The sequence below is a fragment of the Burkholderia sp. THE68 genome (assembly GCF_009938265.1).
Taxonomy (GTDB): domain Bacteria; phylum Pseudomonadota; class Gammaproteobacteria; order Burkholderiales; family Burkholderiaceae; genus Caballeronia.
In genome coordinates this window covers 739,168-1,188,419 of sequence record NZ_AP022316.1, presented here as the reverse complement: position 1 = coordinate 1,188,419, position 449,252 = coordinate 739,168, and the positions used below count along the sequence as shown (strand labels likewise).

Genomic DNA, 449,252 nt, shown 5'->3' with positions numbered 1-449,252 from the left:
GCCTCGTCAGTCAGGCGCAGAAATCGGCCGTGCAGGTGACGACATCGGTGTCGGAAATCGCCGCGACCGCGCGCGAGCAGCAGGCCACCGCGAGCGAAACGGCCGCGACGACGACGGAAATCGGCGCGACGTCGCGCGAAATCTTCGCGACCGCACGCGATCTCGTGCGCACCATGAACGAAGTGTCCGGCGTGGCGGAGCAATCGGCGACGCTCGCGGGCACCGGTCAGGTAGGACTCACGCGCATGGAGGAAACCATGCGCCTCGTGATGGAAGCGGCGGGCTCGGTGAACGGCAAGCTCGCGATCCTCAACGAGAAGGCGGGCAACATCAATCAGGTGGTCGCGACCATCACGAAGGTTGCGGATCAGACCAATCTGCTTTCCCTGAACGCGGCGATCGAAGCGGAGAAGGCGGGCGAGTACGGGCGCGGCTTCGCGGTCGTCGCCACGGAAATCCGCCGTCTCGCGGATCAGACCGCGGTCGCCACCTTCGATATCGAGCAGATGGTGAAGGAGATCCAGTCCGCTGTCGCCGCTGGCGTGATGGGCATGGACAAGTTCTCCGAGGAAGTGCGCCGCGGCATGCTCGACGTGCAGCAAGTGGGCGGTCAGCTTTCGCAGATCATCCACCAGGTGCAGACGCTCGCGCCGCGCGTCTCCATGATCAACGAGGGCATGCAGACGCAGGCGACCGGCGCGGACCAGATTTCGCAGGCGCTGTCGCAACTGTCGGAGGCCGCGCAGCAGACTGCCGAATCGCTGCGCCAGTCGACGCAGGCGATCGACGATCTCACGCACGTCGCAAACGGGCTGCGTACCGGCGTGTCGCGCTTCAAAGTGGCCGCGTGACACTGACCACTTAAAGACGCCGCGATGCTCTTCATCCAGTTCACGCTCGGCTCCGACCGCTATCTGCTCGACAGCGCGCAGATCGAGCGCATGCTGCCGCTCGCGCCGCTGAAGGCGCTGCCGGGCGCGCCCGCATGGGTCGCGGGCGTGCTCGACTACGAAGGCGCGAGCGTGCCCGTCATCGACATCGCCGCGCTCGCGCTCGCGCGCGCGTCGCGGGAAAGGCTTTCGACGCGGCTCGCGCTCGTCACCTATCCGCGGCGCGGCGACGATGGCGCGACGACGCATCATCGGCTCGGCCTTCTGCTCGAACAGGCGACGCGCACTGTCGCGTTCGATACCGCTTCGTTCAGCGACGCGGGCATCGACACGCCGCACGCGCGCTACCTCGGCCCGCTCACGCGCGACGAAGCGGGGCTGCTGCAATGGGTGCGAATCGAGCATCTGTTGCCCGACGATGTTCAGGCGCTGCTCTTCGCCGGAAGCGACGCATGAGCGCGATTCCAAATCTTTTCGCCGATGCCACCGCTCACGGCGAGCCCTGCGGCGTCGGCCGCTTCATCGACCTGCTGCATGGCGCGATCGGTCTCGATGCAGAGTCGATCGGCGCGAACTCGGTGTCGCGCGCGGTGCGCGAGCGCTACAACCTGTGGCGCGATCAGCATGGCGGCACGCTCGACGACTACTATTGCGCGATCACGCATGATGCCGCACGCATGCAGGAACTCATCGAAGCGGTCGTCGTGCCGGAGACCTGGTTCTTCCGCGATCCGGAAGCCTTCGCCGCGCTCGCGCGGCTTGCGCGCGTGCGTCTGCACGAACGGCCCGCGAAGCCGCTGCGCGTGCTGAGCGCGCCGTGCTCGACGGGCGAGGAAGCCTATACGATCGCGATGGCGCTGCTCGAGGCGGGCATTCCCGCCGAGCGATTCACGATCGATGCGATCGATGTGAGCGAACGCGCGCTGGGCATCGCCCGCCGCGCGCACTACGGACGCAACGCGTTTCGTGGCCGCGCGCTCGATTTTCGCGACCGGCATTTCCGCGCAATCGAAGGCGGCTGGCAACTCGATCCCGCCGTCGCGCAAAGCGTGCGCTTCGCGCAGGCGAATCTTTTGCATCTCGGCTCGCATGCGTTCGAGCGCTTCGATTTCATTCTGTGCCGCAACGTGCTGATCTATTTCGATCGCGACACACAATGCGCCGTCCTGCGCGTGCTCGATGGCCTGCTCGCCGAAGGCGGCACGTTGTTCGTCGGCCCGGCGGAGACGGGGCTTCTGATGCGCGAGGGCATGAGCTCCGCGAACATTCCGCTCGCGTTCGCGTTCAATCGGGCCGAGCGCGAGCGTGTCAGCGTCTTCGATGCCGCGTGGCCGAGTCTGCCGGCCGCAAAGACGCCGCCGCCGATGAAGACCGCGTTCGTGCTGCCCGCATGGGCCAGCGCGCCGCTTGCCGTGCGCCCGCCGCCGGTTGCGAAGCTGCGTGAAGAAACGCGCGTCCAGCCCGAGCCGCCGCACGACCTCGCGCATGCACGCGAACTCGCCGATGCAGGACAACTCGACGCCGCGGCGCGCGCGGCGCATGCGTATCTGAACGCGCATCCGTCGAACGCGGATGCGTACTATCTGCTCGGCGTGATCGCCGATGCGCGTGGCGAGCATCATGCGTCGCGCGGTCATTACCGTCGCGCGCTGTATCTCGATCCCGCGCATCGCGAAGCGCTCACGCATCTCGCCGCGTGCCTCTCGCTCGACGGCGATGAAAGCGGTGCGCGTCTCCTGCTGGCGCGCGCCGGCCGCGTCACCGGGAGCACGCGATGAACGCACGCGATATCAACATCACGATCGACATCGACGATTGCTGGAACCGCATCGGCGTGCGCGGGGATATGTCGTGCCCGAAGCTCGAACGCCATGTCCATTGCCGCAATTGCCCGGTGCACGACGAAGCGGCCGCGCGCGTGCTCGATCGCGTGGAAGCGCGCACGTCGATCGAACAGACGAGCGCGGCATCGCCGGACATCACGCGCGACGGCGATGAAACCGGCACGCTCTCGTGCCTCGTGTTTCGCATCGGCGGCGAATGGCTCGGCCTGCCGACGACCTGCTGCGCGCAAGTCGCGCAACTGCGTCCGGTGCATTCGCTGCCGCATCGGCGGAACCGCGCCGTGTCGGGCGTCGTGAACGTGCGCGGACGTCTGCTCGTATGCGTATCGCTGGCGCGGCTTTTCGGCATCGAAGAGACCGCGGTCAAAACCGTGTCGGGCCATCAGGCCGTCGATGCGCGCGAACTCGGGCGGCTGCTCGTCATCGAGCGCGCGCGAAGCCCCGATCATCACGGCAACGGCGAGCACGAAGGCCCGATCGCCTTTCCCGTCGATGCCGTCGACGGCGTGCATCGCTTCACGCGCGCGCAGCTTCAACCCGTGCCCGCGACGCTCGCGCAGCGCCTGTCGTCGCACGCGCATGCGGTGGCCGCATTCAAGGACGCGACCGTCGGCCTGCTCGACGCCGACCGGCTGATCGACAGCCTGAACCGGAGCCTGACATGACGAGCATCGATCCGGGCCGCTCGTCGCTGCTCGAACTCTTTCAGGAAGAAGCGCGCGGCCAGGCGCAGATTCTTTCCGATGGCCTCATCGCGCTCGAACGCGCACCGCGCGATCCCGTCACGCTCGAAGCGAGCATGCGCGCCGCGCATTCGCTGAAGGGCGCGGCGCGCGTGGTCGGCGTGCCGGTCGGCGTGACGCTCGCGCATGTGATGGAAGACTGCTTCGTCGCGGCGCAGGACGGGCGCGTCGTGCTCGATGCGGGTTATATCGACATGTTGCTGCGTGGCGTCGATCTGATCGTGCAGATCGGCGAGGCGCAGGACATCGACGCACAAGCGGCGCTCGAACGCGAAGTGGATGCGTTCGTCGAAGCGCTCAACGCGCGTATCGAAGGCAACGAAGCGCCGCAGCAAACAAGCGATCTTTCGCTCGAACTCACGCTCGCAAAGCCCGTCGACGAGACGCCCGAGCCGGTTGCGGCGCCGGCGCGCACGAACGACGCCCGCATGTTGCGCATGCGCGCCGACACGCTCGACCGCCTGTTGAGCCACTCGGGCGAATCGCTGGTCGAATCGCGCTGGCTGAAGCCGTTCTCGCAATCGATGCTGCGCGTGAAGCGCATTCAGCACGATGCAAACCGCGCGCTCGAACGTCTGCACGAAACGCTGAATGAAACGAACGCCGCGCAACTCGACGCGCGCGCACACGCCGCGCTCGACGAAGTGCGGCGTCTCACGGCCGAAGCGCACCGGCAACTGAGCGAGCGTCTTGCCGAACTGGAGAACTTCGACCGCCGCTCGACGCATCTCGCGCAGCAGATCTACGACGAAGCGCTCGCCTGCCGCATGCGTCCCTTCGTCGATGCGACCGGCGGCTTCGCGCGCATGGTGCGCGATGTCGCGCGCGGGCTCGGCCGCGACGTGCGCCTCGTCATTGCGGGCGAGACGACGCAGGTTGATCGCGACATTCTCGATCTGCTCGACGCGCCGCTCGGCCATCTGTTGCGCAACGCGGTCGATCACGGCATCGAGGAGCCGTCGCTCAGACGCGCGCTCGGCAAGCCGGAGACCGGCACGATCACGCTCGAAGCGCGCCATAGCGCGGGCTCGCTTTTCATCAGCGTGTCCGACGACGGCGCGGGCGTCGATCTCGATGCGCTGCGCCGCTCGGTCGTGCGCAAGAATCTTGCAAGCGAAGATACGGCCGCGCGTCTCACGGAAGCCGAGCTGCTTGAATTCCTGTTCCTGCCGGGCTTCTCGATGCGCGACGCCGTCACCGACGTTTCCGGCCGCGGCGTCGGGCTCGATGCCGTGCAGGACGTCGTGCGGCAAGTGCGCGGCAGCGTGCGCGTGACGCAGGAGGCGCACGCGGGCACGCGTTTCACATTGCAGTTGCCGCTCACGCTGTCGGTGATCCGCAGCCTGATCGTCGAAGTGGCGGGCGAGCCTTATGGCCTGCCGCTCGCGCATGTCGTGCGTACGCTGGTGCTGCCGGCGAGCGCCATCGACATGCTCGAAGGCCAGCAGCATTTTTCCTTCGACGGCAAGCGGGTCGGCCTCGTCACCGCGCATCAGATCCTGCAGACGGCTGCGTTCGAAGCCGCCAGCGACGCGCTCAACGTCGTCGTGATCGGGCAGGGCGCGGCGAGCTACGGCATCGTCGTCGACCGCTTTCTCGGTGAGCGCATGCTCGTCGTGCAGCCGCTCGACAAGCGGCTCGGCAAGGTGCGCAACATCGCGGCGGGCGCGCTGATGGAAAACGGCGATCCGCTGCTCATCGCGGACCTCGACGACTGGCTGCGTTCGGTAGAGAAACTCGTCGGCAGCGGCGAGCTCGGACGCGTGGGCGCGGGGACATCGCGTGCGAGCGTCGCGGCAGCCAAGCGCGTGCTCGTCGTCGACGATTCGCTCACCGTGCGCGAGCTCGAACGCAAGCTGCTCGCGTCGCGCGGCTACGACGTAGCGGTGGCGGTCGACGGCATGGACGGCTGGAACGCGGTGCGCGGCGAGCGCTTCGATCTGGTCATCACGGATATCGACATGCCGCGTCTGGACGGCATCGAACTCGTCACGCTCATCAAGCGCGATGCGCAACTCTCCGGCCTGCCGGTGATGATCGTGTCGTACAAGGATCGCGCGGAGGACCGTCAGCGCGGCCTCGATGCGGGCGCGGACTATTACCTCGCGAAGGGCAGCTTTCACGACCAGGCGCTCATCGACGCGGTGCGCGATCTCATAGGCGAGGCGAAATCATGAAGATCGGCATTGTGAACGACGTTTCGCTGGCCGTGGGAGCGCTGCGGCGCGCGCTCGTGGCACGGCCCGACTTCGAGATCGCGTGGGTCGCGCACGATGGTCAGCAGGCCATCGACTATTGCGCGACGCATACGCCCGATGTCGTGCTGATGGATCTCGTGATGCCGAACGTCGATGGCGTGCAGGCGTCGCGCACGATCATGGCGCGCTCGCCGTGCGCGATTCTCGTCGTGACCGTCGATGTGGGCGCGAACGCATGGCGCGTCTATGAAGCGATGGGCGCGGGCGCGCTCGATGCCGTCGATACGCCCGCGCTCGCCGGCGCCGATGCGCGTCGCGGCGCGGCGGCGCTGATCGCGAAGATCGATCAGATCGGCGCGCGGCTCGCGTCTTCCGGCGCATCGTCCGTCATCGCGACGAGCGTGCCGAAAAGCGCTGCGCGGCTCGTCGCGATCGGCGCATCGGCGGGCGGGCCGGCCGCGCTCGCGACGCTGCTGGGCGCGCTGCCGAAGCACTTCGCGGCGGCAATCGTCATCGTGCAGCACGTCGATCGCGCGTTCGCCGAAGGCATGGCGCAGTGGCTCGACGCGCAATCGGCGCTGCCCGTGCGCGTCGCGCGCGAGGGCGACAAACCCGTGCCGGGCGAAGTGCTGCTCGCCGCGACCAACGATCATCTGCATTTCGCCGACGCCACGCGCCTCGGCTACACCGCGCATCCCGAGCAACTGCCTTACCGGCCTTCCGTCGACGTGTTCTTTCAGAGCGTGACCGAGCGCTGGACCGGCCGCGCGATCGGCGTGCTGCTGACGGGCATGGGCCGCGACGGCGCGATCGGCCTGAAGGCGATGCGCGCGAAGGGCTATCACACGATCGCGCAGGACGAGGCGACGAGCGCGGTGTACGGCATGCCGAAGGCGGCAGCCGCGCTGAATGCGGCGGTGTCGATCCTGCCGCTGCCGCGCATCGCCGACGCCATCGCCACGGCATTCGACTGACATCGCAACGCACTTAACGATAAGCACCCGACAAAAGGACACGTTCATGAAACTTCCTCATCCCGATCCGCTGGCCGAGCGCGCGCAACGGGCCGCCGCAGCGGCGGCGGCGAGCATCGAACGCGCGGGTTCGCGCGCGATGGTGGACGAGCGCGCCGTGTCCGATCTGCTCGCCGCCGCGCTGAACGCGCCGTCTGCCGCCGAGCTGCCGGTGATGGTGCTGCTCGTGGACGATCAGGCGATCATCGCGGAGGCGCTGCGTCGCGCGCTCGCGGACGAGGCGAACGTCGATCTGCATTACTGCGCAAATCCCGAAGAGGCGTTGCGCACCGCGCAGGAAACCCGGCCGACGGTGATCCTGCAAGACCTCGTGATGCCCGGCGTCGATGGGCTCACGCTCGTGCGCCAGTATCGCGAGCATCCGGCGACGCGCGATATTCCGATCATCGTGCTGTCGACGAAGGAAGAGCCGCGCATCAAGAGCGCGGCCTTCGCGGCGGGCGCGAACGACTATCTCGTGAAGCTGCCGGACACGATCGAACTCGTCGCGCGCGTGCGTTATCACTCGCGTTCGTATCAGAACCTGTTGCAGCGCGACGAGGCGTATCGCGCGTTGCGTCAATCGCAGCAGAAGCTGCTCGAAACGAATCTGGAATTGCAGCGGCTGACGCATTCGGATGGTCTGACGGGCCTGTCGAACCGGCGTCGTCTCGATGATTATCTGAGCGCCGAATGGCGTCGTGCGTCGCGCGAGCGTGCGGCTATCGGCTTCCTGATGATCGATGTCGACAACTTCAAGTCGTACAACGATACCTACGGACACGTCGCCGGCGACGACGTGCTCAAGCTCGTCGCGCATACGATCGAATCGAGCCTCAACAGCCCGGCCGATCTCGCCGCGCGTTTCGGCGGCGAAGAATTCGCGGTGGTGCTGCTGTCGTCGTCGGCGCCCGGCTTGCGTCTGCTCGGGGAAAAGATTCGCATTGCGGTGGAGTCGCTCAATGTGCCGCACACGGGTTCGGCGAGCGGGCGCGTGACGATCAGCATCGGCGGCGCCACGCAAATGGCCTTGCACGACGATGCATCGAAACAGCTCGTGGAGGCGGCCGATCTCGCGCTGTATCGTGCGAAGCGGGACGGGAAGAATCGGGTGATCATCACGTAATGTGATGTGCTTCGAACTTCGAAGCATGAAAAAACGCGCGGCCTTCGATGAAGCCCGCGCGTTTTTTTCAAGGCGCTTGTCAAACGATGACCGTCATCGCCTGAACACGCCGAGCAGCAACGTCGCGAGAAAGATCACGATGAAGATGAAGAACAGGATCTTGGCGATTTCCGCCGCGCCCGTCGCGATGCCGCCGAAGCCGAAGACGGCCGCGATGATCGCGATGATGAAGAAGATGACAGCGTAACGAAGCATGAAGCCCTCCGGTGGGATCGGTGGATCGGTTGATTCGCATGCGGGTCGATGCCGCCGCTCGCTCATCAGGTTCTTGCTGCGCATCGTTCAAAGCAACGGTCGTGCCCAGCGGATCGGGTCCACGATGCAAAAACGCCGCAACGATAGACGTTGCGGCGTTGCGGATCACGCCTGCATCAGCGCGATGGGCCCGGCTGTCGAGGCTAACGGCCTAGTGTGCGATCGGAGTCGGAATCATCGTCGATGTCGTCTTCGTCATCGACGCCATTGAGCGCATCCGGCAGGTTGTTCTCCAGTTCATCGCGCTCGATCTGATCGGCTAGGTCGAGGGATTTGCGCGTGGCGGGACCGGATGGGCGATTGGCTCCAGACATGGCGTACTCCTTGAACAGATTTCAAAGCCGCGCCGACGATTCGGCGCGAACCAACGGACTAGCAAGGCTTGTACGCGCCGGACTGAAACGCCGCCTTAAAGGATCGCTTAAGGATCACGCGATGACCATTCGGGCGGCAAGGTGGACAGACAGTGCCGATGAGAAGAAACGCAGTCCCAATCTTGCAAGCGGGACGGCAGATTTTGCGTGCCGGCGCGTCAGGTCAGTATGCACCGGACCGGCGGCGAAACAAAGGGGCTGCGCGCTTTTTGCTCGCGCAGCACTTCGTTTCCCTTCGCGCTTCAATCGAAGAAATGGGCAACGATCGGATACAGCGACAGCACCAGCAGCACGGCCATCGTGATGTTGAAGATGCGCAGCCAGCGCGGGTTGGCGAGAAACCGCCGCAACGACATGCCGAACGCGGCCCACATCGTGATGCACGGCAAGCCGATCACGACGAGCACCAGCGCCATCAGCGCGGCATTCAGCGAGAGGCTCGCGTGCAAATGGATGGTAGTCGCCGCGGTGAGCACCATCATCCACGCCTTGGGATTGATCCACTGGAACGCGATCGCTTCGTGAAAGCGCATCGGGCGGGCCTGGCCATCGCGCATCTGCACCGATGACGACGTGCCGATCTTCCACGCCAGATACAGCAGATACGCGACGCTCGCCGCTTCGAGCACGGTGTAGAGCAATGGCACGCGCTCGAACGCCTGCGCGAGCCCGAGACCGACCGCGATCATCAGAATCGCCATGCCCGCGCTGATGCCGAGCACATGCGGCACCGTGCGCTTCAGGCCGAAGTTGACGCCCGAGGCCAGCAGCATCGTGTTGTTGGGGCCGGGCGTAATGGTCGTCACCAGCGCGAACAGCGCGGCGGCAGGCAGGGCGTTGAGAAGTTCGGTAGGCATTGGCGCGCTCCGGGCAATGAAAGACTCGATGAGCGCCAAGTGTACGGGAGCTGTCCGGTACAGTACCGGTACAGATCGGCAGCGGACTTCCGGTACGGATCCCGAGCGTGGCGGGCATCCCCCGCCACGCTTGCCCGAGACTCACACCGGGAACGGATTGCGTTCCGCGAAGCCTTGCTGATGCCAGTACGGATACGCCGGCCGCACCGTGCTCGCCTCGTCGAGCTTCTTCACCTGCTCGGGCGTGAGATTCCAGCCGGCCGCGCCGAGGTTCTGCCGCAGTTGCTCCTCGTTGCGCGCGCCGATGAGTACCGTCGCCACCGTCGGGCGCTGCAGGAGCCAGTTGAGGGCGATCTGCGGCACCGTCTTGCCGGTCTCCTCGGCGATGGCGTCGAGCGCATCGATCACGCGGTAGAGATACTCGTCCGGCACCGGCGGCCCCATGTCCGCGGTCTTGTGCAGGCGGCTCGTCGCGGGCAGCGGCTGGCCGCGGCGAATCTTGCCGGTCAGACGCCCCCAGCCCAGCGGACTCCACACGATCGCGCCGACGCCCTGATCGATGCCGAGCGGCATCAGCTCCCATTCGTAATCGCGGCCGATGAGCGAGTAGTACGTCTGGTTCGCGACGTAACGCGCATAACCGTAACGTTGCGCCACGTCGAGCGATTTCTGCAGATGCCAGCCGGAGAAATTCGACACGCCCGTATAGCGGATCTTGCCGGCGCGCACGAGATCGTCGAGGGTGGAAAGCGTTTCCTCTACGGGCGTTTTCGCATCGAAGCCGTGCAGCTGGAACACGTCGATGTAGTCCGTCTGCAAGCGCTCGAGCGCCGCGTTCACCGCGCGGATGAGATGAAAGCGCGACGAACCGACGGAATTCGGGTCGTTCTCGTCGAAGCGGAAAGTGGCCTTGGTCGAGATGATGGCCTTGTCGCGCCGGCCCTTGAGCGCTTCGCCGAGAATCGATTCCGATGCGCCGCGCGAGTAGAGGTCGGCGGTGTCGAACATCGTGACGCCCGCATCGAGACAGATGTCTATGAGCTTGCGCGCTTCGCTCACGTCGGTCTCGCCCCACGCCTGAAAGAATTCGCCCTGGCCGCCGAACGTGCCGGTGCCGAAGCTCAGAACGGGAACCTTGAAGCCCGAAGCGCCGAGATGTCGATATTCCATTGCCTGTCCTCGTGGATGAAGTCGAATGACGAGACTACCGCAACGGTTCGTCGGATGCAGAACGCGGGCCGCGCGCCGCGCGCTCGCCGAGGGAATCGTAGATCGGCGGCACGCGCAGCAGCATCGGCACGATCATCGCGGTGAAGCAGGCGATGAGCATCGGCAGCAGCAGCGAAAAGCTCGCCGTCATCTCCGTGACGAGCACGATGCCCGTGACCGGCGCGCGCACCACCGCGACGAAGAACGCCGCCATGCCGACCACCGCGAACGTGCTGGTATCGCCGGCGGCGGGCGCCATGCCCGGGAACCAGTCGAAACATACGCGGCCGAATACGAGACCCGTTTGCGCACCGAGCACGAGCATCGGCGCGAAGATGCCGCCGGGCGCGCCCGCCGCGTACGAAACCGGACCCATGACGAAGCGCAGCGCGAACATCGCGATCACGCCGGCCACGGTGCCCGCGCCGAGCAGTGCGCGTTCGGTCAGCGCGTCGCCGCCGCCCGCGAGATCCGGCGCGAACCACGCGATCAGACCGACCGCCGCGCCGACTGCCGCCGCGCGCACGGTCGCATGCTTCACCGATTCGGGACGCGCGAGCGAATCGGCGATATCGAGCGTCCATAGAATGAGGCGGCAATAGGCCGCGCCGAGCAGACCGAGCAACGCGCCGAGCACGAGATGCGCGCCGGCCATTTCGAAGCCGGGAAACGGCTGGGCCGGCACATGAAAGTCGGGCAGATCGCCGTGCAGCAGCCGCGCCATCGCGATCGCGCTCGCCGATGCGCCGAGCGCCGCGACCGCCGTGCGCGTATCGAAGCGCCGCATCAGCTCTTCGAGCACGAACACGGCGCCCGCTATAGGCGCATTGAACGCCGTCGCCAGCCCCGCGCCCGCGCCCGCCGCGAGCAGCACGCGGCAATCGAAGGCGTTGCGCCTGAATATCCTGCCGATGGCATGCGCGATCGATGCGCCCATCTGCACCGTCGGACCTTCGCGGCCGAGCGCGAGCCCCGCACCGATGGCCAGCACGCCGCCGACGAACTTGATCGGAATGAGCACGAGCGGCGCGGGCGGCAGGCGGCCGTGCAGTACCGCTTCGACATGCGGAATGCCGCTGCCGCTCGCCATCGGCGCGAAGCGCGCGACGAGCCAGCCAGCAAGCCCTGCGGCGGCCGCTGCCGCCAGCACGACGAGTATGACCGCGATATCGTGTCCCGCGTGCGCCCACGCGACGAACGCGTTGCGCCATGCGTCGGCGCGTTCGAGGGCGAAGCGGAACAGCACGCCGATCGTGCCCGTCGCCGCGCCCACGACCACCGACGCCGCCGCGAGCGCGCCGAGTCCCGCGCGTTCGTCGTCCTGATGGGTGACTTCTTTGTTATTCATCGCGCATGTCGCTCCGGATCGGCATGTGCATCGAAGCGTAGCATCATGGCGGGCATGGCGTTTGCAAAACGAAAGTCATTTGGCCGCGAAGTGCCGTCGAGAGGCCCATGAGCCACGCAAAAGCCGATGAACCGTTTTTCCAGCCGGGACGCAATTGCGCGAGCGTGCGTCACGCGCAACGCTTCAGCCTGCTCATCGATGGCGCGGATTATTTCCGTGTGCTGCGCGAGGCGATCACGCGTGCCGAACGCACCGTATTCATCCTCGGATGGGATATCGACAGCCGCATGAAGCTCACGCCCGAAGGCGCGAACGACGGCTATCCCGAAGCGCTCGGCGATTTCCTGCACGCGATCACTGCCGACAGGCGACGCCTGCGCATCTACATTCTCGCGTGGGATTTCGCGATGCTCTATGCATTCGAGCGCGAATGGCTGCCCGTGTACAAGATGGGCTGGCGCACCAACCGGCGCATCGCGTTCCAGATGGACGGCAAGCATCCGCTCGGCGGCTCGCAGCATCAGAAGCTCGTCGTGATCGATGATCGCCTTGCATTCGCGGGCGGTCTCGATCTCACGCGCTCGCGCTGGGACACGACCGCGCACGCGCCCGACGAGCCGCTGCGCCGCGATGCCAACGGCACGCCGTATCAGCCTTTCCACGATGTCCATACCATGTTCGACGGCGACGCCGCGCGCGAGATCGGCATGCTCGCGCGCGAACGATGGGCGCGCGCATGCGGCAAGCGTCTCGCGATCCGCGCACATCGCGCGGCGCTCGTACAGGACCCGTGGCCGCCTTCACGGCGCGTCGATCTCGACGATGTCGATATCGCGATCTCGCTCACCGAGCCCGCCTATCTCGGCCGCGAACCGGTGCGGCAGATTCGCACGCAGTACCTCGACGCCATCGCGCGGGCGCGGCGCAGCATCTATATCGAGAACCAGTACTTCACATCGGGCACGGTCGGCGCCGCGCTCGCCGATTCGCTCGCGCGCGAGGACGGCCCTGATCTCGCCATCGTCGTGCCGCGCAACCAGAGCGGCTGGCTGCAGGAAGTGACGATGGGCGTGTTGCGCGCGCGCCTGCACACGCTATTGAAAGACGCCGACACGCACGGCCGTTACAGCCTGCTGTCTCCGAGCGTGCCGAAGCTCGGCGAGCAGATCGTCAACGTGCACAGCAAGCTGATGATCGTCGATGACGAATTGCTGATCGTCGGCTCGTCCAACCTGAACAATCGTTCGATGGTGCTCGACAGCGAGTGCAACATCTCGATCGACGCGGGCGCCGACGCACGCATCCGCCGCGCGATCGCGGCGATGCGCGACACATTGCTCGCTGAGCATCTCGGCTGCGAGCGCGCGGACATCGTGCGCGAACGCGATGCGCGCGGCAGCATGAACGCCGCGATCCAGGCGCTGTTGCGCGACCGCGACGCGCATCGCACACTGGTGCCGCTCGATCCGCAAGTGTCGACCGAGCTCGACCAGCTTATTCCGCCCGAAGCGCTGATCGATCCCGAAACGCCGATCGCCGCCGACGAACTCGTCGATCAGTTCGTGCCCGCGGAAAAGACGCGCCCGCTCATCGGACGCTTTGCGCTGCTCGGCGTGCTCGCGCTGATGGTCGTGGTGGTCGCGGGCCTGTGGCACTGGACGCCGCTCGGCGACTACGTGAACCTCAGATCGCTCACGCACGCGACACGCCGCGTCGACGCGCTGCCGTTCGCGCCCGTGTGGATCGTCGTCGGCTATGTGGTGGCGGCGGTCGTCTCGGTGCCGATCACGCTGCTCATCGCGACGACGGGCCTCGTGTTCGGCGCTTCGTGGGGCGGCCTCTATGCGTTTGTCGGCACGATGATCGCGGCCGCGGTGTCGTATTCGCTCGGTAGCTGGCTCGGCCGCGATGCGGTGCGCAAGCTCGCGGGCGCGCGCGTCAACCGGCTATCGGAGCGCGTGGCGCGGCGCGGCATTGTCGCGGTCGTGGTGTTGCGGCTCTTGCCGGTCGCACCGTTTTCGATCGTCAATCTCGTCGCGGGTGCATCGCATATCCGCATGCGCGACTTCATGATCGGCACGATGCTCGGCATGGGGCCGGGCATCTTCCTGACGGTCGCATTCGCGCATCAGCTCGTCGCTTCGCTGCACCATCCGACGGTCGGCTCGTTCGCGGTGCTGATCGGCATCGGCGCGGCGTTGATCGGCGTGTCGTTGCTGCTGCAGCGCTTTCTCGGCCACACGGATCCTCACGACGTGCACGAAGGCGCGCCGAGCGATGCCGACAAGCCGCGCGCCAGCGACGAAGCGAAGCGCGCGAATGCGTTGCGCGAGAAAGGGACCATGAACGGGACCATGCCGCGCGATGCGGCATCGAAGAACGAGCGTCCCGACGAGGTCAACTCATGACGCTGATGCACGAAGCGGTCATCGAACCGGAAGGCATGAGCGAAGCACGCGCGCGCGAGCTGCGCATCGCCACCTACAACTTGCATGGCGCGATAGGTATCGACGGCAAGTTCGCACCGGAGCGCATCGGCGCAGTGCTCGCAGAGATCGACGCGGATATCTTCGCGCTGCAGGAGGTGCCGCTCGGCGGCAGCGGCTCGCCCGATGTGCTCGACGTGCTGCAACGCATGACCGGCTTGCACGCCGTCGCGGGCCCGACGCTCGATACGCCCGAGCGCCGCTACGGCAACGCGGTGCTCACGCGCTATCCGGTGCGCGCGGTGCGTACGCTCGACCTGTCGTTCAGAAGCCGCGAGCCGCGCGGCGCGCTCGACGCCGACATCGATTGCGGCGGCGAAGTGTGGCGCGTGGTCGCGACGCATCTTGGCCTCGCATCGAGCGAAAGGCGCGCGCAAGTGCAGCAGGTGCTGCAAAGCTTCGATACGCCCGCGCTGCCCGTGATCCTGCTCGGCGACCTCAACGAGTGGTTCGTTTATGGCCGCACGCTGCGACGCCTCGTCACGCACTTTCATCGCGCGAGCGCGTTGCGTACCTTTCCGACGCGCTATCCGCTCTTCGCGCTCGACCGCATCTGGGTGCATCCGGGCGAGCGTCTCATGCGTGTCGATGTGCATCGCACACGGCTTTCGCGCATCGCTTCCGATCACTATCCGCTCATCGCTCACATCACGCATCGGCGTTGACGCAACGCTTCGAAATACATCGAATAACATCGCTCATGATGCGTCGATGGCTTGCGTGTTTCAGCGACGCCACGAAAAACCCCTATAAAAACGATATAAAAGCGCAAAAGACTCGCACGAACTCGCTTGGCCTATGTAGAATCCGGCGTGATACGAACGCATCGGTGCGAACGTATTCGAACATCACTGACCAAAAAACAGGTAGGAGAAACATGCCGACTTCCGCTAAAACCGCTGCCAAGAAAGCCCCGGCCAAGAAGGCCACGGCGAAGACCGCCGCCGCACCGGCGAAGAAAGCAGCAGCGCCGAAGGTTGCCGCGAAGAAAGTAGCCGCGAAGAAGACCACGGGCGCTCCCTCGCCGATCAAGGACACGTTCACGAAGGCATCGCTCGCGACGCACCTCGCCGAGCGAGCCGCTGTCGACGTGAAGGCAGTGAAGGCCGTTCTGGTCGCGCTGGAAGACACCATCCTCGGCTCGATCCACAAGAAGGGCGCTGGCGAATTCACGCTGTCGGGTCTGCTGAAGATCTCCGCGCAAGCCGTGCCGGCGAAGAAGAAGCGCTTCGGCAAGGACCCGTTCTCGGGTGAAGAGCGCTGGTTCCCGGCCAAGCCGGCAAGCGTTCGCATCAAGGCGCGCGCGCTGAAGAAGCTGAAGGACGCAGCGGCTTAAGTTACTTTCGCCAGCGTTGCGGCTTCGGTTTCGTTAGCGAAATCGAAGCTCGATGAAAAAGAGGCCAGCTTCCCTTCACTGGGATGCTGGCCTCTTTTGCTTTTGATTTTTTCAAGCGCGCACGTTGTATCGAGCGAAGATCTCGCTCAACCAGTCCGCAAAAACCCGTACCCGCGCGGATAGCTGACGGTTATGCGGATAGAGCACGGAGACCGGCATCGGCGGCGGCGGCAGGTTCGGCAGCACGACATGCAGTCGGCCATCGGCGAGCGCATCGTCGACGTGATAGCGCGGCACCTGAACGATGCCGAGTCCCGCGAGCGCGGCCTGCGTGTACATCTCGACGCCCGTCACCGATATCGTCGCCTGCAGCTCGATCGCTTCGATGCGGTCATCGATGGCGAATTCGAGCGGCAGCACGCGCCCCGTCGCGCTCGATACGAAGTTCACCGCGCGATGCGACGCGAGCGCTTCGAGATCATCCGGAACGCCTTCGCGCGCGAGATACGCGGCGCTCGCCACCGTCACCTGTTCGAGCAGCGCGACGCGCCGGCCGATCATCGACGAATCCTGCAACGTGCCCGCGCGCAACACGCAATCGACGCCTTCGCGCACGAGATCGACGAGCCGGTCGTCCTCGCCGATATGCAGTTCGATGCGCCCGTAGCGTTCGAGAAACGCGGGCAGTCCCGGCATGATGAAGTGCCGCGCGAGCGTGCCCTGCAGGTTCACGCGCAACAGACCCTTCGGCTCGACATGTCTGAACGAGTCTTCCGCTTCCTCCAGATCCGCGATCAGGCGCACGCAGCGCCGGTAGTGCGCCTCGCCGTCGTGCGTGAGGCGCACGGTGCGCGTCGTGCGTTCGAGCAGGCGCGTGCCGAGCCGCTCTTCCATGCGCTTCATCAGATTGGTGACGGTGGCGCGCGGTATCTGCAGATCGTCGGCGGCCTGCGTGAAGCTGTGCCGCTCCGCGATACGCACGAACACCTGCATCTCCTGGAATCGATCCATAGGCTTGAGCGTCGAATTGTTGAAGCAACTGGAACGATGATACTAAGCCACGCACGATGATCGCGGAAACGGAATGATCCATCATGCTGCTCATCGAACAGCCAACTTTGAGGAGCACATCATGAGTCAGATCACAACGAAACGCGTGGCCATCGTCACGGGCGCATCGCGCGGCATCGGCGCCGAGATCGCGCGGCGGCTCGCGTGCGACGGCTTCGCGGTCGCGGTGAACTACGCGGCGAGCGCGAAGGAAGCGGAGGCGCTCGTCGCCGAATTGCGTGAAGCGGGCGGCGCGGCGATCGCCGTGAAAGCGGATGTCGCCAACGCGGACGACGTGCGCCGCATGTTCGGCACGGTCGAAGCGGAACTCGGCAAGGTCGATGCGCTCGTCAACAACGCGGGCGTATTGAAGACCGTGCCGCTCGCCGACACGAGCGACGCGCTCTACGATCAGACCTTCGATATCAACGTGCGCGGCACCTTCAATACGCTGCGCGAAGCGGCGGCGCGCATGAACGGCGGCGGGCGCATCGTCAATTTTTCGAGCACGACGCTCGCGCTGAACATGCCCGGCTACGCGATCTACAACGCAACCAAGGCGGCGGTCGAATCGTTTACGCATGTGTTCGCGAAGGAGTTGCGCGGGCGCGGCATCACGGTGAATGCAGTGGCGCCGGGACCGGTGGCGACGTCGCTGTTCCTCGACGGCAAGACCGACGAGCAGATCGCGGCGTTCTCGAAGATGCCGCCGCTCGAACGGCTCGGTCAGCCGGACGATATCGCGGCGGTCGTCGCGTTTCTCGTCGGCCCGGATGCGGGCTGGGTCAACGGGCAGGTGTTGCGCGCGAACGGCGGCATCGCCTGAGGCGCGTTCAGAACATCAGTGCGAACTGATCGGCGACGATCGCGCGGCGCTTCGCGGCGCGTTTCGTCTGCGGCGTGATGGCGGCTGCGCGCGCGGGCGCCTCTTGTACGACGAGATGGAACGCGGGCCGCGCATCGCAGGCGATCCACGCGAGTTGTCCCGACGCGATGCGCTTCGCAAGCAGGCCGTACACGTCGGTATCGAAAGGGCGCAGATCGGGGGCATCGGCGAGCAGCGGCGCGATCTCGTCGCGCGTCGCGCAGGTGCCGACATAGCACCATCGATCGATCACGTGCCACGCTTCGCGCCCCGTGTGTTCGTCGCGCTCGGGGATGGCGATCGGTCCTTCGTGCGGCCAGCGCACGAGGCGCGCGTGTTCCAGCGCAGCGAGCGCGCGCGCCGCGTGATCCGCGACTGTTTCAACGTCCGCACACGATCCGAGGCAGCGTTTCACCTGATAGCCGAAGCAGCCGCGACTGCGCGACAGCGGCGCTTTTTCCAGCCCGAGCGTCGCGTGACAGAGCGTGTGCTCATCGGCGATATGGCGCATGAACGCATGCGCCTTGGCGCGCGACGCGAACACGCCGAAGAGATGCGCCTCGCGCGACAGATCGCGCGCGCTCGCCTTCACGAGCGTCGGCGCGCTCGCGCCGGGCAGCCACTGCCACGCGCAGGCTCCCGACGCGCCTTTCAGCAGGCGGTTGTGCGTCGGCTTCAGCTCTTTCACGAGCCTGGCTTCGAGCAGCAGCGCGCCAAGCTCTCCGACCGTCTCGCGGCATTCGATGCGGCGGATGGCCTGCGAGATCGACAAGTCCTTCTGAAGCCTGTGATCGCCCGAAAAATGCGCCGCGACGCGTTGTTTCAGATTGATGCTCTTGCCGACATAGAGCGGCACGTCGTCGTCGCCGTGAAAGAGATAGACGCCGGGCGTCGACGGCAGCGCATCGAGCGCACCTTCGGGCAACGCCGCGGGCAGACTCGCGCGCCTGACGAGCGTCTTGATCGCTGCATCGACGAGATCCTGCCGGTACAGCGCGTGAATCTTCTGCCAGAACTGCCAGAGCAGATCGGCGTCGGCGAGCGCGCGATGGCGTCCTTCAGGCGCGAGATTCAGCCGCGCGATGAGCGCATCGAGCCCATGCCGTTCGACCGACGGAAAGAGCGCACGCGACAGCCGCACCGTGCACAGCGTATCGGCGCGAAACGCGATGCCCGCGCGGCGGAAGGCGTTCTTGAGAAAGCCGTAATCGAAACGCGCGTTGTGCGCGACGAAGAGCTTGCCGTGCAGCCGCTCGGCGAGCGCGGGCGCGAGCGATTCGAAGCTCGGCTGGCCGCGCAGCATCGCGTCGTCGATGCCGGTCAGGCGCGAGATGAACGGCGGCACCGGCACGCCCGGATCGACGAGCACACTCCAGCGCTCGATGCCCGCCGTGCTCGCTTCCACGACGCCGATCTCGGTGATGCGGTCTTCGGTGGCGTTCGAACCCGTGGTTTCCAGATCGACGAACACGATCGGGCGCGCGAGTCCTGCGAGGAGGGCGTCGGCGAGCGAATCGGCTTCGTCTTCGAAGGCGTCGGACATGTTCAAACGTAGGACGATGAAGGGAAAGTCTAGCGCGAAACAGCCGTGCACCATGAACGCGCGTTAAAAAAGGGGCACACGTCACGCGTTTTTCGTCCGATACTGCAACGAAACGCGCCGAAAAACGAAGGACGCAATGATGCAGATCTACGATGAAATGCGTCAGGACGACACCGTGCGCAGCCACTACGCGCGGTTCTCCCGCTGGCTCTCGATGCAGAGCCCCGAGACGATCGCGCGCAAGCGGGCCGAGGCGGACGTGCTGTTCCGGCGCGTGGGCATCACCTTCGCGGTGAATGGCGACCTGTCCGGCACCGAGCGGCTCATTCCATTCGACATGATTCCGCGCATCATTCCCGGCGACGAATGGCGCGTGCTCGAAGCTGGCTTGCGGCAGCGCGTGCAGGCGCTCAATCTGTTTCTTCACGACATCTATCACGACGGCGATATCGTGCTCGCCGGACGCCTTCCCGCCGAGCAGGTCTATACGAACGCGCAGTATCGGCCGGAGATGCAGGGCGTGGACGTGCCGCTCGACGTGTACGCGCACATCGCCGGCGTCGACGTGGTGCGCGCGGGCGAAGCGGGCGAGTTCTACGTGCTCGAAGACAATCTGCGCGTGCCCTCGGGCGTGTCGTACATGCTGGAAAACCGCAAGATGATGATGCGGCTCTTTCCCGAACTCTTCGTGCAGAACCGCGTCGCTCCGGTCGCGCATTATCCCGACCTGCTGCTGGAGACCTTGCGCTCGATCGCGCCCGAGGGCGTCGACGATCCTGCCGTCGTCGTGCTGACACCGGGCATGTACAACTCCGCCTATTTCGAGCACACCTTTCTCGCGCAGCAGATGGGCGTGGAACTCGTCGAGGGCAAGGATCTCTTCGTCGACGACAATTACGTCTTCATGCGTACGACGCACGGGCCGCGCCGCGTCGACGTGATCTATCGCCGCGTCGACGATGATTTTCTCGATCCGCTCGCGTTTCGCGCGGATTCGGCGCTCGGCATTCCGGGTCTGCTGACCTCGTATCGCACGGGGCGCGTGACGCTCGCGAACGCGATGGGCACCGGCATCGCCGACGACAAATCCATCTATCCGTTCGTGCCCGACATGATCGAGTTCTACCTGGGCGAGAAGCCGATCCTCAACAACGTGCCGACGTACCAATGCCGCAAGGCCGACGATCTCGCGTACACGCTCGCGCATCTGGCGGAACTCGTCGTGAAGGAAGTGCATGGCGCGGGCGGTTACGGCATGCTCGTCGGGCCGGCGTCGACCCGCGACGAGATCGAAGTGTTTCGCGCCCGGCTCATCGCGCGGCCCGAAGGCTATATCGCGCAGCCGACGCTCGCGCTGTCCGCCTGCCCGACTTTCGTCGAGGCGGGCATCGCGCCGCGTCATATCGACTTGCGGCCGTTCGTGCTTTCGGGCCGCGAAGTGTCGATGTGCGCGGGCGGCCTCACGCGCGTAGCGTTGCGTGAAGGCTCGCTCGTCGTCAACTCGTCGCAGGGCGGCGGGACCAAAGATACGTGGATGGTCGAATGACATGCTGAGCCGCACCGCCGATCACCTGTTCTGGATGGCGCGCTACATGGAGCGCGCGGAGAACACCGCGCGCATGCTCGACATCAACCTGGAAGGCGCGCTGCTGCCGCAGACGCCCGAACAGGCGGCGCGCGCGCAGCGCTCGGTGCTGAAGATCTCCGAACTGGAGGACATGTTCGACGAGCGCTATCCCGGATCGTACGAGCGCGAGGACATGCTGCATTTCATGGCGGCCGACGCGCGCAATCCGTCGAGCATTCTCTCGTGCCTGCAGGCGACCCGCGAGAACGCGCGCGCGGTGCGCGGCACGCTCACGACCGAAGGCTGGGAAACCATCAACTTCACGTGGCTCGAATTCAATCAGCGGCTCGCGAAGCTCGAGCTCGTCATGAGTCCGGACGCGCTCTTCGAATGGGTCAAGTACCGCTCGAACCTGTGCCGCGGCGTGATGCAGGGCACCGCGCTGCGCGACGATGCGTTCTTCTTCATGCAGCTCGGCGCTTATCTCGAACGCGCGGACAACACCGCGCGCATTCTCGATGTGCGATTCGCCGACGCCACGCCGAACTCGCGCGAGGCGGCGCGCCAGCTCGAAGATTTCTACTACTGGACGTCGATTCTCAGTTCCGTATCGGCGCTGGAGATCTATCGCAAGGTGTATCGCGATGTCGTGACGCCCGCGCGTGTCGTCGAACTGCTGATCCTCAACGAGCAGATGCCGCGCTCGCTGCTGGCGTCGCTCGATGGCGTCTGCGAGACGCTCGCGAAGCTGCGCACGGATGCGTCGAAGGACTGCGAGCGCTTCGCGGGCAAGCTGCGCGCGGACGTGCTCTACGCCGACATCCGCCAGATTCTGGAGACGGGCGTGCACGCGTGGCTCACGCAGTTTCTGAAGCGGGTCGATGAACTCGGCCTGCGCGTGATGCACACTTTCCTCATGCTGCCGATTGCGTGAATCATGCTGCTGACCATTCGCCACGACATCCGTTACCGCTACGCCGCGCCGGTCACGTATTCGATCCAGCAGTTTCGCGTGACGCCTGCGAGCGGCGCCGCGCAGCTCGTGCGGCACTGGCACGTCGAAGCGCCGGGCAAGCTCGACACCGCGCGCGATGCCTACGGCAACGTGCTGCACACGCTGGTGCTGATGAAGCCGCACAGCGAAATGCACCTGAGCATGGCGGGCGAAGTCGAAACCGAAGCGCTTGCCGATGGCCGCCTCTTCGATGAAGCCGGTCCGATCCCGCTCGAACATTTCACCTGCGCGACGCCGCTGACTTCGCCGGATGCGGCGGTGCGCGAGCTTGCGCATCGCGTGCCGTCGCTCGATACGTCGGCGTCGCTCGTGGCGCTGGCCGAGCGTATCGCGGCTGGCGTGCAGTATCGCCATGAACCGGCGTATGCCGCGGGCACGGCCGCGCAGGCGCTTGCGAGCGGCTCCGGCGACGCGCGCGATTTCGCCCATCTGATGCTCGCGTGCTGCCGTGTGCGCGGCGTGCCGGCGCGCTGCGTGAGCGGTTATGTCGATGCAGGCCCGAGCGCCGCCCCGACGACGCACGCATGGGTCGATGTCTGGGTCGAGCACGGCTGGGTATCGGTGGATGCGACGCAGGCCGCGTTCGCGGGCGAGCGCCATTGCCGGCTCGCGGTCGCGCGGGATCACGAAGCCGCTGCGCCGGTGCGCGGCGCGCGCGTGGGCGGCAAGGAGGAGACGCTCGCGGTGCACATCGATATCGAAGCACGAGCGGACCAATGAGCGAATCAATGAGCGGGTGGATGCGACCCGCAGTCGCGCTCAGTACAATAGCGGTTTGCTTGTTTCAGGACGGATTGACATGACTTATTGCGTGGGCATGTGCGTGGACGAGGGGCTGGTATTCCTGTCCGACACGCGCACCAACGCCGGCGTGGACCACGTGAGCGCCGCGCGCAAGATGGTTGTTTTCGAACAGCCGGGAGAGCGCGTGATCGTTCTGCTCGCGGCGGGCAACCTCGCCCTGACGCAGGCGGTGACCCATCTGCTCGGGGAGCCGTCCGACCCCGGCGCGCCCACGCTCTACAGCGTGCCGACCATGGCGGAAGCCGCGCGCATCGTCGGCGACGCGGTGCGCGAGGTGCATCGGCGCGACGCGCTGTCGCTCGCGGAATTCAGCGTCGACTTCAATTGCAGCTTCATTCTCGGCGGACAGATCTGCGGCCAGCCGCCGCGCCTGTTCATGATCTACGCGGCGGGCAATTTCATCGAATCGACGCGCGTGTCGCCGTATTTTCAGATCGGCGAATCGAAGTACGGCAAGCCGATCATCGACCGCGTGATCACGCCCGCATCGCCGCTCGACGAAGCCGCCAAATGCGCGCTCATTTCGATGGATTCGACGCTGCGCTCGAATCTCTCGGTCGGTTTGCCGCTCGACCTGCTGGTCTACGAAAAGGACTCGCTGCGCGTGACGCGCTTCGCCACGCTCGACAACAACAGCGCCTACTACCAGATGATCAACAAGACCTGGGGCGAGCGTCTGCGGCAGCTTTTCGGCGAGATTCCGAATCCGTCGTGGACCGAACTCGACAACGTTCCGCTGCGCCCGCGCGAGACGCGCAGCACGGTGCCGCGGCTCGTCATCGGAGATTTGCCATGCGGCTCGGATGCGCCCGCGCAGACGCTCGCGGAGGACACCAGCCCCACGGGCAACGCGCCGCAGCGGTGAGCCGTCAGCGCGTGTCGGACGGGCATTGCAGAGGCAGCGCCATGTTCGCCCTGACCGCGCGCATGTTTCGCGGCGAATCGGCAAGCACGGCGGTCACGCCCAGGCAGGCGGCGGCGCGGTAATCGTCGGCGTTCTCGACGCCGATCGCAACGATCGGCGTGTTCCCGCTGGTGCGGAAGCACTTGATCGCTTCGGGCGTCCACAGTTTCGCCGTGACCGCCGAGCGCGCTTCGCCGAGCGTGAACGTTTCGACCAGCTCCATCTTTCTCGCATATTCGAACGCGGTCCATGTTCCGGACGGCGGCGGCGCCTCGCACGTCCTCGCGAGCGCGACGGCGGCGAGCCTTGCGCGCGTGGCATCGCGAGATTCGAAGAGGCGCGCCTGCGGATACGCTGCGAAGGCGTTCTGATACGCGGCATCGGTCGAATAGATCAGCACGCGCGGCCACGCGTTTTCCTCGTTCAGCACGCGCGCGACGGCTGCCGCCTGCGGCGCGGCGGGTAGCGCTTTCATGTCGAGCATCACGGGCACGGCGGGCGGAATCGCGCGCAACGCCGCGGCGAGCGTCGGAATCCGCACCGGATGGTCGCGATACGGCTGACGCGCCGCGCCGCTCGCGTCGTGTGGCGCGAAGTTCCATCCCGCATTCAGCCGCTGGAGTGCGGTCAGGTCGAAGTCCGCGACCGCGCCGCGGCCGTCGGTGTTCACCGAAAGATCGGCCGGACGATACAGCACCGGCACGCCATCGCGCGTGAGTTGCACGGTGAGCCAGATCGCATCGGCGCGATTGTGCAGCGCGCCCTCGATGGCGATCAGCGTGTTCTCGGGATAGTCGGCCGCGCCGCCGCGATGCGCGACGATCATCGGCAGGGCGGGTGAATCGACCGTTGCGCACGCGGCGCTCACGATGCACACGGCGACGACGATGAAGCGATGAAGGATCGGGCGTAGCGGCATCGTGCGAATCTCCTGGATTTCGATATCCGGGCCATTCTGCTGCCGTCGTCCGGACGCGTTGCACGCGCGCGGTTGATTTTGACGCTTTGTTGCGCTTTGCCACTCGACGCGCGCGCATAAAAAAACAGCCACCGGCAAAACCGATGGCTGTTCGAGGGTACTTCGGTCCTCCCGACGCGGCACTCGCGTGCCACGCCAGTCGGTTGTTCTTAGAACTTGTGACGCACGCCCACGATGACCAGTTCCTGGTGGCTGCGGCCGCTTTCGTAGCCATACGAGCCGATCGACGCTTGCGCCGAACTGGTCGTGCCGTCGCCGTTACGCTGGTCGCCGCTTGCGTGCTGGTAAGCCGCAACAGCGTAGAAGTCCGTGCGCTTCGACAGCGAGTAGTCCGCGCCCAGGCTGACCTGATGGTACGTCGCCGAGGTGTCGCCACCCGCCTTCGTGTACGTGTAGCCCAGACCCGTCAACAGAGCCGGCGTGATCTGGAAGTTCACGAAGCCGTTGCCGATGTTGAAGTGCTGCGAGCCGAAGCGCGATGCGCCGTCAGCCTTGTACTGCGCGTTGCTGTACGAACCGCCGACCGTGAATGCGCCGATCGAGTACTGAACCGCGCCGCGAGCGATACCGATAGCCTGAGCCGTCGAATATGCGCCGTTAACCGGGCTGTTGAACAGCGAGTCCGACGACGGGCTGCCCCAGCCGCTGGCGGTCGTTGCCGGCACGCGGCCTGCACTCGGGTTGTTCGCGTAGAAGTAGCCGCCTGCAACAGCCAGCGGGCCGTTGTTGTACGTCGCAGCTGCCGACCACGTCTGGCCTTGGCCCGTCGTGCCCGCCAGGTTGCTGAAGCCGTACAGGCCTTCGACCTGGAAGCCGGCGTAGTTCGGCGACACGTACTTGACGGCGTTGCTCACGCGCAGCGAGTTGTCGTAGTTGTCGACGTCGCCCGGCGTTGCGAAGGCTGCGCCCCAGTAGTTGTCACCCGTGATGCCTTGAACCATGTCGACCAGCGGATCGTACTGGCGACCCAGCGTGACCGTGCCCCACTGGTTGCCGGACAGGCCGACGAACGCCTGACGGCCGAATTCGCGGCCGCCCTGGCCGAGACGACCCGTGCCGACGTCAAAGCCGTTTTCCAACTGGAAGATCGCCTTCAGACCGCCGCCCAGGTCTTCCTGACCCTTCAAGCCCCAGCGGTCGCCGGACAGGTTACCGTTGATCATGCCGACCAGCTTGTCGCCGTTCGCGTTGGCATGGCTCACATAGCCGATACCAGCGTCGATCACGCCATACAGGGTCACGCTGTTTTGAGCCTGTGCCGCGCCTGCTGCGCCGAGCAGCGCCAGCGAGAGGGACGTCAGTGCGAATTTCTTCATCGAATTCTCCACGCGAATGATTAAAATCGTTGTTGCCGGCGCAGAGAATAACGCAACGTTTCGAAACTTAAGAAATGAAAAATATAGACTGTCTCGAAAAACACACACTCGGGTCATCTGCCCGTCCGTAAAGGTTTTCGGGCAGTTTCGAAACGAATTTTGGGAGACTGGGGCAGTTCGGAAAAGTTCCGTGCGCAATCGACTATTTGAATCGGCGGATTTTGGGCTGGTGCGCGATTACCGTCGATTCAAATAACAAAGCGCATTTTCAATGCGGGATTTTTCGGGATTGGCGGACAGCGCGCGGGGGACGCGGATTCAGCGCCGGACGGTCGGGTCCTGTTGCCGCGTCATGTCGCGCCGGGTCAGCAGCGCGATCGCCATGCCCGCGCCCGCCGCGACCAGCACCGCGCGCCACGGATGCCGCCGCACCGCCGCATTCGCGTGCGACGCCTTGCGGCCCGCGCCGACCATCGCGAGCGCGGTGACGCGCGTGGCGGTCGATTCGGCCCGCGCCAGCTTGCGAGATAACTCCAGCGCCCGCGCCACGGCGGATACTTTCTTGCGCGCCTCCCCGGTCAGATGCTGGGCATGCTGCGCGCGCGCGCCGATTGCGCGTTTCGTCGTCTCGTCGACGGGAGCGGTCGTCGATGCCGCGCCGGTCATCGGCGTGGCGGTGCGCGTCGATGCGGCGAGCAGCGAGCCGATCTTCGCGCGGCTGCCCGGCGGCACGTTGCCGCTGTTCTGCTGGCCCCACGCGCCGCGCGGATCGTGCAGCCGCGCGCGCGCCGCCGAAAACTCCGCGCCGAGCAGCAGCACGGCGGCGGAGAAATAGAGCCACATCAACAGCACCGCGAGCGAGCCCGCCGCGCCGAACGCGCTCGCGGTTCCCGCGTGCGTCAGATAGAGCGCGAACAGCTTCTTGCCCGCCGAGAAAAGCAGCGCGGCGACCAGTCCGCCGACCAGCGCATCGCGCCATTGCACGGGCGCGTCGGGCAGGAACTTCATCAGCGCGCCGAACGCGACGGTGAGAATCGCGAGTCCGGCCGCGAGCTGCACGACGTCGCCGACGATCACGAACGGCGAATCCGCCCACAGCCACATGCCGACCGCCTGAATCGCCGTGTCGAGCACGAGCGAGACGATCAGCAGAAAAGCGACGCCCAGCACCAGCCCGAACGAGACCAGCCGCACGCGCACCATCGCCATGACGCTGGAGCGCTGCTCGGCGGTCATCGGCCAGACGATGTTGAGCGCCGTATTGAGCGATGAGAATGTCGCCGACGCGCCCGCCGCCAGCAGCGCGAACGAAATGATCGCGGCGAGGCCCGTGCCGCCGCTGCGGTGCGCATTCTCGACGATGCTCTGCACGCCCGCCGCGGCCTGATCGCCGATGAGTCCGTTCACCTGATGAAAGAGTTGCCCGCGCGCGGCTTCCGGCCCGAAGACCCAGCCCGCGACGGCGATCACCATGACGAGCGTAGGTGCGAGCGAGAACGCCGAATAGAACGCGATGCTCGCGGCCATCGCTGCGCAGCGATTTTCCGAGAACTGCTTGAGCGCGCCGAGCGCCCACGAAGCATCCTTTTTCACGACCGCTTCGATCTTCTGCGTTGAGACGGAACTCATGACGACCTCTTGGATCCTTGAATGAATCGCGAATGTGTGCGGCGATGCTCATCCGTCGAGCACGTTCCATTCCACGACACCCATGTCCTGGCGCGCGACTTGCTGCGACGGCGATGCTTGTGGCGACAAACGGGCGCATCGGTGCAAATACCGGTTCAATCCGTCTGGCAGATGTAATCGATCACCATATACTGTAGACACCCACCTTACGACGTGCCGAGGGCAATCATGCTCCAAATGTCACGGCGACAGTTCCTCAAGGTCTCCGCGAGCACGCTCGCCGGATCGAGCCTGGCGGCATTGGGCTTCTCCCCGGCTCCCGCGCTCGCCGAAGTCCGGCAGTACAAACTGTCGCGCACCACGGAAACGCGTAACACCTGCCCGTACTGCTCGGTCGGGTGCGGCATCCTGATGTACGGCCTCGGCGACAACGCCAAGAACGCCAAGGCAAGCATCATTCATATCGAAGGCGATCCGGATCATCCGGTCAATCGCGGCACGCTCTGCCCGAAAGGCGCCTCGCTCATCGACTTCATTCATAGCCCGAGCCGTCTGACGGTTCCCGAATATCGCGCGCCCGGGTCGAGCGAGTGGAAGCCGATATCGTGGCAAGACGCGCTCGACCGCATCGCCGTGCTGATGAAGGAAGACCGCGACGCGAATTTCGTCGAGGCGACGCCGGACGGCAAGAAGGTCAACCGATGGCTGACCACGGGCTTTCTCGCGGCGTCGGCGGGCAGCAACGAAGTCGGCTATCTGACGCACAAGACGGTCCGCAGTCTCGGGATGCTCGCATTCGATAATCAGGCGCGTGTCTGACATGGCCCGACGGTGGCAGGTCTTGCCCCGACGTTTGGCCGTGGAGCGATGACGAACCATTGGGTCGACATCAAGAACACGGATCTGATTCTGGTGATGGGCGGCAACGCGGCCGAGGCGCACCCGTGCGGCTTCAAGTGGGTGACGGAGGCGAAGGCGCATCGCCGTGCGCGGCTCATGGTCGTCGATCCGCGCTTCACGCGCACCGCATCGGTTGCGGATTTCTACGCGCCGATACGCACCGGCACGGACATCGCGTTCCTCGGCGGCGTGATCAATTATCTGCTCACGAACGACAAGATCCAGCATGAGTACGTGAAGAACTACACGGACATGTCGTTCATCGTGCGCGAGGACTACGCGTTCAAGGACGGCGTGTTCTCGGGCTACGACGCGGAGAAACGCAAGTACGACAAATCGAGCTGGGACTACGAGCGCGGCGAGGACGGTTACGTGAAAACCGACCTCACGCTGAGTCATCCGCGCTGCGTCTACAACCTGCTCAAGCAGCACTACGCCGCCTACACGCCTGAAATGGTGACGAAGGTCTGCGGCACGCCGACCGACAAGTTCCTGAAAGTCTGCGAGATGCTCGCGTCGACCGCCGTGCCGAATCGCGCGGCGACGATTCTCTACGCGCTCGGCTGGACGCATCACTCGGTCGGCGCGCAGATGATCCGCACGGGCGCGATGGTGCAGCTGCTGCTCGGCAATATCGGCATCGCAGGCGGCGGCATGAATGCGCTGCGCGGGCATTCGAACATTCAAGGGCTGACCGACCTCGGCCTGATGTCGAACCTGCTGCCCGGCTACATGACTTTGCCGATGGAAGGCGAGCAGGACTACGAGGAGTACATCAAGAAGCGCGCGGCGCAACCGCTGCGGCCGAATCAACTGAGCTACTGGAAGAACTATCGCGCGTTCTACGTGAGCTTCATGAAGTCGTGGTGGGGCGACAACGCGACGGCCGACAACAATTTCGGCTACGACATGTTGCCCAAGCTCGACAAGTCTTACGACATGCTGCAGGTCTTCGAGCTGATGGCCGCGGGCAAGATGAACGGCTACATCTGCCAGGGCTTCAATCCGCTGGCGGCGGCGCCCAACAAGGCGAAGATCGGGCTCGGGCTGTCGAAGCTGAAGTGGCTCGTCATCATGGACCCGCTCGCGACCGAGACATCGGAGTTCTGGAAGAACCACGGCGAATTCAACGACGTCGATGCATCGAAGATCCAGACCGAAGTCTTCCGTCTGCCGACCACCTGTTTCGCCGAAGAACGCGGCTCGCTCGTGAGTTCGTCGCGCGTGCTGCAATGGCACTGGCAGGGCGCGGCCGCGCCGGGCGAGGCGAAGAGCGATCTCGAGATCATGTCGGGTTTGTGGCTGCGCATGCGAAAGGCGTATCAGGAAAAGGGCGGCAAGTATCCCGATCCGATCCTGAAGATGACGTGGCCCTACGCGGACCCGGAAAGCCCGACGCCCGAAGAGATCGCGATGGAGTTCAACGGCCGCGCGCTCGCCGATGTCACCGATCCCGCCGATCAGACCAAAGTACTCGCGAAGCGCGGCGAGCAACTGGCGAGCTTCGCGCAGTTGCGCGACGACGGCTCGACCGCGAGCGGCTGCTGGATCTTCTGCGGCTCGTGGACGCAGGCGGGCAACCAGATGGGCCGGCGCGACAACTCGGACCCGACCGGCATCGGCCAGACGCTCGGCTGGGCGTGGGCGTGGCCGGCGAACCGGCGCGTGCTGTACAACCGCGCATCGTGCGATGTAAACGGCAAGCCGTTCGATCCGTCGAGAAAGCTCGTCGCGTGGAACGGGCGCGCCTGGACGGGTCCGGACGTCCCCGACTTCAAGGCCGACGAGCCGCCGGAAAAAGGCATGAGCCCGTTCATCATGAACCCGGAGGGCGTCGCGCGTTTCTTCGCGCGCGACGGCATGAACGAAGGGCCGTTCCCCACGCACTATGAACCGTTCGAAACACCGCTCGGCTACAACCCGTTCTTCCGGGACAACAAGGCCGCGACGAGCAATCCCGCCGCGCGCGTGTTCCCGGACGATCGCGCCGCGTTCGGCGCCGCCGACAAGTTCCCCGACACGGCGACCACCTACCGCCTCACCGAGCACTTCCACTACTGGACCAAGCACGCGCGCCTGAACGCGATCATCCAGCCGCAGCAGTTCGTGGAAATCAGCGAGGAGCATGCGAAGGAAGTGGGCGTCGTCGCGGGCGATCGCGTGAAGGTGTCGAGCAATCGCGGGCATATCGTCGCGGTGGCGCTCGTCACCAAGCGCATCAAGCCGCTGACCATCGAGGGCAAGAAGGTGCACACCGTCGGCCTGCCGCTGCACTGGGGCTTCAAGGGCCTCGCGCAGCCGGGCTATCTCGTCAACACACTCACGCCTTCCGTGGGCGACGGCAACTCGCAGACACCCGAGTTCAAGTCGTTCCTCGTGAAGGTCGAGAAGGCCTAAGGGGGACGAGATGGCTCTGCAATCGCTCGATATCAAGCGTGTCTCGGCGACGACCACGCCGCCGACGCAGGTGCGCGAGCCGGCCACGGGCGCGGTGGCGAAGCTCATCGACGTGTCGAAGTGCATCGGCTGCAAGGCGTGTCAGACGGCCTGCATGGAATGGAACGACTTGCGCGACGAGGTCGGTCACACGACCGGCGTCTACGACAATCCGCGCGACCTGACGGAGCATTCGTGGACGGTGATGCGCTTCACCGAATACGAGAATCCGAAGGGCGACCTCGAATGGCTGATCCGCAAGGACGGCTGCATGCATTGCGAGGATCCGGGCTGTCTGAAGGCGTGTCCGTCGCCGGGTGCGATCGTGCAGTACACGAACGGCATCGTGGATTTTCACGAGGAGAACTGCATCGGCTGCGGCTATTGCATCACCGGTTGTCCGTTCAACATTCCGCGGATTTCGAAGGAAGATCATCGCGCCTATAAATGCACGCTGTGCTCCGACCGCGTCGCGGTCGGGCAGGAGCCGGCGTGCGTGAAGACCTGCCCGACCGGCGCGATTATGTTCGGCACCAAAGTGGACATGCAGGCGCAGGCCGCCGAGCGCGTCGAGGACCTTAAGGAGCGCGGCTTCGCGAACGCGGGTCTGTACGATCCGGCGGGCGTGGGCGGCACGCACGTCATGTACGTGTTGCATCATGCGGATCAGCCCGAGCTGTATCACGGACTCGCGAAGGACCCGCACATCAGCCCGCTCGTGTCGATCTGGAAGGGCGTGACCAAGCCGCTCGCGATGGCGGGCATCGCAATAGCGGCGCTTGCGGGCTTTTTCCATTACACGCGCATCGGCCCGAACGAAGTCAGCGACGAAGACGAACTGGAGGCGCATCGCGAAGCGGAAGAGGTGCGCCGTCGCCGGGAAGGCGGACAGGAGCGTGAAGATGAAACACGATAGCGAACTGCGTGACGTGAAGGGCCACCGTCTGATCGTGCGCTACACGCCGAACGAACGGACCAATCACTGGATCACGGCGATTACCTTCGTGCTGCTCGCGTTGTCCGGGCTCGCGATGTTCCATCCGTCGATGTCATGGCTCTACGCGATCTTCGGCGGCGGGCAGTGGACGCGCATTCTTCATCCGTTCGTCGGCTGCGTGATGTTCCTTTCGTTTTTGATCCTCGCGCTGCGTTTCTGGCATCACAACTATCTGGACCGCAACGATGTCCAGTGGATGAAGCAGATGAACGACGTGCTCGCCAATCGCGAAGACCGCCTGCCGGAAATCGGCAAGTACAACGCGGGGCAGAAGCTGCTGTTCTTCGTGATGGTGGCGAGTCTCGTCTTGCTGCTCATCAGCGGGATCGTGATCTGGCGTGCCTATTTCGCGTTCTATTTCCCGGTCACGGTGATTCGCATCGCGTCGGTCGTGCATGCGGCGACGGCGTTCGTGCTGATCGTGTCGATCATCGTGCATATCTACGCCGCGCTCTGGGTCAAGGGTTCGATCGGCGCGATGACGCGCGGCACGGTCACATATGGATGGGCGAGGAAGCATCATCCAAGGTGGTTCAGGGAAACGATCGGGAAGTAGGCGGACTCAGTCGAGGATGGCCTGCAGCCGCGCGAGGGCGTCGTCGGTGGTCGCGACCGACGCACGCTCGACCTTGCGCGCGCCCCGCGCTTCGAGATCGAGCGTGCGGATCATGTTCACCAGCGCGACGCCTTGTGTTTCGATGCCGTCGCCGGCAAGCGGGACCGCGAAACCGGCGAAGCGCGCGAAGTTCCCGCCTTGGGTGATCGGCGCGACGAGCGCGACGCCCATGGCGTTGAACACGCCCGACGAGAGCACGAGAGCGGGCCGGAACTCGCCTTGCTGTTCATGGCCGACGGTCGGGTTCAGGTTCACGCGCACGATGTCGCCGCGTTCGAATTTGGCTCGCCTTACCATGCTTCACCTCCCACCGGCTTGAGGTTGTTCCAGGCGACCAGGTCTTCGGGCATAGGCGCTGCAAAATCGCATTGAGCGACCAGATCGGCGAGGGCATAGCTGGGTCGCGCCGGGGTGAGCATGATGCCGTCCGGACGAACCTCGACGCTCAACTGGTCGCCGAGTTCCAGTTTCGCCTGATCCAGCAATGCGGCGGGCAAGCGCACGGCGGCACTGTTGCCCCACTTTTGTATCGAGAGTTTCATAAGCGAGAAGATGTCCCAGAAATGTAGATCCATTGTAGATACCATTTTATCTTCCAGTCAAGTCGATGTGTACACGTTGTAGATACGCAGGTGCAAGCGCCATGCGACTTGACTTTATGCTGATATGCTAGGCAGGCGCAGTCGGCCAGATGGCATAGGAACGGTGCATGCCCGTTCCGCAACGCTTCCCGAGGAAACCTTCCGTGGTCCAACGCATCGTCGAAGCCGCGAGAATCCAGTCGCTCGATCCATCGGCCATTCCGCGCTTGCGCATGCCCGAACGCGCGACGCTGTTCGCAGCGCGCGCCGCGCGTCTCTTGGAACTCGCGGACGCGAGCAATCCCATTGCCGGTTATCTGCGCCTGATGGCCACGCTGGCCGATGCCCAGCAGCGCGTCCTGGCGAACATCGGCTCTCCGATGCCCCCGCGCGCATCGATCGAACTGAACCAGCGCCATTCGATGCCGATCGTGCCCGCGCTCACGGATGAGCGCGATCCCGCGTGGCGCGACGTGCTCTTCATGTTGCTCGACGGCATCGAAGCCGCGGGCGCGCTGACGCCGCCGCTCGCGCAACTCGTATCCCGCCTGCGCGCGCTCGATGCCGCCGCGCTCGACAGCCAGGCCGATGCGATCCTCGCGCTGCGCTTCGCCGAGATCGACCCGGCTGCCGCGCCGTTCATCGCGGCCGCGCTGCAGGTCGTGTGGACCGATCTGGCGAGCCGCATCGACATGAACGACGTGCCGTGGCTCGATGCGCCCGGCGTGTGCCCGGTATGCGGCTGGGTGCCGGTGGCGAGCGTCGTGCGCGTCGGCGGGGCGTATGACGGCTATCGTTACGTGCAATGCGGACTGTGCGCGACCGAATGGCATGTCGTGCGCGCGAAATGCTCGAACTGCGATTCGACCAAGGGCATCGCCTATCACGCGATGGGTACCGGCGACGAACCCGAAGAAGCGAGAGCCGCGAAGGCGAAAGGCGCGCCGCTCAAGGCCGAGTCGTGTGACGAATGCGGCACGTATCGCAAGATCGGCTATCAGGACAAGGCGTACGACTTCGAGCCCTACGCCGACGATCTCGCGAGCCTCACGCTCGATCTGCTGATGGGCGAAGCGGGCTACCGCCGCGCGGCGCCTCATCCGTGGCTGTGGCCCGAGCAGTCGCAAGACGACCAATGAGCGATTCATGAGCGACGTGACAGGAAGCGACGGCGGCGAACTGCGTGCATTGATGGCCCGGGTGCCGTCGGTCGAACGCGTGCTGGCATCGGCGGAGTTCGAGCCGGTCATCGGCGGATACGGGCGCACGCAGACGCTGGCCGTGTTGCGGCAGACGCTCGATACCTGGCGCGGCGACGCGCAGGCGGGCCGCGCATCCGTCGATGCCCTGAGCGATGCGCAACTCGCGCGCGCGGTCGGCGCGCGGCTCGCGAAGCGCGCGCAAAGCAACATACGCAGCGTCTTCAATCTCACGGGCACCGTGCTGCACACGAATCTCGGCCGCGCGCTCTTGCCCGACGAAGCCGTGCGGGCCGTGGCCGACATTCTGACGCGCCCCGCGAATCTCGAATTCGATCTCGATACCGGCGCGCGCGGCGATCGCGACGACCTCATCAATGGCCTGATCTGCGAGCTGACGGGTGCGGAAGCCGCCACCGTCGTGAACAACAACGCGGCGGCCGTGCTGCTCACGCTGTCCGCGCTCGCGGCGCGCCGCGAAGTGATCGTGTCGCGCGGCGAGCTGGTCGAAATCGGCGGCGCGTTTCGCATTCCCGACATCATGAGCCGCGCGGGCGCGAAGCTGCGCGAAGTCGGCACGACGAATCGCACGCACCTGAAAGACTACGACGAAGCGATCAACGCGAAGACCGCGCTGCTGATGAAAGTTCATTGCAGCAATTACGCGGTGAGCGGCTTCACGAAGGAAGTGACGCTCGCGGAACTCGCGCCGCTCGCAAAAGCGCGCGGCCTTGCGCTGGCGATGGACCTCGGCAGCGGCACGCTCGTCGATCTCGCGCAATGGGGTTTGCCGCGCGAGGCGACGGTGCGCGAGACCATCGCGGCGGGCGCCGATCTCGTCACCTTCAGCGGCGACAAGCTGCTGGGCGGACCGCAGGCCGGGCTGATCGTCGGGCGCCGCGAACTCATCGCGAAGATCAAGAAGCATCCGCTCAAGCGCGCGCTGCGCGTCGGCAAGCTGACGCTCGCGGCGCTCGAAGCGGTGCTGCGTCTCTATCGCGCGCCCGAGACGCTGGCCGAACGCCTCACGACTTTGCGGCTGCTGACGCGTCCCGCCGATGCGATGCGCCTCGCCGCCGAGCGCGTCGAGCCTGCGTTGCAACGCATGGTCGGCGCTGCGTTCCTCGTCAGCGCCGAGCCGATGTTCAGTCAGATCGGCAGCGGCGCGTTGCCCGTCGACGTGCTGCCGAGCTACGGTCTCGCGGTGCGCCTCGCGAGCGGCAAGCGCCCGGGCGGCCAGCTGAACCGCATCGAGAAGCGCTTGCGCGAGTTGCCGCGTCCGGTGCTCGGGCGCATCGCGGACGGCGCATTGCGGCTCGATCTGCGCTGCCTCGAAGAAGCCGACGAAGCCACGTTCGTCGCGCAACTGGAAGCACGCGAATGATCGTCGGCACGGCGGGGCACATCGATCACGGCAAGACCACGCTCGTGCGCGCGCTGTCGGGCGTGGACACCGATCGCCTGAAGGAAGAAAAGGCGCGCGGCATATCGATCGAACTCGGTTACGCGTATGTGCCGTTGAACGACGGCGGCGTGCTCGGTTTCATCGACGTGCCCGGTCACGAGAAGCTCGTGCACACGATGGCGGCGGGCGCGTGCGGCATCGATTTCGCCTTGCTCGTGATCGCCGCCGACGATGGCGTGATGCCGCAGACGCGCGAACATCTCGCGATACTCGAACTGCTCGGCGTGACGCATGGCGCGGTCGCGGTGACGAAGTGCGATCGCGTGGATGCCGCGCGCGTGCGGGACGTGCACGCGCAAATCGAAACGCTGCTCGCGGACGGCCCATTGCGCGACGCGCCCCTGTTCGACACCGACGCCACGAAGGAGGGCGACGCGGGCGTTGTCGCGTTGAACGCGCATCTCCACGCCGCCGCCGCGCACTGGCGCACGCGCCGCGACGACGGCTTCTTCCGGCTCGCGGTCGACCGTGTGTTCACGCTGGCGGGACAAGGCACGATCGCGACGGGCACGGTGTTCGCGGGCCGCGTGAACATCGGCGACATGCTTGCGCTCGCGCCGCGCGAAACGGGCGGCGAGCCCGTGCGCGTGCGCAGCATCCACGCGCAAAATCGCGCGACGCAGACGGGCCGCGCGGGCGAGCGCTGCGCGCTCAATCTCGCGGGCATCGACAAACATGCGCTTGCGCGCGGCGACTGGATCGTCGATGCGCGGCTCGCGCACGCGTCCCCGCGACTGGATGTCGAACTGACGCTGCTCGACGACGCGCAGCTCACGCTCGCGCACTGGGCGCCGCTGCATGTGCATCTCGGCACGACGCATCGCGTGGCGCATGTCGCGCTGCTCGAAGCGGATACGCTTGCCGCCGGTCACACGGCGCGCGTGCAACTCGTCTTCGACGACCCCGTGTGCGCGCTGCCCGGCGATCGCTTCATCGTGCGCAATGCGCAGGCGAGCCGGACCGTCGGCGGCGGGCGCGTGCTCGATCCGTTCGCGCCCGCGCGCAAGCGCCGCACGCCGCAGCGCCGCGCGTGGCTCGATGCGCTCGTCGAGATGCTGGACACGGGCCGCGTCGATGCGCTCTCCGCGCAGGCGCCTTACGGCCTGCAACGCTCGCTGATCGAACATCTGTGCGGACGATCGATGTCGCCGGAAGGCCTGCGCGCGATATCCGCGCACGACGACGCGCTTTACATTGCATCGCGTCATTGGGACGCCATGAGAGCGCGCCTCGTCGATGCGCTCGAAGCCTTCCACGCCCGCTATCCCGATGAACCGGGCGCCGACGCCGCGCGCCTGCGCCGCATGGCCGCGCCGCTCGCGCCGGATGCGCTGTGGCGCGCGCTCGTCGATGACGCGACGGCGGGCGGATCGATCGCGAGGAGCGGGGCGTGGCTGCATCTGCCGTCGCATACGGTTGCGCTCGACGAGAAGGAAGAAGCGCTCGCTCGCGCGGTGCTCGCCTCGCTCGAACAGGGCCGCTTCGATCCGCCGTGGGTGCGCGATCTCGCGAACGCGCGCGGCGTTGGCGAGGACGAGATGCGCAGGCTCCTGAAAAAGCTTTCGCGGCGCGGCGATGTGTATCAGGTCGTGCGCGATCTGTTCTACTGCCGCGCGTCGATCGGCGCGCTCGCGCAACTGGTGGCGCAGGCGGCAGAAGCGCAGGGCGGCGCGCTCGGTGCGGCCGCCTTCCGCGATGCCAGCGCACTCGGCCGCAAGCGCGCGATACAGATTTTGGAGTTCTTCGACCGCGTTGGGTACACTCGATTCCACCGCGACCTGCACTTGTTGCGCGCCGATAGCCGCTGGCACGAGTCGGTCTGACGGTCGCGCGCCCTGTCGATCACGATGGAGCATGCCTACTTCAAGCTGCTGCACCTCTTGTCGGGCCACCCCGAGTGGGCGCTCGCCGTCGTGCTGCTCGCGTCGTTTCTCGAATCGGTTGCGTTCATCGGCACCTTCGTGCCGGGCAGCACCGCGATGTTCATCGCGGGCGCGCTGGTCGGCGCGGGCGCGCTGAATCTCGGCTGGGTATTCGTCTGCGCTATCGCGGGCGCCATCGCGGGCGACGCCGCGAGCTTCTGGTTCGGCCAGCGCTATGCGGACAGGATCGCGCAGATGTGGCCGTTTCGCGCGCATCCCGGCGCGCTCGTCGCCGGCAAGAAATATTTCGACGCGCACGGCGCGAAAAGCGTCGTGCTCGCGCGCTTCGTCGCGCCGATGCGCGCGGTCGTGCCGGTCGTCGCGGGCGTGGCCGGCATGACGCCCGCGCGCTTTCTCGTCGTGAACATCCTGAGCGCGCTCATCTGGGCGCCGACGCATATCCTGCCGGGCGTCGTGTTCGGCGCGTCGATCGAACTGGCGGGCGCGGTGTCGATCCGGCTCGTCGTGATTCTGATCATCGTCGCCGCCCTCGGCTGGATCGTGTTCAATCTCGCGCGGGTGCTCATCTCGCACGCGATGCGCTGGACCAACGCATCGCGCGAAATCATGCTCGCCTGGGGGCAACGGGGGCGCGGTCTGCCGGCGAGGCTCGTGGCGCGCGCGCTCGATCCCGGCAATCCGGCCACCGGTCTCATCGTTATCATCTCGGCGCTGCTGCTCGCCTCGGCGATCCTGTTTTTCTCGGTGCTCGCGAATGTCGCGCGCGGTGCGTCGATCGTGCAGGTGGATGTGTCGATCTATCGGCTGCTGCAATCGTTTCGCTCGACCTGGACCGATTCGATCCTCGATGCCGCCGCGACGCTCGGCAGCACCCAGACGCTGCTCGCGCTCGGCGCGATGGTCATCGTGTGGATGAGTCTCGAGCGGCGCTGGCGCACGGTCGCGTACTGGATCGTGGCGATCGTGTTCTCGCAGTTGCTGGTCGTGGCGATCCGCTTCACGGCGCACGAGCCGGTCCTCGTTTCCTTCGCGCCGACGGAACACCTCTTTCCGAGCAGTCATGTGGCGGCCACCGTCGTGATCTACGGATTCCTTGCGTTTCTGCTGCTGCGGCGCGTGGGAATGCTGACGGGCGTGTTCATCGCGACGGCGACCTCGGCGATCGTGACGGCGGTCGGGCTCGCGGGCCTCTATTTCGGCCGCTTCACGATCTCCGATGCGCTCGGCAGCGCCGCGCTCGCGGCCGCATGGGTCTTCCTGATCGCGCTCACGGCCGTATGGCGCAACCCGGCCAAGCCGAAACCGCGCCCCTTGATGCCGGTTGCGGTGCTGGCCGTGATCTGCGCGAGCGTCGCGCTGCAACTGAGCGACGAAACGGAGGCGCACAGCGCGGCGCCTTCGACCGTCGTCATCTCGCCGATTCAATGGACCGATACCGTGTGGCGCACGTTTTCATGCTACCGGTCGAGCATGGATGGCGACCGCCGCGAGCCGATCACCGTGCAATGGGCCGCGACGCCCGCGCAGATTCGCGCGCAACTGATGTCGCGCGGCTGGACCGAGGTGTCGCACGTGAGCCTGCAAAGCGTGATGTCGGTGGTGTCGCCGAATGCGCCCGCGATCGCGCTGCCCGCGCTGCCGCGCCTGAACAACGGCGAACCGTCGCAGCTCGTGTTCACGCGTTCATTGCATGGCAGCGACGAGCGCGACGTGCTGCGCTTCTGGCCGACGCATTACGCCGTGAGCGAGCACGCGGACACGCCTCCCGCGCCGATCTGGCTCGGCTCGGTCGTGCACGAACGCCTGCGGCGCCCGTCGTGGCCGTTCAACACGCTGCGGCCGGACCGGCGCATCGATCCGATGGCTTTCGACCCGGCGCCGTGGCGCGGCATCCAAATTGCGAGGAGCACGGGATGTGGGAGCGTGCCGGTGATGCTGGTCGAGTCGAGGTCCGAATGACGTGTCGAGGTGCAGCTTGATCCAGATTCCGCCGTCGGCGATCGTGCAGTGGGGCGGCGCGGCCGTGTTCGTGAATGTCCTGCTCACGCGCCTGGGCGTGCCGCTGCCGTCCGCGCCGCTGCTCGTGTTCGCGGGCTCGGCCGTGGCGAGCGGGCGGCTGTCGTTTGCGCACGTCCTGTTCGCCGCGCTGTGTGGCGCGCTGCTCGGCGACAGTGTGTGGTTTTCGGCGGGACGCATCTATGGGCGCAGGCTCGTCGCGGCGCTGTCACGCCGGTCGTATGCGGTCGATAGCGGCATGCGTACGACGGGCGAACTGTTCGAGCGGCACGGCGCGCCGATCGTCGCGGTATCGAAGTTCGTGCCCGGGCTCGGGCTCGTCACGCCGCCGCTGATGGGCACGACGCAGATCGCGGCGCTCGCGTTCTTCTGCTGGGATACGGCGGGCATCGTCGCGTGGGCGTCGTTCTGGCTGCTCGGCGGCGCGCTTTTCGAGCGGCAGTTGCAGCTTGCCGTGCAGGCGCTGGAATCGCATGGAGCGACGGTAGTCGACGTGCTTGCGGCGGCGGCGTTGCTGTACTGCATCTATCGGCTGATGCGGCGACGGCAGCCGCGCTCGCATCAGCGAGATGGCGGCGGTTGATACGCCGCTATAATCGGACGGCCGAGGAAGGCATCCGTATCCGGTGGTGCGGCCGGGCTTCAAACCCGGTAGGGGGTGTCAGACACTCTCTGGTCGGTTCGACTCCGGCTGCCTTCCGCCATGAGGCTTCGTTCGTTATTCCGTCTTGTGGAATTCATCAGTAGCGGGGCAAACTATGCCTCACCGTATCTCCCGCGCTACGGTTTGAGGTCGGGCCACGCCTTCGTTTGGGCGAGCCGAGCTTCCTCCGAGCCCTCTGGCGCCAGGTAATCGTCGCAAACAGCGACAGCTCGCGTCACTTCTGTCGTTTCGGCGTCACTCCGGGCCAATAATTCTTTGCGCCACGTCAGGACGTCCTCACGCCCTCGGTGGTTCATCTCCCAGACCATCCAGTCAAGTAGATAGACCAGTTCCTGGCTCGGAATTTCGGTCAGTTCTGCGCTGGTCATGACTTGTTCCTTGTTTGGCATTTGCATTACAGCCTGGCTTGGCTGCCCCCCGCGTGCTCGCTATTATCGAGTGCTGCTACATCTGCATGAAGGGAGAATCTCATGAAAGCCCTGATTACGGCTGCCTTTCTTTGTCTCTTGAGTTCGACCTGCCATAGCGCCGGCATCAGGCTCTTCACCATCCCGGCAGACCCCAGCGGGCCCGCTCTCCAGGCAGCCGTGTGGACGCCGTGTTCGGACGTTCCCGAACAAATCGAGGTGGGAAGTACTCTTTTGCGCGGAACAAAGAACTGCTCCGTCGCTGGCGAGAATCTTCCTCTGGTAGTCGTGTCGCACGGACACGGTGGTTCGCGCCTCGGTCACCATGACCTAGCGGAAAAACTCGCCGATGCGGGTTTCATCGTTGCGGCGATAAATCACCCCGGTGACACGTCTTCGGACATGTCGAGGGCGTCGGAGCCGTCTGAGTTTGTCGAACGCCCAATGGATATCAAGCGGCTCATCGACTACATGTTGAATTCATCGCCCGAAGCGTCAAGAATCAACGGACAAAACATCGGCTTTTACGGCTTTTCCCGAGGCGGCTATACCGGTCTTGTTTTGGCCGGTGGTGTTCCGGATTTTCAACATGCCGATATACCGTGTCCTGATGAGCTTCCCATTTGCAAAACCATCCGAGAGGGAAAACTGCCACCGCAACACTGGACTCGTGACCCGCGAATCAAAGTGTTCGTACTCGCGGACCCTCTCGACGCATTTCCGACGGCCGCGACGGTACAGGACATCAGCGCTCCAATCCAGCTATGGGCCTCGGAGTATGGTGGCGATGGTGTGTTGCCCGAGACGACGCCTGCGCTTTCGAAGCTGCTGCCAAAGAAGCCTGAGTACCACTTGGTCTCAGGCGCCGCTCATTTCGTATTCCTCGCACCCTGCGCACCAAAGCAGGCTGTCAGTGTTCCTCGCATATGCGTCGACGCGGGTGGATTCGACCGTGTCGAATTTCACGCAAGATTTAACGAGGATGTGTTGAGATTTCTCGAAACGCAGCTTCGATAGAGCAGGGCGGTTCGATAGCGCCTCGCTGACTATCGAAGTAGAGTGCCGGATGTTGTTTAATGAGAGTCGAATCCAGCATTAAGGAACGTAAAATGGTCGACCTGGATGACCTCCGACTGATTCGTGCCATAGGCACGTCTACTTCGTTGGCGTCGGCAGCACAGTTACTCAATCTGACTCCTCCAGCAGTCACCATCCGCCTGCAAAGGATGGAGGAGCGTATTGACGTCCGACTGGTTGTACGAAAGTCGAGAGGCGTTTCTCTGACTGAGGAAGGACAGAGGCTTTACCAAGCGTCGATCGAAATTCTTGAGCGTATGGAGTCGTTGCCGGCCCAGATTGCTGGCGACCGTGGTGAGGTTCAAGGAACGCTTCGTGTGATTGCTTCATTCGGCTTTGGTAGGAAGTACGTCACTCAGATAGTGCGAGACCTACAGAGAGCGCATCCGACATTGAACGTCGTTTTGCACCTTTCGGATAGCCCGCTAGCGAGCGCCTCTGCGGCGGACGTCGTCGTGCACGTCGGTACGCTCAAGCCGTCATCCTGGATTGCCAGCCCGCTTGCGCCCAATGAGCGGATTCTGTGCGCGAGCCCAGCATTCGCGCGCCGTATCAAGGATTTGAACCATCCTTCCGACTTGACTCGCTTCAATTGCATTTGCCTTCACGAGAACGACGAAGACGTGACTCGTTGGCGGTTCTCCCATGCGAGCGGAATCACGGGCGACTCTCAGAAATCGACGGTCATTCGGGTTGCCGGTAGGCTTTCGAGCAACGACGGCACCGTGATAACAGAATGGGCCCTCGCCGGACTCGGCATCGTCGAGCGCTCCGAATGGGACGTCGCTGATTTGTTGGCAGCCGGGAAGCTGGTTCGGCTGTTGCCAGAGTGGAGCTTGCCTTCCGCACCGGTTACCGCGCTGCTGCCGTCTCGCACCGGTCGGTCGCTTCGGCAAAGGGTATTTCTGGAGGCCGCAAAAGCGTTCCTAAGCCCCCCGCCCTGGCGCAAGAACTCCCGCGCCCGCGTGCGCGCGCATTAAATTTAGTTTAATTGTGAATTTGATATTCGTTAAACACGAAGAAACGCGTCGCAGCTATAGTGACCTCAGTAAAATATCACGGAGGAACGATGCCATGGGTATGGAGACACTTAACACCCCCGCCGCGTTGATTGATGTGGGGCGCCTGCGCAAGAACATCGAGCGCATGCAGTCGCAACTAGACCGGCTGGGGGTGAAGTTCCGCCCACACGTGAAGACGACAAAATGCAAGAAGGTCGTCGAGGAGCAGATTGCCGCTGGAGCACAAGGCATCACCGTCTCTACGCTCAAGGAAGCGGAGCAGTTCTTTGACGCGGGTATCCGAGACATCGTCTACGCGGTCGGCATGGTTGCCACTAAACTCCCGCAAGCACTCGCCCTGCGTCGGCAGGGCTGCGACCTGAAGATTGTCGCAGACAGTTTGGAAGCGGCGAAGGCAATCGTCGATTTTGGGCAAAAGCAAGGCGAACGCTTCGAAGTCTGGATTGAGGTCGACGTAGACGGTCATCGCTCTGGCGTGCAAGTCGAGGGTGAATTGCTCATCGACATTGGACGCACGCTCGTGAATGGAGGCGTGACACTCGGCGGTGTCCTTGCTCACGCTGGCTCCAGCTACGAGTACGACACCAAAGAAGCCTTGGTCAAAATCGCAGAGCAAGAGCGGAGCCTGACCGTTCGCGCAGCCGAGCGGCTTCGAGCAGCGGACCTTCCATGCCCCGTCGTAAGTATTGGGTCAACGCCGACTGCGCTGTCCGCGGAGCATCTCGACGGCGTGACCGAGGTAAGAGCGGGTGTGTATGTGCTATTCGACCTCGTCATGCACAACGTGGGAGTTTGCGAAATATCGGACATTGCGCTGTCTGTTTTGACGACGGTGATTGGCCACCAAGAGGATAAGGGGTGGGCAATTATCGACGCAGGATGGATGGCGATGAGTCGTGACCGAGGTACTCAGCGTCAGGCACGTGACTTCGGTTATGGACTGGTCAGCAGCGAGGACGGCGAGGCGCTGGCGGATTATGTCGTAAGCGGTGCGAATCAGGAGCACGGCATCGTGTCGCGCGTCGGCTCAGTGGACACGAACATCGCGAAGAAATTTCCCATCGGGACTCGGCTTCGCATCGTACCGAACCATGCCTGCGCAACGGGCGCTCAACACCCCGCATACCATGCTGTGTCCGAGGATGGTTCCGCCGAAACATGGCCGCGCTTTTACGGCTGGTGAACGAAAGACAGAACCAATGCCGCGCTTCGCGGCATTTGTCTTATTTGGCGTCGTTATAGACGGTGGCGCGCGAAACGCCCAGATGCTGTGCAACGGTCTCCATCGACCGTCGCAATTCTAAATATCCCTCTTCCTTCAGCGTTTGCATCAGCGTTCGGCGCTGGTCAGTGCGCAGCGCCTGCGGTGTTGTTGCCAGATTCACAGCAAATCTGTCAATCCGCTCGCGCAGTGACTCGGCATTGGACGGATCAAGCGACTCTTTCACCGCGTCCGTATTCAATGCGGAGAACTGCTCAAGCATCGTGGTGATGCCGCGAAACATGGTCACATCGACATTCAGACATAGCGCGGCAATGTAATGCCCGCCTGAATCCTTGATGCCAATCGACGTGCTCTTCGCCTGTCGGCCGTCCGCAAAACGGTTCGGATAGTTCGCGAGCACCTGCGGATAATCGTCGTCCGCAATTCGAGCAAGGCCAAGTTCGGTCGCGGGGTCGCCAACCTGCCGGCCCGACAAGTTGTTGTGGATGGCCAGGATGGCGTTCTTCGGAGAGCGCAGGTCGTGCACAACGACCTCGGTAAACGGCGCCAACGTTTCGCCTAGGGCCGCCGCGATTTGCTTGACCTGTTCAAGAATTGTCTGCTGTTCGGTTGTGAGCTTTGCTTTGGGCATTCTGGACTATTCATCTACATTTTTCCACATTGTATAGCTTTTCGGCGGTTCTCGGAAAATCCTCGCATTCCCTTATTTTGCTAAGTGTCCAGAAATAGATAATACGTCCAGTCGCTGGCCTGTGCGCTGCCACGTATGGCGCGGACGGAGACACGACATCCACTGACAGGAGCAGAGACATGAACGGGAACGACGTGCGATTGATCGGATTGAGGCAAGGCCTGGTTGCGGCGCTTCTGTCGCTGACCGTGGGTATGCATGCGACTGGTGCCGTTGCGCAGCAGCCGGTTGCGAGTCAATCGCAGAACCTGCCCAGAATCCTGGTGCTGGCGACAGGGGGCACGATTGCGAGTACGTCAGACGCACGTTCGGCTATCGGTTACAACGCGGGAGGCATCACAGGCGAGCAGTTGATTGCCGGCGTGCCAGGCATCGAGAAACTCGCATCCGTCAAGGCCGAGCAGATTTCAAACGTCGGCTCGCAGGATATGAGCAACAAGATTTGGTATCGACTCGCGGAGCGAATCAAAGAAGCGTTTGACAAGAACGAGGCCGACGGCGTCGTGATTACGCACGGAACGGACACGATGGAAGAAACAGGTTTCTTCCTCGATAGCATTCTTGCGACCAAGAAGCCGGTCGTGCTGGTCGGTTCCATGCGTCCTGGAGGCACAAATAGCGCAGATGGTCCATTGAATCTCTATGAAGCGGTGGAAGTTGCCACCAGCCCGCAGTCCGCGAATCGGGGCGTGCTCATCGTGATGAATGACACGATTCACAGCCCTCGCTGGGTCACGAAGACCCACTCCACCGCGGTGCAGACTTTCCAGAGTCCGAACTCGGGGCCGCTTGGCTACGTCGACCCCGCTTCAATCCGCTATCTCTCGCCGGCTCCGACGAGCCTCAAGAAACCGCTGGACCTTCCGAAGAGCGGCCTACCTCGCGTGGAAATCGTCTATGCCCACGCAGACATGGATGCAAACCAAATCGAAGACGCGGTCCAACACGACGCAAAGGGCATTGTCCTGGCCGGTGATGGCGACGGCAATGCGTCGAAAGCCGCACTTGACGCAATGGAAGCGGCGGCTCGGAAAGGTGTGGTCGTCGTCCGTTCGACTCGGGTGAGCAGCGGATTCGTCAACCGCAACGTCGAGGTGCCGGACGATAAGAACGGGTTCGTTGTGTCCTACGACCTCAATGCACAAAAGGCTCGTGTCCTCACGCAGCTTCTCATTGGAAACGGGGTCACCGCACCTGAGCAGGTGCAGAAGGCCTTTCAAGCGACCTATTGAAGTCTAAGTGCAGGTCGCTTGTCGAGCGACTCACACACCTACACCAACTTAGACGTCTGCCTCGACATAACGAGCTTGTCGAAGCGCGCGCGTCGCTCAAAGGGAACCCATCCATGCCGTCTCAAGTTCAGGCTGCTATCACCTGTGCGAACGCCCAGGACATTAACCCTCCAGCCGGGCACTACTCGCATATATGTGTGGCAAATGGCCTCGTGTTTGTATCCGGTCAGTTGCCCATCACGCCCGAAGGCAAAGCCCTCGGCGACGCGTCCTTCGAAGTTCAGACAAAACAGGTCCTCCACAACATCGACGCGGCGTTGAACGCTGCTGGCGTAACGCGTGAGCACCTCGTGCAAGTTCGTATCTTCGTTTCGAACATGGAGCATTGGCCGACCTTCAACACACTCTACGCAGACTGGATTGGCTCGCACAAACCGGCGCGAGCAGTCGCCGAGTCGACCTCTCTGCACTATGGCTCTGCTGTCGAGGTCGAAGCCATCGCCTTAGCATCCGCCACCTGACACTCTCATCGAGGCCCATCATGAAAAAGGGGAAGCTTTCTCATTGGATTTTGCTCAGCATGGTGCTGGGCATCGCAGTTGGTTACGGCTGTCATCAATACGCGGCGGATGAGGCGGCAGCGAAGAGCATTGCCGCAGACTTCGGCGTTGTGACGACGATTTTCTTGCATATGGTCAAGATGATTATCGCGCCACTTGTTTTCGCGACGCTCGTGTCGGGAATCGCGAGCATGGATAGCGGCAAGTCCATCGGTCGCATCGGTGCCAAGGCGCTGGGGTGGTTTATCGCAGCATCGCTGCTGTCGCTGACGATCGGTCTGCTGTTCGTGAATATCGCTCAGCCCGGCGCAAGCCTCAATATGCCGCTGCCTGCAGCGGATGCCGCGACTAACCTGAAAACGAGTGCACTGAACGTCAAGGACTTCCTGACGCATATTGTTCCGACCAGCATCGCCGAGGCGATGGTCGGGAATCAAATCATGCAGATTCTGGTGTTCTCGCTGTTTTTCGGGATTGCTCTGGGCAAAGTGCCTGGCGAACCCGGAATCTTCCTCAAGCGCGCCATCGACGGTCTGATGGAAACCATGCTGCGCGCGACGAATGCTGTGATGATGTTCGCGCCGGTTGGCATCTTCGCCGCCATCGCGGCCGTCGTGGCGGTGCAAGGACTGGGCGTCGTTGTCACCTATGGGAAGTTGATTGGCTGGTTCTACGTCGCGCTGTTCGCTTTGTGGACCGTACTCTACTTCGCCGGCCGCGCAGTCTTAGGCCGACGCATGCCTGAACTGCTCAAGTCGATTCGCGAGCCGATGATGATTGCATTCTCGACCGCTAGCAGCGAAGCGGCGTATCCGGTGCTGACCGAGTCACTGACAGGATTCGGCATTCGCAAACGGCTTGTGGGCTTCGTCTTGCCGCTGGGTTACTCGTTCAACTTGGACGGTTCGATGGTCTACCAAGCCTTCGCGGCAATCTTCATTGCGCAGGCGTTCGGCGTCCATATGCCAATAGGCACGCAAATCACGATGTTGCTCATCCTCATGATTAGCAGCAAGGGCATGGCCGCCGTGCCGCGAGGCTCATTGGTGGTGGTCGCAGCTATCCTGCCGATGTTCAAACTCCCTGAGGCCGGTTTGCTTTTAGTGATGGGAATCGACCAGATTCTCGACATGGGTCGTACGGCGACCAACGTGTTCGGGAACAGCATTGCCAGTGCCGTGGTAGCGAAATGGGAAGGGGAACTGGCACCTGCTGGGACGAACGAAGAGGTCGTGGCATCGCGCGCCCCAAGTGAGAATCCGTCGTCGGACTACGCGAACGCCCAATCGTCCTGAATCAGCCCGAGCGTGGTGGAAGCACACCAAATTGACATTAAGTCCAAATATGGACATAAATTCTGAGAATCAGCCATATGAGCCACACCATGCCGACAGACGCAAGACTTCTTCTCCTCGACCGGGACGTCGTTGAGCGTGCACTACAAGCTGAACAGGTCATATCAGCGGTATGTGAAGCGTTCGTTTTACACAGTCGGCGCGCGGGGCGCGTTTTCCCTGTCGTGCGGGAAAAGCTGCACACCGGAGGTGTGTTCGGCATCAAGTCGGGCGACGTCGCAGAGCAGAACCTGCTTGGATTCAAGGCTGCTGGATTTTGGCCAGGCAACCGGTCGGTCGGAGGAGAGCCGCATCAGGCTACGGTCGCACTGTTTGACCCGCAAACCGGTCGACCGCTTTGCATCATGGACGGCAACGCGATCACGACCGCTCGGACGGGTGCCGCGGGAGGCTTGGGTCTTCAGCAGCTAGCTCGGCCGGAAAGCACCCGAATCTGCATTTTTGGTACGGGAGTTCAGGCTCGAGTTCAGCTTCAGTACGCGCTGAAATTGCTCAACCAGCGTTGCATGGTCGAGTACGTGACCCTCAACGGCGACGTCGAACCGGCCTTCGAGGCCGCATTCAGCGATCAGTGCGATATTCGCGTGGCGAAAGACCGCAACGATTCTGTAGCCAACAGCGATGTCGTTATCACGGCGACACCCGGTGGCGGAGCTCTGTTTGCAGCTGATGCAGTACGACCCGGCACTCACCTTACGTGTGTCGGCGCCGACACGGTTGGCAAGCGAGAGCTTCCGGACGGCGTGCTGCAACGGGCGCGAGTATTCGTGGATGACCAGGTTCAAGCGCGAAGCATCGGTGAATGCCAATGGGCGCCGACCGTACCTGCCACCGAAATCGGTGACCTCCTATCCGGTGCGACGTCGTTCGACCGCTCACCCAGTGATATCACTGTCTTCGATATGACTGGCCTTGCCCTGAAGGACCTCACGGTTGCGCGCTTCCTGTATGAGCATGCAAAAGCGAAGCAACTCGGCACCGCCGTTGAGTGGCCTTGGTAAAACATATCTACTTGAGAATCTGACACGAGTACTTTTGAGCTTCCTACCTACGTGGATGTGGAGGCTGCGGCCTTGCGCATCGCGGGCGTCGCACATCGTAGGCAAGTGTAAATCTCGCGCACCTTTAACGAAATCACAGGGGCTGAGTTTTTCTTCGAGTGCGAAGACTTTCAACGCATGGGTGCGTTCAAGTTTCGGGGCGCATTTAGTGCCTTGTCAAAGTTCTCGCCTGAGCAGCGTAGGGCGGGAGTGGTGGCGTTTTCATCCGGGAATCACGCTCAGGGAATTGCGCTGTCAGCAAAGATTCTCGGTATTCCGCCCGTAGAGCTTCCGCCTGCGCCGCCATGCCTCGCCGATTTGTCGATGCTGCAGGATTCTCTTACCGCTTCGTCGTCCGCTCTAAATCTGAGGACGGAGCCGACTTCGTGACCAAATGCAGGAATACTTGCTTCGTGGCTTTCTTGATGTCCTCTGTTTGGCGGGTTTGATGGTGTAACGGTTTTCCCGAATTTTGCGGCCAGCGCCCACGTAGCGCCCGAATTCCAAGAAGTACTCGGCATGGAAGCGGCCGCATCCGTTGAACGGCAGTCTGGGGAATTCTGAAGGGGCGGTTCGGGTCGGATCTGCGACACACTTATGGCGGAATTGCCGACTTGGCACGCTCCAATAGACGCCGGATCAACCGAGCGTGCTTCAGCTTTTCTTCAGGTTTCGTCGATGGTCTTCGTGTTCAGCTCGGTGCATCCTGATTCTGCCAGGCGCGAAGTCAAATGCCACCTCTGGCGTCCTCTACGCGCCGACGTCCACGGCTGGTCTCTCGACAGGCGTGCCGAATCCGGAACCGGAGTAAGTCGAAATGAAAATGATCCAAGTCGTAACGGTTGTCGCGGCGATGGTCGTCTCGTGCCACGTTTGGGCGCAAGACGGACCGCCGGCTCAGCAGCCTCAATCAACGCCGTCCGCAAAGGATATCGGCGGGGTCGCTGATACGTCGGTCACGAGCGCAGGTTCGCTTTCGTCCCTGGACCGAGGTTATTCCAGTCCTGGCGATTCGGCCCGGTCGAGTGAGATGCGCGTGCGGTCCGATACGTTTCGCCATCACTGAACGGTCGCACGGAAAAGTCAGTGGCCGATGCGCCGTTCGACGTTGCGGAAACGTCCCATCGAGCGGAAACGCCTAAACCACGCGTTCGTGCGAAGCTCGCAAAGCAGGGGCGAGCGTTCCGCGAGCGCGACTTCGAGCCAATGGAACATTTCGTCCGGCCGCTCGAGTCGCGCGTAGATTTCGGCGAGCAGGAAAGGCGAGGTGTAGCGGTTTCGTCGTCTCGCCAGCAAATCCTGTAAGTACCATTCGAGAACTTTTTTATAACCGCCGGAACACCACACTGTCCGAATCGCCTCGGCACGGGCGAATTCATTGCAGCGCGTGAGCGCGTCGATGGTTGCGTCGATCGCTTCCTCGAAATGCTCCTCGACCTCGAAAGCGGTCGCGAGCAGTTGATAAATGAGCGGCGAGCTCGGGCCGTGCCCCGCGCTGAGATACTCGCGAATCACTTCGTCATGCCGGCCTGACTGCACGAGCCCGAAAACACGCGAACCTTCAAATCCGAGGGGATCGACTCTTTCCGCGAGTTCAAACTGGGCGCGTCCTTCCGCCTCGCGGCCGAGCACGAGCAACAGTCGCGCATAGAGGCGGCTGGTTTCAGCGTGACTCGGATTCAGACGCAGCGCCGCGAGAAACTCCTCTTCCGCGCGGCGCCAGTCCCAGTCGTAGAAGTAATGGACGCCCGCGAGGGCCTGATGCGCCTCGGGAAGGCTTGGGTCCAGCTCCAGGGCGCGCAGTGCCGCTTCGCGCGCTTTCGGATAGCCCTGCGAGGGCGCGTAGAAGCCATGCGTCGCCGTCGAGCCATAGATGTTCGACATCCCCACGTAGCCCAGTGCATAGGTCGGGTCGAGATCCAGTGCGGTTTCGAAGTAGCTGTGTGCACGGATGAAGTCCTCGTCGTTCAGCGCATGATGCGCGGCGAAGCCGGCATCGAAATGCACGCGGCGCGTCCAGTAGTAGCGACCGCGCAGATACGCGTCGTGCGCGGCCGGATCGATCGGCAGCCTGCGTGACAACCTGTGTTGCTGCCGCTCGGCGAGTGCGGGCGAGACTTCCTTCGCGAGCGCCGCGCCAACCTCTTTTTGAATATCGAGCGCGCCTCTCGCCATCGGCTCGTGCGCGCAGCCCAGGAGCTGCACCTGGTCGAAGGAGCGAATCAGTTGCGCCAGAATGCGAACCCGTCCGCCCTCGCGCATCAGCGATCCTTCCAGCACATAGTCGACATCCAGCTCGTGGGCAATCTGGGCGATGCTCTTGTTGGCCCGCTGATAGCGAGCGGCCGTGGTGCGCGCGATTACCAGGATCCGCTGCGGATCGAGCATGCCGAGATTGGCGGAGGTCTCATCGGCGAGCGCGGCGCAAAAACTGTCGAGGCTGGTGTCGTCGCTGTTGTTCTCGAACGGCAAAACCAGGACGCGGATCGGAGCGGCGGACGCGGCAGCAGGCGCGGCTTCCGTGGCGGGCTCCCCGGCCACCGCTCGAATGCCTTCCAGGCGGTAGCCCTTGCCCTTGACTGTGATCAGATAGCGCGGGACGTCGGGGTCTTCGTCGAGCGCGATACGGATCTTTCGGATGGCTGTGTTGATGCTCGTGTCGGTGTCACGGTACGCATTCGCGCCCCACAGCGCCCGCACGATGTCCGCGCGCGTGACGAGCTGCCCGTTGCGCGATGCCATCAGGATCAGCAGCTCCATCGGCAGACGTTCGAGCTTGACCGGTTCGCCGCGGCGCCGCAACTCGTAGCGGCGCATGTCCAGCTCGACGTCTTCCATGTTTGCGGGGCCGGGCGTGTTCATGGGCGCTCTCTCAGGGGCGATCGTATGTTCACATTCGTTGCGTCGGCCGACCGCGCGTTGCGCGCCATCCCGAACGATGCGGCGAACGACAGCAGCGCGCACGCCACCATGACGAGCGCGGGCGAAGCGCGCAGTCGCGCATCCAGAAGATGCGCCGCGAGGGGTGTCAACCCGAGCGCCAGGGTGAGCCCGAGATTCATCGTGGTGGCGACACCGCTGAACCGGACGTCGAGCGGAAACGACTCGGCGATCGCGCAGGCGTACGTGCCGTTCGCCAGCGACGCGATGACCCCGGCCATTACATATAGCGCGGACAGGTTGCACGAACGATTCGTCACCGCGATGAAAAAGACAGGCGCGAAGAGTGCGGACAGAATCGTCCCGAGTCTGAACACTTGGCGGCGGGACACGCGGTCGCCGAGATGCGATGTAACGAGGATGCACGCCGCGACGGAGATGAGATAACTGATTTGCGCGTCGATGATCTGGGCCTGCTCATAGCGGAGTCCACGCAGATAGGTCGGCAGATAGCCGAGCAAAATGCCGCTCGACGCGCCTACCAGAAGGCACGCGCCCGTACCGGTCACCAGACGCGTGAAATGTCGACGGCAGAGCGTATTGAAGGGCTCACGATGGCGTGCGCTGACGGCGCGCGCGTACTCGTCGGTTTCGGCGAGACGCCTGCGTATCGCGAAGCTCAATAGACCGATCATGCCGCCGATGAGAAAGCCGAGCCGCCAGCCGTAATCGTCCATCTGAAGGGGAGTAAGCGACCTTTGCACGACGAGATTGACGCAGGTCGCGAGGAGCAGGGCGAGATTGACGGCGACGAACACGATGCCGCATAGAAACCCTGGCCGTGCGCGGGCGGTTTCCACCGCATAGACGACGGCACCCGGGAGTTCTCCGCCGAGACACAATCCCTGAATCAGTCGCAGCAGCACGAGAAGCACGGGCGCGGCGATGCCCCAGTCGGAATATGTAGGAAGCACTCCAATGAGGAAGGTCGCAACGGACGCGATCATCGCGGATGACAGAAAAGCAATGCGCCGGCCATACAGATCGCCCAGGCGGCCAAACACGATGCCGCCGACAGGTCTGGAGAGATAGCCGATAGCAAGCACCATGAAGGACAGCATCTCGCCGGATGTGCCCGCGTGCCGAGAAAAAAATGCGGCTCCAATGTTGCGGGCGAAGAAGCCATAGATCACGAAATCGAAGACTTCGAGTGCGCCACCTGTACTGGCCACCAGGATGGTCCAGCGCTGGCGGGCAGTCATGGCCGTCATGGCTGGTGAATGGTTATTTGGTTTTCTCGACACGAGGCGCCTCCATTGATGCCGGCGATCGGTTTCGATTAAGAGTAGGGCAGTTTTCTTCTCTCCGACGCCTGAAAAGCGTCCGTCATTCACGATTTCTTCATCGCGTCTCGATTGTTGGTCGCCCGTCGCCGCCGCAGTATGGATCAGTGTCGATGACAAAAGGGGACTGAAATGAAACACCGATTCTGGAGTGCTTACGCGGCCTTGGCCGGCGCATTGCTGCTCTCTGGCGGCGTCGCGCGCGCCGATGATCACCAGTGCTCAAACGCTACCCTGAGAGGGACATACGCCTTCTCCGCGCACGGTTCGCTGGTAGGCATCATTGTCGGCGGAACGATCTATCCGTACGCGAGTCCTCAGTTGATCGACGGCGTAGCCGTACAGACGTTCGATGGCAGAGGTTCGTTCACGCGCAAGGACTTCCTGATGAACACCGGCATGGCGCGACCGGGCGCGGTTAATTCCGCCGGTTTCGCGCAAGGACAGACCGGCACGTATCAGGTGAATAGTGACTGCACGGGCTCGATGCACATCGAGTTTCCGGGAGCGCCGCAGGCGGGCGCGATACTCGATGTCCAGATCGTCGTCGAGCGCGACGGTCGCGTCATCAGAGGGGTGCTGAGCCGTGAGCAGGTTCCGGGCTCGATGCCGTCTGGAAACGGCACACCATGCGGCTCTCCATGCCTGCTGGCGCCGCAGATCAGTCTGGAAGGAACCCGGGGGGACTTCGAATCATGGAGGTAAGGTTCGATCGATCAGCCGGAAACGCCGCGGGCACTGACCTGCCGGCAGGGACCGGACGAAGTGAAGGGCTTCTAGAAGCGGTCGACCGGCATGTGGCGAAGGTGATGCCGGATCGGTTCTCGGCCATGGCAGGCAAGGCATCGCAGCCGCGATGCGGCGCGGCTCCGCATCAACTGATCGGTTGTTCGGATCGGTGGCCCTATTTACTTCATGATGGGGCAAGGTGCTAACATATGATCCGGGAAAATCATGTTCGAGGTCACGTTTTTCATGCAACGAGTGATTGCGTACCGGGGTTTCGAGATTCATGTCGAATTGATTTGGGTTGCTGACGATCTATTCGACGTGACTTTTCAGATCAAAGGTGGAACCAACTTGGAAGTCCTCGGCGCACGTGGAAGCCGCATAGCGGTGCGAAACGGCCCTTTCACTGAACGATGGGCCTATCTGGTTGCGGAGATCGCCGGACAAGCCGCGATCGACGTGTTGCTCGGCCCAACTGACTGATCCCGCGCGTCGGGATTCGTGAATGTTGACGTCTGGCTCTGTTCGGTCATAAGGCGCTAAAGACGTTCAGTCTGTGATGTCCGACGGCACATTGGCTATTTCTTCATCAACGTGTTTCTGCGTTGCCTGGCGACAAAACCACCGCCACGATCCCTCACATCAATAAGAGTTACGGGCGTCTCCGATTGACGCTCAATGAGCTTCTCCAGGCCCGTCAGGCTCCGTTCCAACACCGCGCCCAGGTAGCGCCAAACAAGGGTAAATTCCAGCTTTTTGCAGCGGCAAACGCGAGGTTTGCCGCTGCAGGAAGCTGCGAAGCTCATGCGCGAAAGACCTCTTCCTCAAGCCCAGCTGTCTTGAAATCGCTCTGATAATGAAAATCGGTGACAGCATCGGCGATCGCGTTGTCCAGGCAGCGTTCAGCGTGCGGAACTCGTCGATCGAAAACGGGGCGTCGCGTTCCGCCGACATGTGCACGCCCGACGCCCTGCGCGCCTGAAGAGACGGGGCGGGAAATTAAGTCGCATTAGGTACGCGTCATAGGCTGAAAGCGCGACGCATCATGTTACCGTGCCAGTGTGGATTTAATTGCCAACTCCGAGCCTGATATGAGCCGTCTGGTGGTCGTGTCAAACCGCACTTCCGATCCTCGCAAATCCGCGGCAGGAGGCCTCGCCGTTGCCCTGCGGGAAAGCCTTGAACAAACCGGCGGAGTATGGTTCGGCTGGAGCGGAAAGCTAAGCGACGACACGGAGGGGAGGGCTGCCGATCAGCATGGACTTGACGTTCATACAAGCGGGAATGTGACGCTGGCGACGCTCGATCTGACCCGCGACGAGCACGACACCTATTACGCGGGATACTCCAACGGCGTGCTGTGGCCGGTGTGCCACTATCGCCTGGATCTCGCGAAATTCGACACACGCTTCGCTGAGGGTTACCGACGCGTAAACCGGTTGTTCGCGCGCAAGTTGCTCACGATGTTGAAGCCAGATGACATCCTGTGGGTGCATGACTATCATCTGATTCCGCTGGCCGCGGAATTGCGTGCGGCCGGCTGCAGCAACCGCATCGGCTTTTTCCTGCACATTCCGATGCCGCCCCCGCTGATCATGGCGGCTATTCCCGAGCACGAGTGGCTCATGCGGTCGCTCTTCGCATACGATCTCGTCGGCTTCCAGGCGCATTCCGATGTCACGCACTTTTCGCACTATGTCGAATCGGAGGCTCGGGCGGTCCGCGTGGGTCCGAATCACCTCCGTGCGTTCGATCGCACGCTACAAGTAGGTGCCTTTCCGATCGGCATCGACGTCGAGGAATTTGCACGCCTTGCCAGGGCCAAGGAAGGGCGCGAGATGTTTGCGCGCATGCGTGACGAATACTCACGGCGGCGCTTGCTTCTCGGCGTCGACCGACTCGATTATTCGAAAGGATTACCGCAAAGGATTCACGCTTTCCGGCAATTGCTGGAGCGCTACCCGGAAAATCGTGACAGCGCTACGCTGATTCAGATCGCGTCGCCGAGCCGCGAGGATGTCGGGGCGTACGATGATCTTCGCCGTGAAATGGACAGCCTGTGCGGCGCAATCAACGGTGACTTTGGAGAATTGGACTGGATGCCGGTCAGGTACATTCATCGCAATGTAGCCCGCAAACGACTGCCGGGACTCTATCGCGCGAGTCGTGTGGCGCTGGTGACGCCGTTGCGCGACGGCATGAACCTGGTGGCGAAGGAGTTTATCGCTGCTCAGGATCCGGCTGACCCGGGCATGCTGGTGCTTTCGCGTTTCGCCGGCGCGGCCGAGCAACTGACGGAAGCGCTGCTCGTCAACCCCTATGACACACAAGGCACAGCAGACGCCATCCAGCGTGCATTGGTCATGCCGCTCGATGAGCGCATCAATCGACATGCCGCACTCGCCGACCGGGTCCGCAAAGAGGATGTTCGCTGGTGGTCCGAGTCGTTCTTGAAGGCGCTCGCCGAGACAGAGATGGCTTCGGGGAAGAATTGAACGAATCTATCCGCGGGGCGCCGGGTCTTTTCGAGTATCAATAAAATCGCGCTGAGTCTTGTGCCGGAAAAGCGCATCATCAGGACTCGACCGTTGAATATTCGAAGCGTGTAACGGCATCATGACGGGCGCGTGCGCGGGTCGGTTCAACATCAGCGAGGCAAGAGATGGCGTCGAGGATTCGGATGAATTCGCTGCCGCGCCGGCAGCGCGTCGTCACCCTGAATTGCCGCGGACGCTCACTGGAGGGAGGGCTAATGACAGTTCAGAACTCGACCTACAAGGATTGCAACATCAGCGTCGACGTGATCGGTCCTGACGCTCGCGGCGCTTACTCGGGAACGTTTGTTATTACGCATGAGGTGGGTGACGCTGACGACGACAGACAGTTCACGCCTGCCTGGCGGACCGCCGTATTCTCGGAAGCGGAAGCTCTCGCCCGGCTCACGCGGCTGGCCGAGGACGTCATCGATGGGAAGAGGGATGGTTCGGAAATTGGCACCTGAATCAAGGTCGATGACGAAGCCGAAGCACGCCACTACTCGTTGCTCGTTCGTCTTTCATTGGCACCAGCGGACCGCCGCAAGCGTAGAGCGAACGGTTGCGGATCCGTCGGACGTGCATGTTGGCGGCGAGGGGTGCTGATGTTCGAGGTGGGCGAGGTAATGCGGGAAAGCATCTTTGGGATGCGCTCGCGCCGAGCAGTGATATCTCATTTTGAACTGCGGCATGACTCGTGGCAAAAAGGCTCTGAGCGTCCTGTGTCATCGCCATCCGATCGCCACTAGGTAGTCGTCGGACGGTTCGGCGAGGATGGAATGCAGCGTGTGTATGACGGCCAACCCGACGCGGCCCTTGCAGGCCGCTTTTCCAGATTTTTATGCGCAACGCCACGAGTCAGGCAGCTTGACCCGCCCCGAGTTCAGCACCCGTGACCGGGTCGCTGCCAGCGTCGGAAGCCGTGCGTGCCGCCATCGCTTGCAGTGTCTCCACGTCCGCCGGAGTAATCGTTACGGTCGCCAATCCATCGCCGCCATCGACAGCCGGTCGGGGATCGTCGACGAACGTCCACTCCGGTCCCTCATTCCACGGGCCACGTGTTGCGGAAGCTTCGCCTTGCGACATCTTGTAGTAGACGCCGGTGAATTCCGGGAAGCCGGGAAGTTTGCCTTGCGGAAAGTTCGGCTGTATCGAATGAAGGGCTTTTTCGAACGACTTTTGATGCGCGATCTCTCGCGTCATTAGAAAGCCCAGCGTTTCGCGAATGCCCGGATCGTCGGTTACGTTGATGAGCCGCTCATAAACAATCTTGGCGCGTGCTTCGGCCGCTATGTTGGAACGCAGGTCGGCGGTCGGTTCGCCGATCGTATCGACGTACGCAGCCGTCCACGGCGTGCCGGCCGAGTTGATCAGCGCGGGTCCTCCACCATAAAGCAGGGACGTGGTGTGCGAATCGTTGCCGCCGCCTGTCATCGAGCGATAAAGTTCGGCCTCGCTCTCGACCGCTTCGGCCAACTGGCCTTTTGCACCCTTGTTCAGCATCGCGATAATCGAACCGATGATTTCCAGGTGGCTCAATTCCTCGGTTGCAATGTCGAACAGGAGATCCTTACGGCCGGGATCGTCCTCACCCACTGCCTGCGTAAAGTAGCGGCACGCAGCGCCGAGTTCGCCTTGCGGTCCTCCGAACTGTTCCAGCAGCAGGTTTGCAAGACCGGGATTGGGCGCCGCGACACGCACCGTATATTGAAGGCGCTTGTTATGCATGAACATGACTTTTTCCTTTGGAGAAGAGCTTTCGCCATACGCGCGACGTTGCGCATTTGGTGCACGTTTCTCGCGAGTGACGATCTTTCGCCGAGCGGTCCCGCGCCAGAATTGACGCGGAACGCCTTCTCATGAAGGCGCTCAGTTCTCAAAGCTGACATCGCCTTGGCGTGGTTACTTCAGGTTGCTGACAGGGTCGTGCGGAAGAGGTGACTTCATCTCGCGATGAGATGTGAGCACCGGAGGTCAGTTATCGATTTACCTTGCGATTTCTGGGTTTGGCGGGCGTAAGCGCTGCGGTCCAGAAATAAACCACACCGCGCTTTGCTGCGGCGTTCGCGCGACCAGTTAGGAAACCGCAAAGTGTGATTTCGGAAATTGGGGTTGTGGTGTATAGCGCAAGGGCTATTCCCAGGCGGGTCAGACGACGGCGCGAACCTTTATTTGCAAGTTACGTCACTTGTACGAATGCAAATAGGGGGTATCCGCTCCAGGCGTGAGAATCGAAAGAATTCATTGCCCACGACGCATGGCCAGCGTTGCACTGGAACAAGCTGGAGTTGATGGATGATTCAAGAACCTGGAACGGCGGACAGCCAGGCGAGGTCGCGACGGGGCGAGCTGGTGTTGCTGTCGGAGTTCAACAAGCAAAAACCCGCTCGGAAGCGGGTCTTTGCTTGTCGTTGCAGTGACTAGTCCTGAAGCAGCGGGACTGCCGATGCTTAGTGCTTTTGATTCGGCTTGTTCATCGATTGCATGGCCGTATCGGCGCCGGTCTTCATTGCATTGCTCGCGGCCGAGACGTTCGACTGGGTTTCCTTCGTCAGGGAATCAGCCGCGTTCGCTGTCGCCTCGACCGAGGCCGTGGTCGCTTGCTTCAAGTTCGTCTCCAAGGCCACAGCAGCCTTTTCCGACGCCTCGGATGCGTTATCGACCGCAGTCTTGAAAATCTCGTTCATGTGACCGCCGTATGATGCAAACTGGCTTTGCGCCTCTCGCGCCACCTGCTCGCCTGTTGCCGAAACAATTGCGAAAAAATGCCGACTATACGATGCTGCTTTTTCCGGAACTTGCGTAAGCAACTTCGATTGCCATTCGCTCACGTCGCTCGCATTTTCAGGCACTGGCCTGGTAACACCGTCGTTTTCGGAAATGAGCGTTCTAATGGTTTGCACATTCAACTGCGTCAGCTTTTGAAAACCGTCCATATACTTATCGGTCAAGCTCATCCAAGCCTGGAATTTAGCTTTTTGAAACGCTGCCATTTGCTGCGGGGGAAAAAAGAACATGGATTACTCCGTTTTAATTTTAGACGGGATTGGAATTTCGGGAAAACTGGAAAGTGTGTTGCTGCACTGCACGGTGAAATTCATCCTACAGCATTAAAATCAAGCGTCAAGGCTTATTTGATTTATTTCAAAGTGAAATTCACCGGTCGTATTTTTTACGCCGCCCCTTTTTATTCGTGGGCTGGATAACATGAAAAAAGGTATAAACGCCCCAATTAATATTTCCGCACGCCGCCTGGTTGATCGAAGCGATGCGAGGCCCATCTATCGCGCGTTAGCGACGGCCTCGAAGAATCGCATCATCTCTCGCGCAGCGTGCGGTCCTCGGGGGTCCGTGTGAGTGGCGTTGGGATCGCCACCCGACCAGGCGTGACCGAGCCCGTGGATCAGCCACTGTTCGCCGAAGACTTCCCCGCCGCTGCCACGACGATACGTATTGCGGGTATAGGGATAGCCTTGCTCCACTTGTCCGAGGTCGGTGGTAACCGACGCGCATGCTTCATCCGTGCCCAGCATCAGGCTCTGATGCATCTGCATCAGTCCCTCTGCGTTCAGCGGATGCACCGTGGTGTCCTGATCACCGTGAAAGACGATGAGGGGCACCGCGCGGCAAACGCCAATCGCATCTCGTGCGGTGCTCAGTTGAGCCGTGCCGTTTCCCATCCTCATTGCAGTCATGGCCGAAAATGCTTCGTCGGCGACACCGAAGGCCAAGCCCGAATGAATCCCGGCGGCCGAGTAAAGGTCGGGATGAGTTACCGCAAGGTTCACTGCCATCGCCGCGCCCGCCGACATTCCGGCAATAAAAACGCGGGTTGGGTCAATCTCATAGGATGCCATCACCTCGCGCGTAATTCCCGCGATGATCGAAGCTTCGCCTGAATCGCGGACCTGATCTGCCGGACGAAACCAGTTCCAGCACCGGAACATGTTGGCACTCGTTCCCTGCTCGGGATACACGACGATACAACCGCCACTTTCTGCGGCCAGATTCATTCCGGTACCGAGTGCAAAGTCGTCGGCGTCCTGCCCGGCGCCATGAAGCATGACGATCAGGGAGGTGGGTGCGCCGCGGTAATTCGCTGGAACGTAGATCTTGAAGTCGTGTACTCCCGTCGGGTGGGAAAACCGACCCGAGAGCCATTGCGGGCCGGGTTGAAGCGCGCGAGTGGCTTTGTTTTGCGCTTCCGGTGAGCACGAATCGAAATCCGCAGCTTCGACCAGGTCGTTGCCGACGCGAGAAACAAACAAGCCTATTAAGGGAGACGATGAACTGTCGAAAGAGGGGTGACCCGAATTGTGCATTACGGCTGTTGCGTTGATATTTTTCATTGGACTCTTTTATTCGAACTGATTTTGCGCGGGTGTCGAGTATCGATCGAACAATGGCCCGCCACCGGTTTGTGCCGGGAAAATTCGAATGTATATTTCCGGCGAGGACAAATGCGGTGAATCCTTGGAAAACCAGGTTAGGCGCGTGGCTGCTGCGAAGGTCGGGCTCGGAGGCAAATATTATTGGGATCGATTTGCTCTCGTAACGGAGTCGATCCGGATTTGGAACTGCGATCTCAAAGTTCATCGTACCCGCGTTTACCCTTGACGCGAAGACGAATAAAGATATTTACGACTTTAGGTACCACAAGACATCGACATTCCGATCGGAGGTCGCAACACGGTCAACGTTTCCCCTTTTGGAAAAATGCGACAGCAGCAGGGTGCAGGAAACCAAAAACGCGACATGCGTAGGTTCCGGCATGCCCTTGTTGTGCGGGGCTGTGCGCCCCGCAAGGCGAAAAGGCGACATGCGTAGGGTCTTTCTCGCGACACGAGTGGAGTCACTCGACACTCTGACCACACGTGCCGACGCGTATCGATCAATAGACCGCGGCCATACCCGCTGGACGGTGTTTGAACCGTCGATGTACCCAGTAATACTGGGCTGGGATTTTCATGATCTGGGTCTCGAGGAACGCGTTCATGCGACCCGCGTCATCGGCATCGTTCCCGGATGGGAAATCGCTGAGCGGCTCGAAGACCCTCAACCGGTATCCCTTGAAATCCGGCAGCACTTCCGTGACGAAGGGCACAACGCGTGCGTGCCCCAAACGTGCCAGTCGCGAAACAGACGTCAGCGTGCAGGCGGGAACGCCGAAGAATGGCGCAAACACCGAATTGTCGACGCCGTGATCCATGTCGGCGGCCAGCATCACGGGTGTGCCCGTCTGCAGCAGCCTGACGATTTGCCGGGCGCTGGTCGAACGCTCGATGAGTTCTGCGCCGAAGCGGCCGCGCTGCCGTCTGGCCAGCTCGCAAAGACGTGTATTGGACATACGCGTGTACAGGGAAGCAGCCGGCATCTTCATCGAATAAAACAGACAACCGGTTTCGATGGCCACGAAATGAAAGCCCAGGAAAATCGTGGGCGGCGCATTTTTGTCTTCAAGGTCAATCGCGCTTTGGACTTGAACGAGGTTTTCGACCCGTTGCGCGCTACCGAACCACTGAATGCCGCGTTCGAAATAGCTGCGCACGACCTGCCGGAAGTGTTCTTTCGCGAGCGCGTCGCGTTCGTTCGCCGGCATGTCGGGAAAACAAAGGCCAAGATTGACCTGGACAATGTGCCGGCGCCTGCCTGGAAGCGCATATAGGGCTGCGCCCAGTGCGCTGCCCAGCCTTGCGACGAACGGGTAAGGAAGTATTGCAAACAGACGCAACAGCGCGACGACCAACAGATAACCAGATCGTTTCAAAATAGCCTCCGGAGTGACAAACGGGTTTACATACAACCATCGTCGCAGGCATAAACGATCAGGAGTCGCAATAAATCGGCGATTCAATATCCCATATGGATAGCGAAAATGAAATAATGTGAACTGCTGTATAGGGCCGTACATCTTACACGCTGCGTGCGCGAAAGTACGTGATTCCGCATGTCGATTTTTGACGCGCAGGTGGCGTGCGCGGAATGCGTACCGATATTAGTGCGAGTGGGCTGCCTTCCGCCACGAGGCTGGATCGTCGCGGCTACACCACCCGCGGCGCCCCCAGTGCCTCGCCTTGCCCAATATCGCAACCTTCCCATCTGAAAAACTGCAGAACGTCGCTATCCGGCACGCCATCGGCGATGGCGCTGAGCCCGAGCGTATGCGCAAGCGCAATAATGGCGCGCGCAACCACCGCGCATTCGCTCTGATGCGTGACATCCTTCACGAACTTCGAGTGGATCCTGATCCGGTTCGGGCGCAGCGCCTGGAGATCGAAGAGCGAGATACGCTCCAGACCGAAATCCACCAGCGTGATCGACACATCCAGCGCCTGCAACGCGCGCGCAGCGAGACGGCGCGCGCCGAGCAATGCGCCGCTGAATTGCAGATCGAGCGCATCGCCGTGGAGCTTCGAATCGGCGAGCGATGTCTTCACCATCGCGATCAACTGCTCGTCGGTGAGATGCTTCGACAGCAACGGCGTCGAGACGCGCGGCGCGGGCGTGTTGCCGCTATCGCGGCAATCGCGCGCGATGGCACACGCGCGACGCAGCATCGCCTGGTCGAGCGACTGGAGCAGCGCGGCATCGTCGGTCAGCGCGGCGATCTGTTCGGGCGATAGCGTGCCGGCTTTCGTCGGCCATGCGGACTGCATCTCGATGCCCCTGAGCGCATTCGATGCAAGGTCGATCTGCGGCAGCGCCTGAACGCTCCAGGTATCGTCATGCAAGGCCGCTTCGAGATCCGCGCGAATCGCGCGCTCGTGTTCGCGATCGATCGGGCCGTCGGTGTCGTTGATTGCAGGCGCGGCGGCGAGCGTTTGCGCGCAGCGCAATGCCTTGATCGTCTCGTACGTGCGCAAGCCGGTGACCACGATGGACGTCAGCTTCTGCGCGGTCAGTTCGGTCTTCAGAAAGTAGCCGTTGATCTCGTAGCGCGTGATGACGTCGCGTTCCGGCGCCATGCCGGGTTGGCCGGTGCGCAGGATGATCTGCACGTCGCGGTCTTCGAGCGTGTCGCGGATATGGCGCACGAGTTCGAGCCCGGCATCGTCGGCTTCCATCACGACGTCGAGCAGGATCAGCGCGGTGCCCGGATGCGCTGCGAGATACGCGCGCGCCTCGGCGGCGGACAGCGCGCTCGCCAGTTCGATCGGCCTGCCCGAGAACGCGGCATCCGCGAGCACGAGGCGGGTGACTTCGTGGATCTCGGGCGCATCGTCGACGAGCAGGACATGCCACGGCGGAGCCTGCGGGCCGGCCAGCGCGCGCGATGCATCGGCGCGCGCCGGTTCGCTTCGCAACCATGAAGGCGCGGTCATGTCTGTTCTCCCTGAGCGCCCGGTATAGCATGGATCGCGCCGTCATGCGAGCGCGCGGTGCGCGGCAGCGTGACCACGAACACCGCGCCCGCGCTTGCGCCGTTGCGCACTGCGAGCGTGCCGTCGAGCGCGCGCGTGACGAGCGCGTAGGCGAGATGCAGGCCGAGACCGCTGCCGCCCGAGCCGCGCCGGGTCGTGAAGAACGGCTCGAAGATGCGCTCGTGCAGTTCGTCGGGAATGCCGCAGCCATCGTCTGCATGTTCGAGCACGACATGCGTGTCGCCCGAACGCCGCGCCGATATCACGATATGCCCGACCTCGCCCGGCGCGAACGCATGCACGAGCGAGTTGAGGATCAGGTTGGTCAGCACTTGCGCGAGCGGACCCGGAAACGAGTCCATCAGAATGCCGGGCGGGCAGTCGACGCGCAGCGCCACGCGCGTGCCGCGCAGCTTCGGCTCGACGCTCAGCACGGTTTCGCGAATGTACTCGCCGAGATCGAAATGACGCCGCGCCTCGCTGACCTGATCAACCGAAACCTGCTTGAAGCTCTGCACGAGACGCGCGGCGCGATCGGCGTTGGAGAGCATGAGGCGCGTCGATTGCCCTGCATCGCGCAGATAATTGCCGAGCGCTTCCTCGGTGAGATCCTGACGCTTCAGGCTCTCGCTGATGCTCTCGGTCCGGTCGCGCAGATACGATGCCGCGCTCACGACGATCCCGACCGGCGTATTGATCTCGTGCGCGACACCGGCGACGAGTCCGCCGAGCGAAGCCATCCGTTCCGACTCGACGAGTTCCTTGCGCGTCGCTTCGAGGTTGTGCAGCGACTGCAGCAGGTCGCCTTGCGCAAGCTCGCGGCTCTCCTGCGACAGCACGATCCACCACGCGCCGAACGCGAGCAGGGGCAGCGTGGCCGCATAGGTGTGCAGCAGGACATCGGCGATCTGGCCGCGCGCCGCAGCGTCGGCAATTTCGATCAGTCGATACGACAGCAGAAACACCGCGCCCGTCGCGGTCGATGCGATCACGAACAAGCCGAAGAAGCGCCCGATGCGCCGGCCGAAATGCGGCGCGAGCGTGCTGGGCCCGGGCGGTTGCGCAAGTTCGTCCACGGTCGATGCGGCCGGCATCTTGCAGCGGTCGCGGCAATGATTGTCGAGACCGCAGCACAGCGAGCAGATCGAGCCTTGATTGAACGGGCACCACGCCATGTCGGCGGCTTCGTAGTCGCGCTCGCAGATGCAGCAGCGCACGAGCTGCGTGCGCGGCACATCGGCGTGCCGCTCGTCGACTCGCGCGATGTAATAGCGCCCGCCCGTCGCATAGGCGATCGCGATCGCGCTGACGAACGCGAGAAACAGCGCGATGAACGCGGAGTACGCGCGCGCGTAATCGCCGAACAGGCCCGCGAACGCGCACGTCGACACGACCGATGCGATCAGCATCGCACCGCAGCCGACCGGATTCACCTGATACAGATGCGCGCGCTTGAACTCGATGCGGCGCGGACTCACGCCGAGCGGCTTGAGCACGACGAGGTCCGCGACGAGCGCGCCGAGCCACGCGATCACGAGATTCGAATACACGCTCAATACCGTTTCGAGCGTCTTGAAGATGCCGAGCAAGGTGAGCAGCAACGCGATCATCACGTTGAACACGAGCCAGACGACGCGCCCCGGATGGTAATGCGTGAGCCGCGCGAACACGTTGGACCACGCGAGCGATCCCGCATACGCGTTGGTCACGTTGATCTTCACCTGCGAGATCACGACGAACACCGTCGCGACCGCGAGCGCCAGCGCGGGACTCTCGAACACATGCCGGTACGCGGTGACATACATGTGCACGGGCACGACGGCATCGATCGCGGGCAGGCCGTCCTGCAACGCGAGCACGGCGAGCAGGCTGCCCGCGAGAAGCTTAAGGCCGCCCACCACGATCCAGCCGGGACCGGCCGTGAGCATCGCGGCCCACCATGCGAAGCGATTCTTCGCCGTGCGATCCGGCAGGAAGCGCAGATAATCGACCTGTTCGCCGATCTGCCCCATCAGCGAGAACAGCACGCCGGCGGCAGTGCCGAACAGCAGGACGTCGATGCTGCCGCCGCGCGCCTCTGCCGTCGCGCCGATGCCGGGAAATGCCGCCCATCGATGCAGCACGTCCGGGTCCTGCCAGAGGATGAAGACGAACGGCGCGACCAGCAGGATCACCCAGAGCGGCTGTGTCCACCTCTGCAGCTTGTTGATCAGCGTGACGCCGAAGAACACGAGCGGAATGATCAGCAACGAAGACAGCAGATAGCCGATCACGATGTTGATGCCCGCCGCCAGCTCCAGCGCCTGCGCGAGTATCGCGGCTTCGAGCGCGAAGAAGATGAACGTGAATGAAGCATAGATCAGCGACGTGATCGTGGATCCGACATAGCCGAAGCCCGCGCCGCGCGTGAGCAGGTCGATATCGACATTGGCTTCGCTCGAGTAATACGCGATCGGCACGCTGACGAGAAAGATCAGCGCGCACACGACGAGAATGGCGGGGAACGCGTTATGAAAGCCGAAGCTCAGCGTGATGCTCGCGCCGATGGCTTCGAGCGCAAGAAACGAAATGCCGCCGATGGCGGTATTGGCGAGCGTCGCGGGCGACCAGCGCCGATACGAACTGGCCGCGTAGCGCAGCGCATAGTCTTCCAGTGTCTCGTTGGCCACCCAGGATTGATAGTCGCGTTTGATTCGCATGTCGGTTGGCCACCGGATCTGCAAGCCTTTCGATTGGACGATCCGATTATTCGCTCAAAGCTGCATCGCCGCAATATTGAAACTTGCCGTGAGAGGGTTTGTGCCGATTGACCGTGCATGTTCATCTGCCAACACTGGCAGGCGACATCGTCATGGTGTCGTTTCGCATCTTTCCCGACGCATCCACATTCCGTTACGGAGCAGACATGACGCCGCTGTTCGCGAGCGCCGTGGCACCTGTCGCCGGCGACGACCTTGTCTATCGCGTTCACGCAGCCGGCGATTCCGACGACGCCTGGTCCGGCGTGCTCACCCAGATCCGCGAGCGCTTTCGCGTGCGCTGGGCAGCGCTCGCGCGTCATAGCTTCGCCACGCGTCAGGGCTTCGCGCTGTATTCCGCGCCGCGCGATCCGCAGTTGAGCGCGGCGCTTTCCGACTACGCATCGCGCAATCCGTGGTTCCTGTCGAGCGATGCGTATCGCGAAGGCCGCGTGATGGCCGGCGACGAACTGCTCAGCAATCGTGAACTCGTCAAGACCGATTTCTATCGCGGGCTGATGCTGCCGCACGGGCTTTATCATCGCCTGTGCGGAGTGATCGCGCGGCGCAACACGCTCGTCTATTATCTCGACCTGCATCGCGGTCCCGATGAGCCACGCTTTGGCCCGCGCGAACGCAACGCGTTCGCCGCGCTCCTGCCGCATCTCACGCTCGCGCTCGACGTGCGCTGGCGCCTGCGCGAGACCGACGACATGAATCGCGCGCTCAGGAGCATCGTGAGCACGCATGCGCGCGCTGCGATGCTCGTCGATGCGGATGCGCGCATGGTGTTCGGCGATCGAGCCGCGCATGACGTGTGCGAAGCCGTGGCGGGGCTGCGGATCGAGGACGGGCGCATCGTGGCCGCCGCCAGCGCGGATCATCGCGCATTGCAGGAAGCGATCGCCCGCGCGACGCATGCATCCGCCGACGTGGACGAGCGCGCGGCGCAAGTGCTTTCTCTTTCCGCGCCGGGCCGTTCGCAGCCGAGCGTCATATCGATTCGCGCAGCCGGCGCCGTATTCAGCGCGGAACTCGGCGAGATGCGGCGCCTCGCCATCGTCACGGCGCTCAACGTGCCTTCGGAAGACGATCACGCCGATTGCGCGTTCGTGCGGCAATTCGGCCTCAGCCCGGCGCAGGCGCGCATGAGTTCGCTGATCGTCACGGGACATTCCATCGCAAGCGCGGCGCGTGAATTGCACGTATCCGAAAACACGGCGCGCAGCCATCTCAAGCAGATCTTCCAGAAGACCGACACGCACAGCCAGATGGAACTCGTCCATCTGCACGGCCGCATCTGCATATCCCTCTGATCTGAAACCTCACCCAACTGGGTGAGGCCGCATGCCCCATCCGGGCCAAACAGATTCCTCGCGCTGGGGGATTCGCGCTGCGAAGCGCGTCCCTATCATGAGTCGTGTCCCAAGCCGCGCTGCCAAACACCTTGCGCCGCTCCCGTGCGCGATGAGGAGATCACCATGCTGGGTTTGTGTTTGCTCTATGTCGGCGCCGTACTGTTTCTCAATGGGCTCTGGTTGCTGGGAAAAATCGGCGACCGCGAGATCTGGGTCATCAATGTTTTCGCGGGCGGCATCACCTTGCTCGCGTCGCTGAAACTCGCGTTCGGCGCGGGCGCGGATGCGGCATCGATCAAGGCCGCCGCGCTCACCTTGCTCTTCACGTTCACGTACTTCTGGGTGGCGATCAATCGCTATAACGGCGCCGATGGCCGCGGGCTCGGCTGGTTCAGCCTGTTCGTCGCGATCACGATCATTCCCGTCGGCATCGATTCGATCATGCACGCGAGTTCGGCATGGTCCGTGTGGTTCGCGCTCTGCTGGTTCGGCTGGGCGTTCCTGTGGCTGCTGTTCTTCGTACTGCTCGCGCTGCAACGTCCCATCGTGAAGCTGACGGGCGCGGTCACGGTGATCGCGGGCATTCTCACCGGCTGGCTGCCCGGCTACCTCTTGCTCAACGGCACGCTGAGCTGATCACGCTGCAACCGAAGTGCTGTCCCTATGCCGGCATGCGAGCCGGCCTGATCCGACAAGGAGACATTCGTCATGGCTGAAACGCTAATCAAGGTCGACCTGAATCAGTCCGCATTCGATAACGAGCAGGTGCACAACCGCTGGCACCCCGACATTCCGATGGCCGCATGGGTCAAGCCCGGCGAAGAGTTCATCCTGGAGACCTACGACTGGACCGGCGGCTTCATCAAGAACAACGATTCTGCGGACGATGTGCGCGACATCGATCTGTCGATCGTCCACTTTCTATCCGGGCCGGTCGGCGTGCACGGCGCGGCGCCGGGCGATCTGCTCGTCGTGGATCTGCTCGATATCGGCACGAAGGCCGATAGCCAGTGGGGCTTCAACGGCTTCTTCTCGAAGAAGAACGGCGGCGGCTTCCTGACCGATCACTTCCCGCTCGCGCAGAAGTCCATCTGGGATTTCCACGGGCTCTACACGACGTCGCGCCATGTGCCGCAAGTCTCGTTCGCCGGCCTGATTCATCCGGGCCTGATCGGCTGCCTGCCTGATCCGAAGCTGCTCGCGACCTGGAATCAGCGCGAGGTCGATTTCATCAAGACGCAGCCCGACCGCGTGCCTCCGCTCGCGAATCCGCCGTTCGCCGCGACCGCGCACATGGGCAAGATGACGGGCAACGAGCGCGAAAAAGCCGCGGCCGAAGGCGCGCGCACGGTGCCGCCGCGCGAGCATGGCGGCAATTGCGACATCAAGGATCTGTCGCGCGGGTCGAAGATCTTCTTCCCGGTGTACGTGGATGGCGCGGGGCTGTCTGTCGGCGATCTGCACTTCAGCCAGGGCGATGGCGAAATCACGTTCTGCGGCGCGATCGAAATGGCGGGTTGGGTGCATATGCGCGTGAGCGTGATCAAGGACGGCATGGCGAAGTACGGCATCAAGAACCCGATCTTCAGGCCGAGCCCGATCACGCCGCGTTACGACGACTATCTGATCTTCGAAGGCATTTCCGTCGATGAAGCGGGCAAACAGCATTATCTCGACGTGCATATCGCATATCGGCAGGCGTGTCTGAACGCGATCGAATATCTGACGAAGTTCGGTTACACACGCGCACAGGCGTATTCGATTCTCGGGACCGCGCCGGTGCAAGGGCATATCAGCGGCGTGGTGGATATCCCGAACGCATGCGCGACCTTGTGGCTGCCCACGCAGATCTTCGACTTCGACATTCGCCCCAACGCCGATGGCCCGGTGAAGGCTGTGAAGGGCGGTGTGGATATTCCGCTGTCGCAGGACAAGGCCTGACGTCGAGGCGATCGAACGGCGCGATGCGAGGCACGCATCGCGCCTTCTTGCACTGAGCGGGGGACTCATGCCGATCTATCAATACGAATGTGAATTTTGCGGCAGCTTCGACGTGATGCGCAGCATCGCGGATCGGGATGCGCCGCATCTGTGTCCCGAATGCGGCGCGCAGACGACGCGCGCCATTACGGGCACGGCGATGCTTTCGTTGATGCCGCAGAGCCGGCGCGATGCCTGCGCGACGAATGAGCGCAGCGCGCATGCGCCGACGAGTTCGAAGAGTCTTGGGTATCGGCATGGGCCTTCGTGCGCGTGTTGCAAGCCGAAAGTGGGCTCAGCGGGCGATGCCGCGCGGTCTGCGATGAAGTCGCCGGCGGGGCGGCCTTGGATGATCAGTCATTAGCTTGATGCTCGGGCTTTTTTTGTTTGCCTGGGCTTCTATGGAATCCTGTTTTCGCGTCGGTTTATTAGCACTGCCCCTGTGCGGGGCGGCAGTCACTTTCTTTGCTGCTGCAAAGAAAGTAACCAAAGAAAGCAGCTCGAGCCGCCCGCGGTCACACGCAATTTGGCCACTATTCTCGTTGTTCGTGGGCTCAGTAGCGAGTGCCCTCGTAGGCCAGACCGGGCTTGGACCGCGCACGGACTGCCGAGCTAGTTCCCCAAGGACACTGGTTCAGCACGAAAGAGTTCCGGCACAGCGCTACGCGCTGCCGTGGGGTATGCAAGGGAAACCGGCGAGAAAAAGGATACGCAGAAGCACACGCATCCCGGATGTACCCATCGGCCGCGAAGCGGGCCGGAGCCTTTTCGTGCTGAACCAGCCACGCACGTGGTGCGATGTGACAGACCGTGCGCGGTTCAAGCCCGGTTAGGCCTACGAGGGCACTCGCTACAGAGGCCACGGGCGAAGAGAAGGATACCCAAATTGCGTATGACCGCGGGCGTCTCGAGCTGCTTTCTTTGGTTACTTTCTTTGCAGCAGCAAAGAAAGTGACTGCCGCCCCGCACAGGGGCAACGCCAATAGACCAACACGCCAGCGGGATCCGGCGAACACCTAGTCAGGCGAAGCAAAAGCACCCACCACGCTCAATCGCCACGCGAGCCATGCCGCTCACCGATCTGCGCAATCGCGATCCGCGCCGCCTTGCGCACTTCCGGATCTCCATCACCGAGCGCGGCCTCAAGAACGTCGAGCGCGTCGCGATTACCAAGTTCGCCAAGCGCGAGCGCGGCCTCCTTGCGGACGTTGCTGATCGGAAAGGTCAGCAACTCGGCAACCGCGTGCGTGCTCGCGACATCGCGCAGACGACCGAGCGCACGCGCCGCCTGCAACGTCACCTGCCAGTAATCGTCCGCGAGCGCGCGTTCGAGCGCATCCCGCGCGGCAACCAGGCGCAGCTTGCCGAGCGTGGCGGCCGCCTCTTCGCGCACGCGCCATTCGTCATCCGATAGCGCGTGCTTCAGCGTATCGAGCACGCTGTCGTCGGTCGCGAAGCCGAGCGCGCCGACCGCGGCATGACGCACGTCGACCGACGTATCGGCGCGTGCGAGCTGCGTCAGTTGCGGCAGCGCGCTCGCATGACGCAGCCAGCCGAGCACGCCGACCGCCTCGCGCCTCACGAGCGGCGCAGCATCCGATAAAGCCGCGAGCGCGGGCTGCGCCGCCTTCGGCAGGCGCAATTCGCGCAATGCGCGCAACAGGGCCGCGCGCGTGAACGCATTGGCACTGGCACTCGCGAGATGCGGCAGCAGACGTTCGCCCGCAACGGGGTCCTTCAACGCAGAGAGACTGTCGGCGGAGGCTTCGCGCGTGCCCGTGTCGCTATCGGCCAGCGCGGCGCACAGCGCATCGACGGCTTCATCCGTATCCCATGCGCCGAGACGTTGCGCCGCCGTCCGACGCACGGCGGCATCCGCGTCGTGACGCAACGCATCTGCGATCGCGGGCAGCCACGCTTCTTCTTCGAGGTCGGCGGCTTCGATGACGGCGAGGCGTCGCACGGCGGCGTCGGCATCGGTGAAACGCGCGGCGAGGGCGTCGTCGGTGACTGGATCGAAGAGAGGATTGGTATGCGTCATGAAAAAACCGAGTGTGAGATGTCGATGCGCGCGGGCGCGTCGCTCGACGTGACGGGTGCGCCCGCATGCGGATGGCGAAGCAGCGCGAGGCAGCGGCGTTTGAGCGCGACGAACCCCGGCTCGGTGACGAGGTCGCGCTCGCGCGGCCGCGCGAACGGCACGCGCAGTTCTTCGAGCACCGTGCCGGGGCTGTGGCTCATCACGAGAATGCGATCGGCGAGAAACAGCGCTTCGTCGATGTCATGCGTGACGAACACGACAGTCGGCCGCCGCTCGCTCCATACATCGAGCAGGAGCGACTGCATCAGTGCGCGTGTTTGCGCATCGAGCGCGCCGAAGGGCTCGTCCATCAGCAGGACGCGCGGTTCGTTGAGCATCGCGCGCGCGATCTCCGCGCGCTGCTGCATGCCGCCCGACAGTTGCGCGGGATAGCGATCCGCGAACGCGCCGAGCCCGACGCGATCGAGCAGCGCCTGCGCGCGACGATGCCGCTCGCGCTTGCCCACGCCGCGCAGCTTCAGGCCGAAGGCGACGTTGTCGAGCGTCTTGCGCCACGGCAGCAGCGTGTGCTGCTGAAATACCATGCCGCGCTCGGGATGCGGTCCGTCGATCGGCTTGCCGTCGAGCGTCGCGCGTCCCGCGTGCGCGCCGACGTGTCCCGCCAGCGCGGCCAGCAAGGTCGACTTGCCGCAGCCCGACGGCCCGAGTATGCAGACGAACTCGCCCGCTGCGATGACCGCGCTCACATCGCGCACGGCGGTGAATGCGTGCGCGCCTTCACCCAGCGTGATGGCGAGCGCTTCGAGTTCGATGCGGCCCGCGCTCATCGGCGGCTCCCGGCGGCGAGCCACGGCGTGAGCCGGTTGCCGGCGATACGCACGAGCGCGCTGCTGCCCATGCCGAGCAGGCCGATCAGCAACATGCCGACGACCACATCGGGATAACGCTGCACCGTGTACGACTGCCACGTGTAATAGCCGATGCCGAATTGACCCGAGATCATCTCGGCGGTGACGAGGCAGAACCAGGACGTGCCCATGCCGATCGCGAGCCCGGTGACGATCGCGGGCGCGGCGCCCGGCAGGATCACTTCGCGCAGAATCACGCGCTGGCTCGCGCCGAGACTGCGCGCGGACGACACGAGGCGCGGCTCGACGCCTTCGACGCCGTGGATCGTGCCGAGCAGGATCGGAAAGAACGCGCCGGTGAAGGTAATGTAGATCATCGACATTTCGGAAGATGGAAACATCAGGATGGCCAGGGGTATCCACGCGACGGCGGGAATCGGCCGCAAGACTTCGAGCGGCGTGAGCAGCGCGAGACGCGCCCATTGCGAACGGCCAATGGCGAGCCCGAGCACGACGCCGCCGACAGCCGCCGCGAAATAACCCGCCGCGATGCGTCGCACGCTGCTCGCGAGATCCGACAGCAGCTTGGGCGAATGCACGAGTTCGACGATGGCCGCGAGCGTATCGGCGGGCGTCGGCACGTTCTCGAAGGTGACGATGCCGAGATTCCAGCGCTGGGTCGTCGCGAGATGCCAGAGCACGAGGCACAGCGCGAGCGACGCCCACTGCACGCCGGCACGCGCGCCACGTGAACGCAGGAGCGATGGAGTGGAGTATGCGAGCGTCGCCATGTTCGCCTCAGCGGTTGGCGAGCGCGGTCGGCTGGCGTACGGCGGCGAAATCGAGCACCTGGCCGCCATGCGCGTTCGCCCACGCCTGCGCGCGATCCTTCAGGAGGAACGCGTTCAACTGGCCGTCGCCGGTTTTCGCGAACCATGCCTGATTGCCGAGCAGCTTGATGCCGCTCTCGCGATCCTGCGCATAGAACGCGCGCACTTGCTTGCCGTCGCGCTCCAGCGTGGCCAGTTCGCGCACAGCCTCTTCCGGCGACGCGAAACTGCGCACCTTCGGCTCGCCGCGCACCCAGATCTGCGCGACGCGATCCGTCTGCGCAATCGGCTTGCCGGTCAACGCATCGTTCGCGACGAGCGGCGTCGGCGCGTAGTTCTTCAGCGCGGCGTCGTAATCGAGATGCTCGGCCTTGAAGGCGGCGCGCAGATAACTATCGTCGATAAAGGTGTTGGCGTTCAGATCGCCGTCCGCGCGCTTGAGCAGCTTGAGCGTATCGAACGAAGTCTGCACGGCCTTGCGATACTCGGGCTTCCACGTGAGATCGCGCGTCTGCAAACCGAGCGGGCCATGAAACAGATAATCGACTTCAGGCTCGATGCCCGTGACCTTCGCGATCAGCTCGCTGTACTTCTCCGGCTCGGCCGTGAGCAGCCGGTTCGCTTCGATCGCCGCGCGCAGATACGCCACGACGACTTCCGGATACTTCTGCGCGTAGTCCTTCTCGACGAGGGTGCCGTGCAGCGTCGCCGATCCGGCCTGCGAGCCGTCGTAGATCTTGCGCGCGAAGCCGCGATATGGGAACAGTTCGGCAAAGGGCACGAAGTCCGCGTGCGCGTCGATCTTGCGCGTCTGCAAGGCGGGACCGGCCACTTCAGGCGCCTGCGTGACGATGTTCACGTCGCGCTCCGGGTCCCAGCCTTGCGCGGCAACGGCGCGCAGCAGCATGCCGTGCGCGGTCGATGCAAACGGCACCGAAATGGTCTTGCCCTTCAGATCGGCGATGGACTGCGCGGGCGAATCCGTCGGCACGACGATGCCGTTGCCGCTGCCGCGCACGCTGCCCGACAGCACGCTGATGAAGATGCTGCTCTTGCCCGCCTTCTGGTTCGCGACGCCGTTCAGCACGCCGGGGAAATCGGCCATCGAGCCGAAGTCGAGCTTGCCCGCGACCATTTCATTCGTGATCGGCGCGCCGCTCGTGAAGTTCTTCCACTGGATGTCGTACTGCGCATCCTTGTATTTGCCGTCGTGCGGCAGGTATTTGTCGAGCAGATGCAGCTCGCGGATCAATGCGCCACCCGCCGCCGTGTTGATCGTCGTGTCCTGCGTGCCGATGGCGACGCGGATCGTTTCCGCATGCGCGGCGCTTGCGAAGAGCGCGGCCGTCAGGGCCAGCAATAGCGTCTGTTTCATGATGCGTGTGTCCTCGTCATCGAAGAAGATACGGAATGTCGACATGCACGGCATTGGTCGGACAATCGCGCTCGCAGGGCATGCAGTACCAGCATTCGTCGAACTTCATGAAGGCCTTGCCGGTGTCGGGATCGATCGCGAGCAGATCCATCGGACAGACGTCGATGCAGACCGTGCAGCCCTTGTCGGCGATGCACTTGTCTTCGTCGATCATCACGGGAAGGCTCGAGCGCTGACGCGCTTCGCGGGGCACGAGGGCCATGCTTTTTTCTCCTATGCAGCGACGGGCTGCGACGTGCGAGCGAGCCGCAGACGCGAATACGCGCCGCGCTCGGACTCGTCGATGGGAACCACATACGGTTCCACGGCTTTTTTGAACGACGTCATGCGTCCCGATGCATCCTTCTTCAGATGCGCGTGGCAGAACCACTCGTCATCGTTGCGCTCGGGAAAATCGACGCGATGGTGATAGAGACCCCAACGGCTCTCCGTGCGATACAGCGACGCGCGCGCGGCCATCTCGGCGCAATCGAGAATCGCGGCGACTTCGGCGGCGCGCATCAGTTCGTGCGGATCGGCGGCGGCGAGGTTCTCGACATCCTCGCGAATCTCCGCGAAGCGTTGCAGCCCGATCTCCATGCGCCGCGTGACCTTGGGCGGCTGCAGATAGTCGTTGACGAAGCGGCGCAGCTTGTATTCGACCTGCGCGGGCGGCAAGCCGTGCTCGCGCGTGAGCGGCGCGAAGATGCGCGCACGTTCCTGCTCGACCTGCGATGCATCGAGCGCGGACAGCGCACGGCCCGCGACATGCGAGGCGGCGTCTTCACCCGCGAACCAGCCGTAGGTGAACGCGCCGAGCATGTAGTTGTGCGGCACGGCGGCCATGTCGCCCGCTGCGTAAAGCCCTTGCACGGAGGTGCGCGCGTGCTCGTCGACCCATACGCCCGACGCGCTGTGACCGCTGCACAAACCGATCTCCGAGATATGCATCTCGATCATGCGCGTGCGGTAGTCGTTGCCGCGTCGCGCGTGAAAGCGTCCGCGGCTCGGGCGCTCGTTGGTGTGCAGGATCGTCTCGATGGTCTGAATGGTTTCTTCCGCGAGATGATCGAGCTTCAGAAACACGGGACCGTTGCCGCTCTGGAGTTCCTGGTAGAACTCCCACATCATCTGCCCGCTCCAGTAATCGCATTCGATGAAGCGTTCGCCCTTGCCATTGGCCGTATAGCCGCCGAGCGGGCCGGTCACATACGCGCACGCCGGGCCGTTGTAATCCTTGATGAGCGGATTGATCTGGAAGCATTCGAGATTCGATAGCTCGGCGCCGGCGTGATACGCCATCGCGTAACCGTCGCCGGCGTTGGTCGGGTTCTCGTAGGTGCCCATCAGATAACCCGATGCCGGCAGGCCCAGGCGTCCGGCCGCGCCGCAGCAGAGAATCACGGCCTTCGCGCGGATCACGTAGAAATCGGCGCTGCGGCAATCGAAGCCCATCACGCCCGCGATCTCGCCGTTCGGGCCGTTCAGCAGGCGCGTCGCGACGACGCGATTCGTGATCTCCACGCGCGCACGTTTCAGCTGCCGGTACAGGACCTTCTTGACGTCGTGGCCTTCGGGCATCGGCAGCACATACGCGCCCATGTGATGCACCTTGCGCACCGCGTAATCGCCGGTGTGATCCTTCTCGAACTTCACGCCCCAGCGATCGAGCTCCTCGATCGTCTTGAAGCTGTGACGCGCATACGCGTAGATCGTGGCCTGATTGACGATGCCGTCGTTCGCGACGGTGATTTCCTTCGTGTACTGCTCGGGCGTCGCGTGGCCGGGGATGATGGCGTTGTTCAGCCCGTCCATGCCCATCGAGATCGCGCCGCTGCGCTTCACGTGCGCCTTGTCGATGAGCAGTACGCGGAGGCTCGGGTCGCGCTGTTTCGCCTTGATGGCCGCCATCGGGCCGGCCGTGCCGCCGCCAACGACGACGATGTCGTATTCGAGTTCGTGGGTCTGCATGATCTGGGATCGCCGCTTGTTATGACAAGTCAGGACCAGATTCTAGAAGCGCGCGAACCGCGTTGGAATCAATTGTTTGTGCTTTGCTTGTGCCTGCTTCGAATAACGCGCCGGGCGCTGGCGGCAGGCCGCTCGCGGTCGATGCGCAGACGATACTGAAACGTATCGCCACGGAAATAGAGGTATTCGAAATCGACCGGCTGGCCCTGTGCATCGTGCGTGAGGCGCTCGATGCGCAGGAGCGGCGCGCCTTTCTTCACATCGAGCGCCTCCGCGATCTCCGGCGCGGCCGCGATGGCGTCGATGGCGAGATCCGCGTGGCCGAGCGGCATGCCGCAGTCGTTCTCGAGCATCAGGAAGATATCGCGCGTCGCGAGTTCGGCGCGCTTGAGACGCTTGCCGACGGCCTCGGGCAGAAACGTCACTTCGTACGAGACGGGCGCGCGATTGAGCAGCCGCACGCGATGAATCTCGGCGACGCTCGCGCCCTCGGCAAGACCGAGTTGCGCCGCGACTTCCGCGGGCGCGCTGACGAAGCGCATCTGCACGACGCGGTTGATGATCTCGTGGCCGCTTTCCGCCATCGCTTCGGCGAAACCCTGCAGCGACGTCACGTTCTGAAACGCCTTGGGCTGCGACACGAACGAGCCCTTGCCGTGGACCTTGAAGATCAGCCCTTCCTTCTGCAGGTCGCCGAGCGCCTGGCGGATCGTGATGCGGCTCACGTCGAACATCGCCATCAGCTCGCTTTCCGAGGGCATGCGGCTCATCGGCGGATAACGGCCATCGAGAATGCCGGTGCGCAACACGTCCTTGATCTGTGCGTAGAGGGGCACGTGTGAATCGAGCGAGACGGATGGGCGGCGGATGGGCATGGGAGAGGGCGGGGCAAGGAGGCGGCGCATCGAGCAGCGATTATAGCGGCGCGTCCCGGCTTCATCCCCATAAACAAATGACGAAATATTGGTTAGCCGCGCTCGCCGGGTCATCGAGAATGCAGACTGGCTAGTTCGAGTCGCAGCGAGGATCGAAGATGAGTGAGCGCAGCGCGTGGAATGCACGGGGAACGGGGCGGTCGTCGTTGCCGGTTACGCTCGTGACCGTGCCCGGCCTGTACGGCAGCGAAGACGCGCACTGGCAGAGCTGGCTGGAGCGCGAGATGCCCGGCGCGCGGCGCGTCGAGCAGCGTGACTGGGATGCGCCGAATCTGGCCATCTGGAGCGATGCCGTGCGCGACGTGATCGCGAGCGTCGACGGCCCTGTGGTGCTTGCGGCGCATAGCTTCGGCTGTCTTGCTACGGCGCATGCGTTGTCGCACGCGGGCGCTTTTCATACGCATGGCGCGAGCGTCAAGGGCGTGCTGTTCGTCGCGCCCGCGAGTCCGGCGAAGTTCCGTTTCGCGGGTGCGTTCAGTGCGCGCCGGCTCGATACGCTGTCACTCGTGGTCGGCAGCGAGACCGACCCGTGGATGCCGCTCGATGAAGCGCGCACGCTCGCGCAACGCTGGAACAGCGCGTTCGTGAATCTCGGCAACGCGGGGCATATCAACACATCGGCGGGATTCGGGCCGTGGCCGCTCGCGAAGCATTTCGTCGAAACGCTCGCGCGCCGCGTATCCTCCGAATACGAAGAAGAGGAGCAACGCGCGTACGGCTGATCCCGCATCGGGATGACGCGCGATGCCTGCATGGCCGCCTTCGGCGGCCTTTGTCTGTTGTGCGGTATGGTTTGAACCCCTGTCTGGAGAAAAAATGGCGGTCTATAAAAAGCTGGTCATCACCGTTGCGCTCGGCCTCGCGGCGAGCATCGCGCAGGCTGAAACGACGTTGCTCAACGTGTCCTACGACGTGACGCGCGAGCTCTACAAGGATATCGACGCGGCCTTCGTCGCGGACTACCGGCAAAAGACCGGCGAGACGGTGTCGGTGCGGCAGTCGCACGGGGCGTCGAGCGCGCAGGCGCTTTCGGTGACGCAAGGCCTTCAGGCCGATGTCGTGACGATGAACCAGCCGAACGACATCGACCTGCTCGCGGAACGCGGACAGCTGGTGCCCGCGAACTGGCGCAGCCGTCTGCCGGACGCGAGCGCGCCCTATACCACGACGATGGTCTTTCTCGTCCACAAGGGCAATCCGAAGAACATCAAGGACTGGAACGACCTCGCGCGGCCCGGCGTGCAGGTGGTGATCGCCAATCCGAAGACTTCGGGCAACGGGCGCTATGCGTATCTCGCGGCGTGGGGCTACAAGAAGCAGCAGGGCGCAACCGATGCGCAGGCACAGGACTTCGAGAAGGCCATCTTCAAGAACGTGCCCGTGCTCGATACGGGCGGACGCGGAGCCACGACGACGTTCACGCAGCGCGGCATCGGCGACGTGCTCGTCACGTTCGAGAACGAAGTCGGATTGATGAGCGCCGGGCCGGGTGCGAAGGATTTCGAGGCGGTGTATCCGTCGGTGAGTCTGCTGGCGGAGCCGCCGGTCTCGATCGTCGACAAGGTGGTGGACAAGCGCGGCACGCGCAAGCAGGCGCAGGCGTATCTCGACTTTTTGTTCACGCCGGCTGCGCAGGAGATCATCGCGCAGCATCATCTGCGGCCGCGCAGCGCCGATGTGCTGGCGAAGCATGCGGGTGAATTCAAGGCGTTGAAGACGTTTACGGTGGAGCAGATGTTTGGGAGTTGGCAGAAGGCGCAGCAAGTGCACTTCGCGGATGGGGGGACGTTTGATAAGGTGGTGGCGGAGAGGAATTGACCGAGGCCGTCAGGCCAGTGTGACTCTGCGGCGCTGGACCAGCATTGCAATGGGGGCGGGCAGGCCGCGATTGGCCGGCGTGGCGGCATCGGTCTCGGTGCGGCTGCGTTGCGAAGGTGGTTCTTCGCGCGCCTGTTCTCGGACGGTTTCCGGAAATGGGTTTGCGATCTTTAGAACTTGGAGGTCGTCTCCGTTCAATTATCGCCACCGGAAACACGGCAGTTGGGGGCGTAAAACCGTATTCGGAATTCGCGACCCGTTGGGTTGGATGAGTTAGTCAATCTGCTTATAAGACAGATCCGAAAAACAGGGTTGATCTAATTCGACTAACTAACTGAATTCAATCGAATCGACCGGAAGCACGGGGAATCGCTGCTTTCGGGCAGGAATTTTGTAGGCCAAAATACCTGTATTGGCCCCGTTCCGAATATTCATCTCTGAACAGGGCCGTCTCGATTTTGCCGTCGAACACACGGCGTGAGTTCAGGGAGTTCCTTGCATGTCCATGGTGTTGCCGTCGCAAGCGTACTCGTTACAGGTTAAACCGCAACCTGCGCTTATCTCGATATTGAGGTTTAACGGCGAGGAAAAAATAACTGAGCTCTACGAATTCAACATCGAGTTCACGAGCCCGGTGGCCGACATTCCGATGGACCAGGTCGTAGGACGGCCCGCGGTCTTCACCATCGATCCCATCCACCCGCAGGAAGCCGACGAAACCCGCTATTGAGTCACGCTGGTGCCAAAAATTGCGGAGATGGGCGAGGACGCAAATGTCGGTTGTTCCAGAGGCAATCCGTCATCGAGATCGTCACCGATACGACGGGCCAGTACGGCGGGTGAGATTGAGTTGAAGGTCAATCTGACCGTCGGCGATGCTGATGGCGGAAGCTTCACTTTCCCATCCTGGTCCAACACAACAGTGCAAGACATCAAGACCCCGGTTTCCTTTGGATTTTCTGAGTAAGCATCGAAATGGCAACTTCCGCACTCCCTACACAACAGCCCGCGTCGAGGCCACAGCCTGCATCCGCTGACACGAAGGTCAAGCAACCGTCGTTCGCGTTTCCGTTTCTGAAGAAGGGGCGGAGTGACGCGGACGCTGCAGTCAAATTCACCGACGAGCACGAGATCTATCAACTGCTGGCGGACAAGGAGCCCGGTGGCAGTTTTCTGGTGAGTAAGAACGGGTTCTGGCATGGCGGTATTCACATCACCGAGAACGGCGCGGGCCGCAAGCTCGATTTGAAGCAAGTATCCGATGCATCGCGGATGGCCACGTCATCGCGTACCGCGTGAACCGGACTTATCCCATGAGTCAGCTCGGAGGTGTGCAAGCGCCCTACAGTACGGGATTCGCGCTGGTGCGCCATACGATGGAGTTTCCGAAAGGCACGAAGCTGACGTTTTACAGCTTGTACATGCATCTTCAGGCGTACGAGGAGTATGAGCGAGACGCGCCGACGACTAAGCCGACGTATTGGCCGACGCAGTATAAGGTCACGGAGCATGCGCAAGACAAGCCTGATGCGAGTCGTCTCGGCCAGTTGCCGGAGGGACAGCAAGGCCTGAGGGTGCGTAGCGGTCCGAAGGGCGGCCACCGGGGGGCACATTCACTTGGCATCCTGCCACAGGGCGCATGTGTGAGCATCGGCGAGCAACAAAAGGGCTGGGGCAAGATTACGGATGCGCATGGAGCGCAACTGTACGCGCCCAAGGTCGGCGAAGTTCCGCCTACTACCGTTGTGGGCGGCTGGATTTTCCTGGGTAACGAACATGGTGGGCCGGTAGCACAGGGATTCATGCCTGATGATGCCTTCGATCGCGTAGTCGTTACCCTCTCAACGTCCGGCGACGCAAGCGACGCGAATGCTAAAGGCATTGCCGTGAAAGCAGGCGATCTGATGGGGCATCTTGGTCGTTTCGACTCACTGAGTACGAGTCCGCCTTCCGCGACGCGTCTGGCGCACATTGAAGTGTTCTGTGACGAGAGCGTTAAGTCATTCATCGAGCAGGGCAGGTCGTGGGTTGGCTCGCACGGCGCGCATCCGGACGACTGGAAACCGTTGGGGCTTTCTTCCGAGCCGACGCTGTTGCGTATCGCGGAGGGGACGAAGCTGTTTCGCAAAGCGGAGCAGGAGGGTGCCGCGCCCCCAGTGACGGGTGTGGTGCAGCGGTGGTCGCTAGCTGAGTTGGCACGTGATTCAAACAGGAAGCATCTTGAAGCAACTGCGGATCGCAGCGGGCGTAAGCTGAACTGGTGGCGCGTTAGCAGCGCCGACCAGCGTGGACAGGCGATCAATGGTTGGGTGCGTGAAGAGAATTTCGCGGGGGGAACAGTAACGCGGGAGCTTGCGCAAAAATGGGTGGACTTCGATTGTCTCGATGGCGCACATGACGCCGCTCACACAGTATTTGCGACGACCAAGGCGTGGGTTGATTTTTCCAAACAGGCTCCGGATGCGAAGTTGCAAGCCAAGCTCAGTCCAGTCATGCAAGCGGTGTATCGGAAGCTGTTTTCGCAAGGTGACGGCAGTCTGGCTGCGGACGATTTGTGTCTGAATTAAGCAGATGAATCAGGCCACTATCCATGGCTTATGCAAGCGGCATCGCGGCTGATTGTGAAGCATGAAAGCGAGTGGGCGAATCCGCAAAAGTGGCGACGGCTTTATACGGAAATCGAACAGGGCGCGACGAATCCGCGGTATGAAGAAGAACAGAAGCGCATCGAGAAGCTGGTGTGGTGGGATGAAGTGAAGGCGGGTGTGCCGGGATTTCCTGGGCCGGATGTGTTTCATGTCCATCCGGTGGGACTGGTCGGAAATTTCAAAAGCAAAACCGGTCTGATCTCTATGGAAATGCTACTGGCCGTTGCTCCTGAAAATTCAAGAGAATATTCCCAGACTATCCTAGATCCGTTAAACAAGTACGCCGAGCTCTATTCCGTAGATACGCCGCGACGGATAGCACATTTTTTGTCGCAGATGGCCCATGAAAGTTCTCTTCGCGCTGTGGATGAGGGGCTAAGCTATAGCTCGAAACAAATGAGAAAAACCTTTGGATGCAAAGGGGGAGATAAGCGTTACGATCCACATTGTGACGATTGCACGATGGGTAGACTGAGGGAAAAGCTTTGGACTCAATCAGATTACTATCAATTCAACCCCGAACATCTTGCAAACTATGTTTATGCAGATAGGATGGGAAATGGTGACGAAGAGAGTGGCGACGGCTATAAATATCGCGGACGTGGATTTATTCAAACTACTGGCCGCGATAACTACAGGTCATTTATGGAAGAGCACAATCGCCGGTCACCCGATGACGTGAAGGATTTCGTTCAAACCCCGGATCTGTTGTCCGATTTGAACTATGCAGTTGAATCTGTCTACGTATTTTGGTCTAAAAATTCACTAAACGCTGTCGCTGATAATGGAACCGTCGTCAGTGTTACTCAGAGAGTCAATGGCGGGCAGAAAGGCATTGTCGATCGATTGTCAAGATTTAATCGTGTTGCGCACATATTAAATGTTTCCGCGGAGTGACAGTGAAAAAAAGCCTGGTGATGCTTGCAGTAATGATCCAATTTTTATGTTTTGATGTCGCCCTCGCTGAAGGATTATGTTTATATAAGGAACGGGAAATATTTAATTGTGAATTCTCCCAGTCGATGAGCTCTCTATGTGAATCGAGCGACGGTTCCATCATTTATCGGTCGGGGGAAAAAAATAAGATAAAACTGGAAATATCGAATCGAAGAAAAGAGAATTTTTTCTATCTCTCGTCCAGACCGCTGGTCGGCGGCGGTGAGACACATGTGCGCTTCAATAATGGTGAATATACCTACTATATGTTCGATAGGATGTCGGTGACGAAAGACGGAAGCGACTCCAGTGCCGGGGTGATTGCATTCAAAAATGGTCGGATAATATTTAATCGGACATGTGCTAATGACGCGTCGGTACGGCAAAGAGGCTACCAGATTTTGCCGCGAGAAGATTTCAATGATATCCGATGAGATAGTCTGCTCGACTTGAGGGCTTTTGCTGAAAAAGGGCACTGACAAAGACGAGCTTTTTGCGGAGGAGCAAGATTTGCACTCAATGATACAATCGTATTGTTTCAAAAGGTTGATCTTGTAAGGTCGGGTGGAGTGAACACAAATCGCAACCCGTGCTGGCCACAAATTCCATCCCTCACCCCAGCCCAACCCTCCGACGCTGAACCACCACTCCACCTTTGCGACCCACCACCTCGAGCCGCTCCCCCGCCCCAGGCCGCGGCACCTTCAAAACCCCGTCCCCGATCACCCGCGCCGCGTCGATCGGCCTGCCGTCGACATAAAGTTCAAGCTCGTCGAGCCCGGCCGCCGTGACTGTCAGTTCCGACTTGCCGAGCGTCACGCGCAAACTCGAATAAGGCGCGCCCGCCAGAAACCGCGCGCACCAGTCGATCAGATCGACGTTGCCATCAAGCACATCGCGACGGGTCATCGCATACGGAATGCCGGCGATGCCCAGGTCTTCGATCGGCACGCCGGCCGCGTCGCCGGCACGCACCGCGCGGCGAAACGCCATCGTGAAGCTCACGCCATCGGGCAGTCGCGGCAGCGCGAAGTCCGTGCCGTCCAGCGCATCGGCCAGGTCATGATTCGTCCACACGTTCGCGCCGCCCGCGCCGGTCGCCTGGCCCACGCACAACAGCGGTCCGATTTCGTTGTCCACGAAGCCCGCGCAGAAAAGATCGCCGGATGAGTACGTATTGGCGTCGGCGACGCACACGACCGGCCCGCCATAACGCTGACCGACGTCGTCGCACCAGGACGGATCGGTGATCGGCAACGCCTGCGAGTACGCCTCGCCGGTCGAGATCGCCGATTCGAGCGACGCGATCCACGGTTCGAGCTCCATGCGGTTGAACGCGCTCTTCGCCATCGCGCGCGTCAAAGGCGTGGCGACGAGGCTGAAGCGCGTCGGCTGCACCTTGTTCGGCGTGAAGAGTTGCAGGAGGCGCTCCGCCGCCCAGATCAGGCCGCCGGGATTGCCGCGCACATCGACGATGAGCCCGGTGTCCGGCAACTGTTCGACGAGACGCGTGACTTCATCGACGAAGGCTTCGTGATCGTTTACATCGAAGGTCCAGATGCGCACGTAGCCGACATCGCCGAGTACTTTGGTCGGAAACGTGCGCGCGGACAGCGCGTCGGGAAAGCGGGTTTTGATCCAGCCGGCGTCGCGCGCCATCTCCGCGCGCAGATGCTCGGCGTGCCATTCCTTGCCGGAGAACATCAGCTTTTTCGCGCGCCGGACCTGTTCCGCCGCCGGACTCACCGCGACGCGCAGCGCGGTGTGCGCGCCGGGCCGCACGCCGGTCGCGGGGCGGCCCGGCCAGACGATGCGCCACGGAATGCGCACTTCGCGCCGCGCGCGCGCCGGACCATCGCGAAAGCCGATGTCGACCCATAGTTCGTCGGGCGGCGGACCGTACTGCAGCGAGCGGAACGTCAGCGATTCGAGCGCGCGAGCGAGCCGCGCATCGGGGCGTCCGCCCGTTTCGCGGTCGGCATGGATCGCGACCGCGCGCTCGAACGGTATGCCGTTCCAGGTGTCCAGCAGGACGCCGGGCTTGAACGCGGGGTCCTTGATGAGCTTGCTGTGTCCGACTTTGGTGACGAGAAACTGCGGCTCGTCCGTCGAGCCGTACTGTTCGACCAGAAAGGGCAGTTGCGCGACCGCGCCGGCGAGCGACGCCGGTCCGGCATAGAGCGTGTGCGCATCGCGCAGATCGACGATGATGCCCGTCACGATCATGTGGAACTCGGCCTCGCTCATGTCGGCGGCGCGCACGCGCAGGAGTTCGAGCGCCTGCACGGGATCGTTGGCGTAGCCCGCGCGCTTCTGATGCAGATGACAGTACGCCCCGCCGATCGCGGTCAGCAGCGCATCGACGATGACTTCGCGATCGGCGGCATCGAGCTGATCGGCGGACGCGGCCGGAAGCCGCGCGTGAGTCGTCTTCATGAAGCCCGTGCGATCGGCGAGCAGCATGCCCGTCTGCGACTTCAATAACGATGGTGTTCTCGTGGCCATGATTCGCTCGCGATGTCACGCATAGAACTTTTTGAGACCGTCGAGCAGTCCGCCGTGGAACCCGCGTCCCACGAGCGAGGCGAAGAAGGCCGCATCGTGTTCGAGCGGCTGGATCGGCGGCACGACGATTTCGCCGAGATTCTTCGGCAGCCCGCCGATGGGCAACTTGCCGAGCGGCATGTCGAGCGCGAGCCGCAGACGAGGCGCTTCGCCCGCCAGCCGCGCCTGCGCCGACGCATCGCCGGCTGAGTCGATGGCCTTCTTCGGATCGGCGCGCACCTGTTCCAGCCGCGTCAGCACCTGCGCGAAACTCCACGGCTCAGAGGCGTCGTCGAGCTTCGTCATCGACAGGACGCGCTTCGTTCCGGCAATCTTCAATTCGGATGGAAACGTCGCCTTCGCGGCCTTCATGAGCGTCGCATCCCCGTAGCGCGCGCTTCCGCCGATGACCACCAGCCGCACGTCTTGCTCGGTGGCGGCGAGCACGGTCGCGAACGGATCGGCGGCGGCTTTGGCCGCGATGACGACGACATCGCCGAGCGCATCCGGCTGAAGGCGTCCGGCCTGCACGTTCCAGGGACCGGCGAGCGCGTCGCCGGGTTCGCACGTGATCATGCGCACGAGATCGAAGGGCGTGAGCTTCCATCGTTCGTGCTGGCTCACCAGCGCGGCGACCTTGATTTCTCCGAGCACGTTGCGCGTGCCCGATGGCCCCCAGTCGGACCCGACGCACACGCGGATCTTCCTCGCCAGCGCGGACGGCACGTTGGTCGTGCTGCCATAGAGCCACAGGTTCGAGAACGGCGACCAGACGACGGTGCCGGGATCGGTCCAGGCATCGTAGTCGCCCGGATTGAGCGCATTGGTGTGAATGGCGACGAAATCCTTTTGCAGGCAACCGCACTTGCGCGCGCTCTGATACTCGTTCACGGCGATGGAATTCGCTTGCCCTTCGGCGCAGTGATAGATGAAGCCCGCGCCCGCTCTCATCTGCGCCGATCGCGTCGCGAGGACTTCGGGCTTGAGCGTCAACGTGGATGCCAGCACGCGGTTCGACAAGACGTTCCCGCCGAAGCTCTCGTCCTCGACGTTGCGCACCATCCAGCCGTCGAGCGGCCGGTTCTTCGGCGGCGAACCCTGAATGCTCGTCGTCCCGCCGATGAGCGCACGCACTTCGGCGTAGGCGAGCAAGGCTTCGGGCGCGGCCTCGATGAACGCGTAGGCGGGCCAGGTGATGTCGCCGGCATAGGTGCTGGCGGACGGCCACGAGTCGTGATGCAGGAACGGTGTCGTGCGGCCGGGCTCGGTCCAGAGCGGCAGCGTCGCGTAGGCGAGATGACTGTGCAGATCGATGAAGCCGGGCAGCACGAGGTCATCTCCGACATCGACGGCGGCAGCCTTGTCGAAGCCGCTGCGCGGACCGGCCGCATTGCCGCGCGTGACGCGTTCGATGCGCCCGTCGTCGCCGATCCACACCTTGCCGGCAAACGTGCTTTTCTCGGACGTGCGCGCAAGCGCGACGATGCGGCCGGAAATCACCAGACTCACGCTGCCTCCCGGATGTTTTTCGATACCTTATTGTCCCGAGGATAGTGGGCGTTTGCGCATTTCCCAAGAAGATTTCGGGCATCGAAATAATGCCGTGCGTAACTATAATTTGCTGCATCCCGGCGAGGCGCGCGCAATTTGGCCGCGCTACGCTATGCCCTTTACCTGCGAGGTGCGCGCGATGCCGTCATCGACACCGACCGTGAAGCTCATCGTCGTCACTGTGCTCGTCGGGCTGGGCGCGGGGCTCGGCGGCATGCTGCTCGCGCTGCTGCTGCACGAGATCCAGCACGTCGCGTTCGGCTACAGCCTCGATGCGTTGACCGGCGGCGAAAGCTTTCTCATCGGCATCTCGGCCGCGTCGCCGCTGCGCCGCTTCGTCGTGCTGACGCTGTGCGGCGTGATCGCGGGCGTCGGCTGGTGGTGCGTGCATCGCTTCGGCAAACCGCTCGTGAGCATCCGCCAGGCCGTCGATTCCGAGGATCCGCGCATGCCGCCCGGCAGCACGATCGCGCATGCGCTTTTGCAGATCGTCACGGTGGCGATGGGCTCGCCGCTCGGCCGCGAAGTCGCGCCGCGCGAAATCGGCTCGCTGTGGGCGGGCTGGCTCGCGCACTACGCGAAGCTCACGCCCGCGCAATCGCGCCTCATGGTCGCGTGCGGCGCGGGCGCGGGACTCGCCGCCGTCTATAACGTGCCGCTCGGCGGCGCGGTCTTCGTGCTCGAAGTGCTGCTCTGCACGTTCGATGGCGTCATCATCGCGACGGCCTTCGCCACCTCGGCGATCGGCGCGATCGTCGCGTGGATCGGCCTCGGCGACGGGCATCAGTACCGCTTGCCCGCCTTCGCGCTCGATACGCAGATGGTCGTCTGGGCCATCGTCATGGGACCCGTGTTCGGCGCGGCCGCATGGTGCTTCATGAAGCTCGCGAGCGCCGCGCGCAAGAGCGCGCCGCGCGGCAACACATTGCCCGTGCTGTCGATCCTGAACTTCGCGCTGATCGGCGTGCTCGTCATCTGGTTCCCGCAACTCGCGGGCAACGGCCGTGGTCCCGCCGGTCTTTCGTTCGACGATTCGCTGGGCTTTGCGCTCGCCGGCGTGCTGCTGATCCTGAAGGTGACGATCGAAGTCAGCTCGCTGCGCGCGGGCGCGCAAGGCGGCCTGCTCACGCCGAGCCTGACGAACGGCGCGTTGCTCGGCGTGGTCCTCGGCAGCGTGTGGAACGCCATCTGGCCCGGCACGCCGCTCGGCGCGTTCGCGGTGATCGGCGCGGCGGCGTTCCTCGGCCCGGCGATGCAGATGCCGCTGACCGCGCTCGTGCTGATGATCGAGTTCACGCGCTTCAATCACGACTTCCTGATTCCCACGGCGCTGGCCATGGCGGGCGCGTCGCTTGCCTATCGCGCGCTTGCGCAGGCGCGCATCGAACGCCCGTCGACTGCGCCCGAGCAGACGCTGCGGCATCTCACTGACTGAGAACGTGCGCTACTTGTGCGTCTCGTGATCGGCTCGCGCGACGCTCGAACCCGACGCGACGGGCGAGCCCATCGCCTGAAACAGCGCGGCCGTGTCGCTCATGCGCGCGCTGCTCGCGCGGATCGTGGAGAGCCGCGCGTTGAGATACTGCTGTTCGCTGCCGCGCGCGGCGCGCGGCGGGATTGCGCCGAGCCGCACGCGCGCCGCCGCATCCGCCGATGCGTCGCGCGCGGCGTTGCTGGCGGTGTCGGCGAAGGCGAGCGCTTCGCTGTCGGTTTCGAGCGACGCCAGCGTGTTCGCGACATTCTGAAACGCCGCCAGCACGGTCTGCTTGTACTGTTCGACAGCGGCGTCATACGTGGCGATGGCCGCGCGCCGTTGCGCGAGCAGCGCGCCGCCATGAAAAAGCGGCTGCGACAGCGACGCGCCCACGCTCCACAGCGCGCCCGCGCCGGACAGCGCCGTCGGCCAGTCGAAGCCGCCTTTGCCCATCGACGCGGAGATCGAAAGACTCGGGAACAACTGCGCCGTCGCCACGCCGACTTGCGCGGCGGCGCCTTTCAGCGCGGAGTCGGCGGCCTGGATGTCAGGGCGCGTTTGCAGCAGTTCGGATGGCAGAACGACCGGCACATCCGGCGGCACCGTGAGAGTCGCGAGGTCGAGATCGTCCGGCGCGCGATCCGGCGTGCGTCCGAGCAGCACGGCGAGCGCATGACGCGTCGCGAGCCATTGCGCGCGCAAGCCCGGCAATTGCGATGCGAGCGATGCCGCGTTCTGTTGCGCGCTGAGCATGTCCGCGCGCGATGCCGAGCCGAGCGCATAGCGGCGCTCTGCATCATGTGCATCGTCGTTGGCGAGTGCGACGAGGCGCTCGGTCACGTCGATTTGTGCATGCAATGCCGCCGCGCCGATCGCGCCCGTCACGATGTTCGCCGCGAGCGCGCGACGCGCGGCATCGAGCTGAAAGGCCTGTTGATCGACCTGCGCGGCGAGCGCGGCATTCGCGAAACGCGCCGCGCCGAAGAGATCGAACGTGTATTGCGCCTGAATCTGGCCGACGAAAAGGTTGTAGAGCACGGTCGGCGGGCCGCCCTGGGGAATGCCGAAACCACGTTGCCGGGTCGCTTGGCCGCCCGCATCGATCTGCGGCAGCAGCGACGAACCCACTTGCGCGCGCAACTGCTCGCGCGCGGCGACGAGGCCCTTGTCGGCGGCGGCGAGATTCGGGCTCGCGCGCAGGCCTTCATCGACGAGCGCATTCAGCGCATCCGAGCGATACAGCTTCCACCATTCGGGCACGGGCGCGGCGCCCGCGACGAATCGCTGCGATGCGCCTTCGGCCGTCACGCTCGCGTCCGCCTGCGGCTTAGCGCCGTAATGCGCGGGTTGCGGCATGGCGGGCGGCTTGCCATCCGGACCGAGCGCGCACGCGCCGAGCGCGCAGCACGCCGCGATCATCAAAAGCCGGCGATTCATGACGATGCTCCTTCGCGTTCGTCGAGCTTCACGCGAAACCACGCGGCGTAGAGCGCGGGCAGATAGAAGAGGGTGAGCACGGTCGCGCTCGTGATGCCGCCCATCAGCGCGGTCGCCATCGGGCCGAAGAAGTTGCTGCGCAGAAGCGGAATCAGCGCGAGCACGGCGGCGGCGGCGGTCAGCGTGATCGGCCGGAAACGCCGCACCGTCGCGCCGATGATCGCATCGAAACGCTTGTGCCCGGAGGCGATGTCCTGCTCGATCTGATCGACGAGAATCACCGAGTTGCGCATGATGATGCCGAACATCGCGATGACGCCGAGCATCGCGACGAAGCCGAACGGCTTGCCGAACGCGAGCAGCGTCACGACCACGCCGATCAACCCGAGCGGCGCGGTGAGGATGACCATCATGACGCGCGAGAAGCTCTGCAACTGGATCATCAGAAGCGTGAGCACGACGATCACCATCACCGGAATCTGCGCGTTGATCGACGCCTGACCCTTGCCGCTTTCCTCGACCGGGCCGCCCACCTCGATGCGATAACCCACCGGCAGCGCGCGGCGAATCTCGTCGAGTTTTTTGTCGATGGCCTGCGTCACGTCGATGCCTTGCGCGTCGCCCTTGACGTCGGACTGCACGGTGATGGTCGGCTGACGGTCGCGTTCCCAGATCACGCCGTATTCGAGCGTATCGACGATGCGGCCCAGCGCGCTCAACGGCACCGGTCCGTGCGGCGTCGGCATCGCGAGCGTCGCGAGCCGCGAAGGATCGACGCGCTCGGCGCGCGGCGCGCGCAAATCGACGCTGATCAGCTTGTCGCGTTCGCGATACTGCGTGACTGTGGTGCCGGTCAGCGTCATCGCGAGAAAGCTCGCGACGTCCTGCGACGTGACGCCCGCATCGCGCGCTTTCTGCTGGTCGATCTCGAAGCGCACCGAGCGCTCCGAAGGCTCGTCCCAGTCGAACTGCACATTGGTCGTGCGCGCATCGGCGCGCATGTCGGCGGAGACCTGCTCGGCGATATGACGCACCGTGCCGATGTCGTCGCCGCTCACGCGGAACTGCACCGGATAACCCACGGGCGGACCGTTTTCCAGCCGCGACAGACGCGTGCGTACGGCGGGGAAGCGCTCGCGCAGCATCGGATCGAGCCAGCGCGCGAGCGCCTCGCGCGCTTCGACCGACTTCGCCGTGACGACGAACTGCGCGAAGTTGGGCGTCGGCAATTGCTGGTCGAGCGGCAGATAGAAACGCGGCGCGCCCGTGCCGACGAAGCTCACCACATGATCGATTTCATCGCGGCCCTTCAGCGCTTCTTCGAGCCGCTTCGCTTCGCGCAAGGTCGCGTCGAACGATGCGCCTTCCTGCAACCTCACGTCGATCAGCAGTTCGGGACGGTCCGAGCTCGGGAAGAACTGCTGCGGCACGAGCGTGAAGCCGGCCATCGCGATGACGAACAGCACGACCGTGATCGCGAGCACCACGAAACGCCGCTTCACGCACCAGCCGACCCAGCGGCGCAGGCGTCCGTAGAACTTCGTGTCGTAGATATCGTGTTCGTGATCGTCGGGCAGATGCGCTTCCTTCTTGCGCTCGGGCAGCAGCTTGTAGCCGAGCAACGGAATCAGCACGACCGCCGCGAGCCACGACGCGATCAGCGCGATCGCCGAGACTTCGAAGATCGAGCGCGTGTATTCGCCGGTGCTCGATTTCGCGAGCGCGATCGGCAAAAAGCCCGCGACGGTGACGAGCGTGCCGGTCAGCATCGGGAACGCGGTGCTCGTGTAGGCGAACGCGGCGGCGCGCGCGCGCGTCCAGCCCTGCTCCAGTTTCACGGCCATCATCTCGACGGCGATGATCGCGTCATCGACGAGCAGACCGAGCGCCAGGATCAGCGTGCCGAGCGAGACCTTGTGCAGGCCGATATCGAACAGATACATGAAGAGCGCGGTGACGGCGAGCACGATCGGAATCGAGATCACGACCACCATGCCCGTACGCACGCCGAGCGACACCAGACTCACGATCAGCACGATGACGACCGCTTCGGCCACCGCCTCCAGAAAGTCGTCGACGGAATGCGAGACCGCGTGCGGCATGCTGGACACTTCGGTCAGCTTCAGTCCCGCCGGCAGGTGCGCGCGCAACTTGACCATGGTTTCATCGAGCGACTTGCCGAGCCGCACGACGTCTTCGCCCGGCTGCATCGAGATGCCGATGCCGAGCACGGGCGTGCCCGCCGAGCGCATCTGCGTGGCGGGCGGGTCGAGGTAGCCGCGCTGGATCGTAGCGATATCGCCGAGACGGAACGAACGGCCGTTCACGTTGATGAGCGTATCGGCGAGCGCATTCACGTCCTTGAACTGACCGCTCGGACGCACGAACACGCGATCGTTGGGCGTCGTCAGCACGCCTGCGGGGGATACGGCGTTCTGTCCGTCGATGGCCTGCGCGATCTGCTGCGGCGAGATGTTCAGGCGCGTGAGCGTGGTGTTGGGAATCTCCACGTAGATGCGCTCTTCCTGATCGCCGAAGTAGTCGACCTTCGCGACGCCCGGCACGCGCAACAGAACGGTGCGCAACGCATCGGCGTAATCGTGCAGTTGCGCGGGCGAAAAGCCGTCGCCTTCGAGCGCGTAGATATTGGTGTAGACGTCGCCGAATTCGTCGTTGAAGAACGGGCCTTGCACGCCGGGCGGCAGGGTCGCGGCGATATCGCCCACTTTCTTGCGGATCTGATACCACTCCTCCGGCACGTCCTTCGCGGGCGCGGAGTCCTTCATCTGAAAGAAGATCAGCGATTCGCCGGGGCGCGAGTAGCTGCGCATGAAGTCCGTGTACGGCGTTTCCTGGAGCTTGCGCGCGATGCGGTCGGTCACTTCCTCCTGCACCTGACGCGCGGTTGCGCCCGGCCAGAACGTGCGGATCACCATCACGCGGAACGTGAAGGGCGGATCTTCGGATTGCGCGAGCCGCGTGTACGAGAGGATGCCGAAGATCGTCGCCATCGCGATGAGGAACACGACGAGCGCGCGATGCCGCAGGGCCCACGCGGAGAGATTGAAGCGGCCTTCTTCGTGGCGATGCGGGTTGTCGTCTTCGCGAGTGTCGCTCATGACGCGAAGTCCTCGGGATGCAGCGGCGCGACGACGCGCACTTTCTCGCCCGCGGACACCGTATGCACGCCTTGCCACACGATGCGCTCGCCGGCCGCGATGCCGCCCGCGAGCGTCACCGTGCGCTCGCCATAGCGCGCGACTTCGACGCGTCTCAGTTCGAGCGCGTCGCCCTGCTTCACGACCCACACGGCGGGATGGCCGTTGTCGTGGAAGAGCGCCGTCGACGGAACGGTGAACGCGCCTTGCGCGCCGTTCGACGCGGCGAACGCGATATCCGCCGTCATGCCGAGGCGCACGTCGGGCGTCGGCGCTTCGAGCGTGAGCTTGGCGCGCCAGGTGCGGCTTTGCGTATCGGCGGCGGGCGAGAGTTCGCGCACGCGCGCCTTGAAGGTCTGCTTCGGCAATGCGGCGAGTTTCACGCTCGCTTCGCGGCCCACGGCGAATGCGCCGAGCGCGGCTTCGGGCACGTCGCAGATCACGTCGATATCGCCGCTCCACGCGAGCGTGTAGACGGCCTGGCCTGACGTGACGTTCTGCCCGGTGTCGGCCTGCTCGGCGGTGATGACGCCCGCGTGATCGGCGCTGAGGGTCGCGTAGCGCAGTTGATCGGCTGACAGACCCGCCTGCTGCTGCGCCTGATTGCGCTGCGCGAGCGCGGAAGCATAGGCGTTCTGCGTCTGTTCGAGCTGCGCGGGCGCGATGAGGTTTTCCGCAGCCTGCGCGCGATCGCGGTCGAGCTGCTGCTTCGCATAGACGAGCTGATGCTCGGCGGCGTCGAGCTGTGCGCGCGCGCTCGCGTTGTTCTTCTCGGCATCGGCGGGATCGAGCCGGGCGACGATCTGTCCGGCTTTCACGGTATCGCCGAGGCGCACGCGCCGCTCGAGAATCTTGCCGTTGATGCGAAAGGACAGCGGCGTCGAATAGCGCGACTGAACCTGTCCGGGCAGGCTGGACGTGCCCGCGTGACCATCCGCCTGTGCCGCGACGGCGACGACCGGGCGGGGCGCCGGCGCCGGCGCTTCATGCCGTTTGCAGGCGACGAGCGCAACGCAGACGATGGGAACGAATGCCGCGCGCGCCACGACCGACGCGGGTGAGTGGAAGAGCTTCACAGGAACCTCGGCGCCCGCAAGGGCATGGTGCCGCGCGCCGGGCAACCGCGACGCGCCGCTCATGGGCGAAGCAAGAGAAAAGGGTGTCCGGCGAACATCGTCGAGAAGCGAACCTGAGCGGGGCGGATCTGTGTACTGACCCGAAAGCCCCGTCCGGCAAGGGTTTCGACGACCCGGACGAGAATACGAAGTGCATTCTAATACACAGTTGTATCTGAATGCAAAGACGGATTTGTAAGCCCGCCGATGCTACACTTTGGCACATGAAACCAGTACGTCTTACCCGCGAGCAGAGTCGTGACCAGACGCGTCAGCGTCTGCTCGACGCTGCGCAGGCGGTCTTCATCAAGAAGGGATTCGGCGCGTCGAGCGTGGAAGATGTGGCCGCCGACGCGGGTTATACGCGCGGCGCGTTCTATTCGAACTTTTCGAGCAAGGCCGAGTTGCTGCTCAACGTGCTCAAGCGCGATCACGACACCATCATGCAGCGCATGTCCGCCCTGTTCGAGGACGGCGAGGCCTCGCGCGCCGACATGGAAGCGCGCGTGCTGCAGTACTACAGCGAGTGTTATCAGAACAACGCGTGCTTCCTGCTGTGGGTCGAGGCGAAGCTGCACGCGAGCCGCGATCCAGGCTTTCGCGCGAGCTTCAATGCGCTGATGCGCGAACTCAGGCAGACCACGACCGATTACATCAGGGCATTCTCCGAGCGCGTGGGCACGCCGCTCACGATGCCGCCGGAACAGATGGCGCTCGGGCTCATTGCGCTGTGCGACGGCGTGCAGTTCTTTTATTCGTCGGACCCGCAATCGGTGCCGGCGCAATTCGCCGAAGACGTTCTCGCGCAATTCTTTCGTCGCGTCGTGCTGAGCGGCGCCCCCGAATGACGTCTCGCCAGCCGGGCGCGTGAAGCACGACTGTTTCGATTGCCTGCACAATCGTTCGGCGCGATTCGATTAGCAGAGCCAATGTCGCGAAAAATTCATCGTTCGGAAATGTGTCCGCAAATGAATTAAAATGCTTTAAGAACGCCGGGCTTTGCCCGACAGTAGCGTCCTCTCAGGCATTCGATGACACGCCATATCCAAAGATTTTGGGTCGCCGGCATCGTGGCTTTACTTGTCGGCAGCTTTGCATCAGCCAATGAACAAACGCGCCTGATTTCATTTCAGCGACTCGCGGCGGACTGGCTGTTCTTTCCCTCTCCGGCAGTCGTCTCGACTGCCAGCGTCCCGTCGGCGAAGCCTCGTCATCCGCGGTATCTCTTCAAGAGCACTATCGACGCGCTGGACGCGATCACGCTCTCCAGATACGAAAAGAGCATTCATCCGGACATCGGCCAGCTCGCCCGGCTCTCTCCGCAGCCGCCTTCGCCGACTTCCGTCTCCGCGCCGATGAAGCCGCGCGACGATCTCACGAGCGGAGAAGACGAATGGCATTTCTCCGCCAATCCGCAACTTGGCGCGAATCATGAGCACGAAAAGGGTGTGACTTTCTCCGTACGCCACGACTTCTGAACATTCATACTTTGCGCTTGCCGGTCGCCGATGCCGTCGCATAAAGTGGATGGAGCATCCCGCGTCTTATCCCGACATCGATGGAGCCCAGGCAAATGAACAAGTTGCTGGTAACCGGTGCGGCGGCAATGGTCACGCTCTCGGGCGCGGCGCATGCGCAGAGCAGCGTCACGCTGTACGGTTTGATCGACGCGGGCGTCACTTACACGAACAACCAGATCAACACGACGGGCGCCGGGCATAGTAACTGGGAGCTGAAAAGCGGCCCGGTCGAGTACAGCCGCTGGGGCTTGCGCGGTGCCGAGGATCTGGGCGGCGGGCTGAAAGCCATCTTCAACCTGGAGAGTGGCTTCAACCTGAACAACGGACAGTACACGTCGAGCAATCGCATTTTCAACCGGCAGGCGTATGTGGGCTTGTCGAGCCGTGAATTCGGCGTGCTGACGTTCGGCCGTCAGACCGACGACATGGTCGATTTCGTCGCGCCGCTTTCGTTGACCGGCACGCAGTATGGCGGCACGCACTTCGCGCATCCGTTCGACATCGACAATCTCAACGATTCGTTTCAGATCAATAACGCGGTGAAGTATCAAAGCCCGGATTTCGCGGGATTCAAGCTCGGCGCGCTTTATGGCTTTTCCAATCAGGCCGGTGGCTTTTCGAACAATCGTGCATATAGCCTCGGCATGTCGTATATGTGGGGACCGCTGAATTTCGGCGCTGCCTTCATGCAACTCAATAGCGACGCCGCGACGGCGGGACAGCTCAACACGAATGGCGCGGTCACCGATACGTCGGGTTCATCGCTCGCGGGCGTGCTCACGTCGAATGCCGTGCCGCTGGGCGCGCTGTCGAGCCGTCAGCAGACGTGGGGCGCGGGTGTCAACTATGCGTTCGGTCCCGCCGTGGCGGGCCTCGTCTATACGCAAACGAATCTGACGCAACTGTTCCAGAGCGGCCTCAGCACGCACTTCCAGAACTTCGAAGGCAACCTGCGTTATGCACTGACGCCCGCAGTCGAGCTTTCCGCCGCTTACACCTATACGCGCGCGGGCGGACTCACGGGCGGCGGCAATCCACACTGGAATCAGGTCAGCGCGATGGCCGGCTACAGCTTCACGCGGCGCACCGATGTCTATGTGCAGGGCGTGTGGCAGGGCGTGAGCGCGAGCAGCGGATCGCCGTTGGGCGCCGCGTGGATCAACGGCCTCACCGCGCCGTCATCGACGAGCAATCAGGTCGAGGCGACAGTCGGATTGCGGCATCGTTTCTGAACGCCCGCTTCAACGCGAGCGGGATGCATGCGCTGCGCGCGAGCGCGATGCCTTGTCCGTCGATGGCCGCTTGCAGCACCGCCGCCGAATTATTGATCTTCAATCCGCGCCTTCAACGCGTTTCATCCGCTCGGGCGCAATGGCCAGTCCGGCGACGTCGCCGAAGCGATCCTGCTTCTCGCATCGCAGGCCGCGTGGATCACGGGCGCCGTGCTTCCGGTAGATGGCGGCGTGATGGCCGGGCGTCACGCCTGACGAGTCACGCGAGACGAATTCCCGCCCCGGCTTCGTACGCACGGGAAAGCTGCCGCCGCGCGAACTCGCCACCTTGCCGATGACGATATTTGCGGCCCCATTCGGTCACGGGGCGCGCGTGTTCGTCCTCGCAGAAGTTTTCGAACTCGCGCCACGCATCTTCGTAATGGCCCTCGCGCGCGAGTTCGAACGGATTCCCGCCGGTCGCGCACGACGCCAGATTCAGTAACGCCTTCAGGATCGGCCGGCATGCATGGCTGATGAAAGGGTCCGCCTCTTCGCGCGGCCACTCGTTCGCCGCGATCAGCATCCGGCGCCACGCGAGAATGGTCTCGCGGCAGGCGTCGCATTGCGCATCGCCCTGAACGAGCGCGCTCGCCTCCAGCACGGCGGTGGCGTGCTCTTCGAGTTTCGACAGCTTGATCCATGCAGCGCGGGCGAGCGAATCCGGCGTGCCGTCGTCGCAGTCGATGAGACCGCCGACGATATCGTTCGGCGGCTCGATCTTGATGACGATGCCTTCTTCATGCAGCATCACGCGCACGCCGAAATCGGCGACGAGCATCGCAAGGCGGCAGCCCCAGCGCATGCTCATGTCGTGAAGCCATGCTTCGTCGGAGGTGCGAAGCGCCGCGGCGATTTCTTCGCGTGCGTCGGCGAGCCATCGGCTTTGCGCGATCCCATCGGTTCGACTCATGACGTAACTCGATGACAGCGGAATCGCCTAGCTTACTCGCCCCGGTTTCGCGCGTCTCCTGAGACAACTGCCTATGCGCCGCGCGCCGCCGCGTACCGGCGCGACACTTCCGGCCAGTTGATCACGTTGTAAAACGCCGCGATGTACTCCGGCCTGCGGTTCTCATACTTCAGATAATAGGCGTGCTCCCAGACGTCGAGTCCGAGAATCGGCGTGTTGCCCGACGCGATATCCGCCATCAGCGGACTGTCCTGATTGCCGGTGCTTTCGATCGAGAGCTTGCCTTCTTTGTCGACGTTGAGCCACGCCCAGCCGCTGCCGAAGCGCGTCAACGCGGCTTTGGTGAATTCGTCCTTGAAGGCGTCGAAGCCGCCGAGATCCTGATCGATCGCAGCGGCCAGATCGCCATCCGGCGCGCCGCCGCCATCGGGCGACATGATCGTCCAGAAGAGGCTGTGATTCGCGTGTCCGCCGCCGTTGTTGCGCACGGGCGCACGGAGCGCTTCGGGCAGCGCGTCGATCCGCGCGATGAGCGTTTCGACCGCCACATCCCGATGATCCGACTTCTCCAGCGCCGCATTCAGGTTGTTCACGTAGGTCTGATGATGCTTCGTGTGATGCACTTCCATCGTGCGGGCGTCGATGTGCGGTTCGAGCGCATCGAAGGCATAGGGCAGGGGAGGCAGGCTGTAGGGCATCGGAAATCTCCTTGTCGTATCGATGGAAGCGCTCAATGACGCGCGGGACTCGCGCCGTGGAGCGCGGCGTCTGCGCCGGCAATGGCGCAGGTGATGAGCGGATGCGGCCCGTGCCGCGCGATATGGCGAATCAGCGCGACATACGTTTCGCGGCTGTGATGCAGGGCGGCCTGCCGCAGCGACACGGGCCGCGCGGCGTCGAGCGACAGCGCGATCAGCGTTTCATGGACGCGGCACAGAAGCGGGGCAGCGGCGTTCGGGTCGCCCTGGGCGACCCGAAGATCGGCGAGGTTGTGATGCGAGACGACTAGCGCGGCGAGGCAATCGTTGGCGCGCCCCGCGGGCGGTGCGTCGATCAGGCGTTGCGCGATCGACAGCGCGCGCTCGTAACCGGCGAGCGCCAGCGCGGTTTGCCGGTCGCGCTCGGCTTTCACGGCCTGGCGCATCGCGGTTTCCCACAGGGGCAGGCTGGGCGTGTCGGACGTCGGCAATACAAAGTCTGCAATCTGCTGATGCATGGCGAAGGCTCCTGTTCCATCGCCCTTTGCGTCGACCGAAAGCCTGCGTACTCGGGATGCTTAATGATAACCATTATCATTTGAGCTTGCCAACCACGTTGCCGGCGTGGACATGCGGCGACGATTGGCCTTTACTTGGGCCTTCACGTGAACCTCCGGACGCGACCTTGGCCAGCCGACACCTCGATACCCCGCCCCACGCGCACGCCGTCGCGTCGCAGGCGAGCCCGTGCGACGAACTCGTCATTCGCGCGCAACCCGTCGCGGCTGGTCAGCCATGCCGGCGCAAGCGCCTCGCGTTGTCAGCGACGATTCTCGGCTCGAGCATGGCCTTCATCGACGGCTCGGTCGTCAACGTCGCATTGCCGTCGATACAGAGCGAACTCGGGGCGAGCATCGCGGCGATGCAGTGGGTCGTCAACGCGTATCTGCTGCTGCTCGGTGCGCTGGTGCTGGTCGGCGGTTCGATGGGCGACAAGCTCGGCCGGCGCAAGGTGTTCATCGCGGGCGTCGCGATCTTCACGGTGGCGTCGGCGGCGTGCGGCTTCGCGCCGGGCATGCGCTGGCTGATCGCGGCGCGCGCGCTACAGGGCGTCGGCGCGGCGCTGCTGGTGCCGGGCAGCCTTGCGATCATCGGCGCGGTGTTCGAGGGCGAGGAACGCGGACGCGCGATCGGCACGTGGGCGGGCGTCGGCGCGATCACGTCGTCGGTCGGCCCGGCGGCGGGCGGCTGGCTCGTCGATGCGTTTTCCTGGCGCGCGATCTTCTTCCTCAATCTGCCGCTCGCCGCCGCGACGATCGCGCTGGCGCTGATGTCCGTGCCCGACAGCCACGACGCCGACGCGCCGCAAACCCTCGACTGGCCCGGCGCGGCCTGCACCGCGGCGGGCCTCGCGGCGCTCACGTACGGTCTTACGGAAGCGCCGTCGCGCGGTTTTGCCGATCCGCTGGTGCTGGGCATGATCGGCGCGGGTGTGGTGCTGCTCGCCGCGTTCATCGCGATCGAAACGAAGTCCCGCGATCCGATGATCCCGCTCGACATCTTCCGTTCGCGCGATTTCAGCGGCGCGAATCTCGTCACGCTGCTGCTGTATTTCGGGCTCGGCGGCGTGCTGTTCTTCCTGCCGTTCACGCTGATACGCGCGTACGGCTACAGCGCGACCGAGGCCGGCGCGGCGGTGCTGCCGATGCCGCTCATCATCGGCGTGCTGTCGCGTTTCACGGGCGGATTGACGGGCCGTTTCGGCGCGCGGGCGTTGCTCGTCGCCGGGCCGTGCGTCGCCGGACTCGGCTTCGCGATGCTCGCGCTGCCATTCGCCGCGCGTGGCTACTGGGCGGGGTTTTTCCCCGCGCTCATCGTGCTCGGGATCGGCCTGACGATCACCGTCGCGCCGCTGACCACGACCGTGATGGCGTCGGTGCCGGGCGAGCGCGCGGGCGTCGCGTCCGGCGTCAACAACGCGGTCGCGCGCGTGGCGAGCCTGCTGGCGATCGCGGTGCTCGGCATCGTGTTCGTGTGGTCGCACGATGCGGCGTTGTCGGCTCGGCTCGATCGCCTGCATCTGCCGCACCCGGACGCGCGCTCGCTCGAAGCGCAGGCGCCGCCTTCCGCGTCATCGACGCCGCTCGCCCGCGCGCAGGCCGATGCCATCGCCGATGCGTTGCGCGCCGTCGCGTTGCTGTCCGCCGCGTGCGCGTTCGCCGCGGCGGGCGTCGCGGCGGTGACGATCAGTCGCAAGAAATAAAAAAACCCCGATGCCGGTCATCGGGGTTCGAAGGTACCGCTTCGATGCGCTTGTTAGTGGCCCACATGAGCCGGTTGTTGTTCGATCGCCTTGGCGCGCTTTTGCAATTCTTCGGTCGTCTGCCCTTCGCCGTTCGGCAGCCAGCCCGGAGGACGCAGCAGGAAGCCGACAGCATCCGACACGCTCTTCGCGTTGAACATGTCCTTCACGAGACTGACCCAGTGTTCCATTTCGACGACGATCGGGTTGTGCGAAGTCACGGGCGTCGTCAGACCGTAGCGGCAGGGCTCGTCGGCGCGTTCTTCCACGTAGGTGCCGAACAGACGGTCGAAGATGACCAGCACGCCGCCGAAGTTCGCATCGAGATAGATCTCGTTCGACGCATGGTGCACACGGTGCGCCGACGGCGTGTTGAACACATATTCGAGCCAGCCGAGCTTCGGAATCCACGTCGCATGCAGCCAGAACTGGTAGAGCAGGTTGATCGACACGACCGCGAGCACCACATCCGGTTTCACGCCGAACCACACGAGCGGGGTGAAGAAGATGGCCGAGCCGGCGATCTTGGTCAGCCAGCCGAGACGGTAGGCGGACGACAGCGTCAACTGGTTCGGCGAGTGATGGACCGCGTGGTTCGCCCAGAAGAAGCGGATCGTGTGCGACGCGCGGTGATACCAGTAGTAGCAGAACTCCTGTCCGATGAAGAGCAGGAAGATCGTGAGCGCGGTGTTCGTCGTGACCGTGTGGATGCGATGTTCCCACGCGAAGTTGAAGACCGGCGTCGCGAGCGAGATCGGCAGGAACGCGAGCAGCTTGCGGCCGACGAGATCGACGAGCGAGATCCAGGTCTCGTGCCAGTCAAAGGCCTTGTCGGTGCCTTTGTACTTGAAGTGCAAAACGACAGCTTCGATCATCGACGCGGCGAGCACGATGCCCATCACATACATCGAGATTTTTCCGAGCAGATCCAGTTCCATGACGGTTCGCCTTGGTGGGTGGTTGCGAATGAACCCATTCTGGCGATCGGCCCGGTTAAAAACCACGCACAAACTATTTCATGAAATGTCACGGCCCGCCCGCAAAGCCTTGTGGCATAAGGGGCGGGCGTCTCGCGGGAGTTATTTCAAAGTATGTCGGCGCGCGATGGCTCGACTCGGCGCCTCCTGCGTTGCGTTCAATCCGAAACGGCATTCAACAGCGTAAGCAGCTTACGAAAACCTTGTGCGTCCCGGTGAACATCGATAGAATGCGAACAATTCCTATTTACATCGCATCAGAAAGATGATCGCCGTCGCGCACGACAATCGCTCCGAGGGTTCGCGGGCATGAGACCGGTTCTGGTTCGCCTGCATCGCTGGCTCGGCGTCGCGACCGCGCTCTTTCTGTTCGTCTCGGGTCTCACCGGCGCGATCATCGCGTGGGATCACGAAATCGACGAGATCCTCAATCCGGCCTTCTTCCACGCGCGCACCGACGGCCCCGCGCTGCCGCCGCTCGAACTCGCGCGACGCGTCGAGGCGGCCGATCCGCGCGTCGAAGTGACGTATATGCCGCTCGGTTTCGAGCCGGGACATACCGCGCAGATGATGGTGATGCCGCGCACCAACCCGGCGACCAACGCGCCGTACGACGTCGCGTACAACCAGATCGCCGTCGATCCCGCGACGGGGCAGGTCCAGGCGCAGCGCATGTGGGGCGCGCTGTCGCTCGCGCGCATCGATCTGATGCCGTTTCTCTACAAGCTGCACTACACGCTGCATTTGCCGATCGTCGGCGGTTTCGATATCGGCACGTGGCTGATCGGCATCGTCGGCATGCTGTGGTTTTTCGATAGCGGCATCGCGCTGATTCTGTCGTTCCCGAGCGTGAAGGCGTGGCGCAAGTCATTCGCGTTTCGCGTGAAGCGCGGTGGCTACGCGCTCACGTTCGATTTGCATCGCTCGGGCGGCGTCTGGATCTGGGGCTTGCTGCTCGTGATGGCGCTCACGTCGATCTCGATGAATCTCGCCGAGCCCGTGATGCGCCCGGTCGTGTCGATCTTCTCGAAACTCTCGCCTTCGTTCCTCGACAACGCCGAACTCGTGCGCGCTGGGCCGCCGGGCAAGCCGCTCGCCACGCGCGAGCAGATTCTGGAGATGGCTGCGCGCGATGCGAAACGCGAAAACCTGACCGAGCCGATGGGCGCGCTCTATTTCGCGCCGATGTTCAAGGCGTACGGCGTCGGTTTCTTCGCGCCCGGCCGCGACCACGGCGACATGGGTCTCGGCAACGCCTGGCTCTACTACAACGGCCAGACCGGCGCGCTCGCGGGATCGTCGATTCCGGGCCGCGGCTCGGCCGGCGACATCTTCATGCAGGCGCAGTTTCCGCTGCATTCCGGGCGCATCGTCGGACTGGGCGGGCGCATTCTGGTGAGCGCGGTGGGCATCGCGGTTGCAATGCTGAGCGCGACCGGCCTCATCATCTGGTTCAGAAAACGCGTGGCGCGACGTCATTCCGCCGCCGCAGCGAACGCACGCACCGCGCGCGGCTCTGTAGCGCCCTGACGATACCGTCGAATCGGGTCAACTAACCTCGCACAAAGCTCGATGAGAACGCCCCGCGCGGGTGGGATGTTGCGTTCGCGCAAATTCTTCGCTTCTTGAATGATAACGACTCTTATTTAACTTATAATCCGCGCATAACTCAGTCTCACCCGTCCCGCGCCAGCCGCGACCGGTCTTGCGACTCAGAACAATGCCGCCCGGATTCCAATCACGCCCCGGGACGGAAGACCGACCACCATCGTAGTTTGCGTATTCATGTCCGCTTCCCGTTCGTCCCGCTCGCAGGCCGCGCCTGCGCAGGCGCTGTCTCATCGCGCCGTCATCGCCGTTGCCGTCGCGATGGCTTTCTCCCTGTCCGCCCACGCGCAATCGACCGATTCCGGCAACGCCAGCACCGCCGCGCCGCAGGACAGCGCGTTGCCGGCCGTCAAGGTTCAGGCGTCGAAGGAAGCCTTGCCCGGCGACCTCGCGCCGACCTTCGCGGGTGGCCAGGTCGCGCGCGGCGCCGATTTCGGCGTGCTCGGCCAGCAGAAGATGATCGACGTGCCGTTCAGCATGACGACCTATACGTCGAAGCTGATCGAAGACCAGCAGGCGCGCACCCTCGCCGATGTGCTCGCGAACGATCCGTCCGTTCGGACTGCGTACGCGTTCGGCAATTTCGCGGAAACCTACGTCATCCGCGGCTTCCAGTTGCAGGGCGACGATGTTTCGCTCAACGGCCTGTACGGCATCACGCCGCGCCAGCTCGTCGCGACCGATGCGCTCGAGCGTGTCGATCTGTTCAAGGGCGCGAATGCGTTTCTGAACGGCGCGTCGCCGAACGGCTCGGCGGTGGGCGGCGGCCTGAACCTGCAACTCAAGCGCGCCGACGACAAGCCGCTCACGCGCGTGACGCTCGAAGGCTCGGCATCGGGCGAGATCGGCGCGCATATCGATATCGGCCGGCGCTTCGGCAGCGAAGGGCAGTTCGGCATCCGCGTGAATCAGGCGAATCACGACGGCGAATCGAGCGTCGACGGCGAACATCGCCGCGACAACACCACGGCCGTCTCGCTCGACTGGCGCGGCGACAAGCTGCGTCTCTACGCCGACTTCCTGTATCAGCGCCAGCGCATCAACGGCGGCCGCCCGACCGTCAACGACTTCGCGAACTTCATTCCGGAGCCGCCTTCGGCGACGTACAACTACGGTCAGACCTGGAGCTTCAGCTCGATCGAGGATACCGTCGGCATCCTGCGCGCCGAGTACGATTTCCTGCCAGGCTGGACGGCCTACATCGCGGGCGGCGCGCGCCACACCGACGAGCACGGCGAGTATTCGTCGCCGAGCATCCAGGCCAACGGCACGACCACCGCGACGCGCCTCGGCGTGCCGCACAAGGAAGACGGCACTTCCGCCGAAGCAGGCGTGCGCGGCCACTTCAACACCGGGCCGGTGTCGCACTTCGTGACGGCGGGCGCGTCGATCGTGCGTGTCGATTCGAAGTCGGCGTTCACGTTCAGCAGCTCGTTCCCGACCAGCATCTACGACACGCCGCAAGTGCCGTATCCGGCGACTATCCTGACGGGCGGCAATCTTTCCGATCCGCAGACGGTGACGCTCAATCTGATGCGCAGCGTGTCGATCTCCGACACGCTCGGCTTCCTGAACGATCGCGTGCTGTTCACCATCGGCGCGCGCCACCAGGAACTGCTGACCAACGGTTACAGCTACGCCGGCGTCCAGACGCAGGCCTACAACGATTCGATCACGACGCCGGTTTTCGGTCTCGTCGTCAAGCCGATGCAGAACGTCGCGCTCTTCGCGAATCACAGCGAAGCGCTGACGATCGGCGATTCGGCGCCCAACACCGCGGCGAACTTCGGCGAGCAGTTGCCGCCTGCGAAGTCGAAGCAATGGGAAGTCGGCGCGAAGTATGACAACGGCCAGTACGGCGCGTCGTTCGCGGCGTTCCAGATCGAGAAGCCGCTGACTTTCGTCAATAGTTCGAACTTTTTCGTGGCTGACGGCACGCAGCGTAATCGCGGGCTGGAAGCGTCGATCTACGGCGAGCCGGTGCACGGCGTGCGCCTGATCGCGGGCGCGACGTACATCCACGCGACGCAGTACGACACGGGCACGGGCTCGACGGACGGCAACAAGCCGATCGGCGTGCCGACGATGATGTTCAACGTCAACGCGGAATACGACGTGCCGGTGCTCAACGGCCTCACGCTGACGGCGCGCTGGATCCGCACGGGCTCGCAGTATCTGAACGTGACGAACACGCTGTCGATTCCCGCATGGGATCGCTTCGATCTCGGCGCGCGTTATGCGACCGTGCTGTTCGGCAAGCCGACGACGTTCCGCGCGAGCGTGCTGAACGTGGCGAACAAGTCCTACTGGTCGTCGACGATCGGTGGCTATCTGACGCAGGGCGCGCCGCGCACGGTGCTGCTGTCGATGACGACGGATTTCTGATCGGTCTCTTCGAAGCGATGAAAAACGCCGCGCGTTCGTGAGAACGCGCGGCGTTTTCATTTCGCATCAACCCAGGTGAGTCGTGCGCGCCCTCGGCGCGACGGTCTCCATCGATGTCAGACCCTCGACGATGCCGCACTGCTCGAGCGGTGCTTCCTCGCCGCAGCGATTCCTGAGCGTCGTGAGTTGTTCGCGCAGCTGCGTCAGTTCAGCGATGCGCGCGTCCACGTGCGCGATGTGCGCGTCGACGAGCGCGTTGACGCTCTCGCATGTGCCGCCCGGCCCATCGGAGGCCGCGAGCAGCGCCCGCACTTCATCGTGCGTCATGTCCAGCGCTCGACAGTTCCGAATGAAACGCAGGCGATCGACGTGCCCGGAATTGTAGCTGCGGTAATTCGCGGCAGTTCGATCCGGTGGCGGAAGCAATGCCTCTCTCTCATAGAACCGGATTGTCTCGGTCGTGCATTTCGCAAGTTTCGCGAGTTCGCCAATTTTCATCGCGGCATCTCACTGCAAAAGTTCTTGACCTTGAAGCAGCTTCAAGGTGTGTACTGGGAGCATACAGCAGACAAAGGACAATAGCATGGCACCCGGACATGAAGAAACGGCGACGAGAACGCCGCATGCACACGATCACAAACACGCGCACGCAGCGGAAGGTTCGTGCTGCGGCGCTGCTCCGGCATCCTTACCGACGCTTGGCCGGTCCGTTGCAACCGGCGATTCGATCCGTACTCAGATGCGTATTCTGCAGATGGACTGTCCGACAGAAGAAACGCTCATCCGCAAAAAGCTCGGCGCCATGCCGCAGGTGTCGGAGCTTCAGTTCAATTTGATGCAGCGAGTCCTGACGGTCGTCCACAAGCCGGACAGCCTCGACGCGATCGTCAAGGCGCTCGGCACGCTCGGATTCACGCCCGAACTTGCCAGCAACGATCGCGCATCAGCTAACGCTCCGGTCGCGCCGGCAACACCGAAGTCGTGGTGGCCGCTCGCAGTGGCGGGCGTCGCCGCTGCCGGCTCCGAAGCCGCGAGCTGGGCCGGCGCGCCCGTCTGGGCTGTGGCGGCGCTTGCGCTCGTCGCGGTCGCCTGCTCCGGTTTGGGAACGTACAGGAAGGGCTGGATCGCGATTCGCAACCGCAATCTCAACATCAATGCGCTGATGAGCATTGCCGTGACGGGCGCACTGGTGCTCGGGCAGTGGCCAGAGGCCGCGATGGTGATGGTCCTGTTCACGATCGCCGAGCTCATCGAGGCGAAATCGCTGGATCGCGCGCGCAATGCCATTCAGGGACTCATGCGTCTCGCACCCGAGAAGGCGACGATCAGACAGCCTGACGGTTCGTGGCTCGAAGTCGAGGCCGCGACAGTCACGCCCGGCGCCGTCGTTCGAGTCAAGCCGGGCGAGCGGATCGGGCTCGATGGCGAGATCGTGAGTGGCCGTTCGACGGTGAATCAGGCACCGATCACAGGCGAGAGCTTGCCGGTCGACAAGGCGCAGGGCGATCTCGTGTTCGCCGGCACCATCAACGAGGCGGGGTCGTTCGAGTACCGCGTGACGGCTGCGGCGAGCAATACGACGCTCGCCCGGATCATTCACGCGGTCGAGGAAGCGCAAGGCGCCAAAGCACCGACGCAGCGTTTCGTCGATCAATTCGCGCGCGTCTACACGCCGATCGTGTTCCTGATCGCACTCGGGGTCGCCGTGATTCCGCCGCTGTTTTTCGCGGGCGCGTGGTTCGACTGGATCTACAAGGCGCTCGTGCTGCTGGTGATCGCCTGTCCGTGCGCGCTGGTGATTTCCACGCCGGTCACGATCGTGAGCGGGCTGGCCGCTGCGGCGCGCCGGGGGATTCTGGTCAAAGGGGGCACGTATCTCGAACAGGGTCGCAAGCTCGCGTGGCTGGCGCTCGACAAGACCGGCACCGTCACGCACGGAAAGCCGGTCCAGACGGAATTCGAACTTCGTGCGACCGAGGTCGATAGCGCCTGGGTTCGTTCCGTCGCCGCCAGCCTCGCGGGGCGATCGGATCATCCCGTATCGATGGCGATCGCGCAGAAGGGCGATGCGGATGGCATTGCGCGCGTGCCTGTCGATGCCTTCGAAGCGCTTCCGGGGCGTGGCGTCGCGGGCGTCGTTTGCGGACGGCGTTATTCGCTTGGCAATCATCGTCTCGTCGAGGAACTCGCGCGCTGCTCGACGGAACTCGAAGCCCGGCTCGATGCGCTCGAGCGCGCGGGCAGGACGGTGGTGATGTTGATCGACGACGAGCGCGTGCTTGGACTGTTCGCGGTTGCCGATACGGTGAAGGACAGCAGCAAGGACGCCATTTCCGAGCTGCATGCGCTCGGCGTGCGAACGGCGATGCTCACCGGCGACAATCCGCACACCGCCAAGGCGATCGCAGATCAGGTCGGCATCGACCGCGCCGAAGGCAATCAGTTGCCCGAGGACAAGCTGCGCATCGTGAAAGCGCTCTCGAAAGGCGGCTCGATGGTGGGCATGGTCGGCGACGGCATCAACGATGCCCCGGCGCTCGCGCAAGCCCACATCGGTTTCGCGATGGGCGCGATGGGCACGGACACGGCCATCGAGACGGCGGACGTTGCCTTGATGGACGACGACCTGCGCAAGATTCCGTCGTTCATTCGCCTTTCTCGCGCCACGCACGGGATCCTCGTGCAGAACATCTCGCTGGCGCTCGGGATCAAGGCTGTCTTCCTCGTGTTGACGCTCTCCGGACTCGGCACGATGTGGATGGCTGTCTTCGCCGATGTCGGCGCGAGCCTGCTGGTCGTGGGTAACGGATTGCGCTTGCTTCGGAAGTAAGGATAACTGGAGAAATCATGAGCTGGCTTGAACGCATGTTTGGGGGCCACCACGGTGGCCAGAACCGTGGCGGGCATGATCGCGGGCATGGCGGATCGCATGGAGGATCCCACGGCGGATACGGCGATGACCGGACTCGCCAGTCGAACGAAGGGTGGGGCAGAGTACCGAACGCGACGCCAGCGCCGCCAGGCGTCAACTGCCCGAAGTGCGGCGCAGCCAATGCCGCCGGTTCGCGCTTTTGCGACCAGTGCGCGACTTCACTTGCGCCGCAAGCCTGCTCGACATGCAAGCAGGCGCTGGCCCCGGGCGCGAAATTCTGCAGCCAGTGCGGCGCGCCAGCGAACCCGTGACGGTCAGCTAGGTGTATCGGCCGGATTCTTCACGCACCGGAATCCGGCATACACGTATTGATAATGCCCCTGAAACCAGTTTCGGAAACTCGGCCGCAACATGCAGGCCGCCGTGCGCGGCGAGCCGCCCTTGATGACGAAGTGTTTGCCGTCGAAGAAATTCGCCGAATAACCGAGATAGAACGGAAACGGCTCGAAGCCCCGCAACGGGCCGAATTCCGTCGACGTCCATTCCCAGCCATTGCCGAACTGGCCTTCGACGCCGAACTCGCTGCGATTCTCCGGATACGCCTGCACCGGCGACGGGTCCCATCGGCGGAAATCGAAGTTGCCTTCCGCGACTCCCGGCGCGCCCGACGCCGCGCGCTGCCATTGTGCTTCGGTCGGCAATGACTTGCCCGCCCAGCGCGCGTACGCCTTCGCTTCGGCGTAACTCACGTACGCGGGCCAGTCGGGCGGCAGCGCGATCTCGTCGAACATCGTGCGCAGTTTCCACGCGTCCAGCGCGTCGTCGCCGTCGCCGGGAATCCAGAAGGCGGGATGCGCGATGCGCTCGTCTTCCTTCCACGCCCAGTCGGCTTCGTCCCAATAATCGCGGTTCCAGTAGCCGCCTGCATCGATGAAGCGCAGAAACTCGCCGTTCGTGACCATATAGCGGTCGATTTCGAACGCGGGAACGTCGACGCGTTCCTCGCCGAACTCGTTGTCCCAGCCGAACCGGCCACTTTCGCGCGTCAGGCCGAGCGTCGCGCTGCCCGCCGGCACGCGCACGGTTTCATGTTTCAGTTCGCGATCGGACGTGCGCTCAGAACGCGCGTTCGCTGGTGCAATTTTTCTATCGACCGGCAGTTGATGCAGCATGTACGCGAGCGTTTCGGCGTGCATCAGCCTGTGCTCGATCGCGACTTCAAGCAATTGCGTGGGGGATTCGTCGGCGGATAGCGGATTGGCGGCGATCTCGTTCGGATTGAAGCACGCATCGATGAGCGCGCGGACCGTTTGCCGATACGCGCGCACTTCATCGAGCGATGGCCAGTCGGCCGGCTGATCGGTTGGCAGGCCGCCATCCACCGGATCGATGCCGAAGGCGAAAAGCTGGTCGTAGGCGGGATTCGGGCTCGGCAGGTCGAACAGACGCTGATCGAAGAGATTGCGATCGAAGGCTTCGAGATGCCCGATATAAAAGACGATGCGATGCCGCTCGGCGATCGGCCTGTCGTAAAGGTGCTCGGGCTTGACTACGTCGAAAATCTCGTCGGTGACGCGGCGCGCTTCGGCGAGGCGCTCGAGCAGAGGATGACGCAGGGAAGGTTCGCGGTTCATGTCGCCCAATCTCCGTGGCTGGCCAGTAGCTTTGCATCGGCCGAAGCGAACGCCGCAGCGCCCGTTTGGCCGAACAAAAGAGACTAAACCGTAGCGAACCGCGTGCCAACTGAAATATGGGTGGCGATTATTCGTGTAGGCGCAATAATCGCGAGCGACGTTCCGTCAGACGGCGCGCAGGGCGTCGAAGTCGCGAATGCGGATGAACTTGCCCTGCGTTTCGATGAAGCCCGCCTTGTCGAAACGCGACAGCGTGCGGCTCACGGTTTCGAGCGTCATGCCGAGATAGCTGCCCATGTCGTCGCGCGTCATGCGCAGCGTGAATTCCGAGGACGCGTAACCGCGCTTCGCGAGCCGCGACGAGAGATCGAGCAGCAGCCGCGCGACCCGTTCGTCCGCGCGCAGCATGCCGAGCCTGACGACGTGGCTCGCCTCGCGATTCACCGCGTGGCTCATCATGCGATGCAGACGCTTTTGCAATGCGTCGGTCTCGCGGCACATGCGCTCGAACAGCGAATACGGAACGACGCAGACCGAGCTGTCTTCCAGCGCGATGGCGTCGCACATATGCTCGCCTTCCTCGATGCCTTCGAAGCCGAGCGCATCGCCCGCCAGCAGCAGACCGGTGACCTGCTCGCGGCCGCCGTCATGCGTGATGACTGTCTTGATCGACCCGGAGCGCACCGCGAACAGCGCATCGAAGCGGTCGCCGGCGCGAAACAGCGCGTCGCCGCGCTTGACCTTGCGCGTCACGGAGATGATGTCCTCCAGTTTCGCGATGTCGTTGGCGCACAGGCCTTCGGGCATGCAGAGATGCCGCATCGCACAGGTCGAGCAGTGCGCCGAATTGCGCCGCGCGCGGGAACTATCGGACAGGGCGGTCATTTTTGGGCTCGTTTTGTTGATGAATGACAAAACGATTGTCCCATAGGCCATCGGCCCGCCCGCGTGAAAAATTGACGCGGGCGGGGCATCGATCAAACTTTTTTACCTTATGGAGTTGCCTTTTCGCGAGGCTCGCCCGCCGCCGATGGAATCAGCAATACCGGCAACGTTGCCTGACGCAGACACCGTTCGGCCACGCTGCCGAGAATCAGCCGCTGAAAGCCCTTGCGGCCGTGTGTGCCCATGATCAGCAGATCGGCGTTGAACGCGTCGGCGGCCTTGATGATGAGCGTCGCGACATCGTCGCTCGCGGTCGCTTCGATCGTCACGACTTCGCCGCTCACGCCGCGCGCCTTCATCTGATCGGCGGCCTCGCGCGCGAGCGACGCGCCCTGTTCCATTAGGCTCGCGTGCAGCGAGGAGGGATCGTAGCCGGGCACGTCGAGATACATCGGGCTGCCTTCGACGACGTAATACGGCTGCACGACCGCCTGATGCGTGACGGCGAGATCGAGCGCGGCGCTGAAGGCACGCTCGGAAGTCCGGCTGCCGTCGATGGCGACGAGAATGCGTTTGAACATGACGGTAGTTTCCCCTGAAACGGTCGATCGGCGTACGGCGCGCGCAGCGCCTCATGACTTCGCATCATAGAGCGCGCGTGTTCCACCTCGACGCCGCTTTTTTGCGATAAGTCGATCCAGCGCAAGGCAGGCCGTACAATTCGTGGTTCTTCGGCATCAGCGCCCGCTTAAAAGCGCCGGCGCGACCTCTTTTTAGCACTTCTCCAGCCAGCCTGCCCGACCGTGACTCAGACGCCGCCCGCCTTACCGTTCAGAACCGCTCTCTACGCGATGCTCGGCATCGGTCTCGTCAACATGCTCGTTGCGCTGGATCAGACCGTGGTCAGCACCGCGCTGCCGTCGATCGTCGCGGAACTGCACGGCTTCGAGTTCTACGCGTGGATCGCGAGCGCCTATCTGCTCGCATCGGTCGTCACGGTGCCGGTGTTCGGGCGGCTCGGCGATTACTTCGGGCGCAAGCGCTTCGTGATCGCGGCGGTGATCGTGTTCACGGTCGCCTCGGTGCTGTGCGGCATCGCGCCCAGCATGCTGTTTCTCGTGCTCGCGCGCGGCCTGCAGGGCGTCGGCGGCGGGATGATGGTCGGCACCGCGTTCGCATCGATTCCCGATCTGTTTCCCGATCCGCGCACCCGCGTGCGCTGGCAGGTCGTGCTGGCGGCCGCTTACGGCATCGGCACGGCGGCGGGGCCGTCGCTCGGCGGATGGATGAGCCAGCACTGGGGCTGGCGCTCGACGTTCCTCGTGAATCTGCCGGTCGGCGCGGCGGCGCTTTACTTCATCTGGTCGCATCTGCCGAATCTGCACCGGCCGCGCGAGGGCAGCGTGAAGATCGACTGGACCGGCGCCGCGCTCGTCGCGCTGGTGCTCGGCGGCTTTCAGGCGCTGATCGAGGCGTTGCCGAAAGACGGCCTCACGACCGCCAATATCGCGCTGGGCATCGGCGTGGCGGTGTGCGCGGTGGCGCTCCTGATTTGCGAACGGCGCGCGACGCATCCGATCATCCCGCTCGACATCTTCCGCGATCCGCAACTCAACACGCTCTTTACGCTGTCGTTTCTGGCTGGCTTCGTGATGTTTTCGCTGATCTTCTTCGCGCCGCTCCTGCTGCAAGGCGGCTTCGGGTTGTCGCCGCAGGCCGCGGGCCTGCTCGCGACGCCGATCGCCGCGTGCATCGCGCTCGGCAGCTTCATCAACACGCGCATCGTCATTCATATGCGCAAGCCGGTGAACATTCTCTCGATCGGCTTCACGCTGCTCCTGATCGCGTCGGTGGCGCTGGCGTTCGCGCGCGAGTCGACGCCGCATCTGTGGATCGAATTGCCGATGGCTGCGATCGGCATCGGCCTCGGCTTTGTCCTGAACAACATGAATGTCTTCGGGCAGGAGATCGCGGGGCGCGAGCGCTTCGGCATCACGACCGCGCTGCTGCAATCGACGCGCATGGTCGGCGGGATGCTGGGCACCAGCATCGTCGGGACGATCGTCGCGCATCACTATGCGAGCGTCGTGGCGCGCACGGTCAGCGTGCTCGGCCCGGCGACCTCGGCGCAATGGCTGCCGCGCCTGTCCGACCCGCGCATTCTCGTCGATGAAGCGTTGCGCGAGCACGTCCTCGCCGAACTGACCTCGGCCGGCCTGGATGCCGCCGCGCTCCTCGACGCCGCGCGCGATGCACTCGTGCAGTCGATCCACATCGGCGTGATGCTGACGGCCGTCGCGGCGCTGGTGGCGGCGCTGCTGGTGCGGCGCATCGCGCACATCACGTTCAGAAAGCACGCGACGCCGGTGCCGAAGTCCTAGAGCGCAACCTTTGATAAGTGGTTGGTCGCGCCTATAGTTCCTGCGTCGCCGGACGGACCGGATATCGACTCGGCTTCGACCGCGCACCGCGCTTGCTTCATCGTCCTCGACGGCGGCTCGCACGTCTCGCGCGGAACGCTTGCGCGCGCTGCGGGTCACTCGCTTTAGCGGGCGGCCGCGCGACAGGCCTGCCGCCCATCGCCAACAGAGATGAGGAGCTGACATGAAGATCACCGGAGACATGCTGATCGGCGCATCGGCCGTGCGGGGCACCGATGCCACGCTCCGCGCGTTCGACCCTGCCCGCAACGCCGATCTGGAGCCCGCGTTCGGCGGCGGCGGCGCGGCGGAAGTCGCGCGCGCGTGCGAACTCGCCGATGCCGCTTTCGACGACTATCGCCACGCGCCTTTCGAAACGCGCGCGCAGTTTCTCGAAGCCATCGCCGACAACATCATCGCGCTCGGCGACACGCTGATCGAACGCGCGATGGCCGAATCCGCGCTGCCCAAGGCGCGCCTCGAAGGCGAGCGCGCCCGCACGGTCGGGCAGTTGCGCCTGTTCGCGTCGCTCGTGCGCGAGGGCCGCTGGCTCGCCGCCACGCTCGATTCTGCGCAGCCGGATCGAAAGCCGCTGCCGCGCTCCGATCTGCGTCTGCAAAAGATTCCCGTCGGCCCGGTCGCGGTGTTCGGCGCGAGCAACTTTCCGCTCGCGTTTTCCGTGGCGGGCGGCGATACCGCGTCGGCGTTCGCGGCGGGCTGTCCGGTCGTCGTGAAATCGCATCCGGGGCATCTGGGCACCTCCGAACTGGTCGGGCGCGCGGTGCAGAAGGCGGTCGCGGACAGCGGCTTGCCGGAGGGCACGTTTTCGCTGGTCGTCGGCGCGGGCAATGCCATCGGCGAAGCGCTGGTCGCGCATCCGGCGATTCAGGCGGTCGGCTTCACAGGTTCGCGGCGCGGTGGGCTGGCGCTCGTCGATATCGCGTCGCAGCGGCCGGTGCCGATTCCCGTTTTTGCCGAGATGAGCAGCGTCAATCCGGTGTTCGCGCTGCCGGGCGCGCTGGCGGCACGCGGCGATACGCTCGCGGCGGGATATATCGATTCGGTCACGCTGGGCGTCGGCCAGTTCTGCACGAATCCGGGTCTCGTGATCGGTCTCGCGGATTCCGACCTCGACGATTTCATCGACAACGCCGCAGCCGCGCTCGAAAAGAAGGGCACGCAGACGATGCTCACAGCGGGCATCGCGGCGGCGTATGAAGACGGCGTCAAGCACCGCGACGGAGCCGCCAGGCGCATCGCGACCGGCACGCAGAGCGAGGTGTCGAGCGGCGCGCTGCCGGCGCTGTATCGCGTGAGCGCGGAGGAGTTTCTCGCGAAGCCGCAACTGGCGGAGGAGATTTTCGGGCCGACTTCGGTGGTGGTCGTGTGTCGCGACGAGGACGAATTGATCGCGGTCGCGCGCCGTCTCGAAGGTCAGCTTACCGCGACGCTGCTGATGGAAAAGGACGATGTCGAGCTGGCGCGGCGGCTTCTTCCGGTGCTGGAGCGCAAGGCTGGGCGGATTCTCGCGAACGGTTTCCCGACCGGCGTCGAAGTGTCCTACGCGATGGTGCACGGCGGGCCGTATCCGGCCACGTCCGACAGCCGCTCGACGTCCGTCGGCGCGATGGCGATCGAACGCTTCCTGCGACCGGTGTGCTATCAGGATTTGCCGGCGGCGCTGTTGCCCGAATCTCTCGCGGATGACAATCCGCTCTCGCTCTGGCGTTTGAGGGATGGGCAACTGGGACCTAACTGAGGGTGAGTTGATTATCTCTCTGGCGAATAAACGTCTTTTATTCGCCAGAGAGATATCTTGACGAATATCTGTTTGACAAATAAAATGCATTTATTCGCCAAACAGATACGCCCGCCATGCAGCAAGTTATCGCAACGATCGGTCAGATGGGCCACGTGCTCGCGGCTGGCCGCAAACGCGCCGGATTGACGCAAGCGCAAGCGGCGGCGCGGCTGGGCATCAGTCAGAGCCGCATATCGACGCTCGAACGCGATTCCGGCGCGCTGACGCTGGACCAGTTGCTCGCTTTGTTCGGCGCATACGGTCTTCAGTTGCTCGTGCAGGACCGGCCCGACAATTCCCTGATCGAAGCGAACGAGGCGGAGTGGTAATGCCCGGACGCCGGCCTCATTCGCGGGCATTGTCCGTCTGGGCCAACGGTCAGCGCGTGGCGACGTGGCGTCTGCCTGCGCGCGGTCAGGCCGAACTCGTCTACGACGACACCTGGGTCCGCTCGGGCGAGGTACGCCCGCTTTCACTGTCGCTGCCGATCCGGCTCGACGGCGCGCCGCTCAAAGGCGACGCGGTGCTCAATTACTTCGACAATCTGCTTCCCGACAGCGAGGCGATCCGGCGGCGCATCGCGCAGCGGTTCCAGACCGACAGCCTCGATGCCTTCGACTTGCTGCAGGCCATCGGGCGCGACTGCGTGGGCGCGGTGCAATTGCTCGCGGAAGACGAATCGCCCACGGGCGTCGAAACGATCGAAGGCACGCCGCTCACCGATCATGACATCGAAAACCTGCTGAATCAGGTGGCCGGCAGCGCGCCCTTCGGCACGGACGATGACGACGATTTCCGCATCTCGCTCGCCGGAGCGCAGGAAAAGACGGCGCTGCTGCGGCACGATGGCCGCTGGCTCAGGCCGCACGGCGCGACACCGACGACGCACATCCTCAAGCTGCCGCTCGGTCTCGTCGGCAATCGCCGCGCCGATCTCACGACGTCCGTCGAAAACGAATGGCTTTGCATGCGCATTCTGCACACGTTCGGCCTGCCGGTCGCGAACGCGGACATCGCGACGTTCGGTGAGCGGCGCGTGCTCGTCGTCGAGCGCTTCGACCGGCGTTTGCATCCCGCAGGGAAATGGATTTTGCGTTTGCCGCAGGAAGATTTCTGCCAGGTGAACGCGTTGCCGCCGCACAAGAAGTATGAACAGGACGGCGGTCCGGGCGTGCTCGATCTCGCGCGCGTGCTGCAGCAATCGAGCGATGCGCGCCGCGACATCGAAACGTTGGTGACGGCGCAGATTCTGTTCTGGCTGTTCGCCGCGCCGGACGGCCACGCGAAGAACTTCAGCATTCACCTGCTCAGAGGCGGACAATACCGCCTCACGCCGCTCTACGACGTCATGTCGATCTGGCCGGTGGAAGGCGATGGCGCGAATCAATGGTCCTGGCACAAGGCCAAGCTCGCGATGGCCATATCCGGCAAGGCAAGGCACTACGCGTTTCGTGAGATCCAACGGCGGCATTTCAACGCGATGGCGCTGAGATGCGGCTTCGGAGAAAGCGCCGAACCGATCATCGGGCGCATCATCGAGCGGACGCCCGCGGTCATCGATGAAGTCGCGGCGCAATTACCGGCCGATTTTCCACCTCGCGTGGCCGAGCGTATTTTCAGCGGCATGCGCAAGTCGCTTGCCGCCCTCGAAGCGATGCCTGCATAGTCAGGACGCCCACGCGCCCGCTCTTTCCCTTGGAGACAAAAAAGCATGACGAACACCGAGCGCCGCTATCCCGATCCCGCCGTGCGCGTGCTGGACCCGCGTTTCAACGCGTTGCGCATCGCGTCGGCATCGGTGGAATGTCTTTATCAGGGCGCGCGCTGGTCCGAAGGGCCGGTCTGGTTCGGCGACGGCCGCTATCTGCTGTGGAGCGATATTCCGAACAACCGCATCCTGCGCTGGGACGAAGAGAGCGGCCAGGTCGGCGTGTTTCGCAAGCCGTCGAACAATGCGAACGGTAACACCCGCGACCGCGAAGGGCGGCTCGTGACCTGCGAGCATCTCACGCGGCGCGTGACGCGCACCGAATACGACGGCTCCATCACTGTCATTGCCGATAGTTTCGACGGCAAGCCGTTCAATTCGCCGAACGATGTCGTCGTGAAGTCGGATGGCTCGATCTGGTTCACCGATCCGAGCTTCGGCATTGACGGCTTCTACGAAGGCGAGAAGCACGAAGCACAACTCAAGCCGTGCGTGTATCGCGTGGATGGTCAGAGCGGCGCGATCACGATGATGATCGACGCTTTCGTCGGCCCGAACGGTCTCGCGTTCTCGCCGGATGAATCAGTGCTGTACGTGGTGGAATCGCGCGCGACGCCGCGCACGATCCACGCGTTCGACGTGCTCGACGGTGGCCGCAGACTCGGCGAGCCGCGTCTTCTGATCGATGCGGGCCCCGGTACGCCCGACGGCTTTCGCGTGGATATTCACGGCAACCTCTGGTGCGGCTGGGGCATGGGCGACGCCGAACTCGACGGCGTGCGCGTGTTCACGCCGCAAGGCGAGGCGATCGGACATATCGATTTGCCGGAGCGCTGCGCGAATGTGTGCTTCGGAGGGCGGCATCGCCACCGGCTGTTCATGGCGGCGAGCCACGGGCTGTATTCGCTCTATGTCAACACGCAGGGCGCAAAAGGCGGCTAAGCCTTCGCGATCCTTTCCATGATGCGCTCGGGATGTTTGCTCGCGGCGAAGCCGTGGCGCGCATAGAGCCCGTGCGCGTCGGATGTGACGAGCATCATGCGGCGCAATCCCTGCAGATCGGGATGCGCCATCACGCATTGCATCATCCATTTGCCGAGGCCCGCGCCCTGATGCCCGGGCAGCACGAAGACATCGGCGAGATAGGCGAAGGTCGCGGTATCGGTGATCATGCGCGCATAGCCGATCTGCGCGTTGCCGCGAAAAAGCCCGAACGCGAGCGAGTGACGGGCGGCGCGCTCGACCTTTTCGCGCGCGATGCCGGGCGACCAGTACGCCACTTCGCTCAGGTAACGATGCACGACATCGAAGTCGAATTCATCGATGTCGGTGCTCAGCCGATAGTCGTCCCGGGTCCACTGCATCGCGTCGCTCCATGTGCGTCATGAAGCGACGAGAATAGGCGATCGACGCGCCGTGCTCCATGCACACTTTGCGTCTGTCAGTGTCAGTGCACGTTGTAGATGCGGCCGGTTTCCGCGCCTTCGACGCTGCGGCTGTACGCGAGCGCCACGCGCGCGCCGCTCGCGGCCTCGAAACCGCGGAAGTACGGGCCGAAGCTTTCGCGCGCTTCCTCCAGCATCGTCGGGCTGACGACGTTGATGCGCAGGCCGCGCGGCAACTCGATCGCCGCGCCGCGCACGAAACCTTCGATCGCGCCGTTGACCGCCGCCGCGCTCGCGCCGTCCCGGATCGGCGCCGCGCCGACAATGCCGCTCGTCAGCGTGAACGAGCCGCCGTCGTTCAGATGATCACGCGCGGTGAGCACGAGATTGACCTGTCCCATCAGCTTGTCGTCGAGACCGCGGCGGAATTGCTCGGGCGTCATCTTCACGAGCGGCCCGAAGTGCACATGGCCGGCTGCCGCAACGATCGCATCGACGCGGCCGATTTCTTCGAAAAGCCGCTGGATGCTGTTCGGATCGAGCAGATCGACGCGATGCGCGCCGCGCGTCGCGCCGATCTCGAAGACTTCATGACGGGATTTCAGTTCGGCGGCGACCGCCCGGCCGACCGTACCAGTGGCGCCGATGACAGCGATTTTCATGATTGGCTCGCACAGTTTGCGTTGAGGGAATGTCAGCCATTGCGCGGGCGCGCGCGTGCGCGAAAAAGACGCGCCCGCTTCAAGGATTGCAAACGGCGGGTTTCGAATGACTAGGCGGACACCGCGCGCGCGGGCATCGGCGAAAGCAGATACAGCGATGCCGCGAACTTGCAGACGAGTCCCGCGCCGCAGATGAACGCACCTGCCGGGAACGCGTGCCACTGCAGCGCGAGCGTCGGCGCGACGAGCGCGACGGACACGAACCCGAGCGCGACGGCGAGCCAGCGCGCCCATTGCAGCCGCGACGCGACGCACACGTAAAGCAGGCCGACCAGCACGCGCGAGGTGATCGACGCCGCCAGCGGATGGCTCGAGGCGTCGCCGGGAAGGCCGATCGCGAGCGTCAGCGCGAACTCGGCCCACGACAGCGCGTAGGCCGCGCCGAGGCAGGCAATCGCTGACGTGAAGCGCTGTTCGGGGGTGACTACATGGCGCGCGCCCGGTTGCAGTTGCGCGGCTTCGCCGGAATCTTGCGGGTAATTGTCGTATGCGTGGATCGTCGTCATCTGGCCTTTCCCCTTTGATCGCTTGCAGTGCGTTTTGTCGGCCGCGCTCGATTTTTGTTGCGATGCGGCGCTTCGTTGGCGGTGTCACTGCGCATACGCCGTGCCTGCTCCGAGGAACGCGCGTTGCTTCCAGTTTATGCCGATAAACCAGCGACCAAAAGGAGCCCGCGATGAACAACGTCAAAGAGCAGCATCCTCACTCGGAGCGTGATGAAGACGATCTCGACAAGGCCGTCGAAGACACGTTTCCCGCCAGCGATCCGCCCGCGACCGGCGGCGTGACGCGCATCGAAACGGACGATAAGAAAGACGAAAAGAAGTGATCTGAATGCGCGTTGAAGCAAGAGAGCCGCATATTCGATGCGGCTCTTTGCTTATGATGATTCAACCGCGTTCCAGCTCGAACAATCGCGACGGCCGCATATGATTGAGCGCGTAGTGCTTGCGCCCGCGCAAGGTATGGCCGTGTGGATCGCGTCCCTCGAAGCGCACCTTGTCTTCGATCTCGGGCACCGTCGGCGCGACCATGCCGTGATCGATCAGCCGATAACCCCGCTCGAGCGCGAGCAACACGCCGTTGCGTCCGGGACGGCTGTCGAAGCCGCCGAGGCCATCGCCCGGCTCCGCCACGTAGTTCACCCGCGTTGCGTTCGAATTGATGACGGCGTCCGGCTCGCGCGCGCGCATCTCGGCTTCGCGTCGTGCGTGGATGTTCTTCATATCGGCATCGACAGTGTCGTCGGGTCCGTCATCGTTGGCGACATCGATACCGCGCGGCGCTTTCTCATAGAGGCCCTGCGGACCGACATGCTTGTTGGCTTCAGCGTTGCTCATCGCGTGCTCCGTTGATCTGAACCGACCCACCGCTACGCAAGACTCATTCCGGATATTTGGCGACGGAACCGCGAGCCTTGCCTGAGGGCGCCTCGCCGCACAGCGAAAATTTCGGCCATTTTTTTCGACCCCAAGCCGTTTTCCTGCAAGTATTATTTGGAACCGGTCGGCGGCAAAGCGCAAGGCGGGACGCGAACAATCGGGAGGGCGCGTTTCACGTTGCCGTCGAAGAAGAGCAATGCGATTCGAACGAGCAGGGCACTTTCACACAGGTGACTCATGCAACACGATGCAGCCTTTTCACATCGAGGCTACCTTCTGAACTGCGCGCCCGCCCGGGCCGGAGATGGCAGCTACCAGCCGTATGTGGTGATCTCGCGATCGAGCGATGGCGAACTCGTCGCGAACCGCTTCTTTCCGTCGGACCTGCGATTTCGCGACGCAGAGGCCGCCATCGCGCACGCGCGCGACTGGGCCGTGCGCTGGATCGACGCCAGTAACGTAACGGCGTGAGCGATGTCCGGATGAAACATCGCGAACCCGGGCGCGCGAGGCGCCGGGCGGCAGCCTTCGCCAAAACCGGTTAATCTTGACGTTTGACCCGTTGCGCAAGGCGCGGCGGCCGCTTCTCTTGCTTCATCGCCGACATGCAGAACACGCCCACGCCTGGATCCATACCGCCGCTCGAATCCTCTCGCGAAACATCACGCGACACGCCTCAGGAATGGGGCCTTGCCCGCATCGTGGCGGACTTGCGTCAGTCGCGCGAAGAGTTGCATCGCACGCGGCATCCGCTCGGCATCCGCGAGCTGCCTTCACGCGATGCGATCGTCAGGATCGTCAACGGTCTGCGTTCCGCGCTGTTTCCCACGCATTACGGCGCGCCGGATCTGACCGACGAAAGCGTCGATTACTACGTCGGCCAGACGCTCGAAAGCAACTTGCGCCTGCTGCGCGAGCAGATTCGCCGCGCGTTGCGCTTCCTGCCCGAGCATCGCGATACGAGCGAAGCCGAACTCGCCGCGCAGGCCTTTGCGGTCGCGCGCGAATTCGGCTCGCAGTTGCCGCAGATTCGCGCGCTGCTCGTGAGCGATATTCAGGCGGCGTTCACCGGTGATCCGGCCGCGCAGCACATCACCGAGATTCTGCTGTGCTATCCCGGCATCTGGGCGATGACGCATCATCGTCTCGCGCACGCGCTGCACAAGCTCGGCGTGCCGTTGCTCGCGCGCTTCATCAACGAAATCGCGCATTCGCTGACGGGCATCGACATTCACCCGGGCGCGACGATCGGGCCGAGCTTCTTCATCGATCACGGCACGGGCGTCGTGATCGGCGAGACGGCGGTGATCGGCCAGCATGTGCGTGTCTATCAGGCCGTGACGCTCGGCGCGAAGAGCTTTCCTTCGACCAGCGATGGCGCGCTCGTGAAGGGCAACGCGCGGCATCCTGTCGTCGAGGACGATGTCGTCATTTATGCGGGCGCGACCATTCTCGGCCGCGTGACCATCGGCAAGGGTTCGGTGATCGGCGGCAATGTCTGGCTCACGCACAGCGTGCCGCCAGGCAGCAACGTGTCGCAGGGCAAGATCCGCGAGGGCAGCGGTCCGGATGTGCCAGGCAACGGATTCGGCGCATGAAATGACGAAAGGGCCGCGAGGCCCTTTCTGTCGTCGCGTTCTTTACGTATTCGATACGCTGAATGCGCTCGCGTTGCCGACGATCGATAGAAACTCGCGCCGCGTCGATGGATCGTCGCGAAACGATCCGAGCATGCGCGACGTGACCATCGCGACGCCCGCCTTGTGCACGCCGCGCGTCGACATGCATTGATGCGCGGCTTCGAGAATCACGCCGACGCCGATCGGTTGCAGCACTTCGTTCAGCGTATCGGCGATCTGCGCGGTCATCTTCTCCTGAATCTGCAGGCGCTTGGCGAATGCATCGACGAGGCGCGCGAGCTTCGAAATGCCGACCACGCGTTTGTTCGGCAGATACGCGACATGCGCGCGGCCGATGATCGGCACCATGTGATGCTCGCAATAGCTTTCGAAACGAATGTCCTTCAGGACGATCATCTCGTCATAACCCTGCACTTCGGAAAACGTGCGCGCAAGGATCTCGTGCGGATTCTGATCGTAGCCCGCGAAAAACTCCTCGTAGGCGCGCACGACGCGGCCCGGGGTGTCGAGCAGTCCCTCGCGCCTCGGGTCGTCGCCGGCCCAGCGCAAGAGAACGCGCACGGCGGCTTCGGCTTCCTCGCGGGTCGGACGATCGGCTTGTTCAGCAGGCATGTCCGAGCCTGAAAGATGGTTTTTGCGCGGGGCGCTCATCGAAAACTCCTGTCAGTCAAGATGCAATCAATGCGTTCTGCATCCCGCTATTGTTTCACGTTTCCGATGGTCGATATGAATGTCAGGTCTTTCCGCCTCCATCGATACCCGAACCCGTTCGCCAGACCCGCTTGCCTTCCTCCGACAACTGGCCGCTGCTATGGTCCTTGTCGGGCTCCGTGCCGGGCTCGGCCATCGACCCGCCCGGCTGTTCCTGCGCAGGTTGCGCCTTGCCCTTGCGCTGCGCGATGCGGTCTTCCTGAGAACGTCCGGCGTAGTTGCTCATGGTGCGTCTCCTTTCGAATTGATGCGATGAAAGGTGCGCAAGCGGCGTTCCAGCCGGACGATGCGCTCACGCGGGCTTGTGCTCGACGCCGCCCAGCACCATCCACGAGACGCCGAACTTGTCGGCGACCATGCCGAAGCGCTTGGCGAAGAAGGTTTGCGTCATCGGCATCTGCACCTGGCCGCCATTCGAAAGCGCATTGAAGTACTTTTCCGCCTGCTGTTCGTCGCTGGCCGTGAGCGAGAGCGATACGCCCTTGAACTCCGGCTTGCCGCTGCACATGCCGTCGGACGCCATCAGCATGGAATCGCCGATGGTGAAGGCCGCATGCATGATCTTGTTTTCCGATCCCGGCGGCAGGCTGCATCCGCTGGCCGTTTCGGCCTTGCCGGCTTCCGGATTTTCGCTGAAGCGCATCATCATGACGACTTGCGCGCCCAGATTCTCGCGATAAAACGTGATCGCCTCTTCGCAGCGGCCTTCGAAAAACAGATAGGGTTGCACTTGCATGTCTGCTCCTTGCGTTATGACTTTTCGTCGGGGTCCATATCCATCATGAGCGGCACCGATGCGTGTTCGTGCACGACACGCCAGTCGCCGTCGATCTTCCTGAAGCACACGGTGGCGCGCACGATGTCCTCCTGCTCGCCCACGGCGACGCGATTGACGGAGTGCGCGTAAGCCAGATCGCCGCTCGCGGCGACTTCCACTTCCCGCATCTCGAACGTGAGCGGGCCTTTCATGCTGTCGAACCAGCGCCGCCAGTTCTCGCGATAATGCTCGACGCCCTTGATCGATGCCGGCGGCACGACATCGAACACGACGACATCCGGCGCGTAATGACTGACGAGCGCGCCGACGTCTTTCGCGAGCACCGCCTGCCGCCACGCTTCGATCAGTTCACGGATGCGCGCGACATCGTCTGGTCCGGTCATGATTGCCTCCTTGCACGTATTGGAAACGATGCCGCCGCGTCGTGACAAAGCAACGACAAAAGCCGATGAACAATTATTTTTGAGTTTGTGTACACCGTCCACAAAAAGTAGCAGAGATAATGGACAGTGTCCACATATGGAAAGCCCGACGAATCAAAATGACAAATGGCAAGCCGCGCAGCACCTACCGACATGGCGACCTGCGCCGCGCGCTGATCGATGCGGGTATCGAGCTGGCGCGCGAAGGCGGACCGGATGCGATCGTGCTCCGCGAAGCGACGCGCCGCGCGGGCGTCGTGCCGAACGCAGCCTATCGTCACTTCGAAAGCCGTCTGGAATTGCTATCGGCGGTGCGTTCGGCGGCGCTGTCGCGGGTGGCGCAGGCAATGGAAGAGGAGTTGGCCGCGCGCCCGAAAAAGCGCCGCCGCGCCGATGCGGCACGCGCGGGATTGCGAGCCATCGGCGCGGGCTACCTGCGCTTTGCACAAAAGGAAACCGGGCTCTTTCGCACGGCGTTCGCCGCGCCTCAGTGCGAGTGGGGCGAACACGACGCGTCTTACGGCGCCGGACCGAGCGGACTCGATCCGTTCGAGTTGCTGAGCCGTGCGCTGGACGACATGGTAGAGGCCGGCGCACTCGATGCGAAGCGGCGGCCTGAGGCCGAGTATCTCGCGTGGAGCGCGGTGCACGGCTTCGCGTTGCTCGTGATCGAGGGGCCGTTGCAGGGTCTTGCACGCGCGCAGATCGAACCGCTTGCCGAGCGTCTGCTCGATATGGTCGACAGCGGGCTTTGAGCGGTTGAGTTTCGGCTGGTACCCGTTCGCCCGCAGCGGCGCGATTCGTCTGCTTATTTCGACCGGTCCGCTATCGGCTCGACCACGCTCAAGAGCAGCAGCAGGCACAAGGTCGCCGTTCCGACCATGTAGAGAAAGACCGCGGTCCAGCTATAGCTGTCGAGCAGGAAACCGACCGCGAGCGGGGCGCATGCGCCGCCGATCTGCCCCACCGAATTCACGATGCCGAACGCCGTCGGATACGTCGACTTGGTGGCGAGTCCCATCGGATACGCCGAGTAACCCGCGAAGCCGATACCCAGCATGAGACCCGCCATGATCAGCGCCGCGCCAAGGTAAGCGACGCTGTCGGGTGCGTCGATCAGCAGGAACGTCATGATCATCGTGCCAAGTGCGCCGAGCATCATCATCGGCTTGCGGCGGCCGCCGAGCAGGCGATCCGAGATGATGCCGCCGAGCATGTTGCCCGTCACCGCGCCGATGAAAGGCGCTGACGCGAGAAAGCCCATCTTCACCGAAGCGAAGCCCTTCACCGTGATGAGATACGTGGGAATCCACGAGATGAAGATGTTGCTGATGCCGATCATGCAGCCATAACCCAGCGCAATGCCGAAGATGTTCCACGAGCCGAACACCTGGCGAATCGTCTCCAGTTGCGGCACGCGCTTCGTGCGATTGATCGCGTCGAGCCGGGGCATCGGCGTCATGCGCGCGCGGGAGAGCGACTTGCCGCCGTTGCTGTCGACGGTCGCTTCATCGGCGATATAGCGGCGCTCGGCGGGCGAGCAGAAGCGGTTCTCGCCGGGCGAATTCGTCACGAACATCAACCAGACGAGCGCGAGGATAATGCCCGGAATCGCGAACACATAGAAGATCTCGCGCCATCCCCACAAGTGGATCACGATGAGGCACACCGAAGGCACGATCAGCGGCCCGAGCTTCGACGCGGCGATCCACAGACCCGTTGCGGTGCCTTTTTCCTTCGCGGGAAACCAGCGATTGATCACGTTCGTGCAGCCGATGCCGAGCGGTCCTTCCGACAGCCCGAGCCCCACGCGATACGTCATCAGCAGAAACACCGACGATGTCGTGCCCATCAAGCCCGTGAACACCGAAGTCAGGATCATGAAGACGGAGAACAGCAAGCCCGTCGTCTTCTCGCTGAGCCGTTTATAGAGGAGGCCGACAGGAATCTGCACGAAGCCATACGCGAAGGAAAACAGGCTCACGATGAGCCCCGCTTCGGTATTGGTGATGTGATATTCCTTCTTCAGATACGGCAGCGCAATGCCGAAATTGGCGCGATCCGCGCACGCGATGGCCCAGATGCAGAAGATCAGTCCCATCACGATCCAGCGATGTTTCGTGCGCTTCTCGGCGATGGGTTCCGCGTTCGAGGAAGCGATGATGCCGTCGGCGTTGCTGGTAGGGCGCAGGCTCACGCTGTTGTCTCCGATGTCATTTTTCAAGGCTTTATTGTTGATATGCCTTCTGATGCTTCGAATTGTGGGGATGGCCCGCAACAGCGTCCAATCTTTTATTGCTATTACCTGATTCCCGGATTGAATCGATCGCAGGCGTTATCGACGCTGGTTCGATTCGTGGATCAATTGATAGCCTTTTGGGATTGGACGCGACCGGCAGAAGCGGACATCATCCGCTCCACATCGGAAACGAACCTCATGGAGCACGCGAATTGAAGCCGAGCATTCTGCAACTGAACCCCATCCTCGTACCGGCCATCAACGAGAAACTGGATGCGCTCTACACGATGCATCGCCTGTTCGAAAAGGGCGACAAGGACGCTTATATCAGCGAGCACGGCGCGTCGATTCGCGGCGTGATCACCGGCGGGCATACGGGCATTTCGAACGATCTGATCGAGCGCTTGCCCGCGTTGCAGGTGATCGCGGTGAACGGCGTCGGCACCGATGCGGTCGATCTCGAATTCGCGCGTTCGCGCGGCATTCCGGTGACGGGCACTTTCGGCGCGTTGACCGAGGACGTGGCCGATCTCGCGATCGGTTTGATCCTGACCGTGCTGCGTGAGATCTGCCCCGGCAACGACTTCGTGAAGACCGGCAAATGGGTGAAGAACCCGAGCCCGAGCGCGATTCCGTTGGTGCGCCGTTTCAGCGGCAAGCGCGTGGGCATCGTGGGGCTCGGCAAGGTCGGTCGCGCGATCGCGCAGCGCGCCGCCGCATTCGCCTGCCCGATCGCCTATACGGACGTGCGCCCGATCGACGGCGTCGACTATCGCTTCGTGCCGGATCTGCTGTCGCTCGCGCGCGAAAGCGACATTCTGATTCTTGCAGCGGCGGCCGACAAGGCAAAGGGCATCGTGAACGCGGCCGTGCTCGATGCATTGGGCAAGGACGGCTATCTCATCAACATCGCGCGCGGCAAGCTGGTGGTGGAAAGCGATCTCGTCGAAGCGCTGTCGCGCGGTGCGATCGCGGGCGCGGGGCTCGACGTGTTCGTCGATGAACCCAATGTGCCCGTCGAACTGTTCGGCATGGATCGCGTCGTGCTGCAGGCGCATCGCGCGAGCGCGACGGTGGAATCGCGCACCGCGATGGGCGAGATGGTGCTCGCGAGTCTTGCGCAAGGTCTCGCGGGACAACGTCCCGAAGGCAGCCTGACGACATAAACGCGGCATCAACGTATCCGGGGCGAACATATAATGATCGGCTATCACTTCAACGTCGATTACGAATGCTCGATCTCGGACAAGTGCGTTGCTTCGTCGCCGCCGCGACGGAGCTGAATTTCAGGCGCGCGGCGGCGTTGCTCCACATGACGCAGCCGCCGCTTTCCAGACAGATTCATCTGCTGGAAGAGAACCTGGGCGTGCAGCTTTTCGAACGCGTCGGCCGCGCGGTCAAGCTGACGACCGAAGGGCGCGTGTTTCTCGCGGATGCAACGCGTCTGCTCAATCTCTCCGAGCAGGCGGAAAGCGCGGTCAGGCGCGCGAGCAAGGGCAAGACCGGGCGGGTGCGAATCGGCTTCACGGGCGCTGCGGGATACGAGTTGATACCCGAGTTGCTCGTCGCGGCGAAGCGTGATCTGCCGGATATCGATGTCGTGTTGCTGGAGATGATCTCGGTCGCGCAGATCGAAGGCTTCGAGGCGAACGCGATCGACCTCGGCTTCATGCGGCCGCTGCCGTCGCGTCAGAAAGTGGAGTTCCTTCTTGTCGATCGCGAGCCGATGATCGTCGCGCTGCCCGCGAAACACGAACTGTGCCGTTTCGAACAACTCGAACTCGCGCAGTTGCACGAGCAGGCGTTCATCATGCATTCGCCCACGCACGGCAAATACTTTCACGATCGCATCATGAGCATGCTCGTCGCCGATGAAGTGAAGCCGCATTTCACGCAATACATCGATCAGACGCCGACCATTCTGTCGCTCGTGCGCGCGGGCCTGGGCGTGTCGATTCTTCCGGCATCGTCGCAACGGTTTCATTACGACAACGTCGAGTTCAGGGACATCGCCGGCAATACCGTTCAGGCGGAAATGAGCATGGCGTGGCGCACGGATCAGGACAATCCCGCCGTCACGGCCTTCCGGCACATGGCGGCGGAATACTTCGTCAAGCGGCGTGCGTGATCGCGTGTGATGTCGCGTCGAGCGCGGCCTTGGCCTTCTCGACGATCTCGTCGATTTCGTCATGCGTGACAACGAGCGGCGGCGACAGCAACATGCGATCGTGACTCGCGCGCATCACGAGATTGCCCGCAAAGCAGAAATCTCGGCACAGGGTGCCGATATCGTCGCCATTGGCGAAGCGCTTTCTCGTCACACGATCAACGGCCAACTGAATGCCCGCGACGAGCCCCACGCCCGCAATCTCTCCGACAATCGGATGGTCGCCCAGCGCGTCGCGCAAGCGCTGTTGAAAGTACGGGCCTGCATCGTTCTTCACGCGCGCCACGATGCCTTCGTCTCGCAGCAGCTTAAGATTCGCCACGGCGACGGCGGCAGCGACGGGATGCCCCGAATACGTGAAGCCGTGATTGAACTCGCCGCTGTTCACGATCGCGTCCGCGATGGTGTCCGATAGCGCGACCGCGCCCATCGGCACATAGCCGCTCGTGAGACCCTTGGCCATCGTGATGACATCCGGCTCGAAGCCGAAGTGCCGATGCGCGAACCATTCGCCGGTGCGCCCGAAGCCACCGATCACTTCATCGGCGATCAGCAATACATCATGCTTGCGGCAGATACGCTCGATCTCCGGCCAATAGCTCTCTGGCGGAAAGATCACGCCGCCCGCGCCCTGAAACGGCTCGCCGATGAACGCCGCAACGTTGTCCGCGCCGAGTTCGATGATCTTTTCTTCGAGCTGGCGGGCACGCGCGAGCCCGAACGCGTCCGCGCTCATCGCGCCGCCTTCGCCGAACCAGTAGGGTTGATCGATATGCGCGACATGCTCCATCTTCGACGGCATCTGCTCGTGCATGTAGCTCATGCCGCCGAGCGTGGCGCCCGCGATGGTCGAGCCGTGATAGGCGTTCGTGCGCGCGATCACATGACGCTTCTTCGGCTTGCCCTGCACGGCCCAGTAACGATGCACCGCCCGCAGCGCCGTATCGTTCGCTTCCGAGCCGCTGTTGCAATAGAGAAAGCGATTGAATCGCGCGGGCGCGAGTTCCGCGAGCAAGGCGGAGAGTTCGATCACCGGCGGATGTGTCGTCTTGAAGAAGGTGTTGTAGTAGGGCAGCGCCTGCATCTGCCTCAGCGCGGCATCCGCGAGTTCGCGGCGTCCATAGCCCACGTTCACGCACCACAAACCAGCCATGCCGTCGATGATGCGATTGCCGTCCGAGTCCCACAGATAAACGCCCTCGGCCTTCACGATCACGCGGCTGCCCGCGCGATTGAGCGCGCCCATGTCGGAGAACGGATGCAGATGATACGCGGCATCGAGCGCGCGGTATTGAGCTGTCGAATCGATTCGATCGTTCATGTCGTCTTCTCCCGATATCAGACGTGCAATAAAAGATGCTTGCGTTCCCACGAACTGATCACGCGGAAGAACGCTTCATATTCGGTTTCCTTCAGCGCGAGAAACGCGCGCACGAACTTCTCGCCGAACATCTCGGCGAGCGGCTCGCAGGCGCCCATCAGCGTGAGGCCTTCTTCGAGATTGCGCGGCAGCTGATACGGCTGGCGATAGCCGTCGCTTGCAAGCGGCTCGGTCGGTTCGAGATGCTGCGTCATGCCGAGATAACCGGCGGCCAGCGTCGCCGCGATCGCGAGATACGGGTTGCAGTCGACGCCCGGTATGCGATTCTCGATGCGCCGCGCCTGTGGCGACGAATGCGGCACGCGAAAGCCCACGGTGCGATTGTCGTAGCCCCATTGCACGTTGATCGGCGCGGCCATGAAGCGCGATAGCCGGCGATAAGAATTGATATACGGCGCGAAGATCGGCATGAGCGCGGGCGTGTATTTCTGCAAGCCCGCGATGTAGCTATAGAAAAGCCCGGTCGCTTCACCTTCGCGATTGGTGAAGAGATTGCGCCCGGTCTCTTCATCGACGATGCTCTGATGCACGTGCATCGCCGAACCCGGCTCGGTTTCCATCGGCTTGGCCATGAAGGTCGCGTACATCTTGTGGCGCAGCGCCGCCTCGCGCACCGTGCGCTTGAAGAGAAACACGCGGTCCGCGAGATTGAGCGCATCGCCGTGCATGAAGTTGATTTCCATCTGCGCCGCGCCCACTTCGTGAATCAGCGTATCGACTTCGAGTTCCTGCACTTCGCAATACTCGTAGATGTCTTCGAAGAGCGGATCGAACTCGTTGACCGCATCGATCGAATAGGCCTGACGTCCCGTTTCCGCGCGCCCGGTTCTGCCAACGGGGGGCTGCAACGGCAGGTCCGGATCGCGGTTCATGTCGACGAGAAAGAATTCGAGTTCGGGCGCAACGACCGGCCGCCAGCCCTTCGCCGCGAATTTCTGCAGCACTTGCCGCAACACGCGGCGCGGCGAAATGGCCACGGGCGTGCCGTCGAAATGCACGCAGTCGTGGATGACCTGCGCGGTAGGATCGGCGGCCCACGGGATCAGGCGGATCGTCGCGGGATCGGGCACGCACACCATGTCGGGATCGGTGACGCCGGTGAAGCTGCCGTCGACGGGATAGTCGCCCGTGACGGTCTGGATCATCACGGCTTGCGGCAGGCGCATCGATTCGCCCGATTCGAACTTGCTGCGCGGAATGATCTTGCCGCGCGCGGTGCCGGCCATATCGGGAATGATCGCTTCGATTTCGGTGATGCGATGTTTTCGGAGGAATTCGTCGATGCGTTCCATTGTCGTTCTCGTGTATTGAGCAGGCGCATGCATCCACGGCCTTTGCGATGCATCGCGAAGGCGCAATGAAAAGGCGCGCGCATTCACGCGTGCGGACGCACGCGCGCGAACCAGTCAGCTAGCGAGGGGAAACGGGAGGAGGCGCTACGGCAGCAGTGACGCTGCGCCGACGCGTTGCACGGCGATGAACGCACGCGCAGAGACGACGTTGCGACGCCGCACGCAGCGGCGGGAAAGAACGGTCAGAACCGACAGGAAGCGGCGCCCGGAAGTCGTGCCGCAGCGATCGGCGCAGGAGCGATACACGCTCCGACGGGCCAGAGGGCTTTGGGCTTTCACGATAACACTCGTTTGGCGAGTTGATTGGCAGAGCGAGCGCCGGCGATGCAATGCCGACAATTGCCCTTCAACGAGGATATACGAGACATAAACGCCGTCAATACGTTTTTTCGAGCGGCCGCACGCGAATGATTCTCGCCGCGCGAGCGTTTCGGAGTTCGTTGCGCAATTCATCGATAATGTCGGCTCTTTCGCTTCGAACGTCCACAGAGCCCGATGCTCTCCAACCTGCTCGTCCAACTCGTCAACGGCCTGGCCGATGCCTGTGCGCTCTTTCTCGTCGCGTCGGGCCTGTCGCTCATCTTCGGCGTCACGCGCATCGTCAACTTCGCGCATGGCTCGCTGTACATGCTCGGCGTGTATATCGCGTATAGCCTGACGAGCCGTTTCGGCGCGAGCGTGGCGGGTTTCTGGGCGTCGGTGGCGGGCGCGGCGCTCCTGGTCGGCGCGATCGGCGCGGCGATTGAAGTGGGCGTGCTGAGGCGCATCTATCGCGCGCCCGAACTCTTTCATCTGCTCGCCACCTTCGCGCTCGTGCTGATCATTCGCGATGCCGCGCTCTACGTGTGGGGACCGGAAGATCTGTTCGGCCGGCGCGCGCCGCATCTCGAAGGCGCGGTGCAGTTGCTCGGCCATGCGTTGCCCACTTACGATCTCGCGTTGATCGTCATCGGTCCGCTCGTGCTGCTCGCGCTCTGGTATGCGCTCACGCGCACGCGCTGGGGCACGCTGGTGCGCGCGGCGAGCGCGGATCGCGAGATGCTCGGCGCGCTCGGCGTCAATCAGGCGTGGCTATTCACCGGCGTGTTCTTCGTCGGCGCGTTGCTCGCGGGACTCGGCGGCGCGCTGCAGGTGCCGCGCATGTCGGCGAATCTGTCGCTCGATCTCGAAACCATCGGCAATGCGTTCGTCGTGGTCGTGGTCGGCGGCATGGGTTCGATTCCGGGCGCGTTCGTCGCCGCGTTGCTGATCGCGGAGATCAAGGCGATGTGCATCGGTATCGGGCACGTGTCGATCGGGGGCATCGACTTCTCGTTGTCGAAGTTCACGCTCGTCGCGGAGTTCGTCGTGATGGCCGTCGTGCTCGTGCTGCGTCCGTGGGGATTGTTCGGGCGCGCGCAGGCCATCGCCCGTTCCGCCGCGCCCGCCGATCAGCCTTTGCGGCCCGCCACGCGCACCATGAAGATCGGCGCGGCCGTCGTGGCGGCTGCGCTTGCGCTCGCGCCGCTCGCCGCCGATGCGTTTCCGTATCTGCCCGTGCTGCTGGTCGAGATCATGATTGCGGTGCTGTTCGCCGCGAGCCTGCACTTCATCATGGGACCGGGCGGCATGCACTCGTTCGGCCACGCGGCGTACTTTGGACTGGGCGCATACGGCGCGGCCCTGTTTCTCAAGGTCTTCGCGTTGCCGATGGAAGCCGCGCTCGTGCTTGGTCCGCTTCTCGCGGGCATGGGCGCGCTCGTGTTCGGCTGGTTCTGCGTGCGTCTCTCCGGTGTGTATCTGGCGATGCTCACGCTCGCGTTCGCGCAGATCGTGTGGTCCGTCGTCTTTCAATGGGACGCGGTGACGGGCGGCAGCAACGGCATTCTGGGCATCTGGCCGTCGCCGTGGCTCGCATCGCCCGCCGCGTTCTATTACTTGACGCTCGTGTTCGCGGTGATCGGCATCTGGCTGTTGCGCCGCATGCTGTTCTCTCCGCTGGGCTTCGCGATGCGCGCGGGCCGCGATTCGCCCTTGCGCGCCGAAGTGATCGGCGTGAACGTCGCGCGCGTACAGTGGGCTGCGTTCATCGTCGCGTCGCTCGTGTGCGGGCTGGCGGGTTCGCTCTACGCGTTCTCGAAGGGCAACATCTCGCCCGAAGTCATCAGCGTGGGCCGCTCGGTCGATGGCCTCGTGATGGTCCTGCTCGGCGGCATTCAGACGCTGGCGGGACCGATCGTCGGCGCGAGCGTGTTCACCTGGTTGCAAGACACTGTCGCGCGACAGACCGACTACTGGCAGGCGCTGCTCGGCGCGGCGATTCTCGTGATGGTCATCGCGTTTCCGCAAGGCATTGCGGGCTTCGTGCGCGATCGATTCTTCAGGGAGGCGCAATGACGCTGCTGTCCATCGCGCATCTCTCGAAGTCGTTCGACGGCGTGCAGGCCGTCGACGACGTATCGTTCGATCTCGAAGCGGGGCGCCTGCTCGCGCTGATCGGCCCCAACGGCGCGGGCAAATCGACGTGCTTCAACATGATCAACGGACAGATCCGGCCGAGCGCGGGCTCGATCCGTTTCGACGGACGCGACATCGCCGGCATGCGGGCGCGCGACATCTGGCGGCTCGGCGTGGGCCGCACGTTTCAGATCGCCGCGACCTTCAATTCGATGACCGTGCTCGAAAACGTGCAGATGGCGCTGCTGTCGCGCGAGCGGCGCATCCATAGCCTGTTCGGGCGTGTCGCGTCATGGAAGGAAGATGAAGCGATGGCCTTGCTCGATCTCGTCGGCATGACGGCGCACGCGCGCCGCAGTTGCGCGGTGCTCGCATACGGCGACGTGAAGCGCGTCGAACTGGCGATCGCGCTGGCCAATCATCCGAGGCTTCTGTTGATGGACGAACCGACCGCGGGCATGGCGCCGCAGGAACGCAATGAACTGATGGCGCTGACCGCGCGTCTCGCGAAAGAGCGCAACATCGGCGTGCTGTTCACGGAGCACAGCATGGACGTGGTGTTCGCGCACGCGGACCAGCTGATCGTGCTCGCGCGTGGCCGTCTGATCGCACAAGGCGATGCCGAAGCCATCCGCAACAATGCGCGCGTACGCGAGGTCTATCTCGGCACGGGCGCGTCGTTCGCGCCGCGTGCGGCGCTGGGCGCGGGAGCATCGTCATGACGCTGCTGAAAGTCGACGCGTTGAATGCGTTCTATGGCCGCGCGCAGATCCTGTTCGATGTCGGCTTCGAGGTGCAGCGCGGCGAAGTCGTCGCGCTGATGGGCCGCAACGGCGCAGGCAAGTCGACGACGATGAAAGCCGTAATGGGCCTTCTGCCGCGCATCTCGGGCGCGGTGTCGTTCATGGGCGAGAGCATTGCGGGCATGGCGCCGTATCGCATCGCGCGCAGGGGTTTGGGCTATGTGCCTGAAGATCGCCGCGTGTTCGGCGATCTGACCGTGATGGAGAATCTCGACACGGGCCGTCAGCCGCCGCGCGATGACGCACCGTTGTGGACCCCCGAGAAGCTCTTTCGCGTGTTTCCGAATCTCGGTGAAATGCGCAACCGTCGCGCGAGCCGCATGAGCGGCGGCGAGCAGCAGATGCTGACCGTGTCGCGCACGCTGATGGGCAATCCGCGTCTCGTGCTGCTCGATGAACCATCGGAAGGCGTCGCGCCCGTGATCGTCGAGCAGATGGCCGATATGATTCTCGAACTGAAACGCGAAGGGCTCGCGATTCTGTTGTCCGAGCAGAACCTGCATTTCGCGCAACTCGTCAGCGACCGCGTTTATGTGCTGGAAAAAGGCCAGATACGCTATCGAGGCGCGATGAACGCATTCGCCAGCGACGATGCCGCGCGCCGCGAATTCCTTGGCGTATGAACGAATCACATCCAAACAGAGAGGACAGAACCCGATGACGCCACTGCGCTTAACCCTCGCCGCCATCGCAGCGAGCATCGCATTCGCCGCGCACGCCGACACCATCAAGATCGGCGAAATCAACAGCTACAAGGCGCAGCCCGCGTTTCTGCTGCCGTACAAGAACGGCTGGAATCTCGCGCTCGATGAGATCAACGCGGCGGGCGGCATCAACGGCAACAAGCTCGAAGTCGTCTCGCGCGACGACAACGGCAACCCCGGCGATACGGTTCGTGTCGCGCAGGAACTCGTCGCGCGCGAACAGGTGAAGCTGCTCTTCGGCGGCTTCCTGTCGAACACGGGACTCGCGCTCGCAGACTATGCGAAACAGCGGCACATCTTCTTCCTCGCGGCCGAGCCGCTCACCGACAAGATCGTCTGGCAGGACGGCAACAAATACACGTATCGTCTGCGTCCGTCGACTTACATGCAGGTCGCGATGCTCGTGCCCGAAGCCGCGAAGCTCAAGAAGAAGCGCTGGGCGCTCGTCTATCCGAACTACGAGTATGGCCAGTCCGCGGCGGCCACCTTCAAGCGCTTGCTGAAGGCCGCACAGCCGGATGTCGAATTCGTCATGGAACAAGCGACGCCGCTCGGCAACGTCGATGCGGGCGCCGTCACGCAGGCGCTCGCCGATGCGAAACCGGACGCCATCTTCAACGTGCTCTTCAGCGCCGATCTGGGCAAGTTCGTGCGCGAGGGCAATACACGCGGTTTGTTCAAGGATCGCGCGGTCGTATCGTTGCTGACGGGCGAGCCGGATTATCTCGATCCGTTGGGCAAGGAAGCGCCGGTCGGCTGGATCGTGACGGGCTATCCGTGGTATTCGATCGATACGCCCGAGAACAAGAAATTCGTCGCTGCGTATGAGGCGAAGTATCACGACTATCCGCGTTTGGGCTCGGTCGTGGGCTATACGGCGATGATGTCGATCGCCAACGGCCTGAAAAAAGCCGCCTCGCCTGACGCCGACAAACTCGCCGCCGCATTCAAGGGCTTGACCGTCGATACGCCTTTCGGTCCGATCACCTATCGCAGGCAGGACAATCAATCGACGATGGGCGCCTATGTCGGCGTGACGGGGCTGAAGGACGGCAAGGGCGTGATGACGTCGTACCGCTATGTCGATGGCGCGAGCGTGCAGCCGTCAGATGACGAAGTGAAGAAGCTGCGTCCGGCGGAATAACGTCGTCAGGACTTCGGAAAGGGCTTGCTGACGAACTTCGATCCGGCGAGCCCGAAGCGCCACGGCACGTCGATTGCCTTGGTGATGCCGATGCGCGGCCCATGCACGATGGAAAACTTTTCCTCGGGCGGCTCGATATGAAACGGCGACTCCAGCAGCGACATGCCGTTGTTCCGATGCGTGATGCCGAGCGCCTGCGCGACACGGCCCGGCCCCGAGCAAAGCAATTTGAGCGGCTCCAGTCCGCGCCGCTCGCGCATCGCGTCGATGCCGACGAGCGGCTCGATGGCGCGAATCAGCACCCCCGCGCCGTGGCCCGCCTCGCGGCACACGAAGTTCAGGCACCAGTGGATGCCGTAGGAGCGATACACGTAGGCGTGCGCGGGCGGCCCGAACATTGCTGCATTGCGGGGCGTCGGACCGGAGAAGCTGTGCGACGCGGGGTCTTCCCGGTCATACGCTTCCGTTTCGACGATGCGGCCGCCGACCCCGTCGACGGTCACGATCGCGCCGATCAGGCGTTGCGCGACGATCTCGGACGGCGCATGAAAATCGATGGGCTTGGGCTTGCTGTTCATCAGCGGTATTCTAGCCGCGCCATGCCGACGCACTACAGTCAGGAGACGCCGAATGAAGACCTCGTGGTTTCTCAAGTTCTCGAACGCGCTCGCGCAGGTTGCGGGTCATGCATCGACCTTCGTCATCGCGGTGCTGCTGGTGATCGTCTGGGCGGTCTCGGGGCCGCTTTTTCACTTCAGCGATACGTGGCAACTCGTCATCAATACGTCGACGACCATCGTCACGTTCTTGATGGTGTTCCTGATTCAGAACACGCAGAATCGCGACACCGCGGCAATGCAGATCAAGCTCGACGAGCTCATTCGCGCGGTTGATAAGGCGCATAACGCGCTGCTCGATCTCGAGGAACTCGACGAAAAGGAACTCGCGGTGTTTCGCAAGCGCTATGAAAAGCTTGCGCAGGATGCGCGGGATAACTTGCGCTCGCCTAGTACCGATATAGAGATGCCTTCTTTTCCTCAAGACGATAAGCGTGATCGCTAAGCTTGCGCGGAAAGGCAGATTTTTAAAGTTTGGGATATTTTCGTTGCGGGCTTTGCAAAGTGCGTGACAAAATCGCGTCAGGGAATGTAAGCTCGCATTCCACGATAGCGCGCCGGCCAGCCGTATTTTGCGAACGCCTTCCCCTAAGCATCGCAAACGTTCTCGCAAACTGCCCCGAAGAAGCGGCAACGATCCGCACGCATCCCGCCCGGTCAATAAAAAGCAAAATAGAAAAATTCCACGCCCTAAAGGTTTTCGAATTTCTGCCGATAAGGGCGCTCGCAGAGCATTTCTAAACCTTCAAAAGAGGCCATTTCTGGCCTTTGATTCGCGAAGTTATTTCTTTCCAACATGGCTAGGATGTGTCGTGCCCGGTAATCCTTTTGCCGGGTCCACACCTACCTAAACCTTGAAGGAAAGAAAAATGCGCAAATTGATGAAGGCATTCGTGCGCGACGAGCGCGGTGTCAGCGCGATGGAGTATGCAGTCCTCGCCGGCATCGTCGTGCTGGCACTGGGCGCGATGGCAAGCACGTTCAGCACCAGCATCGGCTCGATGTTCGACAGCCTGTTCAATAAGGTTTCGACGGCACAGAAAGTAAGTTGATGGCATGCGTGCTTCGCTCGGGCGTCGTCGCTCGTAGCTGAGGATCACACCGTCCACCGAAAAACGAAACCATCGTGCAGCTATTGTCTCTTGCCATTCGCCTGATCGTGCTCTGCGTGCTGCTCTGGCTCGCGGTCATCGACGTGCGCTCCCGACGCCTGCCGACCAAAATCGTGCTGGCCGTCGGTGCGCTCTTCTTTGCCGATGCGCTCGCCCGCCGCATGCCGGTCGACGATGTCATCGTTCATCTGCTGCTCGCGCTTGGCGTATTCCTGGTCTGCGCCGTGCTGTTCGCGGCGAAAATGCTGGGCGGAGGCGATGCAAAACTCGCCTCCGTAATTTTTCTCTGGGCCGGCCTCGCCTTGTCGCTGCCCGCCCTGACGCTCATTTCCGTGATCGGGACCGTCGTGTCCCTGATCAGTCTCGCGACGCGCTACATGAATCCGGATCAGCAGTTCATGCCGATGCGGGCGCTCGCGATGTTCTCTGGCGCGCGCGGCGTGCCCTATGGCGTGGCCCTCGCACTCGGCGGCGGTCTCGTGATCGTGCTGCCGGCGCTCCTGCCTTTCCTCGCGAACCGATAGGACGGCGCGCTCATGTCCAACATCATCAAGTTCGCCGTGCTTCTGGTCGGCGCTTTGCTCATCGCGCTCATCGTGCGCGTCGTCGTGGCGAGCGCTTCGCGCCCGACGGAACATGCCGTCACCACCGCGAAGGCGCAGGTGAGCGCCGCCGAGCTGCCGCAAGGTCTGCTGCTGCGCGACGAAGACCTCACCTGGAAGACGCTGCCGGTCTCGCAGTTGCCACCCAACGCGATCGTCGAAGGCGCGGAGAACGCGGTCGACATCAAGGGCGCGCTGTTGCGCCATCCGGTCGAAAGCGGTGCGGTGCTCACGTCCGCCGACGTCATCCTGCCGAACGCGCCGGGTTTTCTCGCCGCGACGCTCAAGCCCGACATGCGCGCCGTGTCGGTCGCGGTGGACGACGTGTCCGGCAACGCCGGCCTGATCCAGCCGGGCGACTATGTCGACCTGATTCTCACGCAGCAGATGGATCGCCGCACCGATTCGCCGGACCTCGCGGTATCGAGCGAGACCGTGGTCGAGCATGTGCGCGTGCTCGCGGTCGGCTCCGAGATCAAGCGGCCCAAGAATACCGGCGACGCGACCGAAGTCGTCACGCGCGCCCGCACCGTGACGCTCGAAGTGACGCCGCGCATGGGCGAAGTCGTCGCGGTCGCGGCGCGTCTCGGCTCGCTGTCGCTCGCGCTGCGCAGCTTCGCGACCGATACGCGCGATCCCGCCGCATCGGCGGCTGTCGCGGCTTCATCCACGCAACGCACGCCGATCTGGGCGGGCGATATTTCCCGCGCCGTGCGCGATCTGCCGCGCGCGCGGCCCGCGCAGGTCGCCGCGACTCACGCGCCGACGCCTCCGCGCGCCGTCACGATCTACCGCGGCTCGGACAAGGGCGATGCCGGTTCGACGGTCGCGCAGGTCGGCGCATCGTCGGAGGCGCCGCCATTGCCGACGGTGCCCGCGCGATAGACAGCGACAAGCAGCCCGACCACGACGAACACAGCATCAAGTCACGGCAGCACAGTGCCAGGATCGAATCTCATGAGAACGCAGTTGGACTTCAGCAGCATCGAAAGACGGGGCGGGCACATCGCGCTCGCGTGCGCGGGAATGCTGCTGGCATGGTCCGCTCAGGCGGCGCAGCCGGCCGCGCCCGCGAAGCAGTCGGACCATGTAACGGCGCCGGCCGTCCAGCTCGCGCAGGCGCGCACGGCACAACCCGCGCTCATCCGGACCGCGCTCGCAGCGAAGGCCGCCGCCGCGCCGGGCGTCGAGATCGGGCAGGGCGCGCTCACGCTCGACGCGGGCAAGGGCACGATGCTGCGTCTGCCGGAAGATGCCACGTCGGTGTTCGTCGCCGATCCGTCGATCGCGGATGTCCATGTGCCGTCGCCGAAGACCGTCTTCGTGCTCGGCAAGAAGACCGGCACGACCACGCTCTATGTGCTCGGCCCGAACAACAAGACGCTGCTGCAGCGCACGGTGATCGTCGCGCGCGACATGATGGCCTTGCGCAACATGATCTCGTCGCGCTTTCCGAACCTGAACGTGCAGGCGACGACGAGCCAGGGCTCGCTGCTCGTCGCGGGCCAGGTGCCGACTTCCGCCGATGCCGACGCGATCGTGCAGGCCGTCACGCCCTTTCTCACCGACAAGGAAGTGCTGATCAACCGGCTGACCGTGGATCGTCCGTTGCAGGTGCAACTGCGCGTGCGTATCACCGAAGTGGACCGCAACGTGACGCAGCAGCTCGGCATCAACTGGCAGGCGCTCGGCAGCTCGGGCAACTGGCTCGGCGGCCTCTTCAGCGGCCGCGCGATCCAGAACCTGACCCAACCGATCGTCAACGGCAACGGCGGCATCAGCTATCCGATCAACCTGCCGTCGAATAACGCGTTCTCGTTCCTCGCGGGCTTCAAGACCGGCAATACCGATATCCGCGCGCTCATCGACGCGCTGAACCAGGAAGGCCTGCTCACCGTGCTCGCGGAGCCGAACCTGGTCGCGATGTCCGGCCAGACGGCGAGCTTTCTCGCCGGCGGCGAATTCCCGATCCCGGTCTCGCAGACCAACGGCGCGATCTCGGTCGAGTTCAAGCAGTTCGGCGTCAAGCTCGACTTCACGCCGACCGTGCTGAACGAGCGCCGCATCAGCCTGAAGGTGCGTCCGGAAGTGAGCCAGATCGACCCGACCGCGAGCGTGACCACGGGCGGCGTGACCGTGCCGGGCCTCTCGGTGCGCCGCGCCGACACGACCGTCGAGCTCGCGAGCGGCCAGAGCTTCGCAATCGGCGGCCTCCTGCAGAGCAATACGACGGACATCGTTTCGCAGGTGCCCGGCATCGGCTCGATTCCGGTGCTCGGCAAGCTGTTCTCGTCGTCGAACTATCAGAACAACAAGACCGAGCTCGTCATCATGGTGACGCCGTATCTCGTCGAGCCGACCGACTCCGCGAAGCTGCGCTCGCCGCTCGATTCGCTGATCTCGCCTTCGAGCGATGTCGAATACAGCTTCCAGCGCAGGGCGGGGCAGTCGAACGCCGCGCAGCCGTCCGCTTCCGAACCGCGCCTCGTGGGCGCGGCGGGCTATGTCTATTGAGCGCCGAATCATGAAATATGCACGTCATCTCATGCTCACGGCGCTCGTCGCCTTCGCCTGCGGCGCGACCGGATGCTTCCAGCCGCCGCGCAACATGCCCAACGACACGGTGATCGGCTTCGACGGCAGAAACGCCGTGGCGCCCGATTGCGACTCGCTCACGCGCGCATCGCTCCTGACCGATGCGGGCCTGCGCCGGCCATCGATGCAATGGGGTTGCGCAACCTACACGAACCTCGCGGCGCAACTCGCGCGTCCCGCCGATATCGTCGCGCCGCAAACGCTCGGCCCGGCCAACGGCGCGACGGCGGCGAGCGCGATGCGCCGCTACGAAACCGGCCACGTGACGCCGCTCGACACGAGCTCGTCGCGCGAATCGAAGTAGCGCAAGGACGGACATCATGAGCACCACAGAGATCAGTTTCTTCAAGGGCAAGCAGGGCGTGCGAATCGCGGACTTTATCGCGTTCGTGGCGGACCGCAAGACCGAGCAGGTGTTGAAGAGTTTCGTGCTCGAACAGGCGATGCCGCACGTGCATATCGCCGTGGGCAACGTGGACGACGCCATCGCGCATCTGTCGAAGATCGAGCGCTCGCCGCTCTTTCTGCTCGTCGATCTCGAAGGCTCGGTGATGCCGCTCTCCGACCTCGGCCGCCTCGCGGAAGTGTGCGAGCCGTCGGTGCAGGTCGTCGCGATCGGCGAGCGCAACGACGTCGGTCTGTTCCGCAGCCTGCTCAAGATCGGCGTGCGCGACTATCTCGTGAAGCCGCTGACCGTCGAGCTGCTCAAGCGCACCGTCAACGTGTCCGAGGGCAAGGTGAGCCCCGTCACGCTGGCGCGCGCGGGCAAGACCATCGCCTTCGCGGGCGCGCGCGGCGGGGTCGGCGTGACCACGCTCGCACTCAATCTCGCGCGCTATCTCGCGGAAGACACGCATCGGCGCGTCGCGTATGTCGACCTGACGCTGTGCGGCGGGGCCGCCAACAGCATGCTCGGCACGCAGAGCAACAACGGTCTCGTCGACGTGCTGCAGAACGTGCACCGGCTCGATCCGCAGTATGTGGAACGCACGCTGGTCGCGAACGGCAGCCGGCTCTTCGTGCTGTCGGCGGACATCGATTACGGCGCGAGCAAACAGTTCGAGCCGGGCGCGCTGCGCCGCGTGGTCGAGTTGCTGTGCGACAGCTTCCACTACGTGATCCTCGATATCGGCGACCCGAACGACGCGCTCGCGGCCGAAGCGCTCGATCACGCATCGCGTGTGTATCTCGTCGCGGACCGCTCGGTGCATTCGACGCGCGAAACCATTCGTATGCTGCGCTATATCGAGGACCGCGACAACAATCCACCGACATCCGTTCTCCTGAACAACCCGAACGCGGCGACTTCGGGCAAGGTGCAACCGACCGACTTCATGACGGCCGTGGGCCGCACCGTGCTGCATGAGGTGCAGTTCGAAGCGAAGGCGCTCGCGACCGCCGAGAATCTGGGCGAAGCGCCCCCCGAGCGCAGCCAGAACAACTTCATGCAGGCGATCGCGCGCATCGCCAACGATCTGACCGGGCAGCATGCCAACGTCGAGCGCACGTTCCTGAGCAAGTTCAAGCTGAGGAGGGCGTGATGTTCGGGCAGAAGCAGGCGCGCGCCACGTCGCCGTCCGGGATCGAGGACGGTGCGTCGCCACCCGGCGAGGCGCCGCCGCTTGCGGTCGTCGAAAAGCCGGCGGCCCCCGCGCCCGCGCCCGCTTCCCTGCGCGCGCAGCCCGCTGAAGGCAACGAAACGCTGGTGCGTTCCGATCTCTTCAGGACGATCCGCGCGGGCGTGTTCGCGGCGATGAATCCGTCGGCTGCGGTCGGCAAGACGCGCGAGCAGATGAAGCCCGCCGTCGAGACGCTCGTGGTCGATGTCGCTGAGCGCGAGCGCCTGAACATCACCATCGCGGAGCAGGTGCAGATGGTCGGTGAGCTGCTGAACGACATGTTCGGTCTCGGCCCGATCGAACCCTTGCTCGCCGATGAAACCATCACCGACGTGCTCGTCAACGGACCCGATCAGGTGTGGGTCGAGCGGCACGGGCGGCTGGAGCTGACCAACTGCAAGTTCCGCGACAACGCGCATGTGATCAACGTCGCGCAGCGTATCGCGGCAGGCGTCGGGCGGCGCGTCGACGAAAGCAGTCCGATGGTCGATGCGCGTCTCGCCGACGGCAGCCGCGTGAACGTCGTGCTGCCGCCGCTCGCGATTCACGGCGCATCGATCTCGATCCGGAAATTCTCGAAACGCAACATCACGCTGCACCGCATGGCGCAGCAGGGCAACATGTCGCCCGCGATGGCCAACGTGCTCAAGCTCGCGAGCACGTGCCGGCTCAACGTGATCGTGTCGGGCGGCACGGGCTCGGGCAAGACGACGCTGCTCAACGCGCTGTCGCACTTCATCGGTCACGGTGAGCGCACGGTGACGATCGAGGATGCGGCCGAGCTGCAGCTCGTGCAGCCGCATGTCGTGAGTCTCGAAACGCGCCCGGAAAACGCCGAAGGGCTCGGCGCGGTGACGCAGCGCGATCTGGTGCGCAACGCGCTGCGGATGCGTCCGGACCGCATCATCCTCGGGGAGACGCGCGGCGCTGAAGCCTTCGACGTGCTGCAGGCGATGAACACGGGCCACGACGGCTCGATGACGACCATCCACGCGAACACGCCGCGCGATGGCATCACGCGTCTGGAAAGCATGGTGATGATGGCCAACGGCAATCTGCCGCTGCTGTCGATCCGCCGTCAGATTGCGAGCGCGGTGCATCTGATCGTGCAGATCGAGCGCATGCGAGACGGCATGCGGCGCGTGACGCGCGTGACCGAGCTGGTCGGCATGGAAGGCGACGTCATCATCACGCAGGATCTGTTCGCGTTCCGCTACGACGCGAGCGCCTACAGCGAGGAAGTGAAGGGCGTGTTCGAAACCGGCGCGGTGCGGCCGGCCTTCTCGCAACGCGCCGCTTACTACGGTCTGGAAGACGCCCTTCTGGATGCGATGAAGCCATGAACCTCGTCAACCTGATCACCTTCGCTGCGTTCACCTGCGTGCTGCTCTTCGGCGTGATGATCGTGATCGTGCAGGACATGCGCAACAACCAGCCGCCCTCGCGCATCCGTCAGCGCATGCAGAAGTCGTTCGTGTCGCAGGGCGCGCAGGCGGCGCAGGCGAACAAGCTCGATTTCGACATCTTCCTCGTCAACCGCCAGAACAACGCGCTCACGCGCTGGACGGGGCCGCGTCTCGCGCGCCTGCGCACCGTCGCGGGCGCGAACGGCGTGCGCGTCGTGGTCATCGCGGCGCTCGTGGGCGAGCTCGTCGCCGTGCTGATGAATCAGTTCATGCCGCTGCCCGATTTCACGCGGCCGCTCATCATCATCGGCTTGCCGGTGCTCGCGCTGGTGCAGTCGTATCGCTTTCTGGTGGAACGCTTTCGCAAGCGCTTTCTCGATGGTTTCCCCGATGTCATCGACATGATCGTGCGCGCGGTGCGCGCGGGCGTGCCGGTCACGCAGGTGATCGGTTCGGCGGCGAGCGAATGCCGCGAGCCCTTGAAAAGCGAGTTCCAGCTGATGGCCGATTCGTTGCAGGTCGGTCTCGATCTCGACGAAGTGCTCACGGTGGCGATGCGGCGCATCGAAATCGCGGACTTCTCGTTCTTCTGCGTGTGTCTGCTGCTGCAGCGCGAGACCGGCGGCCAGCTCGGCGAAACGCTGGAGAACCTGTCGGGCATCGTGCGCACGCGCCGCGAGATTCGCCAGAAGACCAAGGCATTGACCGGCGAGGCGCGCATCACGACGAAGATTCTCGCCGCCATTCCCGTGATCATCATGCTGTCGATGTACGCGCTCAACCGGGCCTATCTGATGGTGCTGTTCAACACCGAATCGGGGCATAACCTGCTCACGTTCGGCGTGATATCCATTGGCATGGGCCTGTTCGTGATCAGCAAGATGTCGAAGCTCGATACCTCGCGATGAACCCGAACAACGTCGAAACCCTCATCAATCTGCTGATGCTGCTCGGGCTGCTCGCGGCCCTCGCGGTGTGGTGGGCGCACAAGCACGGCGGCAAGCGCGGACGCATCGCGGAGCGCGCGCGCATGGCCGCGGCCACGCATCGCTTCGAGAGCGCTGCGGCGGAGAACGACGGCGAGAACACCACGTTCTCCGAGCGTCTGCTGCGGCGTCTCGCGCGCATCGGCGACAAGATTCCGCTGTTCGACGCGAAGTATCGCCTCAAGCTGCAAAAGGAAATGGTGCGCAGCGGCTATCGCAGCCACCTCGCGGTGTCGATCCTGCTCGCGGTGAAGTTCTTCTGCGGGCTCGCGTGCGCGGCCGCGACCGTGATGCTCGGTTCGCGCATTCCGATGATCGGCGCGTATCCGGCGGCGCGCGGCATCGCGATGCTGATGGTCTTCATCGTCGGGATGATCGTGCCGGAGTACATCGTCGCGTTCAAGGCGGCGCGCCGCCGCAAGGCGATGGGCGCGTGTCTGCCCGACGCGCTCGATCTGCTCGTCATCTGCACGAACGCGGGCAACAGTCTCGGCGTGTCGATCCGGCGCGTGGCCGACGAACTGACGACGATCTGCCCGCCGCTTTCCGACGAGTTCTCGCTTGCCGCCGACGAGCTGAAGCTGTCAGGCGACAGCACGCGCGCGCTCAACAATCTCGCCGACCGCATCGATCTGCCGTCGATCCGCGCGCTCATTTCGACGCTCACGCAGTCGATGCGCTACGGCACGCCGATCACGCAGGCGCTGCGCACGCTTTCGCGCACCGAGCGCGTGGCGCACATCGTGTCGCTGGAAGAGAAGGCGGCGAAGCTCGCGCCGAAGATGGTCGTGCCGATGATGCTGTTCATTCTTCCCGCGATCATCGCGATTGCCGCGGGACCTGCCGTTATTCAGTTGCTTGCGTTCATCGCGGGAAATTCGAAATGAAGTCATCCACTCAACGTATCGCGGGTCTCTCCTGCGCTGTCGCACTCCTGCTGGCCGCAACGGGCTGCACGACGAGCGTGCGCCAGGTCACCGATACGCGTCCCGTGCTGCGCAACTCCGCGCCGAGCACGATGAGCGAACTGCGCATCGCCGACACGGCGCTGGAATCGAACAACTTCGATCTGGCGACCTCGCTGTACGAAAAGGCCGTGCAGGCCGATCCGAAGTCCGTGCCGGGCCTGACGGGTCTCGGCAACACGCTGTATAGCGTGGGCGACTACACGCGCGCGGGCGTCTACTATCAGCGCGCGAGCCAGATCGATCCGAAGGCGACGCCGCCGCTCATCGGCATTGCGCGCGTGGCGATCCATCAGCGCCGGTTCGACGACGCCATCGCCACGTATCGCCGCGTGCTCACGATCACGCCGAACGACCCGCTCGCCTGCGCGGGCCTCGGCGCGGCGCTCGATATGTCCGGCGATCACGCGCATGCGCAAGCGTTGCTGCGTGAAGCGCTGATCGCCAATCCCGGCGATCCGATGCTGTCGGTGAATCTCGGTCTGTCGCTCACGCTCGCGGGCGATCCGCGTCAGGGCGCGAACGTGCTGCTCGACGTGACGCGTTTCCCCGCCGCGCCGCCGCAGGCGCGCCAGAATCTCGCGCTCGCCTACGGTCTGCTCGGCAACGACGACGCGGCCGCGGCGATTCTCTCGCGCGATCTGCCGAAGGCGTCGGTGCAGGACAACCTGCGCTATTACGAGCTGCAGCGTATGCGCGATGGTCAGACGACGCGCCCGCAGCCGGCCAAGAGCGTCGCCGTGTCGAGCGTCGCGACGCCGAAGGTTCAGACGGCGAGCGTGAAGTGACGATGCGCGCGCCAGCGCCGAAGCCAGGCCGCTTTCTGCCGCGTCTCGCGCGCGACGAGCGCGGCGTGTCGGCGATCGAGTTCGCGCTCGTCGGGCCGATTGTGTTCATCCTGATTCTGGGCACGGTGGAAGTAGCGCTCGACATGATCGTCGATGCCTCCGTGCAGTTCGCCGCGCAGCAGGCATCGCGCGCGGGTCTCACGACCACTGTCCCGTCGAGCGGCACCCGCGATGCCGAGGCGCGGCGCATCGTCAACAACGTGCTCGGCGGCTGGACCAACATCGGCGGCAGCGTGAGCATCACGACGCGCGCCTACACCACCTACAACGACATCGGCAGCAGCAACTATCAGGACTCGATGGGTGGCTTCGGCGACGTCGTGCTCTACAACATCAGCGTGACGATCCCGAGCTTCTCGGGTATCCCGAAGCTTTTCGGCATCGACTCGCTGACCTTCCAACGCAGCTATCTCGTACAGAACGAAAAATGAAGCCCGCGAACGGAACGATGCGATCGGCGTTCAAGGCGGCGCTCACGCGGCGCGCGCGCTGTGTGTCGACGCGCCTGATGCGCTCGGAGCGCGGCAGCGTGACGATCGAATTCGTGATCGTCGTGCCGCTCATGTTGCTCGTGCTGCTGGGCTTCACCGAGCTGTATCTCTACATGCGCGCGGTGAGCCTCACCGAGCACACGGCGTTCACGCTGGCGGACTCGATCGGCCAGATGAGCAACGTCATCAACGACAGCAGCGGCACCGGCAGCGCCAACAGTCTCGGTTCGATCTACGCCGCCGCGATCCAGCTATCGTCGCCGAACAAGCTCGATGCAAACGGCGGCGTGATCATCACGTCGATCTGCGACAAGACGGTGAACTGCAGCGGGCAGTCGGTGCTCAATCCCTCGCAGGACGCGGGCACGGCGGCGGTGCTCTGGACCGCGAGTCCGAAGTGGCAGCCGCAGGACATGCCGTCGACCATCACGACGACGAAAGTGGTGCCGTCGAACTGGCCGTTCCGCTACGGCGATTCGGCCATCGCGGTGGAAGTGTTCTACCGCTATACGCCGTTCTCGCTGACGGCGCCGTTCTGGCGCAACGCGCCGGTCGCCACGATCATTTACGAGCGCGTCTACGTGCGTCCGCGCAACGGGCAGGCGCTCACTCTCACGAAGGCATCATGAGCGCGAAGCGAAGCAGTGGCGGCCCGCTGGGCGCGCGCAGTGTGCGCAATCTGCTGTGCGGCGACGAGGGCGCCGTCACGATGGTATTCGCGGTGTGCGCGAGCGTCATGATCGGCTCGATGTGCACGGCCATCGACGCGATCCACTACGAGATGACGCAGGCGCGCATGCAGATGGCGCTTGACGTCGCGACGCTCTCGGCGGGCGCGGACCTCGCGCACTACGACACGACCAAGCCCGCCGATCTCGCGAAGTGGCAGACCGACGCGCGCGCCTATTACGACGTCAACATGCCCTCGGGCTACATGGCGCTGAACTTGCCCAATGCGAACTTTTCGGCGCAGGTGTCGGGCGCGCCCGCGACGGGGCAGACCATCCAGTTGTCGGCGACGGGCTCGATGCCGCTCATCGCGCCCGTCATTTTCGGCAAGAACACGGTGAACAACGGCTCGGGCAACGGCGGCACGGGCGGCAACCAGGCGACGCCCGACACGGCGAAGGTCAGCGCGAGCAATGCGGCGCTGCGTTTGCCGAAGAGCACGCTCGAACTCGTGATGGTGCTCGACAACACCGGCTCGATGAGCGACTACGCGAACAGCAAGGACCACACGCAGGGCACGAAGATATACGGTCTGCGTCTGGCGGCGCAGAACCTCGTCGACAGTCTTTTCTCCGTGACGGGCAACGATTCGTACATCGGCCTCGTGCCCTTCACGACGATGGTGAATCTGAAGAACGCGTTGCAGCCCACCGGCAAGTGGCTGACCCCGAGCTTCGACAAGTACAACAACCAGCAGGTCTACATGGCCGTCAACAAGAGCTACCAGGGGTCCGGCTGGGGCGGTTGCGCGGTCGAGCCGCGCGACGTGGGCAGCAACCTGCAGGCGCAGGCCTACGAACCGGCCAAGACGCCGGGCTTCACGCCGTTCTTCTACAACGTGCCGAAGAACGGCTTCTCGGTCTACAACTACACGACAGCGACGAAGAACGGCAAGACGACCTGCACGATTTCCAGTCCGATCGTCGTGCAGGGCGTGCCGCTCACGCTGAAGAGCGGCGGACTTTCGACGTCGTGCAATACCGTTGCAGACAGCAGCACCGTTCCGTCGATTTACGACCGCTGGTATCAGAAGTCGAGCGGCACGACCACGACTACGTACGATCAGAACGGCAACACTAATTTCAACAACAACGGGCCGTGCGCTATTGCGCCGGCGCTGTTCTTGTCGAAGGACAAGAGCGCGTTGACCACCGCGATCTCGAACATGCAGGCGGCCGGCTCGACGCTCATCCCGACCGGTCTGCTGTGGGGCTGGCGCATGCTGAAGTCGCCCTGGTCGGACAATGTGGCGGGCAAGGGCAACGGCTGGATTTCGACCGATACGAGCCTGCCGCGCCTCGAGACGACGCAGGCGCTGCAGCGCGTGGTCATCGTGCTGTCGGATGGACAGAACGATCCGGGCGGATCGACGGGCATCATGCCGCCACAGGCTTTCAATGGTCTTTCTGGCGTGGGTCGGGCCGATCTGCAGGCGTCGAGCGTGCGTCGCGCGGATGGGTCGACGCTTAATCCGGGTTCGATGGGCTCCGTCACCGATCTCAATGCGTTCCAGCTCGCGGTGTGTTCAGCCATGAAGCAGGAGGGGATCATTGTCTATTCGATCACGTTCGGCGATTACGGCACCGATCCGGGTAACGCGCAAGCGACGATGCAGAGTTGTGCGAGTCCGGGGAACTACTTTCACGCGCCGAGTAACGCGACGCTCAATCAGATCTTCCAGCAGATTGCGGGGAATCTTGGGGTGTTGCGACTTACGCAGTGAGGTTTTTTGGGGCGTCGCCGGATCCCGTGTTCGTGTCGGTTTATTGGCGTTGCCCCTGTGCGGGGCAGTGCTAATAGACCAACACCAATACGGGATCCGGCGCGAAACGAAACCCAAGGCACGTACGTTGCTAACACCGCAAGAGCAGGTCCACTTCATCAAGGAGGTCCGACATGCCCGAGAAGAAAACCCTCGAGCGCGCAGCGAAGGCAAAACGCGCAGGCAAATCCCCGAGCACGCAGGCAGGCGAGTTCGTGAAGGAGCAGATCGATCACATCCGCGAGGGCAAGCACGGTGCGAAATCGGCGAAGCAGGCCATCGCGATCGGGCTGTCCGAGGCGCGGCGCTCGGGCGTGAAGATGAAGTCGCCGAAGCAGGGCACAACCTCCGAGGCGACGCGCAAGAAGGCCGCACAGCACACCAAGGCCGCGCATCGCACGAAGAAGAGCCCGAGCACGGAGTCGAAATCGAAGCGCTCCGCCGCGTCCACGCGCGTGCTCAAGCGCGAAAGCACCAAGACGGCTTCGCACAAGTCACTGTCGCGGCAATCGCATGCGGCGGCCAGCCGGCGTTCGGCGGCGGATCGATCGGCGGCGGCGAAAAAGGGCTGGGCCACACGCCGCGCGCGTGCCGCTGCCGCATCGAAGGGATCGCGCACGCGTCACGCTTCGCGTTGAGCGGGAAGCATCCGCGCAAACGAGACGGCCATCGTCGCGAGTTCCTGTGCCGCGGGCGTGAGCGGAACGCCCGCGCGACGCAGCAGACACACCGGCGTTTTCGCGGCACGCTCCGCGATCGGCACGATCTCGACATGCCCGCGAAAGAACGGATGCTCCGCGAGACTCGTGGGTTCGAGCCCGAGATAATCGCTCGATGCGATGCAGTGCAAGGTGTCGAAGACCGCCTCGGTCGTCGCAGCGATGTGCGGCGGCGCGAGTTTCGCATTCTCGAAAAGCGCCGATAGCTTGTTGCCCGTCACGCCCCCGCCGCGCTGTCGCGTGCTGACCCATTCGACATGCCGCAAGTCCGCGAGCCTGCGCGAGCGCCCGAGCGGATGACCGCGCCGCGCGATCACCGCGACGTCGGTATCGAAGAGCGGTGTCGTGTCCATGTCGTGGATATCGGCGTCGGGCGCGATCAGCGCAAGCGCGAAATCGAGGCTGCCGTCGCGTACCCAAGACGTCAGCATGCGCGAGGTCGCGCTCGTCAGATGCACCTCGATACGCGGACACCGCTCCCGGTAACTCGCGAGCAACGCGGGAAAGAGCCGCATCGTCGCTTCCGCCGCGAGCCCGAGCGCGACGCGGCCCGTCAGTTCACCGCGCAACTGGCGCATTTCCTCTTCGGTTTTTCTGCATTCGCCGAGTATCAGTTCGGCCCGCACGCGCAAGCGTTCGCCGATCGGCGTCAGGCGCGCGCCGCGCACATCGCGTTCGAACAGCGGGCCGCCCGCCTGCGCTTCCAGCTTGTGAAGTTGCTGCGTGATGCCGCTTTGCGCGATATCGAGCCGCCGCGCGGCGGCACGCACGCTGCCCGCATCGGCGACGGCGACGAACATGCGCAACTGCGTCAAGGTCAGGTCCACGCTCGGCGCTCCCGTCGGGTGATCTCGAAAAGTGATCATGATAAGCAAAACGCCTCTTTTTGCGAGCGTTTTGCAGCCGTAGTATCGGTGCCAACCTTACGGAGACACCGCGTTCATGTTCAGACTCAGCTCTTTATTTCTGGCCGCCGCGCTCGTGGCCGCCGCGCCGGTTCACGCGAAAGACGCCGACACCTTGCGCCTCGGCATCGACCCAGGCTATCCGCCGATGGACGTGAAGACGCCCGACGGCCACGTCGCGGGCTTCGACGTCGATCTCGGCGACGAAATCTGCCGCCGCATCGCGATGCGTTGCCAATGGGTCGAACTCGAGTTCTCGGGGATGATCCCCGCGCTGCAGGCGCGCAAGATCGACGGGATCATGTCGTCGATGGCGATCACCGACAAGCGTCTCAAGCAGATCGCGTTTTCCACCAAGCTGTTCCAGTTTCGCTCGCGTCTGATCGCGCGCAGCGGCGCGCCGCTCAAGGCGAGCGCGGAAGGGCTGCGCGGCAAGCGCGTCGGCGTGCAGAGCGGCAGCCAGTTCGAAACCTACGCGATGAAGAACTGGCAGCCCGGCGGCGTAGAAGTGGTCGCGTATCAGAGTCAGGAAGGCGTCTTCAACGACCTCGCCGCCGGCCGGATCGACGCGGCGCTGCTCGGCTCCGTCGAAGCGGAACACGGCTTTCTGAAGACCTCGCGCGGCGCCGGCTTCGCGTTCGTCGGCGAGCCGCTTTCGATGGGCGATCACGGCGTCGGCATGGGCCTGCGGCAGGACGACGCCGCGCTCAAAGCGAAGGTCGACAAGGCCGTGACCGACATGCGCGCCGACGGCACGTATCAGAAGATCGCGCGCAAGTATTTCGATTTCGACGTGTACGGCGACTGAGGATCATTCGATGCAGACACGACGCACACCGCTCGTCTCGACGACGCTCGGCACCTCGCGCGAACTCGTCAGCTTTCAGTTCGGCGACGCCGGGCGCGGCGGCGAACGGGTTTATATCCAGTCCTCGCTGCATGCCGACGAAACGCCCGCGATGCTCACCGCGTGGACCTTGAAGAAGCGCCTCGCCGATCTCGAGGCCGCAGGCCGCGTGAGCGGTGAAATCGTGCTCGTGCCGGTGGCGAATCCGATCGGTTTGTCGCAGCACGTGCTCGGACAGTTTCTCGGGCGCTTCGAGGCGAACAGCGGCCACAATTTCAATCGCGGCTTTCCGTTGCCGTGCGCCGACGCGCTGATCGAACGCATGGGCGCGCGCCTGTCATCCGACGATGCAGCGTACAACGCGCGCGTTCTGCGTGACACGCTCGTCGGGATGCTCGGCGAAATGTCCGCGAAGAACGAGTTCGAGTCGCTGCGGCTCACGCTCCTCACGATGGCGTCGCAAGCCGATATCGTGCTCGATCTGCATTGCTCGCTCGAAGCGACGATGCACGTCTATACGAGCCCCGCGAGCTGGCCCGCGATCGAGCCGCTCGCGCGCTATCTCGGCGCCAACGGCGTGCTGCTCGCGACCGATTCCGGCGGACAGTCGTTCGATGAGGTTCACGCGCTGCTGTGGAACGAGGTGCGCGCGCGCCTCGGGGATCGCGCGCCGCTCGGCGCGCCGAATATCGCGGCGACGATCGAGCATCGCGGGCAACGGGACGTGGATTACGACACGGCATCGCAGGATGCGGATGCCATCGTCGATTATCTGATCGCGCGCGGGGTGATCGAAGGCGAAGCGAACGACGCGCCGCCGCTCGCGCAACCGGCGACGCCGCTCGCGGGCAGCCAGCAGTTGACTGCGCCGGTGAGCGGGATCGTGGTGTATCGCGCGAAAGTGGGCGCGCTGTTGAAAGCAGGCGATGCAGTGTTCGATATCGTCGATCCGATCACCGATGACGTCACGACCGTCACTACGAGCAATGATGGCGTGTTTTATATGCGGCGCGCGATTCGCTTCGTGTATGCGGGGGCGCCGATGGGGCGGGTGACGGGGGAGAAGGCGGTGCGCACAGGTGTGTTGATCGGGGCGTGACGGCGCCCGTCGCAGATCGATCGTCCCGACAAGCACGCCTCTTCCGTGATGGCTAGAATGACTCCTCCCTCCCGAGGAGTCTCGCCATGCTGGACTTCGCACACCACGCCCGCACGCCCACGCTCGATATCGCCTACGCCGACTCCGGTCCCGCCGACGCTCCAATCGTCGTGCTGATCCACGGCTGGCCGGATGCGGCGCGCGCGTGGCACGCGGTCGCCAAACGGCTCAACGACGCGAACTACCGCACCATCGTGCCCGAGTTGCGCGGCGCGGGCGGCACCCGCTTTCTGCGCGATGACACCGTGCGCGACGGCTCGGGCGTCGCGCTCGCAAAAGACTGCATCGATCTCGCGGACGCGCTCGGCATCGCGCAATTCGATGTCGTCGGCCACGACTGGGGCGCGCGCGCCGCATATACGATGTCCGCATTGTTTCCGCAATGCGTGCGCCGCATGGCTGCGCTGGCGCTCGCCTATCAGCCGCGCGGCGTATTCGAATTGCCGGATTTTTCGCAGGCGCGGCGCTTCTGGTACCAATGGTTCATGTCGCTCGACGGCGGCCCCGACGCCGTCGCCGCCGATCCCAAAGGCTTCGCGCGCATGCAGTGGGACACGTGGTCGCCGCCCGGCTGGTTCGACGAGGCCGAATTCGCGGCCACGGCGCGCGCCTTCGACAACCCCGACTGGGTGCCGATCACCCTCAACGCCTACCGGCGACGCTGGCGCGGCGATCAGCCGTCCGATCCGGCGCTGGCCGATCTGTACGCCCGGCTGGCGACGATCGAGCGCATCGACGTGCCCGCGCTAATGATCCAGGGCGGCGCGGACGCCTGCGACGAGCCCTCCAGTTCGGAAGACCAGGAAAAATATTTCACGGCGGGCTATCGACGCGTCGTCATCGACGGAGCGGGGCACTTTCCCCTGCGCGAAGCGCCGGACGCCGTCGCGGACGCGGTCATCGCGCATCTGAAGTGACCGACGGATCAGGCGAGTGTCTTGCGCACCGGAAGCGGACACTCCTGACACGTTTGGCGACAATTACTGTATGCGTGTACAGTACTGTTCGCTATGGCGGCTGTGCGCTTCCGAACGGTCGAGCGGACCGCCAAGCGGCTCCGAAAGCCGCCTAACTCATTGAACCGGTTGAAAAATTGGCATCGAACAACGCAATCCGCATTCGTGGCGCTCGTCAGCATAATCTGAAGAATCTCGATCTCGACCTGCACACCGGCCAGATGACCGTCGTGACCGGCCCGTCCGGCTCCGGCAAGTCGAGCCTCGTCTTTGACACGCTCTACGCGGAAGGTCAGCGGCGCTACGTCGAGACCTTCAGCGCCTACGCGCGCCAGTTTCTCGACCGGATGGACCGCCCGCAGGTCGATCGCGTGGACGGCGTGCCGCCCGCCATCGCCATCGACCAGACGAATCCGGTGCGCAGTTCGCGTTCGACCGTCGGCACGATGACCGAGCTGAACGACCACCTGAAGCTGTTCTACGCGCGCGCCGCCGAGCTGTTCGACAAGAAGACCTCGCACCGCGTGCGCCACGACACGCCCGAAACGATCTACGCCGAGCTGCTCGAACGCACGCGCGCCGACGATCCGCGCCTCGCGGTCACGTTCCCGGTCGAATTGCCCGATACCGCCAGCGACGAGGAAGTCGAGCAATGGCTGTCCGCGAGCGGCTACACGCGCGTGCAGGCGAAGCGTCACGTGCAGACGGAAACCGGCGCACGGCAGATGCTCGATGTCGTCGCGGATCGTTTCCGCTTGCAGAACACCGAGCGCTCGCGCGCGCTGGAAGCGATCGAAAGCGCGTTGCTGCGCGGCACCGGGCGCGTGAACGTCTATGTGCTGAAGGAAGAAACCGAGCCGGAAATCTGGCGCTTCTCGACCGGCCTGCACAGCCCCGAAAGCGACTTGCGCTACGCCGACCCGCAGCCCGCGCTGTTCTCCTTCAACTCCGCCTACGGCGCGTGCGAAACGTGCCGTGGCTTCGGCCGCGTGATCGGCGTCGATTACGGCCTCGTCATCCCTGACGAAAACAAGACTCTGCGCGAAGGCGCGGTCAAGACGCTGCAGACGCCCGCATGGAAAGAAAATCAGGACGATCTGGTGCGTTACGGCGCGAAGGCGGGCATTCGTCTCGGCGTGCCCTGGAAGGATCTCACGCGAGAAGAGCGCGACTGGGTCATCAAGGGCTCGCCCGACTGGACCGGCAAGTGGCAGAACCAGTGGTACGGCGTGCAGCGCTTCTTCGACTATCTGGAGTCGAAGGCGTACAAGATGCACATCCGCGTGCTGCTGTCGAAATATCGCAGCTACACGACGTGTCCGGTGTGCGCGGGCGCGCGCCTGAAAACCGAATCGCTGCTGTGGCGTCTCGGCACGAAGGAACAGGCCGACGCGGTATTGCCGCCGTCGCAACGCTTCAAGCCGGAAGGCGTCGACTGGACACGCGCGCAGCTCGAAGCCCTGCCGGGCCTCACCGTGCACGATCTGATGCTGATGCCGATCGAGCGCATCCGCCGCTTCTTCGATTCGCTGACGCTGCCATCGACCTTGCTCGATGAAGCGCTCAAGCTGCTGCACGCGGAAGTACGCACGCGTCTGAAATATCTCTGCGATGTGGGCCTCGGCTATCTGACGCTCGATCGCCAGAGCCGCACGCTGTCCGGCGGCGAAGTGCAGCGTATCAACCTGACGACCGCGCTCGGCACATCGCTCGTCAACACACTGTTCGTGCTCGATGAACCGAGCATCGGTCTGCATCCGCGGGATCTGAACCGCATCGTCGAGGCAATGCATCGGCTGCGCGATGCGGGCAATACGCTCGTCGTCGTCGAGCACGATCCTTCGGTGATGCTCGCGGCGGATCGTCTCATCGACATGGGACCGGGTCCGGGCGAGCGCGGCGGGCAGATCGTCTACGACGGCGCGCCCGGCGATATTCAGGTCACCGATACATTGACCGGCGCGTATCTCGGCGGCCGCAAGCATGTCGCGCATGCATCGAACTGGAACCGGCGCATCGTCGATGCGAACACGCCGCGTCTCACGCTCGAAGGCGCGAGCGATCACAACTTGCAAGACGTCACGGTCGAGATTCCGCTGCAACGGCTCGTCTGCGTGACGGGCGTGTCGGGTTCGGGCAAATCGACGCTGATTCAGGACGTGCTCGCGCCCGCGCTGATGCGTCACTTCGGCAGAGCGACGGAAGCGCCCGGCGCGTTTCGCGCATTGAAGGGCGCGGAGCATTTGAGCGATGTCGTGTTCGTCGATCAGTCGCCGATCGGACGCACGGCACGCTCGAATCCGGCGAGCTACGTAGGCGCATTCGATGAAATCCGCAAGCTCTATGCGAAGGCGCCGCTCGCGTTGCAGCGCGGCTACAGCGCGAGCATGTTCAGCTTCAACTCGGGCGATGGCCGTTGCCCGACGTGCGGCGGCTCGGGCTTCGAGCACGTCGAGATGCAATTCCTGAGCGATGTCTATCTGCGCTGCCCGGACTGCGACGGACGGCGCTATCGCGCGGAAATTCTCGAAGTGAAGATCGAGCGCGGCGACCGTCAGTTGAGCGTCGCGGACGTGCTCGAACTGACCGTCAGCGAAGCCGTCGCGCTCTTTGCCGAGGACAAGGAAGTGCTGCGCGTCCTGCAACCGATCGTCGATGTCGGTCTGGAATACGTGAAGCTCGGTCAGCCGGTGCCGACGCTCTCGGGCGGCGAAGCACAGCGTCTCAAGCTCGCGGGTTTTCTGGCGGAAACCTCGCAGGCCAAGAACAGCGAACGCCGCCTCTTCATGTTCGACGAGCCGACCACGGGCCTGCACTTCGACGACATCGCCAAGCTGATGCAGGCGCTGCGGCGCTTGCTGGAGCGCGGGCATTCGCTGATCGTCATCGAACACAATCTCGACGTGATTCGCGCGGCGGACTGGATCATCGATCTCGGTCCGGAAGGCGGCGATGGCGGCGGGCAAGTGGTGTGCATCGGCACGCCGGACGATGTCGCCGCGTGCGAGCAGTCGCATACGGGCCGCGCGCTCGTCGACTACGAAGAAGCGATGGCGCCGGGCGCGGCGGAAAAGCGCGCGGGCGTGCCGCTGCAACGCGCGGCGGAAGTCGCGAGCGCGCGCCGTGCCCTGCAGGGCGAGAACGTCGTGCGTATCGTGAATGCGCGCGAGCACAACCTGAAGTCGCTCGATGTCGATATCCCGCACAACAAGTTCAACGTCGTGACGGGCGTGTCGGGTTCGGGCAAGTCGACGCTTGCGTTCGACATCCTCTTTCACGAAGGCCAGCGCCGCTACCTCGAATCGCTGAACGCGTATGCGCGCTCCATCGTGCAGCCGGCGGGCCGTCCCGAAGTCGATGCGGTCTATGGCATTCCGCCGACCGTCGCGATCGAGCAGCGCCTGTCGCGCGGCGGCCGCAAGTCGACGGTGGCGACGACATCGGAAGTCTGGCACTTCCTGCGTCTGCTGTACGTGAAGCTCGGCATCCAGCACTGCATCCACGATGGCACGCCGGTGCAGTCGCAAAGCTCGGAATCGATCGCCGCGCAAATCATGCGCGACTTCAAGGGTCAGCATGTAGGCCTGCTCGCGCCGCTCGTCGTGAATCGCAAGGGCGTCTATACCGATCTCGCGAAATGGGCGAAGGCGCGCGGCAATACGCATCTGCGCGTGGATGGCGAATTTCTGCCGGTGAGTCCGTGGCCGAAGCTCGACCGCTTCCGCGAACATACGATCGAGCTGCCGGTCGCGGACCTGGTCGTATCGGCGGATAACGAAGCCGAACTGCGCCGCCTGCTCGATGAAACGCTCGAAATCGGCAAGGGCGTGATGCATCTGTGCGCGCCGCTCGACGACCTGCATGGATCGTGGCAGGACGGCGCGCGCCGGGGCAAGGAAGAAACGCGCGTGTTCTCGACCAAGCGTGCATGTCCGGTTTGCAGCACGAGTTATCCCGAACTCGATCCGCGCATGTTCTCGTACAACAGCAAGCATGGCTGGTGCAATACGTGCGTCGGCACGGGCGTGAAGCTGACGCGCGAACAGCGCGCCGCATTCGACGATACGGTGTTTGCGCAGGACGATCGCGGCCGCGAGCAGAGCATTGGTTCGGTGGATCAGGAGCCGGACGATATCGTCGATCAGCCGTGTCCGGACTGCGAAGGCACGCGTCTGAACGATGTCGCGCGCGCGGTCACGTTCGGCGACTATCCGATCACGGAAGTGGGCCGCTGGACCGTCAGCGATACGCGCGAGTGGATTTCGAAGCTGAAGCTCAAGGGCCGCGAAGCGGATATCGCGCGTGACGTGGTCAGCGAAATCGAAGGGCGTTTGCAGTTTCTCGAAGAAGTCGGGCTGGGTTATCTGAGTCTCGATCGCGCCGCGCCGACGCTCTCCGGCGGCGAAGCGCAGCGCATTCGTCTCGCCGCGCAACTCGGCAGCAATCTGCAAGGCGTGTGTTATGTGCTCGATGAGCCGACCATCGGTTTGCATCCGCGCGACAACCTCATCCTGTTGAGCGCGCTGAAGAAGCTGAACGACAAGGGCAATACGCTGGTGGTCGTCGAGCATGACGAGGATACGATTCGCCGCGCCGATCACATCATCGATATCGGGCCGGGCGCGGGCAAGCGCGGCGGCACGGTGGTCGCGCAAGGCAACGTCACCGATCTCGCGGCGCACAAGGCGTCGCTGACGGGGCAGTATCTTGCAAACCCGATCGTGCATCCGTTGCAGCCGCGCCGTGAAGTGCGTGCAGCAACGCCGAAGCGGTCGGCCGTGCCCGAGCAGTGGCTGACGGTCGAAGGCGCGACGCTGCACAACCTGCGCAACGTGACCGCCAGCATGCCGTTGAATCGCCTCGTCGCGATCACGGGCGTATCGGGCTCAGGCAAGTCGACGCTCGCGCGCGATGTGCTGATGACCAATCTGCTCGATGCCGTCGGCCGCTCGGTGCTGTCGTCGCCTGCGGTGCGGCGTGCGCGCAAGGCGGCGCAGGCGTCGGACACGAGCAAGCCCGGGACGAAATCGCGCGCCAGCGTGCTCGCGCGCGAAGCGCCGCGTCCGAAGTTCGATGTCGCGCACGCGTGGCAGGGCTGTCGCGGCGTGACCGGCTTCGAGGCGATCGATCGCGTGCTCGAAGTCGATCAGACGCCGATCGGCAAGACGCCGCGCTCGTGTCCGGCGACGTACATCGGCATGTGGGACACCATCCGCAAGCTGTTCGCCGATACGCTCGAAGCCCGCGCGCGAGGCTACACGCCGTCGCGCTTCTCGTTCAATACCGGCGACGGGCGCTGTCCGGCGTGCGAAGGCCAGGGCGTGCGCACCATCGCGATGAGCTTCCTGCCCGACGTGAAGGTGCCGTGCGACGTGTGTCATGGCCAGCGCTTCAACCCGGAGACGCTGGCGGTGACGTGGCGCGGCAAGAACATCGGCGAAGTGCTGACGATGGAGATCGACGAAGCCGTCGAGTTCTTCTCGTCGATGCAGAGCATCGCGCATCCGTTGCAGTTGCTGTGCGATGTCGGGCTCGGTTATCTGACGCTCGGCCAGCCGTCGCCTACGCTGTCGGGCGGCGAAGCGCAGCGCATCAAGCTCGTCACCGAACTGTCGAAGGTGCGCGACGACATCACGCGCCGCGGCCAGAAGCCGCCGCACACGCTCTATGTGCTGGATGAGCCGACGGTCGGCTTGCACATGGCGGACGTCGCGAAGCTGATTCGCGTGCTGCATCGGCTGGTGGATGGCGGGCATAGCGTGATCGTCATCGAACACGATCTCGATGTGATCGCCGAAGCCGACTGGGTGCTCGATCTCGGACCGGAAGGCGGCGTGAACGGCGGCACGATCGTCGCGGCGGCGGACCCGGACACGCTCGCGACGCATCCGCGCAGCCACACGGGCGCGGCGCTGCGGCCGGTGCTTGCGCGCACGCGGGAGGCCGAAAATGCTGCGTGATCTCGATACGCTGATCGCATCGATGCAGCCGGAGTTGCAGCCGGGCGTGTATGTGTTCGCGTCGCTGCCGCACGATGCGGCGATGAGCGGCGCGGGCATCGTCGCGACGTTTCGCGAGCGCGAGGGCTTGACGGTCGTGATGGAGGAAAGCGCGGCGCAGGCGGCGGGCGTCGCGCCGCTGTTTCGCGCGGCGTGGATCACGCTGACCGTTCATTCCGATCTGCACGCGGTCGGTTTGACGGCGGCGTTCGCGCGTGCGCTCGGCGACGCCAACATCAGTTGCAACGTGATTGCGGCGGCGTATCACGATCACATCTTCGTTCCTGTCGATGATGGCGAGCGCGCCGTCGACGTTCTTCAGGATTTGCAACGCGCTGCTGGTAAGCTTTCGGCCTCTCCAAAACCATGAAATCGACATAGATGGAAACGCAGGACAAAGCCGTCGCGCTCAAAAGAATGAAATGGTTCGCCGCTGCATTGCTCGTCGCGGCGGGTTGCCTGTTCGCGCTCGCGAAAAGCCAGCACGATGCGGGCGTGTGGGCGTGGGTGTCGTCGTTCGCGGAAGCCGCGATGGTCGGCGCGCTCGCGGACTGGTTTGCGGTCGTCGCGCTGTTTCGCCATCCGCTCGGCGTGCCGATTCCGCACACGGCGATCCTGCCCGCCAACAAGGCGCGCGTCGCGGACAATCTCGCCGTGTTCGTGCGCGACCGTTTTCTCGGCACCGATGCGCTGGTCGCGCGCGTGAACGCGTTCGATCCGGCGAGCCGTCTGTCGATGTGGCTCGCGGAGCCGAAGAACGCGGAACTGCTCGGCAAGAAGGCGGTGACGGCCGTGGGCCAGTTGCTGTCTTTCGTCGACGACGAGCGCGTGAAGACCATGCTCTACGACACGCTGCGTCGCCGCGCGGCGTCGTTCGATCTCGCGAGCGCGGCGGGCAGCGTGCTGTCGACGCTGACGTCGGACCGGCGTCATCAGTTGCTGCTCGACGAAGGCCTGAAGCAGATGGCCGCCTGGCTCGACAAGCCCGAGGTGCAGGAGATGCTTGCGGGGCGCATCGTCGCGGTGGCGGGCGAGGAGTATCCGAAGCTCATCGGCATGCTGGGTTTCGTCGGGCTGAACGCCGAGGATCTCGGCAACAAGTTTGCCGCCGGGCTCGTGCGCGGCGCGAATCAATGGCTGCACGACGTGAGCAGCGATCCGGAGCACGAGCGTCGGCGTGCGTTCGATGCTGCGGTGGAAAGGTTCGTCGAGCGGCTGAAGACGGATGAGACCTTCAAGGCGCGAATCGACGAGCACAAGCGCGAATGGCTCGAGCGGCCGGAGTTGCGCGACTATGTGAACGGGCTCTGGGACGAGTTCATCGCGTGGCTCGATGCGGATATCAGGCGGCCGGAGTCGGCGCTGCATACGAAGGTCGTGGGGATGGCGGCAAGCTTTGCCGCAGCGCTCGGGAATGATCCGGCGTTGCGTGATTCGATCAACGAGCATATGCGCGATGCGTTGAAGGCGCTTGCGCCGGAGTTGCGCGATGGCATCGCTAAGCATATCGCGGCTACGGTCAAGCAGTGGGATGACGCTACGCTCGTGCGGGATGTCGAGCTCAATATCGGGCGGGATTTGCAGTTTATTCGCGTGAATGGGACGCTTGTTGGGGGGGCTGTCGGGATTCTCATTCATGCCGTGACGGTTTGGGTGGGGTGAGGGTGTTGTCGCCGGATCCCGTATTCGTGTTGGTTTATTGGCGTTGCCCCTGTGCGGGGCGGCAGTCACTTTCTTTGCTGCTGCAAAGAAAGTAACCAAAGAAAGCAGCCTGATACGCCCGCGGTCACACGCAATTTGGGTATCCTTCTCCTCGCTCGTGGCGTCTGTAGCGAGTGCCCTCGTAGGCCACCTCGGGCTTGGACCGCGCACGGTCTGTCACATCGCACCACATAACACGCTGGTTCAGCACGAAATGGCTCCGGCCCGCTTCGCGGCCGATGGGTCCATCGGGTCTGCGTGGGCTTCTGCGTTTCTCTTTGCTCTTTGCTCTTTTCTCGTTGGTTTCCCTTGCATACCCTTCGGCAGCGCGTAGCGCTGTGCCGGATGTATGATTGCTGGACCTTTGTGTTCAGGGAACTAGCTCGTCAGACCGTGCGCGGTCCACGCCCGGTCAGGCCTACGAGGGCACTCGCTACTGACCCCACGAACGATGAGAATAGTGGCCAAATTGCGTGTGACCGCGGGCGTGTGGAGCTGCTTTCTTTGGTTACTTTCTTTGCAGCAGCAAAGAAAGTGACTGCCGCCCCGCACAGGGGCAGTGCTAATAGACCGACACGATCACGGGATCCAGCGACAAACCCAAGAGCAGCGTCACGACAAAGCGCAAAACAAAACCAATGCCCAACGCCAACACCGCCCTGATCGAACGCTTCTACACAGCGTTCCAGAACCGCGATGCGGAAGCGATGTCCGCCTGCTACGCCCCCGACATCCACTTCCAGGACCCCGCCTTCGGCGTACTGCGCGGCGCGGAAGCGGGCGACATGTGGCGCATGCTCCTCGGCCGCGCGACCGACTTCACGCTCACCTACGACAGCATCGACTCCATCGGTCAGACCGCGAGCGCGAAAGCCATCGCGTGCTATACCTATTCCGCCACGGGCAACACCGTCGTCAACGCAATCCAGTCGCGTTTCGCGATCCGCGACGGCCTGATTGTCGAACAAACCGATGTCTTCGATCTCTGGCGATGGAGCCGTCAGGCGCTCGGCGTGAGCGGCTGGCTGTTCGGCTGGACGCCGCAGATGCAGCGCGCGATCCAGAAAAAGGCCCGCACGGCGCTCAAGGCATATCGCCAGAAGGCGTCGACGCCATGACCCGGATCGACCGCCCCGACGAAAGCAATATCGAAGACGAATGGCTCGAAGCCGATGCCAACGGCGGTTTCGCTTCCGGCACCGTCGGAACGACGCGCACGCGGCGTTATCACGCGCTCCTGCTCGCCGCGACGCAACCGCCCGCCGGACGCGTCGTGCTCGTGAACGGCATCGAAGCGTGGCTCGACGTGAACGGCACGCGCTTTCCCCTGACGATGCAGCGCTACGCTCCCGACGTGCTCTACCCGGACGCATCCGCAAGCCTGCTTTCCTTCGACACCGAACCGTGGCCGACGTGGCGCTTTCGCATCGGCGAGGATGCGACCGTCGTCGCGGAGGTGTTCGTCGCGAAAGAGGACCGGGAGACCGTGCTGCGCTGGCACCTCGAAGGCGCACCGAAAGCGGCGAAACTCGAAGTGCGTCCGCTCCTGTCAGGACGCGACTATCACGCGCTGCATCACGAGAATCCCGCGTTTTCCTTCGATGCCACGCTCGAAGGCGAACGCGTGCAATGGCAAACCTACGGCGATCTGCCCGCCATCTGCGCGACGTCGAACGGCGCCTACGAGCACGCGCCCGACTGGTATCGCAACTTCTGCTATGCGCGCGAACGCGAGCGCGGCCTCGATTTCGTCGAAGACCTCGCGACGCCCGGCGTCTTCAGCTTCGACCTCGCGCGCGGCGACGCCGTGATGATCCTGCACGCGCACGCCGGTCACGACAAACCGTTCGAAGACAGCGCACTCGCACATGCAGCACGGCTGGCGGCGCGGGAAACGGAGCGCCGCGCGGCGCTGGGTTCGCGGCTCGCGCGCTCGGCGGACGCGTATGTCGTCAACCGCAACGTCGGGCGCACGATCATCGCGGGCTTTCCGTGGTTCACCGACTGGGGCCGCGACACCTTCATCTCGATGCGCGGTCTGCTGCTCGCATCGGGACGCCATCAGGAAGCGGAATCGATCCTGCTCGAATGGGCCGACACGATCTCCGAAGGCATGGTGCCGAACCGCTTCCCGGACGGCGGCGGGCTGCCCGAGTACAACTCGGTCGATGCCTCGCTGTGGTTCGTCGTCGCCGTGCACGAGTATCTGGCGACGGGCCACGCGCACGCCGCGACCACGAGCCGCCTGCAACGCGCCGCCGACGCCATTCTCGAAGGCTATGCGCGCGGCACGCGCTTCAACATCGCCGCCGATACCGACGGCCTGCTGCGTGCGGGCACGCCCGGCGTGCAACTGACGTGGATGGACGCGAAGGCGGGCGACTGGGTCGTGACACCGCGCATCGGCAAGCCGGTCGAGGTGCAGGCGCTGTGGATCAACGCGCTCTCCATCGCGAGCATGTGGAATCCGCACTGGCAGGCGTTGCGCGATCAGGCGCAGGGCGCGTTCGCCGCGCGCTTCGTCGATCCGGACACGCACACGCTGTTCGATGTCGTCGACGCCGATCACGAGTCCGGCAAGGTCGATCGCTCGATTCGTCCGAATCAGATCTTCGCGGTCGGCGGTTTGCCGTTTCCGCTCGTCGATGGCGATATCGCGCGCGCCGTCGTCGCGCAGGTCGAAACGCAACTGCTCACGCCGCTCGGATTGCGCACGCTCGCGCCGTCCGATCCGGCGTACAAGGCGCGCTACGCGGGCGGCGTGCTGGAACGCGACGGCGCGTATCACGAAGGCACCGTGTGGCCGTGGCTGATCGGGCCGTTCGTCGAGGCATGGGTGCGCGTGCACGGCGCGGCGGGCGCGCGCGAGCGCTTTCTCGCGCCGCTGTACGCGCATCTCGATCACTACGGCCTCGATCACGTCAGCGAAGTCGCCGATGGCGACGCGCCGCACACGCCCGGCGGCACGCCATTCCAGGCGTGGTCGCTGGCGGAGTTGCTGCGTATCGAGAAGCTGCTCGATGCCGGCTGAAACGCGCTAAATTACCAGTCTTGCCTGCTGTGTTGCCTTCGCAAACGAGGAGACGTCCATGCCGAAATCGCGCCCCGTCAATCAGCTCGACACCGTCGAGGGCTCGCGGCTCCATTCGCAGGACTGCTCGCGCTGGCAGCGCTGGGGCCCGTATCTGAGCGAGCGCCAATGGGGCACGGTCCGCGAGGACTACAGCGAATTCGGCACCGCGTGGGAATACTTCCCGCACGATCACGCGCGCAGCCGCGCGTATCGCTGGGGCGAGGACGGGCTCGCGGGCTTCGGCGACGACAAACTCAACTGGTGCATCTCGCTCGCGCTCTGGAACGGCTGTGATCCGATCCTCAAGGAGCGGCTCTTCGGTCTGACAAACGAAGAGGGCAACCACGGCGAGGACGTGAAGGAACTGTACTTCTACCTCGACGGCACGCCGACGCATTCCTACATGCGTATGCTCTACAAGTATCCGCATGCGGCGTTTCCCTACGCCGATCTCGTCGATGAAAACGCGCGGCGCGGCGCCGACATGCCCGAGTACGAAGTGCTCGACACCGGCGTGTTCGACGACGAGCGCTACTTCGACGTGCAGGTCGAATACGCGAAGCACACGGCCGACGACATCCTGATGCGCGTGACGATCGAGAATCGCGGCGACGTCTCCGCGGCGCTCGATGTGCTGCCGCAGATCTGGGCGCGCAATACGTGGTCATGGAAAGAGACGCCCGTGAAGCCGTCGCTGAAAGTGGAGACGGTGCAGGGCGAGGGAACCTATGTGCTCGCGCAACAGGGCAATCACGAACCGATGGTCGTCACCGCATGGTCGCCTGATGCTCAGGATTTCGAATGGCTTTTCTGCGAAAACGAGACCAACGTCAAACGTCTGTTTCATATGGAAGGCGAAGGGCCGTTCAAGGACGGCTTCAATGATTACATCCTGAACGGCAACACGGACGCGATCCGCCGCGATACGGGCACGCGCGCGGCGGCGCATGTGCATCTGGAACTTGCGCCGCACGGCAAGGCGGTGGTGTATCTGCGCTGGCGGCCCGAATCCGCGCCTGACGCCGTGCCGCTCGATGTCGACGGTCTCTTCGCGCGCCGTCTCGCGGAAGCGGACGAGTTCTACGGCGCGCTGCAACACGACATCGTCGATGCCGATCAGCGGCTCGTGCAGCGCCAGGCGCTCGCGGGCATGCTGTGGTCGAAGCAGTTCTATCAGTTCGACGTGACGCGCTGGCTCGACGGCGACCCGCTCCAGCCGAAGCCGCCGAAACAGCGGCGCTTCGGGCGCAACGTGGACTGGCGGCATCTGTGCAACGCGGACATCGTGTCGATGCCGGACAAGTGGGAATATCCGTGGTACGCGTCGTGGGATCTCGCGTTTCACGCGGCGGCGTTCGCGCTGATCGATCCGGAGTTCGCGAAGCGTCAGTTATTGCTGCTCGTGAAGGACCGCTATCAGCATCCGAACGGCCAGTTGCCCGCCTACGAATGGGCCTTCAGCGATGCCAACCCGCCCGTGCACGCGTGGGCGACATGGCGCGTCTACGAAATCGATCGCGCGATCACGGGCAAGGGCGATCGCGATTTTCTGGAACTGGTGTTCCACAAACTGCTTCTGAACTTCTCGTGGTGGGTCAACCGCAAGGACGCCGACGGCAAGAACATCTTTCAGGGCGGCTTTCTCGGGCTGGACAACGTGGGCATCTTCGATCGTTCGTCGCCGCTGCCCACGGGCGGCCACATCGATCAGGCCGACGGCACCGCGTGGATGGCCGCGTACGCGCTCGACCTGATGCGTATCGCGCTGGAGCTGGCGTACGCGAACAAGGTATTCGTCGATATCGCGGTGAAGTTCTTCGAGCACTTCCTGTATATCGCCGAGGCGGTGAGCTGCGAGGACAACTGCGATACCGGTCTCTGGGACAGCGAGGACGAATTCTTCTACGACAAGCTGCGTCTGCCGGACGGCTCCAACATCCCGATGCGAATTCGCTCGATCGTCGGGCTGATTCCGCTATTTGCCGTGCACGTGCTGGAGCCGAAGGTGTATCGCTCGTTGCCTGAATTGCGCGAGCGCCTGCACTGGTTCCTGGAACATCGCACCGATCTCGCGCGGCTCGTGTCGCGCTGGAATGTCGCGGGGCAAGGCAACAGCGTGCTGCTGTCGCTGTTGCGTGGACACCGGATGAAGGCGCTCCTCGCGCGCATGCTCGACGAAACCGAGTTCCTCTCCGACCACGGCGTGCGCGCGCTCTCGCGCGTGCATCTGGACAACCCGTTCGTCTTCTATCACAACAGCGAGAGCTTCAGCATCCGCTACCTTCCGGCGGAATCGGACTCGCGCGTGTTCGGCGGCAATTCGAACTGGCGCGGGCCGGTGTGGATGCCGGTGAATTATCTGCTGATCGAATCGATCCGCGAGTTTCATCGCTATTACGGCGACGATTTTCGCGTCGAATATCCGACCGGCTCGGGGCAGAAGTTCTCGCTCGCCCAGATCGCCGACGAACTCGCGCGCCGCGTCACCACGCTCTTTCTGCTCGATAAAAACGGCGAACGCCCGGTGATGGGCGCTTACCCGCTGCTTCAGGCCGATCCGCGCTCGCGCGATCTCGTGCTCTTTCACGAATACTTCCACGGCGACAACGGGCGCGGCGTGGGCGCATCGCATCAGACGGGCTGGAGCGGACTGGTCGCGCTGCTGTTGCATCCGCATGCGACGGGACCGTCCGGCGTCGTCCCGCTCGCGGGCGAAGCCGATGCCGATATTCAGGAGTTCGCCGGAGCGAAATGAGGTCTCGCGCCGCAAGCGTTTTTTGGTGCTTCGCAAAAGTCAACCGCGAAGCACCGAAACATGTTGTTCGGAATTATCTGGTATTGCTGGGCGCTCCAACTGCGTAAATTTTGTGATGGGCACAAATCGATAACAGTTTGGATAACGGAATGATTTACTCCATCGGCGCCTATTCGTTGAGCGGCTATCAACTGGGCATGGGAGCCTGCCGCACTACCCATATCGAGTACGAGGACTGTCCGCCGCTTACCCTCGTCATGCTGGTGTTCGCCGCCGCCATGCTGGGCGGCGCGTGGTTCAGCAGCCAGTTCGACAGCTTCGCCGCCGGATGGATCGCATGGGTTGCGATTCTCGCCATGCTGGGCGCATTCATCGATCGCCGGTTCAGTGGCGCGGCTGCGCTCGAACGTCGCATTCGTCAGCGCGAGAAGGCGCGCCTTTACGCGCTCTGCAACATGTCCGCGATGACTGACTTCAGGCAGCAATGGCCTGACTGGAGGACGTCAACAACACGGGAATGGACTTCGACGTCGGCGTACCGGCGCCATCCGCAACCGATGACAACGGCACGAGCGGGTTGGTTTCCGGGTAATACGCACCGAGGCAGCCTCGCGGAATGTCGTATTCGACGAGTTTGAAACCGTCCACGCGGCGCTCCACGCCGTCGTCCCACACGCTCGTGATATCCACGAGCTCACCCGGCTCGAAGCCGAGCATGTCGATATCTTCGCGGTTGGCGAACAGCACGTGCCGCTGTCCGTACACACCGCGATACCGATCGTCGAGGCCGTAGATCGTCGTGTTGTATTGATCATGCGAGCGCGTCGTCATGAGCGTCATCAGGCGCTCGCCGTGAAGCGCGCGGGCGCGGTGGATCGGCGTATCGAACGCGATCTCGTGCACGATGAATTGCGCCTTGCCGCTCGGCGTCTTCCAGACGCGATCTCGCGAAGCCACGCCGAGATGAAAGCCGCCCGGCTGCTTCAGGCGCTCGTTATACCGTTCGAAGCCCTCGATCACTTTTTCGATGCCATCGCGGATCAACGCGTAGTCGGCCGCATGCGCGAGCCAGTCGACCTTCGATGAACCGAGCGTCGCACGCGCCATGCGCGCGACGATCGCCACTTCGGAAAGCAGATTCTGCGAGGCTGGCTTGTTCATGCCGTACGAGATGTGCACCATGCTCATCGAATCCTCGACGCTCACGCCTTGCGGCACGCCGTTCTGCAAGTCGATTTCCGTGCGGCCGAGCGTCGGCAGAATGAGCGCGTCGCGGCCATGCACGAGATGGCTGCGGTTGAGCTTGGTCGTGATGTGCACGGTGAGATCGCACGAGCGCATCGCTTCCCAGGTGCGCGGCGTGTCGGGCGTCGCGATCGAAAAATTGCCGCCCAGTCCGATGAACACCTTCACCTTGCCTTCGAGCATCGCGTGAATGGTTTCGACGACGTCGTGGCCGTGCTCGCGCGGCGGCTCGAAATCGTACGCGGCGCCGAGCTTGTCGAGAAATTCCTGAGTCGGCTTTTCCTCGATGCCCACCGTGCGGTCACCCTGCACGTTCGAATGGCCGCGCACCGGGCACAGACCCGCGCCGCGCCGGCCGATATTGCCGCGCATCATCATCAGGTTCGAGAGAATCTGAATGGTCGGCACGGAGTTCTTGTGCTGCGTGAGGCCCATGCCCCATGTCGCGATGACGGCGCGGCCTTTCGCGTAGATATCGGCGAGATTGAGCAGTTCGTCCATGTCCACGCCCGATTCCGCGATGATCGCGTCCCAGCTTTCGGCGCGCAGGTCATCGGCGAAGGCGTCGAAACCGACCGTATGCTCCGCGATGAAATCGGCATCGATCACGCGTTCGGCGCCGTTCGCGCGGGCTTCGTCGTCCAGTTCGATCACGCGCTTCGCGACGCCCTTGATGAGCGCGAAGTCGCCGCCCACTTTCGGGCGGACGAACACCGAGCTGATTTTCACGCCCTTCGGCGAGAGCATGTCGAGCGTGTGTTGCGGGCTCGCGAAGCGTTCGAGGCCGCGCTCCTTTAGCGGATTGATCGACACGATGGTCGCGCCGCGCTTCGCGCAGTCACGCAGTTCGCCGAGCATGCGCGGATGGTTCGTCGCCGGGTTCTGGCCGAACAGCAGCAGCGTGTCGGCGTGCTCGAAGTCGTCGAGCGTGACCGTGCCCTTGCCGATGCCGACCGTATGCGGCAAGCCGCGGCTCGTCGCTTCGTGGCACATGTTCGAGCAGTCGGGGAAGTTGTTGGTGCCGTACATACGCACGAACAACTGATACAGAAACGCGGCTTCGTTGCTCGCGCGGCCGGAAGTGTAGAAGGCGGCGCGGTCCGGATCGTCGAGTTTCTTCAGGTGCGACGCGATCAGTTCGAACGCATCGTTCCATTCGATCGGCACGTAGCGGTCGCGCTTCGCATCGTAGACGAGCGGATCGGTGAGACGCCCGTGCTGCTCCAGTTCGTAATCCGTTTGCGCCATCAGCGACGACACCGTGTTCGCCTCGAAGAACGCGGGCGTTACGCGCTTGCTCGTCGCTTCGGCGGCGACGGCCTTCACGCCGTTCTCGCAGAACTCGAAGGTCGAGGCGTGCTCGCGGTCCGGCCACGCGCAGCCGGGGCAATCGAAGCCATTGGGCTGATTCTGCTTGAAGAGTGTCCGGTAGTTCCCGCCGGCCACTCGTTCCTTGACGAGATTGATGGCGACCTGCTTCAGCGCGCCCCAGCCAGCGGCGGGATGTGTGTACGGTTCGATGCGGGCTTCGGGCTTCGTCATGGCGTTTGGTCGAGGTAGAGCATGCGATGACTGAAGCGTACTGTGTTCCGAATTGAACGCGGCGCACAGAAAAAGCGAAATCGGAGGGATACAGTTGCGGCGTTTTGCCCTAGACTGCAACTCACGTCCGAAACCACCGGAAAGCGCCCGTTGAACCTCTACGAAAAACTCGCCGATGAAATCGCGGAAGCCGTGCGCCGCGGCGTGTTCGCGCCGGGCGAAAAGATCGCGTCCGTGCGGCAGGCGAGCCAGCAGCACGGCGTGAGCATCAAGACCGTGCTGCATGCGTACGCGATTCTGGAAAGCCGCGGCATTCTGGAAACGCGTCCGCAATCAGGTTATTTCGTGCGCGCGAAGCCGCAAATGAGCGCGGCGCGCACTCAGCCGAAGCGCGTGATCGCGACCGCCTCGGAGGTCGATGTGAGCCGGCTCGTGCTCTCGACCTTGCGCAGTATCGGCGCGCACGATGCCGTGCCGTTCGGCTCGCCGTATCCCGATCCCGGGCCGTTCCCGTGGCGGCGCATCAACCAGTACGCGAACGCGATCGCGCGGCGGCATGCGAGCTGGAACCTCATCGACGATCTGCCGCCGGGCAATCCGGAACTGATCCGCCAGATCGCGCGGCGCTACGCGGAGAACGGCGTGCCGGTCGATCCCGAGGAGATCGTGATTACCGTCGGCGCGACCGAGGCAATCAACCTGAGCCTGCAAGCGGTCGCGAAGCCGGGCGACACGGTCGCGGTCGAATCGCCGACGTACTACGCGATGCTGCATGCGATCGAGCGTCTCGGCATGCGCGCGATCGAGGTGCCGACGCATCCGGCCGAGGGCATCGACATCGAGGCGCTCGCGCAGATCATCGCGCGCAGGAAGATCGCCGCGTGCATGGTGATGCCGAACTTCCAGAATCCGCTCGGCTTCCAGATGCCGGATGAGCGCAAGCGGCAACTCGTCGAGCTGTTGTCCGCGCATGAGATACCGGTCATCGAGAACGATGTCTATCACGAGTTGTATTACGGCGATGCGCGTCCGTCGGCGCTCAAGAACTTCGACACGAAAGGGCTGGTGCTGCATTGCGCATCGTTCTCGAAGAGTCTGACGGCGTCGTACCGTATCGGCTGGGCGATGCCGGGGCGGTATCGGGCGCAGGTCGAAAAGCTCAAGTTCCTTAACACGCTGACGACGCCGTCGGTGCCGCAGGTCGCGATCGCCGATTATCTGCGGCAGGACGGCTACGACCGGCATCTGCGGCGCGTGCGGAAGCTGTATCGGCAGCAGTCGCGGATCATGAGCGCGATGGTCGAGCGGTTTTTCCCGGCGGGCACGCGTACGTCGGCGCCGCAGGGCGGTTACGTGTTGTGGGTGGAGTTGCCGGAACGCGTCGATTCGATGCGGCTGTATCGCGCGGCGCTCGAAAGCGGCATTACGGTCGGGCCGGGCCATATGTTCTCGACGCGCAATGCCTTCAGCCACTTTATCCGGCTCAATTACAGTTATCCGTGGACCGCGCAGAGCGAGACCGCGTTGCAGCGGCTCGGCGAACTCGTCGGCGAGTTTGGCCACGGCAAGGGAGATCGCGCATGAGTGATGACATCGATCCGGCACTCGTCGCCGTGCTGGCGCAGCTCTGGCGCGCGCGGACGGAAACGCCCGGGCGCGCGTGGTCGCTCGCGAAGCTGGCGAAACAGTCCGATCTGCCGATGAGCGCGTTGCGACGGCAATTGACCGGATTGGCCGATAGCGGGCTTATCGAGATGCAGATGAACGAAGAAGGGACAGGAAGCGCGTGGTTGACGGAGGAAGGGGTGAGGCTGTGTCGGGCGGTGTTCGGGGAGGGTTCGTGAACGGGTCGCAAATCGAATGGCCTCGTCATTCGACAGATCTGGGTGCATCATAGGTGGCCACTTAGCCTTACTGCTCAGCCCTTGGACATCCACATCACCCTGCTCGGCCGCCGCGACCTTACCGGCCAGATCTACGGCCAGCTTCGCGCGGGCATCATCGAAGGGCGGCTCGCCGCGAACGCGCGCCTTCCTTCCACGCGCGATCTCGCCGTGCAACTCGGCGTCTCGCGCAAGACCACGCTCGAAGTCTTCGAACGCCTCATCGCGGAAGGCTTTCTGCGCACGCGCGCGGGCGACGGCACCTTCGTCGCGGAAGGGCTCACGCGCCTGCCGTCCGCGCAACCCGAACCTGTTGCGTCGGCCCGCGCCCGCGCGACCGGCATCTGGCGCAATATGCCCGAACGCATGTCGATGCCCATGCCGCCCGCCCGCGAAACGCTCGACTGCGATTTCAAGGGCGGCGTGACCGACAAATCCCTCTTTCCCCACGACGTCTGGCGACGCTGTATGAATCACGCATTGCGCGCGCAGGCGCGCTCGAGCGGCGGCGTCGCGGGGTATCGCGATCCGGGTGGCGAGCAGGAATTGCGGCTCGGCATCGCGCGTTATCTCGCGTTCAGCCGCGCGGTCGTGTGCAACTGGCAGGACGTGCTCGTGACGCAGGGCGCGCAACAGGCGCTCGATCTGCTCGCGCGCGTCACACTCCAGCCAGGCGATGTCGTCGCGGTCGAGGAGCCGGGCTATCCGCCCGCGCGAGCGATCTTCGCGGCGCTCGGCGCGCGCATCGCACATGTGCCGGTGGACGGCGAAGGTCTCATCGTCGGGAAGCTGCCGCGCAACACGCGGCTCGTCTACGTGACGCCGTCGCATCAGTTTCCGCTCGGCATGCCCATGAGCCTCGACCGGCGCGTCGAACTGCTCGAATGGGCGGCGAAGCGCGGCGCGATGATCGTCGAGGATGACTACGACGGCGAATTCCGCTTCGAAGGCCGGCCGGTGGAATCGCTCAAGAGTCTGGATCGCGCCGGGCTGGTCGCGTATGTCGGCACGTTTTCAAAGACGCTCTTTCCCGATCTGCGGCTCGGCTACGTGGTGCCACCGGCGACGCTGTCCGGGCCGCTCTGGAACGCCAAGCAGATCGGCGACTGGCACAGTTGCATGCTGACGCAGACGGCGCTCGGCGCGTTCATGCTCGACGGCGAATACGCGAAGCATCTGCGCCGCATGCACAAGGCGTATGCGGAACGTCGCGCGATACTGATCGGGCATCTGAGAGGCGAACTCGCGCCCTGGTTCGAGCCGCTGCCCGCGACGGCGGGAATCCATCTGGTGGCGCGGCTCGCGGAACCGTTGCGGGAAGAAGCGGTGGTCGCGGCGGCGCGCGCCGTGTCGGTCGGGCTGTATGGAATCGGCGCGCTCTACGCGGGCGCGCCGGCGCAGCAGGGCGTGCTGTTCGGCTACGGCGGAACGAACGCCGCCGCGGTCGAGCGCGGCATGACGCGCCTCGCCGCGCTCATGCCGACGCTCGCCCGCTAGCCTTCGACGATCACTGATCGCACAACAGCAGCAGCTTTTCCTGCGCGCTGCAACTTGCTTTCTTCGGCTTTTGCGCGGCCGGGTCCTGGTCACGCGTGGCGACTCTGCGCGTCGGGTTCTGCGACTGCTCGGCCGCCGCCGTGCGCTGCGCGATGCACGCGCGCAAGTGCTTTTCCATCGGCGGATAGTATTTCCAGCCGCGCGTGAGCGGCGGCAGTTCCAGATGCACCTGCTTCCACTTCGGATGGCCGTTGGCCTGCAGCGTGTCGAAGTTCGTGCACAGTGAATCGGCGAACTTCGACAGCGCGCCGACCGTGCCGCGCAAGCCGTAATCGTAGGTCACGAGGAACGCCTTCACCGTGAGCGTCGGGGTGTCTTCCTGAATCCAGTTCGGATAGCTCGTCGTGCGGATCGTCGCGGGGAAATAGGTCTGCTTCGCGCGCGCGGTTTCCTGCGCGCTCGAATCGAGGCGCAGCAGCTTGATCTGCTTCAGCAACTCGGGATTCATGTCCTGGAAGAGTTTCGCCGGCTGGCCCGCGACGATCACCGCCACGTCGATCTTGCCGACGATCAGCCGCGCGAGCGAATCCTCGTTGTTGAGGTGCTGCTCGTTCGCATCGGCGATCGGCTCGCCGAACATCAGCCGATACAGCGTCTCCGCCGATTGCGCCGTGCCGCTGCCGATCGGCCCGACGCTGATGTTCTTGCCCTTGATCTCGTGGATGTATTTCATCGGCGAATCCGCGCGCGTGACGAAGTAAATTTCCTCGTCGTAGAGCGGCATGATGAGCCGCAGCGGCTTGATGATCTTGCCCGCCTCCGCGTTGCCCGAGGTCGCCATGTCCATGTACGCCTGATACACGTCCGACTGCACCAGCGCGAACTTCACGCCGGGTTCGTAGCGCATGCGCTGCACGTTCTCCGCCGACCCCTTCGACGGCAGCACTTCCAGCTCGATCCCCGCCGGCTCGGCCACGTACTTCGACAAGTCCTGGCCGATCTGGATATACGTGCCGCGCTCCTGGCCCGTCGTGATCTTGTAGGGCACGGGATCGGCGGCGAAACTCGCTCCTGCGCCGATCAGCCCGGCGATGGCAAGAAGTGCCAGCGCGCCCCGTGCGGCGTTGCGCATGCTTTTTGTGGTGAACATGATTGACCCTTTGATCGGAGTTGGACGGGTGCTTTTGAAACTCGCGCGATGCGAAGGTCGATTCGCGGCGCGCGCAATCTGCTCATGCGCTGTCACTCACATGCGGCCCGACGCGAAGATGCGTGATGGCGTGTGTGCCGTGCGTCGTGGTTGTCTCTGCGTGTTCTTGTGCTTTTTTCAGCGCGACGGCTTGGGCGTCGAGTCGCCGCTCCAGCCGTATTGCTTGATGGCGCGCTCGAGTTCCTCTGACTTGTCCGAATCCATGTGCGCGCCCGCCGGCATGGTGGCGAACTGCGGCGACGCCGTGGTGGCGGCCGCCGACTGTGTGCTGCGCTGCGCGACCGGTTGCGTGCTGGCCGCCGCGGGCGGACGCGGCACGGCGGCCTGCGTCGTCGCGGTGGATGGTGCCGTCGTCGAACTGCTCTGGCTGCCCGATTGCGGCGGCCGCGGCACGGTGGCGCGCGCGCCCGGCTGCGGCGGGTCCTCGCCGAGGTAATACGGGCCGCGCGCGTTGGCCGGGCGCGTGGTCTGCTGCTGCTGCGGCTCGTCGCCGAGATAGTAGGGCGCGCGCGGGCTCGCGGCACGCGGATTCGCGGCGGCGGCAGGCTGCTGTTCTTCGTCGCCGAGATAGTAGGGCGTGCGTGCCGCCTGCGTGACCGGAGGCGCGCTGGGCTTCGCCGCTGGCTGCTGCGCCGCTGACGACGGCGCGGCAGCGGCTTGTCGAGGCGCCTGCGCGGGCGCGGGCGTCGTCATCGTGGTGGCGACGGTAGGTGCGGCGGGCGGCGTGATGGTCGCCGCGGTGATCGCGTTGGTCGCCGCCTGGCCGCGTGCGAACTTCTCCGCGCGCGCTTCGAGGGCGGCGGCTTCATCGTCGGCCTGCCGCGCGGCGGCGCTGCGCTGCGCCGGACGCCGCTCCGTCGGCGGCTTCTGCGCGAGGACATTCGGCTTGGCGGACGCTGCAACGTTTGCCTGCGCGGGCAGCGGCGCGGGCGCGCTGGCGCTGGGTTTGGCCGCCGCGATTGCCGCCGTGTCGGCAGGCTTCGACGCGGTGGCAGCCACAGCCGCCGAAGGCGTCGTGCTGGGCACCTTTTTCGCAAGCGCCGCCGATGCCGTCGGAGCGAGCCAGCCCGCGTGCGAGATCACGCGTTCGAGCATGGCTTGCGATTCGATGTTGCTGCCGTCGAGCGCGAGCGCCTCACCCGCGTTCTGCTGCACGCAGGCCCACGCGGACGTGCGTTCGCAGGCGCGCGCGAGTTGCAGCGCCGCGTCGCGCTGGGATTCGCGCTTGACGAGTTCGTCCTTCAGCGTTTCATATTCCGCGCGGCCTTGCTGCTGCGTCGGAAAAACTCTCAGCCGCGCGCGGGCGGTGGCGAGATCGTGGTCGTCGAGCGCGGCGCGCACGCCTTGCAGCGGATCGCCGGATGCGAGCGGACGGGTATCGGCGGGCACGCGCCGCTCCGCGACGGCCGGTGCGGCGGGCGCGGCGGGCGTGTCGGTCGCGCCGCGGATCAGCGAACCGACTTTCGAATCGATGACGCCGGAGACACTGTGATCGGCGGAAGGCGTCCCGCCGCCCTCGGAATCGCCGAGCTGGTAATAGAACGCCGCGCCCAGCAGCAGCACGAGCGCACATGCGCCCGCGATGACGGTCTTCTTCTGATTCCAGCGCTCGGAGCCGGGCAGGGCGTCGGCATCGTTGCTGGATTCGGCGTAGGCGTTGCGCGCGGCTTCTTCTGCGCGCCGTGCGCGGTATTCCGCGGCTTTCTGGGCGATGCGCTCGCTCGCGCGCTCCGTCCAGCGCGAGCGCATGCCCGGCTCGACGCGCTCGGACGGCTTGCCGCGCGCGCCCATCGACCCGGAGGAAGGCGATGCAGAAGCCGAAGCCGCCGCCGATGCGAGCGGCGCGGCTTCTTCGAACACGTTCGTGCGCGGCTTGCCCGAGGCGGTTTCGCGCTGCTGGCCGAATGCTGCGTTGCGATCGGCGCCGCAATTGGGGCAACTGTCGGCGTTTTTGCGCATCGTGCTGCCGCACCGCTGGCAGACGACGGAGAACATGGATGCGGGAAACGTCAGACGCGTGGTCATGCTGGAGCCCTCGAAGGACATGTGCGTGAGGTTGCCAAATTCGCGTGGCCGCCAATGCGCGCCGAGTCGTCGCGCCTGTACGCGGAAGCTCGGTTCCGCGACAGCAATCCTTCGTCATCCTTCCCCGCGCACGCTGCGCAGTCGGGGAGCGACATTTCGACTATGGTTCAAGCGCTATCGGACGTCAATTGCCTTTCGCACCTACTTCCGGGCCACTTTCAGGCGTATTTTAAGCGGCTACACCAAAGCGTTTCGCTGTGCCGCGCATGGCCCTGATGTCGATGTGAAAGCGTCGGATCGATGCGCGTACGGTTCCGGACCGGCGCGCGCAGAGCGCCACGCTTCTCTCGCTCACGATATTTCTGACATTTTGGGATGTCGCCGGCGGTTTTGAACCGCCAATCCTTAGCCGTTAACCGACAAGGGCGCGCAATGGCCGGATAACCCACTGATGCCAAAGCGTTTACGCTCCACGCCGAAGCGTTGTTACGCGCCCACGTCGGGGGTGCGTAAACACGGATTGGCCAGTCGGCGAACACTTCGCGGCCGGATTGTTAAGGTTTCCGAATCTTTGTCCGCAAAACGAAAGGGCCGCGACGCGTGTTTCGCGTCGCGGCCGGGATCGGACTCGGAGAGACCTTAGCTGGCCAGTTGCAGCTTGCCGTCGATACGGCGGTTCAGACCGAGCGGATTGTCCGTCTTCAGCGCATCGGGCAGAAGTGCGTCAGGCAGATCCTGATAGCTGACCGGGCGCAGGAAGCGGTTGATCGCCAGGCTGCCGACCGACGTCGAGCGGCCATCCGCCGTCGACGGGAACGGGCCGCCGTGCACCATCGCGTGGCCGACTTCCACGCCCGTGCCGAAGCCGTTCACCAGCAGACGGCCGGTGCGGCGCTCGAGCGCGGGCAGGATGCGCTTCGCTTCGGCGTAATCCGCTTCGTCGATGTGCAGCGCCGAGGTCAGCTGGCCTTCCAGCGATTCGACCAGCGCGAGCAGCGTCGCGAGGTCCGGGCAACGCACGACGAGCGACGACGCGCCGAAAATCTCTTCCTGCAGCGCGTGGCTCTTGCGGAACGCGTCGGCGGTGGTGACGAACAGCGCCGACTGGCCCTGGTTTTCGCCCTTCGGCTCGACGCCGCGCGCGGCGGTCGTCACGCCGGCATGCTCGCCGGCGCGCGCCACGGCGCTCTGATACGTCTTGCAGATGCCCGGCGTGAGCATGGTCTGCGCGGCAGTTTCATTCAGCGCCGCCGACGCGGCTGCGATGAACTTGTCGAGATCCGGGCCGTCGACGGCGAGCACCAGACCCGGATTCGTGCAGAACTGGCCTGCGCCGAGCACGAGCGAGCCCACGAACGCCTTGGCGATGGCTTCGCCACGGTTCGCGAGCGCCGCCGGGAACAGCAGAACCGGGTTGATGCTGCTCATTTCCGCGTAGACGGGGATCGGCTCGGTACGCGCCGCCGCGAGCTGCATCAGCGCCGTGCCGCCGCCGCGCGAGCCGGTGAAGCCGGCCGCCTTGATGCGGTTGTCCTTGACCAGACCCTGGCCGACGTCGCGGCCGCTGTCGAACAGCAGCGAGAACGTGCCTTCGGGCATGCCGCAGTCCTTCACGGCCTTCTGCACCGCGCGGCCGACCAGTTCCGCCGTGCCCGGGTGCGCCGAGTGCGCCTTGACGATGACCGGGCAGCCGGCGGCGAGCGCCGAAGCCGTGTCGCCGCCCGCGACCGAGAACGCGAGCGGGAAGTTGCTCGCGCCGAACACGGCGACCGGACCGACGCCGATATGGCGCAGGCGCAGATCGACGCGCGGCAGCGGCTTGCGCTCGGGCTGCGCCGGATCGATACGCACGCCGAGGAAGTCGCCATTGCGGACCACGTCGGCGAACATGCGCAACTGGCCGACCGTGCGGCCGCGCTCGCCTTCGAGACGCGCGCGCGGCAGGCCGCTTTCGATCATGCAGCGCTCGATCAGGTCATCGCCGATATCGAGGATGTTCTGCGCAATCGTTTCGAGGAACTTCGCGCGCGCCTCGGGCGCGGTTTCGCGATAGACGTCGAACGCGGTCCACGCGAGCGCGCACGCGCGGTCGAGGTCGGCGAGCGTCGCGCCGCCGAAAGCCGGTTCGATGGCCGCGCCGGTCGACGCGTTGACGGCCTTGATCGAGCCGTTCGAACCGAAGACCGATTCCTGACCGATGAGCAGGTTGCCAGTGAGTTGCATGTTGTCTCGTCCTTGCTTGAATTGATTCGCGGCAGCCAGTTGTACGATGACTGCATCATGCCCGACTATACGGCTTCGCGCGGGCGGCTGTATAGTGAAACCTTTCCATCGCTTGATCGCTTTTTGGAATCACCCCGCGCTTTCCCGCAGGCTGAGGCATGAAGAACACGCTCGACGTACTGATGTCGCGGCTGCGCATGAAGCAGCTGCAATTGCTGATCTCGCTGGACGATCATAAATCGCTGCACAAGGCCTCGAGCGCGATGGCGATGACGCAATCGGCCGCCAGCAAGGCGCTCGCCGAACTCGAATCGATGCTGGAGGCGCCGCTGTTCGAGCGCGCGAAAAGCGGACTGATCCCGAATCCGTTCGGCCGCTGCGTCGTGCGCTACGCGCGCGTGCTGGCCGCCGATCTGAGCGCGCTGTGTCAGGAAGTCGCGCAGATTCGCGCGGGCACGGGCGGGCGGCTCACGGTCGGCACGATCATGGGCGCGGTGCCGGCCGTCGTCGCGCCGATCGTCAACGACATGCACGCGAAGCATCCGGATCTGGCCATCGAGATCATCGAGGATACGAGCGCGCGCATGCTGCCGATGCTCGACGACGGCCGCGTCGATCTCGTGATCGGCCGCTCGAGCGTGTCGGATCAGCCGTCGAAATATCACTATCAGCCGCTCGCGGACGAGCCGCTGTGCATCGTCGTCGGTCCGGCGCACGAGCGCACGGGCGCGCGGGAAGTGGGGTTCGCGGACCTCGCGCCGTATCGCTGGGTGACCTACCCGAGCTACATGCCGATGAGCGCGCTGCTCGAACGCGAACTCGATCTCGCCGGCCTGCCGATGCCCGCCAATCCGATCTCCACCGCTTCGCCGCTCATGACGGTGACGCTGCTGCAGGAAAGCCCGCAGCTCGTGTCGATTCTGCCGGCGAGCGTCGCGCGCGTGTTCGAGCGCTACGGCATGCTGCGGATCCTGCCGGTGCGGATGAAATCGAAATCGCAGACCTACGGCGTCGTCACGCGCAAGGGCGGGGCGCTCTCGCAGGCCGCGCGGCAGTTCGTGCAGATGCTGCGCGAACAGAGCCGGCCGCATTGACCTTCAACGACGTTCAGCGCGTCGCGACGATGAAGATGCGCGGGAAGGGCAGTAGCGCGGTGCCGTCGTCGAATACCGTGTAGGCGGCTTTCAGCCCGTCGCGATAGCGTTCGAGATACGCGGTCTTTTCATCGGCGTCGAGCGGCGCGAGGAACGGCCGCAGCCCGCTGCCCTTGAACCATTCGATGATCGCATCGACGCCGCCTTCGAGCGGATGATGGTACGTCGTGCGCCACACATCGACGCTCGCGCACAGCGGCGCAAGCAGCGCGTAATACGCCTCTGCGCGATAACGCGCCGTGCGCTCCACGCCCTTCAGCCTGTCGCGCCACGGGCCGTCGGCGGCGATTTCGCGCATCAGCCGATGCGCGGGTTCGTCGAGATTGTCCGGCATCTGCACGGCGAGCCGTCCGCCTTGCGAGAGCTTGCGAACCAGCGACGGCAACAGCGTCTCGTGATCGGGCACCCACTGCAGCGACGCGTTCGCGAGGATCAGATCGAACGGGCCTTCGTCCGCCCACGCGGAAATGTCGGCGAGTTCGAAATCGACGCCCGGCAGGCGTTTTCTTGCCGCATCGATCATGTCGGCGGAATTGTCGACCCCGATGACGCGCGCGTGCGGTGCAAAGTCGAGCAGCGTTTCGGTTGAATTGGCGGGGCCGCAGCCGAGGTCGATCGCGGTGCGCGCGGTCGCGGCCTGCGCCGCGTTCAGCAGATCGCGCACGGGCCGCGTACGCTGCGCTTCGAACAGCGTGTATTGGCGGGCTTGCCAGTCGGTCGATTGTGTCGTCATGTCGGACTCCAGTCGATGTTTCGTGTTGGGGACAGCCGCGATTCTGGACCCGCGCGTGCTCAGCGTAAAATGAATTTATGCTGCGGATTATTTGGTTTTTCTTATGAAAATCGACACGCTGGGTGTGCAGGCTTTCGTCGCCATCGCCGATCAGGGCAGCTTCCGGGGCGCGGCCGAGCGCCTCAACATCACGCAGACCGCGATCACCCAGCGCCTGCAGAAGCTCGAGGAGTTCCTCGGCGTGCCGCTGATCGAGCGCACCACGCGATCGATGAATCTGACCGAAACCGGGCGCACGTTCCTGCCGCAAGCGCGGCGTCTGCTGGCGGAACTGTCTGCCGCGCTGGTCGAGATTCGCGAGACCGGCATGGCGCAGCGCGGCGACGTCTCGATCGCGTGCGTGCCGACCGTCGGCGTGCAATATCTGCCGCGCGTTCTACAGGCGTACTCCGCGCGCTACCCGCATAACCGCATCCGGATTCTCGATCACGCGTCGTCGGCGGTCGCGCAGGCGGTGCTGCATCGGGAGGTGGAATTCGGCATCAAGATCGCCGGCGAGCATCATCCGGAACTGCACACCGAGCCGCTCGTCGACGACAGCTACGTGCTCGTCTGCCATCGCGATCATCCGCTCGCGAAACGCAGACGGATCGCGTGGCGCGCGCTGTCGGAGCATGCGCTGATTCTCGCGGGCGACGTGAGCGGCAACCGCGCCCTGATCGATGCCGCGCTGGAGGGCAGCGGCATCCGCTTGCATTCGTTCTACGAAGTCCAGCGCAGTTCGACCGCGCTCGGGCTCGTGGCGCAGCGCGTCGGCGCGGCGGTCGTGCCGGCGCTCGCGATTCAGAAGGACGCGTATCCGACCGTGCGGGCGATCGAGCTCGTCGAGCCGACGGTCACGCGCTCGCTCGTGCTCGTGACGCGCAAGACGGCGTCGCTGTCGCCGGCAGCGCAGGCGCTCTACGCCATGCTGATGAAACCGTCCGATGGCATTTGAAGGAAGTACTGAATCCAGGTCGCGGAAAGGTCCAAGGGAAAACTCGGGTATGGCACTTTGATGCGAGCATCGCGCCTATACTGGCGAAGCGATCGCGGGCGGCTCCGGCCACCGGGGCAATGCTTTCGACTGCATATCACCGTCACCACACGCGCCGCGGTCCGGCGCGTTCAGCAAATCGGGACTTCGTAGATGAGCGACACGTCAGTCGGCGGCTTGAAGGGTCTCGTGGCCGCGCTGCGCGAGCAACAACCCGCGCTCACCGAGCGATGGATGAAGCTCGTGTTCGGCGATCAGGAAGTCGAACATTCCGATCAACTCACCTATCGACAGCTCGCGGATCATCTGCCGAGCATTTTCGAAGAGATCTGCATCGTGCTGGAATCGCGCAATCTGCGCGACCAGGAAGGCGCGATCGAGCGCGACGCGCGTCAGCACGGGCAATGGCGCTGGCAGCAGGGTTATCGTGTCGACGAACTGGTGCGCGAGCTCGATCTGTTCCGTCAGGTGCTGCTGCTCGCAATCGGCGAGTACGCGAGCACGCACGAGGATTTTTCCCGCGCCGACGAGGAGCACGCCCGCCTCATGACCGACGAAGTGGTGAGCTTCGTAACCCTCGCGTCGATTCGCGAGGCGATCGGCGAGCGCGATCGCAAGATCGACGAATACACCGGCATGCTGGAGCGCGCGAACTACGAGCTGACACTGCGCCAGAAGCTCATTAGCGATCTTTACGAAACGCGCATGCAGATCACGCGGCGCGTCGCCCACGATCTGCGCAATTTCCTCAATGTATTCTCGACGGCGCTGCAACTCGCCACGCGCTCGCCCGCGAAGCGCGACACGGCGCTCGGTCTCGCGAACCGGCAAGTCGCCGATATGGCGACGCTCGTCGATGAAATGGTCGAATACTCGAAAGTGCTCGGCGACGATTCGCTGCTGGTCGTCGAGCCATTCGATCTCGTCGGACTCTTCGACGAACTGATGCAGGCGTGCCGTATCTCGACCGAAGCGAAGGGATTGAAGCTCGTCGGGCATTTCGATCCGGCGCTCGGCGCGGTGACGTCGAGCCGGCTGAAGGTGAAACAGGTGGCGCTGAATCTGCTGTCGAACGCGATCAAGTACACGACCTCGGGCGAGATCGTCCTCGCCATTACCGCCGCGCCCGACGCGTGCTGGAAATTACGCGTCGCCGATACGGGCGTGGGCATCGGCGCGGCGGATCAGGAACGCGTGTTCGAGGAGTTCGAGCGCGCCGCCGATGACGACATCCCCGGCGTGGGGCTCGGACTCGCGATCGTCAAGGAATTGTCTCGCACGCTGGAAGGGGACTTGCGGTTCCAGTCGTCGAAAGGGCACGGCAGCGTGTTCGAAGTGACGTTCCCGATGGTGCTGGAACCGAAGGCGGCGCAAGGCCAGTAAAGAAAAAAAGGCGAACGGGTCGCCCCGTCCGCCTTCCGGTCACTACGACCCCCGAGCTACGCTCAGGCCGTCGCTTCTTCTTCGACCACTGCTTCGTCTTCCACCGACGCCCGGATCAGATGATCGAACGCCGAGAGTGATGCCTTCGCGCCTTCGCCGACCGCGATCACGATCTGCTTGTAGGGCACCGTCGTCACGTCGCCCGCCGCGAACACGCCCGGCAAGGACGTCGCGCCGCGCGCATCGACCACGATTTCGCCGTGCTTCGACAATTCCACCGTGCCCTTCAGCCATTCGGTGTTCGGCACGAGGCCGATCTGCACGAACACGCCTTCCAGTTCGACATGGTGACTCGCGCCCGTCGCGCGGTCCGTGTACGTGATGCCATTGACCTTCTTGCCGTCGCCGGTGACTTCGGTCGTCTGCGCCTCTGTGACGATGGTCACGTTCACGAGGCTGCGCAGCTTCTTCTGCAGCACCGCGTCGGCGCGCAGTTCGTTGCCGAATTCGATCAGCGTCACCGCTGAGACGAGGCCCGCGAGATCGATCGCCGCTTCCACGCCCGAATTGCCGCCGCCGATCACCGCGACGCGCTTGCCCTTGAAGAGCGGCCCGTCGCAGTGCGGGCAGTACGCCACGCCGCGGCCGCGATACTCACGCTCGCCCGGCACGTTGATTTCGCGCCAGCGCGCGCCGGTCGACAGAATCACGGTCTTCGCCTTCAGCACCGCGCCGCTCGCCAGATGAATCTCGTTGATGCGGCCCGGCACGAGCTTCTCGGCGCGCTGCACGTCCATCACGTCGACTTCATAGCTTTTCACGTGCTGTTCCAGCGCCGTCGCGAACTTCGGTCCCTCGGTTTCCTGCACGGAGACGAAGTTTTCGATCGCCATCGTGTCGAGCACCTGGCCGCCGAAGCGCTCGGCGACGACGCCCGTCGCGATGCCCTTGCGAGCCGAATAGATCGCCGCAGCCGCGCCAGCCGGACCGCCGCCGACGATCAGCGTGTCGAACACCGGCTTGTTTTCAAGTTCCTTCGCGGCGCGCGCCGATGCGCCCGTGTCCAGCTTCGCCAGGATTTCCTTTACGCCAATGCGACCCGAGCCGAAGCTCTCGCCGTTGATGAACATCATCGGCACGGACATCACCTGACGGTCTTCCACTTCCTTCTGGAACAACGCGCCGTCGATCGCGACGTGTCTGATGCGCGGATTGATGATCGCCATCACGTTCAGCGCCTGCACGACTTCCGGGCAGTTCTGGCACGACAGCGAGAAATACGTCTCGAATGCGAAGTCGCCGTCGAGGTTGCGGATCTGCTCGATGGTGGCGTCGTCGAGCTTGATCGGATGGCCGCCCGTCTGCAACAGCGCAAGGACGAGCGACGTGAATTCATGGCCCATCGGGATGCCGGCGAACTGGATGCCCGCGCTCTTGCCCGCCTCGCCGATGGTGAAGGAAGGACGACGCACGCTGGCGTCCTCTTTCTCGACGACGCTGATCTGATGCGACAGCGAGGCGATCTCGTCGAGCAGGCTTTTCAGCTCGCGCGACTTGTCACCGTCGTCGAGGAAGGCGACGAGTTCGATCGGCCGGGTGACTTTTTCCAAATACGCTTTTAACTGATTCTTGAGATTGGCGTCGAGCATGGCGATGTCCGTTCCTTGACTTGGGTAGTGCAGACGCGCTTCACCGCGGCGCTGCGAAGCTCGCAGCGCCGGACGAAGGCGTCTTTTGGGGTGAACCCGCCGCTGAATCGCGGCAGGTTCGATGCAGCGCTCGTGACGAGGCTTAGATCTTGCCGATCAGGTCGAGCGACGGGGTCAGCGTTTCAGCGCCCGGCGTCCACTTGGCGGGGCACACTTGACCCGGGTGCTTGGCGATGTATTGCGCTGCCTGAACCTTGCGGAGCAGTTCGCCGGCGTCACGGCCGATGCCGTTGTCGTGGATTTCGCACAGCTTGATCTGGCCTTCCGGATTGATCACGAACGTGCCGCGCAGCGCCAGGCCTTCTTCCTCGATCAGCACGTCGAAAGCGCGCGAGATGGCGAGCGTCGGGTCGGCGATCATCGGGTACTTGATCTTCTGGATCGTGTCCGACGTGTCGTGCCAGGCCTTGTGCGTGAAGTGCGTGTCGGTCGACACCGAGTAGATTTCCACGCCGAGCTTCTTGAATTCGTCGTAACGGTCAGCCAGGTCGCCCAATTCGGTCGGGCACACGAACGTGAAGTCGGCCGGGTAGAACACGAACACCGACCACTTGCCCTTCAGGCTTTCATCGGTGACGGTCTGGAAGTCGCCATTGTGGTAGGCGGTTGCTTTGAACGGCTTGACTTGACTGTTGATGATGGGCATTACCAGATTCCTCTTTGGAGTGGTGTTGAAGAAGTACGTGAACTATACAGGAAAGCTATCACACTTGCGAAGTGGATTGATTTTATTGTCGAGATAGCGATGGCCTATCGGCCCGATATTTTCTCGTTTTCCCGCATCCACACGCTGCTCTAAAAGACATGGTGACTTACATCTTCATTTCAACGGAGATGGCATGAAATTCGGAATTTCCGGAGCCGGGCTTGACGGGTTCGATAAGCGGAACGTCCGTACGGGAAAGCGCGAGAAGCGGCGCGCGCCGTGCGACAATCTGCAAACTTTCCCGATGAGCCTTAACATGACGGACCGGGCTGGCGCGATGGGCGTGATTCATCGAGTCATCGTCCGCCGTCGTGGACTCGCAGATTGATCTATGAAAACCGCTTCTCCCCCGCAGGACGTGCAGAACCCGCAACACCGCTTCGGCGAGTGCGATGAGTGCGCGGATGTCGAACTCGTCGCGACCGCCACGATTCCGACCCGCTACGGCACCTTCGATTCCTACGTTTATCGCGTGAAGCACACGGACGTCGAGCACATCGCTTTCGTGATGGGCGACGTGAGCAACGGCGACTCGGTGCTGACGCGCCTGCATTCCGAATGCGTGACGGGCGATGTCTTCGGCTCCTACCGCTGCGATTGCGGCGAGCAGCTCGATCTGGCGCTGCGCTATATCGCCGCGGAGGATCGCGGCATTCTGCTGTATCTGCGCGGGCATGAAGGGCGCGGCATCGGCCTTGCCAACAAGATCCGGGCGTATGCGCTGCAGGAACAGGGACTCGATACCGTCGATGCGAACCTGCATCTCGGCCTGCCCGACGACGCGCGCGAATACGACTCCGCCGCCGCGATCCTGCGCTCGATGAACGTGAAGTCGGTGCGTCTGATGAGCAACAATCCGTCGAAGTTCGACACGCTGCTCAAGCACGATATTCCCGTGTGCGAACGCGTCGCGCTCGCCATTCCGATGCGCGAGGAAAACGAGCGTTACATCAAGACGAAGCAGGCGCGCTTCGGGCATTACTTCGACGAGAACGAATAAGACCCGCGCTCACCGCGCGTCGTGAAAGATCACCCCCAGCATGTGCCGCCGCCCCGAGCGCAGGCGGCTCACGCCGTGCTTCATGTTCACGCGATACGGCCCGCGCGTGCCCTGCACCGGCCGATGATGCACGGCGAAGAACACCGCATCGCCCTGTGAAAGCGGCACGACTTCCGCGCGCGACTGCATGCGCGGACGCTGCTCGGTCATCACGAATTCGCCGCCGGTGAAATCGCGGCCGGGCGCGGAAAGCAGGATCGCCATCTGAATCGGGAAAACGTGTTCGCCGTAGAGATCCTGATGCAGGCAGTTGAAATCGCCGGGCACGTAACGTAGCAACAACGGCGTCGGCCGCGTCTGCCCCGCGCGATGACAGCGCTCGATGAACGCCGCGTGCTCACCTGGATAGCGCATCTCGATACGCATGACCTCATTCCAGCGATTGGCGACCGGCGCGAGATGCGGATAGACCGCGCGCCGCACGCGCTCGAGCGTGTCGGGCAGGGGATACGCGAAGTACTTGTATTCGCCGCGCCCGAAGCCGTGGCGCTCCATCACGACGCGGCTGCGAAAAATCCCGTCGCGATCGTACTGGGCGGCAAGCGCCTCGCATTCTTCGGGCGTGAGGAGCGCGGGCGTCGTGGCGCAGCCGTAGCCATCCAGTTGGGCTTCGAGATCGGCCCAGTCGAGCGCGTCGATGCGTGCTTCCATATTCGCCGCCGTTGCGCGTTCGAGCACCTTCATGTCGTTTCTCCGGATGTGCGTGAGCGTGCCCGCAGTGTGCGCCGGGCGCCCGGTTCACGCACTCCGGGTCTTGCTGTGCAATTCGCGCCGGCGGTCAATGCGCCATCGCGGTCTCCGCGATGCGCTCCTGCAGCGCGGCCTTGCGCGCGGCCATCTTCGCGCCGAGCGCGACGAGTTCCATCTTCGCTCTGCGCACTTCCGGAAAGAGCGTGGATTCTTCTTCCTCGATGTGATGCGTCGTGTTTTCCTTGAGCACCTTGAAGGTCGCGTCGAAGCCGTCTTCGCCCGCTTTCAGGTTCGTGAGCCGTTCGATCAGCGTCTTGACGAGAAAATGCTCGACATAGGCCTCGTCCACATCGATACGTTCGTGCGCGGCGAGCGCATGCTGGGCATCGGCATACAGCAATTCTTCCTCGACGATCGTGTGAATCGTCAGCAACTCGCACGCGCGCTGCGCGAGCGCGTTCCTGCGCTCGAAATCGTTGGCGTCGGCGCGTTCGAAGGCATCGAACAATTGTTCGATCGCACGGTGATCGGCTTCGAGCATGTCGAGCGCATCAATGGGTCGCGGGGTTTGAGCGATAGACATGGGGTTCTCCAATAAAGGGCTCTGGCGGCCCGTCAAGCGACATCTGCGTGTCCTGAGATGCCGAAGTGCAGCAAGACAAATGCCCGCGATTTGACCAGTTAACGGCGTCGTCGCGCCGGTCTAAATGGTCGAATCCACCGCAATGTTCAGGTCACGTTGCCGCAGCACCTTCACCCGCCACCACGCGGGCAACAGTCGCCGCACTTCGGCGCGCGCGAAGCGGTCGTCGATCAGAAACAGCACGCCGCGATCGAGCGGCCCGCGAATCACGCGGCCGGCCGCCTGCACGACTTTCTGCAAGCCGGGAAAGAGATACGTGTACGCGTAGCCTTCGCCGAACGCTTCGTGCATGCGCGCCTTCATCTGCTGGTTGACGGGGTTCAACTGCGGCAGGCCGAGCGTCGCGACGAACGCGCCGATGAGCCGCGTGCCCGGCAAGTCGATCGCTTCGCCGAACGCGCCGCCCAGCACCGCGAAGCCGACGCCGCGTCCGTCCGGCACGAAGCGCGCGAGAAATTCGCGTTGCGCCGCCTCGCTCATCGCGCGGGACTGCTGCCAGCATGGAATCGAAGGATGCCGCGCCGCGAGCGCCGCCGCCACCTGCGCGAGATAGTCGAAGCTGCTGAAGAAGCTCAGATAGTTGCCTTCGGCGCGGAAATACTGCGCGGCGATGAGATCCGCGATGCGATCCACCGAGCGCTCGCGGTCGCGATAGCGCGTGGAGAGATCGGCGATCGCGCGCACGTCGAGTTGATCGGCGGAGAAGGGCGATTCGACATCGATACGCACGCTCGACTGCGGCAGCCCGAGCGTATCGGCGTAGAAATGCGCGGGCGTGAGCGTCGCGGAAAAGAGCGCGACGCAGTGCGCGCGCGCGAAGCGCGGCGCGAGATGCGGCGCGGGAATCACGTTGCGCAGGCACAGCACGGCGTTGGGCTTTTTCGTGGCCGAAGCCGCGAGCGTCAGCGTGATGTCGAAGATCGAATGCGTCCCGAAACGCTCCGCGATACGCGTGAAATGCAGCGCATCGAAATAGAAACGCAGGGTGTCGGGCGTGAAAACGTCGGGTTGCTCGCCGAGCGTCTCGGTCATCAGCGAGACGGCTTGCCCGAGCGCTTTCAGAAACCGCGCGGGCGATTCCGGATGCGCCGCGTATTCGACGCCGGCGGCGTGCTGGCCGCTCGCCGTCTCGTTCCAGCTTCGCGCGACACGGCCGAGCGCCTTTTTCAGCAACGGCGGCGCGCCACGGCGCATCGCGTTGAAGGCGGCCTGATCGAGCGTCGCGGAATACATGCCGCGCGCGCGTTCGACGAGATTGTGAGCTTCGTCGACGAGCACCGCCACGCGCCAGCGACTCGCCTCCGCGAGCGCGAACAGCATCGCGCTGGTATCGAAGTAGTAGTTGTAATCGCCGACGATCACATCGCCCCAGCGCGACAGTTCCTGGCTCAGATAGTACGGACAGACTTCATGCCGCCGCGCGACCTCGGCAATCGACGCGCGATCGAGCTGCGCGCAGTCGAGCGCGGCGGCGCGCGCATCGGCGAGGCGATCGTAGAAGCCGCGCGCGAGCGGACACGATTCGCCGTGACACGCGCGATCCGGATATTCACAAGCCTTGTCGCGCGCGACGAGTTCGACGACGCGCAAGGGCGTCGCGGCGAGCGTCGTCAGCGCATCGAGCGCCAACTGGCGTCCCGCGCTTTTCGCCGTGAGAAAGAAGATCTTGTCGAGTCGCTGGCCCGGCCACGCCTTGAGAAGCGGAAAGAGCGTGCCGACCGTCTTGCCGATGCCAGTCGGCGCCTGCACGGCAAGACAGCGCCCCGACACCGCCGAGCGATACACCGCTTCCGCGAGCGCGCGCTGGCCGGGCCGGAAATCCGCGTGCGGAAACGCGAGCGCGGAGAGTGCGGCGTCGCGCGCGGCGGCGTGCGCGAGTTCCTGCCGCGCCCACGCGATGAAGCGTTCGCACTGCGCCTCGAAATGCGCGGCGAGCGCGCTGGCCGTATGCGTCTCGACGAGCGCGCTCTCGCTCTGATCGACGATATCGAAATAGACGAGCGCGATCTCGATGGCGTCGAGCCCGAGCTTGCGGCACATCAGATGTCCGTAGACGCGCGCCTGCGCCCAATGCAGATGCCGATGATTCTGCGGCATCGATTCGAGCCTGCCGCGATGCGTCTTGATCTCTTCGAGCCGGTTGAGCGCGGGATCGTAGCCGTCGGCGCGGCCACGCACGCACAGCGGCCCCCAGGTTTCCGACAGCGAGATTTCCTTCTGGTAGCCGGCAGGCCGCCGGCCCGTGACGGTCACGTGGCCCGCGACGCCTTCCTGCGCGCTCGGCGTCGGCGTGAAGCGCAGATCGAGATCGCCCTGCTTCGCCGTGAACTCGCACAGCGCGCGTACGGCGACCGTGTAGGCGGGCTCGGGTACTGTATGCATGTACAGCAGTCTAGCATGCGCTTATCGACGCCAAAGCGCGTTTCAGGATGCCGCGCGCAACAGCGTGCCGAGGGTTTTCATCGCGCTTTCGATCTGCGGCGACCACGGATGGCCGAAGTTGATGCGCACGTGGTTCCCGAACGCGTGGCGCGCGGAGAAGATCGGCCCCGGCGTCACGTTGATGCCGTGCTCGAGCGCGCGCCGATGCAACTGCATTGCGTCGACGTGTCCGGCCAGTTGCAGCCACATGAAATAGCCGCCTTCGGGCCGCACGCACGCGACGTCCGGCGGCAGCCAGCGCGCGATGGCCTGCTCCATCGCGTCGCGTTGCGCGAGCAGGGCGCCGCGCAGCTTGCGCAGATGCTTGTCGAAGCCGCCGTGCTGAAGATAGTCCGCGATGCCCGCCTGAATCGGAATGCTGGTCGAGATGCTCGTCATCAGCTTGAGACGGCGGATCGCGCCGGCATGGCGGCCCGCCGCGACCCAGCCGAGCCGATAACCCGGCGCGAGCGTCTTCGACAGCGATGCGCAATGCATCACGAGCCCTTGGGTATCGAAGGCTTTCGCGGGCGGTGGGCGATCCTGCGCGAAATGCAGCTCGCCGTAGACGTCGTCCTCGATGAGCGGAACCTCGTGCTTCGCCAGCAACGCGACCAGCGCGCGCTTTTTCTCGACGGACAGCGTCACGCCGGTCGGATTCTGGAAGTTCGTCATGAACCAGCACGCGCGCACCGGATGTTTGTCGAGCGCTTCGGCGAGCACGTCGAGATCGAGACCATCACGCGGATCGACGGGAATCTCGACCGCGCGCAGTCCCAGATGCTCGACCGCCTGCAACGCCGCATAGAAGCACGGCGATTCGATCGCGACAACATCGCCGGGCTTCGTCACCGCCATCAGACAGAGCGTGAGCGCTTCCATCGCGCCGTTCGTGACGATGAGTTCGTCCACCGGCTGCGCGATGCCCATGCCGATGTAACGCAGCGCGATCTGCCGCCGCAGTTGCTCGTTGCCCGGCGGCATGTCGACGACGGTGCTCCACGGATCGAGCATGCGGGCCGCGTGCGCGAGCGATTTCGCGAGACGCGGCAACGGAAAGAGCGCCGGCGATGGAAACGCCGAACCCAGCGGCACGATGTCCGGACGCTTGACGGCATCGAGCACGGAGAAGACGAGACTGCTCACGTCGATGGGCGCGGGCTCCGTGAGCGGGGCGGGCGGCGGCGTTTGCTGCGGCAGCGTCGCGCCCGGCGCGACGTAATAGCCGGAGCGCTCGCGCGCGCGAATCAGCCCCCACTCTTCGAGCAGGTAATACGCCCGAAAGACCGTCGATTGTCCGACGCCGTATTGCGTCGTCAAATGCCGCACCGAAGGCAGGCGCGTGCCGACGGCCAGCCGGCCCGCGCGAATCTCGGCGGCCATCGTGTCGGCAAGGGCTTGATAGCGCTTCATCGCGTGACGTGAGTAAGAGTTCGCGCGCAGGCTTTGCGCGGCGCGAAATTGTCTCACACGGTTTCGCGAAGGAATATCGACGTACCGCCGCGCGTTTAATGGACAAGCGGTTTAATCGCCGCGCCTGGTTTTGAAACTTTCGGAGGTCGTTTCATGAAACTCGCCAGAATCGCAACAGTCGTGCTCGCGCTCCTCGCCGGCCTGCTCGCGGGATGTCAGACCGATGGCGGTTCGACGTCATCCGGCACGACGTCCAGCAGCGGCAGCAGCGGCGGATATTGAGCGCGTCTGCCGGTCCCGACACCGCGCCGTTGCCGCCGGGCATGTCGGCGGCGCAGTTTCGTGCGGCGCTCGCGGCTTTCGCGGCGGCGCTCGGCGGCGATGCGGTGGTGCCGAACGATGCCGCTTCGCAACTCGAGCCGTATCTCGATCCGTTCGCGCCCGGCGATGCGTCGGCGCATGCGCCGTCCGCCGTCGTGCTGCCGAACGATGTCGACGGCGTGCGCGCGGCGTTGGCGGTGGCGAACCGGTATCGCGTGCCGCTCTGGACCGTCTCGACGGGGCGCAACTTCGCATACGGCGGCGCGGCCCCGCGCATGCGCGGTTGCGTCGTGCTCGATCTGCGGCGGATGAACCGCATCATCGAGATCGACGAGACATTGGGTCATGCGCTCGTCGAGCCGGGCGTGACGTACTACGATCTGCATCGCGCGCTCGGCACGCCGCGGCGTTTCTGGCTCGATCCGCCCGCGGCCGGCTGGGGCAGCGTGATCGGCAACACGCTCGAACGCGGCTACGGCACGACGCCTTACGGCGACCACGCGGCCAATCAGTGCGGCATGGAAGTCGTGCTCGCGAACGGCGAGGTGGTACGCACCGGCATGGGCGCGATGTCGTCGAGCCGCGACTGGCAGGTGTTCAAAAGCGGCTTCGGGCCGTCATATGACGGCATGTTCATGCAGTCGAACTTCGGCGTGGTCACGAAACTGGGTCTTTGGCTCATGCCGGCGCCCGAGGGCTACATGATCTGCCGCTACGCATTCGCGCGCGAGGACGATCTGGAAGCCATCGTCGATACGCTGCGCCCGCTCAGGCGCGACGGCACGATCCAGAGCAACGCGGTCATCGAAAGCGCGGTGCGCTGGGCGGCGGGCGTGTCGACGCGCAAACAGTGGTACGACGGCGACGGCGCCATGCCCGACGACGCCATCGACGCGATGGCGCGCAGGATCGGCATCGGGCGCTGGAATCTGCGCTTCTGCCTGTACGGGCCGGAGTCGCTCGTGAAGGCGCGGCGCGATATCGTGCACGCACGCTTCAAGCCGATCGCGGGCGCGACGCTCTTCGAGATGCCGTATCGCGAGGGCGTCGTGGAACCCGAGGGCGGCGGCGATCGCGCGCAAGTGGGCATTCCCGGTCTCGAAGCATTCAGCCTGCTGAACTGGCGTGGCGGCTCGGGCGCGCATATCGATTTCTCGCCGGTCTGCCCGCCGATCGGACGCGATGCCGTCAAACAGGTGCGTATGGTCCGCGAGCGTGCCGAGCAATCCGGCTTCGACTATTACGGCGGTTTCACGGTGGGCGAACGCGCGATGCATCACATCTTCGCGGCGATTTTCGATCTCGACGATCCGAAACAGTCGCGCGCGGCGGGCGCGCTGATCGAAACGCTGATCCGCGACGCGGGCGCGGCGGGCTACGGGCAATATCGGACGCATCTCGCGTATATGGATCTCGCCGCCGCGCAATACGATTTCAACGATCACGCCTCGATGCGGCTATCGGAAACGATCAAGCGCGCGCTCGATCCGAACGGCATTCTGTCGCCGGGCAAGCAGGGCATCTGGCCGTCGAAGTTTTTTTCGCGGGACGGATGATGAGCACGACGCGGCGTGAGTTCCTCATCGCGATGGGCGCAGCGGGATGGCCGTGGAACGCGTCCGGCGTCGTCATGCGGGCTTCGACGCGCATCTGGGTCGTCGATCGGGACTTGCCGCAACGTCGCCTCGTGTTGCGTCGGGACGCCCGTTTCGCCGCGCTTTCCGGCGATGCGGGCTGGCTCTGGATCGAGCGATTGTCGAAGGAAGCGGTTGCGCGTTCCGATGGAATCGGCGGAATCACGCGCTTCGCGGATGCCTTCGTTTTCGCGCAACTGGGCGCGGAGATCGGTATGCGCGCGCAGCATCATCGCGCGTGGGACGACGGCTCGCTGCTATGGACGCTCGAACACGGCTGAAAGCGCTTCGCTAGAATGAACGCATCTCGATATTGCCGCGCACGGACGAAACGATGGAAGCCACGCACACCCGCACGATCGCCGACTGGCACGCGCACGTTTATTTCGATGCCGTGAGCCGCGACGCCGCGTGGCAATTGCGGCTCGTCATTGAAGCGCGTTTCGCGGACGAACTGCAAAGCGGCGCGTTGCGCCTCGGCCGTTTTCACGAACGCCCGGTTGGACCGCATCCGATGTGGTCGTTCCAGTTGGGATTCGGCGGCGACCTGCTCGCGCCGATGCTCGCGTGGCTCACGCTCAATCACGGCGCGCTCGACGTCTTCATGCATCCGAATACCGGCGATGCGCTCGTCGATCATCGCGATTCGGCCGTGTGGATCGGCCGTTCGCACGAACTCGTGCTGACGAGTCTGGGTGGCTGATGCAAAAAGAAAAAGGCGGACCGCGTCCGCCTTTTCTTGACTGCTCGCGAGATTACTTCTTCGCGCTGGCCGTTTTCGGCGACACGGCGCGCACGGCCGTCTGACTCGCTACGCTAGCGTCGTTCTGCGCGGCCTCGACCACTTGCTGCGCGGCTCGCTTGGCGGCTTCATAAGCCGAATTCGCCGATTCGGTCGCGGCGTCGATCGCGGTCTTCCACGCCGTCACCACGGCTTCGCTGCCGACGGGCGCGTTGCTCGCGAGGCTCTGGACGAACGCCTGAACATTGCGCTGCGACTTCTCGATCTGATCCTGCGCCGCTTCGAGATAACCGCCGCGCACGCCCGCCGCGATCTCATAGACGCCCAGCCAGTAAGCCTGCACGCGCTTCGCGCTGTCTTGCAGATGCTGGTTCTGAAACGCGAAGAATTCCTGCGGATCGCGCACGGACAGCGACCGGGCGATCAGCGCCTGATGTTCGTCGAGCGTCGTTCTGACCGTACGCACGTTCAAATCGACCAGTTTCTCGAAACCCTCGACAGCTCGGGAGGCGAGACCGAAGGTCGTGTCGACTCCGGCCTTTTGTGACGCGATTACGTTTTCCGGCGCAAGACTGCTCATGCTCGACTCCATAGGGAAGTTGCGAATAGATAGCGCAATGAGGTACCGCTGAATTGTGCAGTGCAGCGAATGCCTTATTCTAAGCCAAGTGGATGAAGTGTCAATTACGTTTTCCCCGCTTGACTTTAAACCAGGCTGCTATCTGATCAAAAATAATGGCTAATAGTCAATTAATAAGCAGGCTTTGAGGACTGTATACTCTGATCACGCATCACATAATCCGAACGATCATTTCATTTTCTGGCAATATTCCGAAATTCGAAAGAATCCCGTCCGACCGGACGGAGAAGCTGCGGTCGCATAGCTGCCTGTCCGTCAAGCGTAGCGGCATTCTGCTCGTAAACACCTAAGCCAAAAGCGTTCGAATGCGTTGTTTACCCACTTGACGCATTGATGTGCCAGTTGAAACAATCTCGCACTGCAACGCGCGGGTCGATCGGCATTTCCAGAGCAGGCGAGAGGAGTTGTTCCTGTCACTGCCTCGTCATCGTAAATGCGTACGCTTCACCTCGCGCGAATGAGCCGGCGCTGAACGGCATATAGATATAAATCGAGAGAATTAGAGAAAATGGGGCGACATTCCCAAACCCTGGGCCACCTTGAGCGTAGTCACGAAGACAACACCTTGCGGCGCGCCATGGCCGCGCGGCTCGACCGAGCCCTGCAGAAAGCCAACATCAGTTCCGCAAAAGCCGCTGGCTGGCTCGACGTAAGCGAGCACGACGTGCAATTCTGGCGGCGCGGCATCACGGTTCCGCCGTTTGCCGCATTCAGCCGCATCGCGAAAGCGCTGGATATCGATCCGCACTGGCTCTGCACGGGCCAGGCGCAGCACGCGCATCACGCCAACTGAACGCGTTCGCGGCGGCGCGCCTTGCGCGCGCCGTCTGTCGTGCTTCCCTGAACGTCAGATTTCCGTCGGTACGGACGGCGCCGGCTTGCGTCCATGCATCAGCACGGTGCCGATGCCGCTCGCGGCGATCACGCACATGCCGATTGCCATCCACATGTCGGGCACCTGGCCGAACAGCAGCCAGCTGAAGAACGCGGCGAATGCGAGCTGACCGTAGGAAAAGGGCGTCAGCAGGGACAGCGGCGCGCGGCGCAGCGCCTGCAACATCAGCAGTTGCCCGCCGGTTGCCATCGTCGCCATGAAGACGACGAGCAGCCAGCTTCCCACGCGCACTTGCGCGAGCGCCGGCAAGGTCTCGGCCTGATCCATCCAGACGAGCACGCACAGCACGACCGTCGCGACGAGCGCCGTGAGAAAGTTGGTGGTGATCGCGTCGTCGACACGCGAAAGATGGCTCGACAAGACTTGAAAGCACGCGAAGGTCGTCGCCGCGCCGATCGGAAAGATCACGGTCCAGCTGAACTGACTGCCGCCCGGCCGCACGACGAGCAACATGCCGATGAAACCGAGCACGACCATCGCCCATTTGCTGCGCGGCACTTCGTCTTTCAGCACGAGCGCGGCGAGCAGCGTGGAGATGAGCGGCGCGAGCATCGCGAGCGATGTCGTGACCGGCAGCGGCAGATGCCGCAGGCCCGCGAACGTGCAGGCGGAATTGGTGAGGAGGAGCACCGCGCGCACGACCTGGAGCTTGATCGCGCCCGTGCGAAACAGCCCGAACGCGCCGCGCCGGACTTGCCAGACGCCCAGCACGATCATCTGGAAGAGATAGCGCACCCAGAGGAGCGCAAGCAGAGGGACCGCGGTGCCGATCAGCTTGACGGTGGAATCGCTGGCAGCGAAGAGTGCCGTCGTCAGGATCATGATGGCGATACCGGTGCCGGTGTTATCGGTATCAATCCGGTATCGCGCCTTGCCCTCTAAGGTTGCCATCGAACTCTCGTTTGTGAAGGACGGCTTTTAGGCCGTTGCTTCAATTCTCCCGGCATCGCAGGCTACTGGCAAGGCGACAGTAAAGTTCTTTTCATGCGTGTTGTGTGTGGGTCACGACACGGTAAATGTACTAGACGGTTCGAACAAACGCGTGATGCGGCAGTGGGGATCATCAACCGTTCGTGCTTTTCGGTCCTAATTTTTGTCGATGCAATTTAAGACGCGGATTAGAGCTTTCCTATGCGTGGCTCTCTAATATTTCATCAACGCCGAACGACACAGCACGAACAGCAATCATGAACAAGAAGCGCATCATCCTCGCCGCCGCGGTCATGTCGATGAGCCTGATCGCGTTCATGTCGATGAATACCGGCCGCGCCGCATTCGACATGTATTCAGATAGCAGCACGATGTTTGCGGTCGATCACGAGCAGAATCGTTCGCCGACCGATGCCGTCGCGATGTTGGAGCGGTGGTAGTAAAGCAGTGGCAGTAACTAGTAGCGAAGCAGTAGCAGTAGCAATAGCGGTAACGCAGTGACTTGGAAGTGAGTAGTTGCAACAGCAGTGCAGTAGTAATAACCGCGTGAAAGTGAGTAGTTGTAGTAGAAGTGATGCAGTACAAAAGCCGGGCGTTTGCGCAAGCAGCCGCCCGGCTTTTTCACGTGGCGTCAGCCTGCGCCAACGGGAAAGTATCCAGGCTCATTATTTCGCTCAAACGCCTTGCGCCTGAGTATTTGCCGCCTACACTTAAAGTAGTTTCTCAACTGCTTCGAGGGAGGCAACGATGAGAACGAGAACCCGCGAAGTCGTGCGTATGCTCGCCACGTTTCGTCATGCCGCGCATTGCCGGCGCTTGCGCGCGGCCGCAGCGGCGCAAGAAGCGCGCGATCTCGCCAATGAGGCATCGCAGGACGACGCGGAAGAGGACGAGCGTGCCGAGTCCGAAGCGCATCTCGCTGTGCGCAAGCCGCATCCGGGCATGCATTGAGCGTCGTCCGCTCAGACGCGTGCCGGATTTCTGAACGGCGAGAAGCGCCAGTGCCCGCTCGCGTCCTTCACCGCGATCGCGCCATGCTCGTGCAGCACCTCGCCGATGGCGCCAGGCTTGATCTCGTCGGAGATACGGATGACGAGCAAGGTTCGCTGCGGCGTCGCGTCATCGGAGACGTGCGGCGTGGGCGGACGCGGCGGCAATGGCTCATGCGGCACGAACCGGTTGCGCGCGCCGATCACGCCCTGATGCTCGCCATGCGCGACGTATTCGGCATCGTCCTCGTCGTGTGCGGGCGGCAGAAGCGCATCGATGTCGACGTCTCCTCGTCCCGCGCGGTAAAGATGTGCATCGTCGCGTCGCAAGCCCGCGAGCTGCAATGCGCGAAGCGCGTCGTGTCCATCCCGATAGGAACCGAACACCCCAACTATGACCTGATTCATCGTCGCCCCCTCTGTCGGTCCGCTTCGTCGAGCGCACCAAGCAACGGATGTGTTTATGCGCGTGTCTGATCCGCGCTCCGTGTTGTTTATTTCGTCAGAAGAACATCAGCAACGGCCGTTCCCGCATGGTGGTTTTGAAAGGAAGGATGTCGATGACGAATCCGTAGCAGGTTGCGACCCCAACGGCTATCACCTAAAGTAACTGAGCTTCTTGTCCCGGAACCGCGCGTCACGCGACGCGCTCTTCGCGAGGTTCGAATGATTGCGAAAGCCTGTGCTTGGATGCTCGTGCTGATGGCAGGCTCCGCGGCGGCGGCGCCGTGCTACAGCGACGGCGATGTCGTCACACTCGAAGGCACGGCGACCCGCCAGGGCGCGCGTGAAGCGGACGCGTCCGCGAAGCCGGCGTGGGTACTCACGCTGACGAGCCCGATCTGCGTCACGAGCGCGAGCACGGGACAAGGCGGGCGGCAACAGTCGACGGTATCGGCGGTGCAGATCATCGACGCAACGCCGGCGGACAACGCGCGCATCCAGCTGACGGGCAAGCTCGTCACGGGCAACGTCAGCAGCTATTACGCGGTGCCGACCGCGATCTGGGTGCTCAAGCAGCGCGCGCTGTCGGGACAATAGCGTCCGTGCGCTCGCATCGGCGCTGCGCTGCAATCGAAAGAAGAACGAACGATCAGGCCGCTTTCGCGTGCGCGTGACAGCGCCAGTATTCGGCGACCACGATATGCAGCGGCTGATGCTCCAGCTTGCGCTCTTCGGCGAAGCGCCAAATGGCGTCGAGTTGCGCGCCGGTGCAGCGGAACCCTTCGCGGCGCGGCGCCGTCTGGTTTTTCTTGTGCGTGGTCATGGCAATCCTTTTTTAGGACCTTCCCCGACAGGGCATGATCGTTCGACGGGGCGACCCGTGCGCGCGAACGCTGCCTGCTGCTGTCACATTAAGCCGTAGCCGCGCATACGGAACCGGCTGTTAGCGCACATAGCCATGGGGATTGCTTACGCACCTGGAATAAACCTTACGTCCCGGCCGTTTAGCACTGCAGGAACCCGCGCTGGAAGCGAGACGCGGGCAAGGGAGGAGAAGCCTGTGAGCGCCGATCTACATGCGCAAGAGGAACTCGCGCACATCGGGCGAATGATCGCGGAGCTGGAGCGCGCGATGACGGGGCGCGGCGACCCGCTGCGGCTTGCCGTCATGCGGCCGGAATACTGGCAAAAGCGCATCGATGTACTGATGGCCGCATCGACGAACGAACCGCTGCGGCGCGATGCGGCGGCGCTGCGCGAGCGTCTCGCAGACGTCTTCGCCGACGCGCCCGAACGAGACACGGGGCAAGCGGGAGAGCGGCGCAGGAGACTGGCGGCAGAAAACGAAGCGAAGCGGCGTGAACGGCGGCGCATCTGAAATCCGGCATGCGCCGCCGTAACGTCAACCGGCTTGCTCGACCGGCGTCACTTCGATATCGAGCTTCTGCGAGCCGCGCAGCACCGCGACCTTCACCGGCCTGTCGATGCGCGACGCGTCCAGCGAGCGCTGCAAACCATCGACACTATCGACGCCGACGCCATCCACCGCGACGATGCGATCGCCCGTGCGCAAACCGCCGAGCGCGGCCGGGCTGCCTTTCACGATCTCCATCACATGCACGCCGCTCGCCGACGCGAGTTCGAAGAAGCGCTGCACGCGCCGCGAAATCGGCGTGGTCGTGCCCGCCACGCCGATATACGCGCGCCGCACCCGCCCGTACGCGAAGATCTGCATGATGACCCACTTGGCCGTGTCGATCGCGGTCGCGAACGAGATCGCCTGCGCGCCGGCGATGATCGCGGTGTTCACGCCGATCACCCGTCCCGCCGAATCGATGAGCGGTCCGCCGGAGTTGCCGGGATTGAGCGCGGCGTCGGTCTGGATGACGTCGTAGATCATGCGGCCCGACGTGGAACGCAACGAGCGCCCGAGCGCGGACACGACGCCCGTCGTGACGGTCTGCGCGAGCCCGAGCGGATTGCCCACCGCGATCGCGATCTGCCCGACGCGCACACCGCCGGAATGGCCCAGTTCCACATGCGGCAGCGGCTCCGGCGAACCGATGCGCAGTACCGCGAGATCGCTCGCGGGATCGTCGCCGACGAGATCGGCATCGAAGCGCGCGCCGTCGGCGAGCGTGACGACGATATGCGTCGCGCCATGCACGACATGACTATTGGTCAGCAGATAGCCGTCGGGCGTGAAGATGAATCCCGAGCCCGTGCCGCCGACCTGGCGGCGCGCGCCGCGCTGATCGGCGACTTGCCGCTCGACCGAAATGAACACGACTGCCTGCTGCACGCGCTCGAGCGCGCCGATCACCGTGCGCGAATACGCGTCGAGCAGGGCGTTATCGTCGATATGGTCGAGCGGTGCAGAGGGCGCGGCGTCCTGCGCGCCGCGCGCAAGATCGTCGATGAATTGAGGCCTGCTTCCCATGTTCCTTGACTCCCGATGTTCTGGAAGCGGACATGCGGGCTGCGGCCGCCGATTTCAAGAGATCGTTGCGTTCGCAAGCAACTGCATCGGCCCGAGCGTTTCGACGATGCCGCGTTGCGCATCGTCGCGCACGAAAAGCGAGCCCGCGAAGCCGAGCGCGTTCACCGCGACGCCTTCGACATGCGACGCGCCGCGCGGCACCGCCAGCATCCAGCGGCGCGTGACGAGCAGGTTGTATGGCGCGCTCTGATGCGCAACGCCCGCGACATCGAATGGCTGCACGCCGATCGCGTTCAACAGTTGCAGATAGATCGCGTGCGCGTTCGCTGCGCTGTCGTCGTCGAGCCATGCCGCCGCGTGCGTGAACGCGAGTTGCGGCGCACGAAAGACGCCGCTCGTGCGCGCCGCTTCGATGCTCGCTTCGACCGGCAACGCGTGACCATCGAGCGGCAGCGGCACCATCTGCAGATGCTTGTGCGGCTGGCTCGATCCGGCGACCGTGCCGCCGTTGTAGAAGCCGAGCCCGTCGAAACGATCGAGACACGCGAACAGCGCCGCGAAATCTTCCTGGCCGATGAGCGATTCCTGCGGCTCGAAATCCGTCGTCACGATGAGCAGATGATGCGCGAGCACGTTGAACTTGTTGAGCAGCAGAAAGTGCCGCTCGCCGATATCGCCGACACGCAAGGCCTCTTCGCAAGGCGAGAATGGATCGCGCCATGCGCTCGCGGCATCGGCTGTGGATTTCGCCGCGAGCTTCGACGCTTCTTCCTTTCGCGCGAGATTCGCCGCCTGCCTGACGAGAAAGCGCACGCCGCTGTCTTCGATCACGCTTTGCACCGTATCGAAGGAACGCAGCGCGCCGCATGCGAGCGCGCGCTCCGTCTGCGTGACGATTGCCTGCCAGGACGGAGCGTTCATTCGCGCCATGCTTCTCCCTTGCCGAACTCGTGACGTTCGAGCGATGCCGCATGCATCTCGATGCTGTATCCGGGCGTTTGCGGCGGCATGTATCGCCCGTTGCGGATGACGACCGGATCGAGAAAATGCTCGTGCAGATGATCAACGTATTCGAGCACGCGGTTCTCGAGCGAGCCCGACACGCAGATGTAATCGAACAGCGAAATATGCTGCACATACTCGCACAAGCCGACGCCGCCCGCATGCGGACACACCGGAACGCCGAACTTCGCGGCCATCAGAAGCACGACGAGCACTTCGTTCAGGCCGCCGAGACGGCAGCTATCGATCTGACAGAAGTCGATCGCTTCGGCTTGCAGCAGCTGCTTGAAGATCACGCGGTTCTGGCAATGCTCGCCGGTCGCGACGCCGATCATCGGGGCGAGACGCTTGCGGATCGCGGCGTGGCCGAGCACGTCGTCGGGGCTCGTCGGCTCTTCGATCCACCACGGATCGAATTCGGCGAGACGGCGCATGTTCGCGATCGCTTCATCGACTTCCCACACTTGGTTGGCGTCCATCATCAGCTTGCGGTCGGGGCCGATCTCTTCGCGCAGGATGCGCGCGCGACGCATGTCCTCTTCGAGATTGCCGCCGACTTTCTGCTTGAAGTGGGTCCAGCCCGCCGCGACGCCTTCGCGCGCGAGACGGCGAATCTTGTCGTCGTCATAACCCAGCCAGCCTGCGGAAGTGGTGTATGCGGGAAAGCCTTGCGCGAGCATTTCCTTTTCGCGTTCGCCGCGCGTGTGTTGCAGGCGCTTGAGCAACGCTAGTGCTTCGGATGGCGTGATCGCATCGGTCACGTAACGGAAGTCGAGACAACGCACGAGCTGTTCCGGCGTCATGTCGACGAGCAGTTTCCACACCGGCTTTTTCTCGCTCTTGGCCCAGAGATCCCACACGGCGTTGACCACCGCAGCGGTCGCGAGATGAATGACGCCTTTCTCCGGACCGATCCAGCGCAACTGACTGTCCGATGTGAACGCGCGCCAGAAGCCGCCCATGTCCGCGGCGATGTCCTCGACAGTCTTGCTGACGACGAGCGGCGCGAGCGCCTCGACCGCCGCGACGACCACTTCCGTGCCACGCCCGATCGTGAACGTGAGTCCATGACCCGCAAGTCCGGGCGCATCGGTTTCGAGTATCACGTAGGCGGCGGAATAATCGGGCGCGGCGTTCATCGCGTCGGAGCCGTCGAGCGAACGCGAAGTGGGGAAGCGGATATCGCGTACGGAGAGCTTCGTGATGCGGGTCATGTTCATCTCCTTGGGTTTGTTCGGAGGCCAATATCAAGGCGCAAATATGCTGCAACGCACGCGAGCAAACTGCATTGACAAGCCGTGATTCGCCTCCTAGCCTGCTAGCATGTTAGTGCGAAATCAAGGGCGGCGTGAGCTCATCGACGAATGAAAACAGCCTTGCCGCCGACCCTTACCGCGCGTTGCCTCGCTTGCACGCCGCGGGGCGCGGCAGCCTGACCGACGCGGTCGAACAGGCGCTGCGCGCGGCTATCGTCAATCTGGCGATGGAGCCCGGCATGATGATCGACAAGCTCGCAGTGTGTGAGCGCATGGGCGTATCGCGCTTTCCGGTTTCGTCTGCACTGGCGAAGCTCGCGTCGGCGGGTCTCGTCGAGGTCTTGCCGCAGCGCGGCACACGCGTCATGCCCATTGTCATGCACGACATACGCCAGCACCTGTTCATTCGCAGCGCGCTCGAAGTGGAGACCGTGCGTACGCTCGCCGCCGCATGCGACGCCTCGACACTCGATGCGCTCGCCGCCAATCTAGAACGCGAGCGCGATGCAGTGCAGCAAGGCATGCGCCGCGAGTTTCATTTGCTCGATCTCGCGTTCCACGAATTGCTACTGGACGCGATCGATCTGCCGCGTGTGAAGGAGATCGTCGCGGCCTCGCGCAATGCACTCGATCGAGCGCGCCGTCTGATGGCGAGTCCCGAGCGTCACGCGCATACGCTCGCCGAGCACACACGCATTGCCGATGCGATTCGCGCGCGCGATGGTGATGCCGCCGCGCGCGCGATGCACGATCACCTGGATGAAGTCGTCGCGGAACTGCGGCGCTTTTCTGTTGAAAGACCGGACCTGTTCAGGGAGTAGAAGACAAGGAAGACGAGCGACATGTAGTCAACCGCAATGGAGGAGACACACAATGAACCTGTTCAAACAAGCCGGCGCCGTGGCCGCGCTCGCGGCTGCCTGTCTCGCCGCATCGCAGGCGACAGCGGCCGAGGACTTCAAGGGCGTGACCGTCAACGTGATGACCTTCGTCGGTCCGCAGATCGCCGAGCCGCTGCAGCGCCGCGCGCCCGAGTTCGAGAAGCTGACCGGCGCGAAAGTGAACGTGCTGACGGTGCCGTTCTCCGATCTCTATCAAAAGCTGTTGACGGACTGGGCGTCCGGCACGAACTCCGTCGATGCAGCCGTGTTCGCACCGCAGTGGATGGTCGATTACACCAAGGGTGCGTTTCTCGAAGACCTGACGCAGCGCGTCGCGAAAGATGCGGCATTGAAGGAAGACGACGTGATGCCGTTCTTCGTCGACTTCTCGCAGAAGTTCAACGGCAAGACCTATCTCGTCGCGCTCGACGGCGACTTCCAGATGGTCTATTACCGCACCGACATCCTTCAGCAGCTCGGCAAGCAGCCGCCGAAAACCTGGGACGATTATCTCGACATCGCCAAAGCCGCCAACGGCAAGGTCTTCGGCGGCGACGGCAAGCCGGTCGCGGGCTCGTGCATTTCGAAGAAGCGCAACGCGCAGGCGTACTGGGCGATCATCTCGATCGCGGGCGGCTATCTGCAATCGAAGGGCACGGCGCAGGGCGCATTCTTCGATCCGCGCAACTTCAAGGCGCTCGTGAACAACGACGGCTTCAAGGAAGCGCTGCGCATCTATAAGGAGTCGACGTCCTACGGCCCGCCCAACGAAATCAATCTCGATGTCGGCGATACGCGCAGCGCGTTCATCTCCGGCCATTGCGCGTTGACGCTCGACTGGGGCGATGTCGGCGTGCTCGCGATCGATCCGAAGCAGTCGAAGGTCATCGACAAGGTCGGCGCGGTGATCCTGCCCGGCTCGCGCAAAGTAGTCGATCGCGACACGGGCAAGCTCGTGCCGTGCGACAAGGCCACCTGCCCGTATGCGATCGACGGCGTGAATCACGCACCGTTCGCGGCCTTCGGCGGCTGGTCGGGCGGCATCAACGCGAAGGCGAAGCCGAAGGTGAAGGACGCCGCCTATGCATTCCTTTCGTTCATGAGCCAGCCGGCGCAGTCGAACGTCGACGTGACGATCGGCGCATCGGGCTTCAATCCTTATCGGCGTTCGCAGTTCACGGATATGTCGGCGTGGAAAAAAGCGGGCATGAGCGACGCGGCGGCGAAGTCGTATCTCGGCGCGATCCAGCAGAGCTTGCAGAGCCCGAACATGATCATCGATCTGCGTATTCCGCAAAACCAGCGCTATGAGCAGGTCGTGCTCGATACCGCTGTCGCACGCTTCGTCGCGGGCGAAATCGATGCGGACGCGACGATGAAAGCCATCGACAGCGGCTGGAGCGAGATTACCGACGATCTCGGCAAGGACACGCAGTTGCGTGCCTACAAGGCGTCGATCGGCGCGAAGTAAAGGGGATGGCGAGCGCGCGCATGCGCGGCGCGCTCGCCTTGCATCGGAGAGAGGATGAACACGCCGTCGCACGCATCTTCCGTGGTCACCAACGAGCGCGGCGCGCGCGCGCGCGTCGCGAACTGGCTCGACCGGCAGGCGCCTTTCGTATTCGTGCTGCCGACCGTGCTGCTGATTCTCGCGTTCTCGATCTTTCCGCTCGTGACGTCGGCTTATCTTTCGCTCACGCGCTTCGAACTGGGCGAGGGCGGCTATCAACTGACCTTCACGGGCCTGCGCAACTACGTGCGGCTCTTTTCCGGCAGCCAGCAATATCACTTCACCGGCGTGTTTCGCGCACCGGGAATCATCAGCATTGCAACGATCGTGATAGCGTGGCTCGCCGTGCTGGTCTGGTTCTATCGTTATCTGGCGAGCGAGCGCCGTTCGGTCATGGGCACGCTCGGCCGCCTGATCGCCGCCGCCGCGTTTCTCGCGCTCGTGTGGCTCGCGGCGAACACGCTGGGCGGCGGTGGCGCGCTCGGCAGTCTGATGGTCACGATCTTCTATGTCGTGCTCGGTGTCGCGCTGCAGTTTCTCATCGGGCTCGGGCTTGCCTATCTGTGCACGCTGCCGCTCGTGGGTGGGCGCTTCTTTCGTCTGCTGTTCTTCCTGCCGTTGATGGTGACGCCCGTCGGCATCGCATATATGTTTCGCATGATGGCCGATACGTCCGTCGGCCCGCTCGCGCCAGTATGGTCGTGGCTCGGCCTCGGCCAGATCGCGTGGGCGGCGGACCCGTGGCTCGCGCGGCTCGTCGTCGTAATCGGCGATACATGGCAATGGGTGCCCTTCATGTTCCTCGTGATGCTTGCGGCGCTCGAAGGCACTTCGCGCGAACAGATCGAGGCGGCGCAGCTCGACGGCGCATCGGCGTGGCGCGTGTTTCGCGACGTCACATGGCCATCGATCGCGCCGGTCGCCGCGAGCGCCGTGCTGATCCGCCTGATCGAGGCGTTCAAGATCGTCGACCTGCCGAACGTGCTGACCAATGGCGGCCCCGGCATCGCGACCGAATCGATGACGCTGCACGCGTTCATCGAATGGCGCGCGCTGAATCTCGGCGGCGCATCGGCGGTGGCGTACATGTTGTTCTTCGTCTCGACGATCGCATGCGTTTCATTCTTCCAGTTCGTCGTGCGGCGCGCGCGGGGAGATCAGGCATGAGCGTATTGAAACGCTGGTTCGTGCCCGCGCGCGTGGATGAGTTGCCCGTCGGCGGCAAGGCGGTGGCTTATCTGTTGCTCGGGCTATGGTCGCTCGTCGTGCTGTTTCCGCTTTACTGGATGGCGATAACATCGTTCAAGCTGCCGGTGGATGTATCGACGGGTCCGTTCTATATCCCATTCGTCGACTTCCAGCCGCATCTCGACGCGTGGCATTACATCTTCGTCGACCTCGGGCCGGATACGTATCGGCCTTATATGAACTCGCTGATCGTCGCGACATGCGGCACGGCGGCTTCGGTCTTTCTCGGCTCGATGGCCGCCTACGCGCTCGCGCGCATTCAATATCGGCCACCGGTCGCGGCAGTGAGCCTCGGCGTCCTGTTGATCGCGTTGCTGATCGCGGCGGTCGCGTGGGGGCATGTCGATTTGCGCATCGCGCTGGCCGTCGCTTTCGCGCTCTTCTTCCTGCTGTTGCGCCCGATCGTGCGCCGCGCGCGCAAGCATCTGAACAACGACGACATTCTCTTCTGGGTCATATCGCAGCGCATCCTGCCGCCCGTCGTCACGGTGATCCCGATCTATCTCATGTTCAGGGACGTGGGCCTGCTCGACACGCACCTCGCGCTCATCATCACGTACGCGACCGCGAATCTGCCGATCGTCGTATGGCTGATGTTCGACTTCTTCGACGGCGTGCCGCGCGAAATAGAAGAGAGCGCACAGATCGACGGCGCGACTCGCTTCGCGATCCTGTTCGGCATCGTATTGCCGCTCGTCGCGCCCGGTCTCGTTGCAACGGCGCTGCTGGTGTTGATTCTCTCGTGGAACGAATACCTGTTCGCGCTCTTTCTGACGACCGCGAATGCGCAGACGATGCCGCTGCTGGTCGCCGCGCAGAACGCGACGCGCGGTCCGCAATGGTGGAACATGTCGGTGCTGATACTCATCATGATCCTGCCGGTGATGCTGCTGACGCTGACATTGCAGCGCTTCATCGTGCGGGGCATTCTCGTGGGAGCGGTGAAAGGATGACGGTCATGGACAGCGAGGCGATGAAGGTCGACGACGCCCGCCTGACGAAGATCGCGGCGGCGCGCCAGTCGAAGAGCGTGTCGCTGAGAAACGTCGGCAAGATGTTCGGCGATACGCGTGTTCTACGCGATCTGTCGCTCGACGTGCAGGCGGGCGAATTTCTCGTTTTGCTCGGCGAATCGGGCTGCGGCAAGACGACGGCGCTGCGCATCGTCGCGGGACTCGAATCGGCGACCGAAGGCGCGGTCTTCGTCGGCGATACCGATGTCACGCATCATTTGCCGCGCGACCGCGATGTCGCGATGGTGTTTCAGTCGTATGCGCTCTATCCGCACAAGACCGTGTTCGAGAACATCGCGTATCCGCTCATCGTGAGAAAGCGCCCGAAGGCGGAGATCGATGCCGCCGTGCGCGAAGTGGCGGCGAGCGTGCAACTGGAACCGTTGCTGTTGCGTTTGCCGCGCCAGTTGTCCGGTGGGCAGCGTCAGCGCGTGGCGCTGGCGCGCGCGATCGTGCGGCGGCCCTCCGCGTTCCTGATGGATGAGCCGCTCTCGAATCTCGATGCCAAGCTGCGCGGCCACATGCGTGCCGAACTGAAGCACATGCAGCATAAGCTCGGTATCACGACGATCTACGTGACCCACGATCAGATCGAAGCGATGACGCTTGCGCATCGCGTTGCCGTCCTCGACAAGGGCGCGTTGCAGCAGCTCGATACGCCCGCGCGTATCTATTCCGATCCGGCGAATCTGTTCGTCGCGGGCTTCATCGGCTCGCCGCCGATGAACTTTCTGCGTGGCACGCTCGCGCAAGGACGTTTCGACGCGCCCGATATCTCGCTTGCCACGCCGGTTCGTCACGAAGGCAAGGCGACGCTTGGCGTGCGGCCGGAGGAGTGCTCGCTCGTCGCGGCCGGCGAGGGCGAACTGCAGGGGCGCATCTATTCGGTCGAACTGATCGGCGATCATTCGCTCGTCACGATGAACATCGGCGAACAGCAGATCGTCGTGAAGGTGCCGAATACATTCGCGGGCGAGATCGGCGGCGCGGCGGGTGTGCGCGTGAATCGCGAGCGGATCTATTTCTTCGATGAGAGCGGCGCGCGCGTTCGTCAAACCGTCGGGATAACGTAAGCGATTCGCTTCGTGTGCATGTCGTCTATATTGGACTCATGGAGATCCGGTATGGAGGTGCGAGATGAGGCGCATCTATTTTCTGCTTCCCAGCGTGGCGAGCGCGAAGGGAATCATCGACGAACTGCTTTTGAAGCGTATCGAATGGCGGCATATTCACGTGCTCGCGCGGCCTCATGAGCCGCTGGAGGATTTGCCGCAGGCCACCCTTGCGCAACGTAGCGATCTTCTGCCCGCGCTTGCTCGCGGCACAGCGGCGGGTGGTGTGACCGGCGCGCTCGCGGGACTCGTCGCGATGGCGTTTCCGCCGGCGGGTTTGACGATCGCCGGTGGTGTCGTCGTTTGCATGACGCTCGCGAGCATGGGTTTCGGAGCGTGGGCGGCGACGATGATCGGAGTGGGCATTCCCAATACGCGCTTGCGGCGATTCGAGCACGCGATCGAGGAAGGCGAATTGTTGATGATGGTGGATGTGACGAAGGATCGGGTCGAGGAGATCGAGGCACTCGTCAAGAGTCATCATCCGGAGGCCGATGTCGAAGGGGCCGATCCTACGATTCCGGCGTTTCCTTGATATTGAAGCCAACAAAAAACACCCCTGAACCCAAACCCGTAAATTCTGATGCGCTAATATTCATCCCGCGTAAGACGAACCCAACCCAGCTAAAGAACGCCATAAAAAAACGAGCGTTCAAAACCGAGGATGAATAACCTGATGCGCCGTGTGGTCTTCAATCAAAAGGGTGGCGTAGGCAAGTCCACCATCGTCTGCAATCTGGCCGCGATCAGCGCCTCCCGCGGCCTGCGCACACTGGTCATCGACCTCGATCCGCAAGGCAACGCGAGCCAGTACCTGCTCGGCGCACAATCCCGCGACGCCCAGCCGAATCTCGCGAGTTTTTTCGAGTCGGCCTTGAGTTACAGCTTCCGCGAACCGGCGTTCGAATCGTTCATTCATTCGACCCCGTTCGAGAATCTCGACATCGTCCCGTCGCATCCGAGTCTCGAAGCGCTGCAAAGCAAGCTCGAATCGCGCTACAAGATCTACAAGCTGCGCGACGCGCTGAAGAACCTGCAACAATACGACGCCGTATATATCGACACGCCGCCCGCGCTCAATTTCTTCACGCGCTCCGCGCTGATCGCGGTCGAACGCTGCCTGATTCCCTTCGATTGCGACGACTTCTCGCGCCGCGCGCTCTATTCGGTGCTCGATAACGTGCAGGAAATCCGCCATGATCACAATCCGGATCTGAGCGTCGAGGGCATCGTCATCAATCAGTTCCAGCCGCGCGCGAGCCTGCCGCAGCAACTCGTCGATGAACTGCGCAGCGAGGATCTGCCGGTGCTCAATTCGCATCTGTCGCTCTCGGTGAAGATCCGCGAGAGCCATCAGCACGCGCGCCCGATGATCTACCTCGAACCGCGTCACAAGCTCGCGCAGGAATATCTGGCGCTGCACGAGGAACTGAACGGCTGAACCGGCTCACGCCATTCGTCTGATCAGCGCGGACTGCAAGAAATGCGGGAATAAATCGGCTTCGCGGACGTTCATGCAGGAGACAGGCGCATTCCGTCGCGCCGTACTTCTCGCTGGATCAATCCAAATGACGACCGCTCAGTTGCAGACGCCCACCGCGTCCCCTGCGCTCCCGAAGGGGACTTCCTTCGGGGCGTCCCCTTCGACAGAAAGCCTCTCCGGCATGGTCGCATTCGTGCGCGCGGCGGAGTCGGGCAGTTTCGTGGCGGCGGGGCGCGCGCTCGGGCTGTCGGCGTCGGCGGTTGGCAAGAGCGTGATGCGGCTCGAAGCGAAGCTCGGCGTGCAACTGCTCAATCGCACCACGCGCCGGATCGGCCTCACGCACGAAGGCGCGCGCTTCTTCGCGCGCTGCAAACGCATGCTCGCCGATCTCGAAGAAGCGGAAAGCGAGCTGTTCCATTCGACCTCGTCACCGCGCGGGCGCTTGCGCATCAGCGCGCCGTCGCTCGGCTGCCGGCTGTTGCTGCCGCTCGTGCCGGAATTCAGGCGGCGCTATCCGGATATCGAACTGGATATCGAGTTCAGCGATCGCGTGGTCGATGTCACACAGGAAGGCTACGACGCCGTGATTCGCAGCGGACGTCTCGCCGATTCTCAATTGCTCGCGCGGCCGCTCGCGCAATTCGGTCCGGTGGTGGTCGGCTCGCCCGCGTATCTCGCGGGCCATGGCGAACCCACGACACCCGCCGATCTCGAAGGCCACGCGTGCATCCGCTTTCGTTCTCCGGCGAACGGCCGGACCGAGCCGTGGCGTTTCGCGCGCGAAGATCACACCTTCGCCATCGAGCCGCACGCGACGCTCACGTTCAACGACATGGAAGCGGTGCTCGCCGCGTGCATCTCGGGCCTGGGGTTGGCATGCGTGCCCGATTTCGTCGCGAAGAGCGCACTCGAAGGCGGCATGCTGCGCGCGGTGCTCGGCACGCATGTGCGCGCGGAAGGCGTGTTCCAGATTCTCTGGCCGCCGAGCCGTCATGAAGCGCCGCGCCTGCGCGCATTCATCGATCACGTCGCATCACGCCTGGGCGGCCTGCCGTCCCACGAAGTCAGATTTCGCGCGGCGTGACGCACGCGTCGACGGTTCAGCTTTTCTTTGAAGTCTTCGCGACGAACGGCGCGGGCGCGTGCGCGATCTTTTCGCTGCCGCACTTGGGACATTTGAGCTGCACCGTCGCATGTTCGGCGACGTGCTCCGCGTGCTCGAAGCTTTCGCCGCATTCCTGACAACGGTACTGATAAGTCGGCATGACATCCTCCCGCGCGCGGCGGTGATCCGGCGCAATGAACGCCGGTTCCACCCATTCTAGTTCAGCAATGGCGCGTGCAAATCAGTTCAGGACGCGGCGCACGAGCGGCGTCTCCGGCGTCGGATAGCCGGCCTGCTTGAATGTTTCGATGATTGCGCGATTGGTGTCGAAATAAACCTGCCAATAGTCGTTGGTGCTGGTGTAAGGCCGCACGCACAGAAGCGGACCTTCGGGCGTGAAAGACAGCACTTCGACATCCGGCGGCGGCGTCGTGGCGACGTTCGGGATCTTCGCGACCGCTTCCTTCAGGCGCGCGATGGCATCGAGCGGATCGACGCCGTTCGCGATCTTCGCCGACAGTTCGACGCGCCGATGCGGCAGCAAACTGAAATTCCAGATCGTGTCGGAAAAGATCTTGTTGTTGCCGATGATGGCCGCGACGTTATCGGGCGTCGTGATCGTCGTGCCGAAGAGGCCGAGTTCGGTGACGGTGCCGGTCACGCCGCCCGCCGTCACGAAGTCGCCAACCTTGAAAGGCCGCAGCACCTGCATGAAGATGCCCGCCGCGAAATGCGCGAGCAGTCCGCCCCACGCGGTGCCGATGGCAAGACCGAGACCCGCGAGCAGTGCCGCAAAGGATGTGGTCTGAACCCCAAAGATCTGCAGAATCGCGAGGACGAGCAGCAGATTCAGGATGACGCCAACGATCGAGCCGAGATAATGCGCGAGCGTCGGATCGACCCGGCCATTGCGCCCGAGCAGCTTGCGCAACGCGCTGGTGACGAGACCGATGAGCCAGCGTCCGATGATCCACAGCGCAATCGCGCCAGCGACCATGATCGCGAAGTCGACGCCGCGCGTCATGATGAATACACGTACGGTGTCGAGGTTCATGTTTTTCTCGCGTGCGTGGCATTTCGTCTGGGAACGCGGCAAGCCGGGAAAACATGCCGCATGGGCCGTACGAGTTATAGGCGACGCGCCGCATCATCGCAAGACTTACGCGAGCGTTTAATGTTTGTCGGAAGGATCGACCGCTTGGTTCACGCCGTCACGTCCATTCCGCTTCGTCGGCGTTCGGGTCGGGCAGGGTCAGCCCGGAGGCGGGCAAGGGCAACGCGGTCTTGTAGCGCACCTGCTTGAGCGCGAAGCTCGAACGGATATTGGAGACGCCCGGCATCTTCGTGAGACGTTCGAGGATGAAGCGTTCGAGCGCGGCCACATCGGGCAGCACGACGCGCAAAAGGTAATCGGCATCGCCTGTCATCAGATAACACTCCATCACTTCGGGGCGCTCGCTGATCGCCTGCTCGAAACGCGCGAGCGCATCCTTGATCTGCTTTTCCAGACTGACCTGAATGAAGACATTGATGGAAAGCCCGAGCGCTTCCGGATTGAGCAAGGTGACGTGCTGCTTGAAAAGCCCCGCCTTTTCCAGCGCGCGCACGCGATTGAAGCAGGGCGTCGGCGAAAGATTCACCGCGCGCGCGAGTTCCGAATTGGTGATGCGCGCGTTTTGCTGAAGCTGATTCAGGATGCCGATGTCGGTGCGGTCGAGGCGCTGCTTCGCGTTTGCCGTCATAGTCGAAAGATTCCGGTTTTGGGCTTTTTTGAAGAATAAACACACTACCGCAAAGCGCGGCGGCAGCCAAATGAGACGCACATTCTGCGCATCAATGGATATGCTTGAACGTATTCCTTTAGCCAGAACGGAGTCGCCATGACGGACTTGTCGAGCGGAACCAACCAGCTTCTTTCCATTGCCAAGGGACGCGAAGACGTCGATCCCGGCGAAACGGCCGAATGGCTGGAGGCGCTCGATGCGGTCGTCGCGCATGTCGGCCGTGAGCGCGCGCAATATCTCTTCGACAGGCTCGCGGAACATGCATTGTCGGTAGGCGTGGAATCGGCACGGGCGCGCGCGACGCCCTACGCGAACACGATCCCCGTATCGCAGCAGCCGCCTTATCCGGGCAGTCTCGACATCGAGGAAAGGCTCGCGGCCGTGCTGCGCTGGAATGCGCTCGCGATGGTCGTGCGCGCGAATCGCGCGTATGGCGAACTCGGTGGCCATATCGCGAGTTATGCGTCGGCAGCGGATCTGTTCGAAGTCGGGTTCAATCATTTCTTCAAGGCGGCCGACGCGAACAACGGCGGCGATATCGTCTACTTCCAGCCGCATTCTTCGCCGGGCGTGTATGCGCGCGCCTATCTCGAAGGCTTTCTCGATGAAGAACATCTGAAGCACTATCGGCGCGAGATCGCGGGGCCGGGATTGTGTTCGTATCCGCATCCGTGGCTGATGCCGGATTTCTGGCAATTCCCGACCGGTTCCATGGGCATCGGTCCGATCAACTCGATCTATCAAGCGCGTTTCATGCGTTATTTGCAGAACCGCAATCTGCAGCGCACGGACGGCCGCAAGGTGTGGGGCTTCTTCGGCGACGGCGAGATGGACGAGCCCGAATCGATCGGCGCGCTGTCGCTCGCGGCGCGCGAGCAGCTCGATAACCTCGTGTTCGTCATCAACTGCAATCTGCAACGGCTCGACGGTCCGGTGCGCAGCAATGGCCGCATCGTCGACGAACTCGAAGCGCAATTCACCGGCGCCGGCTGGAACGTGATCAAGGTGCTGTGGGGCTCGGACTGGGATGCGCTGTTCGCGCGCGATCGCGGCAATGCCTTGCTGCGCGCATTCGCGCATACCGTCGACGGACAGTTTCAGACCTTCTCGGCCAACGACGGCCGCTATAACCGCGAACGTTTCTTCGGCCAGAATCCGGAACTCGCGGCGCTGGTCGCGCATATGTCGGATGAAGACATCGACCGCTTGCGTCGCGGCGGCCACGACGTGCGCAAGCTGCACGCGGCTTATGCGAAGGCGCTCGCGCACAAGGGCCAGCCGACGGTGATCCTCGCCAAGACGATGAAAGGCTTCGGCATGGGCACGGTCGGGCAGGGCCGCATGACGACGCATCAGCAGAAGAAGCTCGATCTCGACGATCTCAAGCAGTTCCGCGATCGCTTCCGCCTGCCGCTGTCGGATGAAGATGTCGAGCAGGTCAGGTTCTACAAGCCCGCCGACAACGCGCCCGAGATGCGCTATCTGCACGAGCGGCGCGCGGCATTGGGCGGCTATCTGCCGCGCCGTCGCGCGAAGGCGTCGCAAGGCATGACCCCGCCTGCGCTCGACACGTGGGGCCAGTTCGCGCTCGATGCATCGGGCAAGGAGATGTCGACGACGATGGCGTTCGTGCGCATGCTCGGCAGCCTGCTGAAGGACAAGACGCTCGGGCCGCGCGTCGTGCCCGTGGTCGCCGACGAAGCGCGCACGTTCGGCATGGCGAATCTCTTCAGGCAAGTGGGCATCTATTCGCCGCTCGGCCAGTTGTACGAGCCCGAGGACATGGGCTCGATGCTGTACTACCGCGAGGACACGCGCGGGCAGATTCTCGAAGAGGGCATCTCGGAGGCGGGCGCGGTGTCGTCGTGGATCGCGGCGGCGACTTCCTACAGCGTGCACGATCTGCCGATGCTGCCGTTCTATATCTACTACTCTATGTTCGGCTTTCAGCGCATCGGCGATCTGATTTTCGCGGCGGCGGACCAGCGCTCGCGCGGCTTTCTCATCGGCGCGACGGCGGGGCGCACGACGCTCGGCGGCGAAGGCCTGCAGCACCAGGACGGCACGAGCCATCTCGCCGCGTCGACGATCCCGAACTGCCGCGCCTACGATCCCGCGTTTGCGTACGAAGTCGCGGCCATCGTCGACGAAGGCATGCAGGAAATGATGATGCGCCAGAACGACGTGTTCTATTACGTCACCGTGACCAACGAGAATTACGCGCAGCCTTCCGTGCCTGGCGGCTCGCTGGACGCGCAAACGCGCGAGGGCATTTTGCGCGGCATCTATCGCCTCGATGGCGAGGCAGCCGATGCGCAAGTGCAACTGCTCGGCTCCGGCGCGATCCTCAACGAAGCGATCGCCGCGCGCGCGATGCTCAAGCAGGACTGGAACATCGATGCCGCCGTATGGAGCGTGACGAGCTATACGGAGCTGCATCGCGATGGCGCTTCATGCGAGCGGCTCGCGCGCCTGAGCGACGACGATGCGCCAACGCCGTTCGTCACGCGCGCGCTCGACGCATCGCGGGGCCCCGTGATCGCGGCGACCGATTATGTGCGCGCGGTGCCCGAACTGATTCGCGCCTACGTGTCGCGGCGATACGTCACGCTCGGCACCGATGGCTTCGGCCGCAGCGATACGCGGCAGGCGCTGCGCGAGTTCTTCGAAGTGGATCGTGTGTCGATCGTGATTGCGGCGTTGAAATCGCTCGTGGACGATGCGGTTATCGACAAGGCGGTGTTGAAGGCCGCGCGTGAGAAATACGGCAAGACGCAGGAGGCTCACGACGCGCCGTGGCTGCGGTAGGCATCATTGCGCGCCGCATCGAGCAACTCACGCACTTCATCATCGCTGGTCTGATCGAAGTCGATATAAAACTGCCCGACGCCGAAGTACCGATGCGGCCGCATCACACACACGAATTCATCGACGAACTCCTCCACACGCGCTTCCGAGTCGAGCGGCGCGACCGGCAGCGCCGCGACGATCTTCGCCGGATGCGCATGACGCAGCGACATCGCCGCGGCCTTCATCGTCGCGCCGGTCGCCATGCCGTCATCGACGACGATCGCAACGCGCCCGCTCACGTCGAGCGGCGGTTTATCACCGCGATAAAGCGTCTCGCGCCGCGCGAGTTCGGCGCGTTCCTTCGCGATCACGCGATCGAGTTCGTCCTTCGAAACGCCCGCATATTGCACGATGCGCTCGTCGAGAAAGAAGGCATCGCCGGATGCGATCGCGCCCATCGCGAGTTCAGGCTGAACCGGCACGCCGAGCTTGCGCACGACGAGTACGTCGAGCCGCGCCCGCAGCGCGCGCGCCACTTCATACGCGACAGGCACGCCGCCGCGCGGCAAGGCGAGCACGGTGACGTTGTCACGATTGGCGTAATGCGTGAGTTGTGTGGCGAGCGCGCGGCCCGCATCGCGTCGGTTCTCGAACACTGAATTCATGTTGCCTGTCCTTTCGGCCGCGAAACACGCGAATCACGCGAGACGAATCGCGCCGCGCCGTCGATACCTTCATCGAATACCGCGCGATATCCATTCGCGCCTTCACGCTGCAAGGCCTGGGCGATATCGGCGTCGAACGCGTTTTCATGGACCGAGCGCAGATCCGCGCGCATCGCGGCCTGCGGCAGCGCGGCCAGCTCGCACGCGAGCGCTTCCGCGATGTTGCGCGCCTCGCCGTGCGGCGCGATGCGATTGGCGAGCCCGACGGCGAGCGCTTCGTTCGCATCGACCGCGCGCCCGGTGAGAATCAGATCCAGCGCACGCGACATGCCGATGAGACGCGGCAGCCGTATCGTGCCGCCATCGATGAGCGGTACGCCGACGCGCCGGCAGAACACGCCGAGCACCGCATCTTCCTCGACGATGCGCAGATCGCACCACGCCGCGAGTTCGAGCCCGCCCGCGACCGCATGACCCGCGATCGCCGCGATCACGGGCTTGTTGAGCGCGAGACGCGTGGGACCCATCGGGCCGGGGCCGCTGCCGTCGGCGTGAATTTCGTTGCGGCGTGCGTCGTCGTTCAATGCGGAGAGATGCGCGCCCGCGCAAAACGTGCCGCCCGCGCCCCATAACACGGCGACCGACAACGCATCGTCCGCGTCGAAGCGCTCGAACGCATCACGCAACGCATCGGCGATGCCGCGATCGACCGCGTTGCGTCGCGCGGGCCGATCCAGCACGACTGTCACGACGCGAGCATCGCGCGCGAGCGTTTCCGTACGCACGTGATCGCCGATGCGTTCGATGCGAGATGACATCGATAACCTCTTGATTCGCGCGAATCCAAGGCTTCAGGATACTCGCGGCGCGCCGCGAACGTGCACCGCGAGCGCGCGCTTCGCCGCTTGCTATTGGCCTACGATCTGCCTTCATGCTGAAAATTCAGGCGCGCAAGCGGTGCATTTAATGCAACATGAACGGGCATTGCACCAATACCGAGCACGCGCCCATGAGCGATAACGACGCGCATTGCACCACGCTTTACCACGCGGAATCAGGCGCGCGCACCGTTTCGATGCCAGGTGCGCCAAGTTGGCCCGGAACTTGCAAAATCAGCGCCTTTTCCCGACCGACCGCTCGAATCATGCAGGCACTTCAATCCGGAACCGACACTCTCTTTCTGCTGCTGGGCGCTGCAATGGTGCTCGCGATGCACGCCGGTTTCGCTTTCCTCGAACTCGGCACGGTGCGCCGCGAAAACCAGGTGAACGCGCTCGTGAAGATCCTCGTGGACTTCGCGGTGTCGACGCTCGCGTACTTCTTTATCGGCTACAACATCGCGTATGGCGTGCAGTTCATGCACAGCGCCGATATCCTCGCCGAGCACAACGGCTATGCGCTCGTGCGTTTCTTCTTCCTGCTGACGTTCGCCGCAGCGATTCCGGCGATCGTGTCGGGCGGCATCGCCGAGCGCGCGAAGTTCAATCCGCAACTGTTCGCGACCTGCGTGATCGTCGGCTTCATTTATCCGCTGCTCGAAGGCGTGGCGTGGAACGAACGCTTCGGCATTCAGGGCTGGCTGACGCAGGCGTTCGGCGCGCCGTTTCATGACTTCGCCGGTTCCGTCGTCGTGCATGCGTTCGGCGGCTGGGTCGCGCTGCCGGCGGTGCTGCTGCTCGGGCCGCGTCACGGGCGCTATCACAAGGACGGGCGCATCGCGGCGCATCCGCCATCGAGCATTCCGTTTCTCGCGCTGGGCGCGTGGGTGCTCGCGGTCGGCTGGTTCGGCTTCAACGTGATGAGCGCGCAGACCGTCGACAAGATCAGCGGCCTCGTCGCGGTCAATTCGCTGATGGCGATGGTCGGCGGCACGCTCGCCGCGTGGTTCGCGGGCCGCAACGATCCGGGCTTCACGTATAACGGACCGCTCGCGGGTCTGGTCGCGGTGTGTGCCGGCTCGGACCTGATGCACCCGCTCGGCGCGCTGATCGTGGGCGCGGTCGCGGGCGTGCTGTTCGTGCAGATGTTCACGTGCGTGCAGAACCGCTGGCGCATCGACGATGTGCTCGGAGTATGGCCGTTGCACGGCATGTGCGGCGCGTGGGGCGGCATCGCGGCGGGCATCTTCGGGCAGAAGGCGCTGGGCGGCATCGGCGGCGTCGCGATCGGCTCGCAACTCATCGGCACGGTGGGCGCGATCGCGCTGGCGCTCGCGGGCGGTGCGGCCGTCTATGGGGCGATAAAGTGGACGGTCGGTCTGCGGCTCGATCGCGAAGAAGAGTTCAATGGCGCCGATCTCGCGATTCATCGCATCTCGTCGACGCCGGATCGGGAAATGGCGGGCTGATATCGACGCGTGCAGATAGAGGCGCTGCGCAACTTGCGGTAACGTAGCGACTTCAGAAGCGAAGCGAGCACACGCAATGTCGAACGGTCACGCCACCCGTCAGCCCGGCATCATCGAAGAACTGAAGGTCCCCGCCGTATTCGATATCGAAGCAGAACGCGAGCGCCGCATCGCGTTTCTCGCCGACTATCTCGAAGCGCAGAAGCTCAAGACCTATGTGCTCGGCATCAGCGGCGGCGTGGATTCGTCGACGGCGGGCCGTCTCGCGCAACTCGCGGTCGAGCGCCTGCGGGCGCGCAATGTCGATGTGCGCTTCATCGCGATGCGTCTGCCGTACGGCGAGCAGCGCGACGAAGCCGATGCGCAACGCGCGCTCGCGTTCATCCAGCCCGACGAGACACTTGTCGTCAACGTGAAGCCCGCCGCCGATGCGATGCGTGAATCGCTCGCGACCTCGGGTCTCGTGTATCGCGATCACAAGCACGAAGACTTCGTGCTCGGCAATATCAAGGCGCGTCAGCGGATGATCGCGCAATACGCGGTGGCCGCCGCGCACTCGGGCGTCGTGATCGGCACGGACCACGCCGCCGAATCGCTGATGGGGTTTTTCACCAAGTTCGGCGACGGCGGCGCGGACGTGCTGCCGCTCTACGGCCTGAACAAACGCCGCGTGCGCGCGCTCGCGGAATTGCTCGGCGCGAGCAACGACATTTCGAAAAAGGTGCCGACCGCCGACCTCGAAACGCTCACGCCGATGAAGCCCGACGAAGACAGCTACGGCATCAGCTACGAGGACATCGACGATTTTCTCGAAGGCAAGCCAGTCTCCGACGCGGTCTACACGACCATCTACCGCTTCTACGACGCGACCCATCACAAGCGCGTGCTGCCGATCACGCCCTACGACGACTGGCGCAGGCACGCGCTTCGCTGACAGTAGCAGAGCCGGGCCGATTGACGCATGCTCCGGCCCGGCTTTCCCGGAGACGCAACACTTGGACTCCACCGAAACCGCGACATTCGATCTGCCGCTGCCCGCGCGCAATTTCGCCTCGATGCGAAAGATGCTGCTGCTCGTGCTGGGCGTATCGATCGTGGTTCCGCTCGCGTGCCTCTGCATCTATGGCTATTACGATCATCAGCGCCGCTTCGCGGATGCGCGGGAACTGACCCAGCGCCTCACGCGCGTGGCGAACGAGCATGCGCTGAAGGTGATCGACCTGAATCAGCAACTGGAGACGCGCATCGTCGATCTGCTGGGCGATAGCGACGACGCGCTTATCAAAAGCCACGAAGAAGCGTTGCATCGCACGCTCGACGACATGAGCGGCACGCTCGCGCAGATTGCCGCGATCTCCGTGTTCGGCGGAAACGGCGGGCTGCTCGCGAACAGCCGCTGGTTTCCGGCGCCTGTCGTATCGATCGCGGAGCGCGACGATTTCCAGTCCGCCCGCGCGGTCGCGCCCGTCACGTACTTCTCGCTGCCATTGCGCGGCAAGGTGGCGCGCTCCGATGTCTTCACGACCACGATGGGCCGCATCGGCCGCAACGGGCAGTTTCTCGGCGTCGTGTCGATTGCGCTCAAGCGCAGCTATTTCACCGACTTCTATCGCGAACTCGCGGCCGGCGATCACGCCGTCGTGATCGGGCTGTATCGTCGCGACGGCAACATCCTCGCGCGCTTTCCGACGAACGCGGACAGCACGCAACCTGCAACGAACACGCCGTTCACCAACGCATTTCGCAACAACGAACTCTACGGCAGCATTCGCATGCGTTCGAGCGTCGATCAGGTCGAGCGGCTGCTTGCGTTCAGGCGCGTGGGGGACTATCCGCTCTATGTCGCGACGGGTTACGCGACTTCTGTCGTCGAAGCGCGCTGGCGCGACAATCTCGCGCTCGTCGCGGCGATCGCGGCGTTGCCGTGCATCGGCGTGTGGCTGCTGATCGCCTTTTCGATTCGCCGTCTCGATGCGGAGCAGGCCGCGTGGGAGCGCTGGCAGGCGGAAGTCGCGACACGTCTTTCCATCGAGGCATCGAGCCGGCAGTTGCGGCGCATGGGCGCGCTCGGCAATCTCGTCGCGAACGTCGCGCACGACTTCAACAATCTGCTGATGGTGGTCGGATCGAACATGGAACTGGCGCGGCGCAAGCATTTCAACGGCGTCGAGAACGAAGTGCTCGCGGTGGAGCGCGCGACCGCGGGCGCCGAATCGCTCGCACGACGGCTGATGAGCGTCGCGCGCAAGCAGCCTCTCAAGCAGGAGGTGATCGACCCCGCCGACTGGTTGAAGAGCGTGCTCGATCTCGTGAAGAAGTCGATTCATCCGTCCGTCACATTGACGCTGGAGTTGTCGCCGGATCTGTGGAAGGTGATGGCCGATCCGATCGAGCTGGAGCTGGCGCTCGTGAATATCGCCGTGAATGCGAACGATGCGATGCCGCACGGCGGGCGCGTCGTGATCCGCTGCCAGAATGCGCGCGTGCGCAGCGTGGACACGGATATTCCCGATGGCGAATACGTGCTCGTCTCGATCACCGACAACGGCGAGGGCATGACCGAACAAGTGCAGCGGCGCGCGTTCGAGCCGCTATTCACGACCAAGCAGCGCGGCGCGGGCACGGGCCTCGGTCTCGCGCAGGTGCTCGCCGCATGTGAGCAGGCGGGCGGTACCGCGCGCATCACGAGCGTGCCGGGCGCGGGCACGACCGTGCGGCTTTATTTGCCGCGTCATCAGGGTGCGGCGCCGGCGGCATCGAAAGCGTACCTGCCAGCCGATACCGCGACGCCGCCCCTCGTTGCGGCGAACCATGATGCGGACGTGCCGTTGCGCGGCACGTCGGTGCTTCTGGTGGAGGACAACGCGGACGTGGCGGCGGGCGTGACGGCGGTGCTCGAAGTGGTCGGCTGCGCCGTGCATCATGAAGAGAGCGCGGACGCCGCGTTCGCGCTGATGGGCGAAGGCCACAGCTTCGATCTGGTGCTCTCCGACGTGCAGATGCCCGGCCGCATGAACGGCATCGATCTGGCCGAGCAGATCATGAAGCGCCTGCCGTCGCAGAAGCTCGTACTGATGACCGGTTATGCCGATGAGCTGGAGCGCGCGAAGCAACTCGGCGTGCCGATTCTCGCGAAGCCCTTCGACATGGACGATCTGCTCGATCTGATCGCTCCAGGTGTCGCGCCCTGATCGCGCTCAGCGCTTGTTGCCCTTCACGGCGCGCGCGCCGACGAGTGGATTGAACGCAGCGCGCTTCGGCTCGGCTGCCTGCGTGCTTTTCTTTGCACGTGTCGCTTTCTTCGTGTCGCCGCCTAGCTGAGCCAGCAAGTCGTCGTCATCCTCGGCATCTTCGGTTTGTTCCTCGACGGCCTCGGGTTCGCTCACGGCAAGATGCTCGACGACCGACATAAAATCCTTCTTCGCACTCTTCAACGCACGCCCCGGCATCATGACGAGCACGACGGCTTGCTGCACCGTATGGCCATCGACGGTTTGCAGCGTGCCTTCATCGTTCCAGTCGATGCCGCTGTCGGCATACGCCGCGAGGACGTGATGCAGCACGGCGGGCGACATCACGCCCGCATCGTAGAGCGCGATGATCTGCCGCTCCGCGAGCGCGAACAGACTTGGCCTTCGCGGTGTCTTCGCGGCCATTCACTTCGCGGCGGGCGCGACCCGCCACACGGTGTTGCCGACATCGTCGGCGACGAGCAACGCGCCCCTGGCGTCGACCGCGACGCCCACGGGCCGCCCGAGCGCATGACCATCCGAGGAAAGAAAACCCGTCAGGATATCTTCGGGCGGTCCTGAAGGCTTGCCGTTCTCGAACGGCACGAAGATGACCTTGTAGCCGCTTCTCGGCTTGCGATTCCACGAACCATGCTGGCCGATGAACGCGCCATTGCGGTAGCGCTCCGGGAACGCCGTGCCTTCGTAGAACGTGAGTCCGAGCGAGGCGGTATGCGCGCCGAGCGCATAGTCGGGCGCGAGCGCCGCCTGTACGAGGTCCGCGCGCTGCGGCTTTACGCGATCATCGACATGTTGTCCGTAATAGCTGTACGGCCAGCCATAGAATGCGCCATCCTTCACCGAGGTCAGATAGTCCGGCACGAGGTCATTGCCGAGTTCATCGCGCTCGTTCACGACGGTCCACAGCGCACCGCTTTGCGGCTGCCACGACATGCCGTTCGGATTGCGCAAGCCCGTTGCGAACAGCCGCGATTGTTTCGTTTCGATATCCACTTCCATGATCGCCGCGCGCCCATTTTCCGCATCGATGCCGTTCTCGGCCGCGTTGCTGTTCGAGCCGACTGTCACATAAAGCTTCTTGCCGTCCGCGCTCGCAATGATGTTCTTGGTCCAGTGATGATTGATCTCGCCGGCGGGCAGATCGATGAATTTTTCGCCGGGCGTCGTGATCTGCGTCGCGCCGTTTTCGTACTTGAAGCGCATGATTGCATCGGTATCCGCAACGTAGAGATCGTCGCCGACGAGCGCCATGCCGAACGGCGAATGCAGTTTGTCGATGAACACGGTGCGCGTTTCGGCGACGCCATCGCCATCGGCATCGCGCAGCAGCATGATGCGATCGGGGCTCGGCACGGCGGCGCCCGCGCGCTTCTGGACCTTCTTCATCACGAAGCCCTTGATGCCGGCGTTTTCATCGTGCTTCTCGGGCGCGTTGCTTTCGGCGACGAGCACATCGCCATTGGGCAGCGTCGCGAGCCAGCGCGGATGAGTGAGCCCTGCGCCAAACGCGGTTACGTCGAAACCGGCGGGCGCCGTGGGCTTCTGTCCCTGCGGCCATGGCTTCGCCGGCGCGATGTTGACCGTCGGCATCAGCGATTTGTGCGGCGCGGGGAGGGATGGATTCGGGCCGAAGCCATCGGCGTAGTCGTCGGCGATAGCTGAGCCGCTTGCGAGCATCAGCGCGAGCGCGATGGCGCGTATGCGTTGTTTTGACTGGGTTCTCAAGCGAGGCTCCTGACGGTGTGGGATTGCATCGCATCACTGCAGAGCAAACGACGTTCCTTGAAAGCTTGCAAGGCTTGCATGGCTCTGGCAGTTTTTTCACACACGATGGCCTTTCAAGGCTTGCGTCCGAACGCCTCGCGCAGCCGCTTCTTCGCGCGTTCCAGCGTGCTCTTGCGCGATTTCGGCAGATTGCGCCCCGCGCGATTGATATAGAAATTGAGCATCGACATCGCCGATTGAAACGGCGAGCCCTTGCGGCGCGTGCTGCGTGTGGACGAGCGCTTCAGCGAGTCGGCGATTTCCTGTGCGTTGCCCGTCTTGAAGATGTCACGCTGGATATCCATTGCGTCGCTGGTTTCCATCACGTGATGAGACCAGCGGTGCGTCGATCGCGTCGGCTTCTTGCGGGCGCTCGCAAGCGAGTGTCTTTGCCGCGTGCTCGGACGCTTGCCGCTTTTCTTCGATGCGGTCTTGCGGGTCGTCGCCATGCCGGCTCGCTCAGGCGTTCACGATGCGCCGCGCTTCGTCGAGCGTGAGCGGCTCGCGCATCGCTTCGGCAAGACGGCACACGGCGGCGTCGTGCTCGCATGCGACGATCGCCCCCACGTGTCCATGCTTCATCAGATACGCGATGAAATGCTGCGCCTCCAGATCGCCATCTATTTCGATCGCGTCCGGCTCGCTGACATGCCCGAGATAATCGAACGTCTTCTCGTAGTGATAAGTCCAGAAATAAGGCACGCCGCCATACTCGCGCGCGCTGCCCGCCATGTTGCACGCGGCCACGCGCGCGTGCTGCTGCGCGACGCGCCAGTGCTCTATGCGCACGCTCTGATCCGAACGCGGCAAGGGAAAGCGCGCAATATCGCCGGCTGCATAGAGCGCGGGCGCGACGAGCATGGTGGCATCGACGTCGACACCGCCGTCGTCCGCGAGCGTGACGCCCGATAGAAACGATGTAGCGGGCACGACGCCCGTGCCCGCGATCACGACATCCGCCGCGATCTTTTCGCCCGAATCGAGGATCACTTCCGTCACCGTATCGCCACCGCCGAATGCGGCAACGCGCGCATTCATATGAAACGTCACGCCGTTCGTCTCATGCAGTTTCCTGAACATCTCGCCGATGCGCTCGCCGAACTGCTTCGCGAACGGCACCTTGCCAGGCGCAACGACGCTTACCTCGATCTTGCGTTTCCGCAGACAAGAAGCCGCTTCGAGCCCGATGAAGCTTGCGCCGACGATGACCGCGCGCCTGCATCCCTCGAGCGATTCGAGAATCGCTCGCGCATCGTCACGCGTGCGCAGCAGATGAACGTGTTTCAGCTTCGCGCCGGGAATATCGAGCGGCTTCGGAACGCCGCCCGTACAGACGAGCGCGGCTTCGTAATCGATAGCCTGACCGTCGGCGAGTTCGGCGCGCTTCGCATTCGCATCGAGCTTCACGGCCTGCGCTTCGATGCGCTCGATGCCGTGTATCGCGAAGAAATCGCCATCGAGCAGGGGCGGGACGTCGTCGGGCGGCATGTCGCCCGCGAGCGTGAACTTGCTGAGCGACGTGCGATCGTATGGCTCGCGCGCATCGTCGCCCGCGAGCACGATGCGTCCGTCGAAGCCGGCCTCGCGCAGGGCAGAGCATGCGGCCGCGCCTGCTGCGCCCGCGCCGACGATGAGCATGGTCCGATTCGCGTTGCGTGGCTCGTTACGTATCTCGCCACTGTCGACAGGCTGTGCGGACACATACACGTCGCCGTCCCTGATCGTCGCTTCATAACGCGTCAGCGCTTTCAGCGGCGGCGGTTCGACGAGGCTGCCGTCGCGGACCTCGAACGTGCCCTTGTGCCACGGACACACGATGCGTCCATTGCAGATCGCGCCTTCATCGAGCGGGCCGCCCGCGTGTGGACATTCGGCCGTGTAGGCGCGCACGGCATCGCCGTCGCGCACGAGCAGGATGGGGATTTCCTTCGCGTCTTTATCGTCGCTCTTGACGCTCACGCGTGTGCCGCGCTCGGCGGGCAAATCCGCGAAGCGCGCGACTTTATGCAGGGTGGGGGACATCGCACTCTCCTGGCTTACGCATAGGCCATACGGAGAGCGCGAAGCAATAATCGGACCGCGACACCCCGCTTGATCAAAGCGCTTCGGTCACCGCGCGCAGGAACTGGCGCGTGCGCTCATGCTGCGGCGCGGAGAAGAACTGCTGCGGCGGCGCCTGCTCGATGATCTTGCCTTGCGAGAAGAAACACACGCGATCGGCGAACTCTTTCGCGAAACCCATCTGGTGCGTGACCATCAGCATCGTCAGGTCATGCTCCTCGCCGAGACGGCGAATGACGTTGAGCACTTCGCCGCACAGTTCGGGATCGAGCGCGGAGGTCACTTCGTCGAACAGCATGATCTTCGGGCGCATCGCGAGCGCGCGTGCTATCGCGACACGCTGCTGCTGTCCGCCCGACAACTGCGACGGATAGTGATTGCACTTTTCGGCAAGGCCCACCAGCGACAACAGTTCGCGCGCGCGCTCGTTCGCTTCCTTCTTCGACAGCCCGAGCACGCTCATCGGCGCTTCGATGGTGTTCGCGAGCGCGGTCATGTGCGGAAACAGATTGAAGCTCTGAAACACCATGCCGATCTTGCTGCGCACCTGACGCACATGTCGCGGCGATGCGGGCACGAGCTTGCCGCCGCGCATCTCGTGCGTGAGCGGTTCGCCGTCCACTTCGATGACGCCATCGGTCAGTGGATCGAGCGTCATCAGCACGCGCAAAAGGGTGGATTTGCCCGAGCCGCTCGGCCCGATGATCGCCACCTTCTCGTTGCGCGCGACATCGAGATCGAGGCCGTCGAGCACGGTGAGCGGGCCATAGCGTTTGGTGACGTTGCGAAAGCGCACGATCGGCGTGTTCGCGTTCTGCTGTGCCGCCGCGCCAAGCGCCGGGTCGAGATCTCGTTTCATCTGCTGCTCCTGGAGTTGCATTACCGTGCGCCGTCCAGCGGGGTCGGAGTGGTCGATACGCGAGGGCGAGCCATCATGGCAGCCTCACGCGCCGTTCGAGATGACGCACGCCCGAGGCAAACGTCACGCTGATGATGAGAAAGAAGATGCCCGTCATCGTGATCGGTTCGAGATAGCGGAAAGTCTCGGAGCCGATGTTCTTCGCCTGCTGCATCAGTTCGACAACGGTGATCGCGGACAGCACCGGTGTGTCCTTGAACATTGCGACGAGATAGTTGCCGAGCGCGGGAATCACCGGGCGAATCGCCTGCGGCAGAACCACGCCGGTATAGGTGCGCCACGGCGAGAGCGACAGCGCGCACGACGCTTCCCATTGCCCGCGCGCGACGCCGTTCAGACCCGCGCGATACACCTCGGACACATAGCACGCATAGTGCACCGCGATGCCGAGCGTGCCCGCGGTGAGCGCGGACATCGTGAAGCCGTAGAGCGGCGCGACATAGAAGAGCACGTACACCTGAATCAGGAGCGGCGTGCTGCGGATGAACTCGATGAAGAGCGCAGTCGTCTTCGCGAGCGGGGCGAACTCGCTGCGCCGCATGATTGCGAGCACGAGGCCGAGCACGAGTGCGATCGCGAAGCCGACGAGCGTGATGCCGATCGTGTACGTCGCCGCGCGCGCGAGCTCGGGCAGGATATGCAGCGCATATTTCACATCGAAGAGTTGACCGAGCGAATTCATGATGCAGCCCTCGGAACGGCGCGGCTGTTGCGACGAATGGCGACGTGACTGCTTACGCGCCGCTCGAACACGCGCATCACGGCGACGATCACCTGCGCGAGCACGAAGTAGATGAGCAGTGTGAGACCGAATACCTCCGCCGTCTTGAAGGTCGCTTCGTCGAGCTGGCGTGCGCGGAAAGTAAGGTCCGAAAGCGTGATCAGCGAGACGAGCGAAGTGCCCTTGAGCAGTTCGATCATCAGGTTGGTCGCGGGCGGCAGCGCGTTGATCATCGCCTGCGGCAGCACCACGCGGCGCAGCCGCGCCGCCGCCGGCATGTTCAGCGCGAGCGCCGCTTCGTATTGTCCGCCCGGCACTGAGCGCAGCGCGCCGCGCAGAATCTCCGAGCCATACGCGCCATAGTGCAGCCCCAGCCCGACGATGGCGACCGTGAACGGCGTCAACTGCACGTTGAAGGGCGGCAGCGGCAATACGAAGAACAGCCAGAACAACTGCACCAGCAGCGAGGTGCCGCGAAAGACTTCGACATATACGTTGCCGGCCCAGCGCACGGCGCGATAGGGCGCGGCGCGCAACGCCGTCGCGACACTCGCCATGACGATCGCGAGCAGGATGCCGATGACGGCGATCTGGATCGTGACGAGCGCGCCCTTCATCATCAAGGGCAGAAGCTCATTGAGGTCACTCATGACGGGTCCTCGCTGATAGTTGGACGCGGTGCGTCACTGGAAAAAAGCGACGTTCAGCCGGCGCACAGTTCCGGCGCTTTCTTCGTCGTCACGTTGGACTTGTCGAAGCCGAAGGGCCCGACCGTCTTCAGGTGATCGTCGGTGCCGAGCCACTGATGCAGTTCCTTGTTCACGGCATCGCGCAGGTCGGTGTCTTCAGGACGGAACGCAAGCGCGCCGTAGCCGGTGTGCTTCGGATCGTCGTTGAACTGGCTAATCGCTTCAACCTGCGGGCCGCCCTTCGTTGCGAGACCCTTCATCGTCAGCGCGGTGCCCACGGCCGCATCGGCGCGGCGCGCGCGCACGGCCTGCAATTGCGCGGTGGTGTCCGGAACCTGCAGGATCTGGTCATCCTTAATGCCCGCCTGGCGCGCATAACCCAGCTCGGCCGTCCCTGCCATCACAGCAAGTTTCGTGTCCGGTTGCTTGGCGACATCGGCATAGCTGTGCAGATTCTTGGGATTGCCTTTCATCGTCAGCAGCGTATCGGGGATCTGGTATTGCGGATCGGCGAACGCGACCTGCTTGCAACGCTCGGGCGTGATGTACATGCCCGCCGCGATCACGTCGAAGCGGCCGGCTTTCAAGCCGGGAATCAGTGCGCCCCATTCGGTCAGCACCGCGTCGACTTTCTTCACGCCCAGCTTGGCGAACACCTTCTTCGCGATCTCGGGCGATTCGCCGGTCACGGTGCCATCGGGCGTCGTGTAGGCAAAAGGCGTTTCGTTCGCATAGCCGATACGCACCTCGCCGGTGCGCTGGATGCGCTGCAACGTGGTTTCCGCGCTTGCGCTCGTGGCATGGGCGGCGAGGGCCGCCGCCGCGACGCACGCCGCTGCCAGCATGCCAGACAGTCGCTTCGTGTTCATATCGTTCCCGTATTGATGGTTCTTCAAGCGTGGTCGAGTGAGGGCAATCCAATGGCCGGGATACGCGCGAGAGACAGAGAAAACCCTTACTCCTCAGGGGTTTGACGCATCTCGCAACACAGCCACGACCGGAGAATACAAAGCCATATATTTGTTCCGATTGCTCTAGGACAATTATTTTCGCGTGCGCTTTTGCGCCACTATTGCGCATGGAATCAGGCAAGCGAGGAGCAGGACGTGAACGAAAGATGGCGCGACGCCGTGCGAACGGTGCAGGGCGTGCAGTCCAAGTACAAGCGGCTGGTCAAGGCGATGGCCGCCGATATCGAAAGCGGCGCGCTCGCATCGGGCGAACGTCTGCCGCCGCAACGCGAAGTCGCGGCCGATCTGGCGATCAGCGTGCAGACCGTCACCAACGCGTACAAGGAACTGGAAAGGCAAGGGCTGATCCGCTGCGAAGTGGGGCGCGGCAGCTTCGTCTCCGCGCGCGTGACCGAGACGATGTCCCATTACATGCTCGACACGGCCGAGCGTTCCGTGGTCGATTTTTCGATTGCGCGCATCGTTCATACGCCCGAGCACGACGCGATGTGGCGCAAGGTCTGCGCGACACTCTCGACCATCGAGGATCAGCCGTGGATTCGCGCATTCCGGCCGATTGCGGGCTTCGACAGTCATCGTCAGGCGGGCGTCGAATGGCTCGCATCGCTCAACATGCCCGCGAAAGTGGAGACGCTGCTCGTCACCAATGGCGTCGCGCACAGCATCTTTCTTGCGTTGGCGTCGATCGTCGGTCCGGGCGATACGGTGCTGTGCGAAAGCCTCACGGATCACGGCGTGATCGGATCGGCCAACGTGCTGGGGTTTACGCTCAAAGGTCTGGAAATCGACGAGCACGGCATTCGCCCCGAGCACTTCGAGGAAGTCTGCGACAGCGAACGGGTAAGCGCGCTCGTCTGCACGCCGACGCTCAACAATCCGACCGTCGCGATGATGCCCGATTCGCGCCGCCGCGCGATTGCGCGCATTGCGGAGCGCTATGGCGTGTATGTGATCGAGGACGATGTCTACGGCGCGCTGCCCGCGAAGACGCAGACGCCTATCGCGAGCCTGATTCCCGAGCTTGCGTTCTATTGCACGAGCATGACGAAGTCGGTACTGAGCGGTTTGCGCACGGGGTTCATGACGGTGCCGCGGCGTCTCGCGCTGCGTGCGGAAAGCGTGCTGCGCGTGAGCTGCTGGATGGCGACCTCGCCGATCGCGGAAGTCACCTCGCGCTGGATCATGGACGGCACGGCGCAACGCCTCGTGCAGATTCAGCGCGAGCGGCTCGCGGCGCGCCAGGGCGTCGTGCGTGAAGTGCTCGGCGAATACGTGCTGGGCAGTCATCCGAACGCGCTGTCCGTGTGGTTGCGCGTACCCGACGAATGGGAAGCGGAACGCATCACGCGTGAATTGCGCAATCGCAATATCGCGGTGACGTCGCCCGATCCGTTTCTCGTGCGCGGCGCGGACCGGCCCAACGCGGTGCGGCTCTGCGTGGGCGCGGAAGTCGGTGAAGGCACGTTTCGCAGCGCGGTGGAAACGATGCGCGAAGTCTTCGGCCAGTACCCGCACGTGCACGACTTCAACTAAATGAACTAGGACAATCGAAAACGATTTTTTAGGACATTAGACTGAGTTGCATCGTTCACTTGAACACGCAATTCAGCCCGACATGTCCGCACTTACGCTCGCCGATGTCTACCGCGCCCGCCAGCGCATCGAAGGCCGCGCGCTCGTCACGCCGCTGGTTCAGTCGGCTGCGCTCTCGCGCATCGCGGGCGTGCCGGTTCATCTGAAGCTCGAACCGCTTCAACCCACGGGCAGCTTCAAGCTGCGCGGCGCGACCAATGCGCTCGCGCAACTTGCGGAAGAAGGCTGCAAGCGCGTGGTGACGGCATCGACGGGCAATCATGGCCGCGCGGTTGCCCACGCGGCGCGCTCGCTCGGCATCGAAGCGGCGGTGTGCATGTCTTCGCTGGTGCCGCAGAACAAGGTCGATGCCGTCGCCGAGCTCGGCGCGCGTGTCGTCATTGCGGGCAAGAGTCAGGACGATGCGCAGGTCGAAGCGCAACGTCTCGTGCGCGAGGAAGGCTACGCATTCGTGCCGCCTTTCGACGATGAACGCGTGATCGCGGGACAGGCCACCATCGGCCTCGAAATTCTCGAAGCGTTGCCCGATGCGGCGAGCATCGTCGTGCCATTGTCGGGCGGCGGCTTGTTCAGTGGCGTCGCGTTCGCGGCAAAAAACATTCGTGCCGACGTCAAGATGATCGGCGTGTCGATGGAACGTGGCGCGGCCATGCATGCGAGTCTCGCGGCGGGCAAGCCCGTGTTCGTCGATGAACTGAATACGCTGGCCGATTCGCTCGGCGGCGGCATCGGCCTCGACAACCGGCATACCTTCGCCATGACGCGCGATCTCATCGACGACATCGTGCTGCTCGATGAAGTGTCGATCGCGCGCGGCATCGTGCATGCGTACCGCGAGGAACGGCTCGTCGTCGAAGGCGCGGCTGCGGTCGGCATCGCGGCGCTGCTCGATGGCGCGATCAAGCTGCAAGACGGGCCGGTCGTCGTCGTGGTGAGCGGCAGCAACATCGATATCGAAACGCATCGCCGCCTTATCGGAGCGGCCTGAACATATGTCCAACATCGATACATCCACCGTGTTGCTCGGGCAGGCGCAATTGCGCAAGCTCGTGCCGCTCGACCTCGACGCGATCGAGCAAGTCGAAGCCGCGTTCAGATCGCTTGCGACCGAAGCCGTCGCGATGCCGCCGATCCTGCGTCTCGACATTCCCGAGCACGCGGGCGAAGTCGACGTGAAAACCGCGTATTTGCCGCGTTTTCCGAGCTTTGCGATCAAGGTGAGTCCGGGCTTCTTCAACAATCCGTCGCTCGGGCTGCCGAGTCTGAACGGGCTGATGCTGGTGCTGTCGGCGCATACCGGCCTGACCGAAGCCGTGTTGCTCGACAACGGTTATCTGACCGCGGTGCGTACTGCGGCGGCCGGCGCGGTTGCTGCGCGCTGGCTCGCTCGCAAGGATGCGAAGCGTGTCGCGATCATCGGCGCGGGCGAGCAGGCGCGCCTGCAATTGAAGGCATTGCGCCTCGTGCGCGATATCGATCACGTGACCGTATGGGCGCGCGATTCGGCCAGCGCGCATCGCTTCGCGCGTGACTGCGAAGACCTGCCGTGCGATGTCGCGGACAGCGTCAATCAGGCGCTCAGAAACGCCGACATCGCCATCACCACGACGCCGAGCCGCGAGCCTCTGATCCACGCGCGCGATCTGCATCCCGGCCTGCATATCACGGCGATGGGCTCGGATGCCGAGCACAAGAACGAAATCGCGCCAGATGTCTTCGCGAAAGCGCGCTACGTATGCGACCGCGTGCAGCAAGTGCGCGTGCTGGGCGAACTGCATCACGCGATCGAAGCCGGTGTGATCGATGCCGATGCGTCGTTCGCCGAATTGGGCGAAGTGATCGCAGGCAAGACAACGGGCCGCGTGGACGACGACGAAATAACCGTGTGCGATCTGACCGGCACGGGCGCGCAGGACACCGCGATTGCAACGCTTGCGATTCAGCGCGCGCGCGGGAGCCAGGCAGGAACCATTTTCCACAACGATGTGACCGCTTGATAGAGGGGACGATGTCCGAAATCATGCAAGAGAAGAAAGGCCGGGCGCCCGTGGTGCGCCTGCCGTTCGAGCGCAGCGAGTACGACGCGCGCATCGCGAAGACACGGCGCGCGATGGAGAAGGCGGGCATCGATCTGATGATCGTGACCGACCCGACCAACATGGCGTGGCTCACAGGTTACGACGGCTGGTCGTTCTATGTGCATCAATGCGTATTGCTCGCGATGGACGGCGAGCCGGTCTGGTACGGCCGCGGCCAGGACGCGAATGGCGCGAAGCGCACGGTGTTCATGTCACACGACAATATCATCGGCTATCCTGATCATTATGTGCAGTCGCAGGTTCGCCATCCGATGGATTACCTGTCGGCCGAGGTCATCGCCGCTCGTGGATGGGACGGCAAGCGCATCGGCGTGGAGATGGACAACTACTACTTCAGCGCGAAGGCGTATGCGTCGCTGACGCAGCATCTGCCCCACGCGAAGTTCGTCGATGCGACCGCGCTCGTCAACTGGCAGCGTGCGGTGAAGTCGCCGCGCGAGATCGAGTACATGCGCGTCGCGGCGCGCATCGTCGAGAAGATGCATGCGCGCATTCTCGACACGGTCGAGCCGGGCATGAAGAAGAGCGATCTCGTCGCGCAGATCTATGAAGCCGGCATCACGGGCGTCGAAGGTTATGGCGGCGACTATCCGGCGATCGTGCCGCTGCTGCCGACCGGCGCCGACGCCGCCGCGCCGCATCTTACGTGGGACGATTCGGCGTTCACCGCGAACGCCGGCACGTTCTTCGAGATTGCGGGCTGCTTCAGGCGCTATCACTGTCCGCTGTCGCGCACCGTGTATCTGGGCAAGCCGCCGCAGCATTTCATCGAAGGCGAGAAGGCAGTTGTCGAGGGCATCGAGGCGGGCCTCGCGGTTGCGAAGCCGGGCAACAAGACCGAGGACATCGCCAATGCGTTCTTCGCGGTGTTGCGCAAATTCGGCATCGAGAAGGACAGCCGCTGTGGTTATCCGATCGGTGCGAGCTATCCGCCGGACTGGGGCGAGCGCACGATGAGCCTGCGTCCCGGGGACAAGACCGTCCTCGAACCTGGCATGACGTTTCACTTCATGCCGGGGCTGTGGCTCGACGACTGGGGCCTCGAAATCACGGAGAGCATCCTGATTACGGAGACCGGCGTCGAGACCTTCTGCAACACGCCTCGAAAATTGTTCGTGAAGGAGTAACACGATGCGCGCGTCACCGATCAGCCCGACAGTCGACTTCGATGCCGAGGGCGTTCAGCACGGCTTCCTGAAGCTGCCGTACTCGCGCAACGATTCCGCGTGGGGCGCCGTGATGATCCCGGTCACCGTGATCAAGCGCGGCGACGGTCCGACCGCGCTGCTTACGGGCGGCAATCACGGCGACGAATACGAAGGGCCGATCGCGCTGGCGAAGCTCGCATCGACACTCGAGGCAAGCGACGTGAACGGCCGCGTGATCATCGTGCCGTACATGAACTACCCGGCGTTCCGAGCGGGCGCGCGCACGTCGCCGATCGATGCGGGCAACCTGAATCGCAGCTTTCCCGGCAAGCCGGACGGCACGGTGACGGAGAAGATCGCGGATTATTTTCAGCGTCATCTGTTGCCGCTCGCCGATTATGTGCTCGATATCCATGCGGGCGGCCGCACGCTCGACTTCCTGCCGTTTGCGGCGATTCACGTGCTGAACGACGCGACACAGCAAGCGCGTTGCGAGGCGGCGATGCGCGCGTTCGGCGCGCCGTATTCGATGCGGATGCTCGAACTCGACAGCATCGGTCTTTACGACAGCGCCGCTGAGGAAGCGGGCAAGGTATTCGTATCGACGGAACTGGGCGGCGGCGGTTCCTCGACGGCCAGGAGCGTGGCGATCGCGGAGCGCGGCGTCTATGGCTTTCTCGCGTATGCGGGCATCATCGAGAAAGAGGTCGCGCGTGAGGAAGCGCGCACGACGACCTTGCTGGATATGCCTGATGGTTCCTGTTACACGACGAGCGAGCATGGCGGGCTGCTTGAAATGTGCCGCGATCTCGGGGATAGGGTGAAAGCAGGTGATGTGCTTGCGCGCGTCTATGACATCACGCGCACGGGCGCGGCGCCGGTCGAATATCGCGCGAAGCGGGATGGGCTGCTGGCGGCGCGGCATTTTCCGGGCCTCGTGCAGACGGGCGATACCGTGGCGGTAGTCGCGGATATCGTTGAACGCAACATTGCTGTGAGCGTGTAACTTGATCAAGCTCGACCGCTACGATCTGGGCATCCTGCGCATCCTTGCGCGGGATGGCCGCATTACGAAATCGCGACTCGCGGAGGAGGTCAATCTGTCGATCTCGCCGGCCTGGGAGCGGGTGAAGAAGCTCGAGGACAGCGGGGTTATTCGCGGCTATCGCGCCGATGTGGATTGGACGGCGGCATTCAAGGGGAGCCGTATTGTCGTCGAAGTGACGCTATCGCGTCATACGGCGGCGGATATGCGGCGTTTCGAAGAGCGCGTTGCGGGGGCTTCGGAGATCGTGCAGTGTTTTGCCACCGGGGGTGGCGTGGATTATGTGCTGCATGTCGTGGCCAGGGATATCGATCACTATCAGCGGTTCATTGATTCTCTGCTCGTCGAGGAGCTTGGGATCGAGAGGTACTTTACGTATATCGTTACCAAGGTCGTCAAGGATTTGGGGGATGGGGCGCCGGAGTGGGTTGAGGTTTGATGGGGGTTTGGGGTTTGGTTTTGGGGGTTTGGGTTGTCGCCGGATCCCGTATTCGCGTCGGTCTATTAGCGTTGCCCCTGTGCGGGGCGGCAGTCACTTTCTTTGCTGCTGCAAAGAAAGTAACCAAAGAAAGCAGCTCGAGACGCCCGCGGTCATACGCAATTTGGGCATTCTTCTCGTCGTTCGTGGGCTCAGTAGCGAGTGCCCTCAAAGGTCACCTCGGGCTTGGACCGCGCACGGTCTGCCGCATCGCACCACATAACACACTGGTTCAGCACGAAATGGCTCCGGCCCGCTTCGCGGCCGATGGGTACATCCGGTTTGCGCGTGCTTCTGCGTTTCTACTTTCTCGTTGGTTTCCCTTGCATACCCCACGGCAGCGCGTAGCGCTGTGCCGGAACTCTTTCGTGCTGAACCAGCGTGATGGAAGTTATGGCTTGTCAGACCGTGCGCGGTCCAAGCCCGGTCAGGCCTACGAGGGCACTCGCTACAGAGCCCACGAGCAACGAGAATAGTGGCCAAATTGCGTATGACCGCGGGCGTCTCGAGCTGCTTTCTTTGCCTACTTTCTTTGCAGCAGCAAAGAAAGTAGGTGCCGCCCCGCACAGGGGCAACGCTAATAGACCGACGCGAAATCAGGCTTCCATAGAAGCCCAAAAAAAACACCCAAACCAACGCCCAAGAAACAGAAAAAACACCAACCCCGCAACGCGATAACGAAAACAACGAGAACGATAAGAACCGTAAAGTAGAACGCATCGGATCAAACGTTAAATCGCACGCCCGCGAGGGCAAAGTCCACATGCGAAAGGAGACTCCCATGCTGCTAGGCCATCCCGTTCTATTCAAATCGCTGTGCTATATCGACGGCCGCTGGGTCCACAGCAGCGACGCTGCATCGATCGCCGTGACGAATCCTGCGGATCAAAAGGTGATCGGTCACGTACCCATGCTCGACAAGTCGCAAATCGTCGGTTCGATCGACGCTGCCGATCGCGCATTCCAGTCCTGGCGCTGGATGCCGCAGCAAAAACGCGGCGCACTGCTGTTGCGCTGGCATGAACTGATCATGCGTCATCAATCGGACCTCGCGGGCATCCTGTCGCTGGAACAGGGAAAGCCACTCGCCGAATCCAAAGGCGAGATCGCCTATGCCGCGAGTTTCATCGAATGGTTCGCGAACGAAGCAAAGCGCCTCACGGGCCGCACGATTCCCACTCATATCGATGGCGCGCATCTCGGCACCGTGATGGAGCCGGTCGGCGTCGCTGCACTGATCACGCCGTGGAATTTCCCCGTCGCGATGATCACGCGTAAAGCCGCCGCCGCGATCGCCGCAGGCTGCACGGTCGTCGTGAAACCCGCGCATGAAACGCCTTTCTCGGCGATCGCACTCGCACAACTCGCGGAAGAAGCCGGCTTCCCGCCAGGCGTATTCAACGTCGTGATCGGCGAGCCGCAGATGGCGATGGAAACGCTCGTCAGCGATACGCGCGTGCGCGCCGTCAGCTTCACGGGATCGACGCGTGTCGGCAGTCTGGTTGCGAAAGCGGCCGCGCAATCGGGCATCAAGAAGCTTGCACTGGAATTAGGCGGCAATGCGCCGTTCATCGTGACGGAAGACGCTGACCTGGAACAAGCCGTGCGCATCGCAGTAGGTGCGAAGTTTCAGACGTCCGGACAGGATTGCTGCGCCGCGAACCGCATTCTGGTCGCGCGTCCGCTCTATGAGCAATTCGTCGAACGCTATACGGAAGCCGTGAAAGCGCTGAACGTGGGCAATGCATTCGAGTCGAATGTCGATATCGGCCCGCTCATGCATCAGGCCGCCTTCGACGCAACCGTCGTACGCATTGAGGACGCGAGAGCGCAGGGTGCGCGCATCACCGTCGGCGGCAACGCACATGCGCTCGGCGGCTGGTTTTATGAACCGACCGTCGTGGCCGATGCCAAACCCGGCATGCGCGTCTATGACGAAGAGAACTTCGCGCCGATCTCCGCGATTTCGCCGTTCGATACGCTCGACGAAGCCGTCGCGCGCGCCAACGACACGGAATACGGCCTCGCCGCCTACGTCTGCGCGACGCGCATCGACACGATCTTTCAGCTCGTGCGTCGACTCGATTTCGCGATGGTGTCGGTCAATGGCGTGAAATTCACCGGCGCGCCGATTCCATTCGGCGGCATGAAAGCGTCGGGTCTCGGCCGCGAAGGCGGCGCGGAAGGCTTCGAGCCTTTCGTCGAAACGAAATACTTTTGCCTCGGCAATCTGGGCCTGCCGCTCACGAGCGCAGCCTGAACGAACTATCCTCAAAGAGATGCATCAGGAATTCAAGGAGAAGCACATGACCCAGCAGAATCAATCGCTCGAACAACTCTTCGCCGAAGACCGCGCGCACTTCATGCACCCGTCCACGCACGCGCACGATCACGCGAGCGGCGCGCTGCCCGGCAAGATCGTCACGGGCGCGAAGGGCATCCGCATTCAGGATCATCAGGGAAAAAGTTATATCGATGCATTCGCGGGTCTTTATTGCGTGAACATCGGTTATGGTCGCACCGAAGTGGCCGATGCGATCTACGAGCAAGCGAAAAAGCTCGCGTATTACCACACCTATGTCGGACACTCGACGGATACGATCATCGAGTTGTCGTCGCGCATCATCGACTGGTCGCCCGAAGGCATGAAGAAGGTGTACTACGGCATGTCGGGATCGGATGCGAACGAAACGCAGATCAAGATCGTCTGGTATTACAACAACGTGCTGGGCCGCCCGAACAAGAAGAAGATCATTTCGCGCGAACGCGGCTATCACGGATCGGGCATCGTGACCGGTAGCCTGACCGGCCTGCCGAGCTTTCATCAAAACTTCGATCTGCCGATCGATCGCGTGAAGCACACCGTTTGTCCGCACTGGTATCGCAAGGCGCCCGCCGGCATGAGCGAAGCGCAATTCACCGCGTATTGCGTTGACGAACTCGAAAAGCTGATCGCAAAGGAAGGCGCCGATACCATCGCCGCATTCATCGCCGAACCGGTGATGGGCACGGGCGGTATCATCGCGCCGCCGCAAGGCTACTGGGAAGCGATCCAGGACGTGCTCAGGAAGCACGATATCCTTTTGATCTCCGATGAAGTCGTGTGCGGCTTCGGCCGTCTCGGCTCGAAGATGGGCGCGCAGCACTTCGGCATCAAGCCGGATCTCATAACGGTGGCGAAGGGTTTGACGAGCGCATATACGCCGCTGTCGGGCGTGATCGTCGGCGAGAAGGTGTGGGACGTGATCGAGAAAGGCTCGCAGGAATTCGGCCCGATGGGTCACGGCTGGACGTATTCGGGACATCCGATTTGCGCGGCCGCGGCAATCGCCAATCTCGATATCCTGGAGCGCGAGAACCTCACGCAAAATGCCGCCGATGTCGGCGCGTACTTGCAGCAGCAATTGCATACGGCGTTCGACGCGCATCCGCTCGTCGGCGAAGTGCGCGGTGCGGGCATGCTGGCGGCGCTCGAATTCATGGCCGACAAGGACGCGCGCAAGCCGTTCGATGCGGCACTGAAGGTTGGGCCGAAAGTCTCGGCGGCAGCCCTCGAGCGCGGCGTGATCGCGCGTGCGATGCCGCATGGCGATATTCTCGGCTTTGCGCCTCCGCTCGTCACGACGCGCGCTGAAGTGGATGAGATCGTCGGTATCGTCAAGCAGGCCGTTGATGCGGTCGCGAACGAAGTCATCGGTTCGGCGCTCGCGACGCAGGCGATCTGAGCTTTCAAATAGGCCCGCGCCACGGGGCCAAAAAGCAAAACGGCCACTTAACGTGGCCGTTTCGTCATTCATGCCCGATTAACGCGTCGCGATATACATCGTAATTTCAAATCCGAAGCGCATGTCGGTGAAACTCGGGGTTTCCCACTTCATAGAGCCTCCTTGTGCATGATTGGCCAGACGGATGTCGGACCATTGCGCGGTTGTTCTACTGCAGGCGCCGTGCAAATCCGCGCACATGAATCGACGCTCTCTTCATCCTACGCGAGTTCGCGGTCCGCACGATTGGAAATTGCACCGGCGTTCATTTAATTTATTTATAGCGATCTTTGACGATTTTATGAATGTCAGGTGATGTGCGCTTATTGTCAGGGAGCGTTTACCCTGCATCGATATTGCTCAGATCATTGCCGTTACGGCAAAGAAGATTCAAAACGCCGCGCTTGTCGTGGTCGAACGCGGCGCGAGCGATGCGCGCGTGAGTGCTTCGAGCGGCAGCGGCTTGTCGAAGAAATAGCCTTGCGCCTGCGCCGCGCCCATGTCGCGCAATACGGCGAGCGTCGCAGCATCCTCCACGCCTTCCGCGACGAGCGTCAGATCGAGCGACTCGGCCATGCGTACGATGGCGCGAACGATCGCGCGGCTGCGCGGACTCTCGGTCAATTCGAGAATGAACGACTTGTCGATTTTCAGGCCGGTGAACTGATATTGATGCACATAGCTGAGCGACGAGAAGCCCGCGCCGAAATCGTCGAGCACGACGGACATGCCGTTGTCCGCAAGACGCTGCATCGTGCGGCGCGCGAGATCCGGCTCGGCGACGAGCGCGCCTTCGGTCAACTCCAGACAGACGCGCGATGGCGACACGCGATAGCGCCGCAACAACGCGAGCACGTCGTCGGCGAATTCGGGGCGCGTCATGCTGTAGCTCGAGCAGTTCACATGCACCGGCGGCCAGTGCGCGAAATGTGCATTGGCGAGAATCGCGGCAACGCGTTCGAGCATGTAGAGATCGAGCCTGCCGATGAGCCTCAGGCCCTCGACCGACGGCAGAAACTCACCCGGCCCGACGACTCGGCCATCCGGTTGACGCCAGCGAATCAACGCTTCGAGCGCGACGATTTCGCCGCTCTTCACATCGACGATCGGCTGGAAGTAGGGCAGCAATTCATCGTCGCGCTTGATCGCGTTGCGCAGCGCGCCTTCGCGTTCCACTTGGTCCGACACTTCGCGTCGCAGTTCCTGATTGAACACGACGAAGCTGTCGCGACCCGCGTTCTTCACCCGATACATCGCAGTATCGGCATCGCGCAGAAGATCGGCGGGTTCCGTATGGAACTGACTGTCCGCACTCACGATGCCGATGCTGCACGACGAAAACACGACGTGCTCTTCGATATGAAACGGCAGATCGAACGCGGCGAGGATGCGCTTCGCGATCGACACCGCGTCGCGCACGGGCGCATTCGGCGAGAGCACGGCAAATTCATCGCCGCCCAGACGCGCGAGCAGATCCGTCGAGCGCAGGCAGTCGCGCAGACGCGCCGCGGCCTGCACGAGCAGCATGTCGCCGAAGTGATGACCGAGGCTGTCGTTCACGACCTTGAAGCGATCGAGGTCGATGAACATCACCGACAGTTCGTCGCCGCGCGTTTGATAGTCCCGCCACGCGCAGCGCAGCCGCTGCATCAGATGGCTGCGATTGGGCAGGCCCGTCAATGCATCGTGCGAGTTCTCGTAGAGCAGGCGTGCGTTCACGTCGTCGAGTTCGCGCGTGCGGGCCTGCACGCGCGCTTCGAGTTCGAGGTTCGCAGCGTGCAGCGCTTCGGCATCGCGACGGCGTGAAAGCGCGGTGTCGATATGGCGCGACACGAAGGTCAGCAACTCCTGATCGCGCAGCGAATAGCGCACGAGCGGCGAATAACTTTGCACCGCGAGCACGCCGCGCACGACATCGCCATCGAAGAGCGGAATGCCGAGCCACGAACGCAGGCGCACTTCGCGATGCTCGATCTCGAACGCGCCTTCTTCGATCAGACGCAGCGCCTCGGAATGGTCGATGAGCCGCGCGCGCCGCTCGCGGATCACGTATTCGGTAAGGCCGCGTTGTCCGCGTCGCGGCGCGGGGCGTTCCTGCACGATCTCGTCGACGTAATAGGGAAACGACACTTCGTCGGTTTCCGTTTCGAACAGCGCGATATAAAAGTTGCGCGCATAGAGCAGCTCGCCGACGATGCCATGCAGGCTGCGAAAGAACTCCATCGTGTCGCCCGGACGGCTCGACAGTTCGGCGATCTGATACAGCGCGGCCTGCAAGTGCTCGGAACGTTCGCGCTCGGCAATGCCGTGACGCAGCGCCGCGTTGAGCTTCGACAATTCGGACGTGCGCCGCGCGACCTGCTCTTCGAGGTCGGCGCGGTGCAGGATACGATCGAGCGCCATCGCCACATGGCGCGCGACGACGAGAAAGAGCGCGCGATCTTCAGCGGTATAGATGCGCGAGACGTCGTAGACCTGCATCGCGAGCATGCCGAACACTTCGTCGCTCGCGTTCTTGAGCGGCGCGCCCATCCAGAACTCGGGACGATCGCCGATGCAATAGAAACGGCCCGCGCGTTCGGCGGCGCAGATATCGGCGGCGGTGATGAAGAGCGGCTGCCCGCTCGTGAGCACCTGGCCCGTCATCGACAGGCGCGCCGGATTCAGAATGTCGTAGTTCTCGGCGGCGACGACATCGGTGTCGATCACATCGACGTAATACGGATAGGTGATCTTGCCCGTCTTGCGATCGTAGAGCGCGAGATAGAAGTTCTCCGCATCGATCAGCGTGCCGAGACGTTCGTGCACGCCGCGCAGAAAATCGGCGCGCTCGGGCACCGAACTCGCGAGATACGCGATTTCATAGAGCACGCGCTGCGTGAGTTGCGCGCGCGCGAGTGCGTCGGCCTGTACGCGCTCGCCGAGCGTGCGCGCAAGTTCGGTGAGATGCATGTCGTCGCGATGCCCGACGGGCGCGAGCAGCCAGCCGAGCACGCTTTCGCCGTGTCCGGTCGGCCAGCAGTGCCAGCCCTGCGTGGCGCAGGTCTCCGCGAGCCGTTCCTCCGCGATGCTGTGCGGCCAGGCTTGCGCGTCGGGCAATGGCGCATCGCCGCGTCGCTCAAGATGCAACTGCTCGCCCGCGCGATACCAGGCCCACTGCCGCGGACAGCCCATCGCGGCGGCCTCGCGCAGCAAGGCGTCGATCGATGACGCGACGCCGGCGAAGACCTTTTCGTCGGTCGCCGTCACGGTTGCAGGGTCGGCCGCGGTTACGCGGGCAACCTGCGCGTCGAACGCGGGAAACACACTCATCGGCGCTCCAGGCCATATTTGCCGCCCCCTCGGGCGGGTCTCGTTCAGCGACTGCGCTCGCACGCAGCCCGGGGCGCGTGTCTTTAGCAAACGGTCTTATAGGGGTAACGGCAGCGAGCATACAGGCTTGAGTACGCAAAACAAAAAAAGCGTTGGCACCGCCGCGCGGGCGGGCATTCATGCCGGATGCGCGGCACCGGCGTGGTCGTGTCCGGTAAATCTCTCGCGGTACGCCTGCGGCGATACGCCGAGCGAGCGCAGAAAGCCGCGCCGCATCGTTTCCTCGGTGCCGAAGCCGCAGCGGGCCGCGACGCGCTTCACCGGCAACGCTGTATCGCCGAGCAGTCGCCGCGCCGCTTCGAGCCGCATGCGCTCGATCGAACGCGCGGGCGTCGTGCCGGTCTGCGCGCGGTAATGGCGCACGAAACTGCGCTCGCTCATGCCGACGCGCGCGGCCAGCACGCCGACCGACAGATCCGCCGCGAGATTCTCCGCGATCCACGCGTGCAACTCGCCGAACCGCTCGCCCGATTTCTGCAGCGACAGCGCCGCGCTGAACTGCGCCTGCCCGCCGGGGCGCTTCAGAAACACGACGAGATGGCGCGCGACATCGAGCGCGAGCGTGCGCCCGAGATCTTCTTCGACGAGCGCGAGAGACAGGTCGATGCCCGCGGTGACGCCCGCCGAGGTCCACACGTCGCCATCGCGGATGAAGATCGGATCGGGCTCGACATGGACCGCCGGAAAGCGCGTGGCGAGTTCGGCGCAGCGCGTCCAGTGCGTGACGGCGCGGCGCTCGTTCAGCAGGCCCGCGGCTGCGAGCAGGAACGCGCCGGTGCAGACCGACGCGGTGCGCCGCGCATGCGCGGAATGCGCGCGCACCCAGTCGACCAGTTCGCGGTCACGCACCGCTGCGTGCACGCCCCAGCCGCCGGCGACGATCAGCGTGTCGCAGGCGTCGGCCGCATCCGGCAAGGCCTCGCCCACGAGTCCCAGCCCCGCCGACGCGTTCGCCGTCCCGCCCCGCGCCACGACGCGCGGACGATACGGCCGCGGCAAGCCCGCCGCCGTCGCCAGATCGTTCGCGGACGCGAACACCTGCAAGGGGCCGGCGACGTCGAGCAACTGGACGTCGGGGAAGGCGAGCACGTCGATGATGCGTGGGGCGTCGGTTTGCATGGCGGTTTCCCCGAAGGACAACATTTGGCGGAAAACGTGGGTTGTGTGTCGAGTTCGCCATAGCGTAGCGGCGTAGCATCGGTTCGTCTACTGCGAAAAACCATCGATCAAGGAGAAGACGATGACCTTACACATCGGCCTGCTGGTGTTCCCGCGCGTGCAGCAACTCGACATGACCGGCCCTTACGACGCGTTCGCGCACATGGCCGACACCCAGGTGCATCTGATCTGGAAGACGCGCGAACCGGTCAAATCGAGCGCCGGCATGATCCTGACGCCCGATGCGACCTACGCCGATTGCCCCGCGCTCGACGTGCTGTGCGTGCCGGGCGGCTCGGGCGTCGGCGATCTGATGGAGGACGAGGAGACGCTCGCGTTCATCCGCGCGCAGGCGGCGGGCGCACGCTATGTGACGTCGGTTTGCACGGGTTCGCTCGTGCTCGGCGCGGCGGGCCTGCTGCGCGGCAAGCGCGCGACGACGCACTGGGCGTTTCACGGGCTGCTCGCGGAACTGGGCGCGATTCCGGTGCATGAGCGCGTCGTGCGGGACGGCAATCTGTTCACGGGCGGCGGCATCACGGCGGGGATCGACTTCGCGTTGACGCTCGTGGCGGAACTCGTCGGCGAACACGAGGCGCAGGCGATTCAACTGCAAATGGAATACGCGCCCGCGCCGCCGTTCGACGCGGGCGATCCGGCGCGCGCGCCGGCGGCGGTCGTCAGCGACGTGCGCGAGCGTTCCGCGCCGTCACTCGCGGCGCGCGGCGCGATTACGGCGCGCGTCGCGGAACGGCTGAAACTGAATGCGTAATGCAAAACGCAAAATGCCGGATGGTCGAATGCATGCGTAATGCAAAACGCCAAAGCGCTAGAACCGCTTTTGCATGAAATAGCGTGGCTGGCCGCCGTGGAAATCGGCGAGTTCGCCGAAGGTCTCATACCCGCAGCGCGCGTAAAGCGCGTGCGCTGCGGGATTGACCGTATCGAGCCAGGCCGCGCGGCAGTGTCGCTTCTTCGCTTCGGTTTCCGCGGCTTGCAGGGCGCGCTCGCCGAGTCCGAGGCCGCGCGCATCCTCGCGTATCCACAGCCATTTCACGAAGAGCCAGTCCCACGCGGTATAGCCCGCGAGGCCGCCGAGAAAATCGTCGTCGCGATAGAGCGACACCGCCAGATCGCGCTGATGGCTCGGGCCGAGTTGCGCGCAGTTGAACGCGGCGAGCCCGCCCGCGACGTCGCGCTCGAAACTCGCGTCGATCCAGTCGGTGACTGCCAGGGTGACGTCCGCGCTCATGTGAATTCTCAGACCTGCGCCGCCGGCGCGACCGACGCGCCCTGGATGCCGTGCCGCGCGAGCGCATCCGCGACGAAGCCCGAGCGCTTCGCATCCTCCACGAACTCGCGCAGATAATTCGCGGCCTCGTCGCCGCGTCGTTTCGACAGACCCATCGCCTGCTCGATCACCATGAATCGTCCGTCGAGCAGGCGCAGTCCGGGCGTGCGCGCGGCATCGGCTTCGAGCTGCTGCCTGACGCCCGCCGCGACTTCGAGGTCATCGCGCAGAAACTCATCGACGACGGTCTGCGACAACGCCGTGCGTACGATCTGCGCGCGCCTGATTTCGCGCGTCAGAAAGAGGTCGTACGCGCTGCCCTTGCCGACCAGAATGCGGTTGCCTTCGCGATCGACGTCTTCGTTGCGCGCAAGCGGCGAGGCGTCGCGCACGAGATAGCAGCCCTCGATCAGCACATACGGCGCGCTGAACGCGATGCCCGCGCCGCGCAGCGGATCGATCGCGAAGAAGCCGACGTCGGCGCCTTCGTTCGTGACGGTTTCGACCGACTCCGCGGCGCGATCGAATTCGGTGAAAGCGACCGGCACGCCGAGCCGCGACGCAAGTTCGCGCGCGAGATCGACCGATACGCCGCCCGGCTTGCCGCTGTCGGTGCGATTCACGAGGACCGGGTTGCCGAGATTGAGCGACGCGCGCAGCGTGCCGGTGGGTGCGAGGGCATTACGCAAGGAAGCGGAAAGAGTCATGGCATTCGTCGATGAGTGAAGAGGAATGGCGATGCGGGCAATCCGATGCAGAATACGCGAACCGCAACCGCTATTGCAAAGGAACGGCATGCAACGCGAACGTATCGATAGCAGTGCATTGATCGAGCGCCTCGGGCTCGAACCGCATCCTGAAGGTGGATTCTTTCGTGAGACGTATCGCGCGAGTGGCCGTGTCACACGCGAAAACGGCGGCGAACCCCGTTCGGCGTTGACCGCGATCTATTTCCTGCTATGCGATGGCGCGCATTCGGCGTGGCATCGCATTCGCTCCGACGAGGTCTGGCATTTCTACGCGGGCGATCCGATCGACGTGCATGTGCTCGATGCGAACGGCGCGCTCGTCACGCATCGTCTGGGCAACGCGCTCGTGCATGCGGATGCTGTGTTTCAGGCCGTCGTCGAGGCAGGCGACTGGTTTGCCGCCGAGTGTCACGATGCGGATGGCGCGGCGCTGGTCGGCTGCACGGTCGCGCCGGGCTTCGAATTCAGCGAGTTCGAACTTGCCGCGCCGGGCGCGCTCGAAACGCGCTATCCGCAGCATCGCGAGCTGATCGCGCGGCTAGGCTCGAATCCGTGACCACGCGAGTGCGGTTATCATCGCGCGCATCATCGACAACAACGGAAGGTCAGGCATGAGCGTAGTGCGCCGCGGGATTCAATCGATCGAAGTAGGTGGGGCGCTGTTGCGCGCGCTGGTGGATCATGGCGGCCCGATGCTGCTCGGCGATCTCGCAAAGAAGGCGGGCATGCCTTCGGCGAAGGCGCATCCTTATCTCGTGTCGTACGGCAACCTCGGCCTGATTCAGCAGGACGCTGCGACGGGGCGTTACGAGCTCGGGCCGTTTGCCTTGCAGATGGGTCTGATCAGCCTGCAACGCGTCGATCCGGTGCGTCTGGCGATTGCGGAAGTGGCGAACATGACGCCGCGCGTCGAGCATACGGTTGCGCTCGCGAGCGCGGGCAGTTATGGACCGACCATCGTGCATATCCAGCAGGCCAGCGTGCCCATTCACGTGACGATGCGTACCGGTACGGTGATGTCGCTGTTGCAGACCGCGACGGGCCGCGCATTCGCCGCGTATCTGCCGCCGATGACGGTCGATGCGCTCGTCGCGATCGAGCGCGCGGGCGCGTTGCAGATCGGCGCGCAACGCCGCGATTACACGCGTGGGCAGATCGACGCAATGCTTGCCGAAGTGCGCGAGCATGGCATCGCGAGGGCGATCGACGAACCCGTCGCGGGGATTAGCGCGATGAGCGCGCCGGTGTTCGATCACTCGCGCAATATCGTGCTTGCGATCACGGCGATTGGACCGAGTGGTTCGTTTGATGGGGCATGGAGTGGTGATATCGCGAGGGCATTGCGCGATTGCGCGGGACGGGTGTCGAAGATGCTCGGGTTTGTTGTTGTTTGATTTCGGCTCGGGCCGAAAGGGGCCGTTGCGGTTTTTTTTGCTTTTGGTTTGGTCGCCGGATCCCGTATTCGCGTCGGTTTATTAGCACTGCCCCTGTGCGGGGCGGCAGTCACTTTCTTTGCTGCTGCAAAGAAAGTAACCAAAGAAAGCAGCTTGAGCCGCCCGCGGTCACACGCAATTTGGGTGTTCTTCTCGTCGATCGTGGGCTCAGTAGCGAGTGCCCTCGTAGGCCACCTCGGGCTTGGACCGCGCACGGTCTGTCACATCGCACCACGTGCGTGGCTGGTTCAGCACGAAATGGCTCCGGCCTGCTTCGCGGCCGATGGGTACGTCGGGTCTGCGTGTGCTTCTGCGCTTCTCTTTTCTCGTCGGTTTCCCATGCATACCCCACGGCAGCGCGTAGCGCTGTGCCGAAGCTATTTCGTGCTGAACCAGCGCGCTAAACGTTCTAGCGTGTCAGACCGTGCGCGGTCCAAGCCCGAAGTGGCCTACGAGGGAACTCGCTACAGAAGCCACGAGCGAGGAGAAGAATGCCCAAATTGCGTGTGACCGCGGGCGTATCGGGCTGCTTTCTTTAGTGACTGCCGCCCCGCACAGGGGCAACGCTTATAAACCGACACGCAAACGGGATCCGGCGAAACCCACACGCATGCCACCCCATACGGGTAAACGCAAATTCAACAATATAAAACGCCTTGTACAATGATAAACATATAACCGAAATCGAAGCAATTCGCACCCGAGCCCGAAGCGTCATGCAACGACGACGAGAGAAGGCTCCACGATGGAGACGATCGAATGTCCGTGAACTACGCCACGCTGCGTTTCGACTACGCCCGCGCCCCCGAGCACGATGCGCCCGCATCCTCGCCATATCCCGTCGCCGTGATCGGCGCAGGCCCGGTGGGTCTCGCGACAGCGATCGATCTCGCGCAGCAGGGCGTACGCACCGTCCTCCTCGACAATGACGACACCGTATCCACCGGCTCACGCGCGATCTGTTTCGCCAAGCGCACGCTGGAAATATTCGATCGTCTCGGCTGCGGCGACAGGATGATCGAAAAGGGCGTGAGCTGGAACGTCGGCAAGGTGTTCCTGCATGACGATCTCGTCTACACCTTCAATCTTCTGCCGGAAACGGGGCACGCGCGTCCCGCATTCATCAACTTGCAGCAGTACTACGTCGAAGGCTTTCTCGCGGAACGCGCAATGCAGATGGAGCACCTGCAATTGCGCTGGAAAAGCAATGTGATCGGCGCGACGCAACACGACGAATATGTCGAACTGCAAGTCGAAACGCCCGACGGCGTCTATCCTCTGAAGGCGCAATACGTCGTGGCCGCCGATGGCGCACGCAGCCCGATGCGCCGCGCGCTCAATCTCGATAGCCACGGCCGTACGTTCAAGGACCGCTTTCTGATCGCCGACGTGAAGATGAAAGCGCCGTTTCCGACCGAACGCTGGTTCTGGTTCGATCCGCCGTTTCATCGCAATCAGTCGGTGCTGCTGCATCGCCAGCCGGACAACGTATGGCGTATCGATTTCCAGCTCGGCTGGGACGCGGACCCCGTCGCGGAAAAAGAACCCGAACGCGTGATTCCACGCGTGAAGGCGCTGCTCGGCGAAGACGCCGAATTCGAACTGGAGTGGGTGAGCGTCTACACGTTCTCGTGTCTGCGCATGGATAGCTTCAGACATGGCCGCATCATCTTCGCGGGCGATTCGGCGCATGGCGTGTCGCCGTTCGGCGCTCGTGGCGCGAACAGCGGCGTGCAGGATGCCGATAACCTCGCGTGGAAGCTGAAGCTCGTCGTCAATGGCGATGCACCGCCCGCGCTGCTCGATACCTACGCTTCCGAGCGCGAATACGCCGCCGACGAAAACATCCTCAACTCGACGCGCGCCACCGATTTCATCACGCCGAAGAGCGCGGTTTCACGCCTCTTTCGCGATGCGACGCTCAAGCTCGCGAAGGATTGCGCGTTCGCGCGGCGCATGGCGAACAGCGGCCGGCTCTCGGTGTCCGCGGTGCTGCGCGACTCGACGCTCAACACGCCCGATGCAAACGACGATGCCTTCGACTGCGCGATGATCCCCGGCGCGCCATGCGTGGATGCGCCCGTGCGCGTCGATGACCGCGATGCGTGGCTGTTGCCGCAAACCCATGGCGGCGCGTTCACGGGCATCTATTTCTGCGGGCTGGGCCACGGCCCCGACGTCTGCGCGCAAAGTCTCGCTGAATTGTCGAAGGCGCCGCTGCCGGTGCGTACGCTGATCGTCGTGCCGAGAGGCATGGCCTGCACGGTGCCGGGCGTGACGGTGGTGGAAGATGTCGAAGGCATGGTCGCGCATCGCTTCGACGCGCGGCCGGGCACGTTCTATCTGCTGCGTCCCGATCAACACGTGTGCGCCCGCTGGCGCACCTTCGAAGCCGCATCGGTCACGGCGGCGGTCAAGCGCGCAACCTGCAACGGATGATGAATCGTATGAAGCTCAATCTCGAACTGAATATCGCGGACCATGACGCGTTCTACGAGCGTCTCATCGACACCCATAACGGGCTTACCGATGAAGAAAGCCAGATGCTCAACGCGAAGCTGATCCTGCTGCTGGCGAATCATATCGGCGACAACGACGTGCTGAAGGAAGCGTTGACGATGGCGCGTCACGGCCTCGCCGCCAGTTAAATCTTCAGCACGATGCCCGCGCGCTCGCAGATAAACGCACCGATGCCCGCGATGTCGTCGAGCGCGAGCAGCGGCAACGCGGAATCGATCGCGGCGGGCTCATCGGTTGCGATTGCCACGATCTCCACATCGGTCTTGTAGAGCGGCTCGCGGCCAGCCGACGGCCGCACGACTTCCAGACGCGGCATCGCCTCGCGCGCGAATCCTTCGACGATCACGAGGTCCGCGTGCGACAGCCGCGCGGCCAGCTCGGTAAGCGGCGGCTCCGCGTCGCCGTTCAGCTCACGCACGATCGCATACCGGTAAGGCGATGCGATCAGCACTTCACCCGCGCCCGCGCGCCGAAAGCGCGCACTGTCCTTGCCCGGCGGCTCAAGTTCGATCGAGTGATGACTGTGCTTGATGACGTTGACCGTGAGGCCGCGTGCGCGCAGCCACGGCAGCAGCGCTTCGATCAAGGTGGTCTTGCCCTGGCCCGAGCGGCCCGAGATGCCGAATAGCGGCGGATGGTGCGGATTCATGCGAAGGGTCGGCACTTTGTTCTGGTTTCGATCAGGCGAGTTTAACGGGTCGATGGCGAGCGAGGACAAATCGCGCTATCGTCGGGCATTGCCTTTGCGGCACTTCACGCCAGCGCGCGCAACGCGTTTCCGACCCTCATCGCGCGAGGCAGCAATCAAAGGATCTCCGACATGGCCGAAGACAATCCCAGCACCGCTCTCGCACCGCAGCAGTTTTCCATCGACGTGATGCTCGAAAAATATGCCAAGGGCGACGAGACGCGCGTCGAGGATATTTATCGCCGCGTGGCGCGCGGTGTCGCGCAAGCCGAGCCGAAAGAGGCACGCGCGAAGATCGAAGCGGAGTTCGTCGACAACTTCCGGCGCGGCGCGCTCGGCGCAGGCCGCATCATGAGCGCGGCAGGCGCGGGCATCGACGCGACGCTCATCAATTGTTTCGTGCAGCCGGTGGGCGACGCGATCCAGAGCGTCGACAGCAACGGGCTACCAGGTATCTACGTCGCGCTGTTGCAGGCGGCCGAGACGATGCGTCGCGGCGGCGGCGTCGGTTATAACTTCTCCGCGATTCGTCCGCGCGGCGCGCGCGTGCATTCGACGGGATCGGCGGCGTCGGGTCCATGCAGCTACATGGACGTGTTCGATGCGTCGTGTCGCACGGTGGAAAGCGCCGGCTCGCGGCGCGGCGCGCAGATGGGCATTCTCGATTGCTCGCATCCCGACCTGCTCGAATTCATCGCGGCAAAACATACGAAAGGACGCTGGAACAATTTCAACGTATCGGTCGCGGTGACCGACGAATTCATGCAGGCCGTCGCCGACGACGCCACCTGGCAGCTCACGCACAAGGCCGAGCCTTCGCCCGCGCAGCGTGCGGCCGAAGACATGCACCAGCGTGAAGATGGACTGTGGGTCTATCGCGAAGTGAAGGCGCGCGAAGTGTGGAACACGATCATGCGCTCGACCTACGACGTCGCGGAGCCCGGCGTCGTGTTCATGTCGCGCATGAACGACGACAACAACCTGCGCGCGGTCGAAGCGATTCGCGCGACCAATCCATGCGGCGAACAGCCTTTGCCCGCATACGGCTGCTGCAATCTCGGTCCGCTCAATCTCACGCGCTTCGTGAACGATCCGTTCGCGCAGATGCGCGGCGGCGTGCCGTCGTTCGACTGGGACGGTCTCGCGCGCACGACGCGCACGCAGGTGCGTTTCCTCGACGACGTGCTCGACGTCACGCTCTGGCCGCTCGACGAACAGGCGCGCGAAGCGGAGGCGAAGCGCCGTATCGGCGTCGGTTTCACGGGTCTCGGCGACACGCTCGTGATGCTCGGCCTGCGCTATGACGAACAGGAAGGGCGCGACTTCGCCACGCGCGTTGCGCGCACGATGCGGGATGAAGCGTACCGCGCGTCCGTCGAACTCGCGAAGGAGCGCGGCAAGTTTCCGCTCTTCGATGCGAAACGTTATCTGGAGGAGGGCACGTTCGCATCGCGCTTGCCGGACGACATCAAGAGCGCGATTCGCGAGCACGGCATTCGCAACAGCCATCTGCTGTCGATCGCGCCGACGGGCACGGTGAGCCTCGCGTTCGCGGACAATGCATCGAACGGCATCGAGCCTGCGTTCTCGTGGACGTATCAGCGCACGAAGCGCATGGCGGACGGCTCGCGTCAGACCTTCGCCGTGGAAGATCACGCCTACAGGCTGTATCGCGAGATGGGCGGCGATGTGAACGCGTTGCCCGCGTACTTCGTCAGCGCACTGGAGATGTCCGCGCACGATCACATGGAGATGATGGCGGCGGTGCAGCCGTTCGTCGACACGTCGATCTCGAAGACCGTGAACGTGCCCGCCGATTATCCATTCGACAAGTTTCAGGATCTCTATTTCGAAGCGTGGCGGCGCGGCCTGAAGGGGCTCGCGACGTATCGGCCGAACGAGACATTGGGTGCGGTGCTTTCCGTCACGCCCGCTGAAACGCCGAGCGATTCGCCGGACCCCGAACTCGATCTCGACCCGCTGCGCATCGCGATTGATCATCGGCCACGAGGAGAATTGCCCGCGATCATCGAGAAGGTCGAGTATCTGACGCAGGCGGGGAAGAAGTCGATCTATCTCGCGGTGTCGTTCATCGAGGTGACAGGGCGCATCTCGGGTGAAGACGTGACCATCGAGCGGCCCATCGAATTCTTCATTCCCACCGGCCAGCGCGACGAATCGCAGCAATGGATCACGGCAACGATGCGTTCGCTGTCACTGGCCGCGCGCGGCGGCTTTGCGGCGCGCACCTTGCAGGACATGCGCAAGGTGTCGTGGGATCGCGGACAGGTGCGTCTCGGCGATGTCGAACGGCTCGATGGACATCGCAGCCCGCGCTGGCACGATTCGGAAGTCGCCGCGCTAGCGTATGCGATCCAGCAGATTCTTCATCGCCGCGGTTTTCTTGATGCAGAAGGAAACCACGTACCGTCGCGCGTGCTTGCGCGCAAGGGTGCCGATCGCGCGCCGCATGCAGTAGCTGTAGCGGACGAGGGCGAAGAAGTATCCGAGGGTATCGCGCGAGTCGAGATCGATCCGCATAGCCTTCCCCTGATGCACGGCCGAAAGTGCGCGACATGTGGTGCGAATGCAGTAATCCGCAAGGATGGCTGCGACTTCTGCACGGCGTGCGGCGAAATCGGCGCGTGCGGTTGAGTTGAAGAAAAAAAGGCGCGGGCTTTCGTCCGCGCCTTCTCTGTCACGCTCGATGCGAGCGTTCGGTCTTGCTCTCTTCGTGCGATTCGTGCGCAACATCCGACCCATGCGATGCGTGCTGCGTGAACGGATGCCATACCGGCGTGAGCGAAGGAAGTTCGTCGAGAAGCGAGAACTGATCGAGCGATGTGTTTTCGAACATGATGACCTCTTGAATCTTTTCCTGACGATGCGATCAGCGCGCCGTCACGTTTGCATGCGTGGCCGAGCCATTGGCGTACTCGACGATCTCACGGTTGCGCGCTTCCGCTTGCGCGGCGACGGCATCGCCCCACATGCTGCGCTCGGGATAGGTGTTGCGGTTCAATGCGGGCAGCGAGCCATTCGAATACGCAGCGACGAGTTCGGCACGTACTTGCGCGCGGGTCTTGGGCGTATCGCTCGCGCTCGCTTGCGTCTGCGTCGAAACCTGATACGTGCCCGCGCGGCCGATGCCCTGGCCGCCCTCCGCAAATGCGGTGGTCGAGACGACGGCGGAGATGGCGGCGAGAGAGAACCCCGTGATGAGCTGTTTCATGCTTGCGACTCCTTTCTTTCCGATGCGGCGTGCGGGCAAATGCGGATTGCATTCGGTGTGAAGCACGCTGCGTTAGGAGCGAATGTAGCCGCGCGGACCGGGCGGATAAATGCCGTATCAGCGAATAGATTTATCGATTTCGGCGAATAATCGTGCGCAGGCTTGATGGGCGGGCGTTTGCGGCCCGCGTCAAACGAGTTGCTTATGGAAGAAAGTGGTCCCGCATGGCGTGCCGTCGGGCATCAACGCGTAGTTCGGCACCACGCCCACGCGCTGCCACCCTGCGCGCTCGTAGAGACGCTCGGCATCGCCGCCGGTGACGGTGTCGAGCACGAGAACAGACTTGCCGGCGTCGCGCGCCGCATCGTCGGCGGCTGTCATCAGTCGGCCTGCAATGCCCTGGCGCCGCGCTCGACGCGCGACGAGCATCTTCGCGACATCGGCGCGATGCGGCTGATTCTCCGGTTGATCGATGACGAGCTGCACCGTGCCCAGCACATGCCCTTCAGCGTTCTCGGCGACGAGCAGTATGCGTTCGTCGCGCGCGACGCCATGTGCGACGCGCGTCCAGAACGCGAGAGCCGTCGCGCGTGAGATCGGCAACATGAAGCTGACGGATGCGCCGCCTTCGACGCAATCGATGAGCACATCCGCCAGCGACTCGACATACCCCGCTACTTCGTTCGCGCCTATGCGGCGCACGGTGACGTTTTCGTTCATTGGTGTTCTTGTCCCGCTTGCAGCGCCGCCAGCGGTGGATGGTTAGCTATGCGACGACATCCTCGGTGCCCGCCACTTCCGGCGTGCCGTGACGCACGATGGTCGGCGACGACGTGCTCGTCGGCAGGCAGCGCTCTTCCGCATCCTTCTGACCTTGCAGCAGCGGGCAACGCTCGAACAGTTCGGCGGCCCAGTCGACGAACACGCGCACCTTCGGCGAAAGATGGCGGTTATGCGGGTACACCGCGGAAATCGGCATCGGCAGCGGATTCCATTGCGGCAACACTTCGACGAGCTCGCCCGCGCGCAGATGCGGCAACGCCATGAAGCGCGGCACCTGAATGATGCCGACACCCTTCAAGCCGCAGCTCAGATACGCTTCGGCGTCGTTTACCGCGATCATGCCGCGCATCTTCACTTCGATGGTTTCATCGTCGATGACGAAGTCCATGTCCATGACGCGTCCCGTGCGGCTCGAAAAGTAATTCACTGCCGTGTGATTCTGCAAATCCTCGATCGTTTTCGGTGTGCCGTTGCGTTCGAGATATTGTGGAGCCGCCACCGTCACACCCTGGAACACGCCGATACGCCGCGCGACCAGACTCGAATCCTGCAGCGTGCCCACGCGAATCACGCAGTCGACGCCTTCCTGAATCAGATCGACCGGTTTGTCGCCGAAGCCCATCATCAGCTCGATATCCGGATAGCGCGTGTGGAAATCGCATAGCTGCGGCATCACGATGAGCCGCCCGATCGCGCCCGGCATGTCCACGCGCAGCTTGCCGTGCGGACCCTTGCCGTTATTCGAGAACGAACCTTCCGCTTCTTCGATGTCGGCGAGGATGCGTACGCAGCGCTCGTAGTACGCCGCGCCATCGGGCGTGAGATTGAGCCTGCGCGTCGTGCGCTGGAGCAGCCGCACGTTCAGATGCGCTTCCAGATTCTGGATGATCGTCGTGACCGAAGCGCGCGGCAGATTGAGCGTGTCCGCTGCGCGCGAAAAGCTGTTGGTGTCTACGACGCGAGTGAAGACCTGCATTGCCTGAAGCCGATCCATGTTCTCTCACCTTCCTTGACTAGCGATGCGCTAATTAAGCGCGCGCTAAAGAGTGGCCGAAAAAAACAATCGCAAGGGATAACCACGATTGTTCGGTGCGACCGAATTGTGTTGCCGGATTATAGGCATTTATCTAAAAAGGCGCGGACTCCAGAATTCGGACCATCGCAACTCATGCGTGAAGGCCTTGCAGAATCGGCCCTGCACCGAAAATAACCATGGCAACACTGTTGGATCTCGAGTCGGGCCCGCGTTTGTGCATCGAGGATGTGCACATCACGGGACACGCGCAACCGATTACCCTGCGCAGCTATCGCCCGGCGTCGGACGGCACGGTGCTGCCCATCGTTCTGTACTTTCACGGCGGCGGTTTTATTCGCGGCGGACTCGACGACGCGGATATCGCCGCGGCGACCATTGCGCGCGATACGCCCGCCTGGGTCGTCGCGGTGGGCTATTCGCTCGCGCCGAAATTTCCGTTTCCCGCCGCGCCGGAAGACGGTTATCGCGCGGCGCAATGGGCTGTCGCGCATGCTCGTTCGCAGCGCGCGGACCCGCAGCGCATCGGCGTCATGGGCCATGACGCGGGCGGCAATATCGCCACGTGCGTCGCGGCCATCGCGCGCGATCGCGGTGATATTCGCATGTCCGCGCAAGCGCTGCTCGCGCCGCTGCTCGATCCGAGCATGACGCGCCTCGCCGACGAACGCAAAGTGTTGTGCCCCGATTTCGAAGCATGCGAATGCGCGCAGTGGTATCGCGCGTATCTGCCGAATCCGTCGCAGCGGCTGCATCCATATGCGGCGCCGCTCGAATCGCGCCGTCTCGCGGGCCTGCCGCCCGCGCTCATCGCGAGCGCCGAGCACGATCTTCTGCATATCGAAGCCGAGAAATACGCGGGCGAACTGATCGCGGCGGGTGTCCCGACCGAAGTCACGCGCCACGGCAAGACATCGCATCAGGCGCTCGCCGCGCATCCCGATGCGCTCGCCGATGTCGTCACGTTCTTCAGAAAACGGCTTGCGCGCGGGAAATGAGCGCAAGAAACGGCACGCCGCACACGCACCAGACAACAACAATCTCAACGTAACCGGAGCCTTTGACCATGTTATTCACTCGCAAACGCATCTACGCCGCGCTGGGCGCGACGCTGATCGTCGCCGGCGCGGGCGGCTATACCGCCTGGCGCGGTCACGGCGACGCGGCGATCAATCAGGCGCAAGCCGCCGCACACAGCCCGACCGCCACCGAGGTGGACGTGGCGACCGTGGTCTCGAAGACCATCACCGATTGGCAAAGCTATTCGGGCCGGCTCGAAGCCGTCGATCACGTCGACATTCGTCCGCTCGTGCCGGGCACGATCGTCGCCGTGCATTTCAAGGATGGCCAGCTCGTGAAGAAGGGCGATCCGCTCTTCACGATCGATCCGCGTCCCTACGAAGCCGAAGTGGATCGCGCGCAGGCGCAGATCGCAGCGGCGCAGGCTCGCAATGGCTATACGTCGACCGATGCGGCGCGTGCGGAACGTCTGCTCGCCGATAACGCGATCGCCAAGCGCGACTACGACGAGAAGCAGAACGCCGCGCGCGAGGCCGTCGCCAATCTGAAGGCCGCGCAGGCTGCGCTCGAAACTGCGAAGATCAATCTCGCCTATACGCATATCGTCGCGCCTGTCGCGGGCCGCGTATCGCGTGCGGAACTCACGGTCGGCAACATCGTATCGACGGGCGCGAACGCGCCTTTGCTGACGACGCTCGTATCGGTCTCGCCGATCTACGCATCGTTCGATGTCGATGAACAGACGTACTTGCGCTATCTCGGCCGCGACGCGGGCAGCGCCGTGCCAGTGTCGCTCGGTCTCGCGAACGAGGACGGTTATTCGCGCGATGGCGTCGTCGATTCGGTCGACAACCGGCTCGATACCACGTCCGGCACGATCCGCGTGCGCGCGCGCTTCAACAACCCCGACGGTACGCTCGTGCCGGGTCTCTATGCACGCGTGAAAGTGGGCGGCGGCACGCCGCACCCGGCCGTGCTCGTGGAAGACGAAGCCATCGGCACCGATCAGGACAAGAAGTACGTCATGGTCGTCGACAAGGACAACCGCGTGCAGTATCGCGAAGTGATCACCGCGCAGACGCATGAAGGCCTGCGCGTGATATCGAAGGGCCTGCAGCCAGGCGAGCGCATCGTCGTGAACGGCTTGCAGCGTGTGCGCCCGAACGATGTGATCAAGGCCAACAACGTCGCGATGAACGACAGCGATGCACCCGTCGTGAAGACCGCATCCGCACAGTGATGCGCGTCATCCGCAACTGACAGAACTCGTCATGAACATATCCAAATTCTTCATCGATCGCCCGATCTTTGCGGGCGTGCTATCGGTGGTCGTGCTGCTGGCGGGCATCATTGCGATGTTCAAGCTGCCGATCTCCGAGTATCCGGAAGTCGTGCCGCCTTCGGTCGTCGTGCATGCGCAGTATCCCGGGGCGAACCCGAAGGTGATCGCGGAGACCGTGGCCTCGCCGCTCGAAGAGCAGATCAACGGCGTCGAGGACATGCTCTACATGCAGTCGCAAGCCAATAGCGACGGCAACCTCACGACCACCGTCACGTTCAAGCTCGGCACCGATCCTGACAAGAACACGCAGCTCGTGCAGAACCGCGTGAACCAGGCGCTGCCGCGCCTGCCGCAGGATGTGCAGCGCCTGGGCGTGACGACCATCAAGTCGTCGCCGACCTTGACTATGGTCGTCCACCTGAACTCGCCCAACGGCCGTTACGACATGACGTATCTGCGCAACTATGCGCTGATCAACGTGAAGGACCGGCTCGAACGCATCGCGGGCGTGGGCGAAGTGCAGTTGTGGGGCTCGGGTGATTACTCGATGCGCGTATGGCTCGATCCGCAAAAGGTCGCGCAGCGCGGCATGACGGCGACGGATGTCGCCAACGCGATCCGCGAGCAGAACGTGCAGGTCGCCGCGGGCGTGATCGGCGGTTCGCCGACGCTGCCGAATGTGCCGCTGCAACTGAACGTGAACGCGCGCGGCCGTCTCACGAGCGAGTCGGAGTTCCGCGACATCGTGTTGAAGACGTCGCCGGATGGCGCGGTCACGCATCTCTCCGATGTGGCGCGTGTGGAACTCGCCGCATCGGAATATGGCTTGCGCTCGTTGCTCGACAACAAGTCGGCCGTTGCAATCGCGATCAATCAGCAGCCGGGCGCGAACTCGCTGCAGATCTCCGACGAAGTCCGCAAGACGATGAAGGAACTGCAAGCAGACATGCCGGCGGGCCTGGAATATCAGATCGTCTATGACCCGACGCAGTTCGTGCGTTCGAGTATCGAAGCGGTCATTCACACGCTCGCGGAAGCCATCGCGCTGGTCGTGCTCGTCGTGATCGTGTTCCTGCAAACGTGGCGCGCATCGATCATTCCATTGCTCGCGGTGCCGGTGTCGATCGTTGGTACGTTCTCGCTGCTGCTCGCGTTCGGCTTCTCGATCAACGCATTGTCATTGTTCGGGATGGTGCTCGCGATCGGTATCGTCGTCGACGATGCGATCGTGGTCGTCGAAAACGTCGAGCGCAACATCGAAGCGGGGTTATCGGCGCGGGAGGCCACGTATCAGGCGATGCGCGAGGTGAGCGGGCCGATCATCGCGATTGCGCTGACGCTCGTCGCCGTGTTCGTGCCGCTCGCGTTCATGTCGGGTCTCACGGGCCAGTTCTACAAGCAGTTCGCGATGACCATCGCCATCTCGACGGTGATCTCCGCGTTCAATTCGCTGACGCTGTCGCCGGCACTCGCCGCGCTCCTGCTCAAGGGGCACGACGAGCCGAAGGACTGGCTCACGCGTGGCATGGATCGCGTGTTCGGCGGCTTCTTCCGCGCTTTCAACAAGGTGTTTCATCGCGGTTCGGATGCGTATGGCAAGGGCGTGAAGAGCGTCATCAATCGCAAGGCGCTGATGATGGTCGTGTATGCCGTGCTGCTCGCTGGCGCCGTGCTGATGGGCAAGGTTGTGCCGGGCGGCTTCGTGCCCGCGCAGGACAAGGAGTATCTGATCAGCTTCGCGCAGTTGCCGAACGGCGCATCGCTCGATCGCACCGAAGGCGTGATCCGCCAGATGTCGGATATCGCATTGAAGCAGCCGGGCGTGGAAAGCGCGGTCGAATTCCCGGGCTTGTCGGTGAACGGCTTCACCAACTCGTCGAGCGCGGGCATCGTGTTCGTCACGCTGAAGCCTTTCAAGGAACGCGTGCATGACAAGGCGCTGTCGGCGAATGCGATTGCCGGCGCGTTGAATCAGAAGTACGCGGGCATCAAGGGCTCGTTCATCGCCGTGTTCCCGCCGCCGCCGGTGCTCGGCCTCGGCACGCTCGGCGGCTTCAAGATGCAACTTGAGGATCGCGGCGCGCTCGGCTATGCGGCGCTCGCCGATGCGACGCAGGCGTTCATCAAGCGCGCATCGCAGACGCCCGAACTCGGCCCGACGTTCTCCAGCTATCAGATCAACGTGCCGCAGTTGAACGTCGATCTGGATCGCGTGAAGGCGAAGCAACTGGGCGTCTCGGTGACGGACGTGTTCGACACGATGCAGGTCTATCTCGGCTCGCTCTACGTGAACGACTTCAATCGCTTCGGACGCGTGTATCAGGTGCGCGTGCAGGCGGACGCGCCGTTCCGTGCGAATCCGGAAGATATCGGCTTGCTGAAGACGCGCAACGCGAATGGCGACATGGTGCCTTTGTCGTCGCTCGTGAAGGTGACGCCGACGTACGGCCCCGAGATGGTGGTTCGCTATAACGGCTACACCGCGGCCGACATCAACGGCGGCCCGGCGCCGGGCTACTCGTCGGGTCAGGCGCAGGCGGCGGCTGAACGCATCGCGGCGGAAGTGCTGCCGCGCGGGATCAAGTTCGAATGGACCGATCTCACGTATCAGCAGATCCTCGCGGGCAACGCGGCGCTGTGGGTGTTCCCGATCAGCGTGCTGCTCGTGTTCCTCGTGCTCGCGGCGCTGTATGAAAGCCTGACGCTGCCGCTCGCGGTGATCCTGATCGTGCCGATGAGCATTCTGTCCGCGTTGGTCGGCGTATGGCTCACCGATGGCGACAACAACATCTTCACGCAGATCGGCTTGATGGTCCTGGTGGGCTTGTCGGCGAAGAACGCGATCCTGATCGTCGAGTTCGCACGCGAGCTGGAGATGCAGGGACGCTCGATCGTGCAGGCCGCGATCGAAGCGAGCCGGCTGCGTCTGCGCCCGATCCTGATGACCTCCATCGCGTTCATCATGGGCGTGGTGCCGCTCGTGGTGTCGACGGGAGCGGGTTCGGAGATGCGTCACGCGATGGGCGTCGCCGTGTTCTTCGGCATGTTGGGCGTGACGCTCTTCGGTCTGATGCTGACGCCGGTGTTCTACGTGATCCTGCGCAAGCTGTCCCGCACCGAGCATGTGACGGACAAGCACGGCTCGCATCCGCAGATGCGCGGTATCGGTGCCTCCTACGAGGCGCAATGAGGTCGATGATGATGAACAAGCTACATATCGTATCGAGTCTGATGGCCACGCTGTTGCTGGTGGCAGGCTGCTCGCTCGCGCCCACTTACGAGAAGCCGGACGTCAGCGCGCCGTCCGCCTACAAGGAAACGCCGCAACAGACGCTCGACGCATCCGAGGCGGGCACCTGGAAGACCGCGCAACCTTCGGAAGAGATGTTGCGCGGCGAATGGTGGACGATCTTCGACGACGCCACGCTGAACGATCTGGAAAAGCAGGCACAGGATGCGAACCAGAACCTGAAGGCGACGGCGGCGCGCGTGAAGGAAGCGCGCGCGATCAACCAGACGGCGCGCGCGGGCCTGTTCCCGACGCTCGACGCGGGCTTCGGCCCGACGCGCGAGAAGTTCTCGCCCGCATCGCAGTTCCTGCCGGCCGATGGCAACGTGCCCGCGCAAACGCTGTGGCGCGCGCAGGCGAGCGTGTCGTATGAAGTGGACCTGTTCGGCCGCGTGTCGAACTCGGTGCAGGCCGCCAACGCCGACACGCAGCAAAGCGAGGCGCTGTTCCGTTCGGTGCAGCTTGCCTTGCAGGCGGACGTCGCGCAGAACTACTTCAATCTGCGCGAGCTGGATGCCGAAACTGATGTCTTCACGCGCACGGTGCAGTTGCGCGAGCAAGCGCTGAAGCTCGTGCAGAAGCGCTTCACGGAAGGCGATATCAGCGAACTCGACGTCGCGCGCGCGAAGTCGGAACTCGCGACCGCGCGTTCGGACGCGATGACGGTCCAGCGTCTGCGCGCGGCGTCGGAACATAGTCTCGCGGTGCTGCTCGGCAAGGCGCCCGCCGAGTTCTCGATGGCGGCGAATCCGCTCAAGCAGGTGACGGTGCGTGTGCCGCCGGGATTGCCTTCGGCGTTGCTCGAACGCCGTCCGGATATCGCGGCGGCGGAACGCGCGATGGCGGCGGCCAATGCGCGCATCGGTGTGGCGAAGGCGGCGTTTTTTCCGTCGTTGACGCTGACGGGTTCGGGCGGCTTCGAATCGGCGACGCTCGGCGATCTTTTCAAATGGTCGAGCCGCACGTTCCTGCTCGGGCCGTTTGCGGGCACCGCGCTGAATATCCCGATCTTCGATGGCGGTCGTCGCAAGGGCAATCTCGCGAATGCGCGTGCCGTGTATGAAGAGGATGTCGCGAATTATCGGCAACAAGTGCTGGTTGCATTCCGCGAGGTTGAAGACAATCTTTCCGATCTGCGCATCCTCGAAGGTCAGACCGCGACGCAGGACGATGCTGTGAAGGCTTCGGTGCGGGCCGCGCAGCTTTCGCGGACGCAGTACACCGAAGGGGCAGTGAATTATCTCGATGTCATCGATGCCGAAAGGACGGTGCTTCAGACGCAGCGCGCGTCGGTGCAGTTGCAGGGGACGCAGGCGGTATCGACGGTGAATCTGATTCGCGCGTTGGGGGGCGGTTGGGGCGATGCCATGCCCAAGCCTGTCGTGGAGCCGAGTCTCGCGCAGAAGTAGGTTTTGTTTTTTGGGTTTTCGTCGCCGGGTCCCGAATACGAGATCCGGCGAAAGTCTGTTTACTCGATAAACAAAACCGATTGTTCGTCGAATGGAACATATGTCTTCACCTACGGAGCGTTTATCCGCAAGCCCCAAATCCATAAAATTCTAACTATGGGATAGGGAGCCGAAGATGAAAGACTTGATTGCAAGACAACTGTATCAGCCGGCGGTGGTGCTGCCACTGCTACTGTTGACGCGCCTGATGGTCACGCTCGACTTCAATCTCGCGCAGGTGATGTTCGTGATCATGCTGAGAGGTTCGCAGCACGCGTATCAATTCGCGCTGCGTCTTGCAACGGCACGTCAGCGCAGCAATGCCACAGTGAAGCATCTTCCCTGCAGCAACTGCTGCTGACGCAAGCCGCGACAATATCGACGCTCAATAGATCTCGGGAACGTACATCTCATCCGGCACAGGCTGCCGCAGATAATCGGGGTTGAACACACGAGCCGGCAACTCGATCTGCTGATGTTCGATCTCGTGATACGGCACCTGACTCAGCAGATGATGAATGCAGTTCAGTCGCGCCCGCTTCTTGTCGACGGCCTGCACGACCCACCATGGCGCTTCGGCGATGTGCGTGCGCTGAAGCATCACTTCCTTCGCCGCCGTGTACGCTTCCCATCGGCGGCGGCTTTCCAGGTCCATCGGGCTCAACTTCCATTGCTTGAGCGGATCTTCGATGCGCGCCTCGAAGCGCACTTCCTGTTCGTCGTCGGTGATCGAGAACCAGTACTTGATGATCTGGACGCCGCTGCGCACTAGCATCTTCTCGAACTCGGGGACCGAGCGAAAGAATTCTTCATACTCGGCGTCGGTGCAGAAATTCATCACACGTTCGACGCCCGCGCGGTTATACCAGCTGCGATCGAACAACACGATCTCGCCAGCCGCCGGCAAATGCGACACATAACGCTGGAAATACCACTGCGTGCGTTCGCGGTTGTTCGGCGCGGGCAGGGCCGCCACGCGGCACACACGCGGATTCAGCCGTTGCGTGATGCGCTTGATCGCGCCGCCCTTGCCGGCGGCGTCGCGTCCCTCGAAGATCACGACGAGCCGATGCCCCGTATGCACGACCCAGTCCTGCAACTTCACGAGCTCGCCCTGCAGACGGAACAGTTCGCGGAAATAGGTCTTGCGTAATTGCCGCTCTTCTTCCGAGAAGGTCGATTCGCCGTCCAGGAAGCGATCGTCGACCTCCATCTCGAACTCTTCGTCATAACTGTCGATGATATCGGCGTGAAAACGGCGCTGCTTGTCCGTCGTGTTCATGAAGGGCTCCGTGGGCGTTCTGGGGCGGCCGCCGGATCGAAACCGGTCGCGGCGCGGAACCGCCGATTATGCCGATATTCGATGGCATTCATATGACAGCGGCTGATTCGGGCATTGTAGTAACGCGATGTCGCGCACCGTTAGAATGTTCCCGCACTTCGATGGCATGCCGATGGCATTGCCAGCCTCCATTCAACGCCCACAGCGAGCGAACCCGATGACCGCAACGATCCAGAGTTTCGACGAAGCCCAAACCGCGCGCCTCGTGCCGTACGACCGGCTCGTGGACACGCTCGCCGCGACGATGCTCGATTACGCGGCGGGCCGCATCGTAAGTCCCGAGCGCATGGTGGTGCCGATCGAGGGGGGCGTCATGCTCTCGATGCCCGCGAGTGCCGCCGATCTCGCGATGCACAAGCTTGTGAACGTCTGCGCTGGCAACGGCGCGCGCGGTCTGCCGACGATCCACGGCCAGGTCACCGCCTACGATGCCGCGACCGGCGTGCCGCAGTTCATGCTCGACGGCCCGACGGTGACGGGTCGCCGCACGGCCTCGGTGTCGATGCTCGCGATCCGCGCGCTTCATGCCGATGCGCCGCGCGAAGTGCTCGTGATCGGCACGGGCAAGCAGGCGGCGTATCACGTCGAAGCGCTCGCAGCGGTTTATCCCGAAGCGCGCATTCGTGTGCAGGGCTCGCGTCCGGGGCGCGCCCGTGAATTTTGCGCGGCGCATGCGTCGGCGTCGGGCAATCTCGCCGCGTTGGACGAAGCCACGATCCCCGATTCGATCGATGTCGTCATCGCCGCGACCACGAGCAAGACGCCCGTCTACACGATGCCCGCGCGCGCGGGCCGCCTCGTGATCGGCGTGGGCGCCTTCACCGCCGATGCCGCCGAGATTGACGCCGCGACCGTTCATGCGAGCGAGCTTTATGTCGACGATCCCGCCGGTGCGCGGCACGAAGCGGGCGATTTCATTCTCGCGGGCATCGACTGGAGCGCGGTGCATGCGCTGGCCGAAGCGCTCGCGACATCGTCGAGCACCGTCGATGCCGCGCGTCCGGTGATGTTCAAATCGGTCGGCTGCGCGGCGTGGGATCTGGCGGCATGCCGCGTGGCGCGCGCGGTTTTGTCGGAAGAAAGCGGGACAGCGTAGAGTGATCGAGCTTGGAACGGTACTTGCTGGAGGTTTACAAATATGGACGGGCGCAAAGCCCCACCGCACAAACGGCGCAGCAATGCGCCACAGCAACCGAGCCAGTGAACCAACCCATGAAAAGTCGATACGACAGCAAATGGCATCCGTGGATTCCCGCGCGCGAAGACGGGCGCGAAGGCGCGGGCGGGGAGCGCCAGGCGGCTTCCCAGGGAAGCGCCTCACCGCCAGCGGCCTACTTCATTTCCGTACTGGAGCTTGCCACCGGCGAGAAGCTTGGAAGTGACGAGCGCGTGCGCGCCGTGGCCATGCTCGAATCGCAATTCGGCGAAGGCCGGCCGCGCACGCTGAAAGAAGCGGTCCGTATCTGCGCCGCCGCGATCGATTCATCCACCTTGCAGCGCATGGCGCGTGGTGCGAAGGCGTAATCAAAAACATATCGGACGAGGCGCGTTTTTTCACACGAGTGTAAAACGCGCGTGCCGCCGAAAGCGCGCATTCGTTCGAAACGCGCGCCTTACTCGCCTATTTGACAGTCTGAATCACCTCGAATCCTTCGAACTCCGGGTGGCCGAGATAAAGCTGGCGCGTTTCGCCGCCGGCGTTGCGATGCGCCGCGCGAAACGCGTCCGAGCGCGTCCAGTCCTCGAAGGCTGCCTGATTTGCCCAGATCGTATGGCTCGAATAGAGAACGTGATCGTCTTTCGCGGGCCCTTTGAGCAGATGAAACTCGACGAATCCCGGTACGTCCTTGAGATGCGTGTCGCGGCTGGTCCACAGGCGTTCGAAATCGGCCTCGGCGCCGGGCACGATCTTGAAGCGGTTCATGGCGATATACATGTCGATGCGTTTCCTTCAACGTAAGCGGTCAAAAGTAGAAGATATCAGCCGCGCCCGAGTTCGACGATCGTCGTGAAGCCGCCGAAAAACATGCGCTGCGGGTCGAACGGCATGTCGCCGGATTCCATCATCGTCTTGAGGCGCGCGTCTTCCATCACCTTCGCGTTGACGCGGTCGCGCTCTTCACGCGATGCGTAGACGATATACGAGAACACGACAGTCTCGCCGTCCTTCAACTGCACGCTCTGCGGAAACGATGTGACCTTGCCCGGCTTCACGTCGTCGGCGAGGGTCTCCACGAACTGCAGCGCGCCGTGCTCCAGCCAGATCTTGCCGGCGGCTTCGGCCATCGCGCGGTAGGCGTCGATCTTGTCGATCGGCACGGGTACGACGAATCCATCCACGTAGTGCGCCATCTGAGTCTCCTGAATCGGTTCGGGAAAGGGCCGCGCATGCGATGCGCTGCTCGTTTGAGCGTTTTGTAAGGAACGAAGTTCAGGCGAGCGTCCAGGCATCTCCGGGCGACGCGCGTTTGAGCACGGTGGACGAAAGCGGCGCGAGGTCCATTCCGTAGACGGACGCGAGCGGCGTGCCGAGCACATGCGCCAGCGCCACTTTCACGACGATCGCATGCGTGACGACGATGCAGCGCTCGCGCGCATTCAGGCGGTCGATGAAGGCGAGCCCCTGCGCGACGCGAATCGCCAGCATGCCGACGCTCTCGCCGCCGTGCGGACGCGCGAGCGGGTCCGCGAGCCACGCTGCGACATGCTCCGGCTCGCGCTCGCCCGTCTCGCGGATGGACAGCCCACGCCAGCGGCCATAGTCGAGGTCGTCGAACGCGGGCACGATCTCGAACGCATTCGCGATCCATCCTGCCGTCTCGCGCGTCACGCGTGCGGGGCTCGCGATCACGCGCGTCTGGCCATTCGCGCGCAACGACGCGAGCACAGCGCGCCCTTCGTGCTCGGCGGGTTCGTCGCCGGTGGGAAAGCGGCCGGTTTTCATCGCGCGCGTGGCGGCGTGGCACAGGAGGATGAGTTCCAAGGGAGCGGGACCGGCGGGATGAGATCGTTTTACTTTGCCGTCAATCGTCATAGAATGGCAAGCTTGCAGTGCGAGGAAGCCGGTGCAAACCCGGCACGGTCGCGCCACTGTATGCGGTTCGTGTGTCGAAAGGCGCTGTGCCGCGAGTCAGACCCCGCTGCACGCTCTTCATCAATCGGGACGCGCTTTTCCCTGGAGAACCAAAATGAATGCTTCCAACGCGCCGGCCTTTTCCGCTCCGGTTTCCCCGTCGCTCGACGTACCCGTGCCCATTCCGGTGCGCGAAGTGCTGCCCTGGGCCGTATTCATCGGCCTGATTCTGTTGATCGCCATCTATTTCGTCGGGGCCGAGCAGGGCGCGACGTCGATTTTCTCGGGCACCTACGTCCACGAATTCGTTCACGACGGCCGGCATCTGCTCGGCTTTCCGTGCCACTGAGGTCCCGTCATGATTCGCACTTTGCTGATACGCGGCATGATCGCGGGATTGGTCGCGGGCCTGATCGGCTTCGGTTTCGCGCGTGCGTTCGGCGAGCCGTCGGTGGCGCGCGCGATCGCGTTCGAGGAGCAGCATGAGCATGCGCAGGCGCCGCATGAACATGACCATGCCGATGCATCGGCTACAGCAGCGCATTCGCACGATCACGGCGACGAAGAACTCGTCTCACGCGATACCCAAGCGGGCCTTGGTCTGCTGACCGGCGTTGCCGTATTTGGCACCGCGCTGGGCGGTCTTTTTTCGCTCGTGTTCGCGTTCGCTTATGGACGGCTCGGCGCGCTGCATGCGCGCGGCACGTCGGCGCTGCTGGCGTTGTTCGGCTTCGTGAGCGTGGCCATCGTGCCGTTTCTCAAGTACCCGCCGAATCCGCCGGCAGTGGGCAATCCCGAGACCATCGGGCCGCGCACGGCGCTCTTCTTCGGCATGGTGGCCATTTCGATCGCGGCGGCTGTGTTTGCCGTGCGGCTCCAGCGGCGCATGCAGGCGCGGCATGGCGGCTGGAACGCGACGCTCATCGGCGCGGCGGCGTATCTCGTCGTGATCGTGGTGGCGCAGGTCGCGTTGCCCCGTATTGATGAAGTCCCGGCCGAATTCTCCGCATCGCTCTTGTGGAATTTCCGGCTCGCCGCGATCGGGATTCAGGCGCTGATCTGGGCCGCGCTCGGTCTCGTGTTCGGCGCGCTCGCGGCGCGGGAACTGGAACGGCCGGCAGTCAGGCGCATGGCCGCGGCTTGAACGGCCGCGTTGCCTATTTCGTTATCGCCGCACGCCGCGCAAGCAGTTCGTCGAATAAGGCGAGTTTCGCGGCGTCATCCATCGCGCGGAAGGTCTTGATCTCTTCGCGGCTTCGAAAGCAGCCGAGGCACAGCCCGTTATTGGCATCGAGCTTGCAGACGTCGGTGCAGGGCGAGCCGACTGGTTGCTGAGTTTTGGCGCGTTCGATCGTGAATGCGAGGTCGAGCGGCGTGCGAATGTCTGGCGTGGTCGTCATAGTGATTCACCGCGAAAGAGCGCGGCGGCTGCGGCCGGATTCGACGGCCAGTATGCGTGCATGTAGGTGGCCGTGACCGGGCCGTGTCGATAAAGCGCTTCGCCCGATGTGCCGGTGGTCGCGTGCGTTGCCTGAAGCGTGGGCTGCATCGGCGTCTGCAAGGTCGAGTAGTGGAACGTGTGGCCCGTCATCGGGCCGTGCGTCGTGTCGATACATTGCATCGCGAGGCGCGACAGCTTGCGTTGCATCGCGGCGTCGCCGGGCAGAATGCCGAGCATCGCGTGCCGGGTGCCTTCGATGTCAGTCAGCGTGTCGAGCAGATACAGCATGCCGCCGCATTCCGCGACGACCGGTTTTGCTTGCGCGACGTGTTCATCGATGGAAGCGCGCGTGCGCGAATGCGCGGCGAGCGCGGCGGCATGCAGCTCGGGATAGCCGCCGGGAAGATAGAGCGCATTGGCATCGGCGGGCGCGGGTTCGTCGGCGAGCGGCGAGAACGTGCTGATGCGCGCACCCATCGCGACGAGCAGATCCACATTCGCCGGATAGACGAAGGAAAACGCGGCGTCGCGCGCCATCGCGATATGCAGGCCTTCGAGCAGACGCGGCGGTGCGGGAAGCGTGGCATCGTCGAAATGAACCGGCGGTGGCAGATCGGCGAGCGCGGTTTGCGCGATGGCGTCGGCGGCGCGTTCGAGCCGCGCGTCGAGGCCCGCGACTTCTTCGGGCTGCGTGAGACCGAGATGACGTTCGGGCAATGCGATATCGTCGGCATTCGACAGATGGCCGCAATAGCGCAAGCCCTCGGGAATCGTCTCCGACAGCATTTGCGCATGACGCGCCGACGCGACGCGATTCGCGAGCACGCCATGAAACGGCACGTCCGCGCGATAGCGCGCGAGCCCGAACGCGATGGCGCCGAAGGTTTGCGCCATGCCGTGCGCGCCGATCACCGCGAGCACGGGCACGTTGAACGCGGCGGCGAGATCGGCGCTGCTCGGCGTGCCGTCGAACAGACCCATCACGCCTTCGATGAGAATGAGGTCCGCCTCGCGCGCCGCGTGCGCGAGCAATGCGCGGCACGCGTCGAGCCCGACCATCGACAGATGCAGCGAATAGACGGGCGCGCCGCATGCGCGTTCGAGGATCATCGGATCGAGAAAATCCGGACCTGTCTTGAAGACGCGCACCTTCAGGCCACGTCGCGTGTGATAGCGCGCGAGCGCGGCCGTCACCGTGGTCTTGCCTTGATGCGACGCACTCGCGCCGATGAAAAGAGCGGGGCAGTCCGGCATCGCGCTTAGAATTCCACGCCGCGTTGTGCCTTCACGCCCTGCTCGCGATACGGATGCTTCACGAGGCGCATCTCGGTGACGAGATCGGCGAGCTCGACGAGCGCATCGGGAGCGTGGCGTCCCGTCACGACGACATGCAGCATCGCGGGCCTTGCCTTCAGCACGTCGAGCACTTCGTCGAGCGGCAGATATTCATACTTGAGCACGGTGTTCAGTTCGTCGAGCACGACCATCTGATACTCGCCGCTTTCGATCATGCGCCGCGCCTCGTTCCAGCCTTTGCGCGCGGTGGCGATATCAGCTTCGCGGTTCTGCGTGTTCCAGGTGTAGCCGTCGCCCATCGTGATGAAATCGCAATGCGCGATCGCGCCGAGGAAATCGCGTTCCGACGTATGCAATGCGCCTTTGATGAACTGCACGACGCCGAGTTTCATGCCGTGGCCGAGGACGCGGACGGCCATGCCGAAGGCGGCTGTGGTCTTGCCCTTGCCGTTGCCGGTATTCACGATCAGCAAGCCTTTCTCGTGGTCGGCGGCGGCCTGTTTCTTTTCGTGGCCTTCCTTGCGGCGCTGGGTCATGCGCAGATGCGATTCGGTATCGGTTTTCACGTGAACTCCGAGGGGGATGGGGCTTGGGCGGTGGGTTTTGTCGCCGGATCCCGTATTGGTGTTGGTCTATTAGCGTTGCCCCTGTGCGGGGCGGCAGTCACTTTCTTTGCTGCTGCAAAGAAAGTAACCAAAGAAACAGCTTGAGACGCCCGCGGTCATACGCAATTTGGGTATCCTTCTCCTCGCTCGTGGCGTCTGTAGCGAGTGCCCTCGTAGGCCTGATCGGGCGTGGACCGCGCACGGTCTGACACATCGCGCCGCGTGCGCGACTGGTTCAGCACCAAATGGCTCCGGCCCGCTTCGCGGCCGATGGGTGCATCGGGTCTGCGTGTGCTTCTGCGTTTCTCTTTTCTCGTCGGTTTCCCTTGTATACCCAACGGCAGCGCGTAGCGCTGTGCCGGAACTGTTTCGTGCTGAACCAGCGTCTTTTGGGTACTAGCTCGTCAGACCGTGCGCGGTCCAAGCCCGGTCAGGCCTACGAGGGCACTCGCTACAGAGCCCACGAACAACGAGAAGAACACCCAAATTGCGTGTGACCGCGGGCGTATCAGGCTGCTTTCTTTGGTTACTTTCTTTGCAGCAGCAAAGAAAGTGACTGCCGCCCCGCACAGGGGCAACGCCAATAGACCGACATGATAACGGGATCCGGCAAAAGCCTATGAATCTTTTCCAGCAAGCGAGCCCATCCACGCGTTAATTCTGCGCTAACAGACGGAGTGCATCATGCCAACAAGCAGTCAGGCAATGAAGCAACCACCGACATCGGGAGCAAGGAAATGGACGCGATCTACCTATATCTGGAACTCGTAGCGCTGGCGATTCTCGCCTGGCTGTGCCGCGACAAGCTGATATCCGTCGTCGCCAAACCGGCGGCCGGCAAGGACGCCCCCCGCACGACCGTCAAGTCGCGCCCGCGCAGGACTCGCGCGCCAGTGCGATCGCGACGGTTACGCCACAACCGATCGTCTTTGGCACGATGAGCGTGCGCGCGTTGCCCGCGAGCAGCGCGCATGGCTCGCATACGCCGTCCACGTTCAGATGCTTCTCCGCGTGTTGCGAAATCACCGTGCGAGGCGCCTGCGCAATTTCATCGGCGCGATAGAAACACAACGGCAAACCATGACGCTCGCAGAACGCGAGCAAACCCGCTTCTTCCCGCTTCGCGTCGATGCTCGCGACGATCGCGATATCGCCGAACGCATGCGTACCGAGCGCCATCCGCACGGCGTGTTCGATCGCATCCGCGCTGACGCCGCGCCTGCATCCAATTCCCACCGCGAGTCGCGCGATAACGGATTCCATGTCGATCCGAAGCGTGTGAAATTTAAAAAAGCGCGCCAACATTAACACAGCACGTCGCGCGCGCGGCCCTTCCATTCTTGACGCTCGTAGCCGCCGGGCCTAGACTTTCACGCAGTTTTTGGTGCTCGCGCGCGGATTCTCTCGCGCGCAGTTAAACGGGAAGCAGGGCGCGTTCCATTCCGCCGATCGAACGGACGTCAACCTGCGCTGCCCCCGCAACGGTAAGCGATGCCCCGGTATGTGCGATGTTTTCATCGCATGTATGGGGAGCCGGCTTCGAGGCCACTGCGCGTGTAACGCGCGGGAAGGCGAAGCGGCGTGGTCGTCAGCCCGGATACCGGCCAGACTTTCAGAAGGATCGCTGCCGCGGGGATGCGGCGCGGTCCGTGATCCATCGAAGCGTGTGTTTCCTTTTTGTCCAGCAGCGTTGCCACGCATCGCGCGACACGAAGCGCACGCACCTGAAAAGCCACGGAGCTACGATGCAAACCCGCAAGATCCCCGTTACCGTCGTGACCGGTTTTCTCGGCAGCGGCAAGACCACGCTGATGCGCCATATCCTGTCCAACGCGCAAGGAAAGCGCATCGCGGTGATCGTCAACGAGTTCGGCGAACTCGGCATCGACGGGGAAATCCTCAAGGGCTGCGGCATCGGCTGCGACGATGAAGCCGGCTCGAAAGACCGCAATCTGTACGAACTCGCCAACGGTTGCCTCTGCTGCACCGTGCAGGAAGAGTTCTATCCGGTGATGGAGCAGCTCGTCGAGCGGCGCGACAGCATCGATCACGTGCTGATCGAAACGTCCGGACTCGCGTTGCCGAAGCCGCTCGTGCAGGCGTTCAACTGGCCGTCGATCAAGAACGCCTTTACCGTCGATGCGGTCGTGACCGTCGTCGATGGTCCCGCTGCAGCAAGCGGCCAGTTCGCGGCGAATCCCGTTGCCGTCGATGCGCAACGCAAGGCTGATCCGAATCTCGATCACGAATCGCCGCTGCACGAATTGTTCGAGGATCAGCTTGCGTCGGCGGATCTCGTCATCGTCAACAAGACCGATCTCATGGATGATGCAGCGCTGCGAAAGGTCGAAGCGCTCGTGCGTCCGGAGATTCCGCCCGAAGTGAAGATCGTGCCCGCGCAGATGGGCAAGCTCGATGTGCATACGCTGCTCGGGCTCGAAGCGGCATCGGAAGAGACCATTCATCTGCGGCACGATCATCACGGCGCGCCCGACGATGAAGGCCACGCCGATCATCACCATGACGAGTTCGATTCGATCGTCGTGCATGGCGAGGTCGAATCGCGCGAACAGGCGATCGCCGCCTTGCATGCGCTCGTCGAGCATCACACGATCTATCGCGTGAAGGGCTTCGCGGCGCTGCCGGGCGCTGCGATGCGGCTCGTCGTGCAGGGCGTCGGACGACGTTTCGACAGCTATTTCGATCGCCGCTGGGAAGCCGGCGAAGCGAAGACGCAAAGCCGTTTCGTGCTGATCGGCGAAGACCTCGAACGCGATGCATTGCAGCGCGCGTTCGATGCCGCGCTCGCGGGCACGCCGGCGCAGGTCTGACGCGATGCATCTGCTTCGCACCACGCCGGGAGGCTTCGTCGACGATACGCAAGGCGTGATGCGGATCGAGCAGACGCGCGCGCCGATCGTCGTGCTCAGTTCCGCCGACACCACGCTCGCGTTGCTCGCGAGCGTATTTCCGCGCCTGGAAGCGGGCTTTCCCGAAGTGCGGCTCGCGAATCAATCGTTTCTGCGTCAGCCCGCATCGGTCGATTTCTACGTCGACGATGTATTGCGTCACGCGAAGGTCGTCATCGTCGATCATCTCGGCGGCGAATCGTACTGGCCTTATGGTATCGAGCGGATCGTTGCGCTCGCGAAAGAGCGCAAGCAGATGCTCGTGATGTTCTCGGGCGATCTCGCGGAAGACCCGAATCTGACCGCGAAAAGCACGGCGGACGCGGCGTTCTGCCGTGAGTTGTCGCGCTATCTGCGCGAAGGCGGCGCGCGCAACGCGGAAGAATTCCTGCGTTCGATCGCGTATGCCGCATTCGGTTTCGGGCGCGAACCGCAACGCCCGAGCCCGTTGCCCGCGGTCGCGATCTATCATCCCGAACGCGATATCGCGGCCATCGAGGACTGGCAGGCGCGCTGGACCGAAGGCGCGCCGGTCACCGCGATTCTGTTTTATCGCGCGCATTTGCAGTCGGGCAATACCGCCGTGTTCGATGCGCTGATCGAAGCGCTCGAACAGGAAGGCATGAATCCGCTGCCCATCGCGATTTCGTCGCTGAAGGAAAGCGTGAGCCGTGAAGTGGTCGAGCGTTTGTGCGCGGAGCATCGCGCATCGCTCGTATTGAACACGACCGCGTTCGCCGCGAGCGTGATCGGCGAAGACGATGCATTCGAAGTCGCAGGCGATGCGCCCGTGCTGCAAGTCATTCTGAGCGGCGGCAATCGCGACGACTGGCAAAAGGACAATCACGGCCTGAACTCGCGCGATGTCGCGATGCATGTCGCGCTTCCTGAAGTCGACGGCCGCATCATCACGCGCGCGGTGAGCTTCAAGGGGCTCGCGTATTACTGCAAGCACACGCAGGTGGATGTCGTGCGCTATCAGGCCGATGCGGAGCGCGTGCGCTTCGTCGCCGAACTGAGCCGCCGATGGTGCAGGCTGCGCCACACGCCGAACGCACACAAACGTATCGCGCTCGTGCTCGCGAACTATCCGGCGAGCGAAGGGCGCATCGGCAATGGCGTGGGTCTCGATACGCCCGCATCGGCAATCGGCATTCTGTCGATGCTCGCGCGCGAGGGTTATCGCGTGGGCGAGATTCCGGTGCATGGCGATGCGCTCATTGCGGCGCTCACCGAAGGCGTGACCAACGATCCGGTCGTGCGCGACTTGCGCCCCGCGTTGCAGAGTCTTTCGCTCGACGAGTATCTCGATGCGTATCGCTCACTGCCCGCCGATGCGCGCGCCGCGCTGGAAACGACCTGGGGCGCGCCCGAAGACGATCCGACCATCAGACGCGGCCGCTTCATGATCGCGGGCTATCGCTGCGGTGAGGTATTCGTCGGCATTCAGCCCTCGCGCTCGCGCGCACGCAACGATTACGCGAGCTATCACGACGCCGAACTCGTGCCGCCGCATTCTTATCTCGCGTTCTATTTCTGGCTGCGTCTACGCTTTCAGATGGATGCGCTCGTGCATGTCGGCAAGCACGGCAATCTCGAATGGCTGCCGGGCAAGAGCGTCGCGCTATCGTCGTCATGCTGGCCAGACGCGATCCTCGGACCGATGCCGCATCTCTATCCGTTCATCGTGAACGATCCGGGCGAGGGCAGCCAGGCGAAGCGTCGCGCGCAGGCGGTGATCATCGATCATCTGATGCCGCCGCTCACGCGCGCCGAAAACTACGGGCCCTTGCAGGATCTGGAGCGCCAGGTCGACGAATACTACGAAGCATTGATGGTCGATGCGCGCCGCGCGAAGCTGTTGCGCAAGTCGATCCTTCAAAACATCGTCGAGAACAGGTTGCATGAGGAGCTCGGGCTCGATGCGCCGCGCGATAGCGTCGGTGAAGATGCGTTGCTCACGCGCGCCGATGCCTACCTCTGCGAACTGAAGGAAGCGCAGATTCGCGACGGCCTGCATGTGTTCGGCGTCTCGCCGCAAGGCGTGCAGCGTCGCGACACGCTGCTCGCGCTCGGCCGCTTTCCAGTCGGCGACGGGCAGGGCAGCAACGAGAGCCTCATCACGGCGATCGCGCGCGATCTGCAATTGCCCGCCGATTTCGATCCGCTCGATGCCGACTGGGCTGCGCCGTGGCACGGACCGCGTCCGCGCGCGCTCGTCGAAACAAGCGATGCGCCATGGCGTCATCACGGCGACACGCGCGAGCGCATCGAATGGTTCGCGATGCAACTCCTGTCGGACGACGATGCCGTCGCGCCCGGTCCGCACGCATCGCTCGTGCTCGAACGCCTGCGTGGCGACGTGCTCGCGCGGCTCGATGCGTGTGGTCCGCAAGAGCTTTTGCAACTGAAGCGCGGTCTGGAAGGACGTTTCGTGCCGCCGGGTCCGAGCGGATCGCCGTCGCGCGGTCGGCCCGACGTGTTGCCCACGGGCCGCAACTTCTATTCCGTCGATACGCGTGCCTTGCCGACGCAGGCGGCGTGGTCGCTCGGCCTCAAGTCGGCGAATGCGCTGGTCGAACGTCACGTGCAGGATCACGGCGATTTTCCGCGCGCGATCGGTCTGTCCGTGTGGGGCACGGCAACGATGCGTACGGGCGGCGACGATATCGCGCAAGCCTTCGCGCTGATCGGCGTGCGGCCGAAGTGGGCCGCGGGCAGTCATCGCGTGACCGACTTCGAGATTCTGCCGATCGCCATCTTCAACAGGCCGCGCATCGACGTGACATTGCGCGTGTCGGGCTTCTTCCGCGACGCATTCGCCAATCTGATTCATCTTTTCGATGCGGCCGTGCAAGCGGTCGCCGAACTCGACGACGAACCCGCCGACGTCAACCCGATCCGCGCTCGCATCCTGCGCGAACGCGACGAACTCATCGCGCGCGGCATCGATACGAAGGAAGCGCGGCGTCGCGCGGGCTGGCGCGTGTTCAGCACGAAGCCCGGCGCATACGGCGCGGGCCTGCAGGAGCTGATCGACGCGAAGCAATGGCACACCGATGCGGATCTCTCCGCCGCGTATCAAAGCACGGGCGGCTACGCGTATTCGCAAACCGGCGATGGCGTCGAAGCGCGCGCGAGCTTCGGCATGCGGCTATCGACGCTCGATGTCGTGCTGCAGAATCAGGACAACCGCGAACACGATCTGCTCGATTCGAACGACTATCATCAGTTTCAGGGCGGCATGGTCGCGGCCGTGCGCTATCTGTCCGGCGTGCAGCCACAGGCTTATAACGCGGATCACAGCAATCCCGCCGCGCCGCGCGTACGCACATTGAATGAAGAGATCGCGCGCGTGGTGCGTTCGCGCGTCGTCAATCCGAAGTGGATCGACGGCGTGAAGCGTCACGGCTACAAGGGCGCGTCCGAGCTTGCCGCGACTGTCGATTATCTGTTCGGCTATGACGCCACCGCGCGCGTCGTGTCGGATCATCAATACGCGCTCGTCACCGATGCCTATGTGAACGATGAGGACACGCGCGCGTTCATTGCGCAACACAATCCCCACGCGCTGCAATCGATCTGCGAACGCCTGCTCGAAGCGATGCAGCGCGGCTTGTGGCAGGAGCCTGCCGATTATCGCGAGCAGGTCGAACGGCATCTGCTCGATATCGAACAGCGCATCGAAGGCCGACAACATTGAATCCACTCACTTTTCCCTTTACCGCGCTCGTGGATCAGGAGCCGCTGCAACAGGCTTTGCTTCTTGCGGCGGTGGATCCCGCGTTAGGCGGCGTGCTCGTCAGCGGGCCGCGCGGCACGGCGAAATCGACGGCTGCGCGCGCGCTCGCGGAGTTGTTGCCTGAAGGGCGGCTCGTGACCTTGCCGCTCGGCGCGAGCGAGGAGCAGTTGATCGGCACGCTCGACATTCAAAGCGCGTTGCGCGATGGCGGCGTGCAGTTTTCGCCGGGCTTGCTCGCGAAAGCGCATCTGGGCGTGCTGTATGTCGACGAGGTCAATCTGCTGCCGAATCCGCTCGTGGATCAACTGCTCGATGTCGCGGCGAGCGGCGTGAACATCATCGAGCGCGATGGCATTTCGCATCGGCATGACGCGCGGTTCGTGCTGATCGGCACGATGAATCCGGAAGAGGGCGAGTTGCGTCCGCAATTGCTCGATCGCTTCGGGCTCGCTGTTGAGATGAGCAATTCCTTCGATGCGAGTGTGCGACAGCGCATCGTGAAGGCGCGTCTCGCATTCGATACGGATTCCGATGCATTCCGCGCGCTGCATGCAAGCAAGCAGACGTCGCTTAGCGCGCGCATTCATGCGGCGCGTGCGGCGCTACCGTCATTCGATTTCGACGATGCGGTTCATGCGCGCGTGAGCGAGCTTTGCATCGAGGCGCACGTGGATGGTTTGCGTGCGGACATTGTGATGTTGCGCGCGGCGCGGGCGCTGGCTGCGTTCGAAGGCGCATCGAAGGTGGTCGTGACGCATGTCGAGCGTGTCGCGGATGCGGTGTTGAAGCATCGGCGGCGAGAGGTTGAAGGTGAAGCGCCTGCGCGTGAGCCGGCCGCGCGTGAATCGACGCAGCGCGATACAGGTTCGGGCGATTCGGACTGGGGTTATGTGCCGCCGGAGCCGACTGGAACCGCGAAGATCAAGCAAGTGAGGCCGTTGCCCGCAAAAAAAGCCTGAACCATCGAAGGCGCGACGCGGATGCCATCAACGTGGGGCATCGCCTTCGATGGAACGAAGCGCGTACGAAAGGCCGTTTCGCTACGCGCGATGGGGAACGCAGCGCGTCCATCGACTGGCTGGCGACCTTGCGCGCGAAGCGTTCTGCACGCTTGGATAGTGAGCATCTGCGCTATCGACGCACGCAGGGCGAAGGCGCGGTGCTGCATTGCTTTCTGCTCGATTGCTCCGGTTCGATGCTCGCGGGCGAACGGCTCGCGCGCGCGAAAGGCATGCTCGTCGCGTTATTCGATCGGGCTTATCGCGAGCGTGCTGAAATCGCGCTCGTGTGTTTCGGCGGCGGGCGTGCGCATGTGCGTCGGCAGCCGGGCGCGGCGCATTGGTTCAATGAGCGCTGGGTTGCGCCGATCGCCGGTGGCGGCGGCACGCCGCTCGCGCTCGGGCTGGCGAGTGCGGCGACGGTGCTCGAGCGCGCGGCCAGGCGCAGGCCGTCGCAGCGGCGCAGGCTTTGGGTGCTGACCGATGGGCGCACGAATGAACGACCGGCGGCGCCGGGATCGGCGGATGAGATCGTCGTTGTGGATTTTGAAGAGGGGTTGGTGCGTGTGGGGCGATGTAGCGAGTTGGCGCGTCGTTGGGATGCGGAGTATTGCGTCGTCGGGGAATTGATTGGAGACATGGGGCGGTAGAGTGTTTTTGCCTTGCGAGTGGCAGTTCGCGGGCTTGGTTCTGTCGCCGGATCCCGTATTCGTGTCGGTCTATTAGCACTGCCCCTGTGCGGGGCGGCAGTCACTTTCTTTGCTGCTGCAAAGAAAGTAACCAAAGAAAGCAGCTCGAGACGCCCGCGGTCATACGCAATTTGGGTATCTTTCTCCTCGCTCGTGGCGTCTGTAGCGAGTGCCCTCGTAGGCCTAACCGGGCTTGGACCGCGCACGGTCTGTCACATCGCACCACGGAACAAACTGGTTCAGCACGAAATAGCTCCTGCCCGCTTCGCGGCCGATGGGTCAATCGGGTCTGCGTGTGCTTCTGCGTTTCTACTTTCTCGTCGGTTTCCCTTGCATACCCCACGGCAGCGCGCAGCGCTGTGCCGAAGCTATTTCGTGCTGAACCAGCGCGCTTAAAACAACTAGCTAGTCAGACCGTGCGCGGTCCAAGCCCGGTTAGGCCTACGAGGGCACTCGCTACAGAGGCCACGAACAACGAGAATAGTGGCCAAATTGCGTATGACCGCGGGCGTCTCGAGCTGCTTTCTTTGCCTACTTTCTTTGCAGCAGCAAAGAAAGTAGGTGCCGCCCCGCACAGGGGCAACGCCAATAGACCGACACGAAAACGGGATCCGGCGAATAAGACTCTCTGAATTGAATCACAAAGAAATAGCCTTACGCATACCACCGCGGCGTATAAACCCAATCCCCCACCACCCGCGTGGTCGACGACCCCACGATCACCATCGTCCGCATATCGACGAGTTCGCTTTTCAATTCGCCCAGCGTAACGACACGCAGCGCTTCAGCCGGCCGCCCGATATCTCTTCCAAGCACGACAGGCGTCCCCACGCCACGATACCGCCTCACGATTTCAATCGCACGATCAAACTGCCACGGCCGCGCCTTCGACAGCGGGTTATAGAACGCCATCACGAGATCGGCTTCACCCGCATGCGCGATGCGTTTCTCGATCACGCTCCAAGGCTTCAAGTTATCCGACAACGACATCACGCAAAAATCATGACCCAACGGCGCACCCGCGCGCGCAGCCGTCGCAAGCGATGCCGACACCCCCGGCACGATCGCAAGTTTCACCGCGCTCCACGCGGGATACGCAGCGCGTCCTTCGTCGAGCGCTTCGAGCACGGCAGCCGCCATCGCGAACACGCCCGGATCGCCCGATGACACCACGACCACACGCCGTCCTTCGCTCGCCAGTTCGAACGCGTGACGCGCACGCTGCAATTCCTCGCGGTTGTCGGTGATATGCACGCGCTGATCGTCGCGAAACGGGCCGGCCATGCGAACGTAGGTCTCATAGCCGAGCACGTCTTGCGCGGCGGCAAGCGCATCTTTCGCGGCGGGCGTCATCAGTGCGGCGCTGCCGGGGCCGAGTCCGATCACCGTCAGCGTGCCGCGCGCGCGGCCTATCGATTGTGCATCGATGGGCGCATCTTGCACCTGCAAGCCGATTTCGCGCGCATCGCTCACATCGAACGGCGCGGCATCGCAAAAGCGCAGCGGCACATCGAGTGCGTGAGCGGCATCGGCAAGCGATTGCGATGCCATGTCACGCACGGGCGCGCACAACGCCGCGAGCGCGAGCGGCGCGAGACCCCGATCGCGCAATGCGCGACGCACGCGTTCCACGATGTCGTCATCGCGCGAAACATCGTTGATCCACGCCAGCACGCAACGCGGATGAATCACGAGACTATCCGCATCGCTTGCGGCAAACGGCGTGACGCGCACCGTGCGACGCGCATCGTCGGCGCGAGGCAGCGCGGCATCATCGAGCCAGGGCGCGTGGCCTTCGACGCGCGTCGTCTCGCCCGCGAGCAAGTCGGACACGAAGCGCTTGCCTTGCTCGATATCCGCGAGCGCATAACCTTCCGGCGGCGCGAGCAGACATTGCCCGAAGCGCAGTTCGCCGCTGGTCGTGATCGCGGGCGCGACGTCGAGCGCGGCGCCGATCTCGCGCGCCAGTCCATTCACGCCGCGCATGCCGCCGAGCAACGGCACCACCGCGCTGCCATCCTGTGCGATGGCGAGCACAGGCGGCTCGGCGCCTTTGTCGGCGAGACACGGCGCGAGTGCGCGAATCACGATGCCCGCGGAGCACAACGCGACGACAGGCGTTCCCGCTGCATACAGCTCGCGCACATGCGCGCCGAAATCGTCATAAGCGATGTCCGCGCTCACGCGGCTCGCGAGTCCATGCACGCGCGATTCCGGAAAGCGCGCCTGGATGCGCCGCGCGGTCACGAGCGCGCCCGCACCCAGCACGACGATCGCCAGCGGCGTGGAAGCGATCATGCGCGCCATTTCTTCCCCGGCACGACGAGCAGCGAAAAATACGGCGACGCCATCGGATCGACGTCATCGAGCGGCACGATGCGCTGATTGGCCATCGTCGCGCGCTCGACATACAGCGCGCGCTCATCGAGTCCGAGCTCGCCGAGCACGCGCCGCACCTTCTCGAAGTTGCGTCCGAGTTTCATGATGACAGCCGCATCCGCCGCTTCGAGACGACGCTTCAGATCGTCTTCCGGCAACACGCCCGACAGCACCGACAGGCTCTGATTGCGATACACGAGCGGCACGCCCAATACCGCGACGCCGCCGAGCATCGAGCACACGCCGGGCACGACCTGCGCATCGAAGCGACCGGCGAGCCGATCGTGCAGATACATGTACGAGCCATAGAAGAACGGATCGCCTTCGCAGATCACCGCGACATCGCGGCCGGCTTCGAGATGAGCGGAGATCGTGAGCGCGGCCTCGTCGTAGAACGCGCTGATGATCGTCTCGTAGCAGAGCGGCGGCTCCAGCGCCTCGGTCGTCACCGGATAGACGAGCGGCAGGCGCGTCTGGGTATCGTCGAGATGCGATTCGATGATGCCGAACGCGTTGCCTTTCTTGCCCTTCGCGACGAAATACGCGACCACGGGCGCCGCCTTCAGCAGGCGCAACGCCTTCACGGTGATGAGTTCCGGATCGCCAGGACCGACGCCAAGTCCAAAAAGACGTCCGCTCATCATTCGGCCTCCGAAGCAAGCGCGTTCACCGCTGCTGCCGCCATCGCGCTGCCGCCGCGACGGCCGAGCAGGGCGACGAAGGGCACGCCGCGGCTATCGGCGGCGAGCATTGCCTTGGATTCCGCCGCGCCAATGAAGCCGACCGGAAAGCCCAGAACGAGCGCGGGCTTCGGCGCCCCGGCATCGAGCATGTCGAGCAGATGAAAGAGCGCGGTCGGCGCATTGCCGATTGCGACGATCGCGCCTTCGAGATCCGGCCGCCACAGTTCGAGCGCGGCGGCCGAGCGCGTGTTGCCCATCGCGCGGGCGCGCTCTGGAATCGACGGGTCGCTCAACGTGCAGACGATGCGGTTGTCGGCGGGAAGCCGCGCGCGCGTGATGCCCTCGGCGACCATACGCGCGTCGCACAGAACCGGCGCGCCGGCTGCGAGCGCGCGTCGGCCCGCGTCGCCCGCGCCGGGAGAAAAGCGCAGATCGCTCACGATATCGACCATGCCGCACGCATGGATCAGGCGTACCGCGAGCTTTTCCAGATCGGCAGGAATGGCGGCGAGGTCGGCTTCGGCGCGGATCGTCGCGAACGACTGGCGATAAATCTCCGCGCCGTCGCGGATGTAGTCAGGCATCGGCATGGCTCCGGGCGAGCCGTGCGGCCGCCTCTTCGATAGTCAGATTGCGCGCGACGATGCGGCCGTCGCGATGAAAGTCATAGCGTCCCGGCGCGACCGCATAGAGCGTCACCGGGACCGGATGCGCCGCCGCGCACGAACGCTCGCAGCCGCTCAGATGCACCGGCGTTTCGTTGTGCGCGGGCAGCAGCGGGGCGAGGCGATGCGCGTCGGCTTTGGTGTCGGCGTGGCTTTTCGCGCAGCCCTCGGAGCCCGCGCACGCGATCAGGCGCGCGAGCGGATCGCGCGGGTCGGTGGCGAGCCCGAGCGCGCGCAAGGTTTGAAGCACTTCGTGCGTGTCGCTCTGCGCGATGCCCGGCAGCAGAACGCTTTGCCACGGCGTCATCGTCAGAAGGCCTTCGGCACGCGTGTCGGCGAGATCGGCGAGGGCTGCGAGCGTGCGCGCGTCGAGGCGTCCGAGCGGCGTCTGCGCGCCCGCGTACCACGTCTCGCGATGCGGTTCCGCGTGCGCGCCGAGCCGCAGCGATGCATCGGCGGGGGCCCGTCGCCAGGTCTGCACGTCCGCGTCGAAATCGAATCCTTCGAGAAATTGCGCGACGCCGACACGCGCGAGCAGATCACGCATACGATGTTCTTCAGGCGTGGCGAGCGCGAGAAACCTGTGCAGCGCGCGCACAGCGAACGTCACCAGATTCGCGCGCGGCACCGCGCCGAGCGCGCACTGCGACATCGTTCCCGCGAAACCGAAGGCGAAGCGCGCGCCGTCGTCGAATGCGGAGAACCAGAGATCGTGGGGATGATCGAGCATCGCGAGACGCTCGCCGGCATCGAGTTGCAGCGCGAACTTGGGCGACAGCGCGTGCAACGAGGCATCGGCCTGCATCGCGTCGATGATGTTCGCGGCGAGTGCGCGCGTGGCGTCGCTCGCGAGCGGACTCAGCATCACGTTGCGGAGGTCGTCGGCGCTCGCGGTCGACGGGCCGAGGCCCGCGTCGAGCGCAATGTCGATCAGCGCGGCGTGGGCGTCGTCGCGGATGCCGCGCAGTTGCAGGTTCGCGCGATTGGTCACTTCGATCACGCCCGAGCCGCAGGCACGCGCCGCACGCGCGACGGCCCGCGCCGCGTGCGCGCTCAGTGCGCCGCCCGGGAGACGCAGACGCGCGAGGCCGCCATCGCGCGCGGGCACGATGCGCGTCAGGCCCGGACACGCCGAAGCGCGCGGGGCGGCGTTGAGCGACGGGCGGTCGATTGAAGTCAAAAGCGGGACCCGTTGGGCTTCGCGCGTGATGAGCGAACCGGTACACCCCGCCCGGTCGGCGTCGCGCGAAGCGATGAGTCGGCAGGTCTCTTGGCTGGCAGGTCTTCATTCGCGCCGGCCTTCCCGGTAAAAACCAGTGGCAGTGGAGCGCGGACTCGCTGCGTACAATTGCGGGGGCAGCCACAGTTTTGCTGTGTTCCCTCTTAGGCCCCAACGGGCACCGACGGACCTGTATTATGCCCGCTTTTATCGACCATCCAGGCGCTTCAGGGCACAAGCCCGAAGCGCGATTCGAATCGCAAGGAGGCGGCGCATGTCGACCTGGCTGACCGTGGTGGGGATCGGCGAAGACGGCTGGCACGGCCTTTCCCGGCTGGCGCGCCGCGCGCTGCTCGAGGCGCAATCGATCCACGGCGGCGAACGCCATCTCGCGCTGCTGCCCTTGCGCATCGCCGCGCGCCGCGTGCCGTGGCCGAAGCCCTTTTCGATCGATGCCGTGCTCGCCGGGCGCGGCGACGGCAAGACGCGCATATGCGTGCTCGCGAGCGGCGATCCGATGTGCTTCGGCGTCGGCGCAACGCTCGCGCGTGAAGTCGCCAATGGCGAAATGCGCGTGATTCCCGCGCCGTCGTCGCTGTCGCTGGCGGCGGCGCGTCTGCGCTGGGCGTTGCAGGACGCGGTGTGCGTGTCGCTGGTCGGGCGGCCCGTCGCGTCGCTGCTCGCGAGTCTGCATCGCGGCGTGCGCCTGCTCGTGCTGAGCGCCGACGGCACCACGCCCGCCGCCGTCGCCGCGCTCTTGACCGCGCACGGCTTCGGCGCGAGCCGCATGACCGTGTTCGAGCATCTGGGCGGCGACCACGAACGCCGCATCGACGAGCGCGCCGACGACTGGCGCGAGCCGCTCGTCGCCGCGCTCAATCTCGTCGCGATCGATTGCCGCACGCATGCGGGCCACGCCGGTCCGCCGCTCACGCCCGGTTTGCCCGATGACGCCTATCGTCACGACGGCCAGCTCACGAAGCGCGACGTGCGCGCCGTGACGCTCGCGCATCTCGCGCCGCAGCCGGGCGAATTGCTGTGGGACGTGGGCGCGGGCTGCGGCTCGATCGGCATCGAATGGATGCGCGCGCATGGCGCGTGCCGCGCAATCGCGATCGAAGCGAACGAGAGCCGGCAGCGTCTCATCGAATCCAACCGCGATGCGCTCGGCGTGCCCGCGCTGCAACTCGTGAAAGGCGAAGCGCCCGCCGCGCTCGACGGCCTGCCCGCGCCGGATGCCGTGTTCATCGGCGGGGGACTGACCGTGCCGGGCGTGCTCGATGCCTGCTGGACGCGTCTGCGTCAGGGCGGCCGCCTCGTCGCCAATGCTGTGACGCTGCAAAGCGAAGCGGCGCTCGTCGAATGGCGCGCGCGACATGGCGGCGAGCTGACGCGCATCGGCATCGCGCAGGCGGAGCCGCTCGGCAGTTTCGATACGTGGCGGCAGGCGCTGCCGATCACGCTTCTGCACGCCAGCAAACCATGATGCGTCATGCGTGAAGAAACGCCGGAACAGGCCGCGCCGCTCCGAAGCGGCTACACGACCGGAAGCTGCGCGACCGCGACAAGCCTCGCGGCCGCGCGCCTGTTGCTGCTCGGCGAAACAAGCGAGCGCGCGGAGATCGTGCTGCCGAAAGGCCAGTGCGTGACCATGACGCTTTCCTTCTGCCGCCGCGTGGCCGAACAAGCCGACGCAGCGGAAGCAGGCGTCATCAAGGACGCGGGCGACGATCCCGACGTCACGCACGGCGCGCTCGTGTTCGCGCGCGTGCGTCTGTCCGACGAACCCGGCGTGCGCTTCCATGCGGGACCGGGCGTCGGCACCGTGACGCGCGCGGGGCTGGCGCTCGCCGTCGGCGAACCGGCGATCAACCCGATGCCGCGCAAGATGATGACGCAACATCTCGACGCGCTCGCCGCAAGCACGGGTTACGGCGGCGGCTTCGACGTGAGCATCGGCGTGGAGAACGGCGAGGCGCTCGCGCAGAAGACGATGAATCCGCGCCTCGGCATCGTCGGCGGCTTGTCGATACTCGGCACGACGGGCATCGTCAGGCCGTTTTCGTGCTCCGCGTATATCGCGTCGATTCATCAGGGCATCGATGTGGCGCGGGCGAACGGGTATCGGCATATCGCCGCGTGCACCGGCAATCAGAGCGAGGACGCGATGCGCGCGCATTACGGCCTGCCCGACATCGCGCTGATCGAAATGGGCGACTTCGCGGGCGCCGTGCTGAAGCATCTGCGCCGCGTGAGCGTCGACAAACTGAGTCTGTGCGGCGGCTTCGGCAAGCTGTCCAAGCTGGCGGCGGGACACATGGATCTGCATAGCCGCAACTCCAGCATCGACCTGACGCTGCTCGCCGTCTGGGCCGCCGACGCGGGCGCGAGCGACGTGCTGCAGGCGGCGATCCGCGCGGCCAACACGAGTCAGGAAGCGCTCAAGCTCGCCCGCGCCGAAGGCATCGCGCTCGGCGATATCGTGTGCCGTCGCGCGCGCGCCGTCGCGCTCGATGTCGTGCCGGGCATCGAAATCGAGACCTTCGCGATCGACCGGCAGGGCAATATCGTCGGGAGCGCGGCATGAGGCGCGTGCTGCTGCTCGGCGGCACCGGCGACGCGCTCGCGATCGCGCGCAGCCTGCCCGCCGCGCATGTCTACAGTCTCGCGGGCCTCGGGCGCGTGCCGGGCGATCTGGCGTGCGCGGTGCGCGTCGGCGGTTTCGGCGGCGTCGACGGGCTCGTGCGCTATCTGCGCGACGCGGACATCGCGCTCGTCGTCGATGCGACGCATCCGTATGCCGCGCAGATGAGCCGCCACGCGCGCGAGGCCTGCACCTTCGCGCGCGTGCCGCTCTGGGCGGTGCGCCGTCCGGCATGGCAGCCGCAGCCGGGCGACGACTGGCGCGAGGCGGCGGACTGGCGCGGGATCGTCGAACGGATCGCGGCGTTTCATCGGCCGCTGTTTACGCTCGGACGCGAACCGCTCGCGCATCTGCACGAGATTCCCGCTTCGCAGCACTGGACGATTCGCTGCCTCGACGCGCATCCGGGCAACGAACGCGCCGATATCATCGATGCGCGTGGCCCGTTCGATCTTGCCGGCGAACGCGCATTGTTCGATGCGGCGTGCATCGACGTGATCGTCAGCAAGAACAGCGGGGGGCGCGCGACCGAGGCGAAACTGGCCGTCGCGCGGGAGCGGGGCTTGCCGGTCGTGATGCTCACGCGTCCCGCGCTGCCCGACGCCGACCAGACTTTCGACGACGCCGCCAGCGCCCGTGATGCGCTCCAACACTGGCTCACCAGACAATGACTGTTTACTTCATCGGCGCCGGACCGGGCGATCCCGAACTCATCACCGTCAAGGGGCAGCGGCTCATCCGCGCGTGTCCCGTGATTCTCTACGCCGGGTCGCTCGTGCCGCGCGAGGTGCTCGAAGGCCATCGCGCGACGACTTGCATCGACACGGCCGAACTCGATCTCGACGCGATCGTCGCGCTGTTGCAGGACGCGCACGCGAACGGGCAGGACGTGGCGCGCGTGCATTCGGGCGATCCGTCGCTGTACGGCGCGATCGGCGAGCAGATCCGCCGGCTCGACGCGCTCGCGATTCCCTATGAAGTCGTGCCGGGCGTGACGGCGGCGGCGGCCTCGGCGGCGGCGCTCAGGCGCGAACTCACGCTTCCGGGCATCTCGCAGACCGTGATCCTCACGCGCTACGCGACCAAAACGTCGATGCCGGAAGGCGAAAGCCTCGCGGATCTCGCCCGTCACCGCGCCACGCTCGCAATTCATCTCGGCGTGCGGCATATCGAGCGCATCGTCGCGGATCTCGTACCGCACTACGGCGCGGACTGCCCGGCGGCGGTCGTGTTTCGCGCGAGCTGGCCGGACGAGACGCGCGTGGAAGGCACGCTTGCCGATATCGCCTCGAGAGTGCGCGCGGCGGGCATGGAGCGCACGGCGATGATTCTCGTCGGGCGCGTGCTGAGCGCCGAAGGTTTCGCGGATTCGACGCTCTACGCCAAGGACTGATCACGCCATGCGCGACCTCGACGCCGTGTTCGATGCGCTCGCGAAATCGGCGTTCCGGCGGCGCTTCGCGCTCGGCGTGCGGGAGGGGAAGATGCTGCGCGAGAAGGGCATCGACACAATTGTCGCGCAGGCGCATGAACTGATCGGCAAGCGGCTCGCGCCGCAAGCGCCGCTGAACGACGGCAAACAGACGCCGTTTCGCGGGCATCCGGTGTTCATCGCGCAACACGCGACGGCGACGTGCTGCCGCTCGTGCCTCGCCACGTGGCACGGCATCGCGGCGGGCAGGGCGCTCGATGAAAGCGAGCGCCAGCATGTCGTCGATGCGATCGAACGCTGGCTGCGGGCGCAACCGCTGCCGCCCGTGAATGCCGCCACGCCCGACGATCCGCAGCTTCGCCTACCTTTCTGACCGGCGCTTGAACGCGCCGAGCGTGGCGGTGTCGGCGGCTTCGAGACGCGCGCGCCGTATTGCCACGAATATCAGCGACGCGAACACGAGCGGCCCCGGCCCCACGCCGAGATGTTTGGCGAGCAGGTCGCCCATCTGCGGATACAGCCACGCGACGACCAGAATGGCGATTTCGCCGCGCAGCCAGCCATCGCGCAGCGCGCGGGCGGCGAGAAGCGCGAGCGGCACGCCGAGCCAGACCGCATCGTAGTTATAGATGTAGGGGCTGATCATGAACGTGCCCGCGACGAGCGCCGTGGCCCGCACTTCCAGCGCCTTGGCGTTGCGCCATACCCACGCGACCGCGCAGACCGCGACGAGCGCCTGACACGCCTGCGCGACATACGCGGGACCGGTCGCGACGTGCGCCATGCGCAGGGTCGCGAACAGGCTCGCCGTCTGGTCCCAGGGCAGCACGCCGCTCGCGATATAGCCGTTGGCTTCGCTGAGCCCGTGCAGAAACACGGGCACGATATCGACGCCGAACACGGCGATCGATACGGCCGTGAAGAGCACGGCCGTCACCGCGGCGGCGATGAAGGTCGTCCACATGCCCGCGCACGCGAGCGCGACCGGAAACAGGATGGCCAGATGCGGCTTGATCGACAGCAGGCCGATGAAGACGCCCGCGAGCACGGGCCGCCTGCCCATCGCGAGGAACGCGGCGAGCACGAGACTGGCGGTGATGCAGGCGTTCTGTCCCTGCGCCGCGTTGAGCCACAGGCCGGGAAACGCGAGTATCCAGATCAGCATGGACCGCATCGGCAGCACGCGGCGGATCAGCAAGACGAACAGCGCCGACGACAACCCGATGAAAAGCGCATAGCCGACAGGTGCGGGAAGCGCTGCGAACGGGCGCACCAGCAGCAGGAAATTCGGCGGATAGAACCACGGGCCGGGCATCACGATATCCGGCGACAACTGCAGCAGGACGTGCTTGATTGAGGTCCAGGAATAGGCCGCGAGCGGTGTTCCGTCGAGCGTGAGGCGCGACGCGGCCCAAAACGTCAGAAAGTCCCAGCCGCCCGGATGGCCGTATGCGGCCCAGGAATGCCGGGCGTTGAAAAAGAAACCGAAGCACTGAAAGGCGAGCAGGGCGGTGGCGCACCAGGCGCCCGCCCGCCAGCCGTTGAACCAACGGCGTGCGGGCTCGCGTGCGATGGAAGCGGGTTGGGTCGTCATCCGTGCGATATCGGCGGATGACGGGAGAACTTTAGCGTTGCGCTACGGCGCAGTTCTGCCGCGCCCCTTCGCCCGCCGCGCCAGCATGTTCAACCCTTCCACCAGCGCCGAGAACGCCATCGCCGCGTAGATATACCCCTTCGGTACGTGCGTGCCGAAGCCTTCTGCGACCAGCGTCATCCCGATCACGAGCAGGAAGCCGAGCGCGAGCATGACGATCGTCGGATTGCGTTCGATGAAGCGCGACAGCGGCCCCGCCGCGAACAGCATCACGGTCACGGCGGCGATCACCGCGACGAACATGATCGGAATGTGCTCGGTCATGCCGACCGCCGTCACGATGCTGTCGATGGAAAACACGAGATCGAGCAGCAGAATCTGGCCGATCGCCGAAAGCGGCGTCAGGCTCTTGCCGGATTCGGGGCCAGCGTGATCGTCGGCGTCGGCCGCGACGTGATGGTGGATTTCCGTCGTCGCTTTCCAGACGAGAAACACGCCGCCCGCGATCAGGATCAGATCGCGCCACGAAAAGCCGTGGCCGAACGCTTCGAAGATCGGTGTCGTGAGTCGCACGATCAGCGCGACGGTGCCGAGCAGACCCAGCCGCAACACGAGCGCCAGCCCGATGCCGATACGCTGCGCGCGCGCCCGATGCGCGACGGGCAGTTTGTTCGTCAGGATCGAGATGAAAATCAGGTTGTCGATGCCGAGCACGACCTCCATGACGACGAGCGTCGCGAGGGCGGCCCAGGCTGCGGGATCTGCAAGTAAAGCGACGAGATAGTCCATGTTCACGAGGGGTTCGACGGTGAGGGCGTGATCTTAGCCTGATAATCGCCTGAAATGAAAGGAACTTGAAACCTTCTGACGAGATCGAACGGTTTCGTCGGCACAACTGCCGAATCGGCCACAAATACCGGATTCGAAACGATTATTTGCGCTTCTTCTGATGATGCGCTGCGTCATTTACGGGTAAACTCTTATCCTTTCGAGCCGCGTGTCAGCGGCCGCCGTTCAATTTCCTGTAGCCGCAGGACATCACACGAAGCCGCATGCAGCAAAAATCACAACGTCTCATCGAGCTGGACTTCTTCCGGGGACTGGTTCTGCTGATCATCGTCGTCGATCATATCGGCGGCAGCATGTTGTCGCGCTTCACGTTGCATTCGTTCGCGCTGAACGACGCCGCCGAAGTGTTCGTCTTCCTCGGCGGCTTCGCCACGGCGACGGCGTATGTGTCGCTGGCCGCGCGCCGCTCCGAGCACGCGGCGCGCATGCGCTTCGTCAGGCGCGCGTTCGAACTGTACCGCGCGTTTATCGTCACCGCCGTGCTGATGCTCGTCGCGTCCTTCCTGCTGCGGCCCTTTTTCGGCCACGCGCCGAACCTCGCGCTGCACGATCTCGACAGTTTCGTGTCGGAGCCGGTTTCGTCGATTGCGCAGATCCTCACCTTCGAGCGCCAGCCTTATCTCGCCGCCGTGCTGCCCATGTACGCGCTTTTTGCGCTCGCCGTGCCGGTCATGCTGCCGCTCGCGCGCAGCAAGCCCTGGCTCCTGCTTGGTCTGAGCCTCGCGTTGTGGGCCTTCGGGGCGCAGATCGGCGAATATCTGCCTTCCGTCGACGACAACCTCTGGGATTTCAATCCTGCCGCGTGGCAATTGATGTTCGTGCTCGGCGTGCTGGCGCGTTGCCAGCCGGTTTACCAGCGCGTGAGCGCGAACCGCTTCGGCTGGATCGTGAGCGCGGGCGCCGTCGCGCTGATCGCCGGCATGGCCTATTACAAATTGCTCGTCTTGCCGCCCATACTGGACAGCGCCTTCAAGCGCGATCTGGCCGGCCCGCGCGTCGTCAATTTCCTCGCCATCGCATGGGTCGCGGCGAATCTCGCGCGCTATGGCGTCGTCAAGGCCGTGGCGCAACGGCTGCCGTGGGTCGGCGCGTTGGGGCGCGCCGGCATGGTGTCGTTCGTCGCGGGCACGGTGATTTCGCTCGTCGTCGATTCGATCCTCTTCACGCTGACCGATGGCCTCATCAACGTGCCGGCCGGACTCGCGGCGGATGCGATCGCCATCGGCGCGTTGCTTGCCGTGCCGCGTGTTCAACAATGGGCCGCCGGCTGGCTCGATACGCGAAAACCGGTGCGGGCAATGGCCAAGGCCCCCACACCCGCGACCGTGCCGGCGACGGACCATCGCGTGCGCTGAGCCGGGTCGAAGCGGGCGGTGTGCCGTCCGCTTTTTATTTGCGCTTTTACGCAACTAACGGTCTGATTCATATGCGACCTTTAAACAAATACCTGGGCGCGGCACGCGTCTTGCAGGCAAGAGTCATCACAACACAACCGGACCTGCCATGCTCAAGCTCGCCATTCTTTTCGCAGTTATCTCCGTCATTGCCGGCTTTTTCGGTTTTACGCGCGTGTCGTCGGGCGCGGCGGGCATCGCGAAGATTTGCTTCTTCATCTTCCTGATCCTGTTCGTCGTGTTCCTGGTGATCGCGATCACGGCGGGATCGCTGGTGCTGTAGCGATCGCGGGGAAGCGCGCGCATCCGCGTGCTTCCTCGAATCGACCGCCGCGCCGCGACGGTGTTACATTGCCCCGAGGAGACATTCACGCGACGACGCTCGCCGCGATGAACCAAAAGGAGGAGGCGATGCAGCATGCCATCGGCGCGGCCTTGCAGCCTGCGCAACGCGAGGTCATCCGTCACTCGCACGAGCGCTCGGCCACGTTCGGCCTGTTCGAGACGATGCGCCCGGAATACGCCGTGCTGACCGGCGCGGAACTCGCCGTCAAGCTCGATGAAAGCCGCGCGCTCTTCGCCCATGCGCTGCCGGTAATGGAAACGCTGTACGCGCAGATCGCGAACACGCACAGCATGATCGCGCTGACCGACGCGAGCGGTCTTATCCTGCATTCGCTCGGCGACGACGACTTCCTCGCCCGCGCCGAAAAAGTCGCGCTGCGGGCGGGTGCGGTGTGGAGCGAGGCGCATCAGGGCACGAACGCGATCGGCACCACGATCGCCGAGCGCACCGCCGTCACCGTGTACGGCGACCAGCACTATCTGCGCGCCAATCATTTCCTCACCTGTTCCAGCGTGCCGATCCTCGATCCGCACGGCAATCTGTCCGGCGTGCTCGACGTCACCGGCGATCGACGCGGCTATCACCAGCACACGATGGCGCTCGTGAAGATGTCCGGACAGATGATCGAGAACCGTCTGATCGCGAGCGCGTTCGGCGACGGACTGCGCATCCGTTTTCATAGCCGGCCCGAATTCCTCGGCACGCTGATGGAAGGCATCGCCGTGTTCGATCTCGACGGGCGTTTGCTGTGCGCGAACCGCAGCGCGCAGTTCCAGCTCGGGCTCGAACTCGGACTTCTGCGTTCGCAGACGCTGGAGACGCTGTTCGGCGAGCGTGTCGATGCGCTCATCGCGTGGTCGGGCGACGCACCTTGCCGGCTCGAATTACATAGCGGCGTGGTGGTGTTCGCGAGCGTCGATGTGAACGCGCGTCTCACGCCGAACGTAGCGGTTACGACCAGCGGCAGAACGAAGTCGAGTCTCGCCGATCTCTGCACCGGCGATGCGCAGATGAACGACATCGTCGCGCGCGTGCGCAAGGTCATCGGCAAGAACATCCCGATTCTGATCGGCGGGGAAACGGGCGCGGGCAAGGAAATGCTCGCGCGCGCGATTCACAGCGATTCGCCGCGCCACGCGGGACCGTTCGTCGCGGTGAATTGCGCGTCGCTGCCGGAGACGCTGATCGAATCCGAGCTGTTCGGCTATGCGCAGGGCGCGTTCACGGGCGCGGCGAAGCGCGGCGCGACGGGCAAGATCGCGCAGGCGAACGGCGGCACACTCTTTCTCGATGAAATCGGCGACATGCCGCTCGCGATGCAAAGCCGCCTTCTGCGCGTGTTGCAGGAGCGCGTCGTCGAGCCGCTCGGCGCGGCGCGCGCCATGCCGGTGGATTTCATGCTCGTTTGCGCGAGCAATCGCAAGTTGCGCGAGCGCGTGGCGCTTGGGGCGTTTCGGGAGGATCTGTATTACCGGATCAACGGTCTTTCGGTGACGCTGCCGCCGCTGGCCGAGCGCACGGACCTGCGCGCGGTCGTCGACAGGATCGTACGGCATGAGCGCTTCGCGGGGCGCGTCGTGAGCATCGACGATGATGTGCTCGCGCTCTTTGCGCGTCATCCGTGGCCGGGGAATTTGCGGCAGTTGAGCAACGTGCTGCGCACGGCCAGCGCCATGCTCGACGATCACGATACGCGTATTCGCGTCGAGCATCTGCCGCATGATTTCGTCGATGAACTCGGTGAGCGTGTGCAGTGCGGCCAGACGTCGCCGCTGGCGAGCGGAGCGCGGCTCGTCGATATCGAGGCCAGCGCGGTGGCGGGTGCGCTTGCGGCGCATGGCGGGAATGTGTCGGCGACGGCACGCGCGCTGGGGATATCGCGGACGACGCTGTATCGAAAGTTGCGGGTTTAGGCTTCGAGCGCTCCCGCGTCGGGCGCGGGCAACGCGCCGCTGAGGTCTTTCAGCCCGACGCCTGTGAGCTTCAACCTGCGCGCTTCGTTCACCAGCCACATCAACTTGAACGCAGCGGATTCGTAATCGAGTCCTTCGGGCCGCACGTTCGAGATGCAGTTGCGCTCGGCATCGTGGCGGCCCGCGCGCGGCGCATACGTCACATAAAGACCGAGGCTGTCGGGCGAACTGAGCCCCGGCCGCTCACCAATCATCACGACGACGATCCTCGCCCGTAAAAGCTCACCGATACGATCGCCCAGCGCGACGCGCGCCTGCGTCGCGATCACGACCGGTGCAACGCTCCAGCCATCGAGTTTCGCGCGCACGCGCGTGAGCAGCGGCACGACGTGGCGTTGCGCGGCGAAAGCCGAAAGACCATCCGCGGCGATGAAAAGAAGGTCGGGCGCATCGCTTCGCGCGGCGGCATGTTCGGCAAGACGCGCCGCACTCGCATCGTCGAGCATGCGGCCAAGATCCGGGCGACGCAGATAGTGATCGCGATCGGGCGCGGCGCTTTGCACGTCGAGCGTGTCGAATCCGGCGGCACGCAGCGTTTCGGCGAGCGCGGCCGTGTCGAGCGGCTGATGCACCGCGTCGCGCGCCTGCGCATGCGCGAGTTCGAACGCGAGCAAGGGCGCGGTCGGCAGGCTGCTGCCCGCGCGGCCGAGCGCGATGCGCGCGTTGGTGAAGCGCCGCAGCGCATCCCAGGCGTTGGCGTTCGTCATGAGTCGATCCAGTCGAGCAAAGGCGGCGCGCTCGCCGCGAGGAGGGCGCCGTGCCCATCGGTGACGCGCATCTTCGCGAGCCATGCCTCGAATTCCGGCGCGCGTTTCAGGTTCAGCACGCGGCGCACGTAGAGCGCGTCATGAAACGACGTGCTCTGATAATTGAGCATCACGTCGTCCGCGCCCGGCACGCCCATGATGAAGTTGACGTTCGCCACGCCGAGCAGCGTGAGCAGCGTGTCCATGTCGTCCTGATCGGCTTCGGCGTGGTTCGTGTAACAGATGTCGCAGCCCATCGGCACGCCGAGCAGCTTGCCGCAGAAGTGATCTTCGAGCCCCGCGCGGATGATCTGCCGCCCGTCGTACAAATATTCCGGGCCGATGAAGCCGACCACCGTATTCGTCAGCAGCGGACTGAAGCGGCGCGCGACCGCATAGGCACGCGCCTCGCAGGTCTGCTGATCGACGCCATGATGCGCGTTCGCCGACAACGCGCTGCCTTGCCCGGTCTCGAAGTACATGACGTTATCGCCGACGGTGCCGCGTCCGAGCGACAACGCCGCGTCGCGCGCTTCCTCCAGCAGCGCGAGCGACACGCCGAAGCTCGCGTTCGCGCGCTCGGTGCCCGCGACCGACTGAAATACCAGATCAACGGGCGCGCCTTGCTCGATCGCCGCGAGCGTGTTGGTCACGTGGGTCAGGACGCACGACTGCATCGGCACGTCGTAGCGCTGGCGGAAGTCGTCCATCATCGCGAGCAGTCTGCCGATCGCGGCGGGCGAATCGGAGGCGGGGTTCACGCCGATGACGGCATCGCCGCAGCCGTAGAGCAGGCCGTCGAGCATCGATGCGGCGATGCCCTTCGGATCGTCGGTCGGATGATTCGGCTGAAGGCGCACCGAGAGATGCCCGGCCAGGCCGATCGTCGTGCGAAAGCGCGTGATGACCGGACGCTTGCGCGCGGCGAGAATCAGATCCTGATTGCGCATCAGCTTGGAGACGGCGGCGGCCATCTCCGGCGTGACGCCCATCGTGATGCGTTCGAGCGCGGCGGTATCGGTGGAATCGGCGAGCAGCCATTCGCGGAATTCGCCGACCGTCAGATGCGCGATCGGCGCGAAGGCCTCGCGCGAATGCGTATCGACGATGAGGCGCGTGACTTCGTCGTCCTCGTAGGGAATGAGCGGTTCGTCGAGAAACGCGGCGAGCGGCACCTGCGCGAGCGCCAGTTTCGCGGCGACGCGCTCTTCCTCCGTCGCCGCCGCGATGCTCGCAAGCTCGTCGCCGGAGCGGCGCGGACTCGCGCGCGCGAGCAGCGTCTTCAGATCGTCGAAGCGGTAGCGGCGCACGCCGATCGTCTCGTGATAAGTCATCGCTCCCCCTGAATGGATCGATGCAAGCACTTTAGCCGCTTCGCGCACGCCGCGCCTCGTTCAAAAATACCCGGCGAGGGCAAAGCGCGCGCGCGTGCGATAATTTTTCGCTCGACTCAGCCTGGGCCTCGCCCGCAGCCCGTGAAAAACCTGCTTGTTCCCATCGACCGTCTGGGCGATTTCGGCGAAATCGTAGATGTCCGCACGCCGCTCGAATTCGCCGAAGATCATATTCCCGGCGCGATCAACGCGCCGGTGCTCAGCAATGAAGAGCGCGTGATCATCGGGACGATGTACAAGCAGGTCTCGCCGTTCGAGGCGACGCGCGTCGGCGCGGCGATGGTCGCGCGCAACATCGCGATGCATCTCGATACGCTCTTCGCCGTCAAACCGCGCAACTGGCGCCCGCTCGTCTATTGCTGGCGTGGCGGCAAGCGCTCCGGCGCGATGACGACGTGGCTCAACATGATCGGCTGGCAGGCGCGTCAACTGGAAGGCGGCTATAAGAGCTACCGGCGCGACGTGATCGAGCGGCTCGGCACGCTGCCCGGGCGCTTTCGCTACGTCGCGCTGATCGGCCATACGGGCAGCGGCAAGACGCGGCTTTTGCAGGCGCTCGACGCCGCGGGCGCGCAGACGCTCGATCTCGAAGGGCTCGCGGCGCATCGCGGATCCTTGCTCGGCGCGATGCCGGGGCGTCCGCAGCCGTCGCAGAAGGCGTTCGATTCGGCGCTCGTCAACACGCTTTCCGGCTTCGACGCGGGCAAACCGGTTTTCGTCGAAGCGGAAGGGCGGCGCATCGGCTCGATCACGGTGCCCGACGCCGTGCTCGACAAGCTCCACGTGGCGTCGTGCGTGCAAGTGGAAGCGCGCCGCGAAGACCGCATCGCCTTCCTGCTGCAAGACTACGCGCATCTCTTCGACGATCCCGCGTCCTTCAAGGCGCAGTTGTCGAAGCTCGTCGCGCTGCATAGTCGCGAGCGCGTGGCGCACTGGCATCGGCTGATCGATGAGAACGCGCGCGCCGCGCTGTTCGCCGAACTGATCGAGCGTCATTACGATCCCGCATACCGGCGCAGCAATCAGGCCCTCTATACTGAATTGCCGCATGCGCTCCGCGTGCTGTTCCGTCCGAACGATGCGGACAGCATCGATCAGGCGAAAGCCCTGCTCGCGCAACTTGAATCGACATTCACCACTTGAAAGAAAACGCTATGACCACGCTCCGACAACCGCGCGTCGCGCTTGGCTGGATGGTGTTCCTGCTGATCGCCGTCGCAGGACTGTTCTATGTGAAATGGTTTCCGTACTACAACCGCGCGTTTGTCGCGGCGAGCCAGCATTCGATCGGCAAATCGATTCTGATGGGCACGGCGACGAGCGCGCCCGAGCCTTCATGGCAAGCCGCGCTCGACTACGCGATGGCCTACGGAAAAGCGATCTGGCAGGCGATGGTGCTCGGCCTGTTGCTCGGCTCGGCGGTGCAGGCGCTGATTCCGCCGCGCTGGGTCGCGCGCGCGCTCGGAGAGCACAACTTCGGCAGCGTGGTGAACGGCGGCCTGATGTCCCTGCCGGGGATGATGTGTACGTGCTGCGCGGCGCCGGTCGTTGCGGGCTTGCGTGCGCGCGAGGCGGCGCCGGGCGCGGCTGTCGCGTTCTGGCTCGGCAACACGGTGCTCAATCCGGCCGCGCTGGTTTTCATGGGCTTCGTGCTCGGCTGGCAATGGACCGGCTTGCGGCTCGTGCTCGGCGTGCTGATGGTGTTCGGACTCGGATATGCGGTGAACCGCATGGTGACGCCCGCGCAGGCGGCGGCATCGCGCGCGACGCTCGCGAAGCTGATCGAGCAGGACGAACCGGGCACGGCGTTCTCGCGCTGGATCAAGATCCTCGGCCGCATGACCTTGCGGCTCGTGCCGGAGTACATCGTGCTCGTGCTGCTGCTCGGCGCGGCGCGCGCGTGGCTCTTTCCGCACATCGGGCCGGATATCGACAACGGCATGCTGTGGATCGTCGCGTTCGCGGTCGCGGGCACGCTGTTCGTGATTCCGACGGCGGGCGAGGTGCCCATCATTCAGGCGATGCTGTCGCTCGGCATGGCGGCGGGGCCGGCGGGTGCGCTGTTGATGACCTTGCCGCCGGTCAGCGTGCCGTCGCTCGCGATGCTGGCGCGGTCGTTTCCGCCGCGCGTGCTGGCGTTTGTGGCGGTGGCGGTGATGGGGTTTGGGGTTGTGAGCGGGGTGATTGCGGCGGCGGTGTTTTGATAGGTTTTTGAAGCAGGGCGCTTTCGGGCTTTGGTTTGGAAGCGCTTGTTTGCTGAGATTCAGTCTTTTCAGAGAATTGACTGCGATCAGACATTAATTATTTAGGATTACTCGTGGTGACATCGATTTAATCTAGTTTCTAGAATGTCCCATTCGTCATTGACATAGGGGCAGCAAAAATGGCCCAGGACATTTTCCTGAACCTCAGCGGCATCGTCGGCGAGGCACAGGATGCGGCTCACGCGCAGCAAATCGATGTGCTCAATTGGGAATGGGCCGTTTCCCAGTCCTCGCGGTGTCTGGAAACGTTGCAATGTTCACCGGTGGAAATCGACGCAAGTCGTGAAGCGTTTCGCCAAGGCAAATACAAGGGTTTGAATCGGCACGAGATGACCAAATCGTGGCCGGACCGCTTGCCGTCGAACATCGATTCCATCGGGATCGAACTCGTTGGAATGTATCGAGGCGAGGGCAACGAGCAGATCTATGAAGATCCAACAAGCGAGCAGAACGACTCCCTCAAATGGCTGATCGCGGAATTGATAGAAACGCTCAGCATCGACAAAGCCGAGGTTTACGCACATCCGGCGGTGTCCTATAAAAATCCAACCGAAGCGAAGGCAGCACAATGGTGAGATTCGGCGCACTCTCCAGAATCAAGTCCGTCGTGCTCTTTCTTATATTGCTCGCATGTTGCGAAATCAGCCTGGCGCGCGGGATCAAAGTCGTGACGATCGACGAAGTGGGCATCGTGCGGCCTGAGTCGGAACAGAAAGACGAGGCGCTGATCTTCTGGTGTCGAGCGTTTCGGCCGACTGTTGCTCAGGTACGCCGATATTTCGCAAACGCAGTCCCTGTTCCTCCCGTCGTAACCAGTCACGACCGCTATTCCCCTTGCGCCGCCAAAGGAACGGTCACGTTCAAGGACGGCTTCCGGGCCGACTGGATTCTTTATTCCGATGGTTCGGCCAGAATCGACTGGCAAGCCGGCGGGCATGTCTATCTGCTGCTCAAAGACAATAAATGGTACGACCCGATCGGCTCTTATGATCAGGGGTGACCGTTCAGCCGCTCAATGAATCGCCGCCCCCGCCCTGATCAACAACTTGAACGGCAGCGCGAGCAGCATCGTGCCGCCGACGCCCGCCGCCCACAGCGCGACGAACCAGAACACCTTCCGCGCGCGCTCAATGGTAGTGATGTTCGCCATGGCGCACCTTTCCTCTGAATACCCAATACCCCAGCATCGTATAACCGACGATCACCGGCAAAATCACCGCCGCGCCGACGATCGTGAAAAGCTGGCTCGAACGAGGCGCGGCCGCATCCCAGATCGACACGCCAGGAAAAATCTCGTTCGGTGAAATGCTCGCAACCAGTCCCGCATAGCCGAGCAGCACGAAGCCGAGCGCCATCGCGAACGGACGCTTCTCGTGCCGCGATCGGATCGAGCGACGCATCGCCCACGCGCACGCGGCGACGAGCACCGGCACCGGCAACAGCCGGTAAAACAGCGGCGAGTCGAACCAGCGCGACGCGATGCCCGCATCCTGCAACGGCGTCCAGATGCTGACCACCGCGATCGTCGCGAGCTGCAAGACGGTCAACGGCCACACGACGCGATACATCCGCCGCTGCAGATCGCCTTCGGTCTTCGCGATCAGCCAGCACGCGCCGAGCAGCGCATACGTGACAACGAGCGCGCCGCCCGTGAAGATCGAGAAGGGCGTGAACCAGCCGAAGGCATCGCCGGAAAACCGGCCATCGGCGACGGGAATGCCACTGAGAAACGCGCCGAGCGCCACGCCCTGAAAGAAGGTCGCGCCCGTCGATCCACCGATGAACGCAAGGTCCCACATGTGCTTCGTGCGCTGCGCCTTCGCGCGAATCTCGAACGACACGCCGCGAAAAATCAGACACACGAGCATCAGCACGAGCGGCAGATAGAGCGCGGAAAGCACGGTCGAATAGACCATCGGAAACGCGGCGAAAAGTCCCGCGCCGCCGAGCACGAGCCACGTTTCGTTGCCGTCCCAGACGGGCGCGACGGTGTTCATCATCACGTCGCGATCGTGCTGATCGGGAAAGAACGGAAAGAGAATGCCGATGCCGAGGTCGAAGCCGTCGAGCACCACGTAGAGGAACAGCCCCAACGCGATGATCGCGGCCCAGGCGAGTGTGAGATCCATATCGTTACGCTCCTTCGATGGACTGATGCGGAAGGCTGAGCGGACGTCGCGCACTGCCGTCGGAAGGCTGCGAAGGCGAGCCCGGCAGCGCAGGGCCGTGACGCAGCAGCTTCAGCAGGTAGTAGATGCCGGTGCCGAACACGATCGTGTAGACGATTACGAACGCGAGCAGCGACACGCCGACTTGTTGCGCGGTAACGGGCGACACCGCATCGGCGGTGCGCATCACGCCGTAGACGACCCACGGCTGACGGCCGGCTTCGGTCGTGACCCAGCCCGCGAGCAGCGTGATGAAACCGGTCGGACCCATCGCCAATGCGAAGCGATGGAACCAGCGCGCATCGAACAAGGCGCGCCTGCGATGCAGCCACCACGCGGCCACCGACATCACGATCATCAGCACGCCCAGACCTGCCATCACGCGGAAACTCCAGAACACGAGCGTCGAGTTCGGACGGTCTTCCTTCGGAAATTCCTTCAGGCCGCGAATCTCGCCGTCCCAGCTATGCGTGAGGATCAGGCTGCCCAGATGCGGAATCGACACGGCGTACTTCGTGGTTTCGGCTTCCATGTCGGGGATGCCGAAGAGATTGAGCGCGGTGCCGCCTTTCTCGGTTTCCCAGATGCCTTCGATCGCGGCGATTTTCGCCGGTTGATGTTCGCGCGTGTTGAGACCGTGCGCGTCGCCGACGAGCGCCTGGATCGGCGTCAATGCGAGCAGCAACCAGAGCGACATCGAAAACATCTTCCTGATGGCCGGATCGCGGCGGCCTTTCAGCAGATGCCACGCGCCGGTCGCGGCCACGACGAGCGCCGCCACGATGAACGCCGCGATCGCCATATGCGCGAGCCGGTACGGAAACGACGGGTTGAAGATGATCGCCCACCAGTCCACCGGCACGACGTGATCGCCTTCGATGCGAAAGCCCTGCGGCGTCTGCATCCAGCTATTGGACGCGAGAATCCAGAAGGTGGAAATGAGCGTGCCGATGGCGACCATCAGCGTCGCGCCGAAGTGCGCCTTCGGGCCGACTTTGTTCCAGCCGAACAGCATGATGCCGAGGAAGCCCGCTTCGAGGAAGAACGCGGTCATCACTTCGTACGTGAGCAGCGGCCCGGTGATGGGGCCGGCGAAGGTCGAGAAGCCGCCCCAGTTGGTGCCGAACTCGTACGCCATGACGACGCCCGACACGACGCCCATGCCGAAAGCGACGGCAAAGACCTTCGACCAGAACAGACACAGTTCCTTGTAGACCGGTTTGCCGGTTTTGAGCCAGGCGCCTTCGAGCACCGCGATGAAACTCGCGAGCCCGATGGAGAGCGCCGGAAAGATGATGTGAAACGAGACGGTGAACGCGAACTGGATCCGCGCCAGATCGAGTGCTTCGGGAGTCGAATGCATGATGACGTGTGCCTTGAAATTCACCCGCGCCCGCATGGCGAGGCGGCTTTGTCCTGTATCGGATCAGACGTGTAACGGGCCGGAGCTTAGCGCCATTTCGAGAAAGTGTTGCGCTGCGTCAGTGAATTAGCATTGCGCGCAAATGCCGCAGGCTCAAGGGTTTGGCGTGCGTATCGAATTGATTTTTTGGTAATTTCGAGATGATTGGATGGTGCGGTGCGGCAAGAGCGCGCAGCGGCTTTCGCGACAATCGACCGCACTGATCGAACCCAGAGCGCGCAAGCCGGAAAGAACTTTTACGATGCGCCGGCACGAGACGTGCGGTTTGCGCGGGTACCATAATGGCTTTTGAACACGCGCACCGCGTGGGCAGCAAGGAGAACCATCATGCGCCTCGATGACGAAGCGGAAAGTCGGAACGTCGAAGACCGGCGCGGCGGAGGCGGCGGCTTTCGGGTCGGCGGCGGATCGATCGGTATCGGCACGATCATCGTGGCGCTCGCGGCATCGTATTTCTTCGGCATCAATCCGATGACGATCATCAACGGCGCGCAGGTGTTGCAAGGCAACGCGCCGCAGCAACAGGCCGCGCCAAGCAATGCGCCGCCCGCCAACGATGCCGGCTCGGTGTTCGTGCGCCGCGTCCTCGGCAATACCGAGCGCACCTGGCAGCACATCTTCCGCGCGCAGTTCAATCAGGACTATCCGGCGCCGAAGCTCGTGCTCTTTTCGGGCGGCACGCAGACCGCTTGCGGCATGGGACAGGCGGCGATGGGACCGTTCTATTGTCCCGGAGACCGCAAGGTCTATATCGACCTCTCGTTCTATCGCGAATTGCGCGATCGTTTCGGCGCGAGTGGCGACTTCGCGCAGGCTTATGTGATCGCGCATGAAGTCGGGCATCACGTGCAGAACGTGCTCGGCATCATGGACAAGGCCGACCAGGCGCGCGCACGGATGACGCGCGAGCAGGCGAACGCGCTCTCGGTACGCGTGGAATTGCAGGCGGACTGCTTCGCGGGCGTGTGGGCGGCGGTCGCCCAGCGCGAGAACGCGAAGCTGATCGAGCCAGGCGATTTCGAGCAGGGCTTGAACGCGGCGGCGGCGATCGGCGATGACCGCCTGCAGCAGCAGTCGCAAGGACGCGTCGTGCCCGAGGCGTTCACGCACGGCACGAGCGCGCAGCGTCAGCGCTGGCTGCGGCGCGGCATGTCGACGGGCGACCTCAGCCAGTGCGATACGTTCTCGGCCCGCGCATTGTAATGACGACGACGGCATGTTCGGCGACGTTCCGCTCATCCCGGAATGGACTATTCTGAATCGAGGAAACACGGTTACGCGCTGTCGATGCTTACAAACGCTGACAGTGCGTTCGTCTCAAATTCTTTAGAATCGCTAGTTTTTCCGGGGCGCGGCCAGCCGCGCCTTGTGATGTGACGGACCGCCGGATCGGCACACGCACCGGAACACTCTCCTACCTTTTCATGAAGCGAATTCTGGTCGTCAAAGTCACGTCGCTCGGCGATATCGTCGAGACGCTGCCGGTCGTTGCGGATTTGCGGCGCGCGTTTCCGTCCGCCAAGGTCGACTGGGCCGCCGACGCTGCCTTCGCCGATATCATCCGCTGGAATCCGGGCGTCGATCGCGTGCTGAGCGCGCCGCTGCGCAAGTTCAAGAAGGCGCGTAGCTGGAATGACCTGAAGGAAATCGGTGCGTCGATCGGCGAGCTTCGCGCGGAAAAATACGACGTGATCGTCGATATTCACGGCGTCTACAAGAGCGCGATCATCGCGTTCATCGCGCGTGGGCGGCGGCGTTACGGCTATCTGAATCAGGATCTCGGCGAGCGCGGCGCGGCCTTCGCGTACAACGCGCGCTTCGGTCCGCGTCCGCTCACGGACGCCTGGCGCGGCATGCGCGTGAGTGTCGCCGATGCGCTCGGATATCGGTTCGACGACACGCCTGACTACAACATTCGCCTTCCGGCAGTCACGCGCGATCTGGAGATTCCACGCGATACGCGCATCGCGATGCTGTTCCACGCGACATCGGCGGATGTCAAGAAGTGGCCGAAGGAACACTGGGCCGAGGTCGGCCGATGGCTCACCGCGCGCGGTTATTCGATCGCGCTGCCGTGGGGCACGGAACGCGAGCAGGGCGAGGCGCAGGGCATTGCCGCGCTCGTGCCGGGCGCGACCGTGCTGCCGAAGCTTTCTGTCGTGGAATGCGCGCACTGGATTCAGGCGTCGGAACTGGTCGTCGGCACGGATACCGGTCTCGTGCATCTCGCGCATGCGCTGCAGCGCCGTACCGTCATGCTGTTCGCGGCGACGTCGCGCGAGCATTTCGGCATAAACGAACCGGGGCGCTCGGTTTCGGTCGGCGAGGAGGGCGCACCGCCCAATGTGACGCAGGTGCTGGCCGCCATCGAAAGCGTGACGGGCGCGCCATTGCAATTCGGCGAACGCGTTATCTCATAAAAAATTTTATGCGCATAAACCTGCCCACCACGGTTCGGCGGTAGGAAGTCCATGCGGCGAGCGAAAATATCGGTGCGCTAACGTAAAACTTGCCGCATGACACTTGACGGCAAGCTCGGCAAGCACGACGATTGCAAAAAACACTTAAGAATCGTCCGATAAGATGACCGAAGAAACCGTCGTAGACGCGCGCCAGTCTCTGGTTCGCCTCGAACCATCCGAGATTCCGTTGGACACCGCGCTCGAATTCGCGATCGTCGCCGCCGATGGCGCGTTGCTGTTCGGGGCAGGCACCGTCGTGCCGGATGGCGCGTCGCGCGAATTCATGTTCCGGCACTTCGAGCCGCACCGCGCGCTTCAGGAGCCGGCGCAGAGCGTGCCCGACGAAGACGCGCTCAAGGACGGTCAGCTGACGCTGGAGGATATCGGTCTGACCATCGGCGCGCGGGTCGGCTTGCGCGGTACGGGTGGTACGGGTTCGGCCATGTACGCGAGCCGGGTGATCGGTTTTTCGACGCCGCGTCGCAACGGCGAGCGATCCCTGTTCGTGACACAACCGCTGATGACCGGATTCGATCCGCTCGATCTGACGCTCGGCGAGCAGGTCGACCTCGTCGCGCTGACGGGGCGCGGCGTGTTCCGCTTCGCCTGCACGGTGGATGCAACCTGTCGCGAGCCGTTCAATTACGCGGTGCTATCGGCGCCGGGTGCGATCCGCAGACTGCGCACACGCAAATTCGCGCGCATGCCGACGCGCCTCGCGGCGCATTTCGCCGCCGAGGGCGAGCCGGAAAGCACGCGGCAATTGAGTCGCGTGAGCGATATCAGCCCGTACGGCATGTCGCTGACGGTCGCGAATCCGGCCGCGCGCGTGGGCGACCGCCTGCAACTCTCGTTTCAGTTCAAGACCGATGGCGTCGATGTGAAGATCGACACCATCGCGATCGTGCGTCATGTCGGGACGCTCGATCCCGCCGACGGCAGTGCGGCGTACGGACTCGAATTCGAATCGATCGAGCCGTCGCAACGAATCGCGCTGAAGTCGTTCATGGCCGAGCACAGCTAGGCCCGCGGGCTCAGTTTCCCGGAAATCCATCCGGAAAGAGCCGCTCGACCGCCGCTTCGAAATGCTGGACCGGCGCCGCGCCGCGCAGTGCGATCGGCGGCGGCGCTTCCTGACCGGGCGCCCCTTCGCGCGACAGCACCGCGAACGGCACGCCGGCCACGCCCAGCTTCTTCGCAAACTCTTCGTCTTCGATCACGAGATCGGTGTAGGTGCCGTCGTCGAGCGCTTCTTCGAGCATTTCGGGATCGATGCCGCAGGTCGCCGCGATATCGAGCAGTGCGTCAGTGTCGCCAATATCGATGCCTTCCTCGAAATACGCCTTGAAGATCGCGCGATGCACGAGGTCGAAGCGTCCGGATTCACGCGCGAACATCGCTGTTTCGAAGGCCTTGCGGCTGCGTGGCGTGACAGGCGGCATACGCATCGTCACGCCGCGCTCTTCCGCGAGCGGTCGGACCGAGTTTTCCCAGGATTCGACGATCTTGTCGCTGTTGGGATCAGCAAGCGGCGTCGGCTCGGGACGCAGCTCGAATGCATGCCAGCGGATTTCGATCGCATCGCCGTATGCGTTGCGGAATTGATCGAGCACGGGCGTTTCCAGATAGCAGAACGGACACACGAAGTCCGACCAGACGTCGATAAACAGAACAGGCGTGGATGCCATGTGAGCCTCAAAAGCGAACGGCGCATGTGCGCCGTTTGACTGAACCAGGCGAACGTCGCGCAGCGGCGACGGACGCAAAACCGGTATGTTAGCGCGAGCCGACCGTCGGCGTGCGCGTCCGGGTCGCGTCAGAAGCCGCCGTCGATCTCGATCCTGCTGCCGTCGAAGAAGCGCGACAGGCGAAAGGCGCGTGGATCGACGAGCGGCGCGTCGTTCGCGACGAGATCCGCCATCAGCCTGCCCGCGGCCGGCCCGATGCCGAAGCCGTGGCCGGAAAAGCCCGTCGCGATGAACAGCCCGGGCTTCCGGTCGACGCTGGAGATGACCGGCACGGCATCGGGCGTCACGTCGATGTAGCCGGCCCACGCCTGTTCGATGCGCAGTTCGGCGAGCGCCGGGAAAAACTTGCGGAACTCCGTGACCGCGGTACGGTTGAACGACTCGACGGGCTCGGGATCGAGCGTGCGCGCAGTTTCGAAAAGCGTCGGCTGATCGAGCGGCCAGCGGCGCGGCCGACGCAGCTCGTCGAAGAAACGCGCGTTCAGGCCGAGTTTGATCGAACCGATCTGACTCTTCAGCGCGGGCAGGAATTTGGCGAACAGACGGAAACTGTCCGGCGTGATGTCGTGATGGCTGTGAAACGCGTTGGCGATGGTGTAGCCGCCGTCGAGACGTTTGCGGTAGCCCATCTCCTGATTGCACGCGCTCACTTCCGGTCCGTTTTCCAGCGGGGCCGTGCGCATGACCGACGAACGCACCATGAGCTGCGGCACATCGACGCCGAGGCTCCCAGCGAAATATCGCGTCCACGCGCCGCCCGCGACGACCACGCTCGCGCAGCCGATGCGCCCGTATTCCGTCACGACACCGCTGATCGCGCCGCCGCTCGTCTCGATGCCGCGCACCGCGCAGGGCGTCAGCACTTTGACGCCGCGTTCGCGCAGCGCGGCGGCCATCACGGGCACGGCGCGCTGCGGCTCCGCGCGGCCGTCGCTCGGCGTGTAGATGCCGCCCGCGAAGCGCCGCGAGGTGCCCGACATCAACGCAGCGGTTTCATCCGGCGAGACGATGCGCGAATCGAGCGCGTCGCGGCCCACGAGCGCGACGGCGCGCGCGAGCCAGGCTTCGTGATCGGCGAGGGCGTTCGGGTCGTCGGCGGCGTAGAGAATGCCGCATTCGCGATAGCCTGTGTCGATGCCGAGTTCGGCATCGATGCGACGCCAGAGCTTGAGGCTTTCGAGGCTCAGTTCGAGTTCGCGCAAGTCGCGATGCGTCGCACGGCACCAGCCCCAGTTGCGGCTCGACTGCTCGCCCGCGATAGTTCCTTTTTCGCACACGGCGACCGACAACCCTTTCTCTGCCAGCGCACGCGCGCTGCTGATGCCGATGACCCCGCCGCCGATGATGACGACATCGGCGTGATTGGGAAGGGTGCGGTCTTCGGGGATGCGTTCGGTGGGTGGACCCATGTTATGTGGTGCTCTTTAGAACGGTGAGGGCGAGTTCTGCTGACTCTGCCGCGAGTGCGCGATCGACTCGATCGCCTAATTGATAGTCGGCCCTCACGCGCAGATCACACGACCTTCTAAGGTGTTTGCCGATCGCGACCGATGCCGCATATTTCCTGTCGTGAGGACTTATCATCGGGCGACTCAGTTGGGTGATGAGTTGTTCGTGACGGCCGCGGGCGTTCCCGACCGTGCCGGGTGCCGCCAGGTGACGGTGAAAAACCAGCGCCGCATGAAATGCGCCATAGTACGCGCGGCTGCAAACGGCTCGATACTGCGGCTCGTCAACCGCATCGCGCAGCAGAGCGGATGCGCATTCGACGAGTTCCTGCGGTGTGCTGCTCATGCATGGACTCCTTCTATCACAGTGCCGAACGAGATTTCCTTTACGAAGTCCAGTTCTTCCTCGAGCAGCATCACTTCGTTATCCATCTCAAGCGCCTCCTTCCATGGGACGGGAGCCACGAAGTTGTACGTCACGCTGCGCCAGACGCTTTCCACGTACAAAACGCTCGGCATGATCACCGGCCGAAATCCATGCCGTCTCAACACTTCACCAGCGCAATCGAGCCGCTGCGCGATCTGCTCATCGGAAACGTTCGTTTCTGTCATGATCCTGCGCGCCGTCATCACCTGTTCGGCCCAATGATCGTCCCATGCGAATCTGTTCGCCCGCCCGTCTTCGATCACCTCCGCCGTACGCCCGATCGCGCCAGCCAGAAACCCATACCGCGCGATGATTCCCATATCCCGATTTCGCGTCACGCCAAACTCGCGATACAACGCCTGCGCCGCTGAAAACAAACCGAGATTCAACCGCGTGATCATCCAGTTCTCGCGATTCACATCCGTCTCACCGAGCGCCACGCTGTTTCTGAACGCGGCCTCCGCGCCCTCGACATCGCCGGCGAGCGCGCGCCATGATCCCGTCAACTCCCACGCGGCGCACGCGTCCACGCGCATCAACTGATCGATGTCGTGTTTGATCGCGCGCCATTCGCGCGAGAGTGGGGTGACCTGCGATGTGTCGATGAAGCGAGGCGAAGCGCCTTGCAGCGCGTTGATGCGATCGACGATCTGATGCGTTTTCGGTTGCGGTATTGCGTTCATGCCAGTTGCCGGGAGATGCGAAAGCGATGCCGTATCGGATGCGTGATCCACGCGAGCCTTATCGCGCATGGGTCAAAACGGCGGGTCAAGGCATGCTAAGTGAATCGCTCGTTTTTGACCATACGAATGAAATTGCCTCCCGGCAGCGGAATTGCGAACACCCGTCGCAAACGCCCGCCGCGCAAGGCACATCGGCGAGCATCGTCCGAACGGCATAAGCCGGTTGGCCAGCTCCGTGCGCCCGCTCGCGCGTTCCGCTACGATGCAGATCGATGCGCTTGCGGCAACCGCGCAGGCTATCGATAGACGCCGGAGCGGGCACGGCGCGTGCGGCTCGTTATCACCTGCAGGTCAACGCAGTTCCACTTCATCCTCTGGAGAACTTTCGTGCAAAAGACAGCATCGGCAAAATGGAGCGGCGGCATCAAGGACGGCAAGGGTTTCATCTCGACACAGACCGGCGTGCTCAACGAAGCGCCGTATGGCTTCAAATCGCGCTTCGAGGAAGGTCCGGGCACGAATCCGGAAGAACTGATCGGCGCGGCGCATGCGGGCTGCTTCACGATGGCGCTTTCGCTGCAACTCGAACTGGCGGGCATGAAGGCCGAGAGCCTCGAAACCAAATCGACGGTCACGTTGGACAAGGACGGCGACGGCTTCACGATCACCGCCTGTCAGCTCGATCTGAAGGCGAAGATCCCCGGCGCCGATAAAGCCGCGTTCGACAAGGCCGCGCAGGCCGCCAAGGAAGGCTGCCCGGTGTCGAAGCTGTTCGCGGGCAACGCGAAGATCACGCTGAACGCCGAACTGGTTTCTTAAGCGCCCAAAACGGACGGACCGATTACCCGCGCGTCAGTTCCTCGATAATCAACCGCGCGGGCGCCGGCAGCGTCACGCCTTTGCGCGTCACGAGGCCGTACGGCTCCGTGCGCGAGCGCACCGCGATGGCCAGCCGCTTCGCGAGCCCGTGGGTTTCGAGGAACATCGCCATGTCGAGCGGCATCATCGCGACGAGTGTCGGATCGCGTTGCAGCAGCAGGACGGTCGTGATGGTCGAGGCCGTTTCGATCGGATGAAGCGGCAGCGGCAGGCCCGCTTCCCTGAATTCGCGCTCATAGAGATTGCGGATCGGCATAATGGCCGGATAGACGATCCATCGGCTCGATGCGAGTTCGGCCAGTTCGACGCGCGGCGCATCGACGAGCGCGTGCGCGACGCCCGCGACGATCGCGAGCGGTTCGTCGCGCAATTCGACATAGTGATAATGGTCCGGCTGACGCGCGACGCTTGCGCGGCAGATGGCGACATCGAGCCGTCCCTGATCGAGCAGCGCGAGCAATCGCGCGCTCGTATCCTCGACCACTTCGACGGTGAGCAGAGGTTGCCGCTCGCGCAGACGCGCGAGCGCATCGACGAGCACGCCCGACACCGCGCCGGTGATCGCGCCGATCGCGAGCCGCCCGCCCGTGCCTTGCAGTATCCCGGCCATTTCCTCGCGCAAGTGCGCGACGTCCATGTGGATCAGCCGCGCGTAACGGATCACGCAGCGCCCGAGTTCGTTCGGCTGGATGCCTTGCGCGGAGCGCGTGAAGAGCGTCGCGCCGAGCGTCGCTTCGATCTCGCGCAGCGCCTTGGTCGCGCCGGGCTGCGTGAGCGCCATTTCATCGGCGGCGCGATGCAGCGAGCCGTGATCGTCGAGCGCGATCAGAAGGCGCAGTTGCTTGAGCCGCAGGCGCGCGGCGATGGAATCGGCATTCGGCAGCATGGATCGAAGCGGCTAGGGGATGACGAGAAGATAACGGAAAGTTATCGCCAAGGCAGCAGCTTTCATTATCCAAGGGCGGACGGCTTCTCTACATTGTGGGCTTCCGTTCAACCTGTTCAAGGAAACCCCGACTCATGAAGCTGCTGCGATACGGCGCGCCCGGCCAGGAAAAACCCGGCCTTCTCGATTCAACCGGCGCGATCCGCGACCTGTCCGGCGTGATCGGCGATATCGCCGGCGACGCGCTGCTGCCCGAGTCGCTCGCGCGTCTCGCGAAACTCGATCCGTCGACGCTGCCGGCCGTGCCCGCGGGCGAGCGTATCGGGCCGTGCGTGGGGCGCATCGGCAAGTTCATCTGCATCGGCCTGAATTACGCGGATCACGCGGCGGAATCGAATCTGCCGGTGCCGTCCGAGCCGGTCGTGTTCAACAAATGGCTGTCGGCGGTCGTCGGCCCGAACGACGACGTTCGCATTCCGCGCGGCTCGAAAAAGACCGACTGGGAAGTGGAACTGGGCGTCGTGATCGGCAAGGGCGGCGCGTATATCGACGAAGCCGATGCGCTGAAGCACGTCGCCGGTTACTGCGTGATCAACGACGTGTCCGAGCGCGAGTATCAGATCGAGCGCGGCGGCACCTGGGACAAGGGCAAGGGCTGCGACACCTTCGGCCCGATCGGTCCGTGGCTCGTCACCGCCGACGAAGTGCCCGATCCGCACCGGCTGCCGCTCTGGCTCGAAGTCGACGGCAAGCGCTATCAGAACGGCAACACCAGCACGATGATCTTCAAGGTCAGCGAAATCGTCGCGTATCTTTCGCGCTTCATGAGCCTGCAACCGGGCGACGTCATCTCGACGGGCACGCCGCCGGGCGTCGGCATGGGACAGAAACCCGAAGCCGTCTATCTGCGCGCGGGACAGACAATGCGCCTCGGCATCGAAGGGCTGGGTGAACAACGACAACGCACGGTGAACGCATGAACCAATACGACTTCACGAATCGCGCAGCCGTGGTGACGGGTGGCGCGCAGGGCATCGGCTACGCGGTGGCGGAGCGTCTGCTCGAAGGCGGGGCGCGCGTCGCGCTGTGGGATCGCGATGAAGGCGCGTTGTCCGAGGCGCGCGCGCGTCTGCGCGACGTGCAAACCGTGCTCGTCGATCTGACGGATCGCGATGCCGTCATTCAAGCCACGTCGCGCACGCTGGAGCGCTTCGGGCAAATCGACGTCCTCGTGCACAGCGCGGGCATCGCGGGCGCCAACGCGACGGTCGCCGAGTACGCGCCGCAAGAATGGTCGCGCGTGATCGACGTCGATCTGAACGCCGCGTTCCACGTCAATCAGGCGATCGTCCGGACGATGATCGCGCGCGGCTACGGGCGCATCGTCAACATCGCGTCGATCGCGGGCAAGGAAGGCAATCCGAACGCATCGGCGTACAGCGCGGCAAAGGCGGGCGTGATCGCGCTCACCAAGAGCCTCGGCAAGGAAACGGCTGGGCTCGACATCGCGGTGAACGCCGTGACGCCCGCTGCCGCGCGCACCAAAATCTTCGAGCAGATCAAGCAGGAACACATCGACTACATGCTGTCGAAGATTCCGCGCGGGCGCTTCGTCGACGTGAAGGAGATCGCGGCGATGGTCGCGTTCCTGGCGTCCTCCGAGAACTCGTTCACGACGGGCGCGGTGTTCGATCTTTCCGGAGGACGCGCGACGTACTGATCAACGCGGCATCGCAATAACAATTACAGGAGACAACCACCGTGGATTCCATCGCCGCCCCGCGCGACGTTGCGCACGACGACGCCCAGATTTACCGCAAGGTGTTCTGGCGCTTCGTGCCGCTGTTCGTCGCGTGCTTCGTGTTCTCGTATCTCGACCGCATCAACATCAGTTTCGCGAAGCTGCAGATGCAAAGCGAACTCGGCTTCTCCGACGCGATGTACGGCTTCGGCGCGAGCGTGTTCTTCGTCGGCTATTTTCTGTTCGAGGTGCCGAGCAATATCGTCTTGCATCGCGTCGGGGCGAAGCGCTGGATCGCGCGGATCATGATCACGTGGGGCATCGCGTCGGCGTGCATGATGTTCGTGCGTACCGATACATGGTTCTACGTGCTGCGTTTTCTGATCGGCGCGCTCGAAGCGGGCTTCGTGCCGGGCGCGCTGTACTTCTTCACGAAGTGGTTTCCGTCGTCGCGGCGCGGACGCATCAACTCGTTCTTCATGGCGTCGATCGCGCTGTGCGGGATCATCGGCAGTCCGCTCTCGGGCGCGATCATGAAGTTCTGCGACGGCCTGAACGGCATGCCCGGCTGGCAATGGCTCTTTCTGCTCGAAGGCATTCCGTCGGTGGTGCTCGGCTTCGTCGTGCTCGCGTTCGTCGATGACGAAGTCGATCACGCGAAATGGCTCGACGCCGGCGAAAAGCGCGCGCTGAAAGCGCAACTCGCGAGCGATCCGAAAGTCGGCGAAGTGCATTCTCTGAGGGCCGCGTTCAGCGAGCCCGTGACGCTCGTGATGGCGCTCATCTATCTCTTCCTCGCGATGGGCATCTACGGTCTCGTCTTCTGGATGCCGCAGCTCGTGAAGACCGCCGGCACCAGCGACCCGTTCATGATCGGCCTGATCTCGATGCTGCCGTACGCGGTCGCGGGCATCGGCATGATCCTGATCGGCAGGCATTCGGACCGCACCGGCGAGCGGCGCTGGCATCTCGGCGCGTGCGCGCTCGCGGGCACGGTCGGTTACGTGCTGTGCGGCTTCTTCCCCGGCAACACGGTGATGCTCGTGATCGGCCTCACGATCGCGGCGACCGGCATCATCACCTCGCTCGGGCTGTTCTGGATTCTGCCGACGCGCTTTCTCACCGGCATCGCGGCGGCGAGCGGCATCGCGCTGATCAATTCGGTCGGGCAGTTCGGCGGCATCATCAGCCCGTACATGGTCGGCAAGGTGAAGACGATGACCGGCAGCGCGACGCCCGGTCTCTACGCGATCGCGTTCGCGTGCCTGCTCGGCGCGATGCTGATCGTCTGGGGCCTGCCGCGCCGTCTCTACTTCCGCGAGAGCGGCAGCGAATGACGGTTTTCAGCGCGCCTGGCCGTTCCTGCGGGCGGCCTTGTGCGCGTACATTTTGCTGTCGCTCGATGCGAGCAGATCGATGACCGACGCGTGCCGCTGCGCTTCGAAGCGCGTCTGCCCGACGCTGAAGCGAATCCGATAGCCAGGCGACGATGCTGCGTCGCGCGCCGCCAGCGCATCGCGCAAGCGCTCGAGCGCGTGGCGCGCGTCGTCGTCGCCGGCGTCGGTCAGGAGCGCGACGAACTCGTCGCCGCCCAGCCGCCCGATCACATCGCTTTCACGCAGCGACTCACGCAACGCGGTCGCGAAGATCGTCAGCGCGCGGTCGCCTTCGGCATGGCCGTAGGTGTCGTTGATGCGCTTGAAATCGTCGAGATCGAAAAACAGCAGCGACGCGTCGCGGCCCATGCGCTTGCAGACATTCAACGCGTGCTGCGCGAGCGCCTCGAAACCGCGCCGGTTGGCGATCAGCGTCAGTTCGTCGACGGTCGCGAGTTCGATCGCCGTGATCTCCTGTTCGACGATATGCGCGAGGTCGCGCAGCAATCCGCATTGCTCCGTGTCGAGTTCGCGCGGACGCGTGTCGATCAGGCACAGCGTGCCGAGCCGCGTGCCATTGGGAATCGACAGCGGCTGGCCCGCATAGAAACGGATGCCCGGACCGCCCGTGACGAGCGGATTGTCGTGAAAACGCACGTCGGCGCGGGCATCGGGGATCATGAAGACGTCGTCGTGCAGGATCGCGTGTCCGCAAAAGGAGATATCGCGCGATGTCTCCTGTGCGTCGAGACCCGCGCACGACTTGAACCACTGCCGGTTTTCGTCGATGAGGCTCACGAGCGCGATCGGCACATCGAACAGGCGCCGCGCGAGGCGCGTCAGGCGGTCGAAGCGCTCTTCCGGCGGAGTGTCGAGGATTCTGAGCGTACGCAGCGTGGCGAGGCGGGCGGGTTCGTTCTCGGGTATCGGTGCGACGAGCATGTGTCTCCGGTTCCTGGGCTTGACCATCGAAAGCGCTATTCTCCGACAATTACGCGATAGATTCATCCGCTGACGTGCGAACGCGCGGCGGGCCGCGTTTTCGCTATCATGCCGATGGGCTGCGGCCTTATTGCGGCCGTTTGCGGCCGTTTGTCACGGCAATCTCTTCGCACGCCCGGCGCTCGAGCGGGTCCGACGCATTCGGCGCGCTTTGCAGACCTGCGGCCAACTCGCATGAGCCGACGATCCCCTTCACCCGATCCGCCCGGAGCGCCGATGAAATTCAAGCTGGACTGGACCCTCGTTACCCCGATTCTCGCGCTCGCCGTGCTCGGCGCGACCGCGCTGATCCACAGCACCGCGCTGATCGTGCTCGCGGCTGTCGCGCTCGCGTTCGCCGTGTTTGCGGCCGTGCATCATGCCGAAGTGGTCGCGCATCGCGTCGGCGAGCCGTTCGGCACGCTGGTGCTGGCGATCGCGGTCACGGTGATCGAGGTCGCGCTGATCGTCTCGGTGATGCTCTCCGGCGGCCCCGAGAAAGCGGGCCTGCCACGCGACACCGTATTCGCCGCGATCATGATCTGCAGCGGCGCGATCGTCGGCTTGTGTCTGCTCATCGGCGGCTTGCGGCATCACGTTCAGGACTTTCAGCTGCAAGGCGCGAGCGCCGCGCTCGCGATGCTCTGCGCGCTTTCCGTGCTCACGCTCGTGTTGCCGAATTTCACGAGCACCGTAGTGGGTCCGGCGCTGTCTACATCGCAGTTGATTTTCGTCGGCGTGATCTCGCTCGTGCTGTACGTGACCTTCGTGTTCGTGCAGACGATCCGCCATCGCGATTATTTTCTGCCCTTCACGCCGCCGGTCGTGGCGGGCGCTCTGGACGAAGAAGAGGCGCCGCACGCGCCGCCGCCAAGCAACGGCGAGGCATGGCTCGCGCTCGGCTTCCTGATGTTGTCTCTCGTCGCGGTGGTCGGGCTCGCCAAGCTCCTGTCGCCGGCAGTCGAGGCGGGTGTCGCGGCGGCGGGCGCGCCCGAGGCCGTGGTCGGCGTCGTGATCGCCGCGCTGGTGCTGCTGCCGGAAGGCCTGGCCGCCGTGCGCGCGGCGCGCCTGAACCGCCTGCAGACGAGCCTGAATCTCGCGCTCGGCTCGGCGCTCGCGAGCATCGGCCTGACGATTCCGACGGTCGCGGTCGTGTCGATCGTCATCGGCCAGCCGATTTCGCTCGGGCTCGCACCCAAGGAAATCGTCATGCTGGCGCTCACGCTGCTCGTGTCCGTCATCACGCTCGGCACCGGGCGCTCGACGGTGCTGCAAGGCGTCGTGCATCTCGTGATTTTTGCGGCTTTCCTGTTTCTTTCGGTCGTGCCTTGATCGGCGTCGTGCGGCGAACCGTGTGGTTTTGTTACCATTCCCGGTTTTTCGCGCGACGCTTCGCTCCTGGTCGCGCGACGTTTCGCCGTCTCATCGAAAGTCACGAAGGAAAAGCATGTCATTCAAGAAGTCCGCGTCGCTGGCGTTGCTGGCTGCGCTCACCGCCGTTTCGTTTTCCGCGCAAGCCAAAGAGATCACGCAAATCCGTTTTGCCGTCGATCCGTCCTATCCTCCGTTCGAATCCAAGCAGGCCGATGGCAAGCTCGCCGGCTTCGACATCGATCTCGGCAATGCCCTGTGCGCGCAGATGAAGGTCAAGTGCGTGTGGGTCGAAAACAATTTCGACGGCATGATTCCCGGCCTGAAGGCGCGCAAGTTCGACGCCGTGCTGTCCGACATGGGCATCACCGAAGAGCGCCTGAAGCAGATCGATTTCACCGATCCACTCTACGATACCCACGCGCAGCTCGTCGCCCGCGCCGGTTCGGGCATCCTGCCGACGCCGCAGGCGTTGAAGGGCAAGCGCGTCGGCGTGGAGCAGGGCACGGTGCAGGAGCGTTACGCGAAAGTGAAGTGGGAGCCGCAAGGCGTGACGGTCGTGCCTTACGGCGATCAGGAACAGGTCGAGGCCGATCTCGTCGCGGGCCGCATCGACGCGATGTTCACCGACGCCGCGCAAGCCGCGATCGGCTTTCTGAAGAAGCCGCAGGGCAAGCCGTTCGCGCTCGTCGGTCCGATCGTGGAGGATCGCGCGATCATCGGTCCGGGCACGGCCATCGGCCTGCGCAAGGGCGACGCCGATCTGAAGAACGGCCTGAACAGCGCGTTTGCCGAGATCAGGAAGAACGGCACGTTCAAGCGCATCATGGCGAAGTACTTCGAGACGGACATCTCGATCCAGTAAGCGCTTTTTTTGAAGCATTCGACCGGAAAGGCATCGCGCGCGATGCCTTTTCTTTTCGATGAGAGATTTTCGAAGATGCAGGTTCATCATCATCGGCTCGTCGGTGCGGCGCTCGGCACTCAGCGCGCGATCACGAGTTACGGTTTCGGTCCGCAAGACGGCGATGCATCGCGCAAGGTGTACATCCAGGCGTCGCTGCACGCGGACGAATTGCCCGGCATGGTCGTCGCGTGGTATCTGAAGCAGCGCTTCGCCGAGCTGGAAGTGGAAGGGCGGCTGACCGCGCGCGTCGTGCTCGTGCCGGTCGCGAATCCGGCGGGTCTGAATCAACACTGGTTCGGCGCGCAGATGGGCCGCTTCGAACTGCGCTCGGGTCAGGATTTCAACCGGCGCTTTCCCGAGTTCGGGCCCGCACTGGCGCTCGATCTGAAGCATCGCCTGACGGGCGACGCCGCGCACAATGCGCGGCTCGTTCGCGCCGCGCTGCGCGGACATCTGTCGGCGCTGCAGGCGGCCTCCGAGCTCGAATCGCAACGCATCGAACTGATGAAGCTCGCCTGCGATGCCGATCTCGTCATCGACCTGCATTGCGACTGGGAAGCTGTCGCGCATCTCTATACGACGCCCGACGCGTGGCCCGCGATCGAGCCGCTCGCGCGCCATCTCGGCTGCGAGGCGCAATTGCTCGCGGATGTGTCCGGCGGCGAGCCGTTCGACGAAGCGTGCGCGTCGGCGGGGCGCTATCTGCGCGGCGCGTTCGGCGACCGCTTTCCGATTCCGATGGGAACGACGCCCGTCACGCTCGAACTGCGCGGTGTGCGCGACGTGTCGCATGACCTGGCGGCGCGCGACGCGCAGGCGATCGTCGACTATCTGACGCATATCGGCATGATCGCGGGCGAGGCGCCGGAGCCGCCGCCGCTGCGTCATCCCGCGACGCCGCTCGCCGGATGCGAGTACGTGCACGCGCCGATATCGGGCGTGGTTCTGCATCGGCGGGAAATCGGCGAGACGGTGCGCGCGGGCGACATCATCGCCGAAGTGCTCGATCCGCTCGACGACCGGCTCGTGCCGCTCGTCGCGCAAACCGAAGGCGTGCTGTACGCGCGCCACTGGACCCGCTTCGCGACGGCCGGAATGCTGGTCGCGCGCATCGCGGGCCGCGACGCCGCACGCACGGGCGATCTGCTCGTGCCCTAGCGGTTACCATAGGTTCGGCCGGTTTCACGTCATGGAGAACAAGAAAACATGCTGAAGAACATCGATCCGCTGCTCAACGCCGACATCCTGCACGCCCTCTGCGCGATGGGCCACGGCGACGAAGTCGTGATCTGCGACGCCAACTTTCCCGCCGATTCCGTCGCGCGCCAGACGGTGCTCGGCCGTTTGCTGCGCGTGGACGGCGTCGATGCGCCGCGCGCGGTGCGGGCAGTGCTGTCGGTGCTGCCGCTGGATACGTTCGTCGATCATCCCGCTGAGCGCATGGAAGTCGTCGGCGATGCCGCCGCGCTGCCTGCCGTGCAGCGCGAAGCTCAACGCGAAGTCGACGCCGCCGAAGGGCGCGCGGTGCCGTTTGCGTCGATCGAGCGTTTCGCGTTCTATGAGCGCGCGAAGCAGGCGTATTGCGTGATTGCGACCGGCGAGACGCGCGGATACGGCTGCTTCATCTTCAAGAAAGGCGTGCAACTGGCGCCGGACGCGCCGCGGCAAAATCGACCGGATGCCTAGGGAATACCCTGTTGCTTTTTTGAGAATTTGTTGCAATGCAGCGTGAAAGGCGTATAGTCAGGGTTATCCCCTAGCTACTTATCCTGAGAGACGCACATGAAAACCACCACTCAACAATCCTTGCTCGTTTCGTTCGGTTCCTGGCTGCGCGCTTCGAAGGCTGCGGTGCGTCGTGAGTGGAACCGTGCGCTGCAACTGCATCTGCAGAACTGCGAGATTCTCGTCGAATCGTATCGCCGCAAGTAAGCAGCGCGCGACGCAAACCCGGTCAAGGGCATCAGGCAACGCCCCGGAAGCGAAAGGCTTCCGGGGCGTTGTCGTTTGTGCGCTGCCAGTTTCGACGTTCGAAGCCGCTTGACATGCAACCAAATAGTTGCATAATGCGTTCATGGATGACGATTCGGTTTTTCGCGCGCTTGCGGACGCGAGCCGCAGGCAATTGCTCGACCGGCTGCACGCGGAGAATGGCCAGACGCTCGGCGATCTGTGCGACGGCCTTCGCATGACGCGCCAGGCCGTGTCGAAGCATCTCGCGATACTCGAGGCCGCGAATCTCGTGTCGACACAGCGCCACGGGCGCGAGAAACGTCATTTCCTCAATCCGGTGCCGATCCACGAGATCGCGCAACGCTGGATCAGCAAGTTCGAGCGTCCGCGCCTGGACGCTTTGTCCGACCTGAAACGCACGCTTGAAGGAGACGATCATGAGTAGTGACACGTTCGTGTATGTGACTTACATCCGCACGACGCCCGGGAAGCTGTGGGAAGCGTTGACGACACCGGAATTCGTCCGGAAATACTGGTTCGGCATGCACCAGGAATCCGACTGGAAGGCCGGCTCGTCATGGAAGATGCTGTTTTCCGACGGACGCGTCGCGGATGCCGGCGAGGTGCTCGAAGCCGAGCCGGGCAGGCGCCTCGTGCTGAAGTGGCGCAACGAATTTCGCGAGGATCTGAAGAACGCGGGGTATTCGCGCTGCACCTACGAACTGGAGCAGCAGGGCGAAGCGGTGAAACTCACCGTCACGCATGTGAGCGAGAGCAAACCGTTCATCGAGGCCGTGTCGGGCGGCTGGCCGAAGATTCTGTCGAATCTCAAGTCGTTGCTGGAGACGGGCGCCGTCGCGCTGACGACGAAGTAGCCGCGCAATGAAAACGGCGCGCTGTCCTTTCGGGCAGCGCGCCGTTTGCGTTTCAAGCGATGCAGCCGCCGGTCAGATCGCCCAGCCGCCGAGATAGAACACCGCCAGCACGACCGCGATCGCCACCGTGCCGACATTCAGCTTGCGCCATTCACCCGCGACGATCCGGCCGATCACGAGCGTGGTGAAGCCGAGCATGATGCCCGTCACGATGTTCGCCGACAGCACGATATACACCGCGCAGACGAGACCAGACATGGTGTCGACGGTGTCGTCGAAGTGCAGCTTGCTGACGTTGCCGAGCATCAGCAGGCCGACGTACATCAGCGCCGGAGCGGTCGCGTAGGACGGCACGAGTGCTGCGAGCGGCGAGAGGAACATCACCGCGAGGAACAGCACGCCGACGACCGTCGCCGCCAGACCCGTCTTTGCACCCGCCGCCACGCCCACCGACGATTCGATGTAGGCCGCCGCCGGTGCGCCGCCGAAGCAGGCCGAGAAGATCGAGCTGAGCGAATCGGCGGTCAGCGCGCGGCCGCCGTTGACGATGCGCCCGTTCTTGTCGATCTGGCCTGCCTGGCCCGCCACGGCGCGGATCGTGCCGGTCGCGTCGAACACGGCGGTCATCACCAGGGCGAGCACGCTCGGCAATACGGCCATCGAGAGCGCGCCCTTGATGTCCATCGCGCCGATCAGCGACGCATGACCCGGCGCCGACAGCGCGGGCCACGCGAACACGCCGTGATAGCGCACCGACGGATCGAACATCAGGCCGATCACCGACAGGCCAATCACCACCAGCAGGATGCCGCCCGGCACGCGCCGGCGCTCCAGACCGAAGATCGCCGCGAGGCCGAGCACCGACATCAGCACCGGAAAGGCCGTGATATGTCCGAGCGACACCGGCATGCCGGGCGCGGGATTCTTGATGATCAGGCCGACATCGTTCGACGCGATCAGCAGCAGGAACAGCCCGATGCCGATGCCCGTGCCGTGCGCGACGCCGGTCGGCAGATTGCGCAGGATCCACGAGCGCACGCCGGTGACGGAAATCGCCGTGAACACGACGCCCATCAGGAACACCGCGCCGAGCGCGATGGCCGGCGTGAGACCCTTGCCGAGCACGAGCCCGAACGCCGTGAAGGCGGTCAGCGAAATAGCGCAGCCGATGGCGATCGGCAGACGCGCCCAGACGCCCATCAGCAGCGAGCCGAATGCGGTCGTGAGGCACACGGCGACGAACACCGCGCTGGTGTCGAAGCCAGCCTTGCCGAGCATGCCCGGCACGACGAAGACGGAATAGACCATCGCGAGGAACGTCGTGACGCCCGCGACGACTTCGACCTTCTGGGTGCTGCCGGTTTTGGAAATGCCGAAGTAGCGATCGAGAAAACCGCCGTTTCCGGACGGAACGCTGTCCTCTCGTTCTGTGGGGGTGATGTCGATATCGCCAAGCTGCTGGGCGGAGGATTCCAACATGACTGCTCCTTTATCAGCACGCTGAAACGAAACTCCGTGCGCCGCGCATCAGCACGTCGGGCACTGCGGGTCCGTCGTCAGGGTCGTCTCGTATGTAGTTCTGGATGGTGCCGAGTGACGGGCGTTAGCGGCTGCACTCGGTCAGGACAGAGACTAGGGGAACAGAACGCGGGGTCCAATCCCATGAAAAACATGCCGGTCATGCCGAGGGGCTTATATGGGGCGAATCCCGCGCGGGGCGGGGCTCTCGCGAGACCGGAACAAGGCCGGACTAGGGCAAACGCCTAGGCCGGCCAGCGGCGCTATTTTACGCGATTGGCGTTGTGCGCCGCATCATTGAATCACGCGCGACACGCCGCGTCCGCGCGGGTCGGACATCGGTTCGGGCTTGTCGCCGTCGATGCGGATCGCCTGGATGTCGCCGTTGAAACCCTGCATCGTGAACTTGTAGCCCTTCGCTTCGAGCTGCTTCACGACCTCGGGGTCGAGCTGATGATACGGCTCCTGATAGATCGTGTTCGGCGGCAGCAGTTGATGATGGAAGCGCGTTGCGCCCACGGCATCGGCGAGCGGCATCTCGAAGTCGTACACGTTCGTGATGACCTGGAAGATCGACGTGAAGATACGCGATCCGCCCGGCGTGCCGATCACCATCGCGACCTTGTCGTCCTTCGTGAGGATGGTCGGCGTCATCGACGAAAGCGGACGCTTCTTCGGCGCGATGGAGTTCGCATCGCTGCCGACGACGCCGAACATGTTCGGCACGCCCGGCTTCGACGCGAAGTCGTCCATCTCGTCGTTGAGCACGACGCCGGTGCCTTCCGCGACCACGCCCGCGCCGAAGTAGCCGTTGATCGTGTACGTGTTCGAGACCGCGTTGCCCCATTTGTCGACGACGGAGTAATGCGTCGTTTCCGCCTTCTCGGGCATCGACGTGCCGAGTCCCGGCTGCACGCTCTTGGTGTCCGAAGGCTCGTCCGGATTGACTTCCTGCGCGCGCTTCAGGATGTAGTCGTCATTGGTGAGCTGCGCGACCGGCACCTTGTAGAAATCGGGATCGCCGAGATACTGCGCGCGATCCGCGAACACGCGCTTCTCGATTTCCGCGACGAGGTGAATGTACTGCGCGGAATCGAGCGGCACGTTCTGGAACTTGTCCTTGAGATCGGCCTTCATCTTCAGCAACTGCACGAGGCCGATGCCGCCCGAGCTCGGCGGCGGCGCGGTGATCACGCGATAGCCGTTCCAGCTCGCGGTGATCGGCTGACGCCACACGGCCTTGTAGTCCTTCAGGTCGCGCTTGGTGATGAGGCCGTGGCCTTCCATCGACTTCGCGATCAGCTCGGCGGTCTCGCCTTCGTAGAAGCCTTTGGAGCCCTTGTCGGAGATGCGTTGCAGCGTCTTCGCGAGATCGGGCTGCTTGAAGACTTCGCCCGCCTTCATGCCGCCGAAATACAGATCGAAGTTGGTCTTGCCGGCGAAGTCCTTCGACGCGTCGTCGCGGCGCTTGACCAGTTGATCGTCGACGACGAAACCGTCCTGCGCGTACTTGATCGCGGGTGCGAGCACCTGTTTCCACTTGAGCTTGCCGAAGCGCTTCTGCGCTTCCCACATGCCGTCGACGGTGCCGGGCACGCCCACCGCGCGATGCCCGAACAGGCTCATGCCCTTGATGACCTCGCCCTTGTCGTCGAGATACATGTTGCGCGTGGCGGCGAGCGGCGCGCGCTCGCGGTAGTCCAGAAAGTACGGACGATGATCGACGTAGAGCGTCATGAAGCCGCCGCCGCCGATATTGCCTGCTTCCGGATAAGTGACGGCGAGCGTGAAGGCGATCGCGACGGCCGCATCGACCGCATTGCCGCCGAGCTTGAAGATCTGCTCGGCGGTATCGGCGGCGTATTTGTCGGCCACCGCGACGGCCGACGCCGTGAGGACCTGCGGCTGGCTGTCGGCGGTTTTCGCGTAGGCCGGCGCGGTCTCGACGAATCCCGCCGTCATGAGCGCGGACGCGACGAAGGCGCCGAGCGCGAGGGAGCGGAAGCGCGGTTTCTGGTTGACGGACATCTCCTGCGTTCTCCTGTGTTATCTGCGACGAAAGACCAGACGCTTATATACCACGCGGCACGCCGCGCGAGGATCACGGCATCAGTTGGCCGCCGTTCACGTCGATGATCTGTCCGGTCACATAGCGCGACATCGCTTCGGACGCGAGATAGAGGAACGCGCCGCTGCAATCGTCGGGCTCGCCGATGAAGCCCATCGGAATGGACTTGCGGAACGACTCCAGTTGTTCCGGCGTGGTGAAGCGCTCCTGAAACGGCGTCTGGATCACGCCGGGCGCGACGGCGTTCACGCGAATGCGATCGGGCATCAGTTCCTTCGCCATGCCTTTGGTGATCGTGCTGACGAAGCCCTTCGAGGCCGCGTAGAGCAGCGCGCCCGGGCCGCCGCCGTTGCGCGCCGCAACAGACGTCACGTTGATGATCGAACCGCCGCCGCCCGAGCGCAGCGACGGCAGCGCCGCGCGCGTGAACGCGACGACCGAGCGCGCGTTGATGTGCATGATCTCGTCGAACAGTTCGTCGCTGACGGAGGCGATCGGCTCGCGCTTCACGAGGCTGCCCGCGTTGTTGATGAGCACGTCGAGCTTGCCGAAGCTGTCGACGACCTGCGCGACGGCGGCGTCGATCGCCTTCGAATCGCGCACGTCCGCGCCGACCGTGATCGCCGTGACGCCGAGCGCACGCACGTCCTTCGCGACTTCTTCAGCTTTGTCTTTCGAGCTGTTGTAGTGCACCGCGACATTCGCGCCGTACTGCGCGAACGCGCGGGCCGCCGCCGCGCCGATGCCGGTGCTCGCGCCCGTGATGAGGATCGACTTGCCTTTCAGATCGTGCATGAATGCTCCGTGTGGATGGGAATTGGCAACAAGCAAGAGTATGAAACGAAGCGCGAAAGCGTGTTCGGCGCGTCACTCGGCGGCGAGCAGAACCTCTTCCGGCGCATCGAACGAATAGTGCTCCACGATGCGCTTCACCGAATCGCGGAACGCCGCGACCAGATCCGAACGGATACCGCTGCTCGGATACGACAGCACGTATTCATACTCGATGTCGGTCTCGAACGGCCGCACGACCACGCCGTGCGGGCGCCAGACCTTCGCCGCGAACGGCTCGACGATCGAGATGCCGAGCCCGCCCGCGACCATCGCGTAGCGCGTGTGGGCCGTGTCGGTGAAGACGGTGTAGCGCGGGCGGTCTTCCGTCGAAGAAATCAGCGATTGCTCGGCGTCGTAGGGCTGGCGCGAGTTGGGCAGCCAGCCGATGAGCTTTTCGCCGCGCAAGTCGGCCGGGCGCACGATTTTCTTTTTCGCGAGCTTGTGCGTGGCGGGCATCGCGCACGAGGCGGGCGCCTTGAGCAGCGTCTCCACCTCGATGCCCGCGACCGCCGGGAACGCGAGGCTCAGCGCGACATCGGCCTTGTGGTTCTGCAGGTTCACGAGCACTTCGGGCACCTTCACCGAATCGACCTTGATCGGCACGCCGGGATGCCGCTCGGTGAAATCGGCGAGCACGGGCGGCAGGAGCGTCGTCGCGAGCACGGGCATGCATGCGACGGTGAGGCCATCGGAGGCTTCCTCGCGGATCATGTCGGCGACCTGCTTCAGACGTTCCAGCCCGAGGAAGTTTTCCTCGACGGACTTGTAGAAGCGCAGCCCGGCGGTCGTCGGATTCAGGCGGCCGCCGATGCGCGAAAACAGGCTGAAGCCGAGATCGGCCTCGAGATCGGCGATCAGACGGCTGATCGCGGGTTGGGTCACATGGAGTTTTTTTGCTGCGCCGACACTGGTGCCGGTCATGATGAGGCTGCGAAAAGCCTCGATCTGGCGAAAACGGATCATCTTGCGGACGGCTCGTGAGCGGCTGAGAAAAGTCAAAAAATGCGACGCAATCTTATAGGAAACAAGCACTTGCTGCCGCATCCCTGTGTGCGGGCCCAAAGCTTCGAAGTGCGTTTATCCAACAAATTGAACGAGTATTCGAAAAATTTAGTGTCTATAAGCACATGTGAGTGGCATCCGTCTTATTGATGCGAAATACTCGCCGCCAGCCTGAAGCGCGAATGAAAGCGTCGACGTAAGAAATCCCGCGTCCGGCGCGCGTCGCCAGTGTGTGTGAGCGTAGCGCACCGACAGCAATCAGAAAGCTTTTCGTTAGCTTTGCTAAGTTCGAGCGCGGCTTGTTTATCCTGATTGCGATAAACAGCCGATGCACGAAGACCGCGAACGTCCGCAAGGACAACGAAAAGCACAAGCGATAAACGAGACTAAGAAGGAGGATCCCCATGACGGTTTTTGCCATTTCCCAAGCATCGATCCAGCGCACGAAATTCGCCGCGGCGGCGGCGCTGCTGTCCCTGTCCGCATTGCACGCGTCGGCCGCCATCGTGCCGTCCGGCGTCACGCTCGCCGCGAAGCAGGAACTCGTGCGCAACAACGGCTCCGAGGTCGAGACGCTCGATCCTGCGCTGGTCGAAACCGTAGTGGCGGCCAACGTCGCGCGTGATCTGTTCGAGAGCCTGACCGCCACCGATTCGGACGGAAAAGTAGTGCCGGGTGTCGCGGAAAAGTGGGAGCAGAAGGACTCGACGACCTGGATCTTCCACTTGCGCAAGAGCGCCCGCTGGTCCAATGGCGACGCCGTCACCGCAAACGATTTCGTCTACGGCAGCCAGCGCTTCGTCGACCCGAAAACGGCGTCGTCGTATGCGAGCGTGTTTGGTCCGTTCCTGCAAAACGGCGCGGATATCGTCGCGGGCAAGAAGCCGGCGAGCGCGCTCGGCATGCGCGCCATCGACGCGAACACGATCGAAGTCAAAACTGACGGCCTCGTGCCGTTCCTGCCCGAACTGATGTCGAATCCGAATTTCGGGCCGATTCATCGCGCGACGGTAGAAAAATTCGGCAAGGACTGGACGAAGCCGGGCAATCTCGTCAGCAACGGCGCGTTTCAACTCAAGGACTGGCAGGTCAACAGCAAGCTCGTGCTGACGAAAAACGCGAACTACTGGGACAAGACGAACGTTCAGTTGACGCAGGTCACCTATCTGCCGGTCGAGGACGAAAACACCGACGTCAAGCTGTTCCAGTCCGGCGAAAACGACATGACGTATCAGTTGCCCACAGGCACGTACGCGAAGTACAGCCAGCAATTCCCGAAGGACATCCGCAACTCGCTGATTCTCGGCACGCGCTATTACAGCTTCAACAATCGCGACCCGCTGCTGAAGGATGTGCGCGTGCGCAAGGCGCTTTCGATGGTCATCGACCGCGATCTGCTCGCGCAGCGCGTGACCGCCGACGGCCAGACGCCGCTGTACGGGCTGCTGCCGAAGGGCGTGAGCGGCGCGGACGTATCGAACTACGAATGGTCGGCCTGGCCGATGGCAAAGCGCGTCGAAGAAGCGAAGAAGCTGCTGGAACAGGCGGGCGTGAAGCCGGGCACGCAGCTGCATTTCGCGACCAACACGAGCGACTACAACAAGAAGATGGCGATTTTCGTCGCGTCGGAATGGAAGACGAAGCTCGGCCTCACGATGGACATCGAGTCGATGGAATTCAAGGTGCTGCTCAAGAAGCGTCATAGCGGCGACTACCAGATCGCGCGCAACGGCTGGGTGGCCGACTACAACGACGCGACGACCTTCCTCACGCTCGTGCAATGCAAGTCGGAGCAGAACGACAACTTCAACTGCAGCCCGAAGGCCGACGCGCTCGTCAAGGAAGCGGCCGGAACGGCGGATCTCGCCAAGCGCACGCAGCTGCAGACCCAGGCGGCCAAGATCGTGATGGACGACTATCCGATGCTGCCGCTGCTGCAATACGGCTTGCCGCGTCTCGTGAAGAGCTATGTCGGCGGCTATTCGCTCAAGAACCCGATGGATCACTACGGCAGCAAGGATCTCTACATCGTCAAGCACTGACATTCATCGGTTTCACTGACATTAGCGAAGGGGAACGCTCATGTGGTCCTACACGTTGCGGCGCGTGCTGCTCACGCTGCCGACACTCCTGATCGTCGTGACGATCTGCTACCTGCTGTTGCACGCGACGCCGGGCGGTCCGTTCGACGGCGAGCGCAAGGTGTCCGCGGAAGTGCTCGCGAACCTGCAGGCGAAGTATCACCTCGACGAGCCGCTGTGGAAGCAGTATCTGCTCTATCTCGACGGCCTTCTGCACGGCGATCTCGGCGCGTCGTTCCGTTATGCCGACTGGAGCGTGAACGACCTCGTGCTGCGCGCGCTGCCGGTGTCGCTCACGATCGGCGGCGTGTCGATGCTGCTCGCCATCGTGACCGGCGTCGCGCTCGGCTGCGCGGCGGCCCTGCGCCGCAACAGCATCGCGGACTACGCGCTCATGCTCGTCAGCAACGCGGGCAATGCGTTTCCGTCGTTCGTGCTCGGACCGGTGCTGATCCTCGTCTTCGCGATCCTGCTGAAGTGGCTGCCGGCGGGCGGCTGGAACGACTTCCAGTTGCGCTACATGGCGCTGCCCATCGCGCTGCTCGCGATGATCAACGTCGCGACCGTGGGACGCGTGACGCGCGCGAGCCTGATCGAGGTGCTGAACACGAACTACATCCGCACCGCGCGGGCAAAGGGCTTGCCGATGCACACCATCGTGCTGCGCCACGCGCTCAAGCCGACGCTGATTCCGGTCGTTTCGGTGATCGGGCCGCTCGCGATCTCGTCGATCACGGCGGCGGTCGTCACGGAATCGGTGTTCTCGCTGCCGGGCATCGGCAAGCTGATCGTGAACGGCGCGGCCAATCGCGATTACACGCTCGTGCTCGGCCTCGTCGTGCTGGTGACGGTGGTCGCCGTGCTGCTCAATCTGCTGGTCGACCTTGCGTACGCATGGCTCGATCCGAAAATCCGCTACTGAGAGGGCGCGCGATGAAATCTGCTTCTCTTGCACCCATGCTCGAAAAGGCGGTCGCGGGCCGCAGCCCGTGGCAGGACGCGCGCGCGCGTTTCCTGCGCAACAAGGCCGCCGTCGTGAGCGCAGCCTTGCTCGTGCTGATCACGCTCGCGTGCATCATCGGGCCGTGGCTCTCGCCGAACGCGTTCGATTCCACCGACTGGAACGCGACCGGCACGCCGCCCACGCTCGCGAACTGGCATCTGTTCGGCACCGACGACACCGGCCGCGATCTGCTCGTGCGCTGCCTCGTCGGCGGACGCGTGTCGCTGATGATCGGCGCGCTCGCCACGCTCACGTCGGTCACGCTCGGCATCGTGTGGGGTGCGATCGCGGGCTTCGTCGGCGGGCGCGTCGATAACGCGATGATGCGCGTCGTCGACATGATGTACGCCATTCCGTATCTGCTCATCGCGATCCTGATGGTGACACTGCTCGGCCGCGAGTTCTATCTCGTCGTGATCACCATCACGATCTTCTCGTGGATGGACATGGCCCGCGTCGTGCGCGGCCAGACGCTCTCGATCCGCTCGAAGGAGTACGTCGAGGCGGCGCGCGCGATCGGCGTGCCGACGCGGCGCATCATCGCGCGGCACGTGGTGCCGAATCTGCTCGGCATCGTCGCGATCTACACGACCGTGACCGTGCCCGGCGTCATTCTCACGGAATCGGTGCTGTCGTTTCTCGGTCTCGGCGTGCAGGAACCGATGACGAGCTGGGGCGTGCTGATCCAGGACGGCGTCGGCGTGATGGAATCCGCGCCGTGGATTCTGCTGTTCCCGGCGGCGTTGCTGTCCATCACGCTTTACTGCATCAACTTTGTCGGCGACGGGCTGCGCGACGCGCTCGATCCGAAGGACAGGTGAGCCATGCCGCTACTCGAAGTCAATGATCTGCAGGTCGAATTCAGAACGCACGACGCCGCCGTGCGCGCGGTGAACGGCGTCAACTTCACGCTGGAAGAGGGCGAGACGCTCGGCATCGTCGGCGAATCGGGCTCGGGCAAGAGCCAGAGCGTGCTCGCGATGCTGGGGCTGCTCGCATCGAACGGACGCGCGCGCGGCCGTGCGATGTATCGCGGCGAGAATCTCATCGGCTTGTCGGATCGCGCGATGAACCGGATTCGCGGCAATCGTCTCTCGATGATCTTCCAGGACCCGATGAGTTCGCTCAATCCGTATCTGACGATCGAGCGGCAGATGACCGAAGTGCTGGAACTGCACAAGAACGTCACGCGCCGCGAAGCGAAGAAGCGCGCGATTTCGATGCTCGAAGCCGTGCGGATTCCGGAGGCGGCGCATCGCATCGGGCAGTATCCGCACGAGCTGTCGGGCGGCATGCGCCAGCGCGTGATGATCGCGATGGCCTTGCTGTGCGAGCCCGAAGTGCTGTTCGCCGACGAGCCGACCACCGCGCTCGACGTCACCGTGCAGGCGCAGATCCTGCAATTGCTGCGCAATCTGCAGCATGACTTCGGCACGTCGATCGTGCTGATCACGCACGATCTCGGCGTGGTCGCCGGACTGTGCGAAAAGGTGATGGTGATGTACGGCGGCCGCGTGATGGAGCAGTGCGACGCGGCCACGCTGTTCGCGAAGCCTTCGCATCCGTACACCATCGGTCTTTTGCGCGCGGTGCCGCGACTCGACCACGACGGCGGCGAGCTGACCGGCATTCCCGGCAATCCGCCGAACATGGCGCAGCCGCCGGCGGGCTGTCCGTTTCACGAACGCTGCGCGGACGCCAGCGACGAATGCGCCGTCGATGCGCCTGCGCTGAAGGCCGTCGGACCGGGCTGGCTGCGGGCTTGCCATCGTCCGGTTCATCAGATCACGAAGGAAACGAGCCATGTCTGACGCGACGATTCTTTCCGTGCGCGACATGCGCGTGCATTTTCAGGTGAAGCCGAAGAACCGCCTGCCATGGGCGCCGCGCCGCACGCTGAAGGCGGTCGACGGCGTGAGCTTCGATCTCAAGGCGGGCGAGACGCTCGGCGTCGTCGGCGAATCGGGTTGCGGCAAGTCCACCTTGTCGCGCGCGATCCTGAACCTCATTCCCGCGACCGCCGGCGATATCGTATGGATGGGCGCGAAGCTGTCGGGCGCATCGACGCGCGAATGGCATCGCGTGCGCGGCGATGTGCAGATGATCTTTCAGGACCCGCTCGCGTCGCTCGATCCGCGCATGACGATCGGGCAGATCATCGCGGAGCCGCTCGTCGAGCATCGGCCCGGCTGGACCAAGCGCGAGATCGACGTACGCGTGCGCGCGATGATGGCCAAGGTCGGTTTGCGCGAGCAGATGATCAACCGCTATCCGCACGAGTTCTCGGGCGGGCAGTGCCAGCGCATCGGCATTGCGCGCGCGCTGATCGTCGAGCCGAAGCTCGTCATCTGCGACGAGCCGGTGTCCGCGCTCGATGTGTCGATTCAGGCGCAGATCGTCAACCTGCTCAAGTCGCTGCAGAAGGAGATGAGGCTCGCGCTCATCTTCATCGCGCACGACCTGGCCGTGGTGCGCCACATCTCCGATCGCGTGATGGTGATGTACCTCGGCCGCGTAATGGAGCTCGCGGACAAGCACGCGCTCTACGACACGCCGCGCCATCCGTACACGCGCGCGCTGCTGTCGGCGGTGCCGGTGCCCGATCCGGCGGTCGAGCGCGCCAAGACCGTGCAGATCCTGTCGGGCGATATTCCGAGCCCGATCGATCCGCCTTCGGGCTGCGTGTTCCATACGCGCTGTCCGATGGCGCAGGCGCGCTGCTCGCAAGAAGTGCCCGCGCTGCGCACGCTCGGAACCGATTCGTCCGCGGCGTGCCTGTTTGCGTGAAACGCACGCCGCACTGATAGACAACCCACGACACCAGAGGACACGATTCCCCCGCAATAAATCACACTGACCCATGAGGCGGCCGCGCCGCCTCTGTTGCCCCGTTTGCCAAATCCGCCTGTACACCTCGACGCTTTATCCACGTCGCCGGGTGAGGCTTTTCGCAATCCTTAGTTTCGATCAAGCCGTTAGAAGTTGAATTAAAAAGTGGAGATTTTTTTCGTGAAAAAACAAAAACGTTCACTCGCGCTATCGATTTTGCTGTTCAGTGGTGTCATGGCTGCCGCAGTCGCCGCACACGCCGATGAAACCGATGCCCAGCCGCCTTCGCGCCACACCGAAGCGCCGCCGGATTCGCCGCCCAATACCGAAGCGGACGCGCCGGTGAGCAGCCAGGCGAAATCGAAGGGTTTCATCGAGGACTCGCATCTGAATATCCTCGCGCGTTCCTTCACCGAACATGACGAGTTCAAGGGCGCGGGCAAGAAGGACGCCTGGGTGCTCGGCGCGCAGGCGGTATTCGAATCGGGCTATACGAAGGGGCTGATCGGGCTGGGCGGCGATGTGTCGCTGTTCGGCGCGTTCAAGTTGAACGGCGGCAACGGCGCGGGCAATCGCGTGCACGTCGGCACGGACGGTGGCGGATCGAATCAGCTCGCGTGGGCGTATCCGGGCGTGTGGGACGTAAAGGCGCGCGTGTCGAACACGGTGCTCAAATACGGTCAGCAACTCTTCGACAACCCGTTCCTCGTGCCGCACGACAACCGCGCGCTGCCGCCGACCTATCGCGGCTTCTCGCTCGCGAGCGACGAGATCAAGAATCTGACGCTGAAGGCCGGCACGGTGGACGGCGTCATCGCGCGCGGCATGACGACTGTTACCGGTCTCACGACTGAATACGGCGGCACGCACGTCTCGCAGTTCACGTACTTCGGCGGCGACTGGACGCGCGGCGACGATACCGCGGTTTCGCTGTACGGCAGCGTCGCGAACAACGTGTGGCAGCAGTACTACCTGACGGCGACGCAGAGCATCGGCGATCCGAAGAGCATCCGCTGGACCGGCTCGCTGAACTACTACTACACGGGCGCGATCGGCGACAAGCGGCAGGGTTCGATCGACAACAACGCGTACTCGCTGGCGCTCGCCGGCACGCACGGCGCGCACACGCTGCAGTTCGCGTTCCAGCAGATCGTGAGCGATCAGACCTTCGACTACATGGGCCAGTCGGCGGGCGATTACCTCTCGAATTCGCTCGATGTCGACTACAACCAGCCGCACGAAAAATCCGTGAGCCTGTCGTACACGCTGAACATGAAGGAGTACGGCATGCCGGGCTTCAAGTTCACGCTGTGGAGTGCGTATGGATGGGGCGCGGATGGCAGCTCGATGGCCAACAGCGGCACCGCGCAAGCCGCCAACTACGTGATCAACGGCGAACCGCTGCATGGTACGCACTACGAAATCGGCGTGATCCCGAGTTACACGATCCCCGACGGCAAGTTCAAGAACACGTCTATCAAGTTCTACTACATGCATCATCACAGCAACAGCGCGTACTATCCGGACGGCACCAGCGACGTGTACCGCCTGATGGTCAACGTTCCCGTGAACGTCTTCTGAGAACGGTCAGATACGGCACAGCGTAAACCCTACAAAAATACCAGTTTACATTACGTTTATCTTTCAATTATAAATAGAGGTGCGTGCTGCGGATTGCCATGTCTCGCCACGCTCATCGCCCGGCAGGCCTGTCTCTGCCGGGCTTTTTTTTGTCTGCGCAAAGGCGCGCACTGCAGCTTTCATGCGCTTACGCTGAAAGCTTTCATAAGTGAAAACCCCGTCATTTCTTTCGCTTGACTTACTTGATATATCACATACTGTGTATATGCGACGCGGCATGAAAAAGCGTCGTGGGAGGCGCCGTTCGGCGTCCGAATACACAAGGCAAGCTTGCCAAGGAGACAGGCATGGGAATGAACCAGATGGGCCGCGAAGACAAGGTGTCGCGCCTGGCGTCGCCGTGGGTGCAGTTGGTTTTCGGCGTGATTTGCATGGCGATGATCGCCAACATGCAGTATGGCTGGACACTCTTCGTCAATCCGATCGACGAGAAGTATCACTGGGGTCGCGCGGCCATCCAGGTGGCGTTCACGATCTTCGTCGTGACGGAAACCTGGCTCGTGCCGGTGGAAGGCTATCTCGTCGACAAATACGGGCCCAGGCCCGTCGTGGTCGGCGGCGGCCTGCTATGCGCGATTGCGTGGGCGCTCAACTCGGTGGCGTCGTCGCTGCCGCTGCTGTACTTCGCGGCGGCGGTCGGCGGTGTCGGCGCGGGCGCGGTGTACGGCACGTGCGTCGGCAATGCGCTGAAGTGGTTCCCGGAGCGGCGCGGGCTGGCTGCGGGCATCACGGCGGCGGGCTTCGGGATGGGGTCGGCTGCGACCGTCGTGCCGATCGCGCACATGATCAAGTCGAGCGGCTATGAAGCGACGTTCCTGTGGTTCGGTCTCGGCCAGGGGCTCGTCGTGTTCCTGCTCGGCATGGCGCTGTTTGCGCCGCCCGAGAAGATGATCGCGTCGGTGAAGAGCGCCGTCAAAACGGCGGTCTACAACGCGAGCCCGAAGCAGGTGCTGGCGTCGCCGATCTTCTGGGTCATGTACCTGATGTTCGTGATGATGGCCGCCGGCGGTCTGATGGCGACCGCGCAGCTCGGGCCGATCGCGAAGGACTTCGGCCTGCACGATTCGCCCGTGTCGTTGCTCGGTCTGACGCTCCCCGCGCTGACCTTCGCGCTGACCATCGATCGCGTGCTCAACGGGCTGACGCGGCCGTTCTTCGGCTGGGTATCGGACCGGATCGGGCGGGAGAACACGATGTTCATCGCGTTCGCGATCGAGGCGGTCGGCATCGTCATGCTGTCGAAGTATGGGCACAATCCGGTGGCGTTCGTGGTGCTGACCGGCATCGTGTTCTTCGCGTGGGGCGAGATCTACAGCCTCTTCCCGGCGACGTGCGGCGACACCTTCGGACCGAAGTTCGCGGCGACCAACGCGGGTCTGCTCTACACGGCGAAGGGCACGGCCGCGCTGCTGGTGCCGTTCTCGAGCGTCATCACGTCGATGACGGGGAGCTGGCACGCGGTGTTCATGCTGGCGGCGGGCATGGCGGCGATATCGGCGCTGCTCGCGCTTTTCGTGCTGAAGCCGATGCGCAACGCACATTCGCAGAAGCATGCGCGCGCTACATCGCTGGACATGCCGTATTCGCCCGTGAAGGATTGATGCTCGGGGCGTAATGCCGGCAGGGCGGGCGACCCGGCGTGTCGCCCGTTTCTAGTTATCGAGCTCGCGCTTTCCGCGGCTGCGACTTCTTCATGCGGCGCGCGGGCCGCATGGCGGATGCGCGTTTTGTCGTGCCGCCGGCAGGTAGTCTCCTCGCTCCCTTATCCCCGTGATTCGAGCGATCCCGCGGCAGCAGGATGGGCGTTCAGCGCCGTCGCGCACTACGGCGACGCACGGAACGAGAGCAGATGCCGCCTTGGATTGGACGCGCCGCGATGCACGGCGCAGAAGGCGAGGCGCGGCACGCATGCGTCGATGCTGGCGACCCACACCCGCAAGGCCAGCGCGCAGGCCGGTGCAACGAGAGCGAGAAGTAGCAGACTTACGTGAGCGTTCATGCCTGTCTCCAGTCGATGTCGGTTTTGACTGCCGCCGACGGTTGCCCAATGAACGTAGTGTCCTCGCGAACGGTGCGCGGGCAAACCCGGCACGCGCGGGGGCGGCGCGATTATTCAGGAGATAGACGAAGCGAGCCCTGCATGCGCAGGGACCGCACTTTCAGAACCGCGTTCCGACGCTGCAGCCGCCGAAGCCGCCGCCGTTGGACGCGAAACCGCTGCAGCCGAGCAGGCCGCAGCCGGAGAGCGTGAGGGAAGCGCCGACGAGCAGGGCTGCGGCGCAAAGAATACGAAGGTGTTTCATGGTGACATCGGAATGGGAAAGGGCGGACGCGATTGTCGCGGAAGCCGCCCATTCGGATGTCAAAAAGCGTTGCCGTCTCAACCCGGCTTGCCGTCTTCGCGCGGCCGGGCGAGCGGCGCCGCGTAACTCGCAACGTACAGCGTGAACGCGGCCACCCAGCAGATGCCGGCGGCGAAGATCCATGCCGAATGCCACGACGGCGCGACCAGCGGACCGAACACGCGCAGCGCACCCGCCGCCATCACGAGCGCGTAACACGCGACGTCGCGCCTGTCCGCGACGAGCGGACGGCCCGTATGTCCGCGCGCGGTGCGCGTGATCATCGCGATGATCGCGCCGCCGATCGCGCCGGCTGCGAACGCGTGGATCGCGAGGCTGTGCGGCACGCGCGCCCATCCGAGAGCGGAGAGCGCGAGCATCGCGAAGCCGATTGGCAGCCACGCATACGCGAGATGCAGGATCGCGAGAATAGGGCGTCCGCGTACTGCATAGGAGCGCCAGCCGGTCATGCGCGCGAGATGCATGCCGCACGCCAGCACGGCTAGCGGCGCGACGATCGCGCGATCGAGCGCGAAGGCGTCGGCGAAGAACGCCGCGAGCGTGAGCGGCGCGACCGTCAGTTCGACGAAGCGCCAGCGTCGCGCGACGAAGCCGGGGATCGCGTTGGCGGTGAACATCGGGATCACGCGTCCGCCGATCACGCCGACCAGCAACACGACGATGCCCGCCGATGCGTACACGGTGCGCATCGCGAGATCGGGGCGCGCGTCGATCGAGAAGGCATGGAAGGCGGCGTTCAGCGCGCCGAACGCCAGCAACACGGCAGCGATGAAATAGTTGCGCCGGTTGCCCGCCTTCACGAGCACGCGCAGCAGCAAGAGCGCCGCGACGGGCAGGAACACGCTGTCGACGACCGCAGCCGGCAGCGCCGGTCCGCTCCACACGAGCACGCGGCCCGCGAGCCAGAGCAGTGCGAGCGAGGCGAGCGCCGCGCCTTTCGCGGTATCGCGCCCGGTCCACGCGCGCACCGCCGTCAGCAGAAAGCCGACGACGATCGCCGCCGCGAAACCGAACACCATTTCATGCGCGTGCCAGCCGATCGGGTCCGCGCGCAACAGATAGCCGCCCAAGAGCGGCACGCCCGCGAGCACGAGCAGCCAGATCGTCAGGGCGAGCGCGCCGAACGCCGCGCCGCACAGATAAAACGGCCGAAAGCCGAGATCGAACAGCGCGAGGCGCCGCCGATGTTCAGGCTTTCGCCCTTCCGGCGCTGCGATGAAAACGGCGTTCGGTTCTGCGATCTTCATGACATCCTCACGTTGAAAACATCGCTCCGATCAATGCGGAATCGGCTGCTTGACCGGATCGTTCTCGCCGACGACCGCGAACACGAGCAGCTTCGCCGGTTTCGTCGCGCTCGCATTCTTCGAGACGATGTGATGCGCCCCCGGCGGCTCGTACCACGATTCGCCCGGACCATACGTCTTTGCCGCCGAGCCTTCGAGCTGCGAAGTCACATGGCCTTCCAGCACGTACGCGAAAATCGACCCCGGATGCATATGCGCTTCGGACGCCTGTCCTGGTTTGTACGAGACCGTCGCCATCAGCACGTTCTTGCCGGCGGCTTCCGGAATCGTCTGCTTCATCACCGGCGTGACGACCTCCGCGCCTGTCGTGTCGTGCGCGCCGGCGTTCGCCGCGCCGAGCATCAGCGCGGCCGCGACGACGAAAATCTTGCGCAAGTTCATGTCGATTCCCTCACGCCGGCGTCTTGCGGAACGCGATCGCAAAGCGGTTCCAGCTATTGATCGCGGAGACGAGCAGCGTCAGGTCGACGATTTCCTCGTCGCTGAAATGCGGCTTCACGGCTTCCCAGACGGCGTCGGGCACGTGATCGTGCGACACGAGCGTCAGCGCTTCGGTCCACTCCAGCGCGGCGCGCTCGCGATCGGTGAAGAACGGCGTTTCGCGCCACACGACCACCGTCGCCAGACGGCGGTCCGTTTCGCCGCCCTTGCGCGCATCGGTCGTGTGCATGTCGACGCAGAACGCGCAGCCGTTGATCTGCGATGCGCGCAGCCGCACCAGTTCGGTCAGCGATTTTTCGAGCGCCGACTTCGCGATGCGCTCTTCGACACCGACGAGCGCCTTGATTGCGGCGGGGCTGGCTTTGTAGAAGTCGAGACGGGGTTGCATTGAAGTATCCTCTTTGCTTGGGTTCGAAAAGTGCGCCAGATCGGCGCGGCAAGAGAAGATTAGGCGTTCAGGCGGCTATTTGAAATGACCGGTTTTTGGAAATTTCAGGTGACCAGCAAGACGACATCTTCGATGTTGCGCGGGCACGCAAAAAACCCGCGGCTGACTGCACCACGGGTCGGAAAGCGCCGCGCTACCCGCGCAATCAGTCGAGCGCGGCAGCCGGGCCGAAGAACTCGAAGCGGCTTTGCGCCTCGGGCACGCCGAGCGTCTTCAGATGCTTCTTCACGGCCTTCATGAACGCCTTCGGTCCGAGGAAATACGCGTCGACATCGCGGTTCTTCGGCAGCCACGTGTCGAGCAGCTTTTCATCGACGAAGCCGATGCCGTGCGCTTCGTGATCGCCGTCGCGCTTGTGCTCGTAGCAGTAGAAGCGCTTGAGCTGCGGATGACGCGCCGCCAGATCCTCGATGACCGCGCGGAACGCGTGCACGCCGCCGTGCCGCGCCGAGTGGATGAAGTGAACCGGACGCTTCGTCTCGAGCGCGGCCTGCAGCATCGCGAGCGTCGGCGTGATGCCGACGCCGCCGCTGATCAGCACGAGCGGCTTCTCGCTTTGCTCGAGCTTGAAATCGCCGGCGGGCGGGTAAAGCTCCAGCACGTCGCGTTCGCGCACGTTCTCATGCAGGAAATTCGACACCTTGCCATTCGCTTCCCGCTTCACGCTGATGCGATATTCGCGGCCGTTGGGCGCGGCGGACAGCGAGTAATTGCGGCGCAGTTCGTCACCGTCGATGAGCACGCGCAGGCCGATGTACTGACCCGGATGAAAGTCGAGCAGCGCGCCGCCGTCTTCGGGCACGAGATAGAACGAGGTGATTTCGTCGCTCTCCTTTTCCTTGCGCGCGACGACGAAACGCCGCGTGCCGCGCCATCCGCCCGGCGCCTGTTCGCGCTCGCTGTAGATGCCTTCCTCCAGCCCGATCAGCAGATCGGCGAGTTGCCCATAGGCGGCGGCCCACGCGTCGATGACGGCGTCGGTCGCGATCTCCTCGCCGAGCACTTCGCGGATCGACGCGAGCAGGCAGCTTCCGACGATCGGATAATGCTCCGGCTGGATATTCAGCGCGACGTGCTTGTTGATAATCTGGCCGACGAGCCCGCCGAGCTTCTCCAGTTGATCGATATGCCGCGCGTACATCAGCACGCCGTTGGCGAGCGCGCGCTGCTGCGCGCCGCTGGCCTGATGCGCCTGATTGAACATCGGGCGCACTTCGGGGTACTCGGTGAGCATCTTGTTGTAGAAGTGCCGGGTGAGCGCTTCACCGCCGCTTTCCAGGAGGGGGACGGTTGCCTTGACGATGGCGCGATGTTCTGCTGACAGCATGCTTCGGTTCCTCGTGTGATGGGCGGAAGCGGGGCGCTTCCGCATCGAAGTCTTCGACAACATCTCATACACGAACTGTGCCAGAGTAGAATCGTCGATAAATCAATCAGTTAATTTCGCATATGGTCGATTCGACTCTAGTCAAAAGGACTGCCGACGTAGTCGCAATGACTTCGCGCGTGCTGCTCGACGCCTTGGTTCCGCTGATCGAGGACCTGTCGAGCGCGATGCCCGACACCGAGCGTTACCGGCGTTTGCTGCACACGCTGCGCGCGCTCTTTCCTGGCGACGCCACCGCGCTGTTGCGGCTCGACGGCGACACGCTGGTGCCGCTCGCCATCGATGGTCTGTCGAGCGATACGCTCGGGCGGCGCTTTCGGGTAAGCGAGCATCCGCGCTTCGCGCGCATCCTCGCGCGCGAGGAGCCGACGCGCTTCGCCGCCGGCTCCGATCTCCCCGATCCCTACGATGGTCTCGTGAAAGGCGTGAGCGGCCATCTGGAGGTGCACGATTGCCTCGGCTGCCCGCTCTTCATCAACGGGCACGCCTGGGGCGTCCTGACGCTCGACGCGCTCGATCCCGCGCGCTTCGACGGCATCGACATGGCGTCGCTGCAGGCCTTTCTCAGCCTCGCGGCGGCGACCGTGAGCGTGGCCGAGCGCATCGACAGCCTCGCGCGAACGAGCGAGGCCGAGCGCCAGCGCGCGGAGGTGTATCGGCAGGCGAGCGGCCCGCGGCGGCGCGAGATGATCGGCAGCAGCGAGCCGCACAACCGCTTGCAGGAGGAGATTGCGATCGTCGCATCGAGCGATCTCACCGTGCTCATCACCGGCGAGACAGGCGTCGGCAAGGAACTCGTCGCGAGCGAGATCCACGCGCTCTCGCCGCGCGCCGACAAGCCGCTCGTCAGCCTGAACTGCGCGGCGCTGCCCGATACGCTGGTCGAGAGCGAGCTTTTCGGGCATGTGCGCGGCGCGTTCTCGGGCGCGTCGTCGGACCGCCGCGGCAAGTTCGAACTCGCCGATGGCGGCACGCTCTTTCTCGATGAAGTCGGCGAACTGCCGCTGCCGGTGCAGGCGAAGCTTCTGCGCGTGCTGCAGAACGGCCAGTTGCAGCGCATCGGCTCCGACAGCGAGCACAAGGTCGACGTGCGGCTGATTGCCGCCACCAACCGCGATCTCGCCGAGGAAGTGCGCGCGGGGCGGTTCAGGGCGGATTTCTATCATCGGCTGTCGGTGTATCCGCTGGTGGTGCCGCCGCTGCGCGAACGCGGCCGCGACGTATTGCTGCTCGCGGGCTACTTTCTGGAGGAAAACCGCTCGCGTCTCGGTCTGCTGAGCCTGCGTCTTTCCGCCGATGCCCAGGCCGCGCTGCTCGCGTACCGCTGGCCCGGCAACGTGCGCGAGCTGGAGCATCTGATCGGGCGGAGCGCGTTGAAGGCGCTGGCGGCGCATCGGGAGCGCCCGCGCATCCTGACGCTGACCGCCGACGATCTCACGCTGTCCGGCGGCGGCGCGCCCGGCACGCCAGCGATCGCGCCCACGCCGCCGTTGCCCGCGCCGGGCGCTGACTTCCGCGATGCGGTGAGCGCGTACGAGCGCACGCTCATCCTCGACGCGCTCAAGCGTCACGATCAGAACTGGGCATCGGCCGCGCGCGAGCTCGGGATGGATCGCGCGAATCTCAACCGGCTGGCGAAGCGGCTCGGCCTCAAATGAGCGGTGCGTGACGCATCGCTTGTCTTGAAATAATTCAATCGACTGTTCAAAGCGATGACCTGTATTCAGTAGCGGATCGACACAAAGTCATTGCCCGTCTTAAAAAAGATGCTATTCATTGTTCAAACGCAAAGAAGGATGCATTGTGCGAACCGCATCGACGTCATGCATTGAGACAATCTCCAAGCTGGGAAAAGCGGGCCGTCTCTTCTAAGATCAGAAAAGCCTAGCGCAACCCATCGGCACCAAGAACATCGCAGCGCCTTGAAGAACCGCGTCGGACGCATGCCTCACGCCCGACTAATCGAACACGGCAAATCGACAACGGGGGTTACGTGCGAAACGTGGCAAAGCTCGGCGCTTTCCTCTTGTCCGCGCTGTTCGCGTTTTCCAGCTTCGGCGCGTTCGCGGCTGACGCCGCCCCACTGGAGCGCGCGCCCGATACGATGCAGGCCCGCGTGATGGGCTGTGCGGCCTGCCACGGCGCACGCGGCGAGGGCACCGACAACGACTACTTCCCGCGCCTGTCCGGCAAACCCGCCGGCTATCTGTACAACCAGTTGCTCGCGTTCCGCGATGGCCGGCGCAAGTATCCGCCGATGAACTACCTGCTTGCGTATCTGCCCGATGCGTACCTGGAGCAGATCGCCGACTACTTCGCGAGCGAGCGTCCGCCGTTCCCGCCGCCCGCGCCCGTCAAGGTCGATGCAAAAACGCTCGATCTCGGCAAGGCGCTGGTCACGAAGGGTGACGCCGCGCGCAAGGTGCCTGCCTGCGTGAGTTGCCACGGCGCGGCGATGACCGGCATGGAACCCGCGATTCCCGGGCTGCTCGGCCTGCACGCCGACTATCTCAGCGCGCAACTGGGCGCGTGGCGCTATGGCACACGTTCGACCGTCGCGCCGGATTGCATGGGGCAAGTCTCGAAACTGTTGAGCGATCGCGACATCACCGCGATCGCGGCCTATCTCGCGTCGCTGCCCGCGCCGACCGATCCGGTGCCCGTCGCCGCCGGTTCGTTCAGGATGCCGCTCGCCTGCGGCAGCGTTCACAACTAACCGAGGACCCGACGTGCTCCGATTTCGCCCGTTCCGAGCGCTGACCGTCGCGGTCTTTCTTGCGGCGTGCGCCGCGCCCATCCAGCAGGCCACGGCGCAGGCCGCCGACGCCGCCACCGTGAAGCGCGGCGAGTATCTTGCGCGCGCGGGCGATTGCATCGCGTGCCATACGCTGCCCGCGGGCAAGACCTTCGGCGGCGGCCGCCCGATGGACACGCCCTTTGGCACGCTCTACACACCCAACATTTCGTCGGACAAGGAGACGGGGCTGGGCAAATGGACCGCCGCCGAGTTCTACACGATGATGCACACGGGCAAGTCGCGCGACGGCTCGCTGCTCTATCCGGCGATGCCCTTTACGTCCTATACAAAAGTCACCCGCGCCGATTCCGACGCCATCTACGCGTTCCTGATGTCCACGCCGCCGGTGCATCAGCCGAACCGGCCGCACGAGTTGCGTTTCCCGTTCAATCGCCGCGAGCTGCTGCTCGGCTGGCGCTCGCTGTTCTTCCGCGCGGGCGAGTATGAGCCCGACGCGACGCAATCGGTCGAATGGAATCGCGGCGCGTATCTGGTCGAAGGGCTCGGACACTGCTCGATGTGCCACACGGCCATCAACGCGCTCGGCGGCAATGTGAAATCGAAGGCGTTCGAAGGCGGCCTGATCCCGATTCAGAACTGGTACGCGCCGTCGCTCACGTCGAACCGCGAAGCGGGTCTGGGCGACTGGAGCCTCGACGACATCGTCGGCCTGCTGCATGCGGGCGTGTCCAATCGCGGCGCGGTCTACGGACCGATGGCCGAAGTCGTCTACGACAGCCTGCAATATCTGACCGAAGACGACGTGCGCGCGATGGCCGTCTATCTGAAGGCGCTGCCCGCGCGTTCGGGTGACAAGGCGGAGCCGCCGAGCCAGGCGGCTGTCGAGGCGCGCTCGGACCTCGCGCCGCTCGGCAAGAAGGTCTACGAGGCCCAATGCGCCGAATGCCACGCCACGCAAGGTCAGGGCAAGCCGCCCGATTTCCCGCCGCTCGCGAACAATCAGTCGATCGTGATGAACTCGGCCGTGAACCCGATCCGTATGGTGCTGAACGGCGGCTATCCGCCCGGCACGTTCAAGAACCCGAAGCCTTACGGCATGCCGCCGTTCGCGCAGTCGCTCTCGGATCTCGAGGTCGCGGCCGTGGTCACGTATATCCGCACCGCGTGGGGCAATCACGGCGCGCCGGTCAGCGTGAAGGAAGTGAACGAGCTGCGTTCGGCGCCACTTTACTAAGTACCCAGGCATCGATCACACCATGAACGAAGACCCGAACGAACTCACGAAGGAAGACGCGAAGCTCGACGAGATCGTGAAGCGCGGCCCGTCGGGCGCGATCGCGCTCGCGGGCATCTCGACCGCGATCGTGATCGGCATGTGGTTCATCTTCTACTTCGCCGTATTTCTGCCGCGTGGCGTGATTCAATAAGGCATCGCATATGGCCATCAATCCAAGCTCGCACGACGTCGCCGAACGGGTCGAACGGCGCTGGGCGATCCTCGTTCTCGCGATCGTCGTCGTGCTGGTCGGCATGGTCGTCTACACCGGCGTGCACTGGGCGATGATGCCGCCCTCGCGCGTCGAGACGGTTCGCCCGGAAACGCTGCACGTGTCGGGCGAATTCATCGAAAGCAATCTCGGCAGCGCGCCCGAGGCGGACGGCTCGGTGACGGTGCGCATCGTCGCGCAGCAGTATTCGTTCACGCCGCAATGCCTGGTCGTGCCGGCGGGCGTGCCGATCACCTTCCGCGCGACGAGCTCGGACGTCATCCACGGGTTTCTCATCACCAACACGAACATCAATTCGATGCTGGAGCCGGGCTATGTCTCGACCTTCAAGACGACCTTCGACAAGCCTGGTGAACATCTGATGCCCTGTCACGAATACTGCGGCACGGGGCATCAGAACATGTGGGCGCATGTGAAGGTGGTCGATCGCGCCGAATTCATGCAGATGGCCGACAAGGTGCCGGTCGCTTCGCGGAGAGTGTCCTGTGTTCAATAGCAAGCGCCTCGTCCTCGCGCATTTCTGGCTGGCGTTCATCGCCTTCGGCGTCGCGCTCTTGCTCGGCGCGTGGCAGATGCTCGTGCGCAGCCCGCTGCATCCGTGGCTGCAGAATCCGGAAATCTACTACCGCTCGGTCACCGCGCACGGCTCCGCGATGGGCTACGTCTTTCCCACGCTGATCGCGATGGGCTTCGGCTACGCGGTCTCCGAGCTTGCGCTGAAGCGTCCGCTGGTCGGCCTGCGCTGGGCGTGGCTCGGCTTCTGGCTCGTCGCCGTCGGCGCGGTCGTCGCGATGGTGCCCGTCGCGATGGGACTCGCCTCGGTGCTCTACACCTTCTATCCGCCGATGATCGGCAACGCGTTCTACTACATCGGCGTGGTGCTGGTCGTCGTCGGCTCGTGGGTGTGGGTCGCGCTGATGTCGGTGAATCTCGCGTCATGGAAGCGCGAGAACCGTGGCAAGCCGGTGCCGCTCGCGATGTTCGCGACGGTGGCGGGCGCGTATCTGTGGGGCTGGACGGCGGTCGGCGCGGCGATCGAAGTGCTCTTCATGATCCTGCCCGTCGCGCTCGGCTGGAAATCGACCATCGACGCGGGGCTCGCGCGCGTGTTCTTCTCGTGGACGCTGCACGCGATCGTCTACTTCTGGCTGATGCCCGCGTATATCGCGTACTACACGATCATTCCACGCGCGATCGGCGGCCGGCTCTACAGCGATGCGATGGCGCGCATTTCGTTCATCCTGTTTCTCGTCGTGTCGATGCCGATCGGCATTCACCATCTGTTCGCCGATCCGCAAGTGGGCTCCGGCTTCAAGTTCATGCATTCGGTGTTTACCGCGCTCGTCGCCGTGCCGACGCTGCTGACGGTGTTCACGATCTGCGCATCGGTGGAGATCGCGGCGCGGCTGCGCGGCGGACGCGGGCCGCTCGGCTGGATCAAGGCGCTGCCGTGGGATAACCCGATGATGCTCGCCGTCGCGTTCTCCTTCGTGATGCTCGGCTTCGGCGGCGCGGGCGGGCTCATCAACATGAGCTATCAGCTCGACTCGACCGTGCACAACACGCAATGGGTGACGGGCCACTTCCATCTGATCTTCGCGGGCGCGATCGTCATCATGTACTTTGCGATCGCGTACGACCTGTGGCCGCATCTGACGGGCCGCGCGCTGCAGAGCCTGAAGCTGATGCGCTGGCAATTGTGGCTGTGGTTCATCGGCATGATCGTGCTGACGTTTCCGTGGCATTTCGTCGGCATTCTGGGGATGCCGCGGCGCATGGCGTTCTACGACTACAACGATCCGGAGATCGCCGCGCAAGGTATGTCGGTGGCGATTTCGGTGCTGGGCGGATTCATTCTGGTGGTGTCGGCGGTGCTGTTCTTCATCGTGCTGATCAAGGCGCATCGCGCGCCGAAGGTTACGGTCGAAGAGTTTCGCTTCAGCCGCGCCGTGCATGAGCCGCGCACCATTCCGGTGGCGTTGAACAGTTTCGCGCTGTGGCTCGTGCTGATGATCGGCCTCACGCTCGTCAACTACGGCTATCCGATCGCACAGCTCATCGCGCGTTCGGACACGGCGGTGCCCGCGGTGCCGATCGGAGCGCAGCGATGAGCGAAGAACGCCTCTTCACATTCCGCAACCGCTGGTTCACGGTCAGCGTGCTGGGGACGATTGCGATCGCGGTGGTATCGGCGTTGATCGGCTTCGTGTGGTTGCCTTCGGCGCAGCGCGACGCGTCGTCCACCGGCATCTGGAACGCCATCTGCAGCGCGGCGGGCGTGCCGCGCAACTGGTATGCGGGCGATACGACGGTCGAGCCGAAGATGAAGCTGACGAGCGTCGAGGTCACGCCGCAATTGCTCGTGAACGTGAGCGCCAATTCTGTCGGGCGCGGCGCGACTTTGGCGTTGCGCTGCACGATGTGCCATGGCGAGCGCGGCATGAGCGAAGCCAATTCGCCGAATCTCGCGGGGCAGTATGGGGCGGTGATCTACAAGCAGTTGATCGATTTCCAGAAGGGTGCGCGCACGAACGCGGTGATGTCGCCGATGGCGATGAACCTGAGCGATCAGGACATGCGCGATCTTGCGGCGTATTACGCGAGCCTGCCGCGCCCGCCCGCGCAGCGCAAGGTGAGCGAGGCGCTCGCACCGGCGATCGTGGCGCATGGCGCGCCGATGCGCAATATCGCGCCGTGCGCGGCGTGTCATGGGGGCATCGACAACAAGGCGGGGAGTCCGTGGCTCGATGGACTGCCGGCGGCTTATACGAAGGCGCAGCTGGTTGCGTTCGCCAACGGGACGCGGACCAACGATATCAATGAGGTAATGCGCAATGTAGCGCGGAATATGACCGCTGAGGAGATCGATGCGGCGGCGATGTATTATGCGCGGGAGTTGAATGCGGTTAGGTGAGTTCGGCTTTGCTTCTATGGAATCCTGAATTCGCGTTGGTCTATTTGCGTTGCCCCTGTTCGGGCCGACTGGCTTGTCAGATCGTGTGCGGTCCAAGCCCGGTTAGGCCTATGAGGGCACTCGCTACTGAGGCCACGAACAATGAGAAGAACACCCAAATTGCGTGTGATCGCGGGCGTCTCGAGCTGCTTTCTTTGGTTACTTTCTTGCAGCAGCAAAGAAAGTGACCCCCGCCCCGGGGAGGGGCATTGCCAATAGACCGACACGAACACAGGATTCCATAGAAGCCGCACAAGCCAAACGGAGCAAAAAAATCGCCGCTACCCCAACAGGGACTTGATTGCTGCAAGCAAGACCTTTCTGTATCGTGACCCAAAGAATGCTGAAAAAACCAGCAGACCAAGGAAAAGCGAAACCGAAATGGAAGCAATCAAAACCGACATCCTGATCATAGGCGCGGGCCCAGTAGGGCTATTCGCCGCCTTCGAAGCCGGCGTGATCGGTCTCACATGCCAGATCGTCGATACGCTCGGCCGCATCGGCGGACAATGCATCGAGCTCTATCCCGACAAGCCCATCTACGATATTCCCGCGATCCCCTCATGCACCGCGCGCGAACTCGTCGACAGGTTGCTGGAGCAGATTCGCCCCTTCGATGTCCCGATCCATCTCGATCAGCGCGTGCAATCCGTCACGCAACGCGACGACGATCATCGCTGGACCGTGACCACCGAGCGCGGCATGACCTTCGACTGCGCCGCGATCCTCATCGCCGCGGGCAACGGCGCCTTCGTGCCGCAGCGGCTGCAATTGCCCGAAGCCGCCGCGCTCGAAGACAAGGACATCCACTACAGCGTCTCGCGCGCGGCGGATTTCGCCGACAAAAACATCATCGTCGCGGGCGGCGGCGACTCGGCCCTCGACTGGGCGCTTGCACTGAAAGACATCGCGAAGAAACTCACGCTCGTGCATCGGCGCAACGGTTTTTCGGCGGCGGCGAATTCCGTCGCGACGATGAAGCGCGCGGTAGAAGCGGGCGAAATGGAGTTCGTCGTCGGCATGATCGAATCGCTCGACGCGCCCGATGGCACATTGCGCGGCGTGCGCGTGAAGCAGGTCGAAGGCGCGACCGATCTCGCGGCGGACAAGATCGTCGCGCTCTACGGCCTCGTCTCGGAACTCGGGCCGATCGCGACCTGGAATCTCGATGTGCGCGGCGGGCGCATCGAAGTGGATACGTCGAATTACGAATCGTCGCGGCCGGGCATCTTCGCGGTCGGCGATATCGCCAATTATCCGAACAAGCAGAAGCTCATTCTGTCGGGCTTTCACGAAGCATCGCTCGCGCTGCGCAAGGCGTATTCGTATGCGTATCCCGAGAAGAAACGCGTGCACGTGCATTCGAGCTACGACGCGAAACTCGCCGAACGCGTCAACGCCGCGCACGCGGCCGACGACGCGTAAGCGCTTCGCGTGATCGCACGCATCGTCGCGTGGCTGTTGCTGGCGTCGCTGATCGGCGCGGTCGCGTTCGCTTACGCGGTGTATTCGAAGCGCGTCGCGCTGCCCGAGCGCTACGATCCCTTCGCGCCGCTCGACGTGCGCGCGCCGCAAGGTCCGCTCACGCGCTTCAAGCTATGGCGCACGATGCGCGACGCGCAACGCTGCGATGCCTCGCTCGCGCGCTCCGGTCTCGCCTATCGCGAGATGGCCGATGCGACCGGGCCGGGCGGCTGCGCGCTCGCGGACGTGGTGCGCGTCACCCAGGCCGAAGATCTGCGCTTCAGCGCGCCGTTTCTCGCAACCTGTCCGCTCGCGCTCGGCATGGCGTATTTCGCGCATCAGTATCTCCAGCCCGCCGCGCTCGATATGTATGGCGAACGCGTGGCACGCATCGAACATGTCGGCAGCTATGCGTGCCGCAACGTGAATCATCAGCAGGACGCCGCGTTGAGTCAGCACGCGCGCGCGAACGCCATCGACCTGACGGGTTTCGTGCTCGACGACGGACGCCGCATCACGCTTGCGCGCTGGGACGATGCTGCGTCGCCCGACGGCCAGTTCCTTCGCCGCGTTCACGAAGGCGCATGCCGTTCATTCGACACGACGCTCGGTCCCGACTACAACGCGCTGCACAAGACGCACTTTCACGTCGACATGGGACCGTACCGCGTCTGTCGATGACTTCATGCGTGCTGATGCGCCGGATTGCGGCACGTCGCAAGATCGTGAGGCTGGTCGTTCCACGCCGAGCCGAGGATGATGCTGCAGAAGTTCAGCCGCTTGTAGTTCGGGTCTTTCAACGCGAGCACATCTGCTTTGACGTTGCCGAACGTCGACTCGGGCTTGTCGATGGTGCCCTTCGCGAACGCATCGATGATGCCTTCCTTGAAGTTCGCCTCGCGCGGATGCGCCGCAACCACGAGCCTGCGTTGATCGGCGCTGAATTCGTCGTAGGCGAGGCCGAGCACGTCCATTTCCACGCCCGCCGTGACCAGCGCGACGACCGGCTTCTTGTACTGCGGAATGCCCGGCGTCGTGTGCAGCGCGATCGCGTCCCATACCTGCTCGATGTCGTATTCGACGATGCCGTGCTGGCGCAGGAAATCGCGCGCCGCGTTCGCGCCATCGACTTCGAAGCGATCGTGCGGGCTGCTGTACGCTTCGGTGAGACCCATGTCGTGGAACATCGCGCCGATATAGAGCAACTCCGGATCGTACTTCAGTTGCTTGCGCTCGCCGGCGAGCGCGCCGAACAGGAACACGCGGCGCGAATGATGATAGAGCAGGTCGGGTTCGGTATCGCGCACGAGTTGCGTGGCTTCGCGCGCCATCTGGCTGTCGGGAATCCTGATGCCTGCGATGATTTCGCTCATGAGTGTGGCTCCGTGATGTGAGTGTGGGCTCCAGCGCGCGAATGCCTGTGCGTTGCTAAAATCGCGCAGCGCGCCGGATGCCTTCAAGTCTCGTCAAAACGCCTTCACGTCTCAATCGGAACGACGCGTCGAACCCTGCCAGTCGCACGTCGTCTCCTGCCACGCGAACCCATCACGGACATTCCTTTCGATGCGTACAGTTGCGATCGCAATCTTCCAGGGCGTGCAGGCGCTCGATGTGGCGGGTCCCGTCGATGTTTTCGCGGAAGCGAACGGCTTCATTGGCGCATCGGACGCCTACGAGATCGCGCTGGTCGGACCCGAGGAGCGCATCGTGCGGGCATCGAACGGCACGCGGCTCGTCGCGGATCTGTCATTCGACGAAGCGGATCGCCGTTTCGGCACCGCGCTCGTCGCGGGCGGCCCGAGTCTTCCCGTCGATGCACCCGATCCGCGCCTGAGCGCCTGGCTCACCGATGTCGCATCGCGCTGCGAGCGCTACGGCTCGATCTGCACGGGCGCGTTCGCGCTCGGACACGCGGGTCTGCTCGACGGCCGCGACGTGACCACGCACTGGCAGAACGCGCCGCGTCTCGCGGAGCGTTTTCCGCGCGCGCGTGTCGAACTGGACCGCATCTACATGCGCGACGGCAATCTCGTCACGTCGGCGGGCGTGACGGCGGGCATCGATGTCGCGCTCGCGCTCGTCGCCGAGGATCACGGCGCGCAGGTCGCGCTCGCGGTGGCGAAGCGTCTCGTCGTGTTCGCGCAGCGGCGCGGGGGCCAGTCGCAGTTCAGCCCGTATCTCAGCGCGCCCGCCGATGAAACGTCGCCCGTCGCGAAGGTGCAGGCTTACGTGATGGAGCATATCGGCGAGCGGCTGGCGGTCGCGCAACTGGCGAGCGTCGCCGGCATGAGCGAACGCAACTTCGCGCGCGCGTTCGTGCAGCTCGCGCAGATGACGCCGCACGAGTTCGTCGAACGCGCGCGCGTCGACGCGGCCCGCAATATGCTCGAGAGCAGCGACACGCCGCTGAAAACCGTCGCCTGGGATTGCGGCTTCGGCACGGCGGATCGCATGCGGCTCGTGTTCGCGCGGCGGCTCGGTGTGTCGCCGAATGACTATCGGCTGAGCTTTCGCACACGCTTCACGAAGTGATCGTGACGACGGCGTCGCGACGGGTTCGTTAAAATTGAGATGAACGCGGCGCGCCCGGCAGTACGCGCGCCGCAGAATCCACCCTCGACATATCGGAACAGCGAATGACGAAACAACAGACCGCCACGCAAGATCCCTACGAACGACGCGCATTGCTTCTGCATCTGGGCGATGTGCTGGAGTCGGTGTTTTGCCTGAGCCAATGCGCCGACGAATACGCGAGCATCGGCGAAGCGGTGAAGGGCAACGAGGCGCTCGCGGGCTTCACGCTGCTCGGCTTCATCGACGAAAAGATGGCGCCGCGCGATTTCATCCGGCGCGCGTCGGGTGCGTTCTTCGTGTGGCCGAAGGCACTGCTCGACGAAACGCTGAATCGGCCGATGCTCGCCAACACCGTCAAGCACGATCTCTTCGCCGATAACGCGAAGGGCTGGAATGCCTACGCGGAAGAGCGGCGCAAGGACGTGCCGTGGTTCGGCGAAGCGTTGCCGGATGTCGCGGAAAGCGCGGCGCCGGCGCATGAAGCGGCGACGACTTCGACTCCGGTTCCGCAGAAAAAGAGCAAGTCGAAAACGTCGCGTTATTCGACCTGGCCGTGGCCGGACAAGCCCGCCGACGCCTGATCGAGGCAGCGTTGCATCACTGCTTTTTGCCCATGCTGTTCGCGCCCGCGTCGAAGCCGAGACCGTTCGGCCGGTCGGGCGCGGCGCCCTTGCCCGATGACGTCTTGCCCGGTCGCGTCTTCAACGCGTCGCTGGCGTTCGCGGCGGCTGCCGCGGGCGGCGTGACGTTTTTCTCCTGATACGCGGGCGTGCTGTCGTAGTCGAGCTTGTTCGGTTTGCCCGGCGCCTGCTGGGCACTCGCCACGACGGCCAGCGTGCCGCCGAGCAGAATCCCCGCCATGCGTCCGTAGGTGCTGAGTGTGGGTCTCATCTGCCGCCTCCCATTTGTTCTGCACTTTCCCCGATGTGCAGCAAGGCGCGGGCCCGCAATAGTGCGGCGTAGCGGCGCGCACTTGTCAATGCGCAAGCTCCCCGCGGATGTTTCCGCGCGGGTCGAAGCGCGTTGATAGCCGTCAAGGGCGCGGTTTCGAGCAGCTAGGACAATTCTCATTTTTAACGTGAACAAGATAGAAATGAGAAAAGGTCTCGGGGCATTTGCGCTGACTTGCGCGGCGTTGTTTGCGGGCGTGGCGCACGCGGCGGGCGAAGCATCGTCGGACGATTCGATGGGCGGCATTCACGCCGGCGACGTGCTCGTGCGGCTGCGCGCCATCAGCATCCAGCCGGATGTGAAAGCCGGCGGCGCGCTCGGCACGCTCAGCGTCGACGTGAACAACGCGATCGTGCCGGAGCTCGATTTCACCTACATGATCCGCGACGAGATCGGCGTGGAGCTGATTCTGGCGACCTCGCGGCATCAGGTGACATCGGGCATCGGAGGGCTTGGCGGCGTGAGCGTCTTGCCTCCGACGCTGCTTCTGCAATATCACTTCAATCACGCTGGCCGCGTGCGTCCGTATGTCGGCGCGGGCGTGAACTACACGTATTTTTACAACGACAAGCTGAAGGCGGGCGACACGCCCGTGTCGATCAGGCACAGCAGCTTCGGTCCGGCGCTGCAGGCGGGCGTCGACGTGCAAGTGGCGACGAACCTCTTCGTCAACGCGGACGTGAAGAAAATCTGGATGCGCACGAGCGCTTCGGCGGACGGCGCCGATCTCGGCTCGCTCAAGATCGATCCGTGGATCATCGGCGTGGGCGTCGGCATGAAGTTCTGACGCGCGGTCTTCCTCGATATGTGCCGCCGCGCGCATTGTCTGAATGTTGGCGGAAGATGCCAGTGCTTCTGGCGTGGACGGTTGAACGACCGCGGTATCCTTGACAGCAGGCCCGGCGCAGACTCGCGACGCTCGATCACGCATGAGCGTCGTGCGCCTGCAACGACTAATAAAACTGCATCGGGGAACTGCAAGCCAATGAGACCTTCCACTTATGCGGGAATCGCCTTGCTCGCGGCGTGTAGCAGCGCCTTCGCGCAACAGCCGCTCACCGTGCCCGGACGCAGCCAGAGCACGTGGCAGCAATCGGTCGACAACGCCGCCTGCTACGGCTACGCCAACCAGACGACGAAAGTGAACATGGCGCGCGAATCGCAAACGCCGCCGCGCGATGCCCAGCGCGAAACGCGCGTGCTCACGCCGCCGCGTCCGGTCGAACCGCCATTGCCGCCGGGCGCATCGGGTGCATCGGGTGCGCTCGCGGCCTCGGCTGCGGCGCCCGCATCGGGCGCATCGGCGGCGATCGCGGCGTCGGCCTTGCCGCCTGGGCGGGTGTCGGGCGCCAACGGGCTGCCTGGCGCGTCCGGCGCGATGCCCGGCATGCCCGCGATGCCGGCATCGATGGCGGCCGGCGCGTCCGGCGCATCCGATGCGATCTACGGCGGCGACATGAAGATGCCGCCGCTGCCGCCGCCCGAGCCGCCGATGACGCGCTACTGGCGCGCCTATAGCGAATGCATGCAGAATCGCGGCTACTTCACGCGCTGAACCTCGCTGCGCGCCCGGGCGCTCCCGGGCGCGCAGCGACTCGCGGGAGGACCGACCCATGACCGCTCAGCCGATCCACGAAGGCGGATGCGCCTGCGGCGCGGTGCGCGTGCGCGTCACGGGCGACCCGAAGGAAGTGAACCTGTGCCATTGCATGACGTGCCGGCGTATCCACGGCGCGCCGTTCGGCGTCTATGCGATTTTTCCGCGCGCTGCGTTTCAGGTGTCGGGCGACACCACCGCGTGGGAGAGTTCGACGACAGGCAAGCGGCACCATTGCCCCCTGTGCGGCTCGCCGATATATCTGGCGTTCGACGGCGTCGACGAGATCGAAGTGCCGACCGGCATCTTCGATGAAACCGGGTTGTATCCGCCGCAATACGAAATCTGGTGCCAAAGCGCCGAGCCGTGGCACGACGCGCAAGGGCGGCCGCGCTACGCACGCGGCGCGCCCTGATCAAACCATCAGCACTCGACGATCGCCTTCACGACGCCCGCCTTCGGATCGAGCAGCGACGAGAATCGCTCGGGCACGTCGGCGAGCGTCAGACGATGCGTATTGAGCGCATCGGTCGGGACTTCGCCTTTTCGCATCGCGGCGAGCACGGTCTCGAAGTCCTCGGGCGTCGCGTTGCGGCTGGCGAGCAGCGTCGCTTCGCGCTTGTGGAACTCCGGATCGGCGAACGAGATGCGGTCCGGCACGATCGACACCAGCACATACTTCCCGCCGTGCGCGATGAACTCGAAGCCGCGTTCCATCGCGCGCGAGTTGCCGGTCGCGTCGAACACCACATCGAAAAATTCGCCGTTCGTGAGCGTCGACAAGGTTTCCTTGTCGTGCTCGCCGATCTGCACGGTCGCGTCCACTTTCAGTTCGCGCTTGCAGAACGCGAGGCGGTCTTCGCGCGTGTCGAGCGCGGTGACGTTCGCCCCGCGCAGGCGCGAGAACGTGATGGCCGCCATGCCGATCGGACCCGTGCCGACGACCAGCACGCGCTGGCCCGGCTTCACGTCCGCGCGGCGCACGGCGTGCGCGCCGATCGCGAGGAATTCGATCATCGCGGCCTGATCGAGCGTGACGCCCTCGGCTTTGTGAACGAACTGCGCGGGCAGATTCAGATATTCCGTGAACGCGCCGTCGCGATGCACGCCGAGCACCTGGATATTCACGCAGCAATTGGTCTTGCCCTGACGGCACGCGATGCACTTGCCGCACGAGAGATAGGGCATCACGTAGACCGTGTCGCCCGCCTTCAGGCCGCTCGCCGGGTCCGCTTCCTCGATCACGCCGGAGAGTTCGTGGCCCATCACGCGCGGATACGACAGATACGGCTGATTGCCGGTGAAGATGTGCAGATCGGTGCCGCACACGCCGACGCGCTTCACGCGCAACAGCACTTCGTTGTCGCCGCGCTGCGGCTTCTCGCGCTGTTCGGCTTTCAGGGTTCCGGGCGTTTCGCAAATGACGGTCAGCATGCTCTTGTCTCGTGGAGTCGTTGGAGTGGGGCGTCCAACAATCTAACGATGCCAGCGTATTTGGTCAAGCCAATTTAAATAACATGAAAGTGGTAAGGCCAGAGGCGCGGTCAGCGGCGCGCGCGGTTTCGCCTTATATTTCCACGAGAGCGAACCCCGCAAAACGCGAAAAAAGGACGGCACGTGCAGCAGCTTCATGAATTCGTCGAGCGGCATCCGCGGCTGTTCGTGCTCTCGGGCGCGGGCATCAGCACGGAGTCGGGCATTCCCTGTTATCGCGACCGCGAAGGCGAGCGCACGGGCCGCGCGCCCATTCTGCTGAAGGATTTTCTCGGTTCGGACTATGCGCGGCGGCGATACTGGGCGCGCAGTCTGATCGGCTGGCCGGTGGTCGCCAAAGCCGAGCCGAACGGCGCGCATCACGCGTTGCGGGCGCTGGCGGCGCGCTCGCGGGTGCATCGGCTCGTTACGCAGAATGTCGATGGGCTGCACACGCGCGCGGGCAATCCCGATGTGATCGAGCTGCACGGCAATATCGGCCGGGTGCGCTGCATCGAATGCGGCGAGCGTCATACGCGCGCGGCGGTGCAACGTCTGCTGGAAGCGGCGAATCCGGACTTCGTCGGCTACACGGCGCCCGCCGTGCCGGACGGCGACGCGCACATCGAGGATCTCGATTTCGCCGCGTTCGATGTGCCAGGCTGCACGCGCTGCGGCGGCGTGCTCAAGCCCGACGTGGTGTTCTTCGGCGAGAGCGTGCCGCGCGCGCTCGTCGACGACGCGGCGCGCTCGCTCGAAGCCGCCGACGCGATGCTGGTCGTCGGCTCGTCGCTGATGGTGTACTCGGGCTACCGCTTCTGCGAGTGGGCGGCGAAGAGCGGCAAGCCGATCGCGGCGATCAACATCGGCAAGACACGCGCCGACGCGCTGCTTGCGCTCAAAGTCGAAGCGCCATGTTCGACGGCGCTCGAAGGCCTGATCGAGCGTCTCGACGCGCGGCCGGTCGCGGGTTAGCCGCTACTACTTCAGCTCGCGCGACAGCGTCGCGATGCCTTCGAGCAGCCGCTGCGCGTCCGACATGCGCGAGAACAGCGCGGGCGTCACGCGCACGACTTCGCCTGCGTCGGGACCGGGACGCGTCACCGTGAACACGCCGAAGCGATCGCGCAATGCGGCCACGATCGCGTCGCAGCCCGCCCTGGTCGCGTGTCCGTTGAGCCGGAAGGCGGTGATGCCGGCGCTCATCGTCGGGTCGGCCGGCGTCATGATCTGCACGCCGGGCAGCGCGCGCGCGGGCTCCGCCCACGCATCGCGCAATGCCCGCAGGCGCGCTTCCTTCGCCTTCGCCCCGATTGCGCCGTGCACATCCAGCGCGGCGGGCAGCGTGAACCACGCGGCGAAGTTCGGCGAACCGGTGTGCACGCGCGCGCGGATATCGTCGGCGGGCCAGGTGCGGTCGCCGAGATACGGATCGATCGACGCGAGATCTCCCTTGCGGATGTAGATCGCGCCGCAGCCGAGCGGCGCGCCGATCCACTTGTGCAGGTTGAGCGCGGCGAACGGCGCGTGCAGGTCGGGCATGTCGAAATCCAGTTGGCCCCACGAATGCGCGGCATCGACGATCACGTCCGCGCCCGCTGCCTTCGCCATCGCCGACAGTTCGGCGACCGGCATGACGAGGCCCGTCGCGAAGCACACATGCGAGAGCAGCACGAGCCGCGTGCGCGGATGCTCGCGCAGCGCACGCGCGTAGGTTTCGAGAACCGCTTCGCGCGTCGCGGGCTCGGGCATCGTCAGACGCACGGGCGTGACGCCGCGCCGCTCGCGCAGCCATTCCATCGCGTCCTTGCCGCACGGGTAATCGAGATCGCTGTAGAGCACCGAGTCGCCCGGCGCGAGGCGGTTGTAGCCGCTGATCAGCGCGAGCAGCGCTTCGGTCGCGTTGCGCGTCAGCTCGATTTCCTCGACCGCGCAGCCCATTTCCTTCGCGACGCGCTCGCGCAGGCCCTGATACAGCGTCATCAGATGCGGGCGGATCAGCAGAGTCGTCTCGTGGTTCACGCGCTCGGTCCAGTGATGGAACATCGCCTTCACCGGCTCGGTCATCGCGCCCCAGAAGCCGTTCTCCAGATTGATCAGCGCGTCCGAGTGGCGCCACAGGCCGCGCACCGCCGCCCAGTAAGGCTCGTCGGTGGCGAGTGCGGTCGTCGGCGTGGGCGGCAATGTTGCAAGCGCGGCTTCGAATTCGGGTGTGCGGTAGGCGAGGAAATCGGGCATCGGGATCGAATGGGCAAGAGAAAGGTAATGCTTACTCAACAGGGTCCGTCGTGCATGGTAACGGGATTACCGATCGGCGTGGACAAAGTGCAGACTATTTGCATCTTTTCCCTTCAGGACCCGAAGCGGCTCGCCGTAATCAGCAAGAAGAGCGCCGCGTCATACACGCGGAAACGGCGCCGTATGTCCCATGAATGGACCACTGAGAGAACCCAAAACATGAACCTCAAGAACATCACGATCAAAAACAAGCTGATCGCGGGATTCGGCATTCTCGCCGTACTGGTCGTGCTGGTCGCAGGCATGTCGCTGCGCGCGTTGTCCAACGCGACGGACGGCTTCGTCCGCTATGTCCACGGCATCAACGCCCGCGCCGATGTCGCCGGGCAGATCCGCACCGCCGTCGACCGGCGGGCGATCGCGGCGCGCAATCTCGTGCTCGTCACGAAGCCCGCCGACCTCGAACTCGAAAAAGCCGACGTCACCCGCGCGCACGAGGACGTGCAGGCGCGCCTGCGGCAATTGAAGGACATGGTCGCCAACGCGACCGACACCAGCGAGAAGGCTCGTAGCCTGGTCGCCGAGATGGCGCGCGTGGAGACGCTGTACGGGCCCGTCGCGACGGGCATCGTCGGGCTCGCGCTCGCGGGCAAGCGCGACGAGGCGATCGTCAGAATGGACGAAGAGTGCCGTCCGCTGCTCGCGCAACTGGTCAAGGCCACCGATGATTACGCCAGCTACACCGCCACGCGCCGCGACGAGATCGTGCGCGACTACGAGGCGAACTACGAGATGCAGCGCAACGTGCTGATCGCGCTGTGCGCGGCTGCCGCGCTGTTCGCGGTGGGCGCGGGCATCGCGATCACGCGCTCGATCACGACGCCGATCGGCGAGGCGGTCGGCATCGCGCAGACCGTGGCGCGTGGCGATCTGACGAGCCACATCGTCGCGGAAACGGCGGACGAAACCGGCGACCTGCTGCGCGCGCTCGCCACCATGAACACGCGCCTCACCGAAACCGTCAGCCGCGTGCGCGAAAGCAGCGGCGCGGTCGGCGGCGCGGCGAAGGAGCTCGCGACCGGCAATACCGATCTGAGCCAGCGCACCGAAGAACAGGCGGCGTCTTTGCAGGAAACGGCGGCGAGCATGGAAGAACTGACGTCCACGGTGCGTCAGAACGCCGAGAACGCGCAGCAGGCGAGTACGCTCGCATCGAATGCGTCGGATATCGCGAAGAAGGGCAGCGATGTGGTGGGCCGCGTCGTCGAGACGATGAACGGCATCAGCGACAGCTCCGGCAAGATCGCCGAGATCACCGGGATCATCGAAGGTATCGCGTTCCAGACGAATATCCTCGCGCTCAACGCGGCGGTCGAGGCAGCGCGCGCGGGCGAGCAGGGCCGCGGCTTCGCGGTCGTCGCGAGCGAAGTGCGCAGCCTCGCGCAGCGCTCGTCGACGGCGGCCAAGGAAATCAAGGAACTGATCGCCGATTCGACCGCCAAGGTGCGCGACGGCTCCGTGCTGGCGGGCGAAGCGGGCACGACGATGGCCGAAGTCACGCAGGCCGTCGCGCGTGTGACGGACATCATGGAGGAGATCGCGGCGGCGTCGGTGGAACAGGGACGCGGCATCGAGCAGGTGAATCAGGCAATCACGCAGATGGACGAAGTCACGCAGCAGAACGCGGCGCTGGTCGAGGAAGCGGCGGCGGCGGCCACCTCGCTCGAAGAGCAGGGACGCAGGCTCAACGAAGCGGTGGCGTTCTTCACGGTGCAGGGCGCGGCGGCTGCGTTCACCGCGCACGCTCCGGCCGCGCCGCGCCCGAAGGCCGCGCCTCGCGTGGCGCGGGTTCAGGTTCAGACGGCGAAGGTCGCCGGCGGCGACGGCTGGAGCACCTTCTGACGCGCGTCTACGCGTTCACATCCACGATCACGCGCCCCTTGATTTCGCCGCGCAGCAGACGCGCGGCGGCTTCGGGCGCATCGGCGAGCGCGATGGTCGTCGCGACGCTTTCGATGGTCGCGACCGGCACTTCGTCCGCGATCGCCTGCCACGCCGCGATACGCCGCTCGCGCGGCACGTAGACGCTGTCCACGCCCAGCAACGCGACGCCGCGCAGGATGAACGGCGCGACCGTGGCGGGCAGATCCATGCCTTGCGCGAGGCCGCACGCGGCCACCGCGCCGCCGTAGCGAAGGCTCGCGCAGACATTGGCGAGCGTGTGGCTGCCGACGCAATCGACCGCCGCCGCCCAGCGTTCCTTCTGCAGCGGCTTGCCCGGCTCGGACAGCGTCGCGCGCTCGACGATGTCCGCCGCGCCCAGCTCGCGCAGCCGCGCGGCTTCCTCGGGGCGACCGGTCGACGCAATCACGCGATAGCCGCGCTTCGCCAGAATCGCGACCGCGAAGCTGCCGACGCCGCCGTTCGCACCCGTCACGAGGACGTCGCCGTCGGTCGCCGCGACGCCGTGTTTTTCCAGCGCCTGCACACACAGCATCGCCGTGTAGCCCGCCGTGCCGACGGCCATCGCCTGGCGTGTCGTGATGTTCGCGGGCAGCGCGATCAAATGATCGCCCGGCACGCGCGCCTTCTGCGCGAGCCCGCCCCAATGCGTTTCGCCCGCGCCCCAGCCGTTCAGCACGACCTTGTCGCCGGGCTGGTAATCCGGGTGCGAACTCGTTTCGACGACGCCCGCGAAGTCGATGCCCGGCACCATCGGCCACATGCGCACGACCGGGATCTTGCCCGTGATCGCGAGTCCGTCTTTGTAGTTGAGCGTCGAGAAGTCGACGCGCACGAGCACGTCGCCATCGCCGGGTGAGGCGAGCCGGGATTCGTCGATCGACTGAATGGACGCGACGGTGCGATCGTCCTGTTTGTCGAGCATGAGGGCGTTGAACATCGCGTGCTCCCGGGCGGAAAGGATGAAAAAAAGGGCGGCGCGCGGCCGCCCTGGTTTATGTCGGATGACGCATCAATGATGCTCGAATTCCGCGCGCGGCTTGGGCGTCGCCTTCACCTTGTTGTACTGAAACTCGGGCAGCGCCTTGATGGCGTCCTTGGTCGCGCCCGCGAGCACGAACTTGCCGTCCTTCACATCCAGTTGCTCGATTGGAATCGCGACATCGTGACGCGCGACGCCCAGGAACTTGTTCGCCGCGATGATCGCGAACGAAACTGACTTGTCGGGCGCGACGATGATGTCGTTGATCACGCCGACGCGCTCTCCCTGTTCGTTCACGACAGGCTTGTTGAGGACGGATTTCTTGACGCTCCAGCCGTCGATGATGGCGGTCGAGACTTCGACCGTCACCCCGAGCGGCTGCGCGCCCGCGACCTGGGCGTAGGATGCCGTGGAAGTCAGGCCGAGTGCCGACGATGCAACGAGCAGTGCCACGAGCTTCGATTTCATTCTTGGTTTCCTCAAAGGATGGGCAGACTGTTTCAATGGACGTGCGCGATTCAAGCTTCCAGCGCGGTAGAAGTTTGAACGTTAATCGGTTTCTTTGCAGGAGCGGTGAAAGCTTGCGCCGCGCGCACTATAAAAGTGCGAACGTGCGGCGCGCGGCGAAGTTGAATTCGATACTGAATTCAGTGAGATAGACGCGTGAGCGCATCGGCCTTGTGCACGGCGCGCTTGCCGGTCTTGTCGCTTTCGACTTCGTAGTGCGGATCGTCGCGCGACGCGTTGACGGTGTGTCCGTCGAGCGTCATGCGCTCGGTGACGATCCGCACGATATGTCCCGTCGTCTCGCCTTGCGGCGTGTTCCAGCGGACGTGATCGCGCAGCTTGAATGGTTTGCTCATGGCGTTCGGCTCCCGTGACATATGATCACAGCGAAGCGCAACCGTCATGCCCGTCAGCGCAGGCGCGCGAGCGTCGCGTCGTCGGGCCGGCCTGCGAAGTAGTGGCGCAGCGCGTCGTGGAACACGTCCGGCGCATCGGCGATATGCGCGAAAAGTGTCATCGACGAATGAAATTTCATGTCGTCCGGATAGCCGAAGATCTCGCCGACACTGCGCCCCTGCAAGCCATCGACGATGCGCGTCAGCTCGACGAGCCGTGCGCCCAGCACCGGATGCGCCAGATAGGCCCGCGCTTCGTCGGGCGATGAAATCGCGTAGTGCTGCGCCATCGCGCTGTGCCCGAGACCGGCGATCTGCGGGAACACGAACCACATCCAGTGCGTGCGCTTGCGGCCGGCGCGAAGTTCGGCGCGCACCTCGTCGATGACGCTTTCCTGTGCGTCGACGAAGCGCTGAAGGTCGTAGGGATCGCTCATGGTTTGCTCCTTACGCGACCGCGTCGGCGATGCGTTGTCTCATCGCCGCATCCGGATAGACGCCGATGCCCGCGCGCGCGTTGTCGATCATGTATTCGGGCCGCCCCGTGCCGGGGATCACGCAGGTCACGGCCGGGTTGCCCAACACGAACTTGAGCAGAAGCTGTGCCCATGTCGTGCAGCCTAACTCCCCCGCGAACGCGGGCACCGGGCGGTTGCGCAGGCTCGCGAGCAGCGAGCCGCCGCCGAACGGCTGGTTCACGATGACCGCGACGCCGCGTTCGGCGGCGAGCGGCAGAAGGCGCGCTTCGGCATCGCGATCGTTGGCGGCGTAGTTGATCTGCACGAAATCGACGCGCTCGGAACGCAGCACCGCTTCGACCTGAGGAAACGCGCTCGACGTGTAATGCGTCACGCCGATGTAGCGCACTTTGCCGGCGGCTTTCCAGTCGCGCAGGGTGGCGAGTTGCGTGCGCCAGTCGAGCAGGTTGTGAATCTGCATCAGGTCGATGCGACCGGTCTGCCACAGGCGCATCGACTGCTCCATCTGCGCGATGCCGGCGGCGCGGCCATCGGTCCAGACCTTGGTGGCGATGAACGCCTTGTCGCGCGTATGCGATGCGGCGAGCAGCGCGCCCGCCACCGCTTCCGACGAGCCGTACATCGGCGATGAATCGATCACCGAGCCGCCCGCGGCGAACAGCACGCGCAGGACTTCGGCGAGCTCGCGGCGGCGCGCGGGGTCATCGTCGACGTCGAAGGTGCGCCAGGTGCCGCAGCCGACGACGGGCAAGGGCTCGTTCGTCGAGGGAATGGGGCGTTTGTGCATGGCTTGCGAGGGCGGTTCGGCGGCTTGCGCGGCCTGCGTGGCGAGCGCGGCTGCGGCGAGGCGGAGGAAGTCGCGGCGGGTGATCATGGGCGGTGCGGGCGAAAGGCCATTTGTCAGCTCCTCGAAGCGTAACCGTCGGTTCGATTCTTTCTCTCCCCGAAATGCACGATGACGCAAAGTCCGTCTATGTCCGGGCAACTGCGTCTACCTTGAAGTTACGCTTTTTTGCGTTTTTGGACGCAGTGAGGAAGTAGCATATCCAGCCTTCGCCAGACCTCTCAGACAACCACCATCCGTCATGGCCCAGCCAAATGATCTGCAAAACATGCCGCCGCTGGAACTGATGCGCGCGCTCCGGCTGGCCGGCCGCGCAGGCGAGGCCCGGGCCCTTGGGAAACGATTGTCCGCGTCCGAAGATCCCGGCTGCTGGATCGGCCAGCTTGGCATCGACCTGAGCTTTGCCGGCCTGCACGCCGAAGCGGAGAAGCATCTGAAACGCGCGCTGGCGGACGAGTCGATGAATAACCTCGATCGCTACATCCTCTCCGAAGAACTCGCGATCGTGCAATTCATCCTCGGCAAGTTTCACGAAGCGAACGAGCGATACCGCGTGATTCGCGGCCCGGCGCACGCTGACGCCTTCCATCAACTCATTCTGGCAAGTCATTCCGCTTGGCGGGCCGCACTGTCGCAAAAACTCCTCGGCATGGACGAACCCGTCGCGGGCAAGCGCATATTCATCGCTTGCGAAGGCGGTTTCGGCGACTTCGTGCAGTTCTCGCGCTACGTCGATGTCCTGCTTCGCGAAGGCGCGCGCGAGGTGGTCCTGGAGCAGTTCCCGGGATGGAACGAGATCGTCCGCCAGAGCGACGCTGTGACGCTGTCGATGGCGACGGAGGAGCAGCGCAATGCCGAACTCGAGCGCTGCGATCGCGTCACCTTCGGCTTCAGTCTTTACGCGCGATATCAACGCTCGCCGTATTTTCCTGCGGAGAAACCGGGCGCGCGCATCGCCATCGATCCGGCCAAAACCTTGTCCGACGCGGCGAGCGCGCTGCTGTACGCCGACTCCCGGCGTCCGAAAATCGGTCTCGTCTGGACGAGCGCGAGCGGCGTGCGTCACGAGCCGTATCGGTCGATTTCGCTGGAGCGGCTGGAACCGGTGCTTGCCAATCGTGCGTGCCGCTTCTATTCGTTGCAGGTCGGAGAAATCAGCGAAGACACACGCGCCGTCATGCAACGCCACGCCGTCATCGACATGGCGCCGCATCTTTCGACCTTCGGCGACACCGCCCGCGTGCTCGAACAGCTCGATCTGCTCATCACCATCGACACGGGCACCGCGCATCTCGCCGGCGCGCTGAATCGCCCGGTGTGGTTGCTGTTGTCGCAGGCTTGCGATTCACGCTGGCTCGATTGCCAGCGCTTCACGCCGTGGTATCCGTCGATGCGACTGTACCGTCAGACCGAACTCGGCGACTGGACGCAGCCGCTCGCCGACCTGCAGGCCGACCTCAGTGCTTTCTCAACGCAGGCGCCCGTCGAAAACCCCTGAAGCGTTCGCGCTGATGTTCCTCGTCGAAGTGCTTGCGCGCGGGCTTCACGAGATCACTGCGCGACACGATGCCGACGAGCCGCAGCGACTGCCTGTTCGCGACCACCGGCAGGCGCTCCAGTTCATGCACGGCCAGGCGCGTCGCGGCGAGCCGGCACGGTTCGCCCGGCAGCGCGAAGACCGGCGCGTCCGGCCGGAGCCGCTGCAATGCCTCACCGACCGCCACGTTCGCCTCGCGCTCCATCAACGTCCCCAGCATCGCACGATCCAGCACGCCGACGAGCACGCCGTCACGCACCACCGGATACGCCCGGTGCGCCTGATGCGGCCCGAAGTGCCGCGCGAGGACGTCGGTCAGAGGCGTGGCGGCGTCGATCGTCAGCACGTCGCGCGTCATGACTTCATCGACATGATGGCGCTCCAGCGGGTCCACGCCGTATTCGCGATAGATGTGATAGCCGCGCCGCGCGATCTTTTCCGTCATGATCGAGCGCTTCATCACGACGGTCGCGAAGCCATGCGCGACGAGCGTCGCGGCGAGCAGCGGCAAGAGCGCGTTCGCATCGTGCGTGAGGCCGAACGCGAAGACGATCGCGGTCAGCGGCGCACCGAGCGTCGCGCCGAGCGTCGCGGCCATGCACACGAGCGGCCAGAGCGCGGCATCGTGGCCCGGCAGGATCGCGCCGAGCGCGGTGCCGAGGCCCGCGCCGAGCATCAGTAGCGGCGCGAGAACGCCGCCCGAGGTGCCGGAGGCGAGCGCGACCACCCAGATCACGGCCTTCACGGCGAGAATCGACAGCGCCACCTGAATCGCGATGTGCTGATGCAGCAGATCGCCGATCACGTCATAGCCGACGCCGAGCGCGCGCGGCTCGATATACCCGCCGATGCCGACGACCACCGCGCCGAGCGCCGGCCACCACATCCAGTGGATCGGCAGCTTGCCGAACAGATCCTCCAGCTTGTAGAGCGCCGCCGACAAGCCCGACGCCAGCGCGCCCGACAGCAGCCCGGCGACGAGGCACGACAGCAGCGAAATCATCTGCGGCGGCTGCGTTTCGAGCGGAAACAGCGCGCCCGTACCGAACACCGCCGCGCGCGCGAAACCCGCGACCGCGCACGCGAGCGCCACCGGCAGGAAACTGCGCGGCCGCCATTCGAACAGCAGCAGTTCCACCGCCAGCAGCACCGCCGCGACCGGCGTGCCGAACACGGCGGTCATGCCCGCCGCCGCGCCCGCGACGAGCAGCGTCTTGCGCTCGGCGGCCGTCACGTCGATGCACTGCGCGATCAGCGAGCCGAGCGCGCCGCCGGTCATGATGATCGGCCCTTCCGCGCCGAACGGCCCGCCGCTGCCGATCACGATGCCCGACGACAGCGGCTTGAGAATCGCCACCTTCGGCGACATGCGGCTCTTGCCGAACAGGATCGCCTCGATCGCCTCGGGAATGCCGTGGCCGCGAATCTTTTCCGAGCCGAAACGCGCCATCAACCCGACGATCAGGCCGCCGATCACCGGAATCACGATGACCCAGGCCCCGAGTGTGTTGAGCGCGGGCGAGCGGTCCTCGATGGAGAACGTGCCGAAGAAGAACAGGTTCGTGAACAGATGGATGAGCCCGAGAAGCACGACGGCCGCCAGCGTGCTGACCCCGCCGATGATGGCGGCGAGCCCGCATATCTTCAGCAGCCGGTCGTTGACCGAAAAGTCGCGTTTGTGATGGTCCATGGTCAGTGCTCCCGGAAATTCAAAGATCGATTTGCGGCACGCGGAACGCGCCTTCGAGCGACTTCAGCTCCGCGCGATGCAGCGCGGCAAGGCGTTCGAGAACGTCTTCGCCGCGCGGTTCGAGATGCACCCGCACCTGGCGTCGATCGTCTTCGCTCGGCGCGCGCCGCACGAGGCCGGCCGTCTCGCAGCGCGTGACCAGCGCCACGACGCCGTGGTGATGCGATTGCAGCCGCTCGGCCAGTTCGCCGACCGTCGCCCAGTCGCGGCCCGGATAGCCCTTGATGTGCAGTAGCAGCAGGTATTGCAGCGGCGTGATGCCTTCGTCCTGCGCGGCGCGCTCGGAGAAGCGCTCGAAGCGCCGCATCTGATAACGGAATTCGGACAACTGCTCGAAGTCCGGCTTGTTGAGCGTGCGCGGGTGGTTCATCGGATGTCGTGAGGGGCGACGCGGATCAGGCGCTTTTGCGCTCGCCCGCGAACGATTGTCGATACAGGCCGGAAATCAGATCGGTCTCGGTGATCATGCCCACGAGCTGATCGTGCGGGCCGATCACCGGAATATGGTGGTGCCCGAAGTGCGCGAACATCGGCACCAGTTCGGCGATGGCGGTGTCCGTCTTCACGGAGCAGACGTCCGTCGTCATCAGCGCGGCGACGAGCGGCGGTGCGTCCGACGGGCCGCGCATCAGCCGCTCGATCGCGTGCTTCATGCCCTCGGCGAAGCCGCCGCGACGCACCGGCGCGAGGTCCGCGCGCGTGACGATGCCGCATACGCGGTGCGTCGCGTCGATCACCGGCAGCGCTTTCACCTGATGCCGGTCGAGGAGCGCGAGCGCGGCCCGCGCGCTGGTCTGCGGCGTCACCGAGACGACCGTGCGCGACATGATGTCCGCGCAGGTGAACTCCGTGAAGCGGCGCGCGTAGGCCTGCAACTGCGTTTCGCGCAGCAGCGCTTCGAGATCGTCGGGATCGACGTCGAGCATTTCGCTGCGGCGCGCGAGCACCGCTTCGAGATCGGCGCGCGTGAACGATGCGGCGTCGGGCGGCGCGGCGGCGGGCTTCGGCGCGGCGTGGCCGTGCGGATAGCGATGGCCAGTGAGCGAGTGAAACACGACCGCCGACGAAAGCAGCGCCAGCGACTGGATCGCCACTGGCGCGAGCACGAAGCCGTAGCCGAGCGCGTGGATCGACGGTCCGCCGAGCACGGCCGTCAGCGCGACCGCGCCGGACGGCGGGTGCACGCAGCGCAGCGCGAACATCGCGCAGATCGCGAGGCAGGCGGCGAGCGCGGCGGCATCGACGGGATCGTGGACGAACATCGCGCAGGTGACGCCGACCGTCGCCGACACGATGTTGCCGCCGATGATCGACCACGGCTGCGCCAGCGGACTCGCGGGCACGGCGAAGAGCAGCACGGCGGAAGCGCCCATCGGCGCGATGAGAAACGGTATGGCCGCGGCATCGCCGACGAGCAGATGCGCGACCCCGCCCGTCAGCGCAATGCCGATCAGCGCGCCGAGACCCGCGCGCAGACGTTCCACCCAGCGCAGGTTGACGGGAGCGGGAAGAAAGCCATGCAGCCAGCGAAGCAATGCGTTACGCGACACTTTTCAGCGTTCCGGTGGAGTCTGTGGAGGGATCACACTGGCTGGCCGGATCGGTGGCGCGGGCGCAAGCGTGCGTCAATCTCAAAATTGTATCGCAATATGATACAAATTGTCGCGTGCTTCGTCGAGTCGCGGCGGGACGGCCGTGCGCGGCGGCGACGTCCTCCTGTACGATGAGCTTTCACTCATGCGGCGCGGACACCTCGACATGGCTCGTCGCTTCACCTCCCGTCTGGCGTGCGTCATCGTCGGCGCGTGCGCGTGGTCGTGCGCCGTCGCGGCGCCGGACGACGATCCGTCGACTGTCGTCAGCGACGTCCACGAATTCGTCGTCGCGGCCGACGGCTCGCTCACCGAAGACGACATCGCCGTGCTGCGCGCCAACACCGCCGCGGGCGTCGACGAAATCGCACAGCGCTATGTCTGGTATGACAAGAGCGTGTCGCAGGTGGATATCGTCGAGGCTTTTACCGTCGATGCGAACGGGTGCGCCACGATGTCTCCGCGGACCAGATCCGCGACATTCAGGAGCCGCGCTCGGCGGGCGCGCCGACCTTTCAGGACGCCAAACTGCGCGCGGTGATCTTTCCGGCCGTGGGCGCCGGATCGACCGTGCATCTGCGCTTTCGCAAGAGCCAGGCGGCGGCGGTGATTCCGGGACAGTTCAACTATTTCGTCGATCCGGGGCAGCGGCCGGTGTTGCAGCAGCGGCTCGTGTTCGATCTGCCGGCCGACAAACCGCTGTATGCCGACGCGCGCGGCTATGTCGCCGAACCGCCCGTGACGGAGAACGGGCGCACGCGCTACGCGTTCGTGTACCGGCGCGAGCGGATCGCGCGCATCGAAGGCGGCTCGGTCGGTTACGCGCAGTACGGCGATCGCCTGATGGTCACGACCTTCGCCGACTACGCGAGCTTCGCGAAAAGTTACCGCGACGCCGCCGCCGATCCGGGCGCGAGCGATCCCGCGATTCGCGCGCTCGCGCAGTCGCTCACCCAGCACGACGCCGACGACCGCGCGAAAGCCAGAACGCTGTACGACTGGGTGCGTCACACGATCCGCTATGTCGCGATGTTCATCGGGCAGAGTCCAGCGGTGCCGCATCGCGTGACGGACGTGCTCGCGAACCGCTACGGCGACTGCAAGGATCACGTCGCGCTGTATGGCGCGCTGCTCGATGCCGTCGGCATCCGCAACGAGCCCGCGCTGATCGGCCTGGGCTCGGTCTATACGCTGCCGTCGGTGCCGGGCTACGGGTCGGGCGCGATCAATCACGTCATCACCTGGCTGCCGGATCTGAACGTGTATGCGGACAGCACGGCGGCGAGCGTCGAGTTCGGCTTTCTGCCGCTCGCGGACATGGACCGGCCCGCGCTGCTCGTGACGAGCGGCACGCTTGCGCGCACGCCCGCGACGCAGCCGCTCGCGCGCACGGCGCGCCTGCAGATCGAGGTCGCGCCGCAAGGCGAGGCGCACTTTGCCTACTGGGTCGAGGATGCGGGCTGGAGCGCGGAAATCGAGCGGATGACGCTGCGGGCCGCGAACGGGCAGCGGCGCGACCAGATCGCGGCGGACCGGCTGCGCTTCACGAATCTGCGCGGCGCGGGCGCGCTGACCACGAGCGATGTCGATGCGACCGGCGGCCCGTTCGCGACCACCTTGCGCGGCACGCTCGACGACATCGTCTGGCCGACGGGCACGACCGCGCTGCCCGCGCTGACGAGCCTGTCGGGCGGCATCGCGACGCAAACGCGCAACTGGCTCGCCGAGCGCACGCGCACGCAGCCGTATCTGTGCATCGGCGGCGCGTTCGACGAGGTGTCGCAGATCACGCTGCCAAAGACGATGCGCGTGGCCGAAGTCCCGGATGATGTCGACCTGACGAGCGGGTTCTTTCGCTATCGCGCGCGCTATCTGTTCGATCCGTCGACCAATGTCATCCAGATTTCGCGCACGCTGGATGCGCGCTTCGGCAAGCAGGTCTGCACACCCGACGACTTCCGGGCGGCGTCGGCCGCGCTGAAGACGATCGAACGCGACACGCAGGCGCAGATCATCGTGAAGGCGGCCGGCCGCTAGCGGCTCACTCCAGATCGCGCGCGACCCGGAAACCGTTCTGCGACTGCCGCACGCTCGAACTGTATTTGAAGCGCGTCGCCGATTGCATGTAGGCCGCGCCTTCGCGCCACGAGCCGCCGCGAATCACGCGCACGGAGCACGAGGGATCGTCCCACGCGCGGCCATCGGCGGGCCCGTTCTTGTACGAGCTATGCCAGCAGTCGGCGACCCATTCCCACACACTGCCGTTCATGTCGTAGAGACCGTACGGATTCGCCGCGAACGACCCGACCGGCGTCGGCGCTTCGGGCTTGTACGGATCGCCGCAGTCCTTGCAGTCCGCCGTGCCTTTTTTCATCTGGTCGCCCCACCAGTAGGTCGACTGCGTGCCGCCGCGCGCGGCATATTCCCATTCCGCTTCCGTCGGCAGCCGATACGCCTTGCCGCCCACCTTGCTCAGCCATTTGACGTAGACCTGCGCGTCGTCCCAGCTCACGTTGCGCATCGGCGCATTGGCGGGCGGGGCCGTGTCGCCTTCCGGCGCGATGCGTGTGCAGGCGCCCGCATCGACGCACGCGTTCCATTGCTCGAAGGTCACCTCGTATTTGCCGATGGCGAACGGATGCCCGATCGACACGCGATGCGGCGGCTTCTCGGCGGGATCGTCGTTGTTGCTGCCCATCGTGAAGCTGCCGGGCGAAAGCGGAATCAGCACGGGGCACGACGGACAATCCTTCAGTTCGCCGCCGCTCGCGGTTTTCGCGGCGGGCTTCGCGGCTGCGGCGGCCGGTGCCGCGGGCGCGGCGGCGGCGGGCGCGGCCGGTGCGCTCGGGCGCGGTTTCTCCGGTGCTGCGGCGGTGACTGGCGGCGGCTTCGGCGTCGGTGCGGCAGGCGTGGCCGTCGCCGCTGGCGGTGCCGATGGCGCCGATGCGGCCGGCTTGGCGGTCGCCGCTCCCGACGCGCGCAGGCGCTCGATGCGCGCCTTGGCGAGCGCCGCGAAACGGCCGTTCGGATAGGACTTCAGATAAGCCTCGTAGTCGCTGGGGAAGGTGCTGTCCTTGATCGAATCCCAGAAGGTCAGTTCGTACTGCTCGTTGCTGTCTTTCGGAAGGATGCCGCGCGTGCGGATGGCGCTGGCGGATTCGGTCGGATCGATGGCGTTCGCGTCCGTACCGGCGATGTGCATGCGCGCCGACGCATCGGCGATCGCGAAGTCTGTATCGAGCGTCGATGCGAGCCACGGCCGTTGTGCGCCACGCGATGTCGCCGCGACATCGGATGCGGCGGTGGCGAAGGTCGCGGATGTCAGCGGCGAGCCTGCGTCGAGCGCGCGCAAAAGCGCCGCCGTGTAGCGCCCGTTGCGCTCGCCTTCGGTGGCGGCATCGCCCGGCGCGGCCGCATACGCGACGAGCGTGCGCGGCGGCAGCGGCCACGACCCCATGCTCGTTTTCCCGAACGGATCGGTGAGGCACATATCCAGCACGACGATATTCGCCGCGCCGGGCCGCGCGCGCGTCATGCGTTCGACGATCTCTTTCGCGGAAAGCGCGTCGCGCACGAGCGCCACGGGCTCGCGCTCGCGTGCATCGAGCGGCACGAGCAGCGCGTCGCCGCCCGCCTGCACGCCGTGACCGGCGAAATAGACGAGAGCCGTATCGTGCGGGCCCAGACGCGCCGTGAACGCATCGAGCGTTTGCCGCATCGCGGCTTCATCGAGATTCGTGCGGCGGGTGACGTCGAAACCGAGCGAGGCGAGCGCCGCGCTCATGTCATCGGCATCGCGCGATGCGCTTCTGAGGGGATGCTCGGCGTAATCAGCATTGCCGATCACGAGCGCGCGATGTTTCGGCGCTTGCGCGGCCGGCGAGGCCAGGGACGCAATTGAAGAGGGCGCCGCGCTCGCTGGCGCAAACACGCCGCCGATCGTCATGAACACGCCCGCGATGAGTAGAGTTCGCCACATATTCACACCCTGTCCGTCCGGCTTTGAGTGGAGGGCATAGCGGCGCATTCGCGCTGGTATGCCGAGGCTTGCTTCGGGCGAGGTCCGCGCCCTCGTGAATCAGCACCAACAACGATAGCACGCGCTCGCGCGCAGCCTGAATCCCCTGAAAGAAGGGGTTCGTCATGAGGGACGAACGACCCTCCTGTGTACGTATCTTTTTTAAACGTTACGTCCTAATCTAAAAGCCGAAGACGATGCATCACGCGATACATCCCGCTCCGGGCACGAGCGTTCGCGCGTTTCGAGGCGCAATTTCGCTGGCCCATCCGCGAGCCCTTTCAACGAGAGAGGCGTGCATAACATGCTGAGAAGAACCGTGCTTGGCGCGCTGGCTTCCCTGGCCGCACTGGCCGCCGATTCGTCGTTCTCCGCCGCGCGTGCACGCACGCCCGCGCCGCCGAACGCCGAGGCGTACATCATCTGGCCGCCCGACGGCGCCGTGATCTCCGGCGGCAAGCTGTGGGTTCGCATGGGCTTGCGCAACATGGGCATCTGTCCAAAGGGCGTCGATCTGCCGAACGTGGGGCATCACCATCTTCTGATCGACGTGGACTTGCCGCCGCTCGATCAGGAGATTCCGTCCGATCGCAATCATCTGCACTACGGCGCGGGCGAAACCGATGCGCGGCTCGAACTGCCGCCGGGCAAACACACGCTGCAGTTGCTGTTGGGCGACTACAACCACGTTCCGCACGATCCGCCGGTCTATTCGAAGAAGATCACGATCACTGTGAAATGACCCGCGAAACCCGCGCATTTGCCGAGGGCATACGACATGAAGAATCGATCCGCTGACGCGCTCGCGCTCTCGCGTTCGCTCCTCGTCGCCGCCGCGCTGGCGACGGCGTGCGTCGCGCCTTGCGCGTTCGCCGGGCCGACGCCCGCGCCCGCCAACGCTTACGCCTATATCGGCTATCCGAACGATGGCCAGACCCTGCCTGCGGGCAAGCCGTTCAAGGTCTGGTTCGGGCTGCGCTACATGGGCGTCGCGCCGCGCGGGGTGAAGTTTCCGAACACGGGGCATCATCATTTGTTGATCGACGTGGACCTGCCGCCGATGGATCAGGAGATTCCATCGGATCGCAATCACCTGCACTACGGCGCCGGCGAAACCGAAACGATGCTCGAACTGCCGCCGGGCAAGCACACGATTCAGCTTCTGATGGGCGACGACAAGCACATACCGCATAACCCGCCGGTGTATTCCAGGAAGATCACGATTTACGTCAAGTAAGTTTGGGCGCTGCTGGAGCAGGCCGAGCGGCGCCTTTCCCGGTTTCCTTCATCGACTTCGATTCCGCGTGCGTAACGCGGAGGGAGACGTTCGTCTGCGCGTCGTCGGGAGATGTCGCAACGAAACCGACAGTCGGAGTCCGAAGTGTTGGTCGAGCGACATCACGATGGTTACGGCAAGAAATTTCAGGTACCGCCGAGAGCCATATGCAGTAAGGGCGGACACGAAAAACAGCAGGTGCGTGACGCGGTTGGCACACCCTATGCATTGAATGGTTGCAAGCAGACAAGTTGTCGAAGCCACCACCGAATGCGCGATGCGCACCCAAGGAGCACGGAAATGAAGACGCTGACCATCAAGGACCTTCCCGTCACCACCGAACTCGACCGCCGTGCGATGTCGGCCGTGCACGGAGGCAGTGCCGTGCTGTTCCCCGGCTTCATCTCGATGGACGGGGCGACGCTCTCGATGCCGTTCAACCCGCAGCAGATCATCAACCAGACGCAGACCACGTTCAACCAGAACGGTAGCAACATCGCGTTCGCCGAGGCGCTCAAGTCGCAATCCACGGTGGCGCCGAAGCAGGACGCGCGCAACATCGCCAACGTCAACTTCGGCTTGGCGGGCAATCTCGCATGAAGCGATCGGCGCGCGGAATGAACGGCGCGCCGACGCAGTAAAGCATCCATGCCGTCAGCAGTAAAAGCGGGGTACGGGGATCTCCGCTGTAACACCGCCCGCATTCCGGGGCGTTGCGGTTCGGCGAGGGTCGCATCCTCCAGCCGGACCGCGTCACGGGCGCGCGACGTGTCAAAGAGCACGCGCGCGCCACGTGACTTAACCCGTATGGAGTCCCGGCGCGCCGTGTGATTTACTTGAAGAACCGAACGGGCGCCGCGCTTCTCATCACTAAAACCTGACCGTCGGTGCGCGTTCACCGGGAGCGAGATCGTGCAAGCCTTGTTGTCATCGTTGCGCGTGACCATCGAGCGAAAAGGGGCCGTGCTGCCAGCGCTCATTGCCGCGGCGCTGCTGTCGGGCTGCATTGACGTGAAAGTGCCGACCTATCAGCGTCCCGATACCCCCGAGAAAACCGCCTTCACGAAAATCGACTCATCCAAGGTCGCCGCGTCCGACACCATCCAGCCCGACTGGTGGAAGCAGTTCCACGATCCGACTCTGGACGCGCTGGTGGAGAAGGCAATCAGCAACAACTTCGACATCAAGGTGCTGGCCGCGCGCATTCAGGTGGCGGGTGCGCAGATCGGCGAGGCGCGCGCGGGCGCGTTGCCGTCGATGGATCTGGGCGCTGGCGCGAGCTTCGAGAAGACCACCGGCCAGAAGTTCTCGAAGCAGTACAACCTGGCGACGCAGGTGAGCTGGGACATCGACATCTGGGGTTCGGTCGAGAAGGGCGTGCAGGCGCAGAAAGCCGAATTCCGCGCGACCGAGGCCGACTGGCGCGCGGGCTATCTCGAACTCGTCTCGCTCGTATCGACGACATACTTCCAGATTCTCCAGTTCGACGATCAGATCGCCCAGCAGCAGCAGACCATCAACACGAACCAGCAAATCCTGACGATCTTCGAAGGCATGCAGAAGAACGGTCTCGTGCCGAAGACGCAGGTGCTCACGCAGCGCGCGGAACTCAATCGCCTGACGCGCGAGCTGCTGGAACTGCGCCGCTCGCGCGATCTCGCGAACAATGCGCTCTCCACGCTGATCGGCGTGCCCGCGGGCGAATTCAGAATGCCCGACGGCAAGCTGCAAAAGCGCGTGCAGGTTCCGCCGGTGCCGAGCGGCCTGCCGTCGCAACTGCTCGCGCGCCGCCCCGATCTGATCGCGGCCGAGTATCGCGTGCTCGAAGCCTACGACCTCGTCGGCCAGGCGAAGCTCGCGCAACTGCCGACCATCAATCTGACCGGCCGCGCCGGCTCGGCGAGCTTTCAGCTGACCGATCTGCTGAAGATGTTCACGTTGAGCTTCGTGCCGAGCATCAATATCCCGATTCTCGATCCGTCCGTGCGCGCCCACGTGAAGACGACCGAAGCGCAAACGGCGGTCGCCGAGCAGCAATATCGCAGCACGGTGATGAACGCGTTCGAGGAAGTGGAGAACGCGCTCGTCAATCTCGATTCGCACACGAAGCAGCGCGTCGAGTTGCAGCAGGAAGTCGATCAGTTGACGATCGTCGCCGCGCAGATCGACGCCCAACTGAAAGAGGGCGTGATCTCGCAGCTTCAGGTGTTCGAGACCGAGCGCACGCTGCTCGCCGCGCAACTCGCGCTGCTCGCGAATCATCAGCAGATTCTGTCCGACACGGTGACGCTGTATAAGGCGCTCGGCGGCGGCTGGCCAATGATCGACGTGCAAAGCGCGAGCAAGGACGAGGTGAAGTGAAGCGCTTCACGAATTACGTCGAACGCAATGATATGAATAACTAACGATCGTTTTTAAATCGCCCGTCATTTGCATGACGAGCCGCTGCTGCACGATTGACTACGACGATGCGTGACTTAAACTCTCAACAGCCGCCGGTTGCACATGACATCGATTTCGGCGCCGTCCAACCTGTCCATGCGCCCGGCGTTGCCGGGCATTCCTCTGGACGTACCTCGTGACATGGACATGGCTCAAGGCGTTTCCGTCGCGATACAGCAGCCGGGTGTGAGCGAGGCGTTCGACGTCATCCTCAAGCCCGCGCCGCATCCAGAGCTTGCCGGCGAGCTTGCCGAGCGGCTCACGGAAATCCGTATCGACGAGAATCTCTTCGCGATCGGCCGCACCGAGGCGCCGTTCGACACGAGCCCCGCCGAAGCCGTGGCGCAGCTTTCGCGCCGCCATGCGCGCATCTTCGTCGAGCATGGGCTCGTCTATATCGCCGATCTCGGCAGCAAGAACGGCACTGCCGTGAATGGCACGCCCGTGCGCGACACGCCCGCGCGCGTGCGAAACGGCGACACCATTTCATTCGGCAGCCGGCTTTCGTATCGCGTGCAGTTCGCGCCGCGCACGCGGCGGCTCGACGCGCCGAAGCCTGTCGGCCTCACGCTCACGCCGCAGCGCGACGATCTCGGTTTGCATCCGGTCGAACTCGCGCAGTTCCCGTTTCTCGTCAGCAAGACCGACGAGACCTTTTCGCGCTATCGCGAGCAGTATCCGCATCAGGTCAATTACGTGTCGCGGCGGCACGCGCACGTCTTCATCAAGGGCGGCGCGCCGTTCGTCGAGGATCTCGGCAGCACCAATGGAACTTTCATCAACGGCGAGCGGCTCGGCGCGTCGGCGGTCGAGCTGAAGAACGGCGATACCGTCGCGTTCGGCGGCACGCACTTCGTGTACCGGGTGCAACTGCACGGCGACGAAGGCGAGTCGACGCTCACCGAGATGGTGGCGCAAGCCGTCGCGCCGACTCACCACGACGACGAATTCGACAGCGACAAGACCACGTTCGTCGGCTCGGCGCATTCGTTCCTCGATATCTTCTGTGTCGATCAGGCGGCAGCCCGCGAAGACGAGGTCAACGAAGAAGCGCAGCCCGTGCCCGCCGAGGAAAAGCGCCCGGACGCGCGTGCCGCGAAGCGCAGCAAGTTCGCGCTCTTCGTGGGCGAAGTGCGCCGCGCGCTCGCCAGCGACGACCCGCACGCCGCGCGCCGCACGCGCATCGTGCTCGCGTGCGTGCTGGCCGTGCTCGTCGCGGGCGGTTCGGCGCTCTTTTACATCGGCATGCCCGAGCGTGAGGCGAAGTCGCTGATGTCGAGCGGCGAATTCGGCGAGGCGGCCACGGTCACGAACGACTACCTCAAGACGCATCCGAAGGACACGCAGTTTGCGTCGATGAACACCGAGGCCGTGCTCAAATCGAACGTGCCGCGCTGGCTCGCCGCGTTGAAGAAGGTCGATTTCGCGAGCGCGGACGCGATCATCGTGCAGATGCGAACGCTCGCCGAGCACAACCCCGATGTGCATTCGCTGGTCGACGAACTCGAATGGATCGGCAAGCTGGAAAGCTTCGTGATGGGTCGCGGCGGCGCCGAGGCGCCGATCCGCATGTATGGCGATGAGTCGCGCATCAGTGCGATCCTGAAGCACTGGGAAGCGGACGCGGGGGGGCATCAGCGCGATCTGGACCGCATCGCGGGCTACGTGCCCGAGTTCCGAGATCCCTATGCGCTCGCGCTGAGCCATCTGCGCAAGCTGCAAAGCGACGACTCCGTTTATCTCGCGGCCATCGACCGGCTCAATGCGAGCATCATCAAGAGTCTCGGCCAGGACGATCCCGATGCGATCAACGCGACGCTGAAGGAATACGCCGATAAATATCCGCGCCTCGCGGGTCTCGACCGCGTGCGCGCCGATCTCGATGCCTATGCCGGTCTGCGTCGCGGTCTCAATGGCGCGAGCCTCGCGCCGCTCGCGGGCTCGGTGGGCAAGACCAGTTTTTCGACGCCGCCGTTCCAGGAAAAATTCAAACAGATGAGCGCGAGCCAGTTGCCCCCGGCCGATGTACTCACGCAATACACGAGCGTCGCCGATGCGTGGAACCGCGGCCAGAGCGCGCAGGCAATCGATGGCCTGCAGAAGCTGCCGCAAGGTACATGGTCGCCCACGGTGCAAAAGGAACTCGCGCACAAAAAGGCCGTGGCCGCGCAGTTCGCCGACGTGCAGAAGGCGCGCGGTTCGAAAAATTACGAGGACGCGCTGCTGTCGTTCTACGAAACCCTCGATCTCGATGCCGACACGTTCTACGCGAAGGCGGTCGCGCCCGAAGTTGCAGCGCTCAAGGACAAGGCCACCAGCCGCGCGCAGACACTGATGACGCAGGCGCAAACGGTCTGGCAGCAGTATCGGACGAATGGCGGCATCGGCGGGTCGCAGCGGCTCGAATCGGGCGTGTCGGACGTATTCAGGACGCAGGCGCGCCTGCTGTCCGACGCGCAGGATGCGGCCACGCGCGGCATGCGTATCTTCAGGCAAGTGAAGGCGGATAGCGCGACGGCGAAATGGACCGCGCTCGCCAACGAGATCGACACCGAAGCGGACTTGCAGCGGCGTTCGCTGCAGGACCTGCGCATGGTGCTCGAACCAGGACTTCTCAATACCAAGCTGAGTCTGATCGGCGGAGGCACGGGCAGTGAAGAGAGACGCACACCTTAAGTCGTTGTCGGAGGCGCTCGGCGAGCACGGCGCCGAAGGCATCGCCATTCTGACCGCCGAGCCGGCGCGGCTCACGCAGGGCCTCGTCTTCGCGATGGTGGCGCTGGTCGCGTCGGCGCTCGTGTGGTCGTTCGTCGGCCATGCGGACGTGATGGTCAGCGCGCAGGGCACGCTCGCGCCCGAATCGGAAGTGCGCCGTTTCTATGCGCCGATCGATGGCGAACTCGCGGACCTCTATATCGCCGAAGGGCAGCCCGTGCGCAAGGACGATGTCGTGGCCCGCCTGAATGCGCGCGGCGCGATCGAGGCGGCGACGAATGCGCTCGAGGCGCAACTGAAGCTCGATGACGCCGAACGCGAGTGGAAGCAGTTTCCCGAAAAGAAACTGCTGATGGAGCGCCGCATCGCCGCGCTCAAGGATCAGATGGACGTGGAGGAGCATCAGCATCAGCAGCGCGTCGCGGAAGGTACGAGCAAGCTCGCCGAAGGTCAGAAGGCGCAGTTGCAGGAAGCGCGCAGCACGCTGGAAAACGCGCGCCGCGCGCGCGACGCCGCCAAGGTCGAGTACGACCGCTTTCAGCGTCTGCTCGCATTGCCGGGCGGCGGCGGCGTGGCGGAAACGCAGGTCGATGCGAAGCGCAACACGTATCTCGAAGCAGACGGCGCGTATCGGGTCGAGCAGTCGCGCCTCGCGGAACTGGACTTTCGCCTGAGCCATGATTTCACGCAGGCCAAGCGTCAACTCGAAACGAGCGGCCAGGAAGCGACGAGCCTGCGTCTGCAATACGAAGCCGCGATGCGCGAAGTCGCGAGCACCGAAGACAAGTTGCGTCTGCAACTACAGACGGCGCGTCTGGTCGCGGACGCGGCGGCGCGCATCAAGTTCGAGAACATCGACAAGGATAACTTTCTGCTGATTCTCGCGCCGGTTTCGGGCGTGATCACCGATGTGACTTCGACGCAGCCCGGCGACAAGATTCAGGCGAACACACCGCTCGGCGGCATCGCGCCCGCCAATGCGAAGCCGGTGCTGAAGATCGAGATCGCCGAGCACGACCGCGCGTTTCTGCGTGAAGGGCAGCGCGTCAAGCTCAAGTTCAACGCGTTTCCTTATCAGCGCTACGGCGTGATCGAGGGCACCCTCGCATTCATCTCGCCCGCGACCAAGCCGAGCCCGGGCACGAAGCAGCCGGTTTATGAAGGACGCGTGACGCTCGATCGCGATTCGTACCAGGTCGCGGACACGAAGTATCCGCTGCGCTACGGCATGACGGCGACCGCTGAGATCGTGGTGCGCGAGCGGCGCCTGATCGACCTCGGGCTCGATCCGTTCCGCAACGTGGCGGGATAGGAATGGGGGGTTACACGAACGCCGCAACGCGGACAAGATGCGCAATTCAACAGAGAACCGAACGGAGAACGATATGACGGCGATTGTGCGTATCGACGACGAAGTGGTCGACGTCGGCGAATTCATCAGGTTGTTGAAGTTGAACGGTCAGTTCGACGGTCTCATCGAGCAACTCGTGCGCGACAAGCTGACCGTGCGCGCGGCGAAGAAGTCCGGCATCGTCCTGAGTGACGATGACATCCAGAATCGCGCCGATCAGTTCCGCCGCATTCGCGGGCTGCATCGCGCGGCGGACATGAACAACTATCTCGATGCGCTGCACGTGAGTCTCGACGAGTTCGAGGTGTTCATCACCGATACGCTCTATCACGAGAAGATGCTCGACAAGGTCGGCACGCCGCGCGAGGTCGAAGAGTACTTCCAGCTCAATTCGCCGAAGTTCGACAGCATCGAGGTGAGCCATATCCTGCTGGATACCGAAGGCAGCGCGAAGGAGATGATCTCGTATCTCAACGACGATCCCGACAGCTTCGCCGAGATGGCGCGCGAGCATTCGCTTGCCGATACGCGCGACGAAGGCGGCGTGATCGGCCGCGTGATGCGCGGTCAGATGAAGCCGGAGGTCGAGGCAAAAGTGTTCAACGCGGAAGTGGGCGATCTGCTCGGGCCGTTCGTCTCGGCCGACGGCGCGTCGTACGAAATCTTCGCGGTGACGGCCAAGTATCCCGCCAAGCTCGACGAAGACGTGTCCGCGGAAATCCGCCGCCTGCTGCGCGAGGAATGGATGATGACGCGCGCGCAGGAACATGTCATCGAAGCCCGCTGACCCGACCGGAAACGCGATAGAACATGGACGCTCCATCGAGCCTTGATTCGCCGGCCGAGTTTCTCTCGTCGGTCGAGATTCTCTCGCCCTTCACGCGCGAGGAGATCGAGCATCTGGCGGCGCACGCGGTGTCGCGCCGCTTCGGCTTCGGCGAGACCGTCTGCAATGCGGGCGATGCGGCCGACGGGCTCTATATCGTGAAGGCGGGGTCCGTACGCATCTTCACCGAGGAGCATGGCAAGGAAATCAGCATGGGGGTGAAGAAGGAGCGCGAGACCTTCGCGGATATCGCCATGCTGCGCGAGTACCGCCATGAGTCGTCGGTGCGTTCCTCCGGCAAGACCGAACTGCTGCATATTCCGCGCGTCGCGATCGAACCCGTCATCGCGAAGAACCCCGCCGCGCTTGCGTTCATCACGAGCTATGTCGCGATCAACTCGGCGGGCGGCTTCGTCGCAAAGCTGTTCGATCTGCGCGGCAAGCTCGACAAGGCGGAACTCGAGGAATGCGTGCGCAGCGTCGGCGTGAAGCGCGTGGCCGAAGGCAAGGAGATTCTCAAGCAGGATTCGCGCGACGACCGGCGTCTTTATGTCGTGCGTCAGGGCGAAGTGCGTATCGTGCGCGAAGAGAGCGGCGTGCAGCATGTGATCGCGACGCTCGGCCCCGGCGAGATCTTCGGCGAGAAAGCCTGCGTGATGCGTCAGGAGCAGATGGCGTCCGCGATCGCGAGCGCCGATACGCGCCTGCTCGTGATTCCCGAGAAGACGGTGCATTTTATCATCGAGCGCAACGTGAAGCTGCGCGAGGTGCTGGAAGAGCGCATCCGATTCAGCGAGCGCGAATTGCAGAGGCAAAAGAAGCTCGCCGAGCGCCGCAAGCTGCCCGCGATGCTCGATCTGCACACCAGGCCCGAGATGGGCGAACGCGTCATCAAGCGTTTTGCGTGGGTCGAGCAGGCCGAGGAGATGGATTGCGGCGCCGCGTGTCTCGCGATGATCTGCCGCCACTACGGCATCAACATGACGCTCGGCAAGCTGCGCGAGCTCGCCAACGTGACGACCTCCGGCGCGACGCTCGATTCGCTTTCGCGCGCGGGGGAATCGCTCGGCTTCACGACGCGCGGCGTGCAGTGCACGTTCGAATCGCTGCGCGGCTTCGAGATGCCGTTCATCGCGCATTGGGAGGGATACCACTACATCATCATCTATGGCGTGTCGAGCGACAACGTGTGGGTCGCGGATCCGGCCATCGGCTTTCGGAAGATGACGGTCGGCGAGTTCGAGCGCGGCTGGAGCGGTACATGCCTGCTGTTCACGCCGGGACAGGATCTCGCGCAGAAGGCCGTGTCGCGCTCGCCGTGGCTGCGCTTCGTCGGCTATCTGAAGCCGTACAAGAAGATCCTGCTGCATCTCTTTCTCGCGACCTTCGTCATTCAGGTGCTGGGCGTGATACCGCCGCTCATCATCCAGAACATTCTCGACGGCGTGATCGTGCATCAGAACGTCAACCTCCTGCACGTGCTGATCTTCGGGCTCGTGATCGCGAGCGCGTTCACGCAACTGATGACGACAATACGCGCCTACCTCGCGAACTTCATGGTCCGCAACATGGACTTCGCGATGATGTCGCAATTCTTCAGGCACACGTTCTCGCTGCCGTTCGGCTTCTTCGCGAAGCGCAAGACCGGCGACGTGTTCGCGCGCTTTCAGGAGAATCACACGATCCGCGCCTTCCTCACGGAATCGACGGTGTCGACCGTGCTGAACCTGCTGATGATCTTCATCTACTTCACGATCATGTTCCTCTACAACGTGAAGCTCACGTTGTTGCTGATCGCGTTCGTGATTCCGATGATGGTGCTTACCATCGTCGCGACACCGCGCATCAAGCAGAACGCGCGCGAGACGTTCTCGGCAGGCACGGACGCGCGTTCCTATCTGATGGAAGCGCTCGGCGGCGTGGAGACGGTCAAGGGCATGGGCATCGAACGGCCGGTGCGCCTGAAGTGGGAGAAGAAGTACGCGAAGTCGCTGGAAGTGCAATACAAGTCGCAGCGCTTCAATATCGCGGTGGGCCTGTGCAGCCAGGTGCTGAATGCGGCGACGACCATCGGCGTGCTGTGGGTGGGCGCGAATCTCGTGCTCGCGCGCGAACTCACCATCGGGCAACTGATCGCGTTCAATGCCTACATGGGCAGCGTGCTTGCGCCGCTGATGGGGCTCATCAACTTGTGGAGCTTGCTGAACGACGCGGGCGTCGCGATGGAGCGGCTCGGCGACGTGCTCGACATCGAGCCGGAACAGAAGCCCGAGGACATGCAGCAGCGCGTCATGCTGCCCGACCTGCAAGGCGATATCAGCTTCAACGGCGTCTACTTCCGATATGGCGAAGGCGATGCGCCTTACGTGCTGGAGAACATCAGCTTCGATATCAGGCCGGGCGAACTGATCGCGATCGTCGGACGCAGCGGCTCGGGCAAGACGACGCTCGCGAAGCTGCTCGTCGGCTTCTACGCGCCGAGCGAAGGCAAGATGACGGTCGATGGCTACGATATCAACGTCGTCGACAAGGGTTTCTTTCGCGCGCAGATCGGCTATGTGATGCAGAGCAATCTGCTGTTCTCGGGCACGATCGCGGAGAACATCGCGAGCGGCGATGAAGCGCCGGACAGAAGGCGCATCGAGGAAGTGGCGAAGATGGCCGACGCGCACGCGTTCATCGCGAAGATGCCGCTAGGTTATGAGCAAGTGGTGGGCGAGCGCGGCGTGGGCCTTTCGGGCGGACAGATTCAGCGGCTATGCATCGCGCGCGCGCTCTATCACGACCCGCGTCTGCTCGTGTTCGATGAAGCGACCTCCGCGCTCGATACGCAATCGGAAAGCAATATTCTCGGGAACATGCAGGAGATATTGAAGGGGCGCACGGCGGTGATCATCGCGCACCGGCTGTCGACGATCATGCGCGCCGACAAGATTCTCGTGCTGTACGAAGGCGGGATCGTCGAGCAGGGCAAGCACGACGAACTCGTCGCGCGAAAGGGCATGTACTACCAACTCGTGCAAAAGCAACTGAGCGCAGCATGAAAATACTCGATCAACCGGAAAGCGATACCAGCGCGCCAGCGACATCGGCGATTTCGTATGCGGGACTCATCGAGAAGATCGAGATTCTGCGCTCGACGCTCAGATGGACCTCGCGCCTCGAACGGCCCGAGATCGAAAAGCTCTTGCGGCAGGCGAGCACCTTGCGCGACGAAGTCATGCAGTTATCGCACAAGGAGCGTTTCGTGCAGGCGGCCGCCGCGGAACCGAAGCGCGATCTGCCGGCAGGCGCGCGGCGGCAGGCGCTGATCGAGCGCAGCTTCGTGTTCGAAGGCACCTTCGGCGATAACCCGAAGCTGCTCGAAGCGCTGGAAATCGCGGAGAAAGCCGCGCCGACGGATCTGCCCGTGTTGATCGACGGCGAAAGCGGCACCGGCAAGGAACTGATGGCGAAGGTCATTCACGCGAACGGCTCGCGCGCGGACAAGCCGTATATTTCCGTGAACTGCGGCGCCATTCCGGATAATCTGCTGGAGTCCGAATTATTTGGGCATCGCAAGGGTGCGTTCACGGGCGCGACCAACGATCGCAAGGGCAAATTCGAAAGCGCGCATACGGGCACGATCTTTCTCGATGAAATCGGTGAGTTGCCTTTGTCGGGGCAGGTGAAGCTGTTGCGCGTGCTCGAAGCGCACGAGATTCAGCGCGTGGGTTCGGATGAGCCGATCGGGGTGGATACGCGCATCGTCGCGGCCACGAATCGCAACTTGCGCAAGTTCTGCGAAGAAGGGCGTTTTCGCGAGGATCTGTTTTATCGGCTGAGCGTGATTCATCTGACGCTGCCGGCGTTGCGCGAACGGCGCGACGAGATTTCGCTGTTGCTCGCCTATTTCGGCGATGAAGCGGCGGCGACGTTGAAGCGCAGGCCGGTGAAGCTGTCGCCGAGGCTGCGCGATTTTCTGCGCAACTATGACTACCCGGGAAATATCCGCGAGTTGAGGAACGTGGTGTACCGGCTCGCCTGTCTGGCGGGCGATATGGCGGACATCGACCATCTGCCCGTGGATATTCGCCCGAAGTCTTCGCTCTCGCTGGCGATGGGCGGTCCGGCGGCGAGCGGCAACGGCATCGCGACGGCCAGTTCGCTTGCGGAAGCCAAACGCGTCGCAAGCGATGAGGCGGAGCGCGCGTTTCTCGAGCGGGGCTTGCAGGAAACCGGCGGGACGGTCGCGGAACTCGCGCGGCGGTATGAGATGAATCGGTCGCATCTGCAGATGCTTTTGAAGAAGCATGGGCTGCATTCGAAGGAGTTTCGGGCGGCGGCGCAGAAGAATCGGGAGGCGGAGGGGTAGCGGCCTGGCCGTCGAAAGCATGTTGACGTTGCGTGCTTGTCGGAGGCAAAATGTACATACAAACGTCAATACGGGTGGTGCGTGCATTTCGAATGGGATGAAAAGAAAAATCAAACCAACATTCGAAAGCACGGAATCGATTTTCGAGATGCAGTCGACGTGTTCAATCACCCGGTGTTGACGTGGCCTGATACGCGGGAAGCGTATGGAGAAGAACGCTGGATAGCGTTGGGCTGGATGAAGGAGCTATTAGGCGTCGTGGTGTATGTCGAGCGATATGCGGATGTGATCCGTATCATCTCGGCGCGAAAAGCGGACAGACACGAGGCGAAAAGATATGAGCAAGAAATCGGGAACTGACTGGGACCGGTTGGCGAAGATGAAGGACGCCGACATCGATTATTCCGACATACCAAAACTCGACGACGCGTTCTTCGAGCAGGCGGAACTGCATGTTCCGCCCAAACAAGCCGTGACGATGCGGTTGGATGCCGACGTGCTCGAATGGTTTCGCCAGCAAGGAAAGGGATATCAGACGCGTATCAATCGGCTTCTGCGCGCCTACATGCAGACCCAGCAAAGGCGTCATCCCTGAACGCCTCAAATCGACGGATTCACCTGCGTCTTATCCGACGCCATCAAATCCTCCGCATGCGCGACAACAACCGAAATATTGTCGCGTCCGCCCCGCGCCAGGGCGATCTCCAACAACTTCTGCGCCGCCGTCTCGCAATTGCCGGGCGCGAGTTCGCTCGCCATCTCCGCTTCGCTCACCTCGTTCGACAACCCGTCGCTGCATAGCAGAAACGTATCGCCATCGTTCAGGGTGAACGTGTTCTCGTCGAGTTCGAGAATGTCGAGCGCGCCGACCGCGCGCGTGATCAGATGCTGCGCCGGATGATGCAGCGCTTCCTCGGCCGTCAGTTGCCCGCGCGCCTTCAGTTCCTCGACATGACTGTGATCGCGCGTGAGCTGCATCAGCCGTCCCTGCCGGAGCAGATAAATACGGCTGTCGCCGGCCCACACGTAACCGCACGCGCCGTCGCGCGCCACGAGCAGCACCACCGTGCTGCCGATACGCGAAACCTGGCGCCGCGCCGCCTCTAGGCGTAGCCGTTCGTTCACATCGAGAAGCCGCGTGCGGGCATCGGCGATGACGCCCGCCAGATCGCCCGCGGGCGACACCTTCGCGAGACTCTCGATGACCATCCGGCTCGCCAGGTCGCCGACCGCATGGCCGCCCATGCCGTCCGCCACGGCCCACAGGCCGCGCTCGGGCGCATCGAGCAGCGCATCTTCGTTGATCTGCCGCACGCAGCCGGTGTCGGTGCGGGCGGCGGAGGTCCATCGAAACTCGGTGCTGAAGGTCATGGCAACCTCCGGAATGCTGGATGGCGCGGCGTCGGGCGACTGTTGCGGACGGTCCCGCCCATTGTGACCCAACCCGCGCGCGAAACGAATCTTGATGTGCACCGATCAGCCCGCGCGGTTTCCCGCCACTGAGTTCGGATTGACCGTGAGCGTCGCGCCGTTGCCGGTGTTGCTGACCGCGACGTTCTGGAACTGGTTGATCATCTGGCCGACCGTGATGTTGGTGACGTTGTTGGTGACCTCATAGATGTTGTTCGTAACGTCTATGAGATTCACGACAGCGCCGCCGCCCGCGCCGCCCGACGGGCGATCGACATACGGCGTGATCCAGCCGTAGACCCATGGCGCGCCGCCTCCGCCGTTGATGGCCGACATCGCCGCGTGATCCAGCTCGCGGTCGTATTGAAGATCGGTGACGGTGAGAGCGCACATGTCGGTTTCTCCGTGAATGCCTGCAGGCAGGACGCACGGACTTAATGCAAGGCTCATGCCGACCGGCATCCCATGCCGGCGCTTTTCGACCATTGGCCGATCGCGCGGGCTTTCGGCAGGATTCATCGCTCCTCGCATCGGCTATCACACAGCCGCATCAGTTGGATGCCAACCGACAGACGATGTTGGCGTAGCAGCAACCACCCAACACATCGGAAGCAGCGCGACCAGATGCCTTTCCACGCGTGCCTCCCCGTCTTTCTGGCGTCTGGAAATCTGGCGCACCCAGCCCAACAAACATCGGCGAAAACTGTTGGCTGATATAAAACACAAAGCCTTCGAGAATCCCTACAAAAATGTCGTTAGTTGTTGAAAATCAACGGCTTATGAAAGCTGGCAAGGAAGATGCAAATGGCTAGGCAACCCGGCGCCAAACAAACACCTGACGCCAAGCTGAAAAAGAATCGGAGCCAGCCATGACCACCAACCAACAATCCGGACTGATCGACCAGCAAGCCGCCGTGGGCGGTTTCTCGCTCGACGACGAACCGGCGCTCGGCACCGAACTCGTTACGCGCCGCTCGGGCTACGAACACCACGGCATCTACGCCGGCAACGGCATGGTCATCCACTACGCCGGCTTCGCGAAGTCGCTGCATCGCGGTCCGGTCGAAGAAGTCACCGTCGAACAGTTCGCCGCTGGCCACGAAGTCACGATCCATCAGAACCCGGCCGCGAAGTTCGTCGGCATGGAAGCGGTGAGCCGCGCGCGCAGCCGCCTCGGCGAAGACAAGTATCACCTGCTGACCAACAACTGCGAACACTTCGTCACGTGGTGCCTCGACGGCCGCGCCCGCAGCCGTCAGGTGCAAGCGTGCTTCGTCCACCCGCGCGCCGCATTGCGCGCGGTGTCGGGCCTGTTTCGCGCCTATGTCGCCGCCGAACGCCGCCGCCGCATGAACGCGGCGCTCGCAGCCTGAACCGCACGTCTTGCCGATCGATTCCGAGGAGACCATCATGCAAACCGCCGAAAACTCGCTGCACTGGGCCGTCGACAAATGGCTCGCCCCGACACCCGCGCATCCGGCACGCGTCGTGCGTCTGTGCCGCTCGCACATGACCGGCGCGCGCTATGTCTGCATCGAGGCGCAGCATCCGGGCGGCCCGCTCGCGATCATCTTCTTCCGCCACGACGACGGCACCTGGAACGTGTTTCCGCCGCAGGCCAAGCGCCCGTCGATGAGCGCGCAACGCCTCGCCGCCTGAGCGCATGCCGAATGTGTACGATGGACCGGGGCGCGTCGGGCTGCCCCGGCTTTGACACGGCAATCCCGCTGCCGCTACTCTAGGCGCATCTTATCCGGCTGTTGATGGTGGCCGGGTCGCACGGATGCGGCAGGTCGTGGTAGTTTTGCGTCCGTGAACCAGATCGTACATTTTCGAGGTATTGCCGATGACCCAGCCCGACTCCTCTTCCTCCGCCCGCGCGACGCCCGATTCGACCCTCGGCGACAATCCGCTCGGCATCGCGGGGCTGGAGTTCGTCGAGTTTTCCAGTCCCGATCCTGAAGGGCTCGCCGCGCTGTTCGAGACGCTCGGCTTCGTGCCCGCGGCGCAGCACGTGAGCAAGGCGGTGACGCTGTTTCGCCAGGGCAGCATGAATTTTCTGCTGAACGCCGAGCCGGACTCGTTCGCATCGCGGTTCGCCCAGTCGCATGGCGTCGGTATCGCCGCGATCGGCATTCGCGTGCTCGATGCGCAGATCGCCCATGAGCGCGCGCTCGAATACGGCGCGTGGGATTTCGAGGGCGAGAAGATCGGCCCGAACGAGCTTGCGATTCCGGCGATTCAGGGCATCGGCGATTCGCATATCTATTTCGTCGATCACTGGCCGGGCAAGGACAGCGGCGAGACCTCCATCTACGACATCGATTTTCGGCCGATCGCAGGCGCCGCTGTGCAGCCGGCAGGCACAGGGCTGCTCGAAGTGGATCACTTCACGCAGACGGTCGGCGCGGGCCGCATCCAGGAATGGCTCGATTTCTACCGAGAAGTGCTGCACTTTTCGGAGATTCATCAGGTGCATCCGGACTGGCATGTGTCGCAGGATTCGGCGGTCACGCTGTCGCCGTGCGGCTCGATCCGCATTCCGGTGTACGAGGAAGGCACCTATCGCACGGACCTGATGCAGCAGTATCTGCCCGATCACGAAGGCGAGGGCGTGCAGCATATCGCGCTCGCTTCCAGCGATATCTTCGCTTCCGTCGACGCCCTGATGGCGCGCGGCGTGCGCTTCCTGCAACCGCCGTCGCGCTATTTCGACGAGATCGACGAGCGGCTGCCCGGCCACGGTCTCGATATCGAACGGCTGCGCTCGCGCGGCATTCTCGTCGATGGCGAGATTCTTCCCGATGGCACGCCGCAGCTTTTCCTGCAAACCTTCGTCGAACGCAAGCCCGGCGACATGTTCTTCGAGATCGTCGAGCGGCGCGGGCATCACGGCTTCGGCGAAGGCAATCTCGCCGCGATCGCGAAGGCGCGGGGCTGACCCGGCTCGCCGCCGGGTGGACTCATTGCGCGGCGGACGCGACGGCTTCGTTTGCCGGGGCGACATACCCGCCGCCGAGTGCCCGCGTGAGCGCTATGTCCTGCGCGAGTCTTTGCCCATCCAGCAAGAGCAGCGCCATCTGTTCGGCCAGCACCGGCACGCGTGCTTCCGAGGCGAGCGTGCGGCTTGCCAGCCCGCGTTGATAGTGCGCGTCAGCCGATTCCTGCGCGAAACGGACGGCCTCGACTCTTTCGGCCTGCAACGCGCGTTCGTCGTCGAGCGCCTGCAAGCGGCTGGCGCTCACGGCGACATCGCGCACCGCGTCGAGCACCGCCTGGTTGTATTGCTCGATCAGCATGTCGCTCGCCGCACGGGTGCTGCGCAGATGGGCGTTCAGTTGCGCGGTCTCGAAGATCGGCAGATACAGGCCCGGAACCAGATTGATCTGTTGGCTCGAACTGCGGAACAGCTTGTTCAGGTGAATGGCGTCGAGTCCGATCAGCGCCTTGATGTCGAAGCTCGGGTAGAACGCGGCCTTGGCGGCATCGACCTGGCTGAACGACGATTGCACGAGCCAGCGCATGGCCTGAAGGTCCGCGCGGCGAGCGAGCAATTCATAGGAGAGTGAGTCCGGCAGGCCGGCCGCGAGCGGCGGCAAGGGCGCCGGGCGAATCTCGGGCATGTCGTTGGCGCCTGCGCCGATCAGCGCGCGGAGGGACTCGCGCAGCACCGTAACCTGTCCCTGCGCGGCGGCGATCTGCCTTTCGACGGCCAGCGCCTGGCCGCGCGCGCCGAGTAGCGGCGTCTTCGCTTCCAGCCCGCGATCGGCCTTGCCGCGATGCGCTTTTACAACGAACTCGAGCGCGGACCTGGTCTGCTGAAGCAGCGCGAGCATCTGCCAGGTCTCCTGCATGCCGAAATACAACTGCGTGACGCCCGCGGCGATCTCGAGTTCGGCCGCTGCGGCTTCGGCCGCGCGCGCGTTCTGTACGCCGAGCGCGGCATCGACGGCCGAGCGGCGCTTGCCCCAAAGATCGATGCTCCAGTCGGCGGCCACGCCGAGCGCGCCTTCGGTGTACCACGGGCCGTCCACGCCGAGACGCGGCAAGTTCAGCGCATAGGGCCCGAGAAAGCCGTTGCTCGATGTGCGCTGCTGATTGATCAACGCAAACGCGGCGATCTGGAGACCGGAGCCGTCGAGCAGTTCCGCTTGCGATTTCGCCTGAGCGACGCGCGCGCGCGTCATCGCAATGGTCGGCGAACGTGTGCGCGCAAGGTCGATCAGCGCGTCCAGTTGCGCGTCGCCATAACGCTTCCACCATTGCGCGTCCGGCCAACCGGCGCGCGCGAGGTGAATGTCGGCGGCGAGGCTGACTTGCTCCGGGGCGATCTGCGCGCGCGGCGGCGTGTCGTCCAGCATCGGCGCGCAGCCGGACAGTAGCGCGATGCAGCAAAGAAGGGCGCGGCGTTTGAAATGCGAAAGTGCGTTGGGCATGTCAGGAAGTCTGTTCGGGTTGCGCGCCGGCCATGTCGCGGGACGGCGGCACGGGCCAGTCGGGCAGATCGTCGATCAGCCGGGCGATGCGCCGCTGCGCTGGCGTGTCGACGGCGGCTGTCGCGCACGGCGCAGGCGTGCCGTCGGCGTAGCGCTCGAGCGCGGTTGCGGTGCGTGCGCGCCAGTCACGCCAAGGGGATGAATCGAGTGCGCCGGCGGCGCCGTCGTCGAGCGTGGTCGCCTGGGTTCGCAGCGCGTCCCATTGTGCGACGATGCGGCGGCATCCCGCAAGCGTCGCTTCGGTGTGCGCGAGCAAGGCAGTGCGTGCCGGGGATTGCCGATCGACCTCCAGCGCCACGCGTTCACGCATCTCTTCGCAGTCATCGAACGCTTCCCAGCACGTCAGGCATTGCTGGAGATACGCCAGATGCGCCGAGCCGCCCGCGGTTTCGTCCTTGCGAAAGACGCCGCCGACGCTCCGCAATGCCTCGCGCAACTTCTGCCGCAATGTACCGGTCTCGCTTTCGGGCCAGACCAGCGTGTAGACTATCGATGAAACGACGATGCCGATCAGAATGCCGATCGCGCGATCGCGCACCTCGGTCAGATCACTCACAGGACCGAAGTGGTCTTCGAGCATCGCGAGCGCGAACGTGAATACGAACTGCGTGCCGATATAGGACGAACGCTCGGAGCCGGTAGCGACCCACGCTCCGGCGAAGAAAATCGGCGCGAGCGTCAGCAGAAGGCCGGTGATGCCATCGAGATGAGGCATGACGAAGATCGCCACGAATACGGCGAGCAACGCGCCGATCAGTGCGCCGCCGACGCGCAGCGCCATCTTCTGGAACGACGCGCCCATGCCCGGGCACGCGACGATCACGCAGGTCAGCATGCTCGTGTGGATGCCGTCCCACGCGGCGCCGTGATAGAACACGTAGCAGATCAATGACGCCAGCAGCACCTTGAGCGCGAATCGCAGATACGCGGGATTGGATGCCAGGTCCGGCACGAACAGGCTGTCCTTCTTGTCAGCATGGGGAGGCGCGGAAAGTTCGAAGCGCCCGAGATCGCGTAACGTGCTGCAAACGCCTTCCAGCCGATGCTCGACGGCGACGGTACGTTCGCTATCGGTTATGTCCCAATTGCTGCGATACGGCTCGGCACGTGCCAACGATTCATCCAGCCTGTCGACCTCGCCCTGCAGCCTGCGCATCAGCGCAGCCGCGGCGTTGGAGAGCGGCGCGCTCTCGGCGCACAGCCGGTTTAGGTTCATGCGCAGATGCGCGACCGCAGCGATGCACGCCTGCCAGTAGTGCCGCGCGGCGCGGTAACGCGCATCGTCGGGCACCGCGAAGGCGTGCAGGCGCAGCATGGTGAGCGCATCGATTTCGATGCGGCGTTCCGGCGCTGTCGCCGGCTCGCCGGTGCGCCTGGCCGGATCGCTCAGTTGGGCCATGCGCGCGGATACGTCCTGCAACTGGCGACGCATTTCCTGCTGAAGCAGCGCGACGGGCCGCGAAGGAAACAGCAGGCAGCAGACGATAACCATCAGCAGCACGGGATACATACCTGCGGCGACTGACCACATGAGGGCGCGGACAGCGATCTCGGGAAAGTCGAGCGAGTCGGGAATCGTCTGTCCGTAGATCGCCACCAGCGCGACCGCGAAGAACATCAGTCCCAGCTTGTTGACCCGCATCAGGTACATGCCGGCGAGCAGGATCAGGCTCGCCGCAAGGATGCGCAGCAACGGGTAGCCATACGCGTACTTGAGCACGAGAAACAGACAGCCGACGTCGAGGATCGTCGCGACCACGAACACGATGGCGACGACCTTCGTGAAGAACGCGTTGGGCTGCACGCCGTAGAACAGCACGATCAGCGAGACCGCGAGCAGCGGCACATGAAGCGTGATCGACACGAATGTGACGATGAGGCACAGCGCGCCGAGCTGGAGTGTGTGGGCGAGCCGCCCGGGCCGCGCTTCGGTCAGTTCCGCGTGAAGGAAGCGCACCAGCGCACGAACGCGCGCCGGAAGGTGATTGACCATGTTCATGACGCGCTCACTTGTCGGGACGCGCGTCGCCGGGTTGCGGCTTGAGTTGCGCGAGCGCCGATGCGCCGATCCGGAACAGCGCGGCATCCGGCGCCTCGACGCGGATCTTGACCGGGAAGCGCTGCGCGACGCGCACCCAGTTTATGCTGCGCTGCACTCGCGGCAGGCCGCCCAGCACAAGGCCGCCGTCGTCGGGCAGCACGCCGAAGCCGATCGAATCGACCGTGCCCTTGAAGCGCTTGCGAGAATCGCTCATCAGATAGACCGTCGCGGGGGTGCCGGCGCGGATGTTCTTCAGCTCCGTTTCACGGAAATTGGCGATGACATACCACTGGCGCGTGTCGATCAGTGTGAACACGGGCCGCAGCGCCGATGCGAACTGCCCGACCGCGGTCTTCAGCGATACGACGCGCCCGTCGAACGGCGCGCGCACCGTCGCCATGCCGAGACGCAGTTGCATCAGCGCGATGTCGGAGAGCACGACATCGCGCTGCGCGACGAGCGCATCGACACCGGTCACGGAGGAGCTCGCCTGCTGCGCCTGGAGCCGCGCCGCGACCAGATCGGCCTGCGCGACGCGCTGCGCGCTGCGGACGCGGTCGACGTCCTCCGCCGACACATAGCCGGGCGCGTAAAGCGGCTCGGTGCGGTGCAGCGTTTCGGTTGTTTGCGCGGCGGTGACGCGAGCGCGCTCGACTTGCGCGTGGACAGAGTCCGCGCCGAACTTCTGCGCGTTCACGACACGCTGGGTGAGCGCGATCTGCTTGTCGAGCGCCACGAGCGCGCTTCTGGCGCGCGCCAGTTCTTCCTCGAACGGACGCGGGTCGATGCGAAAGAGCAGATCGCCTTTCCTGACCGCTTGGTTGTCCTTCACCGCGATCTCGACGATGCGCCCGCTAACCTCCGGCACCACGTCGATGGTATCGGCCGATGCATAGGCGTCGTCGGTGCTCGGCGCATGATCGACACGCCAGACGACATAGATGAGCAGGGTCAGCGCGGCGACGATCAAAAGCAGTGCCGGCCACTTTATGCTTTTCGCGGGTTGTTGGCTAACAGCCATGGGAACGCTCGGTTGGTGAAAAACGGATAGTTAAAAGAACAGCAGCCAGGCGAGCAGCGAGAAAAACAGCATCAACGCGGGCAGCACGAAAAAGGGCGGGCCGAGGGTCTGTTCATGTCCGGAGCGGATGGCGAGGACGCGCGCGATCAGCGTCAGCACGAGTCCGGCGACGACGCAGAACAGCCAGTCGGGGAAGAACGCGCCCAGCACGGAGATGGATGGCGGCATCCTGCACGCGGATAGCGTCAGGCTGGGCAACGGCAGGAGAAGCAGTCTGTTCACGGGTAGGCTCATTATCGATTTCCGGACGGCGGAGGGCGTCGCGATCAGCGACCGCGCGAGGCGCTGGCGCATCCGGCCGTCGCGGAATCACGGCCGGATGCATGCGCGGCGACCTCAGTCGGTCGTTTTGCCGAAGCTCTTCGCGCGTGCCGTATTGCGCGCGATCTCGGCTTCGACGCCCGACTGAATCCCGTCGATGGTGAAGCTCGCGGGCTTCTGGCTCGGCGGATAGTCGACGAACGTGCCGAGGAACTTCGCCGTCTGCGCGATGGCCCCGTATGTCACGTAGACATTCTTGGTGGTCCAGTCGTAGTACTGGTCGGACACCACGTCCGCACGCTCGTAGGGATCCATGCGCAGATTGAAGATCTTCGGGATGCGCAGGCAGGTGAGCGGGTTGTTCCACACCGCGAAGCCCCCCGGCGCGCGCTGTTCGCAGAACACGAACTTCCAGTCGCCGTGACGCATGTCCACGAGCACGCCGTCGTCGTCGAAATAGAAGAACTCGTTGCGCTCGCCATTGGGCTGCTTGCCTTCCAGATACGCAAGCTGGTTGTAGCCGTCGAGATGGTTCCTGAACGACTGGCCGCCGACGTTCCAGCCCCTCAGCAGGCGATCCTTGACGGTGGTGTCGCCCGCAGCCGCGAGCAGGGTCGGGAACCAGTCCATGCCCGAGAAAATCTCGCCGGAGATCGCGCCCGGCTTGATGTGACCCGGCCACCGCACCAGCGCCGGCACGCGGAAGGCGCCCTCGTAATTCGAATCCTTCTCGTTGCGGAACGGCGTGGTCGCGGCATCCGGCCACGAGAACTGGTTCGGCCCATTGTCCGTCGTATAGACGACGATGGTGTTATCCGCGATACCGAGTTCGTCGAGCGTCTTGAGCAGCTTGCCGACGTCCTGGTCGTGTTCCCACATGCCGTCGGCATAGTCGTTGCCGGTCAGTCCGCTCTTGCCTTTGAACTCGGGGCGCATGTGCGTGAAGACGTGCATGCGCGTGGTGTTCATCCACACGAAGAACGGCTTGTCCGACTTCGCCTGCTCACGCATGAAATCGATGGCGCGTCCGGTCGTCTCGTCGTCGATGGTTTCCATGCGCTTGGTCGTGAGCGGGCCGGTGTCGCGGCAGGACTGCCTTCCCACCTTGCCGAAGCGCGCGTCGACGGTCGTGTCGTCGTTGGCCGTCGCCTTGCAGTCGAGCACGCCGCGCGGCGTGAAGAACCGGGCGTAGGCTTGGCCCGCAGGTGTGTCCGCCTTGGGCCAGTACGGGCGTTCCGGTTCCTCTTCCGCGTTCAGGTGATAGAGATTGCCGTAGAACACGTCGAAGCCGTGGACCGTGGGCAGATACTCGTTGCGGTCGCCGAGGTGGTTCTTGCCGAACTGCCCGGTGGCGTAACCGAGCGGCTTGAGCGCCGTGGCAATCGTGATATTCGACGCCTGCAGCCCTTGCGGCGCGCCCGGGATGCCCACCTTGCTCAGGCCCGTGCGCAGCGGCGACTGGCCGGTGATGAAGGACGAGCGGCCCGCCGTCGAGCTGTTCTCCGCGTAGTAGTCGGTGAACATCATGCCTTCCTGGGCAATGCGGTCGATGTTGGGCGTCTCGTAGCCCACCACACCCTTGCCATAGGCGCTGATGTTGGTCTGGCCGATGTCGTCGCCGAAGATCACGAGGATGTTCGGACGTTTGGCCGATTCGGCCGCCTGCACCGGCGGCGTCAGCGCGAGCCAACCCGAGATGGCCAGGGACAGCGCTGCCGCCACCTTGCGCTTGAGCATATGCCCTGCAGGTCTGATTCTTTTTTCCAAGTTGTTTGCCCTCTGAAACGGCTTGTCCTGTATAGACACGAACGGTGAAACTCCCGATGACGAGAGAAGGAGCGAGCCGCGCGTGTCTCGCGCGTGTCTCGAATGCGTGGGATGGCACCGCATCCTGGCGCCCTATGGCAGGGTCGCGCGGGTGGAGGACGGGTTGCGCTGCGGCTGGATGCTGCGCGCGATCTGCCGGATTCGCGGGCCGGCGTGCGCGTGGAAGCGCCGGATGCCGGGGCACAGATAGTTCAGGCCCGCTTCACCGTCCGGCGTCCTGACGATGCGATTCTTCGGGCATTCGCCCCAGCACAGGTCGAGATGGCTGCACGCGCGGCAGTACGCGGGCAGCGACGCCTTTTTTTCGAAGCCGAAGGTTTTCTGACGCTCGGAGAAGGCGATCTCGTTGAGCGGATGCGTGAAGATGTCGCTCAGCTCGTACTCGGGATAGACGTAGTGATCGCAGGAATACACACGGCCGTCGTGTTCGAGCGCGAGCCCCTTGCCACAGAACGGCGCCGTGATGCAGAGCTGCGACGGCAGCCCCATGGTCTGCGCCACGGCCGTTTCGAAGAGATTGACCAGCACGCGGCCGAGGTCTTCGCGATACCACTCGTCGAACGTGCGGCTGAGGAAATAGCCCCAGTCGTAGGGGTCCACCGACCAGTCGGTGACGACCGAGCCTTCCACGCCCGGCTTCGCGCGAGCCGTGCCGACGACCGGAATCGATGCCTCGTCCCAGAATTGCGGGGCAACCTGTCTGAACGAGTTGGGCTCCACGCAAGGGTTGAACTGCAGATAGGTTGAGCCGATCTCGCGCGTGAGAAACCGGTAGACATCGACCGGACGGCGCGCGTTGACGCGGTTCACCACGGTCAGCGTATTGAAACTGACGCTGTGACGATGCAAGCATTCGACGCCGCGCATCACATTGTCGAAGGTCGGCTTGCCGGCGCGTGACACGCGGTAGATGTCGTGTAATTCGCGCGGCCCGTCGATGGAGAGGCCGACGAGCCAGCCGTGCTCTTCGAGAAAGGCGCACCAGTCATCGTCGAGCGCGGTGCCGTTTGTTTGCAGGTTGTTCTCGATGCGCTGGGCCGCGGGCTCGTACTTCTGCTGAAGCGCGACGACCTTGCGGAAGAAGTCGAGTCCCATGAGCGTCGGCTCGCCGCCTTGCCAGGAGAACACGATGGATTCGCCGTCTTGCGCCTCGATGTACTGCCGGATGAACGTTTCGAGCGTCAGGTCGTTCATGAACTGCCCGCGGCGCTGTTCGAGCAGCTGTTCCTTGTGCAAATAGAAGCAATACGTGCAGTCCAGATTGCAGGCCGAACCCGTCGGCTTCGCCATGACGTGAAAGCGGCGTTTGAAACGGGCGCCCTCCGGCGACGCCGCAAGATCACCCCGGCTGGTCGGCAGAGGCGTCAATGGAATGACGGTGCTAAGTTTCATCAGTTATACGAACTACGAAAGTCGATGCGATGCGTGTTCGGACGATCAGGCGACGCGCGTCTGTGACCCACACATGCAACTGCGGCACAAACGGAAAAGACAATGCTCAATCGTAGTCATCTGCGCAGCGAGAAAATGAATTGAGCGAATTCTATAGACAGGATTTGAAATTGACGATGACCGCGGGCAGCTTTCAATAAATTTTACGTATTGCCTGCATTGCAGTGGTCGATGCGCGGACCGAGGCGACTCCCGGTTCCGCGCCTTGCCTTGCGATCTACTGCACGACGACCGTCCCCGTCATGTGCGGATGCAGCGAGCAGAAATACTTGTACGTGCCCGGCTTGTCGAACACATGCGAGAAGCTCTCGCCGCTGTCGAGCGGATCGGACTTGAAGGTCTTTCCCTCATCGGCAACGGTGTGCAGCATGTCGTCGTGATTCACCCATGTGACCTTCGTGCCGGCCGGCACGGTGATCGTCGGCTGGCTGAACGCGAAGTTGTCGATGGAAACGGTCGGCGCGTTCGCCAGCGCGACCTGCTGCACGGGCTCCTGCGCGCACGCTGTCGGAATCGCGCTCACGACGCCTTTGACGATCAGCGCGAAGGCGGCCTTGCGCAGAAACTTGCCGGCGAGCGGGCGGAGATTGGCGGGCGAGACATAGCTCGCGATCATGGCGGCGTTCATGATTGCGCGGCGGCGAGCGCCGTGTCGGTGATGGCCAGTTGAGAGCGCCCCGCGATATGCGTGACTTCGCGCAGTCCGAGCATCGTGCGCAATTGCTCCGCCGGCACCTTCATCGGCCCGGGGCCGGATGGCGCGCCCGGCGCGGGCTGCGGAAACGCGGTGGACATCGCCGAATAAAAACGCATCTCTCCCTCCACTTTTTGCGCCACCTGATGGACGTGGCCGTTCAATACCGTCACCGAACCGAAGCGCTTGAGCAGTGCGAGCGCCTGCGCGCTGTCGTCGGTGCCCCAGCCCCACTGCGGATACAGCGCCCACAACGGGATGTGCGCGAACACGACGATCGGCGTGCTGCTCGATTTGGCCTGCAGGTCGGCCTTGAGCCACGCGAGCTGCGCATCGCCGAGAAAGCCGAGGCCGCCGCCTTTCAGATCGATCACGTTGGTCAGGCCGATGAAATGCACGCCGCCCTGATCGAAGCTGTACCAGTGGCGCGTGCTGTCCTTGCCGTATTGCCCGGAGAAGCGCTCGAAGAACGGATTGCCTTCCTCGACCAGCACGTCGTGCTCGCCCGGCACGTAATGCACGTCCATGCCTGCCTTACCGATGATCTGCGTCGCCGTATCGAACTGCGCGGGCTTCGACAGATGCGTGATATCGCCCGTGTGGATCATGAAGGCGGGGCGCTTCTTCATCGTGCTCACGCGGTTGACGGCTTCTTCCAGCGTGCTCGTCGGTTCGGTGTTCGGGTCCTTGTTGAAGCCGATATGGCTGTCGCTGATCTGCACGAAGCTGAACGAGCTGGTGTTTTCTGCGGCCTCGGCGGACGAGATCAGGCGCGAGACCGGCACGCCGCCGCTCACGGTCCAGATCACGCCCGCGCCGGCCCAGGCCATGCAGGACAGGGCGGTGCGGCGGCGTTTGCCGTGTTCGTCGAGTTCGTCGCGGGTCTGCCCGGGCGGCAGGGCGGTCGGGTCGGGTTTCATGGCGGTTCCTTGTGATGATGTCGGCCGCGGTTCTTGTCGTTGGAATCGGTGAAGTCGCGCTCATGGCGGCTCGGTGCATGAGCGCGAGGCCCGCGGCTCCCTCGACAGGCGAGACCGCTGTGGCATCCGTCCATCGAACCGGCGAAGGAGGCGCAATATTCCCGCTATATTTTTTCGAGTCGCCGCCGCGAACGGGAATAAACCGTACGCGTGGGGAGTAACGGAGGGGAGGCGCGCAAAAGCGGCATCGGGCTGCGCCGGAACGATGTATTCCGAACGTGGTTGGCGAGAGGAGACCCGCGCGATGTGGCAGAGCAGGTCGAAAGAAGACAAGTCCGGGCGCCGCGGCAAAGCGGACGCCGAGGCGGCTCACGCGCGTTTCGAGGCGACGGTGATGCCGCATCTGGACGCCGCCTACAACCTTGCGCGCTGGCTGTCGGGCAGCGCGAACGACGCCGACGATGTCGTGCAGGAAGCCTATCTGCGCGCCTTCCGTTTCTTCGGCGGATTCGAGGGTGGCGAGGAAGCGAACGCGCGCGCATGGCTGCTCGCAATCGTGCGCAATACGTGGTTCACGGAATGGCGGCGGCGCGTGCAGCTGGCGGACGCGACGCCCTATGACGAGGAACTGGGCGGCGACGAAGCCTTGCCCGGCTGGTCGGAGGAAGGCGGGGCCGATCCGGAGACGCTCGCGGTGCGCCGCGACGAGGTTCATTTGGTGCATCGCGCGCTGGAGACGCTGCCGCTCGCCTTTCGCGAGGTGCTGGTGCTGCGCGAGCTGGAAGACATGAGTTACAAGGAAGTGGCGTCCGTGACCGGCGTGCCGATCGGCACGGTGATGTCGCGGCTCGCGCGCGGCCGCAAGATGCTGGCGGGGGCGGTGCGCGCGGCGCAAAACGGGCAGGACAAGCCGAGCGTGCGCCTCGTGCGCCGCGCGGGACCGGGTCATTCAGAGGAGTCGGGAAATGGAAAATAACGACACCGCCTCGCTCGACACGAGGCTCACCGATGGTTCGCTGTATCAGCGCGCGCCGGTTCACTTGCGCTCGCAGGTGCTGGCGCGCGTGCGTGCCGAGGCCGAAGCGCAAGCGCGCGAACGGGAACCCGTGCGCCGCGCGAAGCGTGGCTGGAGCAATCCGTTCGCCGCGCCCTGGCCGTTCTTCGGCGGCGCATTCGCGGGCGCGACGCTCTCGGCGCTCGTGCTCGGCACGATGCTGTGGTTTCAGGCCGTGCCGCTCGTGACGGGCGTATCGGGCGGTTCGCCGATCGCGCAGGAAGTCGTGTCGAGCCATGTGCGCGCGTTGATGTCGGACCGTCCCATCGATGTGCTGTCGAGCGACAAGCACACGGTCAAGCCGTGGTTCAACGGCCGCATCGACTATGCGCCGCCGGTGATCGATCCGGCGGGGCCGGGCTTCGCGCTCGTCGGCGGGCGGCTGGACTACATCGATCATCGGCCGGTCGCGGTCGTCGTGTATCGGTATCTGAAGCATCCGATCGACGTGTACGTGTTCCCCGAGCGCAAGGGCGAAGTGAAGAGCGACACGAACGACAAGGAGTTCTCGCCGGTCATCACGCAGTCCGACGATGGCTACGCGCTCGCGCGCTGGAACCACGACGGCATGACGTTCTGGGCCGTCACCGATGCTTCGGGCGCGGTGCTCCGGCAGTTCGCGCATGCGATCGAAACGGGCGCGCCGCGCTAGCGAGGTACGCGGCGCGCGCCCGGCTCGATATCAATAGCGAGGGGGATTGACCACCACGTATTGCACCGTCGTGCCCGAGTATTGCGGCTGGTACCACGTCGAACCGCATTGCTGGTAGGTCACGCCGTTGACGCTGATCGCCGAACAACTCGGAGGCAGACTGCGGACGATGGATCCGACCACAGCCGCGGTCGCGACTGCAGCCGTGGTTACGGCGGCTGCTGTCGCGACCGGGTGATCGTTGTACCAGCCGCCGTTGTCGTAGCAACATCCGTGATTATCGCTGTAGTGATTGACAGCGTTGGTGCGGTTGTTGCTGACGTCTTGCGCCGCATTGGTCCGATTGGTGCTGACTTGCTGGACGGTGTCCTGGCGATTGCCTTGGCGTTCAGTACGATTTGCCTGTCGGGTGTCGACGTTGGCTTGATGGGACCCCTGCCAGTCACCCCGGTTCACTGATGTCTGAGCACCGTCGCGAACCTGAAATGCGCTCGCCGCTGAAGCCAGGCTAATCGCTAATAGCAGCGCGCCGGCCTTCGTCAAAAATTTGTTCACAATCATGGTGTTCTCTGCACTTAACCTTATTGAGCGCCGTGAATTTGCACGAACTTGATCTGACGTGCACCTTCAGGAGCGGAAAATTCGAATGCTTTCTGATCGATTCGAGGATTGATATTCCAGCGATAAACCGCCGTGTATTGCGGTCGTTCCTTGTCCGTCAACGTCACAATATTCAACTTGCACGGCAGCGGTTGATCGCCTTTCTTGATCCAGAGCTGCCAGTCGACAGCGTTTTCATGGTATGCATAGTGCGAGCAGGTAACGCCGCCCAGAACCTCATCGCCAATATAAGCCGTGGAAAGCACACGCTTCATTTCGTCCGGATTCGCACCGAGCGTGAAAATATCGCTGAGCGGCAACTCGATTCCATACTTGGTTTCGAGATCGCCCATGAGGTCCTTGATGGTCGCCGGCGCATCGACCGTCGCATAGAATCTGGGCGGTTCGGTATATAACGTGAAGTGCTTGCCGTCGAAATAGGCATGGCGGCTATTGACTGACGCACTTCCAGAAATATCGGCCCTGAGAGAATCGGGGCGGCGCACGGTCAGTTCTGTATTGTGCGACGACTGTATCAACTGTGAGGTTTCGCCGTCCACCATGACCTGATCCGTCGTGGAATCGACATCGAGGACAAACTGTTTTACGGTCTGCAGATAGGCGCTCATCTTGACGAGCGCATCCATTGCGCTGGAGTCCGGCTTCTGTGCAGCGATTTTTTCTGCTGCCAGAACAGTACTTCCCACAGGACTCAATGCACTTGCGACTGCGGCAAAAAGCGCTAGTTTCACGAAAACCCGCATTGCTTGACTTCTCCTTTGATCGCTTCTTCAAACCGGATCCAACGCGCGCGCCGGAATCGCGGCCATTTAATTTATTTCCAATTTTTGAATATCGCTGGCTTGGGGGAATGCGAATACGACACCACGCACATGGTCAGAAGTCGCCGGTTTGCTGTGCCACCGACGCGAGACGCCTGTCAGGACAGCCATGGTATCGATAAGAAACCGCAACGGCTGGATGAAGAGTCCAGCCGATCGTTATGGCCTTACCCAAGGCCAAGCCAGCACGACGCCGGGATTACTTCACGAGCTGACCGTTGCGCGTCACGTCGACAGCCGTGGCGGCGACATACGTCGCCATGATGTTGTCGCCGACCTTGAACGTATCGAGCTGGACGTCCGGCGAAGCCTTCACCGTGACGATGCGCTTCGCGCCTGAGAGCGTCACTTCGCGCGTGACGGGATCGATCTTCTCGATCGTCGCCACGATCTGCACGCCAGTAGTCTTCACCACGACGCCGCCCGATGCCGGTGAAATCTCTTGCGCCGTTACTCGCGAGTGCGTGTCCTTGGGATCGACCTTGTCAGCCGACATCAGGAGCGCGCCACGGTATTGCATGTGGACTTCGTCGCCAACCTTCAGCTTCTTGATGTCAGCGATGGTCGGATCGACTGCGATCGTTACGGTCTTGCCCTTCAGCCCTTTCAGATCGACCGTGCCATTGCCGAGATCGATCGTGGTAATTTTCGCGACCAGGTTCACGACGACCGCGTCACCCAATGCCCCGACGGCGCTGGCGGGCTGAGCCGCATTCGTGGATTGATGGGCCTGAGCGGCGGGGACGGCCAGCACGGCTACGCTCAAAGCGGCAGTGACCATGAGCCGGCGGACAAAAAGGGGTGTGCGTTGTTGCATGTATTGCTCGACAGAAAAATCAGGCCCGTTGGCCTGTGAAAGAACGGATTCAGAATGCTGATCCGCGACAATCGTTCGAATCAAGCAGCGGCAACGGAATCGGGAAGACGCTGACAAAATGAAAACGAATGCCGCCAATTTACTGTGCGAACGATGCTCGAGCAATGATTGAACGCCCAATGCTTGAGCGGATCTGGCAAATTCGGTCACAATTGGTTCAGCAGGCTATATAAAGCGCCCCTTTATGAGAACCGCTTTACCAGATCTCATGTACAGGACGACGAATCTGCCAGCGCCAGGGTGCTTGACAGGCCTCGCGCAAAAAAACGCAGACACTTCCCTCCTCGGGATTGCACCGCGTTTCTGTACGCGTATACCCGCTGTCTCCGCTCATGTTCGAAGCGCAAAAACGCTTTGGCATGCTGCCTAAATCCCGCCTTGCACACTTGTGATGCACCGGACGTGCGCTAACGCTCGTGCTCTTCGGGTATGTCCGAATATGGTCATATCCTTACATTTTTCTAAACTCGCTCACAGCCCATGTAATCGATAACGCACAGCGCACTTAAAAGCATGTCCGGCGTTGCATGGGTCTTCAAATAACGATTCAAGCGACGGAGACACACATGGGTATCAAGATGAAGCTCATCGCGAGCGCGCTGGCGTTCGGCGTTTTCTCGTTGGCGCACGCGGCGGACCCGATCAAGATCGGCGTCGATGGTCCGTTCACGGGCGGTTCGTCTTCCATGGGTGTCAGCATGCGCGACGGCGTGCGTCTCGCCACCGCCGAGATCAACAAGTCGGGCGGCGTGCTCGGCCGTCAGATCGTGCTCGTCGAGCGTGATGACGAAGCGAAGAACGAGCGCGGCGTGCAGATCGCGCAGGAGCTCATCAACAAGGAGAAGGTCGTCGCGGTCGTCGGCTATATCAATACCGGCGTCGCGCTCGCGTCGCAGCGCTTCTTCCAGGAAGCGAAGATTCCCGTCTTCAACAACGTCGCGACGGGCACGGTGGTGACGAAGCAATTCGACGATCAACCCGATAACTACGTGTTCCGCAACGCTGCCGCCGACCGCATCCAGGCGCCGATGATCGTCGAGGAAGCCGTCACGAAGCGCGGCTTCAAGAAGGTCGCGATCCTCGCCGATTCGACCAACTACGGCCAGCTCGGCCGCGAGGATCTGGAGAAGGCGTTGGCCGCGAAAGGCGTGAAGCCGGTTGCAGTCGAGAAGTTCAACATCAAGGACGTCGACATGACGGCCCAGTTGCTGAAGGCGAAGGAAGCGGGCGCGGAAGCCGTGCTCACATACGGCATCGGGCCCGAGCTTGCGCAGATCGCCAACGGCATGGCCAAGCTCGGCTGGAAAGTGCCGCTGATCGGCAGCTGGACGCTGTCGATGGCGAATTACATCGACAATGCCGGCGCGAACGGCGAAGGCGCGCGCATGCCGCAGACCTTCATCCAGGAAGCGAACACGCCCAAGCGCAAGACCTTCATCGATGCCTACGTGAAGGAATTCAAGCCGAAGAACGATCGCATCGATTCGCCGGTGTCGGCGGCGCAGGGTTATGACTCGGTGTATCTGCTCGCGGCGGCGATCAAGCAGGCCGGCACGACCGATGGCCCGAAGGTCAAGGAAGCGCTCGAAAACCTGAATGCGAAAGTGGAAGGCGTCGTGATGGTCTACGACAAGCCCTTCACGAAGGCCGATCACGAAGCGATCAGCCCGAACGTGCCGGTCATCGGCGAGGTGAAGAGCGGCCGCGTGATCTACGCGTACGAAGCCGACAAGAAGGGCGGCGGCACGTTGCGCGCCAAGCAGACGACGACCGCGTCGAACTGAGACCGGTCGCTCATCATGTCGATGTGAGCCGCGCTCGCCACGATGGCGGGCGCGGCTTTGTCATGCTTTTTCAGGCGCTCGAAGATGATCCTTCTGCAACTCGTCTATAGCGGCATAGCGCTCGGCATGATCTACGCCGTGATCGCGTTCGGCTATCAACTCACATTCGCCACGTCGGGCACGCTGAACTTCGGTCAGGGCGATGCGCTGATGCTCGGCGCGCTCGTCGGCCTCACGCTCGTATCGGCGGGCGTCAACTACTGGCTGATGATTCCGCTCGTGTGTCTTTTCGGGCTCGTGCAAGGCTCGTTCGTCGAGCGCATCGGCGTGCGGCCCGCGATCAAGATCAAGTCTGAATTCGGCTGGATCATGTCGACGATCGCGCTCGGCATCATCTTCAAGAACGTCGCGGAGAACGTGTGGGGGCGCGACGATCTGCGCTTTCCGTCGCCGTTGCCCGAAGCGCCGCTGAAGGTCTTCGGCGCGAACGTGTTGCCGATGGAACTGCTCGTCGTCGGCGGCGCGCTCGTGATGATGCTCGCGGTCGAGTTCTTCAACCGCAAGACTATCTTCGGCAAGGCCGTGGTCGCGACCGCGAACGATCGCGATGCGGCCTCGCTCATGGGCATCAACACGGGACTCGTCATCACATTCTCGTACGCGCTTTCATCGTTGACCGCTTCTTTCGCGGGGGTTCTGATCGCGCCGCTCACGTTGACCGGCGCGACGATGGGCGCAGTGCTCGGACTCAAGGCGTTCGCGGTGGCGATCATCGGCGGCTTGTCGAGCGGCATGGGCATCATCGTCGGCGGGATGATTCTCGGCATCGCGGAGACGACCACCGGCTTCTACATTTCCACCGGCTACAAGGATGTGCCGGGGCTCGTGCTGCTCTTGATCGTGCTCGCGGTCAAGCCTGCAGGTCTGTTCGGCAAGACAGCGATCAAGAAAGTCTGAGGCGGCGACGATGAAAGCAAAGAACTGGATCGCGGCGCTCGTCGGGCTTGCCGCACTCGCGATTTTTCCGGTGGTGTCGGGCAATCCGTATTACATCCACCTCGTCGAAACCATCATGATCTACGCGATCCTGTTGTTCGGGCTCGATATCGTGGTGGGTTATACGGGGCAGGTATCGCTCGGTCATGCGGGGTTGTTCGGCGTAGGCGCATACACGGCGGGCGTGCTGTTCATCAAGCTCGGCATGCCGTTCTACGTGACCGCGCCGCTGTCGATTCTGGTGACGGCCGGCTTCGGCGCGATCCTCGCGTTACCCGCGTTGCGCGTCTCCGGCCCCTATCTCGCGATGGTGACGCTCGCGTTCGGCACGATCATCCAGATTCTCATCAACGAGATGGATTTTCTGACGAACGGACCGATGGGCCTGAAGATCCCGAAGCCGATGTTCGCCGGGCACAGGCTCGACGAAGTGCAGTACTACTGGCTCGTCGCGGCATTGCTGGTCGTGTCGCTGATCGTCGTGCATCGCGTGCTGAAGTCGCATCTCGGGCGCGCGTTCGAGGCGTTGCGCGACAGCCCGATCGCATCGGATTGCATGGGCGTGTCGGTGTATCGGTACAAGGTGTACGCGTTCGTGATCAGCGCGGGCTTTGCGGGACTCGCCGGCTGTCTGTACTCGTATTCCGAGCAATACATTTCGCCCAACACGTATAACTTCGAACTGACGATCCTGTTCCTGCTCGCGATCATCATGGGCGGACGCAAGACGCGCACGGGCGCGCTGATCGGCTCGACGGTCATCGTGATGTTGCCGAAGCTGCTCGACGATATCTCCAACTTCCGCGTCGTGGCGACCGCGCTCGCGGTGGTCGTCGTCGCGGGCGCGGTGCTTGCCCTTGCGCGCAAGACCACGACGCCGCAGCGCGTCGCGGTGCCGGTCATCGGCACGGCGGGACTTGCCGCGTTCTCGTTCTGGATCGAAGCGCTGACCGACTGGCGCCTGACCATCTTCGGCCTGATGATCTTGCTCGTCGTGTATTACTTGCAGGACGGAATCGTCGGCTTCGTGCGCAAGACGCTCAATCTCGGCCGCGTGCGCGTGACGAAGGTCGATACCGAGGAACTCGCGAGCCATACGCGTCAGGACGACGCGATTGCGGCGGTCGAAACGCAAGGCGCGGACACGATCCTCGACGTGCGCGGCGTGCTGATGCAGTTCAGCGGTCTCAAAGCATTGAACGACGTGAATCTGACTGTGAAGCGCGGCACGATTCACGGCCTGATCGGGCCGAATGGTTCGGGCAAGAGCACGATGATGAACGTGCTGACGGGCATCTACGTGCCCACTGCCGGTGCGATCGAATACGAAGGGCAATCGCTTGCGGGACGCACCTCGTCGAAGATCGCGCTGTCGGGCATCGCGCGGACGTTTCAGAACGTGCAGCTCTTTGGCGAGATGACGGCGCTGGAGAATGTGCTCGTCGGATTGCATCACACGTTCAGCTCGAATTTCGCGGATGTGGGGGTGATGAGTCCGCGTTATCGGCGTGAGGAGCGCGCGGCGCGCGAGCGGGCTTTCAATATGCTGCGTTTCGTTGGACTGGAAAATGTGGCGGGAGAGGAGGCGCGTAATCTGCCATACGGGAAGCAGCGGTTGCTGGAGATTGCGCGGGCTTTGGCGCTCGACCCGCAACTGCTTTTGCTCGATGAACCTGCGGCTGGGTTGACCGCGCCGGATATTCGCGAACTGGTCGCGATCATTCGCAAGGTGCGCAATCATGGAATTACGCTCGTGTTGATCGAGCACCATATGGATGTGGTGATGAGTGTCTGCGATACGGTTTCGGTGCTGGATTTTGGGCAAAAAATCGCCGAAGGGAAGCCTTCCGAGATTCAGGCTAATGAGAAGGTTATCGAGGCTTATTTGGGAGGGCAGGCTGCGCAGGTTGCTTGAGTTTTTTTTGTCGCCGGATTCCGTAGACGTGTCGGTCTATTGGCGTTGCCCCTGTGCGGGGCGGCAGTCACTTTCTTTGCTGCTGCAAAGAAAGTAACCAAAGAAAGCAGCTCGATACGCCCACGGTCACACGCAGTTTGGCCACTATTCTCCTCGTTCGTGGGCTCTGTAGCGAGTGCCCTCGTAGGCCTGACCGGGCTTGGACCGCGCACGGTCTGACAAGCTAGTTGTTTAAGCGCACTGGTTCAGCACGAAACAGTTCCGGCACAGCGCTACGCGCTGCCGATGGGTGTGCGAGGGAAACCGACGAAAAAAGAGAAGCACAGAAGCACATGCAGACCGGATGTACCCATCGGCCGCGCAGCGGGCCGGAGCCATTTCGTGCTGAACCAGCCACGCATGCGGCGCGATGTGTCAGACCGTGCGCGGTCCAAGCCCGGTTAGGCCTACGAGGGCACTCGCTATTGCTGTGCCAAAGACGATCGCCTGTGCCGGGGCCGGTGTGAAGTACTTTGGATGGGGAAAGCTGCTTTCTTTGGTTACTTTCTTTGCAGCAGCAAAGAAAGTGACCCCCGCCCCGGGGAGGGGCAGTGCCAATAGACCGACGCGAAATCAGGATTCCATAGAAGCCGAAGCGAACGACGACCGAACGCGACCAAAAACATGCTGACGATAAAAAACCTCCACGCCGGCTACGGCAAAGTGAAAGTCCTCCACGGCATAACATTGCACGTGCCGAAGGCAAAAGTCGTGACCTTGATCGGCTCCAACGGCGCGGGCAAAACCACGACCATGCGCGCGATCTCCGGCATGATCAAGCCGACGGAAGGCGAAATCACGATGGGCGTCGGCAGCAACACCAAGCGCATCGACTCGCTGGAGTCCCACAAGATCGCGCGCCTGGGCCTGGCGCATTCCCCCGAGGGCCGCCGCGTATTCGCGACCATGTCCGTCACCGATAACCTGCTGCTCGGCGCCTTCCCGCGCCTGACGTGGTCACGCCCGAAAGGCGACGTCAACGCCGACCTCGAACGCGCGATCGACCTCTTCCCGCGCCTGAAAGAACGCCGAAACCAGCTCGCAGGCACGTTGTCAGGCGGCGAACAGCAAATGCTCGCGATGGCCCGCGCCATCATGCTCAACCCGGACCTCGTGCTGCTCGACGAACCGTCGATGGGCCTCGCGCCCATTCTCGTCGACGAAGTGTTCCGCATCATCGAGCGCCTGAAGGCCGATGGCGTGACGATGCTGCTCGTCGAGCAGTTCGCCGCCGCCGCGCTCAATGTCGCTGATTACGGCTATGTGCTGGAGAACGGCCGCGTCGCGACCCACGGCCCGGCGGAGCAGCTTCGCAACGATCCATCGGTGAAGGCGGCGTATCTCGGCGCGAGCCACTGAAAATTGCGGCACCGCGCAACGACAATCAGGCGGCACTGAACCCGCAAGCGGCACTATCATGGTGACGGCGCGCCACGCACGCGCCTTCGACATCCTCACAAGGAGCTGCCATGATCAGCGGCAAGACCACTCTGATTGCTCACCTCGGCTACCCGACCGAAGCGTTCAAGGCGCCGATGATCTACAACCCCTGGTTCGACAAACAGGGCATCGACGCGGTCGTCGTGCCGATGGGCGTCAAACCCGAGGATTACGTCGCGTTCCTGCCGCATCTGTTCAAGCTCACGAATATTCGCGGCGCGCTCGTCACCATGCCGCACAAGATCACGACCGTCGGCCTGATGGATGAAGTCAGCCCGACCGCGCGCATCGCCGGGGCGTGCAACGCGATCCTGAAGCGCCCGGACGGCACGCTCGTCGGCGATCAGTTCGACGGCGCGGGCTTCGTGCGCGGCGTCGAACGCAAAGGCCGCAAGCTCACGGGCGCGCGCGTGCTCGTGCTCGGCAGCGGCGGCGTCGGTTCGCCGATCGCAGCGTCGCTCGCGGCGGCGGGCGTCGCCGAACTCGCGGTATTCGATACCAACACACCTTCTGTCGAAGGGCTCGCGTCGCGTTTGCGCGAGCACTATCCTCAACTCGTCGTGCGAACCGATACGAAAGACCCAGCCGGCTTCGACGTGATCGTGAACGCAACGCCGCTCGGCATGAAGGAAACCGACCCGCTGCCGTTCGATATCGATCGCATCGCGCCGGAGACGTTCGTCGGCGAAGTGGTGATGAAGTCGGAATACACGCCGCTTCTGCGCGCGGCCAAGGACAGGGGCTGCGCCGTGCAGGTCGGCACGGACATGCTTTTCGAAATGATTCCGGCGTATCTGGAATTCTTCGGCTACGGCACCGCGACGGCGGACGATCTACGCGCGGTCGCGCAGATCAAGTACGCATAGAAAACGCTGCGCGCACATAACCGCGCATCCGTTCCTATACTGCAATCGACACAGCAACGCAGACGCTCATCCTCTGACAAATAGGCCGCCCGCACGCGCGGTGGCCCGGAAAAAGCAGGGAGGAATCATGGGATCGACTGCACCCGGCTTGCCGGCCGACGACAAACACACGCCCGAGCCGCACGGCCATCCGGCCTTGTTCGGGCTCTCGCTCGCGGCGCTCGGCGTCGTCTACGGCGATATCGGCACGAGTCCGCTGTACACGCTCAAAACGGTGTTCGATCCCGCCGGCGGCCTGCCTTTACAGCCTGCGAACGTGATCGGCATCGTGTCGCTGATCTTCTGGTCGCTCACCATCATCGTCTCGCTCAAGTACGTGACGCTGATCCTGCGCGCCAACAATCATGGCGAAGGCGGCATCATGGCGCTGCTTGCGCTCGCGGCGTCGTCGGTCGAATCGAAGAAGCGGCTCAAACACGTGCTGTTGCTGGTCGGCGTGATGGGCGCGGCGCTGTTCTACGGCGATGGCGTCATCACGCCCGCCATTTCCGTGCTGAGCGCGGTCGAAGGGCTCGAAGTCGCCGCGCCCGGCCTGCAGCCCTATGTCGTGCCCATTACACTCGTCGCGCTGGTCGCGCTGTTCGTGATGCAGAAGCACGGCACGTCGGGCATCGGCGCGGTGTTCGGGCCGGTCATGGTGCTGTGGTTCATCGTGCTGGCGGTGTCAGGCTTCATGAACATCGCGGATGCGCCGCGTATTCTCGTCGCGCTCAATCCGCTCGAAGGGCTTGCTTTCTGCGTGCATCATCGCTGGCTTGCGTTCGTCGCGCTCGGTGCCGTCGTGCTGTCGCTGACGGGCGCGGAAGCGCTCTATGCCGACATGGGTCACTTCGGCTCGCGGCCGATCCGCCTCACGTGGTTCGCTGTAGTCTTTCCCGCGCTCGCGCTCAACTATCTCGGTCAGGGCGCGCTCCTGATCGCCGATCCGGCCGCGCTGCAAAATCCGTTCTATCGGCTCTTTCCGTCTTGGATGCTCTATCCGATGGTTGTGCTCTCGACCATCGCGACGGTCATCGCCTCGCAGGCCGTGATCTCCGGCACGTACTCGATGACCAAGCAGGCGATGCAGCTCGGCTTTCTGCCGCGCATGAGCGTCGTGTACACGTCCGCGAAGGAGATCGGGCAGATCTATGTGCCGGGCATCAACTGGACGCTGCTGCTCGCGGTGGTGGCCGCCGTGCTCGGCTTCGGTTCGTCGACCGCGCTCGGCTCCGCATACGGCATCGCCGTGACCGGCACGATGCTCATCACCACGGTGCTGACCTTCTTCGTGATCCGCTATGCGTGGCACTACAACTGGTCGCTGTGCATCTTCGCGACGGCGTTCTTCTTCGTGATCGATGCGATGTTCTTCTCCGCGAACTGTCTGAAGATCGCGGAAGGCGGCTGGTTCCCGGTCGCGATCGGCCTCGTGATGTTCACGGTCATGGCGACCTGGGGACGCGGCGCGCAGATGATGATTCAGGAAGCCCGCCTGCGCGCGGGCGCGACGCCGCTCAAGCCGTTCCTCGCCAGTCTGCTCGCGCGTGCGCCGGCACGCGTGGAGGGCACGGCGATCTTCATGTCGAACGATCCGACCGGCGTGCCGCATTCGCTTCTGAACAACCTGATGCACAACCGCGTGCTGCACGAACACACGGTGTTTCTGACGGTCGCGACGGAGCCTGTGCCGTGGGTCGACAAGGCGCACCGGGTGTCGCTGGAATCGCTCGGCAACGGCTGTTTTCAGGTGACGGTGAACTACGGCTTCAAGGACGAAGTCGACTTGCCCGCGGCGCTCGAAACGTGCCGGTCGTCGGGGCTCAACTTCGATCGCGCGACCATTTCGTACTTTCTTTCGCGGGCGACCGTCGTGCCGACGCCGGGCACGGGCATGGCGTTATGGCGCGAACGGCTCTTCGCGATCATGCTGCACAATGTGGGGAACGTCGCGGCCTATCTGCGATTGCCGGCTGATCGCGTCATCGAACTCGGGGCGCGTGTCGAAATATAGAACTCACCACAAGAAACGCGCGAACAGGAGACGCCATGACCGCCAGCAGCACGCCGACCCGCCATCCGTTTCCCTCGACCGCGCGCCTCGTCGAACGCGGCAAGATCGTGTCCGCGCGCGAGGCCGTGCGTCTCATCCGCTCGGGCGACACCATCGCGACGAGCGGCTTTGTCGGTATCGGCTTCGCGGAGGAAGTGGCGATCGCGCTGGAGGAGCGCTTTGTCGAAGGCACCGATCCGATCGCCGGACTGACGCTGGTGTATGCCGCCGGGCAGGGCGACGGGCGCGCCAAGGGCCTCAATCATCTGGCGCATGAGGGACTCGTCAAGCGCGTGATCGGCGGGCACTGGGGGCTCGTGCCGGGCCTGCAGAAGATGGCGATCGAGAACCGCATCGAAGCGTACAACCTGCCGCAAGGCGTGATCTCGCAACTCTTTCGGGACATCGCCGCGCATCGGCCCGGGCAGCTTTCGACGGTCGGTCTCGGCACCTTCGTCGATCCGCGCAACGGCGGCGGCAAGCTCAATGCGCGCACGACCGAAGACCTCGTGCGCCTCATGCCGATCGACGGCACGGACTATCTGTACTACCCGACCTTTCCGATCGATGTGGCGATCGTGCGCGGCACCACCGCCGATCTCAACGGCAACGTCACGATGGAAAAGGAAGCGCTGACACTCGAAGCGCTGTCCATCGCGATGGCCGCGCGCAACTCGGGCGGCATCGTGATCGCGCAGGTCGAGCGGCTTGCGGAATCCAACACGCTCAATTCGCGGCAAGTGAAGATTCCGGGCGTGATGGTCGATTGCGTCGTGCTCGCGAAGCCCGACAATCACTGGCAGACCTTCGGCGAGCAATACAGCGCGGCGTTTTCCAGCGAATTGCGCGTGGCCGCGAGTTCCGTGCCGCCGATGGGGCTCACCGAACGCAAGATCATCGCGCGCCGCGCGGCCTTCGAGCTGATGGCCAACAGTATCGTGAATCTCGGCATCGGCATGCCGGAAGGCATCGCGAGCGTCGCGAACGAAGAGCAGGTGATCGACCTCTTCACGATGACGACCGAGCCTGGCGTGATCGGCGGCATTCCGGCGGGCGGCCTCAACTTCGGCGCGGCCACGAACACGCAGGCGATCATCGATCAGCCGTATCAATTCGACTTCTACGATGGCGGCGGTCTCGACATCGCGTTTCTCGGTCTCGCGCAGGCGGACCGCGAAGGCAATCTCAACGTCAGCAAGTTCGGGCCGAAGCTCGCGGGCGCGGGCGGCTTCATCAACATCAGCCAGGCCGCGAAGAAGGTCGTGTTCGTCGGCACGTTCAACGCGGGCAAACTCGATGTGGCGATCGAAGAGGGCAAGCTCAGGATTCGCCGCGAAGGCGATTGCCGGAAGTTCGTCGACGCGGTCGAGCATCGCACCTTCAGCGGCCGTTATGCGGTCGAGCGCGGGCAAACCGTGCTCTATATCACCGAGCGCTGCGTGTTCGAACTCACGGACAAGGGGCTGGTTCTCACGGAAGTCGCGCCGGGCATCGATGTGGAGCGGGACATCATCGCGCAAATGGGTTTCGCGCCGATCATGGACAAGCCGCCGCGTCTGATGGACGAACTGATCTTCCGCGATGCGCCGATGGGCCTGCGCGCGATCCTGCTCAGGCTCGACTTGTCGGAACGCTTCAGCTATGACCCGGAAAAGAATCTTTTCTTCATCAACTTCGAAGGCCACGAAGTCAAGAGCGTGGACGATGTCGAGGCGATCCGTCGCGAAGTAGAAAAGCAGTTGGCGGGCGCGAAGACGCGGCCGCACGCCATCGTGAACTACGATAACTTTTCGATTCGCCCCGACATGCTCGACGCTTATTCGGAGATGGTCACGAAGCTGGTGGATGGCCACTACGACCGCGTGACGCGTTATACGACGAGCAGTTTCCTGCGCCTCAAGCTCGGCGATGCATTGAAGCGCCGCGGCGTCGCGCCGTATATCTACGAAAGCCCGGAAGAAGCGCGCGAGCATGAATCGAAACGCGCGGCGGAGTGAGTCGACAAGCAAAGAGGCCGCGTTGCCGGCGGCCTCTCGAACATCACTTGCGCTGATCGCGCAGCCTGCTGTGACGTATGCCGTACACGAAGTAGATGACGACGCCGATCACCATCCACACGATGAGCCGGATCCAGGTATCGGCGGGCAAACCGGACATCAGGAAGATCGACGACAGCGCCCCGAGCGGCGCGACGATGAATACGGCCGGCGTCTTGAACGCGCGTTCGAGATTCGGCTGCGTGATGCGCAGCACCAGCACGCCGACGCACACGACCGTGAACGCGAACAGCGTGCCGATGCTCACCAGTTCGCCGACGAGTCCGATCGGCAACAGCCCCGCAAGAATCATCACGATGACGCCGGTGATGATCGTCGTGATATAGGGCGTATGAAAGCGCGGATGAATCTTCGATGCGAAAGGCGGCAGCAGACCGTCCTTGGCCATCGAATAGAAAATGCGCGGTTGCGATAACAGCAACACGAGAATCACGGACGTGAGGCCGAAAATCGCGCCGAGCTTCACGATGGGCGAGAGCCAGCGCATGCCGATCGCATCCACGCCGACTGCAATCGGGTCCGCCACGTTGAGCTTGTCGTAAGGCACGATGCCCGTCAGCACGTAGGACACGAGCACGTAGAGAATCGTGCAAATCGTGAGCGAACCGAGCAGGCCGATCGGCATGTCGCGTCGTGGATTGCGCGTCTCCTGCGCGACACACGAGACCGAATCGAAACCGATATAGGCAAAGAATACGACCGCCGCGCCGCGCAGCACGCCGCTCATGCCGAACACGCCCGATTCGCCGGTATTCGGCGGAATGAACGCGCCCGTGGGGTTCTGTGCCGTGACCCAGTGGCTCGTATCCACATACGCGATGCCCGCGGCGATGAACGCCAGCACGATCAACACCTTGATCACGACGATGACGCTATTTACGCGCGCCGATTCGCGGATGCCGAAGACGAGCAGCAGCGTGATGAGCCCGACGATCACCATCGCGGGCACGTTGAGGATCGAGCCGACATGGCTCCAGCCGTGTCCTGGCTCGTACGCGAACGGCGCTTTCGAGAGCTGCTCGGGTATGTCGACGCCGAACGAATGCAGAAAGCTCACGACATATCCCGACCAGCCGATCGCGACGGTGGTCGCGCCGACCGCGTATTCGAGAATCAGGTCCCAGCCGATGAGCCACGCGATCAGTTCACCCATCGTCGCGTAGGCATACGTGTAGGCGCTGCCCGATACCGGCACGGTGGATGCCATTTCCGCATAACAAAGCCCCGCGAGCGCGCAGACGATCGCCCCAAGCACGAACGATATGATGATCCCCGGCCCGGCGTTGGTCGCGGCCGCGTGGCCGGTCAGCACGAAAATCCCCGCGCCGATGATGCAGCCTACGCCGAGCATCACGACATCGAGCGCGGTGAGCGATCGTTTCAGCGCGTGGCCGCCGTGTTCCTGGAGCACTTCGTCGGTTTCGGCCGCTTCGCTTTGCAGCAACGCGACGGATTTTCTTTGCATGACGGTCACGATCGCCTCCTGTGCGGCGGCAGCGTGGCCGCACCCGGTGGCGCGGCGAATTCTGTCCGCCTGTTCAAGTGCGGGATGTTCCACTTGCCTTCCGCTTCACGCCTGCACGTTTGTTATGACGGACAGTCGTTCCGTGATAGCAGATTTTGCCGGGGAATTCGAGCGCAAACCCATGCGCACGCACGCTCGTTCACGGCGACCGCATGCAGCACGAAGCGTGCCGCAGTCTGTCAGCGAGCTTGCAAAACCCCACGCAGCTCAAGGACTTGGTCCCGCGTCCGGAGCGTCCGTGCGCGGGGCACTATAATCGGATTCACAGTTTCGCTTTTCAACCCCGGAATCCGTTCCGTTTCACCGATGGGACGTTCACCGGACTTTCCTCACGTGTGGAGATTTGATATGGCTATACGCATTGGTGATGAAGCCCCTGACTTCACGGCAGAGACGACCGAAGGCACGATCCGCTTCCACGAGTGGATCGGCGACAAATGGGCGATCCTGTTTTCGCATCCGAAGGACTTCACGCCGGTCTGCACGACCGAGCTCGGCTATATGGCCAAGCTCAAGCCCGAGTTCGACAAGCGCAACACGAAGGTGATCGGCCTGTCGATCGACCCGGTGACGAACCATTCGCAGTGGGCGAAGGATATCGAGGAAACGCAGGGCACCGCGGTCAACTATCCGATGATCGGCGACGCGGACCTGAACGTCGCGAAGCTTTACGACATGATCCACCCGAACGCGAGCGGCGCGAACCCGCGCACGGCGAATGACAACGCGACGATTCGCGCGGTGTTCATCGTCGGTCCGGACAAGAAGGTAAAGGCCACGTTCACGTATCCGATGAGCGCGGGCCGCAACTTCGACGAAGTGTTGCGCCTGCTCGACGCGCTGCAACTGAACGCGAAGCACACGGTCGCGACGCCGGTGAACTGGCGGCCGGGCGAAGACGTGATCATCCCGACGTCCGTGTCGGATGACGACGCGAAGAAGAAGTATCCGGACGGCTTCAAGACGCTGAAGCCCTATCTGCGCACGGTGGCGCAGCCGAAGTAACGCGCGGGCGCTACGAGCGTGTCAGACGCCGGTCCACGCAATGCGGACCGGCGTTTTTCGTTGGTGCGCGAAAATCAGGTATGACCCGAGCGGCGCTCCGGCGAGGTCTCGACTTCGCCCGGCCTGCGCAGCATCTTGTCCACTTCGCCCGCGTGCATTTCCTCGACCTGGATCATCTGCCGCGCGTATTCCTCCAGCGCGACGGAGCGGTCTTCGACGATCTTCAGCAAGTCGCGATACAGACCGAGCGCGACGGTTTCCGCCTGCAGCGATTCACGCAGGATGGTCGCGATGTCGAAAGTGTGATTGTCCAGCAGCGGGCCGATTTCCAGCGACGGATACGCGCCCAGCGTCGTGATCCATTCGCCGGCCTGATGCGCGTGCGTGAGCGATTCGTCGGCCTGTGCGCGCAGCCACGAGACGATCGGAATACGCCCGAAGCCGAACACGAGAAACGAATAGTGCGTGTAGCGCACGACGCCCGCCAGTTCGGATTCGAGAATCCTGTTCAGGACGCCGACGACCTTTTCCTTTTCGAGCTCTGCCATTCTTGCCTCCGTTTTCCTGCTCCGGCTTCACTCATTGTAGTCACACGTGGACTGCATGCGAGCCGAAACTGCGGCATCGGGCGCGCAAGATGCGCTCCCGAAACGGAGAAGACGGTGCGGCCGCCTCGCGGCTGCGGCACCGGACAGCATGGATACGCCGATTTCAGGCGATTTCCTCGACCCAGAGCGAGGCCGTGCGCGTGAGCACCTGCGACATCGCGTTGCGCGCGCCGTCGCCATCGGCGGTTTCGATGGCGCGCACGAGCCGGCCATAGTCGCCCAGTTGCGATTCGGGCACGCGCGGCAGCGGATGCGGTTGCGAGCGCAGTGCGGCCTTCAGCGTCCGGATGCCGACACGCACGACGCTGCCCATCTGACACAGCAACTCGTCGCCGCTCGCATCGACGATGGCGGCCTGCAACGCCTCTTCCGCAGCGGACTGCAACGGCTCGGATGGGCTTGCGTGCACGAGCCGCTGATAGGCCGCGTTGATCGCGATGCGCTGATGCCGGTTCGCGCGCGTCGCGGCAAGCGCGGCGGCGGGCGGATCGACGAGCGAGCGGAACTCGATCAGCCTGCGAAAGCACTCCGGATCGTGCAGCGCCCGCATGCGCCACTCGGCCACTTCCGGATCCATGATGAGCCATTCGCGCGCCGGCTTGATGCGCGTGCCCGTCTTGGGCCGCACATCGAGCATGCGGCGCGAGATGAGAATGCTCAGGGCCTCGCGCATGATGGTGCGGCTCACGCCGTGCTTCTTCGAAAGAATGACTTGTGGCGGCAGCACGTTGTCCTGGTATTCGCCGCTCACGATGCCCGCGACGAGTTGATTCACCACGCGCTTGACGAGCGATGCTTCATATCCATGATTCATTTTCTTGTTCTCGTGATAACGCCCACGCCTATGGCTTCTCACTACTCGTCGCCGAGCGGCGAAACCAGCGTTTGTCTAAGAGCACGGCGCGTCGGTGCGCCGCGCGGCCTCATGCTCGCGCAAAACGCTTCCCCCCCGGCTTGCCGTGTAGTTGGTCCCCAGGTTTCAGCTACCCGATGCGGCATGCACCGCACACCCCATAGCGGTCGGCAGTTGGTTGGACAGCATCGTCGATCCGCTGAAAGGAAGCGTATATCGGTGCGCCCCGGTTTAACAATATGGTTCACCGCTAATTCAACAGACTATCGTGCGTCGGCCCACAAAATGCCGCGCTCAGCGCATGCGGCGCAATTTCCGTCGACGTGCGCAAGCGTTTGCGCGTAATCGGTTATGCGAAGCATCGCCTGCGCCGGGCGATGCAACGGCCATGTGTTACCGTTTCGAGCCATAGCAACGCAACGAGGAGAAGCGAAACATGAAAGTCGCCGTCATGGGTGCGGGCGCGGTCGGTTGTTATTACGGCGGCATGCTCGCGCGCGCAGGTCACGAGGTCGTGCTGATCGCGCGGCCGCAGCATGTCGAAGCGATCGCGCGCGATGGCCTGCGGCTCGACACGCAACATTTCGATGAGCGCGTGCGCGTGACCGCCAGCACCGAAGCGAGCGCGGCGAAGGGGGCGGAGCTCGTGCTGTTCTGCGTGAAGTCCACCGATACCGACAGTGCGGCGCACGCGCTCGCACCCTGGCTCGAGCGCGATACGCTGCTGCTCTCGCTGCAGAACGGCGTGGAGAATGCCGAGCGTCTGCGCGAACTGCTGCCGCAGGAGGCGGCGGCGGCAGTGGTGTATGTCGCGGCGGAAATGGCGGGGCCGGGGCACGTGAAGCACAACGGCCGTGGCGAACTCGTGATCGAGCCGTCGACGAAAAGCGATGAGGTCGCCCGCACATTCGTGGCGGCGAGCGTGCCGACCGACATATCCGACAACGTGCGCGGCGCGCTGTGGGCCAAACTCGTGCTGAATTGCGCCTACAACGCACTGTCCGCGATCACGCAGATGCCGTACGGCAAGCTCGTGCAGGGCGAGGGCGTCACGCGGGCGATGCGCGATGTCGTCGAGGAATGCCTCGCGGTCGCCCGCGCCGACAGAGTGACGATTCCCGGCGATGTCGATGCCGCCGTGCGCCGTATCGCGGAGACGATGCCGAACCAGTTTTCATCGACCGCGCAGGATCTGGCGCGCGGCAAGGCGAGCGAGATCGATCATCTGAACGGGCTGATCGTGCGGCGCGGCGAGGCGCTCGGCGTGCCGACGCCGGCGAATCGGCTGCTCCATGTGCTCGTCAAGGCGATCGAAAGCAAGACGCCATAGTGCGCGATTGGAGGCGAACCGGCGGCCGGGGCTGGCACAGGCGATGCTGAATTCATGGAGCACGCACAGAAAACATCGTGCGGAGCCCAACACAACCCGGAGGTTCACCATGAAATCGTTCGTCAAGGCCGTGGCCATCGCCGCTGTAGTGGTGGCGCCGGCGCTCTCATTCGCGCAAGCCGATTCATCTGTCACGCGCGATCAGGTGAAGCAGGATCTGCGGCAGGTCGAAGCCGCAGGCTACGATCCGTCGCGCTCGGATAACACGTCGTACCCGTCGGATATTCAGGCTGCCGAAAGCCGCGTCTCGCGCCAGAACAACGCGGATGTGAACGCATACGGTGGCGCGGCGGGCGGCGCATCGGCCTCGGGCATGCGCGCCGTGCCGCCGATGAACAACGACGGCACCAAGCCGATTTACTTCGGCCGTTGATTGTGAGTTCTGCGCGTTCGGCGCAACGGCGCTACCATCGGTTCTTCCCTTCGCTGGAAGACAGTCATGGATAGAGCCGTCAAGATTCCCGGTCCCGATCATCCGATCACGATCACGCGCAGTCCCTCGCGCGTGATCGTGAAAGCGGGCGGGCGTGTCATCGCCGATACCACCGATGCGCTTTCGTTGCGCGAGGCATCGTACCCCGAGGTGCTATACGTTCCGCGCAAGGACGTGGACATGTCGCTGCTCGAACGCACGTCGCACGCCACGTATTGCCCTTACAAGGGCGAATGCAGCTATTACAGCATTCCGTCGGGTGGAGAAAAGGCGGCCAATGCCGTGTGGACCTATGAAGCGCCGTACGACGCCGTTGCGTCGATCAAGGAACATCTGGCGTTCTATAAAGATCGGGTCGATTCGTTCGAAACCGCGTAATTCTCAGTCGAGAAAGCTCCTGGCGCGGTGCTTGAGCATCGCGCTGAAATCGTCGAGCCAGCCGAGCGCGACGCGCCAGCTTTGCCAATAAAGATCGACATCGAAGCGCGATCCCGGCGACACCTCCACGAGCTCGCCGTTATCGAGCTGCCGCGCGATTAGCCGTTGCGGACACATGCCCCACGCAAGCCCCGACGTGCACGCGCGCACGAAACCTTCGCCGTGCGGCACCACATGCGCGGGCGGTTCGATATCCACTCGACTCACGCGCTTGATGAAGCGCTTCTGCAACTCGTCCTTTTCATTGAAATTGACACATGGCGCGCGACGCAGCGCGTCACGTGTGAGACCGTCGGCGAAATGACGCGCGAAATACGCAGGTGAGCATACCCCGCGATAGCGCATGCGTCCAAGCTTCGTCGCGCGCCAGCCGGGCACGGGCGTGGCTTGCGTGGTGATCGCACCTTGCACATCGCCTTCACGGATGCGCTGCGCGGTGTGATCCTGATCGTCGACGACGAGATCGAGCATCAATTCGCGTTCGATGCAGAAATCCGCCGCGGCGTCGATGAACCATGTGCTCATGCTGTCGTCGTTCACCGCGATGCGCAGCTTCGCGCGTCGCTCGCTCGGCGTGCCAGGCAAGGTCGGCATACGTCCGCCCAGTTCCGCTTCGAGCAGTTGCACGCGTTCGGTATGACGGCACAGCAGCGCGCCCGACGCTGTCGACTCGCACGGCTGGCCGCGCTTGACGAGCAGGCTCCCAACACGTTCTTCCAGAAGCTTCACGCGCTGCGAGACAGCCGAAGGCGTAACGCTGAGATCGCGTGCCGCGCGCTCGAAGGAACCGGTGCGAACGACAGCGAGCAGCGCATCGAGCAGGGCGTAGTCCAGCATTAGCGTTCCTTAATCGGGATTAGAAAGTTTAGCTGTTTGATTGTGCAGATCGAGAGCAGACTACGGCTTTCTTCGATCCCGATCAAGCCACGCCATGCAACCGACCCCCTTCAAGCTGGAACGCTACTTCGCGCAGCACGAATTCACCGCGCGTCATTTGCTGTGCAGCTCCGATCCAGAATCGATGTCGATCGGAGACTTGCTCGCCCTCGAACCAGACGCGATGGACGGTTTGCGCGAAACGTGGCTCGGCTATACCGAGTATCCCGGCGCACCGGCGCTGCGCCGCGAGATCGCAACGCTTTACGAGCGGATTGGCGAAGATGAAATCATCGTGCACACAGGCGCGCAGGAAGCCATTTATTCATTCATGAACACGATGCTGACGGCGGGCGATCACGTGATCGTGCATATGCCCGGCTATCAGTCGCATTATTCGGTCGCCGAGGCGTTGGGCGTGAGCGTGTCGCCGTGGAAGGCGCGCGAAGAAGCGGGCTGGGCGCTCGATCCGGACGAACTGGAAACGCTCGTCACGCCCGCGACGCGTGCGATCGTGATCTGTGCGCCGCATAATCCGACCGGCTATCTGCCGACGCGCGACGTGTTCGATGCGATCGTGGCATTTGCGCGCAAGCACGGCCTATGGCTTTTCAGCGACGAGGTGTATCGCGGACTCGAACACGATCCTGCCGATCGCCTGCCCGCCGCATGCGATGTCTACGAGCGCGCGGTTTCTCTCGGGGCGCTCTCGAAGACACACGGACTCGCGGGCCTGCGGCTCGGCTGGATCGCGACGAAGAGCGCGCACGTGCTCGCGCGCATGAGCACGTTCAAGGACTATCTCACCATCAGCAACAGCGCGCCGAGCGAATATCTCTCGACGATCGCGGTGCGCCACACCGATGCGCTCATCGAACGAAATGTGTCGATCGTGCGCGCCAATCTGCGCCTGCTCGACAATTTCTTCACCTGTCACGCGGACCGCTTCGCATGGCATCGTCCGCGCGCAGGCACGATCGGCTTCGTGCGATTGAAGCGCGCAGGCGCGGAACGGTTTTGCGCCGAACTGCTCGAACGCACCGGCGTGCTGCTGTTGCCTTCGACACTGATCGATCACGGCGACGCCCATGTTCGCCTCGGCTTCGGTCGCCGCAACATGCCCGCCGCGCTCGCGATTCTCGACGCCTATCTGGACGCGACCGACACGAGCACCGCGTCCTGACGATACGCATCCGGGAACATCTGCTTCAGGTTCGCGACCTTCGGCAGATCGTTGATCGCGATATACGGGCTGTCCGGATGCTGCGTCAAATAGTTCTGGTGATAGTCTTCGGCCGGGTAGAAGCCCTTGTAGTCCTCGATCTTCGTGACGATCTTGCCGCCATACACGTGCGCCTTGTCGAGCTGCGCGACATAGGCCGTGACGATGTCGCGTTGCGCCGCGTTGGTCGGAAACACCGCCGAGCGATACTGCGTGCCGTGGTCCGGGCCTTGATAGTTCAGCTCGGTCGGGTTATGCGCAACCGAGAAGAAGATCTGCAAGAGTTTGCCATAGGAAACCTGCGCCGGATCATAGGTTATCCGAACCGATTCGGCGTGACCCGTATCGCCTTCGCCGACGCGTTCGTATTGCGCGGTGTTCGCCGCGCCGCCGGCATAACCCGACATCACTTCCTTCACGCCGCGCACGTGCTGAAACACGCCTTGCACGCCCCAGAAGCAGCCGCCCGCGAAGACGGCGGTTTCGGTATGCACGGCGGCTGCGGTTTCGTCGTGCGCGGGCGCTGGAATCTTCACGGCATTCTCGCTGGAATGCGCGGCGCGCTGCAATGTGAACGCGCCCGCGAACAGCACGGCCACGCTCGCGGCCTTGAACGTCTTGCTGGTGGTTTTCAACATGTCTGCTCCTCAGGTTCAACCAAAGGTGAATGCGTAGGCCTCGACACCGGGGTCGAGAAACTCGATCGTGAACGTGCGATCCGCAACCGGGCCCGTTTGCCGCACGAGCTGATAAAGGCGTTGTTCGGTCACGGTACCCGTTCCATCGGCCTGCACGTCGCTGCCGTGCGAGGCGCCCGGCGCCGCGCCGTCGATACTCACGCGAAACCGCACCGGCCTGCCGTCCTTCGTCGGCCCGAGCACGAGATGCAGATCGCGCGCATGAAAGCGATACACGATGCGGCCCGTCGCGCCTTCGAGCGTGGCATGCTCCGCGCCGACCTTCCACGGGCCCGCGAGCCCCCAGTCGTTGACGTCGAGCGACTTCGGTGCCGCGTAATCGTGGAGACGATCGGGCGCTTCTCCGCCCGGCGACATGAACTGCTCCGCGCGCTCATAACCGATATACGTTTCGGGCGAGCGCATGTCTGCGTTATCGGCCTGCAACATCGCGCCCTGACCGATGGCGTCGTCGCCGGCTTTCGCGGTCATCGCCAGCGCGGGCGGCGCGCCGTGGCCCGCCTCGGCGAGCAATTGCTGGATCACATGCTCGGAGTGGGCATAATCGCCCTCGCCGAAGTGGTGATAACGGATGTTGCCTTGCGCATCAACGAAATAATGCGCCGGCCAATATTGATTGTTCAACGCGCGCCAGATCGCGAAGTTATTGTCGATGGCGACAGGATAGTCGATGCCGAGATCGTGGACGGCCTTCTTCACGTTGTCGACATTGCGCTCGAACGCGAACTCCGGCGCGTGCACGCCGATCACCACGAGCCCCTGATCGCGATACTTCTGTGCCCAGCTCTTCAGATACGGCAGCGTGCGCAGGCAATTGATGCACGAATACGTCCACACGTCGAGCAACACCACCTTGCCGCGCAACGCTTCCTTCGTGAGCGGCGGCGAGTTGATCCATTGCACCGCGCCGTCGAGCGGCGGCAGCGCGCCTTCCACGGGCAAGGGCGCGGGATTCGGGGACTTCGGCGGTTCGGTGCTGGCGCGCATCATCGCGGGCGCGCTGTCATCGCGGTTCGCGTTGGCGGACATCATCATCGCGCCGCTGTTTCGATTCGAGAGATGGTCGACGAGCTGCTGTTCGATACCCGACGTCGCCACCGTCGACACGCGGGCGAGCACGCCCGTGTCCAGCCCGAGCCCGATCGCGACGACCCCGACGAGCATCGCCGCGCCGATGCCGCGCCGCACCCATTCGCCCGCGCCGAGCGAGCGCTTCATCGCTGCGAACACACGTCCGCCGATCAGCAGGGCGACCGCAAGCGATGTCGCCGCGCCCAGGGCATAGGCAAGCAGCAGCAGCGTGGTGCCGACGCTCGCGCCGTTGAGCGCCGCGCCCGTCAGCACGAGGCCGAGGATCGGGCCCGCGCACGGCGCCCACAACAGTCCCGTCGCGATGCCGAGCATGAACGATCCGCCGGCGCTCGTCTTGCCGTCGCCGCGCTGCGCGAACGCGGTGAGCCGATTGCCCGCGCTGACGAGCGGATGCATCACGCGCTCGGCCAGGCTCGGCAACAGCAGCGTGAGCCCGAATATGGCGAGCAGCGCGATAGCGGCCCAGCGGCCGTATTGATTGGCCTGCGTGACCCAGCCGCCGCCGACCGCCGCGAGCGTCGCGACCGCGGCGAATGTCAGGCCCATGCCCGCCAGCAGCGGCAGGCCGCTCTTCACGAACGGCTGATCCGCGCGCGAGAACACGAAAGGAAGCACCGGCAGGATGCACGGACTGAGAATCGTCAGCGCGCCGCCGAGATAGGCAAGGACGATGAGCAGCATGATGGTGTCGGGTCGAGGTTGATCGTTGGGTGAGGGCGCTTTACATGGCGCCCGGCGTGAAATTCATCGCGATGCCGTTCATGCAATAGCGCAGGCCCGTGGGCTTCGGACCGTCATCGAAGACATGGCCCAGATGACCTCCGCAGCGGCGGCAATGCACTTCCGTGCGCGTGACGCCGAACGAACCGTCGATGCGAGTCGCGACCGCATGATCGAGCGGCGCCCAGAAGCTCGGCCAGCCCGTATGGCTATCGAACTTGGTGCGCGACGAGAACACCGCGAGCCTGCATCCCGCGCATTCGAACGTGCCGGCGCGATGTTCGTCGTTCAGTGGGCTCGTATAGGGACGCTCGGTGCCTTCGCGGCGCAGCACGTCGAATTGCCGGGGATTCAGCAGGCCGCGCCATTCGTCATCGGTCTGAACGACTTCGAAGCGTTCCTGCGGCGCGGGCGTTTCGCTGCCGGCCGCGAGCGCGCGCAGACGCCCGCCGAAGGCGAACGCGGCGGCTGCGGCGGCAGTGCCCGTCAAAAGAAAGCGGCGGCGTGTTGGCATGATGCGTTCCTCGTTTTCGAGTGGGTTAGCCGCATCGTAGTCGCGCGCGTATCCCCGAGTCCTCACCGAAAGTTAAATTAAATGTGATACTTGGCCGCGCGCTTTTCTGCACAATGGCACGGACGCTCGTCGCTTTGTTCTGTGGATAGCGCGCATTTTTTACCGCCCGTCGATGTCATTCGTTCATGGATCATCCGAAACGCATTCTGATCGTCGAAGACGACATGCATATCGCCGATGTGCTGAGTCTTCATCTGCGCGACGAGCGCTATGAAGTCGTGCATAGCGCGGACGGCGCCGAGGGGTTGCGCCTGCTCGAACAGGGCGGCTGGGACGCGCTGATCCTGGACCTGATGCTGCCCGGCGTCGATGGCCTCGAAATCTGCCGCCGCGCCCGGGCGATGACGCGCTATACGCCGATCATCATCACGAGCGCGCGTTCGAGCGAGGTGCACCGCATTCTCGGCCTCGAACTCGGCGCGGATGACTATCTCGCCAAGCCGTTTTCCGTGCTGGAACTCGTCGCGCGTGTGAAGGCGCTGCTGCGCCGCGTCGATGCCGTCGCGAAGGACTCGCGGCTGGAGACCGGGCGCATCGAAGTCGCGGGCATCGCCATGGACCCGCTCGCGCGCGAAGCGTGGGTCGATGGCGCGCGCATCGAACTCACGCCGCGCGAATTCGATCTGCTGTATCACTTCGCGCGTCATCCGGGCAAGGTGTTCTCGCGCATGGACCTGCTCAATGCGGTGTGGGGCTATCGGCATGAGGGCTACGAGCACACCGTTAACACGCATATCAACCGGCTGCGCGCGAAAGTGGAAAAGGACGCCGCCGATCCGAAGCGCATTCTCACGGTCTGGGGTCACGGCTACAAGCTCGCGACCCAGGCGCCCGAAAGCAAGGATGGCGCGCCGTGAAACTCACGCTTTCGCAACGGCTTTTCGCGGTGTTCTGCGTGCTGTTGCTCGCATGCTGTGGCGCGTCGGCGTGGTTGCAGATTCGCGCGAGCGATCTGCGCGAGAAGGAAGTCATTCAAGGTCTGTCGCGCGGACTCGCGGCGCACATCGCGCTCGATAACTCGCTTGCCGATTCGAACGATATCGATGCGCCCGCCGTGCGTCGTCTCTTCAGTCAGTTGATGGTGGTGAATCCGAGCGTCGAGGTCTATCTGCTCGACAGCACGGGCCGCATTCGCGCCGACGATGCACCGCCCGGCCATCTCAAACGCGATCACGTCGATCTCGCGCCCGTGCGCAAATTTCTCGACGGCGATCCCTTGCCGATTCCCGGTGACGATCCGCGCAGCGACGACAACCGCAAGGTCTTCAGCGCCGCGCCGCTCGCCGCGCCGGGCAAGCCGCCATTCGGTTATGTCTATGTCGTGCTGCTCGGCGAGGAGCACGATGCGCTGGCCGCGAAGGCATCGGCGAGCGCGGTGTTGCGCACGACGCTCGCGTCGATGGGTCTCGTCACGCTGCTCGGCCTCGTCGCGGGGGTGGTCGCGTTCGGGCTCGTCACGCGGCCCTTGCGCCGGCTCACCGAAGCGATGCGCAAGTTCGACGCGCGCGGCGCGCCGGCGGAACCGCCAATGCTCTCGATGCGTCACGTCGACCAGAGCGGCGAGCGCGACGAGATCGCTGTGCTCGAAAGCGCGTTCGCGCAGATGGCCGAGCGCATCGGCGAGCAATGGCGCGCGCTCGGCCAGCAGGACCGCGAGCGGCGCGAGATGGTCGCCAATATCTCGCATGATCTGCGCACGCCGCTGTCATCGCTGCACGGCTATCTGGAGACGCTTTCGCTCAAGGCCGATTCGCTTCCCGAAGCCGACCGCCGCCGATATCTTTCGATCGCGCTCGCACAGAGCGCAAAGGTCGGCCATCTCGCGCAGTCGCTGTTCGAACTCGCGAAGCTCGAACATGGCATGGTCGCGGCGGAAGCCGAGCCGTTCTCGCTGGCCGATCTCGTGCAGGACGTGTTCGAGAAGTTCGAGTTGCCCGCGCAATCGCGCGGCGTGCGGCTCGACGCGCACATCGCGCCGCGTCTCGTCGCCGTGATGGCGGACGTGGGCATGATCGAGCGCGTGCTCACGAACCTGCTCGACAACGCGATACGTCACACGCCCGCGCAAGGCACGGTGAACGTCACGCTTGCGAACGCGGGCGAGCACGCGGACAGAGTCGAGGTCACGATCAGCGACACGGGACCGGGCATTGCGCCCGCAATGCGCGATGCGCTCTTTCAGCGCCCGTTCGCGTCGGGTGGCGCACATCGTGGAGGGCTCGGCTTGCTCATCGTGCAGCGCATGCTGCAATTGCACGGCAGCCAGATCCGGCTCATCGATACGGCCGGCGCCGGCGGCACGACGTTTCGCTTCGATCTTCCCGCCGCCATCGCGCAGACCGGCGACGGCGCAACGCACTCGTATGGGAGACGCGGATAAAAAAAGCCCGGCGTTCTGCCGGGCTGAATGGGATGGTCATCGCCTTCGCCTGGTCGCGCGGTAGGGATGCGCGTGCGGCGTTGCCCGGTCTGACCATCCGCGTGGACGTTCGAAGCGTGCCTCCTGTGACACGTTTTAGTCCCTGTTGCTTAAACCAGTCTTAAGGTCGGTGCCGCGCGAAAGACGGCGCAGTCACGCTATCAAGCGTCTTAATCATTTTTTCACCCATGCTTCTTGCGATTTCGGATATTCGCGTGGAGTATTCATCGGCGATGCGCATCAAGGAAAATCCGCAAAATGACAGCCAGATGATGAAAGCGCGATGTTCCTCCATGCGGAAACTTTTCTTGGTTTCCCGCGATATGTTTGCTAGCATGTAATCGGGTTGCAGCCGTGACGCGAAGCGCGCGCTGACGGTGCATCAGTAACCTCGTGCCGGAACGGGCAAGCTTCGACGTTCAACGCATTTCGTATTTCGCTTTGTTGGCCATTGGCCTGGTTTCTTGCCAGACGGGAAATTAAAAAGCACTGCGGTTAATAAGTGCGCTCGGCCAGTATTCGAATACAGTTTGCTTTGGCGTTTCACGCTTTGACGCAACGGGTTTCTACCTGATGCGTACAAGACGACATAACGCAATCGCGCGATTCGCGCATCTCTCTTGGCGTTGCAGGTGATTTCCAGTCTAACGGCTGCTGTCGTTCATTATCGAACGACGGTGGAATGTCGCACGCATACGATCCGCATCATTGCGGGAGGAAACGTGGAAACGGAACTCAGTCAACGGCTGGCGAAAGCGTTATGGCGATGTGCATCGCACGGACAAGTGCTGACCTATCAGCGCTTTCATGCGCTGTGCGATAAAGGCGTGCCGTTGCCGCAGCGTTATGCTGCGCTCGAATCCGCCATCGGAACGCTCGCCGATGTGCGCGACATCGACTACGGCGTACTCATGGCGCTCGACAGCGGCCTGCCCGGCGTGGAATTCTTCCAGCGCTATCTGCGGCACCGTCATGGCGAATACGTGATGCAGATGGGTGATCCCAGATACCATCGACAGACGCTCGCGGGCAAGCGCACGCTCGTCGCGCGCGAACGCGATCGCGTGTATGCTCATGCGCGCATCGTCGGCGAGGAAAGGGCGCGACAGGCAGCTTGAATCAGACCCTGGCTTCGGCCTCGTCCGTCTGTTCGAGGCCGGCCTTGGCAAGTACCCAGTCGCAAAAGCATTTCACTCTTTCGACATTGCGTTCATTCTCGCGATAAGAGAGAAAGTGCGTCTCCCGCGCGAGCGGCGCGAATACGCCCGCGCCAAGCTCGATCAGATCGCCGCGCGCGAGTTCGCGCTCGGCGAGGCGCGTCGTTTCCAGCGCGACGCCCATGCCATCCACCGCCGCCGAGATGGCGAGCGCTGCCCGGTCGAAAGAAGGGCGCGGACCGTGCGGCATGTCCAGTCCGTTGAGCGCAAACCAGCCCGGCCACGTCACGCGGCTCAATTGCGAGTCGATCAGGGTCATTCCGGCGATCTGTTCCGCGATCGGCATGCCATCGCGCAACAGCGACGGCGAGCACATCGCGATGATGCGCTCCGTACCCAATGCACGCGTGACGACGCCCGGGCGTTCATGCGCGAAACCATATGAAATCGCGACATCCACTTCGCGTGCGCGCAAGAGATCGGCAGGTTCCGCATCCGAGGACAGGCGAATCGTCACGTTCGGATAGGCCTGCATGAATTCGGGCAGCCGTGGTCCGAGCCATTTTGCCGCGAAACTCGGCGCGCAGTGAACCGCGAGCACTTGCGCCAGCGGATCCAGCGTCACTTCGGCACACGCGGCTTCGATCACATCGAACACACGTCCCAGACTTTCATGCAGGCGCCGGCCTTCGGAGGTCGCCTCCACGCGCCGGTTGCGCCGATGAAAAAGCGGTCTGCCGAAATATTGCTCGAGCTCTTTCACCTGATGGCTGATCGCCGATTGCGTGAGATGCAACTCGCTCGCGGCAAGCGTGAAGCTTTCCAGTCGCGCAGCCGCTTCGAATGCGCGAAGGAGAACGAAGTTCGGGATGCGCCTCATGGAAATACCTTATGCATGAGCGCCTGTCATGGTTCTATGAACAGGCATCGTTTGTCTTTCGTGGTGCGGGTGACGAACATGGGAACCGTCAAGACGCATCACATAACCAGGAGACAAAACATGAGTTCCCACAGTCCGGTTGCCTATCTGGCGGGCGACGAGTCGTCCACGTATGCGAAGGTGACATGGCGTCTGCTGCCATTTCTCTTCGTGTGCTATCTCTGCGCGTATCTCGATCGCATCAACGTGAGCTTCGCGAAGTTGCAGATGCTCAACGACCTGCATTTCAGCGAAGCCGTCTACGGCGCCGGGGCGGGCGTGTTCTTTATCGGTTATCTGTTGTTCGAAGTTCCAAGCAACCTCATCTTGCTGCGCGTGGGCGCGCGACGCTGGATCGCTCGCATCATGGTGACGTGGGGCCTCATATCCGCCGCGATGATGTTCGTCACCACGCCGACGAGCTTCTACGTCATGCGCTTTCTGCTCGGCGTCGCCGAGGCGGGCTTCATTCCCGCGATCCTGCTCTATCTCACGTACTGGTTTCCCGCTTCGCGCAGAAGCAAGGGCACCGCGCTCTTCATGACGGGCATTCCGATGTCCGGCGTGGTCGGCGGCCCGTTGTCCGGCTGGATCATGACGCACATGAGCGGCGCACACGGCATCACGGGATGGCAATGGCTCTTTCTGCTCGAAGGCATTCCGACGGCGATCTTCGGTGTCGTGGCGTTCTTCTATCTCGACGACAAGGTCGCCGATGCGAAGTGGCTCAGCGATTCGCAAAAGGCCATGCTCGAAGCCAATCTGCGCGACGAAAAACCGGCCCATGCGCTGCATTCCGTGCGAGACGGCCTGCTGCACCCGAAGGTACTCTTGCTCTCCGTGACGTACTTCTTCTTCACGATGGGGCTCTACGGCGTGAGCTTCTGGCTGCCGACACTCGTAAAGGCGAGCGGCGTAACCGATACGCTCAACATCGGTCTGCTTTCGGCGATTCCGTATGCTGCCGGCGCGATCGCGATGCTCGTGGTCGGCCATAGCTCGGACAAGCGTGGCGAGCGCCGCTGGCATCTGGCGGGCGCGGGCATCGTCGGGGCGATCGGGTTGTACATGAGCGTGGCCTTCGCGCATTCGACGCTGTTCGGCATGATCGGCCTCACGCTCGCGACGATGGGCGTCGTGACGACCATCTCGCAGTTCTGGGTGCTGCCGCCCGCGATTCTCAGCGGCGGCGCGGCGGCCGCGGGCCTCGCGCTGGCGAATTCCGTGGGCAGCATTTCCGGGGTCGTGAGTCCGTGGCTCATCGGCGTGATCCAGACGCACTCGGGCTCGACCGGCAACGGTGTGCTGGGACTCGCGGTGAGCTGCGTGATCGGCAGCCTGCTGGTGTTCACCGTGCCTGCCTCGCTCGTGAACAGCCGGCGGCGCGCCGATTGACAGTCGCGCGTCGTAACGAAACGCCCCGCAAAAGCGGGGTTTTTCGCGTCGATGTTCGGAGCGCTTCATGGCCAGCGTCACGTCGCTTGCGCGTTCCGCTCGCGTTGCTCGCTCAACACGAGGCCGAGCCGCTCGACGAGATTCTTGCGCGCGTTCGCGGTGTGAAGATCGGTAAGCTCGGCGGCGCGCTGGCCATCGCCTTCGGATATCGCCGTCGCGATAGCCGCGTGCTCGTCCCAGATCGATTTGCGTTGTCCCGATGCCTGCAGCACCGCGCCCATCACGCGGCGCAGATGCACCCAGTGCGTCTGCGCGGTCTCGGCGATCAGGGGATTGCCCGATGCCGTGTAGATCGCGTTATGGAAGGCCATGTCGGCGTCGATCATCGCTTTGACGTCGTCGCTCTTGGACGCGCGGCGGCCATTGGTGATGAGCGTCTTGTCGATCTTCGCGCCACGTTCGGCGGCAAGGCGCGCGGCGAGCGAGTCGAGCGCGCCGCGAATCTCATAGAGATGACTGATCCATGCGGGATCGAGCGGCGTGACGAGCAAACCGCGTCCGGGCGCATCGATCACGAGGCCGTCTTTCTTCAACAGGCGCAGCGCCTGCAACACGGGAGAGCGCGACACGGCGAGCTGCTCGGCAATCTCTTCCTGCGTGATGCGCGTGCCGGGCGCGAGCGAACCCGAGCTGATGGCGTCGAGCAGCACCTTGTAGACCTCGTCCACGTAGTCCGTGCGGGCCTGAAGCTTGAGAAGTTTGGCGGGCATGATTTCGACCGTGATCTCTGGATACAGAATACGGCAAGGTTACAGCGCGGCGGTGCCGCGCGTCAACGCGCGCTATTTCATGCCTGAATCGACTCGCGTTTACCCATAGAGACAGAGTGTTTGCTCATCGCTAATCTTTGTATACAGAGTTCGGAGTTCGGTAACCGGAATTCGGTTCTCAGGCATCAATCAATCTCAACCCCACTCAAGACAGGATTTCCATGACCATCAAATCGGACAAGCTGGAAGGGCAAAAGAGCAGCGGCGGCGCAGCCGCCACGGTCAAGAAACTGGTGCCGTATGGCGGTTACTACGTGAACAAGGTGCCTGGCCACGATCCGGAACTCACCGAGACGGGACCGGGCACGCCGATGGGCGAGTACATGCGCGCATTCTGGCATCCGGTCTGCATGTCGATCGAACTGACCGACACGCCGCGCTATCTCAAGATCCTCAACGAAGAACTGGTGGCGTTCCGGGACGGCAGCGGCCGCGTGGGCCTGCTGCATGCCCATTGCGCGCATCGCGGCGCGTCGCTGGAATATGGCGCGATTCAGGAGCGCGGCATCATGTGCTGCTATCACGGCATGGTGTTCGATGTGGATGGCGCGTGCCTGCACGTGCCTTTTCCGCAAGGCGAGGAGAAAGAGGCCGAGAAGTACGCCTGTTCCATTCGTCAGGGCGCGTATAAGGCGGTCGAGCGCCACGGTCTCGTGTTCGCGTACATGGGACCGCCCGAGAACGAGCCGCCTTTCCCGGAATGGGAAGGCGATTACACGGTCTTGCCCGGCGACGAACTGGTCGCCTACAGCAACTTCCAGCATTGCAACTGGCTGCAGGTACAGGACAATGCGGCGGACAACTTCCATCCGACCGCGCTGCATGCCGCGAAGAACGTCGTGAAGGGCCAGTTTCAGGGGACGACCTTCGATGAAGTCGGCGCGGCATCGATGGAGGTGGCGCCCGACATGCACTTCCAGCCGGTTCAGCAAGGCCGCAGTCTCGCGTGCGCGGGCGCGCGTCGCGTCAACAAGGATCGGCTGTTCGTGCGCGTGCAGCATCAGGTGCTGCCGAATCTGAGCCTGCACGCGTACACGTCGGAAGATGGCTCGAACAAGAAGCTTTTCAGCCGCTTCCATATCATTCGCTGGACTGTGCCCGTCGATGACGAGAACAGCAAGATGATCGGCTGGCGTGTGATGGGGCCTGGTATCGACACGCGCGGCGTCGGCAAGAAAGAACTGGTGGGCTATGAGTCGATCGACTTTCTCGACGGCCAGGTCGCGATGCGCCGCCCCGAGCGCTTCGGTGATTACACGATCGAGGATATCGTGCCGATTCCGGCGAATCATCGCGAGCGCGCAAACTACAAGCAGGCGCAGTACGCACCGGGCGACTACGAAGCGATCATCAGTCAGCGTCCGATCGCGGTGCATTCGCTCGAAAATCCGACCAAGTTCGATGCGGGCGTGTTCCTGTTTCGCAAGATGCTGCGCGATGCGTTGCGCGGTTCGAACCCGGCCGCATCCGCGCAAAACTTCGCGGAATGGTTCCGCGAAAATGCGGGCGCGCCGAACAGCTTCTGCTCGGGCAACGTGTTCGAAATCCCGCAAGGCGCCACCGTCGAAGAAGAAGTGGTGCGGCGCCGCAAGGTGACCAAGCAGATCGTCGCGATCCTCGCCGAGAGCGAGACGCTGAAGGGCGAGGCGCGCACCGCATTCGTGCGTGAGCGCTTCGAGGCTCTCGAACAGTCGATGAAACAGTAAGGCCGCAAACGCGAGGGCGCATCGTGCGCTCTCGCGATATCGACGCATCGATTCGAGGAAAGGCGACCATGTCAACGCAACCCATCTCAACGCAGGCGCAGGAGCAGACTTTGAATCTGCTGGTGCGTCAGGTCCGGTTCGAAGGCCGGGGCATCAATTCATACGAACTCGTCGATCCCGAAGGCGCGGACTTGCCGCCTTTCACGGCGGGCGCGCATATCGACATTCATCTCGCGGGCGGGGTCGTGCGGCAGTATTCGATCAGCAACGCACCGCGCGAACGTCATCGCTATGTGATCGCGGTATTGCGCGACGAGCGCGGGCGTGGCGGATCGAAGGCGCTTCACGAGCAATTGCGCGTGCAGGACATCGTGCGGGTCAGCCGCCCGCGCAACAACTTTCGTCTCGTCGACGGAGCGCGCCGCGTGCTGCTGATCGCGGGCGGCATCGGCGTTACGCCGTTGAAAGCCATGGCGCACGAACTCGACGATGCGGGCATCGACTACGAAATGCATTACTGCGCGAAAGATGCGCGTTGTGCCGCGTTCACCGAGGAATTCGAGCCGATGCGCGCAAGCGGACGCCTGCATTTTCATTTCGATAACGGCGATCCATCGGCGGGTCTCGATCTTCGCGATTTGCTTCATGTCCCGGGCGAAGGCGAACACGTCTACTATTGCGGGCCAGGCGGATTCATGAAGTCATGCGCCGAGGCGGCGCAGCATTGGCCTTCGGGCACGGTGCATTTCGAGCATTTCAAGGCGCCCGAGCGCAGCCCCGACGAGCAGGCGGCCAACGATGCGCTCGATAGTTTCATCGTTCGCATTGCCAGCACGGGGCGGGAGATCGAAGTCGCGAAAGATAGCAGCATTGCCGATGCGCTCGCCGAAGCGGGTGTGGCATTGGAGACGTCGTGCTGCGCGGGCTTGTGCGGGACCTGCAAGGTGCGCTATCTGGAAGGAGAAGTCGAGCACAATGACTGCATTCTGAGCGACGACGAGAAGACGGAATATCTGACCGCATGTGTATCGCGCGCAACGAGCAAACTGCTCGTGCTCGATCTTTGATCAGCGGAGGCCGGCCATGACAATCGAAATGAGCGCTGGCGAACACACGCCTTGCCTTATGCGCCAATAGATAGCTCGTTCCGACATATACCCTCGACCGGCCCCGCTACGTAGAATCCACTTAATATAATGAGCTTATCCCTCGCGTTCCGCGTGGGGAGTCGAGCGGCTCACAAGGCGCGCAATCCCGTCCTGCCTGTCATCAGCCTCGACTTGGTACGAGGATAAGACTCAATGAGACCGGTTGTATTCGGGAATCGCTTCGGATGGCTGCATGCTGGGACCGGCAAGCGTGGTGTCGTGCTGTGCAATACCTATGGCCACGAGTACGTGTGGACTTACAGCGGCATGCGCCATCTGGCGGAAGCGTTGTCGGCGCGCGGCATCTGGGTGCTGCGTTTCGACTATCGGGGAACGGGTGATTCTTCGGGCGCCGAGCTCGCACGGGATCAATTCGAATCTTCAGTCGATGATATCGGCGCGGCCGTCGATTGGCTCAAGGCATCGACGCAAATCGAACACGTCACGTTATGCGGTTTTCGCGTAGGCGCCGCGTTCGCTCTTGCAGCTGCCTTACGAAAGCCCGTTGACGATCTCGTTCTGCTCGCGCCCGTGGCGAGCGGGCGCGTATATATGCGCGAACTGAGTATCGTGCGCAAGACCTGGCTCGAATTGCTGGCACCGCCGCTGCGCGACATGCAACAAAACGACACCCAGTTCAATGTGCTCGGCCAGGCCTATAGCGACGAATTCAAACACGCTCTCGAAGCGATCGATCTCGTGGCTAGCGTGAATGGCGCGGCAATGCCGCCAGCGCGCCGCGCATTGATCATGAACCTCAAGGCTGGCGGCAAGGACCCTTTGTGCGATGCGCTCTGTCGCAAGGGCGTCGATGCAGAAGCGCGTCCATTCGAGGATCTCACAGGCTTCATCCAGGAAACCGCATTCAACGCCTTGCCGCGCGCGGCGTTCGATGTTGCGGTGCAGTGGATGACAGACAGTGCTTTACCGATAACTTCAGGAGCAACAAAGCTTTCAGCCGATGACTGGTCGGCCCTGCGAATAGAAACGCCCGAAGCGATCGAACGCCCAGTCTGCATCGGCGATGAGAGCCTTTTCGGCATCATGTGCGAGCCGCGCACGGGCCCGGCGCGCGGCCCGGTGTTTCTGATTGCGAATACGTCGGCGAGTTCGCGCGTGGGGGACAGCAGGCTATCGGTGCGTATCGCGCGGGAACTCGCGCGACGTGGCGTGGCGTCGTTGCGTTTCGATGCGCGCGGCCGCGGCGACAGTCCCGCCGCACCTGGCGACGTGCAATCGGATACGGCATTCGGCCGCATCTACAACACGATCGCAACCGACGACACCGCAGGCGCCGCGCGCTGGCTCGCACGGCAGGGTTACAAGTCGATTTTTTCGTTCGGCGTTTGCTCGGGCGCGTATCACGCGCTCAAGGCGGCGCTCGTCGAAGACGCGATCAGCGGCGTCATCACGGTGAATCTGCCGACTTTCAAAAAGCCCGCGGATATCACGCCCGATGGGTTGCGTCAGTCGACACGCAACTCGATGGCGGGTTATGCGTTCTCGATGCTCGATCCGCAGAAGTGGAAAGCGATTCTGCGTGGCGAGAAGCATGTGGCGCGCGTCATGCGTTTCATGCTCGGTTATATGGTGACGCGCGCCCGTTCGCGTGTCGTCGATGCGCTGCGGCTCGATCGGCTCAGCAAGACGCCGCCCGAACTGGCGACGGAACCCGGGCACATCATCCGCGCACTCGATGCGAGGAAAGTGAAGACCGTACTCGTCTACGGCGCATATGACGCGGGCATGGATCTGATCGCAGCGCATTTCGGCAAGCAGGGCGCGCGCCTGTCGCGGTTTGCGTCGGTGAGCATGGCGGTTTTTCCCGATATGGATCATTCGCTCTTCATGACGACGGGCTCGGCGCGCGTCATCGCGTTGTGCGAGCGCATTGCCAGGGAAACGCGTTCGCCCGTCCCGGAACAGACGTTTCCCGAGCGGGAACCTGTCGTGTCGTGATATCGAGTCAGCGCATCAGCGAACGTGCCGCGTCTTGAGTATCCTTTGAGGTTGGAACTCGTCCCGTCCGGGGCCGAGTACCACTCAATACTACGCACAGGAGTCTGGCGATGTCGATTGAAAAGGTTCTATACCGCGCGCACGCTCATGTCACCGGCGGGCGCGATGGCCGCGCAACCGTGCCGGAAAGCAATCTGGATCTCAGGCTGACGACCCCGAAGGAACTGGGCGGCGGTGGCGGCGATGGCACGAATCCCGAGCAGCTCTTTGCCGCGGGTTATAGCGCGTGCTTCATCGGCGCGATCAAGTTCGTTGCCGCGCGCGACAAGATTACGCTGCCGAAAGATGTCGCGGTGGATGGAAGCGTGGGCATCGGTCAAATCCCGAATGGCTTCGGGATTGAAGTCGAATTGAAGATCTCGCTGCCGGGCATGGACCCGAACGAGGCAAAGGCGCTGATCGACAAGGCGCATATCGTGTGTCCGTATTCGAATGCGACGCGCAATAACATCGACGTCAAACTGACGCTCGCCTGAGAATCTCACAAACCGATTGTTCGAGCGCCCGTTCCACGGGCGTTCGAACTTATCCGGAGGGAAACGATGCTGACCGCAGGAATCGATCACATTGGCCTCACCGTGCGCAACCTCGACGCGACGCGTGACTTCTTCGTTCAATGTCTTGGCTGGCAGACCGTCGGCGAGCGTCCTGATTATCCGGCCGTTTTCGTCTCCGACGGAAAGCTATTGGTCACGCTATGGCAAGTGAAAGAAGAATCGGCGCCTGTCGAGTTCGATCGCCGCAAGAATATCGGGCTTCATCATCTCGCGTTGCGCGTAGTGGATGAAAGCGCGCTCTCGACGATTCTCGAGCGCGTGAAGGCATGGCCTGGGGCGAGGGTGGAGTTCGCGCCGGAACTGCTAGGCGCCGGGCCGAAACGCCATATGATGATATATGAGCCGGGCGGCATTCGGATCGAATTCGATTTCGATCCTCGTGTTTAGGTAGGGAAAGCTAACGCGATAAGCGCGGCGGAGTCGTGAATGAACTCCGCCGGTGACGAGTGCGCTGTCAGCCGATCAGAAACGGCGTGCGATCTTCGACAGAGGCGAGCCATGCAGGCGCGCGACCACGTCCGCTCCAGGTCGCGCCGGACTGCGGATCGCGATAAAGCGCGGGTTGAGGACCACGCGGTTGGCCTTTAGGCGCTTTAGGCTTTCCTTTGCTCTTGACCGCGGCGCGTGCTTTGCCTTTGGCTTCTTGCGTGCTCGCGCCTACTGCGAACTTGCTGCGGTCCTTTGCCTTGGCAATCCATCCCGGTGCGCGGCCGCGTCCACTCCATGTTGCCCCGGTCTTCGGATCCTGATAAGCAACCGTGCTTTGCTTCTGCGCCGAGTTCGACCGTCCAGCCTTCTTGCGCGTACCAGAGAACGTTTCGATGTCCGAGATGTTCAATCCGTGGCGCGACATCAAATCATGAATCTTTTGCAAGGCGCCTTCGGATTCCTTTGCGAGTAGCGCATCGGCTTTCGCCTGAAGTGCTTCGATACGCGCCTGAATACTTTCGAGCGTTGGCATGAATTTTCCTTTAATAGATTGTTTTCTGAACTATGCCACGCACGTGCGCCTTGCGCCAGTGGAAATTCGTGCAAATAGGTAGCAATTGAAATTCGAACAAACCGTTTAAGGCATAAAGCAGTGCGGAGAGCATTACGAATTTTTAAAACCGTCTTTGCCTTTTGTGCTGCCAATTCAGCTTCTTTAAATGAGGGATATGTCTTCCGCGAACTTCGATGCCTGAGTCGACCGAAACGCGCTTCGCACGGAAATGACCGCATCGAGCAACTTCACCAAAAGTGATGTTCACGATCATCAATCATCATTTTACATGAGAGGTCGCGGCACCTATCTTGTCGTGAACAGCAGGAAAAGCGCATCCGCCGACCACCGGAAATGCGTCATAACGTTCTGAAGATAGGAGACATCGTGATGACCTCGATTGCTGGCCAGAACCTCTGGCTGACGCCCGCTTTCAAACGGCTGGTTACACGCAGACGCCGCTTCATCGCGCGTCTGACGCTCGGCACATTGGTGCCGTATTACGCTTTTGTGCTGACGGCGGGATTCGCCCCCAAGCTTCTCGCGACCCGCGTGTTCGGCGCGAGTGTCATCACGGCGGGCTGGACCGTGGGCGCATTGCTCATTGCCGGAACCTGGGTTCTCACCGGCATCTACATTCATCGCGCGAACGGAGAATTCGACGCGCTCACGAACGAGATCCTCGACGGAGGCGGCCAATGAACCGTCGCTTTCGGAAGGGCGTCATCTGGCTGAGCGTATGCGTGGCGCAATCCGCATTCGCCGCCCCTGAAACGATCAGCCAGGTGAAGAGGCAGCCGCTGAATCTCACGGCCGTCTCGATGTTTCTCGTCTTCGTCATCGCCACGCTCGCGATAACCTTCTGGGCCGCTGCGAAGACGCGTTCCATGAAAGACTTCTATAACGCGGGCGGATCGATCACCGGCTTTCAGAATGGCCTGGCGCTTGCCGGCGATTACATGTCGGCCGCCGCGCTGCTCGGTCTGACGAGCATGATCTTTTTCAATGGCTATGACGGCATGATCTACGCGGTGAGCTTTTTCGTCGCGTGGCCGCTGCTGATGTTTCTGTTCGCCGAGCGCATCCGGAATCTCGGGCAGGTCACCATCGCCGACATCGCCTCGTTCCGGCTCGATCAGCGCAGAACGCGCACGATGATGGCTTTCGGCTCGCTGACCGTGGTCTGCTTCTATCTGGTGGTGCAGATGGTCGGAGCGGGGCAGTTGATTCAGCTTCTGTTCGGTCTCAGCTACGAACAGGCGGTCGTAATCGTCGGCGTATTGATGGCCGTGTACGTCACCTTCGGCGGCATGGTCGCCACCACTTGGGTTCAGATCGTCAAGGCCGTGCTGATGTTGTTCGGCGCAAGCTTGCTGGCGTTTCTGGCGCTCAGGCAATTCGGCTTCTCACTCGATACGATGTTCACGCAGGCGATCGAAACGCACAAGAACGGAAGCGGCATCATGCTGCCGAGCAAACACGTCGCGGACCCGTTTGCGATGCTTTCGCTATCGGTTGGACTGGTGTTCGGCACGTCCGGGTTGCCTCATATTCTCATGCGCTTCTTCACAGTGCGCGATGCAAAGGAAGCACGCAAGTCCGTGTTCGTGGCGACCGGATTCATCGGCTATTTCTTTCTCGTCGTGGCGTTGCTCGGCGTCGCGGCGATCGCCATCGTAGGGCGTAATCCGCTCTTTTATGAGGGCGGTGTGCTCGGCGGCAAGCTGATCGGTGGTTCGAACATGCCCGTGATGCATCTCGCGAAGGCCCTCGGCGGCGACCCGGCGCTCGGCTTTCTCTCCGCCGTCGCATTCGCGACGATCCTCGCGGTCGTGGCCGGACTCACGATGGCGGGCACGTCTGCGATCTCTCATGATCTCTACGCGATGGTCTACAAGAAGAATCGCGCCGCCCCCGAGAAGGAGAAACGCGTTTCGCGCATCGCATCGATTGGCATTGCACTGGTCGCCATCGTCCTCGGCATGCTGTTCAAGGATCAGAACGTCGCCTTTCTCGTGGCGTTGACATTCAGCATTGCTGCATCGGTGAATTTCCCGGTCCTGACGCTCGCGATCTACTGGAAAGGCCTGACCACGCGCGGCGCGTTGCTTGGCGGCGTAGCCGGGCTTGTAAGCGCGGTTACGCTCGTCGTGCTGTCGCCCGCCGTCTGGGTCAAGGTGCTCGGACACGCGGCGCCGATCTTTCCCTACGACTACCCCGCGATCATTTCGATGAGCATCGCGTTCTTCTTCATGTGGCTCGGCTCGGTGACGGATCGCCGCGCGGAAGCCAATGAAGAACGGGAAAGATTCAACGATCAGTTCGTGCGTGCCCAAACCGGAATCGGCGCATCGGGCGCGGTGAGTCATTGATCCTTCATGGGAGTAGACATGTCAACAACTCAGCATCACGTCATGCCGGGACATCCGGCGCGCTTCAAATTCAGGGACAACGGCCTCGGCTTCTCGCCGATCACGATCGCACTGCACTGGATCATCGCGCTGCTCGTGCTCTCGATTCTTGCATTGAAGCTCGTCGGACCAACAGGCACATCCGCGCCATTGATCAACCTGTGCGGAACGTTGTTGTTTCCGCTTTCGATCTACCGGTTCTGGGCGCGCGTCACGTCATGGCATCCATTGCCGGTCGGCACGCCGAATCCGGTGGAAGTGATCGTGAGCCGTTCGGTCGCGGTCGCGCTCGCACTGGCGATGGTGCTACTGCCCATTGCCGCGTGGCTTGCGAAAGCGAGCGCCGGCACGCCGATCGAATTGCCGGGCGGCTTTGTATTGCCGGCGCTCATGAACCCGCATGCCGGCGCCGCGCATATCTTCAGCGTGCTCTTCGACATCGGAGCGGGCGCCTTCCTGTGCGGGCTTGCCTTACACATGTTCGGCGCCATCAAGAATCACTTCGTGTTGAAGAACGATTCGCTCAAGCGAATGCTTGGCAAGCACGTGGAGCTCTGAATCATGATCGCAGACAATCGAAAATTTCCGTCGAACGACATTGCATCGCTTTGCGCAGTCAGATATCCGATCTTTCTCGCGGGCATGGCGGCTATCTCCGGTCCCAGGCTCGTCGCAGCGGTCGCCAATGCCGGAGCAATGGGGACGATCGGCGGCCTGAGGCTTCCGCCACTTGCATTGCGTCGCTGGATCAACGAAACGAGGTCGCTGACCGACAAACCGTTCGGCGTGAATCTCGTGCCGTCCTTCGGCGGACCGGATGTATTCGAGGCGCAATTCCGGGTCGTGCTGGAAGAGCAGCCGAAGATGCTTTCGCTTTTCTATGCGGAAGCTTATCCGGATATGATCCGGCGCGCGAAAGATGCCGGGATGGTCGTGATGGTGCAGGTCGGCTCTGTTGACCTCGCGCGCCGCGCCATCGCCAATGGCGCGGATATCATTGCCGCGCAGGGCAGCGAAAGCGGCGGTCATCTGAATCGCGGCACGATCGGATTGCTTTCGTTATTGCCGGGCATCCTCGCGATAGCGGGCGACCGGCCCGTGCTGGCGGCCGGCGGAATCACGAATCGCCAGGATGTCGAAACGGTGATGAGCATGGGTGCATCAGGCGTACTGGCAGGAACGGCGTTCGTAGCCTGCGACGAATCCAATGCACACCCGCTATACAAACGGAAGATTGTCGAAGCGACAGTCGATGACACCGAATATCGCACCGGTTATTCGTTCGGCTGGAAATACGGCACGCCGCATCGCGTGATGCCGAATCATGATCGCTGGAATCTGCTGCGATTCATCGGCGGCGGCGCACGCATCATCGACAAACCGAGAATGGCGCAGAAGTTATCGCTTTATGCGGGGCAAGGCGTGGGCAAGATCGACCGCATCATGCCGGCCGCCGAGCGTGTGGCCGAACTTGCCAAAGGCTTGACGCTCGAGCGCGAAGAACCATTGCACCTTCGCTACGCATGATCTTTGCGCGGCTGCGCCTGCTTTCAAAGGCGCAGCCTTTTTGCATCAGGCGTCAGGTCCTTCCGCGAGAGAAAGCTCGGCATCGATGTCCGACACCTCGGCGCCATGTCCAAACTGTTCATGTGTCAGCGCGAGTAGCGCGGTGAGCGCGGGCGTCACCACCGCATCCTGATTGCGGATGAACACCGTCGTCACGTTAGCGAATGCGGACGGAAGCGCGTGGCATCGAACGGAACGTCGGCTGCCGTGACGTTCCACGACGGTCTTCGGCAAAAGCGTGATGCCCATTCCCGCCGCGACGCACGACATGATTCCGTCGAGCGTGCCCAATTCCATGATCTGCCCGGGAATCAGCCCTGACTGGTAAAACCATTGCTCCAGCGTAGAACGATAAAAACAACCGGTTCTGAATACGAGCACGGTTTGCCGCGACATCTGTTCGACTAGCTGATCCAGAGAACGAAACTGAACACTGCTGAGCAAGGCGAGTTCTTCGCGGAACACTTCTTCCTGGTGCAACGCCGCGTTCTGATGGAATCCGCCGACAAAAGCGCCATCGAGCCGATGACTCTCGATTGCCTTGATCAGTTCGCTCGTCGTGCCGGTAATCAGCGAAAGCTGTACTTGCGGGTATTTCTTGTGATATTTGGCGAGCACTTTCGGCAAGCGAATTGCGGCGGTGGTCTCCATCGAACCGAGCCGCAGCGGTCCTTTCGGCGTCGTGACGTCGAGCATCGCACTGCGGCTTTCGTCCATCAGTTGCAGCACGCGCCGCGCATAGCCCAGAAACGTATGCCCCGCGGAAGTCAGCACCACGCCGCCTTTCGATCGAACGAACAAGGGCTGACCCAATTCGCTTTCCAGTTCCTTGATCCGCATCGTGACATTCGACTGAACGTTGTGCACTTTCTCCGCAGCCGCAGTGAAACTGCCGGTTTCAGCCACGGCGCAGAACAGCTTCAAGTGTCGCAATTCCATCGATATGCCCCTTGAATCACCGGGAATGATGAAGCAATCATGCTTTCATTCTGATTGATGATAAGAGGCGTGTAAAGCAATCCGTGTATTGCGCTTCAGCTTCCGCGATAAGTGCCGAAGCTCCACGGCGAGCACAAGAGCGGCACGTGATAATGCTGCGCGGCATCGGCAAGCGTGAAACGCACCGGCACCACGTCCGCGAATACATCGGGTGTCTTGAAGTAATCCGCCACCCAGAAGCGCAATTCGAAGTCCCCCGCGCGCGCTTGCACGGCTGGCAGAATCGGAGCGTCCGTGCGGCCGTCGCGATTGGTGCGCGTGCGCGCGAGCAACGTGGGCGGTTGCGTGCCGACGTCGAACAATTCGATCTGCATGCCGGCGGCGGGCTTGCCGAGCGCGACGTCGAGTACATGGGTGGTAATGCCTGCGGCCATGATGTGTCTCCTGATCTCGCGTTTCGTCTATGTGCCGCTCAACTGCCGCGGTAGTAGTTGTAGCTCCACGGCCCGAATAGCACCGGCAAATGAATGCGCTGATTGACGTCGGTGACGCGAAAGCGCAGCGGTATCTTCGAGAGGAATAGCGGCTGCGGCAGATTCACTTTGCGCGCGGCGAAGTATTCATCCGCATGCAGCAGCAGTTCATATGTGCCCGCGCGATAGGTATCGCCGATCAGAAGCGGCGGCTCGCTGCGACCGCTCGCGGCAAGCGTGGCTGTCTGCAGAAGCTTCTGGCGCCCGTCTTCGATTGCGAACAGATCGACGCGCATGCCTGCCGCCGGCGTTCCGTGCCACGTATCGAGCGCATGCATCGTGAGACGCGGGCTCAGACCGTCCTGTTGCACGGGGCCGGTGGTCTGATTGGGCGCGGGCGCATCGGCGGCGAGTGCGGTCTTCGCGATCAACATGCTGCCGCCCAGCGCCACCGATTGCAGGGCGAAGCGGCGGCGGCTCACGTCGAAAGCCGGGGAAGTGTCTTTGTCGCGCATGTCAGGCCTCTTGTTTGTTGCCGAGCTTGCGGATGCCGATGAGCACGAGCACCGCCGCGATAACTTCGATGATGGCCACGAGATACAGACCGGTCGTGACCTTTCCCGTCGCGTTTTTGATCAGCCCCATCGCGTAGGGCGCGCCGAAGCCCGCGAGATTGGAGACGGAGTTGATGAGCGCCACGCCGACCGCCGCCGCGCTGCCGGCGAGATAGCGATTCGGCAATTGCCAGAACACCGGAATCGCGCTCATGGTGCCGACGAGCGATACCGTCATGGCCAGCAGTGCGATCACGGGCGAGATCTTGCCGAAGCCCATCAACGCGGCGAGTACCGCCATCGCGACGCCGCCCACGATCGCTGCACCGCTGAAGTGCCAGCGCACTTCGTTGCTGCGGTCCGAATGCGCGCCGTTCAGGATCATGCCGGCCGCACCGCACAGATACGCGATCGCCGCGATCCAGCCGACCGCCATCGGCGTGCCGATGCCCACATCCTTGATGACGGTCGGAATCCAGAAGGTCAGCGTCGAATTCGCGCAGAGCAGACAGAAGAAGATCGCGATCAGCAGCCACACCTTGCGATTGGTGAAGAGCGAGCGCCAGTCGTGACCGCGTTCGCCCATCGCGGCGCTGTCGCGTTGCAGGGCGTCGAGCACGACGCGCTTTTCATCGTCGGACAGCCAGCGCGCCTGCTCGGGCTTGTCGGTCATGTAGAACCACGCGAAGATGCCGGCGAGCACTGACGGGATGCCTTCGATAATGAACAGCCACTGCCAGCCGTGCATGCCGTTCACGCCGCCCATCGACGTCATGATCCAGCCCGCGAGCGGACCGCCGAGCACGCCCGCGATCGCCGATGCCGACATGAACGTGCCGAATGCCCGTGCGCGCCGTTGCGACGGATACCAGTACGTGAGGTAAAGAATCACGCCGGGATAGAAACCTGCTTCGAACGCGCCGAGCAGGAAGCGCAGGACATAGAACTGCGTGGGCGTGGAGACATGCGTTTGCAGCATGCAGATGATGCCCCAGCAGATGGTGATACGCATGATCGTCTTTTTCGCGCCGATCTTCTGCAACAGCATGTTCGACGGCACTTCAAAGAGAAAATAGCCGATAAAGAAAATGCCTGCGCCCAGACCATAGACGGCTTCGCTGAAATGCAGTGAATCCAGCATCTGCAGCTTGGCGAAGCCGATATTCACGCGATCCAGCCACGCGAGCACCCACAGCACGCCGAGAAACGGCAACAAGCGCCATGAGACCTTGCGATAGACGCTCGCTTCGGCGCTTTCGGCCTCGCTCACGAACACCGGCATCTCCTGTTTGATCAGCGACATGGTTTCTCCTTTCCAGTCGGTTTGCGTCGCGCGGACAGCGCCGTGCGCTCGGTTGGAAGCAAGTATAGAAACGGCCAAAAAATCGGGAACGGGGGACGGGCCAATAGGCCCCATAGCAACGCGTATATGGGTTTCAAAGCCTTATGCGGCCTGGCTCCGAGCGTTTCGTCGCAGTGCGTTTTCCGACCTATGGATTACCCTAGCGCGGCGGCCGTGAAGCGGTTACCGCGATGCCGGCTGGCAAAATAGCGGCGCAGCCATGCGAATAACAGAGACACGGAACGCACCATGAATCGCACCGACGATCCATTCGATACCTATCTGCTGCGCGTGCTGTGCACGCTGATCGCCGAACGCAGCGTGTCGCGCACGGCGATTCGTATGAATCAGTCGCAGCCGGCCATCAGCTCGGCGCTCAAGCGCTTGCGCGCCATCTTCAACGACCCGCTTCTCACGCGCGAAAAGAACGTGATGGTGCCAACGCAGCGCGCGATACAACTGGCGCAGAGCGCGCAGGCCGCGCTGAGCGCCCTCGATAACCTGCTCGTGTCGGACGATCATTTCGATCCGGCCACGACCGAGCAGACCTTCACCGTGGGCATGCCTGACTACCTGGCGCCGCCGTTTTTCGCGCATGTGGTGCGCGAATTCCGCCGTGCCGCACCGCATGCGCGCATCGTCGCCGTGCCGCTCTCGGCTTCCTTCAACTACGAGCAGGGGCTTTCCGAGGGGGCGCCGGATATCGTCATCGGCAACTGGCCCAATCCTCCGGAGCATTTGCACCTGTCCGTGCTGCTCGAAGACGACGTGGTGTGTGTCGTCGCGCGCGACAGCATTCACGCGCAATCAGGCAAGTTCGATGCCCAGGACTATCTGAGCGCGTCGCATATCGTGCCGACGCCGTATTCGCGCGATCAGCGCGGTGTAGTCGATACCGGGCTCAGCACCATGCGCGTGCACCGCGACAACCGCGTGAGTTGTCCGTACTTCAATCTCGCTCCGAGCCTGATTCCGGGAACCGACCTGATTCTCACGACCGGCCGGCATTTCGCCAACTATCACGCGCAGCATCTGCCGCTCGCCGTGCTCGATGCACCGATCGAATTTCCGTTCATGCGCTTTTATCAGTTGTGGCATCCGTCGCGGCATCGTTCGGCATCGCACGTGTGGCTGCGCGGCATGTTGACCGAAGGCGCGCAGGAATTGCGCGCGCTGCGCGACATGCATCGCCAGTAGCGCTATCGCATTCTGTTATGTGGTCAATAGGATCGGCTGTCTCGCCGCTGCTGCGCGCGCTTCCTATACTCGGCACGAATCGCCTTCGACGCCAGGCGAATGCGGCGTGCCTTATGGGAGAAGCAGTTCATGTCACAGTCGATCAATCTCGAACCGGTCAACGCGCTCGATCACACGGCCTTCGTCGGCGCTTTCGCGAGCGTGTTCGAGCATTTTCCGCAAGCGGCAGAAGGCGCGTGGAGCGCGCGTCCATTCGTATCCGAAACGGCATTGCATGACGCGATGATGAATGTCATCCGCAGTCTCGATGCCAACGGGCAACGCCGTTTCCTCAATCTGCATCCACTTTTATCCGGCGCGAACATTCGTTCCGGCACGATGACAGCGGATTCGGATGCCGAACAAAAAAGCGCCGGGCTCGACTCCCTGCCGTCGGATCAGGAAGCCGTGCTCGACCGGCTCAATGCGGCTTATCTGGAACGGCACGGTTTTCCGTTCATCATCTGCGTGCGGCATTACACGCGCGAAGGCATTTTCAGCGCGCTCGAACGACGTCTCGGGCGTAGCACGCAACTGGAACTGGATGAGGCATTCGCGCAGATTGCCGCGATCACGCGCGCGCGTCTGAATGCGCGGCTTCGCACGTTGAACTGACGGCAATCAGGCCCGCTGGTTCATTGTTGCGGCGGCGCTGCGTTCCATGTCTGCGCGGTGGTTCGCCACTTGCCGTCCGCGCCCTTGGAGAGCACCTTCAACACGACGCCCTTGTAGGGCGTCTTCTTGCCGTCCTTTTCCGCAACGACAGTCCAGTTCGCGGTCTGATAGATCAGATTGCCAACCCGTTTGGCACTGACGACGTCGATCGTATGATCGTGAAAGCCCGCATCGAACAAGCCTTTATAGAACTTCTCGACATCCGCGCGTCCCTGAATGGTCGTTCCATTTCCCGGGGAAACCACGGCTTTCTCGTCGTACAGAGCGCCGAGCGCCCGCGCATCTCCCTTGTTGAAGGCCGCGTTCCAGGCGGTGTTTGCATCGTCGAGTACCTTGTCTTGCTGCGCGAGTGCCGGTTGTGACGCGACCAGCGCGAATAGCGCGCATGCACCGAGTTGCCTTAAGGACTTGTTCATCACGTATCTCCAAGTGGCGAATATGCAGATCTCGGCGATGCGTGACGGCGTGCGGATGATAAAAGCGCGAGCACCGTTTGCCGGCGCCAATATTCGATTTAGCTTTCAGTCGCCCGTCTGCGCGTGGAGTATAGGCAGCGGTGTTCCTGTAATCAATTAACGTAGAGCGGGCGATGCGACTTCACTGCGAGGCGCATCCACGCGGCACGCGATGAAAGTTGCGATCGAAATAAATCAGGCCGTCGCCATCGTCGCGCACGCGGATATCGTGTGTTTCGACGAACATCACCGAATGCGATCCGACTTCCTTCGCCTCGACGATGGTGCCCTGCAAACTCGCCAGCGCATCGCGCAACACCGGTACGCCGTTCGCGCCGGCGTCCCAGACGGGCAACGAAAAGCGCTCGTCCATCGAGAGCGGCGTGAGGCCGGCGAAGTGTCGCGCGATCTGTTCGAGATGGCCCGGCAGCACGTTGACGCACACATTGCGATTGCCCGCGAAGGCGGCATGCATCGCGCTCGAACGGTTGATGCAGACGAGCAGGGTGGGCGGTGAGTCGGTGACCGAGCATACGGCGCTCGCGGTGATGCCGCAGCGACCGTGCGCGCCCATCGTCGTGATGACATTCACCGCGGCCCCGAGATGGGACATGGCCTGGCGGAACAGCTTGCGCGCCTGATCGGGATCGGCGAAGTCGGGGCGTGGCAGCGCGGACATAGGAGTGTCTCCTGTTCGTTTCATGTTTAATGTTGTATAGCAAACCGTGAATCAAGCGTACGCGCTGAACCGCACAAAACATATCGGCGCGATCCGCCGACTTGCCCGGCGTGGTTACCGAGCGCACTAAAGCTTTTACCTATTCCGGAAAATCGAAGTAAAGAAGGGACTTTCGCGGTGAATATCGGCTGGTTATCATTGCCTTTCCTTCGAATCCTCATTTGCAATGAATCCTCCCGCTCCCGTGGTGTATATCGTCGACGACGACAACGGCATGCGTACGTCACTCGCGTGGCTGCTCGATTCGGTCGGCGTGAAGTCGGAAGGATTCGCGAGCGCCGCCGAATTTCTGCATG

Annotated in this window: 419 protein-coding genes, 1 tRNA gene, 3 pseudogenes and 3 riboswitches (2 of these 426 only partly in view); of the genes and pseudogenes, 247 read left to right on the top strand and 176 right to left on the bottom strand. The window is 63.7% G+C overall.

The window, feature by feature from the left end:
- The 7 genes in view from BTHE68_RS19040 to BTHE68_RS19010 are tightly spaced (at most 46 nt apart) and all read left to right on the top strand, a layout consistent with a single transcriptional unit that may run on beyond the window.
- On the top strand, positions 1 to 851 hold the 3' portion of the coding sequence (locus BTHE68_RS19040) for a methyl-accepting chemotaxis protein (protein ID WP_286202792.1). It extends 715 nt beyond the left edge of the window; only the last 851 of its 1,566 coding nucleotides appear in the window; its start codon lies beyond the left edge, outside the window; it ends in the stop codon at positions 849 to 851.
- A 24-nt stretch (positions 852 to 875) separates the two neighbouring features.
- A complete protein-coding gene (locus tag BTHE68_RS19035) occupies positions 876 to 1,346 on the top strand; it encodes a chemotaxis protein CheW (protein WP_162067809.1) in 471 nt (156 codons plus the stop codon).
- Complete coding sequence (locus BTHE68_RS19030; RefSeq protein ID WP_162067808.1) at positions 1,343 to 2,668, top strand: CheR family methyltransferase; 1,326 nt, start codon at positions 1,343 to 1,345, stop codon at positions 2,666 to 2,668. The genes BTHE68_RS19035 and BTHE68_RS19030 overlap by 4 nt, the downstream gene beginning before the upstream one ends.
- The gene (locus tag BTHE68_RS19025; protein WP_162067807.1) at positions 2,665 to 3,399 is read left to right on the top strand and encodes a chemotaxis protein CheW; all 735 of its coding nucleotides are present in this window, start codon (positions 2,665 to 2,667) and stop codon (positions 3,397 to 3,399) included. The genes BTHE68_RS19030 and BTHE68_RS19025 overlap by 4 nt, the downstream gene beginning before the upstream one ends.
- Positions 3,396 to 5,654: a hybrid sensor histidine kinase/response regulator gene (locus BTHE68_RS19020; protein WP_162067806.1), complete on the top strand. Its 2,259-nt coding sequence runs from the start codon at positions 3,396 to 3,398 to the stop codon at positions 5,652 to 5,654. The genes BTHE68_RS19025 and BTHE68_RS19020 overlap by 4 nt, the downstream gene beginning before the upstream one ends.
- The gene (locus BTHE68_RS19015) at positions 5,651 to 6,649 is read left to right on the top strand and encodes a chemotaxis response regulator protein-glutamate methylesterase (protein WP_162067805.1); all 999 of its coding nucleotides are present in this window, start codon (positions 5,651 to 5,653) and stop codon (positions 6,647 to 6,649) included. Before BTHE68_RS19020 ends, BTHE68_RS19015 begins: the two co-directional genes overlap by 4 nt.
- A 46-nt stretch (positions 6,650 to 6,695) precedes the next feature.
- A complete protein-coding gene (locus tag BTHE68_RS19010; protein ID WP_162067804.1) occupies positions 6,696 to 7,814 on the top strand; it encodes a diguanylate cyclase in 1,119 nt (372 codons plus the stop codon).
- Between the two features lie 93 nt (positions 7,815 to 7,907).
- On the opposite strand, the gene BTHE68_RS19005 is transcribed toward BTHE68_RS19010, so the two are convergent.
- The 5 genes from BTHE68_RS19005 to clcA form a co-directional block, all read right to left on the bottom strand.
- Entirely contained in the window at positions 7,908 to 8,069 is a 162-nt protein-coding gene (locus tag BTHE68_RS19005) for a DUF1328 family protein (protein WP_008352793.1), read from the bottom strand.
- 203 nt (positions 8,070 to 8,272) lie between these two features.
- A complete protein-coding gene (locus tag BTHE68_RS19000; protein ID WP_162067803.1) occupies positions 8,273 to 8,443 on the bottom strand; it encodes a hypothetical protein in 171 nt (56 codons plus the stop codon).
- Positions 8,444 to 8,745: 302 nt separating this feature from the next.
- Positions 8,746 to 9,360 carry a LysE family translocator gene (locus tag BTHE68_RS18995; protein WP_162067802.1) on the bottom strand — a complete coding sequence of 205 codons (615 nt, stop codon included), beginning with the start codon at positions 9,358 to 9,360 and terminating at the stop codon, positions 8,746 to 8,748.
- A 141-nt stretch (positions 9,361 to 9,501) separates the two neighbouring features.
- The gene (locus tag BTHE68_RS18990; protein WP_162067801.1) at positions 9,502 to 10,530 is read right to left on the bottom strand and encodes an aldo/keto reductase; all 1,029 of its coding nucleotides are present in this window, start codon (positions 10,528 to 10,530) and stop codon (positions 9,502 to 9,504) included.
- Positions 10,531 to 10,564: 34 nt separating this feature from the next.
- Positions 10,565 to 11,917 carry a H(+)/Cl(-) exchange transporter ClcA gene (gene clcA, locus BTHE68_RS18985; RefSeq protein ID WP_162067800.1) on the bottom strand — a complete coding sequence of 451 codons (1,353 nt, stop codon included), beginning with the start codon at positions 11,915 to 11,917 and terminating at the stop codon, positions 10,565 to 10,567.
- 107 nt (positions 11,918 to 12,024) lie between these two features.
- On the opposite strand from clcA, the gene BTHE68_RS18980 reads away from it, so the two are divergent.
- From BTHE68_RS18980 to BTHE68_RS18970, 3 genes are all read left to right on the top strand, one after another.
- Positions 12,025 to 14,325, top strand: a complete 2,301-nt coding sequence (locus tag BTHE68_RS18980; protein WP_162067799.1) for a VTT domain-containing protein — start codon at positions 12,025 to 12,027, stop codon at positions 14,323 to 14,325.
- Entirely contained in the window at positions 14,322 to 15,068 is a 747-nt protein-coding gene (locus BTHE68_RS18975) for an endonuclease/exonuclease/phosphatase family protein (protein ID WP_162067798.1), read from the top strand. The genes BTHE68_RS18980 and BTHE68_RS18975 overlap by 4 nt, the downstream gene beginning before the upstream one ends.
- A gap of 212 nt (positions 15,069 to 15,280) precedes the next feature.
- Complete coding sequence (locus BTHE68_RS18970; protein WP_162067797.1) at positions 15,281 to 15,739, top strand: HU family DNA-binding protein; 459 nt, start codon at positions 15,281 to 15,283, stop codon at positions 15,737 to 15,739.
- Positions 15,740 to 15,850: 111 nt separating this feature from the next.
- Here BTHE68_RS18970 and BTHE68_RS18965 read toward each other — a convergent pair whose 3' ends face one another.
- A complete protein-coding gene (locus BTHE68_RS18965; protein ID WP_162067796.1) occupies positions 15,851 to 16,750 on the bottom strand; it encodes a LysR family transcriptional regulator in 900 nt (299 codons plus the stop codon).
- A 121-nt stretch (positions 16,751 to 16,871) separates the two neighbouring features.
- On the opposite strand from BTHE68_RS18965, the gene BTHE68_RS18960 reads away from it, so the two are divergent.
- On the top strand, positions 16,872 to 17,615 hold the full coding sequence (locus BTHE68_RS18960) for an SDR family oxidoreductase (RefSeq protein ID WP_162067795.1): 744 nt from the start codon (positions 16,872 to 16,874) through the stop codon (positions 17,613 to 17,615).
- Between the two features lie 7 nt (positions 17,616 to 17,622).
- On the opposite strand, the gene BTHE68_RS18955 is transcribed toward BTHE68_RS18960, so the two are convergent.
- On the bottom strand, positions 17,623 to 19,197 hold the full coding sequence (locus tag BTHE68_RS18955) for a 3'-5' exonuclease family protein (RefSeq protein ID WP_232077965.1): 1,575 nt from the start codon (positions 19,195 to 19,197) through the stop codon (positions 17,623 to 17,625).
- A 139-nt stretch (positions 19,198 to 19,336) separates the two neighbouring features.
- On the opposite strand from BTHE68_RS18955, the gene BTHE68_RS18950 reads away from it, so the two are divergent.
- From BTHE68_RS18950 to BTHE68_RS18935, 4 genes are all read left to right on the top strand, one after another.
- A complete protein-coding gene (locus BTHE68_RS18950) occupies positions 19,337 to 20,743 on the top strand; it encodes a circularly permuted type 2 ATP-grasp protein (protein WP_162068275.1) in 1,407 nt (468 codons plus the stop codon).
- Position 20,744: 1 nt separating this feature from the next.
- Positions 20,745 to 21,698 carry an alpha-E domain-containing protein gene (locus BTHE68_RS18945; protein ID WP_162067793.1) on the top strand — a complete coding sequence of 318 codons (954 nt, stop codon included), beginning with the start codon at positions 20,745 to 20,747 and terminating at the stop codon, positions 21,696 to 21,698.
- 3 nt (positions 21,699 to 21,701) lie between these two features.
- Entirely contained in the window at positions 21,702 to 22,499 is a 798-nt protein-coding gene (locus tag BTHE68_RS18940) for a transglutaminase family protein (protein WP_162067792.1), read from the top strand.
- A gap of 79 nt (positions 22,500 to 22,578) precedes the next feature.
- Positions 22,579 to 23,448, top strand: coding sequence for a proteasome-type protease (locus BTHE68_RS18935; protein ID WP_162067791.1), 870 nt, complete (start codon positions 22,579 to 22,581; stop codon positions 23,446 to 23,448).
- A gap of 4 nt (positions 23,449 to 23,452) precedes the next feature.
- Here BTHE68_RS18935 and BTHE68_RS18930 read toward each other — a convergent pair whose 3' ends face one another.
- From BTHE68_RS18930 to BTHE68_RS18920, 3 genes are all read right to left on the bottom strand, one after another.
- The gene (locus BTHE68_RS18930) at positions 23,453 to 24,406 is read right to left on the bottom strand and encodes a glycerophosphodiester phosphodiesterase family protein (protein WP_162067790.1); all 954 of its coding nucleotides are present in this window, start codon (positions 24,404 to 24,406) and stop codon (positions 23,453 to 23,455) included.
- Positions 24,407 to 24,615: 209 nt separating this feature from the next.
- Positions 24,616 to 25,782 (bottom strand): porin, encoded by a 1,167-nt coding sequence (locus tag BTHE68_RS18925; protein WP_162067789.1) that lies wholly within the window; start codon positions 25,780 to 25,782, stop codon positions 24,616 to 24,618.
- 318 nt (positions 25,783 to 26,100) lie between these two features.
- Positions 26,101 to 27,411 carry a YihY/virulence factor BrkB family protein gene (locus tag BTHE68_RS18920; protein ID WP_162067788.1) on the bottom strand — a complete coding sequence of 437 codons (1,311 nt, stop codon included), beginning with the start codon at positions 27,409 to 27,411 and terminating at the stop codon, positions 26,101 to 26,103.
- A 228-nt stretch (positions 27,412 to 27,639) separates the two neighbouring features.
- Here BTHE68_RS18920 and fdnG point away from each other — a divergent pair, with 228 nt between their 5' ends.
- The 3 genes from fdnG to BTHE68_RS18905 are packed head-to-tail and all read left to right on the top strand — an operon-like array spanning position 27,640 to position 32,300.
- Entirely contained in the window at positions 27,640 to 30,708 is a 3,069-nt protein-coding gene (gene fdnG, locus BTHE68_RS18915; RefSeq protein ID WP_162067787.1) for a formate dehydrogenase-N subunit alpha, read from the top strand.
- A gap of 10 nt (positions 30,709 to 30,718) precedes the next feature.
- Positions 30,719 to 31,663 (top strand): formate dehydrogenase subunit beta, encoded by a 945-nt coding sequence (gene fdxH, locus BTHE68_RS18910; protein ID WP_162067786.1) that lies wholly within the window; start codon positions 30,719 to 30,721, stop codon positions 31,661 to 31,663.
- Positions 31,650 to 32,300: a formate dehydrogenase subunit gamma gene (locus tag BTHE68_RS18905; RefSeq protein WP_162067785.1), complete on the top strand. Its 651-nt coding sequence runs from the start codon at positions 31,650 to 31,652 to the stop codon at positions 32,298 to 32,300. The genes fdxH and BTHE68_RS18905 overlap by 14 nt, the downstream gene beginning before the upstream one ends.
- Before the next feature lie 6 nt (positions 32,301 to 32,306).
- Here the strand turns inward: BTHE68_RS18905 and BTHE68_RS18900 are convergent, their stop codons facing one another.
- Complete coding sequence (locus BTHE68_RS18900; RefSeq protein WP_162067784.1) at positions 32,307 to 32,657, bottom strand: type II toxin-antitoxin system ChpB family toxin; 351 nt, start codon at positions 32,655 to 32,657, stop codon at positions 32,307 to 32,309.
- Positions 32,651 to 32,902: an AbrB/MazE/SpoVT family DNA-binding domain-containing protein gene (locus tag BTHE68_RS18895; RefSeq protein ID WP_162068274.1), complete on the bottom strand. Its 252-nt coding sequence runs from the start codon at positions 32,900 to 32,902 to the stop codon at positions 32,651 to 32,653. Before BTHE68_RS18895 ends, BTHE68_RS18900 begins: the two co-directional genes overlap by 7 nt.
- Positions 32,903 to 33,105: 203 nt before the next feature.
- Between BTHE68_RS18895 and fdhE the strand changes: the two genes are divergently transcribed.
- The 6 genes from fdhE to BTHE68_RS18865 all read left to right on the top strand — a co-directional run bounded on the left by fdhE (position 33,106) and on the right by BTHE68_RS18865 (position 40,208).
- Positions 33,106 to 34,080, top strand: a complete 975-nt coding sequence (gene fdhE / locus BTHE68_RS18890; protein WP_162067783.1) for a formate dehydrogenase accessory protein FdhE — start codon at positions 33,106 to 33,108, stop codon at positions 34,078 to 34,080.
- A gap of 7 nt (positions 34,081 to 34,087) precedes the next feature.
- Positions 34,088 to 35,524, top strand: coding sequence for an L-seryl-tRNA(Sec) selenium transferase (gene selA, locus BTHE68_RS18885; protein ID WP_162067782.1), 1,437 nt, complete (start codon positions 34,088 to 34,090; stop codon positions 35,522 to 35,524).
- Complete coding sequence (gene selB / locus BTHE68_RS18880) at positions 35,521 to 37,428, top strand: selenocysteine-specific translation elongation factor (protein ID WP_162067781.1); 1,908 nt, start codon at positions 35,521 to 35,523, stop codon at positions 37,426 to 37,428. Before selA ends, selB begins: the two co-directional genes overlap by 4 nt.
- Before the next feature lie 24 nt (positions 37,429 to 37,452).
- Positions 37,453 to 39,447, top strand: a complete 1,995-nt coding sequence (locus BTHE68_RS18875) for a VTT domain-containing protein (protein WP_162067780.1) — start codon at positions 37,453 to 37,455, stop codon at positions 39,445 to 39,447.
- A 16-nt stretch (positions 39,448 to 39,463) separates the two neighbouring features.
- Positions 39,464 to 40,087, top strand: coding sequence for a DedA family protein (locus BTHE68_RS18870; protein ID WP_162067779.1), 624 nt, complete (start codon positions 39,464 to 39,466; stop codon positions 40,085 to 40,087).
- 25 nt (positions 40,088 to 40,112) lie between these two features.
- A tRNA-Sec gene (locus tag BTHE68_RS18865) sits at positions 40,113 to 40,208 on the top strand.
- A 76-nt stretch (positions 40,209 to 40,284) separates the two neighbouring features.
- Here BTHE68_RS18865 and BTHE68_RS18860 read toward each other — a convergent pair.
- Positions 40,285 to 40,536, bottom strand: coding sequence for a hypothetical protein (locus BTHE68_RS18860; protein ID WP_162067778.1), 252 nt, complete (start codon positions 40,534 to 40,536; stop codon positions 40,285 to 40,287).
- A 102-nt stretch (positions 40,537 to 40,638) separates the two neighbouring features.
- On the opposite strand from BTHE68_RS18860, the gene BTHE68_RS18855 reads away from it, so the two are divergent.
- The 3 genes from BTHE68_RS18855 to BTHE68_RS18845 all read left to right on the top strand — a co-directional run bounded on the left by BTHE68_RS18855 (position 40,639) and on the right by BTHE68_RS18845 (position 43,857).
- Positions 40,639 to 41,592 carry an alpha/beta hydrolase family protein gene (locus BTHE68_RS18855; RefSeq protein ID WP_162067777.1) on the top strand — a complete coding sequence of 318 codons (954 nt, stop codon included), beginning with the start codon at positions 40,639 to 40,641 and terminating at the stop codon, positions 41,590 to 41,592.
- Between the two features lie 92 nt (positions 41,593 to 41,684).
- Entirely contained in the window at positions 41,685 to 42,632 is a 948-nt protein-coding gene (locus BTHE68_RS18850; protein WP_162067776.1) for a LysR family transcriptional regulator, read from the top strand.
- 94 nt (positions 42,633 to 42,726) lie between these two features.
- Entirely contained in the window at positions 42,727 to 43,857 is a 1,131-nt protein-coding gene (locus BTHE68_RS18845; RefSeq protein ID WP_162067775.1) for a DSD1 family PLP-dependent enzyme, read from the top strand.
- 40 nt (positions 43,858 to 43,897) lie between these two features.
- Here the strand turns inward: BTHE68_RS18845 and BTHE68_RS18840 are convergent, their stop codons facing one another.
- Positions 43,898 to 44,530 (bottom strand): helix-turn-helix transcriptional regulator, encoded by a 633-nt coding sequence (locus BTHE68_RS18840; protein WP_162067774.1) that lies wholly within the window; start codon positions 44,528 to 44,530, stop codon positions 43,898 to 43,900.
- 179 nt (positions 44,531 to 44,709) lie between these two features.
- Here BTHE68_RS18840 and BTHE68_RS18835 point away from each other — a divergent pair, with 179 nt between their 5' ends.
- From BTHE68_RS18835 to BTHE68_RS18815, 5 genes and pseudogenes are all read left to right on the top strand, one after another.
- Positions 44,710 to 45,822, top strand: a complete 1,113-nt coding sequence (locus BTHE68_RS18835) for an asparaginase (RefSeq protein ID WP_162067773.1) — start codon at positions 44,710 to 44,712, stop codon at positions 45,820 to 45,822.
- A gap of 113 nt (positions 45,823 to 45,935) precedes the next feature.
- Positions 45,936 to 46,343 carry a RidA family protein gene (locus BTHE68_RS18830; RefSeq protein ID WP_162067772.1) on the top strand — a complete coding sequence of 136 codons (408 nt, stop codon included), beginning with the start codon at positions 45,936 to 45,938 and terminating at the stop codon, positions 46,341 to 46,343.
- A gap of 20 nt (positions 46,344 to 46,363) precedes the next feature.
- The gene (locus BTHE68_RS18825) at positions 46,364 to 47,677 is read left to right on the top strand and encodes a dicarboxylate/amino acid:cation symporter (protein ID WP_162067771.1); all 1,314 of its coding nucleotides are present in this window, start codon (positions 46,364 to 46,366) and stop codon (positions 47,675 to 47,677) included.
- An 89-nt stretch (positions 47,678 to 47,766) separates the two neighbouring features.
- The gene (locus tag BTHE68_RS18820; protein ID WP_162068273.1) at positions 47,767 to 48,738 is read left to right on the top strand and encodes an ornithine cyclodeaminase family protein; all 972 of its coding nucleotides are present in this window, start codon (positions 47,767 to 47,769) and stop codon (positions 48,736 to 48,738) included.
- A gap of 51 nt (positions 48,739 to 48,789) precedes the next feature.
- Positions 48,790 to 49,074: pseudogene (locus BTHE68_RS18815) on the top strand (pyridoxal-phosphate dependent enzyme); the annotation flags it as partial.
- Positions 49,075 to 49,860: 786 nt separating this feature from the next.
- On the opposite strand, the gene BTHE68_RS18810 reads toward BTHE68_RS18815, so the two are convergent.
- Positions 49,861 to 51,639 carry a winged helix-turn-helix domain-containing protein gene (locus BTHE68_RS18810; RefSeq protein WP_162067770.1) on the bottom strand — a complete coding sequence of 593 codons (1,779 nt, stop codon included), beginning with the start codon at positions 51,637 to 51,639 and terminating at the stop codon, positions 49,861 to 49,863.
- Positions 51,636 to 53,051: an MFS transporter gene (locus BTHE68_RS18805; protein ID WP_232077964.1), complete on the bottom strand. Its 1,416-nt coding sequence runs from the start codon at positions 53,049 to 53,051 to the stop codon at positions 51,636 to 51,638. The genes BTHE68_RS18810 and BTHE68_RS18805 overlap by 4 nt, the downstream gene beginning before the upstream one ends.
- 81 nt (positions 53,052 to 53,132) lie before the next feature.
- On the opposite strand from BTHE68_RS18805, the gene BTHE68_RS18800 reads away from it, so the two are divergent.
- Both BTHE68_RS18800 and BTHE68_RS18795 read left to right on the top strand, forming a co-directional pair.
- Entirely contained in the window at positions 53,133 to 53,705 is a 573-nt protein-coding gene (locus BTHE68_RS18800; protein WP_162067769.1) for a hypothetical protein, read from the top strand.
- 270 nt (positions 53,706 to 53,975) lie between these two features.
- On the top strand, positions 53,976 to 54,212 hold the full coding sequence (locus tag BTHE68_RS18795) for a hypothetical protein (protein WP_162068270.1): 237 nt from the start codon (positions 53,976 to 53,978) through the stop codon (positions 54,210 to 54,212).
- Between the two features lie 95 nt (positions 54,213 to 54,307).
- Here the strand turns inward: BTHE68_RS18795 and BTHE68_RS36875 are convergent, their stop codons facing one another.
- Positions 54,308 to 54,535 (bottom strand): hypothetical protein, encoded by a 228-nt coding sequence (locus BTHE68_RS36875; RefSeq protein WP_232077963.1) that lies wholly within the window; start codon positions 54,533 to 54,535, stop codon positions 54,308 to 54,310.
- A 285-nt stretch (positions 54,536 to 54,820) separates the two neighbouring features.
- On the opposite strand from BTHE68_RS36875, the gene otsA reads away from it, so the two are divergent.
- The gene (gene otsA, locus BTHE68_RS18785) at positions 54,821 to 56,224 is read left to right on the top strand and encodes an alpha,alpha-trehalose-phosphate synthase (UDP-forming) (protein WP_162067768.1); all 1,404 of its coding nucleotides are present in this window, start codon (positions 54,821 to 54,823) and stop codon (positions 56,222 to 56,224) included.
- Between the two features lie 185 nt (positions 56,225 to 56,409).
- Positions 56,410 to 56,730, top strand: coding sequence for a hypothetical protein (locus BTHE68_RS18780; protein ID WP_162067767.1), 321 nt, complete (start codon positions 56,410 to 56,412; stop codon positions 56,728 to 56,730).
- A gap of 391 nt (positions 56,731 to 57,121) precedes the next feature.
- Here the strand turns inward: BTHE68_RS18780 and BTHE68_RS18775 are convergent, their stop codons facing one another.
- The 6 genes from BTHE68_RS18775 to BTHE68_RS18750 form a co-directional block, all read right to left on the bottom strand.
- Positions 57,122 to 57,997 carry a manganese catalase family protein gene (locus BTHE68_RS18775; protein WP_162067766.1) on the bottom strand — a complete coding sequence of 292 codons (876 nt, stop codon included), beginning with the start codon at positions 57,995 to 57,997 and terminating at the stop codon, positions 57,122 to 57,124.
- 716 nt (positions 57,998 to 58,713) lie between these two features.
- Complete coding sequence (gene phaP, locus BTHE68_RS18770) at positions 58,714 to 59,280, bottom strand: TIGR01841 family phasin (RefSeq protein ID WP_225936288.1); 567 nt, start codon at positions 59,278 to 59,280, stop codon at positions 58,714 to 58,716.
- Positions 59,281 to 59,544: 264 nt separating this feature from the next.
- On the bottom strand, positions 59,545 to 60,612 hold the full coding sequence (locus BTHE68_RS18765) for an extracellular catalytic domain type 1 short-chain-length polyhydroxyalkanoate depolymerase (protein ID WP_162067765.1): 1,068 nt from the start codon (positions 60,610 to 60,612) through the stop codon (positions 59,545 to 59,547).
- A 542-nt stretch (positions 60,613 to 61,154) separates the two neighbouring features.
- Positions 61,155 to 62,030, bottom strand: a complete 876-nt coding sequence (locus tag BTHE68_RS18760; protein ID WP_162067764.1) for a lipid A biosynthesis lauroyl acyltransferase — start codon at positions 62,028 to 62,030, stop codon at positions 61,155 to 61,157.
- A gap of 274 nt (positions 62,031 to 62,304) precedes the next feature.
- Complete coding sequence (locus tag BTHE68_RS18755; protein WP_162067763.1) at positions 62,305 to 63,585, bottom strand: EAL domain-containing protein; 1,281 nt, start codon at positions 63,583 to 63,585, stop codon at positions 62,305 to 62,307.
- On the bottom strand, positions 63,582 to 66,323 hold the full coding sequence (locus BTHE68_RS18750) for an ATP-binding protein (protein WP_162067762.1): 2,742 nt from the start codon (positions 66,321 to 66,323) through the stop codon (positions 63,582 to 63,584). The genes BTHE68_RS18755 and BTHE68_RS18750 overlap by 4 nt, the downstream gene beginning before the upstream one ends.
- Before the next feature lie 206 nt (positions 66,324 to 66,529).
- Between BTHE68_RS18750 and BTHE68_RS18745 the strand changes: the two genes are divergently transcribed.
- From BTHE68_RS18745 to BTHE68_RS18730, 4 genes are all read left to right on the top strand, one after another.
- A complete protein-coding gene (locus tag BTHE68_RS18745) occupies positions 66,530 to 67,678 on the top strand; it encodes a helix-turn-helix transcriptional regulator (protein WP_162067761.1) in 1,149 nt (382 codons plus the stop codon).
- Positions 67,679 to 67,843: 165 nt separating this feature from the next.
- The gene (locus BTHE68_RS18740) at positions 67,844 to 68,356 is read left to right on the top strand and encodes an AmiS/UreI family transporter (protein ID WP_162067760.1); all 513 of its coding nucleotides are present in this window, start codon (positions 67,844 to 67,846) and stop codon (positions 68,354 to 68,356) included.
- A 72-nt stretch (positions 68,357 to 68,428) separates the two neighbouring features.
- Positions 68,429 to 69,661 carry a formamidase gene (fmdA, locus tag BTHE68_RS18735; protein ID WP_162067759.1) on the top strand — a complete coding sequence of 411 codons (1,233 nt, stop codon included), beginning with the start codon at positions 68,429 to 68,431 and terminating at the stop codon, positions 69,659 to 69,661.
- Between the two features lie 67 nt (positions 69,662 to 69,728).
- Positions 69,729 to 70,064, top strand: a complete 336-nt coding sequence (locus BTHE68_RS18730) for an FmdB family zinc ribbon protein (protein ID WP_162067758.1) — start codon at positions 69,729 to 69,731, stop codon at positions 70,062 to 70,064.
- A 684-nt stretch (positions 70,065 to 70,748) separates the two neighbouring features.
- Here the strand turns inward: BTHE68_RS18730 and BTHE68_RS18725 are convergent.
- The 7 genes from BTHE68_RS18725 to BTHE68_RS18695 all read right to left on the bottom strand — a co-directional run bounded on the left by BTHE68_RS18725 (position 70,749) and on the right by BTHE68_RS18695 (position 77,679).
- Positions 70,749 to 71,741, bottom strand: a complete 993-nt coding sequence (locus BTHE68_RS18725) for a HEAT repeat domain-containing protein (protein ID WP_162067757.1) — start codon at positions 71,739 to 71,741, stop codon at positions 70,749 to 70,751.
- Positions 71,738 to 72,568: an ABC transporter ATP-binding protein gene (locus tag BTHE68_RS18720; RefSeq protein WP_162067756.1), complete on the bottom strand. Its 831-nt coding sequence runs from the start codon at positions 72,566 to 72,568 to the stop codon at positions 71,738 to 71,740. Before BTHE68_RS18720 ends, BTHE68_RS18725 begins: the two co-directional genes overlap by 4 nt.
- Entirely contained in the window at positions 72,565 to 73,380 is an 816-nt protein-coding gene (locus tag BTHE68_RS18715; protein ID WP_162067755.1) for an ABC transporter permease, read from the bottom strand. The genes BTHE68_RS18720 and BTHE68_RS18715 overlap by 4 nt, the downstream gene beginning before the upstream one ends.
- Positions 73,381 to 73,387: 7 nt before the next feature.
- Positions 73,388 to 74,794 carry an ABC transporter substrate-binding protein gene (locus BTHE68_RS18710; protein WP_162067754.1) on the bottom strand — a complete coding sequence of 469 codons (1,407 nt, stop codon included), beginning with the start codon at positions 74,792 to 74,794 and terminating at the stop codon, positions 73,388 to 73,390.
- A gap of 16 nt (positions 74,795 to 74,810) precedes the next feature.
- Positions 74,811 to 75,056 carry a 4Fe-4S dicluster domain-containing protein gene (locus BTHE68_RS18705; RefSeq protein WP_008352838.1) on the bottom strand — a complete coding sequence of 82 codons (246 nt, stop codon included), beginning with the start codon at positions 75,054 to 75,056 and terminating at the stop codon, positions 74,811 to 74,813.
- 11 nt (positions 75,057 to 75,067) lie between these two features.
- Positions 75,068 to 76,804, bottom strand: a complete 1,737-nt coding sequence (locus BTHE68_RS18700; RefSeq protein WP_162067753.1) for a fumarate reductase/succinate dehydrogenase flavoprotein subunit — start codon at positions 76,802 to 76,804, stop codon at positions 75,068 to 75,070.
- Positions 76,805 to 76,872: 68 nt separating this feature from the next.
- Positions 76,873 to 77,679, bottom strand: a complete 807-nt coding sequence (locus tag BTHE68_RS18695) for a GntR family transcriptional regulator (RefSeq protein WP_162067752.1) — start codon at positions 77,677 to 77,679, stop codon at positions 76,873 to 76,875.
- 158 nt (positions 77,680 to 77,837) lie between these two features.
- On the opposite strand from BTHE68_RS18695, the gene BTHE68_RS18690 reads away from it, so the two are divergent.
- From BTHE68_RS18690 to BTHE68_RS18670, 7 genes are all read left to right on the top strand, one after another.
- The gene (locus BTHE68_RS18690; RefSeq protein ID WP_162067751.1) at positions 77,838 to 78,461 is read left to right on the top strand and encodes an RBBP9/YdeN family alpha/beta hydrolase; all 624 of its coding nucleotides are present in this window, start codon (positions 77,838 to 77,840) and stop codon (positions 78,459 to 78,461) included.
- A 94-nt stretch (positions 78,462 to 78,555) separates the two neighbouring features.
- Complete coding sequence (locus tag BTHE68_RS18685; protein WP_162067750.1) at positions 78,556 to 79,557, top strand: sulfate ABC transporter substrate-binding protein; 1,002 nt, start codon at positions 78,556 to 78,558, stop codon at positions 79,555 to 79,557.
- A gap of 499 nt (positions 79,558 to 80,056) precedes the next feature.
- Positions 80,057 to 80,287, top strand: a complete 231-nt coding sequence (locus tag BTHE68_RS36715) for a hypothetical protein (protein ID WP_197919677.1) — start codon at positions 80,057 to 80,059, stop codon at positions 80,285 to 80,287.
- A gap of 245 nt (positions 80,288 to 80,532) precedes the next feature.
- Positions 80,533 to 80,856, top strand: a complete 324-nt coding sequence (locus tag BTHE68_RS36870; protein WP_232077962.1) for a hypothetical protein — start codon at positions 80,533 to 80,535, stop codon at positions 80,854 to 80,856.
- 14 nt (positions 80,857 to 80,870) lie between these two features.
- Positions 80,871 to 82,124, top strand: coding sequence for a hypothetical protein (locus BTHE68_RS36865; RefSeq protein WP_232077961.1), 1,254 nt, complete (start codon positions 80,871 to 80,873; stop codon positions 82,122 to 82,124).
- 30 nt (positions 82,125 to 82,154) lie between these two features.
- The gene (locus tag BTHE68_RS36860) at positions 82,155 to 83,102 is read left to right on the top strand and encodes a glycoside hydrolase family 19 protein (RefSeq protein ID WP_232077960.1); all 948 of its coding nucleotides are present in this window, start codon (positions 82,155 to 82,157) and stop codon (positions 83,100 to 83,102) included.
- 2 nt (positions 83,103 to 83,104) lie between these two features.
- Positions 83,105 to 83,575 (top strand): hypothetical protein, encoded by a 471-nt coding sequence (locus BTHE68_RS18670; protein ID WP_162067749.1) that lies wholly within the window; start codon positions 83,105 to 83,107, stop codon positions 83,573 to 83,575.
- A gap of 178 nt (positions 83,576 to 83,753) precedes the next feature.
- Here the strand turns inward: BTHE68_RS18670 and BTHE68_RS18665 are convergent, their stop codons facing one another.
- Both BTHE68_RS18665 and BTHE68_RS18660 read right to left on the bottom strand, forming a co-directional pair.
- The gene (locus BTHE68_RS18665) at positions 83,754 to 85,646 is read right to left on the bottom strand and encodes a S41 family peptidase (RefSeq protein WP_162067748.1); all 1,893 of its coding nucleotides are present in this window, start codon (positions 85,644 to 85,646) and stop codon (positions 83,754 to 83,756) included.
- 15 nt (positions 85,647 to 85,661) lie between these two features.
- Positions 85,662 to 87,194: an amidohydrolase family protein gene (locus tag BTHE68_RS18660; protein ID WP_232077959.1), complete on the bottom strand. Its 1,533-nt coding sequence runs from the start codon at positions 87,192 to 87,194 to the stop codon at positions 85,662 to 85,664.
- 181 nt (positions 87,195 to 87,375) lie between these two features.
- Between BTHE68_RS18660 and BTHE68_RS18655 the strand changes: the two genes are divergently transcribed.
- Complete coding sequence (locus BTHE68_RS18655) at positions 87,376 to 88,671, top strand: chloride channel protein (RefSeq protein WP_162067747.1); 1,296 nt, start codon at positions 87,376 to 87,378, stop codon at positions 88,669 to 88,671.
- 9 nt (positions 88,672 to 88,680) lie between these two features.
- Here the strand turns inward: BTHE68_RS18655 and BTHE68_RS18650 are convergent, their stop codons facing one another.
- The 3 genes from BTHE68_RS18650 to BTHE68_RS18640 are packed head-to-tail and all read right to left on the bottom strand — an operon-like array spanning position 88,681 to position 94,381.
- Positions 88,681 to 90,147: an efflux transporter outer membrane subunit gene (locus tag BTHE68_RS18650; protein ID WP_162067746.1), complete on the bottom strand. Its 1,467-nt coding sequence runs from the start codon at positions 90,145 to 90,147 to the stop codon at positions 88,681 to 88,683.
- The gene (locus BTHE68_RS18645; protein ID WP_162067745.1) at positions 90,144 to 93,266 is read right to left on the bottom strand and encodes an efflux RND transporter permease subunit; all 3,123 of its coding nucleotides are present in this window, start codon (positions 93,264 to 93,266) and stop codon (positions 90,144 to 90,146) included. The genes BTHE68_RS18650 and BTHE68_RS18645 overlap by 4 nt, the downstream gene beginning before the upstream one ends.
- The gene (locus BTHE68_RS18640; protein WP_162067744.1) at positions 93,263 to 94,381 is read right to left on the bottom strand and encodes an efflux RND transporter periplasmic adaptor subunit; all 1,119 of its coding nucleotides are present in this window, start codon (positions 94,379 to 94,381) and stop codon (positions 93,263 to 93,265) included. The genes BTHE68_RS18645 and BTHE68_RS18640 overlap by 4 nt, the downstream gene beginning before the upstream one ends.
- Before the next feature lie 263 nt (positions 94,382 to 94,644).
- Between BTHE68_RS18640 and BTHE68_RS18635 the strand changes: the two genes are divergently transcribed.
- From BTHE68_RS18635 to BTHE68_RS18620, 4 genes and pseudogenes are all read left to right on the top strand, one after another.
- On the top strand, positions 94,645 to 95,268 hold the full coding sequence (locus tag BTHE68_RS18635; RefSeq protein ID WP_162067743.1) for a TetR/AcrR family transcriptional regulator: 624 nt from the start codon (positions 94,645 to 94,647) through the stop codon (positions 95,266 to 95,268).
- Positions 95,269 to 95,490: 222 nt separating this feature from the next.
- Entirely contained in the window at positions 95,491 to 95,898 is a 408-nt protein-coding gene (locus BTHE68_RS18630; RefSeq protein ID WP_162067742.1) for a hypothetical protein, read from the top strand.
- A 95-nt stretch (positions 95,899 to 95,993) separates the two neighbouring features.
- Positions 95,994 to 97,172: a porin gene (locus BTHE68_RS18625; RefSeq protein WP_162067741.1), complete on the top strand. Its 1,179-nt coding sequence runs from the start codon at positions 95,994 to 95,996 to the stop codon at positions 97,170 to 97,172.
- A gap of 99 nt (positions 97,173 to 97,271) precedes the next feature.
- Positions 97,272 to 97,427: pseudogene (locus BTHE68_RS18620) on the top strand (SDR family oxidoreductase); the annotation flags it as partial.
- A 4-nt stretch (positions 97,428 to 97,431) separates the two neighbouring features.
- Here BTHE68_RS18620 and BTHE68_RS18615 read toward each other — a convergent pair.
- From BTHE68_RS18615 to BTHE68_RS18605, 3 genes are all read right to left on the bottom strand, one after another.
- Entirely contained in the window at positions 97,432 to 98,124 is a 693-nt protein-coding gene (locus BTHE68_RS18615) for a hypothetical protein (RefSeq protein WP_162067740.1), read from the bottom strand.
- A gap of 71 nt (positions 98,125 to 98,195) precedes the next feature.
- Positions 98,196 to 98,822 carry a superoxide dismutase gene (locus BTHE68_RS18610; RefSeq protein WP_162067739.1) on the bottom strand — a complete coding sequence of 209 codons (627 nt, stop codon included), beginning with the start codon at positions 98,820 to 98,822 and terminating at the stop codon, positions 98,196 to 98,198.
- Positions 98,823 to 98,854: 32 nt separating this feature from the next.
- A complete protein-coding gene (locus tag BTHE68_RS18605) occupies positions 98,855 to 99,340 on the bottom strand; it encodes a DUF2753 family protein (protein WP_162067738.1) in 486 nt (161 codons plus the stop codon).
- 167 nt (positions 99,341 to 99,507) lie between these two features.
- Here BTHE68_RS18605 and BTHE68_RS18600 point away from each other — a divergent pair, with 167 nt between their 5' ends.
- Positions 99,508 to 101,085 carry an MFS transporter gene (locus BTHE68_RS18600; protein WP_232077958.1) on the top strand — a complete coding sequence of 526 codons (1,578 nt, stop codon included), beginning with the start codon at positions 99,508 to 99,510 and terminating at the stop codon, positions 101,083 to 101,085.
- A 53-nt stretch (positions 101,086 to 101,138) separates the two neighbouring features.
- On the opposite strand, the gene BTHE68_RS18595 is transcribed toward BTHE68_RS18600, so the two are convergent.
- The gene (locus tag BTHE68_RS18595) at positions 101,139 to 102,062 is read right to left on the bottom strand and encodes a sterol desaturase family protein (protein ID WP_174258076.1); all 924 of its coding nucleotides are present in this window, start codon (positions 102,060 to 102,062) and stop codon (positions 101,139 to 101,141) included.
- A 348-nt stretch (positions 102,063 to 102,410) separates the two neighbouring features.
- Between BTHE68_RS18595 and BTHE68_RS18590 the strand changes: the two genes are divergently transcribed.
- Both BTHE68_RS18590 and BTHE68_RS18585 read left to right on the top strand, forming a co-directional pair.
- A complete protein-coding gene (locus BTHE68_RS18590) occupies positions 102,411 to 103,631 on the top strand; it encodes a PepSY-associated TM helix domain-containing protein (protein WP_162067736.1) in 1,221 nt (406 codons plus the stop codon).
- A 255-nt stretch (positions 103,632 to 103,886) separates the two neighbouring features.
- On the top strand, positions 103,887 to 106,094 hold the full coding sequence (locus tag BTHE68_RS18585; protein WP_162067735.1) for a TonB-dependent receptor: 2,208 nt from the start codon (positions 103,887 to 103,889) through the stop codon (positions 106,092 to 106,094).
- 66 nt (positions 106,095 to 106,160) lie between these two features.
- Here the strand turns inward: BTHE68_RS18585 and cadR are convergent, their stop codons facing one another.
- On the bottom strand, positions 106,161 to 106,592 hold the full coding sequence (cadR, locus tag BTHE68_RS18580) for a Cd(II)/Pb(II)-responsive transcriptional regulator (RefSeq protein WP_162067734.1): 432 nt from the start codon (positions 106,590 to 106,592) through the stop codon (positions 106,161 to 106,163).
- A gap of 85 nt (positions 106,593 to 106,677) precedes the next feature.
- Between cadR and BTHE68_RS18575 the strand changes: the two genes are divergently transcribed.
- The gene (locus BTHE68_RS18575; RefSeq protein ID WP_232077957.1) at positions 106,678 to 108,924 is read left to right on the top strand and encodes a heavy metal translocating P-type ATPase; all 2,247 of its coding nucleotides are present in this window, start codon (positions 106,678 to 106,680) and stop codon (positions 108,922 to 108,924) included.
- 17 nt (positions 108,925 to 108,941) lie between these two features.
- Complete coding sequence (locus tag BTHE68_RS18570) at positions 108,942 to 109,277, top strand: double zinc ribbon domain-containing protein (protein ID WP_174258075.1); 336 nt, start codon at positions 108,942 to 108,944, stop codon at positions 109,275 to 109,277.
- A gap of 3 nt (positions 109,278 to 109,280) precedes the next feature.
- Here the strand turns inward: BTHE68_RS18570 and BTHE68_RS18565 are convergent, their stop codons facing one another.
- From BTHE68_RS18565 to BTHE68_RS18555, 3 genes are all read right to left on the bottom strand, one after another.
- Positions 109,281 to 110,600, bottom strand: a complete 1,320-nt coding sequence (locus BTHE68_RS18565; protein ID WP_162067732.1) for an SUMF1/EgtB/PvdO family nonheme iron enzyme — start codon at positions 110,598 to 110,600, stop codon at positions 109,281 to 109,283.
- A 165-nt stretch (positions 110,601 to 110,765) separates the two neighbouring features.
- Complete coding sequence (locus tag BTHE68_RS18560; protein WP_162067731.1) at positions 110,766 to 111,485, bottom strand: helix-turn-helix domain-containing protein; 720 nt, start codon at positions 111,483 to 111,485, stop codon at positions 110,766 to 110,768.
- A gap of 107 nt (positions 111,486 to 111,592) precedes the next feature.
- Positions 111,593 to 112,066: a universal stress protein gene (locus BTHE68_RS18555; RefSeq protein ID WP_162067730.1), complete on the bottom strand. Its 474-nt coding sequence runs from the start codon at positions 112,064 to 112,066 to the stop codon at positions 111,593 to 111,595.
- A 270-nt stretch (positions 112,067 to 112,336) separates the two neighbouring features.
- On the opposite strand from BTHE68_RS18555, the gene BTHE68_RS18550 reads away from it, so the two are divergent.
- From BTHE68_RS18550 to BTHE68_RS18530, 5 genes are all read left to right on the top strand, one after another.
- On the top strand, positions 112,337 to 113,866 hold the full coding sequence (locus tag BTHE68_RS18550; RefSeq protein WP_162068265.1) for an MFS transporter: 1,530 nt from the start codon (positions 112,337 to 112,339) through the stop codon (positions 113,864 to 113,866).
- 223 nt (positions 113,867 to 114,089) lie between these two features.
- Complete coding sequence (locus BTHE68_RS18545; protein ID WP_162067729.1) at positions 114,090 to 115,664, top strand: aldehyde dehydrogenase (NADP(+)); 1,575 nt, start codon at positions 114,090 to 114,092, stop codon at positions 115,662 to 115,664.
- Positions 115,665 to 115,780: 116 nt separating this feature from the next.
- Positions 115,781 to 116,035 (top strand): helix-turn-helix domain-containing protein, encoded by a 255-nt coding sequence (locus tag BTHE68_RS18540; RefSeq protein WP_162067728.1) that lies wholly within the window; start codon positions 115,781 to 115,783, stop codon positions 116,033 to 116,035.
- A complete protein-coding gene (locus BTHE68_RS18535) occupies positions 116,035 to 117,372 on the top strand; it encodes a type II toxin-antitoxin system HipA family toxin (RefSeq protein WP_162067727.1) in 1,338 nt (445 codons plus the stop codon). Before BTHE68_RS18540 ends, BTHE68_RS18535 begins: the two co-directional genes overlap by 1 nt.
- Positions 117,373 to 117,417: 45 nt before the next feature.
- Positions 117,418 to 118,356 carry an SMP-30/gluconolactonase/LRE family protein gene (locus BTHE68_RS18530; protein ID WP_162067726.1) on the top strand — a complete coding sequence of 313 codons (939 nt, stop codon included), beginning with the start codon at positions 117,418 to 117,420 and terminating at the stop codon, positions 118,354 to 118,356.
- Here the strand turns inward: BTHE68_RS18530 and BTHE68_RS18525 are convergent.
- The 3 genes from BTHE68_RS18525 to BTHE68_RS18515 form a co-directional block, all read right to left on the bottom strand.
- Positions 118,353 to 118,778 carry a GNAT family N-acetyltransferase gene (locus BTHE68_RS18525; protein ID WP_162067725.1) on the bottom strand — a complete coding sequence of 142 codons (426 nt, stop codon included), beginning with the start codon at positions 118,776 to 118,778 and terminating at the stop codon, positions 118,353 to 118,355. The genes BTHE68_RS18530 and BTHE68_RS18525 overlap by 4 nt on opposite strands.
- A gap of 83 nt (positions 118,779 to 118,861) precedes the next feature.
- Complete coding sequence (locus BTHE68_RS18520; RefSeq protein WP_174258096.1) at positions 118,862 to 119,464, bottom strand: short chain dehydrogenase; 603 nt, start codon at positions 119,462 to 119,464, stop codon at positions 118,862 to 118,864.
- A gap of 107 nt (positions 119,465 to 119,571) precedes the next feature.
- Positions 119,572 to 120,027: a hypothetical protein gene (locus tag BTHE68_RS18515; protein ID WP_162067723.1), complete on the bottom strand. Its 456-nt coding sequence runs from the start codon at positions 120,025 to 120,027 to the stop codon at positions 119,572 to 119,574.
- Positions 120,028 to 120,197: 170 nt separating this feature from the next.
- On the opposite strand from BTHE68_RS18515, the gene BTHE68_RS36645 reads away from it, so the two are divergent.
- Positions 120,198 to 120,350 (top strand): hypothetical protein, encoded by a 153-nt coding sequence (locus BTHE68_RS36645; protein WP_174258074.1) that lies wholly within the window; start codon positions 120,198 to 120,200, stop codon positions 120,348 to 120,350.
- Between the two features lie 61 nt (positions 120,351 to 120,411).
- Here BTHE68_RS36645 and BTHE68_RS18510 read toward each other — a convergent pair whose 3' ends face one another.
- Positions 120,412 to 120,861 carry a DUF3005 domain-containing protein gene (locus BTHE68_RS18510; protein WP_225936282.1) on the bottom strand — a complete coding sequence of 150 codons (450 nt, stop codon included), beginning with the start codon at positions 120,859 to 120,861 and terminating at the stop codon, positions 120,412 to 120,414.
- Positions 120,862 to 121,140: 279 nt separating this feature from the next.
- Between BTHE68_RS18510 and BTHE68_RS18505 the strand changes: the two genes are divergently transcribed.
- A complete protein-coding gene (locus BTHE68_RS18505; protein ID WP_162067722.1) occupies positions 121,141 to 121,374 on the top strand; it encodes a hypothetical protein in 234 nt (77 codons plus the stop codon).
- A 134-nt stretch (positions 121,375 to 121,508) separates the two neighbouring features.
- Positions 121,509 to 122,501 carry a serine O-acetyltransferase EpsC gene (gene epsC / locus BTHE68_RS18500; protein WP_232077956.1) on the top strand — a complete coding sequence of 331 codons (993 nt, stop codon included), beginning with the start codon at positions 121,509 to 121,511 and terminating at the stop codon, positions 122,499 to 122,501.
- 42 nt (positions 122,502 to 122,543) lie between these two features.
- Here epsC and folE read toward each other — a convergent pair whose 3' ends face one another.
- From folE to BTHE68_RS18480, 4 genes are all read right to left on the bottom strand, one after another.
- Complete coding sequence (gene folE, locus BTHE68_RS18495; protein WP_162067721.1) at positions 122,544 to 123,194, bottom strand: GTP cyclohydrolase I FolE; 651 nt, start codon at positions 123,192 to 123,194, stop codon at positions 122,544 to 122,546.
- A gap of 82 nt (positions 123,195 to 123,276) precedes the next feature.
- On the bottom strand, positions 123,277 to 123,480 hold the full coding sequence (locus tag BTHE68_RS18490) for a hypothetical protein (RefSeq protein WP_162067720.1): 204 nt from the start codon (positions 123,478 to 123,480) through the stop codon (positions 123,277 to 123,279).
- Between the two features lie 66 nt (positions 123,481 to 123,546).
- Positions 123,547 to 123,990, bottom strand: coding sequence for a VOC family protein (locus BTHE68_RS18485; protein WP_162067719.1), 444 nt, complete (start codon positions 123,988 to 123,990; stop codon positions 123,547 to 123,549).
- A 14-nt stretch (positions 123,991 to 124,004) separates the two neighbouring features.
- Positions 124,005 to 124,415 (bottom strand): YybH family protein, encoded by a 411-nt coding sequence (locus tag BTHE68_RS18480; RefSeq protein WP_061175529.1) that lies wholly within the window; start codon positions 124,413 to 124,415, stop codon positions 124,005 to 124,007.
- Between the two features lie 158 nt (positions 124,416 to 124,573).
- Between BTHE68_RS18480 and BTHE68_RS18475 the strand changes: the two genes are divergently transcribed.
- Positions 124,574 to 125,209, top strand: coding sequence for a TetR/AcrR family transcriptional regulator (locus BTHE68_RS18475; protein ID WP_162067718.1), 636 nt, complete (start codon positions 124,574 to 124,576; stop codon positions 125,207 to 125,209).
- A gap of 53 nt (positions 125,210 to 125,262) precedes the next feature.
- Here the strand turns inward: BTHE68_RS18475 and BTHE68_RS18470 are convergent, their stop codons facing one another.
- Positions 125,263 to 126,645 (bottom strand): MFS transporter, encoded by a 1,383-nt coding sequence (locus BTHE68_RS18470; RefSeq protein ID WP_162068262.1) that lies wholly within the window; start codon positions 126,643 to 126,645, stop codon positions 125,263 to 125,265.
- A 260-nt stretch (positions 126,646 to 126,905) separates the two neighbouring features.
- Between BTHE68_RS18470 and BTHE68_RS18465 the strand changes: the two genes are divergently transcribed.
- Both BTHE68_RS18465 and BTHE68_RS18460 read left to right on the top strand, forming a co-directional pair.
- Positions 126,906 to 127,859 (top strand): 2-hydroxyacid dehydrogenase, encoded by a 954-nt coding sequence (locus tag BTHE68_RS18465; RefSeq protein ID WP_162067717.1) that lies wholly within the window; start codon positions 126,906 to 126,908, stop codon positions 127,857 to 127,859.
- Between the two features lie 65 nt (positions 127,860 to 127,924).
- On the top strand, positions 127,925 to 128,821 hold the full coding sequence (locus tag BTHE68_RS18460; protein ID WP_162067716.1) for a LysR substrate-binding domain-containing protein: 897 nt from the start codon (positions 127,925 to 127,927) through the stop codon (positions 128,819 to 128,821).
- Here BTHE68_RS18460 and BTHE68_RS18455 read toward each other — a convergent pair.
- The 3 genes from BTHE68_RS18455 to BTHE68_RS36855 form a co-directional block, all read right to left on the bottom strand.
- Positions 128,805 to 130,181: an aspartate aminotransferase family protein gene (locus BTHE68_RS18455; protein ID WP_162067715.1), complete on the bottom strand. Its 1,377-nt coding sequence runs from the start codon at positions 130,179 to 130,181 to the stop codon at positions 128,805 to 128,807. The two genes, BTHE68_RS18460 and BTHE68_RS18455, sit on opposite strands and share 17 nt — an antisense overlap.
- Positions 130,182 to 130,198: 17 nt before the next feature.
- On the bottom strand, positions 130,199 to 131,533 hold the full coding sequence (locus tag BTHE68_RS18450; RefSeq protein WP_162067714.1) for a glutamine synthetase family protein: 1,335 nt from the start codon (positions 131,531 to 131,533) through the stop codon (positions 130,199 to 130,201).
- 144 nt (positions 131,534 to 131,677) lie between these two features.
- The gene (locus tag BTHE68_RS36855; RefSeq protein ID WP_232078039.1) at positions 131,678 to 132,046 is read right to left on the bottom strand and encodes a hypothetical protein; all 369 of its coding nucleotides are present in this window, start codon (positions 132,044 to 132,046) and stop codon (positions 131,678 to 131,680) included.
- 42 nt (positions 132,047 to 132,088) lie between these two features.
- Here BTHE68_RS36855 and BTHE68_RS18440 point away from each other — a divergent pair, with 42 nt between their 5' ends.
- The 4 genes from BTHE68_RS18440 to BTHE68_RS18425 are packed head-to-tail and all read left to right on the top strand — an operon-like array spanning position 132,089 to position 136,680.
- Complete coding sequence (locus BTHE68_RS18440; RefSeq protein ID WP_162067713.1) at positions 132,089 to 133,969, top strand: ABC transporter permease; 1,881 nt, start codon at positions 132,089 to 132,091, stop codon at positions 133,967 to 133,969.
- Positions 133,966 to 134,751, top strand: coding sequence for an ABC transporter ATP-binding protein (locus BTHE68_RS18435; protein WP_162067712.1), 786 nt, complete (start codon positions 133,966 to 133,968; stop codon positions 134,749 to 134,751). The genes BTHE68_RS18440 and BTHE68_RS18435 overlap by 4 nt, the downstream gene beginning before the upstream one ends.
- Positions 134,748 to 135,455 (top strand): ABC transporter ATP-binding protein, encoded by a 708-nt coding sequence (locus BTHE68_RS18430; RefSeq protein ID WP_162067711.1) that lies wholly within the window; start codon positions 134,748 to 134,750, stop codon positions 135,453 to 135,455. The genes BTHE68_RS18435 and BTHE68_RS18430 overlap by 4 nt, the downstream gene beginning before the upstream one ends.
- Positions 135,456 to 135,489: 34 nt before the next feature.
- Positions 135,490 to 136,680, top strand: a complete 1,191-nt coding sequence (locus BTHE68_RS18425) for an ABC transporter substrate-binding protein (RefSeq protein ID WP_162067710.1) — start codon at positions 135,490 to 135,492, stop codon at positions 136,678 to 136,680.
- 5 nt (positions 136,681 to 136,685) lie between these two features.
- Here the strand turns inward: BTHE68_RS18425 and BTHE68_RS18420 are convergent, their stop codons facing one another.
- Entirely contained in the window at positions 136,686 to 137,258 is a 573-nt protein-coding gene (locus BTHE68_RS18420; RefSeq protein WP_162067709.1) for a DNA-3-methyladenine glycosylase, read from the bottom strand.
- 52 nt (positions 137,259 to 137,310) lie between these two features.
- Here BTHE68_RS18420 and BTHE68_RS18415 point away from each other — a divergent pair, with 52 nt between their 5' ends.
- The 15 genes from BTHE68_RS18415 (at position 137,311) to BTHE68_RS18345 (ending at position 151,050) form a co-directional block, all read left to right on the top strand.
- Entirely contained in the window at positions 137,311 to 137,742 is a 432-nt protein-coding gene (locus BTHE68_RS18415; protein ID WP_162067708.1) for a low affinity iron permease family protein, read from the top strand.
- A gap of 424 nt (positions 137,743 to 138,166) precedes the next feature.
- Positions 138,167 to 138,349: a Flp family type IVb pilin gene (locus BTHE68_RS18410; RefSeq protein ID WP_162067707.1), complete on the top strand. Its 183-nt coding sequence runs from the start codon at positions 138,167 to 138,169 to the stop codon at positions 138,347 to 138,349.
- A gap of 74 nt (positions 138,350 to 138,423) precedes the next feature.
- Positions 138,424 to 138,933: an A24 family peptidase gene (locus tag BTHE68_RS18405; RefSeq protein WP_162067706.1), complete on the top strand. Its 510-nt coding sequence runs from the start codon at positions 138,424 to 138,426 to the stop codon at positions 138,931 to 138,933.
- A gap of 12 nt (positions 138,934 to 138,945) precedes the next feature.
- Positions 138,946 to 139,896 carry a Flp pilus assembly protein CpaB gene (gene cpaB, locus BTHE68_RS18400; protein WP_162067705.1) on the top strand — a complete coding sequence of 317 codons (951 nt, stop codon included), beginning with the start codon at positions 138,946 to 138,948 and terminating at the stop codon, positions 139,894 to 139,896.
- Positions 139,897 to 139,968: 72 nt separating this feature from the next.
- Complete coding sequence (locus BTHE68_RS18395) at positions 139,969 to 141,525, top strand: type II and III secretion system protein family protein (protein WP_232077955.1); 1,557 nt, start codon at positions 139,969 to 139,971, stop codon at positions 141,523 to 141,525.
- A gap of 10 nt (positions 141,526 to 141,535) precedes the next feature.
- The gene (locus BTHE68_RS18390; protein WP_174258072.1) at positions 141,536 to 141,910 is read left to right on the top strand and encodes a CpaD family pilus assembly lipoprotein; all 375 of its coding nucleotides are present in this window, start codon (positions 141,536 to 141,538) and stop codon (positions 141,908 to 141,910) included.
- 16 nt (positions 141,911 to 141,926) lie between these two features.
- Entirely contained in the window at positions 141,927 to 143,147 is a 1,221-nt protein-coding gene (locus BTHE68_RS18385) for a CpaE/TadZ family protein (protein WP_162067704.1), read from the top strand.
- Positions 143,147 to 144,568, top strand: coding sequence for a TadA family conjugal transfer-associated ATPase (locus BTHE68_RS18380; protein ID WP_162067703.1), 1,422 nt, complete (start codon positions 143,147 to 143,149; stop codon positions 144,566 to 144,568). The genes BTHE68_RS18385 and BTHE68_RS18380 overlap by 1 nt, the downstream gene beginning before the upstream one ends.
- The gene (locus BTHE68_RS18375; RefSeq protein ID WP_162067702.1) at positions 144,565 to 145,539 is read left to right on the top strand and encodes a type II secretion system F family protein; all 975 of its coding nucleotides are present in this window, start codon (positions 144,565 to 144,567) and stop codon (positions 145,537 to 145,539) included. Before BTHE68_RS18380 ends, BTHE68_RS18375 begins: the two co-directional genes overlap by 4 nt.
- Positions 145,536 to 146,504 (top strand): type II secretion system F family protein, encoded by a 969-nt coding sequence (locus tag BTHE68_RS18370; RefSeq protein WP_162067701.1) that lies wholly within the window; start codon positions 145,536 to 145,538, stop codon positions 146,502 to 146,504. The genes BTHE68_RS18375 and BTHE68_RS18370 overlap by 4 nt, the downstream gene beginning before the upstream one ends.
- Entirely contained in the window at positions 146,501 to 147,370 is an 870-nt protein-coding gene (locus BTHE68_RS18365) for a tetratricopeptide repeat protein (protein ID WP_162067700.1), read from the top strand. The genes BTHE68_RS18370 and BTHE68_RS18365 overlap by 4 nt, the downstream gene beginning before the upstream one ends.
- A gap of 2 nt (positions 147,371 to 147,372) precedes the next feature.
- On the top strand, positions 147,373 to 147,861 hold the full coding sequence (locus BTHE68_RS18360) for a TadE/TadG family type IV pilus assembly protein (protein WP_162067699.1): 489 nt from the start codon (positions 147,373 to 147,375) through the stop codon (positions 147,859 to 147,861).
- Positions 147,858 to 148,550, top strand: coding sequence for a TadE/TadG family type IV pilus assembly protein (locus BTHE68_RS18355; RefSeq protein ID WP_232077954.1), 693 nt, complete (start codon positions 147,858 to 147,860; stop codon positions 148,548 to 148,550). The genes BTHE68_RS18360 and BTHE68_RS18355 overlap by 4 nt, the downstream gene beginning before the upstream one ends.
- Entirely contained in the window at positions 148,547 to 150,373 is a 1,827-nt protein-coding gene (locus tag BTHE68_RS18350) for a TadE/TadG family type IV pilus assembly protein (RefSeq protein ID WP_232077953.1), read from the top strand. Before BTHE68_RS18355 ends, BTHE68_RS18350 begins: the two co-directional genes overlap by 4 nt.
- Positions 150,374 to 150,546: 173 nt before the next feature.
- Complete coding sequence (locus tag BTHE68_RS18345) at positions 150,547 to 151,050, top strand: DUF6496 domain-containing protein (protein WP_162067698.1); 504 nt, start codon at positions 150,547 to 150,549, stop codon at positions 151,048 to 151,050.
- On the opposite strand, the gene BTHE68_RS18340 is transcribed toward BTHE68_RS18345, so the two are convergent.
- The gene (locus BTHE68_RS18340) at positions 151,035 to 151,997 is read right to left on the bottom strand and encodes a LysR family transcriptional regulator (RefSeq protein WP_232077952.1); all 963 of its coding nucleotides are present in this window, start codon (positions 151,995 to 151,997) and stop codon (positions 151,035 to 151,037) included. The genes BTHE68_RS18345 and BTHE68_RS18340 overlap by 16 nt on opposite strands.
- Positions 151,998 to 152,073: 76 nt before the next feature.
- Between BTHE68_RS18340 and BTHE68_RS18335 the strand changes: the two genes are divergently transcribed.
- The 9 genes from BTHE68_RS18335 (at position 152,074) to BTHE68_RS18295 (ending at position 168,526) form a co-directional block, all read left to right on the top strand.
- On the top strand, positions 152,074 to 152,844 hold the full coding sequence (locus BTHE68_RS18335; protein ID WP_162067697.1) for a transporter substrate-binding domain-containing protein: 771 nt from the start codon (positions 152,074 to 152,076) through the stop codon (positions 152,842 to 152,844).
- Positions 152,845 to 152,854: 10 nt separating this feature from the next.
- The gene (locus BTHE68_RS18330) at positions 152,855 to 153,982 is read left to right on the top strand and encodes a succinylglutamate desuccinylase/aspartoacylase family protein (protein ID WP_162067696.1); all 1,128 of its coding nucleotides are present in this window, start codon (positions 152,855 to 152,857) and stop codon (positions 153,980 to 153,982) included.
- 86 nt (positions 153,983 to 154,068) lie between these two features.
- Positions 154,069 to 154,959, top strand: coding sequence for an alpha/beta fold hydrolase (locus BTHE68_RS18325; RefSeq protein ID WP_162067695.1), 891 nt, complete (start codon positions 154,069 to 154,071; stop codon positions 154,957 to 154,959).
- A gap of 176 nt (positions 154,960 to 155,135) precedes the next feature.
- Entirely contained in the window at positions 155,136 to 160,958 is a 5,823-nt protein-coding gene (gene uvrA, locus BTHE68_RS18320; RefSeq protein ID WP_162067694.1) for an excinuclease ABC subunit UvrA, read from the top strand.
- The gene (locus tag BTHE68_RS18315) at positions 160,948 to 161,367 is read left to right on the top strand and encodes an ACT domain-containing protein (protein WP_162067693.1); all 420 of its coding nucleotides are present in this window, start codon (positions 160,948 to 160,950) and stop codon (positions 161,365 to 161,367) included. The genes uvrA and BTHE68_RS18315 overlap by 11 nt, the downstream gene beginning before the upstream one ends.
- 11 nt (positions 161,368 to 161,378) lie before the next feature.
- On the top strand, positions 161,379 to 162,659 hold the full coding sequence (locus tag BTHE68_RS18310; RefSeq protein WP_162067692.1) for a DUF445 domain-containing protein: 1,281 nt from the start codon (positions 161,379 to 161,381) through the stop codon (positions 162,657 to 162,659).
- Positions 162,660 to 163,336: 677 nt separating this feature from the next.
- Positions 163,337 to 163,816, top strand: coding sequence for a nuclear transport factor 2 family protein (locus tag BTHE68_RS18305; protein ID WP_162067691.1), 480 nt, complete (start codon positions 163,337 to 163,339; stop codon positions 163,814 to 163,816).
- Positions 163,813 to 165,729 carry an amylo-alpha-1,6-glucosidase gene (locus BTHE68_RS18300; RefSeq protein WP_162067690.1) on the top strand — a complete coding sequence of 639 codons (1,917 nt, stop codon included), beginning with the start codon at positions 163,813 to 163,815 and terminating at the stop codon, positions 165,727 to 165,729. Before BTHE68_RS18305 ends, BTHE68_RS18300 begins: the two co-directional genes overlap by 4 nt.
- Positions 165,730 to 165,787: 58 nt before the next feature.
- Positions 165,788 to 168,526: an MGH1-like glycoside hydrolase domain-containing protein gene (locus tag BTHE68_RS18295; protein ID WP_162067689.1), complete on the top strand. Its 2,739-nt coding sequence runs from the start codon at positions 165,788 to 165,790 to the stop codon at positions 168,524 to 168,526.
- Between the two features lie 187 nt (positions 168,527 to 168,713).
- On the opposite strand, the gene BTHE68_RS18290 is transcribed toward BTHE68_RS18295, so the two are convergent.
- Both BTHE68_RS18290 and BTHE68_RS18285 read right to left on the bottom strand, forming a co-directional pair.
- Positions 168,714 to 168,884 carry a hypothetical protein gene (locus BTHE68_RS18290; RefSeq protein ID WP_162067688.1) on the bottom strand — a complete coding sequence of 57 codons (171 nt, stop codon included), beginning with the start codon at positions 168,882 to 168,884 and terminating at the stop codon, positions 168,714 to 168,716.
- 116 nt (positions 168,885 to 169,000) lie between these two features.
- A complete protein-coding gene (locus BTHE68_RS18285) occupies positions 169,001 to 171,313 on the bottom strand; it encodes an FdhF/YdeP family oxidoreductase (protein WP_162067687.1) in 2,313 nt (770 codons plus the stop codon).
- A gap of 150 nt (positions 171,314 to 171,463) precedes the next feature.
- On the opposite strand from BTHE68_RS18285, the gene BTHE68_RS18280 reads away from it, so the two are divergent.
- From BTHE68_RS18280 to pdxR, 3 genes are all read left to right on the top strand, one after another.
- Positions 171,464 to 172,897, top strand: a complete 1,434-nt coding sequence (locus BTHE68_RS18280) for an aminotransferase-like domain-containing protein (protein WP_162067686.1) — start codon at positions 171,464 to 171,466, stop codon at positions 172,895 to 172,897.
- The gene (locus tag BTHE68_RS18275; protein ID WP_162067685.1) at positions 172,894 to 173,157 is read left to right on the top strand and encodes a helix-turn-helix domain-containing protein; all 264 of its coding nucleotides are present in this window, start codon (positions 172,894 to 172,896) and stop codon (positions 173,155 to 173,157) included. Before BTHE68_RS18280 ends, BTHE68_RS18275 begins: the two co-directional genes overlap by 4 nt.
- 81 nt (positions 173,158 to 173,238) lie before the next feature.
- Complete coding sequence (gene pdxR / locus BTHE68_RS18270; protein WP_162067684.1) at positions 173,239 to 174,693, top strand: MocR-like pyridoxine biosynthesis transcription factor PdxR; 1,455 nt, start codon at positions 173,239 to 173,241, stop codon at positions 174,691 to 174,693.
- Between the two features lie 10 nt (positions 174,694 to 174,703).
- Here the strand turns inward: pdxR and BTHE68_RS18265 are convergent, their stop codons facing one another.
- The 3 genes from BTHE68_RS18265 to BTHE68_RS18255 all read right to left on the bottom strand — a co-directional run bounded on the left by BTHE68_RS18265 (position 174,704) and on the right by BTHE68_RS18255 (position 180,151).
- Positions 174,704 to 175,843: a TAXI family TRAP transporter solute-binding subunit gene (locus tag BTHE68_RS18265; RefSeq protein WP_162067683.1), complete on the bottom strand. Its 1,140-nt coding sequence runs from the start codon at positions 175,841 to 175,843 to the stop codon at positions 174,704 to 174,706.
- Positions 175,844 to 176,020: 177 nt separating this feature from the next.
- Positions 176,021 to 177,928, bottom strand: a complete 1,908-nt coding sequence (locus tag BTHE68_RS18260) for a zinc ribbon domain-containing protein (RefSeq protein WP_162067682.1) — start codon at positions 177,926 to 177,928, stop codon at positions 176,021 to 176,023.
- 639 nt (positions 177,929 to 178,567) lie between these two features.
- Positions 178,568 to 180,151: an aldehyde dehydrogenase (NADP(+)) gene (locus BTHE68_RS18255; RefSeq protein ID WP_162067681.1), complete on the bottom strand. Its 1,584-nt coding sequence runs from the start codon at positions 180,149 to 180,151 to the stop codon at positions 178,568 to 178,570.
- Positions 180,152 to 180,309: 158 nt separating this feature from the next.
- Here BTHE68_RS18255 and BTHE68_RS18250 point away from each other — a divergent pair, with 158 nt between their 5' ends.
- Complete coding sequence (locus BTHE68_RS18250; RefSeq protein WP_162067680.1) at positions 180,310 to 181,245, top strand: LysR family transcriptional regulator; 936 nt, start codon at positions 180,310 to 180,312, stop codon at positions 181,243 to 181,245.
- 13 nt (positions 181,246 to 181,258) lie between these two features.
- Here BTHE68_RS18250 and tam read toward each other — a convergent pair whose 3' ends face one another.
- Entirely contained in the window at positions 181,259 to 182,038 is a 780-nt protein-coding gene (gene tam / locus BTHE68_RS18245) for a trans-aconitate 2-methyltransferase (protein ID WP_162067679.1), read from the bottom strand.
- A gap of 103 nt (positions 182,039 to 182,141) precedes the next feature.
- Between tam and BTHE68_RS18240 the strand changes: the two genes are divergently transcribed.
- On the top strand, positions 182,142 to 183,035 hold the full coding sequence (locus BTHE68_RS18240; RefSeq protein ID WP_162067678.1) for a LysR family transcriptional regulator: 894 nt from the start codon (positions 182,142 to 182,144) through the stop codon (positions 183,033 to 183,035).
- Between the two features lie 192 nt (positions 183,036 to 183,227).
- Positions 183,228 to 184,457: a sensor histidine kinase gene (locus tag BTHE68_RS18235; RefSeq protein WP_162067677.1), complete on the top strand. Its 1,230-nt coding sequence runs from the start codon at positions 183,228 to 183,230 to the stop codon at positions 184,455 to 184,457.
- Positions 184,458 to 184,519: 62 nt separating this feature from the next.
- On the opposite strand, the gene ahpF is transcribed toward BTHE68_RS18235, so the two are convergent.
- Complete coding sequence (ahpF, locus tag BTHE68_RS18230; RefSeq protein WP_162067676.1) at positions 184,520 to 186,106, bottom strand: alkyl hydroperoxide reductase subunit F; 1,587 nt, start codon at positions 186,104 to 186,106, stop codon at positions 184,520 to 184,522.
- A 142-nt stretch (positions 186,107 to 186,248) separates the two neighbouring features.
- Complete coding sequence (gene ahpC, locus BTHE68_RS18225; RefSeq protein WP_061175309.1) at positions 186,249 to 186,812, bottom strand: alkyl hydroperoxide reductase subunit C; 564 nt, start codon at positions 186,810 to 186,812, stop codon at positions 186,249 to 186,251.
- Between the two features lie 193 nt (positions 186,813 to 187,005).
- Between ahpC and BTHE68_RS18220 the strand changes: the two genes are divergently transcribed.
- Positions 187,006 to 187,200, top strand: coding sequence for a hypothetical protein (locus BTHE68_RS18220; RefSeq protein WP_162067675.1), 195 nt, complete (start codon positions 187,006 to 187,008; stop codon positions 187,198 to 187,200).
- Between the two features lie 3 nt (positions 187,201 to 187,203).
- The gene (ribA, locus tag BTHE68_RS18215) at positions 187,204 to 187,872 is read left to right on the top strand and encodes a GTP cyclohydrolase II (protein ID WP_162067674.1); all 669 of its coding nucleotides are present in this window, start codon (positions 187,204 to 187,206) and stop codon (positions 187,870 to 187,872) included.
- 9 nt (positions 187,873 to 187,881) lie between these two features.
- Here the strand turns inward: ribA and BTHE68_RS18210 are convergent, their stop codons facing one another.
- From BTHE68_RS18210 to BTHE68_RS18195, 4 genes are all read right to left on the bottom strand, one after another.
- On the bottom strand, positions 187,882 to 188,616 hold the full coding sequence (locus tag BTHE68_RS18210) for a 2OG-Fe(II) oxygenase (RefSeq protein ID WP_162067673.1): 735 nt from the start codon (positions 188,614 to 188,616) through the stop codon (positions 187,882 to 187,884).
- Between the two features lie 94 nt (positions 188,617 to 188,710).
- Complete coding sequence (locus BTHE68_RS18205; RefSeq protein ID WP_162067672.1) at positions 188,711 to 189,205, bottom strand: hemerythrin domain-containing protein; 495 nt, start codon at positions 189,203 to 189,205, stop codon at positions 188,711 to 188,713.
- Positions 189,206 to 189,325: 120 nt separating this feature from the next.
- Positions 189,326 to 191,647 carry an ATP-dependent DNA helicase gene (locus BTHE68_RS18200; RefSeq protein ID WP_162067671.1) on the bottom strand — a complete coding sequence of 774 codons (2,322 nt, stop codon included), beginning with the start codon at positions 191,645 to 191,647 and terminating at the stop codon, positions 189,326 to 189,328.
- A gap of 42 nt (positions 191,648 to 191,689) precedes the next feature.
- Positions 191,690 to 193,099, bottom strand: a complete 1,410-nt coding sequence (locus BTHE68_RS18195) for an aminotransferase-like domain-containing protein (protein WP_162067670.1) — start codon at positions 193,097 to 193,099, stop codon at positions 191,690 to 191,692.
- 153 nt (positions 193,100 to 193,252) lie between these two features.
- Here BTHE68_RS18195 and BTHE68_RS37170 point away from each other — a divergent pair, with 153 nt between their 5' ends.
- The 4 genes from BTHE68_RS37170 to BTHE68_RS18180 are packed head-to-tail and all read left to right on the top strand — an operon-like array spanning position 193,253 to position 195,757.
- Positions 193,253 to 193,381: a hypothetical protein gene (locus BTHE68_RS37170; protein WP_286202788.1), complete on the top strand. Its 129-nt coding sequence runs from the start codon at positions 193,253 to 193,255 to the stop codon at positions 193,379 to 193,381.
- A 41-nt stretch (positions 193,382 to 193,422) separates the two neighbouring features.
- Entirely contained in the window at positions 193,423 to 194,976 is a 1,554-nt protein-coding gene (locus BTHE68_RS18190) for an FAD-binding oxidoreductase (RefSeq protein WP_162068256.1), read from the top strand.
- The gene (locus BTHE68_RS18185; protein ID WP_232077951.1) at positions 194,973 to 195,335 is read left to right on the top strand and encodes a hypothetical protein; all 363 of its coding nucleotides are present in this window, start codon (positions 194,973 to 194,975) and stop codon (positions 195,333 to 195,335) included. The genes BTHE68_RS18190 and BTHE68_RS18185 overlap by 4 nt, the downstream gene beginning before the upstream one ends.
- 53 nt (positions 195,336 to 195,388) lie before the next feature.
- On the top strand, positions 195,389 to 195,757 hold the full coding sequence (locus BTHE68_RS18180; RefSeq protein ID WP_162067669.1) for a DOPA 4,5-dioxygenase family protein: 369 nt from the start codon (positions 195,389 to 195,391) through the stop codon (positions 195,755 to 195,757).
- Between the two features lie 52 nt (positions 195,758 to 195,809).
- Here the strand turns inward: BTHE68_RS18180 and phaP (BTHE68_RS18175) are convergent, their stop codons facing one another.
- Entirely contained in the window at positions 195,810 to 196,376 is a 567-nt protein-coding gene (phaP, locus tag BTHE68_RS18175) for a TIGR01841 family phasin (protein ID WP_225936273.1), read from the bottom strand.
- Between the two features lie 625 nt (positions 196,377 to 197,001).
- Here phaP (BTHE68_RS18175) and BTHE68_RS18170 point away from each other — a divergent pair.
- A complete protein-coding gene (locus BTHE68_RS18170; protein ID WP_232077950.1) occupies positions 197,002 to 197,229 on the top strand; it encodes a helix-turn-helix domain-containing protein in 228 nt (75 codons plus the stop codon).
- A gap of 54 nt (positions 197,230 to 197,283) precedes the next feature.
- Here the strand turns inward: BTHE68_RS18170 and BTHE68_RS18165 are convergent, their stop codons facing one another.
- On the bottom strand, positions 197,284 to 198,222 hold the full coding sequence (locus BTHE68_RS18165) for a DMT family transporter (protein WP_162067667.1): 939 nt from the start codon (positions 198,220 to 198,222) through the stop codon (positions 197,284 to 197,286).
- A 296-nt stretch (positions 198,223 to 198,518) separates the two neighbouring features.
- Between BTHE68_RS18165 and BTHE68_RS18160 the strand changes: the two genes are divergently transcribed.
- Together BTHE68_RS18160 and BTHE68_RS18155 are read left to right on the top strand one after the other, a co-directional pair.
- Entirely contained in the window at positions 198,519 to 198,701 is a 183-nt protein-coding gene (locus BTHE68_RS18160) for a hypothetical protein (protein WP_162067666.1), read from the top strand.
- Positions 198,702 to 199,008: 307 nt separating this feature from the next.
- The gene (locus BTHE68_RS18155) at positions 199,009 to 199,212 is read left to right on the top strand and encodes a hypothetical protein (RefSeq protein ID WP_162067665.1); all 204 of its coding nucleotides are present in this window, start codon (positions 199,009 to 199,011) and stop codon (positions 199,210 to 199,212) included.
- A gap of 11 nt (positions 199,213 to 199,223) precedes the next feature.
- Here the strand turns inward: BTHE68_RS18155 and BTHE68_RS18150 are convergent, their stop codons facing one another.
- A complete protein-coding gene (locus BTHE68_RS18150; protein WP_162067664.1) occupies positions 199,224 to 199,658 on the bottom strand; it encodes a hypothetical protein in 435 nt (144 codons plus the stop codon).
- Between the two features lie 294 nt (positions 199,659 to 199,952).
- Between BTHE68_RS18150 and BTHE68_RS18145 the strand changes: the two genes are divergently transcribed.
- On the top strand, positions 199,953 to 200,291 hold the full coding sequence (locus BTHE68_RS18145; protein ID WP_232077949.1) for a hypothetical protein: 339 nt from the start codon (positions 199,953 to 199,955) through the stop codon (positions 200,289 to 200,291).
- A 52-nt stretch (positions 200,292 to 200,343) separates the two neighbouring features.
- Here the strand turns inward: BTHE68_RS18145 and BTHE68_RS18140 are convergent, their stop codons facing one another.
- On the bottom strand, positions 200,344 to 200,517 hold the full coding sequence (locus tag BTHE68_RS18140) for a hypothetical protein (RefSeq protein WP_162067663.1): 174 nt from the start codon (positions 200,515 to 200,517) through the stop codon (positions 200,344 to 200,346).
- A gap of 237 nt (positions 200,518 to 200,754) precedes the next feature.
- On the opposite strand from BTHE68_RS18140, the gene BTHE68_RS18135 reads away from it, so the two are divergent.
- Complete coding sequence (locus tag BTHE68_RS18135; protein WP_162067662.1) at positions 200,755 to 201,072, top strand: hypothetical protein; 318 nt, start codon at positions 200,755 to 200,757, stop codon at positions 201,070 to 201,072.
- 24 nt (positions 201,073 to 201,096) lie between these two features.
- Here the strand turns inward: BTHE68_RS18135 and BTHE68_RS18130 are convergent, their stop codons facing one another.
- The 3 genes from BTHE68_RS18130 to BTHE68_RS18120 are packed head-to-tail and all read right to left on the bottom strand — an operon-like array spanning position 201,097 to position 204,350.
- Positions 201,097 to 202,134, bottom strand: coding sequence for a S1C family serine protease (locus BTHE68_RS18130; protein ID WP_162067661.1), 1,038 nt, complete (start codon positions 202,132 to 202,134; stop codon positions 201,097 to 201,099).
- Between the two features lie 54 nt (positions 202,135 to 202,188).
- Positions 202,189 to 203,064, bottom strand: a complete 876-nt coding sequence (locus BTHE68_RS18125) for an ATP adenylyltransferase family protein (protein ID WP_162067660.1) — start codon at positions 203,062 to 203,064, stop codon at positions 202,189 to 202,191.
- The gene (locus BTHE68_RS18120; protein ID WP_162067659.1) at positions 203,052 to 204,350 is read right to left on the bottom strand and encodes an L-fuconate dehydratase; all 1,299 of its coding nucleotides are present in this window, start codon (positions 204,348 to 204,350) and stop codon (positions 203,052 to 203,054) included. The genes BTHE68_RS18125 and BTHE68_RS18120 overlap by 13 nt, the downstream gene beginning before the upstream one ends.
- A gap of 134 nt (positions 204,351 to 204,484) precedes the next feature.
- Between BTHE68_RS18120 and BTHE68_RS18115 the strand changes: the two genes are divergently transcribed.
- The 8 genes from BTHE68_RS18115 to BTHE68_RS18080 all read left to right on the top strand — a co-directional run bounded on the left by BTHE68_RS18115 (position 204,485) and on the right by BTHE68_RS18080 (position 212,723).
- Positions 204,485 to 205,213: a GntR family transcriptional regulator gene (locus tag BTHE68_RS18115; RefSeq protein WP_232077948.1), complete on the top strand. Its 729-nt coding sequence runs from the start codon at positions 204,485 to 204,487 to the stop codon at positions 205,211 to 205,213.
- A 52-nt stretch (positions 205,214 to 205,265) separates the two neighbouring features.
- The gene (locus BTHE68_RS18110) at positions 205,266 to 206,744 is read left to right on the top strand and encodes an extracellular solute-binding protein (RefSeq protein ID WP_162067658.1); all 1,479 of its coding nucleotides are present in this window, start codon (positions 205,266 to 205,268) and stop codon (positions 206,742 to 206,744) included.
- Between the two features lie 54 nt (positions 206,745 to 206,798).
- A complete protein-coding gene (locus BTHE68_RS18105; protein ID WP_162067657.1) occupies positions 206,799 to 207,950 on the top strand; it encodes a carbohydrate ABC transporter permease in 1,152 nt (383 codons plus the stop codon).
- Positions 207,947 to 208,984: a carbohydrate ABC transporter permease gene (locus BTHE68_RS18100; protein WP_162067656.1), complete on the top strand. Its 1,038-nt coding sequence runs from the start codon at positions 207,947 to 207,949 to the stop codon at positions 208,982 to 208,984. Before BTHE68_RS18105 ends, BTHE68_RS18100 begins: the two co-directional genes overlap by 4 nt.
- A complete protein-coding gene (locus BTHE68_RS18095) occupies positions 208,981 to 210,117 on the top strand; it encodes an ABC transporter ATP-binding protein (RefSeq protein WP_174258070.1) in 1,137 nt (378 codons plus the stop codon). Before BTHE68_RS18100 ends, BTHE68_RS18095 begins: the two co-directional genes overlap by 4 nt.
- Before the next feature lie 64 nt (positions 210,118 to 210,181).
- Positions 210,182 to 210,691: a divalent-cation tolerance protein CutA gene (locus BTHE68_RS18090; protein WP_162067655.1), complete on the top strand. Its 510-nt coding sequence runs from the start codon at positions 210,182 to 210,184 to the stop codon at positions 210,689 to 210,691.
- A gap of 141 nt (positions 210,692 to 210,832) precedes the next feature.
- Positions 210,833 to 211,597, top strand: a complete 765-nt coding sequence (locus BTHE68_RS18085; RefSeq protein ID WP_061175517.1) for a ParA family protein — start codon at positions 210,833 to 210,835, stop codon at positions 211,595 to 211,597.
- A gap of 223 nt (positions 211,598 to 211,820) precedes the next feature.
- A complete protein-coding gene (locus tag BTHE68_RS18080; protein WP_162068250.1) occupies positions 211,821 to 212,723 on the top strand; it encodes a LysR family transcriptional regulator in 903 nt (300 codons plus the stop codon).
- A 16-nt stretch (positions 212,724 to 212,739) separates the two neighbouring features.
- On the opposite strand, the gene BTHE68_RS18075 is transcribed toward BTHE68_RS18080, so the two are convergent.
- The 3 genes from BTHE68_RS18075 to BTHE68_RS18065 form a co-directional block, all read right to left on the bottom strand.
- Entirely contained in the window at positions 212,740 to 212,904 is a 165-nt protein-coding gene (locus BTHE68_RS18075; protein ID WP_162067654.1) for an FmdB family zinc ribbon protein, read from the bottom strand.
- A gap of 81 nt (positions 212,905 to 212,985) precedes the next feature.
- Positions 212,986 to 213,798, bottom strand: a complete 813-nt coding sequence (locus BTHE68_RS18070) for a mechanosensitive ion channel family protein (RefSeq protein WP_061175515.1) — start codon at positions 213,796 to 213,798, stop codon at positions 212,986 to 212,988.
- Positions 213,799 to 213,955: 157 nt separating this feature from the next.
- Entirely contained in the window at positions 213,956 to 214,486 is a 531-nt protein-coding gene (locus BTHE68_RS18065) for an Lrp/AsnC family transcriptional regulator (protein WP_061175287.1), read from the bottom strand.
- Positions 214,487 to 214,624: 138 nt separating this feature from the next.
- Here BTHE68_RS18065 and mdeB point away from each other — a divergent pair, with 138 nt between their 5' ends.
- Positions 214,625 to 217,336 carry an alpha-ketoglutarate dehydrogenase gene (gene mdeB, locus BTHE68_RS18060; RefSeq protein WP_162067653.1) on the top strand — a complete coding sequence of 904 codons (2,712 nt, stop codon included), beginning with the start codon at positions 214,625 to 214,627 and terminating at the stop codon, positions 217,334 to 217,336.
- On the opposite strand, the gene BTHE68_RS18055 is transcribed toward mdeB, so the two are convergent.
- Both BTHE68_RS18055 and BTHE68_RS18050 read right to left on the bottom strand, forming a co-directional pair.
- Positions 217,312 to 217,983, bottom strand: a complete 672-nt coding sequence (locus BTHE68_RS18055; RefSeq protein ID WP_162067652.1) for a phosphoribosyltransferase — start codon at positions 217,981 to 217,983, stop codon at positions 217,312 to 217,314. The two genes, mdeB and BTHE68_RS18055, sit on opposite strands and share 25 nt — an antisense overlap.
- Positions 217,980 to 218,801: a crotonase/enoyl-CoA hydratase family protein gene (locus tag BTHE68_RS18050; RefSeq protein ID WP_162067651.1), complete on the bottom strand. Its 822-nt coding sequence runs from the start codon at positions 218,799 to 218,801 to the stop codon at positions 217,980 to 217,982. Before BTHE68_RS18050 ends, BTHE68_RS18055 begins: the two co-directional genes overlap by 4 nt.
- 326 nt (positions 218,802 to 219,127) lie before the next feature.
- On the opposite strand from BTHE68_RS18050, the gene BTHE68_RS18045 reads away from it, so the two are divergent.
- From BTHE68_RS18045 to BTHE68_RS18035, 3 genes are all read left to right on the top strand, one after another.
- The gene (locus BTHE68_RS18045; protein WP_061175514.1) at positions 219,128 to 220,330 is read left to right on the top strand and encodes an ammonium transporter; all 1,203 of its coding nucleotides are present in this window, start codon (positions 219,128 to 219,130) and stop codon (positions 220,328 to 220,330) included.
- Between the two features lie 76 nt (positions 220,331 to 220,406).
- A complete protein-coding gene (gene nadE, locus BTHE68_RS18040; protein ID WP_162067650.1) occupies positions 220,407 to 221,264 on the top strand; it encodes an NAD(+) synthase in 858 nt (285 codons plus the stop codon).
- Between the two features lie 61 nt (positions 221,265 to 221,325).
- Positions 221,326 to 223,521, top strand: a complete 2,196-nt coding sequence (locus BTHE68_RS18035; RefSeq protein WP_502710587.1) for a hybrid sensor histidine kinase/response regulator family protein — start codon at positions 221,326 to 221,328, stop codon at positions 223,519 to 223,521.
- Positions 223,522 to 223,527: 6 nt separating this feature from the next.
- Here the strand turns inward: BTHE68_RS18035 and BTHE68_RS18030 are convergent, their stop codons facing one another.
- From BTHE68_RS18030 to ehuB, 8 genes are all read right to left on the bottom strand, one after another.
- Positions 223,528 to 223,986: a hypothetical protein gene (locus BTHE68_RS18030; RefSeq protein ID WP_162067649.1), complete on the bottom strand. Its 459-nt coding sequence runs from the start codon at positions 223,984 to 223,986 to the stop codon at positions 223,528 to 223,530.
- Positions 223,987 to 225,258 (bottom strand): PQQ-dependent sugar dehydrogenase, encoded by a 1,272-nt coding sequence (locus BTHE68_RS18025; RefSeq protein WP_162068248.1) that lies wholly within the window; start codon positions 225,256 to 225,258, stop codon positions 223,987 to 223,989. It lies immediately after the preceding gene.
- A 161-nt stretch (positions 225,259 to 225,419) separates the two neighbouring features.
- The gene (locus BTHE68_RS18020; RefSeq protein ID WP_162067648.1) at positions 225,420 to 225,794 is read right to left on the bottom strand and encodes a DUF3175 domain-containing protein; all 375 of its coding nucleotides are present in this window, start codon (positions 225,792 to 225,794) and stop codon (positions 225,420 to 225,422) included.
- 10 nt (positions 225,795 to 225,804) lie between these two features.
- Positions 225,805 to 227,367, bottom strand: a complete 1,563-nt coding sequence (locus tag BTHE68_RS18015) for an FAD-dependent oxidoreductase (protein WP_162067647.1) — start codon at positions 227,365 to 227,367, stop codon at positions 225,805 to 225,807.
- Positions 227,368 to 227,440: 73 nt separating this feature from the next.
- A complete protein-coding gene (ehuA, locus tag BTHE68_RS18010) occupies positions 227,441 to 228,265 on the bottom strand; it encodes an ectoine/hydroxyectoine ABC transporter ATP-binding protein EhuA (protein WP_162067646.1) in 825 nt (274 codons plus the stop codon).
- Positions 228,266 to 228,338: 73 nt separating this feature from the next.
- On the bottom strand, positions 228,339 to 229,007 hold the full coding sequence (gene ehuD / locus BTHE68_RS18005; RefSeq protein ID WP_162067645.1) for an ectoine/hydroxyectoine ABC transporter permease subunit EhuD: 669 nt from the start codon (positions 229,005 to 229,007) through the stop codon (positions 228,339 to 228,341).
- Positions 229,004 to 229,696 (bottom strand): ectoine/hydroxyectoine ABC transporter permease subunit EhuC, encoded by a 693-nt coding sequence (ehuC, locus tag BTHE68_RS18000; protein ID WP_174258069.1) that lies wholly within the window; start codon positions 229,694 to 229,696, stop codon positions 229,004 to 229,006. Before ehuC ends, ehuD begins: the two co-directional genes overlap by 4 nt.
- Positions 229,697 to 229,749: 53 nt before the next feature.
- Complete coding sequence (gene ehuB / locus BTHE68_RS17995; RefSeq protein ID WP_162067644.1) at positions 229,750 to 230,604, bottom strand: ectoine/hydroxyectoine ABC transporter substrate-binding protein EhuB; 855 nt, start codon at positions 230,602 to 230,604, stop codon at positions 229,750 to 229,752.
- Between the two features lie 237 nt (positions 230,605 to 230,841).
- On the opposite strand from ehuB, the gene ehuR reads away from it, so the two are divergent.
- The 8 genes from ehuR (at position 230,842) to BTHE68_RS17955 (ending at position 240,794) form a co-directional block, all read left to right on the top strand.
- Positions 230,842 to 232,239 carry a MocR-like ectoine utilization transcription factor EhuR gene (ehuR, locus tag BTHE68_RS17990; protein ID WP_162067643.1) on the top strand — a complete coding sequence of 466 codons (1,398 nt, stop codon included), beginning with the start codon at positions 230,842 to 230,844 and terminating at the stop codon, positions 232,237 to 232,239.
- Between the two features lie 82 nt (positions 232,240 to 232,321).
- On the top strand, positions 232,322 to 233,287 hold the full coding sequence (gene eutB / locus BTHE68_RS17985; protein ID WP_162067642.1) for a hydroxyectoine utilization dehydratase EutB: 966 nt from the start codon (positions 232,322 to 232,324) through the stop codon (positions 233,285 to 233,287).
- Between the two features lie 4 nt (positions 233,288 to 233,291).
- Positions 233,292 to 234,296 (top strand): cyclodeaminase, encoded by a 1,005-nt coding sequence (locus BTHE68_RS17980; protein ID WP_162067641.1) that lies wholly within the window; start codon positions 233,292 to 233,294, stop codon positions 234,294 to 234,296.
- Between the two features lie 11 nt (positions 234,297 to 234,307).
- A complete protein-coding gene (gene doeA / locus BTHE68_RS17975; RefSeq protein ID WP_162067640.1) occupies positions 234,308 to 235,525 on the top strand; it encodes an ectoine hydrolase DoeA in 1,218 nt (405 codons plus the stop codon).
- A gap of 4 nt (positions 235,526 to 235,529) precedes the next feature.
- Positions 235,530 to 236,552: a N(2)-acetyl-L-2,4-diaminobutanoate deacetylase DoeB gene (gene doeB / locus BTHE68_RS17970; RefSeq protein WP_162067639.1), complete on the top strand. Its 1,023-nt coding sequence runs from the start codon at positions 235,530 to 235,532 to the stop codon at positions 236,550 to 236,552.
- A 1-nt stretch (position 236,553) separates the two neighbouring features.
- Positions 236,554 to 237,030 (top strand): Lrp/AsnC family transcriptional regulator, encoded by a 477-nt coding sequence (locus BTHE68_RS17965; protein WP_174258068.1) that lies wholly within the window; start codon positions 236,554 to 236,556, stop codon positions 237,028 to 237,030.
- 820 nt (positions 237,031 to 237,850) lie between these two features.
- Complete coding sequence (locus BTHE68_RS17960) at positions 237,851 to 239,329, top strand: NAD-dependent succinate-semialdehyde dehydrogenase (RefSeq protein WP_162067638.1); 1,479 nt, start codon at positions 237,851 to 237,853, stop codon at positions 239,327 to 239,329.
- A 46-nt stretch (positions 239,330 to 239,375) separates the two neighbouring features.
- Positions 239,376 to 240,794 carry an aspartate aminotransferase family protein gene (locus tag BTHE68_RS17955; RefSeq protein ID WP_162067637.1) on the top strand — a complete coding sequence of 473 codons (1,419 nt, stop codon included), beginning with the start codon at positions 239,376 to 239,378 and terminating at the stop codon, positions 240,792 to 240,794.
- A gap of 78 nt (positions 240,795 to 240,872) precedes the next feature.
- On the opposite strand, the gene pqqA is transcribed toward BTHE68_RS17955, so the two are convergent.
- From pqqA to BTHE68_RS17940, 3 genes are all read right to left on the bottom strand, one after another.
- Positions 240,873 to 240,947: a pyrroloquinoline quinone precursor peptide PqqA gene (gene pqqA, locus BTHE68_RS17950; RefSeq protein ID WP_008353049.1), complete on the bottom strand. Its 75-nt coding sequence runs from the start codon at positions 240,945 to 240,947 to the stop codon at positions 240,873 to 240,875.
- 276 nt (positions 240,948 to 241,223) lie between these two features.
- Positions 241,224 to 244,145 (bottom strand): sensor domain-containing phosphodiesterase, encoded by a 2,922-nt coding sequence (locus tag BTHE68_RS17945; protein ID WP_162067636.1) that lies wholly within the window; start codon positions 244,143 to 244,145, stop codon positions 241,224 to 241,226.
- A 177-nt stretch (positions 244,146 to 244,322) separates the two neighbouring features.
- Complete coding sequence (locus BTHE68_RS17940) at positions 244,323 to 245,324, bottom strand: GlxA family transcriptional regulator (RefSeq protein WP_162067635.1); 1,002 nt, start codon at positions 245,322 to 245,324, stop codon at positions 244,323 to 244,325.
- Between the two features lie 121 nt (positions 245,325 to 245,445).
- On the opposite strand from BTHE68_RS17940, the gene BTHE68_RS17935 reads away from it, so the two are divergent.
- On the top strand, positions 245,446 to 246,135 hold the full coding sequence (locus BTHE68_RS17935) for a DJ-1/PfpI family protein (protein WP_162067634.1): 690 nt from the start codon (positions 245,446 to 245,448) through the stop codon (positions 246,133 to 246,135).
- Positions 246,136 to 246,192: 57 nt separating this feature from the next.
- Here the strand turns inward: BTHE68_RS17935 and BTHE68_RS17930 are convergent, their stop codons facing one another.
- Both BTHE68_RS17930 and BTHE68_RS17925 read right to left on the bottom strand, forming a co-directional pair.
- Positions 246,193 to 246,615 (bottom strand): GNAT family N-acetyltransferase, encoded by a 423-nt coding sequence (locus BTHE68_RS17930; protein WP_162067633.1) that lies wholly within the window; start codon positions 246,613 to 246,615, stop codon positions 246,193 to 246,195.
- An 8-nt stretch (positions 246,616 to 246,623) separates the two neighbouring features.
- Positions 246,624 to 247,361, bottom strand: a complete 738-nt coding sequence (locus tag BTHE68_RS17925; RefSeq protein ID WP_162067632.1) for an ABC transporter substrate-binding protein — start codon at positions 247,359 to 247,361, stop codon at positions 246,624 to 246,626.
- 88 nt (positions 247,362 to 247,449) lie between these two features.
- On the opposite strand from BTHE68_RS17925, the gene BTHE68_RS17920 reads away from it, so the two are divergent.
- The 4 genes from BTHE68_RS17920 (at position 247,450) to BTHE68_RS17905 (ending at position 251,484) form a co-directional block, all read left to right on the top strand.
- Entirely contained in the window at positions 247,450 to 247,959 is a 510-nt protein-coding gene (locus BTHE68_RS17920; protein ID WP_162067631.1) for a cupin domain-containing protein, read from the top strand.
- A gap of 55 nt (positions 247,960 to 248,014) precedes the next feature.
- Complete coding sequence (locus BTHE68_RS17915) at positions 248,015 to 248,797, top strand: IclR family transcriptional regulator (protein ID WP_162067630.1); 783 nt, start codon at positions 248,015 to 248,017, stop codon at positions 248,795 to 248,797.
- A gap of 798 nt (positions 248,798 to 249,595) precedes the next feature.
- The gene (locus BTHE68_RS17910) at positions 249,596 to 251,275 is read left to right on the top strand and encodes an FAD-dependent oxidoreductase (RefSeq protein ID WP_162067629.1); all 1,680 of its coding nucleotides are present in this window, start codon (positions 249,596 to 249,598) and stop codon (positions 251,273 to 251,275) included.
- Entirely contained in the window at positions 251,275 to 251,484 is a 210-nt protein-coding gene (locus BTHE68_RS17905; protein WP_061174989.1) for a DUF2783 domain-containing protein, read from the top strand. The genes BTHE68_RS17910 and BTHE68_RS17905 overlap by 1 nt, the downstream gene beginning before the upstream one ends.
- Here the strand turns inward: BTHE68_RS17905 and mobB are convergent.
- Positions 251,481 to 252,005, bottom strand: a complete 525-nt coding sequence (gene mobB, locus BTHE68_RS17900) for a molybdopterin-guanine dinucleotide biosynthesis protein B (RefSeq protein ID WP_162067628.1) — start codon at positions 252,003 to 252,005, stop codon at positions 251,481 to 251,483. The genes BTHE68_RS17905 and mobB overlap by 4 nt on opposite strands.
- A 171-nt stretch (positions 252,006 to 252,176) precedes the next feature.
- Here mobB and BTHE68_RS17895 point away from each other — a divergent pair, with 171 nt between their 5' ends.
- Complete coding sequence (locus tag BTHE68_RS17895) at positions 252,177 to 254,699, top strand: adenosylcobalamin-dependent ribonucleoside-diphosphate reductase (RefSeq protein WP_162067627.1); 2,523 nt, start codon at positions 252,177 to 252,179, stop codon at positions 254,697 to 254,699.
- A 43-nt stretch (positions 254,700 to 254,742) separates the two neighbouring features.
- On the opposite strand, the gene BTHE68_RS36640 is transcribed toward BTHE68_RS17895, so the two are convergent.
- From BTHE68_RS36640 to BTHE68_RS17880, 4 genes are all read right to left on the bottom strand, one after another.
- Entirely contained in the window at positions 254,743 to 254,901 is a 159-nt protein-coding gene (locus tag BTHE68_RS36640) for a hypothetical protein (RefSeq protein WP_174258067.1), read from the bottom strand.
- A gap of 33 nt (positions 254,902 to 254,934) precedes the next feature.
- A complete protein-coding gene (locus BTHE68_RS17890; RefSeq protein ID WP_061174988.1) occupies positions 254,935 to 255,276 on the bottom strand; it encodes a DUF4148 domain-containing protein in 342 nt (113 codons plus the stop codon).
- Positions 255,277 to 255,465: 189 nt separating this feature from the next.
- Entirely contained in the window at positions 255,466 to 255,996 is a 531-nt protein-coding gene (locus BTHE68_RS17885) for a GNAT family N-acetyltransferase (protein WP_162067626.1), read from the bottom strand.
- A gap of 46 nt (positions 255,997 to 256,042) precedes the next feature.
- Positions 256,043 to 257,053: a LysR family transcriptional regulator gene (locus BTHE68_RS17880; RefSeq protein WP_162067625.1), complete on the bottom strand. Its 1,011-nt coding sequence runs from the start codon at positions 257,051 to 257,053 to the stop codon at positions 256,043 to 256,045.
- Between the two features lie 218 nt (positions 257,054 to 257,271).
- Here BTHE68_RS17880 and BTHE68_RS17875 point away from each other — a divergent pair, with 218 nt between their 5' ends.
- From BTHE68_RS17875 to BTHE68_RS17855, 5 genes are all read left to right on the top strand, one after another.
- Positions 257,272 to 258,090, top strand: coding sequence for an alpha/beta hydrolase (locus tag BTHE68_RS17875; RefSeq protein WP_061174946.1), 819 nt, complete (start codon positions 257,272 to 257,274; stop codon positions 258,088 to 258,090).
- A 68-nt stretch (positions 258,091 to 258,158) separates the two neighbouring features.
- Positions 258,159 to 259,352 (top strand): efflux RND transporter periplasmic adaptor subunit, encoded by a 1,194-nt coding sequence (locus tag BTHE68_RS17870; RefSeq protein ID WP_162067624.1) that lies wholly within the window; start codon positions 258,159 to 258,161, stop codon positions 259,350 to 259,352.
- Between the two features lie 31 nt (positions 259,353 to 259,383).
- Entirely contained in the window at positions 259,384 to 262,584 is a 3,201-nt protein-coding gene (locus tag BTHE68_RS17865) for an efflux RND transporter permease subunit (protein ID WP_162067623.1), read from the top strand.
- Positions 262,581 to 264,092 (top strand): efflux transporter outer membrane subunit, encoded by a 1,512-nt coding sequence (locus BTHE68_RS17860; protein ID WP_286202787.1) that lies wholly within the window; start codon positions 262,581 to 262,583, stop codon positions 264,090 to 264,092. Before BTHE68_RS17865 ends, BTHE68_RS17860 begins: the two co-directional genes overlap by 4 nt.
- Before the next feature lie 175 nt (positions 264,093 to 264,267).
- On the top strand, positions 264,268 to 264,492 hold the full coding sequence (locus BTHE68_RS17855; RefSeq protein WP_061174942.1) for a hypothetical protein: 225 nt from the start codon (positions 264,268 to 264,270) through the stop codon (positions 264,490 to 264,492).
- A 24-nt stretch (positions 264,493 to 264,516) separates the two neighbouring features.
- Here the strand turns inward: BTHE68_RS17855 and ppk2 are convergent, their stop codons facing one another.
- Complete coding sequence (gene ppk2, locus BTHE68_RS17850) at positions 264,517 to 265,413, bottom strand: polyphosphate kinase 2 (RefSeq protein WP_162067622.1); 897 nt, start codon at positions 265,411 to 265,413, stop codon at positions 264,517 to 264,519.
- A 217-nt stretch (positions 265,414 to 265,630) separates the two neighbouring features.
- Here ppk2 and lhpI point away from each other — a divergent pair, with 217 nt between their 5' ends.
- A complete protein-coding gene (lhpI, locus tag BTHE68_RS17845; protein WP_162067621.1) occupies positions 265,631 to 266,569 on the top strand; it encodes a bifunctional Delta(1)-pyrroline-2-carboxylate/Delta(1)-piperideine-2-carboxylate reductase in 939 nt (312 codons plus the stop codon).
- A gap of 23 nt (positions 266,570 to 266,592) precedes the next feature.
- Complete coding sequence (locus BTHE68_RS17840) at positions 266,593 to 266,997, top strand: hypothetical protein (protein WP_232077947.1); 405 nt, start codon at positions 266,593 to 266,595, stop codon at positions 266,995 to 266,997.
- A gap of 97 nt (positions 266,998 to 267,094) precedes the next feature.
- Here the strand turns inward: BTHE68_RS17840 and hmuQ are convergent, their stop codons facing one another.
- From hmuQ to BTHE68_RS17825, 3 genes are all read right to left on the bottom strand, one after another.
- Positions 267,095 to 267,409: a heme-degrading protein HmuQ gene (gene hmuQ, locus BTHE68_RS17835; RefSeq protein WP_106853142.1), complete on the bottom strand. Its 315-nt coding sequence runs from the start codon at positions 267,407 to 267,409 to the stop codon at positions 267,095 to 267,097.
- Positions 267,410 to 267,453: 44 nt separating this feature from the next.
- The gene (locus tag BTHE68_RS17830; RefSeq protein ID WP_162067620.1) at positions 267,454 to 267,825 is read right to left on the bottom strand and encodes a DUF1428 domain-containing protein; all 372 of its coding nucleotides are present in this window, start codon (positions 267,823 to 267,825) and stop codon (positions 267,454 to 267,456) included.
- Positions 267,826 to 267,904: 79 nt separating this feature from the next.
- Entirely contained in the window at positions 267,905 to 268,456 is a 552-nt protein-coding gene (locus BTHE68_RS17825) for a histidine phosphatase family protein (RefSeq protein ID WP_162067619.1), read from the bottom strand.
- Between the two features lie 49 nt (positions 268,457 to 268,505).
- Positions 268,506 to 268,632: riboswitch (cobalamin riboswitch) on the top strand.
- A gap of 29 nt (positions 268,633 to 268,661) precedes the next feature.
- Between BTHE68_RS17825 and BTHE68_RS17820 the strand changes: the two genes are divergently transcribed.
- Complete coding sequence (locus BTHE68_RS17820) at positions 268,662 to 268,895, top strand: CbtB domain-containing protein (RefSeq protein ID WP_162067618.1); 234 nt, start codon at positions 268,662 to 268,664, stop codon at positions 268,893 to 268,895.
- A gap of 9 nt (positions 268,896 to 268,904) precedes the next feature.
- Complete coding sequence (locus BTHE68_RS17815) at positions 268,905 to 269,690, top strand: CbtA family protein (RefSeq protein ID WP_162067617.1); 786 nt, start codon at positions 268,905 to 268,907, stop codon at positions 269,688 to 269,690.
- A 13-nt stretch (positions 269,691 to 269,703) separates the two neighbouring features.
- On the opposite strand, the gene BTHE68_RS17810 is transcribed toward BTHE68_RS17815, so the two are convergent.
- The 4 genes from BTHE68_RS17810 to BTHE68_RS17795 form a co-directional block, all read right to left on the bottom strand.
- Positions 269,704 to 269,946: a DUF1289 domain-containing protein gene (locus BTHE68_RS17810; RefSeq protein WP_162067616.1), complete on the bottom strand. Its 243-nt coding sequence runs from the start codon at positions 269,944 to 269,946 to the stop codon at positions 269,704 to 269,706.
- Entirely contained in the window at positions 269,943 to 271,241 is a 1,299-nt protein-coding gene (locus tag BTHE68_RS17805) for a cobyrinic acid a,c-diamide synthase CobB (RefSeq protein WP_162067615.1), read from the bottom strand. Before BTHE68_RS17805 ends, BTHE68_RS17810 begins: the two co-directional genes overlap by 4 nt.
- Positions 271,242 to 271,246: 5 nt before the next feature.
- Positions 271,247 to 271,849, bottom strand: a complete 603-nt coding sequence (cobO, locus tag BTHE68_RS17800; protein WP_162067614.1) for a cob(I)yrinic acid a,c-diamide adenosyltransferase — start codon at positions 271,847 to 271,849, stop codon at positions 271,247 to 271,249.
- A 900-nt stretch (positions 271,850 to 272,749) separates the two neighbouring features.
- Positions 272,750 to 273,151 (bottom strand): cobalamin biosynthesis protein, encoded by a 402-nt coding sequence (locus BTHE68_RS17795; RefSeq protein ID WP_162067613.1) that lies wholly within the window; start codon positions 273,149 to 273,151, stop codon positions 272,750 to 272,752.
- 102 nt (positions 273,152 to 273,253) lie between these two features.
- Positions 273,254 to 273,511, top strand: a riboswitch (cobalamin riboswitch).
- 122 nt (positions 273,512 to 273,633) lie between these two features.
- On the opposite strand from BTHE68_RS17795, the gene cobW reads away from it, so the two are divergent.
- The 4 genes from cobW (at position 273,634) to BTHE68_RS17775 (ending at position 280,187) form a co-directional block, all read left to right on the top strand.
- The gene (cobW, locus tag BTHE68_RS17790; protein WP_162067612.1) at positions 273,634 to 274,719 is read left to right on the top strand and encodes a cobalamin biosynthesis protein CobW; all 1,086 of its coding nucleotides are present in this window, start codon (positions 273,634 to 273,636) and stop codon (positions 274,717 to 274,719) included.
- Positions 274,720 to 274,723: 4 nt separating this feature from the next.
- A complete protein-coding gene (gene cobN / locus BTHE68_RS17785) occupies positions 274,724 to 278,500 on the top strand; it encodes a cobaltochelatase subunit CobN (protein WP_162067611.1) in 3,777 nt (1,258 codons plus the stop codon).
- On the top strand, positions 278,497 to 279,498 hold the full coding sequence (locus BTHE68_RS17780) for a magnesium chelatase ATPase subunit I (RefSeq protein WP_162067610.1): 1,002 nt from the start codon (positions 278,497 to 278,499) through the stop codon (positions 279,496 to 279,498). The genes cobN and BTHE68_RS17780 overlap by 4 nt, the downstream gene beginning before the upstream one ends.
- Before the next feature lie 119 nt (positions 279,499 to 279,617).
- Positions 279,618 to 280,187, top strand: coding sequence for a vWA domain-containing protein (locus BTHE68_RS17775; RefSeq protein WP_162068243.1), 570 nt, complete (start codon positions 279,618 to 279,620; stop codon positions 280,185 to 280,187).
- Positions 280,188 to 280,880: 693 nt separating this feature from the next.
- On the opposite strand, the gene cobJ is transcribed toward BTHE68_RS17775, so the two are convergent.
- Genes cobJ through cobG form a run of 4 tightly spaced genes read right to left on the bottom strand, consistent with a single transcriptional unit; the run spans position 280,881 to position 285,133 of the window.
- Positions 280,881 to 282,533 carry a precorrin-3B C(17)-methyltransferase gene (gene cobJ, locus BTHE68_RS17770; RefSeq protein ID WP_162067609.1) on the bottom strand — a complete coding sequence of 551 codons (1,653 nt, stop codon included), beginning with the start codon at positions 282,531 to 282,533 and terminating at the stop codon, positions 280,881 to 280,883.
- On the bottom strand, positions 282,521 to 283,249 hold the full coding sequence (locus tag BTHE68_RS17765; protein WP_162067608.1) for a precorrin-2 C(20)-methyltransferase: 729 nt from the start codon (positions 283,247 to 283,249) through the stop codon (positions 282,521 to 282,523). Before BTHE68_RS17765 ends, cobJ begins: the two co-directional genes overlap by 13 nt.
- Positions 283,246 to 283,872 (bottom strand): precorrin-8X methylmutase, encoded by a 627-nt coding sequence (locus BTHE68_RS17760; RefSeq protein ID WP_162067607.1) that lies wholly within the window; start codon positions 283,870 to 283,872, stop codon positions 283,246 to 283,248. The genes BTHE68_RS17765 and BTHE68_RS17760 overlap by 4 nt, the downstream gene beginning before the upstream one ends.
- Complete coding sequence (gene cobG, locus BTHE68_RS17755) at positions 283,865 to 285,133, bottom strand: precorrin-3B synthase (RefSeq protein ID WP_162067606.1); 1,269 nt, start codon at positions 285,131 to 285,133, stop codon at positions 283,865 to 283,867. The genes BTHE68_RS17760 and cobG overlap by 8 nt, the downstream gene beginning before the upstream one ends.
- A 63-nt stretch (positions 285,134 to 285,196) precedes the next feature.
- A riboswitch (cobalamin riboswitch) is annotated at positions 285,197 to 285,373 on the bottom strand.
- A 73-nt stretch (positions 285,374 to 285,446) separates the two neighbouring features.
- On the opposite strand from cobG, the gene cbiE reads away from it, so the two are divergent.
- From cbiE to BTHE68_RS17730, 5 genes are read left to right on the top strand one after another with little or no spacing between them, the layout of a single operon-like run.
- Complete coding sequence (gene cbiE, locus BTHE68_RS17750; protein WP_162067605.1) at positions 285,447 to 286,658, top strand: precorrin-6y C5,15-methyltransferase (decarboxylating) subunit CbiE; 1,212 nt, start codon at positions 285,447 to 285,449, stop codon at positions 286,656 to 286,658.
- Positions 286,659 to 286,664: 6 nt separating this feature from the next.
- Positions 286,665 to 287,759, top strand: coding sequence for a cobalt-precorrin-5B (C(1))-methyltransferase (locus BTHE68_RS17745; protein WP_162067604.1), 1,095 nt, complete (start codon positions 286,665 to 286,667; stop codon positions 287,757 to 287,759).
- Positions 287,756 to 288,487 (top strand): cobalt-precorrin-6A reductase, encoded by a 732-nt coding sequence (locus BTHE68_RS17740; RefSeq protein WP_162067603.1) that lies wholly within the window; start codon positions 287,756 to 287,758, stop codon positions 288,485 to 288,487. The genes BTHE68_RS17745 and BTHE68_RS17740 overlap by 4 nt, the downstream gene beginning before the upstream one ends.
- The gene (cobM, locus tag BTHE68_RS17735) at positions 288,484 to 289,209 is read left to right on the top strand and encodes a precorrin-4 C(11)-methyltransferase (RefSeq protein WP_162067602.1); all 726 of its coding nucleotides are present in this window, start codon (positions 288,484 to 288,486) and stop codon (positions 289,207 to 289,209) included. The genes BTHE68_RS17740 and cobM overlap by 4 nt, the downstream gene beginning before the upstream one ends.
- A 7-nt stretch (positions 289,210 to 289,216) precedes the next feature.
- Positions 289,217 to 289,621, top strand: coding sequence for a DUF4186 domain-containing protein (locus BTHE68_RS17730; RefSeq protein WP_162067601.1), 405 nt, complete (start codon positions 289,217 to 289,219; stop codon positions 289,619 to 289,621).
- Here the strand turns inward: BTHE68_RS17730 and BTHE68_RS17725 are convergent.
- Together BTHE68_RS17725 and BTHE68_RS17720 are read right to left on the bottom strand one after the other, a co-directional pair.
- A complete protein-coding gene (locus tag BTHE68_RS17725) occupies positions 289,610 to 290,842 on the bottom strand; it encodes a glycosyltransferase family 87 protein (protein WP_162067600.1) in 1,233 nt (410 codons plus the stop codon). The two genes, BTHE68_RS17730 and BTHE68_RS17725, sit on opposite strands and share 12 nt — an antisense overlap.
- 42 nt (positions 290,843 to 290,884) lie before the next feature.
- On the bottom strand, positions 290,885 to 291,631 hold the full coding sequence (locus BTHE68_RS17720) for a TerC family protein (protein ID WP_162068242.1): 747 nt from the start codon (positions 291,629 to 291,631) through the stop codon (positions 290,885 to 290,887).
- Between the two features lie 263 nt (positions 291,632 to 291,894).
- On the opposite strand from BTHE68_RS17720, the gene BTHE68_RS17715 reads away from it, so the two are divergent.
- The 3 genes from BTHE68_RS17715 (at position 291,895) to BTHE68_RS17705 (ending at position 295,344) form a co-directional block, all read left to right on the top strand.
- Entirely contained in the window at positions 291,895 to 293,046 is a 1,152-nt protein-coding gene (locus BTHE68_RS17715; RefSeq protein WP_162067599.1) for an OpgC domain-containing protein, read from the top strand.
- 148 nt (positions 293,047 to 293,194) lie between these two features.
- Positions 293,195 to 293,368, top strand: coding sequence for a DUF1328 domain-containing protein (locus BTHE68_RS17710; protein WP_162067598.1), 174 nt, complete (start codon positions 293,195 to 293,197; stop codon positions 293,366 to 293,368).
- A 128-nt stretch (positions 293,369 to 293,496) separates the two neighbouring features.
- Entirely contained in the window at positions 293,497 to 295,344 is a 1,848-nt protein-coding gene (locus BTHE68_RS17705) for a sigma-54-dependent Fis family transcriptional regulator (RefSeq protein WP_162067597.1), read from the top strand.
- Here the strand turns inward: BTHE68_RS17705 and eutC are convergent.
- Both eutC and BTHE68_RS17695 read right to left on the bottom strand, forming a co-directional pair.
- Positions 295,341 to 296,111, bottom strand: a complete 771-nt coding sequence (eutC, locus tag BTHE68_RS17700; protein ID WP_162067596.1) for an ethanolamine ammonia-lyase subunit EutC — start codon at positions 296,109 to 296,111, stop codon at positions 295,341 to 295,343. The genes BTHE68_RS17705 and eutC overlap by 4 nt on opposite strands.
- Complete coding sequence (locus tag BTHE68_RS17695) at positions 296,108 to 297,484, bottom strand: ethanolamine ammonia-lyase subunit EutB (protein ID WP_162067595.1); 1,377 nt, start codon at positions 297,482 to 297,484, stop codon at positions 296,108 to 296,110. The genes eutC and BTHE68_RS17695 overlap by 4 nt, the downstream gene beginning before the upstream one ends.
- 141 nt (positions 297,485 to 297,625) lie before the next feature.
- Between BTHE68_RS17695 and mnmH the strand changes: the two genes are divergently transcribed.
- The 4 genes from mnmH to BTHE68_RS17675 all read left to right on the top strand — a co-directional run bounded on the left by mnmH (position 297,626) and on the right by BTHE68_RS17675 (position 300,808).
- Complete coding sequence (gene mnmH, locus BTHE68_RS17690) at positions 297,626 to 298,687, top strand: tRNA 2-selenouridine(34) synthase MnmH (protein WP_162067594.1); 1,062 nt, start codon at positions 297,626 to 297,628, stop codon at positions 298,685 to 298,687.
- Positions 298,688 to 298,698: 11 nt separating this feature from the next.
- Positions 298,699 to 299,748, top strand: coding sequence for a permease (locus BTHE68_RS17685; RefSeq protein ID WP_162067593.1), 1,050 nt, complete (start codon positions 298,699 to 298,701; stop codon positions 299,746 to 299,748).
- A gap of 179 nt (positions 299,749 to 299,927) precedes the next feature.
- Positions 299,928 to 300,383: an N-acetylmuramoyl-L-alanine amidase gene (locus BTHE68_RS36850; RefSeq protein ID WP_232077946.1), complete on the top strand. Its 456-nt coding sequence runs from the start codon at positions 299,928 to 299,930 to the stop codon at positions 300,381 to 300,383.
- Positions 300,377 to 300,808 (top strand): hypothetical protein, encoded by a 432-nt coding sequence (locus BTHE68_RS17675; RefSeq protein WP_162067592.1) that lies wholly within the window; start codon positions 300,377 to 300,379, stop codon positions 300,806 to 300,808. Before BTHE68_RS36850 ends, BTHE68_RS17675 begins: the two co-directional genes overlap by 7 nt.
- 12 nt (positions 300,809 to 300,820) lie before the next feature.
- Here the strand turns inward: BTHE68_RS17675 and BTHE68_RS36635 are convergent, their stop codons facing one another.
- From BTHE68_RS36635 to BTHE68_RS17665, 3 genes are read right to left on the bottom strand one after another with little or no spacing between them, the layout of a single operon-like run.
- Complete coding sequence (locus BTHE68_RS36635; protein WP_174258066.1) at positions 300,821 to 300,958, bottom strand: hypothetical protein; 138 nt, start codon at positions 300,956 to 300,958, stop codon at positions 300,821 to 300,823.
- Positions 300,936 to 301,937, bottom strand: coding sequence for a cytochrome d ubiquinol oxidase subunit II (gene cydB, locus BTHE68_RS17670; RefSeq protein WP_162067591.1), 1,002 nt, complete (start codon positions 301,935 to 301,937; stop codon positions 300,936 to 300,938). The genes BTHE68_RS36635 and cydB overlap by 23 nt, the downstream gene beginning before the upstream one ends.
- Before the next feature lie 4 nt (positions 301,938 to 301,941).
- Entirely contained in the window at positions 301,942 to 303,339 is a 1,398-nt protein-coding gene (locus BTHE68_RS17665) for a cytochrome ubiquinol oxidase subunit I (protein ID WP_162067590.1), read from the bottom strand.
- Positions 303,340 to 303,726: 387 nt separating this feature from the next.
- Here BTHE68_RS17665 and ypfJ point away from each other — a divergent pair, with 387 nt between their 5' ends.
- From ypfJ to BTHE68_RS17650, 3 genes are all read left to right on the top strand, one after another.
- Positions 303,727 to 304,602, top strand: a complete 876-nt coding sequence (gene ypfJ, locus BTHE68_RS17660; protein ID WP_162067589.1) for a KPN_02809 family neutral zinc metallopeptidase — start codon at positions 303,727 to 303,729, stop codon at positions 304,600 to 304,602.
- Between the two features lie 221 nt (positions 304,603 to 304,823).
- On the top strand, positions 304,824 to 305,819 hold the full coding sequence (gene waaC / locus BTHE68_RS17655) for a lipopolysaccharide heptosyltransferase I (protein WP_162067588.1): 996 nt from the start codon (positions 304,824 to 304,826) through the stop codon (positions 305,817 to 305,819).
- A 163-nt stretch (positions 305,820 to 305,982) separates the two neighbouring features.
- Positions 305,983 to 306,885: a flagellar brake protein gene (locus tag BTHE68_RS17650; RefSeq protein WP_162067587.1), complete on the top strand. Its 903-nt coding sequence runs from the start codon at positions 305,983 to 305,985 to the stop codon at positions 306,883 to 306,885.
- A gap of 10 nt (positions 306,886 to 306,895) precedes the next feature.
- Here BTHE68_RS17650 and BTHE68_RS17645 read toward each other — a convergent pair whose 3' ends face one another.
- The 4 genes from BTHE68_RS17645 to BTHE68_RS17630 form a co-directional block, all read right to left on the bottom strand.
- Positions 306,896 to 307,549, bottom strand: a complete 654-nt coding sequence (locus BTHE68_RS17645) for a DsbA family oxidoreductase (RefSeq protein WP_162067586.1) — start codon at positions 307,547 to 307,549, stop codon at positions 306,896 to 306,898.
- A gap of 128 nt (positions 307,550 to 307,677) precedes the next feature.
- Positions 307,678 to 309,018 carry an NAD(P)/FAD-dependent oxidoreductase gene (locus tag BTHE68_RS17640; RefSeq protein WP_162067585.1) on the bottom strand — a complete coding sequence of 447 codons (1,341 nt, stop codon included), beginning with the start codon at positions 309,016 to 309,018 and terminating at the stop codon, positions 307,678 to 307,680.
- Between the two features lies 1 nt (position 309,019).
- Complete coding sequence (locus BTHE68_RS17635) at positions 309,020 to 309,403, bottom strand: hypothetical protein (protein WP_162067584.1); 384 nt, start codon at positions 309,401 to 309,403, stop codon at positions 309,020 to 309,022.
- On the bottom strand, positions 309,400 to 310,023 hold the full coding sequence (locus tag BTHE68_RS17630; RefSeq protein ID WP_162067583.1) for a hypothetical protein: 624 nt from the start codon (positions 310,021 to 310,023) through the stop codon (positions 309,400 to 309,402). The genes BTHE68_RS17635 and BTHE68_RS17630 overlap by 4 nt, the downstream gene beginning before the upstream one ends.
- 531 nt (positions 310,024 to 310,554) lie before the next feature.
- Here BTHE68_RS17630 and BTHE68_RS17625 point away from each other — a divergent pair.
- Complete coding sequence (locus BTHE68_RS17625) at positions 310,555 to 310,986, top strand: OsmC family protein (protein ID WP_008353150.1); 432 nt, start codon at positions 310,555 to 310,557, stop codon at positions 310,984 to 310,986.
- Between the two features lie 22 nt (positions 310,987 to 311,008).
- Here BTHE68_RS17625 and BTHE68_RS17620 read toward each other — a convergent pair whose 3' ends face one another.
- Positions 311,009 to 311,932, bottom strand: a complete 924-nt coding sequence (locus BTHE68_RS17620) for a LysR substrate-binding domain-containing protein (RefSeq protein ID WP_162067582.1) — start codon at positions 311,930 to 311,932, stop codon at positions 311,009 to 311,011.
- Positions 311,933 to 312,066: 134 nt separating this feature from the next.
- Between BTHE68_RS17620 and BTHE68_RS17615 the strand changes: the two genes are divergently transcribed.
- Genes BTHE68_RS17615 through BTHE68_RS17605 form a run of 3 tightly spaced genes read left to right on the top strand, consistent with a single transcriptional unit; the run spans position 312,067 to position 315,010 of the window.
- A complete protein-coding gene (locus BTHE68_RS17615) occupies positions 312,067 to 312,912 on the top strand; it encodes a fumarylacetoacetate hydrolase family protein (protein ID WP_162067581.1) in 846 nt (281 codons plus the stop codon).
- Positions 312,909 to 313,652: an SDR family NAD(P)-dependent oxidoreductase gene (locus tag BTHE68_RS17610; protein ID WP_162067580.1), complete on the top strand. Its 744-nt coding sequence runs from the start codon at positions 312,909 to 312,911 to the stop codon at positions 313,650 to 313,652. The genes BTHE68_RS17615 and BTHE68_RS17610 overlap by 4 nt, the downstream gene beginning before the upstream one ends.
- Positions 313,653 to 313,693: 41 nt before the next feature.
- Complete coding sequence (locus BTHE68_RS17605) at positions 313,694 to 315,010, top strand: MFS transporter (RefSeq protein ID WP_162067579.1); 1,317 nt, start codon at positions 313,694 to 313,696, stop codon at positions 315,008 to 315,010.
- Positions 315,011 to 315,016: 6 nt separating this feature from the next.
- Here BTHE68_RS17605 and BTHE68_RS17600 read toward each other — a convergent pair whose 3' ends face one another.
- The gene (locus tag BTHE68_RS17600; protein WP_162067578.1) at positions 315,017 to 315,991 is read right to left on the bottom strand and encodes a GGDEF domain-containing protein; all 975 of its coding nucleotides are present in this window, start codon (positions 315,989 to 315,991) and stop codon (positions 315,017 to 315,019) included.
- A 276-nt stretch (positions 315,992 to 316,267) separates the two neighbouring features.
- Here BTHE68_RS17600 and BTHE68_RS17595 point away from each other — a divergent pair, with 276 nt between their 5' ends.
- From BTHE68_RS17595 to BTHE68_RS17565, 7 genes are all read left to right on the top strand, one after another.
- A complete protein-coding gene (locus BTHE68_RS17595) occupies positions 316,268 to 317,362 on the top strand; it encodes a calcium:cation antiporter (RefSeq protein ID WP_162067577.1) in 1,095 nt (364 codons plus the stop codon).
- Between the two features lie 115 nt (positions 317,363 to 317,477).
- Positions 317,478 to 318,266, top strand: a complete 789-nt coding sequence (locus BTHE68_RS17590; protein ID WP_162067576.1) for an ABC transporter substrate-binding protein — start codon at positions 317,478 to 317,480, stop codon at positions 318,264 to 318,266.
- 75 nt (positions 318,267 to 318,341) lie between these two features.
- Positions 318,342 to 319,466, top strand: coding sequence for a succinylglutamate desuccinylase/aspartoacylase family protein (locus tag BTHE68_RS17585; RefSeq protein ID WP_162067575.1), 1,125 nt, complete (start codon positions 318,342 to 318,344; stop codon positions 319,464 to 319,466).
- A 48-nt stretch (positions 319,467 to 319,514) separates the two neighbouring features.
- Positions 319,515 to 319,994, top strand: a complete 480-nt coding sequence (locus BTHE68_RS17580; protein WP_162067574.1) for an RbsD/FucU family protein — start codon at positions 319,515 to 319,517, stop codon at positions 319,992 to 319,994.
- Between the two features lie 96 nt (positions 319,995 to 320,090).
- A complete protein-coding gene (locus BTHE68_RS17575; protein ID WP_162067573.1) occupies positions 320,091 to 320,240 on the top strand; it encodes a hypothetical protein in 150 nt (49 codons plus the stop codon).
- Between the two features lie 142 nt (positions 320,241 to 320,382).
- Positions 320,383 to 320,706 (top strand): ArsR/SmtB family transcription factor, encoded by a 324-nt coding sequence (locus tag BTHE68_RS17570; RefSeq protein WP_061174978.1) that lies wholly within the window; start codon positions 320,383 to 320,385, stop codon positions 320,704 to 320,706.
- Positions 320,699 to 321,136, top strand: coding sequence for an SRPBCC family protein (locus BTHE68_RS17565; RefSeq protein WP_162067572.1), 438 nt, complete (start codon positions 320,699 to 320,701; stop codon positions 321,134 to 321,136). Before BTHE68_RS17570 ends, BTHE68_RS17565 begins: the two co-directional genes overlap by 8 nt.
- Before the next feature lie 72 nt (positions 321,137 to 321,208).
- Here BTHE68_RS17565 and BTHE68_RS17560 read toward each other — a convergent pair whose 3' ends face one another.
- From BTHE68_RS17560 to BTHE68_RS17545, 4 genes are all read right to left on the bottom strand, one after another.
- Complete coding sequence (locus BTHE68_RS17560; protein WP_162067571.1) at positions 321,209 to 322,615, bottom strand: NCS2 family permease; 1,407 nt, start codon at positions 322,613 to 322,615, stop codon at positions 321,209 to 321,211.
- A 333-nt stretch (positions 322,616 to 322,948) separates the two neighbouring features.
- The gene (gene ggt / locus BTHE68_RS17555) at positions 322,949 to 324,616 is read right to left on the bottom strand and encodes a gamma-glutamyltransferase (protein ID WP_502710600.1); all 1,668 of its coding nucleotides are present in this window, start codon (positions 324,614 to 324,616) and stop codon (positions 322,949 to 322,951) included.
- 139 nt (positions 324,617 to 324,755) lie between these two features.
- Entirely contained in the window at positions 324,756 to 325,517 is a 762-nt protein-coding gene (locus BTHE68_RS17550; protein ID WP_162067569.1) for an SDR family NAD(P)-dependent oxidoreductase, read from the bottom strand.
- 72 nt (positions 325,518 to 325,589) lie between these two features.
- Positions 325,590 to 326,519, bottom strand: coding sequence for a LysR substrate-binding domain-containing protein (locus tag BTHE68_RS17545; RefSeq protein WP_162067568.1), 930 nt, complete (start codon positions 326,517 to 326,519; stop codon positions 325,590 to 325,592).
- A gap of 443 nt (positions 326,520 to 326,962) precedes the next feature.
- Between BTHE68_RS17545 and BTHE68_RS17540 the strand changes: the two genes are divergently transcribed.
- The 7 genes from BTHE68_RS17540 to oxlT all read left to right on the top strand — a co-directional run bounded on the left by BTHE68_RS17540 (position 326,963) and on the right by oxlT (position 335,713).
- Entirely contained in the window at positions 326,963 to 328,600 is a 1,638-nt protein-coding gene (locus tag BTHE68_RS17540) for a peptide ABC transporter substrate-binding protein (protein WP_162067567.1), read from the top strand.
- Positions 328,601 to 328,640: 40 nt separating this feature from the next.
- Entirely contained in the window at positions 328,641 to 329,561 is a 921-nt protein-coding gene (oppB, locus tag BTHE68_RS17535) for an oligopeptide ABC transporter permease OppB (RefSeq protein WP_162067566.1), read from the top strand.
- Positions 329,562 to 329,572: 11 nt separating this feature from the next.
- Complete coding sequence (locus BTHE68_RS17530; RefSeq protein ID WP_502710586.1) at positions 329,573 to 330,463, top strand: ABC transporter permease; 891 nt, start codon at positions 329,573 to 329,575, stop codon at positions 330,461 to 330,463.
- 3 nt (positions 330,464 to 330,466) lie between these two features.
- Complete coding sequence (locus BTHE68_RS17525; protein WP_162067565.1) at positions 330,467 to 331,453, top strand: ABC transporter ATP-binding protein; 987 nt, start codon at positions 330,467 to 330,469, stop codon at positions 331,451 to 331,453.
- Positions 331,446 to 332,429, top strand: coding sequence for a murein tripeptide/oligopeptide ABC transporter ATP binding protein OppF (gene oppF, locus BTHE68_RS17520; RefSeq protein ID WP_162067564.1), 984 nt, complete (start codon positions 331,446 to 331,448; stop codon positions 332,427 to 332,429). The genes BTHE68_RS17525 and oppF overlap by 8 nt, the downstream gene beginning before the upstream one ends.
- Before the next feature lie 222 nt (positions 332,430 to 332,651).
- On the top strand, positions 332,652 to 334,052 hold the full coding sequence (locus BTHE68_RS17515) for an OprD family outer membrane porin (RefSeq protein ID WP_162067563.1): 1,401 nt from the start codon (positions 332,652 to 332,654) through the stop codon (positions 334,050 to 334,052).
- A gap of 347 nt (positions 334,053 to 334,399) precedes the next feature.
- Entirely contained in the window at positions 334,400 to 335,713 is a 1,314-nt protein-coding gene (gene oxlT / locus BTHE68_RS17510) for an oxalate/formate MFS antiporter (protein WP_174258065.1), read from the top strand.
- A gap of 221 nt (positions 335,714 to 335,934) precedes the next feature.
- On the opposite strand, the gene BTHE68_RS17505 is transcribed toward oxlT, so the two are convergent.
- The 6 genes from BTHE68_RS17505 to hmpA form a co-directional block, all read right to left on the bottom strand.
- The gene (locus tag BTHE68_RS17505; RefSeq protein WP_162067562.1) at positions 335,935 to 336,111 is read right to left on the bottom strand and encodes a hypothetical protein; all 177 of its coding nucleotides are present in this window, start codon (positions 336,109 to 336,111) and stop codon (positions 335,935 to 335,937) included.
- Between the two features lie 160 nt (positions 336,112 to 336,271).
- Positions 336,272 to 336,415 carry a hypothetical protein gene (locus BTHE68_RS36630; RefSeq protein ID WP_174258064.1) on the bottom strand — a complete coding sequence of 48 codons (144 nt, stop codon included), beginning with the start codon at positions 336,413 to 336,415 and terminating at the stop codon, positions 336,272 to 336,274.
- A 77-nt stretch (positions 336,416 to 336,492) separates the two neighbouring features.
- On the bottom strand, positions 336,493 to 337,722 hold the full coding sequence (locus BTHE68_RS17500) for an NnrS family protein (RefSeq protein ID WP_162067561.1): 1,230 nt from the start codon (positions 337,720 to 337,722) through the stop codon (positions 336,493 to 336,495).
- 30 nt (positions 337,723 to 337,752) lie between these two features.
- A complete protein-coding gene (locus BTHE68_RS17495) occupies positions 337,753 to 338,163 on the bottom strand; it encodes a cupin domain-containing protein (protein ID WP_162067560.1) in 411 nt (136 codons plus the stop codon).
- A 10-nt stretch (positions 338,164 to 338,173) separates the two neighbouring features.
- Positions 338,174 to 338,611 carry a carboxymuconolactone decarboxylase family protein gene (locus BTHE68_RS17490; RefSeq protein WP_061174883.1) on the bottom strand — a complete coding sequence of 146 codons (438 nt, stop codon included), beginning with the start codon at positions 338,609 to 338,611 and terminating at the stop codon, positions 338,174 to 338,176.
- Between the two features lie 205 nt (positions 338,612 to 338,816).
- A complete protein-coding gene (gene hmpA, locus BTHE68_RS17485) occupies positions 338,817 to 339,998 on the bottom strand; it encodes an NO-inducible flavohemoprotein (RefSeq protein ID WP_162067559.1) in 1,182 nt (393 codons plus the stop codon).
- A 122-nt stretch (positions 339,999 to 340,120) separates the two neighbouring features.
- Between hmpA and norR the strand changes: the two genes are divergently transcribed.
- The 9 genes from norR (at position 340,121) to BTHE68_RS17445 (ending at position 349,422) form a co-directional block, all read left to right on the top strand.
- Positions 340,121 to 341,716 carry a nitric oxide reductase transcriptional regulator NorR gene (gene norR, locus BTHE68_RS17480; protein WP_162067558.1) on the top strand — a complete coding sequence of 532 codons (1,596 nt, stop codon included), beginning with the start codon at positions 340,121 to 340,123 and terminating at the stop codon, positions 341,714 to 341,716.
- Between the two features lie 344 nt (positions 341,717 to 342,060).
- Positions 342,061 to 342,774, top strand: coding sequence for a c-type cytochrome (locus BTHE68_RS17475; protein ID WP_502710592.1), 714 nt, complete (start codon positions 342,061 to 342,063; stop codon positions 342,772 to 342,774).
- Positions 342,775 to 342,787: 13 nt separating this feature from the next.
- Positions 342,788 to 344,050, top strand: coding sequence for a c-type cytochrome (locus BTHE68_RS17470; protein WP_162067557.1), 1,263 nt, complete (start codon positions 342,788 to 342,790; stop codon positions 344,048 to 344,050).
- 22 nt (positions 344,051 to 344,072) lie between these two features.
- Entirely contained in the window at positions 344,073 to 344,243 is a 171-nt protein-coding gene (locus BTHE68_RS36625) for a hypothetical protein (protein ID WP_087131231.1), read from the top strand.
- Between the two features lie 10 nt (positions 344,244 to 344,253).
- A complete protein-coding gene (locus tag BTHE68_RS17465; protein ID WP_061174879.1) occupies positions 344,254 to 344,820 on the top strand; it encodes a cupredoxin domain-containing protein in 567 nt (188 codons plus the stop codon).
- Positions 344,810 to 346,435: a b(o/a)3-type cytochrome-c oxidase subunit 1 gene (locus BTHE68_RS17460; protein WP_162067556.1), complete on the top strand. Its 1,626-nt coding sequence runs from the start codon at positions 344,810 to 344,812 to the stop codon at positions 346,433 to 346,435. The genes BTHE68_RS17465 and BTHE68_RS17460 overlap by 11 nt, the downstream gene beginning before the upstream one ends.
- Entirely contained in the window at positions 346,432 to 347,238 is an 807-nt protein-coding gene (locus tag BTHE68_RS17455; RefSeq protein WP_162067555.1) for a c-type cytochrome, read from the top strand. Before BTHE68_RS17460 ends, BTHE68_RS17455 begins: the two co-directional genes overlap by 4 nt.
- 420 nt (positions 347,239 to 347,658) lie before the next feature.
- Complete coding sequence (locus tag BTHE68_RS17450) at positions 347,659 to 348,702, top strand: NAD(P)/FAD-dependent oxidoreductase (protein ID WP_162067554.1); 1,044 nt, start codon at positions 347,659 to 347,661, stop codon at positions 348,700 to 348,702.
- Between the two features lie 9 nt (positions 348,703 to 348,711).
- Positions 348,712 to 349,422: an extensin-like domain-containing protein gene (locus tag BTHE68_RS17445; protein WP_162067553.1), complete on the top strand. Its 711-nt coding sequence runs from the start codon at positions 348,712 to 348,714 to the stop codon at positions 349,420 to 349,422.
- 2 nt (positions 349,423 to 349,424) lie between these two features.
- Here the strand turns inward: BTHE68_RS17445 and BTHE68_RS17440 are convergent, their stop codons facing one another.
- Positions 349,425 to 350,114, bottom strand: a complete 690-nt coding sequence (locus tag BTHE68_RS17440) for an HD domain-containing protein (RefSeq protein ID WP_162067552.1) — start codon at positions 350,112 to 350,114, stop codon at positions 349,425 to 349,427.
- 190 nt (positions 350,115 to 350,304) lie between these two features.
- Between BTHE68_RS17440 and BTHE68_RS17435 the strand changes: the two genes are divergently transcribed.
- Both BTHE68_RS17435 and BTHE68_RS17430 read left to right on the top strand, forming a co-directional pair.
- Positions 350,305 to 351,273, top strand: coding sequence for a GlxA family transcriptional regulator (locus BTHE68_RS17435; protein ID WP_162067551.1), 969 nt, complete (start codon positions 350,305 to 350,307; stop codon positions 351,271 to 351,273).
- 104 nt (positions 351,274 to 351,377) lie between these two features.
- Positions 351,378 to 351,896, top strand: a complete 519-nt coding sequence (locus BTHE68_RS17430) for a hypothetical protein (RefSeq protein ID WP_162067550.1) — start codon at positions 351,378 to 351,380, stop codon at positions 351,894 to 351,896.
- 16 nt (positions 351,897 to 351,912) lie between these two features.
- On the opposite strand, the gene BTHE68_RS17425 is transcribed toward BTHE68_RS17430, so the two are convergent.
- Positions 351,913 to 352,206 carry a hypothetical protein gene (locus tag BTHE68_RS17425; protein ID WP_162067549.1) on the bottom strand — a complete coding sequence of 98 codons (294 nt, stop codon included), beginning with the start codon at positions 352,204 to 352,206 and terminating at the stop codon, positions 351,913 to 351,915.
- A gap of 202 nt (positions 352,207 to 352,408) precedes the next feature.
- Between BTHE68_RS17425 and BTHE68_RS17420 the strand changes: the two genes are divergently transcribed.
- From BTHE68_RS17420 to BTHE68_RS17410, 3 genes are all read left to right on the top strand, one after another.
- Entirely contained in the window at positions 352,409 to 353,053 is a 645-nt protein-coding gene (locus BTHE68_RS17420) for an OmpW/AlkL family protein (protein WP_174258063.1), read from the top strand.
- 198 nt (positions 353,054 to 353,251) lie between these two features.
- On the top strand, positions 353,252 to 353,821 hold the full coding sequence (locus BTHE68_RS17415; RefSeq protein WP_162067548.1) for a hypothetical protein: 570 nt from the start codon (positions 353,252 to 353,254) through the stop codon (positions 353,819 to 353,821).
- Between the two features lie 58 nt (positions 353,822 to 353,879).
- On the top strand, positions 353,880 to 354,278 hold the full coding sequence (locus BTHE68_RS17410; RefSeq protein WP_162067547.1) for a GFA family protein: 399 nt from the start codon (positions 353,880 to 353,882) through the stop codon (positions 354,276 to 354,278).
- An 8-nt stretch (positions 354,279 to 354,286) separates the two neighbouring features.
- Here BTHE68_RS17410 and BTHE68_RS17405 read toward each other — a convergent pair whose 3' ends face one another.
- On the bottom strand, positions 354,287 to 355,297 hold the full coding sequence (locus tag BTHE68_RS17405; protein ID WP_162067546.1) for a zinc-binding alcohol dehydrogenase family protein: 1,011 nt from the start codon (positions 355,295 to 355,297) through the stop codon (positions 354,287 to 354,289).
- Positions 355,298 to 355,432: 135 nt separating this feature from the next.
- Between BTHE68_RS17405 and BTHE68_RS17400 the strand changes: the two genes are divergently transcribed.
- Positions 355,433 to 356,311: an NAD-dependent protein deacetylase gene (locus BTHE68_RS17400; protein WP_162068237.1), complete on the top strand. Its 879-nt coding sequence runs from the start codon at positions 355,433 to 355,435 to the stop codon at positions 356,309 to 356,311.
- A 6-nt stretch (positions 356,312 to 356,317) separates the two neighbouring features.
- Here the strand turns inward: BTHE68_RS17400 and BTHE68_RS17395 are convergent, their stop codons facing one another.
- Positions 356,318 to 357,613: an aminotransferase class V-fold PLP-dependent enzyme gene (locus tag BTHE68_RS17395; protein ID WP_232078017.1), complete on the bottom strand. Its 1,296-nt coding sequence runs from the start codon at positions 357,611 to 357,613 to the stop codon at positions 356,318 to 356,320.
- Positions 357,614 to 357,793: 180 nt separating this feature from the next.
- On the opposite strand from BTHE68_RS17395, the gene BTHE68_RS17390 reads away from it, so the two are divergent.
- Positions 357,794 to 359,476, top strand: a complete 1,683-nt coding sequence (locus BTHE68_RS17390) for a methyl-accepting chemotaxis protein (RefSeq protein WP_162067545.1) — start codon at positions 357,794 to 357,796, stop codon at positions 359,474 to 359,476.
- Positions 359,477 to 359,483: 7 nt separating this feature from the next.
- Here BTHE68_RS17390 and acuI read toward each other — a convergent pair whose 3' ends face one another.
- From acuI to BTHE68_RS17365, 5 genes are all read right to left on the bottom strand, one after another.
- Positions 359,484 to 360,476 (bottom strand): acrylyl-CoA reductase (NADPH), encoded by a 993-nt coding sequence (acuI, locus tag BTHE68_RS17385; protein WP_162067544.1) that lies wholly within the window; start codon positions 360,474 to 360,476, stop codon positions 359,484 to 359,486.
- Between the two features lie 72 nt (positions 360,477 to 360,548).
- Positions 360,549 to 360,986, bottom strand: coding sequence for a PRC-barrel domain containing protein (locus tag BTHE68_RS17380; RefSeq protein WP_061174863.1), 438 nt, complete (start codon positions 360,984 to 360,986; stop codon positions 360,549 to 360,551).
- 179 nt (positions 360,987 to 361,165) lie between these two features.
- Positions 361,166 to 361,381 carry a hypervirulence associated TUDOR domain-containing protein gene (locus tag BTHE68_RS17375; protein ID WP_162067543.1) on the bottom strand — a complete coding sequence of 72 codons (216 nt, stop codon included), beginning with the start codon at positions 361,379 to 361,381 and terminating at the stop codon, positions 361,166 to 361,168.
- Positions 361,382 to 361,434: 53 nt separating this feature from the next.
- Positions 361,435 to 361,857: a DUF1810 domain-containing protein gene (locus BTHE68_RS17370; RefSeq protein WP_162067542.1), complete on the bottom strand. Its 423-nt coding sequence runs from the start codon at positions 361,855 to 361,857 to the stop codon at positions 361,435 to 361,437.
- Between the two features lie 10 nt (positions 361,858 to 361,867).
- Positions 361,868 to 362,773 carry an aldo/keto reductase gene (locus tag BTHE68_RS17365; RefSeq protein ID WP_162067541.1) on the bottom strand — a complete coding sequence of 302 codons (906 nt, stop codon included), beginning with the start codon at positions 362,771 to 362,773 and terminating at the stop codon, positions 361,868 to 361,870.
- A 211-nt stretch (positions 362,774 to 362,984) separates the two neighbouring features.
- Here BTHE68_RS17365 and BTHE68_RS17360 point away from each other — a divergent pair, with 211 nt between their 5' ends.
- Positions 362,985 to 364,241 (top strand): glycosyltransferase family 9 protein, encoded by a 1,257-nt coding sequence (locus BTHE68_RS17360; protein ID WP_162067540.1) that lies wholly within the window; start codon positions 362,985 to 362,987, stop codon positions 364,239 to 364,241.
- Here the strand turns inward: BTHE68_RS17360 and BTHE68_RS17355 are convergent.
- From BTHE68_RS17355 to BTHE68_RS17345, 3 genes are read right to left on the bottom strand one after another with little or no spacing between them, the layout of a single operon-like run.
- Positions 364,201 to 365,970 carry a chloride channel protein gene (locus BTHE68_RS17355; protein WP_502710591.1) on the bottom strand — a complete coding sequence of 590 codons (1,770 nt, stop codon included), beginning with the start codon at positions 365,968 to 365,970 and terminating at the stop codon, positions 364,201 to 364,203. The two genes, BTHE68_RS17360 and BTHE68_RS17355, sit on opposite strands and share 41 nt — an antisense overlap.
- 19 nt (positions 365,971 to 365,989) lie before the next feature.
- Complete coding sequence (locus BTHE68_RS17350; RefSeq protein ID WP_162067539.1) at positions 365,990 to 366,400, bottom strand: MarR family winged helix-turn-helix transcriptional regulator; 411 nt, start codon at positions 366,398 to 366,400, stop codon at positions 365,990 to 365,992.
- A 25-nt stretch (positions 366,401 to 366,425) separates the two neighbouring features.
- Positions 366,426 to 367,580, bottom strand: a complete 1,155-nt coding sequence (locus BTHE68_RS17345; protein WP_162067538.1) for an HPP family protein — start codon at positions 367,578 to 367,580, stop codon at positions 366,426 to 366,428.
- Positions 367,581 to 367,788: 208 nt separating this feature from the next.
- Between BTHE68_RS17345 and BTHE68_RS17340 the strand changes: the two are divergent.
- A pseudogene (locus tag BTHE68_RS17340) lies at positions 367,789 to 369,659 on the top strand (DUF3857 domain-containing transglutaminase family protein).
- 4 nt (positions 369,660 to 369,663) lie between these two features.
- On the opposite strand, the gene BTHE68_RS17335 reads toward BTHE68_RS17340, so the two are convergent.
- A complete protein-coding gene (locus tag BTHE68_RS17335; protein ID WP_174258062.1) occupies positions 369,664 to 371,601 on the bottom strand; it encodes an SUMF1/EgtB/PvdO family nonheme iron enzyme in 1,938 nt (645 codons plus the stop codon).
- Positions 371,602 to 371,944: 343 nt separating this feature from the next.
- Between BTHE68_RS17335 and BTHE68_RS17330 the strand changes: the two genes are divergently transcribed.
- The 11 genes from BTHE68_RS17330 to BTHE68_RS17280 all read left to right on the top strand — a co-directional run bounded on the left by BTHE68_RS17330 (position 371,945) and on the right by BTHE68_RS17280 (position 385,199).
- Positions 371,945 to 372,382 carry a DUF4399 domain-containing protein gene (locus BTHE68_RS17330; protein WP_061174854.1) on the top strand — a complete coding sequence of 146 codons (438 nt, stop codon included), beginning with the start codon at positions 371,945 to 371,947 and terminating at the stop codon, positions 372,380 to 372,382.
- Between the two features lie 36 nt (positions 372,383 to 372,418).
- A complete protein-coding gene (locus BTHE68_RS17325; RefSeq protein WP_162067536.1) occupies positions 372,419 to 372,877 on the top strand; it encodes a DUF4399 domain-containing protein in 459 nt (152 codons plus the stop codon).
- A 339-nt stretch (positions 372,878 to 373,216) separates the two neighbouring features.
- Positions 373,217 to 373,516: a hypothetical protein gene (locus BTHE68_RS17320; protein WP_061174852.1), complete on the top strand. Its 300-nt coding sequence runs from the start codon at positions 373,217 to 373,219 to the stop codon at positions 373,514 to 373,516.
- Positions 373,517 to 373,828: 312 nt separating this feature from the next.
- Positions 373,829 to 375,277, top strand: a complete 1,449-nt coding sequence (locus BTHE68_RS17315) for an efflux transporter outer membrane subunit (RefSeq protein ID WP_162067535.1) — start codon at positions 373,829 to 373,831, stop codon at positions 375,275 to 375,277.
- A gap of 228 nt (positions 375,278 to 375,505) precedes the next feature.
- A complete protein-coding gene (locus tag BTHE68_RS17310; RefSeq protein ID WP_502710599.1) occupies positions 375,506 to 378,034 on the top strand; it encodes an FHA domain-containing protein in 2,529 nt (842 codons plus the stop codon).
- Positions 378,012 to 379,385 carry a beta-barrel domain-containing protein gene (locus tag BTHE68_RS17305; RefSeq protein ID WP_162067533.1) on the top strand — a complete coding sequence of 458 codons (1,374 nt, stop codon included), beginning with the start codon at positions 378,012 to 378,014 and terminating at the stop codon, positions 379,383 to 379,385. The genes BTHE68_RS17310 and BTHE68_RS17305 overlap by 23 nt, the downstream gene beginning before the upstream one ends.
- Positions 379,386 to 379,458: 73 nt before the next feature.
- Entirely contained in the window at positions 379,459 to 380,211 is a 753-nt protein-coding gene (locus tag BTHE68_RS17300) for a peptidylprolyl isomerase (RefSeq protein ID WP_162067532.1), read from the top strand.
- A gap of 23 nt (positions 380,212 to 380,234) precedes the next feature.
- A complete protein-coding gene (locus BTHE68_RS17295; RefSeq protein ID WP_162067531.1) occupies positions 380,235 to 383,294 on the top strand; it encodes a peptidase domain-containing ABC transporter in 3,060 nt (1,019 codons plus the stop codon).
- Positions 383,291 to 384,604, top strand: coding sequence for a sigma-54 interaction domain-containing protein (locus BTHE68_RS17290; protein WP_162067530.1), 1,314 nt, complete (start codon positions 383,291 to 383,293; stop codon positions 384,602 to 384,604). Before BTHE68_RS17295 ends, BTHE68_RS17290 begins: the two co-directional genes overlap by 4 nt.
- An 81-nt stretch (positions 384,605 to 384,685) precedes the next feature.
- Positions 384,686 to 384,964 (top strand): BrnT family toxin, encoded by a 279-nt coding sequence (locus tag BTHE68_RS17285; RefSeq protein ID WP_162067529.1) that lies wholly within the window; start codon positions 384,686 to 384,688, stop codon positions 384,962 to 384,964.
- 19 nt (positions 384,965 to 384,983) lie between these two features.
- On the top strand, positions 384,984 to 385,199 hold the full coding sequence (locus BTHE68_RS17280; RefSeq protein WP_232078016.1) for a BrnA antitoxin family protein: 216 nt from the start codon (positions 384,984 to 384,986) through the stop codon (positions 385,197 to 385,199).
- A 5-nt stretch (positions 385,200 to 385,204) separates the two neighbouring features.
- Here the strand turns inward: BTHE68_RS17280 and BTHE68_RS17275 are convergent, their stop codons facing one another.
- Together BTHE68_RS17275 and BTHE68_RS17270 are read right to left on the bottom strand one after the other, a co-directional pair.
- Positions 385,205 to 385,975, bottom strand: a complete 771-nt coding sequence (locus tag BTHE68_RS17275; protein ID WP_162067527.1) for a PP2C family protein-serine/threonine phosphatase — start codon at positions 385,973 to 385,975, stop codon at positions 385,205 to 385,207.
- 105 nt (positions 385,976 to 386,080) lie between these two features.
- Complete coding sequence (locus BTHE68_RS17270) at positions 386,081 to 386,407, bottom strand: hypothetical protein (protein ID WP_162067526.1); 327 nt, start codon at positions 386,405 to 386,407, stop codon at positions 386,081 to 386,083.
- A gap of 476 nt (positions 386,408 to 386,883) precedes the next feature.
- Here BTHE68_RS17270 and BTHE68_RS17265 point away from each other — a divergent pair, with 476 nt between their 5' ends.
- The 3 genes from BTHE68_RS17265 to BTHE68_RS17255 all read left to right on the top strand — a co-directional run bounded on the left by BTHE68_RS17265 (position 386,884) and on the right by BTHE68_RS17255 (position 388,955).
- Positions 386,884 to 387,387, top strand: coding sequence for a lecithin retinol acyltransferase family protein (locus BTHE68_RS17265; RefSeq protein WP_162067525.1), 504 nt, complete (start codon positions 386,884 to 386,886; stop codon positions 387,385 to 387,387).
- A gap of 37 nt (positions 387,388 to 387,424) precedes the next feature.
- Positions 387,425 to 387,673, top strand: coding sequence for a hypothetical protein (locus tag BTHE68_RS17260; protein WP_162067524.1), 249 nt, complete (start codon positions 387,425 to 387,427; stop codon positions 387,671 to 387,673).
- A gap of 187 nt (positions 387,674 to 387,860) precedes the next feature.
- Positions 387,861 to 388,955: a 4-hydroxyphenylpyruvate dioxygenase family protein gene (locus BTHE68_RS17255; protein WP_162067523.1), complete on the top strand. Its 1,095-nt coding sequence runs from the start codon at positions 387,861 to 387,863 to the stop codon at positions 388,953 to 388,955.
- A gap of 22 nt (positions 388,956 to 388,977) precedes the next feature.
- On the opposite strand, the gene BTHE68_RS17250 is transcribed toward BTHE68_RS17255, so the two are convergent.
- The 8 genes from BTHE68_RS17250 to BTHE68_RS17215 form a co-directional block, all read right to left on the bottom strand.
- Entirely contained in the window at positions 388,978 to 390,450 is a 1,473-nt protein-coding gene (locus tag BTHE68_RS17250; RefSeq protein WP_162067522.1) for an MdtP family multidrug efflux transporter outer membrane subunit, read from the bottom strand.
- 1 nt (position 390,451) lies between these two features.
- A complete protein-coding gene (locus BTHE68_RS17245; RefSeq protein WP_162067521.1) occupies positions 390,452 to 392,509 on the bottom strand; it encodes an FUSC family protein in 2,058 nt (685 codons plus the stop codon).
- Positions 392,510 to 392,516: 7 nt separating this feature from the next.
- On the bottom strand, positions 392,517 to 393,572 hold the full coding sequence (mdtN, locus tag BTHE68_RS17240) for a multidrug transporter subunit MdtN (RefSeq protein ID WP_162067520.1): 1,056 nt from the start codon (positions 393,570 to 393,572) through the stop codon (positions 392,517 to 392,519).
- Positions 393,573 to 393,602: 30 nt separating this feature from the next.
- Positions 393,603 to 393,854: a YtcA family lipoprotein gene (locus tag BTHE68_RS17235; RefSeq protein ID WP_232078015.1), complete on the bottom strand. Its 252-nt coding sequence runs from the start codon at positions 393,852 to 393,854 to the stop codon at positions 393,603 to 393,605.
- A gap of 114 nt (positions 393,855 to 393,968) precedes the next feature.
- The gene (locus BTHE68_RS17230) at positions 393,969 to 395,630 is read right to left on the bottom strand and encodes an arylsulfatase (RefSeq protein WP_174258061.1); all 1,662 of its coding nucleotides are present in this window, start codon (positions 395,628 to 395,630) and stop codon (positions 393,969 to 393,971) included.
- A gap of 162 nt (positions 395,631 to 395,792) precedes the next feature.
- Positions 395,793 to 397,010 carry an anaerobic sulfatase maturase gene (locus BTHE68_RS17225; RefSeq protein WP_232078014.1) on the bottom strand — a complete coding sequence of 406 codons (1,218 nt, stop codon included), beginning with the start codon at positions 397,008 to 397,010 and terminating at the stop codon, positions 395,793 to 395,795.
- Between the two features lie 379 nt (positions 397,011 to 397,389).
- On the bottom strand, positions 397,390 to 397,800 hold the full coding sequence (locus BTHE68_RS17220; protein ID WP_162067516.1) for a cupredoxin domain-containing protein: 411 nt from the start codon (positions 397,798 to 397,800) through the stop codon (positions 397,390 to 397,392).
- Positions 397,797 to 398,786, bottom strand: coding sequence for a metallophosphoesterase family protein (locus tag BTHE68_RS17215; RefSeq protein WP_162067515.1), 990 nt, complete (start codon positions 398,784 to 398,786; stop codon positions 397,797 to 397,799). Before BTHE68_RS17215 ends, BTHE68_RS17220 begins: the two co-directional genes overlap by 4 nt.
- A 304-nt stretch (positions 398,787 to 399,090) precedes the next feature.
- Between BTHE68_RS17215 and BTHE68_RS17210 the strand changes: the two genes are divergently transcribed.
- Entirely contained in the window at positions 399,091 to 399,762 is a 672-nt protein-coding gene (locus BTHE68_RS17210; protein ID WP_162067514.1) for an RNA polymerase sigma factor, read from the top strand.
- Positions 399,752 to 400,492: an anti-sigma factor family protein gene (locus BTHE68_RS17205; protein ID WP_162067513.1), complete on the top strand. Its 741-nt coding sequence runs from the start codon at positions 399,752 to 399,754 to the stop codon at positions 400,490 to 400,492. The genes BTHE68_RS17210 and BTHE68_RS17205 overlap by 11 nt, the downstream gene beginning before the upstream one ends.
- A gap of 30 nt (positions 400,493 to 400,522) precedes the next feature.
- On the opposite strand, the gene BTHE68_RS17200 is transcribed toward BTHE68_RS17205, so the two are convergent.
- The 3 genes from BTHE68_RS17200 to BTHE68_RS17190 all read right to left on the bottom strand — a co-directional run bounded on the left by BTHE68_RS17200 (position 400,523) and on the right by BTHE68_RS17190 (position 402,961).
- The gene (locus BTHE68_RS17200) at positions 400,523 to 401,053 is read right to left on the bottom strand and encodes a hypothetical protein (protein WP_162067512.1); all 531 of its coding nucleotides are present in this window, start codon (positions 401,051 to 401,053) and stop codon (positions 400,523 to 400,525) included.
- A 20-nt stretch (positions 401,054 to 401,073) separates the two neighbouring features.
- The gene (locus tag BTHE68_RS17195) at positions 401,074 to 401,856 is read right to left on the bottom strand and encodes a DUF2092 domain-containing protein (RefSeq protein WP_162067511.1); all 783 of its coding nucleotides are present in this window, start codon (positions 401,854 to 401,856) and stop codon (positions 401,074 to 401,076) included.
- 277 nt (positions 401,857 to 402,133) lie between these two features.
- Positions 402,134 to 402,961 carry a hypothetical protein gene (locus BTHE68_RS17190; protein WP_162067510.1) on the bottom strand — a complete coding sequence of 276 codons (828 nt, stop codon included), beginning with the start codon at positions 402,959 to 402,961 and terminating at the stop codon, positions 402,134 to 402,136.
- A 416-nt stretch (positions 402,962 to 403,377) separates the two neighbouring features.
- Between BTHE68_RS17190 and BTHE68_RS17185 the strand changes: the two genes are divergently transcribed.
- The 7 genes from BTHE68_RS17185 (at position 403,378) to BTHE68_RS17155 (ending at position 413,940) form a co-directional block, all read left to right on the top strand.
- Positions 403,378 to 404,595, top strand: a complete 1,218-nt coding sequence (locus BTHE68_RS17185) for an ABC transporter substrate-binding protein (protein WP_162067509.1) — start codon at positions 403,378 to 403,380, stop codon at positions 404,593 to 404,595.
- An 84-nt stretch (positions 404,596 to 404,679) separates the two neighbouring features.
- Positions 404,680 to 405,552, top strand: a complete 873-nt coding sequence (locus BTHE68_RS17180; protein WP_061174836.1) for a branched-chain amino acid ABC transporter permease — start codon at positions 404,680 to 404,682, stop codon at positions 405,550 to 405,552.
- 10 nt (positions 405,553 to 405,562) lie between these two features.
- The gene (locus BTHE68_RS17175; protein ID WP_162067508.1) at positions 405,563 to 407,506 is read left to right on the top strand and encodes a branched-chain amino acid ABC transporter ATP-binding protein/permease; all 1,944 of its coding nucleotides are present in this window, start codon (positions 405,563 to 405,565) and stop codon (positions 407,504 to 407,506) included.
- A 663-nt stretch (positions 407,507 to 408,169) separates the two neighbouring features.
- A complete protein-coding gene (locus BTHE68_RS17170) occupies positions 408,170 to 408,904 on the top strand; it encodes an ABC transporter ATP-binding protein (RefSeq protein ID WP_162067507.1) in 735 nt (244 codons plus the stop codon).
- Positions 408,905 to 409,014: 110 nt separating this feature from the next.
- Positions 409,015 to 409,851, top strand: coding sequence for a shikimate dehydrogenase family protein (locus tag BTHE68_RS17165; RefSeq protein WP_162067506.1), 837 nt, complete (start codon positions 409,015 to 409,017; stop codon positions 409,849 to 409,851).
- A gap of 127 nt (positions 409,852 to 409,978) precedes the next feature.
- Positions 409,979 to 411,904 (top strand): potassium transporter Kup, encoded by a 1,926-nt coding sequence (locus tag BTHE68_RS17160; RefSeq protein ID WP_162067505.1) that lies wholly within the window; start codon positions 409,979 to 409,981, stop codon positions 411,902 to 411,904.
- Positions 411,905 to 411,939: 35 nt separating this feature from the next.
- Positions 411,940 to 413,940: an acyl CoA:acetate/3-ketoacid CoA transferase gene (locus tag BTHE68_RS17155; protein WP_162067504.1), complete on the top strand. Its 2,001-nt coding sequence runs from the start codon at positions 411,940 to 411,942 to the stop codon at positions 413,938 to 413,940.
- A 43-nt stretch (positions 413,941 to 413,983) separates the two neighbouring features.
- On the opposite strand, the gene BTHE68_RS17150 is transcribed toward BTHE68_RS17155, so the two are convergent.
- On the bottom strand, positions 413,984 to 415,465 hold the full coding sequence (locus tag BTHE68_RS17150) for an amino acid permease (protein WP_174258092.1): 1,482 nt from the start codon (positions 415,463 to 415,465) through the stop codon (positions 413,984 to 413,986).
- Positions 415,466 to 415,873: 408 nt separating this feature from the next.
- On the opposite strand from BTHE68_RS17150, the gene BTHE68_RS17145 reads away from it, so the two are divergent.
- The gene (locus BTHE68_RS17145; protein WP_162067502.1) at positions 415,874 to 416,530 is read left to right on the top strand and encodes a peroxiredoxin; all 657 of its coding nucleotides are present in this window, start codon (positions 415,874 to 415,876) and stop codon (positions 416,528 to 416,530) included.
- 74 nt (positions 416,531 to 416,604) lie between these two features.
- Here BTHE68_RS17145 and BTHE68_RS17140 read toward each other — a convergent pair whose 3' ends face one another.
- Together BTHE68_RS17140 and BTHE68_RS17135 are read right to left on the bottom strand one after the other, a co-directional pair.
- The gene (locus BTHE68_RS17140; RefSeq protein ID WP_162067501.1) at positions 416,605 to 417,078 is read right to left on the bottom strand and encodes a ferritin-like domain-containing protein; all 474 of its coding nucleotides are present in this window, start codon (positions 417,076 to 417,078) and stop codon (positions 416,605 to 416,607) included.
- Between the two features lie 163 nt (positions 417,079 to 417,241).
- Positions 417,242 to 417,952, bottom strand: a complete 711-nt coding sequence (locus tag BTHE68_RS17135) for a FadR/GntR family transcriptional regulator (RefSeq protein ID WP_162067500.1) — start codon at positions 417,950 to 417,952, stop codon at positions 417,242 to 417,244.
- 475 nt (positions 417,953 to 418,427) lie between these two features.
- On the opposite strand from BTHE68_RS17135, the gene BTHE68_RS17130 reads away from it, so the two are divergent.
- The 3 genes from BTHE68_RS17130 to BTHE68_RS17120 all read left to right on the top strand — a co-directional run bounded on the left by BTHE68_RS17130 (position 418,428) and on the right by BTHE68_RS17120 (position 420,192).
- Positions 418,428 to 419,321 (top strand): ketopantoate reductase family protein, encoded by an 894-nt coding sequence (locus BTHE68_RS17130; RefSeq protein WP_162067499.1) that lies wholly within the window; start codon positions 418,428 to 418,430, stop codon positions 419,319 to 419,321.
- 109 nt (positions 419,322 to 419,430) lie between these two features.
- Complete coding sequence (locus BTHE68_RS17125) at positions 419,431 to 419,754, top strand: DUF4148 domain-containing protein (protein ID WP_162067498.1); 324 nt, start codon at positions 419,431 to 419,433, stop codon at positions 419,752 to 419,754.
- Positions 419,755 to 419,820: 66 nt separating this feature from the next.
- Entirely contained in the window at positions 419,821 to 420,192 is a 372-nt protein-coding gene (locus tag BTHE68_RS17120) for a DUF427 domain-containing protein (protein ID WP_162067497.1), read from the top strand.
- A gap of 3 nt (positions 420,193 to 420,195) precedes the next feature.
- Here BTHE68_RS17120 and BTHE68_RS17115 read toward each other — a convergent pair whose 3' ends face one another.
- Positions 420,196 to 421,089: a LysR family transcriptional regulator ArgP gene (locus BTHE68_RS17115; protein ID WP_162067496.1), complete on the bottom strand. Its 894-nt coding sequence runs from the start codon at positions 421,087 to 421,089 to the stop codon at positions 420,196 to 420,198.
- A 94-nt stretch (positions 421,090 to 421,183) separates the two neighbouring features.
- Between BTHE68_RS17115 and BTHE68_RS17110 the strand changes: the two genes are divergently transcribed.
- Positions 421,184 to 422,311, top strand: coding sequence for an aminotransferase class I/II-fold pyridoxal phosphate-dependent enzyme (locus tag BTHE68_RS17110; protein ID WP_162067495.1), 1,128 nt, complete (start codon positions 421,184 to 421,186; stop codon positions 422,309 to 422,311).
- On the opposite strand, the gene msrA is transcribed toward BTHE68_RS17110, so the two are convergent.
- Genes msrA through msrB form a run of 3 tightly spaced genes read right to left on the bottom strand, consistent with a single transcriptional unit; the run spans position 422,275 to position 425,374 of the window.
- Positions 422,275 to 422,988, bottom strand: a complete 714-nt coding sequence (msrA, locus tag BTHE68_RS17105; protein WP_162067494.1) for a peptide-methionine (S)-S-oxide reductase MsrA — start codon at positions 422,986 to 422,988, stop codon at positions 422,275 to 422,277. The genes BTHE68_RS17110 and msrA overlap by 37 nt on opposite strands.
- Positions 422,989 to 423,003: 15 nt before the next feature.
- Positions 423,004 to 424,821, bottom strand: coding sequence for a cytochrome c biogenesis protein DipZ (locus tag BTHE68_RS17100; RefSeq protein WP_162067493.1), 1,818 nt, complete (start codon positions 424,819 to 424,821; stop codon positions 423,004 to 423,006).
- A 40-nt stretch (positions 424,822 to 424,861) separates the two neighbouring features.
- Positions 424,862 to 425,374, bottom strand: coding sequence for a peptide-methionine (R)-S-oxide reductase MsrB (msrB, locus tag BTHE68_RS17095; RefSeq protein WP_162067492.1), 513 nt, complete (start codon positions 425,372 to 425,374; stop codon positions 424,862 to 424,864).
- Positions 425,375 to 425,559: 185 nt separating this feature from the next.
- Between msrB and BTHE68_RS17090 the strand changes: the two genes are divergently transcribed.
- The 3 genes from BTHE68_RS17090 to BTHE68_RS17080 all read left to right on the top strand — a co-directional run bounded on the left by BTHE68_RS17090 (position 425,560) and on the right by BTHE68_RS17080 (position 428,971).
- Positions 425,560 to 426,291 carry a response regulator transcription factor gene (locus BTHE68_RS17090; RefSeq protein ID WP_162067491.1) on the top strand — a complete coding sequence of 244 codons (732 nt, stop codon included), beginning with the start codon at positions 425,560 to 425,562 and terminating at the stop codon, positions 426,289 to 426,291.
- Complete coding sequence (locus BTHE68_RS17085) at positions 426,288 to 427,814, top strand: sensor histidine kinase (protein ID WP_162067490.1); 1,527 nt, start codon at positions 426,288 to 426,290, stop codon at positions 427,812 to 427,814. The genes BTHE68_RS17090 and BTHE68_RS17085 overlap by 4 nt, the downstream gene beginning before the upstream one ends.
- A gap of 761 nt (positions 427,815 to 428,575) precedes the next feature.
- A complete protein-coding gene (locus BTHE68_RS17080; RefSeq protein WP_162067489.1) occupies positions 428,576 to 428,971 on the top strand; it encodes a hypothetical protein in 396 nt (131 codons plus the stop codon).
- Position 428,972: 1 nt separating this feature from the next.
- On the opposite strand, the gene BTHE68_RS17075 is transcribed toward BTHE68_RS17080, so the two are convergent.
- Positions 428,973 to 429,890, bottom strand: coding sequence for a LysR substrate-binding domain-containing protein (locus tag BTHE68_RS17075; RefSeq protein WP_162067488.1), 918 nt, complete (start codon positions 429,888 to 429,890; stop codon positions 428,973 to 428,975).
- A 120-nt stretch (positions 429,891 to 430,010) separates the two neighbouring features.
- Here BTHE68_RS17075 and BTHE68_RS17070 point away from each other — a divergent pair, with 120 nt between their 5' ends.
- Entirely contained in the window at positions 430,011 to 431,324 is a 1,314-nt protein-coding gene (locus BTHE68_RS17070) for an MFS transporter (protein ID WP_162067487.1), read from the top strand.
- Positions 431,325 to 431,401: 77 nt separating this feature from the next.
- Here BTHE68_RS17070 and BTHE68_RS17065 read toward each other — a convergent pair whose 3' ends face one another.
- Entirely contained in the window at positions 431,402 to 432,094 is a 693-nt protein-coding gene (locus BTHE68_RS17065; RefSeq protein ID WP_162067486.1) for a GntR family transcriptional regulator, read from the bottom strand.
- 221 nt (positions 432,095 to 432,315) lie between these two features.
- On the opposite strand from BTHE68_RS17065, the gene BTHE68_RS17060 reads away from it, so the two are divergent.
- From BTHE68_RS17060 to BTHE68_RS17040, 5 genes are all read left to right on the top strand, one after another.
- A complete protein-coding gene (locus BTHE68_RS17060) occupies positions 432,316 to 433,860 on the top strand; it encodes a Rieske 2Fe-2S domain-containing protein (protein WP_162067485.1) in 1,545 nt (514 codons plus the stop codon).
- 68 nt (positions 433,861 to 433,928) lie between these two features.
- A complete protein-coding gene (locus BTHE68_RS17055) occupies positions 433,929 to 434,927 on the top strand; it encodes a PDR/VanB family oxidoreductase (protein WP_162067484.1) in 999 nt (332 codons plus the stop codon).
- A 234-nt stretch (positions 434,928 to 435,161) separates the two neighbouring features.
- Positions 435,162 to 436,967, top strand: coding sequence for an alpha/beta hydrolase (locus tag BTHE68_RS17050; protein WP_162067483.1), 1,806 nt, complete (start codon positions 435,162 to 435,164; stop codon positions 436,965 to 436,967).
- A 110-nt stretch (positions 436,968 to 437,077) separates the two neighbouring features.
- Positions 437,078 to 437,503, top strand: a complete 426-nt coding sequence (locus tag BTHE68_RS17045; protein WP_162067482.1) for an organic hydroperoxide resistance protein — start codon at positions 437,078 to 437,080, stop codon at positions 437,501 to 437,503.
- 66 nt (positions 437,504 to 437,569) lie between these two features.
- Positions 437,570 to 437,971 (top strand): VOC family protein, encoded by a 402-nt coding sequence (locus BTHE68_RS17040; RefSeq protein ID WP_162067481.1) that lies wholly within the window; start codon positions 437,570 to 437,572, stop codon positions 437,969 to 437,971.
- 67 nt (positions 437,972 to 438,038) lie between these two features.
- On the opposite strand, the gene BTHE68_RS17035 is transcribed toward BTHE68_RS17040, so the two are convergent.
- The gene (locus BTHE68_RS17035; RefSeq protein ID WP_162067480.1) at positions 438,039 to 438,545 is read right to left on the bottom strand and encodes an H-NS family nucleoid-associated regulatory protein; all 507 of its coding nucleotides are present in this window, start codon (positions 438,543 to 438,545) and stop codon (positions 438,039 to 438,041) included.
- A 411-nt stretch (positions 438,546 to 438,956) separates the two neighbouring features.
- Between BTHE68_RS17035 and BTHE68_RS17030 the strand changes: the two genes are divergently transcribed.
- From BTHE68_RS17030 to BTHE68_RS17015, 4 genes are read left to right on the top strand one after another with little or no spacing between them, the layout of a single operon-like run.
- Positions 438,957 to 439,268 carry a DUF485 domain-containing protein gene (locus BTHE68_RS17030; protein ID WP_174258060.1) on the top strand — a complete coding sequence of 104 codons (312 nt, stop codon included), beginning with the start codon at positions 438,957 to 438,959 and terminating at the stop codon, positions 439,266 to 439,268.
- A complete protein-coding gene (locus tag BTHE68_RS17025) occupies positions 439,265 to 440,938 on the top strand; it encodes a cation acetate symporter (protein WP_162067478.1) in 1,674 nt (557 codons plus the stop codon). The genes BTHE68_RS17030 and BTHE68_RS17025 overlap by 4 nt, the downstream gene beginning before the upstream one ends.
- A gap of 18 nt (positions 440,939 to 440,956) precedes the next feature.
- Positions 440,957 to 441,535 carry a cytochrome b gene (locus tag BTHE68_RS17020; protein WP_162067477.1) on the top strand — a complete coding sequence of 193 codons (579 nt, stop codon included), beginning with the start codon at positions 440,957 to 440,959 and terminating at the stop codon, positions 441,533 to 441,535.
- 3 nt (positions 441,536 to 441,538) lie between these two features.
- On the top strand, positions 441,539 to 442,504 hold the full coding sequence (locus tag BTHE68_RS17015; RefSeq protein ID WP_162067476.1) for an NAD(P)H-dependent flavin oxidoreductase: 966 nt from the start codon (positions 441,539 to 441,541) through the stop codon (positions 442,502 to 442,504).
- Between the two features lie 45 nt (positions 442,505 to 442,549).
- On the opposite strand, the gene BTHE68_RS17010 is transcribed toward BTHE68_RS17015, so the two are convergent.
- From BTHE68_RS17010 to BTHE68_RS16995, 4 genes are all read right to left on the bottom strand, one after another.
- Entirely contained in the window at positions 442,550 to 443,482 is a 933-nt protein-coding gene (locus BTHE68_RS17010) for a LysR family transcriptional regulator (RefSeq protein ID WP_162067475.1), read from the bottom strand.
- A gap of 95 nt (positions 443,483 to 443,577) precedes the next feature.
- Positions 443,578 to 443,916, bottom strand: a complete 339-nt coding sequence (gene uraH, locus BTHE68_RS17005) for a hydroxyisourate hydrolase (protein WP_162067474.1) — start codon at positions 443,914 to 443,916, stop codon at positions 443,578 to 443,580.
- 38 nt (positions 443,917 to 443,954) lie between these two features.
- Complete coding sequence (uraH, locus tag BTHE68_RS17000; protein WP_162067473.1) at positions 443,955 to 444,470, bottom strand: hydroxyisourate hydrolase; 516 nt, start codon at positions 444,468 to 444,470, stop codon at positions 443,955 to 443,957.
- A 1-nt stretch (position 444,471) separates the two neighbouring features.
- A complete protein-coding gene (locus tag BTHE68_RS16995; RefSeq protein ID WP_162067472.1) occupies positions 444,472 to 445,812 on the bottom strand; it encodes an MFS transporter in 1,341 nt (446 codons plus the stop codon).
- Between the two features lie 288 nt (positions 445,813 to 446,100).
- On the opposite strand from BTHE68_RS16995, the gene BTHE68_RS16990 reads away from it, so the two are divergent.
- Both BTHE68_RS16990 and uraD read left to right on the top strand, forming a co-directional pair.
- On the top strand, positions 446,101 to 447,048 hold the full coding sequence (locus BTHE68_RS16990; RefSeq protein WP_162067471.1) for a LysR family transcriptional regulator: 948 nt from the start codon (positions 446,101 to 446,103) through the stop codon (positions 447,046 to 447,048).
- 129 nt (positions 447,049 to 447,177) lie between these two features.
- Positions 447,178 to 447,702, top strand: coding sequence for a 2-oxo-4-hydroxy-4-carboxy-5-ureidoimidazoline decarboxylase (gene uraD, locus BTHE68_RS16985; RefSeq protein WP_162067470.1), 525 nt, complete (start codon positions 447,178 to 447,180; stop codon positions 447,700 to 447,702).
- A 20-nt stretch (positions 447,703 to 447,722) separates the two neighbouring features.
- Here uraD and BTHE68_RS16980 read toward each other — a convergent pair whose 3' ends face one another.
- The gene (locus tag BTHE68_RS16980; protein WP_225936265.1) at positions 447,723 to 448,178 is read right to left on the bottom strand and encodes a YybH family protein; all 456 of its coding nucleotides are present in this window, start codon (positions 448,176 to 448,178) and stop codon (positions 447,723 to 447,725) included.
- A gap of 181 nt (positions 448,179 to 448,359) precedes the next feature.
- On the bottom strand, positions 448,360 to 448,896 hold the full coding sequence (gene hpaC, locus BTHE68_RS16975; RefSeq protein ID WP_162067469.1) for a 4-hydroxyphenylacetate 3-monooxygenase, reductase component: 537 nt from the start codon (positions 448,894 to 448,896) through the stop codon (positions 448,360 to 448,362).
- A 226-nt stretch (positions 448,897 to 449,122) separates the two neighbouring features.
- Between hpaC and BTHE68_RS16970 the strand changes: the two genes are divergently transcribed.
- On the top strand, positions 449,123 to 449,252 hold the beginning of the coding sequence (locus BTHE68_RS16970) for a response regulator transcription factor (RefSeq protein WP_162067468.1). It continues 503 nt past the right edge of the window; only the first 130 of its 633 coding nucleotides appear in the window; the start codon lies at positions 449,123 to 449,125; the stop codon falls past the right edge of the window.

What these genes read in the sequence shown, in the direction of transcription:
- BTHE68_RS17325 (WP_162067536.1), top strand. Translation starts at nt 372,419, where the DNA reads ATGAAGAATCGATCCGCTGACGCGCTCGCGCTCTCGCGTTCGCTCCTC.
- cobW (WP_162067612.1), top strand. Translation starts at nt 273,634, where the DNA reads ATGCAAACCCGCAAGATCCCCGTTACCGTCGTGACCGGTTTTCTCGGC.
- BTHE68_RS18960 (WP_162067795.1), top strand. Translation starts at nt 16,872, where the DNA reads ATGAGTCAGATCACAACGAAACGCGTGGCCATCGTCACGGGCGCATCG.
- BTHE68_RS18335 (WP_162067697.1), top strand. Translation starts at nt 152,074, where the DNA reads ATGTTCAGACTCAGCTCTTTATTTCTGGCCGCCGCGCTCGTGGCCGCC.
- BTHE68_RS18835 (WP_162067773.1), top strand. Translation starts at nt 44,710, where the DNA reads ATGAACGGGAACGACGTGCGATTGATCGGATTGAGGCAAGGCCTGGTT.
- BTHE68_RS17090 (WP_162067491.1), top strand. Translation starts at nt 425,560, where the DNA reads ATGGATCATCCGAAACGCATTCTGATCGTCGAAGACGACATGCATATC.
- BTHE68_RS18290 (WP_162067688.1), bottom strand. Translation starts at nt 168,884, where the DNA reads ATGGCGAGAATCGCAACCCATGCGATCCATCCGGCGGCGAAGCTGTCG.
- BTHE68_RS17300 (WP_162067532.1), top strand. Translation starts at nt 379,459, where the DNA reads ATGACGGCGATTGTGCGTATCGACGACGAAGTGGTCGACGTCGGCGAA.
- BTHE68_RS18730 (WP_162067758.1), top strand. Translation starts at nt 69,729, where the DNA reads ATGCCGATCTATCAATACGAATGTGAATTTTGCGGCAGCTTCGACGTG.
- BTHE68_RS17230 (WP_174258061.1), bottom strand. Translation starts at nt 395,630, where the DNA reads ATGCTCAAGCGCAAGGTGGCGGCAGCGCTGTCCCTGGCCATCTCGGGT.
- clcA (WP_162067800.1), bottom strand. Translation starts at nt 11,917, where the DNA reads ATGAATAACAAAGAAGTCACCCATCAGGACGACGAACGCGCGGGACTC.
- BTHE68_RS18965 (WP_162067796.1), bottom strand. Translation starts at nt 16,750, where the DNA reads ATGGATCGATTCCAGGAGATGCAGGTGTTCGTGCGTATCGCGGAGCGG.
- BTHE68_RS18370 (WP_162067701.1), top strand. Translation starts at nt 145,536, where the DNA reads ATGAACCCGAACAACGTCGAAACCCTCATCAATCTGCTGATGCTGCTC.
- waaC (WP_162067588.1), top strand. Translation starts at nt 304,824, where the DNA reads ATGAAGCGAATTCTGGTCGTCAAAGTCACGTCGCTCGGCGATATCGTC.
- BTHE68_RS17035 (WP_162067480.1), bottom strand. Translation starts at nt 438,545, where the DNA reads ATGCCAACGCTCGAAAGTATTCAGGCGCGTATCGAAGCACTTCAGGCG.
- BTHE68_RS17130 (WP_162067499.1), top strand. Translation starts at nt 418,428, where the DNA reads ATGAAAGTCGCCGTCATGGGTGCGGGCGCGGTCGGTTGTTATTACGGC.
- BTHE68_RS18390 (WP_174258072.1), top strand. Translation starts at nt 141,536, where the DNA reads ATGAAATATGCACGTCATCTCATGCTCACGGCGCTCGTCGCCTTCGCC.
- BTHE68_RS17195 (WP_162067511.1), bottom strand. Translation starts at nt 401,856, where the DNA reads ATGCGGGTTTTCGTGAAACTAGCGCTTTTTGCCGCAGTCGCAAGTGCA.
- BTHE68_RS17160 (WP_162067505.1), top strand. Translation starts at nt 409,979, where the DNA reads ATGGGATCGACTGCACCCGGCTTGCCGGCCGACGACAAACACACGCCC.
- ggt (WP_502710600.1), bottom strand. Translation starts at nt 324,616, where the DNA reads ATGACGGCGGGATTCGTCGAGACCGCGCCGGCCTACGCGAAAACCGCC.
- BTHE68_RS17135 (WP_162067500.1), bottom strand. Translation starts at nt 417,952, where the DNA reads ATGAATCATGGATATGAAGCATCGCTCGTCAAGCGCGTGGTGAATCAA.
- BTHE68_RS18855 (WP_162067777.1), top strand. Translation starts at nt 40,639, where the DNA reads ATGAAAGCCCTGATTACGGCTGCCTTTCTTTGTCTCTTGAGTTCGACC.
- BTHE68_RS36875 (WP_232077963.1), bottom strand. Translation starts at nt 54,535, where the DNA reads ATGAGCTTCGCAGCTTCCTGCAGCGGCAAACCTCGCGTTTGCCGCTGC.
- BTHE68_RS18345 (WP_162067698.1), top strand. Translation starts at nt 150,547, where the DNA reads ATGCCCGAGAAGAAAACCCTCGAGCGCGCAGCGAAGGCAAAACGCGCA.
- BTHE68_RS18140 (WP_162067663.1), bottom strand. Translation starts at nt 200,517, where the DNA reads ATGACCACGCACAAGAAAAACCAGACGGCGCCGCGCCGCGAAGGGTTC.
- BTHE68_RS17010 (WP_162067475.1), bottom strand. Translation starts at nt 443,482, where the DNA reads ATGGAATTGCGACACTTGAAGCTGTTCTGCGCCGTGGCTGAAACCGGC.
- BTHE68_RS17465 (WP_061174879.1), top strand. Translation starts at nt 344,254, where the DNA reads ATGGCCATCAATCCAAGCTCGCACGACGTCGCCGAACGGGTCGAACGG.
- BTHE68_RS18825 (WP_162067771.1), top strand. Translation starts at nt 46,364, where the DNA reads ATGAAAAAGGGGAAGCTTTCTCATTGGATTTTGCTCAGCATGGTGCTG.
- BTHE68_RS17765 (WP_162067608.1), bottom strand. Translation starts at nt 283,249, where the DNA reads ATGATGAGCGGACGTCTTTTTGGACTTGGCGTCGGTCCTGGCGATCCG.
- BTHE68_RS17450 (WP_162067554.1), top strand. Translation starts at nt 347,659, where the DNA reads ATGGAAGCAATCAAAACCGACATCCTGATCATAGGCGCGGGCCCAGTA.
- BTHE68_RS17290 (WP_162067530.1), top strand. Translation starts at nt 383,291, where the DNA reads ATGAAAATACTCGATCAACCGGAAAGCGATACCAGCGCGCCAGCGACA.
- BTHE68_RS17620 (WP_162067582.1), bottom strand. Translation starts at nt 311,932, where the DNA reads ATGCTGCCGAATGCCGATTCCATCGCCGCGCGCCTGCGGCTCAAGCAA.
- ehuB (WP_162067644.1), bottom strand. Translation starts at nt 230,604, where the DNA reads ATGAACACGAAGCGACTGTCTGGCATGCTGGCAGCGGCGTGCGTCGCG.
- BTHE68_RS19005 (WP_008352793.1), bottom strand. Translation starts at nt 8,069, where the DNA reads ATGCTTCGTTACGCTGTCATCTTCTTCATCATCGCGATCATCGCGGCC.
- BTHE68_RS17565 (WP_162067572.1), top strand. Translation starts at nt 320,699, where the DNA reads ATGAGTAGTGACACGTTCGTGTATGTGACTTACATCCGCACGACGCCC.
- BTHE68_RS17250 (WP_162067522.1), bottom strand. Translation starts at nt 390,450, where the DNA reads ATGCCCAACGCACTTTCGCATTTCAAACGCCGCGCCCTTCTTTGCTGC.
- BTHE68_RS18775 (WP_162067766.1), bottom strand. Translation starts at nt 57,997, where the DNA reads ATGTTCATGCATAACAAGCGCCTTCAATATACGGTGCGTGTCGCGGCG.
- BTHE68_RS18830 (WP_162067772.1), top strand. Translation starts at nt 45,936, where the DNA reads ATGCCGTCTCAAGTTCAGGCTGCTATCACCTGTGCGAACGCCCAGGAC.
- lhpI (WP_162067621.1), top strand. Translation starts at nt 265,631, where the DNA reads ATGACCGCAACGATCCAGAGTTTCGACGAAGCCCAAACCGCGCGCCTC.
- cpaB (WP_162067705.1), top strand. Translation starts at nt 138,946, where the DNA reads ATGTCCAACATCATCAAGTTCGCCGTGCTTCTGGTCGGCGCTTTGCTC.
- BTHE68_RS17125 (WP_162067498.1), top strand. Translation starts at nt 419,431, where the DNA reads ATGAAATCGTTCGTCAAGGCCGTGGCCATCGCCGCTGTAGTGGTGGCG.
- BTHE68_RS16980 (WP_225936265.1), bottom strand. Translation starts at nt 448,178, where the DNA reads ATGAACAAGTCCTTAAGGCAACTCGGTGCATGCGCGCTATTCGCGCTG.
- ehuC (WP_174258069.1), bottom strand. Translation starts at nt 229,696, where the DNA reads ATGAGTGACCTCAATGAGCTTCTGCCCTTGATGATGAAGGGCGCGCTC.
- BTHE68_RS18415 (WP_162067708.1), top strand. Translation starts at nt 137,311, where the DNA reads ATGAAGACCTCGTGGTTTCTCAAGTTCTCGAACGCGCTCGCGCAGGTT.
- BTHE68_RS17945 (WP_162067636.1), bottom strand. Translation starts at nt 244,145, where the DNA reads ATGAGTGTGTTTCCCGCGTTCGACGCGCAGGTTGCCCGCGTAACCGCG.
- BTHE68_RS17255 (WP_162067523.1), top strand. Translation starts at nt 387,861, where the DNA reads ATGACCCAGCCCGACTCCTCTTCCTCCGCCCGCGCGACGCCCGATTCG.
- BTHE68_RS17245 (WP_162067521.1), bottom strand. Translation starts at nt 392,509, where the DNA reads ATGAACATGGTCAATCACCTTCCGGCGCGCGTTCGTGCGCTGGTGCGC.
- BTHE68_RS18380 (WP_162067703.1), top strand. Translation starts at nt 143,147, where the DNA reads ATGTTCGGGCAGAAGCAGGCGCGCGCCACGTCGCCGTCCGGGATCGAG.
- hmuQ (WP_106853142.1), bottom strand. Translation starts at nt 267,409, where the DNA reads ATGTATATCGCCATGAACCGCTTCAAGATCGTGCCCGGCGCCGAGGCC.
- BTHE68_RS18820 (WP_162068273.1), top strand. Translation starts at nt 47,767, where the DNA reads ATGCCGACAGACGCAAGACTTCTTCTCCTCGACCGGGACGTCGTTGAG.
- BTHE68_RS18090 (WP_162067655.1), top strand. Translation starts at nt 210,182, where the DNA reads ATGAGGCGCATCTATTTTCTGCTTCCCAGCGTGGCGAGCGCGAAGGGA.
- BTHE68_RS17440 (WP_162067552.1), bottom strand. Translation starts at nt 350,114, where the DNA reads ATGAGCGAAATCATCGCAGGCATCAGGATTCCCGACAGCCAGATGGCG.
- BTHE68_RS18100 (WP_162067656.1), top strand. Translation starts at nt 207,947, where the DNA reads ATGAGCGTATTGAAACGCTGGTTCGTGCCCGCGCGCGTGGATGAGTTG.
- BTHE68_RS18235 (WP_162067677.1), top strand. Translation starts at nt 183,228, where the DNA reads ATGAGCGACACGTCAGTCGGCGGCTTGAAGGGTCTCGTGGCCGCGCTG.
- BTHE68_RS17120 (WP_162067497.1), top strand. Translation starts at nt 419,821, where the DNA reads ATGGATAGAGCCGTCAAGATTCCCGGTCCCGATCATCCGATCACGATC.
- BTHE68_RS18635 (WP_162067743.1), top strand. Translation starts at nt 94,645, where the DNA reads ATGAAACCAGTACGTCTTACCCGCGAGCAGAGTCGTGACCAGACGCGT.
- BTHE68_RS17665 (WP_162067590.1), bottom strand. Translation starts at nt 303,339, where the DNA reads ATGCATTCGACTCCCGAAGCACTCGATCTGGCGCGGATCCAGTTCGCG.
- BTHE68_RS18530 (WP_162067726.1), top strand. Translation starts at nt 117,418, where the DNA reads ATGACGAACACCGAGCGCCGCTATCCCGATCCCGCCGTGCGCGTGCTG.
- BTHE68_RS17020 (WP_162067477.1), top strand. Translation starts at nt 440,957, where the DNA reads ATGTCAACAACTCAGCATCACGTCATGCCGGGACATCCGGCGCGCTTC.
- BTHE68_RS17435 (WP_162067551.1), top strand. Translation starts at nt 350,305, where the DNA reads ATGCGTACAGTTGCGATCGCAATCTTCCAGGGCGTGCAGGCGCTCGAT.
- BTHE68_RS18720 (WP_162067756.1), bottom strand. Translation starts at nt 72,568, where the DNA reads ATGAGCGCGGGCCGCATCGAACTCGAAGCGCTCGCCATCACGCTGGGT.
- BTHE68_RS36635 (WP_174258066.1), bottom strand. Translation starts at nt 300,958, where the DNA reads ATGGCGAACATCACTACCATTGAGCGCGCGCGGAAGGTGTTCTGGTTC.
- BTHE68_RS18355 (WP_232077954.1), top strand. Translation starts at nt 147,858, where the DNA reads ATGAAGCCCGCGAACGGAACGATGCGATCGGCGTTCAAGGCGGCGCTC.
- BTHE68_RS36860 (WP_232077960.1), top strand. Translation starts at nt 82,155, where the DNA reads ATGCAAGCGGCATCGCGGCTGATTGTGAAGCATGAAAGCGAGTGGGCG.
- BTHE68_RS18905 (WP_162067785.1), top strand. Translation starts at nt 31,650, where the DNA reads ATGAAACACGATAGCGAACTGCGTGACGTGAAGGGCCACCGTCTGATC.
- BTHE68_RS17320 (WP_061174852.1), top strand. Translation starts at nt 373,217, where the DNA reads ATGAAGACGCTGACCATCAAGGACCTTCCCGTCACCACCGAACTCGAC.
- otsA (WP_162067768.1), top strand. Translation starts at nt 54,821, where the DNA reads ATGAGCCGTCTGGTGGTCGTGTCAAACCGCACTTCCGATCCTCGCAAA.
- BTHE68_RS17920 (WP_162067631.1), top strand. Translation starts at nt 247,450, where the DNA reads ATGCAACGCGAACGTATCGATAGCAGTGCATTGATCGAGCGCCTCGGG.
- oxlT (WP_174258065.1), top strand. Translation starts at nt 334,400, where the DNA reads ATGGGAATGAACCAGATGGGCCGCGAAGACAAGGTGTCGCGCCTGGCG.
- BTHE68_RS18575 (WP_232077957.1), top strand. Translation starts at nt 106,678, where the DNA reads ATGGCACCCGGACATGAAGAAACGGCGACGAGAACGCCGCATGCACAC.
- BTHE68_RS18360 (WP_162067699.1), top strand. Translation starts at nt 147,373, where the DNA reads ATGCGCGCGCCAGCGCCGAAGCCAGGCCGCTTTCTGCCGCGTCTCGCG.
- BTHE68_RS17695 (WP_162067595.1), bottom strand. Translation starts at nt 297,484, where the DNA reads ATGACTTATCACGAGACGATCGGCGTGCGCCGCTACCGCTTCGACGAT.
- BTHE68_RS17885 (WP_162067626.1), bottom strand. Translation starts at nt 255,996, where the DNA reads ATGAACGAAAACGTCACCGTGCGCCGCATAGGCGCGAACGAAGTAGCG.
- ypfJ (WP_162067589.1), top strand. Translation starts at nt 303,727, where the DNA reads ATGCGCCTCGATGACGAAGCGGAAAGTCGGAACGTCGAAGACCGGCGC.
- BTHE68_RS18255 (WP_162067681.1), bottom strand. Translation starts at nt 180,151, where the DNA reads ATGCAACTCACTGGCAACCTGCTCATCGGTCAGGAATCGGTCTTCGGT.
- BTHE68_RS18745 (WP_162067761.1), top strand. Translation starts at nt 66,530, where the DNA reads ATGACGCCGCTGTTCGCGAGCGCCGTGGCACCTGTCGCCGGCGACGAC.
- ahpF (WP_162067676.1), bottom strand. Translation starts at nt 186,106, where the DNA reads ATGCTCGACGCCAATCTCAAGAATCAGTTAAAAGCGTATTTGGAAAAA.
- BTHE68_RS18995 (WP_162067802.1), bottom strand. Translation starts at nt 9,360, where the DNA reads ATGCCTACCGAACTTCTCAACGCCCTGCCTGCCGCCGCGCTGTTCGCG.
- folE (WP_162067721.1), bottom strand. Translation starts at nt 123,194, where the DNA reads ATGAGCGCCCCGCGCAAAAACCATCTTTCAGGCTCGGACATGCCTGCT.
- BTHE68_RS36640 (WP_174258067.1), bottom strand. Translation starts at nt 254,901, where the DNA reads ATGTTCGAAAACACATCGCTCGATCAGTTCTCGCTTCTCGACGAACTT.
- BTHE68_RS18625 (WP_162067741.1), top strand. Translation starts at nt 95,994, where the DNA reads ATGAACAAGTTGCTGGTAACCGGTGCGGCGGCAATGGTCACGCTCTCG.
- BTHE68_RS17830 (WP_162067620.1), bottom strand. Translation starts at nt 267,825, where the DNA reads ATGGCGCACTACGTGGATGGATTCGTCGTACCCGTGCCGATCGACAAG.
- cadR (WP_162067734.1), bottom strand. Translation starts at nt 106,592, where the DNA reads ATGAAAATTGGCGAACTCGCGAAACTTGCGAAATGCACGACCGAGACA.
- mdeB (WP_162067653.1), top strand. Translation starts at nt 214,625, where the DNA reads ATGACGGACTTGTCGAGCGGAACCAACCAGCTTCTTTCCATTGCCAAG.
- BTHE68_RS18780 (WP_162067767.1), top strand. Translation starts at nt 56,410, where the DNA reads ATGAATTCGCTGCCGCGCCGGCAGCGCGTCGTCACCCTGAATTGCCGC.
- BTHE68_RS36715 (WP_197919677.1), top strand. Translation starts at nt 80,057, where the DNA reads ATGTCCATGGTGTTGCCGTCGCAAGCGTACTCGTTACAGGTTAAACCG.
- BTHE68_RS17730 (WP_162067601.1), top strand. Translation starts at nt 289,217, where the DNA reads ATGCGCGACCTCGACGCCGTGTTCGATGCGCTCGCGAAATCGGCGTTC.
- BTHE68_RS18925 (WP_162067789.1), bottom strand. Translation starts at nt 25,782, where the DNA reads ATGAAGAAATTCGCACTGACGTCCCTCTCGCTGGCGCTGCTCGGCGCA.
- BTHE68_RS18945 (WP_162067793.1), top strand. Translation starts at nt 20,745, where the DNA reads ATGCTGAGCCGCACCGCCGATCACCTGTTCTGGATGGCGCGCTACATG.
- BTHE68_RS17880 (WP_162067625.1), bottom strand. Translation starts at nt 257,053, where the DNA reads ATGGATCGGCTTCAGGCAATGCAGGTCTTCACTCGCGTCGTAGACACC.
- BTHE68_RS17150 (WP_174258092.1), bottom strand. Translation starts at nt 415,465, where the DNA reads ATGCAAAGAAAATCCGTCGCGTTGCTGCAAAGCGAAGCGGCCGAAACC.
- BTHE68_RS17060 (WP_162067485.1), top strand. Translation starts at nt 432,316, where the DNA reads ATGACCATCAAATCGGACAAGCTGGAAGGGCAAAAGAGCAGCGGCGGC.
- BTHE68_RS17720 (WP_162068242.1), bottom strand. Translation starts at nt 291,631, where the DNA reads ATGGACTATCTCGTCGCTTTACTTGCAGATCCCGCAGCCTGGGCCGCC.
- ehuD (WP_162067645.1), bottom strand. Translation starts at nt 229,007, where the DNA reads ATGAATTCGCTCGGTCAACTCTTCGATGTGAAATATGCGCTGCATATC.
- BTHE68_RS17560 (WP_162067571.1), bottom strand. Translation starts at nt 322,615, where the DNA reads ATGTTGGAATCCTCCGCCCAGCAGCTTGGCGATATCGACATCACCCCC.
- oppF (WP_162067564.1), top strand. Translation starts at nt 331,446, where the DNA reads ATGTCTGACGCGACGATTCTTTCCGTGCGCGACATGCGCGTGCATTTT.
- BTHE68_RS18350 (WP_232077953.1), top strand. Translation starts at nt 148,547, where the DNA reads ATGAGCGCGAAGCGAAGCAGTGGCGGCCCGCTGGGCGCGCGCAGTGTG.
- BTHE68_RS18610 (WP_162067739.1), bottom strand. Translation starts at nt 98,822, where the DNA reads ATGCCCTACAGCCTGCCTCCCCTGCCCTATGCCTTCGATGCGCTCGAA.
- BTHE68_RS17200 (WP_162067512.1), bottom strand. Translation starts at nt 401,053, where the DNA reads ATGATTGTGAACAAATTTTTGACGAAGGCCGGCGCGCTGCTATTAGCG.
- BTHE68_RS18305 (WP_162067691.1), top strand. Translation starts at nt 163,337, where the DNA reads ATGCCCAACGCCAACACCGCCCTGATCGAACGCTTCTACACAGCGTTC.
- BTHE68_RS18315 (WP_162067693.1), top strand. Translation starts at nt 160,948, where the DNA reads ATGCTGCGTGATCTCGATACGCTGATCGCATCGATGCAGCCGGAGTTG.
- BTHE68_RS36850 (WP_232077946.1), top strand. Translation starts at nt 299,928, where the DNA reads ATGGCCCAGGACATTTTCCTGAACCTCAGCGGCATCGTCGGCGAGGCA.
- acuI (WP_162067544.1), bottom strand. Translation starts at nt 360,476, where the DNA reads ATGTTCAACGCCCTCATGCTCGACAAACAGGACGATCGCACCGTCGCG.
- tam (WP_162067679.1), bottom strand. Translation starts at nt 182,038, where the DNA reads ATGACGACACAATCGACCGACTGGCAAGCCCGCCAATACACGCTGTTC.
- BTHE68_RS17050 (WP_162067483.1), top strand. Translation starts at nt 435,162, where the DNA reads ATGAGACCGGTTGTATTCGGGAATCGCTTCGGATGGCTGCATGCTGGG.
- BTHE68_RS18740 (WP_162067760.1), top strand. Translation starts at nt 67,844, where the DNA reads ATGCTGGGTTTGTGTTTGCTCTATGTCGGCGCCGTACTGTTTCTCAAT.
- BTHE68_RS18970 (WP_162067797.1), top strand. Translation starts at nt 15,281, where the DNA reads ATGCCGACTTCCGCTAAAACCGCTGCCAAGAAAGCCCCGGCCAAGAAG.
- BTHE68_RS18525 (WP_162067725.1), bottom strand. Translation starts at nt 118,778, where the DNA reads ATGCAGTGGACCCGGGACGACTATCGGCTGAGCACCGACATCGATGAA.
- phaP (WP_225936288.1), bottom strand. Translation starts at nt 59,280, where the DNA reads ATGTTCTTTTTTCCCCCGCAGCAAATGGCAGCGTTTCAAAAAGCTAAA.
- BTHE68_RS17870 (WP_162067624.1), top strand. Translation starts at nt 258,159, where the DNA reads ATGTTATTCACTCGCAAACGCATCTACGCCGCGCTGGGCGCGACGCTG.
- BTHE68_RS17375 (WP_162067543.1), bottom strand. Translation starts at nt 361,381, where the DNA reads ATGAGCAAACCATTCAAGCTGCGCGATCACGTCCGCTGGAACACGCCG.
- mobB (WP_162067628.1), bottom strand. Translation starts at nt 252,005, where the DNA reads ATGAATCCGCACCATCCGCCGCTATTCGGCATCTCGGGCCGCTCGGGC.
- BTHE68_RS17955 (WP_162067637.1), top strand. Translation starts at nt 239,376, where the DNA reads ATGACCCAGCAGAATCAATCGCTCGAACAACTCTTCGCCGAAGACCGC.
- BTHE68_RS17580 (WP_162067574.1), top strand. Translation starts at nt 319,515, where the DNA reads ATGCTGAAGAACATCGATCCGCTGCTCAACGCCGACATCCTGCACGCC.
- BTHE68_RS18955 (WP_232077965.1), bottom strand. Translation starts at nt 19,197, where the DNA reads ATGTCCGACGCCTTCGAAGACGAAGCCGATTCGCTCGCCGACGCCCTC.
- BTHE68_RS18015 (WP_162067647.1), bottom strand. Translation starts at nt 227,367, where the DNA reads ATGTCCCCCACCCTGCATAAAGTCGCGCGCTTCGCGGATTTGCCCGCC.
- BTHE68_RS17175 (WP_162067508.1), top strand. Translation starts at nt 405,563, where the DNA reads ATGAAAGCAAAGAACTGGATCGCGGCGCTCGTCGGGCTTGCCGCACTC.
- nadE (WP_162067650.1), top strand. Translation starts at nt 220,407, where the DNA reads ATGTCGAACGGTCACGCCACCCGTCAGCCCGGCATCATCGAAGAACTG.
- BTHE68_RS17500 (WP_162067561.1), bottom strand. Translation starts at nt 337,722, where the DNA reads ATGAAGATCGCAGAACCGAACGCCGTTTTCATCGCAGCGCCGGAAGGG.
- BTHE68_RS17925 (WP_162067632.1), bottom strand. Translation starts at nt 247,361, where the DNA reads ATGACTCTTTCCGCTTCCTTGCGTAATGCCCTCGCACCCACCGGCACG.
- BTHE68_RS17600 (WP_162067578.1), bottom strand. Translation starts at nt 315,991, where the DNA reads ATGCTCGTCGCACCGATACCCGAGAACGAACCCGCCCGCCTCGCCACG.
- BTHE68_RS17165 (WP_162067506.1), top strand. Translation starts at nt 409,015, where the DNA reads ATGATCAGCGGCAAGACCACTCTGATTGCTCACCTCGGCTACCCGACC.
- cobN (WP_162067611.1), top strand. Translation starts at nt 274,724, where the DNA reads ATGCATCTGCTTCGCACCACGCCGGGAGGCTTCGTCGACGATACGCAA.
- BTHE68_RS18900 (WP_162067784.1), bottom strand. Translation starts at nt 32,657, where the DNA reads ATGGTAAGGCGAGCCAAATTCGAACGCGGCGACATCGTGCGCGTGAAC.
- BTHE68_RS18220 (WP_162067675.1), top strand. Translation starts at nt 187,006, where the DNA reads ATGAAATTCGGAATTTCCGGAGCCGGGCTTGACGGGTTCGATAAGCGG.
- BTHE68_RS18935 (WP_162067791.1), top strand. Translation starts at nt 22,579, where the DNA reads ATGACTTATTGCGTGGGCATGTGCGTGGACGAGGGGCTGGTATTCCTG.
- BTHE68_RS18110 (WP_162067658.1), top strand. Translation starts at nt 205,266, where the DNA reads ATGAACCTGTTCAAACAAGCCGGCGCCGTGGCCGCGCTCGCGGCTGCC.
- BTHE68_RS17715 (WP_162067599.1), top strand. Translation starts at nt 291,895, where the DNA reads ATGCAGCAAAAATCACAACGTCTCATCGAGCTGGACTTCTTCCGGGGA.
- BTHE68_RS18545 (WP_162067729.1), top strand. Translation starts at nt 114,090, where the DNA reads ATGAAGATCACCGGAGACATGCTGATCGGCGCATCGGCCGTGCGGGGC.
- BTHE68_RS18310 (WP_162067692.1), top strand. Translation starts at nt 161,379, where the DNA reads ATGGAAACGCAGGACAAAGCCGTCGCGCTCAAAAGAATGAAATGGTTC.
- BTHE68_RS17540 (WP_162067567.1), top strand. Translation starts at nt 326,963, where the DNA reads ATGACGGTTTTTGCCATTTCCCAAGCATCGATCCAGCGCACGAAATTC.
- ahpC (WP_061175309.1), bottom strand. Translation starts at nt 186,812, where the DNA reads ATGCCCATCATCAACAGTCAAGTCAAGCCGTTCAAAGCAACCGCCTAC.
- BTHE68_RS18275 (WP_162067685.1), top strand. Translation starts at nt 172,894, where the DNA reads ATGAGTGATGACATCGATCCGGCACTCGTCGCCGTGCTGGCGCAGCTC.
- BTHE68_RS18655 (WP_162067747.1), top strand. Translation starts at nt 87,376, where the DNA reads ATGCCGTCATCGACACCGACCGTGAAGCTCATCGTCGTCACTGTGCTC.
- BTHE68_RS17270 (WP_162067526.1), bottom strand. Translation starts at nt 386,407, where the DNA reads ATGTGCGCTCTCACCGTCACCGATCTTCAATACGACCGCGAGCTGGAT.
- BTHE68_RS17310 (WP_502710599.1), top strand. Translation starts at nt 375,506, where the DNA reads ATGGCTCAAGGCGTTTCCGTCGCGATACAGCAGCCGGGTGTGAGCGAG.
- BTHE68_RS18325 (WP_162067695.1), top strand. Translation starts at nt 154,069, where the DNA reads ATGCTGGACTTCGCACACCACGCCCGCACGCCCACGCTCGATATCGCC.
- BTHE68_RS18940 (WP_162067792.1), top strand. Translation starts at nt 21,702, where the DNA reads ATGCTGCTGACCATTCGCCACGACATCCGTTACCGCTACGCCGCGCCG.
- BTHE68_RS36625 (WP_087131231.1), top strand. Translation starts at nt 344,073, where the DNA reads ATGAACGAAGACCCGAACGAACTCACGAAGGAAGACGCGAAGCTCGAC.
- BTHE68_RS17815 (WP_162067617.1), top strand. Translation starts at nt 268,905, where the DNA reads ATGATTCGCACTTTGCTGATACGCGGCATGATCGCGGGATTGGTCGCG.
- BTHE68_RS17905 (WP_061174989.1), top strand. Translation starts at nt 251,275, where the DNA reads ATGAATCGTATGAAGCTCAATCTCGAACTGAATATCGCGGACCATGAC.
- BTHE68_RS17760 (WP_162067607.1), bottom strand. Translation starts at nt 283,872, where the DNA reads ATGCCTGACTACATCCGCGACGGCGCGGAGATTTATCGCCAGTCGTTC.
- BTHE68_RS18765 (WP_162067765.1), bottom strand. Translation starts at nt 60,612, where the DNA reads ATGAAAAATATCAACGCAACAGCCGTAATGCACAATTCGGGTCACCCC.
- BTHE68_RS18560 (WP_162067731.1), bottom strand. Translation starts at nt 111,485, where the DNA reads ATGACCGCCCTGTCCGATAGTTCCCGCGCGCGGCGCAATTCGGCGCAC.
- BTHE68_RS17855 (WP_061174942.1), top strand. Translation starts at nt 264,268, where the DNA reads ATGAAAGACTTGATTGCAAGACAACTGTATCAGCCGGCGGTGGTGCTG.
- BTHE68_RS19000 (WP_162067803.1), bottom strand. Translation starts at nt 8,443, where the DNA reads ATGTCTGGAGCCAATCGCCCATCCGGTCCCGCCACGCGCAAATCCCTC.
- norR (WP_162067558.1), top strand. Translation starts at nt 340,121, where the DNA reads ATGGTCGATTCGACTCTAGTCAAAAGGACTGCCGACGTAGTCGCAATG.
- BTHE68_RS16995 (WP_162067472.1), bottom strand. Translation starts at nt 445,812, where the DNA reads ATGTCGCTGATCAAACAGGAGATGCCGGTGTTCGTGAGCGAGGCCGAA.
- BTHE68_RS17745 (WP_162067604.1), top strand. Translation starts at nt 286,665, where the DNA reads ATGCGTGAAGAAACGCCGGAACAGGCCGCGCCGCTCCGAAGCGGCTAC.
- BTHE68_RS19015 (WP_162067805.1), top strand. Translation starts at nt 5,651, where the DNA reads ATGAAGATCGGCATTGTGAACGACGTTTCGCTGGCCGTGGGAGCGCTG.
- uraH (WP_162067473.1), bottom strand. Translation starts at nt 444,470, where the DNA reads ATGCGCGACAAAGACACTTCCCCGGCTTTCGACGTGAGCCGCCGCCGC.
- BTHE68_RS18645 (WP_162067745.1), bottom strand. Translation starts at nt 93,266, where the DNA reads ATGAGCGACACTCGCGAAGACGACAACCCGCATCGCCACGAAGAAGGC.
- cydB (WP_162067591.1), bottom strand. Translation starts at nt 301,937, where the DNA reads ATGGATCTCACACTCGCCTGGGCCGCGATCATCGCGTTGGGGCTGTTC.
- BTHE68_RS17595 (WP_162067577.1), top strand. Translation starts at nt 316,268, where the DNA reads ATGAAATTCAAGCTGGACTGGACCCTCGTTACCCCGATTCTCGCGCTC.
- BTHE68_RS17275 (WP_162067527.1), bottom strand. Translation starts at nt 385,975, where the DNA reads ATGACCTTCAGCACCGAGTTTCGATGGACCTCCGCCGCCCGCACCGAC.
- BTHE68_RS18395 (WP_232077955.1), top strand. Translation starts at nt 139,969, where the DNA reads ATGAGAACGCAGTTGGACTTCAGCAGCATCGAAAGACGGGGCGGGCAC.
- BTHE68_RS36630 (WP_174258064.1), bottom strand. Translation starts at nt 336,415, where the DNA reads ATGAAACACCTTCGTATTCTTTGCGCCGCAGCCCTGCTCGTCGGCGCT.
- BTHE68_RS18845 (WP_162067775.1), top strand. Translation starts at nt 42,727, where the DNA reads ATGGGTATGGAGACACTTAACACCCCCGCCGCGTTGATTGATGTGGGG.
- BTHE68_RS18515 (WP_162067723.1), bottom strand. Translation starts at nt 120,027, where the DNA reads ATGACGACGATCCACGCATACGACAATTACCCGCAAGATTCCGGCGAA.
- BTHE68_RS17040 (WP_162067481.1), top strand. Translation starts at nt 437,570, where the DNA reads ATGCTGACCGCAGGAATCGATCACATTGGCCTCACCGTGCGCAACCTC.
- BTHE68_RS17610 (WP_162067580.1), top strand. Translation starts at nt 312,909, where the DNA reads ATGAACCAATACGACTTCACGAATCGCGCAGCCGTGGTGACGGGTGGC.
- ehuA (WP_162067646.1), bottom strand. Translation starts at nt 228,265, where the DNA reads ATGAAACGAGATCTCGACCCGGCGCTTGGCGCGGCGGCACAGCAGAAC.
- BTHE68_RS17725 (WP_162067600.1), bottom strand. Translation starts at nt 290,842, where the DNA reads ATGACGACCCAACCCGCTTCCATCGCACGCGAGCCCGCACGCCGTTGG.
- BTHE68_RS17215 (WP_162067515.1), bottom strand. Translation starts at nt 398,786, where the DNA reads ATGAAACCCGACCCGACCGCCCTGCCGCCCGGGCAGACCCGCGACGAA.
- BTHE68_RS18555 (WP_162067730.1), bottom strand. Translation starts at nt 112,066, where the DNA reads ATGTTCAAACGCATTCTCGTCGCCATCGACGGCAGCCGGACTTCCGAG.
- BTHE68_RS17495 (WP_162067560.1), bottom strand. Translation starts at nt 338,163, where the DNA reads ATGAACTTGCGCAAGATTTTCGTCGTCGCGGCCGCGCTGATGCTCGGC.
- BTHE68_RS18800 (WP_162067769.1), top strand. Translation starts at nt 53,133, where the DNA reads ATGAAACACCGATTCTGGAGTGCTTACGCGGCCTTGGCCGGCGCATTG.
- BTHE68_RS18260 (WP_162067682.1), bottom strand. Translation starts at nt 177,928, where the DNA reads ATGACCACGCGTCTGACGTTTCCCGCATCCATGTTCTCCGTCGTCTGC.
- BTHE68_RS17180 (WP_061174836.1), top strand. Translation starts at nt 404,680, where the DNA reads ATGATCCTTCTGCAACTCGTCTATAGCGGCATAGCGCTCGGCATGATC.
- BTHE68_RS18055 (WP_162067652.1), bottom strand. Translation starts at nt 217,983, where the DNA reads ATGAATTCAGTGTTCGAGAACCGACGCGATGCGGGCCGCGCGCTCGCC.
- msrA (WP_162067494.1), bottom strand. Translation starts at nt 422,988, where the DNA reads ATGTTGAAAACCACCAGCAAGACGTTCAAGGCCGCGAGCGTGGCCGTG.
- BTHE68_RS17545 (WP_162067568.1), bottom strand. Translation starts at nt 326,519, where the DNA reads ATGATCCGTTTTCGCCAGATCGAGGCTTTTCGCAGCCTCATCATGACC.
- oppB (WP_162067566.1), top strand. Translation starts at nt 328,641, where the DNA reads ATGTGGTCCTACACGTTGCGGCGCGTGCTGCTCACGCTGCCGACACTC.
- BTHE68_RS17265 (WP_162067525.1), top strand. Translation starts at nt 386,884, where the DNA reads ATGACCACCAACCAACAATCCGGACTGATCGACCAGCAAGCCGCCGTG.
- hmpA (WP_162067559.1), bottom strand. Translation starts at nt 339,998, where the DNA reads ATGCTGTCAGCAGAACATCGCGCCATCGTCAAGGCAACCGTCCCCCTC.
- BTHE68_RS18920 (WP_162067788.1), bottom strand. Translation starts at nt 27,411, where the DNA reads ATGAGTTCCGTCTCAACGCAGAAGATCGAAGCGGTCGTGAAAAAGGAT.
- BTHE68_RS17210 (WP_162067514.1), top strand. Translation starts at nt 399,091, where the DNA reads ATGTGGCAGAGCAGGTCGAAAGAAGACAAGTCCGGGCGCCGCGGCAAA.
- BTHE68_RS36855 (WP_232078039.1), bottom strand. Translation starts at nt 132,046, where the DNA reads ATGAATTGCGCAACGAACTCCGAAACGCTCGCGCGGCGAGAATCATTC.
- BTHE68_RS18050 (WP_162067651.1), bottom strand. Translation starts at nt 218,801, where the DNA reads ATGTCATCTCGCATCGAACGCATCGGCGATCACGTGCGTACGGAAACG.
- BTHE68_RS17685 (WP_162067593.1), top strand. Translation starts at nt 298,699, where the DNA reads ATGACCACGCTCCGACAACCGCGCGTCGCGCTTGGCTGGATGGTGTTC.
- BTHE68_RS17225 (WP_232078014.1), bottom strand. Translation starts at nt 397,010, where the DNA reads ATGGCGAAGCCGACGGGTTCGGCCTGCAATCTGGACTGCACGTATTGC.
- BTHE68_RS17810 (WP_162067616.1), bottom strand. Translation starts at nt 269,946, where the DNA reads ATGACGACCACGCCAGACATTCGCACGCCGCTCGACCTCGCATTCACG.
- BTHE68_RS18330 (WP_162067696.1), top strand. Translation starts at nt 152,855, where the DNA reads ATGCAGACACGACGCACACCGCTCGTCTCGACGACGCTCGGCACCTCG.
- BTHE68_RS18725 (WP_162067757.1), bottom strand. Translation starts at nt 71,741, where the DNA reads ATGACGCATACCAATCCTCTCTTCGATCCAGTCACCGACGACGCCCTC.
- cobM (WP_162067602.1), top strand. Translation starts at nt 288,484, where the DNA reads ATGACTGTTTACTTCATCGGCGCCGGACCGGGCGATCCCGAACTCATC.
- BTHE68_RS18605 (WP_162067738.1), bottom strand. Translation starts at nt 99,340, where the DNA reads ATGCATCAGCAGATTGCAGACTTTGTATTGCCGACGTCCGACACGCCC.
- BTHE68_RS18875 (WP_162067780.1), top strand. Translation starts at nt 37,453, where the DNA reads ATGGAGCATGCCTACTTCAAGCTGCTGCACCTCTTGTCGGGCCACCCC.
- BTHE68_RS17350 (WP_162067539.1), bottom strand. Translation starts at nt 366,400, where the DNA reads ATGAACCACCCGCGCACGCTCAACAAGCCGGACTTCGAGCAGTTGTCC.
- BTHE68_RS17645 (WP_162067586.1), bottom strand. Translation starts at nt 307,549, where the DNA reads ATGGCATCCACGCCTGTTCTGTTTATCGACGTCTGGTCGGACTTCGTG.
- BTHE68_RS18125 (WP_162067660.1), bottom strand. Translation starts at nt 203,064, where the DNA reads ATGGCGCGAATGAACGCTCCGTCCTGGCAGGCAATCGTCACGCAGACG.
- BTHE68_RS18535 (WP_162067727.1), top strand. Translation starts at nt 116,035, where the DNA reads ATGCCCGGACGCCGGCCTCATTCGCGGGCATTGTCCGTCTGGGCCAAC.
- BTHE68_RS17860 (WP_286202787.1), top strand. Translation starts at nt 262,581, where the DNA reads ATGAGGTCGATGATGATGAACAAGCTACATATCGTATCGAGTCTGATG.
- BTHE68_RS18840 (WP_162067774.1), bottom strand. Translation starts at nt 44,530, where the DNA reads ATGCCCAAAGCAAAGCTCACAACCGAACAGCAGACAATTCTTGAACAG.
- BTHE68_RS18460 (WP_162067716.1), top strand. Translation starts at nt 127,925, where the DNA reads ATGCTCGATCTCGGACAAGTGCGTTGCTTCGTCGCCGCCGCGACGGAG.
- BTHE68_RS18300 (WP_162067690.1), top strand. Translation starts at nt 163,813, where the DNA reads ATGACCCGGATCGACCGCCCCGACGAAAGCAATATCGAAGACGAATGG.
- BTHE68_RS18480 (WP_061175529.1), bottom strand. Translation starts at nt 124,415, where the DNA reads ATGACCGGACCAGACGATGTCGCGCGCATCCGTGAACTGATCGAAGCG.
- BTHE68_RS18700 (WP_162067753.1), bottom strand. Translation starts at nt 76,804, where the DNA reads ATGCAGACCCACGAACTCGAATACGACATCGTCGTCGTTGGCGGCGGC.
- fdxH (WP_162067786.1), top strand. Translation starts at nt 30,719, where the DNA reads ATGGCTCTGCAATCGCTCGATATCAAGCGTGTCTCGGCGACGACCACG.
- BTHE68_RS17795 (WP_162067613.1), bottom strand. Translation starts at nt 273,151, where the DNA reads ATGGAATCCGTTATCGCGCGACTCGCGGTGGGAATTGGATGCAGGCGC.
- BTHE68_RS17705 (WP_162067597.1), top strand. Translation starts at nt 293,497, where the DNA reads ATGCAGCATGCCATCGGCGCGGCCTTGCAGCCTGCGCAACGCGAGGTC.
- BTHE68_RS18130 (WP_162067661.1), bottom strand. Translation starts at nt 202,134, where the DNA reads ATGGGAAGCAGGCCTCAATTCATCGACGATCTTGCGCGCGGCGCGCAG.
- BTHE68_RS18755 (WP_162067763.1), bottom strand. Translation starts at nt 63,585, where the DNA reads ATGACCGCGCCTTCATGGTTGCGAAGCGAACCGGCGCGCGCCGATGCA.
- phaP (WP_225936273.1), bottom strand. Translation starts at nt 196,376, where the DNA reads ATGAGCAGTCTTGCGCCGGAAAACGTAATCGCGTCACAAAAGGCCGGA.
- BTHE68_RS17675 (WP_162067592.1), top strand. Translation starts at nt 300,377, where the DNA reads ATGGTGAGATTCGGCGCACTCTCCAGAATCAAGTCCGTCGTGCTCTTT.
- BTHE68_RS17415 (WP_162067548.1), top strand. Translation starts at nt 353,252, where the DNA reads ATGAGACCTTCCACTTATGCGGGAATCGCCTTGCTCGCGGCGTGTAGC.
- BTHE68_RS17455 (WP_162067555.1), top strand. Translation starts at nt 346,432, where the DNA reads ATGAGCGAAGAACGCCTCTTCACATTCCGCAACCGCTGGTTCACGGTC.
- doeA (WP_162067640.1), top strand. Translation starts at nt 234,308, where the DNA reads ATGTCCGAAATCATGCAAGAGAAGAAAGGCCGGGCGCCCGTGGTGCGC.
- BTHE68_RS17505 (WP_162067562.1), bottom strand. Translation starts at nt 336,111, where the DNA reads ATGAACGCTCACGTAAGTCTGCTACTTCTCGCTCTCGTTGCACCGGCC.
- BTHE68_RS17935 (WP_162067634.1), top strand. Translation starts at nt 245,446, where the DNA reads ATGACCTTACACATCGGCCTGCTGGTGTTCCCGCGCGTGCAGCAACTC.
- BTHE68_RS18895 (WP_162068274.1), bottom strand. Translation starts at nt 32,902, where the DNA reads ATGAAACTCTCGATACAAAAGTGGGGCAACAGTGCCGCCGTGCGCTTG.
- fmdA (WP_162067759.1), top strand. Translation starts at nt 68,429, where the DNA reads ATGGCTGAAACGCTAATCAAGGTCGACCTGAATCAGTCCGCATTCGAT.
- BTHE68_RS18205 (WP_162067672.1), bottom strand. Translation starts at nt 189,205, where the DNA reads ATGTCTATCGCTCAAACCCCGCGACCCATTGATGCGCTCGACATGCTC.
- BTHE68_RS18585 (WP_162067735.1), top strand. Translation starts at nt 103,887, where the DNA reads ATGTCCGCTTCCCGTTCGTCCCGCTCGCAGGCCGCGCCTGCGCAGGCG.
- BTHE68_RS17380 (WP_061174863.1), bottom strand. Translation starts at nt 360,986, where the DNA reads ATGAAATCGAAGCTCGTGGCACTGCTCGTTGCATCGTCGGCACTCGGC.
- mdtN (WP_162067520.1), bottom strand. Translation starts at nt 393,572, where the DNA reads ATGGCTGTTAGCCAACAACCCGCGAAAAGCATAAAGTGGCCGGCACTG.
- BTHE68_RS18990 (WP_162067801.1), bottom strand. Translation starts at nt 10,530, where the DNA reads ATGGAATATCGACATCTCGGCGCTTCGGGCTTCAAGGTTCCCGTTCTG.
- BTHE68_RS18240 (WP_162067678.1), top strand. Translation starts at nt 182,142, where the DNA reads ATGAAAATCGACACGCTGGGTGTGCAGGCTTTCGTCGCCATCGCCGAT.
- BTHE68_RS18490 (WP_162067720.1), bottom strand. Translation starts at nt 123,480, where the DNA reads ATGAGCAACTACGCCGGACGTTCTCAGGAAGACCGCATCGCGCAGCGC.
- BTHE68_RS18810 (WP_162067770.1), bottom strand. Translation starts at nt 51,639, where the DNA reads ATGAACACGCCCGGCCCCGCAAACATGGAAGACGTCGAGCTGGACATG.
- ppk2 (WP_162067622.1), bottom strand. Translation starts at nt 265,413, where the DNA reads ATGAACACGACGGACAAGCAGCGCCGTTTTCACGCCGATATCATCGAC.
- BTHE68_RS19010 (WP_162067804.1), top strand. Translation starts at nt 6,696, where the DNA reads ATGAAACTTCCTCATCCCGATCCGCTGGCCGAGCGCGCGCAACGGGCC.
- BTHE68_RS19035 (WP_162067809.1), top strand. Translation starts at nt 876, where the DNA reads ATGCTCTTCATCCAGTTCACGCTCGGCTCCGACCGCTATCTGCTCGAC.
- BTHE68_RS17650 (WP_162067587.1), top strand. Translation starts at nt 305,983, where the DNA reads ATGACCGAAGAAACCGTCGTAGACGCGCGCCAGTCTCTGGTTCGCCTC.
- cobJ (WP_162067609.1), bottom strand. Translation starts at nt 282,533, where the DNA reads ATGGCGCGCATGATCGCTTCCACGCCGCTGGCGATCGTCGTGCTGGGT.
- BTHE68_RS18665 (WP_162067748.1), bottom strand. Translation starts at nt 85,646, where the DNA reads ATGGCCACGAGAACACCATCGTTATTGAAGTCGCAGACGGGCATGCTG.
- BTHE68_RS18160 (WP_162067666.1), top strand. Translation starts at nt 198,519, where the DNA reads ATGAACAAGAAGCGCATCATCCTCGCCGCCGCGGTCATGTCGATGAGC.
- BTHE68_RS17055 (WP_162067484.1), top strand. Translation starts at nt 433,929, where the DNA reads ATGTCAACGCAACCCATCTCAACGCAGGCGCAGGAGCAGACTTTGAAT.
- BTHE68_RS18375 (WP_162067702.1), top strand. Translation starts at nt 144,565, where the DNA reads ATGAACCTCGTCAACCTGATCACCTTCGCTGCGTTCACCTGCGTGCTG.
- BTHE68_RS17260 (WP_162067524.1), top strand. Translation starts at nt 387,425, where the DNA reads ATGCAAACCGCCGAAAACTCGCTGCACTGGGCCGTCGACAAATGGCTC.
- BTHE68_RS18075 (WP_162067654.1), bottom strand. Translation starts at nt 212,904, where the DNA reads ATGCCGACTTATCAGTACCGTTGTCAGGAATGCGGCGAAAGCTTCGAG.
- BTHE68_RS18045 (WP_061175514.1), top strand. Translation starts at nt 219,128, where the DNA reads ATGCAGGCACTTCAATCCGGAACCGACACTCTCTTTCTGCTGCTGGGC.
- BTHE68_RS18340 (WP_232077952.1), bottom strand. Translation starts at nt 151,997, where the DNA reads ATGATCACTTTTCGAGATCACCCGACGGGAGCGCCGAGCGTGGACCTG.
- eutB (WP_162067642.1), top strand. Translation starts at nt 232,322, where the DNA reads ATGTCCGCACTTACGCTCGCCGATGTCTACCGCGCCCGCCAGCGCATC.
- BTHE68_RS17740 (WP_162067603.1), top strand. Translation starts at nt 287,756, where the DNA reads ATGAGGCGCGTGCTGCTGCTCGGCGGCACCGGCGACGCGCTCGCGATC.
- BTHE68_RS17360 (WP_162067540.1), top strand. Translation starts at nt 362,985, where the DNA reads ATGGCCCAGCCAAATGATCTGCAAAACATGCCGCCGCTGGAACTGATG.
- BTHE68_RS18615 (WP_162067740.1), bottom strand. Translation starts at nt 98,124, where the DNA reads ATGAGTCGAACCGATGGGATCGCGCAAAGCCGATGGCTCGCCGACGCA.
- BTHE68_RS17280 (WP_232078016.1), top strand. Translation starts at nt 384,984, where the DNA reads ATGAAGGACGCCGACATCGATTATTCCGACATACCAAAACTCGACGAC.
- BTHE68_RS18475 (WP_162067718.1), top strand. Translation starts at nt 124,574, where the DNA reads ATGACAAATGGCAAGCCGCGCAGCACCTACCGACATGGCGACCTGCGC.
- BTHE68_RS18505 (WP_162067722.1), top strand. Translation starts at nt 121,141, where the DNA reads ATGCAACACGATGCAGCCTTTTCACATCGAGGCTACCTTCTGAACTGC.
- BTHE68_RS18200 (WP_162067671.1), bottom strand. Translation starts at nt 191,647, where the DNA reads ATGCATACAGTACCCGAGCCCGCCTACACGGTCGCCGTACGCGCGCTG.
- BTHE68_RS19030 (WP_162067808.1), top strand. Translation starts at nt 1,343, where the DNA reads ATGAGCGCGATTCCAAATCTTTTCGCCGATGCCACCGCTCACGGCGAG.
- BTHE68_RS18685 (WP_162067750.1), top strand. Translation starts at nt 78,556, where the DNA reads ATGGCGGTCTATAAAAAGCTGGTCATCACCGTTGCGCTCGGCCTCGCG.
- BTHE68_RS17890 (WP_061174988.1), bottom strand. Translation starts at nt 255,276, where the DNA reads ATGAAACAGCTCATCACGGGGTTCTCTCTCGCCGCCATCTCCGCCGTC.
- BTHE68_RS18450 (WP_162067714.1), bottom strand. Translation starts at nt 131,533, where the DNA reads ATGGAACGCATCGACGAATTCCTCCGAAAACATCGCATCACCGAAATC.
- BTHE68_RS18265 (WP_162067683.1), bottom strand. Translation starts at nt 175,843, where the DNA reads ATGTTCACCACAAAAAGCATGCGCAACGCCGCACGGGGCGCGCTGGCA.
- BTHE68_RS18210 (WP_162067673.1), bottom strand. Translation starts at nt 188,616, where the DNA reads ATGAAGGTGCTCGAACGCGCAACGGCGGCGAATATGGAAGCACGCATC.
- BTHE68_RS18565 (WP_162067732.1), bottom strand. Translation starts at nt 110,600, where the DNA reads ATGAACCGCGAACCTTCCCTGCGTCATCCTCTGCTCGAGCGCCTCGCC.
- BTHE68_RS18150 (WP_162067664.1), bottom strand. Translation starts at nt 199,658, where the DNA reads ATGAATCAGGTCATAGTTGGGGTGTTCGGTTCCTATCGGGATGGACAC.
- BTHE68_RS17425 (WP_162067549.1), bottom strand. Translation starts at nt 352,206, where the DNA reads ATGAGACCCACACTCAGCACCTACGGACGCATGGCGGGGATTCTGCTC.
- BTHE68_RS17220 (WP_162067516.1), bottom strand. Translation starts at nt 397,800, where the DNA reads ATGAACGCCGCCATGATCGCGAGCTATGTCTCGCCCGCCAATCTCCGC.
- BTHE68_RS17410 (WP_162067547.1), top strand. Translation starts at nt 353,880, where the DNA reads ATGACCGCTCAGCCGATCCACGAAGGCGGATGCGCCTGCGGCGCGGTG.
- BTHE68_RS17295 (WP_162067531.1), top strand. Translation starts at nt 380,235, where the DNA reads ATGGACGCTCCATCGAGCCTTGATTCGCCGGCCGAGTTTCTCTCGTCG.
- BTHE68_RS18185 (WP_232077951.1), top strand. Translation starts at nt 194,973, where the DNA reads ATGATGAGCACGACGCGGCGTGAGTTCCTCATCGCGATGGGCGCAGCG.
- BTHE68_RS18155 (WP_162067665.1), top strand. Translation starts at nt 199,009, where the DNA reads ATGAGAACGAGAACCCGCGAAGTCGTGCGTATGCTCGCCACGTTTCGT.
- BTHE68_RS18930 (WP_162067790.1), bottom strand. Translation starts at nt 24,406, where the DNA reads ATGCCGCTACGCCCGATCCTTCATCGCTTCATCGTCGTCGCCGTGTGC.
- BTHE68_RS17430 (WP_162067550.1), top strand. Translation starts at nt 351,378, where the DNA reads ATGACGAAACAACAGACCGCCACGCAAGATCCCTACGAACGACGCGCA.
- BTHE68_RS17930 (WP_162067633.1), bottom strand. Translation starts at nt 246,615, where the DNA reads ATGAGCGCGGACGTCACCCTGGCAGTCACCGACTGGATCGACGCGAGT.
- BTHE68_RS18165 (WP_162067667.1), bottom strand. Translation starts at nt 198,222, where the DNA reads ATGGCAACCTTAGAGGGCAAGGCGCGATACCGGATTGATACCGATAAC.
- BTHE68_RS17170 (WP_162067507.1), top strand. Translation starts at nt 408,170, where the DNA reads ATGCTGACGATAAAAAACCTCCACGCCGGCTACGGCAAAGTGAAAGTC.
- BTHE68_RS17960 (WP_162067638.1), top strand. Translation starts at nt 237,851, where the DNA reads ATGCTGCTAGGCCATCCCGTTCTATTCAAATCGCTGTGCTATATCGAC.
- BTHE68_RS18975 (WP_162067798.1), top strand. Translation starts at nt 14,322, where the DNA reads ATGACGCTGATGCACGAAGCGGTCATCGAACCGGAAGGCATGAGCGAA.
- BTHE68_RS17370 (WP_162067542.1), bottom strand. Translation starts at nt 361,857, where the DNA reads ATGAGCGATCCCTACGACCTTCAGCGCTTCGTCGACGCACAGGAAAGC.
- BTHE68_RS18365 (WP_162067700.1), top strand. Translation starts at nt 146,501, where the DNA reads ATGAAGTCATCCACTCAACGTATCGCGGGTCTCTCCTGCGCTGTCGCA.
- BTHE68_RS17585 (WP_162067575.1), top strand. Translation starts at nt 318,342, where the DNA reads ATGCAGGTTCATCATCATCGGCTCGTCGGTGCGGCGCTCGGCACTCAG.
- BTHE68_RS18695 (WP_162067752.1), bottom strand. Translation starts at nt 77,679, where the DNA reads ATGCCCATCCGCCGCCCATCCGTCTCGCTCGATTCACACGTGCCCCTC.
- BTHE68_RS18385 (WP_162067704.1), top strand. Translation starts at nt 141,927, where the DNA reads ATGAGCACCACAGAGATCAGTTTCTTCAAGGGCAAGCAGGGCGTGCGA.
- BTHE68_RS17355 (WP_502710591.1), bottom strand. Translation starts at nt 365,970, where the DNA reads ATGGACCATCACAAACGCGACTTTTCGGTCAACGACCGGCTGCTGAAG.
- BTHE68_RS17030 (WP_174258060.1), top strand. Translation starts at nt 438,957, where the DNA reads ATGACCTCGATTGCTGGCCAGAACCTCTGGCTGACGCCCGCTTTCAAA.
- BTHE68_RS18485 (WP_162067719.1), bottom strand. Translation starts at nt 123,990, where the DNA reads ATGCAAGTGCAACCCTATCTGTTTTTCGAAGGCCGCTGCGAAGAGGCG.
- BTHE68_RS17940 (WP_162067635.1), bottom strand. Translation starts at nt 245,324, where the DNA reads ATGCAAACCGACGCCCCACGCATCATCGACGTGCTCGCCTTCCCCGAC.
- BTHE68_RS18715 (WP_162067755.1), bottom strand. Translation starts at nt 73,380, where the DNA reads ATGGCGACGCTCGCATACTCCACTCCATCGCTCCTGCGTTCACGTGGC.
- BTHE68_RS17865 (WP_162067623.1), top strand. Translation starts at nt 259,384, where the DNA reads ATGAACATATCCAAATTCTTCATCGATCGCCCGATCTTTGCGGGCGTG.
- BTHE68_RS18070 (WP_061175515.1), bottom strand. Translation starts at nt 213,798, where the DNA reads ATGAACCTCGACACCGTACGTGTATTCATCATGACGCGCGGCGTCGAC.
- BTHE68_RS18425 (WP_162067710.1), top strand. Translation starts at nt 135,490, where the DNA reads ATGACGCCACTGCGCTTAACCCTCGCCGCCATCGCAGCGAGCATCGCA.
- BTHE68_RS18285 (WP_162067687.1), bottom strand. Translation starts at nt 171,313, where the DNA reads ATGACGAAGCCCGAAGCCCGCATCGAACCGTACACACATCCCGCCGCT.
- BTHE68_RS17330 (WP_061174854.1), top strand. Translation starts at nt 371,945, where the DNA reads ATGCTGAGAAGAACCGTGCTTGGCGCGCTGGCTTCCCTGGCCGCACTG.
- BTHE68_RS18420 (WP_162067709.1), bottom strand. Translation starts at nt 137,258, where the DNA reads ATGAACAGCAAGCCCAAGCCCATCGATTTTCATGCGCCGTCCGAGATC.
- BTHE68_RS18105 (WP_162067657.1), top strand. Translation starts at nt 206,799, where the DNA reads ATGAACACGCCGTCGCACGCATCTTCCGTGGTCACCAACGAGCGCGGC.
- BTHE68_RS17530 (WP_502710586.1), top strand. Translation starts at nt 329,573, where the DNA reads ATGAAATCTGCTTCTCTTGCACCCATGCTCGAAAAGGCGGTCGCGGGC.
- BTHE68_RS18850 (WP_162067776.1), top strand. Translation starts at nt 41,685, where the DNA reads ATGGTCGACCTGGATGACCTCCGACTGATTCGTGCCATAGGCACGTCT.
- BTHE68_RS18085 (WP_061175517.1), top strand. Translation starts at nt 210,833, where the DNA reads ATGCGCCGTGTGGTCTTCAATCAAAAGGGTGGCGTAGGCAAGTCCACC.
- uraD (WP_162067470.1), top strand. Translation starts at nt 447,178, where the DNA reads ATGTCACAGTCGATCAATCTCGAACCGGTCAACGCGCTCGATCACACG.
- BTHE68_RS16990 (WP_162067471.1), top strand. Translation starts at nt 446,101, where the DNA reads ATGAATCGCACCGACGATCCATTCGATACCTATCTGCTGCGCGTGCTG.
- BTHE68_RS17185 (WP_162067509.1), top strand. Translation starts at nt 403,378, where the DNA reads ATGGGTATCAAGATGAAGCTCATCGCGAGCGCGCTGGCGTTCGGCGTT.
- BTHE68_RS17525 (WP_162067565.1), top strand. Translation starts at nt 330,467, where the DNA reads ATGCCGCTACTCGAAGTCAATGATCTGCAGGTCGAATTCAGAACGCAC.
- BTHE68_RS18590 (WP_162067736.1), top strand. Translation starts at nt 102,411, where the DNA reads ATGAGACCGGTTCTGGTTCGCCTGCATCGCTGGCTCGGCGTCGCGACC.
- BTHE68_RS18095 (WP_174258070.1), top strand. Translation starts at nt 208,981, where the DNA reads ATGACGGTCATGGACAGCGAGGCGATGAAGGTCGACGACGCCCGCCTG.
- BTHE68_RS18190 (WP_162068256.1), top strand. Translation starts at nt 193,423, where the DNA reads ATGTCGGCGGCGCAGTTTCGTGCGGCGCTCGCGGCTTTCGCGGCGGCG.
- epsC (WP_232077956.1), top strand. Translation starts at nt 121,509, where the DNA reads ATGCAGAACACGCCCACGCCTGGATCCATACCGCCGCTCGAATCCTCT.
- BTHE68_RS18145 (WP_232077949.1), top strand. Translation starts at nt 199,953, where the DNA reads ATGGCAGGCTCCGCGGCGGCGGCGCCGTGCTACAGCGACGGCGATGTC.
- BTHE68_RS18510 (WP_225936282.1), bottom strand. Translation starts at nt 120,861, where the DNA reads ATGAGCAACGCTGAAGCCAACAAGCATGTCGGTCCGCAGGGCCTCTAT.
- BTHE68_RS18410 (WP_162067707.1), top strand. Translation starts at nt 138,167, where the DNA reads ATGCGCAAATTGATGAAGGCATTCGTGCGCGACGAGCGCGGTGTCAGC.
- BTHE68_RS17205 (WP_162067513.1), top strand. Translation starts at nt 399,752, where the DNA reads ATGGAAAATAACGACACCGCCTCGCTCGACACGAGGCTCACCGATGGT.
- BTHE68_RS18025 (WP_162068248.1), bottom strand. Translation starts at nt 225,258, where the DNA reads ATGCTCGCAAGCGGCTCAGCTATCGCCGACGACTACGCCGATGGCTTC.
- BTHE68_RS17820 (WP_162067618.1), top strand. Translation starts at nt 268,662, where the DNA reads ATGAATGCTTCCAACGCGCCGGCCTTTTCCGCTCCGGTTTCCCCGTCG.
- BTHE68_RS18595 (WP_174258076.1), bottom strand. Translation starts at nt 102,062, where the DNA reads ATGGAACTGGATCTGCTCGGAAAAATCTCGATGTATGTGATGGGCATC.
- doeB (WP_162067639.1), top strand. Translation starts at nt 235,530, where the DNA reads ATGCGCGCGTCACCGATCAGCCCGACAGTCGACTTCGATGCCGAGGGC.
- BTHE68_RS18795 (WP_162068270.1), top strand. Translation starts at nt 53,976, where the DNA reads ATGCAACGAGTGATTGCGTACCGGGGTTTCGAGATTCATGTCGAATTG.
- BTHE68_RS18550 (WP_162068265.1), top strand. Translation starts at nt 112,337, where the DNA reads ATGCTCGGCATCGGTCTCGTCAACATGCTCGTTGCGCTGGATCAGACC.
- BTHE68_RS18705 (WP_008352838.1), bottom strand. Translation starts at nt 75,056, where the DNA reads ATGGCCCTCGTGCCCCGCGAAGCGCGTCAGCGCTCGAGCCTTCCCGTG.
- BTHE68_RS17015 (WP_162067476.1), top strand. Translation starts at nt 441,539, where the DNA reads ATGATCGCAGACAATCGAAAATTTCCGTCGAACGACATTGCATCGCTT.
- BTHE68_RS17155 (WP_162067504.1), top strand. Translation starts at nt 411,940, where the DNA reads ATGACCGCCAGCAGCACGCCGACCCGCCATCCGTTTCCCTCGACCGCG.
- eutC (WP_162067596.1), bottom strand. Translation starts at nt 296,111, where the DNA reads ATGACGAACGCCAACGCCTGGGATGCGCTGCGGCGCTTCACCAACGCG.
- BTHE68_RS17100 (WP_162067493.1), bottom strand. Translation starts at nt 424,821, where the DNA reads ATGCTGCTCATCGTCCTTGCCTATCTCGGCGGCGCGCTGACGATTCTC.
- BTHE68_RS17910 (WP_162067629.1), top strand. Translation starts at nt 249,596, where the DNA reads ATGTCCGTGAACTACGCCACGCTGCGTTTCGACTACGCCCGCGCCCCC.
- hpaC (WP_162067469.1), bottom strand. Translation starts at nt 448,896, where the DNA reads ATGTCCGCGCTGCCACGCCCCGACTTCGCCGATCCCGATCAGGCGCGC.
- BTHE68_RS17710 (WP_162067598.1), top strand. Translation starts at nt 293,195, where the DNA reads ATGCTCAAGCTCGCCATTCTTTTCGCAGTTATCTCCGTCATTGCCGGC.
- BTHE68_RS17805 (WP_162067615.1), bottom strand. Translation starts at nt 271,241, where the DNA reads ATGCCGGACTGCCCCGCTCTTTTCATCGGCGCGAGTGCGTCGCATCAA.
- BTHE68_RS17640 (WP_162067585.1), bottom strand. Translation starts at nt 309,018, where the DNA reads ATGGGTCCACCCACCGAACGCATCCCCGAAGACCGCACCCTTCCCAAT.
- BTHE68_RS17635 (WP_162067584.1), bottom strand. Translation starts at nt 309,403, where the DNA reads ATGAGCAGCACACCGCAGGAACTCGTCGAATGCGCATCCGCTCTGCTG.
- BTHE68_RS17895 (WP_162067627.1), top strand. Translation starts at nt 252,177, where the DNA reads ATGGCCGAAGACAATCCCAGCACCGCTCTCGCACCGCAGCAGTTTTCC.
- BTHE68_RS18430 (WP_162067711.1), top strand. Translation starts at nt 134,748, where the DNA reads ATGACGCTGCTGAAAGTCGACGCGTTGAATGCGTTCTATGGCCGCGCG.
- selB (WP_162067781.1), top strand. Translation starts at nt 35,521, where the DNA reads ATGATCGTCGGCACGGCGGGGCACATCGATCACGGCAAGACCACGCTC.
- selA (WP_162067782.1), top strand. Translation starts at nt 34,088, where the DNA reads ATGAGCGACGTGACAGGAAGCGACGGCGGCGAACTGCGTGCATTGATG.
- BTHE68_RS18750 (WP_162067762.1), bottom strand. Translation starts at nt 66,323, where the DNA reads ATGCGAATCAAACGCGACTATCAATCCTGGGTGGCCAACGAGACACTG.
- BTHE68_RS18860 (WP_162067778.1), bottom strand. Translation starts at nt 40,536, where the DNA reads ATGACCAGCGCAGAACTGACCGAAATTCCGAGCCAGGAACTGGTCTAT.
- BTHE68_RS18980 (WP_162067799.1), top strand. Translation starts at nt 12,025, where the DNA reads ATGAGCCACGCAAAAGCCGATGAACCGTTTTTCCAGCCGGGACGCAAT.
- BTHE68_RS18180 (WP_162067669.1), top strand. Translation starts at nt 195,389, where the DNA reads ATGGAAGCCACGCACACCCGCACGATCGCCGACTGGCACGCGCACGTT.
- BTHE68_RS18065 (WP_061175287.1), bottom strand. Translation starts at nt 214,486, where the DNA reads ATGACGGCAAACGCGAAGCAGCGCCTCGACCGCACCGACATCGGCATC.
- BTHE68_RS18570 (WP_174258075.1), top strand. Translation starts at nt 108,942, where the DNA reads ATGAGCTGGCTTGAACGCATGTTTGGGGGCCACCACGGTGGCCAGAAC.
- BTHE68_RS18455 (WP_162067715.1), bottom strand. Translation starts at nt 130,181, where the DNA reads ATGAACGATCGAATCGATTCGACAGCTCAATACCGCGCGCTCGATGCC.
- BTHE68_RS17045 (WP_162067482.1), top strand. Translation starts at nt 437,078, where the DNA reads ATGTCGATTGAAAAGGTTCTATACCGCGCGCACGCTCATGTCACCGGC.
- uraH (WP_162067474.1), bottom strand. Translation starts at nt 443,916, where the DNA reads ATGGCCGCAGGCATTACCACCCATGTACTCGACGTCGCGCTCGGCAAG.
- BTHE68_RS17575 (WP_162067573.1), top strand. Translation starts at nt 320,091, where the DNA reads ATGAAAACCACCACTCAACAATCCTTGCTCGTTTCGTTCGGTTCCTGG.
- BTHE68_RS18710 (WP_162067754.1), bottom strand. Translation starts at nt 74,794, where the DNA reads ATGAAACAGACGCTATTGCTGGCCCTGACGGCCGCGCTCTTCGCAAGC.
- BTHE68_RS37170 (WP_286202788.1), top strand. Translation starts at nt 193,253, where the DNA reads ATGAAACTCGCCAGAATCGCAACAGTCGTGCTCGCGCTCCTCGCCGGC.
- BTHE68_RS17335 (WP_174258062.1), bottom strand. Translation starts at nt 371,601, where the DNA reads ATGTGGCGAACTCTACTCATCGCGGGCGTGTTCATGACGATCGGCGGC.
- BTHE68_RS17875 (WP_061174946.1), top strand. Translation starts at nt 257,272, where the DNA reads ATGGCAACACTGTTGGATCTCGAGTCGGGCCCGCGTTTGTGCATCGAG.
- BTHE68_RS17420 (WP_174258063.1), top strand. Translation starts at nt 352,409, where the DNA reads ATGAGAAAAGGTCTCGGGGCATTTGCGCTGACTTGCGCGGCGTTGTTT.
- BTHE68_RS18950 (WP_162068275.1), top strand. Translation starts at nt 19,337, where the DNA reads ATGCAGATCTACGATGAAATGCGTCAGGACGACACCGTGCGCAGCCAC.
- BTHE68_RS18030 (WP_162067649.1), bottom strand. Translation starts at nt 223,986, where the DNA reads ATGGCCGCGAAGACACCGCGAAGGCCAAGTCTGTTCGCGCTCGCGGAG.
- BTHE68_RS17550 (WP_162067569.1), bottom strand. Translation starts at nt 325,517, where the DNA reads ATGCACGATCTGAAAGGCAAGTCGATCCTCATCACGGGCGCGAGCACC.
- BTHE68_RS18690 (WP_162067751.1), top strand. Translation starts at nt 77,838, where the DNA reads ATGAGTGAGCGCAGCGCGTGGAATGCACGGGGAACGGGGCGGTCGTCG.
- BTHE68_RS18195 (WP_162067670.1), bottom strand. Translation starts at nt 193,099, where the DNA reads ATGAAGCGCTATCAAGCCCTTGCCGACACGATGGCCGCCGAGATTCGC.
- BTHE68_RS18295 (WP_162067689.1), top strand. Translation starts at nt 165,788, where the DNA reads ATGCCGAAATCGCGCCCCGTCAATCAGCTCGACACCGTCGAGGGCTCG.
- BTHE68_RS18435 (WP_162067712.1), top strand. Translation starts at nt 133,966, where the DNA reads ATGACGCTGCTGTCCATCGCGCATCTCTCGAAGTCGTTCGACGGCGTG.
- BTHE68_RS17145 (WP_162067502.1), top strand. Translation starts at nt 415,874, where the DNA reads ATGGCTATACGCATTGGTGATGAAGCCCCTGACTTCACGGCAGAGACG.
- BTHE68_RS36645 (WP_174258074.1), top strand. Translation starts at nt 120,198, where the DNA reads ATGAACAACGTCAAAGAGCAGCATCCTCACTCGGAGCGTGATGAAGAC.
- msrB (WP_162067492.1), bottom strand. Translation starts at nt 425,374, where the DNA reads ATGCCAACACGCCGCCGCTTTCTTTTGACGGGCACTGCCGCCGCAGCC.
- BTHE68_RS17070 (WP_162067487.1), top strand. Translation starts at nt 430,011, where the DNA reads ATGAGTTCCCACAGTCCGGTTGCCTATCTGGCGGGCGACGAGTCGTCC.
- BTHE68_RS17025 (WP_162067478.1), top strand. Translation starts at nt 439,265, where the DNA reads ATGAACCGTCGCTTTCGGAAGGGCGTCATCTGGCTGAGCGTATGCGTG.
- BTHE68_RS17490 (WP_061174883.1), bottom strand. Translation starts at nt 338,611, where the DNA reads ATGCAACCCCGTCTCGACTTCTACAAAGCCAGCCCCGCCGCAATCAAG.
- BTHE68_RS17590 (WP_162067576.1), top strand. Translation starts at nt 317,478, where the DNA reads ATGTCATTCAAGAAGTCCGCGTCGCTGGCGTTGCTGGCTGCGCTCACC.
- cbiE (WP_162067605.1), top strand. Translation starts at nt 285,447, where the DNA reads ATGTCGACCTGGCTGACCGTGGTGGGGATCGGCGAAGACGGCTGGCAC.
- BTHE68_RS18080 (WP_162068250.1), top strand. Translation starts at nt 211,821, where the DNA reads ATGGTCGCATTCGTGCGCGCGGCGGAGTCGGGCAGTTTCGTGGCGGCG.
- BTHE68_RS17110 (WP_162067495.1), top strand. Translation starts at nt 421,184, where the DNA reads ATGCAACCGACCCCCTTCAAGCTGGAACGCTACTTCGCGCAGCACGAA.
- BTHE68_RS18440 (WP_162067713.1), top strand. Translation starts at nt 132,089, where the DNA reads ATGCTCTCCAACCTGCTCGTCCAACTCGTCAACGGCCTGGCCGATGCC.
- BTHE68_RS17075 (WP_162067488.1), bottom strand. Translation starts at nt 429,890, where the DNA reads ATGAGGCGCATCCCGAACTTCGTTCTCCTTCGCGCATTCGAAGCGGCT.
- BTHE68_RS17405 (WP_162067546.1), bottom strand. Translation starts at nt 355,297, where the DNA reads ATGCTGACCGTCATTTGCGAAACGCCCGGAACCCTGAAAGCCGAACAG.
- BTHE68_RS17365 (WP_162067541.1), bottom strand. Translation starts at nt 362,773, where the DNA reads ATGATCACCCGCCGCGACTTCCTCCGCCTCGCCGCAGCCGCGCTCGCC.
- BTHE68_RS17065 (WP_162067486.1), bottom strand. Translation starts at nt 432,094, where the DNA reads ATGCCCGCCAAACTTCTCAAGCTTCAGGCCCGCACGGACTACGTGGAC.
- BTHE68_RS17115 (WP_162067496.1), bottom strand. Translation starts at nt 421,089, where the DNA reads ATGCTGGACTACGCCCTGCTCGATGCGCTGCTCGCTGTCGTTCGCACC.
- BTHE68_RS18650 (WP_162067746.1), bottom strand. Translation starts at nt 90,147, where the DNA reads ATGAATCGCCGGCTTTTGATGATCGCGGCGTGCTGCGCGCTCGGCGCG.
- BTHE68_RS36865 (WP_232077961.1), top strand. Translation starts at nt 80,871, where the DNA reads ATGAGTCAGCTCGGAGGTGTGCAAGCGCCCTACAGTACGGGATTCGCG.
- BTHE68_RS18120 (WP_162067659.1), bottom strand. Translation starts at nt 204,350, where the DNA reads ATGACCCGCATCACGAAGCTCTCCGTACGCGATATCCGCTTCCCCACT.
- BTHE68_RS19025 (WP_162067807.1), top strand. Translation starts at nt 2,665, where the DNA reads ATGAACGCACGCGATATCAACATCACGATCGACATCGACGATTGCTGG.
- BTHE68_RS17140 (WP_162067501.1), bottom strand. Translation starts at nt 417,078, where the DNA reads ATGGCAGAGCTCGAAAAGGAAAAGGTCGTCGGCGTCCTGAACAGGATT.
- BTHE68_RS17615 (WP_162067581.1), top strand. Translation starts at nt 312,067, where the DNA reads ATGAAGCTGCTGCGATACGGCGCGCCCGGCCAGGAAAAACCCGGCCTT.
- BTHE68_RS36870 (WP_232077962.1), top strand. Translation starts at nt 80,533, where the DNA reads ATGGCAACTTCCGCACTCCCTACACAACAGCCCGCGTCGAGGCCACAG.
- BTHE68_RS18250 (WP_162067680.1), top strand. Translation starts at nt 180,310, where the DNA reads ATGAAGAACACGCTCGACGTACTGATGTCGCGGCTGCGCATGAAGCAG.
- BTHE68_RS17570 (WP_061174978.1), top strand. Translation starts at nt 320,383, where the DNA reads ATGGATGACGATTCGGTTTTTCGCGCGCTTGCGGACGCGAGCCGCAGG.
- BTHE68_RS18020 (WP_162067648.1), bottom strand. Translation starts at nt 225,794, where the DNA reads ATGGCGACGACCCGCAAGACCGCATCGAAGAAAAGCGGCAAGCGTCCG.
- BTHE68_RS17980 (WP_162067641.1), top strand. Translation starts at nt 233,292, where the DNA reads ATGTCCAACATCGATACATCCACCGTGTTGCTCGGGCAGGCGCAATTG.
- BTHE68_RS18540 (WP_162067728.1), top strand. Translation starts at nt 115,781, where the DNA reads ATGCAGCAAGTTATCGCAACGATCGGTCAGATGGGCCACGTGCTCGCG.
- ribA (WP_162067674.1), top strand. Translation starts at nt 187,204, where the DNA reads ATGAAAACCGCTTCTCCCCCGCAGGACGTGCAGAACCCGCAACACCGC.
- BTHE68_RS17390 (WP_162067545.1), top strand. Translation starts at nt 357,794, where the DNA reads ATGAACCTCAAGAACATCACGATCAAAAACAAGCTGATCGCGGGATTC.
- BTHE68_RS17915 (WP_162067630.1), top strand. Translation starts at nt 248,015, where the DNA reads ATGAGCGTAGTGCGCCGCGGGATTCAATCGATCGAAGTAGGTGGGGCG.
- BTHE68_RS19020 (WP_162067806.1), top strand. Translation starts at nt 3,396, where the DNA reads ATGACGAGCATCGATCCGGGCCGCTCGTCGCTGCTCGAACTCTTTCAG.